Origin of the sequence: Amycolatopsis sp. NBC_01286 (genome assembly GCF_035982555.1) — a bacterium.
Taxonomy (GTDB): domain Bacteria; phylum Actinomycetota; class Actinomycetes; order Mycobacteriales; family Pseudonocardiaceae; genus Amycolatopsis.
The window spans coordinates 1,813,851-2,259,297 of record NZ_CP108428.1; the positions used below are offsets into that span (position 1 = coordinate 1,813,851).

Below are 445,447 nucleotides of genomic sequence, written 5' to 3' on the forward strand. Positions count from 1 at the left end.
CGAGCCGGCAGGCCCCTGCTCGCCCGCTCATCGGGGGTACCGTGGCCCACTGGGTCCGAGCCGCCGCCGGAGGTGCCGCCCGATGACAGTGCCGACCGCCGTGAGCCGCGGGCCCGTTTTCATGGTCGCCGACCGCCTCTTCGGACGATCTTCGGCCGTGCCGCTGAGCCGCCAGGCGCCGGGAGCCTCCGCCTCCGACGAAGAGCGCGCCGAAGCCCTCAAGGCCGAGGCGTGGGACCTGGTGCGCGCCGCGCAGGACGGCGACTCGTCCGCGTTCGGCCGCCTCTACGACCGCTACGTCGACGTCGTCTACCGCTACGTGCTCTTCCGGCTGGGTGACCGCGACCTCGCCGAGGACGTCACCAGCGAGACGTTCCTGCGCGCGCTGCGCCGGATCACGTCGGTGAGCTACCAGGGACGTGACGTCGGCGCCTGGTTCGTCACCATCGCCCGCAACCTCGTGCTCGACCACGTGAAGTCGAGCCGGTACCGCCTCGAAGTCGTCACCGACGAGGTGACCGAACCCGGTTCGGCGCCGTTCAGCGTCGGCGCGACCGCGCAGGCCGGCCCCGAGCAGGAGGCCATCAGCCGCGCGACCCGCACCGAGTTGTTGCGCTGCGTCGCGGAACTGGGCGACGACCAGCGGGAATGCATCATCCTGCGGTTCCTGCAGGGACTCTCCGTGGCCGAGACGGCCCAGATCATGAACCGCAACGAGGGCGCCATCAAGGCGCTGCAGCACCGGGCGGTGCGCAGGCTGGCACAACTCCTGCCCACCGGATTGCGCTGAACCCGCGAACTTTTCGGTTCATCGACCGAATCCGGTAACCATCGCGCCTTCTGGATCGTTACTCCTGCCAGACCGGTGTCAGGACCGGCCACGGCCCGAGATGGAGCTGGCGCAGTGAGGTTTGCGCGTGAGCGAACCGACGCGGATCGGTTCGCGCGTGCTTTGGAGCCGTCCCCGGTACGCCGGGACGGCGAGTTCGCCGACGAGCTGGCCGTCGTCGGCGCCCTGCGCGAACTCGGCGCGGCCGGGGCGCCGGACCTGGAGACGCGGCAGCGGATCCGCGCGGAGATCGCGGGCCGCCTCGAGACGGCGGCGGCCACCCCGGTACGGCGGTGGCGGCCGCGGACCGCCGACCTGGTGGCCGCCGCGCTCTTCCTCGTCCTCGTGCTCTCCGGACTGACGCTGGTGCTCTCCCGCGGCGCGTTGCCGGGTGACGCGCTGTACGCCGTGAAGCGCGCCGGCGAGACGACGTCGTTGAACCTCACCTTCGGTGACCAGCAGAAGGCCCAGAAGCACCTCGAGTTCGCCACCAACCGCGTCACCGAGCTGGGCGAGCTGGCCGCCGAAGGCGCGAGCCCGGCCGACTACCAGACCGCCTACGACGACTTCGCCACCGACCTGCGTGCCGGCGTCACCCAGCTGACCGCGGTCGCGACCAGCGACGGCAGCGGCGCGCAGCAGCTCTCCGACGTCCGGCTGTGGGCCCGGAACCAGGCGGCCCGGCTCGCGGCGCAGCAGGCCGCGCTGCCGGCCGGCGCCGCCTCCGTGTTCGGCGACGTGCGGACCCTGCTCGGCAAGGTCCAGGAGCGCACGAGCGGCCTGGTGGCCCGGCTGAACTGCTACCAGATCACCACCGGCACCGCCGACGACCTGGGCCTGATCCCGGCGACCGGCGAGTGCACGCAGCGTCCGGCGCCGTCCTCGGGCGGTGAGGTGTCCTCGGCGCCGACGTCGTCGTCCTCCTCGACCACTGAGAGCACCGCGCCGGCCCCGACCGGCACCCAGCTCCCGCCGTCGGACGCGACGGCGACGGCGGAGACGCCCGCGCCGACCGGCGGGAGCACGCCGCCGCCGGTGTTCGGCCAGCCGTCGTCGACCTCCCGGCCGCCGGCGACCTCGACGTCGAGGCCGCCGCCGATCGTGTCGATCCCGCCGCTGCTGCCGGGCCTGCCGCCGATCGTCATCGGCTGAGGTCCGGGCCACACCTGCGACGCCGCGGTGGGCGGCTCGCTACGCTGTGCGAAGGACCGGACGTCCGCAGGGACGTGGTCAGACGTGGGCAGACGTGGAGGCGGTGTGCGTGTCAGCTTGGCGTGGCAGGGATAAGAGTCAGGAGCTCGAACGGCTCGCCGCGCTCGCGGGCGAAGCCTCGGCCGAGGCCGCCCACGCCCGCGTGGTTTCCGAAGCCGCCGAGCCCCCCGCCCCGCCCGCACCGCCCGACCTCACCGCGGCCGCCTTCTTCGACGTCGACAACACGATGATGATGGGCGCGTCGATCTTCTACTTCGCCCGCGGGCTCGCGGCGCGCAAGTTCTTCACGTCGTCCGACCTCGCCGGCTTCGTCTGGGGCCAGATCAAGTTCCGCCTCGGCGGTCGCGAGAACAAGGAAGACATCAAGACCCACCGCGAGCGCGCACTGTCCTTTGTGGCCGGCCGCACGGTGGCCGAGCTGACGTCGATCAGCGAAGAGATCTACGACGAGCTGATGGCGGACAAGATCTGGTCCGGCACCCGAGCGCTCGCCCAGATGCACCTCGACGCCGGCCAGCGCGTCTGGCTGGTCACGGCGACCCCGATCGAGCTGGCGGCGATCATCTCGCGCCGCCTGGGCCTGACGGGCGCGCTGGGCACGGTCGCGGAGACACGTGAGGGCGTTTACACCGGCCGGCTGGTCGGCGACCTGCTGCACGGCCGCGCGAAGGCCCACGCGGTCCGCGCGCTGGCGTCGCGTGAGGGCCTGAACCTCAAGCGCTGCACGGCTTATTCGGACTCGGCCAACGACATCCCGATGCTGTCGGCGGTGGGCACGGCGGTCGCGGTCAACCCGGACGGCGGGCTGCGGGACGTCGCCCGCGCGCGCGGCTGGGAGATCCGCGACTTCCGCACCGGCCGTAAAGCGGCGAAGATCGGGGTACCTTCGGTACTGGGGGCCGGGGCGCTGGCGGGGGCGGTGGCCGCGGGGATGGCTTACCGCCGCCGCTGACGCGCCCGGCCCGAGGCGTCACTTTCGCCGGGAAAGATGCGTAGCCTCACCCGGATTTCACGCCCGGTGGACGGCTGCGCTCAGCGGCGGAAGACGGATTTGCGCTGCGAAAGGCGCTGGTAGAGCGTCTGCTGGATCGACTCGCGCACCTGGTCCGTCAGCTGGAAGACCAGCATCGGGTCGTCCACGGCGTCCGGCCCGAAGGAGTCGGTCGGGATCGGCTCGCCGAACTCGATGCTCCACTTCGTCGGGAGCGGGATCGCGCCCAGCGGGCCGAGCAGCGGGAAGAACGGCGTCACCGGGAAGTACGGCAGGCCCAGCATCCGGGCCAGTACCTTGATGTCGCCCAGCTTCGGGTAGATCTCCTCGGCGCCGATCACCGACACCGGGATGATCGGGACGCCCGCGCGCAGCGCCGCCGACACGAAGCCACCGCGGCCGAAGCGCTGCAGCTTGTAGCGCGACGAGAACGGCTTGCCGACGCCCTTGAAGCCCTCCGGCCACACGCCGACCAGCTCACCCTTGCGCAGCAGGCGTTCCGCGTCCGCGTTGCAGGCCAGCGTCTGGCCGGACTTGCGGGCGAACGAGCCCACCAGCGGCACCTGGAACACCAGGTCGGCGCCGAGGCCGCGCAGGTGCCGGCCGCCGGTCTCGTCGTGGACCGCGACCGCCGTCATCAGGGAGTCCAGCGGCAACGTGCCCGAGTGGTTGGACACCAGCAGCGCGCCGCCCTCGGCCGGGAGGTTCTCGACGCCGAAGGTGTCGACGCGGAACCAGTTCCGGTAGAGCGCGCGCAGCGGCGGGAGGAACACGGCGTCGGTCAGCTCGGCGTCGAAGCCGAACTCGTCGACGGTGTAGTCGCCGGTCAGCCGGTCGCGGATGAAGCCGAGCGCGGAGCGCGCCGCGTCCGAGAGCTCCTCGGGCGCCGGGGCCGGGGCCTCGGCACCGGGGAACGCGACGACCGGGGCGTCTTCACGCGCGGCATCGGCCTCCCGCAGGTCCTCCGCGGCCGCGGAGGCGGCGGGCGGGGCCGCCGGCTTCTCGCGGCCCGGTCCGTGCAGGGGGATGACCTGCGCCTCGGCACCGCCCACCGTCTCCGCCTCGCCTTCCACGTCGTTCAAGCCGTGCGGTCTGCTGTCACCACCGGAGCTTCGCTCCGGGCCGGGGGCTCCGCCACCCGGGCCCCCGAAAGGCATACTCGACCTGCTCACCGGTTCGCCTGCCCGGTCGCCGCGGCGACCAGCACCTTGCCGGCCAGGCCCGCGAGCCGGCCGCCGTCGAGCACCGGACGCAGGCCGCGGCCGACGACGTAGTCGTCGAACGCCTCCCGCGTGGTCCACCGCGGGGTGTAGCCGAACTCCTGCTTCAGCTTGGTGATGTCCACCACCCGGCCGAAGTTCAGCAGCCGCACCTGGTCGGCGGAGAAGTCGACGACGCGCGCGCCGCGCAGCACCTTGCCGACCGACGGAACCACGCTCCGCGGCATCGGCAGCTCGACCCGGCCCGCTCGCCGGATCGCCTGTGAGAGCGTGAGTACCCCTTCGGAGCTCACGTTGAACACGCCGGGCTTGTCCTCGATCGTCGCCCGTTCCAAAACGGACAGCGCGTCCGAGGAGTGCAGCAGCTGGATCCGCGCGTCGTAACCGAAAACGGTCGGCACCACCGGCAGCGCGAAGTAGCGGGACAGGACCGTGTCGGTCGACGGCCCGATGATGTTGGCGAAGCGGCACAAGGTCACGGTGATGTCGGGACGGCGCCGCGTCAGGCCGCGCACGTACCCCTCCATCTCGACGGCGTCCTTCGCGTACCCGCTGGTCGACGTCGGGATCAGTTCGGAGTCCTCGGTGAACACCGCCTGCGAGCGCGCGCCCGCGCCGTAGACCGCCGCGGTCGACTTGACGACCAGCTTGCGCACCAACGGGGAACGCTGGCAGGCCGCGAGCAACCGCATGGTGCCGATGACGTTGACTTCCTTGATGGCCGTGCGCCGGCCCGGGCCGGCGGGGTGCGCGGTGCACGACGCGTGCACCACGGTGTCCACTTCGGCCGTGCTGATCACCTTGGCGATCAACGGGTTCCGGATGTCCGCGCGCACGAACTCGGCGTTTCCCATGCGCTGCAGCACGGTCTTGTCCGGCGGCACCGTGTCGACGCCGATGACCCGCTCGAAGTCGGGGTTGTTGCCGAGCCGGGCGAGCAGTTTCCCACCCAGCTCCCCGGCGACCCCGGTGACGAGCACGACGTTCGACGGCATACGACTCCCTGCGGCGTAGGGCGTGTGGGGGGTGGACGATCACCCAAGGTGCGCGAACCTGCACTCACTGGAAGCATCGCGCGGACACCCTTGAGATGTTACCGCTCATCAGTGGTAGCTCCCGGGTGTCTTACATGCTATTAACCGCCAGGGGCCCAAAAGCGACGGACGCCTCACTCGAACAGGGGAGACGGTCCACCACATGGACGTGGCCCGTCCAGAGACTGGACGGGCCACGGTCACGCTCGGCTGAGCCGGATTGCTACTTACCGGCCTTCCGACGCTGCACTCGCGTGCGGCGAAGCAGCTTGCGGTGCTTCTTCTTGGACATGCGCTTACGGCGCTTCTTGATCACAGAGCCCATGGGCGCTCCTTAGTTCGTCGTCGGTCACGCTGCCCGGCGCAGCGTCCAACGGGTGGAGCGCACAGGCACGAGCGGTTTTCCAGGTTACCCGCCACGTTGCGCGGGCCGGTCGGCGGGCACGTCCAAGCCCCGCGCGCCGCTGGCGGCGGCGTGCCTGCCGACTGGTTCAACCCACGTCGTAATACGCACCCTGGAGGTACTCGTGCACTGCTTTCTCCGGCACCCGGAAGGACTTCCCCACCCTGACGGCGGGTAGCTCACCCGAGTGCACGAGACGGTAGACGGTCATCTTGGAGACCCGCATCAGCGTGGCCACTTCGGCGACCGTCAGAAACTGGACCTGCCCGACTGCGGGCAACTCTTCCCTCTTGTTCGGCGACATGTTTACCGCGTCCTTCGACACGTGTCGCGCCACGAGGCTTCCCCACCTGTGGTATCGACACGCACGTGCTCTATCGAGAGTAGCGGGACTGGTGGGACTAATGCGACGCCTGTCACCGAGATGGGCTCCTACCAGCGCTAACGCACACCCACTCGCGCGTGCAAGACCTCGGTAATCGCCCATTACGGCGAATCCGGGCACCATCGAGGCCGAGAGAGGCCTCGTTCGAGCGATGAGAGCCCACGCACCGGCCACCGGCGATGAGGCCGATGGCGGGCCCCATCCCCCCGGAACACCCCGGGTGGGCGGCTCAGCTCTCGTGGGCCTTGCCCAGCGCCTCCGAGCGGTCCCTGGCCGCCTCGATGGCGTCGAGCAGGGCCGCGCGGACGCCGTGCTTCTCCAGCTCGCGGATGGCGTTGATGGTCGTCCCGGCGGGCGACGTCACGGCCTCGCGCAGCAGCACCGGGTGCTCCTCCGACTCGGCGAGCATCTTCGCCGCGCCGACGGCCGACTGGATGATCAGCTGGCCGGCCAGCGCCCGCGGGAGGCCGAGCAGGATGCCGGCGTCGATCATGGCCTCGACCAGGTAGAAGAAGTACGCCGGGCCGGACCCGGACAGTGCCGTGACGGCGTCCTGCTGGCCTTCGGGCACCTCGACGACCTGGCCGACGTGCGAGAGCAGGTCGCGCACCACCGCCAGGTGCTCGGCCGTGGCCCAGCGGCCGGCCGAAATCGCGCTCATGGCCTCGCCGACCAGCATCGGGGTGTTCGGCATCACCCGCACCACCGGCACGCCCTCGGCCAGCCGGCGCTCGTACAGCGACGTCGGCAGCCCCGCGCAGAGCGACACCACGAGCGACGACGGGCCCAGCAGCGGCGCCAGCTCGGTCAGCACCGGGTCGATGTCCTGCGGCTTGACGGCCACGACGAGCACGTCGGCCTGCTTGGCGGCGTCCTCGACCTCGACGCCGCGAACGCCGTAGCGGGCCGTCAACTCCTCGACGCGCGCCGGGTACCGCTCGGTGAAGAGCAGGTCGCCCGGCGCGTGACCGCCGTTCAGCAGCCCCGAGAGCAACGCCTCGCCGATCTTTCCCGCACCCAGCACCGCGATGACCGTCATGCCGCCAAGCGTGCCAGATCCGCGCTCAGCCGCCCGGGGCCGGGGCGAGGCCCAGCTGCCGGGCCTGGCACACCAGCCGGCCCTGCGCGTCGATCACCGTGGCGTCCGAGTCGAACCAGGACTCGTGCACCGACCTCGACTCGACGATGACCCGCAGCCAGCCCGGGGCCGGGCGGGTGCGCAGCAGCGCCGTCAGCTGGACCGTCGGGGCCCAGCCGATGCGGCCCAGGTTCATCACCACCGGCGGGTTGACGTCGGACGCCAGCAACGTGAAGAACGGGTCGACCAGGCTGTGGCGCGGGCGGACCCACAGGCGCATCCGCGGCGGCTCACCCGTGCGGCCGGCCAGGTAACCGGCGGTCGCCGGGTCGAGCCGCACGTCGCAGCCCTTGGCCAGGTTGAACGGGCCCTCGGGGCTCTCCGGCATGGTCAGCGCCCCCGGCGACGGCTCGGCGGGCATCGACGGCACGTCGGTCCACTCCGGGCGCCGCATCGGCAGCCGGCCGGTGGTCACCCGGGCCTCGACGCAGCTGCGGCCGCGTTGCTCCAGCCGGACCTCGACCACCGTCGCGCGGCGGCCGACCTTGCGGACGTCGGTGCGCAGCAGCACCGGGCCGAGCGCGGGCGCGTGCAGGAACTCCGCGCTGACGACCAGCGGCTCGGCGTGCGGCTCCCCGCGTTCGTTCAGCGCGGCGATCGCCGCCTTGGCCAGCAGGGCCAGCAGGAAACCCCCGTGCGGGTGGGACCCGATGGCCCATTCCGCGCGCAGCACCGCGGTGAAGGTGCCGTCGCCCATCGACCGCGTCGCCGTCGCCGTGTCGAAGGACGCGGCGGTGCCGTCCGTTGCGCTCACGAACGTGCGGGCCCGTCCGTACCCACCGTCCCGGGCGGGGAAAAGGGGTCCTGACCGGGGATGGCGGAGATCAACGAGCGCAACGGGTTCACAGTCGGAACTTTACGTGTTCACGTGCTCGATTCGGCGGCGGGAGTAGTCGTGTCCTGTCGGAACGTGCTCACTTACTGCCCCAGGTGGAAGCGTGCGAACAACAGCGCCTCGGCGAGGTCGCGGACGCGCTGGGCCTGGGTGAGGGCGTGCCGGGTGTTGATCTCCAGCACGATCTGCCCGGCGAAACCGTTGCTGACCAGCTTCTCCAGCAGCGACGCGCACGGCTGGCCGCCGCGGCCGGGCACCATGTGCTCGTCCTTCGGGATGCCGGTGCCGTCGGCCAGGTGGACGTGCGTGAGGCCCTCCCCCATCCGCTGCGCCAGCGCCAGCGCGTCCATCCGCGCCGCCGCCGTGTGCGACAGGTCGAGCGTGTAGTGCCGGAACCCGACGTCCGTGGGGTCGATCGACGGCCGGAACGCCGACACGCGCGAGTTCTTCGACCCACCTGGCGGCCGGACCTTGAACATGTTCTCGACGGCGATCTCGACGCCGCTGGACTCCTCCAGCTCGTCGACGAGGTCACCGAACGCGTCGCCGTAGCGGCGCTGCCAGCGGAACGGCGGGTGCACGACGACGGTCCGCGCGCCGAGCTCCACGGCGGCGTCGACGGACATCCGCAGCCGCACCACCGGGTCCGGCGACCAGATCCGCTGGGTGATCAGCAGCGACGGCGAGTGGATCGACAGCACCGGCATCCCGGTGCGGCGCGACCAGCGGCGCAACGCCGTGACGTCCTGGCTGACCGCGTCGGCCCAGACCATCACCTCGACGCCGTCGTAGCCGAGCTCGGCGGCCAACTCGAACGCCGAGCCGGCCTTGAGCGGCCACACCGACGCCGAACTGAGCCCGACGGGCACCGGCTTCTCGTCTGTCACGCCGGACATCCTGCCTCGTCACCGAGGGTGGGCCGCACCGCCGGGCCGGGAAGGGGACCTGGGTCTCATCCCCTACCCGGCGATCAGCGTCCGACCAGCAGCAACGCCGCCGGCGAGACCGTCACCACCAGGCCGACCAACACGGCGAGCACGGTGGTCTGCAGGTCCTCGGCGCGGCGGATCTTCCGCACGATCCAGACCAGCGCGACGACCACCAGCAGCGCCGCGATCAGCGCGGCGGCCGGGATGTTCACCCACAGCCAGTTGAAGCCCAGCCAGACGGCGGCACCGCCGACGACGCCGAGGGCGAGCTGGCCGGCGAGGCCCAGCCACTGCTTGCCCGGCGAGCCCGCGGGCACCGGCTCGGCGGCCGGTTCGGGGACGTCGTCGTCGTACTCGTCGTCTTCGTAGCCGTCGCCCTGCTCGTAGCCGTACTCGTCCTGCTCGAAGTCCGGGCCGGCGGCCGGGTAGCCGGGCTCGGCGAACTCGCGCTCGTAGGGCTCGAGGTCGTCCGGGATCGGCGTCCGCGCGGCGCGGTCACCGGGTGCGAACGGCATCGGCGGCGGGTAGGTGCCCGTCGGCGGGCCCGCGTCGTAGGCGGCCTGGTAGCCGCTGCCTTCGGGGGCGAAACCGTCGTCGGGCTCGAAGTCGTCGTCCGGGTAGCCGTCGTCCGGAGCACCGGTGGGGATCACCGGCATGACACCGATCTCGGTGTCCTCCATCTGCTCCTTCTGGCGGCGCTTGCGCCAGTTCGCGAGCCCCGCGGGCGTGGAGATGTCCGGGGTCTCGGGCTGCTGCGGCTTGCCCTTCGCCTGCCGGGGCGGAGGCGGCGGCGGTTCTTCGTCGGGGACGGCGGAGAACTGCTCGGTGTAGGCCTCCTGCTTCGGCTGCGGACGCCGCGACGGGGGCCGGCGCGGCGGGCCGGGCGGCGTGGCGAACGTGCCGCTGGGCATCGGCCCGGGCGGGCCGACAGCGCTGTCGACATCGGCGTCCGGGGTGCCGTTGAGCCCGTCGAGCCGTGCTGACAGCGGGCTGCCGGGCGGCGGCGGGGTCGGCAGCTGCTGCGAGGGCTGTGGCGGCGGGGGCGGACGGCGCCGGACCGGCGGCACGGCGGCCCGCGTCTCCTCGGCCGCCGGCGGGGGCGGCGTCGGGAGCTGCTGCGACGGCTGGGGCAGCTGCTGGGACGGCTGCTGCGGGGGCGGCGGCTGACGGCGCGGCGCCCGCGGCGGCACGGGCAGCTGGGCCGACTCCTGCGGTCGCGGCGGCTGGGCGGGCTCCGGCGGCGCCGGGCGGCCGAACTGCCCGGACTCCTGCGGCGGGGCCGGCCGGTTGAACTGGCCGGACTCCGGCGGGACCGGGCGCCCGTACTGGCCGGACTCGGCGCCGCCGGGAGCGGGCCGGGCCGGCGGCTGCGGCGGCCGCGCGTCCTGGGGGACGGCGCGGGGCGCGGGCGGCGGCGAGGGTGGCGGCTCGGAACGCCGCCGGCCACCGGCCGGGCGGGCGGGCGGAGCGGGGGGCGGCGGAACCGTGCCCTCGGAGTGGACCCGGTCGATGATCGCCTGCGGGCCGGTGTCGCCGATCCCCGGGCGCCGGTGCGTGCCGGTCGGGCCGGGCGGTTCCGGGGTGGCCGGTTCGTCGTCGTCATCGACGGCGCGACGCCGGCGGCGGCGTCCGCCCTCGGCCTGCGCACCGTGCTGTGCGAGCAGCTCAGCCACGGTCTTCTGCGGCTGGTCGCCTCCGGTCTGGTCCGTCATACCTGGTAATCCCTCGCGCGCTCCGGAGAATCGGCACCTCGGGAAGGCCCCGACGGCACGCCGGCGGCGCAGCGCGCGCTGTACGTCGTCCTCTGCATGTCCGTCACCTCTCCATCGTGCCCGTGCTTCAAGCAAAACACCGTCGTGGGCGAAGTCCAGTCGTCTGCTTTCACCGGTCCTCCTGTGCGCCGAAGCGCGCCACGAGTGCGGCTCCAGTTTCATCCGCGCCGGTGGAATGGTCCAGCCGCCGCAGGATGACACCTTCTCGCAGAGCCCACGGGCAGATCTCGAGTTCCGGCAGTCCGAGCGCCCGCATCGTGGCCTGCGCGACGAGCGCGCCCGCCACCAGCTGGTGCGATCGGCTCGAACTGACCCCCTCGAGCTGAGCCAGATCGGCCGAGGGCATCCGCGAGATGAAGGCCAGGAGCTGGCGCAATGCGGTGTCCGAGAGCGTACGTCGCACGCGCGGGCCCGCGGCCGAGGGGGCGGCGCCGGTCAGCCGGGCGAGTGACCGGAACGTCTTCGACGTCGCGACGACGCGATCCGGTTCACCCCATTTGGTGACCTTGCGCGTGAGCTCGGTGAGCTGGTCGTCGAGCCACGCCGACGTCGCGACGAGCTCCGAGCGCGTCGGCGGGTCGTGCCGGAAGCGGGTGCGCGTGGTGCGGCCGGCGCCCAGCGGCAGGGACTCGGCCAGCACGGGCTCTTCGTCGCGGCCCATCGCGACCTCCAGCGAGCCGCCGCCGATGTCGAGCACCAGCAGCTGCCCGGCCGACCAGCCGTACCAGCGGCGGACGGCGAGGAACGTCAGCCGGGCTTCGTCGGTGCCGGAGAGGACCTGCAGCTCGACGCCGGTTTCGTCGGCCACGCGGGCCAGCACCTTCGCCGAGTTCTTGGCTTCGCGGACCGCGGAGGTGGCGAACGCCATGACCTCTTCGCAGCCGAGCCGGACGGCCGCCGCCTTGGCGGATTCGACCGCGGTCACGAGCTCGTCCGCGCCGGTCTTGCTGAGGTCTCCGCTGCGGGTGATCTGCTCGGCCAGCCGGAGCACGGACTTCTCGGAATGCATCGGGGTCGGGTGGGCGCCACGGTGGGCGTCGACCACGAGCAGGTGGACGGTGTTGGAACCGACGTCGAGTACCCCTAGGCGCACGGGGGTCCAGCGTACCGGCCCGAGCGTCAGGTCTCGAACATGTAACCAACAACACTCGATGCGGTACCGCCCCGGCGCGCCTCCGCGGCCCCGCGACCACCCCGAACGCCCTGAACGCCCTGTAGGGCACCCTCACGGCCGTTTGAGCCGTGAGGGTGCCCTACAGGACAAATTGGACTTACGTCTCGAACTTGTAGCCCAGGCCGCGCACCGTGACCAGGTGCCGCGGCGAGCCCGGGTCCGGCTCGATCTTCGACCGCAGGCGCTTCACGTGGACGTCGAGGGTCTTGGTGTCGCCGACGTAGTCCGCGCCCCACACCCGGTCGATGAGCTGGCCGCGGGTGAGCACCCGGCCGACGTTGCGCAGCAGGTACTCGAGCAGGTCGAACTCCTTGAGCGGGAGTGAGACCTCCTCGCCGTCCACGGTCACCACGTGCCGTTCGACGTCCATCCGCACCGGGCCCGCCGAGAGCACCAGCGGGGCCAGCTCGCCCTCGGCGCCGGGCTCGCCGCCGCGGCGCAGCACCGCGCGGACCCGCGCGATCAGCTCACGCGCCGAGTACGGCTTGGTGACGTAGTCGTCCGCGCCCAGCTCCAGGCCGACGACCTTGTCGATCTCGCTGTCCCGCGCGGTCACCATGATCACCGGCACGGCGGAGCGCTGGCGCAGCTGCTTGCAGACGTCGGTGCCGCTCATGCCCGGCAGCATCAGGTCCAGCAGGACGATGTCGGCGCCGTTGCGGTCGAACTCCTCCAGCGCGGCCTGGCCGGTGCCCGCCACCGCCGCGGTGAAGCCTTCCTTCCGCAGCAGGAAGGCGAGCGGGTCGGCGAACGACTCCTCGTCTTCGACGATGAGAACCCTGGTCACAGGTTTCCTCCATGATCTGGGCTTTCCTGCCCGGTAACCACGAGCCTCTGGGTGCGCTCGGGGGTCTTCTCCTGCCGTGGTGCCGGCGAGGTCTTGGCCGCCCGCGCCGGCTCGGGGGCCGGTTCGGGGCTGACGTGCGCGGGGATGCGGAGGGTGAACGTCGAGCCGGTGCCGGGCCGGCTCCACAGGCCCACCGAGCCGCCGTGGTTGGCCGCGACGTGCTTGACGATGGCCAGGCCGAGCCCGGTGCCGCCGGTGGCGCGCGAGCGGGCCTTGTCGGCACGGTAGAAGCGCTCGAACACGCGGGTCTGCTCGTCCTCGGGGATGCCGATGCCGCGGTCGGTGACGGCGATCTCGACCATGCCGTCGGCCAGCCGCCGCGAGATCGACACCGGGCTGCCGGCCGGCGAGTACGCGACGGCGTTCTCCAGCAGGTTCGACAGCGCGGTGACCAGCAGCGTGCGGTCGCCCTCGATGAGCAGGCCGCTGACCGGGTCGGTGGTGATGGTGATCTCGGCCGACTCCGCCGAGAGCGTCGTGCGGCCGAGTGCTTCGCGCACGACCGCGTCGACCTCGACGACGTTGAGGTCCGGCAGCCGCTCGGCGCCCTGCAGCCGCGACAACGCGATCAGCTCGGTGACGAGCTGGCCGAGCCGGGTCGACTCGCGCAGGATCTTGCTCCCGAAGCGGCGGACCTCCTCGACGTCCTCGGCGGCGTCGAGGACGGCCTCGGTGAGCAGCGCGATCGCGCCGACCGGGGTCTTGAGCTCGTGGCTGACGTTGGCGACGAAGTCGCGGCGCACGGCCTCCAGCCGGATGGCCTCGGAGTGGTCGACCGCCTCGACGACGGTGAAGCCGTCGCCGAGGGGCCGGACCTGGCCGAGCACCGCCTCCGGCTGGCGGCCGCGCGCTTCCAGCGGCGAGAGGTCGATCTCCATCGGCTCGTCGGTTTCGACGACCTGTTCGGCGGCCTTGCGGGCCCGCGGGTCGGCCTGGTTGACCCGGACCAGGCCGAGCTCGTAGGCACGCGGGTTGTGCAGCACCATGTCGCCGAACTTGTTGAGCACGACGACGCCGTTGTGGGAGGACCGGACCAATCGCTCGAGCAGCTCCGCGACGGTCGGGCCCGGTGGGCGGGCCTCTTCGCGCCGGGTTCGCGCCCGCGCGACGAGGTAGCCGACCACCGCACCGGCCACCAGGGCGCCGATGGCCAGTGCGAGTGAAACAGGCGTGGTCACGGGCCGATCGTAAGCGCTGATGTGGCCCTTCGGCCTAGCGTTGTCCGCCTTGTCGTGAGCACCGCGACACCTGACGGCGACTTGTTCGCCGGGGTGTCAGCCCACGTTCACCCGGCCGATTCCCGACCGAGACATTCCGGGTGAATCAGTTGTCTCGTTCGAGTGTCTTCAGGTCGTCGTCGGTGAGCTCCAGCGCGGCCGCGGCGACGTTCTGCTCGAGGTGCGCGAGATCGCCGGTGCCCGGGATGGCGAGCACGTGCGGGCCCTGGTGCAACGTCCACGCGAGCCGGATCTGCGCCGGCGTGGCGTCGTGGCGCTTCGCGACCTCCGCGACCCGCGCGTCCTCCCCCGTACCGCTGGCGACGGCGAAGAACGGCACGAAGGCGACGCCGTGGTCGGCGCACAGCCGGACGATCTCGTCGTCCTCGCGGCGCGCGGTCAGGCCGTACTGGTTCTGCACGCAGACGACCGGCGCGATCGCCAGCGCCTCCGTCAGGTGCTCCGGGCCGACGTTGGAGATGCCCAGCTCGCGGATCAGCCCCTTCTCCCGGAGGTCGGCGAGCGCGCCGAAGCCGTCGGAGAGGGAGCCGGCGCCGCGGTCCAGACCTTCGCCGATCCGGTAGTTGGCGACGTCGAGGTGGTCCAGACCCAGTTCGCGCAGGTTCTGCTCGACCTGGGCGCGCAGCTGCTCGGGCCGGGCGGTGTAGAAGGTGCCTTCGAAGTCGCGGCCGGGGCCGACCTTGGTGGTGAGCACCAGGTTGTCGTACGGCGCGAGGGCGCTGTTGATGAGCTCGTTCGCCGCGCGCGGGCCGGCGAAGTAGAAGGAAGCGGTGTCGATGTGGTTCACGCCGAGCTCGACGGCGCGGCGGAGCACGGCGATGGACGTCTCGCGGTCGCGGACGCCGCCGTCCGAAGTGGACATCAGGCGCATCGCGCCGAAACCGAGCCGGTTGACTTCGAAGGAGCCGAGCTTCCAGGTGCCCGCCGCGGCGGCGGGGTGTGTCGTGGTCATGACTCCAGCTTCGCCACCCGGGGAGATCCGGGCCGGGTTTGGCAGTTTGCTGCCAGGCGCGGACACTCGATGGTGTGGAAAAGGTGACGGACGTCGTCGTGGTGCGCGGTGAGGCCGAGCTGTTCGAGCGGACGAAGCACTTGTTCGCGGCGGCGACGGAGGTTTCGTGCGCGGCCCGCGACCTGCACACGTGGTCGGTGGCGCACCCGACCGCGCCCGAGCGGGAGCAGGCGGTGCGCGCGACGGCCGTGCGCAAGGTCTACCAGCCCGGCGTGCTGCTCGACCCCACCCTCGCCGGGCACCTGCGGTTCATGGCCGACCACGGCGCCCGGATCCGGATCACCGAGCGCGACATCAACGAGACGATCCTGCTGGACCGCCGGATCGCGATCGTGGCGGGCGATCGCGTCGGCGGCGTCCGCAGCTACACCGTCGTCAGCAGCCCCGAGCTGATCCAGGGCATCCAGTCGCTGTACGAGGCGGTCTGGGCGAGCGCGATCGACCTGGAGTCCTACCAGGCCCGGTTCACCGAGCTCGGCGCGCGGGAGATCCTCGAGCAGCTCGCTGCCGGCTGCAAGGACGAGACGGCGGCCCGCGCGCTCGGCGTCAGCCTGCGCACCTACCGGCGCCGGGTGGCCGAGCTGATGGAGATCCTCGGCGCGTCCTCGCGGTTCCAGGCCGGTGCCCGGGCCCGCGAAGCCGGCCTCCTGTGAGCCCTGCCGCTGCCTGAAAGCCGTGAAGGCCTCCTTACCGGCTCTTATGGCCGGTAAGGAGGCCTTCACGGCTTTGGACTGAGGGTCAGCGGCCCTGGTTCGCGACCGCGGCCGCGGCTTCCTTGGCGGCGTCCGGGTCGAGGTACTCGCCGCCCGGCTTCACCGGCTTCAGGTCGTCGGTGAGGTCGTAGCGCAGCGGGATGCCGGTCGGGATGTTCAGGCCCGCGATGTCCGCGTCCGAGATCCCGTCGAGGTGCTTGACGAGCGCGCGCAGCGAGTTGCCGTGCGCGGCGACCAGCACGGTCTTGCCCGCGCGCAGGTCCGGCACGATCGCGGACTCCCAGTACGGCAGCAGCCGCGCGACGACGTCCTTCAGGCACTCGGTCAGCGGCGCGCTGTCGCCGAGGTCCGCGTACCGCGCGTCGCCCGCCTGGCTCCACTGGTCCTTCGGGTCGATCGCCGGCGGCGGGGTGTCGTACGAGCGGCGCCAGAGCATGAACTGCTCCTCGCCGAACTCGGCCAGCGTCTGCTTCTTGTCCTTGCCCTGCAGCGCGCCGTAGTGGCGCTCGTTGAGCCGCCAGTCGCGCTTCACCGGGATCCAGTGGCGGTCCGCGGCGTCGAGGGCGATGTTCGCGGTCGAGATCGCGCGCCGCAGCAGCGAGGTGTGCACCACGTCCGGCAGCAGCGCGGCGTCGGCCAGCAGCTGGCCGCCCTTGCGGGCTTCGCCTTCACCCTGCTCCGAAAGGGGTACGTCCACCCAGCCGGTGAACAGGTTTTCCGCGTTCCACGTGCTCTGCCCGTGACGGAGCAGCACCAACGTCCCAAGTTCGGCCATGGGGCCCAGCCTGCCAGAACGGACCACGGTGCCCGCTGGTGACCTCCCAGGTCTGGGGTTTTCCCCAGCCGACCTACACAGAGTGTGTTACCCGAAAGTAACACCTTCACCCGATGACAAGTCAGCCTGCCAACAAGGCGCAAATTCAGTGCAACATGCTGCACTGCGTTATCGGTCTGCGCAAAGTTCACTCGAACGGACTAGTGTGTAGTCTTGTGATTACAGGTCGAGTTCTGACAGGTTGACTAAGTCCCGAGCGGCCGGATTCCACGCACTCCCCGGCCGGTTTCGGGCTTTGACCGCGGCTCGTCTCCCCCCTGCCGAGCCGCGGCCCGCCGGCCCCGTTGGCACCCCCCTCGTCACCGGGTCCTGATCGGCGGGAACTTCAGCGGGGCGGCTCGAGATCGCGACTCCCCCCTCCCTCGAGCCGTCCCGCCTGCCCGCTTCACACCTCGGGCGTCACGGGTTCCGGCCGCGCCGCCCGGCGACGCCGGTGCAGCCACCAGCCCGCCCAGGCGAGCGGGCCGAGGATCAGCAGGAACGGCGCGATCGCGCCCAGCACCGTCAGCAGGCCGCCGCCGAAGACGAGGAACGCGTCCCAGCCGCCGGCCAGGCCACCGAGGAACCCGCTGTGGTCCTCTTCGGCGGGCGGCGGCGCGGCCACGTTCCGGATGGTCATCGCGACGGTCGACATCGCGACGCTGCCCGCGAGCGAATTCCGTTGCTGTTCGAGGGATTCGAGAGTGGCTTCGCGGCTCGTGAGCTCACTTTCCACCGAAGCGATCTCCGACACCGAAGTCGCCTTCGCGAGCAACGCGCGGATCCGCTCCACCGACGCCCGCTGCGTCGCCAGCCGCGCTTCGACGTCGATGGTCTGCTCCGTGACGTCCTGGGTGTTCAGCTCCCGCTTCACCAGGCCGGTGCCCAGGTGCGAAAGCTGGTCGAGCACGCCGTCCAGCTTCTCGGCGGGCACGGCGAGGCTGAGCGTCGCCAACCGGTCGCCGGTGCTCTCCTGCCCGGTGTACCCCCCGGCGCCCTGCGCGATCCCCCGCGCCTCCGCGACGACGTCGGTGACCTTCGTGGCGGTCAGCTCGAGCCGGGCGCTGCGCGAAAGCTTGCGATCGGCCGCCCCGGCCTGCGGCGCGGGGACCGGCTGTCCCTTGTCCGGCTCGGCCTTCCCGTTGCCCGCGGTCCCCTGCTGCGGCTGTTGCGGCACCGCCGGGGCCGGACCGATCCCGGCACTGTCCGCCGAGGTCGACGTGCCGCTCTCGTTCGCCGAGCAGCCGGCCAGCACGAACGCCACACCCGCGACCGCGAGCAGGGTTCTCCATCGAGTCCGCATCCTGCGTCTCCCTCCAGTTTCGACTGGCGGTGAGACGGATGTCCGGTTCAGCCCCGTTGCACGGGCCGGGTCACGACTCGGTCAAGCCTGGTTCGTGCGGCTTCGCGGGTCCGACGAGGTGCTTGAACGCCTCGAGGTTGGCCAGGGACTCGCCGCGGGAGACGCGCCAGTCCCACTCGCGCTTGATCGACGTCGCGAAGCCGATCTCCAGCAGGGTGTTGAAGTCGCCGTCGGCGGCTTCGAGGACCTGGCCGAGCACCTTGTCGAGCTCTTCGGCGCTCAGCGTCTCCTTGCCGAACCGGCCGACCAGGTAGATGTCACCGAGACTGTCCACTGTGTAGTGAACGCCGTAGAGCTTCGCGTTGCGTTGCAACAGGAAGCGGTAAACGTCCTCATGGGACTCATCCGGCCGACGGCAGACGAACGCCTCCACGGAGAACGCGTGGTCGCCGTCGACGAGCCAAGCGTTCGTCTGCAGCTTCTTGGTTCCGGGCAGTGTGACGAAGTACTTTCCCGGGCCCCGCCGGTCGTACTTCAGTTCCGCGTCGTCCAAAGTGGACTTGATCAGCTCGTCGAGACTCACACCGCCACCTCCGCGCGCAGCTCCAGGGCGCGGGAGAACGCGCTGGTGGCTTGAGCATAGATGTCGAGCAGCGCGTCCGTCGTACGACGCCAGGAGAAGTGCCGCGCGTGCAGGACGGCGTTGGCGCCGAGCTCGGCGCACCGGTCCGGGCGCAGCGCGACCGCGGCCAGCGCGTCCGCCCACTCCTCGGCGCCGTGCCCCGGCACCAGCAGCCCGGAGACGCCGTGCGGCACCGCCATCGGCAGCCCGCCGACGTCGGCGGCGACCACCGGCGTCCCGCAGGCCTGCGCCTCCAGCGCGACCAGCCCGAACGACTCGTTGTAGCTGGGCACCGCGACGACGTCGGCGGCGCGGAACACCCGGGCGAGCGCCGGGCCGGGCTGCGGCGGCAGGAATCGGACCTGCGCCTCGATGCCGAGGGAGACGGCGAGCTCGCGCAGCGCCTGCGGCTGCTCCAGCCCGGTGCCGGACGGCCCGCCGACGATCAGCACGATCAGCTTCGACGCCAGTTCCGGCCGCCGTCGCAGCAGCGCCTCGGCGGCGTAGAGCAGCACGTCCGGCGCCTTCAGCGGCTGGATCCGGCCGGCGAACGCCAGCACGACGGCGTCGCCGGGCAGGCCGAGCTCGGCGCGCGCGACGTTCTTCGGGCCCGGGGTGAAGCGTTCGAGGTCGACACCCGGCGGCACGGCGTGCACCGCGTGCGGCTCGGCGCCGTAGAGGTCGATGAGCTGCCGCGCCTCGACCGGGGTGTTGGCGACCAGCCTGTCCGCCTCCGCGACGACCTGCTCCTCGCCGATCACGCGCAGCCGCGGCTCGGGCTTGTCACCCTCGGCGAGCGCGGCGTTCTTCACCTTCGCCAGGGTGTGCGCGGTGTGCACCAGCGGCACGGACCAGCGGTCGCGGGCGAGCCAGCCGACCTGGCCCGAAAGCCAGTAGTGCGAGTGGATGAGGTCGTAGTACCCGGGCTCGTGGAACGCCTCCGTGCGCAGCACGCCGGAGGTGAACGCGCACAGCTGCGCGGGCAGCTCGTCGCGGCTCAGCGGCTCGAAGGGCCCCGCCTGCACGTGCCGGACGGTCACGCCCGGCGCCAGCTCGGCCACCGGCGGCTGGTCCGACGCCGTCGCGCGGGTGAACACCTCGACCTCGACGCCGCGGCGGGCCATCTCGGTCGCCGTCTGGCTGACGTAGACGTTCATCCCGCCCGCGTCGCCGGTCCCCGGCTGCTCGAGCGGCGAAGTGTGTACGGACAACACCGCTACCCGTCGCGGCGCAGCACGGAACCCCCGGATGGAGCTGGTCACCTGGTCTCGTCTCCCGCGTTCTACGTCAGCATTCCTCGGCGAACTGCCGGAGCACCGCGTCGAACTCGTCCGCGGCCTCGGCGAAGGGCGCATGACCCCCGCCAAGGAACCAACGTCCGGTGGCCCCCGGAATCTTCCCGATCGTGTGCTTCGCCGCCGCGGAGTCGATCACGCGGTCCTGGGAACCGTGCACGACCAGGGCGGGTTTGTCGATCGCGGCCAGGACGTCGTCGCTGCCGACGTCGCGGCGGAACAACGCCGCGCGCACCGCGGGCGGCACGCCGAGAGACGCTCCGAGCAGGGCTTGGGCCTGCGTACCGGGGATCGGGCGGGTCACCATGTCGCGGCTGAACGCCGTGAGCGCCGGGACCGCGATGTCCGGATCGTCCGAAAGCATCGCGCGCATGTGCTCGCGCATCAGCGAGCCGACGCGCCCGCCCGGCCGGTCGCGGCCGATTTCCGTGATCGCGCCGACGAGCACGATCCCGCGCAGCCGTGCGGTGCCGTGCACCCGGATGTGGTCGGTCAGCACCAGGCCGCCGTACGACCAGGCGACGACGATCGCGTCGGGCCCGGCGAAGTCGAGCACCGCGGCGAGGTCGTCGGCCCAGACCACCGGGTCGTCGTACCCGGCGGCCGGGACGTCGGACGCGCCGTGCCCGCGCAGGTCCATCGCGACCAGGCGGAACCGCTCGGTCAGCGCCGGGTCGGCCAGCTGCGCGGCCCAGGCGCCGGACGACTGCGCCCAGCCGTGCACGAACACGATCGGCCTGCTGTTCCCGGCCCCCTCGACCCGCAGGCCGAGCCGCGTCCCGCCGTGTCCGACGACCTCGGTGCGCACGGGTTACTTCGCGCCCAGCGCCTGCCAGGCCGACCAGGAGTAGTTCCAGTCCTTGACGTCCGAGGCCATCGGCGCGCCGAGCTTGGAGCCGGTGATCTCGACCGGGTCGCCGACCAGCGCGGAGTCGAAGTAGTCCTTGGCGTCGGCCTCGAGCAGGTTGACGCAGCCGTGGGAGTTGTTGGTCTTCCCGATGTTGGCCGCGTTGTCCTGGTTCTCGTGGATGTACTCGCCGTGGTTGGAGAACCGGCAGGCCCACTTCTTGTTGACGTTCGTGTAGCCGTAGCGGGCGTTGTCGAAGACCGCCGTCGGCTCCTTGCTCATCACGATGTAGGTGCCGTTCGGGGTGTTGCGGTCGACCTCGGCGTCCAGCCCGTTCGCGCACGGGTAGCTCTTGACCTGCGAGCCGCCGCGGTAGACGTGCATCTGGTGCTCCGGGGTGTTGACCTTGACCACCTGGTTGCGGCCGATCTTGAACTTCGTGGTGACGTCGGCCTTGCCGTACGCGCCGCCGCCCAGCTCGACGCCGTACAGCTTCGCCTCGACGTTCACCGTGATGTTCTGCGGCCAGTATTCCTTCGGCCGGTAGTCGACCTGGCTGTCGGACAGCCAGCCCCAGGCGCCCTCGACGTTCTTGTCCGTCTTCACGGACAGCGCCTTCTCGACGGCCGCGCGGTCCTTGACCGGCGACGCGAACTTGACGCTGATCGGCATGGCCACGCCGACCTGGGCGTTGTCGGCCGGGTTGAGCGTGGCGCGGACCTGCTTGGCCGGGCTGACCGTGGTGAAGGTGCCGGTGAAGTCGACCGGCTTGCCGTCGCTGCCGGTGGCCTTGGCCGCGTAGGTGTACTTCTTGCCGTAACCGAGCGGCTCGGAGCTGGTCCAGGTGAGCCCGTCGGGCGAGGTGTCGCCCTTGACGTCCTTGCCGCCGTCGGCGGTGACCTTGCACTCGGTGAGCTTGCCGTCGGCGACCTTGATCACGACGGGCTTGAGGACCGGGGCGTCCTTGACGTTCGCGGCCGGCTCGGCCGTGATCTTCGCCACGGGCTGCGCGCCGCCGCCCTCGCCGTCGGCGTTCGCGGCCCCGGTGGGCAGCGCGGTGCCGTCGTTCGTGCCCGAACACGCCGCGACGACCACAGCGGCCCCCGCCGCGAGAGCCGCCTTGAAGACCAAGCGCCGTTCGATCACGAATTCCTCCCGAGTTCCCCCGCCGACCAGCGAGTCCACGCCCTTAGCGCTGGTGACCCGCCTGACGTTACCTGCCGAAAGGTAAAGACCAACCGATCAGGTGGACGCCACCGTTGTCGACAAAGACGTCTGATACACGTCCAGGTTGCCCGTTTCGGCTCAAATGACGCAGTTGATCAAGAGCGGTTCAGGCCGCAGGCGGACGCCGAAGCGCTCGTGGACGCCGTCGCGGACCTCGCGGGCCAGCGTGAGCAGGTCTTCCGTCGTCGCGTCGCCGCGGTTGGTCAGCGCGAGCGTGTGCTTGGTCGAGAGCGAGACGCGGTTCCCCGGCCCGGGGTACCCCTTGCCGAAGCCGGCGCGCTCGATCAGCCAGGCCGCGGACAGCTTGACGCCACCGTCGGCCGGGTACTGCGGGGCGCTGCCCTCGACGCTCTCCGCGATGCGGGCCAGCACCGCCTCGGCGTCGGCCGCCGGGACGATCGGGTTGGTGAAGAACGAGCCCGCGCTCCACGTGTCGTGGTCCGCCGGGTCGAGCACCATGCCCTTGCCGCGACGCAGCCCGAGGACGGCTTCGCGCGCGTCGGCGGCCGGGACGCGCGAGCCGATCTCGACGCCGAGTGTGCGCGCGAGCTCGGCGTAGCGGACCGGCGCGGAGAGGCCGTCTTCGCGGACCTCGAAGCGGACCGAGAGGACGACGCCGGTGTCGGTGCCCTTGAGGATGCTGGTGCGGTAGGCGAAGCCGAGCTCGTCGGCCTTGAGCGTGCGCACTTCGCGCGTCACGCGGTCGTACAGCTCCAGCGAGACGATCGACTCGGCGACCTCGCAGCCGTACGCGCCGACGTTCTGGATCGGCGTCGCGCCGACGCTGCCGGGGATGCCGGAGAGGCATTCGAGCCCGCCCAGGCCCGCCGCGACCAGACCGGCGACGAAGGCGTCCCAGTTCTGGCCGGCCTCGACCTCGACGATCGCGCCGTCACGCCGCCAGCCGGTGTTGGCCACCTCGACGACCACGCCGTCGAACCCCGCGTCGCCGACCACCAGGTTGGAGCCGCCGCCGAGCAGCAGCACCGGTTCGCCCGCCGCGTCGGCCTCGCGGACCGCCGCGACGAGATCTTCGCTGGTCGCGGCGCTGACGAACCGGCGGGCCGGGCCGCCGAGGCGCAGCGTGGTGTACGCGGAGAGGGCCGGGAGTGCGGGAGTACGGGCGGAGTTCACGCGCCTGACGGTACTGTCCGGCTCATGGGATCCCGGATCGAGCACCGTGCCGACTTCGCCGCCGACGTCGCGTCCGCGTACGCCGCCGTGGCCGGTGAGGACGCGCTGCGGGCGCGCCTGGAGGAGCTCGGCGGGCACGCCGCGGCGCTGCTGTCCTATGAGGTCTCCGAGAAGGGCCTGCGCTACCAGCTGCGGCAGGGCATCAGCGCGGACAAGCTGCCGCAGGCCGTCCGGACGCTCCACAAAGGCGACCTGATGGTGACGCGCACGCAGATCTGGCAGCCGTCCGGCGCGGAGTACCAGGGCAAGGCGTCGGTCGAGGTCGGCGGCGTCCCGGGCGAGATCAACGCGCGGACCGCGCTGCTGGCCGACGGCGGCAAGACGGTGCTGCGGACGAGCGGCGAGGTGATCGTGCGGATCCCGCTGTTCGGCGCGAAGCTGGAGAGCGTGATCGCCGAACAAGTCACGAAACTGCTGGACCGCGAAGCCGAATTCTCCGCGAAGTGGCTGGCCGACGCCGCCTGAGCCCGGTCGGCGCGCCGACCCGAGGAACGACCAACCCCAACCGCCTGCGCCGGGTCGACCGGTGGATCGCCACCGCGCCGCCGACGACCCGCTTGCTGCGCGCGGCCGGCTCACCCCTGGTCGTCGACCTCGGTTACGGCGCGTCCCCGGTGACCACCGTGGAGCTGGCCCGCTGGCTGCGCCGGGTCCGCCCCGACGTCCGGGTGCTGGGCCTGGAGCTGGACGCCGACCGGGTCGCTTTCGCGCAGTCCGCGGCGTCGCCACCCTGGCTTTCGTTCCAGCGCGGCGGGTTCGAGCTGGCCGGCACGCGCCCGGTGCTCGTCCGGGCGTTCAACGTGCTGCGCCAGTACGCGGAGCACGAGGTCGCGGGCGCGTGGCAGCTGATGCTGGAGTCGATGCCCCCTGAAGGGCTCTTGGTCGAAGGCACGTGCGACGAGATCGGCCGCCTCTCGACGTGGGTCCTGGTGTCCCGCGACGGCCCGGTCTCGCTGACGCTGTCGGTCCGGCTCGCGGGCCTGGACCGGCCCTCGACGGTGGCCGAGCGGCTGCCGAAGGCGCTGATCCACCGGAACGTCCCCGGCGAGCGCGTCCACGAGCTGCTGGCCACACTGGACGCCTGCTGGGCGGCCGCGGCCCCGCACCAGGCGTTCGGCGCCCGCTCCCGCTGGCTGGAGACGGTGCGGCTGCTGGGTTCCCGCGGCTGGCCGGTGCTGGGCCCGCCGGGGCGCATCCGGCTCGGCGAGCTGACCGTGCCGTGGGCCGCCGTCGCCCCGGTCGCCCCGTAGATCCGCTGTTCACCGGCCGCACCCCGCTGCGTCACCCGCGGGTGACCTGCGGTGATCACCATGAAGCCGTGGAACTCCTGGGGCACGTCACCGAGCTGCTGCGCGGCGCGCTGGGCTCGCCGTGGCTGTGGGTGCTCGTCTTCGCGGTGTCCGGATTGGACGCGCTGCTGCCGTTCATGCCGAGCGAGACGACCGTCGTCACCGTCGCCGTCCTGTTCGGGCCGGATCCGGCGCAGCTGGCGCTGCTCGCCGCGGTCGCCGCCGGCGGGGCGTGGACGGGCGACTGCCTCGGGTACGCCGTCGGGCGCACCGCCGGGCCGCGGGCGATCGCGTTGCTGCGGCGCGGGCCGGCCGGGCCGCGCCGGTACGAGTGGGCGCGGGACCAGGTGCGCCACCACGGCGGCCTGCTAATCATCGCGGCCCGCTACCTGCCCGGCGGCCGCGTCGCCAGCGCGCTCGCGAACGGCAGCCTCGGCTACCCGCTCCCCCGGTTCGTGCTGGTGGACGCGGCCGGCGCGGCGATCTGGGCGGTCTACAGCGTCCTGATCGGCCTCGCCGGCGGGGCCGCGTTCGCCGGCGAACCGGTGAAGGGCCTGCTGCTGTCCTTCGGCCTCGGGCTCGCGCTGGTGCTCGCGATCGAAGGCGGGCGGCGGCTACGGTCGGCGCATGCGGGAAGCGATCGACATCCACGCGGACGCGCTGAAACGAGCGGCGCTGGAAGCCGGGCCGACGGCGCCGGTCCGGAACTGTCCGAAGTGGACTGTTCATGACCTGGTGGCGCACATCGGGTTCGTGCACGGCCTCGCTGTCAGCTTGGCGGTGAACCGGCCGGTGAAGCCGGTACCGCCTTCGGGCTGGGACGACCTGCTCGGGTGGTGGGACGGCCACCGCCTGGCGCTGCGCGAAGCCTTCGGCCAGGATCCGGAAGCCCCGGCGTTCTCGCCGTACCCGGGCTTCGACGTGACGGTCGGCGACTGGACGCGGCGGATGGCACACGAGACGGCGATCCACCGCCTCGACGCCGAATCCGCGCTGGCCGACGTCCCGCCGACGCGCTTCCCCCCGGAGTTCGCGAACGACGGCATAGACGAATACCTGACGTTCCTCACGCCGCGCCGCGGCATCACGGCCGACGTGCGCGTCACGACGCCGGAGCGCACGTGGACGTTCGGGGCACCGAACGCCGAGGTCTCCGGCGCCGCCGACGACGTCTACCGCGCGCTGTGGGGGCGTCCGCACCAGGCGTCCGTCACCGGTGACCTCGAACCACTGGCGGCCCCCTGAAGGGCGGCGAGGGACACTGTCCGGCGTGACCGCTCCCGAACGCCGCTACGTCATCACCTTCGGCTGCCCCGACCGCACCGGCATCATCGCCCGGATCTCCGGGTTCCTCGCCGAGCACGGCGGCTGGATCGTCGAAGCGGCTTACCACACCGATCCGGACACCGGCTGGTTCTTCACCCGCCAGGTCGTCCGCGCGGACTCGCTGCCGTTCGACGCGACCGGGCTGCGGGCCCGGTTCGCCGAGGTGGCCGCGGACCTGTCCGCGGAGTCGAGCTGGCAGGTCAGCGACACCGGTGAGCGCCGCCGCGCGGTGGTGCTGGTGTCGAAGGCCGGGCACTGCCTCTACGACCTGCTCGGCCGCGTCGCGTCCGGCGAGCTCGACGTCGACGTCGCCGCGGTGATCGGCAACCACGAGTCGCTCGCCGGCATCACCCGCGCGCACGGCATCCCGTTCCACCACGTGCCGTTCCCGGCCGGCGGCAAGACCGAGGCGTTCGAAGAGGTCCGCAAGCTGGTCGACGAGCACGACCCGCACGCGGTGGTGCTGGCCCGGTTCATGCAGATCCTGCCCGCCGACCTGTGCCGCGCGTGGGCCGGCCGGGCGATCAACATCCACCACAGCTTCCTGCCGTCGTTCGTCGGCGCGAAGCCGTACCACCAGGCGCACACGCGCGGGGTGAAGCTGGTCGGCGCGACCTGCCACTACGTCACCGCGGACCTCGACGCGGGCCCGATCATCGACCAGGACGTGATCCGCGTGGACCACGGCGACTCGGTCGAGGACATGGTCCGCAAGGGCCGCGACATCGAGAAGGTCACCCTCGCCCGCGGCCTGCGCTGGCACCTGGAGAACCGGGTCCTGGTGCACGGCAACCGCACCGTGGTGTTCTGACGCGGTTGCCGTGCCGCGTCCTCACGCCTCGATGGTCGAGGTGTCGATGACGAACCGGTAGCGCACGTCGGAGTTCTCGACGCGCTCGTAGGCCTCGTTGACCTTGCCGGCCGGGATGACCTCGATCTCGGCGCCGATGTGGTGCTCGGCGCAGAAGTCGAGCATCTCCTGGGTCTCGGCGATGCCGCCGATCATCGACCCGGCCAGCACCTTGTTGCCGCCCAGCAGCGAGAAGGCGTTGTAGTTCAGCGGCTCGCCGGGCGCGCCGACGTTGACCATCGCGCCGCCGACCTTCAGCAGGCCGAGGTAGGCGTCGATCGGCAGCTTGGCCGACACGGTGTTGAGGATGACGTCGAACTTGCCCTTGAGGACGTCGAACGTCGCCTCGTCACTGGTCGCGTAGTAGTCGGTCGCGCCGAGCTTGAGGCCGTCCTCCTGCTTCTTGAGGCTCTGGCTCAGCACCGTCACCTCGGCGCCCATCGCGGCGGCGATCTTGACACCCATGTGCCCGAGCCCGCCGAGGCCGATCACGGCGACCTTCTTGCCGGGGCCGGCGCCCCAGTGGCGCAGCGGCGAGTAGGTGGTGATGCCCGCGCACAGCAGCGGCGCGGCGACGTCGAGGTCGATGCCTTCCGGGATGCCGCAGACGAAGGCGTCCTTCACGACGATCTGCTGGCTGTAGCCGCCGTAGGTGTTCTCGCCGTCGAAGCCGACGCCGTTGTACGTCTGGACGTTGCCCTTGACGCAGAACTGCTCGGTGCCGGCCTGGCAGTACTCGCACTCGCCGCAGGAGTCGACCATGCAGCCGACGCCGACGCGGTCGCCGACCTGGTACTTGGTGACGTCCGGGCCGACCGCGGCGACCACGCCGGCGATCTCGTGGCCCGGGACCATCGGGAAGATCGCCTGGCCCCAGTCTTCCTTCGCCTGGTGGAGGTCGCTGTGGCAGATGCCGGCGAAGGCGATGTCGATCAGCACGTCGTTCGGACGCAGGTCACGGCGTTCGATCGTGGTCGGCGCGAGCGGCGCGCCCGGCGCCGGTGCGGCGATCGCGTGCGTGGTCGTGCTCATGAAACCCCTCCAAAAGAAGTACCGTGTGAACGAGAGCCTCCGTAAGAGGCCTCTTACATGGATCTACGTAAGAGGGCTCTTACATATTCCGATCGGAAGATGTGAGCCACGTCATGGGCGGCAAGTACCACCACGGTGACCTGCGGGGCGAGCTCGTGCGCGTCTCCCTGGACCTGATCGCCGAGCAGGGCCTCGCCGGGTTTTCGGTGGCCCAGGTGGCGAAGCGCGCTCAAGTCAGCCCCGGCGCGCCGTACCGCCACTTCGCGACGCGGGAGAGCCTGCTGGCCGAAGTCGCGTGCCACGTCGCCTGCCAGCTCGCCGAGCGCGTCACCGCGGCGGCCGCCGCCCACGACGACCCGGTGGCCGCCCTGGCCGCGGCGGCCGGCGCCTACACGCGCTACCTGATCGAGCGGCGGGCCGGGATGAACGTCATCTACGCCGACGGCCTCCAGGGCCCGGACCACGCGGAGCTGCACGAGCAGACCCGGCGGCTGACCGACCAGTTCCTGATGCTGTGCCTGACGGTCGCCCCCGACCCGGGCACGGCGCTGGAGCTGATGGAGCAGCTGTTCACCCAGGCCCACGGCTACGGCACGTTCCAGCTCGACGGCATCTTCGTGAAGCACGGGTACTCGGTGGACCAGGTCGTGGCGAAGTCCACCGAAGCGGCTCGGATCGCGATCGCGGGCCGGACTCTCGGCTAGCTTGGGGTGATGGGGAGCATCATCGACAGCCACGAGGCCCTGCGGGAGCTGGTCGGCGAGTCGTCGCCGACGACCCGGCAGAAGGTCCTCGACCACATCGACGACCACGCGCGCACCCTGATCGCGCATTCGCCGTTCGTCCTGCTGGCGACGTCGGCACCGGACGGCAGCTGCGACGTCTCACCCCGCGGCGACCCGGCGGGTTCGGTGCTGGTGCTCGACGACCGGACGCTGGTGCTCGCGGACCGGCCCGGCAACAAGCTCGTCGACAGCTTCCGCAACATCGTCGACAACCCGCACGCGGGCCTGTTGTTCCTGGTGCCGGGCATGAACGAGACGCTGCGCGTCAACGGCCGGGCGACGCTGGTGTCGGACGCGCCGTACTTCGACGACCTGGTGGTCAAGGGCAAGCGCCCGCGGCTCGCGGTGGTCGTCGAGGTCGAAGAGCTGTTCATGCACTGCGCGAAGGCGTTCCTGCGGTCTTCGCTGTGGAAGCCGGAGACCTGGCCGGAGCGTTCGACGCTGCCGTCCCTGGGCACGATCCTGCGCGACCAGCTGTCCTTGCCGGTTTCGGTGGAGGAGCTGGACGCGAGACTCAACGAAGGGTCCCGGACCAAGCAATACTGATCCCATGCTGTGCGTCTTCGACGTCAACGAGACCCTGCTCGACCTCGCCGCGCTCGACGAGACCATCGGGAGCCCCGAACTCCGGCGCGAGTGGTTCGGGCTGGCCATCCACACGGTGCTGACCGTGACGGCCTCCGGCGGCTACCGCGACTTCGCGGGCATCGCCGGCCAGGCCGCCGTCGAGGTCGCCGCCCGGCACGGCCGCGAGCTGACGTCTGGTCAGCTCACAGAGATCGGCGAAGGCCTGCGCTCGCTACCGGCCCACCCGGACGTCGCCGAGGGCCTGACGAAGCTGCGCGAAGCGGGCCACGACGTCGTCGCGCTGACGAACTCCCCGCTCGCCACGGCGGAGGCGCAGCTGCAGAACTCCGGGCTGGCGCCGCTGCTCGACCGGATCTTCTCGGCCGAGCAGGCGGGCCGCCTCAAGCCAGCACCGGAGCCGTACCGGCAGGTCCTCGACGCGTACGCGCTTCAGCCGCGCGACGCGGTGATGGTCGCCGCGCACGACTGGGACATCGCGGGCGCGCAGGCAGCGGGCCTGCGGACGGCGTTGCTCACCCGCCCCGGCGTCCGCCCGCTGCCCGGCTCGCCCGCGCCCACCTACACGGCGTCGACCCTGCCGGAACTGGCCGCGCTGCTGGGTTAGCGGCGCCGACCCCGGCCGGCCGGGGTCGGGCCCCGCCGCCGGTTACTCCGCGATCCGGACCAGCATCTTGCCGGTGTTGGCCCCGGACAGCAGGCCCAGGAACGCCTCCGGCGCGTTGCGGATGCCGTCGACGAAGGTCTCCGAGTACTTGATCTGCCCGGACGTCACCAACGGCGCGATCTCGCTGACGAACTGCTGCTGCAGGCCCCAGTGGTCGATCACCAGCAGGCCGCGGATGGTGAGCCGCTTGGCGATGATCTGCGAGAGGTTGCGCGGTGCCGGCGTCGGCTCGGTGGCGTTGTACTGCGAGATCATCCCGCAGACGGCGATCCGGCCGTGCAGCGTGATCGCGTCGATCGCGGCCTCGAGGTGCTCGCCGCCGACGTTGTCGAAGTAGACGTCGATGCCCTCCGGCGCGGCCTGGTGCAGCTGCTCCACGACCGGGCCGTCCTTGTAGTTGAAGGCGGCGTCGAACCCGAGGTCGTCGATCAGGTGGCGGACCTTCTCCGCCGACCCGGCCGAGCCGATGACGCGCTTGGCACCCTTGAGCTTCGCGAGCTGGCCGACCAGCGAGCCGACCGCGCCGGCCGCGCCGGACACGAACACGGTGTCGCCCGGCTTGAACTCGGCGGACTCCAGCAGGCCCGCGTACGCGGTCAGGCCCGGCATGCCGAGCACACCGAGGTAGGTCGACAGCGGCGCGGCGGACGCGTCCACCTTCACGAACCGCTTCGCGTCGAGCACGGCGTGGGTGCGCCAGCCGGCCTGGTGCAGCACGTGCTCACCCGGCTTGACGTCGTCGACGTTCGACTCGACGACCTCGCCGACCGCACCGCCGTACATCACTTCGCCGACCGCGAAGGGCGGCGCGTACGACTTCACGTCACGCATGCGGCCCCGCATCGCCGGATCGACGCTCATGATCAGGTTGCGCACCAGGATCTGGCCCTCGCCCGGGCTCGGGATCTCGGTGTCCACGATGGCGAAGTTCTCGTCCGTGGGGACACCGTGCGGGCGGGAAGCGAGCCGGATCTCGGTCGCCTGGGCGGGTGCGTTCACCGTCGAACTCCTAAGGTCGAGACGTCAAGCGGGGCAGGCGCCCCGGATTCTCCCGGTACAACCGGCCGAGCGGGGCGCACATTCCGATGGTGACCGGTCACACCCTGCTCACCGTCACACGATTTCGGCGAGCTTGCCGAGGACGCCGTCGTAGATCTTCTTGAGCCCGCCCGGCGCGAACGTCTTCTCGAAGAACCCGCCGACGCCGCCCGCGCCGTCCCAGCTCGTCTCGATCCGGACCAGGCTCTTCTCGCCGGCCTCGCTGACGGTCCAGGTGGTGACCATGCTGGAGTTCGCGTCGGTCTCGACCAGGGTGCCGGGCTTCGGCTCGCTGACGGTGGCCTTGACGTCGCGCACGCGCTTGGAGGTCGCCTGCAGCTTCCAGCCGGCCTTGGTCCCGGCGCCGACGCCGCCCTCGGTCACCTCGTAGTCGCGGTAGTGCTCGGTGAGCAGCTTCGGGCGCGTTTCGGCGTAGTCCGCGACGAGCGCGCGCACCTTGTCGGCCGGGGCGTCGATCGTCCGCTCCGCGGTGGCCGTGACCTTTCCCATCTCACTCCTTCTCCGAGGTACCGGCTCCGAGGCACCGGTTTCGCGTCGACCCTAGACCGCGAGCGCGAGCCCCAGGGCGGCGGCGTTCACCGCGAGAAAGCCGTTCGCCAGGCCGAACTGAGCGGAGTAGTCGTGCACCCGGACGTGCGTGTAGAGCGCGCAGACGAAGAACAGCACCAGCCCGGCCGCCGCGGCCGCCCCGACAGGCGGCCACACCACCACCCCCGCCAGCAGACCGAGCGCGCCGGCCGTCTTGAGGGTGCCGATGGGAAAGGTCAGCCACGACTCCGGCACCCCGGCGGCGGCCATGCCCGGCAGGATCGGCTTGAAGTGCACCAGAGCCGCGACACCGGAGAAGCCGTTAAGCACCACGGCGACCAGCGAGACGACCAGGAACGCAGTGGTCATCGAACTCCTTTCAGTAGGCGAATCAGTAGGCGACCGCGACGGAGTGCCGCACGGTTTCGGGCATCCCGAGCGCACGAAGCGTGAAGTGCGCCGCATCCGCCCGCGCGATCCTGAAGCCACCGCGGACGCTCTGTTCGTACGCGATCCGGTAGTGCCCAGTAGGCGGCTTGTCGGTCAGCAGCGGGAGCTGCACCGACGTCCAGTCGAGACCGCTCACCCGCAGCTCGTGCTCCATCAGGGCGACGTCCTCGTAGTGCTTCCGCAACCGCAGGTTCGCCAGCGGCGAGAGCACGGTCCGCGTGAAGAACCCGATTCCCGGGTCCCGCTTCGGCGGGTCCGGCCGGCTCGGCGTCGGGATCGTCGAGATGCCGGCGACGCTCACGACGACCAGGCGCCGCACCCCCGCCGCCCCCATCGCCTCGACGATGGCGCGGGTCCCGCTCGACACGACGCCGTACTCATCGTGGTGTCGCGGTCCCAAAGCCGAGACCACGGCGTCGCGACCGTCCACTGCGGACTTGAGCGCCACCGGATCCGGCGCGGTCAGGTCCGCCTGGACGATGCGGACGGGCGCGGTGACGGCGTCCGGATTCCGCACCACGGCCGTGACCTCGTGCCCGGCGGCGAGCGCCTGGCCGAGTACGTGCGCACCGGTCCGCCCGGACGCGGCGAAGAGCGTCAGCCTCATCTCGGCGCCCCGAAGTCGGTGGCGTGATCGGCCGCCCACTCGGCGAAGGTGCGCGCCGGGCGGCCCAGGATCTTCTCGACCTCCGGCGTCGGCGGGAACTGCGGCCGCGCGGCGTGGGCGGCGTAGCGGGCCATCATCGCCGTGACGAACGGTTCCGGCAACCCGTTGGCCAGCATGCCTTTCGCCGCGGCGGGAGCCGGAATCTCCTGGAACCGCAACGGTCTTCCGAGCACCACCCCGATCTGCCGAACCATTTCCTCGTGGGACAGCGATTCCGGGCCGGTGAGGTCGACGCGCCGGCCGAGCAGCTCGTCACCCAGGAACGCTTGGCCGAGGACGTCGACCAGGTCGCGTTCGTGGAGCGGCGATTCTTCGAAGCCGGCGTAGACGTAGCGGACGTCGTCACCGGCGCGGATCTGGCCGCCCCACGAGGTGAGGGCGTTGAGCGCGAAGGAGCTGGGCCGCAGGCTGACCCACTCCAGGCCGCTCGCGGCGGCCGCGTCGTCGACCTCCTTGTTGCGGTCACCGCGGAACCGCGACGGTTGCGCGTCGGGCCGGTCGTCCACATTGGCCGCGGCGAGCGCGACGACCCGGCGGACACCCAGCTCCCGAGCCAGCGCGACGACGTCGTACGCGGCGTCGCCGACCGCGCGCGAGTGCAGGAAGAGCGCATCGGCGCCGCGCAGCGCGTTCTCGAGGGTCGCCGGCTGTTGCGGGTCACCTTCGACGACCTCGACGCCCGCGGGGAACCCCGCGTTGTGCGGCGTGCGCGTGACGACGCGGACGCCGTGGTCCTCGAGTTCGGTGGCGAGCAGGCGGCCGACCAGCCCGGTCGCCCCGGTGAGCACGATCATGGTGAATCCCTTCCCCCGGGTTACGCTTGTGCCTGAAGTCCAGATGATACGAGGAGCATATCATATGAGTTCCGTATCCGGTGACGGGGTCGACGCCGCCCGCCGTCGGCGGCGGTCGACCACGGCGGTGAAAGAGGCGCTACGCGAGCTTCGAAACCAGCTTTCGCTGCTGAACCACCAGGTCAGCGGCCGCCTGGCGATCAAGGACGTCGACCTGGACTGCCTCGAGCTGATCTCCCGCAACGGCCCGCTGAGCCCGAGCTCGCTCGCCCGCAGCGCGGGCCTGCACCCGGCGACGATGACCGGCATCCTCGACCGCCTCCAGAAGGGCGGCTGGATCGTCCGGGAACGCGACCCGGAGGCGACCGACCGGCGCGCGATCGCCGTGCGCGCGGTCCGCGGGCGCAACGTCGAGCTGTTCCGGCTGTATTCGGGCATGAACGGCGCGCTCGACGAGATCTGCGACGAGTACAGCGAAGCCGAACTGGACCTGATCAGCGATTTCCTCCGCCGCGCGAGGGCGGCGGGCAGCGCCGCGACGGATGATTTGTCCCACAGCTGACCTGGGCTTTTGTGTGTTCTACTCACACGGTGGCGGGAGACATGTGGGTGGCCGGGGACGCGTACGAGGCCTACATCGGGCGCTGGAGCCGGCGGATCGCGGAGACGTTCGTCCGGCGGCTCGACGCCCCGGCGAGCGGCCGCTGGCTCGACGTGGGCTGCGGCACCGGCGCGCTGACGTCGGCCGTGCTGGCCGCGGCCGACCCCGCGGAAGTCGTCGGCGTCGATCCGTCCGAGCCGTTCCTGGAGACCGCCCGCGCCGGCGTCACCGACCCGCGCGCGACGTTCCAGGTCGCCGACGCGCGTTCGCTGCCGTTCGAAGACGACCGCTTCGACGTCGTCGTGTCCGGGCTGGTCCTCAACTTCGTCCCCGAGCCGGAGCGGGCCGCCGCGGAGATCGCGCGGGTGACGGCGCCGGCCGGCGTGGCCGCCGCGTACGTCTGGGACCTCGCCGAGGGCATGCAGCTGATCCGGCACTTCTGGGAGGCCGCCGCCGAGCTCGACCCGGCGGTGCCCGACGAGGGCCGCCGCTTCCCGCTGTGCCGCCCGGAACCGCTCGGCCGCCTGTGGACCGAGGCGGGTTTCGACGCGGTGTCCGTCGAGGAGATCAAGGTCCCGACCGTGTTCACCGGCTTCGACGACTACTGGACGCCGTTCCTGGGCGGCCAGGGCCCGGCGCCGACGTACCTCATGACGTTGCCCGAAGCGCGCCGCTCACAGGTCCGCGAACTGCTGCGCAGCCGCCTGCCGACGAACCCGGACGGCTCGATCCCGCTGTCGGCCCGCGCCTGGGTCGTCAGCGGAGTCCCCGCATGACGAAGGCCGCCCCTTCCGGGACGGCCTTCGTGCGGTGGGTCAGAGACCGGCCTGTGACAGCCAGTCCTTCGCGACGTCTTCGGCCTTCTCGCCGTCGGAGTCGACGCGCTTGTTCAGGTCCCGCATGACATCGGTCGTCAGCTTCGCGCTCACCGCGTTGACGGCGGTGGCGAAGTCGGCACCGCGCTCGTCGAGCACCTTCTTGTTCACCGCGGGCACGACGTTCTCGGTCGGCACGATGTTCAGGTCGTCCTTGAGCACGGTGTAGTTCGAGTCGCCGGTCAGCGGGCTGACCGAGTCGACCGGGATCACCGTGACAGCCCCGGACTTGAGCTGCTCGACCCGCGGCCCGGCTTCCTGGATCGTCTGGAAGGTCGAGTTCGTCAGCTTGTAGACGTCCTTGAAGCCCTGGTAGCAAGGCAGGCGCTTCTCGCACTCGGGCGGGCCCGCCATGACGACCTTGTCCAGCTTCTTCAGGTCGCTGATCGAGGCGATGCCCTTTTCCTTGGCCAGGTCGGACTTGATGATGTAGGTGTTCTTGTCCTCGGCCGGGGCGAAGTTCAGCAGCGAGACGCCGCTGGGCTCGAACAGCTTCGCCAGCTGGTCGTGCTCCTCCTGCGCCGTCTTCCCGGCGTCCTTGCCGAAGCCGGTCGTGATCGCCGCGCCCTGGTACTCCGGGATGAACTGCAGCTCACCGGACTTCAGGGACGGGTAGATCAGCTCACGCGAGCCCAGGTTCAGCTTGCGCGTCACCGGGTAGCCCTTGGCCTCCAGCGCCTGCGCGTAGATCTCGGCCAGGATCTGGCTGTCGGTGAAGTTGAAGGACGCGACGACGATCGGCGCCCCACCCTTGCCCGGCGCGGCGGGCTTGTCACTGCTGTCGCTGCCACCCCCACAGGCGGCCAAACCGAGCGTCGCCGCGACGGCCACCGCCATCACGGACGCGTTCCGGAACCAGCGCACGAATCCCCACTCCCTCGTCACTCGAACAGACGAAAGGACCCTAGCCCTGCCCACCGACAAGGATCCACATGTTGGGAGAAAAGCGCCAGAATTCCCAGTCTGCGGAATTTCACTGCCCGATCGGGGTAGGGTCGGCCGGTGCATGTGACCGCGGTGACCCCGTTGGCCGCCGACAGCGGACCGCCGATCTTCCAGTGGCGCTGGGTCGATCGCAACGCCGACGACATCGCCCAGCGCTTCGTTGAGCACATCTCGCTCACGGGCGCCGCGCTCGGCATCGGCCTGGTCGTCTCGATCGGGCTGGCGGTGCTGTCCTTGCGGTTCCGCTGGTCGTACGGCGTCATCCTGAGCACCGCGGGCGCGTTGTACGTGATCCCGAGCCTGGGCGCGTTCGCCGTGCTGGTGCCGTTCTTCGGGCTGACGTTCGTGACAGCGATGATCCCGCTCGCGACGTACACGCTGCTCATCCTGATCAGGAACATCGTCACCGGCGTCGATCAGGTGCCCAACGAGGTCCGCGAGGCCGCGATCGGCATGGGCTACACACGCGGCCGGCTGTTGTGGCAGATCGAGCTGCCGCTGGCGCTCCCGGTGGTGATCGCCGGCCTGCGCGTCGCCGCTGTGACGACCATCGGCCTGGTCACGGTCACCTCGATGCTCGGGCTGGGCGGTCTGGGCTACTTCATCCGCGCGGGCATCCAGACGGCGACCCCCAACCCGACGGAGATCATCGTCGGCGTCGGGCTGTCGGTGGTCCTCGCGGTGGTCGTGGATCTGCTGCTGTGGTTCAGCGAACGCCTGCTGGCACCCTGGACCCGGAAGGTGCGGGCGCGATGAGCTTCCTCGACCAGGTGAACGCCTGGCTGTCCGACCCGAACCGCTGGAGCTGGACGGACAAGGCGGGCATCCCCTACCGGACGCTCGAGCACCTCAGGTTCTCCCTCCTCGCGCTGGTGATCGCGGCGGTGCTGACGATCCCCGCGGCACTGTGGCTGGCCCACTACCGCCGGGGCGCGTTCCTCGCGAGCAGCGCGGTCAACATCGGCCGCGCGATCCCGAGCTTCGGCTTGATCATCCTGTTCTGGTTCCTGGCCAGCCGCTGGGAGCTGGACACGACGTTCTGGCCGCTGCTGCTGGCCCTGGTCGCCCTGGCGATGCCACCGTTGTTCACCAACACGTACGCGGGCGTGGTGTCCCTGGAGCAGGAAACGGTCGACGCAGCCCGCGGCACGGGCTACCGCGAGTGGCAGATCATGCTCAAGCTGGAACTCCCGCTGGCGTCCCCGGTGATCCTGGCGGGCGCCCGAGTGTCGTTCCTCCAGCTGATCGCCACGGTCGCAATCGGCGCCATCGTCAACGACGGCGGCGGCCTGGGCCGCTACATAGTCGACGGCTTCGCACTGGGAGCGCAGGGCTACGGCGAGATCTTCGCCGGCGGCCTGGCCGCGGTGGTCCTGGCCCTGGTGTGCGACGGCGTGTTCGCATTGCTCACCCGCCTGGCGACACCGCGAGGCTTGGCCCTGCAGAACGCCCGCCGCGACTAGCGCCCGGCCCGCCGGGGCACCCCTGCCGCCAGGTTGGTCCTCCCATGGCCGGTTTGACTCCCGTCTGGGCTGCAGGCCTTCCGTTGTGCGACACCCCCTCCGTCGTACGGCACCCTCTTCCGCCGTGCGGCAACCCTTCCGCCGTAACCGGCTCCCGGCAGCCGGGCGCCGACTCCGCCGTCGGGTGGACCTTCTGCCAGCTGGTCCCCAACCACCGAGTGCCGCTACCTCCCACCCGGGTGGCCCCTTGCCCGACAGCCTCTCCTTCGTCCTACTGGCTTTCTCTTCAGCCAGGTGACGACCCCTTCGCCCGATCGGCTCCCTCGGCCGAGTGACAGTCCTTCCTCCGACCGCTCCCCGTCCGCCGGGTGGCGCTCCCCCAGCCGAGTGGGGCCCTCCCCCTCCCCTCCCACCACCGCCTGTGCCGGAGCAGTCCTCGCCCTGGCGTCGCGTCGGCTAGAACGCGCCGGTCAGGATCAGCACGCCGAGCGCGATCAGCACCGCCGGCAGCACCACGTGCCCCCAGCGGGCGAGGGCTCGGGCGACGCTCGGCCGGGTCGCGAGGAAGCGGCCGATCACGCACCACAGCGCCACTCCCGCCAGGAACACCACGCCGTAGCCGGCCAGGCCCGCGGGGCCGGTCGCCGCGAACGCGGGGACGTACACGCCGATGTTGTCGCCGCCGTTGGCGAAGCACACCGCCGCGACCGCGAGCACGCCACTCGCCGGTGCCGGTTCGTCGTCGTCCCGGCGCCACGCCTGCCAAGCCGCGCGGATCCCGAGCAGCACCGGCAGCACGCCCAGCCACCGGACGGCACCGTCGGGCAGCAGCCCCGCCCCGAGCGCGCCCGCGACCGACGCGGCCAAGATCGCCGCGAAGCCGAGGAACTGCCCGGCCACGACCTTGAGCTCACCGCGACGTCCGGCCGCCTGGCCGAAGAAGACCGCGAGCAGCACCAGGTCGTCGACGTTCGTCACGGCGAACATCGCGGCCGCACGCCCGATCAACCCGACGTCCACTCCGACCCCTCCGGAAATCCGCTTGGCAGGAGCCGCAGCGGCACAGGACGATTCTGCCCATGCCCGCCGTCACGCGCCGCGACTACACCGGTCCGGAGGACCTGCGGGCCATGCAGAGCCTGGCCCAGCGGATCTGGTCGCGGTCGAGTTCGGTGCACGTCGGGGATCTCGCGTGGCAGCGGTTCCAGCACGTGGGCCGCGAAGCCGAGTGGCCGACCGTGCTGTGGGAAGCGGGTCCCGAAGTCGTCGCCTGGGGCTGGGTTTCGCTACCCGGCGGGCTGGCGCTGCTCGTCGATCCGGCCCGCCCCGAACTCGCGTCCGAGGTGCTCGGCTGGTTTGAGGACACCGCCACCGCCGCCGCCGAGCTCACTGTCACGGTGCTCGACGCCGAGAAGCATGTCATCGCCGCGTTGGAGCAGAGCGGTTACGCGCTTCCGGAGAGTTCCGTTCACCAGTCGTATATGTCTCGCCTCCTCGAAGATCTGCCGGTACCGGTGGTGACCGGCGGGTTCACCGTCCGCCCGGTCGGTGCGGACGATCTGGCCCGGCGCGTGGCTGTGCATCGTGCGGTGTGGCACCCGTCGCGGGTGACCGAACCGAGCTACCGCAACGTCATGGGGGCCTGGCCGTACCGCGACCGGCTGGACTGGGTCGTGGAAGCACCCGACGGCCGGTTCGCCGCCCAGTGCCTGATCTGGCTCGACGACCGCAACGCCGTCGGCGAGCTGGAGCCCGTCGGAACTTTGCCGGAGTTCCGACGGCTGGGCCTGGCCCGCGCGGTGTGCCGCGCTGCACGCGGCGCGTGACGCCGGCGCTCGCGAAGCCGTGGTGTATCCCGTGATCGGTGATCCGAAGTCCCCAGCTGCCCTCCCGTTGTATCGCGATCTCGGCTTCCACCCTTATGCGCGCACCCTCACCTTCACCCGGACCCGCCGTCGTATCCCTCCTTCGTCGGGGTCCGCGTCCCCGGAGGGCGCACACCAACGAACGTAACGGCCGCGATGCGCGGCCTGTCCGATTCGGCGCCGGATTCGGGGCGGTTATCCACATCGGGATCGACCTGTGGACAACTCGGTGGATTTCCTTTGCGCGGCCCGAAATCGTCGGCGCTGGCCGATAGAGTTGAGACCGGGGGCGCCCCCACGCGCGGGGAGTGGAAGAGGACAAGCCTTGTATGGCAAGGATGTTCGGCGTGTTGAAACCGGGGCGAGCAGCGGCAATCGACGGGATTGCGTCCGGACGATCAACCGGTAGGACAGGCCCGGCTTCGCGTCCGGACGATCAATCGGTCCACGGGGCTGGCCCCACGGACGGGCGACCAGCCGCTGCGGCAAGGCGACCTCTGGCAGCGCGACCAACACAAGCCCGGCGACCAGCCGGATGATCAGCTAGCCCGGCAGGCGGCGATCAGGCGCTCGACCTCGGGCCCGAGCGGACGATCCTCGTCCAGCGGCGGCACCACCGACCGCACCCATTCGTACGACTCGCGGAGCCCGGCGGCCCCCTTGCCCTCAGCTAGATATCGCGCCTGGGAGCCCGTGATCAACTCGCATGCCGTGATCGCGAACAAGTGCGCCGCAGCCGAACGCAGCTGCTCCCCCGCCGCCCACGCAAACGCTTGCACGTCCTCCTGGCCGGCCGAGGTGTCGATCGAGCCGAGGGTCGCGGGAGTCGCGAGGCGGCGCAGCGCGTGCAGCTCACCGACCGCGCGCTTGTGCAGCGGCACCAGTCCCGCTCGCGGCCCAGGATCGGCCGTGAGCTGCGCCGGGAGACCGCTGAAGCGCTCGTCCAGCAGCCGATGCATCCGCTGCACCGACACCTCGCCGACGTGCACCAGCGCCGCCGTCAGAGCGTCCATCCGTAGTCCGAGGTCCACTGCGTGGTAGCCAGTGCCCGGCACGAACTCGCCGTCGACGAACGACGGTGAATCCCCGGGCATCGATTCCCAGCGCAGCCACGTCTCGCGCAGGTCCGTGGCGACGCGGTCCGCATGCGCCAAGGCGCGCGGCGCGACCCGCACCGAGAGCGGCGCCTGGACGACGTCCGGGCGCACAAAACCGCCGCTGACCAGGTCGTTCAGTTCTTCCAGCAGACGCCGCAGGTGGTCGTCGCCGCCGGCCATGACCGGTGCGAACACCGCGCGGGGCGCGCCGAGGACGTCGATCGCGAAGGCAGCAGTCAGCGTCTGCAGGCGGATCAGTCGCCGCGCCTCCGCCCAGCCGCGCTGCGCGTGCGTCACGGCCAGTGGAGATCCCTGGATCAGCGACGCGCCTTCCTTCGGTCCGAGGACATAAGGCGTGGCGCCACGCGCGGCGAGCGCCTCGGCCGCGGGCGTCTCGACGCCGTCTTCGAGGACCGTTCCGATGCCGAGGAATGTCTGGAAAGCGTGTGACAGCGGGATGATCTCGCCCGAACTGCCGAGTCCGGTACGCGGAATCGCCGGGGTGAAACCATCGTTCAGACGGTCGACCAGGAACTGCACCAGGTCCGGGCTCACGCCCGACCACGGACGCAGGAAGTCGCGCAGCCGCACCACAAGCAGCGCGCGGACGTCTTCCGGCGGCAACCACGGCGGGCCGCCGACGGCGCGGCCGATCAGCAGGTTGCGCTGGTGTTCGGCCTGCTGCCGCGCGTCGAGCGCGACGCCCGCGAGGCGGCCCATCCCGGTGTTGACGCCATACACCGGGATTTCACCCTTTCGGAGGGCCGCCAAGACCTCGTCCCGACGCGCTTTCAGGGCTGCTACCAGCGGTTTGGTCAGAACCAACCGTTCACCGTCGGCGAAATCGCTTCCGGTGACGATCATCGGTACGGCAGCATGGTGCCGACGCCGGAAGCTTCGGCACGGGCCAGGATCATGTTCGCCACCGCGACGTCCGTTGTGGACAGTCCGCGGTGCCAGAACAGGATCCGCTCGGCGTCGTGCTCGCGGCCGGGCTTCTTGCCCGCCACGATGTCGCCGATCTCGGCGTGGACCCCGTCCGCGGTGAGGAGGCCGGCGTTGAGCTGCGGGCGCAGGGCGCCGAATCGCGGGTTGCCGGACTGCGATTCGCGCCAGTCGTCGACGACGACCTTGTCGATGTCGTCGAGCAGCGTGAGCTCCAGCGCGCTGATCGTGCCGTAGGGCACCAGGAAGGTGCCCGGCCGGAGGTACTCGCGGCGCACCAGCGCCTCGGGTTCGACCAGCCGGGAGGCCTCGACCTGGATGTCCGCGCCGTCCAGGGTCTCCTCGGCCGTGGCGCAGACGCGGACGTCCTTGCCGAGCCGCTCGGACAGCCGGCGGCCGAAGTCCTCACGTGACTCCGGGCGCTTACTGGTCACGCGGATCTCGGCGAAGTCGAACAACGAGTCGAGGAGCACGACGTTCCACCAAGCGGTACCGCGGGCGCCGATGTGCCCGAGCACCCGTGAGTCCGGGCGGGCGAGGTACTTCGCGCCGACGGCGGTCATCGCGCCGGTGCGGGCTTCGGTGATCATCGTGCCGTCGACGATCGCCCGCGGCATGCCGGTGTCCGGGTCCAGCAGCAGGATCAACGCCATTTCCGAAGGGAGGCCCCGTTCGAAGTTCCCCACGAAGTCACCGACGACCTTGACGCCACTGACCTGCTTCGCCGACAGGTGGCCACGAAGAATGTTGAAGTGGCCCTTGCCGCCGTTGTCCGGCACGAGGTGCGTACGCGGCTCGAAGACGACCTGGCCGCGGCCGTGGTCGGCGAGCACGTCCTCGACCGCGCCGACGATGTCCGCGTCCGTGACACCGAGCGAATCGATGTCGGCGCCGGTCAGGTACCGGAGCCAGACCGACGTCACTGCGCGAGACCCTCGATGACCTCGGCCCCGGGCAGCGCGGCCAGCGCGGCGCCGGAGATCAGCAGCTTGCTGCCGCGGATCCCGCTGCCGATGACCAGCTCAGGCGCGTCGGCGACGGCCTTGTCGATCAGGATCGGCCACTCGGCGGGCAGGCCGACGGGCGTGATGCCGCCGTACTCCATCCCGGTGAGTGAGACGGCTTCGTCCATCGGCGCGAACGACGCCTTGCGGACGTCGAGGCGGCGCTTGATCACGCCGTTGACGTCGGCGCGGGTCGTCGCGAGCACGAGCGCGGCGGCGAAGCGGACTTCGCCGGAGCGCTTGCCGGCGACGACGACGCAGTTCGCGGACGCCGTCAGCGGCGAGCCGTAGGCCTCGCAGAAGGCGGCCGTGTCGGCCAGCGACGGGTCGATTTCCGTGACGCCGATGGCATCCGGCTCGGCTAGTGCGGCCAGCGCCTTGGCGACGGGCTCGGCGAGGAGGTCAGTACGCGTGGGGGCGGGAACGACAGTCAGGCTCCCGGCGATGGTCCAGGTCACGACCCCATTAAAACAGCGCCCCCGCCGAGTGCGACGGGGGCGGGAAGGAGCTCACCAGTTGGAGCCACCGCGCTGGACCTCGATGAGCTTGGGGCGGACGTCCACGATGTAGACGAGCGCCGCGGCCATCGCGGGCACCCAGAAGATCATCCCCGGGCCCATCACGCTGAACAGCGCCATGGCGAGCGTCGAGCCGCCGGTGATCAGCATCCAGATGGGCTTGGTCTTGCGGTCGGCGGCCGAATAGGCGTCGGCACGCTGCAGCAACGCGTGCACGAAGGCGAAGAGCCCGACCAGCGCGCTGCCCCAGTGGATGACTTCGAGGATCCAGTAGGCAACTAGCACAGCCACAGCTTACGGCAAACCGCCCGAACGACCCCGGCCCCGCCACCGGAGGTCCGATGGCGGGGCCGGGTGTTCACGGCGTTTTTACTTGTCGGCCTTCGGCGCGACCGGCTTCTTCGCGGCGGTGCCGGTGGTCGTCGTGGTGGTCCGGCGGGCCGGGGCGGCGGTCTTCGGGGCCGTCTTGTTCGCGACCTTGCGGGACACCGAGCGGGTCTCGTGGGCGACGTCGTCACCCAGCTCCTCGACGGCTTCGGCGGCTTCGCCGGCGACCTCGGTCACCTTGCGGGCGGTCTTCTCGCCGACCGAGCGGGTGCGCTTGGTGAAGGTCGACAGCACGCCGTCGACGCGCTCGCGGACGTCGGTGGTGACGTCCTCGACCTGGCCCTGCGCGGTGGTGAGGGCCTCTTCGAGCTGCTCGATGGCCTTCTTGACCTGCGGCTGCGCGGAGAACTTGTCCCACGCCTGCTCGCCCGACTCGGCCAGCTTGTTGTACAGCTTCAGCGCGGCCTCGGTGTACTCGTCGATGACCTTGCGCAGCTCGGCCGGGTCCAGCTTCTCGCGGAGGCTCTCGACGTCGGTCGGCAGCTCCTGCAGGTTCTTGCGGGCGCTCTCGCTGCTCTTGGCCACGTTCTCGCGGGCCTTGGCCACGGCGTCGGTGACGGCCTGGCCGGCCAGGTTGCCGGCGCCGAGCGCGGCCAGCAGCGGGGTGCGGACCTGGTCGAGGGCGGTGTTGACGGCCTTCTTGACGTCTTCGGTCTTGGGGGTGGTCATGCTGACTCCTTCTTGGTGTCTGCGGCTGGCGAGGTGTCTGTGGTGTCTGCGGTGGGGGATTCGGCGGCCGGCCGTGCCGCGGCGTTCTCCCGTCGGAAGGACTCGAAGACGTCGAGCAGGACCTGCTTCTGCCGCTCGGTCAGCTCGGCGTCGGCGCGAATCGCGTCGCCCACCGGACCGCCCGTCGGCAGATCGAGGATCCCGGCCTGCACATACAGCGCTTCAGCTGAAATGCGCAGTCCCTTGGCGATCTGTTGCAGGATCTCGGCGCTGGGCTTGCGCACCCCGCGCTCGATCTGACTCAGGTACGGGTTGGACACTCCGGCGAGCTTCGACAGCTGGCGCAACGAGATCTTCGCGGTGTTGCGCTGCTGGCGGATGTACTCGCCGATGTCGGAAGCGAGGTCCGCGACCTTCTCCATGGGGCTGCCGGATCCTGGCTGCGTCCCACCGGTTTCTGTCATCCGGTCACCTCCTTGCGACACCAACGACGCTACGCGCGCGTGCTAGCTATTGCAAGCACTCTGCTTGCACATCGGGTGTGGTGGTGCTCACCGCTAACGTGGTCGCATGACGAGCTCGGGCCGGCTGCGGCGACGGCTCGTCGAGCTGCTGCTCGACGAGGACGTCCTGCACGCCCCGGAATGGATCGCCGCGTTCCGCGCGGTGCCCCGCCACGTCTTCCTGCCGCGGTTCTTCACGCGGGCGGGCGGGCTGTGGGCGGCGGTCGACCGGGGCGACCCGGGGTGGCTGGAGGCCGTCTACTCACGCGACGTCCTGGTCACCCAGCTGGACGACGACCCCGGCCGCTGGGAGCTCGCCCGGACCACCGGCCCGGTGACGGGCACGCCCACGAGCTCGTCGAGCATGCCCGCGATCATGGCGATCATGCTCGAGGAGCTGCGGGTGCGGGACGGGCAGCGCGTGCTCGAGATCGGCACCGGCACCGGCTACAACGCCGCTCTGCTCAGCCACCGCTGCGGCGCCGGCCAGGTGTCCACTGTGGACATCGACCCGGTGCTCGCCGCCGACGCGCGCGAGCGGCTGGCCGAGGCGGGCTACCGACCGTCCTGCGCGGTCGGCGACGGCGCGCTCGGTTTCCCGGCGGGGACCGTCTTCGACCGGGTGCTGTGCACAGCGTCGGTGACGTCGATCCCGCCGGCGTGGCTGGAGCAGACGGTGCCGGGCGGGCTGATCGTGACAACGCTGAACCGGCCGATCGGTGCCGGGCTGGTCCGGCTAGTCGTGGGTGAGGACGGCACCGGGCAGGGCCCGGTCCTCGCGCGCGATGGCCGCTTCATGCCGCTTCGCGCGCACCGGCTGCCGGAGGCGGACCCGCTGCCGATGCCGTCGCGCGACGACTGGGAACAGACGCGGCTGCCGATGTCGATGGTGCTCCAGCCGCGCAAGCAGTTCGAGTTCTTCGCCGGGCTGTCGCTGCCGGGCGTCCGGGCGGTGCGCGAGCACGACGGCCTCGACCCGAACACCGCGGGCGGCCCGGGCGAGGCCGGCCTCGCGCTGGTGCACCCGGACGGCTCCTGGGTCCGCCACCGCAAACGCGCCGGCGCGAACGAAGTCGCCCAGGGCGGCCCGCGAGCGCTGTGGGAGGTCGCCGAAGCGGCGTACGTGGAGTGGTGCGAGCTGGACAAGCCCGACCGCGACCGCTTCGGGGTGACGGTGACCGGCGAGCGCCAGGAGTTCTGGCTCGACGCCCCGGACGGCCCCACCTGGCCGCTGGCCTGACGCGCCACGCCGAAACCGCGGCTCACGCTGACGCAGGCCGCGCTCTCGACGGCCGCAGCTCGCACCACGGCAGCTCGCCCCGACGGCAACAGCCCACCCCGAAGACCGCGGCTCACGCCGACAGCGGTTCGCTCCGACCGGAGCAGCCCGCCGCAAAGGCCGCAGCTCACGCGACAGCAGTTCGGTCCGACGGGAGCAGCCAGCCCCGAAGGCAGCGGCTCACGCCGACGCCGCCCACGCCCGCAACGAACCGCAGCTCACGCCGCAGCAGCTCACGCCGACGGCAGCAGCTCGCCCCGATCGGAGCAGCCCACCGCAAAGCCGCAGCCGGGCCGACCCGGCCGGCCAGGGTTCGCGAGGCCGGGCCGGCGGCGGGAACCGGCCGCGCCGGGCGTGGCGACGAGCCCGCGACCTTCACCGGCCCCAGCCCTGCTCACGCCAAAGCCCGACGGCCACAGCCCGCCATCTGACGTTTCCCGCTCAGGCCGCACCGAGAAAGAGCGACTCGCCGCAGGGCGGCCCCCACCCATCCCAGGGGGGGCGTCCCCGATCCCAGCGTATCGCCACTGACCTGCGAAAACGGGGGGTGCGGGAATCTGTGGACAACTTTCGGCCTGTGGATGGCGGACTTGACAGTCGCGCTCAGTCGCGCTCAATCCGGCTTAACCCGGCAGGTGGGACCGGATCCACTTCTCCGCGTGGTCCGCCGTTGCTTCCGGTGGGACGTCTGTGGTGTCGAAGACCTCCACGCCCAGCTCCGGTGCCGACTTCTGGAGCCAGTCGTTGAACTCCAGCATCTCCTCGATCCTCGGCTCGTCCCACTCGCGCCATGCCGGGCGCGCGCGCAGGCGGCGGCGTAGGGACTCCGCCGAACCGACCAGGGCCAAGTAGTGGATCTCGCTGAAGAACACGCGTTCCGGTAGCGGCTCCAGCTCCGGTGGCGCGACCGTGCCGCACAGGACGACCGGGCGGCCGTTCTGGTGCAGCATCGCCGCCATCCGGAGCCAGGCCGCGCGGAACGCTCGGATGTCGCCGCGTAGGGCGTCCGCCCAGAGGACGTCTTGCTCCAGCACCACCACTTCGCCCGCGAAGCGTGACGTCAGCAGGGGGCCCACCGTCGACTTGCCGGCGCCGCTGGGGCCCGTCAGCGCGAACAGCGGCAGCCTGCGAAACGGCCACCGATGTCCGCACCGGACGCACGAAAGTTCCGCGCCGACGGCGACCGGGCGGTCTGCCCGGTCGCCGCACGACGGGCAGATCCGCAGGTCGAGCGCCACTTCAGTCGAAGAGGTTCTCGAGGAAGCCGCGCTTGCGGTGGCCGTGGCCGTGGGGCCTCGGCGAATCCGAATACCCGCCGCGGTGCGGCCGCGGCGAGTCCGAGTAACCGCCGCCGCGGTACCCCTTCGGCGAGTCCGGGTAGCCGCCGCCCCGGTACGGGCGCGGCGAGTCGGACCGGCCGTACTGCGGGGCCGCCCCGCCGTACGGCGGTGGCTGCTGGCCGCCGTAGAAGGAGGTTTCCGCACCGGCGATGGCTTCGAGCTCACCGCGGTCCAGGAAGATCCCGCGGCAGCCCTCGCACTGGTCGATGTGGACGCCGTTCTTGTCCACGGTTCGCATCTGGTTCTGACACTTCGGACAAATCACTCATCCGAGACTACGCATGTTCGGCTCAGCAGGCGCAGAGGCAGAACGGGTGCCCTACCGGATCGGCGTAGACGCGGAAACCCTTCGGCTTGTCGTCCAGGAGCTTCGCGCCCAGGTCCAGCACGCGCGCGTGCGCCGCTTCCATGTCCGTGACCTCGAGATCGAGGTGCATCTGCTGGGGGTTTTCCGCGGACGGCCACGCCGGCGGCCGGTAGTCGGGCACCCGCTGGAACGCGATGCCCGCGCCGCCGGCCGGGTTGGGCAGCGTCACCCAGTGGCCGTCGTCGGAGACGTCGGGTGCGCCCCAGTCCAGCACTGCCCGGTAGAACTCGGCCAGGGCCACCGGGTCGGGGCAGTCGATGGCCACCACACCCAGCGTCGGTACCGCACCCATCTTCGCTCCCTTCGATCACGGATAACCAGTGAACGAATTATGTAGGTTAGCGCACGAGGGTGCAACCACCTTCCGCCGTACACTGGTTCGGTGCACACCGACGCTTCCCTCGTGGTGGAGTTCCTCAACACGGTCAACGTCGAAGAGGGCGCGGACCTGCTCGAACATCCCGGGCCGTGGCGCGAGTGGGCGGCCGGGCACGCGCTGACGGCCAATCCGGCCGCCGAGGCCCGTGCGGCGCGGGACGCGCTGCGGGCCTCGATCGGCGATCCGCGGCTGCCCGGCGGCAGCGTCGACGTGGGCACCCGGATCTCCCTCACCGACGCCGGCCCGGCGCTGATGGCGGACGACGTCGTCGGCGCGGTGTTCGCCGCCTGCGCCCGCCTGGTCGTGCGCGGCGACTGGATCCGGCTGAAGATCTGCCCCGCCGACACGTGCCTGTGGGCGTTCTACGACGAGTCGCGCAACCGGTCGCGGACCTGGTGCTCGATGCGCGTCTGCGGCAACCGCGAAAAGGCGCGCGGCTGGCGGGCCCGCGCGGCCACCGGCTGAAAGCGGAACGAGCCGCGAACACCACCGGCGGTGCGCGCAGGCAACACCCGAAGACCGGTACGAGCGGCCGACGACGACCGCAGCCGGCCGGGCCCGACCAACTGCCCGAGCCGCGCAACCGGTCGCGGACCTGGTGCTCGATGCGCGTCTGCGGCAACCGCGAAAAGGCGCGCGGGCCGGCCGGCCCGCGCGGCCACCGGCTGAAAGCGGCTGCGCCTCGGCGGACGCCACCGCGTACTCAGGTGGACGACACGGGCCCGCGCGGCCACTGGTTGAGACTCTCATCCGAGCGGTCGACCCCCGACCAGCTGTGGACAACTCGCCACACCAGCACCACATATCCACGGCCCGGGCGGGGTTGCCCCCACACGTTGTGGACAGCCGTTAGGCCATCACCGTGAAAAGTTGTGGATAACCCGGGGGATAACTCAGCTTCCTGTGGACAACTGGTTTGAACCTCTCTCGGGTGTGGTATACGGAACGGCCGTCAGAACAGCAGCTCCGCCACGGCGTAGATGACGAGGCCGGCGAGCGCGCCCACGACCGTGCCGTTGATGCGGATGAACTGCAGGTCACGGCCCACCTGGAGCTCGATCTTGCGGGACGTCTCCTCGGCGTCCCAGCGCTCCACCGTGTCCGTGATGATCGTGGTGATCTCCTGGGAGTAGTTCTTCACCAGGTACACCGCGCCGCCCTCGACCCAGCCGTCCACCTTGCCGCGCATCTGGTCGTCCTCGACCAGGCGCGTGCCCAGGGACATCAGGCCGAGGCGGACGCGCCGGCGCAGTTCGCTCGACGGGTCCTCCGCCGCGTTGAGGAGCATCTCCTTGGCCGTGCTCCAGGCCGAGCCGATCAGCCGCTGCACCTCTTCGTGGTGCACGATCTGGCCCTTGACCTGCTCGGCGCGGGCCATCACGTCCGGGTTGGTCTGCAGGTCCTGCGCGAACTCGCCGAGGAACTTGTCCAGCGCCAAGCGCATCGGGTGGTTGACGTCGGTCTTGACCGCCCACGCGAACGAGAGCACCTCGCCGTAGACCTTGTCCGCGAGCATCTCGTCGACGAACTTCGGCGACCAGCTCGGCGCCCGGTCGGACACCACGCGCAGCATCGTCGTGTGGTTCTCGCGCACCCACTCGTAGGCCTGGTCGCACATCAGGTCCACGAGCTTGTGGTGCGCGCCGTCGGCGAAGACGCCCTGCAGGATCTTGCCCAGCGGCGGGCCCCACGGCTTGTCGATGATCCGCCGCGCGACGGCCTGCTCCATGATCGCCTGGACGTCTTCGTCGCGGAGGACCCGGACCGCGGCCCGGACCATCGTGGCCAGCTCGGACGTCACGCGCTCGGCGTTGTCCTCCTGCGCGACCCAGGCACCCAGACGGCGGGCGATCTCGACGCGCTTGAGCTTGTCGCGGATGACCTCCTCGGAGAGGAAGTTGGACCCGACGAACTCGCCCAGGCTGTTGCCCAGCGCGTCCTTCTTGTTCGGGATGATCGCCGTGTGCGGGATCTTCAGGCCGAGCGGGTGCCGGAAGAGCGCCGTGACGGCGAACCAGTCCGCCAGCGCGCCGACCATGCCGGCCTCGGCCGCGGCCCGCACGTAGCCGACCCAGCCCGCCCAGCCGCTGGACTGCGCCCAGCTCGCCAGCAGGAACACGACGGTGGCGCCGATCAGGAACGACAGCGCGACCAGCTTCATCTTGCGCAGCGCGCGCCGCTTTTCCGCTTCACCGGCTGCGCCGCCTGGCGGATCGGCCGGGGTCACCTTGGCGGGGGTCAGTTGCTCCACACCACCATTGTCCGCGAGGATCGCTGATCGTGCGCGAACCTGCTCTCGTCCCCCGGCTGCGGCCCTTCACGTCGACCATCTTCGCCGAGATGACGGCGCTGGCCGTCAAGCACGACGCGGTCAACCTCGGCCAGGGCTTCCCGGACACCGACGGACCCGCCGGCATGCTCGACGCGGCCAAGAACGCCCTGTTCGGCGGCGCGAACCAGTACCCGCCGGGGCCCGGCCGCCCCGAGCTGCGCGCGGCCATCGCGCGGCACCGGCTGCGCTACGGCACCGAGTACGACCCGGACACGGAGATCCTGGTCACCGCGGGCGCCACCGAGGCCATTGCGGCAGCGTTGATGGCGCTGACCGAGGCCGGCGACGAGGTCGTCGTCATCGAGCCGTACTACGACTCCTACGCCGCCGCGGTCGCGATGGCCGGCGCTCAGCGCCGGGTCGTCGGGCTGGTCGAGCGCGAGGACGGCCGGTTCGGCCTCGACGTCGACGGGCTGCGGGCCGCCGTCACGCCGCGGACCCGGGCGATCCTCGTCAACTCGCCGCACAACCCGACTGGCACGGTGTTCACCCGCGCCGAGCTCGAGGCGCTGGCCGCACTCTGCGTCGAGCACGACCTGATCGCGATCACGGACGAGGTCTACGAGCACCTGGTGTTCGACGACGCCGAACACGTCCCGCTGGCCACGCTGCCCGGCATGCGGGAGCGGACCGTGAGCATCTCCAGTGCCGGCAAGACGTTCAACTGCACCGGCTGGAAGATCGGCTGGGTCTGCTCGACGCCCGAGCTGGTCGCCGCGGTCAAGGCGGCGAAGCAGTTCATCACCTTCGTCTCCGGCGGGCCGCTGCAGCCGGCCGTCGCGCACGCGCTCGACCACGAATTGCCGTGGGTCGACGGCCTGCGCGCGAGCCTGCAGGAGAAGCGCGACCGGCTTTCGGCCGGGCTCGCCGACGCCGGGTTCACCGTGCGGCCGACGGCGGGCACCTACTTCGTCTGCGTCGACGTCCGGCCGCTCGGTTTCACGGATGCTGCCGATCTGGCGTGGGAGCTGCCCGGCCGGGTCGGGGTCGCCGCGGTGCCCGTCAAGGTGTTCACCGATCACCCGGACGAGTGGAAACATCTTTTGCGTTTCGCGTTCTGCAAGCGCAACGACGTCATCGACGAGGCCATCACCCGGTTGCGCAAACTGGTCTGACGTCCGCCGGCGGCGCGTCCGCGGCGCCGCGGACGCGAGTCCCTCACATGCCGCATCGCTTCGTGACGCTCTGCCACCGCCGGAAGCGCGCGAACGCCGCCGTCCGGCCGCCGATGGTCACGGACCGCAGCCTGCCGTCTCACAATTCGGAAACATGCTGATCGGTTCGTCGAAATCGGCGAACGCGCACCCAGCGCGACCGCTCGGGCACGGTCCGCGACCCGGCCCACGAAAACATCAGGTCAACGCCGAATGGGCCCCACTCCGGCACTCGTCCGAATGGCCGCAGAGAGGCGTCCGAACGGCACTGAGAGTGATCAACTCGTCGGCCGTAGATACCTTGCCCGGTAGGGCCGTTCCGCCTTACGGGCTGGATAGAACGCGGGAGAGATGAAAGACTCCCGAGCGGTGCTAGAAAGAGTGCAGCCCCGGGGGATCTGCGACCTGGCCGGAGAAAGACCCCAGCAAGATCAGACTCGAGCGGGCATCGCGAGAGCCTCAGGCGCGGATGGTGGTGGTGGCGGTGAGTGGCACGGTATTCGTGCGCCCCGGCGCCCCGGCGCGGCCCGCTTTCACAGCCGGTGAAACCCCTTCGCGGAGGCGCGCTCCGCGCCCGTGGGCGGCAGCGCTGCCCCGGCCCGCGGCCCGGATCCTGCTCGCCGGCGGGCTGACGCTGGCCGGCTGGCTGCTCGGCGCCGCACTGGCCGGCAACACCGCTTCCGCCGCCGAGACGACGACGTCGTCCTGCCCGCACTCCTCGGTGTCCCGCTCTTCGGAGTCCACTGTGGAGCACGGCAAGCACGGCCACCACCGCACGAGCCACCGGGACAACGGCGCCGCCACCTGCGCGCAGCAGCCGAAGTCCGACGACGGCACGAAGACCGACGACACAACGCAGACGGACGAAACGCCGGCCGCGGAGACGAAGACCGTCGAGAAGCAGTCGGTTCAGCAGCAGTCGGTCGAGAAGCAGAGCCTGGCGAAGGTCAGCGCGAAGCAACAGTCCACGAAGGACGTCCAGACCGACGAAGCGCCTTCGGCCAAGAAGACCACGACGGCCACGTCGTCCGGTGGCCTGCTCGGCGGGCTCGTCGGCGGCGTCCTCAACGTCGTCGGCGGGACGCTCACCACCGTCACGGACACCGTCGGCGCGGTCACGCACACCGTCGCGGCCGTCACCGACACGCTCAGCCACACGGTGCTCGCGCCGCTCACCCAGCCGCCCGCGAACAACCCGGACGCGCCGGTGCTGCTCCCGCTCGACGACATCCTGGCCCCGGTCCTCAACGGCGGGTCGAACTCGGGTGGCGTCACGGCGACGGTGCCCGACGCCGTGAGCGGCGTCGTCACGCAGGTGACGACCCCTGTCACCGGGACCACGTCCGTCGCGACGCCGACGTCGACGCCGGTCGCCGCGACGGAAGAAACCCAGACCCGCACCGCGGTGGTTCACCTGGTCGAGGTGCGGAACACGCTGCCCGCCGTCCACCAGGAGCAGCCGCGCGACTCCGGCGTCCACGCCCGCAATGGCGGCGACTCCTCCCCCGGTCTTCCCGGCCTCCCCGGCGGGACGTCGGCGCCGAGCGCGCCGGCCAGCAGCGCCGCCCCGGGCCACGACGGCTCCGGCGGCGCCCGCCCGCAGTTCGCGGTGCACTCCGACGACGTGACCACCACGCAGCTGAAGCTCATCGGAGCCAGCCGCGACCACGACGTCGACGGCGCGGGGCGCGAAGCCGCCCTGCCCACCACCTCCCCCGACTGACCCGACCGGGTAACCGGGGAGAACTGCGTCCAAAACAAGATCATCTTGCCGGACGTCCACGCTGATAACGCGTAGTGTTTTCCCTGCTCAAGTACGTAATCCGTGACTCTTTCACGTCTCGTGACGCTTAACCGCGTCCGACGTACCCCAGGGGCCTTCCATGCGCACCACCCACAGTCTTTCCGACCGGCCGACCGCGCCCGGCCGGGTCGGATCCCGGTCCCGGCGTCGCACTGCCCCTGCGACGCCGGGACCCACACCGGGCGTGCTCCGGGAGTTCCTGCTCACCGCGCCGAGCAGGGACTCGCTTTACCGAGAGCCCGCCTGAGCCGCCGGCTTCCCGGCACGTCGAGGGGCTGTGCCGGGAAGCCGCGGTACCCGCAGCGGAGTCACGTACCGCTGCGGGTGGTGGAAACAGACCGGTGCGCCGGATGCACACGAACGCCGCCCATCCCTGGGAGCAGGCTCGCATCCGGCGCACCGGTTTGTTCTTTCTAGGAGATCGGGACGTCCAGGGAACGCGGGGTGCCCTGGACCGCGGCCGCTGCGGCGCTCAGCCGCCGGACGGCTTCGTCGATCCGCTCCGGCGGCAGTGAGAACGGCAGCCGGATCCAGCGCTCCAGGCCGCCGTGGACGCCGAAGCGCGAGCCCGGCGCGATCTGGATGCCGTGCCCCGCGGCCGCCACCGCCAGCCGGGAGCTCACCGGCTCCGGCATCCGGCACCACAGCGAAAGTCCGCCCTCGGGCAGGCTGAACGTCCACTCCGGCAGGTGCGTGTGCACCGCCGAAACCAGGGCGTCGCGGTTGCCGCGCAGCTCCGTGCGACGGCGGCCCAGCGCGGCCCAGCCCTCGTCGCCCAGCAGCTCCGTGAACACCACCTGCTCGAACACCGGCGACCCCAGGTCCACCGCGTAGCGCGCCGAAACCAGGCGGCCGAGCAGGTCCTCCGACGCGCGGATCCAGCCGATCCGCAGCCCGCCCCAGTGCGACTTCGACGCCGAGCCGACGCAGATCGCCAGGTCGCCGGCGAACGCGCCCAGCGGCGGCGGGCCGTCCAGCGGATCACCCTCGAGGTCCAGCTCCACCAGCGTCTCGTCCACCACCACCGGCGTCCGCGCGCGGGTGAGGACCGCGCCGAGCCGTTCGCGCCCTTCGGCGTCCAGGCGCAGGCCGGTCGGGTTCTGGAAGTCGACGACGAGGTAGGCGAACCGCGGGGCCGCCTGGCGCAGCGCCGCGTCGACGCCGGCGATGTCCCAGCCGCGCGCGCCGGTCGGGTCGAGCGCCACCGGCACCGGGATCGCGTGCGCGGCGCGGATCGCCTCCAGCGCGTTCGGGTACGTCGGCTGCTCGACCAGCACCCGGTCGCCCGGGCCCGCGAGCATGCGCAGGGCCAGCACGAACGCGTGGTGCGCGCCGTTGGTGACCATGACCTGCGCGGACGTCGTCGGCAGCCCGCGCTCGGTGTAGCGCTGGGCGATCTTCTCGCGCAGGCCGAGCAGGCCGCGCTCCTGGTAGCCGTGGTCCCCCAGGTGGCCGAGGAGCTCGCGGCGGGCCACGTCGACCGCGCCGATCATGCCCGGGATGGCCGGCGAGGACGCGTGGGTGAAGTCGATCAGGTCGTCGCCGGCCGCGGCGAGCGGCTCGCGGCGCCGCCGCCCCGGCGCGGCGATCCACGACCCCGCGCCCCGGCGGCTGGCGACGAACCCGTTGTCCCGCAACCGGTCCAGCGCGCCGCCGATGAGCGTCCGGCTGGCGCCGAGCGCGTCGGCCAGCTCGCGCTCGGCTGGCAGCCGGGTGCCGAGCGGGAGCTGACCGTCGAGCACCTGCAGCTCGATGGCCGCGGCGAGGTCGGCCGCGCCCTGCCGGGAGCCTTGCCGCCACGAGCCCAGCATGACGGCCAGTCGCGGACCGGAGATGCGTCCACCCAGTGGGAGCGTGGGTTCCATCAGACCAATATCCTGGAATTGGCTATGGTTTACAAGGCCACTTGACGTCGATAGTGGTGACGTGGCTCAGATCGATCTCCGGCCCGTCCGGATCTCCCGTGACCCCGCCCGCCGCAGCTTCCAGCTGTTCGCGGGCCTCGCCCTCTACGGCGCCAGCGTCGCCCTGGTCACCCGGGCCCGCCTGGGCCTCGAACCGTGGAGCGTGCTGGCCGAAGGCGTCATGAAACGCACCGGTCTCACGTTCGGCACCGTGACCGGCGTGGTCTCGGTGGCCGTGCTCCTGCTGTGGATCCCGCTGCGCCAGCGGCCCGGGATCGGCACCATCGCGAACGTCGTGGTCATCTCGGTGGTGGTCGACCTGGTCCGGGCGGTGCTCCCGGACCAGCACGACCTCGGCTGGCAGATCGCGCTCCTGGTCGGCGGGGTCCTGCTGAACGCCGTCGCGACCGCCACCTACGTCGGCGCCCGGCTCGGCCCGGGCCCCCGCGACGGCCTGATGACCGGGCTCGCCGGGCGCACCGGCTGGTCGGTCCGGCTGGTCCGGACCGGCATCGAGATCACCGTGGTCGGCGCGGGGTTCCTGCTCGGCGGGACCGTCGGGGTCGGCACCGTGCTCTACGCCCTCGCGATCGGTCCGCTGACCCAGGTCCTGCTGCCCCTGGTCGTGTGGCGCGAACCGCAACGCGAAGAGCAGGAGCCCGTTCACTAGGCGCTCTTGCGCTGCTGCACGGTCCGCCGCAGCGTGATGTAGTCGGCGCCGCGGCGGGCGAGGACGTCGTCGGTGCCGCGCTGCTGGGCCAGCGCCAGCAGGATGTGCTCCTGCCCCAGGTGCTTGTCCCCCAGCCGGACGGCTTCCTTGAGGCTCAGCTCGAGCGTCTTCTTCGACTGGGCGGTGAACGGGATGTGCCCGCGCTTGGCCTTGCCGAGCCGGCCGGCGAGGGCGCCCGCGCCGTGGGTCTGCTCGACGCGTTCCACGATCTGCTCGACGTCGATGCCGAACTCGGTGAGCGCTTCGGCGTCGGTGTCGCTGACCCCGCCGCGGCGCCGGGTGCGCTCCAGTTCCGCGGTGACGTCTTCGGTGGAGACGCCCAGCTCGGCGAGCAACGGGACGTCGGCCTTCAGCAGCCCGGCGAGCAGGTGCGGTGGCGCGATCTCCACCGACCCGGACTCCCGCGCCACGATCTGCGCCTCGATGACCGCCATCCGCGCGTCTTCGGTGAACCTCTCGAACATCAGTGCCTCCCGTACTTCTTGTGCACGGCCTGCCGGCTGACCCCCAGCTCGGCGGCGATCTCCTGCCACGACCACCCGTGCATCCGCGCACTGCGGACCTGCACGGTCTCCAGTTGTTCCACCAGCCGCCGGAGCGCGGCGACCGCTCGCAGTCCCACTCGGGGATCGCGGTCGCCGGCCCGGGCGGCCAGGTCCGTCGCTTCCGTCATGATGTCAACCTACGTTGACGTCACGGCCTTGTCAACCTGAGTTGACGTCGTCAGCGCGAGGAACCCGCCCGGGAGCCGTACAGTCGGGTGATGCCCGAGATCGTGATCGCCGAGCGGGCCGGGGTGGGCGCCGACGGCCACCCCCGCCCGACCGAAGACCACGTCGTCGTGCTGGACAACGCGGTTCTGCTCCTCGACGGCGCCACCTCGTCGGACCCCTCGCTGCCCCCGGGCGGCTGGTACGCGGAACGGCTGGCCCGGCGGCTCGCCGACGACCTGCGCACGACCCCCGAAGCCGACCTCACCGACGTCCTGACCACCGCGATCGCCGTCGTCACGGCGGAGAACGAGCTGCGCCCCCAGCGCTCGCCGTCGAGCACCGTCGCGGCCGTGCGCTGGCTCGACGACCGCGTCGACGCGCTGGTACTGGCCGACAGCCCGGTGATCGGCTTCGGCGACTCCGAGGACTTCGGCACCCAGGGCGTCGACGTCGTCTCGGACGACCGGCTCGCGGGCCTGCGGCGACGCGGGATGCTGCAGACCGGCGCCGACGTCCGGCGCCGGCGCAACGCGCACGACGGCTTCTGGGTCGCCGAGGCCGATCCGGGCGCCGCCGCGCACTCGGTCCGGCGCAGCTGGCCGCGGGCCGACGTCGACGCCGTCCTGCTCGCGAGCGACGGCGTGTCCATCGGCGTCGACCAGTACACGCTGTTCGACTGGCGCGAAGTCCTGGCGACCACCCGCGCCAAGGGGCCGGACGCGGTCCTCGACGCCGTCCGCACAGCGGAGAAGCAGGACCCGGACGGCGACCGCTGGCCGCGCCCGAAGCGCCACGACGACCAGGCGCTCGTCCTCGTCGACTTCGCGGCCTGTTCCAGAGTCTGATTCCGGGGTCTGATTCCGGGGTCTGATCCAGGGGTTATTCAGGGTCTTCCCGGATCACCGCCGTCCGCTTCTTCGGGACCCTGGACGGCATGGGGACGGAACAGGGGAAACGCACCCGCCCGTGGCGGCTCGTCGCGGTGTGCGCGATCGGCTGGGGGCTGTTCACGGCCGTGGTGCTGCACATCATCAGCTCGCACGACCCGGTGTACGACACGCTGTCGAGCTACACCGTCACGGACCGGGGCGAGGGCATGCTCGCGGCGAGCGTGCTGTCGCTGGCCGTCGGCTCGCTGGCGGTGCTCGGCGCGCTGCACGTCGCGGGTGTGCCGCTGTCGCGGACGACGCGGCTGCTGCTCGCGCTCTGGTCGCTCGGGATGGCCGCCGCCGCGGTGTTCCCGGCGAGCTACCCGGAGGCGCCGAACCCGCTGAGCGGCGAGGTCCACCTCTACGCGTGCCTGGTCGCGTTCTGCAGCCTGCCCGGCGCGGCGTTCACGTTGCTGGAGCCGCTGAAGGGGCGGCCGGAGCGCGTCTTCGTCGTCCGCGCGCTCCGGCTGAGCGCGGTCGCGTTCGGCCTCTTCGCCCTGAGCTTCGTGTTCGTGCGGCTGAGCGAAGCCGGCGTCGAACCGTTCCACGCGGTATCGGACGTGGTGCCGATCGGCGTCACGCAGCGGGTGTTGCTGCTCGCGGACGTCGTGCTGCTGTTCACCTTGCTGCGCGTGGCGACCCGGCTGGAGTCAGCGTTCGACGGCCGCCGCGAATTCGGGCGCGTAGCCGTACAGGCCGGGCATGCCGCCGGTGTGCAGGAACACCACGTGGTCGTCCGGGGCGAAGTGCCCCGCCCACTCGATCAGCGCGGCGGCCACCTTGCCGGTGTAGACCGGGTCGAGCACGACGCCTTCTGTGCGCCCGAACAGCCTTAGCGCGTCCCAGACCGCGTCGGTCGGGATGCCGTAGCCGGGGCCGAGCGTGGAATCGCCCAGCCGGACGTGGTCGAGCGACGGCGGATCGACGCCGAGCAGCTTCGCCGCGCCGGAGGTGAGTTCCCGCAGGTTCTCGGTCGCCTCGTCGAGCGGGTGGCTGACGCAGGCGACGCCGACGCCGAGGCCGCCGAGCAGCCCGGCGGCCAGGGCCACGCCGGCCGCGGTGCCGCCGCTGGCGTGCGGGACGACGAGGTGGGCGCGCTCGATACCGCGCTCGGCGAGCTGGGTCGCGAGTTCGTGGGTGGCGCGGACGTAGCCGAGCGCGCCGAGGTCGTTCGAGCCGCCGACCGGGACCATGGCGATCTTCCGGCCTTCCTGCGCGGCTTCGGCGACGAGCCGGTCGTACGTCCGGCCGGTCTCCTCGCCGTCGGCGCAGACGTGGACGGTCGCGCCGAAGAGCCAGTCGAGCGGGATGTTGCCGGAGTGCTCGTACGCGTCGCCGTCGCGCGGGACCTTCGCGGTGAGGACGAGCTCGCAGCGCAGGCCGAGCTTCGCGCAGGCCGCGGCGGTCTGCCGGCCGTGGTTGGTCTGCAGGGCGCCGAAGGTGATGACGGTGTCCGCGCCGGCTTCGAGCGCCGCGCCGAGGTGGTACTCCAGCTTGCGGAGTTTGTTGCCGCCCGCGCCGAGCGGGTGGACGTCGTCGCGCTTGAGCAGGAGGTTCGGCAGGCCGAGGGCTTCGCCGAGCCGGGGCGCTTCGTGCAGCGGCGTCGGCCAACCACCCAGGTCGACGCGGGGCACGGCGTCCAGCGCGGCGGTCGGGAATCGGTCGAAGTCGAACGTCATCGGCCCTCCAGGCTCGGTTGTCCGCCCACAGTAAAGCGGGAGTGGCCGGAGACCGCCGGTATCCGGTAACGTTCGTTCGAACGAACGAGAACCCTCGGGGGCAGCCATGACCGCGACACCGAAGACCGGGCTCGACTTCACCGGGCTCGCCGCGCAGGCCGCCCAGCTCGCGGCGGGCGAGGTCACCGCGGCGGAACTCACCGCGGCCGCGCTCGGCCGGGCGCACGCGAGCCAGCCGACGCTCAACGCCTTCCGCTACCTCCGCGACGACGACGCCCGGGCCGACGCCGCCGCGGCCGACCGGCGGCTCGCGGCCGGTGAACGCGGGCCGCTGCTCGGGGTGCCCGTCGCGATCAAGGACGACGTCGACCTCACCGGCCTGCCCACCGCGTTCGGCTGTCCCGGTGAGTTCCCCGCCGCCACCCGGGACGCGCCCGCCGTCGCGCTCCTGCGCGAGGCCGGCGCCGTGATCATCGGCAAGACGAACACGCCCGAGCTGGGCCAATGGCCGTTCACCGAAGGGCCGGCCTTCGGGACCACACGCAACCCCTGGGACCTCGGGCACACGCCCGGCGGTTCCTCGGGCGGGAGCGCGGCCGCGGTGGCGTCGGGGGTCATCGCGGCCGCGCTCGGCTCGGACGGCGCCGGCTCGGTGCGGATCCCCGCCGCGTGGACCGGGCTCGTCGGCATCAAGCCCCAGCGCGGCCGCGTCCCCACCGACGGCGAGCTGTTCCACGGCCTGACCGTGCTCGGCCCGCTCGCCCGCACCGTCGAAGACGCCGCCCTGCTGCTCGACACCACCGCGGGCACCGGGCGGACGTTCCGGACGGCCGCGGCCCGCGAGCCCGGGCGGCTGCGGATCGGCCTGTCGACGCGGATCCCGTTCACCGCCACCAGGACCCGGCTCGACCCGGTCGTCGAAGCCGCCGTGCGCCGCCTCGCCGAATCGCTCGCCGGGCTGGGTCACGAGATCGTCGAGATCGAGCCGGACTACGGGCTGATCGGCCTGACGTTCCTGCCGCGCTCGCTCACCGGCGTCCGCGACTGGACGCTGCGGGTGCCCGACCGCGCCGGGCTCGACCCGCGCACCCGCAGCAACGCCGGTCAGGGCCGGCTGCTCGCCGGGCCCGCGCTGCGGCTCGCCCGCGCGCTCGAGCCGGGGCTGCACCGCCGGATCGGCTCGGTCTTCGGCCGCGTCGACGTCCTGCTGACGCCGACGACCGCGACCCCGCCGCCGCCGATCGGCACCTTCGACGGCCTCTCCGCCTGGGAGACCGACCAGGCCATGATCGCCGCCTGCCCGTACGCTTGGCCGTGGAACGTGCTGGGCTGGCCGGGGGTCGGCGTCCCGGCCGGGCGCACGGCAGGCGGGCTCCCGCTCGGGGCCCAGCTGCTCGGCCCGTCGCACGCCGAGGAGCGGCTGATTTCGCTTGCCGCGCAACTGGAAGAGGTCGAGCGGTGGCCGGAGCGGCATCCCGAGACAAGCTGGTAAGCACCCGGGAAGCCATCCTGCGCGGCGCGCTGACCGTCGTCGGCGAACACGGCGTCGGCGGCCTCACGAACCGCCGGATCGTCGCCGCCGCCGGCGTTTCGCTCGGCACGCTCACCTACCACTTCCCCAGCCAGACGGCGCTCCTGCGCGAGGCGATGCTGCTGTTCGTCGAGGAGGAGACGACCAAGCTCGGCGCGATCGTCGACGGCCACCGGTCGGCCGGCCTCAGCCTCGAGCAGGCGGCGACGATCGTCGAGCACGTGATCGCGCAGCTGCCGTTCGGCGCCGACGAGCTCGGCGCGCACGAGCTGTACCTCCAGTCCGCGCGCGACCCGGAGCTGCGCGAAGCGTCTTCGCGCTGCTTCGCGGCGTACGACGAACTCGCCGTGACGATCCTCGAAGCGCTGGCCGTGCCGGAGCCACGACGGCTGGCCGGGCCGGTCGTCGCGCTGATCGCCGGACTGCAGCTGCGGCGGCTGGCCACCGGCGACACCGCGACGCCGATCGCCGAGCCGTTGATGATGCTGATCCGCGGCGCTTGATGGCCCGGCCGATCGTGCGCGGGACAGCCGCGTGGAAGTACTTCGGCGACTTCCGCGACGGGCTGCTGGCCGGGCAGGTCCTGGTGCTGCAGGTGGCGCACCCGGTCGTCGCGGCCGGCGTGCGCGACCACTCGAACTACACGGAAGACCCGTGGACGCGGCTGATGCGCACCGTCGCGTCGCTCGCGATCTACGTCTACGGCGGCGACGCGGGCGCGCGCGTCGAAGCCGAGCGGTTGCGTTCCCTGCACCGCGGCTTCACCGGCGTCTCCGAGGGACATCGGTACAGCGCGCTGAACCCGGCCGCCTACGCCTGGGTGCACGCCACGCTCGTCAAGGCTCCCGTTGACGCGCAACGGTTCTTCGGCCGTCCACTGTCCACTTCGGAGCTGGACGAGTACTACGCGCAGATGTGCGACATCGGCCGGCTGCTGGGCGTACGCGAGCAGGACCTGCCGCCGGACTGGGCCGCGTTCGAGCGTTACTACGACGGGATGGTCGCGGGTTTCGAGCCGAACGCGACGCTCGAAACGCTCTTCGAGACGTTCCGGACGGTCCGGAAGCCGGTCTCGTGGCTGCCGGACTCGTGGTGGCGGCGGCACGTCCGCGGCCAGCTGTTCCTGATCAGCGCGACGCTGCCGCCGGCGGTCCGGGCCCGTCTCGGTCTACAGTGGACGGACCGCGACCAGCGGTGGTTCACGCGGTTCGCGGGCCTCGTGCGGCTGGCCTGCACGCCGATCCCGGCCTGGCTGCGGACGGCGCCGATGCGCTGGGTCGGGAAGCTGAACGTCTGGTTCCGCGCCCATCCCCGCGCCTACCGGTTGCTGGTGCGCCACGACGACGGCCCCGGCGCGGTCGTGAGTGGTAATTAGGGTTCTAACCCTCTTTACCACTCACGACCCCTTGGTGACCCGGGCGTAGTGGGCGCGGGCTTTCGCGCGGTTTCCGCAGCGGGACATCGAGCACCACTGGCGGTTGCGGCGCGGCGAGGCGTCGCTGAAGCGCAGGCCGCAGTCGTCGGCCGCGCAGACGCGGACCGCGGCGTCGCCGGTCGCCAGGTCGATCGCGTCCGCCGCCAGTGCCGCGAACGCCGTGGCCACCGGGTCCTTCGGCGGCGGGACCTCGCGCCGCGCGCGACCGTCGACGAAAGCCAGCCGCGGCGGGGGCGCCGGAGCCGCGGCGGCCGCGTTGTTCACCAGGTCGACGTCCATCTCCGCGGGCACCTCGGCGAGCAGCACGCGGTCGATCGCCTCGCGCAACGCCTTCGCGGCCAGGACGTTCCCGGCCGTGACCGCGCCCGCTGTGAAGCCGGCCAGGCCGAGCCACTCGGCCAGCGCGTCCGGACCGGTCAGCAGCTCGACGCCCTCGGTGTGCCGGGAGCGTCGTGTGTTGACCAGGTCGAGGCACGCGCGCCCGCCGTCGAAGACCCATTCCATGCCGCCATCCTAACCCTTGAATGCGGTTAGAACCCCGCGTACCGTCTAACCCCATGAACCGGTTAGAGAGCATGGCGACGGTGAACGACCTGCGGATGCACTACCTGCGCGCCGGCGACGGTCCGCCGCTGTTCCTGCTGCACGGCTGGCCGCAGACGTCGCACTGCTGGCACCAGGTCATGGCACCGCTGGCCGAGACGCACACCGTGATCGCCCCCGACCTGCGTGGTTACGGCCGCACCGACAAGCCGAAGTCGGGCTACGACAAGCGCACCATGGCCGCCGACGTCGCCGCGCTGGCCGAGCACCTCGGCTACGAGCGAGTCGCCGTGGCCGGGCACGACCGCGGCGGGCGCGTCGCGCACCGCTGGGCGCTGGACCGCCCGGACCAGGTCGAACGCCTCGCCGTGCTCGACATCGCGCCGACCCGCGCGATGTGGCAGCGCCTCGACACCGGCGTCGCGAAGGCCTACTGGCACTGGCTCTTCCACCTCCAGCCCGACCTGCCGGAGCTGCTGGCCGGCCAGAACATCGCCGGCTACCTCGGCTACTTCTACGAACGCTGGACCTACCAGCGCCACACGCTCGACCCGGACGCCGTCGCCGAGTACGTGCGCGCGTTCTCCCAGCCCGGCGCGCTGCGGGCCGGCTTCGACGACTACCGCGCGTCCTTCCCGGACGACGCCGGGCTCGACGACGCCGACTTCGCCGCCGGAAAGCGGCTCACCCAGCCGGTTCTCGCGCTGTGGGGCGCGAACGGCCTGCTCGGCACGCTGCCGACGCTGGAGATCTGGCGGGAGTACGCGACCGACGTCATCGGCGTCGCGCTCGCGGAGTGCGGCCACTTCCTGCCCGAGGAGCAGCCCGGCGAAGTCGTCTCCCACCTGCGGAAATTCCTGAACCCCTGAGACCCCCGGGGGTCCGGGTCCCCCGGGGAGGGGACCGAGGTTCCCTCGCCGCCGTGACGCCCGCCACCCCGCGGCGTCGCTAGGTTCAGACCACGATGGGGACCACACCTAAAGCGACTTTGCTGCTCCTGCTGGCCTTGCTGGGGATCACGCTCGGCACGGGGACCGCGCGCGCCGACGGCGCGCCGACCGGCGCCGACGTCCAGGTGGCGCAGACGCTCGGCGCGCGCGAGCTGACCGTGATCATCCGGCGGGTCGACACGACGCCGTCGCCGCTGCGGGTCGACGTCGTGACGCACCGGGGCACCGCGCCCGGCACGCTGCACCTGGCCGTCGCGGCCGACGGCGTCGTGACGTCGCGGGGTGACGTCGTCCTCGGCGCCGAACCGGGCGTGTACGCGGGGACGCTGCAGGTCGGCAAGCCCGGGCCGTGGCTGCTTTCGCTGAGCGACGGCACCGGGCCGGCCGCGACGATCCCGTTCCTCGTGCCCGCGCGCGTCGTGCCGCCGTGGGAGAGGGCGACCTACGGCGGGTTCGTCGCGGCGGGGGTGTTCCTGCTGCTCGCGCTGGTCGTCGGGGTCCGGGCGCGGCGGACGGCGTTCGCGCTGATCCCGGCGGGCGGCATGGTCGCCGCCCTCGCCGTCGCGGTCACCGGCGCGCTGCTGTCGGCGAGCACTCCCCCGCCACCCGCGCCCGGCAGCCAGCTCGACCCGACGTTCGACAACGTCACCGATCCGTACGCGAACGCCCAGTTGTCCACAGTGGACTACTCACGGCCGCCGGTGAACCTCGCGGTGCACGCCGAAGCCGGTGACCTGCGGCTGGCGCTCACCGACGGCGCCACCGGGCTGCCGGTCGACGACCTGCTCGTCCACGACAACGCGCTGGTGCACCTGGTCGTCGTCTCGCCGTCGGGGCGGATGAGCCACCTGCACCCGGTGCGCGTCGGCCCCGGCGACTACCGCGTCCGGCTGGCCGATCCGGAGGCGGGCACGTACGCCGTGGCCGCGGAACTCGTGCGGCGCGGCGGCGGTGTCCAGCTGGCCCGGTCCACAGTGGACGTTCGGGGCACCGCCGCGCCCACGCCCGAACCACCCGGCGCCGGCCCGCGCACGGTCGACGGCACCCCGGTCGACCTCACGATCTCCCCCGGCACGCCGACCACCGTCACCGCGCACTTCCCCACCGGCGACCTCCAGCCGTGGCTGGGCATGCTCGGCCACCTCATCGTCGCCGGGCCGATCACCGGGCCGGACGTCGGCGCGGCCGCCGCGAAAGCCCCGACGTGGGCACACGTCCACGCCATGATCCCGCCGGTCGCGGGCCAGCTCGACCGGCCCGACGAGACGGTCGCGGCGTACGGCCCGGACGTCAGCTTCACCTACACCTTCGCCGCACCCGGCCGGTACCGGATCTGGCTGCAGGCCGAACGCGGCTACCGCGTGCTCACCATCCCCGCGGTGGTCGACGTCCCGACGACAGGAGCCGCCCGATGAAACGCCCGACGTTGCTGATCACCGTGGTCGCGCTGGTCGTCGCGGCCGGGGCCGCCTGGCTGCTGTGGGGTGGCAGCGGCGCGAAACCCACCACGCAGCAAGCGACTTCCGGCCCGTACACCGTGCAGTTCTCCGCGGACCAGCCGCGCATCGGCGGCAACACGTTCGCGGTGGCGGTGACCGGGCCGGCGCCCGAAGCCGTCACCGTCGCGCCGGTCATGGCGCAGATGGGGCACGCGCTCGCACCCGTGGCCGCCGGGCCTGACGGGCCCGGCCGCTTCCGCGCCGCGGACGTCGGGCTGCCGATGTCCGGGCAGTGGGAGATCACCGTTTCGCTGCGCGGCCCCGGCGGGCCCGCGCAGGTCGTCTTTCCGTTGCTGGTCAAATAAGAAAGGTCGGGGGAAATGGATCTCACCGCATCCGGCGTGCACACCACGTCGGTGGCGAAACAGGCGCGAACGGGGTTGCTGCCGGCGAACGTCGTGCTCGGCGGTTCGCTGTTGTCGCTGGTCGGGCTGACCTGGGACATCCAGTGGCACAGCGACGTCGGGCCGGACACGTTCTTCACGCTGCCGCACCTGTTCCTGTACGCGGGCAGCGCGGTCGTCGGCCTGGCGAGCCTCGCCGTCGTGCTGCTGACGACGGCGGCGCGGCGCGCGGGCCGGCCGGTCGACCCGCGGGTCGGCGGGCGCGTGGTCAACGTGTTCGGCAGGACCTTCGCGGCCCCGATCGGTTACCTGGTCTCGGGCGTCGGCGCCGCGACGTTCCTGGTGTACGGCCTCTGGGACCAGTGGTGGCACGGCCTCTACGGCTTCGACGCGGTGATCGACTCGCCGCCGCACATCGGCCTGCTGCTGTCGATCACGGTGTCGCTGATCGGCACGACCGCGGTGTTCGCCGCGGCCCGCGAACACCGCTGGGGCCGGGTCGGCACGCTGGCGTCGCTCACCGTGCTGCTCACCTTCGGGCCGGTGCTGGCGCTGGGGTTGCAGCAGGTGCCGGACGACTACGCCGACGCCGTCTCGATCGGCTGCTCGATGATGGCGGTGCTGCTGGTCGCGGTCGGCGCGGGATTCCTGCGCCGACCGGGTGGGGCGCTCGGCACCGCGGCGATGGTCGCGGTCGTGCAGGCGGTCTTCTGGTGGTTCTCGCCGTGGGCGGCGCAGTCCTACGCCGACCTCGTCGGCCTGCCGATGCGGGACGCGATCTCCGGCGTGCCGGAGATGCCGGCGCTGACGCCGATGGCGTTGCTGCCGGTGGCCGCGCTGATGGAGCTGGGTTACCTGCTCGGCCGGCGTCGCGGCTGGCCCGTGGGCCGCGTTTCGGTGGTCGTCGGCGGGGTCGCCGGGCTGCTGATCGGCCTGAGCCTGCCGCTGCAGCGCGCGATGCTCTACACCGGCGCGCACGTGCCGCCGGTCTGGTACCTGACGACGACCGCCGTGCTCAGCGCGGCACTGGGGCTGCTCGGCGGGTTCGCCGGGTGGCGGTTCGGCGGGATGCTCTGCCTGCTGGCGCCCGCGAAGAAGGGGGAAACCGCTGATGCGTAAGGCACTTCTGGCCTTGGCCGCCGTGGCCGGGCTACTGTTCGCCGCCGAGGCGCCGGCGAACGCGTACGAGCCCGTCAACATCGTGCACACCGAGCACGTGCAGGCCGGCCCGTACGGGATGACCATCGGCTTCAGCACCTGGCCGCTGCGCGCGGAGCAGTCGCTGGACTTCACCTTCATCCCCGACGGCGGGATCGCGGACAAGTCCGGCACGCTCACGATGATCAACCCGGAGGGCGGGAAGAACCGGATCCAGGCGCTGGTCCGGCACCCGCGCAAGCGCGAGGTCTGGGGGCTCGACGTCCGCTCGATGCCGCGGCCGGGCGACTGGACGTTCCGCTTCGTGGTGAACGGGCCGGCCGGGCCCGGCACCGGCGACCTGCGCGCGCTGCCGGTGCTCGAACAGCCGGGGCCGCCGATGGGACTGAGCTGGGCGATCAGCACGCTCCCGCTGATCGGGCTCGTGGTGATCGTCGTGCTGGCGTGGCGCCGGACCCGTGGCCGGTTGCGGGGAGGGGAGCTCCCGGCAATCGGGTGAGATATCGGTCACATACGGCAGTCACCCGTATCCACGCCGTCGCGAAGGCCTCCTTCTCCGTAGAGGGGAAGGGGGCCTTCGTCACTTTCTTACACGGTCGGGTGATCATCATCACCCAGTCAAGGGATACGTCAGGCGGGCAGGTCGAACTGCCCCGCCTTCACGGCGACGAGGAACGCTTCCCACTCGGCGGAGTCGAACACGAAGACCGGACTGGTCGAGAGCTTGGTGTCCCGGACCCCGATCAGGCCTTCCCGACCCAGGTTGACCTCGACACAGCTGCCGCCGTTGGGCTCGCTGGCGAACGACTTCTCCCACGCGGCCTCTTCGAACAGGGACACGGCCGTGCTCGGATCGTAATCCGCGAACGACGGATAATCCGCCATGGGTCGTACCTCCGTGGATCGATGGGGGGCGCGGCCGCAACCTGGTCGAAGGTACCCGCTCCCGGCTACTCAGTGTCTCAATGGAGCAGAGTGCAGGGCCAAGCGGGTGATCAACTAGCTCCGGCCTCGACATGAAGATTATTCCAGGAGTAGGATTAATCGCATCGGCCGGGGGCGGCGCTGTCGGTGAACGACAACCCGCATGCGGCGGGCGGCACGATCGCCGCGCCGGCCGCGCACAGCACACCATCCACCATCGCAGTACCTCATGGGGGAGGACCAGCGTGATCGTCGAGGACAGTGCGCCACCAGGCGTCGTCGTCGTGGGCAGGCTCGCCAAGGGAACCGCCGGTGAAGCCCGCCGGGTGGTCCACGTCTTCGGCGTGGAGGCCACCGCGGCCACGAGTGCGCTGATCCGTACCAAGTGCGGGGAAGCGCTTTCCCGCACCGATGTCGAATGGCTGACCCCCGGGGTCGGCATGCCTTGTGAACCCTGTCTCGGACTGACCACCGGCGAACCCGCCAGGTCACCGCGACGAGAGCTGGGGGTGTAGACGATGGCCGTCCGGTTGAACTCGCTCTTACGACGTGAAGAAGAACACCGCGGCCGCCGCGGGATCGCGGCCGAACTGCGGAACCGCTTCGGTTTCAGCCTGATCCAGGCGCCGCTGCGCAAGACCACCACCTGGGCCACGGACCTCGACGTCCCGGCCCGGCACTCCGACGGCGTGCGCACGACGCGCCCGCTGGAGACCGCGATCGACCTGGCCCCGCTGCTGCGCGGCGGCCGGATCGGCTCGCGCGCCTGACTGCGTTCCACCACCACATCATGAAGGAGCCCCGGTTCACGACGAACCGGGGCTCTCGCCGTTCCCGGGCCTGAAAGCCGTGAAGGCCTCCTTCCCGGCCATAAGAGCCGGTAAGGAGGCCTTCACGGCTTTTCGCCGTTGCGGGCCTACGGTTTCCGCAGCAGAAGGGCGCCGCGGCGGAACCGCTCGCCTTCACCGGGTACGCGGTAGACGCGACCCGTCTCGACGAGGCCCGCGTCCCGGGCCAGCCCGGCCAGCTCGTCGAGCGGCCACCGGTAGGCCGGGGTGACCGCGTGGTCGAACACCGTCAGCGGCTCGCCGTCGGATTCGAAGCAGCCCAACAGAACGTGACCACCCGGCGCCAACGTCCGGGTGAATTCGGCGAAGTACCCCGGCACCTCTTCGGGCGGCGTGTGGATCATCGAGTACCACGTCAGGATCCCGGCGAGCGAGGCGTCCGGGACGTCCAGCGCCGCCATCGACCCGACCTCGAACCGCAGATCGGGCGCGGCCGCCCGGGCCAGCTCGATCATCGCCGGCGACAGGTCGACGCCGAAGACGCCCACGCCGCTGTCCCGGAGGTGCGCCGTGAGGTGGCCGGGCCCGCAGCCGAGGTCGGCGACGAGCCCGGCGCCACGCACGTGGTCGGCGAACGCGGCCAAGGCGGCGTTGTCCAGCGGCGAAGCGTCCCAGACCTCACGGACGAACTCGGCGTACCGGACGGCCATCGCGTCGTAGGCGGCGGCCGTCACGCTCACGGCTTGCGGCCGAGGCCGCAGATGTGACCGCTGAACGCCGGGTCGTTCGCGAGCTTCTTCGTCGCCCGGGACTCGATCTCCTCCGGGTGCCACTCCGGCAGGTAGACGATGCCCGGCTCGACGAGCTCCAAGCCGTCGAAGAACGTCGTGAACTCCGCCTTGCTGCGCAGGTACAGCGGGGTGCTCGACTTGTTGTACTGCTCCACGATCGACGCCCGGCTGTCCGAGTCGGCCAGCGCGTCGAGGCCCTCGGTGGTCAGGTGCGAGGACAGGAAGTACGAGCCGGACGGCAGCAGCGACAGGTACTTCTGGATGGTCTCGGCCACCGGCTCGTCCTTGCCGAGGAAGTACAGGACGCCGACGATGATCAGCCCGATCGGCCGGTTCGGGTCGAGGACGCCGGTGTCGAGCGCGCGCTTCCAGATGTCGGCCGGGTCGCGCAGGTCGCCCTGCAGCACCGCGTGCCGGCTCGCGACGCCTTCCTTCTCCAGCAGGATCTGCGAGTGGGCGACGGCGACCGGCTCGTTGTCGACGTACACGCACCGCGCGTCCGGGTTCACCTCGGCCGCGACCTCGTGCACGTTGCCGACCGTCGGGACGCCGGAGCCGAGGTCGAGGAACTGGTCGATCCCGTTGCGCGCCAGGTAGCGCACGCCGCGGCCGAGGAAGTCCCGGCCGACGCGGGCGACCGTCCGGATCATCGGGAAGGTCTTGACCGCCTGCTCACCGAACTGCCGGTCGATGGCCCAGTTGGCGTCGCCGCCGAGGAACCAGTCGTAGATCCGGGCCGCGTTCGGCCGGTCGAGGTCGACGCCTTCGGGGGCTTCGGGATCCTGCGTCGTCATGCGTTCCGTCCTCCAGGCTTGCGGCCGACACCGCCGACCACGCTCGCGAGGGGGACCGTGGCGGCGCCGGGGTCAGGGCGCCACTCTCCCACAGGCACGATTCCCGGCTCGACCACGTCGAAGGTACCGAAGAACGCGGCGATCTCGTCGAGCGAGCGGGAAACCGCGGGCGAGCTCGACCGCTCCGACAGCTTCACGAGCCGCCGGATCTGTTCCAGCTCCGTACCGTCGACGCCGGATTCGGTCGCGTGCGACAGCACGTACGCCGATCCCGGCGCGAGCAGCCTCCGGTAGTCGCGGATCGCCTCGCGCACGCCGCCGGCGTCGGGCAGGAAGTGCAGCACGGCCACGCTGAGCAGGCAGATCGGCTCGTCCGGGTCGAGCACGCCGGTGGCCAGCGCGGCCGCCCAGACGTCCTGCGCGTCCCGCAGGTCGGCGTGCAGGACGGCGTGGCGGCCGACGTCACCGGCCTCCTCCAGCAGGATCCGCCCGTGCGCGACGGCCACCGGCTCGTTGTCGACGTACACGCACCGGCTGTCGTCGACGTGGTCGTCGGCCACCTCGTGCACGTTGCCCGCGGTCGGGATGCCGGAGCCGAGGTCCAGGAACTGCGTGATGCCCTGGGAAAGGCAGTAGCGGACGGCGCGGCCGAGGAAGTCGCGGTTGCCCCGCGCGAGGGCGCGCGCCAGCGGGAACGCCTGCAGGGCCAGCTCGCCGTACTGCCGGTCGACCGCCCAGTTGGCGGTGCCGCCGAGCGCCCAGTCGTAGATCCTCGCCACGTTCGGCCGTTCCAGGTCGACGGCGTCGGGGAGGAAGTCGGGGTCCACGATGTCCCCTTCGGATGACGCAGCCGGTGGTGGGTTCGGGCGCAACAGCAGCACTCTACCGAAAGTTGTTCACCACTTGGCCGCCTCGCGGGGCCGTTCGCCCTATTGGCTCTGCTGCATCTGCGCGCGGTAACCCTCAGCGAGCTCCTTGAGGAACTGCCGGGTCTCCTGCCGCTCCAGCGCGGCTCCGCGCAGCCTGTCCCACGAGTCGACGAAGATGTTGAAGTCCTTGACGTCGTCGAGGTACAGCCCGCCCGCGGAGTGCTCGATGTAGACGAAGTCCCGGGTGCGGTCCGGGAAGCGCATGATCGTGAAGTCGTTGGGCACCGCGGCCAGCCGCGCGCCGAAGGGCAGCACGTGGACGTAGACCCGCGGGTGCCGCTCGAGCGAGAGCAGGTGCTCGACCTGGTCCAGCATCACCGCGGGCGCGGACCCGCCGGGCGCCCGGCGCAACGCGCCCTCGCTGATGATGAACCGGTAGTACGGCGGCTGCTGCTGTTCGAACACGGCTTTGCGGTCGAGCCGGTTGCGCACCAGCGACGTCACGTCGGTGGCGCCGAACTCGGTGAACTGCTTGAGCATGTAGTGCTCGGACTGCAGCGGGCCGGGGATGCGCTCGCCGTGCCAGGTGAGGATCTCCGCGGCGGCGGGTTCCAGGTCCGTGAAGGTGCGGAACCAGTGCGGCACCACGGAGCGGTAGCCGGACCAGTGGCCGCGCTGCCCGGCGGCCGCGCGCGCCAGGTTCATCAGCGTGTCGGCCTCTTCGCCGTTGATCCCGAACGCGTTCAGCATCGATCGCACATCCCCGAGCTTGACCCCGACGGCACCGGACTCGATCTTGTTGACCTTGCCCTGGGTGCAGCCGAGAACCTCGGCAACCTGCTGCTGTGTCATCCGCGCCGCGGTGCGGGCGTGCCGGAGCTCGTTCCCGAGCTGCTTCCGGCGCGAGGTGACGGTGCTGGCCATCGCCCTGCTCTCCCGGACCACTATCAAGCGATGACGGCCCGTATCCGGAGCCGTCATCACACGCGAACTATCGAACCCACCCAGGTTAGTGCTTGCCCTGCGGATCTCGATGATGACATCGCGCAGCGTTCCAGGAAATGTCGCGGAACGCCAGCCACCTGGGTTGTCACTCGCCTGGACCAGTGAAATTCCGAATTATTCCGCCAACCGGCGGAGCCGGGTCTCGGGCAGACTGGTGCGCGTGACCGATCGTTCTCCCGCCGCTGCCGCCGTCACCCGGCTGGCCGACCAGGTCCACGGGTACGTCCAGCCGGACGGCTCCTGGTACATCAACAACTGCGGGTTCGTCGCAGCCGGTGACCACACCGTGCTGATCGACACCTGCTCGACCGAACGCCGCACGCGCGCGCTGCTCGCCGCCGTCGAAGGCGCCACCGGCCGCCCGGTGACGACGCTGGTGAACACCCACCACCACGGCGACCACACCAACGGCAACTACCTGGTCGAGGGCGCCACGATCATCGGGCACCGCAAGACCCGCGAGCTGATGGTCGCCGAGGGCATCCAGACGTTCGACGGCATCTTCACCGGCAACGACTGGGGCGAGCTGCGGTCGCGCCCGCCGGAGGTCGTGTTCGACGACCGGCTGACCGTGCACGCCGGCGACGTCACGATCGAGCTGATCCACCCCGGCCACGCGGCCCACACGACCAACGACGTGCTCGTCTGGCTGCCCGAGCAGCGCGTGCTCTACGCCGGTGACCTGGTGTTCAACGGCGGCAGCCCGTTCGCACTGATGGGCTCGGTGGCCGGCTGGCGCAAGGCCCTCGACGTCATCCGGGAGCTGGAACCCGAAGTGATCCTGCCCGGCCACGGCCCCGCGTGCGGCCTGGACGTCGTGGACACAGTGGACGGCTACCTGGCCTTCGTCCAGCGGACGGCCGAGCGCGGGAAGGCCGCCGGGCTGGGGCCGCTGGAGCTGGCCAAGGACACCGACCTCGGCGAGTTCGCGTCGCTGACCGAGCAGGAGCGGCTGCCGGGCAACCTGCACCGGGCGTACGCCGAGCTGGACAGCGCCGAGTGGGGCGCGCAGATCGACCTGGTCGCGGCCGTGATGGACATGGTCGCGTTCAACGGCGAGCCGATCCGGTGTTTTTCCTGAACTGAGTGGCCCCCATCGCCGTGACCTCCCTTGAGGCGTCGATCGGACTAGGGTCTGAATCGAGAGAGTCTTCGGAAGGATGCGGATGAGCAAGAAGGCGAGCATCGGGGTCACCGGCCTGGCGGTCATGGGCCGCAACCTGGCCCGGAACCTGGCGCGGCACGGCCACACGGTGGCCCTGCACAACCGGTCCGAGGAGCGGACCCGCACGCTGGTGGACCAGTTCGGCGACGAGGGCGACTTCATCCCGGCGTACTCCGCGCAGGAGTTCGTCGACGCGCTGGAGCGGCCCCGGCAGGTCGTGATCATGGTCAAGGCGGGCGGCCCGACCGACGCCGTCATCGACGAGTTCGCGCCGCTGCTGGAAGACGGCGACGTGATCATCGACGCCGGCAACGCGCACTTCGCCGACACCCGACGTCGTGAGAAGGCCCTGCGCGAGCGCGGGCTGCACTTCGTCGGCAGCGGCGTCTCCGGCGGCGAGGAAGGCGCGCTGCACGGGCCGAGCATCATGCCCGGCGGCTCGAAGGAGTCCTACGAGTCCCTCGGCCCGCTGTTCGAGGACATCTCGGCGAAGGTCGACGGCGAGCCGTGCTGCACGCACATCGGCGCCGACGGCGCCGGGCACTTCGTGAAGATGGTGCACAACGGCATCGAGTACGCCGACATGCAACTGATCGCGGAGTCGTTCGACCTGCTGCGCGGCGCGGGCGGCTACTCCCCCGCGGAGATCGCCGACGTGTTCCGGACCTGGAACACCGGCCGGCTCGACTCGTACCTGATCGAGATCACCGCCCAGGTGCTGGCGCACGTCGACAAATCGTCCGGCAAGCCGTTCGTGGACGTCGTCGCGGACGCCGCCGAGCAGAAGGGCACCGGCCGCTGGACCGTACAGATCGGCCTCGACCTCGGCGTCCCGATCTCGGGCATCGCCGAAGCCGTCTTCGCGCGTTCGCTGTCCGGCTCGACGTCGCTGCGCTCGGCCGCTCGCGGCCTGGGCGGCCCGGCGCGCTCGCCGCTGACCGGCTCGTCGCTGGAGCGCTTCGCCGACGACGTCGAGCAGGCGCTGTACGCGTCGAAGGTCGTCGCGTACGCGCAGGGCTTCAACCAGATCCAGGCCGGCGCGACCGAGTACGGCTGGGACATCGACCTCGGCAAGGTCGCCTCGATCTGGCGCGGCGGCTGCATCATCCGCGCGAAGTTCCTCAACGACATCACCGCGGCCTACGCCGAAGAGCCGGGCCTGCCGACCCTGCTCACCTCGGGTGGCTTCCGCAAGGCCGTCGAGGACGCGCAGGACTCGTGGCGCTCGGTGATCTCGACGGCGGTCAAGCTGGGCATCCCGACGCCGGGCTTCTCGACGGCGCTGGCGTACTACGACGGCCTGCGCGCCGACCGCCTCCCGGCGGCCCTGGTGCAGGGCCAGCGCGACTTCTTCGGGGCGCACACGTACCGCCGCGTCGACCGCGACGGCTCGTTCCACACGGCGTGGGCCGAGGACGGCCGCCCGGAGTCCGACGCCTGAGTTCAAAGCCGTGAAGGCCTCCTTACCGGCTCTTATGGCCGGTAAGGAGGCCTTCACGGCTTTCCGGGGTGCCTGAGCGGGAAGACCCCCTGGTCCATCCCGATCAGAGCAGCGTCACTGGCCTCGCGCGGCGAGGATCTCCGTCAGGACCGCGACGATCTTCGCCTCGGCCTTGTCCTTCTTGATCCCCAAGCCGTCGAGCACCTGGAAGCCGACGCCTTCGCCCTGCTCCAGCAGCGCCAGCAGGATGTGCTCGGTGCCGATGTAGTTGTGCCCCAGCCGCAGCCCTTCGCGCAGGGTCAGTTCCAGGGCCTTCTTCCCCCCGGGGCTGAACGGCATCGGGCTGGGCACCTCGCCGGCCGGCTCGGGCAGCTGGGCTTCGGCCGTCTCCTGGACGGTCTCCAGCGTGACGCCCTGGGCGAGGATCGCGCCCGCGGCGAGCGCCGCGGGCTCGGTGAGCAGGCCCAGCACGAGGTGCACGGTGTCGATCGCCGGGCTGCGGTGGTCGATGGCCGCCTTCTGCGCGGCGACGATCACGTGCCGCGCGCGGTCGGTGTAGCGGCCGTAGACGCGCTCGATCGCGCCGGAGACGTCACCACCCGGGTCCACCTTCGGCACGAACCGCTTCTGCGCGGCCTGCTTGGTGACGCCCATGCTCTTGCCGATCTCGGTCCAGGACGCGCCGGAGCGGCGAGCCTGGTCGACGAAGTGGCCGATGAGGTGGTCGGCGACGTCGCCGAGGTGCTCGCCCATGTAGACGGCGTCGGAGAGCTGGGCGAGGGCGTCCTGGTCGTTGTTGCTCTTGATGGCGGTGATGAGGTCGTCGAGTTTGACGGAGTAGTCAGGCAGGTTCATGCCGTCAACTGTAGGTTGACGCACTGGGTGCGTCAACCACGAGTTGACGATCTCAGGCGACGCGGGTCTTCAGGTGCGCCTTCAGGTCGAACCCGCTCGCTTCGAGGTCCGCGTACGCCGGTTGCGGGTCGGCGGTGAACAGCCGCCGCGCTGCGATGTGGTCGGCCGGGCGGTTCACCGACTCGACCGCGATGAGGACGTCGTCGCGGAAGGACAGCACCGAGAACTTGCCCGCCTCGCGATCACCCGCCACCACCGTCCGGTCGGCGCGGTCGAGGATCCCGGCGATCTGCAGCTTCGCGCCCGACTGGTCGGTCCAGAACCACGGCAGGCTCGCGTACGGCTCTTCGGTGCCGGTCAGCGCCGCGGCCACGCACCGGGCCTGGTCGACGGCGTTCTGCACCGACTCCAGCCGGGTCGCCGCGCCCGCCTGCACGCACGGGAAGTTCGCGCAGTCGCCGATCGCGAAGATCCGCGGGTCGGCCGTGCGCAGGTGCGCGTCGACGACCACGCCGTTCGCGATGTCCAGCCCGGCGGCCTCGGCGAGCGCGGTTTCCGGCACGACGCCGACGGCGATCACGACGAGGTCGGCGGGCAGCCGCGTGCCGTCGGACAGCTCGACCTCCCGCACCCGCGAGTCGCCGTGCAGCGCGGAAACCCCTTGGCCGAGCAGGACCGTGTGCCCGGCCTCGCGGTGCAGTTCGGCGAAGTACCCGGAGATCTCGGGTGACGCGACGCGGTTGAGCAGCCGGTCCTGCGCCTCGACGACCGTCACCGGCCGGCCGGCGTGGGACGCGAACTCGAGCCCGATGAAGCCGCCGCCGACCACGACGACGTCCTGCGCGCCGGACAGCGACGCGCGGAGCCGGTCGGCGTCGTCGCGCGTGCGCAGGGCCAGCACGCCCGGCAGGTCCGCGCCGGGCACCGGCAAGGCCCGGTTGCGCGCGCCGGTGGCCAGGACGAGGTGGTCGTAGGCCAGCTCCTCGTCGTCGTCGAAGTGGACGCGGTTCGCGGCCCGGTCGATCGACTTGACGCGCGCGTCGACGAGTTCGATGCCCTTCTCGGCGAAGAAGTCCTCGCCGCGCAGGTGCAGCTGCTCGAGCCCGGCGGTCCCGGCCAGGTAGGCCTTCGACAGCGGCGGCCGCTGGTACGGCACGCCGGGTTCGTCCCCGACCAGCACGACCCGGCCGTCGAAGCCCCGGTCGCGCAGCGACGCCGCGGCCTGGAACCCGCTCTGCCCGGCGCCGACGACCAGAACCGTGCCCACTCCCTGCTCACCCATGGTTTCATCTGAGCACAACCCGCTCGGCTCGTCGAGGAGTCGATCAGTGGGGTTCGCCGCTGGTCCGCAGCGCGCGGGGGGCGCCGAGGACCCGCGAGATCCCCCGCGCCGCCGCGCGCACGGCCGGGACCAGCGTTCTCGGGTCGGTTCCCTCCGCCGGCACGACCACCGAAATCGCCGCCGCCACCTCGTCGTCGGCGCCGAAGACCGGGGCCGCCACCGAGAGGGCGATCAGCTCGATCTGGCCGTCACTGATGGCGTACCCGTTGCGCCGGACGTCCGCGAGGACGCGACGCAGCTCACCTTCCGAGCTGATCGTCTTGGGCGTGAACACCTTCAGCGGACTCTCGACGACCTCCGCTTGGACGTCGGCCGGCGCGTGCGCGAGCAGCACCTGGCCGACGCCGGTCGCGTGCGCCGGCAGCCGCCCGCCGACCCGGGTCAGGACGTTGACCGCACCGCGGCCGGAGATGCGTTCGACGTAGACGACCTCCGGCCCGTCGAGCACCGCGAGCTGCACGTTCTGGTGCGTGGCCTCGTAAAGGTCCTCCAGGAACGGCATCGCGCTCTCCCGGAGTTCGGCCCCGTGCGGCGCGAGCGAAGCGACCTCCCACAGCCAGAGCCCGACGCGGTACGCACCGGCGTCATCCCGGACGAGCGCACCACGCCGGGTCAGCTCCCCGGCCAGCCGATGCGTGGTGGACAACGGCAGTCCGACGCGGCGGCTCAGCTCGGACAGCGTGAGTTGCGGCCGCTCGGCGGAGAACGCGCCGAGCAGATCGAGAACACGATCAACCACCGACGGCGGCCGCTGCGCGCTGTGTCGCATGGGGATCAGTCTTCGCACCATCGGCTGGACCCGCAACCCGCGACCAAACCGCCCAGGGTCCGGGGCGTGTGGGCGGTGCGGCCTGCGCCAACGACTTCGGCGGCAGTTGGCGACGCCGACCACGACCTTGGCGCAGGGTTCCCGCCACAGCTGGGGTAACTGCGGCTGATCCAGCGGGTCGCCCCGGGACGAACCCGGGGCGACCCACCTCAGAGGTCGTCGTCCGGGAGCAGTGGTCGCATGAACGACCGGCGGTACCGCACCACGCAACCGCTTTCCTCGCGGATCTTGTCGGCCTCGATGAAGTCCGGGTCGACGCCGAACAAGGTCCGGTACTGCTCGTACGCGGCGAAGCTCTCGAAGCTGAACAACGCGCGCGCTTCGTCGCTCGCGCCTTCCGACGGCAGGAAGTAGCCGTGGTGGACGCCGCCTTCTCGCTGTACCAACCGCATCCAGGCGGCGGCGAACCGTTCGAAGTCGGGCAGCTTCGCGGGGTCGATGACGTAGTCGACGACGCAGGTGATCATCAGTGGCTGCCCCAGACTCGGTCGGCCGTCTTCACGATCAGCTCCAGCTTCCGCAGCTGGTCGTCCACGGTGAGGTCGTTGCCTTCCTCCGTCGAAGAGAACCCGCACTGTCCCGACAGGCAGAGCCGGTCGACGTCGACGTACCGCGACGCCTCCTCGATCCGCCGCACCAGGACGTCCGGGTCCTCCAGCTCCGGCCGTTTGGTGGTGACCAGGCCGAGCACGACCTTCTTGTCCTTCGGCACGAACCGCAGCGGCTCGAAACCACCGGAGCGTTCGTCGTCGTACTCCAGGAAGAACCCGTCGACGGCCAGCTCGCCGAACACGGCTTCCGCGACGAACTCGTAGCTCCCGGAAGCGGCCCACGACGAGCGGAAGTTCCCGCGGCACAAGTGAGTTGTCACCGCCAGGTCGTCCGGCCGGCCCTCCAGCGCCGCGTTGATCGTCGCGATGTTGCGCAGGTGCTGGGTGTCCGGGTCGCCGCCCATCCGCTGGACGAGCTCGCGCTGCGCCGGGTCGTTCAGGTACGCGAGGCTCGTGTCGTCGAGCTGCAGGTAGCGGCAGCCGAGGCCGGCCATCGCGGTGACCTGCGCGGAGTACGCCGCGCTGAGGTCGGTGAAGAACTCCTCCAGCTCCGGGTAGACGGTCTCGCTGACCGCCGCCCGGCCGCCGCGGTAGTAGACCATGCTCGGCGACGGGATGGTCAGCTTCGGCGTCACGCCGGCGTCCACATGGGACTGCAGGAACCGGAAGTGGTCGGCGAAGATCGGCTCCTCGAGCCGGACCTTGCCGTCGACCTGCAGGCCCGGCGGGCTGAACTCGAGGTCGCCCGCCAGGTTGTGGAACTTGACGTGCAGCCGTTCGTCGCTCTTGGAGATGCCGCCGAGTGCGTAGATGAAGTCCATGTGCCACGAGGCCCGGCGGAACTCGCCGTCGGTGGCCGAGCTCAGCCCGGCCGCTCGCTGCATCTTGATCACGTCACGGATCGCGTCGTCTTCGACCGCGCGGAGCTGCTCCGCACCGATCTCACCGCTTTCGTGCCGCCGTCGCGCGTCGCGCAGCACCGGGGGCCGCAGGAGGCTCCCGACGTGATCGGCGCGAAACGGCGGGCCCACCTGGGAAATACCGCCCGATGTCATGCACCGATGGTCACACATCGCGGCCCGATCCGCCGCACCCCGGAAACACGATCATCACGGCGGCGTCTTGCTACCGTCATCCGAAGCGCGTTGGCTGGCACGGCAAAAGGGGGCTGTTGATGACGAAACCCGAGGTCCACCCGGTAGACCAGGGCCTGCCCGCCGGCCGCTTGGCGCTGCTCGGCCTGCAGCACATGTCGATCATGTACGCCGGCGCCGTCGCGGTGCCGCTGATCGTCGGCAGCGCGCTCAAGCTCGACGCGGCGACGATCGGGCTGCTGGTGAACGCCGACCTGCTGGTCGCGGGCATCGCCACGCTGATCCAGTCGATCGGCATCGGGAAGCTCCTCGGCATCCGGCTGCCGGTGGTGGCGGGCGCGACGTTCAGCGTCGTCAACCCGATGATCCTCATCGCGTCGCAGTACGGCCTGCCCGCGGTCTACGGCGCCATGATGGCGTCCGGGGTGTTCGGACTGCTCATCGCGAAGCCGTTCGCGAAGCTGATCCGGTTCTTCCCGCCGCTGGTCACCGGGACGCTGCTGCTCGTCATCGGCGTCTCGCTGCTCGGCCCGGGCGCCGGGCTGATCGCGGGCAACGACCCGACCGCGCCGGACTACGCGGCCCTGTCGCACATCCTGCTCGCGTTCGGCGTGCTCGCGCTGCTCGTGCTGTTCACGCGCGTGCTGCGCGGCTTCGCCAACCAGATCGGGCCGCTGCTGGCCCTGGCGATCGGACTGGTCGTCGCGATCCCGCTGGGGCTGGTGCACTGGGACGGGCTGAGCGCGGCCGGCTGGTTCGGGCTCGCGGCGCCGTTCCACTTCGGCGCGCCGACGTTCCCGGTCGCCGCGGTCCTGTCGATGTGCGTGGTCATGCTGGTGACGTTCACCGAGTCGACGGCCGACATGATCGCCGTCGGCGAGATCACCGGGCGCCCGCCGACGGACTCCGACCTCGCCCGCGGCCTGGCCACCGACGGCTTCTCGGCCGTGCTCGGCGGCGTGATGAACTCCTTCCCCGACACGGCTTTCGCGCAGAACGTCGGGCTGGTGCGGATGACCGGCGTGCGCAGCCGCTGGGTGGTCGCGGTGACCGGCGGGATCCTGGTGCTGATGGGCCTGGTCCCGAAGATCGGCGCGTTCATCGCGGCGATCCCGCAGCCGGCGGTCGGCGGGGTCGCGGTGGTGATGTTCGCGATGGTCGCCGCGGTCGGCGCGCAGAACCTCCGCACGGTGGAGTTCTCCGGCAACCACAACACTTTCGTCGTGGCGGTGGCGCTGGGCGTCGGCCTGCTGCCGGCGTTCGCGCCGAAGATCTTCCAGCACTTCCCGGCCTGGCTGCAGACGATCGGCGGCAGCTCGATCACGGTGACGGCGGTGCTGGCCTTCGCCCTGAACCTGCTCTTCAACCACCTCGGCCGACGCGAAGAACCGGACCTGCTCACAGGGTCTTGAGCAACCGTTCGACGAATTCGGCGCCGACGCCCGGTTCGACCGGGAGCCGAAACAGGACGCGCAGGTACAGCGGGGCCAGGACGTGGTCGAGGACGTCCTGCACCGACGGCACCGCCTCGCCGCGTGCGGCGGCCGCGTCGAGGGCCTGCTGCAGGTCGTCGCCGCGGGCCCGGAGGTACTCGATCGGCTCCCGTTCCGGGGCCATGGTCGCGACGAGCGCGCGCAGCAGGATCTGGCCGTGCCGGTCGCGCATCGCGCGTTCGACGCCGGCCGCCCAGCCCGTCAGGTCGCCGCGCAGCGAGCCGGTGTCCGGGATCGGCGACGTCTCGCGCAGGCGCGTCACGGCGGCGTCGAGGAGCAGGTTGTCGAGGTTGCCCCAGCGGCGGTAGATGCTGGTCGGGTTGACGCCCGCCCGCTCGGCGATCTTCGGGACCGTGGCGTCGGTCTCCCCCGCGGCGAGCAGCTCGACGACGGCGTCGTGCACCGCGTCGCGGACGCGGGCGCTGCGGCCGCCGGGTCGGGTCATGAGGTGATCCTAAAGCAAAGGTACTTGCTTTAGCGAGTCGCGTCTGCGTACCTTTAAGGCAAATCGAATTGCCTTAAGGAGCGAGACCATGGCCCGCAAGATGACCCGTGAAGAGCGGGAAGCGTTCCTCGCCGAGCCGCGCGTCGGCGTGCTGAGCGTCGCCGCCGAACCCGGACGCGCACCGCTGACCACGCCGATCTGGTACCGCTACGAGCCGGGCGGGGACGTCATGGTGATGACGTCCCCCGGGCTGCGCAAGACGCGGCTGATCGAGGAAGCCGGCCGGTTCGCGCTGTGCGTGCAGGAGCAGGACGGCGTCTACAAGTACGTCTCGGTCGAGGGGCCGGTCGTCAAGACGTGGCCGATGACCAAGGCGGAACGGCACGAGGTGGCGGCCCGCTACCTGCCGCCCGGCATGAGCGAGGCGTACACGGACGCGACCGACGCCAGCCACGGCAACAACATCGCCATCGTGATGCGCCCGGAACGCTGGAACACGTCCGACTTCAGCGACCTCGGCGAGCAGCTCGGCTGATCACCAGCAGATGATCAGGATGCACGTGACCTGGTGCGGCGGCGAAGTCGACGTCGTGGGCGGTGGCGGCGGCTGCTGACCACCGGCCGGGGTCGTCGTCGTGGCCGGGGCGGTCGTGGAGCCCGGCGCGCCGGCGGTCGGCACGGTGGTCGCCGTCGCGGATTCGGTGCTGCTCTCGGCGTCCGACGGCCGGCCCGGCACCTCGGTGACGGTGCCCTCGTGCGTGCCGGGGACGACGACGTCGCCGCCGGTGCCGCCGCCGACCCCGCCGTCGTTCGGCGAGTCCGTCGCCTGGCCCGCACCGCCGAGGCCGGTGGTGCGCTGCGGCATCGGGACGACCTGGATCTGGTCGACCGGCGCGGCGTCCTGGCGCACCTGACCGCTGCTGAACGCGACCAGCACCGCGGCGGCCCCGCAGCCGATGACGACGGCGAGCATCACCGCGACCACCCGCCACCGAGACTGCACCGGCCGGTCGCCCCAGCCCTCGCGCACGAGCAGCTCGGCGACCGATACCTCGTCGTTCACGGCCGTATTTTTACCGCACAAAGCACCCGAACGGGTGAGGTACCGGCAAAAATTCGTTACGTGCTGTGTGATCTGACGGTCAGTGACTATCCACAGGGGTTTCACAGCTGCGGTTGGGGAGAATCCCAGCATGCCCGGCGAAGCTGAAACCATGCTGCTGAAAGCCGAACCGCGGGTCCTCGACCTCGCGGGTCCGGCACGGCGCAACTGGCGGCAGTTCGTCCGGTTCATCCCGAACCCACGGGCGACGCCGTTCACCTTCGGCTATCTCGTCCTCCTGCTCGGCACGACCCTGCTGCTGCGATTCGCCGACACGGACCTGACCGACCGGCTCCTCCGGCTGTCCAGCACCGACGCCCACAACCTGTGGCGGCGGCCGCTGACCTCGCTGCTGACCAGCGCGCTCTGGCTGGCGGACGAAGGCTGGCTCGTCTACGTCCTCATCTTCGCGATCGCCGTCGCGCCACTGGAACGCCGGTTCGGCATCCGCCGCGTGGCCACCGTGTTCTTCTCCGGCCACGTGCTCGCCACGCTCGTCACCGAGCTGCCGGTGATGGCTTTGATCAGCGCGCACGTCCTGCCGAGCTCGGCCGGGCACTGGCTCGACATCGGCGTCAGCTACGGCTTCTTCACCACGGCCGGCGCCCTGGTTTTCCTGCTCCGCGGCCGCACCCGGCTCCTCGCGATGGCCGCGATGGAGGCGTTCGTCGCGGTGATCTACCTCAGCGACGACCCCACGACCCTCGACTCGGTCGTCACGCTGCTCGGCCACGCCGTCGCCGCGCACTTCGGGCTGCTGTTCTGGGGCCCGCGGTTACGCCGCGCATCCGCAGGCCGGACGCGTATTCCGGCGGGTATGCACGGGCCGGAGTCGGTGGTGTAATCGACGGGCCACAGCCGAGCAGCATGGGGGACGGACGCACATGGAGGCAGACTCCCTCGCCGAGCTGGTCGAGCTGAGTCCGGACGCGATCTGCGTCCACGAGAACGGCGTCGTCACCTACGCCAACCGTGCCGCTCTGGACGCGTTCGCCGCCTGCTCCGCCGACGAGGTCGTCGGCCGTCCGTTCACGGACTTCGTCGCCGAGGACTCCCGGCCCGCGCTGCTGGAGAAACTCGCGCTGCTGGCCGGGCCCGGCGCCGCCACCGAGCCCGTCGAAGCCTTGATGTCCCGGCTGGACGGCAGCAAGTTCGCCGTCGAGGCGCAGACCATGCGCACGGCCGGGCCCGGCTACCAGGTCGTCATGCGTGACATCACCGCGAAGAAGGCGGCCGCCGACGCCCTCCGCTACCAGGCCGCGCTCGTGTCGCACGTCAGCGACGCTTTGATCGCGACCACCGGCGAAGGTGTCGTGACCAGCTGGAACCCGGCCGCCGAGACGGTGTACGGGTGGACCGCGGCCGAAGCCGTCGGACGCCGGGCGAGCGAGCTGGTCGGCGCGCCGCTGGAGCTGCGTCGCGGTGGCGTCGCCGAAGCCGTCCACCGGCGACGGGACGGGGCACCGCTGACGGTCCGCGTTTCGGCAGCTGAGATGAACGACGGCTGGGTGCTCGTCTGCGCCGACGAAACCGCGCGGCGGCGGGCCGAGCAGAACTACCGCACGGTCGTCGCGTCGCTCGACGAAGGCGTGCTGCTCATGGGGCCGACCGGGCTCGTCGAAGCGGCGAACCCGGCGGCGTGCCGGATCCTCGGCACCGCCGAAGCCGACCTCATCGGCGTCCCGTGCCACTCGCTCGTGCTGTTCACCGAGTCCGGGCAGTGGATCCCGCCGGACGAGATGCCGTCGGTGCGGACCCGGCGGACCGGGGTCAGCTACAACGGCCTCGTCGTGCGCCTGCGCCGGCCGGACGGCCGCGACGTCTGGGTGTCGCTGACCTCCCGGCTGCTCGACCCGGACGACCCGACGGCGGCCGCGGTCGTCACGTCGTTCACCGACATCAGCGAGACCCGCGCGATCAGCGCCCGGCTCGCGCACGACGCCACCCACGACCCGCTGACCCGGCTGGCGAACCGGACGCTGGTGCTCGACCGCCTCGACGTCCGGGGCCGCCGCGGCCCGGCGACCGTGCTGTTCCTCGACCTGGACAAGTTCAAGGTCATCAACGACTCCCTCGGGCACTCGGTCGGCGACCAGGTGCTGCGGATCGTCGGCGAGCGGCTGCGGCGCTCGTCGGGCCGCGCCGACCTGGTCGGACGGCTCGGCGGCGACGAGTTCGTCATCGTCACCGACGAGGTCACCGAGCCCGGCGAGGTCCGCGCGCTGGCCGAGCACCTGCGGGCCGCGCTGGCCGAGCCGATCGGCGTGCTCGGCCGGCAGCTGCACCTCGACGCCAGCATCGGCGTCGTGCTCGTCGACGGCGCCGACCAGCGCAGCGCCGAGGACCTGCTGCGCGACGCGGATGTCGCGATGTACCAAGCGAAAACGCTTGGACGCGGGCGGCACCACTTCTTCGACGTCGGCCTGCGCGAACGGATGCAGCGCCGGCTGCGGATGGAACAGGACCTGCGCGACGCGGTCCACGAAGGTCAGCTCTGGCCCGCTTACCAGCCGGTGGTCGACCTGAAGACCGGCGAAATGGTGGCGGTAGAAGCGTTGCTGCGCTGGACACATCCCCGGCTCGGCCCGATCTCCCCGGCGGAGTTCATCCCGCTGGCCGAGGAGAGCGACCTGATCAACGTGATCGGCAAGGAGATGCTGCGCGCCACCACCCGCGAACTCGCCTGGCGTCGCACCAACCAGGGCTTGGACCTGACGCTGAAGGTGAACCTTTCGACGCGGCAGCTCGACGACCCGCACCTGGTGCCCGCTGTCCAGGACGCGCTCGCGAGCACCGGGCTGCCCGCGGGCGCGCTCTGCCTGGAGGTCACCGAAAGCGCGTTGATGCGCGACCAGGAAGCGGCCGGGGAAGTGTTGGCAGCACTGCGATCCCTGGGCGTGCTGCTGGCGATCGACGACTTCGGCACGGGCTATTCGTCGCTCGCGCAGCTGCGCCGGCTGACGCTGGACACGCTCAAGATCGACCGCTCGTTCATCACCGGCATCGCCGAATCACACGACGCCGAGGCGATCGTCACGAGCATCATCGCGATGGCCCACGCGGTAGACCTGACCGTGATCGCCGAAGGCGTCGAAACCGCGGAGCAGCTGGAGCTGCTCCGCCGCCTCGGCTGCGACCAGGCGCAGGGATTCCACCTGGGCCGGCCGATCCCGGCGGACGAACTGTTCGGCAGCCGGTAGCCGCTCGAGGTCAACCCTCGTGGATCACCTCGCGCACCTCGACGGCGGTGTACTGCGCGTCCGGGATCTTCCCGGCCAGCTCGACAGCCCGCTCCTCACTCTCGACGTCGACGACGTAGTAGCCGCAGAGGAAGGAGGCGGACTCGACGAAGGTGCCGTTCTCGACGCGCGGCACACCGTTCTCGACCCGGACGGTCCTGGTACCGGCGGGATCGACGAGCGCCTTGGTCTCGACCATCTCGCCGGAGCCGGTGACGAGCTTGATGAAGTCGCCGTGGCCTGCGTAGACGCCGTTCTTCTGGTCGTCGGTCAGGGTGCCCCAGAGGGCGGGGTTCATGTGCAGCGTGAGCAGGTATCGCATATCGGCTCCCCGTAATGGGTGGCGGCCCGTTCTCGGGCTGCCTTCGCCGGTAGGTCGACGCCGTTCGCCGCGTCCGGACATGGCCGTCCGGGGTTCACTCGTTCGGCCTAACGGGCACACTGCTGGGGTGGCGTACATCAGGTTCCAGAGCGCAGAGCCCAACTCCGAAGGCCGCCATCCCGGGTTCTTCGGCTTGATCAACGACCTGAGCCGGCCCGGCAACTGGTCGATCGGGCCGCCGGCTACCTCGAAATCCTCGACACCCACGGCGTCCGGTGCGAACGACTGGTTTCCCGGCAACCGCCGGGGCGGATCGTCTACGAGGACGCTGATCAGATCGTGGTCGTGCCGCGCTGATCGTCTCCGGCAGAATCGGGCCGTGGACACCGCTCCGTTCCCGTTCCGCGGCCGCGTCGTGTGGCTGACGCCCGAGCAAGGCGGGCGCACCTCCGGCCCGCCGCGCGCCGATGGCCGGTACGCCGCGAACACCTTCGTGCCGCCGGAAACCGCTGACACCGGGCTCGCGTCGTTCGTGGTGCGAGGCGTCCCTGCCGGCGAACTCACCTGGGCGGCCGAGGGGCGCTGGCTGATCGTCGAGAACACCGGCCCGCAGCGGATCCAGGCCGGCACGGTGGTCGTGATCACCGAAGGGCCCAAGCCCGTCGGGTACTTCCACGTCGAGGAAGCCGGATAACGAAAAAACCGCCTCGACTGAGTCGAGACGGCCTTCGTGAGCGGTGGCCAGGGCCGGGGTCGAACCGGCGACCTTCCGCTTTTCAGGCGGACGCTCGTACCAACTGAGCTACCTGGCCGGGAACGCCGGCCTGGAGCCGAACGATCTTGCGACCCTGACGGGACTCGAACCCGCGACCTTCGCCGTGACAGGGCGACGCGCTAACCAACTGCGCCACAGGGCCTTGCGTACTGCTTTCGTTCCTTTACTACTGTACTGCGTACTCCCAACGGGATTCGAACCCGCGTTGCCGCCTTGAAAGGGCGGAGTCCTAGGCCGCTGGACGATGGGAGCCCGATCAGTTTCGGCTAACCGACCGACCGCGCTCTCAGGTTGTCCCCCGGGAGCGATTACAAGCATAGGGCACGCCACCACCCCTTTGCACCGGGGGTTCCTTAACCCCTCGGCAAAGCCGGGACCTGCGCAAACTCCGCCAGCTCCGCCAGGCGACGGCCGAACTCGGCGCGCTCGGGCTCCGTCAGTGCCGACGTCAGCAGCTCGCCGACGCGCTCGTCGGTCAACGCCTCGGCTCGGTGCCAGCGCTCACGCAGGTCCGGCTTGCGCGCCGCGGACGCCACGAGCTCGTCGGCCGCCTCCGCGGGCCACGCCGTGCGCAGCAGGCGCTCGCGGCCGCCCTCGGGGTCGGCCACCACCGCTTCCGGCACCGACAGGCCCACGGCCCGCAGCGCCGCGAAGTGCAGGCCGCCGCGCAGCTCGCGGAAGACCATCAGGGCGAAGCCCAGCCGTTCCGCGTCGCCCTCCGGGCGCGAGGCGTTCTTCCAGCCGGCGAACAGCGCGAGGCCGCTCGCGTCCGCCGTGTCGACCACGCGGAACAACAACTCCGCCAGGCGACCCGGCTCCGGTGCGGCCGAAAGGCTGACGCGGGACCAGCGCGCCGATGACTCCGCGTAGACGCGGACCGCGGCGGGTGCGTCCAGGGCCGCCGTCGCCGGCGGCAGGACGAAGTCGAACAGCCAGTGCGGGAAGATGCCGAACAGCTCCGCGGCCACCTTCGGCGGGACGTCACCGAGCACCGCCGAGCGGCCTCGCACGTACAGCGAACGCGGCGGCAGGCCCACCTCGGCTTCGACCGCCGCCAGCTCCGGCGACGTCATGAACCTGCCGCCCAGCACCTGCACCACCGGGCGGATCCGGTTCGCCAACCCGGCCGCTTCCTCGATCGCCAGCATGTCCGGCCCCTTTCGACGCAGCAAACGTAACACTGTTACGAAACCAGTGTCAAGGAACCCGCGAAGACCTGGGAATCATTGCCCGAAAGGGCGGCAACCTGCACGAACATCACCGGAAAGGCCCGGCGGCGACCACCTGGACCGCCGGACCCGCCGACCACCTCACCGCTGGACCGGCGCCTGCCCGTCTTCATCCAGGTTCAAGCCGAGCATCTCCAGCAGCTGGACGCAGTCGTCGACCCCCAGCGCACCGTTCGCCACGGCCAGCCGCGCCCGCCGGACCTGGTCGTCCGACACCCGCTGCGTATCAGCGGCACCACTGCGCTGCGCCGGCAAACCCCCGGCGAGCGCGGCACCACCCCCATCGGCACCTTCGTACCGAAGGAGGAACTCCCGCACTTCGACAGACCCGCTCATAGCCCCTCCACACGGCTCACAACAACTTGGCCGCGAGGCTAACCAGCGCCGGGCGCCACACACAGCCCCCCGGAGAGTGAACCTGAGGCCACGCTCCGCTCAACGCAGCGCAATCAGCACGCCCGGAGAACAACACCACCCGAACGAACGTCACCCCAGCGCAAAGTGACACCCCACGCGGAAATTTCCCGCTGTCCACTCGCCCAACCACGCAACTCGTGCAACAATCGAGGTGCTGACACACCCCCGGTCAGCGCCTGTGGAGATCCCCTCCGACCCCCGCGTTCCTCCCCCTGGCGCGGGGGTCCTCCATTTCTCGGGGGGCTTCGGGCTTCGCCCTTCGCTCCCCGGTCATTTCGGCGTATCTCCCGGGGGGCCGAGCCCCCCGGACCCCCACGGTGCGGCCGCCGGACTTCCAGCGTTTACCCGGTCACCTTTGCCGTCTTTGTTGCGTTGTTCTTTGGGTGATCGACTCGTACTGTTAGTGACTGATTGCGGTGCGTTTAAGTAAGGTTGGGCTGTTCAGGTGGGGGTTGGGCTGATCGGGTAAATAAAGGGGCGTGTCGTGGCTCACAGTGGTTTGTGTGGTGAGACCCAACCGTTATCGTGTGGCTCGTGCCCCTTCCCTCACTCGGCCGCTTAGGCAGCCGCACGAACCTCAAGGCAGTGTCCTCCGGGCGTCACCGCGGTGCCGCCAAGACCGCCGACGACGGTGTTGTCGAGGACAAGGAACTCACGAGCTACCTGGCCGCCCTGGCGCCTGATGCGGACAATGAGAGCACCGGGACCGGCAAGCGCTTCGGTGAGGCGCAGGTGTTCCAGCTGCGCATGAGCCTCATCGCCAGCAAGCAGCTCACCGACGTCGCCGAGGCCCGCGGCATCTCGCCCCAGGCCCTCGCTCAGGAGTGGATCCTCGAGCGGCTCAACTGGGAGGGGCAGGCCGCCTCCCTCCAGGACCAGCGGCAGGTCGGGGCCGAAGAGGTCACCGACCTCACCGACGAGTTCCACTTCCCCGCCGACGCGTTCGACGCGCCGGCCGTCGGACGGCGCTGACCAGCCCCCGCAACTCATGAGAAAGGGCCCCCGGCGGAAGCCGGGGGCCCTTCACTCAGGCCTTGAGAGACGCAAAGGGCCTGCGAGACTTGTTCAGCCGTCGCCCGCCGCAAGGGCGTGCGCACGAACCAGCGGGTCTGTGTGCGGGGCGCGGTGGGCTGACCGGAACAAGCCTCGGTCTCAGATCGCGCGGACCTTCTGGGCCTGCGGGCCCTTCTGGCCCTGGCCGACCTCGAACTCCACTCGCTGGTTCTCCTCGAGGGTGCGGAAGCCGCGGCCCTCGATCTCCGAGTAGTGCACGAACACGTCGCCTTCTCCGCCGTCCTGCGCGATGAAGCCGAAGCCCTTCTCCGCGTTGAACCACTTCACAGTGCCTTGCGCCACCGCTGTTCTCCTCGTTGCACAGATCCGCTTCGAATGCCACCGAAGCGGCACCCCGGCCGTCCCGGGCGGTTCCAACGAGTCGAGTCAAGAGCGTGTCGGCTCCATGGCTCGCGTCAGAAGTTCCGCGAGTGTGAAGCCACGAACACGCAAAACGACGGCCTCCGAGCAGACTACCGGGATCTGGCCAAAGTTGAACCCCGTGATCGAGGCGAAAAACGCCTGCACGGGCCAAGGTCACCGGAACGTCGTAGGGCTCCGCACCCGCTTCTGTCGGACCCACCGGTTAGTCTTGCGCGGCACATCGGCTCCGTGATCACCGGATACGGCTCGGAGTCGGTCGTGCCCCCTCTGTATAAGCCCCTCCGGGCGACTGTGACGCTCGTCACTCGAACACCGCTCAACGTTCGAGGTCCGCGAGGCGTCTCGTAAGAGGGGAAGCACCAAAGGGGCAAAGGGGATTGGCAGTGACGGTGAAGACTTCCACGCGGCGCCGGGGCGCGGCTGTGGTACTGGGCTTGGTCGCCGTGCTGGCGCTGGGGGCGTGCAGCAGTGAACCCACGGTGTCGGCGAGCGGGACGTCGGGCGGGGGCCCGACACCGGCGCCGGCGCCCGCCGCGCAGCCCGCGAAGCTGGCGGTGACTCCGGCCGCGGGCGCGCAAGACGTTGCGCCCGGCGAACCGGTCGGCGTCAAGGTCGACAGCGGCACGATCCTGTCGGTCACGCTGACCAACCCGGACGGCAAGCAGGTCCAGGGGCAGACGTCGGCGGACAAGAAGACCTGGAACACCACCGAGCAGCTCGGCTACGGCAAGACCTACACCTGGTCCGGCCAGGCCGCGGGCGCCGACGGCAAGAACGTGCCCATCGGCGGCACGTTCACCACCGTCAAGCCGAAGCGGCAGACCCAGGCCAGCCTGAACGTCGGTGACGGCCAGACGTACGGCATCGCGATGCCGATCGCCCTGAGCTTCCCGAGCCGCGTCACCGACAAGGCCTCCGTCGAGAAGGCGCTTTCCGTCGAGACGACGCCGAAGACCGAGGGCTCCTGGGCCTGGCTGGACGGCGACACCTCGGTGCACTGGCGGCCGAAGGAGTACTTCAAGCCCAACACGCAGGTGAAGGTCAACGCCAAGATCTACGGCGTCAAGATCGGCGAAGGCGTGTACGGCAAGCAGGACGTGTCGGCCAGCTTCGCGATCGGGCGCTCGCAGATCGTCAAGGGCAACACCACGCAGCACACCATGCAGGTCATCCGGGACGGCCAGCAGATCGCGGACTACCCGGTGAGCTACGGCCTCGACTCCGACCCGGGCCGCGTCACCCACAGCGGCACGCACGTCGTGATGGGCAAGCAGTCCACCTACGCGATGAGCAACCCGAAGTACCACTACGAGAACGTCGTGGTTCCGTGGGCGGTCCGGATCTCCAACAACGGCGAGTTCATCCACGGCCTGGCCGCGTCGGTCTGGGCCCAGGGCAAGAAGAACATCTCGCACGGCTGCCTGAACCTCTCGCCCGCGCGCGCCAAGGAGTACTACGACGGCGTGCTCACCGGCGACCCGGTGGAGATCACCGGCAGCACCCAGACGCTGACCGCCAAGGACGGCGACTACAGCGACTGGACCTACGACTGGGCGAGCTGGCAGAAGCTGTCGGCGCTCGCCGGCTGAGAAAGACCTTCGAGGAACACCGGGCGGCCGGGAAGTCCAGTGCGGACTTCCCGGCCGTTCGTGCTTTTCGCGAAACCCGGGAATCCGATGCAACCCCGGCGAGCACCCACCGCATGACTACGGGCAGAGGCGCGGCGATCGACAGCCGCGTCCGCGAGAATGAGGAGCTGTCTTGCGTATCCGCATCGCCCTGTCCCTCGGCGCGCTCGTGCTCGCCGGTGGCGCCCTGACCGGTGGCGTCGCCATGGCCCAGTCGCAGCCGACCGCGCCGCCCCAGGCGACGACCCGGCCGGCCGAGCCGCCGACCCAGGCTCCGGTCCCGCCCCAGTCCACCCGCAAGCCCCTGCCGGCGCCGAGCGCCGTCCCGGCGACGACGAAGGCCCCGCGCGCCGAGCAGGCTCCGCGCGTCCCCCGCGCCGTCCCGGCCGGCCCGACCGGTGATCTGCACCTGCCGGCCATCGGGGTGACCCGGTAGTCAGGTGATCACCCGCTCCCGTCCGTCGACCGGGCCGGGCTCGCCGTGGGACGGCGAGTTCGCCCGGTACTTCGGCGAGCGTGCGCACAGCCTCCGGTCCACGGCGTACCTGCTCTGCGGTGACTGGCACCAAGCCGAAGACCTCACGCAGGCGGCCCTGATCAAGCTGTACCTCGCCTGGCCGAGGCTGTCGCGCCACGACACCCTGGACGCCTACGCCCGCAAGGTCGTGCTGCGCACGTTCCTCGCCGAGCACCGGCGCAGCAGGTGGAAACGGGAGCGGCTCACCGACACCCTGCCGGAGCTCCCGGCGGAAGCCGGGAGCGAGCAGGACACGCTGGTCCGGCAGGCTTTGGCCGTGCTGGCCCCCAAGCAACGCGCCGTGCTGGTGCTGCGGTACTTCGAGGACCTGAGCGTCGAGGAGACGGCGAAGGCGCTCGGCTGCAGCACCGGCACGGTGAAGAGCCAGGCCTCCCGGGGCCTGGCCACCCTGCGCAACCGGCTCGGCCCGCATTACACCGCGCTGACGTTCAGCGCACCCACGGAGGGGAGGTGACGAACGTGGACCCCGAAGACGACGTCCGCGTGATCCTGACCGGCGCGACCGGTGACACGCCGCCGATGCGGCTGGAGGCCGCCGACGTGATCGAACGCGGCGGCCGGATCCGGCAGCGGCGCAAGCGGCTGGCGGTCGTGGGCACTTCGACCGCGACGGCGGTGATCCTCGCGGTGGCCGGTTTCCTGGCCGGCCACCGCCTCGGGCCGCCGGACCCGGTGCAGCCCGCCGACCCCGGCCTGTCCACGATCGGCACCACCGCTCCCCCGTCGCCGCGGCCGATACCGTCCCAGGAGGAGGTGCCGGCGACGTCCATCGCGCCGCCGGAGGCCCAGCCGGGCCGCTCGGTGCCGAGCACGCAGCGGCCGTCGAGCCCGCCGGTCGCCGCGACCACCCGGAAGTCGAAGCAGCCCTCGTCGGTCTCGCTGCCGCCGCCGTCCGCGAACCCGACCGAGACGGCCCCGGAAGCACCGCGGACGACGTCTCGCTGACCCACTACGCACGTGTGCCCCGCCCGGTGATCCGGACGGGGCACACGTATTTCGAGGCGCGGGACCGCTCAACGCTGAGCGGACGCGCCGGTCAGGGACTTGCCGCCCCCGCTGTCCTCGGTGTCGATCTGCTCGATCGGCACCTGCGACGTCTCCGGGATCTTGATGATCGGGATGATCGCGATCAGGGCCGCCGCCATCAGGTAGTACGCGGGCCAGTCCGGGTTGCCGGTGCTCTGGATCAACGCCGTCACGATGACACCGCAGGTACCACCGAACAGCGACGTCGAGATGTTGTAGCCGATCGCGAACGAGCCGTACCGGACGCGGGTCGGGAACATCGCCGGGAACGTCGAGCCGATCACCGCGAGCATCAGCACCAGCAGGATCGCCACGATCAGGAACCCGACGAACAGCCACAGGATGCTGCCGGACTGCATCAGCTTGAGCGACGGCCAGCTCAGCACCAGGAACCCGATGGCCGCGGTGAGCAGCAGCGGCTTCCGGCCGATCTTGTCGGACAGCGCGCCGAGCGGCACGATGATCGCCATCTGCAGGACCTCGACCGCGATGATGATCAGCGTCGACGTGTTGTCGTTGATCTTCAGCGTTTCCGTGAAGTACGTCGGCATCGTGGTCAGCAGCAGGTAGTCCGCGACGTTCAGCAGCAGCACGATGCCGATCAGGTTGAGGATCATCCGCCAGTTGCGGGTGAAGATCTCCTTGAGCGGCGCCTTGCGCGGCTTCTCGCCCGAGGCCTCCAGCCGGCGGAACTCGGGGGTGTCCTCGAGCTTGTTCCGCAGGTAGAGCCCGACCAGGCCCAGCGGCAGCGCGACGAAGAACGGGATCCGCCAGCCCCAGGCGTCGACCTGGTCGGCCGACAGCGAGAGCGTCACGGCGAGCACCACGAGGTTGCCGAGCACGTACCCGGCGAGCGTCCCCAGTTCGAGGAAGCTGCCGAAGAAGCCCCGGCGTTTCGTCGGCGAGTACTCGGCGATGAACGTCGCCGCGCCGCCGTACTCACCGCCGGTGGAGAAGCCCTGGATGATGCGCAGGAGCAGGATCGCGATCGGGGCCGCGATGCCCATGCTGTAGCCGCCGGAGTACGTCGGCAGCACGCCCACCAGGAACGTGCAGCCCGACATCAGCAGGATCGTGATGGCCAGGACCTTCTGGCGGCCGATCTTGTCCCCGAGCGGGCCGAAGAACGCCCCGCCGAACGGCCGCACGATGAACCCGACCGCCAGCAGGGCCAGTGACTTGAGCACGGCGTTGCCGTCGCCGGGGAAGAACTCCGAGCCGATGCTGACGGCGATCGCGCCCGAGGTGAAGACGCCGTAGTCGTACCACTCGGTGGCGTTGCCCATCGCGGACGCCCACACGGCGCGCTTGACGGTTCTCTCGTCCACTTCCGGTTTGCCCGTCGTAGCTGCTGGTTCGCTCATGCCGGCGACGACCTCCTCCGTAGCGTGCCCGTTGGGCCGTTCGAGCTCATCCAGCCAGTCTCGACCGGTTGCCGCAGGTCGGCAGTCTGAGCCGGAGAATCTCTACAGTGGGGAACTTTCCGGCTACTGAGAGGTGTAGGTTGCCCGGTCACGTCGCGGGCCGGACGAAGCGGACGACTACCCGCGAGTTAACGTCAGCGCATGAGTCGTGTTTCTCAACCCTGGCCGCCGGTACCGGTGGAGCCGGCGGTCCCGCACCCCAAGGCGCCGGAACCCGGCACCGAGCTGGGCGTGCACTTCGGCGAGTGCTTCGGCTGCGGTGACGAGGCCGACGCCGGGCTGCACCTGCGCTCGACCGTCGGTGAGGGCCAGGTCGTGCACTCGCGGTTCACCGTCACCGCGGCCCACCAGGGCGCGCCCGGGCTCGCTCACGGCGGCCTCCTGGCCTGCGCGTTCGACGAGGCGCTCGGCTCGACGGTGGGCAACCTGATGCGCCGCCCGGCGGTCACCGGGAAGCTGGAGACGGACTTCCGCCGCCCGGTGCCGGTCGGTTCGACGCTGTTCATCACCGCGCACCTCGACGGCATCGCCGGCCGCAAGATCTACGTCAGCGCGGACGGCCGCCTCGACGCCGAGGACGGCCCGATCGCGGTGAGCGCCCGCGCGCTGTTCATCGTGGTGGGCTTCGACCACTTCTCCAACCACGGCGACCCGCAGGCGCTGGAGAAGCTGGCCGCCCAGCACGAGAAGAACCAGCGCGAACGCGGCGACTGGGAGATCAACCCCTGACGCGCGTCACTCTCCCGGAGAAAGTGCCGCTTAGGTGAGGGTGCGGGGTCGGATGGCGTTCGCCTTGTCCACCAGCTCCACGCGCTGCTCGACCGTCGCCGCCAGGCGGGCCAGGGCCCGGTAGCAGCGCTCCAGGCCGAAGCGCAGCTCACGCTCCTCCAGCGGGCAGCCCAGCACCCGCGCTCCCGGCGTCGGCGGGCCCTGGCGAGGGCCGCGAAGCCACTCGTACGCGGCTTCGAGCACTCCCGCCGACAGGCTCGTACGGCGCTCCGCGTCCAGGCGGAGGCGCTCCAGCCGGGCCGACGCGTCGAGCAGGTCGTGCTCGGCGACCAGCGCTTCCTTGCCCGCCGCCCGGGTCGCGGTCGTCTTGATCTTGATCGCGGCGACCTGCGCGTCGACGTAGTGCGTCGACGACGACGGCACCATCTCGAGCACCTCGACCGCGCTGGTCCGCGCACCTTGCGCGAGGTACACCCGGGCCAGGCCGAACGCGGCGCTGACGTAACTGCGGTCCGTGCGCCAGACCAGCTCGTAGAAGCGCGCGGCCGCGAAGTAGTCGCCGACCCCTTCGGCGCTGACGCCCAGCGCCAGCTTCGGCGCGATCTCGCCCGGCAGGTCGTCGTACACCGCTTCGAACGCGACGTGCGCGACGCGCGAGCGGCCGCCCGCCAGCTCGATCAGGCCGCGGTACCAGTCGATCCGCCAGTCGTGCGGGAAGCCGTTCTTGATGGCCAGGTACTGCGCCGCCTGCAGCTGCCGCTGCGCCTCGGACAGCTCGCCCAGCTCGATCCGGGCGCGGACGATCCGCAGCCGCACCTCGATCGACTCCCGCGGCGCGCCGGCCAGCGCTTCGATCGCGCCACGCGGCTCGAGCGACGTCGTCGTGGCGAGCACGCCCGCCGCCGGGTCGTCCGTGTCGACCTGCGGGATCGGCAGGCCGGCGACGACCTCGGCCGCGCCGGGCAGCGGCACGCTCCCGCCGGCCTCCGGCACCACCAGCTGCACGCCGAACGTGCGGCTCTCCGGGCCGAACACCGTGGACGCGCCGGGCCGCGGCTTGCCGGTGCCGAGCGCCATGATCTCGCGCAGCACGCCGGTGAGCTGGTCGGCCATCTCCTCGGCGGAGAGGAACCGCCGGTCCGGGTCGGCGTGCGTCGCGCGCTTCAGGAACCGGTGGTACGAACCGAACAACGCGAACAGCGGGACCGCGTCCGACCCGGGCAGCGTCGTCTTGAACTTGCTGGTGTAGCCGGTGAACTCGAAGCTCAGCACGGCGAGCGTGCGCCCGACGGTGAACAGGTCCGACGCGATCGACGCGCCCTGCGTCGCCAGTTCCGGTGCGCTGTAACCGGTCGTGAAGAACAGCGGGCTCTCGTAGTCGTCGAGCCGCCGGACCGCGCCCAGGTCGATCAGCTTCAGCTGCTCGTTGGTCTGGATCACGTTGTCCGGCTTGAGGTCGCAGTAGAGCAGGCCCTGGCTGTGCAGATAACCCATGGCGGGCAGGATCTCCAGCCCGTACGCCAGCACCTGGCCGATCGGCAGCGGCTCCGGGCGCCGGCTTTCCCGGTGGTGCGCCAGCGCGAGCTGCCGCAGCGACTGGCCGCCGATGTACTCCATCACGATGTAGCCGACGGTCGTGCCGCTCTGGCGGTCCGGGTGCTGCACGAAGTTGTGGATCTTGACGATGTTCGGGTGCTCGACCTCGGCCAGGAAGCGCTGCTCGTTGGCCGCGGCCGCCATCGCCGTCGCGTCACCGGTGTCGATCAGTCCTTTGAGGACGACCCAGCGGTCGGACACGTTGTGGTCCTGCGCCAGGTAGATCCAGCCCAGGCCGCCGTACGCGATCGCGCCGAGGACCTCGTACTGCCCACCGACGAGCTCGTTCGGCTGCAGCTTCGGCACGAACGAGAACGGCGTGCCGCAGTTCTCGCACTTTCCTTCCGCCGCACCGGGTTTTCCGTCCTTGCCGCGGCCGACCTTCGCGCTGCAGCTGCCGCAGAAGCGCTTTTCCTCCGACACCATCGGGTTCGTCAGCACCGCGGACGCCGGGTCGCGCGCGGGGACCGGCGGGACCTCGACCAGGCCGGCGCCGAGCCGGCCGCGGCGCGAACGCGAGGTGCGCGATGACGTCCGCCGCGAAGTGCCGGGGAACGGTCCGGAGCCGGAAACCGCGGCGCTGCCACTGCCGGTTCCGGTACCCGTGCCGGTTCCGGTGCCCGTGTGCCGGCCGTCGCTGCTGCGCTCGGGCAGCACGCTCTCGGTGCCCGGGTCCGGCAGCGCGCCCGGTCCGGGCTCCGGCCGCGGGGCCGGCGGCATGATGCTCTGGGTCTCCGGGGTCGGCACCGCGAGCACGCTCGTCGGCTGCGGCGCGTTCGGATCCACCCGGACGGCCTGGGTCGGCTCCACCGACGGCGCGACGGGCGGCGCGACCTGCGGCGTGCCGGGAGGCGGGGTCACCGGGCTCATCCGGCCCGGCGGCCGGGTCGGGTCGTCCGCACCCGGGATCTGCCCGCGCACGAAGGAGGACGACTGGCCACGCGGCGGCGTCGGCGCTGTCGGCGGACGCCGGACCGGGGCGTGGAAGACGGTGCGCTCGGCGGCGGGCGGTTCGGTGTCGTCGAGGCGGCCGGAGATCGACGGCTCCGGCGTCTCCCACCGCACCGGTGGCGGCGGCTGCCAGCTCGGCGCGGCCACCTGCGGCTCGTCGTCCGGCGCGGCGTGCCGAGGACGGCGCGGCTCCTCAGACACTGCTACCTCCCAGATCCCCGACGACGTACGAGGACCGATCCTAGCCGCGAGCGGCTCACTGGTACTGCGGCGACGGCGGCGACGCCGGCCCCAGCGAGGGCTCCACCCATTTGCGGTAGCTGTCCTGCCAAGCGCCGCTGTTGCGGATGTTGTCGAGCACGGCGTTGACGTACTTGACCATGTCCGTGTTGTCCTTCGGCACGCCGATGCCGTAGTCCTCTTCGGTGAACTGGTCGCCCACGACCTGCAGCGTCGGGTCCTGCGCGGCCATCCCGGCGAGGATGGTGTCGTCGGTCGAGACGGCTTCGACCTGGCCCTGCTGGAGCATCACCAGGCAGTCCGACCAGTTGTCCACCGACACCGGCACCGGCTTCGCGGGGTCCGTCGCGATCTTCGCCAGCGACGTCGACTTCTTCGTCGCGCACACCCGCTTGCCGCTCAGGTCGGCCAGCTTGGTCACCTTCGACTCCTTGGTGACGAGGATCCGCTGACCGGCCTTGTAGTACACGGAGGAGAACTGCACCTTCGCCTTGCGCGCGCAGGTGATGCTGTAGGTCCGGACCACGATGTCGACCTGGCCCTGCGTCAGGACGTCTTCGCGCTGCGACGACGGGATCGCGCGGAACTGCACGCGCCCTTCCGGCGCACCGAAGATCGCCCGGGCGATCTCGTTGACCATGTCGATGTCGAAGCCCTCGATGTTGCCCGTGGTCGGGTTGCGGAACCCGAACAGGTACGTCGTCTGGTCGACGCCGGCGATCAGCTTCCCGCGTTCCTTGATCTTCGCCATGGTCGAGCCGTCGGCGATCGACGTCCCGCTCGGCGCGAGGCTGGCCTGCGGGTTGCAGCTGGTGTCGGTGCCGCCGCCGGCCGTCGAGTCCGGGCCGCCGACGTGCGCGGGCTGCGGCCAGGCCGCGTTGCTCACCGGCGCCGGGTCGACCGGTTTCCCGGGGCTCCCGCAGGCCGCCGTCAGCATCGCGACGACCGCCAGAGCGCCGATCCGGACCGTGTAACCCCGCCTGCTCACCGGTACTCCCTCAGTCGCTCCCGGATTCCCATGGTGGCCCCCGCCGCGGCGACGATCGCCAGCACGGCCAGGCCCGGCGCGAGGAGCGTCAGCGCGCTGTCGCCGCCGTGGGTGCTGTCGAGGAACTCCTGCCGCCCGACGTCGATCGCGTCCTGGAGGGCGTCGTCGAGCCGCCGGAACGCCGGGGCCGAGCCGTCGGTCTTGTCCTCCAGCACGGCGAAGTCGACGGCTTCCTGGTACTGCCCGGAGTCGTCCTGGGACCGGACCGTCTTGTGCGCCTTGAACCAGTCGTTCGCGGCCTTCGTCGCGTCGACGACCTTCGCGGCGCCGTCGCCGTCGGAGATCAGGCTGCGGGCTTCGCCGAGCAGGCCGCCTTGGCCGTCGGTCCCGGCCAGCTGGACGGCGTTGGTGCCGAAGTCCTTTTCGTAGGCCGCGCCGTCGCCGCGGGCGACCAGCGTCAGCGTCTCGTCCGCGCGGGCCTGCAGCGCGGCGATCCGCGCGCGCACGAGGACGTCGACGCGGTGCGAGCCGTCGTCCTGCCCGGCGCCGACCAGGCTGCCCTGCACGACCAGCGCGACCGCGCCCCACAGCAGCGACAGCACGACCGCGACCGTCGCGACGACGAGCCCGACGTTGAGCAACCGGTTCGTCCGCCGCGTCAGGTAGATCTGGGCGACGACGAGCGCGGCGAGCAGCGCGACGACCAAGATCGTGGCGAGCCACGGGAAGCCGGTGGCGCTGTCCTGCTCCTCGATCAGCTTCTCGGTGTCGACGCGGTAGAGGTCCTGGGCGGCGGGCAGGATCTTCGCCCGCATCAGCTCGGACGCCTCACGCAGGTAGGACGCGCCGACCGGGTAGCCGAGCCGGTTGTTCGACCGCGCCGTCTCGACCAGGCCGGTGTAGACGGGCAGCTGCTGGTTGAGGACGTCGACCGGGCCGGCGGCGTCGGCGACGTCACCGGAGTCCGAAGCGGCCTTCGCGAGCGCCGCGCCGGCCTCGGCGATGTCACGCTCGTAGCGCTGGCGGAGTTCGGGCGGCTCGGTGCCGATGGAGAGGAAGGCGCTCGCCGCGGTCGCGTCCGCGTCGGACAGCGAGCGGTAGACCTGCTGGGACGCGGCGGCGAGGGGCTCGCGGTGGTCGATGACGCCGGTGATCGTGTCGTCGCGGTTCTGCACCGAGAGCGTCGCGACGAGCCCGGCGACCAGGGCCAGCAGCACCAGCCCGACAGCGATGACGGTGAGCCGGCCGGGGGTGGTCGCGGCGGATCGGATGATCGCGCGTATCCCCTGGCCAGGCAGGTCCAGCAGGCCCAGGAAGCCGCTGCGGCCCCCGGCCCGGTCACGGCCCTCCGGCGCCGGCGGTGGCTTCGGCGGCGCGGGTCCGGACGCGGGCGCCGGGGGACCCGGCGCCGTCGCAGTGCTGGTCATCCCCGATTCCTCCCCATGAGCCGTACCCGCAGAAAGGTAGCCGAGTCGCCGTGCGCGCAGCCACCGGCACCGCCCGCTGTCATCAGCACGTGATCTCAGAGCCTTATTCTGGTTAGCCCGCAGCGCCCCGCGTACGGGCCGCGAGTCTGTACGGAAGTCATGCGGCGGGCGACGGCTGAATAAGGCTCTCAGAGGTGATGGGCGAGGGCGTACCGGACGGCTTCCGCGCGGTGCCGCGCACCGATCTTCGCGAAGGCGTTGTTGATGTGGGTTTTCACGGTCGTCTCGCCGATGAACAGTTCGCCCGCGATCTCCGCGTTGGTCAGGCCCCGCGCGATCAGCCCGAGGACTTCGGCTTCGCGGGCGGTCAGGCCGTCCGGCAGCTCGGCTTTGGCACGCGACGCGGGCCGGCCGTCGAGCGCGGCGACGAGCCGGTCGGAGACCGCGGCGGTGAAGATCGCCTGCCCGGCGGCCGCGGAGCGCAGCGCGGCGGCGATCTCGGTGCGGCCGGCGTCCTTGGTCAGGTAGCCGCGGGCCCCGGCGCGCAACGCGTCCGCGATCGACGTGTCGTCGGCGTAGGTCGTCAGCACGACGACGGCGGTACCGGGGTGGTCACGCCGGATCAGCCGGGTCGCGGCGACGCCGTCCAGCTCCGGCATCCGCAGGTCCATCAGCACGACGTCGGCGGGGTGCGTGACCAGCGTTTCGACGGCTTCGCGGCCGTTGCCCGCCGAGGCCACGACCGTGATGTCGTCGAGCAGGCCGAGCAGCGCGACCAGGCCTTCGCGGACGGCTTGCTGGTCGTCCGCCACGACCACCCTGATCAACTCCGCACCTCCGCGAGCACACGCCACCGGCCGGCTTCCGGGCCCGACGCCAGGGTGCCACCGGCGAGCGCGAGCCGCTCGCGCATCCCGGCCAGCCCGAAACCTTCACCTGTTCGAGTGAAGTCGCTTGTCGTGTTGACGACGTCCAGCCGGACGACGCCGGGTTCGTACGTCAACCGCATCCGGACGTCCGCACCCGGCGCGTGCTTGCCCGCGTTCGTCAGCGCCTCGCGCGCGGTGCCGACCAGCGCGACGACGGCCGCCGACGGCAACGGCCGGGAAGCGCCTTCGGCGGCGAAAGCCACGGAAACCCCGTGGTCACGGGCGTGCGCGGCCGCCACCGCGGCGAGCGCGTCGGCCAGCGGCAGGACGTCCCGGCGCAGCGCGGCGACGGCGTCGCGGGCCTCGGCCAGGCCGTCGTTGGCGAGCCGCCGGGACCGCCGGACGGTCGCGAGCGCACCGTCCACATCGGACTTCTCGGCCAGCAGCACCTCGGCCAGCTCGAGCTGGACACCCAGCGCCCCCAGCGAATGCGCGAGGACGTCGTGCAGCTCGCGCGCGATCCGGGTGCGCTCGTCGAGCGCGGCGGCGCGGGAGTGCTCGGCCTGCGCGAGCCGCGTCTGCTCCAGCAGCGCTTCCGCCTGTTTCGCCTGCACTTCGTACTGCCGCCGGTTGAGCCCGAGCAGCACGAGCAGCAGCATCACGCCCAGGTCGACGAGCCCGAGGCTCCTCCCTGCGATGGCGTACGACGCCACCGCCAGCGCGACGTCGGCCACACCGATGGCGACGATCGCGGCGACACCCACCGTGACCAGCGTCGCGAGCCGGCCCAGCGCCACGACGGACAGGACGATCGCCGACGAGTCCCCGGCCCACCCGAGCACGGCCGCCGGCACCGCACTGGCCACCGCGAGCAGCACCGCCGCCGTCCGCGGCAGCCGGTACGCCAGGACGACGAACCCGAGCCAGCACGCGGCGGAGACGCCGTAACAGGCCCAGATCCGCGCGTCCGGCTCGCGCGCGGTCAGCAGCGTCGCCGCGATGAAGAGCGTGCCGAGCGCCTGCACCACCAGCCAGGACGGCGCGATGGTGTCCGGCAGCAGCGGCCGCTTCGGCAACGCTCCCCCTCTACTTGTGGGACAGGCTGGTGATCAGCTCGACGAGGATCAGCCGGTAGGCGATGAACGCCACCAGCACGACGACGCCGATCACGGCCAGTGCGAGCACGGTCTTCCCGGTCATCTTTCCCCCACGGTTGTGTTCCGTCGCCTTGGCCAGCGCCAGGCGGATGAGATCCGACTTGTCCATGGCGCTGACGCTACGAACGAACCGGGGTGGACCGGGACCGTCGGCGGGTGGAGCCGGGGGTGGAGTTCAGCCGCGGATGGCCGGGGCGAGCGAGTGCGGCAGCACGGCTTCGGCGTTGTCCGGCCGCCGGACCAGCACCTCGACGTCGTCGGCGAAGCGGTAGGGCTTCGCGCCGAGGATGCCGCCGAAGTGCCGGCGCAACCGGGACATCTCGGCGCGGACGGTGACCGTGCGGCCGGCGTCGCCGAACAGGTCCAGCGACAGCTCGGACGCCGAGCGGCCGGCACGGCGGCTGGCCAGCACGTACAGCATCTCGGCGTGGCGCGGGCTGAGCCGGTGCGTCCAGGTCCCGGCGCCGCCCGAGACGGTCAGCTCGGGCTCGCGCGCCGACCGGACGTCCAGGACGACGCGGGTGGCCGGGGCGGTCTCGGCGTCGGACTCGGTGAGCCGGATCAGCCAGCCGCCCGGCACCGGTTCGACCGCGACGGTGCCGTACGCGGGGAGCCACGCCCGGCCCGGCGCGAGGCCGGCCGGCAGGGCGATCCGGTCGACCGGCGCGAGCCCGGCGGCCGCGGCGACCCAGCCGTGCTCGTCGGCCACGACGGCCGGCTCGCCGACCTTCGCGAGCACCGGGACGGCGAAGCCGCGAAGCCGTTCCAGCTCGGTGAGGTGGGTGGTGCGCAGCTGCGTCTCCGCCAGCCGCGTCACGGCGTCGACCAGCGCCAACGTCGACGCGTGGACGGTCGGGGCCGGGCCGGAGAGGTCGACGACGCCGAGCAGCCTGCCGTCACGCGGGTCGTGCAGCGGCGCGGCGGCGCACGTCCAGAAGTGCTGGGACCGGACATAGTGCTCGGCCGAGTACACCTGCATCGCGCGGCGCGCGACCAGTGCGGTGCCGATCGCGTTGGTGCCGACGGCCTCTTCCCGCCAGTCGGCGCCTTCGACGAACCCGAGCCGGTCGGCGTGGCGGCTGACCGCGGTGCTGCCGTCGCGCCAGAGCACCGCGCCGTCCGCGTCGACGATGACCATGATGTGCGCGGCCTGCTCGGCGAGGCTGATCAGCCCACCCCGCAGCGTCGGCATGGCCTGGACCAGGCCACTCTTGCGGCGGCGGGCTTCGAGCTGCTCGAACGTCAGCACGGGCGCGGCGGCCCGGCCCTCCGGGTCGACGCCGAGCTTGCGCATCCGTTGCCAGGACGCGTGGATCACCGGCCGCAGCCGCGCGGGCAGCGCCCGGCCGGCCACCGCCGCTTCGTGCACCTTGGCGAGGGCGCGTGCGTGCTGCCGGGGGTCGGCCCCGGCCGGCAACGCTGCCTCGAGGTCCCGTTGACCCAAACCGCCGCTCCTCGCGCTCGACCGGCCCCAGTGTGCCGTTTCGATCCCGTGATCGGTAGGTGGGGACGATCTCGCCCTTCAGGTCTTGCCCTCGGCGGCCGCGGTCTCCCGGCTACCCCGCGCCCCCGCCGTTGAGTCCACTGTGGACGGCAGACGAGCTGCGGCGGTACTCCACAACCGCCTTCGCGGCGTTGAGGACCTTCTGCGCGTCCGGGATGTAGAGGTCTTCGAGGGCGTCGGAGAACGGCACCGGTGTGTGCGGCGGCGTCACCATCTCGATCGGCGCCCGCAGCGCGCCGAACGCCTCCTTCGCGACCAGCGCGGAGATGTCCGTCGCGAGGTTGCAGCGCGGCGAGGCCTCGTCGACGACGACCAGCCGGCCGGTCTTCCCGACACTCGCCAGTATCGTTCCGGTGTCGAGCGGGCTGGTGGTGCGCGGGTCGATGACCTCGGCCTCGATGCCGGTCGCGGCCAGCTCGCCCGCGGCCTGCCGGGCCATCGCGACCATCCGGCCGATCGCCACGATCGTCACGTCGCCGCCTTCGCGGACGACGTTCGCCCGGCCGAACGGGATCGTGTAGCTGTCCTCCGGCACCTCGCCGCTGGTCTCGTAGAGCGCCCGGTGCTCGCAGAAGACCACCGGGTCGTCGTCCCTGATCGACCGGATGAGCAGGCCTTTCGCCTCGTACGGGCTCGACGGCACGACGACCTTGAGGCCGGGGATGTGCGTGAAGATCGGGTACAGGCACTGGGAATGCTGGGCCGCGGCCCGCAGCCCGGCGCCGTACGCCGTGCGGATCACCACCGGCGTGCGCGCGTTGCCGCCGAACATGTACCGGAACTTCGCCGCCTGGTTGAAGATCTGGTCGATGCCGGCGCCCATGAAATCGATGGACACGAGCTCCGCGACCGGCCGCTGCCCGCGCGTCGCGGCACCGATGGCCGCGCCGACGAACGCCGACTCGGAGGCCGGCGTGTCCAGAACACGCCCCGGGAAGAGTCCCTGGGCGGCGCCGGGAGCGCCACCGAGCACGATGACCGACTCGTCGCGGGCCATCTCCTGCGCGAGTGCCTCGTCGATCGCCTCGCGGTAGCTGATCGTGCGGGCCACGGCGGTCAGTACGACGCGTAGACGTCGGTTTCGAGGTCCGCCCGGGTCGGTTTGGGCGCGGCCTTCGCCTCGGCGACGGCGTCTTCGACGAGCTTCGCGACTTCGGCGTCGATGTCGTCCAGGACGGTTCCGAGCAGCTCGCCGCTCTCGGTGACGCGGGCGCGGAACCACGCGAGGCAGTCGAGTCCCCGTTGGTAGCGGGTGAACTTGACCTCGATCAGCGTCGGCCCGCCGCCTTCGCGGGCACGCTCGATCGCCTCGCCGGCGGCTTCGTGCACGGCGAAGAAGTCGAAGCCGTCCACGATCACGCCCGGCACGCCGAAGCCGGCGGCCCGGTCGGCGATGTTGTCCGACGCGACGGACCAGCTGCTCGACGTCGCCTCGGCGTACCCGTTGTTCTCCGCGACGAAGATCGCCGGCAGGTTCCAGGCCGCCGCGAGGTTCAGCGCCTCCAGCGTCGTCCCCTGGTTGCTTTCACTGGAGAAGGACACTCCGACACCGCCGGTGTCCTGCTGTTTCGCGGCGAGCGCGGTGCCGCAGATGAGGGGCGGGCCGGCGCCGAGCACGCCCTTCGAGAGGTCGGCGATGTGCGTCGAACCGCCTTTGCCGTGGCAGGAGCCGGTCCGGCGGCCGTAGACCTCGGCCATCATGCCCTTGACGTCGACGCCCTTGGCGATGCTGTGCCCGCGGTGGCTGCCGGCGATCGCGTCGCGGTCCCCGAGGTGGGCGCAGACCCCGGCGACCGAGGCCTCCTCACCGGCGTGGAGCTGCATGGACCCGGGGATCTCGCCGGTCGCGAACTCCGCGCGCACCCGCTCTTCGAAGGCCCGGATGGTGCGCATCGTGCGATACGCCGCCCGCAGGGTGTCCGTCATCGTCGGAGCTCCTTCGCTAGTTCGGTTCGCTGCGCAACAGCCCTTTTCGTGCCGCTTCGGCCATCGTGGCCCGGACGTCGACGCACCACGGCCCGTCCGGCTTGAGCTCGACGAACGCGCTCTCCCCGAGCTTCAGTTCGAGTTCGCGCTCGCCGTCGAGCGCGATCACCCCACCCGCCGCGGCCAGCTCGACCCGCATGCCCGGCTGCAGGACGCCCCAGCCCCGCACCCCGACCGGCCGCACCAGCCCGGGCGCGATCGGCGCGTGCACGACGTACGGCGTCTCCCCGACCGGCCCGAGCTGCAGCGCGACGCCGTCCGGGCTCGAGCGCGGGCTCGGGCAGAGCTGGCCGGCCACGCTGGAGAGGCCGATGCCGTCGGGTTCGGCGAAGGTGCAGTACAGCTCGGTGAGCGACGCCGGATCCCACAGCGCTCGCGCGCCGATGTGCCTGCTCAGGGACACGCAGACGTCGACGAGCGCGATCTCGCGGCGGGCCTTGGTGACGACTTCGAGCACGCTGACCCGGTGCGTGACCAGGTCGGGGTCGATCTGCCCGGTGGCGATCAGCCCGGCGGCGAGCCCGGCGACGGTCGCCTCCCGCGTCTGTGGGAAGGCGTTGTTGGTCCCGGTCGAGAGGGCGAGCAGCGGGACGTCTTCGCAGGCCGCGGCCGCGACGCGCGCGGTCCCGTCACCCCCGAGCACGACGATGACCCCGGCACCGGCTTCGACCATCCGGCGTACGGCGTTGCTGGTGTCCTTGGCGGTGCCGCTGAGCGGATCCTCGTCGAGGAAGTCGACGTGCGGCCAGGTCCCACCCCGCCCGAGCGCGCGCAGCACCGCGGCGGAGATGCCCCCGAGATCGGTCGAGACCATGGCCCGATCGACCCCGGCCACGGCGAACGCGGCCAGCAGCCGCTGGACCATGTTCGCCTTCTCCGCGGTGGGGAACACGGAAGCCTGCGCGACCAGCCGGCGGATGTCCCGCCCCGACGCCGGGTTCGCGACGATCCCCGCCACCGACTCGCCCAACCTGACCTCCCGATTCCCGCGTCGGGTACCAGGAGACTCCTTCGGGTGTGCCGGAGGGAAGGGTTGCAGGGCGTTGCATGTTGCGGGCTGCGTGTAACAAGGCGCGGCGAAGATCACAAAGTGGGCCGCGGTCCCGGGCGTGGCGGGGTGTGCCGTGGCCGTGCTTGATCGGCCGCGTGCCGGTCAGCGGGGCCGTGACTGCGGGCCGCCGCCGTCCTCAGGCTCGACAGATCAGTGGATGCGGCCGATCAGCCCAACGGACGTCTGAAGTGAGCAGTGTGGACAGTCCAACCTGGAGCCACACCGCCGGAGAAGAACCAACCGGCCCTCGGCGTCGTGCTCACGACACCAGGCTGGCCACGCCGACGTAGGTGAAACCCGCTTCTTCGACCGCGGTCCGGACGTCGCCCTCCGCCAGCGCGGCGTCGGCGCGCACCACGACCCGGCCGGTCGGGACGTCGACGTCCACTTCGGTCACTCCAGCCAGAGCGGTGATTTCCTCGGTGACCGACTGCGCGCAGTGCCCGCAGCTCATCCCGGAGACGGTGTACCCGTGCTCGATCATGGGGCGGAGCATACGAAAAGGGCCGCCACCCCGAACGGGTGACGGCCCTTTCCCAAGATCAAAGTCAGATCAGGTTGACCGACGTGGCCTGCGGGCCCTTCTGGCCCTGGCCGATCTCGAACTCGACGCGAGCGTTCTCTTCAAGGGTCTTGAAGCCGTTACCCTGGATCTCGCTGTAGTGAACGAAGACGTCGCCGCCACCGTTGTCGGGGGTGATGAAGCCGAACCCCTTCTCGGAGTTGAACCACTTCACAGTGCCCTGAGTCATAAAAAAGTCTCCATGTGTAACACAAAACAGGAAGCCACTTCGGCGACCCGGGTCAGCACCCGGACGGTTTGCTTCCTCGGCGAGGAGACACTACGCCCGCGGAATTCTGCGAGCGTGAGCTAACACGAACACAAAAATCGACCATCTGAAGTAAAGCACAAGTCGACCTGCGCGGACAACCCGTCTTCACCCGGGAGAGGTGAGCTATTCGCCACTCGCCGGGCGCAGGCCCTCGGCCGAGAACGGCGAACGCCAGGCCGTCTCGTGCTCGGCGACGACGACCGCGTCGTCGTGCGCCTCCGCGCTGGCGCTGAACAGCACCGGTACGACGCCGGACTTCCGCGCTGCTTCGGTCGCGTGCTGCTGATCGGCCACGTCGAAACTCCCCTCGTTCCCTGCCCGCTGCAATGCGGGTCATGACCGTGATGGTGCCATGCGGCACCGACAGAAACCGGTTGTCTCCCGCCGGGACCCGGCCGGGAAGGTTCAGCGGCGAACCACCACCGGAACACCGCCAGATTACCTCAGCCGACGCCCTGCTACCACTGAACATTCCCGGCGTTTCCCGGAATGAAACAGTCCGAAACCGTTACTGGGCGGGAGGTTGCGGGCGCGCTTGACCCAGGAGCGCCGACAACCGCACGTCGGGCGTCACCACATCGGGGTCCGTCCGCACGTCGATGACGCACGGACGCTGCCGCACCAGCGCGCTGGCGATGATCGGCTCGAGCTCCTCACGATCGTCCACCGTGTACCCGGCCGCGCCCAGTCCACGCGCCCACGAAGCGAAGTCCGTCAACGGGATCGACACCCCGGACAACCGGCCGTGGGTACGGGCCTGGTGCATGGCGAGCCCGCCGTGCAGGCCGTTCTGGAACACCACCACCATCACCGGCGCCCGGTAGCGGACGGCCGTCTCGATCTCCTGGCCGGTCATCAGGGTCCCGGCGTCCCCCACCATGGCTACCACGGTCCGCCGCGGTTCGGCCAGTTTCGCCGCCACGGCCGCCGGCACGGCGTAGCCCATCGCGGCGTTGGACGGGCCGAGCTGGCTGCGCGGCGCTGTGAAGCACCAGTACCGGTGCATGAACTGGGCGAAGTTGCCCGCGTCGCTGGTCACGATGGTGTCTTCCGGCGCCAGTTTACGCAGGGCCCGCACGACGTCCACTGGGTGGACGCGGGTGTTGCCGCTGGTGTCGGGCGGGGTCATGAAGGTGTGCACCGCGGCGTTGGCCGCCGAGGCCCGCCGCGTCCGGGGTGACGCCACGGCCCGCAGCTCCCGCAGGAACGGCTCGACCTCGGAGTCCACCCGGAACGTCAGCCCGCGCCGCCGCATGCTGACCTCGATGCCGGTGCCGACCATGACCAGCGTCTGCTGGGCCGTCGGGTAGCGGTAGGCCTGCGTCGTGACCTCGTCGAGCTGGGTGCCGAGCGCGAGCACCAAGTCAGCACGTTCCAAGGCGTCGAGCTGCCGGGCCGGGATGCCGAGCCCGAGGTGCCCGGCGTAGCGCGCGTGGTTCTCGGGGAAGGCGTCCTGGCGCCGGAAGGCGTTGTAGACGGGCAGCGCGAGCTCGTCGGCGACCGCGATCAGCTCGTCGCGCGCCGACCGCGCCCGCCCGCCGACGATGACGACCGGGTACTTCGCCTCGTCCACCAGCTGCGCCACGGCGTCCGCCGAACGGCCCAGCGTGCCGGACGCCGGCGGCCGCACCCGCGCCATCGGCTTCGCCGCGTCGTAGGGCATGCCCCAGATGTCGCAGGGCACGCCGAGCACGACCGGCCCCGGCCGCCCTTCCTGCGACGTCGTCAGCGCGTGCGCCAGCAGGCTGGGCAGGCTGTCCGGGTCGGTCACGCTCAGGGTCGACTTGGCGATCGACTCGAACATCGCCGTCAGGTCCGATGTCGGCAGCTCACCGGAGCTCCACACGGTCGGGTCGGTGGCCGGCGTCTCCAGCAGCACGACCATCGGCGTCTCGTCCTGGTAAGCCGTCTGGACACCGATAGCCAGGCTCGCCGCGCTCGGCCCCCGGCTCGCGAGGAGCACGGCGGGCCGTTCGGTGAGCTTGCCCTCCGCCTCGGCCATGAACGCCGCGCCCGCGTCGTGGCGCGCCGAGACGAGCGTGATCTCCCGCTCGCGTTGCAGCGCGTCGAGCAGTTCCAGGAAGGACTCACCGACCACCGCGTAGACACGGCGGACACGCGCCTCGGTCAGGATCCGTACGGCCGTCTGGGCGACGGTCGCTCCCAGTTGGTATCTAATGAGGAGAGCTTATGCGGGCACCGTTCAGTGCAGTCAAGTGATCTTCGCCGAAACCCGGCAAGGTTGGACCTGAATGTCCGCTTTGACCGACTGGATCCGATCAAGGGAGCGAGGACCCCAGCCTTGGCCGCGACCGAACATGAAACCGTTTTTACTTACGGCGCACCGGCATTGAAGTACGGCACCGGCGCCAGCGACGAGATCGGCTACGACCTGACGCAGTACGGCGCCCGCCGGGTCCTGGTCGTGACCGACCCGCAGGTCGCCGCCACCGGCTGGCCGCGCCGCATCGCCGACGGCATCACCGGTTACGGCATCGAGACCGAGATCTTCGACGGCGTACACGTCGAACCCACCGATGTCAGCATGCAGAAGGCGGTTGACTTCGCCCGCGGAACCGGGCCGTACGACGCCTTCGTGGCCGTCGGCGGCGGCTCCTCGATCGACACCGCGAAGGCCGCGAACCTGCTGACCAGCAACGACGGCGACCTGATGGACTACGTCAACGCGCCGGTCGGCGGCGGCCGCGCGCCCGACCGCCCGCTGAAGCCGCTCGTCGCCGTGCCGACGACCACCGGCACCGGTTCGGAGAGCACCACCGTCTGCGTCCTGGACGTGCTGTCCCTGCGCGTCAAGAGCGGGATCAGCCACCTGCGGCTGCGCCCCACCCTCGCCGTCGTCGACCCGCGGCTCACCGTCAGCCAGCCCGCCGGCGTGACCGCCGCGAGTGGCATGGACATCCTGTGCCACGCCGCGGAGAGCTACACCGCCAAGCCGTACACCGAGTTCGACCGCAAGCGCCCGGAGCAGCGCGTGCCGTACTGCGGCGCGAACCCGCTGGCCGACATGTTCGCCGAGCAGTCGCTGCGGCTGCTGTCGTGGGCCCTGCCCGCCGCGGTGCGCGACGGCTCGGACCTCAAGGCACGCGAAGCCATGGCACTGGCCGCGACGTTCGCGGGCCTCGGGTTCGGCAACGCCGGCGTGCACATCCCGCACGCGAACGCGTACCCGATCGCCGGGCAGGTCAGGGATTTCCACCCGGACGGCTACCCGGGTGACGAACCCATGGTGCCGCACGGGATGGCCGTCTCGCTGACCGCGCCCGCCGCGTTCCGCTTCACCTTCGACGCGGCGCCGGACCGCCACCGGCAGGTCGCCCGCCTGCTGGCGCCCGACTTCGAGTGGTCCGGCGACGCCGCCGGCCACCTGCCCGCGGTGCTGATCGACCTGATGCGGAAGATCGGCATCCCGGACGGCATCGGTGCCGTCGGCTACGCGGAGTCCGATGTGGACTCACTGGTCGAGGGAACCCTGAAGCAGCAGCGCTTGCTGGCCACCGCACCCCGCGAGGCGTCCGAGGAGGACCTCGCCGGCATCCTGCGCGACTCGGTGTCCCTGTGGTGAACGGCTACCCGCACTGGCAGACGATTCCGTTGCGCTGGAAGGACAACGACGTCTACGGGCACGTCAACAACGTGGTGCACTACTCGCTGATGGACACGGTGATCAACACGTGGCTGATCGAGCAGGGTGGTCTCGACATCGAGACCGGGGAGGTGATCGGGCTGTGCGTCGAGTCGCACTGCGGGTATCACTCATCGGTGTCCTTTCCTGGTTCGCTGCGGGTCGGTTTGCGCGTCGCACACCTGGGGAAGTCGAGCGTGCGCTACGAGATCGGGATGTACGCCGCGGATGAATCACTGGTCGCGGAGGGCCACTTCGTGCACGTGTTCGTGGACCGCGAGTCCCGCCGGCCGGTTCCGGTGTCCGGCAAGCTGCGTGGAGCGTTGGAAGCACTGCAACCCGAATGACGTGCCCCGCCGGCTGATCACCTCCCTTCTGGCGACGCGGTAGTCGGAGTCGCGTTTCTTCCGTGCTTCCGATCATGCACGACGCCGCCGACACGGGTCGGCGATCGGCGCGAGTTATCCACATGTGGTGACAAGACGGCGAAGTTATCCACAGATTCGCGGCGACGGGTTCCGCGGCGCTTCGACGGCGGTAGCGTGGACGGCATTGAATATGTCCACAGTGGACGAGCGAGCAGGTGGTCAGCCGGCCCGTGCGGTACGCGGAACCGGCGACGGCCGCCACGGCGTTTCGGAGCCGGCGGTTGCTTCGGAAGGTGCGCTCGCGGCAGCTGGCACGGCACCATCGGCGAGGTCACCCGTGAAAGCACCGGAAGTCGCGGAACTATTGCCCGAACCACGGGCAGAAGCGGCAACCGCGCCGCCACCGGCGGCGGCTGGCGCGGCACCACCGGCGCGGCCACCTGCGACAGCTGACGCGGGTCCACCAGCAGAACCGGTGGCGGTCACGGCAGCACCGGCCGGACCACCCGCAGCTGCAGCCGCGGGATCCGTGCCGGCGACCCGAACCGCCGCGGGCCCAGCGCCTCCGGTGGCTGCTCCCCCGGCCACCGGCGTCGCCCAGGCCTGCATCAGTTCCGCGTAGCGCGGCGACCTGGCCAGCAGGTCGGCGTGCTTGCCCACCGCGGTCTCGCGGCCGTCCATGACCAGGACGCGGTTCGCGCGCAGCGCGGACGACAACCGGTGCGCGATCACCACCAGCACACCACCCCGCGCGGCGAAGGCCCGCTCCGCGCGGGCTTCCGACACCGGGTCGAGATGGGAGGTTGCTTCATCGAGGATCACGAACCGCGCCGAACCGGCGTACACCCTGGCCAGCGCGAGCAACTGCGCTTCGCCCGCGGAGATGCCTTCGCCACCGTGGCCGATCTCGGCGTCGAGACCGCCCAGGCGCTTCAGCAGCGCGCCCGCACCCACCGCGGTCGCGGCGGCGGCGAGTGCGTCGTCGGAGGCTGACGGTGCGAACAGGGCGACGTTGTCGCGGACCGTTCCCGCGAAGACGTACGCCTCCTGTGGGATCAGCGCCACGAGCTCGTGGCGCAGCGCCCTGGGCACGTCCCGGACCGGGACGCCACCGAGCAGGACCCGGCCTTCCTGCGGCGTGAGCATGCCGGTCAGCAAGCCGGCCAGTGTCGACTTGCCGATCCCGCTCGGGCCGACCACGGCGAGGTGCTCCCCCGGCCGCAGCCCCAGGTCGAGCCCGCGGACCACGGGTTCGGCCGTCGCGCTCCAGCCGAACGTCAGGGCGCGGACGCGGACCTCGATGCTGCGTGGGGTCGCCGTGCCGTCCGGACGTTCCGGCAGCTCGGCCGTCTCCGCGAGCCGGCGGAGTGCGACCAGCAGGCGGAGCACGACGGTGCCGGCCGTGGCCGCCAGGCCGCGCAGGGCCGGCTGCATCGTCGTGGCCAGGTAGACGAGCGCGCCCAGGGCCGCGCCCGCGGTCAGCTCGCCGGTGGCCACCAAGCCCGGGGCCAACCACAGGGCGAGCAGCAGCGGCGCGAACCCGCCGAGCGAGATCACCAGCGACCGGAGGGCACTCGACCGCGCCACCCGCACCGCGGCCGTGGCCTGGGCGTCGACCGCGTGGTACATCGCCAGCGCGGCGATCGGCTCGGCGCCGCAGGCGACGACGTCGCGCATCCCGGCCAGGGAGGCGCCGGCCGTCGCGGCCGTGTGCTCGTCGGCCAGGGCCAGCGCGCGCTGACGACGAGCCAGCGAAGGAAGGAGACAACCGAACACGACCAGGGAGGCGATCACCGGCACCGCGACCGGGAGCACCAGCGCACCGGCGACGGTCACCAGGCCGGCGAGCGCCGAGGCCGTCGTCACCAGCATGGCCCGGGCCTGCACCAACAGGCCCGCGGTCGCGTCGCGAACCACCTCGACGTGCTGGGTGATCCGGGCGACGCCGCTCGAGTCGGGCTGGTTGCGCGGCGGGGACTCGTCGTGCAGCACGCCACGCACGACAGCCGTCACGAGCGCGTCGCGCAGGGGTTCGACGACCTTGCCGAGCTGGTGCCAGACCATCCGCGAGCCGAACGCGCCCAGCACCGCGGCCAGCCCGAACAGCGCCAGCCAGCCGAGCCCGGTGCGCGGGTCGCCGACGGCGAAGCCGCGGTCCACGGACAGCTCGACCAACCGACCCGAAAAGAAAGCAGGGAGCCCTTCGAGCACCGAACACACGAGCAGCACGACGCCGCCACGCCACTGCCCGGTGAGCGCGGACCAGTACAACCGGCGCAGGCTCACTCGTCGTCCTCCGTGAAGACGCCGCGGTACCCCGGCTCCTGCCAGAGGGCCGCGTGCGGGGCGACCGCGCGGACCCGGCCCTCCTCCAGCCAGACCACGAGGTCGGCACGGGCGGCGGTGCCGGCCCGGTGGGTCACGACGACGCGCGTCCGGCCGGGCAGCGCGCTCGCGAGCGCGCGCTCGACCGCGGCCTCGGTGACGGTGTCGAGGCTGGCCGTCGCGTCGTCGAAGATCAGCACGCGCGGCTGGTGCACGATGGCCCGGGCCAGCCCGAGGCGCTGGGCTTCGCCGCCCGACAACGGCGTCTCGGCCAGCGGGGTGCGGTAGCCGTCGGGCAGGCGGACGACGACCTCGTCGACCTGCGCCGTCTCGCAGGCGTCGCGGATCGCGGACTCGCCGGCCCACGTGCCGTAGCCGACGGCGTCGGCGACCGTCGCGCCGAGCAACGCGGGGCGTTCGAACGCGTAGCCGATCACCGCGCGCAGCTCCTCGCGGCGGACGCGGGCGAGCGGACGTCCGTCGAGCAGGACCTGGCCCTCGTCGGGCGTGACCAGCCCGCCGAGCACGCCGGCGAGCACGGACTTCCCCGCGCCCGACCGGCCGACGACGGCGAGGCACGTCCCGCCGGCGATGGTCAGGTCGACCTCGGCCAGTGCGCCCGTGACGCCGACGTGGCGCAGGTCGAGGGTGCCGTCGCCGGGCAGCAGCGGGAGCTTGCCGTGCGCGGGTTCGGGCTCGTCGAGGACTTCGGCGAGCCGTTCGGCGCAGCCGCGCGCCCGCGACAGCATCGTGAGCAGCGGGATCTGGGTGACCAGGCCGAGGGCGAGCGCGACGTAGCCGAGCACCGCGACGACGTCACCGACGCTGAGCCGGCCGGCGAGCACGCCGAACCCGGCGGCGGCCAGCACGGCCAGCTCGACCGCCGGCGTGAGCAGCCCGGCGCGCCAGACCATGCGGGCCTGCGTGCGCCAGATGCCCATCCCGGCCAGGGTCAGCTTCGGCAGCGGGCGCAGCACGCGTTCGGCTTCGCGGTCGGCGGTGCCGGACGCGGCGATCGTGCGCAGGCCGGCGACGGCGTCGACCATCCGGGCCGCGAGCTCGCCGGAAACCTGTTGGTAGGCAAGGACATCGTCGGCCGTGTGCTTGAGATGACTGCGGGCGAGCAGCAACGCGAACGGGATGCTGCCGAGGAACACGAGCGCGAGCCGCCAGTCCAGGAACGCGAGCAACACCACCGCGCCGGACGAGATGACCAGCATCGAGCCGCACTGGACGACGATCGTGACGATGCCGCCCGCGCCGACGCAGTCGCCGGTGAGCCTGCTGATCGCGTCGCCCTCGGCGAACTTCGACCGAGTGCCGAGCGCGAAGAGCTTGTCCGACAGCGTGCGGCGCAGCCACGCGGACGCGGTCGCCGTCACGCGGGTGGTCAGGATCCCGCCGACGACGTCCGCGGCGATTTCCGCGCCGCCGACCAGCAGCAACCACGAGACTTCAGGCCAGCTGGGACGGCCCGCGACGACGGCGTCCACCGCGGCCGCGAGCGCACTGGGCAGGAGGAGCCCGGCCGCGGTGGCGACCAGGGCCGTGACGACGATGGCGGCGAGTCTCGGTCGATCGAGGCCGGCCACCCGGGCCAGCAGCCGATCGGCGGAGCCGCGCATCCCACTCCTTCGGACGAGGTTCCGCGAAGGCGGAACCGGGGCCACAATGAACGTGCGGGAGCGGCGCACTTGGCCTGTGCCGCTCCCGCACTGTTCACCTAGGCACTACTTGCGTGCGATCCGCCAGGTCAGTGGCAGGTCAGCAGCGAGAGCGTGCTGTTGGTGCAGGAGGCCAGCAGGCTCAGGTTCGACGGCGCGCCGCCGCCGCCACCGTGACCACCGTTGAGCACCTCGGGGGTCTCCAGGGCCTGCAGCTCCAGAACGAGTTCCATGGTGTTCCTTTCGATTGTTCTTCGATTCCGCCGGTCCTCAGCGACCGGAGGTGTGGGGGGACGGCGTGCTGCCCAGGAAGGGCAGCACCTCCTTGCCGTCCAGGAGGCCGGCGAGCGAGAGGAGGATCCCCGCGCCGCCGGTGGTGACGTCCATCGACAACCGCAGCAGCTGGTTGCCGGGGAAGGCGAGCCCACCGCGGAACGGCACCGCGTACCAGGCCAGCCGGGCCAGGTGCAGGTCGATCGCGTCGCGAACGCGTTGCTCGGGTTCGGTGCCCATGCCGAGCGCGACCGCGAGCCCGGACCGGCCGTAGAGCAGGCCGGGGTGGATGACGAACTCGCCGCGGCACGACTGGCGCAGCTCGGGCAGGCTCTCGCAGGCGTCGGCTTCGGGCCGGTGCCGCGCCAGCTGCTCGGCGACCATCAGGATGCCCGCGCTGCCGATGCCGGCGTACGGGAGCGTGCGCGTGGCGCCGTCACGGACCTGCAGTGACGCGTCGTCGGCGAGCACGCATTCTTCGAGGTCACGGCTGAGCGCCTGGTCCGCGAACGCCAGCCAGGCGGGCTCGCCGGTGCGCTCGAACAGCCGGATGAACAGCAGCGCCGGCCCGGACCAGCCGGACAGCAAGCCCGCACGGGCGAACTTCCCGGGCGGCGCCGCGGTTTCGAGCGCCTCGGCCAGCCGGACGGCGGTGGTGAGCGCCTGCCGGCCGAACTCGTTGTCCTGCCGGGCCGCGGCGAAGTGCAGCAGGGTCAGCCCGATGCCGGCCAGCCCGCCCTCGAGCGCGTGGTCGGTGGTCTGCTCGACGAGCCGCGCCGACGACGCCAGCAGCCGGCTCGCCTCGTCGTGGTGCCCGAGGTTCTCCAGCACGTAGGCGATGCCGTAGCTGCCGTCGTAGAACCCGGGCCGGGTCGGCGGGTCGCGGCGGACCGACTCGATCAGCCAGTGCTCGTGCTCGGGGAACCGTCCGACGCCGGTGACGTCGAGGGCGTGCAGCACGCCCGCGGCGCCGACGCCGAAGCAGGCGCCGCCGACCCGGAACTGCTCGATGTCGCCGGGGAACAGCCGGTCCTGGCGCTGCGGTGTCGCGCTCGCGAGGATCGCCTCGGCGATCTGCTTGCGGACCAGCGGCCAGTCGGGTTTCTCCTGGTCGAGCTCGGTGTGGACCGGTGCCGGCTCCGTGGATTTCGCACGCGGAGCCAGCACCGCGACTGCGGCGTCGGCGTAGCCCTCGGGCAGGCCGAACCGGCGTTCGACGAAGTCGGCGATGCCGCGCAGCTTCGCCGGCGCCAGCTCCAGCAGCGCGGACAGCGGCAGGAAGAGCCACAGCCGCAGCGCCGCGAGAGCGTGCTCGTCGATCTCGAAACCGACCCGGTCGGCCGGCGCGCGGAAGCCCGGCGCGCCGAGCGCGGGCCGTTCGCCGGACTCGACGTCGGCGGCCATCTCGAAGTCGATCAGCGAGACGCGGCTCTCGTCGTCTTCGTCGATCAGGATGTTCAGCGCGTGCAGGTCACCGAAGACAAAGCCGCGGGCGTGGATCGCCTCGACCGTTTCCTCGACCTTCGCCACCACGGCCAGCGCGCGTTCGGCGTAGGCGGTGAGGTCGGCTTCGGTGGTGTCGCGCCTGGTCAGCGGGTAGTTGCGGGCCAGCCAGTTGCCGAGCGACGTGCCGGGCATGTACTCCATGGCGAGGTAGTGGTGCTCCCAGACGGTGAACTGTTCGATGGTGCGGGGCACCCCGGGGATGCCGGTGAGCTTGTCGAGCACGTCGTGCTCGCGCCGCAGCCGTTCGACGGCGTCGATCTGGGCCCGGTCCAGCCCGGCGTGGGGCCGCGCCTCCTTGAGAACGACCTGGTCGCCGCCCGCTTTCGGGTCCGCCAGGTAGACGCCGCCGCCGTTGGAGAAGTGCAGGGAACTCGTCACCTGGTAGGGGAACTGGGACGGGTCGCCGGCCTTGCGCGCCGTGATGCTGCTCTGCAGACAGGCCGGAATCTTCACCCAGTCGGGGACCGAGAACGTGGGTTCCCGTTTGTCCGGGACGAGCCTGCCGTCCGGCTTGCGGATCGCCAGGACGCGGTTGCCGTCGTGTTCGACCCACTGCTCGGCGAATCCACCGTAGCGGACGTACAGCGGGCCCGCACCGTAACGCAAGTCGCTCAGGATATAAGCCCCGTGCTCGCCTTCAAGGCGCACCGAAAGATCGTCAAGCACCCGCTTGAGCTCGTCTTCATTCGCGGGATAAATCGTGATCAGTTTCCCGCTGCCGTCGCGGGGTGCGTATTTCGAGTTCCGGGCGAGCAGGATCAAGGGGGAGCGCAAGTGCTTGTAGGCGACCCGGTACTCCAGACAGTACTCGTGCACCCGCAGGAGCACCCGCCGAGCGTTCCCCAGACCGGCCGAGACGTGGATTTTCCAGCCCTGACCGGGAAGTTCCCGGCCTTCGGGGTGGAGGACCCGCCACACGCCGCGCTGGGCCTCGATCCAACCGGCGTCCGGTGCGGGCAGGGCCGTGGCGTACTCGTCGACCGACGCACCGATTTCCTGTTGTTCGTCGTAGAACAACGGATCGGCGAAGCAAAATGCTTCGTAGCGCAGGTCCATCGAGATTGCCCCTCTGTGCGTTCCCCGGTGCGGCGTGGCCCGGGACGAGGAATATTCCCCCATGCCGAGCGGTCCCGCGCCAATCCGCCAACCCGGGGGTTCAACTGGGCTATCCGAGGTAGGCAAAAGCGACACTTACCAGGCGGTAGCTGAACACTGCGTGATTTCCACCAGGCAACCAACCACTCTGTCGGGGTGTAACACGAAGGTTTTTTCGTCATTCCTGCAGGTCCGAACAAGGGCCCGCCGGAATAAACCACCGAATTGGCAGAATGCCATCAAGGACACCTGGTGATCAACTTTCCCGGTATCGCGAGGTCAGGTTGGTTGTCCGGTCCACTGTGGATCACCCGGACGTGGCCCGCGCCACGCCCGCGGCCCTCGCTCGGCGGGCCGGCCGGTACCCCGGAGTAAGTTGACGCCCGCGGACCGGAAGGAGGAACTGGTGATCTTCGGATTCGCCGTGACGGTCGCCGTGGCGGCCACGCTCGTCGCGCTCTGGAGCTTCGTCCAGTCGGCCCGCAACCGGGAGCCGGACAACGCGCTCCTGATCGCGCTCGCGGTCATCGAGGTGCTGCTGGTCGTCCAGCTGGTGATCGGGATCGTGCTGCCCGCCGGCGGTGAGCGCCCCGGCAGCCTGGCGACGTTCCTCGCCTACCTGATCGGCTGCCTGGTCGTGCTGCCCGCCGGCGCCGCCTGGGCACTGGCCGAGCGGAGCCGGTCGAGCACGGTCGTGCTCGGCATCGCCTGCCTGGCCATCCCGGTGATGGTGCTGCGACTGAACGAGGTGTGGAGTGGAGCAACAGCGTAGGACGGCCACCGGCCCCGGACGGGTGCTCGTCGCCGTGTACGCGATCTTCGCGCTGGCGGCGACGTCGCGAGCGGGCGTCCAGATCAGCACGAAGTTCCACGAAGCGCCGCTCGCGTACATCCTCTCGGCGTTCGCCGCGGTCGTCTACATCGTCGCGACGATCGCCCTGGCCCGCCGCGGTGACGGCTGGTGGCGCGTGGCCCTGACGGCCTGCTCGATCGAACTGCTGGGCGTCCTGACCATCGGCACGCTGAGCATCGTCGACGCGGCCGCGTTCCGGCACCCGACCGTCTGGTCGATCTACGGCGAGGGTTACCTCTTCATCCCGCTGGTCCTGCCGGTCATCGGCCTGTACTGGCTGCGCAAGACGGCGCCGACGCGCGTCACGGCCTGACGACGCGGTCGAGCACGGGAACAATAGGTAGCCCTCCTCCCGGAAATAATTGAGGGTTCGCCGGACGACTTTCGTCGGTTCCGGAAATTACCCGAACAATCGGACAATCCTCACGTTCGGTCCCCACCGGCCTTTTCCGTGCGGGTCTCCCGCACCCATGAGGAGTGAGCGTGAAAGTACGCTTCGGCAAATTGGTCCTGCTCGCCGCCAGTACGGCATTGGCGGTGGTCGGTCTCGCCGGCCCCGCGACGGCCCAGACGTCGATCATCGGCGGCAGCAACGCGTCGAGCGGCCCCTGGGCGGCGCGGCTGTTCGTGAACGGCCAGCAGAACTGCACCGCGACGATCATCGCGCCGCAGTACATCCTGACGGCGAAGCACTGCGTCAGCAGCGCCGGCACGTACACGTTCCGGATCGGCAGCCTGGACCAGTCCAGCGGCGGCGCGACGGCCACCGGGTCGACGATCACCCGCTACAACGGCCCCGCTGACCTGGCGATCGTCCGCCTGACGACGTCGGTGAGCGCGACGTACTCGCCACTCGGCAACGTCGGCGACGTCTCGGTCGGCCAGAACGTCTCGGTCTACGGCTGGGGCGCGACGAGCCAGTGCGGCTCCGAGATCAACTGCCAATCGCGATACCTGAAGGTCGCGACGGTCCGGGTGAACTCCATCGGCTGCAGCGACTACACGGGCGGCGTGGCGGTGTGCGCCAACCGCGTCAACGGCATCACGGCAGGCGGCGATTCGGGCGGCCCGATGTTCGCCTCGGGCCGCCAGGTCGGCGTCGCCTCGACCAGTGACAGGTCGAACAACACGGCGTACACGAACATCACGCGTTACCGCAGCTGGATTTCCCAGGTGGCCGGAGTTTAGTTTCCCGGCAAATCCCGCGGCCGGAAGAATGCGGTCAGCTGGGCCCGGTCGAGCCGGGCCCAGCTTTCCGCGACTTCGAATACCGCGACGGCACCGGTCGGGAACGCGTCGATCGCAGTTCTTCCGGCGAGCTGGAAAGTCACTTCGCTGACACTGGGCTCGTGCCCGACGAGCGCAAGCCTGGTCACATCGTCCGATGTTCGACGCGCGATGTCCAGGTAGTCACCGCCGTAGAGCTCAGCGTCGTACTCGACCGGCGGCTGCTGCTCGAACTCCCCGGAGGCGAGCTGCCAGGTCTCCCGCGCCCGGCGAGCGGTGGAGCAGCGGACGCGCTCGGGCAGGTAGCCGTGTTCTCTCAGCCAGCGCCCGGCCTTGGGAGCGTCCTTGAGCCCCCGCGGCCCGAGAGGACGTTCGTGGTCGTCAACGCCTTCCGGCCAGGCCGACTTGGCGTGCCGGAGGACGAGAAGCAACCGGGTCTGATCCACGTCACGACCTTCCCACAGGCACCGGCCGGACTCGACGACTCGCGTAGAGGTACCAATGACGGGCTGCGGAGACACTGAGCAACCCGGCCCACAGCCATGAAGTCCACACGCTGGAGAGCAGGCCGAGGGCGAGGAACATGACGGTCCCGGCCGTGGTCACGATCGCGGTGGCGAGAATCCACCCGCGCTGCCGCGAAGTCAGCTGAGCAGGCGAGTCGGCCACCAATCGATTCCGGTCCACGCGCGAAGCCTCCCACGCAACCGTGCCCGCCGGCGACGGGATAGCCGCTGACCAGGAAGTTTGAGTGGGCCGCCTGGGGCTCGAACCCAGAACCTACGGATTAAAAGTCCGCAGCTCTACCAATTGAGCTAACGGCCCGTGCTCCCAGCTTAGCCGGGGCCCGCTCAGCCGCCCTCCGCGGGTGGATCAGGCCGCCTGGAAGGTCAAGACTGGTCTTGGCCGGCGGTGGTGCCCATGATGGCGTGCATGCCTGATGACGCCGGTTCGCTACTGATCCTCACCGGGCCGCCCGGGGCCGGGAAGTCCACCGTTGCCCAGTTCGTCGCCGCGGGGGCGGCGCGGGCGACCGTCCACCTGCACACCGACAGCTTCTACGTCTGGATCCGGACCGGGTTCGTGCCGCCGTACTTGCCCGAAGCCGCGCGGCAGAACGAGGTCGTGCTCGGTGTGCTCGCCGACGCCGCCTGTGGTTATGCCCGTGGGGGTTATGACGTCGTCCTCGACGGCATCGTCGGGCCGTGGGCTCTTCAGCCGTTCCGCGACGCCGTCGAGCGGGACGGTCTGGACCTGTTCTACGTCGTTCTACGACCGAGTCTGGAAGTGACCCTCGCGCGCGGGACCGCTCGTGAAGGCCGGGAGCTCACCGAGGTCGAGCCCATCAAGGGGATGCACGGCGCGTTCGCCGCGCTGGGCGAGCTCGAGCGGTTCGTGCTGGACACCTCCGAGCAGAGCGTCGAGGAGACCGCGTCCGCCGTGCGGCACCGGGGCCGCACGGCGGACTTCGCGCTCTGACGCTCCCTTATGGACGGATCAGCACGTCACGTACAGGCCCGTGTACGCCGTGCACTTCTTCGATGCCACGTCGTTGGCCGTGTTCGGGTCGGCCGGGGTGCTCGCCGCGCGCTGGGCCGTGGCCGTGAACGCGCCCCAGGCGAGGATGCCGCCCTCGGACGTGAACTTGGCCGTCGCCGAGGCGCCCGGGGCGAGGGTGCCGATCGTGCAGCTCAGCGTCGCGCCGGTCTTGGTGCAGCCGGTCGTCGAGATGACCGAGCGGTTCGCACCCGGGTTGACCGTCACGCGGACGCCGGTCGCCGAGGCCGGGCCGGTGTTCGAGGCCGTGACCACGTAGTCGACGCGGGCGAACACGCCGATGCGCGGGGTGGCCGTCAGCGCGACCTTGACGTCGGCCTTCGGCGCCGCCGTGATCGTGACGGCCGGGCCGTCCTCGACGCCGAACGCGTAGTTGTCGCCCGCGAACTGGTGCTGCAGCGTGAACTGGCCGCCGGTGGCGTCGTCCTTGACCTTGAAGGTGAACGTCACCGACCCGCTCTCGCCCGGGCCCAGGTCGCCGACACCGCCGCGGTAGCTGCTGAAGTACGGCCCGCACGGCGCGATCGAACCGGTGCACGACACCAGGTCCACCAGGTCCACGATCGGTGATTCCTTGGTGTAGACCGCCGCTTTCGCTCCGGTGACCGTGAAGTCGGTCGGGTTGTAGAGCTGCTCCGTGACCGTGAACGTGTCGCCGGCGTGGAGGCTCGTGTCGCTGACGTCGATCGCGCTGGCGGGCGGGGCCGCGGACGCGACCGCGGGTGCCGCCAGCATGACCGCCGCGGCCAGCGCGGCCAGAACGGCGGCTCTTCGACCGGTTCGCTCCATAGTTTGTTCTCCTGTTTCCGAACCGAAGGGTGCCGCTCCGACCGGTGGGGACTGGTACCGCGCAGCAGGTGACGAAGATCAGATCGCCGCTCCCGAAGATTCGTTACCGAGTCCGCGAAACCGTGTCTGAACTGGGCTTATCGGCCGTTGCCCGGTCACCGGCCGCCGCCGCGAACCGAAATTGTCGTACCCCTCTGGCACGCTCCGCACATGACCGAACACATCGTCTACGGGCCGCGGCTCACCGGTGAGCGCGCCGAGCTGACCCAGGTCGCGGGCGAGCTGCAGGCCCTGACCGAGACCGTCGACTACTACCGGCGCACGTTCGAGCTGAAGTGCGCCGGCCTGGCTCCGGCGCAGCTGTCGGAGCGCTCGGTATCGCCGTCGACGCTGTCGCTGCACGGGCTGCTGAGGCACCTCACCGGCGTCGAACGGTGGTGGTTCCGGATCCAGTTCGCGGGCGAGGACGTCCCGAACCTCTACACCTCCGACGACGACCCGGACTTCGAGTTCACCGTGCTGGATGGCGACGTCGAAGAGGCGTTCGCCCTGTGGCACGCCGAATGCGAGCGGTCACGGGCGATCGTCGCGGCGAGCACAGTGGACTCGACCGGCACCCGGATCAGCACCGGCACGCCGTTCACCTTGCGCTGGCTGATGTTGCGGATGGTCGGCGAGTACGCGCGCCACTGTGGACAAGCCGACTTGATCCGCGAACGGGTCGACGGCGTGACGGGCGAGTGATCAGGCTTTGCGAGACCGAAGGAGGAGACCGGACACGAGCGGAACGACGATCCAGCAGGCGTAGGCCCACTGCGTGAAGAAGGCGACCGGGATCGACACGGCGAAGGCGGCGATCATCACGCCGGACCCGCGGTAAGTCCTGCCGAAGAGCTCCGGCGGGGTGTCCGTGCGGTACAGGTGGTGACGCTGGATCTGCCAGACCATCAGGAGGAACGCGGACATAGCGATGACCTGCACGATGGCGTAGAAGACGAAGCGGAATTCGAACGCGCCGTCTCCGCCGATCACCTTCGTGGCGAAGGGCATGATCACCTGCATCAGCAGCCAGCTGAAGCTGATCCTGATCAGGCCGGCGTTCACCGTGGTGACGTGCTCGAACAGGCGATGGTGGGCACGCCAGTGGCCGCCGATGACGGCGAAACTGATCAGGAAGGAGACGTATTCGGACTTGTGATCGCCGAGTGAGCGCAGCAGCTCGGTGCCGGTGATGCCCTCCGGCAGCGGCAGCTCGAGCGCGAGCAGGGTGATGGCGATGGCCACGACGGCGTCGGAGAAGAAGACGAGCCGCTCGGCGGCGAACAACCGTTCCTCGGATGCGGCGGCGGTGTCTTCGCCGGGTGTGGCGTCACTCATGGACGGAGAGCGTGCCAGACGCGACCGGGTGACAGCGGCGGAGGTCGGCTGACGTTGTCGGTAAGCCGCCGTTGCGCTTCCGGACAGCTTGCCTGGGTGAGGCATGCCCGCTCTTCGGCTGGGCCGCCTCGGTGAGCCCACTCGCCTCCGGCTGACGCGGCTCGGTGGCCCACGCTGACGGCGACTCGCCTTGGTGAGGCGCGCTCGCGGCTTCGGCTGGCTTTGCCCGGCGAGGCACGCTCCCGCCGACGGCTCACCGGCTGGCGAGGCACGCTCTGGCTCTCGGCTCACCGGCCTGGCGAGGCACGGCCGCGCCCTCGGGCTTACCGGCCTGGCGAGGCACGTTCGCGCCTTCGGGCTTACCGGCCTAGCGATCGACGCTCGCGTCTCGGCTGACCGGCTGGCGAGGCGAGGCACGCTCGCGTCTCGGCTGACCTGCCCAGCGAGGCGAGGCATGGGCGCGCCTTCGGGTGACTGCCCTGCCGGGCGGTAGGCCGGATGCGTGCGATGCTGGCGCTATGACCGTCGACCCCGATTCCGGGCTGTTGTCTCCGGTGCGGGCCGGGACTCCGGCCGAGATGTCGACCGGTGACGGAGCCTGGCTGCGCGCCATGCTCGACGCCGAAGCGGCGCTGGCGAGAGCGCAAGCCCGGCTCGGCACCGTGCCCCCGGCGGCCGCGGATGCGATCACCGAGGCGGCGAGCAGCGCGCGGATCGATGTCGTCGAGCTGGCTCGGGGGTCGCGGGCGACCGCGAACCCGGTCGTCGGGCTGGTCAAGGCGCTGACGTCGGCCGTTGGCGCGATCGCGCCCGACGCCGCCGAGTACGTGCACCGTGGCTCGACCAGCCAGGACATCTTCGACACCGCGATGATGCTGGTCGCCGACCGGACGCTGCGTCCGCTCGCCGACGACCTCGACGCCACGGCTGAGGCGCTGGCCGACCTGGCCCGTGCGCACCGGGACACGGTCATGGCCGGCCGCACTCTGACGGCGCACGCCGTGCCGACGACGTTCGGGCTCAAGGCCGCGGGCTGGCGCCGGCTGGTGCTGGATGCGGCGGCCCGAGTCCGGCGCGTGCTGGACGGTGGGCTGCCGGTCTCGCTGGGTGGCGCGGCCGGAACGCTGGCGGCGTACGTCGAGTACGCGCGTCTCGCCGACGCCGAGCGTGCTGACGGAGGGCTTGACAACGGCGGGCATGCCGCTGGCGTGCCCGCCGACGCTGGACCTGCCGGTGCCGGGACTGCCGGTGCGGTGCCGGCCGCTGGCGTGCCTGCCGACGCTGGACTCACTGACGCGAGCGTGGCCGGCGGCGGGGCTGCGGGCACCAAGCCTGCGGGGGTCAGCGCGGCCGACGGTGGGTATGCGGAGCGGCTGACCGCCGCCTTCGCCGAGGAGACCGGGTTGGCCGCGCCCGTGCTGCCGTGGCACTCGCTGCGGACGCCCGTTGTGGACCTTGCCGGTGCGCTGGCCTTCACGGCCGGTGCGTTGGGGAAGCTGGCGGTTGACGTCGAGACGCTTACCCGGACCGAGCTCGGCGAAGTCGCTGAGCCGGCCGCGGCTGGGCGGGGCGGGTCTTCCGCGATGCCGCACAAGCGCAACCCGGTGCTGGCGACGTTGATCCGCTCTGCCGCGCTGCAGGTGCCTGTGCTGGCTGCGGGGGTTACGCAGTCGATGCTGGCTGAGGATGAGCGTTCGGCCGGGGTTTGGCATGCCGAGTGGCAGCTCGTCCGGGAGTGTCTGCGGCTGACCGGGGGTGCTGCTTACACGGCCGTCGAGTTGGCGCGCGGGTTGACCGTGCTGCCGGATCGGATGCGGGACAACTTGGCCTCGACGCATGGGCTGATCGTCTCCGAACGGCTGTCGGCTGCGCTCTCGCCGCTGCTCGGGAAGGCGGCGGCCAAGGAGTTGCTCGGTGAGGCGTCCCTGCGCGCGGTTCGTGAGGACCGGCCGTTGCGTGAGGTGCTGGACGAGCTGCCTGCGATCACCGGTGTGCTCACCCCGGCGGCGCTCGACGGCCTTCTCGACCCGGCCGGCTATACCGGCGCGGCAACCACGCTGGTCGACCGTGCCCTGGGTGACGACAAAGCCGCGGGCAGCGACGCGTAATAGCGGACCTCACCTGGTCGCGTGGGCGGGCTCAGGGGCCCGACCTGCGTCGGAAGGTTCGTGAAAATACTTTGAACCGCCTCCGTGGAGTGTCCGTGTAGTGGGTATCAGGCAGCCGCACCGAGCGGCGGACAATCCCAACGGACACAAGGAGAACTTCCATGCTTCGCACGCGCATCGCCGTCTCCGTCGCCGCTGCGGCAGCCGGGCTGGCAGTGCTCACCGCTTGCTCGGGCGCCGAAACCGCACAGCCCGTCATCGCTCCGGCGGCGGCTGGTGGCACCGGTGGCGGCCAGCTGGGCAACGCGGCCCCGGCGTCGAACGAGTCGAAACTCGTCGTCGCCGATGTCGCCGCTGTGGGACAGGTACTGACCGACCAGAACGGCATGACCCTCTACCGCTTCGACAAGGACACGGCCAAGCCGCCGAAGTCCAATTGCGACGGTGACTGCGCCAAGGCCTGGCCGCCGATGCTGGCCACCGGGGACGTGCAGGTTCAAGGCGTCGACAAGAGCCTCGTCGGGAAGGTGACCCGGACCGACGGTACCGAGCAGATCACCGTCGGCGGGTGGGCGCTCTACCGCTACGCCAAGGACGCCAAGGCCGGCGACGCGACCGGCCAGGGTGTCGGTGGCGCCTGGTACGCCTCGAACGCCAAGGGTGGCAAGGCCGGCCAGCAGGCCGCGACCGGGACCGGCACCGAAGCCGGCGTCGTGAAGCTCAGCGCCACCAAGATCGACGGCCTCGGCGACGCGATCACCGACCAGAACGGCATGACGCTCTACCTGTTCACCAAGGACACCAAGAAGGCCAAGACGTCCGCCTGCAACGGCGACTGCCAGAAGACCTGGCCGCCGGTGCTCTCGAACGGCAAGGTCGAACTGCAGGGCATCGACTCGAAGCTGCTCGGCAGCATCAAGCGCGCGGACGGCACCGAGCAGGTCACCATCGGCGGCTGGCCCGTCTACACCTTCTCGAAGGACCTGAAGCCGGGCGACGCGAACGGCATGGGCGTCAACGGCACCTGGTTCGTCATCGAGCCCGCCGGCTGCAAGCTCGGCACCAACCCCGCGACCGCCGCCACCAGCCAGGCTCCGGCCAGCAGCGGCGGTACGGGGAGCAGCAGCTCCAGCGACTCGGGTGGCTACAGCTACTGACCACCCGAACCCACTGATCTAGTGCGCGAGGCCCGGCGGACGCTCTTCACGAGCGACTTCCGGGCCTTGCTCGTTGCGGTCACGACGCAGGAACGGCCGGCGACGACGGGGCGCCTCGGTGTCCGCGACGGCGACGCGGTCGCGGTCGGCGGCGGAACCCTCGACGACCGGGACGCGTTCGGTCACGCGGTCGTTGTCGGCAACACGGTCGGTGCGCTGCTCGACGACGGTCGGCTCGTCGGCCACCTCGTCTTCCTCGGGCACGAGAATGGTGCGGCGGGCCGGCAGGACGGCGATCAGCAGACCGAGCGCGGCGACACCGAGGTGCAGCCAGGTGTCGGCGGGGCCGAGGTCCATCGGGTTGCCGGCGTTGGCGAAGGGGTTGTTCGAGATGAGGCCGTCGATCATCAGGCCCCACACGAACAGGGCGCCGTAACCGATGAACAGCAGCCAGCCGAACGTCCGGGCGCGGCCCGAACCGAACGCGAGCAGCAGGCCGACCACGCCGGTGACGACGCGGACGAGGCTGGTCAGGGGATTGCCGGAGAACCGCCACAACCCGGCGTCGTGGTGACCGGCGAAGTTCCCGACGCCCGTCCTGGTGAATCCGATGATGCCGACGATGATGAACGCGATCCCGGCCAGTCCGGCCAGTACCTGCGCCGGCTGCAGGCCGCGAACCCGGATGCGTGCGCCTTTCGCGTGAGCCATGACTCCAGTCCTTCCCAGCATGTGGTGACGACTGTCACCGCACCCAGGTACCCCGCGACCACTGTGCGCGAAACGAGGCGAAAACCCCCAGACGTCCGATCACTGGCCCCACACCGATGACAACGATGTCGGAAATCGCCGAACCGTCCTCAGTGGACGGTGAACGGCTACTGGTCGGTGTCGGCCAGCGCGCCGTGCGCGCCCGAACGCGGCAACGGCCAGGGCTGCACGCCGCCGGTGGTCTCGACCTGTCGGCCGACCGGGCCGGGAGCCGTGCTGTGCGCGCCGATCCACGCGAGGACGTCGGGGATCTGGGACTTGAAGGTGTTCATGTTGTGCCCGGCATCCGGGATCTTCCACGACGAAAACCGCAGTGGCGGCCGGGCCGCGTTGCGAATCTGGTCGATCGCAAAGCTTTCGTAGCTCTCTTTGTCCCCCGCGATGGCCAGGATGTCGACCGGCGACGGGTGCAGGCGCACGTTCAGCCGGACGTTGTTGGCGTCGTTGATGTCCCGCCGGCCGTGGAAGAGGTCCTCGGTCTCGGAATCGACCTGCGCCTTGTCGTAGCCGCTGACACTGACCGCCTGTCCGTACCACTGCGGGTGCCGGGTCACGAGGTTCATCGCGCAGTACCCGCCGGACGACCAGCCCGCGATCGTCCAGGCCCGGCGGTCGGGCGCCGCGCCGAGCTTCTGCAGCGCCCAGTCCCGCAGGTCCGCGGTCAGGTAGGTGTCGTTCGCGGTGCCGTTGACCTCGTCGACGCATTCGGTGTCGTGGCCGACCTTCGGGACGCCGGTCGGGTCCGGCACGATCACCACCGTCGGCGGCAGCACACGCTTGCCGATCGCCGCGTCCAGCTGCTCCGGCAGGTGGTAGCCGGCGGTGACGACCTCGGGGCCGGACGGGTAGTTCGGGATCCACTCGACCACCGGGAACTTGAGCTCCTTGAAGCCCGCGTCGAAGTACTGCGGCGGCAGGTAGACGGTGACGTCGCGGGTGATCTTGGTCCGGCGCCCGGTCACCTTCATGTGGACGACCGTGCCCTTGCCCTCGCGGGCGTGCGCCACCGCGGCGTCCCGCAGCTTCTCGAGGTCCTCGCCGTTCTGCGCCGCCTCGGCGTCGGTGCCCGGCGCGGAGTAGACGCCGGTGCCGAGCAGCGAGCCGACCGTCGGGAAGAACCCGCCGATCATGTTGCCCGCCATGCCGGTCGAGACGACCAGGAGGACGACCGCGAGCAGGATCGTCGCGCTGCGCCAGAGCCGTTTGCGCTTCCAGCGGTCCCAGAACCACGGCACCGCGATGATCGCGAGCAGCGTCAGCACGACCACGACGATCATGTTGACCGGCGAGTCCAGCCGGATGCTGCTCAGGTGCATGGGACGGGTCCTTCCAGGCGGGCAAAACGCGCGCCCGGACAACGGGACTCGCGTATATAGCACGTTTGACCCACCACCTGCGTTGCGGCCCTGTGAGTTCCGTCATAGGGCCGCAACGCGTCGCGCACTCAGCGCTCTCTCAGGAATTCACTTCGCGAAAGCCCGCGAAAGCCCGCGACAGCACGGAGATCGCCTGCGTGATCGCACCTTCGGCGGCGTGCGTCTCGCGCATCGAGTTCACCATCACGAAGTCGTGGATGATCCCCTGGTACCGCACGGCCGTGACGGGCACGCCGGCCTGACGCAGCTTCGCCGCGTACGCCTCGCCTTCGTCGCGAAGGACGTCCGCCTCGCCGGTGATCACGAGGGCCGGCGGCAGCCCGGCGAGCTCCTCGAGGGACGCGCGCAGCGGCGACGCCGTGATCTCCGCACGCTGGGCCGGGTCCGTCGTGTACTGGTCCCAGAACCACTTCATGCCCTCGCGGGCGAGGAAGTAGCCCTCGGCGAACTCCGTGTACGACGCGGTGTCGAAGTTCGCGTCGGTGACCGGGTAGAAGAGCACCTGCTGCCGGAAGGTGACGTCGCCGCGCTGCTTGGCGAGGATGGTGAGCGCCGCGGTCATGTTCCCGCCGACCGAGTCGCCGGCGACGGCGATGCGCGTGGTGTCGAGCCCCTTCTCGGCCCCGTGCTCGGCGACCCACTTCGCCACGGCGTAGCTCTGCTCGATGGCGACCGGGTAGCGCGCCTCCGGCGAGCGGTCGTACTCCGGGAAGACGACGGCCGCGCCGGTCCCGGCGGCCAGCTCGCGCACCAGGCGCTGGTGGGTGTGGAAGTCACCGAAGACCCAGCCCGCGCCGTGGACGTAGACGATCACCGGCAGCGGACCCTCGACACCCGCGGGGCGGACGATCCGGGTCTCGACCTCGCCGGTCGGGCCGCCGGGCACGGTCAGCACCTCGATCTCGGCGGCGGCCATGGCGATCTCGCCGTCCTGGACGCCGTCGACGGCCTTGCGACCTTCCTCCGGCGGCAGCTGGAACAGGTACGGCGGCTGGTCGGTGGCCTCGGCGAACGCCTGCGCGGCCGGTTCCAGAGCGATGTGGTGCGGGTTGGCGGTCATCTCTGCCTCCTCGGGGCGGGTGGAGCAAGCTGATGACTTAAAGGTAGCTCTCAACTGAGTTGTGCACAACTTAATGATGCCCAATGAGATCAGGGGCACTTAAGTTGCCACGCACCACCCGATCGGGGACCATGGAGAGTTACGAGAGAGGAGGCCGCCATGACGGAGAACGGCTCACTGCGACTGGACGACCAGCTCTGCTTCGGCCTGTACTCGGCGTCCCGCGCGGTGACGTCGCTGTACCGGGTCGTCCTCGCGGAGCTCGACCTGACCTACCCCCAGTACCTCGTGATGCTGGCGCTCTGGGAGCAGGACGACCGCCTGGTCAAGGAGCTCGGCGCCGAGCTGAACCTCGACTCCGGCACGCTGTCGCCGCTGCTCAAGCGGCTGCACGCGGCCGGTCTCGTGCTGCGCAACCGGCAGGTCGACGACGAGCGCGCGGTCATGGTCAGCCTCAGCGACGCCGGGAAGGCGCTGCGCGACAAGGCCGTCGGCGTCCCGGACGCGATCGGCGACGCGATGGGCCTCGACGCAGCCGGACTCGCCCGGATGCGCGGCGAACTCGACCGTTTGACGGCGTCCGTGAACGCCTATCGGGAGGCGTTGTCCCCGGCGTGATCAAGGCGTCGGCCTGGGTGGTTAGCATGGGCCACGAAGCAGGCAGGGGACGCGAATGATCAACCACGACGACGCGCTCAAGGCCGTCGAGAGCAGTCTCGACCGGCCCTCCGCCGCCCGGATCTACGACTACTTCATCGGCGGGAACACGAACTACGCGATCGATCGCGCGTTCGCCGAGAAGGTCCGCGCCCGGCTGCCGCTGATGGGCGAGTACTGCCTGAGCAGCCGCCAGTTCCTCGGCCGCGCCGTGCGCGAGTGCGTGCGCACCGGCATCCGCCAGTTCGTCGACATCGGTTCCGGGCTGCCGACGGCGGGCAACGTGCACGAGGTCGCCGACGAGACGCGCGACGAGCTCGACACCCGCGTGCTCTACATCGACAACGAGCCCATCGCGCTCGCGCACTCGACGCTGCTGCTCGCCGACACCGCCGACCCGGAGCGCCACCACGCGATCGCGGCGGACTTCCTGCAGCCCGAAGACCTCTGGGAGCGGGTGGCCGCCTCGGCCATCATCGACGTGCGGCAGCCGGTCGCCCTGGTGATCAACGCCGTCATGCACTTCATCAAGGACGACCGGAACCCCGACCGGCTGCTCGCCTTCTACCGCCGGAAGCTCGCCCCCGGGTCGCTGCTGGTGCTGTCGCAGATGACCAACGAGAACCCGGTCAACGACGACGAGCGGCAGGCCCTGATCGACCTGCTCGAGTACTACGAGACCACGACCAACCCGGGGTTCCTGCGGCCGATGGCCGAGTTCGAGCGCTTCTTCGGCGGCTGGCCGATGCTGGAGCCCGGGCTCGTCTACGCGCCGGCGTGGCACCCGGACGACCAGACCGTCTTCGCCGGTTCGCCGTCCGAGTCGCGGGTGATCGGCGGCATCGCCCGCAAGCCCTGATCCACCCGGCTTCCACCCCCGGGTTGACGCTCCGGGGCGCCGGCGCGAGCACCGTGGTGTCCACGCACCGCGGAAGGGACGCTCGTGAACAGCTCGGTCAACATCCTCATCGGAATCGTCGTCGTGGCCTGGATCCTGTGGCGCCAGACGCAGAAGCGCCCGGTCCGGGAGGATCGCAAGCCGACCGTGCTGCTGATCCTGCTGGTGCTCGGGGTGCTCCAGCTGAGCTCGTTCTTCAAGTCCGCGTCGTCGACGGGCCTGGTGATCGGCCTGCTCGTCGGCAGCCTGGTGCTGGCCGCGGGGTTCGGCGTGGTCCGCGGGTACACCGTGCGGCTCTGGCGCCAGGACGGGCAGCTGTTCCGCCAGGGCACCTGGCTCACGATCGTGCTGTGGCTGGCCGGGATCGGCGTCCACATCGGACTCGACGCGCTGATCGACAGCAGCGCGAAGGGCCTGGGCAGCGCGTCGATCCTGCTCTACCTGGCCGTTTCGCTGGGCACGCAGCGGCTGGTCGTCCAGTCGCGCGCGAACCACGCCGTGCGCGTCTAGGACGCTTCGCGCAGGCCTTCCAGGACGTCGAGGACGGCGCTCTTGCCCAGGTCGACGGCCTTGTGCAGGACCTCGGGATCGCGTTCCAGTACCGCCACGTCCGGTGCGCCCATCGGCGGCCGGACGCTGAGGATGCGCGGGTCGGTCGCGAGGATCTCCTCGTCTTCGACGTCGCGGCGGTAGGTGTCGTGCCAGGCGGTGATCGTGCCCGGCGCCTGGCGGCGCAGGAACCGCGGCACGACGACGTCCTGCACCCGCGGCGGCCGCACCGGCAGCTCGTCCATGCGGCGGGTGCGCAGCACCAGCACATCCGTGGCGTCCTGGGCGAGCGCGGAGCGGAACGGGATCGGCTCGGCCACCCCGGCGTCGACGAACCGGCGCCCGGCCATCGGGATCGGCGGCCCGGCCAGCACCGGCATGCAGGACGACGCCGCGAGCGCGACCTTGATCGCGTCGACGTCGTCGAGGAAGGGGTGCAGGTCGGTGGACTCGCCGGTGTCGGCGTCGGTGGCCAGCGGGTGGAACGTCACCGGGTTGGCCAGGATCGCCGGGAAGTCCATCGGCTCCAGCACCGAATAGACCTGGTGGACGAGGTATTCGAGGTCGATCACGGCGCGGCCGCGCAGGGTGTGCAGCGGGTTGATGATCCGGCGCATGACCACCGGGTTCCACCAGGTCCGCACGCCGGTCGACGAGCGGCCGCAAAGCAGCCAGGCGCCGTTCAGCGCGCCGGCCGACGAGCCGTAGACGGCGTCGAACGCGGGCGTGACGCCCAGTTCGTCCAGCGCCAGGACCATCCCGCTCGAGTAGGTGCCGCGGCTGCTGCCGCCCTCGATGGCCAGCGCGAGGCGCCGGCCGTCCGTGCGTTCGCCCGGGACACTGCCGGTCGCCAGCCGTTCGGAGATCAGTTCGAGTACCGGGTGCACTCCTCCCATCCTGGTCTTTTACGGCGATTCGTCGACCCGTTTTGTGAACAACGCTGCGCCTCACCCGGGTGAGTGAAGTGACGGGCACCTCGTTGCACTGCAACTCGTTGCATAGGACTCTCAGAGGATGGCACTGGAGCACGCGATCCTCGTTTCGCTGTCCGAGCGCGCCGGCTCGGGCTACGAGCTGACGCGCCGGTTCGAGAAGTCGATCGGGCTCTTCTGGAGCGCCACCCACCAGCAGATCTACCGCGTGCTGAAGCGGATGGAAGAGGCCGGCTGGGTCGCCGTCGACGTCGTCGCGCAGTCGGGGCGGCCGGACAAGAAGGTCTACACGGTCAGCGAAGGCGGACGCGCCGAACTCGTCCGCTGGCTCGCCGAGCCGGACCCGTCGGCCGGGCCGGTCGAACTCGCGGTGAAGATCCGCGGCGCGACCTTCGGCGATCCCGGCGCCGTCGCGGCCGAGATCGTCCGGCACCGCTCGGCCCACGCCGAACGCCTCGACGTCTACCGGCAGATCGAGAAGCGCGACTTCCCCGCCCCGGCCGCGCTGACCGGCCGGCACCTGCACCAGTACCTGGTCCTGCGCGGCGGCATCCGCGTCGAAGAGGGCCAGGTCGAGTGGTTCGACGAAGTTCTCGCTGCTCTCCACCACGAGAAGGACGCGTGATGACCGACTACCCGAACTTGCTGGCCCCGCTGGACCTCGGCTTCACGACGTTGCGCAACCGCGTGATCATGGGGTCGATGCACACCGGCCTGGAGGACAAGGCCGCGCACTTCCCCGAGCTGGCCGAGTACTACGCCGAGCGCGCCCGCGGTGGGGTCGGGCTGATCGTCACCGGCGGCTTCGCGCCGAACCGCACCGGCTGGCTGCTGCCGCTGGCCTCGAAGCTGACGACGGCCGCCGAGGCGCGCGAGCACCGGCAGCTCACCGCGCCGGTGCACGAGGCCGGCGGCAAGATCGCGCTGCAGATCCTGCACGCGGGCCGCTACGCCTACCACCCGCTGAGCGTGTCCGCGTCGAGCCGCAAGGCGCCGATCAACCCGTTCCGGCCGCGCGCGCTGACCGGCTACGGCGTGCGTCAGCAGATCCGCGCCTTCGCCGACTGCGCCGCTCTCGCGCGCGAAGCGGGCTACGACGGCGTCGAGATCATGGGCTCCGAGGGCTACCTGATCAACCAGTTCCTGGCCGAGCGCACCAACAAGCGCACCGACGCCTGGGGCGGCACGGCCGAGAAGCGCCGCCGGTTCGCCGTCGAGATCGTGCGCCGGACGCGCGAGAAGGTCGGCGACGACTTCGTCATCATCTACCGGCTTTCGGTGCTGGACCTGGTGCCCGGCGGCCAGCCGTGGGAGGACGTCGTCGCGCTCGCGAAGGACGTCGAGGCCGCCGGGGCGACGATCATCAACACCGGCATCGGCTGGCACGAGGCCCGCGTACCGACGATCGTCACGTCGGTGCCGCGCGCCGCGTTCACCTGGGTCACCGGGAAGCTCAAGCCGCACGTCGGGATCCCGGTGGTGACGTCGAACCGGATCAACATGCCGCAGGTCGCCGAGGAGGCCCTGGCCCGTGGCGACGCCGATCTGGTGTCGATGGCCCGGCCGTTCCTCGCCGACCCGGAGTGGATCCGGAAGGCCGCGAGCGGCCGCGAGGACGAGATCAACACGTGCATCGCCTGCAACCAGGCCTGCCTCGACCACGCCTTCAAGCGCAAGCTCGTGTCCTGCATGGTGAACCCGCGCGCCGGTCACGAGACGACGTTGACGCTCACCCCGGCGCGGCGCGTCAAGCACATCGGCGTCGTCGGCGCCGGGCCCGCCGGGCTGTCGTCCGCCACCGCGCTCGCCGAGCGCGGCCACCGCGTCGAGCTGTTCGAGGCGGACGACGAGATCGGCGGCCAGTTCGGCATCGCGCGGAAGATCCCCGGCAAGGAGGAGTTCGCCGAGACGATCCGCTACTACCAGCGGCGCCTCGAGGTGACCGGCGTGAAGCTGCACCTCGGCACACGGGTCACCGCGGCGGACCTGAGCGACTTCGACGAGGTCGTGGTGGCCACCGGTGTCGCGCCGCGGGTGCCGTCGCTGCCCGGCATCGAGCACCCGAAGGTGCTGTCCTACGTCGACGTCGTCCGGCACGGCAAGCCGGTCGGCGACCGGGTCGCGGTGATCGGCGCGGGCGGGATCGGCGTCGACGTCAGCGAGTTCCTCACGCACCTCGGCTCCCCCACACTCGACCTCGACGCGTGGATGACCGAATGGGGCGTCACCGATCCCGAGCACGCGCCCGGCGGGCTGGCCGAGCCGAAGCCCGAGCCGTCGCCGCGGCAGGTCTACCTGCTGCAGCGCAAGAAGTCCGGGATCGGTTCCGGGCTCGGCAAGACGTCCGGCTGGGTGCACCGCGCCGCGCTGAAGGCGAAGGGTGTCGAACGGATCCCCGGCGTCACCTACGACCGCATCGACGACGCCGGTCTGCACATCACCGTCGACGGCCGGGCGCGGCTGCTGGAAGTCGACACGGTCGTCGTCTGCGCCGGTCAGGAGCCCGTGCGCGCGCTGGCCGACGAGCTGCGGGACCACGGACGGCCGGTGCACGTGATCGGCGGCGCCGACGTCGCCGCCGAACTCGACGCGAAACGCGCGATCGACCAGGGCACGCGGCTCGCGGCCGCGCTGTAGCCCGGGAGGCGTCCGGCACTGGCAGGATGAACCCCGTGCGAGACGTATGCGTGATCGGGCTCGGGCTGATCGGCGGTTCGCTGCTGCGCGCGGCGGCCGCGAGCGGCCGCACGGCGTGGGGAGCGGCGGTTTCCGAAGTGGACGCCGACGCGGCCAGCAGAGCGGGGTTCGACGTCACGACCGACGTCGAAGCCGCGCTCCACCGGGCCGCCGCCGACGACGCGCTGGTCGTGCTGGCCGTGCCGCTGCCGGCCGTCGAAGACCTGCTGCGCCTGGTCGCCCAGCACGCGTCGCACTGCCTGCTCACCGACGTCACCAGCGTCAAGGCGCCGGTGCTGGACGCCGTCCGCCGCCGGGTGCCCTACACGCGCTACGTCGGCGGGCACCCGATGGCCGGGACGTCCCACTCGGGCTGGCTCGCCAGCGACGCCGAGCTGTTCCGGGGCGCCGCGTGGGTGGTCGGCGTCGAGGACGACACGGACCTCGAAGCCTGGGCCGAAGTGGCACAGCTGGTGCTCGACCTCGGCGCGCACGTCGTGCCGCTGCCCGCGGAGTCGCACGACGAAGCCGTCGCGCGGATCTCCCACCTGCCGCACCTGCTCGCCGCGATCCTCGCCACGATCGGCGCCGAAGGCGGCCCGCTGGCGATGTCGCTCGCGGCCGGCTCCTACCGCGACGGGACGCGCGTCGCCGGGTCGAACCCGCACCTCGTGCGCGCGATGACCGAGGGCAACCGGGACGCGCTGCTCCCGATCGTCGACGAAGCCCTCGGCCGGCTCGGCGCCGCGCGCGGTTCGCTGGCCTCGACCGGTGGCCTGGCGGCGACGATCAACGCCGGACACGAAGGCGCGCAAGCGCTTGCGGCCGGCCTGGACGCCGAGCGGGCGGGCGTGCGGATCAGCCTGGCCGCCCCGGACGCGCGGGACGGCCTGATCGCACTCGGCGAGCGCGGCGGCCGGATCACCGGCCTCGCGGACGGCGTCGCGACCGGCGAGGTCCAGTAGGAAAGTCCGTGAATGCCACATTCAGGGACGCTGAGTCCGTGAATGCCACATTCACGGACACTAAGGCCCTCAATGTGGCATTCACGGACTTGGGAACCTACTGAGCGGGCGGGGCAGCCGGGGGCGGGTTGTCCGGGGTGTTGTCGAACTTGTTGAGGAAGTCCTTCGCCTTCTCGACGCCGCCGTCGATCTGCGAGTCGTGGCCGGCGAACTTCGACTTCGCGAAGTCGGCCGCCTTGTCGAGGCCCTGCTCGATCTTGTCGTTGTGCTCCCGCAAGGCGTCTTCGGCCTTGCCCTTCAACGCGTCGAAGTCGATTCCCATGAGTGCATTGAACAGCACTTGTGTCACGTACGCCTGTGGTAGGGCAAAAACCGCCTGACCAGCCGCAACGGCGTGTGTTCGACCAGGTCCGGCCCGCGGACGGCGTCGAACGCCGACTCCAGCTGGTCGACCACACCGGCCAGCTGCTCGCTGTCGGGCAGCGGCACCGATTCCGGCGTCCGCTGCTCGCGGATCGACGCCGCCAGCTCCTCGATCGCGGTGGTCAGCAGCTCGACGTCCGACGGCGACGGCGGCGCCACCCCACGCCCGATCGTCACGCCGACCTCGGTGACGGCGTCCGCGACGCGTTCCTGCGCGGCGATCACCGGCCACCACGCCACCGCCTGGCGGCCGTTGGCCGACGGCTCGACGACGACCTGCTGGAACGCCGTCCGCAGGTCGGCCAGCGCCCGGTAGGCGCCGCGCCGGGCCCGGGACCGCGCCAGCCGCGCGTCGCCCGACGAGGCCTCGACCAGCGCGCACTCGACGTACTTCGCGACGGCGTCCAGCCCGTCGGCCAGCCGGCCGCCGACCTGCGGACGACGGCTGCCCGGCCACAGCAGGTAGCCGAAGACGAGGACGATCACGCAGCCCAGCGCCGTGTCGACCAGCCGGGCCACGACGACGTCCCAGCTCGCGGTGTTCGCCAGGTCCATCTGCAGGATGATCAACGGCGTCACGAACGCGCTGAGGATGCCGTAGTTGCGCACCTTCCCGACCGCGACGCCGCCGGCGAAGATCGCGATCAGCGCCACCAGGATCCAGCCGCGCCCGCCCGCGACCAGCACGGCGGCGCCGATCCCGACGCCGACGACCGTGCCGATGCCACGCAGCACCGCGCGGCCGAAGACCGAGCCGAAGTCCGGCTTCAGCACGATGCCGACGGTCAGGGTGAGCCAGTAGGACCGCTCCAGCGGCACGAGCAGCCCGACGACCTCGGCGATCGCGACGCACAGCGTCAGCCGCAGGGCGGCGATCCAGGTCAGCGGGCCGGACGCGAGCGAGCGCCCCCAGTCCCGCAGGCGCCGGTACCAGGGCGCCTGCTCCCGGCGCTTCCGGTCGTCGCCCTTGCCGATCCGGACCAGCCCGGCGTAGAGCGCGGCCCGCAGCGGGTCGGCGTCGTCGGCCGGCTCCGGCGGCGGTTCGGGCAGCGGCTGGCTGGCCAGCACCGCGGCCGACAGCGCGACGAAGTGGTCGATGACGTCGCCGGACACCCGGCGGCCGGCGTTGACCAGCGCCACCGACGCCTCGACCGCGGGGGTCGTCGCCGAGAGCAGGTTGAGCAGCTGCCGGTAGGCGGCGTCGCGGCCGGAGAGCCACGAGCGCGCGGTGAGCAGCTGGTCGTAGGCGGTGTTCATGGCCGTGGTCAGCCGGTGGCGGGCCACCCGCGAGACGGCTTCGTCGGTCGCCGAGAGCATCGCGGCCAGCTCGACGTAGACGTGCGCGACGGCGCTGCGTTCGGCGCTGGTCGCGCGGACCGTCCAGGTGACGAGCGCGACCAGCAGGCTCCACGCGGCGCCGACGCAGAAGTAGCCGAGCAGGATCTCGACGCGGACGCCGGTCGCGTGCTGGCCGGTGCCGAGCACGCAGAACACGAACATCTGCAGCCCGGCGACCGAGGCGTTGCTGCCGGCCGCGCTGATCAGCGCGGACACCGCGGCGACCAGGATCACCGCGGGCACGGACAGCGCCGGCGTGCCGCCGGTCAGCAGGCCGACGACGTACCCGGCGGTGGCGGCGAGCGTCGCGCCGCCCAGGCGTCGCGCGCGGTAGCGGTACGGCCCGGCGGACTCGGACAGCACGGCGGGCAGGGCGCCGGTCGAGATCAGGGCGCCGACGGCGATGTCACCCGCCGCGAAGCCCACGGCCAGCGGGACGGCGAGGGCGAGCACGGCCCGGGCGACCATGTTCCAGGGCACCGGGACCGGCTTGCTCCGCAGCAGCTGGACGAGCCAGTGCGGCGCGGCGATGTCGGGACGCGGCGTGCTCACGCCCCCATCTTGACCTACGCTGCCGGGAACGCTTAATTATCAACCTGTCAACAACGCGGGAGGTTCCGGTGGGCCGCAAGTACTCCTTCGAGGTCAACCGCACGAGCACGGCGCCACCGGCGGCCCTGTTCGCGCGCGAGGCGGACGGCCCGCGCTGGGCGGAGTGGGGAAAACCACTGATCATCCAGGCGAGCTGGGCCCGGCAGGGCACCGACGAGCCGAACGGCGTCGGCGCCGTCCGCGCGGTCGGCCTGTGGCCGGTGCTGATCAAGGAGGAGACCGTCGAGTACGAGCAGGACCGCCGGCACGTCTACACGTTCTTCGGGAACAACCCGATCAAGGACTACCGGGCCGAGGTGTTCTTCACCCCGACCGTCGACGGCGGCACGCACCTGCGCTGGACCGGCTCGTTCACCGAGCCCGTGCGCGGCAGCGGCCCGATCCTGGCCGCCGGCCTGAAGAACGTCATCCGGCTGTTCTCGGCGAAGCTGGTCAAGGCAGCCGAAACCGGGCACTGACCTGGGTGCGTCAGGCCACACAAGATCGTTTGACGCAACTTCGCGCCCCACCCCCGCGTCACCCTTTCGGGTAGTCCTCGACTACCGCGTGAAAGGGGGACGTGGGGATGTTCAGCAAGAAGCGACACGGACGAGTGACAGCAGTGGTGGCCGCGGCGGTATTGACACTCGCAGCGTGTTCGAGCGCCCAGCCGGCGCCGCCCGAGCCCAGCCAGCCGAACCCGGCGCCCGGCGGCGGCCCCGGCTCGACGCCGGCCGGGCCCTACGCGTTCGGCACCGTGCAGCAGAAGGCGCCCGCCGCGGCGAACGGCGAAGTCCAGGTCGTCCGCAGGATCACCACCGACAAGCCGTACGTCTTCCTCACGATGGACGACGGCGCGGTCAAGGACCCGGACGCGCTCAAGCTGATGCAGCAGTCCGGCACGCACCCGGTGCTGTTCCTGAACCAGAAGTACGTGAAGGGCCACGAGGCCTACTTCAAGCAGATCCTCGACGCGACCGGCGCGACGCTCGGCGACCACACGGTCGACCACCCGAACCTCAAGGGCAAGCCGTTCGAGTTCCAGCGCAAGGAGATCTGCGACGACGCCGACGACTTCCAGAAGGGCCTCGGCGTCCGGCCGGTGCTGTTCCGGCCGCCGTTCGGCAACTACGACCACAACACCCTGCGCGCGGCGGCCGCGTGCGGGATGCGCGTCGCGGTGCTGTGGACGGCCGCGGTCAACGACGGGCACGTCCAGTTCCAGGCCGGCGACAAGCTCAAGCCGGGCGACATCGTGCTGATGCACTTCCGGAAGACGTTCAAAGAGGACTACACGGCGTTCGTCGAGCAGGCGAAGAAGGACGGGCTCACACCCGTCCCCCTCGCCGACTTCCTCGGTTAAAGCACCACGGTCGGCGTGACGACGGTCCGGCGGCACGTCACGTCACCCAGGTGCACCAGGATCTGCGTGGTCCCGCGCGGCACGTTGTCGAGCACGAACCGGCCGCCTTCGTCGGCGGTCGTGGACGTCGTCCCGTGCTCGGCCACCCGCACCTCGACGCCGTACTGGCCGGCCGGCACCAGCCAGCCGTCGATGCGGTGCTGCTTGCCGATCTTGGTCAGGTTGATCATCACGGTGAGGTCGCTGACGGTGAAGGTGATCGTGCCGGTGCCGCTGCCGCGCACGCCGGCGAGCGTGTCGAGCCGCTCCCAGCGGGCGACCTCGACGTCGAGGTCCTCCAGCGCGAGCGCGAACTGGACCCGTTGCACGAGGTCGTCCGGCGGCGGGTCCAGCTCGTCGAGGAAGCGGCCGATGTCGGCCAGGAGCACGTCGTCGGAAAAGGCCTCGCCCGGCGTCCCGAGGTCGTTCATCGGCTTCCCCCTTCACTGGCGAGGAGATCGCGCATCTGGTCGAGGCAGCGCCCTCTGGTCGGTCCGACGCTGCCGCGCGGCATACGCAGCGCTTCGGCGACGAGCTGGTACTCCGCGCGGCCCGCGAGGACGGTCAGCCGGAGCAACTCCTGACAGCGGTGGGGCAGCCGGACGAAGGCGCGCCAGACCCGGCGGTCGCGGTCGGCGCGGACGGCTTCGTCTTCGGGAGCCGGTTGGGTGCTGGGCATGGCTTCGGCCACCTCGTCGCTCAGCGGGACGGGCTGGATGCGGCGGCCGTGCGGGTGGGTCGCTTCGCGCCGGGTCGTGGTGATCAACCAGGCGGCGAGCGCCTTGGGATCACGCAGCTTCCCGAGCTGGCTGAAGAGGGCGAGCCACACGGTCTGGACCACGTCCTCGGCGACCGAGCGGTCGAGCCCGTTGGCCCGGGCCACGTGCCAGACGAGCGGGGTGAGCTCGTCGACCAGGCGGGCCATCGCCTGGCGGTCGCCTTCTCTCGCCGCGTGCATGCAGGCGGCATGCAGCTCGGCGCCGGTCAGGCCCTCCCAAGGAGGATCAACCTCTGCGGTTTGCACGTCGGTCACCGTATCTGCCCCTCTTCGGAAACGTCTTCGAGTCGGCTTCGGCAGTATCGCGGGTCCTTCGGGGGGAAGGAGCGTGCAGGTGGATCTCGGATACATCAAGTCTCTTAGTTCGTCGGTCACGCTCGCGGTCAACGGCTGCGGGGGAGGTACCGGCCGACGCAGGCGTGTGGACTCGCGCCGACCGGTACTCCCCTCCCTCACGGGCCCGCTCCCCAACGGGCCCCGCCGGATGACCCCTCCCCCGAAGGGCACCCGGCCGACGGCGTCCGGGGGCCCCCTCGGCTCCCGGCCACCGCGTTTTCCTCCGAACCCGGCACCCCCTGCCCGATCCGATCTCCGTGCTTGGCTGCTCCACAGGACGCAGTGGCGGGACCGCCAGATACACGGATGCCCGAGAATTTCCGAAGATCGACGGAATGCGGCTACTTGATCACCGAGAGTGCACCGGCAAGCGTTTGCGCCCACCGCGCGTAGCCCGCCGGGCCCGGGTGGAAGCGATCCGGCGCGAAGGCCTCGGGGTCGAGCAGGCCGGGCGCCATCGGCACGTGCGTGACGCCGGGAACGCGTGCCACGGCGGCGGCCGCCGCGTCGAGCGCGCTCGACCGGGCGGCGAGGACGTCCCGCAGCGGCCGCGGCAGCGACGGGAAGCGCGCCATCGGCGGGACACCGGCGAGGACGACGTCGACCGGGCCGAGGCGGCGGCGCAGGTCGACGACGAGGGCCAGCAGGTCACGCCGGTAGCCGGCGGCGGTCCGCAGCTCGATCGTGTCGTTGACGCCGAGGGCGATCACCACAAGATCGGCGGGCTCCACGAGCGGCGCCAGCTCGGCGCGGACGGTCCGGGCGTTGGCCCCGGTCCGCCCGACGGCCTGCCAGCGCACGGCCCGGCCGCCCGTCGCGAGCTCACGGGCCAGGCAGCCGGTCAGCGCCTCTTCGTGGGTGGCCGCGCCGACGCCGTCCACTGTGGACTCCCCGAGCACGGCCAGCCGGAAGGGCTCCCCCGCGCCCGCGACGACGCCGTCGGCAGGCCCGGCGGCCCCGGGCAGCCGCGGCGTCGTCCGCTTGACGTAGACCGCTTGGGCGGCGAGGAGGAAGATCACGCCTCGACGTTAGCTGGCGCGGTTCTTCTCTTCGCGCATCTTGTGCCAGCGCTCGTACATCCCGTTGAGCTCTTCGAGCATGAACGACAGGAAGTCCCGCATCTCGGCGAGCCGGTCGCCGGCGGGTGACCCCTCACCCAGCGCGTCGATGCCGTTCTCGGCCGCGTCGCGCCACATGATGATCATGCGGTCGCGCTTGAGGAACGTGGCGTACCAGAGGTCGTCGAAGAGGCGGTAGTGGTCGCGGCGCTCGCCGGGCTCGCGTTCCTTGGCGACCAGGCCGATCTGCTCCAGGAAGCGCACGGCACCGGAGACGGCCGCGGGGCTGACCGACAGCTGCGAGGCCAGGTCGGCCGCGGTCAGGCGGCCCGCGTCGGTGGTCATCAGGGCCGCGAACACCCGCGCGGACATGCGTTGCATCCCGATCTGCGAGAGCACCAGGGCCAGGCTTTCGACGTACCGGCGGACGGCGTCTTCATCTCGCTTCGTGTCAGGCGTCGTCATCCGGCCATCCTCTCGCACCACCCAGTCAAGATCACTCAGTCTAGACATTTTCTTAACTTCACAACTTCGTGAAATCAGTGTAGCTTCCGAAGCATGGAAAATGCCATCGCGATCTCCGGCTTGCACAAGTCGTTCGGCCGGACGAAGGCCCTGGACGGCCTCGATCTGCAGGTACCTACTGGGGAAGTACACGGATTCCTGGGCCCGAACGGCGCCGGGAAGTCGACCACCGTCCGGGTCCTGCTCGGCCTGCTGCACGCGGATTCGGGGGACGTCCGGCTGCTCGGCGGCGACCCCTGGAAGGACGCGGCGAGCCTGCACCGCCGCCTGGCCTACGTGCCCGGTGACGTCAACCTCTGGCCCAACCTCTCCGGCGGCGAGGTGATCGACCTGCTCGGCCGGCTGCGCGGCGGCCTCGACGAGAAGCGGCGCGCCGACCTGCTCGAGCGGTTCGACCTCGACCCGAAGAAGAAGGGGCGGACGTACTCGAAGGGCAACCGGCAGAAGGTCGCCATCGTCGCGGCGCTGGCGTCCCGGGTGGACCTGCTGATCCTCGACGAGCCGACGTCCGGGCTCGACCCGCTGATGGAGGCGACGTTCCAGTACGCCATCCAGGAGGAGCGCGAGCAGGGCCGCACGGTGCTGCTCTCCAGCCACATCCTCGCCGAGGTCGAGGCGCTCTGCGACAAGGTGAGCATCATCCGCAACGGCCGGACGGTCGAGTCGGGCACGCTAGCCGAGCTGCGCCACCTGACGCGGACGTCGATCACCGCCGAGCTCGCCGGACCGCCCAACGGCCTGGCGACGCTGGCGAACGTCCACGACCTCAAGGTCGACGGCAACCGCGTCCGGTTCGACGTCGAGACGCGCTCGCTCGACGAGGCGCTGCGTCAGCTGACCCAGGTCGGCGTGCGGAGCCTGGTCAGCCAGCCGCCGACGCTGGAAGAGCTGTTCCTGCGGCACTACACGACCGAGGCGAGCGCGAAGTGACCGCGACCCTCTCCCGCGAAACCGAGGTTGCGCCGGCGCACGAACTGGCCGGCACCTGGCACCTGACGCGGCTCGCGCTGCGCCGCGACCGCGTGACCCTGCCGATCTGGATCGTGCTGCTCAGCGTCATCCCGGCGAGCACCGTCAAGACGTTCGCGCAGTTCTACCCGACCGACGCCGACCGCCTCGCGCTGCAGGCGGGCGCGACCGCGAACCCGTCGTACGCGCTGCTCTACGGGCCGCCGTTCGACCTGACCAGCGCCGGCGGGTTCATCGCCTGGCGCATGTGCGGGTTCCTGGCGCTGCTGATCGGGCTGATGGCGGTCTTCACCGTCACCCGGCACACGCGTGCCGAGGAGGACACCGGGCGCGCCGAGCTGCTCGCGTCCGCGGTCGTCGGCCGGTACGCGGCGCTGACCGCCGGAGTGCTGGTGGCCGGCGCGGCGAGCGTGCTGATCGGGCTGATCCAGGTCGGCTCGATGATCGGCGCGGGCCTGCCCGCGGCCGGCTCGCTCGCCTTCGGCGCGTCGATCGCGTTGGCCGGGCTGGTGTTCACCGCCGTCGCCGCGGTCGCCGTCCAGCTCGCCGAGTACTCCCGCACGGCCAACGGGATCGGCACGGCCGTCGTCGGCGCCGCGTTCCTGCTGCGCGGCGCGGGTGACTCCACTGTGGACGCTCGCTGGCTGTCGTGGCTGTCGCCGATCGGCTGGGTGCAGCAGATCCGCGCGTTCGCCGGCGAACGCTGGTGGGTGCTGCTGCTGCCGGTGGTGTTGGCCTTGGTGATCGGCGCGGCCGCGTACTGGCTGCTCCCCCGCCGCGACGTCGGCGTCGGTTTCCTGCCGCCGCGGCCGGGCCCGGCGCGGGCGGCCGCGAGCCTGCGGTCCCCGCTCGCGCTGGCCTGGCGGCTGCACCGCGGCCCGCTGCTCGGCTGGACGATCGGGATGGCCGTCGTCGGCGCGGTGTTCGGCTCGATCGCCAGCGGCATCGGCGGTCTCGTCGGCTCGAGCCCGCAGGCGCAGCAGATCATGGAACGGCTCGGCGGCGCGCACGGCCTCACGCAGGCGTTCCTCGCCACGATGGCCGGTATGTTCGCGATGGTCGCGTCGCTCTACGGCATCCAGGCCGTGCTGCGGATGCGCGGCGAGGAGACGGCGATCCGGCTCGAACCGGTGCTGGCGACCAGCGTCGGCAAGCTGCGCTGGGCGGGCGGGCACCTGGTGTTCGCGTTCCTCGGCACGGCGTTGCTGCTGCTGACCGGCGGCCTGTTCCTGGGCCTGGCCAACGGGTTGCGCACCCACGACGTCGGCGGCTCGGTCGGTGACGTGCTGAGCGGGATGCTGGTCCAGCTGCCCGCGACGTGGGTGGTGATCGCGCTGGCGGTGACGCTCTTCGGCCTGCGGCCGGCCTACTCGGCCGCGGCCTGGGGCGTCGGGGCGCTGGCGCTGCTGATCAGCCTGCTCGGCCCGATCGTCAACGCACCGCAGGGCGTGCTGGACGTCTCGCCGTTCCAGCACCCGCCGAAGCTCCCGAGCCAGCCGTTCGTGGCGACGCCGCTGGTCTGGCTCCTGGTGGTCACGGCGGTGGCGCTGGGCGCGGGGCTGATCGGCTGGCGCCGCCGCGACGTCGGTTAGCGCTCAGTCCTGGCTGGTGGTGGCGACCAGCGAGGTCGACGTCGGGGTCGGGGTGGTCGTCGACGGCGTCGGCGAGACCGTGACCTGCACGAGGGTGGTCGACGTCGTCGGCGGCACGGTTTCGACGGCCGTGACCGTGGCCGCGGGCGGGGCGGGGGCCGTGACCGTGACGGGCTGGATCGGCGCGGACGACGTCGGCGCCGGCTGGGTGGACTCGACGGGAGGCGGGGTCGGACGGCCCGCGACGAGCAGTGCGGCCACCAGCAATCCGGTGGCGAAGCCCGCCAGCCCGATCACCACGGCGGAGCCCCAGCTGGGTCGGGTGGACATCCGGGCACCCCCTCGCCACGCGCAGCGCAGATACGAGGAAACTCGCGTCGATCTTAACTCTCGTTACACACCTCCGGCGGCTGCCGAACCGGTGACCCGGCCCGGCAACTGCCGGTCACGGCGTCTTGAGCCCGTCGACGACCACGCGGACCAGGTGCCCGCTGCCCGGCGCGTACCGCTCGACGGCCAGGCAGCCGACCATCAGCGCCCGCAGGTCGTCGCCGTCGATGTCGGTGCGGACGGCGCCGACGGCCTGCGCGCGTTCGAGCAGCACGCTGAAGGCGCCGCGGAAGTCGTCACCCGCGTCGGCCTTGAAGCCGATGCCGCCGGCCTCGGTGAGGGCGTCGCAGATGGCGCGGTTGAGCGAAGCCTGCTTGATGACGCGGACGAAGTAGCCGAAGAAGACTTCGCCGGGGTCGGCCGCGTCGGCGAGACCGCGGGCCTCTTCGGTGAACTGGGTGATGCGCTCGAGGACGACGGCCTGGAACAGCGCTTCCTTGCTGGGGAAGTGCCGGTAGACGGTGCCGGCCCCGACGCCGGCCAGCCGCGCGATGTCGTCGAGCGGCACGGCCAGCCCGTCGGCGGCGAACGCCTCTTCGGCGGCAGCCAGGACCTTCGCCCGGTTGCGCCGCGCGTCCGCCCGCAGGCCGGTCTTCTCCATCGAGTTTCCTCCTCGTTGACAACCGGAACGATGGCTCCGTATTGTCGTAAGCGGGTGCACCGTTCCGATTCAACGCACATCTTCTCAGGAGAATTCCGATGCCACGCACCGTGTCCGAGATAGCCGACCTCGTCCGCACCGGGATGACCGCGCTGGACGCCTCCGGGTTCGCTTCGCTGTTCGCCGAAGACGCGGTCTACGAGAAGCCGTTCCTGGGGCAGCGCACCGAAGGCCGCTCCGCCATCACCGCCGAACTCGCCGCCGCCGGCACACGAGGCCGCGCGCTCGGCGTGGTGAAGACCGAGGTCGAGGTGACCTTGACGGAGACGGGCTTCGTGCTCGAACTGGTCGCCGTCGGCGAGACGTTCGCGTTCCCGTCGTCGGTGGGGATCGTGACGGTCACCGACGGGTCGATCACCTCGTACCGCGACTACCCGAACGTCTCGGGCGCGTCCGCCGCCGCGCGCGAGGTGTTCGACCGGTTCCTGACGGCGTCGGTGGAGAACCGCTGGGACGACCTCGCCGACCTGTACGCCGAGGACGTGGTGATCGAGATGCCCTTCACCCCGGCCGGCGTGCCCCGGCTGACTAAGGGCCGCGAGGAACTCCGTCGCCGCTTTCGCGCCGCGGGCGGCGTCCGGCGGCTGGTCAAGGCGGAGAACGTCGTCGTGCACGAGACGGCGGACCCGGCGGTGCTGGTGGCGGAGTTCGACCTGCACGGGGAGATGGCGGGCGAGGCGTTCGCCTCGACGTACGTGATGGTCATGACGATCGCCGACGGCCGGATCACGCACTCCCGCGACTACAGCGACACGGCCGCGGCGGCGGAGCGGATCCGCCGGTTCACGGCGTCGTCGCCTGCTGGCTCGACGGCGGGATGAACAGGCGCTGGAACGTGCTCACCGAGTAGTCCCAGACCCCCGGCACCAGCAGGACCGCCAGCACCGCGAACACCGGGAAGATGAGCCGCTTCTCCACCTTCTTGCCGGTGCGGAAGCGCAACGCCCGCGGCGGCCGGATCTCGTACCAGGTCTCGCCCGCGATGGGCACCGGGAACAGGAACGGGCAGCCGGCTTCGGTCAGCGCGTCACCGAGACAGTGCGTCAAGCAGCCCGCCGCGACCGCGACGCCGAGCCAGCCCGTGATCGAGGCCAGCTCGCCCGCGCGGTCCGGTGGGGCGGTGAAGAACCACCACGCGACCGCCGCGCCGCTCACCGGCAGCAGCCAGTCGCCCAGCGCGCCTTCCGCCAGCATCAAGCCGAAGACCACCACGCCGACCACGGCCCACGGGCCGCCCGTTTCGGTGCCCCAGAACGTCAACGCGCCCAGGCCGGCCGCGAACAGGACCGTGTGGGAGAGGTGGCGGTGCTTGCCCGTGACGTTCTCGTCGCGGGGGCCCTTCGTCAGGGCGTAGATGCCCGCCGAGACGCGGCGCAGCAGCCAGGACAGGGCGCCGGTCAGCCAGCCGAGGAGACGAGACGCGCTCGCGCCGGGGTGGTCCAGGTCAGGCAGCAGGGCGAAGCCCGCTGTCGTCGCGGCGAAGACCACCGCTTGGTGCACCGAGCCCGCGCCGACCGCGGGTGCGATGGCCAGGCCCGCGCACCACCCGGTCAGGGCATGTGTGCGCCCCATCATCGTGCCGCCCCCAGGATCCACGAACCAGAATCAGACCGCAGGACCGTAGCGGGGGATCAGGCTTGCGGGTCCTCCGACACGCTCAGGTGTTCGGCCACGCCGGTGAGCTCGATCACCCGGCTGACGGCCGGGCTCGGGACGACCGCGAGCTGGACGTCCTGCTCGCCGGCCTGGCGTTGGGCGCGCAGCACCACGTTCAGCGCGGAAGAGTCGAAGAAGGTCACCCCGGTCAGATCGGCGACGACCCGCTGCGCGCGCTTGTCCGCGATCAGGCCGGCCAAGGCCTCCTGCAGCTGCGGGCTGGTGAGCAGATCGAGCTCACCCGTGACCACCACCCGGGGCTCCGTCGCTTCGGTGTCCAGCGTGATGCCGAACCCGGGCGGGGTGGCGTTCTGGTCGGCTGCGGGCATGCAGTTTCTCCTCGTCAGGCGCTGCTCCTGCGCCGGGTACGCGCCTGTTGTCTCAAGCGGCAACCGTGTCACCGTGCCTTTCACAGCCCGGGCAGGACCCCGCGCCGGACACGGTCAAGGCAACTCCGGGACCAACCCTAACCCAGCAGGCGACCGAGCCCGCCACGGCCGCCGCCCTTTCGCGTGGAGTGGTCACGTGCGATCGGATCCTGCCTGCTCACGGTGCTGTTCAGTGCGCACTGACGGCCTTGCGCTCGGCCCGGCGCTGCCGGAGGAACAGCTGCCGCCGTTCGATCTCGCCGAGGCCGCCCCAGATGCCGTAGGGCTCCTGCACGGTCAGCGCGTGCGCGCGGCACTGGGCGAGCACCGGGCAGGCCTGGCAGATGGCCTTCGCCCGCGTCTCGCGCCGCTCGCGCGCCGAACCCCGCTCGTTGTCGGTGTGGAAGAAGAGACTGCTGTCCGCACCCCGGCACGAGCCGCGCAGTTGCCATTCCCACTCTTCAGCAACCACAGTGGGCAGCCGGCTCACGTCAGCCATCTCGTTCCTGCCTTTCCCCGGATCAGCACGTCGACCGCTATGTGCCCGCCGGTGCAGCGGATCAAACGCGGGTTTGGTTTGCTCACACCACGGGCATCTCGCTGACCGGGCGTCGAGGGACACCACAAGTCACCCAGCGCGAGTGCGGAGAAAGGAACAAACGTGGAGGACAACGCCCCGCTCGTGCCGGGAGGCGCGCAGGTCATCGAGGTGCGGACGGCCGCGATCCCGCACGTGGTGCCGACGTTGCGCACCATCGTGGCCGACATCGCGATGCGTCAGGACTTCGACCTCGACGCCGTCGAGGACCTCCGGATGGCGGTGGACGAGGCGTGCTCGCTGCTGCTGCCCGCCGCCTCGGACGGCAAGCTCACCTGTGTCTTCTCGTGGAGCGGGCCGCGCATCGAGGTTTCGGTGTCCGTTCTGTCGGACTCGCCCGACCACGGGGACGACACCGGCCTCTCCTGGCAGCTGCTGACCGCGCTCGCGACGTCGGCCGAGCGGACCGTGACCCCCGAGGACGGGCGCTACCTGTCCCGGGTCGACCTCGTCCGGGAGAGCCAGGCGGCCGGCTCGTGACCGATGCCGCCGGGAGCAGCGGGACGGGCCTCGACGTCAGCGCGCTGTTCACCCACCTCGCCGCTCTGCCGGCGGACTCCCCGGAACGGGAGCGCATCCGCGACACCCTGGTCCGCAACCACCTCGAACTGGCGCGCAACCTGGCGCGGAAGTTCCGCAACCGCGACGAGGCGATGGAGGACCTGGTCCAGATCGCCACGGTCGGGCTGATCCACGCCGTCGACCGGTTCGACCCGACGCAGGGCACGGACTTCCTGGCGTTCGCGGTGCCCACCATCTCCGGCGAGCTGCGCCACCACTTCCGCGACAACAGCTGGTCGGTGCGGGTGCCGCGGCGGCTGAAAGAGCTGAACGCGAACATCTCCGGCGCCCGCGAAGAGCTCACTGTGCAGCTCTCGCGCGCACCGCGCCCGAGTGAGATCGCCGCGCGGCTCGGCGTGCCCATCGAAGACGTCTACGAGGGCCTTCGCGCCGGTCAGGGCCGCTACGGCGCGTCGCTCGACCACCTGCTGGAGAACGCCGCGCACACGCGATTCGGGGCGCCGGACGCCGAGCTCGGCCAGGCCGAGCTGCGGGAGGCGCTGCGCCCGATGCTGGACAGCCTGCCGGACCGGGAGCGCAAGATCGTGGCGCTGCGGTTCGGCTCCGGGATGAGCCAGTCGGACATCGCGCGCCGCGTCGGGGTCTCCCAGATGCAGGTGTCGCGGTTGCTGGCTGCGACACTGAAGAAGCTGCGTTCGGGCCTGGACGAATCCGAGCTGGCCGACGGCACCTGATTAGCTGCGCAAAGCCGTGGGTACTTCGCGGACAGTACCGAAAAGCACAGGGAGGGGGACCCCGATGACGACGTCGAAGATGCCGCAGCGCATCGCCGCGGCCGCACCGCTGACGGTGCTTCTCCCGTCGGACGTCACCGCCCCGGCGCTGGCCCGCCGCGAGGTCCGCGCGGCCATGGCCGCCTTCGGCCTGGACGAGGCGCAGCTGGAGGACGTCCTGCTGGCGACCTCGGAGCTGGTCACGAACGCCTTCGAGCACGGCGAACGCCCGCAGCGCTTCCAGATGGAGTACGCCGACGGCCACCTGACGCTGCGGGTGTACGACACCGGCCGGATGCTGCCCGAGCTGCGGGCGCCGTCCCCGGCCGAGGCACGCAGCCGCGGGCTCGTGCTGGTCCAGGCGCTGTCCGAGGACTGGGGTTTCGAGCGCTGCCCCGGCGGCAAGTACGTCTGGGCGATCTTCCGCGTCTCGGACCCGGCCTAGTCACAGCAGTTCGCGGGCGGCTGCCGTCTCCCCGATCCGCTCGCGGAACGGCTTGCGGTCCAGCGCCTCGACGATCGCGTCCAGCAGAGCGCGCAGCGAGTGCGGCAGCTCGGCCTCGAGCGCGTCCCACGCCTCGTTCGTCGCCGTCCACTCGGCCTCCACCAGGGGCAGCACGTCACGCGCCCGGTCCGTGAGCGAGATGATCCGTTGCCGCGCGTCGGCGCCGGGTTCGAGCGTCACCAGGCCGGCCCGGCTCATCTGGGCGACCGTCTGACTGGCGGCCGAGTGCGTCACGCGCAGCTCCGCGGCCAGGTCCCGGATGGCCAGCGGTCCCTTCGCCAGCAGCGCGCGCACGACCGGTGAGTACCGCGGCCGGTAGCCGTCGAGGCCGATGTCGCCGAGGAACTTCGCGACGTCGCCGTCGAGCAGTTCGAGGACGTGCCGCAACCGGGTCCCCAGCCCGTCCGGACCCGAAGTCATGGCCATGACGGCCGATCATAGGTGTGCTTGGATCGCGGCATGGAGAACCGGAAGATCACCCGCCTCGGCCGTGAGGTCTCGGTCGTCGGGCTCGGCTGCTGGCAGCTCGGCGCGGACTGGGGCGAGGTCGACGAGAACGACGCCCTCGCCGTGCTGCACGCGGCGGCCGACGCGGGCGTCACCTTCTTCGACACCGCGGACGTCTACGGCGACGGCCGCAGCGAACGGCTGGTCGGCCGGTTCCGCGCCGACCACCCCGATGTCTTCGTGGCGACCAAGATGGGCCGCCGGGTCGACCAGGTGCCCGAGAACTACGTCGCCGCGCACTTCCGCGAGTGGAACGACCGGTCGCGTCGTAACCTCGGCATGGACACGCTCGACCTGGTCCAGCTGCACTGCCCGCCGACGCCGGTGTACTCCACGGACGCCGTCTACGACGCCCTGGACGCGATGGTCGAGGAAGGCCGGATCAAGGCGTACGGCGTGAGCGTCGAGACCTGCGACGAGGCGTTGGCGGCGCTGGCGCGGCCGAACGTCGCGTCGGTGCAGATCATCCTCAACTGCCTGCGGCTCAAGCCGCTGGAGCGGGTGCTGCCGGCGGCGGCGGACGCGGGCGCCGGGATCATCGCGCGGGTGCCGCTGGCGTCGGGCCTGCTGTCCGGGCGCTACACGGCGAGCACCACCTTCGCCGCCGACGACCACCGGAACTTCAACCGGGGCGGCGACGCGTTCGACGTCGGCGAGACGTTCTCCGGCGTGCCGTACGAGGTCGGCCTGGAGGCCGTCGAGCGACTGCGCGGGCTGGTTCCCGAGGGGCAGGCCCTCGCGCAGTTCGCGCTGCGCTGGATCCTCGACCAGCCGGGCCTGAGCACGGTGATCCCGGGCGCCCGCAACGCTTCGCAGGTGGCGGCGAACACCGCGGCGGCCGCGCTCCCGCCGCTGCCGGAGGAGGCGGCGGCCGGCGTCCGCGCGACGTACGAGGAGCTGATCCGCCCGCTGGTGCACGATCGCTGGTAGGCCCGGCATGATGGGCCGATGATGACGCCCGAAGAGCTCCTGACGACCACCAGGACGGTCCGCAAGCGGCTGGACTTCGACCGGCCGGTGCCGATCGACCTGGTGAAGCACTGCATCCAGGTGGCGCTGCAGGCGCCGAGCGGTTCGAACACCCAGCGCTGGCAGTGGCTGGTCGTCACCGACGACGCCCAGCGCGCGGCGCTGGGCGCGATCTACGGCCGGGCGTGCCACGAGTACCTGGAGTCGGGCAACGCGGCGGGCAAGCTGTTCGCGGACGACCCGACGCGGGCCCCGGTGCAGCAGCGGATCGGGTCGAGCGTGGAGTTCCTGGCCGACCGGATGGGTGACGTCCCGGTCCTGGTGATCCCGTGCCTGGAGACGCCGTCGGACGAGCTCCCGGCGGGCAACCAGGCGGGCCTGTGGGCGTCGCTGCTGCCGGCGGTGTGGAGCTTCATGCTGGCGGCGCGCTCGGTGACCCTGGGCACGGCGTGGACGACGCTGCACCTGAAGTACGAGCAGGAAGCGGCGGAGGTCCTGGGACTGCCGAAGAACGTCCACCAGGCGGCGATGATCCCGACGGCGTTCTACACGGGCGAGACGTTCAGGCCGGCATCACGCCAGCCCCTGGACGACGTGCTGCACATCGACCGCTGGTGACATGGGCCGGAGTCCGGGACCGGCCGGCCGAACTGTCGGCCGGCCGACCCGGACTTCAGCCTTCCTGTGGACCGTGGGCGGACACGGCGCCGGGCCGTACTACGGCTTGTACCGGCTGAGCGCGCCGGAATGCCCCGGCGAAGACGGCTGGCGGCCCGGGTTCCTCTCGACGCCGTTCCCGTTCACGGAGGCGTGGAACCGCGCCGAGCACCACCCGACCGACAACGAGATCCCCGACGACCTGTACTTCGACCAGCGGTGGATCACCGGCTCACTGAAAGTGGCCCACTTCGGGTGCGGCGCCTACTTCCGGCTGGTGGTCACCGGCCCGGAACGCGGGCGGCTGTGGTTCGACGACCGCGCGTCGGACGGAGGCGTTTCCCCGTGCGGCACGGGCTTTCGGGAGTGGTACCTGAAGTGGCTCGACGGCCGCGAGCCATGAAGGCCTCCTTGCCGGAGCGAAGGGGGGACGTCGGCAAGGAGGCTTCACGGCCTTTCGGCGGCCAGGTGGCTCTAGCGCACCGTCAGCGTCAGCCTCTGGATGCCCCACGCGTCGGCCTGGGAGCCCGGTAGCCAGACGTCGACGATGTCGTCCTTGATCCAGCTGCCGATGTCCGCGGCGTAGCACTCGCCGTAGCCCGGGACCGAGAACCTGGTGCCCCACGGGATGTTCCGGGCGTCGACCGCGCAGAAGCCCGGGCCCGCGCTGTAGCCCAGCGCCGTCTGGGCGACGTCGTTGTACGACGTGACGCGGTAGCTCAGCGTCGTGCCGGCCGGGATGCGGTAGGCCGCGAGGTGGTTGCCCGTGTCGAGGCGGTACGCCGTGGAGATCTGGCCGAGCGAGCCGGGTGAGTTGTCCTCCGCCGTCATCGCGTAGAGCTGGTAGTTCGCGTTCTGGCACGGGCTCGCGTCGGTCACCGTCAGGGTCGGCTGGCCCCAGTCGGAAATCCACTGCAGCGCCTGGCCGTTGCGGAACGCGCGGTACGCCTTCGCGCCGCTGACGCGGGCGAACGTGAACGTCACCTTGCCGTCCGCGCCGAGGCCGCCGCTGACGGAACCCGGTGCGGGCAAGCGGTTCGACACGTTCACCGCGCCGACGAGCGTGCCCGGGCCGTGGCCGCCGGTGACCGGGCGGTCCGGGATCGTACCGGTGTAGAAGTGCTGGCACGCGGGCAAAGCCGCGGCGGACGCCGGGGCCGCGGGAGCCACGAGGAGGCTGCCGGCGGCGAAGGCCGTCAAGGCGATGATCCTGGCGAAGCGCATGACGGGGGAACCTCCATGGCGGGGACCGGAGCGGAGGTGAAACAGGTGGGAGGTGCGGGTTCGCCGCGCACCAGACGTTAAGTGGCCTGGACCACACAGTCAATAGGTCTAGACCTTTAAGTAACCAAAGCGACTAGAGGTAGCTGACCAGCTTCTCGGCGATGGCGGCCGGGTGGCTCAGCGGCGCGCAGTGCGGGCCGTCGGCTTCGTCCGGTTCGACGCCCAGCCGCGAGCGGGCCACGCGTCGCTGGAAGTCCGGCGTGAAGAACCGGTCGTCGCGGAAGAGCAGCGCGCGGGTCGGGACGTCCGGGTGGGCCGGCAGCGGCCACGGCTCGTCCCACTCCTTGCTCACCTGATCGCGCCCGTGCGCCTGGCACTCGTCGGCCAGCGACGGATCGACGCCGTTGAAGAACTGCTCGGCCTCGCTCAGCCCGGTCGGCGCCGCGAACCCCGTGTTCCCCCACCACTGCCCGGGCTGCTCCCCCGGCGCCGGGATCATCCCGGCCAGGTACACCAGCACCCGCGCGCGGACCTTCGCCGCGACCAGCGGCGCGGTGAACCCGCCGTAGGAATGCCCGACGACGGCGACGTCCGTGCGGTCGCCCAGCGCGGCCAGCACCGTCTCGGTGAACTCCGCGAGCCCGGCCGCCGGGTCGGTGATCGGCAGGTCCGGGGTGACCGCGTCGTGGCCGCGGGCCGCAAGCTCGGGCACCAGCCGGTGGAAGTCCCAGCCGCTGCCACCGCCGCCGTGGATCAACGCGAACGTCGTCATGGCGGTCAGCTCAGCAGCGGCGCAGCATGTCCGTCAAGGCGGTCTTCTCGCCATCGGTCACGGTCAGCCCGTAGTAGTGCTTCACGACGATCCAGTCGGTCGCGTAGGTGCACCAGAACGCCACGAGCGGCGGCTTCCACTGGTCGGGCGCCTTGTCGCTCTTCTGCTGGTTGAGGTTGTCGGTGACGGCGAACAGCTGCGGCCGCGTCAGGTCGTTGGCGAACTGGCCGCGCTTCTCGGTCGTCCACGCCTTCGCGCCGCTCGCCCAGGCCTGGCCGAGCGGGACCATGTGGTCGATGTCGAGGTCGGTCGGCTTGGTCCACGTCTCGCTGTCGTAGACGCTCGTCCAGGTCCCGGACGTCGCCCGGCACTCCTTGTCCGTCTTGACGTCCTTGCCGTCGCGCTTCAGCACGACTTCCCGCGTGTCACAGCTCGACCCCTGGCTCGCCCAGTGCGGGAACTTCTCACGGGAGTAGCCGTCCATGGACGTCCGCGCCGCGACGGTCAGCTCGCCGAGCTGCTTCTGCGCGTCCGCGGCGTTGACCGGGACGGGCCCGGAGGGGGCAGCGGAAGATGTCGACGGACCCGCCGGGGTCGCCCCCGCGCCTCTCGTCGCCCAGTAGCCGAAGAGGGCGATCGCGAGGATCGCGACTACCAGCAGGGTTCGCTGCGTCACGCTGAGCCGAAAGCCGCGGGCCGCCAAGATTTTCTCCTCTCACCCAGGGGTGCGCGCGGCGTAGTCTTCCTGCTGTCGACGTGGGAAAACCGCGTCGACACGACCGCCTGGCGCGAATGTGATCTCGCCCACCCCTAGCTGAGATGTCACATCGGGCCCATGAACTGCGACTACCGGAGCAAGGACCAGCCGGAGGGAGCAGGCCGATGCCCGGTCGGCTAAAGAAGTGGAACTCGAGCTTCGACGACTACGTGCAGCGCAAGGCCGCCGAAGGCGGCAACGTCGTCGCCATGGCCCGGATGGGTGCGGCGATGCGCGAGCGCGGGGAGCTCATCGAGGCCGAGTCGTGGTACCGCAGGGCCGCCATGGGCGGTGACCGCACGTCGATGACGGCGCTGGCGCACCTGCTCAACGAGCGCGGCCTCCTGGAGGAGGCCGAGCGCTGGTGGCACGAGGCGGCGCTGGCCGGCGACCCGCACGGGATGCTGAACCTCGCCCGCTCCTACGAACGGCGGGGCAAGCGCGACGACGCCCAGCACTGGTTCGGCGCGGCCGCGCGCACCGGCGACCTGTCCTCGATGGCCGCGCTGGGGCACCTCCTGCGTGAACAGGGCAAGACCGAAGAGGCCGAGTCGTGGCTGCGGCAGGCCTCCGACGCGGGCTACACCGGCGCGATGATCGACCTGGGCATCCTGCTGCGCGACCGCGGCCAGGCGGCGGAGGCCGCCCGGTGGTGGCGCGCGGCCGTGCTGGCCGGCGACCTCGGGGGCGCGTGCCAGCTGGGCCGGCAGGCCGAGCGGCTGGGCCGGCCCAGCGACGCCGAGACGTGGTACCGGCAGGGCGCGACCGGCGGCAACGTCGAGGCGATCGTCCGGCTCGGGCTGCTGCTGCACCGCCGCGGCGACCTCGAAGAGGCCGAGAACTGGTACCTCGACGCCGCCGAGCGCGGCGACCCGGCGGCGATGACGAACCTCGGCGTCCTGGCCCGCAACCGCGGCGACGAGGGTGAGGCCGCCGCTTGGTACCGCAAGGCCGCCGAGCACGGCAGCGTCCCGGCCCTGACCAACCTCGGGCACCTCGCCGAGCACCGCGAAGACCTCTCGGAAGCCGAGCAGTGGTTCCGCCGCGCGGCCGAAACGGGAGACGTCCAGGGCATGCTCAGCCTGGCCCGGATGCTCCGGTCACGAGGGGCCGCCCATGAGGCCGAACTGTGGCTGGCCCGGGCGGAGCACGCCCAGGGCGACCACGAGCACCAACACTGATGCCGGCCTACTCCTCAGCCCACGCGACGCCCGCGGGACGCGCACCACCCGAGGCAAGGAAAGCGAACGCCGCGCTCCGGACGTCCTCGTCCGGCAGCTCGGCGTCATCGGGGAACTCGAACTCGCCGGTGGCGAGGTAGTAAATGACCTCGCCCCACTCCGGCAACGAAAATTCCCCACCCGAGCTGCAAAACGCCTGATCGGCATCCGCGTAGCGGAGGATCCCGCGGTCACCGTGGAGTCCCACCATCAGGTTGGGCTTCGTCTTGTCGCCGTCCACCCACAGCTGGACGATCTGCGGCCCCTCCAGCGCCGCGACCGCATCCAGCGCCGCGGCCAGTTCGGCAGCGGTCGCCACCACGGCCGGGCGGTCCGTGTGCCCGGCGTAGTACGCCTCGAGTATCACTTGGATCTCCCCGTATAACGCTTGAAGAATCTCTTACCGTCCCCCGATTCGCCGTAGACGCTCAGGCTGAACCCATTCGGCAAGATGTTCTCCAGCTCTTCGTCACAGCCACCCTTACCGGGGCACGGAACGTGATTCAGGGTAACCGTGACATCACGAAGCCCGGTCTTCGCCATCCGGACCGCAAGCTTGGCCTCGACGTGTGATGCGATCGCGTACGGCGGCAAGCCGATCTTGCGGAAATACGCCTGCACCTCGGCGAAACTCGGCTCGTCGGGATCTTCTTCGTCGGTCTTTCGCTTGCCGCTGATCAGTAACCTGGACTGTTCCCCGGAACCGGCGGCGGACCAGAGTCCGTGGGTCTTGTCCCCTTTGCCGACCCGCACAGGCGGCGGCAACTCGGCGCGGGACGCCGTGACCGTCGCCGGCTCGACGGGCGGTTTCGCCGGAATGGGTGCGACGACCGGCGGTCCGGCCAGATCCACACGATATGCGGCCAGATTTCGCGAAACCGTGTCGAGCCGAGCGGACAGGGCGGAAATGCCTCGACGGGCTTCGACAACGAATGCCTGGGCTTGTTCCACCGACAGCGCCTTTGTTCCCTGCGTCACCTTCGCGAGATCCGTCGCAGCCTCGTCAAGGCCGGCACCGGCCTTCGCCATCGCCGCGATCGCGCGTTCGACCCTTTCCACGACCACGTCGAGTTCGGCTGCGAATTTCTCGACGTCGGACACCCGGCCTCCCCGCCTCGGTCCTTCGAGGTTGGCACGCATACCTGCTGGCAGGGGAGGGCATGCACCCGGGCGGAGCAGGCTCGAAACGACCACGAGCACCAGCACGGACCACGAATCACCCGAGTAGATCTATTGTGTGATCCAACTCACACCTCTAGCCTGGGGAAGCTCCCACCACCGAGCAGCTCCCGAGGAAGTGCCGCGATGCCGTGGTCACCGAATCACCCCGACTCCGTCGACGCGCTGTTCGCGCGCCGCGAGGCGCCGGTCCTCGCGCTGGCCGACGACGCGCGCAAGGTCGCGCTGGCGTGTCACGGCATGGCCCGGCGCTTCCACCGCGGCGGCAAGCTCGTCGTCTTCGGGAACGGCGGCCCGAGCACCGACGCCCAGCACGTGGCCGTGGAGTTCGTGCACCCGGTGATCGTCGGGAAGCGCGCGCTGCCCGCCCTCTCGCTGACCGCCGACGTCGCGACGGTCACCGGCGTCGCCAGCCGCGCGGGGCTCGACGACGTCTTCGCCCACCAGCTGCGGATCCTCGGCGAGCCGGCCGACATCGCGCTGGGCATCTCCACCGACGGCGAGTGCGGCAACGTCCGGCGCGCCCTCGAGACGGCCCGTGACCTCGGCATGCTCACCGTCGCCCTGACCGGTGGTAACGGCGGCGCGATTGCCGCGACTACTGGGCTGGACCACGTCTTCACCGCTCACTCGGACGACCCTCGCGTCGTCAAGGAGGTACACGTGACGACCTACCACGTTCTGTGGGAGCTCGTGCACGTCTTCTTCGAACAACCGGGCGTGCTCACCGCGGAGGTGGCGTCATGAGCGCCAGTGACGCCGACAGAGCGGCTACCCCCGTCTGCCACGACGGGGTGTGCATCACCTGCTCGGACACCGCGGTCGAGGTGACCGTAGTCGAACTCCTGGACCTCGGGTTCGCAGTTGTGGAAACCGGCTCCGGCCGGGAAGAGGTGAGCGTGGCGCTGGTCTCGGCCGGTGTCGGCGACCGAATCCTGGTGCACGCCGGAGAAGCCATCGCTCGCCTGGAGAATTCCTAGCCGAGGAGTTGACGCGCCATGTCGCGGGAACACACCCCCGTGGGCGCGGACGGTCTCGAAGCGCTGTACCCGTTCCTCTACGCGGGTGCCGGTGATGTCGACGCCGTCCTCGATCAGGTCGAAAAGTCCACTGTGGACAAGGTGCACGAGATCGTCGCGCTGCGCGCCCGGGTGCTGGCGGCCGATCGCGAGCGGCTGTTCGCCTGCGTGCAGGACGTCGCCCGCGCGTTCGCGGGCGGCGGCCGGCTGCTCGCGTTCGGCAACGGTGGCAGCTCGACCGACGCGCAGGACCTCGCCAGCCTGTTCCTGAGCCCGGCGGGTGCGGCGAAACCGTTGCCCGCCTTCGGGTTGACGAACGACATCGCGGTGGTGACCGCCCTCTCCAACGACATCGGGTTCGACGTCGTGTTCGCCCGCCAGCTGGCCGCGTTCGGCCGGGCCGGCGACATCGCGGTGGGCCTGTCCACCAGCGGGAACTCCGCGAACCTGTTGCGCGCCTTCGACGAGGCCGCCCGGCGCGGCATGGTGACGGTCGGCATCGCCGGCTACGACGGCGGGAAGATGGCCGAGCTGGACAGCATCGACCACCTCTTCGTCGTCCCGTCGCCATCCGTGCACCGCATCCAGGAAGCCCAGACGACCCTTTACCACGCGCTGTGGGAACTGACCCTCGGCGCGCTCGACGACTTCGGGGTTGATCAGCCGTGACGCATGCCCAGCAAGAAGAGAAGCCCATCCACATCCTCTGGATCAACGCCGGCCTGTCGTGCGACGGCGACTCCGTCGCGCTGACCGCCGCGACGCAACCGAGCATCGAGGAAATCGTCCTCGGCGCGTTGCCCGGCCTGCCGAAGATCGCGGTCCACTGGCCGTTGATCGACTTCGAATGCGGCCCCGAGACGGGGGCCGACACGTTCATCGAGTGGTTCCACAAGGCCGACCGCGGTGAGCTGGACCCGTTCGTTCTGGTCGTCGAGGGGTCGATCCCGAACGAAGCGATCAAGGAAGAGGGCTACTGGTGCGGCTTCGGGAACAACCCCGAGACCGGCCAGCCGATGACGACCAGCGAGTGGCTGGACCGGCTGACGCCCAAGGCGCTGGCGGTGCTGGCCGTCGGCACCTGCGCCACCTACGGCGGCATCCACGCGATGGAGGGCAATCCGACCGGCGCCATGGGCGTGCCCGACTACCTGGGCTGGGACTGGAAGTCCGGCGCCGGCATCCCGATCGTCTGCGTGCCCGGCTGCCCGACCCACCCGGACAACCTGTCCGAGACCATCGTCTACCTGCTGTACCAGGCCGCCGGCCAGGCGCCGATGATCCCGCTCGACGACCACCTGCGGCCGCAGTGGCTCTTCGGCGCGACCGTGCACGAGGGCTGTGACCGCGGCGGCTACTACGAGCAGGGCGAGTTCGCCGACGAGTACGGCTCCCCGAAGTGCCTGGTCAAGCTGGGTTGCTGGGGCCCGGTCGTGAAGTGCAACGTGCCCAAGCGCGGCTGGATCAACGGCGTCGGCGGCTGCCCGAACGTCGGCGGCATCTGCATCGGCTGCACCATGCCCGGCTTCCCGGACAAGTTCATGCCGTTCATGGACGAGCCCCCGGGCGCGCACGTGTCGTCGCTGGCCAGCGGCGCGTACGGCTCGGTGATCCGGCGGCTGCGGAAGATCACCGAACGCAAGATCGACAACGAGCCCAAGTGGCGGCACAAGGGAAAGAAGCTCGACACCGGCTACAAGTCGTCTTGGCGCTGAAAGGGATCGGCAGATGACGGACAAGGGCATCAGCACCAAGGGCCGGACCGACCTCGTCGAGATGGCGTGGGACCCGATCACCCGGATCGTCGGCAGCCTCGGGATCTACACGAAGATCGACTGGGCGGCCAAGCGCGTCGTCGAGTGCCACAGCACGTCGTCGGTCTTCCGCGGCTACAGCATCTTCATGAAGGGCAAGGACCCGCGCGACGCGCACTTCATCACCAGCCGGATCTGCGGGATCTGCGGCGACAACCACGCGACGTGCTCGGTCTACGCGCAGAACATGGCCTACGGCGTCCGCCCGCCGCACCTGGGCGAGTGGATCCTCAACCTCGGCGAGGCCGCCGAGTACATGTTCGACCACAACATCTTCCAGGAGAACCTGGTCGGGGTCGACTACTGCGAGAAGATGGTCGCCGAGACCAACCCCGGCGTCCTGGAGCAGGCCAACCGCACCGAAGCGCCGCACGCGCGTGACCACGGCTTCAAGACCATCGGCGACATCATGCGCTCGCTGAACCCGCTGGAGGGCGAGTTCTACCGCGAGGCGTTGCAGGTCTCCCGGAGCACGCGCGAGATGTTCTGCCTGATGGAGGGCAGGCACGTCCACCCGTCGACGCTGTACCCGGGCGGCGTCGGCACGGTCGCCACCGTGCAGCTGTTCACCGACTACCTGACCCGGCTGATGCGCTACGTCGAGTTCATGAAGCGCTGCCTGCCGATGCACGACGACCTGTTCGACTTCTTCTACGAAGCCATCCCCGGCTACGAAGAGGTCGGCCGGCGCCGCGTCCTGCTCGGCTGCTGGGGCAGCCTGAACAACCCGGAGTACTGCGACTTCAGCTACGAGAACATGGAGTCCTGGGGCCGGAAGATGTACGTGACGCCCGGGATCGTCGTCGACGGCAAGCTCGTCACCACCAGCCTGCTCGACATCAACCTCGGCATCCGGATCCTGCTCGGCAGCTCGTTCTACGAGGACTGGGCCGACCAGCCGATGTTCGTCACGCAGGACCCGCTCGGCAACCCCGTCGACCAGCGCCACCCGTGGAACCAGCACACCATCCCGCGCCCGGCCAAGCGCGACTTCGACAGCAAGTACTCGTGGACGATGTCGCCGCGCTGGTTCGACGGCAAGGACCACCTCGCCCTCGACACCGGCGGCGGCCCGATCGCACGCCTGTGGGTGACGGCGCTCGCCGGGCTCGTCGACACGCCGTACGTCAAGTCGACCGGGCACAGCGTGACGATCGACCTGCCGCGCACGGCGACCAAGCCCGCGGTCAGCTTCGAGTGGAAGATCCCGCAGTGGAGCAACGCGCTCGAGCGCAACCGCGCGCGGACGTACTTCCAGGCGTACTCGGCCGCGATGGCCCTGCACTTCGCCGAGCAGGCCCTCGGTGAGGTCCGCAAGGGCAACACGAAGACGTGGGAGCCGTTCAAGGTCCCGGACGAGGGTGTGAGCTGCGGCTTCACCGAGGCGGTGCGCGGCGTGCTGTCGCACCACATGGTGATCAAGGGCGGCAAGATCGCGAACTACCACCCGTACCCGCCGACGCCGTGGAACGGCAGCGTCCGCGACAGCTTCGGCACGCCGGGGCCGTACGAGGACGCCGTGCAGAACACGCCGATCTTCGAGGAGAACACGCAGGAGAACTTCAAGGGCATCGACATCATGCGCGCGGTCCGCAGCTTCGACCCGTGCCTGCCCTGCGGCGTCCACATGTACACCGGCAAGGGCAAGGTCGTCGAGCGGCTGCACACCCCGCACGCGTTCGGCGGGGAGATCGCCTGATGACCGACGTCGGCCAGGTCGGGGAGCGGATCGAGCGGCTGCTGGGCGAGTTCTCCGGCCCGGACGCCGAGGTCGCCGAGGACCTCGTCCACACGCTGCTCGAATTCTACGGCGCGGGGCTGGAACGGATCGTGGAGATCGTCGACCGTCCGCTGCTGGACCGGCTGGCCGAGGACGAGCACGTCCGGGGCCTGCTCGTCCTGCACGACCTGCACCCGAAGTCCACGCACGAGCGCGTCGCCGAGGCGCTCGACAAGGTCCGGCCCTACCTGGGCTCGCACGCCGGCGACGTCGAGCTGGTCGGGATCGACGCCGACGGCGTGCTCAGCCTGCAGCTGCAGGGCACGTGCGACGGCTGCCCGTCGTCGACCGTCACCGCGAAGTACGCCATCGAGAAGGTGGTGCGGGAGGCGGCGCCGGAGATCTCCGACGTCCACGTCGCCGGCGTCGTGCCCGAGCAGACCGGCCCTGGCGGACGTCCGCTGCTGCCGCTGGAAGCGCTCGAGTGCCCGGTCCCCGCGGAGCCGGTGTGACGGGCGGACTGCGCAGGTTCCGCAACCCCGTCCAGCGGACGGCGCCCGGCGAGCGGTGCGAGCTGTGCGCCGAGCCGATCGGCGCGGAGCACGGGCACGTCATCGACCTGGAGTCCCGGGCGATCATGTGCTCTTGCCGGGGCTGCTACCTGCTCTTCACCCACCGCGGCGCGGGCGGGAAGCGGCACCGCGCGGTGCCGCAGCGGTTCCGGCACGCGCCGCGGTTCTCCCCCGGCGCCGCGTTGTGGGAGACGGCGGGGATCCCGGTGAAGACGGCGTTCCTGTTCCGCAACTCGGTGCAGGACCGGACGGTCGCGTTCTACCCGAGCCCGGCGGGGGCGACCGAGTCGCTCCTGCCGCTCGGCACCTGGGACGAGCTGCTGGCCGATACCCCGGCGTTCGCCGACGTCGCCGAGGACGTCGAAGCGTTGCTGCTGAACCAGCTCGACCTGGGTTTCGAGTGTTTCCTGGTGCCGATCGACGTCTGTTACGAGCTGGTCGGCATCGTGCGGACGACGTGGCGCGGCTTCGACGGCGGCACCGAGGCGCACGAGGCCATCGACGGTTTCTTCGCGAGTCTGCGGGAACGCAGTGAGGTCGTGGCGGATGGCTGAGCTGACTTTCGACTGCGTCGACGTCCAGCCGCTGAAGTACGCGGCGTCGCCGACACTGGCGTTCAAGCTGCGGATCAGCGAGCTGTCCGGGCAGCCGATCCACGCGATGGTGCTGCGCGTCCAGATCCGCATCGAGCCGCAGCGGCGCCGTTACGCCGACGACGAGTCCGAGCTGCTCACCCACCTCTTCGGCGACCGCTCCCGGTGGGGCGAGACGCTGAAGCCGTTCCAGTTCACGACGGTGTCGGTGGCGGTGCCCGGCTTCACCGGCGCCACCGAGATCGACGCCGAGGTCCCGTGCACCTACGACCTGGAAGTGGCGGCCGGCAAGTACTTCCACGCGCTGACCGAGGGCGTCGTGCCGATGGTGCTGCTGTTCAGCGGCACGGTGTTCGGCAAGGGCGGGCCCGGGTTCTGGGTGGAGCAGGTGCCGTGGCACGCCCAGGCCGAGTACCGGATGCCGGTGAAGGTGTGGGACGAGCTGGTCGAGCGCTACTTCCCGAACGTCGCGTGGATCAAGCTGCCCAAGGAGACGGTGGACGCGCTGCTCAAGTACAAGGCGCGGCACGCCATCCCGACCTGGGAAGCGGCGATGGAACGACTGCTGGCCGGTGAGCCGTGAACGTCCTCGAACAGGCCCGCGCGGTCGGTGACGCCGTCCTCTACGAGGGCTACCTGCTCTACCCGTACCGCGCGTCGGCCGGGAAGAACAAGGTGCGCTGGCAGTGGGGTGTGCTGATGCCGCCGTCGTACGCCTCGGCCGACATCGGCGAGCACGCGTCGGCGCGCGTCGAGTGCCTGCTGGAGCCGCTGGCGCACACGATCCTGCACGTCAAGCTGCGGTTCCTGCAGGCGCGGACGCGGGTCGACCCCGACAGCACGTGGGACGAGGCCGTCGAGCAGGAGATCGACTTCGAGCTGCCGCTTTCGGAGCTCCCGGTCGAGACGGCGTTCCAGGTGCCCGGCGACGTGCCGGGCTCGAACGAGCTGTCCGGCACCCTCACCGCCCGGGCCGACCCGCTCGACGGGCCGTTCGGCGGCACCCGGCTGCACGTCGAGCTGCGCAACACGACGTCGTGGCCCTCCGACGGCGTCCGCGAGCACGCTCTCCGGCACGCGCTGCTCGCCGCCCACCTCGTGCTCGGCGTCGACACCGGGCACTTCCTGTCGATGCTGGACCCGCCGGAGTGGGCGAAACCCGCCGTCGAAGCCTGCCGGCAAGAACGGCTCTGGCCGGTGCTGATCGGCGACACCTCGCGCAGCACGGTGGTGCTCGCGTCGCCGATCATCCTCTACGACGACCCGGCGATCGCGCCGGAAAGCCCGGGTGACCTCTTCGACGGCACCGAGATCGACGAGATCCTCACGCTGCGCACGATGACCCTGACCGACGAGGAGAAACGCCAGGCCCGGGCCACCGACCCGCGCGCGGCGGCGATCGTCGACCGGGTCGACGCGATGCCGCCGGAGCTGCTCGAACGGCTGCACGGCGCGGTCCGGTCCGTGCGGCCGGCCACCAGGGAGCCCGAGCCCGAGACGGTGACCGTCGCGGGCGTCGACGTCACCGCCGGGTCGAAGGTGCGGCTGCGGCCGAACCTGCGCGGGACCGACGCCCAGGACATGTTCCTCGCCGGGCTGACCGCCACGGTCCGGAACGTGCTGTCCGATGTGGACGGTGTGCGGTACGTCGCCGTCACCCTCGACGACGACCCGGCCGCCGACCTGCAGACCACGCACGGCCGGTTCCGGTACTTCTCCCCCGACGAGATCGAGCCATTGGAGGTCGCGGAATGAGGCCACGAGTGCTGGTGGCGGGCATCGGCAACATCTTCCTGAGCGACGACGGCTTCGGCGTCGAGGTGATCAAAGAGCTGGAAGGCACCGAACTGCCGGAGTGGGTGCAGATCGCCGACTACGGCATCGCGGGTTTGCACCTGGCCTACGACCTGCTGGGCGGCTACGACACGACCATCCTGCTCGACGCCACCCCGCACGGGAAGCCGCCCGGCACGCTCTCGCTCATCGAAGCCGACGTCGACGACCTGGCGGCGTCGGCCTCGATAGACGCGCACGGCATGCAGCCCGAGGCGGTGTTCCGGCTGCTGCGGCTGCTCGGCGGGGACGCCGGGCGGGTGCTGATCGTCGGCTGCGAACCCGCGTGCCTCGAAGAGGGCATCGGGCTGTCGCCCGAAGTAACAGGGGCTATTCCGGCCGCGGTCCGCGCCGTCACCGAACTCGCCTGGGGCACCAGCCCGGCTCTGCCTGCCAAAACGCCGCCCGCCAAGGAGACCACGGAGGTCTGACGCATGAAACGTCTGTTGTTGCTGCTCGTGCTGATCGGCGGGGCGGCCTTCGTCGTCAAGCTGGTCGAGCCCGACGTCCGGCGGTACCTCGAGATGAGCCGGATGTAAGGCCGTGTGCCTCGGGATTCCGGGCGAAATCATCGAGATCAGCGAGGATCGACCGGACCTCGCGAAAGTCTCGGTCAGCGGCGTCAAGCGGCTCATCAACATCGGCCTGCTCGACGACGACCCGCCGAAGCCGGGCGACTGGATCCTCATCCACGTCGGCTTCGCACTGTCCAAAATAGACGAAGCGGAGGCCGCGGCCGCGCTGGACTTCCTCGAAAGCATCGGCAAGGCGTACGAGGACGAAATGGCCGCGTTGCTGGAATCGCAGATCGAATAGGAGACGTCATGCGTTTCGTCGACGAGTTCCGCGACGCGGAGAAGGCGCGGGCGCTGTCCGCGAAGATCACGTCGCTGTGCGAGCCGGGCCGCCAGTACAAGTTCATGGAGGTCTGCGGCGGGCACACGCACACCATCTACAAGCACGGCCTGGAGGACTACCTGCCCGAGAGCGTCACGCTGGTGCACGGGCCCGGCTGTCCGGTGTGCGTGATCCCGATGGGGCGCGTCGACGACGCCATCCACATCGCGCGGCAGCCCGGCGTGCTCATGACGTCGTTCGGCGACATGATGCGCGTGCCCGGGTCCGGCGGGAACTTCTTCGACTCGAACGCCGAGGGCACCAACATCCGGATGGTGTACTCGCCGCTGGACTCGCTGAAGATCGCCCGGCAGAACCCGGACCTGCGCGTCGTGTTCATGGCCATCGGCTTCGAGACGACCACGCCGTCCACCGCGATGACGCTGCTGCGCGCGGCGGCCGAGGGCATCGAGAACTTCTCGGTCTTCGCCAACCACGTCACGATCATCCCGGCGATCAAGGCCATCCTCGACTCCCCCGACCTGCGGCTCGACGGCTTCATCGGCCCCGGCCACGTCTCGACGGTGATCGGCTGCCGGCCGTACGAGTTCATCGCGCGCGACTACGGCAAGCCCGTGGTCGTCGCCGGCTTCGAGCCGCTCGACATCCTGCAGTCGATCTACATGCTGATGGTGCAGCTGTCCGAGAAGCGCTCGGAAGTCGAGAACCAGTACTCGCGCGTCGTGCCGTGGAACGGGAACATGGTCGCGCTGAAGGCGATCAACGAGGTCATGGAGCTGCGGCCGTACTTCGAGTGGCGCGGCCTCGGGTTCATCTCGCACTCGGCGATGGCCGTCCGCGAGAAGTACGCGTCCTTCGACGCCGAGCGGATCTTCGAGATCCCCGGCCTGCGCGTCGCCGACCCGAAGGCGTGCCAGTGCGGCGAGGTGCTCAAGGGCGTGCTGAAACCGTGGGAGTGCAAGGTGTTCGGCACCGCGTGCACGCCGGAGACGCCGATCGGGACGTGCATGGTCTCGCCCGAAGGCGCCTGCGCGGCGTACTACAACTTCGGGCGGTTCAGCCGCACGCGCGTCCGGGAGGCGAGCCGGCATGAGCACGTCTGAGCGGCGCTCGACGATCCCGGTGCCGATGACGACGTCCGACCGCGAGCAGCAGGTGCTCGACCGGATCGACCGCGCCCGCCGCCGGCGCGCGAAGGTCCGTGAGGAGCGCATCACGCTGTCGCACGGCGCGGGCGGCAAGGCGACGCAGACGCTGATCGAGGCCGTCTTCCTCGACGCGTTCCGCAACCCGCTGCTGGAGCCACTGGAAGACGCGGCGACGTTGACGATCGGCGACGCCCGCCTCGCCCTGACGACGGACTCGTACGTCGTCTCGCCGCTGTTCTTCCCCGGCGGCAACATCGGTGACCTGGCGATCAACGGCACGGTAAACGACCTGGCCGTCTCCGGCGCGCGGCCGCTGTACCTGACCGCGGGGTTCATCCTCGAAGAGGGTTTCCCGGTCGAGGACCTGCTGAAGATCGTCGAGTCGATGAAGGCGGCGGCCGCCGCGGCCGACGTCCAGATCGTCACCGGTGACACCAAAGTCGTCCAACGCGGGAAGGCCGACGGCGTTTACATCAACACAGCGGGGGTCGGCGTGCTCACGCGCACCGGCCTCGGGGTGGCCACCGTGAGGCCCGGAGACGCCGTCCTCGTCTCCGGGCCGATCGGCGACCACGGCGTCACGATCATGCTGGCCCGCGGCGAGCTCGACATCGACGCCGACCTGGAGTCCGACACCGCGCCGGTGCACGACCTGGTCGCCGGCCTGCTGGCCGCGGTGCCGGGCGTGCGCGCGATGCGGGACGCGACCCGCGGCGGCGTCGCGACGATCCTCAACGAGATCGCCAAGGCGGCCGACGTGGCGGTGGTCGTCGACGAGAAGGCCGTCCCGGTCCGGACCGAGGTGCGCGGCGCGTCCGAGCTGCTCGGCATCGACCCGCTGTACGTCGCGTGCGAAGGCCGGATCGTGGTCGTCGTCGACGGCGCGCAGGCGTCGGACGCGCTGGCCGCGTTGCGCGCCCACCCGCTGGGCGCGGACGCGGCGATCATCGGGCGCGTCGCCGACGACCCGCCGGGCCTGGTGCTGCTGAACACCGCGTTCGGCGGCACCCGGATCGTGGACCTGCTGGTCGGGGACCCGCTGCCGAGGATCTGCTGAATGCACGAGATGTCGATCACGCAGTCGGTCGTCGACGCGATCGTCGCCAAGCTGGGCGACGCGACGGTGACCGGCGTGCGGCTGGAGATCGGGCGGCTGTCCGGCGTGGTGCCGGACAGCGTCCGCTTCTGCTTCGACGTCCTGTGCAGCGGGACGTCGCTCGACGGCGCCCGGCTGGAGATCGACGAGCCGTCCGGGCGGGCGCGCTGCCGCGACTGCGGCGCCGAGTTCACCCTGGACGACTTCATCCTGCTCTGCCCGTGCACCAGCGCGAACGTCGAAGTGCTGGCCGGGCGCGAACTGCGCATCACATCGGTAGAGGTGGTCTGAAATGTGCGACACCTGCGGCTGTTCCGACACCACTGACGTCCGGCTCACCGACCAGAGCCACACCGTGGTGCTGGAGCAGGACATCCTGGCGAAGAACGACGACCTCGCGGCCCACAACCGCACGCACCTGCGGGCGTCGGACGTCTTCGCGATCAACCTGATGAGTTCGCCGGGCGCCGGGAAGACGACGCTGCTGGAGCGCACCATCTCTTTCCTGGACACGCCGTGCGCGGTGATCGAAGGCGATCAGGAGACGCTGCTCGACGCCGAGCGCATCAAGGCCACGGGCGCGCCGGTCGTCCAGATCAACACCGGCGCCGGCTGCCACCTGGACGCGTCGATGCTGCACCGGGCGCTGCACTCGCTGTCGCCCGCGCGCGGGTCGATGCTGTTCATCGAGAACGTCGGCAACCTGGTCTGCCCGGCGTTGTTCGACCTCGGCGAGGCGGCGCGCGTGGTGATCCTCTCGGTGACCGAGGGGCCGGGCAAGCCGCTGAAGTACCCGCACATGTTCGCCGCGACGGACCTGGTGCTGCTGAACAAGGTCGACCTGCTGCCGTACGTCGACTTCGACGTCGACGAGTTCACGCGCGATACGCGGCGGGTGAACCCGACGGCGTCGATTCTCCAGGTCAGCGCCACCCGCGGCGACGGCCTCACCGAGTGGTACGACTGGCTACGGCGACCTGGCCGAGGCTGATCCCGCCGTCGTTCGTCGGCACCCGCCGGTGGGTCAGCACGCGGAAGCCCTTCTGTTCCAGCTGTTCCACGGTCCGATCGAGCAGCAGGACGTTCTGGAACACCCCACCGGACAACGCGACGGTGGTGCTGTGCTCGCGAAACCGGTCGCAGGTCCGGGCGATGACGTCGGCGACGCCGTTGTGGAACCGCGCGGCCCTCGCAGCCCGTGAGCCGCGGTCGTCCAGCAGAGCGGCGATGAGGTCCTCGCCGTGGACGACGTCGTCGATGCGCGCCCGGTACGCGGTCGTTTCGGCCGGATCGGCCAGCTGTTCCAGCTCGATGGCGGCCTGGCCTTCGTAGTTGACCTGGTCCCGGACGCCGAGCAACGCGGCGGCGGCGTCGAAGAGCCGTCCGGCACTGGACGTCAGCGGTGAGTTGAGGCCGCTGCGGATGAGCTTGACGACGTCTTCTCGCGCCGGCCGCCCGAGCGCGTCCACATAGGACGCGGCCATCCGCCAGGGCTGCCGGATGGCTTGTGCTCCACCGGGCATCGCCACCGTTCGGAGATGCGTCAGGCGCTGGTAGCTGCTCAGATCGGCGAGGAGGAACTCGCCGCCCCAGATGGTGCCGTCGGGCCCGAATCCGGTCCCGTCGAAGGCGACGCCGAGCACCGGGCCGTCTTCGCCGTTGTCGGCCAGGCAGGAAGCGATGTGGGCGTGGTGGTGCTGGACGCCCAGCAGCTCGACGTCCTGTTCGAGGGCGTATTTCGTGGACAGGTACTCGGGGTGCAGATCGTGCGCGACGAGCACGGGATCGACGGCGAAGAGCCGTTCGAAGTGCGTGATGCCTTCGGTGAACGACTTGAGCGTCTCGTAGTTCTCGAGGTCGCCGATGTGGTGCGAGAGAAAGGCGTGCCGCCCCTTGGCGAGGCAGAAGGTGTTCTTGAGTTCGGCGCCACAGCCGAGGAGGTGCTGCTTCGCGGGCTGTTTGAGGGTGACCGGCTCCGGCGCGTAACCACGCGAACGCCGTTGCAGCTGTTCCCGGTTCCGCACTATCCGCACCACGGAATCGTCGGTCCGGATGTGAATGGGCCGATCATGGATGAGAAAGGCGTCGGCGATTTTATCGAGCCGCCCGAGTTCTTCATCCCGGTAGACGATGGGCTCATCGGAGACATTGGCGCTGGTCAGCACGATCGGCCCGGTCTCTTGGAGCAGGAGATGGTGCAGCGGGGTATAGGGCAGCATGACCCCGATCCGCCGATTCCCCGGCGCGACAGCCTGTGCCAGCTCCCCCCACTTGGGCAGCAGGACAATAGGCCTTTGCCGACCAGTCAACGCCGTTTCCGCGGCCTCGCTCACCTCGGCGAGTTCCCTGGCCTGCCCCAAATCGGCGACCATCACGGCAAAGGGCTTGTCCTCCCGATGTTTCCTCGCACGCAGCTTCCGAGCCGCCTCTTCATGCCGAGCGCCGACAGCGAGGTGATAACCCCCAAGCCCCTTCACAGCCAGAACGGCACCTTGCGCCAGTGCCGCGGCAGCTTTCTGGATCGCGTCACCGCCCCCGGGCTCGAACCGCAAAATGGGCCCACAAACCGGACAACAGACGGGCTGGGCGTGAAACCGCCGGTCGCCGGGGTCTTCGTACTCCCGCTTGCACTCGGCGCACATCTCGAACCCGGCCATGGTCGTGAACGGCCGGTCGTAGGGAACCCCGGTGACAATGGTGAACCGGGGTCCGCAGTTGGTGCAGTTGATGAACGGGTACCGGTAGCGCCGATCAGCCGGATCCCCCACCTCACGCAGGCAGTCTTCGCAGGTGGCAGAGTCGGCGGAGATCAGCGTGTCGGCAACACCCCCACCCGGGCTCTCGACGATGACGAACCCGACGTCACCCTTCGTCGCGATTTCCCGGACCTGCACCTCGTCGACAACAGCAAGTGGCGGCGCTTCGGCCTTGAGCGCCGCCAGAAAAGCCTCGACGGCCTCCCCTTCGACCTCGGCGAAAACCCCGCGAACGTCGTTTCCCACAAAGCCGGAAAGCTCGAGCCGCGAGGCGAGCTGGTGCACGAAGGGCCGAAATCCCACCCCCTGCACAACCCCGAACACCCGGACGGCCACCCGCACGCGCTCAGTCTGCGCCTGCACCGGACCATTCGGCCAGTGCCGGGAGGTCCGGCTGCTGTCGCAACGCTTCCAGCACCACGTTCACCGCCGCTCGCAGCGGCGACCCGCGGCGCACCGCCGCCACGATCGTGCGGTTCACCGGGGTCGTCAGCTCTCGCGTTGCCACCCGGTAGCGGCGGTCCACCGCCAGGCCCGGGAGCAGCGCGATCGACAGGCCGGCCTCGACGTGCTGCAGCGTCATCAGGTAGTTGGCGAAGCGGCACACCACCCGCGGCTCGAAACCGGACTCGCGGCACAGCCTCAGCGTCAGGTTCGCCATGTACGACTGCGGGACGTCCAGCGCCCACGGCTCGTCCGCGAACGCCGCCAGGGAGACGGGCGGGCCTCCCGAGGCCGTCACCAGCACGATCGGGTCGGTGGCCAGCGGGACGATGTCCAGGTCCGGGCCCAGGGGCAGCTCGACGAAGTCCGTCGTCGTGATGATCACGTCCGCGTCGCCGCCGCGCAGGGCGGGGATGCTCTCGTGCGGTTCCAGCTCCAGGAGCTCGACGTCCAGGTGCGGGTACGTCGCCGCGAGCCGAGTCACCGCCGGGACCGCCATCGTGTGGATCGCGCTCTGGAACGCGCCCAGCCGCACCAGGCCGACCGGCTCGTCGCCGAGGCCGCGCAGCTCCGCCTCGACCGTGTCCATGTGGTCGAGGATCGCCCGCGCGCGCCGCGCCAGCATCAGGCCCGCGGGCGTCAGCCGGACCCGGCGGCCGGTGCGTTCCAGCAGCTGGGTGCGGGTTTCCGCTTCGAGCACGGCCAGCTGCTGCGACACGCTCGACGCGCTCAGGTTCGCGTCCTGCGCGACCGCGCGGACCGTGCCCAGGGTGTCGAGCCGGCTCAGCAGCCGCAGGCGCCACGGGTTCAACATCGACTCATTGTTGTGCAGTCAAACCGAACAAGAAAGTCGGAATTGTGAGATGGACGTGACGCTCGGACCGGACCTACCGTCGAGGGCATGGCTGCTCCGACTTACGAGACCACCTCCGCAGACGCCTTCTGGGCCGACGCCGACAAGCACCTGGTCCGCTACGGCGGCGCCTTCACCCACGAGATCATCGACCACGCCGAAGGCAGCTTCGTCTTCACCGAAGACGGCCGCCGGATCCTCGACTTCACCTCCGGCCAGATGAGCGCGATCCTCGGGCACTCGCACCCGGAGATCGTCGACACCGTCCGGCGGCAGGTCGGGAAGCTCGATCACCTGTTCAGCGGCATGCTGAGCCGCCCGGTCGTCGACCTCGCGCGCCGCCTCGCCGAGACGCTCCCGGCGCCGCTGGAGAAGGCCCTCCTGCTGACCACCGGGGCCGAGTCCAACGAGGCCGCGATCCGGCTGGCCAAGCTCGTCACCGGCAAGCACGAGATCGTCTCGTTCGCCCGGTCGTGGCACGGCATGACGCAGGCCGCGGCGAGCGCCACCTACAGCGCCGGCCGCAAGGGGTACGGCCCGGCCGCGCCCGGCAACTTCGCCATCCCGGCGCCCAACCGCTACCGGCCGGACTTCACCGGCGCCGACGGCGAACTGGACTGGCGGCGGCAGCTCGACTTCGGCTTCGAGATGATCGACGCGCAGTCGGTCGGCAGCCTGGCCGCGTGCCTCGTCGAGCCGATCCTCAGCTCCGGCGGCATCATCGAGCCGCCGCCGGGCTACTTCGCCGCGCTGCGGGAAAAGTGCCGCGAGCGCGGCATGCTGCTGATCGTCGACGAGGCCCAGACCGGCCTCTGCCGCACCGGCAACTGGTACGCCTTCGAGCGCGACGGCGTCGTCCCCGACATCCTCACGCTCTCCAAGACGCTCGGTGCCGGCCTGCCGCTGGCCGCGGTGCTGACCAGCGCCGAGATCGAGCAGGAGGCGCACGACCGCGGGTTCCTGTTCTTCACCACGCACGTCGCCGACCCGCTGCCGGCCGCGGTCGGCAACACCGTGCTCGGCGTCCTGACCCGCGACCGCCTCGACGAGCGCGCGCTGCAGCTGGGCGGCCTGCTCCGGCACGGCCTCGAGCGCATCGCGCACCGGCACGAGGTCGTCGGCGACATCCGCGGCCGCGGGCTGCTGGCCGGGCTGGAACTGGTCGTGGACCGCGAAACCAAGCGCAGCTCGGACGAACTGGGCGCGCGCGTCACCAGCCGCTGCCTCGAACTGGGGCTGCACATGAACATCGTGCAGCTGCCCGGCATGGGCGGGGTGTTCCGGATCGCCCCGCCGCTGACGGCGTCCGAAGAGGAGATCTCCCTCGGCCTGGCCATCCTCGACGAGGCGATCGGAGACGCCGTCAAGACGCTTTGACCGGCCTGAAGAGGTTGACCAGCGTGCCGTCCGGGTCGCGGAGGAGCAGCGACCGGTTGCCCCAGGGCATCGTCGTGGGCTCGGTGACGAACTCGATCTCGCCCTGCTTGAGCCGGGCGTACTCGGCGTCGACGTCGTCGACGAGGAACTCGATGATCGCGCTGTGGTTGTCGGCCGGCCGCGCCGAGCCCGGGCTGAAGATCCCGACCGTCCGCGTGCTGCCGATGGCGAGGGTGAACGCCGGCGTCGCGACCTCGGCGAAGTCCGGCGTGGCCCAGGTCGCCGGCAGGCCGGTGACGTGCTCGTAGAAGCCGACGAGCCGGGCGACGTCGTCGGTGATGATGCGCAGCGAGGCGATCTGTGTGGTCATGCCGACGACGTTAGAACCGATACCGGACAGGATCCGCCCGGTATAAGACGCGGTATGAGAAAGGCCTCCTTGCCGGCCCGGGGAGCCGGCAAGGAGGCCTCTTTCAGGACAGCGTCAGAAGCCCGCCGTCACCCTGGTGAAGTCCCAGTCGTTCTGCGCGATGCCACTGCACGCCGCCTGCACACCGCCACCGGGGCAACCGCGGTCGCGGTTGACCGACCAGAACGCCAGGCGGCCGATCTTGTTCGTCTTGGCCCAGTTCGTGATCTGGGTCCACGTCGAAAGATCGGTCAGCTCCTGCTGGTCGGACAGGCCGTTCATGCCCGAGATGCCGAGGTGGTTGTACGCCGTGGCGTCGTTCCACCCGAACGTCGACTTCAGCTTGTCCCGCAAGCCGTTCGCCGCGCCGGTCGTGCTGGCGTACATGTTGGCGCCGCCGCCGAAGTCGAACGGCATGATCGTGTAGATGTCGACCCCGGCGCCCAGCGCCTTCGACTGGTCGATGAGCCGGTTGCCGTAGTAGTTCGGGCCGGTCGTCGAGGTGCCGAAGGTCAGGATCGTCTGGATCCCGGGGTTGTTCTGCTTCACGATCTTCAGCGCGTTCAGGATGCGGTCCTGCACGGCCTCGTTCTCGAACTCGTCGGAGTTCTCGATGTCGATGTCGATCGCCTTGAGCCCGTACGCGTTGATGACCTGCTGGTAGGCGCCGGCCAGCGCGGCCGGCGTCGAGCAGTTCGGGCCGAGCTTGTTGCCGCTCCAGCCGCCGAACGACGGCACGACCTGGCCACCCGCCGCCTTGATCTGCGCGATCGCGGTGGCGTCCGCGCTGCCGCTCAGCGGACGGCTGCTGTCCCACGCCGGGTTGCAGCCACCGGAGGCGTTGACGAACGCCATGGTGAACCACTTGACGCCGGTCGCGTTCATCACCGTCTGCGGGTTCGGCGGGTTGCCCCAGCCCATGTAGAGGTACGGCGCGCCGCGGCCACCCGGCTGGTTCGGGGGCGTGGTGGTCGGCGGCGGTGTTGTCGTGGGCGGGGTGGTGGGCGTGGTCGTCGGGGTGGTGCCCCCGGCCGTGCACGCGCCGCCGTTGAGCTTGCAGTTCGCCGGAGCGGAGTACGAGCCCGAGTACGTCACGTTGAACCCGAAGCTCGCGCTACCGCCGTTGCCGACGTTGCCGTTCCACGTGTTCTTCACCGTGACGTGCTGGCCGGCCGCCGTGTAGCTGCCGTCCCAGAGCGACGCGATCTTCGCGCCGCCCGGCAGGTCGAACTCCACCGTCCAGGTCGGCAGCGTCGAGCCCGAGCCGTTGGCGATCGTGTACTTGCCCTCGTAGCCGGTGCCCCAGTCGGAGCCCTTCGCGAAGGTCGCGCTCACGCCGCCCGCCGCGTTCGCCGGAGCGATCACGAACACGGCACCGACCGTGGCGGCCGCGGCCGCCAGCCCGAGTGCGGACAACCAGCGGCTTCTCACGAGAGGCCGTTCTTCATGGCGGTGATCAGCTCGCCGTTGCCGGTGTCACCGGTCAGCTCCCAGAAGAAGGCGCCGCCGAGGCCCTGCTGCTTGGCGTAGGACATCTTGCCGCCGATGGTCGCCGGGGTGTCGTAGCTCCACCAGTTGCTGCCGCACTTGGCGTACGCGGTGCCGGCGAACGTGCCGGTCGACGGGCAGCTGTTCTTCAGGACCTTGTAGTCCTCGATGCCCGCCTCGTACGTGCCGGGCGCGGCGCCGGTCGCGGTGCCACCCGGGGTGCTCTGCGTGACGCCGGTCCAGCCGCGGCCGTAGAACCCGATGCCCAGCAACAGCTTGCTCGACGGGACGCCCTTGCTCTTCAGCTTCTGGATCGCGGCGTCGGAGTAGAAGCCCTGCGTCGGGATGCCCGTGAAGTTGGTGAGCGGCGAGTGCGGCGCCGTCGGACCCTGCGGCGCCCAGGCGCCGAAGTAGTCGTAGGTCATGACGTTGAACCAGTCGACGGACGCCGCGGCACCGGCGTAGTCGGCGACGTCGAGCTTGCCGCCGTTGCTGCCGTCCGCCGAGATGGCCGAGGTGACCAGGAACGACGAGCCGAACTTCGACCGCAGCGCGGACAGCAGGTTCTTGTAGGCCGCGGCACCACTGGTGTCACAGCTCAGGCCACACGCGTTGGGGTACTCCCAGTCGATGTCGATGCCGTCCCAGATGTCGGCCCAGCGCGGGTCCTTCAGCAGGTTGTAGCAGGACTGCGCGAACGCGGCCGGGTTCTGCGCGGCCTGGCCGAAGCCACCGGAGTACGTCCAGCCGCCGAACGACCAGATCACCTTGAGCCCGGGGTGCAGCTTCTTCAGCTTGCGCAGCTGGTTGAAGTTGCCGGCCACCGGCTGGTCCCAGGTGTCGGCGACGCCGTCGACACTGCCCGCGGCGTCGTAGGTCTTCTGGTAGTCGGCGTACGGGTCGTCGTTGGCCGTGCACTGGCCGTTCTTGACGTTGCCGAACGAGTAGTTGATGTGGGTCAGCTTGCTCGCCGAACCCGAGGTCTCGATGTTCTTGACGTGGTAGTTGCGCCCGTAGACGCCCCACTGCACGAAGTAGCCGACGTTCTTCAGGCCACCGGGCGGAGGCGGCGTGGTCGTCGTCGGCGGCGTGGTCGTCGGCGGGGTCGTCGTCGGTGGCGTGGTCGGAGTGGTCGGCTGCGTCGGGGTCGTCGGCGTGGTGGTCGGGGTGCCACCGCCGGCGTCACAGGAGCCGCCGTTCAGCTTGCAGTTCGCCGGCGCCGAGTAGGTGCCGGAGTAGCTGACGTTGAAGCCGAAGCTGACGCTCGCGCCGTTGCCGACGTTGCCGTTCCAGGTGTTCTTGACGGTGACGTGCTGGCCGGCCGCGGTGTAGCTGCCGTCCCAGAGCGACGCGATCTTCGCGCCGGACGGGAGGTCGAACTCGACCGTCCACGCGGCCAGCGTCGAGCCGGAGCCGTTGGCGATCGTGTACTTGCCTTCGTAGCCGGTGCTCCAGTCGGAGCCCTTGGTGAAACTGGCGCCGACACCGCCGGCCGCGCTGGCCGGCACGGTGACCAGGCCGACCGCGATCGCGCCGACCGCGGTGAACAGACCGAGGAGGTGCCATCTCTTTCTGGACATTCGTCTCCCTTGACGCAGGTGCTTTGTGCGACGTTCCGGGCACGGCGTTCACGAACACCACCGACGGGGACCAGTTGGTGTTTTTGTGCCGTTTGCGAAGACGGTACGTGGTCCAGACCAATTAGGGAAGCACGAGTACGGAGTGCCGAAGGGCGGCTGAACGGCTTAAACCTGTGATCGGCGTTGCCGGTTCGGTGGTCCAGTCCAGTTACGCAAAGCAGCTTTCGCGCCATCGACATCCGCACGCACGGGCCATGCCGCTCAGGATCGATTCCGAACCCGGGCACGCCCTCGCGACACGACTTCCCCACCGCGGGACAAGAAGAAACCCGGTGCGCTGCGAGCGGGTGAACCATCGAGGTGCACGGACACACAAAAGAGCCCCCTCTTGCGAGGGGGCTCTAGTGCTGTCTCAACCAGACGTGCGCCCGAAGGGATTCGAACCCCTGACCTTCTGATCCGTAGTCAGATGCTCTATCCAGCTGAGCTACGGGCGCGTGTTCAGTTGTAACCTAGCACCCGGCGAACCGAGTACCAGCGGAGGCTCCGGGATTTGAACCCGGGAGGGGGGGTTACCCCCAACCGCATTAGCAGTGCGGCGCCATAGACCAGACTAGGCGAAGCCTCCTGGGCCCAACGACCACTGCTCAGATAGGTTACACACCCCCCGAACCCCCTCGGTAACCACCCCCCTCACGCCCGGCGCAGCAGCCTGAGCAGGCGTGGAGATCGTCCGCCGAGGCCTTCCGCCTCGAACGTCGCGATGCCTACGCGCGGGAGTTCGCGCACGCCCGGGTACACCAGATAGCGCGGGACCCAGCGCGGCTGGAACTTGGCGTTGAACTTGTAGAGCGTCTCGATCTGGATCCAGCGCGAGAAGAAGTGCAGCACCTTCGCCGCCGTCTTGGCGACCGGGCCGGCGCCGATGCGCTGGCCCTGCTCCATCAACGCCCGGAACGCCGCGAAGTTCAGCGACACCTGGCCGACGCCGTGGCGGGCCGCCGACAGCAGCAGTTCCGAGATCATCAGCTCGTTGACGCCGTTGTCGGCCGTGCGGTCGCGGCGCATGACGTCCAGCGACAGGCCCGTCGGTCCCCACGGGACGAACTGGAGGACGCCGCGCACCCGGCCGCCCTGCTCGGCCGTCACCAGGACCGATCCCTTGTCACCCATGCGACCCAGCGCCATCGAGAAGCCGCGCTCGGTGTCCGTGCCGCGCCAGTTGGCGGCCAGCACCTCCAGCTCGGCCAGCTCGCCGGGGCGCAGGTCTTCCGTGCGCCGCACCAGGACCTTGTAGCCCGCGCGCTTCGTGCGGGCCGCCGCCTGGCGGACGCCGCGCATGACGCGGCCGTCCAGCGTGAAGCCGTCGACGTCGACGACCGCCTCGTCGCCGATCTCCAGGACCTCCAGGCCGAAGCGGGCCCAGACCGTCGCGCCCAGCTCCGAGACGCCCATCGCCGCCGGGACCCAGCCGCCCCGGCGGCAGACTTCCAGGTACTCCTCGATCGCGCCCGGCCACGCCTCGTGGTCGCCCAGCGGGTCGGCCGAGCAGAGCGCGACGCCGGCGATCACGCGGTAGGTGACCGCCGCCTTGCCCGTGCGGGAGAACACCGCGAACTTGTCGCGGCGCAGCGCGAAGTAGCCCAGTGAGTCACGCTCGCCGTGCTCGTCGAGCAGCTTGCGCAGGCGGTCGACCTCGTCGTCGCTCAGCCGCGGCGCGGGCTCGGCCGAGCGCAGCAGGAAGTACGCCGAGACCAGGACGGCCGCGATGCCGAACAGCAGGCCGACGGCCGCCGTCAGGTCCTCCAGCCACATGCCGCGGAACACCGCCGGCCCGCTGACGCCGACCAGCGCCAGCGCCGACTCCGCCAGCCGGTCCGGGAAGCTCATCGGCTCCAGGACCGCGTGCGAAGCGACCGACAGCAGGATGAGGTTGAGCACGAACCCGGCCAGCGCGAGCTCGACGAAGCTCCGCACCGCGCGCCAGCGCCCGACCACCGGGTCCGGCTTCGCCACGAAGTACTTCCTGGTCGCGATCAGGCCGACCAGCAGCACCACCGCCACCAGGCCGGCGCCGAAGACGTGCTTGAGCCCGATGTGCGACACCGTGAGCAGCACCGTCGCGCCGACCGCCAGCTGCCACGCGCGCCGCTTGCGACGTCGCAGCCCGGCGGCGAGCAGCACCAGCAGGACCCCCGTGACCAGCGCGACGGTCGCCGCGGCGACCGTCGCCTCCTGCGGCAGCTCCAGCCACTCCGACAGGTGCCCGCGCAGGTTCCGGCGCCCGGCCGGGACCAGGACCGCGACGAGCGTCATCAGTCCGGCCAACCGGGTCACCCAGGTGATCACCCCCACGGAAGTGGCCCCCGCCACCCGCCAGGTGGTCTGCGCGCGAGTCCCCGTCACCACCTGTACAACCCGTTGTGGACGATCATGCTTCCCCCATCTACCCCCCGGCGAGCTCCACGAACGGCGCCAGCGCCGCCGGGTTGGCCAGCGCGTCGCGGCTGACCGCCCGGTCAGGGGCCACACCGGCGAGGATCTTCTTGACCGGTACCTCACACTTCTTACCGTTCAAGGTACGAGGTATCTCGGAAACCACTACGAACCGATCGGGTACATGGCGCGGTGACAAGGCGCTACGGAGCTCTTTCCGCAGCGTGGGCTCGATGTCGTCGATCTTGACGCCGCTGGAGAGCACGACGAAGCAGAGCAGCTGCCCGTCCTCGTTCCCGGCCGCCGAGGTGTCCACGACCAGCGAGTCCGCGATCTCGTCGTAGCCCTCGACGACCCGGTAGAACTCCGCCGTGCCCATCCGGACGCCGCCGCGGTTGAGCGTCGAGTCGCTGCGGCCGTAGATGACCGCCGAGCCCCGGTTGGTGATCCGGATCCAGTCGCCGTGGCGCCACAGCCCCGGGTACATCTCGAAGTACGCCTCACGCAGCCGCGAGCCGTCCGGGTCGTTCCAGAAGAACACCGGCATCGACGGCATCGGCTTGGTGATGACCAGCTCGCCGACCTCTTCGACGACGGCGTTGCCGGCCTCGTCGAAGGCGTTGACCGCGGCCCCGAGCGCCGGGCAGGACAGCTCCCCCAGCCACACCGGGACGTCGGGCGCCGACGCGACGAACGCCGCGCACAGGTCGGTGCCGCCGGAGACCGAGCAGATCTGCACCCGCCCGCCGACCTCGTTCACGATCCAGCGGAAGCCCTCGACGCTCAGCGGCGCGCCGGTGGAGCCGAGCGCGCGCAACGCCGTGAGGTCGTAGCGCTCGGCGGGCTTGATACCGGCCTTCAGGCAGCTCTGGATGAACGGCGCCGACGTGCCGAAATACGTGACGCGGTGCTGCTCGGCCAGGTGCCAGAGCGCGTTGAGGTCCGGGTAGCCGGGGTTGCCGTCGTAGAGCACGATCGTCGTGCCGACGAGCAGGCCGGAGACGAGGAAGTTCCACATCATCCAGCCGGTGGTGCTGAACCAGAAGAACCGGTCGCCGGGGCCGAGGTCGGTCTGCAGGGCGAGGGCCTTGAGGTGCTCCAGCGTGATGCCGCCGTGGCCGTGGACGATGCCCTTCGGCAGCCCGGTGGTGCCCGACGAGTAGAGCACCCACAGCGGGTGCGCGAACTCGACCGGCTCGAACACCAGCGGCGCGCCCTCGTGCTTCGCGAGCAGTTCGGCCCAGTCGTGCGTGCCTTCCAGCCGGCCGTCGCCGACGTACTCGACGAGCACGGTCGCGGCCAGCGAAGGCAGCTTCTCCTGCAGATCGGCCACGGTGGTGCGGATGTCGAACTGGCGGCCGCCGTACGCGTAGGCGTTGACGGCGAAGAACAGCTTCGGCTCGATCTGCACGAACCGGTCCGCGACGGCGCGGACGCCGAAGTCGGGCGAGCACGACGACCAGATCGCGCCGATGCTCGCCGCGGCGAGGAACGCGACCAGCGTCTGCGGGCAGTTCGGTGCCAGCGCGACGACGCGGTCGCCCTTGCCGACACCCAGTTCGACGAACGCCGCCCGCGCCGCGGCGACCTGCGCGCGAAGGTCGCCGTACGTCAGCTGATCCGCGAAGCCGTCCTCGCGGTGGAAGATCACCGCGGTCTCTTCGTCGCCCTTCGCGGCGCCGGCGACGCCGGGGGTGAGCGCGTGCTCGGCGTAGTTCAGCGTGCCGCCCGCGAACCAGACGGCGTCCGGCATCCCGCCGGAGAGCACCTCACCCGGCTGGTCGTGCCAGCGGACGCCGAGGAAGTCCGCGACCGCGGCCCAGAAGTCCGGTCCGCGCTCGACGGAGAACTCCCAGAGCGACTGGTAGTCGTCCACCTCGACGCCGCGTTCGGCGCCCAGCCACCGGCGGAACGCCTCGATCTTGGTGTCGGCAACGTGGCCCGGCTCGGGGCGCCACAGGACTTCGGGAGCGTCGGCGGTGTGCGTCACGCCCCGAGCCTAATCCCTCTGATCAGGAAGTCACCGTGGTCGGAACCGACACGGGCCGGGCACCGGGGGTGGTGCCGGCCCACACCTACCGCAGGTGGGCGTCGAACCAGTTGAGCGTGCGCTGCCAGGCCTCCGCGGCGGCGCCGGGATCGGCGTCGAAGCGGTGGTTGGCGCCCGGGTAGTGGACGACGTTGGTGGCGACCTTCGCCGACGCGGCCGCGTCACGCAGGCGCTCGACCTCCGCGCCGCCCGCCTCGTCGCCGGAGTCGCCGTACATGCCGAGCCACGGGCTGGTGAGCTTGCCGGCGATCTCGACCAGCGCGGGCAGCTCCACGGCCTGCTGGCCGCCGACGCTGACCGCGGCGCCCAGCTTCCGGTGCGAGGCGACGACGAGCGCCGCCGTGCCGCCGAGGTCGAAGCCCATCACGCCGAGGAGGTCGCCCTGGACACCGCGTTCGACGAGCCAGGCGAGTGTGATGTCCGTCGCGTCGAGCAGGTCCTGCTGGGTGAGGGGCTGCCCGTCGAGGTGCGGCGTGACGGTCAGCCAGCCCTCCGTGGCCAGGCTGGCCAGCAGCAGCTTCACGCCGTCGGTGACGCCGTCCGCTTCGTGCAGCACGACCAGGCCGCCGCGTAGCGCGCCTTCGGGTTCCGCGAAGGTGAGGCGGCGGCTGGGGCCGTCGGTGCGCTGGTAGTCCACGGTGCTGGTCGACGTCATTGCGTAACTCAATCACCTCGGGGTGAACAGAAGGAACCCCGAGGTCCCGCCAGAAGGGAGTCGCGGGACGGCGGCCGGGAAAGATACGGTGGACGGGCCGTCCCGCCGATTACCAGGAGCGCCGAAGATGTCGTCCGTGTCCCCGCGTGCCGATCTCGAATCGTTGCCGAAATACGTCCCTGGCCGGACGATCCAAGGCGCGATCAAGCTGGCGAGCAACGAGGTGCCCGGCGGCGCGCTGCCGAGCGTCGCGGCGGCGATCGCCGAGGCCGCGGCCGGTATCAACCGTTACCCGGACACCGGCTCGCAGCTGCTGCGCGAGCGGCTGGCGCGCGACCTGGGCGTGCCGATCGAGCGCGTCGCCATCGGCTGCGGCTCGGTTTCGCTGTGCCAGCAGACGATCCAGGCCCTCTGCGCACCCGGCGACGAGGTCATCTTCCCCTGGCGCTCGTTCGAGGCGTACCCGATCGTCACGCAGGTCGCGAACGCCGTCTCGGTGAAGGTGCCGATCACCGAGGGCCAGGAGGTCGACCTCGACGCGATGCGCGCGGCGATCACCGACCGGACGCGCGTGGTCTTCGTCTGCAACCCGAACAACCCCACCGGGACGGCCATCCGCCGCGCCGAGCTGGAGCGGTTCATGGACGCCGTCCCCGAGCGCGTGCTGATCGTGCTCGACGAGGCGTACAAGGAGTTCGTCACCGACCCCGAGGTCCCGGACGGCGTCGAGTACACGCACGACCGGCCGAACGTCATGGTGCTCCGCACGTTCTCGAAGGCATACGGCCTCGCCGGCCTCCGCGTCGGTTACGCCGTCGCGCCGGAGGCGATCGCGGACGCGCTGCGGCAGGTGTACGTGGCGTTCTCGGTGAACATGCTGGCCCAGGTGGCCGCGCTGGCGTCCCTCGACGCGGCGGACGAGCTGCTGGACCGGTGCAAGGACATCGTCGCCGAGCGCGGCCGGGTCCGGGACGCGCTGATCGCGGCCGGCTACCAGGTGCCCGAGACGCAGGCGAACTTCGTCTGGCTGCCGCTGGGTGCGCAGGCGGTGCCGTTCGCCGAGCACGCGCTGGACCGCAAGCTGATCGTGCGGCCGTTCGCGGGTGACGGCGTGCGCGTGACGATCGGGACGCCCGAGGAGAACGACCTGTTCCTGGCGGCGGCGCGCGAGTTCAGCCGCTGAGCTGCTTGACGACCAGCTGGATCACGGCCGCCGTGCCGACCACGACGATCACGCCGCGCAGCACCGCCGGCGGCAGCTTCCGGCCGATCTTCGCGCCGAGGAAGCCGCCGGCGGTGGAGCCGATCGCCAGCCAGAGCACGACGGGCCAGCTGATCGGCGCGACGAACGCGTAGATCAGCCCGGCGATGACGTTGACCACGGCAGCCAGGACGTTCTTCACGCCGTTGAGCTTCTGCAGCGGTTCCGACAGCAGCATCCCCATGACGGCCATCAGCATCACGCCCTGCGCGGCGGTGAAGTAACCGCCGTAGATGCCGATCAGGAAGATGAAGAACATCAGCAGCGGGCCGGGTTTGTGCTCGGCGCCGTTCTCCTCGCGGCGCTTCGCGACCCACTTCGAGACGCGCGGCTGCACGATCACGAGGACCACGGCCAGCCCGACGAGGATCGGGACGACGGCCTCGAAGGCGTCCTTCGGCAGCGACAGCAGCAGGATCGTGCCGCCGATCGCGCCGAGGAACGACGCGACGGCGAACTTCGCGGTCTGCCGCCAGTAGCCCTTGAGCTCGTGCCGGTAACCCCAGGCACCGCTGAGGGTGCCGGGGGCGAGCCCGATCGCGTTGGAGGTCGTCGCCGTCACCGGCGGGTACCCCAGCGCGACCAGCACCGGGAACGTCACGAGCGTCCCCGACCCGACCACGGCGTTGATGGTCCCGGCCCAGATCCCGGCGACCAGGACGATCGCCGCGTGCCACCACGTCATGAAGCACTCACGTGCGGAGCCTAAGCAAGGTGGCCGGGTCGCGCGACGCAGATGTGTCTGGTCAGACACCCACCGCGCTTCAGGACGGCGCGAAGACGCAGAACTCGTTGCCCTCCGGGTCGGCCAGGATGTCCCACCGGATGTCGTCGTCCTCCTCTCGCACCACGGTCGCGCCCAGGGCCAGCAGCTCCGCGCGGTCGCCCACGACGTCCAGGTGCATGCGGTTCTTGACCGTCTTCGGCTCGGTCACCGGGTTGAGCCAGATCAACGGCCCCTGGCCGGCGGGGTCGGCGATCGGGATCGGGTCGGTCGGCGGCCGCTCCGCCGCGGAGGCGTGGCGGACGTAGCCGATCGCCGAGCACCACCAGTCCGCCAGGGCCTGGTGGTCGTTCGCGTCGAGCGCGAGGTCCTTGAACCGTGCGGTCATGCCGCTTCCTCTTCCGGTACGTGAGCGGGACGACCGAGGAGACCACGCGCCGGCCCAGCGCGCCGTACAGGCCGCGCCCGGCCTCGCTGGCCGGCAGCACGCTCGACCGCGCGCCCGCCGACGTCACGACGACCTCCCAGGCCCGGGCAGGCCGACGTCGACGCGGTGGCCATCCGGTTCCTCGACCGGTGGCGGTGCCGCCCGCGACACCGCCCAGCCCCGCGCCCACGCTTCCCACGTCTCGATGACGGACATGTCCGTGATCATGGCAGCCACCCCCGACAATTCCCGGCGTGCGGCAGGATGGGCCCGTGGGCGAGGACACCGAGCAGGTCTGGAGCGCGACCGTCGACCACCTGCGGGCGATGATCGACTCCGGCGAGCTGGCGCCGGGGTCGCGGCTGCCCGCCGAGCGCGTGCTGTGCGAGGAGCTGGGCATCAGCCGCGGGTCGTTGCGGCAGGCGCTGCGCGTGCTCGACTCCATCGGGTACGTCCAGATCCGCGCCGGCTCCGGCACCTACGTCGCCGAGGCGCGGGACCAGCCGCTGAGCACCTGGTTCACCGAGCACGACCAGCTCGTCGAGAAGCTGTTCGACCTGCGCGCGACCGTCGAGCCGACGCTGGCCGACCGGCTCGCGCGCCACGTCACGGCGAAGGTCGTGAGCCGCCTCGAGGACAACGTCGCCGAGATGGCGAAGGCCGCCGAAGACGGCGACATGCTGCGCGTGATCGCGACCGACGCCGAGTTCCACCGGGTCATCGCGCAGAACGCGGGCAACGACGACGTCGCCGGGCTGCTGCGGTCGGTCCTGGCGCTGGTCGGCGAGGAGCGGCGGGCGGCGCTGCGGCTGCCGGGGCAGATCCGCAAGGCCGTCGACGACCACCGCGCGATCCTCGACGCGATCCGCCGCGCGGACCCGGCCGAGGCCCGCGAACGCACCCTCAAGCACCTGGTCGACGCGAAAACCTACGCGCACGACTACGCCGCGCACCCCGAAGAGCGCTAGCCTTTTCACAATGTTGTGAAACTTCTGGGGGTCATGATGGAGAAGGTCCACTTCACCGAAGAAAAGGCCACCATGCTGGCCACCCTCTACGGCCGCGCGCTCGACAGCCGCGAGGCCGACCCGGTGCTCGGCGATCACGCCGCCGACGAAGCCGTCCGCCAGATCGACTACGACTTCACCAAGCTCGGCATGACCCGCGACGCCGCCGTGTCCGTCGTGCTGCGGGCGAAGCCGATCGACGACTGGGCCGCGGAGTACCTGGCCGCGCATCCGGACGCGATCGTGCTGCACCTCGGCTGCGGCATGGACACACGGTTCCAGCGCCTGGCCCCGCCGGAGACCGTGCACTGGTACGACGTCGACTACCCCGAGGTCGTCGCCCTGCGCGAGAAGCTCTACGCGGCGGCACCCAACCACACGAACATCGGCACGTCGGTCGTCGACTTCGGCTGGCTCGACCAGGTGCCGTCGGACCGGCCGGCGCTGATCGTCGCCGAGGGCCTGACCATGTACCTGACGGCCGACGAGGGCACGGAGCTGGTCCGGCGGCTGGTCGCAAAGTTCCCGTCCGGCCAGCTGATCTGCGACCTGTTCAGCAAGCTGGGGATCAAGGCGCAGAAGCTCAACACACCGGTCCGCAAGTCGGGCGCGACGCTGATCTGGGGCGTCGACAACCCACGCGAGCTGGAGCGCTACGGCCTGACGTACGTGTCCTCTTTGGACGCCGGACACTGGACGACGCCGGCGGTCATGGCCCGGGTGCGACCGGTCACGCGGCTGCAGCTGCGGATGCTGAAGTTCGTCCCGCCGCTGGCGAAGATGGCGCACATCGCGCGCTACCGCTTCTGACTCCCACCCGTGTTGGCCGCTCCGGGCGCCATGTCGGCCGACGAGCTTGCGCGGCGACGACCGGAACAGCCAACTCGGTGCCCGGAGTGACCAGCTCGACGACCGGAACGGCCGACACGCGCGACCCAACCGGCGGCTCGGCGTCGTGGCCACGCCTTTCTCGCTGCCCGCGGCCACGCCTTTTCCCGGCGCACGCCATACGATCAACGCCGTGCGCGAGAACGCCGGGAGGTTTCGGGTCGTCCTGCGCACCAGCCTGGGCTTCGCCGGGCTGGGGCTCGGCTCCAGCGTCGCCGGCTCCGGTGTGGTCGCGCTGCTCCTGCTGCTGCAGGGCCTGCCCAACGACGTCGGCGACCGCGGCTGGATCCTCGGGATCGTCGCGGCCGGGATCGTCGCCGTTTCGCTGCTCGTCGGGACACTGTGGACGGCCTGGCTGCAGCGGCGTACGGCGATCTGGTTCGTGCTCGGCCGGCCGCCCGCCGAAAGCGAGGCCCGGCGGGCGCTGCGGCTGCCCGTCGACATGGCCGTGGTCAGCGGCACGCTCTGGCTGATCGGCACCACCGTCCTCGGGGTGCTCGCCGGGGTGCTCGGCTCGGCGGCGGACGCGGCCGCGATGGCCACGACCATCGGGCTCGGTGGTCTCACCACCGTCGGGCTCACCTACCTGGCCGCCGAGTGGGTGGCGCGGCCGGTGATGACGATCGCGCTGCACGTCGTCCCGCCGCGCGGGTCGCTACCGGTGACCGTGCTGACGCGGCTGATCGTCACGTGGGCGCTGACCTGCGGGGTGCCGCTCGTCGGCGTACTGCTCGTCGCGACGCCGCCGGACTTCGGCTCGGGCGACCACACCGCCAGCCTGATCATGCTGTCGGTGATCGGCCTGGTCGTCGGCGCGCTCGGCACCGCGCTGCTGGCCCGGGCCGTCGCCGCGCCGTTGCACCGGCTGCGCGTGGCGCTCGACAAGATCGCGCGCGGGGACAACGAGGTCGTCGTCGACGTCGACGACTCCAGCGAGATCGGCCTGCTCCAGACGTCGGTGAACCAGCTCGCCTCCGGGCTGCGGGAGCAGGCGCGGATGCGGGACCTGTTCGGCAGGCACGTCGGCGCCGAGGTCGCCCGGCACGCGCTGGAGTACGGCGCCTCGCTCTCCGGGGACGTCCGCGAGGTGACGGCGTTGTTCGTCGACGTCGTCGACTCGACCGCGCTGGCCTACCGGACTCCGCCGGAGGAGCTGGTCGGGAAGCTGAACCGGCTGTTCGCCGCCGTCGTCACCGCGGTGAACGCCCGCGGCGGGCTGGTCAACAAGTTCCAGGGGGACGCCGCGCTGTGCGTCTTCGGCGCGCCGACGCGGCTCTCGGACGCGCCGACCGCCGCCCTGTCCGCGGCCCGGGCGATCCGGGACGCGGTGCGCGAGACGGGCGAGCTCGACCTCGGCATCGGCGTCTCCAGCGGCCCGGTGTTCGCCGGGCAGCTCGGCAGCAGCAGCCGGTTCGAGTACACCGTGATCGGCGACGCCGTGAACGAGGCCGCGCGGCTCACCGAGCTGGCCAAGGCGGTGCCGTCACGGATCCTCGCGAGCGACGCCGCCGTGTCCGGCGCGCTGCGGGGCGAGCGCGCGTTCTGGACCGAGCACGGCGCGCTCGAGCTGCGCGGCCGCCAGGAGCCGACGCCGACCTGGACAGCCGGCCCGGAACCTCAGGACGGCTGACCCAGATCCGGCCAGCGCAAGACCGTCGAACCCCAGGTCAGGCCCGCGCCGAACGCACTGAGCAGGACGCGGTTGCCGGGCGCGAGGGTTCCGTCGCGCCGGGCGTCGTCCAGCGCGAGCGGGATGGACGCGGCGCTGGTGTTGCCGACGCGGTCGATGTTGGCCACCACGGCGTCGGCCGGCATGCCGAGCTGCTTCGCCGTCGCCTGGAGGATCCGGATGTTGGCCTGGTGCCCGACGAAGCGGTCGACGTCGCCGACCATCCAGCCCGCGCGCTCCAGGACCGTCCGCGACGACTCGGCCATCCGCGCGCAGGCGTGCCGGAACACCGCGGTGCCCTGCATCGCGAGGAAGCGGTCGCCCGGGTCGTCCGACAGCCGGCGTCGCGAGCCGCCTGCCTCGACCCACAGCAGGTCGGCGTGCTCACCCTCGCTGTGCAGGTCGAACGGCCCGAACGCGCCGGGCTCGTCGGCGTCACCGGCGCGCAGGACGACCGCGCCGGCGCCGTCGCCGAAGATCGGGACGGTGGTGCGGTCTTCCGGGTCGATGAGTGTGGTGAAGGTGTCGGCGCCGATCACGAGCACGCGCTCGGCGATGCCGCCGGCGATGAACCCGGCCGCGGTGGCCAGCGCGTAGACGAAACCGCTGCACACGGCGTTGACGTCGAAGGCCGCGGCGGTGCCGAGCCCGAGCCGGGCGGCCACCTGCGGCGCGCTGGCCGGGCAGGGCTGGTCGGGCGTGGCGGTGGCGAGCACGACCACGTCGGCGCCACCGTCGGTGGAGGCCAGCGCCTTGCGGCCCGCGCCGACGGCGAGGTCCACAGTGGACTCACCGGGCCCGGCGACGCGGCGCTCGCGGATTCCCGTGCGAGTGCGGATCCACTCGTCCGAGGTGTCGAGCCGGGCGGCGATCTCGTGGTTGGCCAGGACTTTCGTCGGCAGCCACGAGCCGAGTCCGGTCAACACGGCGGCAGGTGCGGGCACGGGAGAGCCTCCCCACGCCGGCGGGTTGGCGGAGAATCCGGCTGGTCTTCCACTTGTATGGGCTACCCCCTGGTAGACCGGTCAGTTGTGTTCGATGTCACTGAAAAAGTTGTTTCATCTTACCTGTGTACGGAGTAGTGAGCACGGTCACGAGCGAGTGAGGCGCCCGATAACTCCCGGCGGATCGTCGGTGCTCCCGGTTAGCCTGCTGGAGTGCAGACACCCGACCTCGACCAGCTGGACATCGCCATCCTCGCCTGCCTGCAGGCGGACGCCCGCACCATCGCCGAGACGATCGGCGCGAAGGTCGGCCTCTCGGCCGCGGCGGTGCAACGGCGGATCAAGCGGCTGCGCGAGGCGGGCGTCATCGAGCGCGAGGTGGCGGTGCTCTCGCCGCGGGCGCTCGGGCTCAGCATGACGTTCGTGGTCATGGTCGAGATGGAACGGGAGAACCTCGCGGTCCTGGATGCCTTCCGCCGCCAGGTCCTCGGCGACGACTGCGTCCAGCAGTGCTACTACGTCACCGGCAACGCCGACTTCGTGCTGATCGTGACGTGCCCGGACATGGCGGGCTTCGAGGCCTTCACCCGGCGGATGTTCTTCGACAACCCGAACGTCCGGCACTTCACCACGAGCGTGGCGATGGACCGCGTGAAAGTGGGCCTCAACCTGCCGCTCGGCCCGTAGGCGGGCGCCGCGGGCCGATATCCTGGAGCGCTGTCCACCTGGGGGATGCATGCTTCGGAACCGTCGGATCTTCCTGGTCGCGACCCTGATCGACGCGCTCGGCAGCGGGCTCTGGGGTCCGTTCGCCCTGCTCTTCCTGGTGCACGCCCAGGGCCTCACCCTGCTCGACGCGGGCACGTCGCTCAGCACCGGCGCCCTGCTCGCGCTCGTCACCGGGCCGGCCGCCGGCGCCGCGATGGACCGGTTCGGCCCGCGCGCCCTGCTCATCACCGGCAACGTGGTGCGCATCGGCGCCTTCTGCGCCTACCCCCTCGTGCACAGCGGCTGGCAGGTGATCGTCGTGACGGTCGTCGCCGGGGTCGGCGACCGGCTCTTCTGGACGTGCAACGCGCCGATGACCGCCCGGCTCACCGAGGGCCGGGACACCGACCGCGTGCTCGCCACCCAGACCGCCGGGCGGTTCGCCGGCGCGGGGATCGGCGCCGGCGCGATCGCCGTGCTGCCCGCGATCACCAGCCCGTGGACCTTCCACCTGCTCGCCTACGTCAACGCGGCCAGCTTCGCCGTCGCCGCCGTCCTCATCCGGCTGCTGCCGTCACTTTCACGTGAAAGCGACCACCTGGGCGCGGCACTTTCACGTGAAAGTGCCGCTTCGGGCAGCTGGCGCGCAGTGCTCGGCGACCGGCCGTTCACCGGCTTCTGCGTCACCCACATGGCTTTCACGCTCGCCAGCGCGAGCAAGTTCGCGGTGCTGCCGCTCGTCGTCCACGACCTGCTGCACGGTCCACAGTGGATCGCCGGGACGGCCATCGCGCTCGGCACCGTGGTCGTGGTGGCCGGGCAGCGCCCGATCGTCGCGCTGCTGGCCGGCCACAGCCGGACGGCCGGGCTGATCGGCGCCGCGACGATCTTCGCGGCCTGCTTCGGGTTGCTGATTCCCCTGGAAGCGGTTTCCCTGCCGGTGGCCACCGGCTTGATCCTCTTCACGAGCCTCGGCTTCTCGATCGCGGAGGCGATGTTCGGCCCGACCGGCACCGCGGCGGCGGCCGCGGCCGCTCCCCCGGGCGCCGAGGGACGCGCGAGTTCGATCTTCCAGCTGTCCTGGGGCCTGCCAGTGGCGCTCGCGCCCGGCCTGCTGTCCGCTCTGCTCAGCATCGGCAACGCGCTGACGTGGTCGGTACTGGCCCTGACCTGCGCGGCAGCCGTCCCGGCCCTGCTCGTGCTGCGGAAGAAGCTGCCGATCGCACTGCGCGAACCGTCACCATCCGTTGCCGCCTGAGCGCAAGGGGTATGTGCCCGGCGTTACACCACAATGGACGGATGCAACCGATCAAGTGAACGTGAAGGTTTCTTCGTCATGACCGTCGGCCCTGGTCATCTCCTTGGCGAACAGTTCGCGCCGCGCGAACCGAAGCGAGACTCCAGGAGGGCCCGTGCACACCGAAGCCGTACACCAGAGCCAGTTCGTGGTGCTGAACGAGAGCACCACGCCCGTCCTGTCGCGCCTCTCCTACCACGCCGAGGAGCCGTTCGCGGTCACCGTGGCGTTCCGGACCGAGCGCGGCCGGTGGATCGAGTGGACGTTCGCCCGTGAGCTGCTCGTCGAAGGCCTGGACGAGCCGGCCGGCCTGGGCGACGTCCGCGTCCGCCCGGACCTGTCCGTGGACGAAGACTTCCTGACCCTCGAAATCGAGTCACCGGACGGCTATGCGTCGTTCGAGCTGGAGATCGAGGACGTCCGCACGTTCCTCGACGCGTCCTACGAGCTGGTGCCGCTCGGCGAAGAGGCCGCGTACTTCGACGTCGACGGGCTGATCGAGGAGATCAGCAACGTCTGACCCGCAAACCTCCCATTCCCGCGGCGAGGAACGGAAGGGCGGGTTTCGGGCGCGCTGGAGGCGCCCGAAACCCGCCCTTCCGCCGTTACCGGGGGAGGATCAGCCGAGGCGGAGCGTGGTGCCGGTCGCCGAGAGCGCGGCACCGATGGGGAAGAAGTACGTCACGGTCGTGTTGCCGCCGGACAGGATGCCCTGCGCCGAGTTGCCGGCGATGAAGCCGCCGCCCGAGTCACCCGCGGCCGAGCGGACGTTGGTCGCGGTCATGCCGTTGACCGTGCCTTCGGCGTAGCGGACGCTCTGGTTCTTGGCGCCGACCGTGCCGCAGGTCCAGCCGGTGGTCGAGCCGGCCTTGCAGACCGAGGTGCCGGTCGCCGCGTTCGACGAGCCGCGCACCGCGGTGCCGTTGTTCATCTGGCCGACCGGGGTCCAGCTGCTGTTCGTCCGGACCGAGGCGTAGTCGCTGCCCGGGAACCGGTAGGTGCCCCACGAGCCGAGCGCGGCGCCGTTGGACCCGGTCAGGGCGCCGCCGCCGGTGAGCGCGGCGCAGTGCCCGGCGGTGAGGAAGCCGGTGGTCGTCGAGAACCCGACCGAGCAGCGCGACGAGCCGCCGATGTAGTAGGCGTCACCACCCCGGATGTTGGCGTACAGCGACGGCTTCGCGGCCGTCTGGAGGACCGTCACCGCCGCTTTGTCCACACCGGACCGCGTGAGGAACGCGTCGGCCGCGCTCGTGTGGCCCTGCAGCACGGTCAGCGTGACGCGGTTGGTGGTGGAGTCCACGCCCCAGCCGGTGATCGACGCGGGCGCCGCCTTGTCGGCCGCGTTCAGGGTGTCCACAGTGGAGTCGAGCTGCCGGGAGCTGAACTTCACGAGCTCGGCCTCGGCGCCGGCTTCGCGGATCTTGCCGAGCAGCGCGGCGTTCGTCGTCTCGACGTGCGCCTTGCCCGTGGTGGCGTTGTAGGTGACGCCGCCGAGCGCGTCGCCGAGGGTCGCGGAAACGGCCGCGGAGACCTTGTTCGCGACGTCCTCGCTCTTCAGCCGGGCCACCGCCTGGTCGTGGGTCAGGCCGAGGTCGCGCTGCATCGCGGGCACGATGTCGGGGTTCAGCAGGTCCTGGCCGGACGCGGGAACGGCGATCGCGGCGAGCGCGCCCGTCGTCATCACGGCAACGGCAGCGGCACCGAAGAGTCTGGCGATCTTCATGCTTCTCCCTAGAGGTGGTTACGCGCGGCTCCCCACCGGCCACGCAGCGGAACTCCCCGGCAGAGCGTCCCCGTTATGGGCGTTACGGTGCAATCCGGGCACCCGGCGAATGGGTATACGCATTCCCCTCGGCCGTATCCGCTGCTCCAAGCGGCCTCAAGTGCGGAGCGTCACCCGGTCGGACAGGTCCGTAAGTAGGGTTTCCGTGCACTACTTTCCGTAGCCGACGCGATTCACCGAACGTGGTAAGCGCTGCCGGAACGGCTGAGACGCCGACGTTTCGCTCGCGCGGCGCCCGAGGAGCGGCGTTTCCCTCGGAAACCCGGTGACAGCCGGTAGGCGGACGTGCGTGTCCGGTGTCGGCCACCTATTCGGTGAAAGGTTTACGGACGGGTTGAGCGCTGCTTAGGCTCCCGCGCACAGCCCCCGGTGTGCGTCGAGGAGGTCAAATGTGGCTGACCGCGCCCCGCCCCACCTCCGTCTCCGTCCGGTCCGGACGAGCGCGGCTGACCGGCCGTGACACCGAGCTCGACGCCATCGTCGACGTCCTGCGGCTGCGCCCGGCCGCCGTGCTGATCGAAGGCGAGCCCGGGATGGGCCGCACCCGGCTGCTCGCCGAGATCGCGCGGCGCCCCGAGTTCGACGGCGGCCGCGTGCTCACCGGTACCTGCCAGCCGCTGCGCGAACCCTTTCCCTACGGCCCGATCCTGGAGGCGCTGCGCTCCGCGGGCGACGCGCCGCTCGGCCCGCTCAGCCCGGTCGCCGGCGTGCTGCGGCCGTTGCTGCCCGAACTCGCGGAAGCGCTTCCTCCGCAGCCTGAGCCACTGGCCGACCCGGTCGCCGAACGCCACCGCGTGTTCCGCGCGGTGCGGGAGCTGCTGACCGCGTGCGGGCCCGCGCTCGTGCTGCTCGACGACCTGCAGTGGGTCGACGAGGACACCCTCGACCTGCTGCGGTTCCTCGCCGCGTCGATGCCGCCGGAGCTGGCCGTGGTCGCCGCGTCCCGCACCGGACCCGGCGCCCGCCCCGGCGCGCCGCTCCGGACCGGGGCGGCGGTGCACTCCGCGCGCGTCGCGCTGGGCGCGCTCGACGTCCCCGCGGTGCGCGCGCTCGCCGTCGAAATCCTCGACCTCCCGCGCGTCACCGACGACTTCGCCGCGAAGCTGCACGAGTGCACGGCCGGGATCCCGTTCGTCGTCGAGGAAACCCTGCGGGCCCTGCGCGACGCGGCCGAACGGCTGCCGGTCGGCGAGGTCCTCTCCGATCGGTTGCTGGAGAACCTCGAAGTGCCGGTGCTGCTGCGGGAAGCCGTCACCGAACGGCTTTCCGGGCTGCCCGGGCCGGCGGTGCGGCTGGCCGGCGCGGCCGCGGTGCTCGGCGTCGGCGCCGAAGCCGGGGTGCTCGGCGAGCTGGCCGGGCTGGCCGGCGACGACCTGCGCGCGGCGTTGCTCGCCACGCTGTCCGCCGGGGTGCTCGGCGAAGTCGGCGACAGCAAGTACGGCTTCCGGCACCCCTTGGCGCGCAAGGCCGTCTACGACACGGTGAGCGGACCCGAGCGCGCGCTGCTGCACGCGCAGGCGATCCGCGTGCTCGCCGCGCAGCCGGCACCCCCGCTCACGTTGCTGGCGCGGCACTCCCGCGCGGCGGGGCGCGTCGACCAGTGGCGCCACTACGCCGAAGCCGCGGCCGACGAGGCGATCGCCCGCGGCGAGACGTCCCGCGCGATCGACCTCCTGCAGTCGGTGCTCGCCGAGCCCGGCCCGGCGCAGTCCGACGTCGGGCGGGTGGCGGGCAAGCTGAGCCAGGTGGCGCTGCGCGGGTTCCGCCCGGACGTCATCGGCACGCTGGAGCACGTCCTCGAAGAGGTGACGCTGCCGCCGTCGGTGCGCGGGTCGATCCGGCTGAGCCTCGGCATGCTGCTGGTCCGCACGATCGGACAGCTCGGCCGCGGCCGGCTGGAGGTCGAGCGCGCGGTCGGCGAGCTCGTCGACCGGCCCGACCTCGCCGCGCGCGGGATCACCCTGCTCGCCCAGCCGATCGACGGCCTGACGCCGTTGTCCTGGCACGAGGCCTGGCGCGCTCGCGCGGGCGAGGTCTACGACCGGCTCGACGACCCCGAGCTGCGGCTGGCGCTGACCGCCGACCGGATCGCGGCCGCGTCCCACGTCGGCGATCCTGCGTCGTGGGCGGAGTTCGAGGCGCTGTCGGACACCGTCGGCACGGTCGCCGAGCGCGTCCAGCTGGCCCGGCTGTGGTGCAACCTCGCCGACGGGCAGGCCTGGGCCGGCTACCTCGACCGCGCGCAGCGGCTGGTGACCGAAGGCGTCCGGCGCGCGACCGACGCGGGCGCGTTGTACGCGATCGGGCTGATCCAGGGCACCCGCGTCCGGCTGGACTGGGTGCGCGGGCAGTGGACCGGGCTCGCCGAGACCGCCGAGCAGCTGCGCGACAGCTACCCGGAGCTGGGCCCGATCGTCATGGAGTCGTCGCTGGTGCTGGGCGGGCTCGCCGCCGTGCGCGGGGAGTTCGCGACCGCGGCGCGGCACCTGACCGCGGCGAGCGTGCACGCGCCGGACCAGGGCCCGATCCCGGTGGTGCTGTCCGCCGCCGGCGTGCTGATCTCCGTCCGGCTGGCGACCGACGACGTCGACGGCGCGTGCGCGGTGGCCGACACCGCGATCGCCGCGGCCGGGCGCAAGGGCGTCTGGATCTGGGCGGCCGCGCTGGTCCCGGCGGCGGCACAGGCGTACGCGCGGGCCGGGCGCTGGCCCGAGGCCGACAGCGTGGTGGAAGCGTTTGCGCGCGGCATCGAGGGCCGGGACGCGCCGGTGGCGACGGCCGCGCTGGTGGCCGGCCGGGCCGTGCTGCTCGAAGCACGCGGCAAGCACCTGGCCGCGGCGACGCTGTTCGACGAAGCCACCTCGGGCTACGGGGCGTTGCCGATGCCCTACCCGGCGACGGCCATGCGCGAGCGGGCCGCGCTGTGCCGGCTCGCCGCGGGCAACCGCGACGCCGTCGACGAGCTGTCCGCGGCGGCCGAGGCGTACGAGCACCTCGGCGCCACCCGCGACGCCGGCCGCTGCCGCCACCAGCTGCGTGAGCACGGCGCGTGGGCGCCTTCACAGCGTGGACGTCGTGGTTACGGCAGCGAGCTGTCGCCACGGGAACGCGAAGTCGCGCGGATGCTCGCCGAAGGCCGGACGAACCGGGAGATCGCGGACGGGCTGTTCCTGTCGCCGCGGACGGTCGAGCAGCACGTCGCGAAGGTGCTGCGGAAGCTCGGCGCGCGGTCCCGGACCGACGTCGCGAACAAGATGCCGGCCGACGTCACGACCGCACCTGCGGGGTGATCGCCGCGGACGTACCGTGACCCGGTGACAGAAGAGGCACTTCCCGCGTGGCGCCGCCGGACCGCCGGTGAGACGCGCTGGCCCGCGATGGGCGTCGTCGTGGCCACGCTCGTGCTGCAGGTCGCCCTGCCCGACGACATGGCGCTGCACCCGCAGTGGCTCCTGCCCGCCGTCTCCGCGCTGCTCGTCGTCGCGCTGCTGCTGGTCAACCCGGGCCGGATGACGGAGTTCAGCGCGGTCGAACGGGTCGTCTCGCTGCTGCTCGTCGGCGCCGTGACGGCGGTGAACGCCGGGTCCGCGATCACGCTCGTCTACAGCATCGCGACCGGCACCATCGGCGACCGCGCCGGTGCCGTGCTCGTCACCGGCGGGATCGTCTACTGGACGAACATCGTCGCCTTCTCCCTCTGGTACTGGGAGTTCGACCGCGGCGGCCCCGGCAAGCGGGCTGCAGGCCGGGCGCCGTACCCCGACCTGCAGTTCCCGCAGATGGCCGACCCGAACCTGGCGCACCAGGACTGGGAACCGTCCTACCTGGACTACCTCTACTTCTCGTTCACCAACGCGGCCGCCTTCAGCCCCACCGACGTCATGCCCCTGCGGATCTGGGCGAAGATGACGATGATGCTGCAGGCCGCCATCTCGCTCGTCCTCGCGGTGATGGTCGTCGCGTGGGCGATCAACAACCTGAAGTGACCGCTCGGTACCGGCTCAGTGGCGCGAGATGGTGAAGCTCTGGCCGTCCGAGCCGATGGCACCCGGGGTCCAGGTGTTCGTGCCGCGGTCGTCGGCGCTCAGGCCGGACGGGCTGGTCGAGGCCAGGTTCGTCCCGTTGAACTTGACGCCGGTGAACTTGATGCCGCCGGAGATCGTCGGGTAGGAGTCGGTCGGGGACTCGATGATCGCCTCCGCCGACGCGTGCTTCGAGGTCAGCGACTTCGTGGTGGTCTTGGTCCAGCCCTTGGTGGAGTCGGTGAGGTCCAGCTTGTAGGTGTTGGTCGCGGTCCGCGTCACCGTCGCGGTGATCTTGTCGCCCGCGCCGACCGACACCGAGTAGTACACCGGCGCGGCCGGGTACATCTCGTACCAGGCCGAGTACACCGGGCGGCCGCTGGAGCAGTCCGTCTCGACGCCGGTCTGTTCCACTGTGGACGATCCGTCGCCGTCGATGCCGACCCACGGGGCGAACAGGTCGTTGCCGGAGCGGCAGGTCACGGTCGGTTCGGTCCAGCTCGCCGTGGCCGTGGTGAAGCTGCCGAAGCTGACGTAGCCGCCCCAGTTGCCCCCGGCGAACTGGTGCCCGTGGAAGTGAGACCCGTACTCGACCGCCGCGTGTGCCGGGCCGGCCATCGCCAGGCCGGCGGCCGCGGCGGCGGCGACCGTGAGCACGCGGACAGCACGAGAAGAAGCGATTCTGGTCATGACGGAGACTCCGTTCACAGGGTGGGGACCCGGGAAAACCGTGTGACCAGTGTTGAATCCGCGACAACCGGAAGGTAGCTACTTTCGAAGGGTCTTCACATTCCGGGAACGAATCACGATATTTGCCGTATTTGCTCCCGAATGGACGAAAAGACCCGTGAAGGCCTCCGCGGGGGAAGAGGCCTTCACGGGTCCCATGCTGCTCACCAACCGCCCGGTCAGGTGAGCGGGGTCACTGGATCGCCTGCGCCTTCGCCGCGTCGACGAACTTCGTCGTGTACGTCTTCGACAGGTCGATCTTGTCCTTCTTCGGCTTGACGTTGCTGGACGAATCACCCAGCACCTTCAGCACGTTCTGCGCGCCCGCCGGGTCCATCCGGCCGTCCGCGGTGAACATCGGCAGGCTGTCCTCGAGCGACTTCACGTAGAGCGCCTTGTCCCCGCCGGCGAACGACGGCGGCATGATCGCCGCCACCTCTTCCGGCGAGTGCTTCGAAAGCCAATTCAGCGACGCGACGTACGCGTTGGCCAGTTTCTGCACGACGTCGGGATAACGCTCGACAATGGTGCAGCTCATGTACAACGAGCTCGCCGGGTACAAACCGCCCAAAGCGGCTTTGGTGCCCTCTATCGTGCGCATGTCGTAAAGCACCTTGGCCTGGCCCGTGTTCGTGAGCTGCGCGATCGTCGGGTCGGTCGTCATCCCGGCGTCGATCGTGCCCTGGTTCAGCGCGGTGATGAACGTCTGCCCGGCGCCCGCCTTGTACGGCGTGTAGTCCTTCGAGCTGACGCCGCCGCGCTGCGCGAGGGCCTTGGTCAGGAAGTCCGTCGACGAACCGAGCGACGTCACGCCGAGGGTGCGTCCCTTGAAGTCCTTGCCGGACTTGATCTCGCCCGCCTTGGCCGCGGCGACCATCTCCGCCTCACCCGGCACGTTGGCGAACTGCACCACGCTCTGCATGCACTGCTCCTTGGCCTGCAGGTCGATCGTGTGGTCGTAGAACCCGACCACCCCCTGCACCTCACCGGCCAGCAGCGACGTCTCCGCGTTGGCACCTGACGGCTGGTCGAACAGCTCGACGTCGATGCCCTGCTTCTTGTACTCGCCCAGCTGCTGCGCGAGCTGGGCCGGCAGGTAGATCACCTTGGACAGGCCACCGACCATGATCTTGATGTGCGGCTGCCCGCCGTCGCCGAAGTCGATCGAGCGCGAGTCGCGGCACGCCGTGACCCCGCCGACGGTGACGGCGAGCGCGGCCGTGATCGCGAGTGTCCTCTTGAGACGCATGTCAGATCCCCTGCGCCGCGGAGCTGACGTTCGGCCGCCAGCGCAGCAAGCGGCCTTCCAGGGTGCCGATGCCCCATTCGGCCAGCAGCGCGACGACGGTGATGATCAGCATCCCGGCGTAGACCCCGGCGGTGTCGAACGTGCCCTGCGCGTTGCTGATCAGGAAGCCCATGCCGGCCTTGGCGCCGGTGTACTCGCCGACGACCGCGCCGATCAGCGCGAACCCGAAGGCGACGTGCAGCGACGAGAGGATCCAGGACGTCGCGCTCGGCAGCACGATCGACTTCAGCACCTGGCCGCGCGTCGCACCGAGGATGCGGGCGTTGTCGATCAGGTTGCGGTCCACTTCGCGGGCGCCGGTGAAGGCGTTGAAGAACACCGCGAAGAACACCAGCACGACGACGGTCGCGACCTTCGACGACAGCCCGAGGCCGAACCAGATCACGAACAGCGCCGCGAGCACGATGCGGGGCAGGGCGTTGGCCGCCTTGATGAACGGCGCGAGCACCTGCGCGAGGTACTCACTGCGACCCAGGACGACACCGAGCACGACCCCGGCGATCGCACCGATCACGAAGCCCAGCAAGGCTTCCTCGACGGTGGTGAAGATGTTGTACCAGATGGACCCGAAGTCGGTGCCGGTGCTGAACCACTCGACCAGCCGCTGCCAGATGTTCGACGGCTTCGAGTAGAAGAACGGGTCGATCCAGTACGTCGCCGTCAGCTCCCAGCTGCCCAGCCAGACGACGACGATCGCCAAGCGCAGCAGCCAGATGTTGCGCTTGCGGCGCGCGGAAGCCTGCTTCGCGCGGGCCATGATGTCCTGCTCGGTCTCCAAGACCGGCAGCGGAGCGGCGGACGGGGCCGCCGGCGTCTCAAGCGACACTGGTCGCTCCCTTCTCGCGGGCCTTGTCGACCTCGCTGCGCAGCGATTCCCAGATGTCGGCGTAGAGCTTGCGGAAGTCCTCGGTGAGGCGCAGGTCCTCGACCTTCCGCGGCCGCTCCAGGGGGATCTCGAAGACGTCCTTGACGGTGGCCGGCGAGGACGTCAGCACGACGACCTTGTCCGACAGCGCGATCGCCTCGTCGAGGTCGTGCGTCACGAAGATCACCGCGGCACCGGAACCGGACCACAGCCGCAGCAGCTCGTCCTGCATGAGCGCGCGGGTCTGCACGTCCAGCGCCGAGAACGGCTCGTCCATCAGCAGGATCTTCGGCTTGGTGACGAGCGTCTGGGCCAGCGCGACGCGCTTGCGCATACCGCCGGAGAGCTGGTGCGGGTAGTACTTCTCGAACCCGGCGAGCCCGACGCGGCCGATCCAGTCGACGGCCTGCGCGCGGGCCTCGGCCTTCGGCACGCCCCGGAAGCGCGGCCCGGACGCGACGTTGTCCAGCACCGAGCGCCACGGCATCACGGCGTCGGTCTGGAACATGTAGCCGACACCGTCCGGAATGGACTTCACGTCGGTGCCGTTCACCTGCACCCGCCCGGCGGACGGCGGCTGGAGCCCGGACACCAGCGAGAGCGTCGTCGACTTGCCGCAGCCGGTGGGGCCGACGACGGCGACGAACTCGCCGGGCTGGACGGTCATGGTCAGGTCGCGGACGGCCGTGTGCACGGAACCGGACCCGCTCGGGAACCGCTTGGTGGCTCCGGTGAGTTCGATCAGTGGGGGAACCATGGGGAGTGACTCCTTCGTCACGTGGTGCCTGTCACGTTGGAAGGCACGTTAAGTACGCGTGGCGCCGAGGTGAAGCTTGTCGACGTTCTGCGTGCGAGCTGCGCGTTATGCATGTTTTGCTCATTTAGCGCACCCCCGTGAGCTGGGGGTATGTTCCCAGCCATGCCAAAGTGGGCGCTCTTCCCGCGGATGCGGTTCAGCAGGCAGGTGCTGCTGCTGCAGATCGGCGTGGTCGTCCTCGTCGTCGGGCTGGGTGTCGCGCTGGTCAGCGTCCTGCTGAGCCGCACCCTCACCGACCAGTACGGCCGCCGCGCGCTGGCCATCGCGAAGTCCGTGGCCGCCGACCCGGTGGTGGTCGCGAACGCGGCCGCGAAGCTCCCCGGCGGCCCGCTCGAGGACCGCGTCCTGGCGGTGACCGAGGTCAACGACGCGTTGTTCGTGGTGATCACCGACGACCAGGGCATCCGGCTCGCCCACCCGACGACGAGCCTGATCGGCCAGCGGGTGAGCACGTCCCCGGAGCTGGCGCTGGCCGGGCAGGACGAGATCAGCGCGGTGCAGAGCGGCACGCTCGGGCTGTCGGTCCGCAGCAAGACGCCGATCTGGCAGGGGCGCCGCGTGGTCGGCGAGGTGAGCGTCGGCTTCGAGGTCGGCGACCCGACCGGCGACTTCAACCGGCTGCTCGTCATCACGCTGCTGTTCGCCGGCGGCGCGCTGCTGCTCGGCGCGGGCGCGTCCGCGCTGCTCAACCGGCGCCTGCGGCGCGTCACCCACGGCCTCGAGCCGCACGAACTCACCGAATTGCTCTACGAACGCGAAGCCGTGCTGCACGGGATCGGCGAAGGCGTGCTGGCCGTCGACGACGCGAACCGCGTCTCGGTCCGCAACGACGAGGCCGAGCGCCTGCTCGGCACGCAGCTCCCGATCGGCGCGGCGCTGGCCGAGCTGGAGCTGTCGCCGCGGCTGCACAAGGCCGTCGGTGAGGGCCGGCCGGTGGACAACCTGCTGGCCGTGGCCGGGAACCGCGTACTGGTGATCAACTCGCGCGCGGTGCGGCTGGACGACCGGCCGATCGGCACCGTGCTGACCTTCCGCGACCGCACCGACCTCGACGCGCTCACCCGCGAGCTGGACGGCATCCGCGCCCTGTCCGACGGCCTGCGCGCGCAGCGGCACGAGTTCGCGAACCGGCTGCACACGCTCTACGGGCTGCTCCAGCTCGGCCACCACACCGAAGCCGTCGAGTACCTGCAGACGCTCACGGACTCGCCGTCGGCGCACCCGACCGAGCTGGGCGACGCCGTCGCCGACCCGTACCTGCAGGCGCTGCTGGTCGCGAAAACCGAGCAGGCGCAGGAAAAGGGCCTCACGCTCAAGCTCGCCGACGACACCTGGGTGCCGACGACGGTGACCGACCCGATCGCCGCGAACACCGTGATCGGCAACCTCGTGGACAACGCGCTGCACGCCGCGCGGATGGGACCGCGCCGCCCGGCGACCGTCGAGATCGGCCTGCTCACCGACGGCGCGACGCTGCACGTGTCCGTTGTGGACAGTGGCCCCGGCGTGCCGGCCGACCTGCGCCGGACGTTGTTCGACGAAGGCGTCTCGACGAAGATCGCGCCCGGGCACGGACTCGGGCTCGCCTTGGCCCGCCAGGCCGCGCGGGCCCGCGGCGGCGACGTCTGGCTGGCCGACCCCGGCGAAGGCGAGACCGGCGCGCTGTTCGTCGCCAAACTGCCCGGAATGCTGACGGAGGACGGATGATCCGCACGCTCATCGTGGACGACGACTTCCGGGTCGCCGGCGTGCACGCCGGGTTCGTCGAGGAGGTCGCGGGCTTCGCGGTGGTCGGCACCGCGCACACCGCGGCCGAGGCGCGGGCCCGGGTGCGCGAGCTGACGCCGGACCTGGTGCTGCTCGACGTCTACCTGCCCGACGAGTCCGGCCTCGCCGTGCTGCCGGAGCTGCAGACCGACACGATCGTCCTGTCCGCGGCGACCGACAGCGCGTCGGTGGCCGCGGCGATCCGGGCCGGCGCGCTGAACTACCTGATCAAGCCGTTCACCACGCGGCAGCTGGCCGAGCGGCTGACGTCGTACGCGCGCTTCCGCGGCCTGCTCACCGACGGCCGCACCCTGGCCCAGGACGACGTCGACCGCGCGTACCGCGTGCTGCACGACCAGGACCGGACATCCGCGCCGAAGGGCCAGTCGACGGCGACGTCCCGGCTGGTCTCGGAGCAGCTGCGGCGTGCGGGACGTCCGCTGTCGGCGGCGGAAGTCGCCGGTGAGCTGGGCATGGCGCGCGCGACGGCGCAGCGGTACCTGACGGCGCTGGCGGAGTCGGGCACGGTCCAGATGCGGCTGCGCTACGGCGCCACCGGCCGCCCGGAGCACGAATACCGCTGGTCCGGCGCCTGACTCAGCGCCCGGAGCGGTACTGGTACTGCTGCATCACGCTTTCCGCCGCGTCGACCCACTCCTGGACCGCGTTGGTGGACGGCGGCGGGGTCGTCGCCGACGGCAGGTCGACGCGCGGCACGTCGGTGTCGTCCGCCGACGGCTTCTTCGGCTGGGCCTTCGCCTGCACCTGAACCTGCTTCGACGCCGGCTTCGACGCGGGCACCGGCACGTAGACGGTCGTCGGCGCCGGGACGACGACCGGCGGCTGCGGCTGGGGCAACGGCTGGGGCTGGGGCAGCGGGGCCGGAGCGGCCGCGACGGCGGGCCGCGGGTCGACCTGGGCGACGTCGTCCGCCGGTGCCGGCGCGAAGAGCCCGCCGCTCAGCAGGCCGCCGGCGACCCAGCCGGCCGCGACGAGCAGCACCGCGGCGCCGCCGCCGAGCCACGTGCGGGCGCGGCGGCGGATCACCACGGACTTCGGGCGCAGGTCCTGGTCGCACACCGGCGGCCGGGTGTAGATCGGCTCGGTGAGCTCGGGCAGCTCGTCGTCGGTGCGGCGGCGCCGGGGCAGGCTGGCCGCGACGATGCCGGTGCGATCCGGCAGTTCCACCGCGGCGCGGTCACTGGACGGACGGGTCGCAACGCTCGGTGCGGTGCGCGGCATCGGGGACCTCCGGTACGGGGCTCACGGACCCCACGCATTCTGGACCATTTCGGACGGCCTTGTCAGAAACGCAACTCCATTGAGTGAAGCGTTCCGGAGCGGAGCAGGCCGGGAAGAGTGATCCACAGTGGCGCAGGTCCGCCGCCCCGGACCAGAGCGTTCGCCCGAAAGGCGCAGTAGCGAAAAGAGTTTCAGCTTTTCAGCTGTTTCAGGCCGAGCCGCGCGAGGACCGCGAGCGGCCGCTGGTAAGCGGAGCCGAGGACACGCGGGATGGCGTCGATCACGTAGGCGTCCGGTCCAATGAGGATCCGCGCCGACTTCCGCTCGATCCCCCGCAGGATCGTCAGCGCGGCCTTCTCCGGTGTGGTCTGCGCGATCCGGTCGAAGCCCACCGCGGCCTTCTCCTGGTCGCCGTCGCCGCCTCGCGAGTTGCGCACGATGTTGGTTTTGATCCCACCCGGGTGCACGCAGCTGACCGCGACCGGGTGCCGCGCGATCAGCATTTCTTCGCGCAGTGCTTCGGTGAATCCGCGGACCGCGAACTTCGCCGCGTTGTACGCGCTCTGCGTCGGCACGCCGACGAAGCCGAACACGCTGGAAATGTTCACGACGTGCCCCTCACCGGAGGCGATCAGGTGCGGCAGGAACGCCTTCGTGCCATTCACGACGCCGCCGAGGTTGACGCCCATCAGCCAGTCGTAGTCCTCGAACGCCATCTCCTCGACGGTCGCGCCGAGCGCGACACCGGCGTTGTTCACGACGACGTTCACGCGCCCGAAGTCGCGCACGACCTCGTCGGCGTGCGAGAGCACAGCGGCCCGGTCGGCGACGTCGAGCGAGTAGGCCCGCGCGTTCTCCCCGGCCAGCTTCGCCGTCTCCTCCGCGTTCGCGGCGTCGACGTCGGAGAGGGCCACCCGCGCGCCCCGCCGCGCGAACTCCAGCGCCGTCGCCCGGCCGATCCCCGACCCCGCCCCGGTGATCACCACGACCTTGTCCGCGAACTGCTTCATCGGCCCTCCCGCCCGTTAGGTGTTACTCCCGAGTTACGGATATTAGCGGCTGTGAGCTTGCTGTGGGTGTGCTGAAAGTGTCGGTGTGACGTCCTAAGGTGATCTGGTCGTGCCGGGGGCGACGGACGAGGAGGCGATGCACGTGCGGCGGCCCGCCGTTCTGCTGTCCCTCGCCGCCGTCCTGCTGCTCGGCGCGGTTTTTGTCGTGGCCGGCGTCGCCCGGCGGCCGCAGTCCGCGGACGCGACGACCCCGGCTCTCGACGCCACGCCGGCGTCGACGGCCGACCTGCCCGCCGTGTCCAGCCCGGCCGTCGGCGCGTTGTTCGTCGACGGCGCGCACTACTGCACCGCGAGCGTCATCCACAGCCGGCAGGGTGACGTGCTGCTGACCGCGGCCCACTGCATCCACGACGGCGAAGGCGGCGACTACGTCACCGGCGTCACCTTCGCGCCCGCCTACCACGACGGCCTAGCGCCCTTCGGCTACTGGACGGTGTCCGACGAGCTCGTCGCCCCGGGCTGGACCGAGTCGTCGGACCCGGACCTCGACGTCGGCTTCGCCACCGCGCACCAGGCGGGCACCACGAAGACCTTGGAGAGCCTGGTCGGCGCGAACACCCTGGCCACCGGCAGCGCGTTCGAGCAGCCCATCACCCTGACCGGCTACCCGGACGACTCCGAGACCCCGGCCGTCTGCCGGAACACCACCAGCCGCCAGGACACCTTCCAGCTCAAGGTGGACTGCGCGGGCTTCCCGACCGGCACCAGCGGCGGGCCGTGGGTGGTCGGCGAGGACCCGAAAACCCGGCTGGGCACGGTCATCGGCGTCATCGGCGGTTTCGAGTACGGCGGCGACGACCCGGACACGTCGTACTCGAGCTACTTCGACACGGACGTCCAAGGGCTCTACCGGCAGACGGACTCCCGCGCCTGACCCGGCATGATGCGCGTATGAGCGACCCCGTCGACGTACCCATCACCGGCGAGCCGATCCGGCTCGGCCAGTTCCTCAAACTCGCCGGCCTCGCCGAGGACGGCTCCCACGCGAAGGACCTGATCGACGCCGAGGAGGTCACGGTCAACGGCGAAGTGGAGACCCGCCGCGGCCGCCAGCTGACGAACGGCGACGTCGTGGCCGTCGGCCCCGACCGCGGCAAGGTCATCCTGGTCCACTAACCGACGTTGGTCAGCGGCGGCAATCCGAGCGACGCGGCGAGGCCGTCCAGTTCGCGCCGCACCGGGCCGGCCAGCGGGACGCCCAGCGCCCGACACTGCTCGAGGTGCTGGGCCTCGCGCCAGCCGGGGTAGCGGATCGGGGCGCCGCCCTCCCAGCCGAGCATGCTGCCGAACAGCGCGCTCGCCGCGCGGTAGAAGCCGTCGGCGCTGCGCAGCGTCGTCGGCGCGATGGCCATCACCAGCAGGCCGGTGTCGTGTTCGTGGTCGGCGACGCCGGAGAGCACCCCGGCGAGGACCTCCACGAGCAGCGTGAACCCGGCGGCGGCCTCCTGCCCGGGGTGGTCCATGTCGAAGACGAACTCGGGGTACGCGCCACCCGGCGCGGCCATCCCCAGCGGGTTCATCGGCTGGCCGGGCTCGCCACCGGCCGCCAGCACCAGCCCGATCATCGCGTGCGGCAACGCCCGCGCGGCGTGGTGCCCGGCCCGGCCGAACGGCCCGACCCCGCGCAGCGAGACGAGCCCGACGCCGAAGCGCCCGGCCCGCGTCACCGCGCGGTCCATCGCGTCACCGACGGCCCAGAGGCCGGACGCGCGCCGGTAGTCGAGCAGCGCGGCGGCCCCGCGGTCGGCGATCATCAACGGCTCGGCGCGCGGCACGACGTGGCCGTTCTTCAGCAACGGCAGGTGGGTCCGGGTCAGCTCGGCGACGCCGGTGGCCGGCGATCCGGTCAGATCGCCGTGGCAGAGCGCTTCGGCCGCGATGCGGGCCCGCGCTTCGGGGAAACCGTGGGCGGCGAAGACGTGTGCCACGAGGGTGACCAGCTCGTCGGCCCGCACGCGGGGCCAAGCCTGTTCCGGGATCGGGGTTTCGGGTCGTTCTTCGAGAATGCCGGATTCGGGGCGGGTGGAGCGGAAGGGACGCGGTCTGAGGGGCACTACCCCGACATTGCCCAAGCGCAGGCAGCAGCGTCAACGAGGTCGGCGACAGCCAACCCGACCGTGTGATCCGGACCTCCGCAGCGTCGTACCCTGGACGGCATGTGCCGAAACATCACCACCCTGCGGGGACTCCAGCCGTCCGCGACGGACGAGGAGATCGAGGCCGCGGCCCGCCAGTACGTCCGCAAGGTGACGGGCGTGCAGTCCTTGTCGGACGCCACGCGCGAGCCGTTCGAGGCGGCCGTCGCGGAGATCACCGAGATCACCACGAGGCTGCTGGAGCAGCTGCCCGAACGCCGTCAGCCGCCGGCGACCGTGCCGCCGCTGCGCCGCCCCGAGGTGCGGGCCCGGATCGCCGCGAAGCAGCTGCGCCAGCCCTGAGCCGTACCGGAACTGTCGGTGGGGGCGGTTAGGGTGCCCGCATGAGCGGACAGGCGTTGGTGCTGGGTGGCGGCGGGGTAGCCGGGATCGCGTGGACAACGGGGTTGCTGGCCGGGCTCGCGGGCCACGGGCAGGACCTCACCGGCGCGGACCTGATCGTCGGCACGTCGGCGGGCGCGACGGTCGCCGCGCAGGTCACCAGCGGCGTCGCGCTGGCGGACCTCCTCGCGCGCCAGGCCGACCCGGCGCGGCAGACCCCGGAGATCCCGGCCGAGATCGACATGGAGAAGTTCGTCGCGGACTTCGGCGCCGCGTTCGAGGACGCCGACTCACCCGCCGAGGTGCGGCAGCGCGTCGGTGAGCTGGCGCTGAGCGCCGAAACGGTGTCCGAAGCGGACCGCCGCGCGGTGATCGCCGCCCGCCTGCCGTCCCACGACTGGCCGGAGCAGCGCATCGTCCTGGTCGCGGTCGACGCGGAAACGGGCGAGCCACGGCAGTTCGACCGCGATTCGGGCGTCAGCCTGGTGGACGCGGTGGCGGCAAGCTGCGCGGTCCCGGGCATCTGGCCCCCGACCACGATCGACGGCCGCCGCTACATCGACGGCGGCGTCCGTTCCGGCGAGAACGCGGACTACGCGGCGGGCGCCACCCGCGTCACGGTGGTCGCGCCGCTGGGCCTGGAATCGCCGCTGCCCGGCGAGAAGGCCCTGCTCACCGTGCTGGAGGACCTGCGAAAGGCGGGCGCGGAGATCGCGGTGATCAGCCCGGACGAAGCTTCGGTGGCAGCGATCGGCCAGAACCCGCTGGACCCGTCGACCCGCACCCCGGCCGCGGAGGCGGGCCACGCCCAGGGCGCGGCTTTGACGCTCACCTGGAGCTAGGCCGCGGACGACGCCCATGACCCTGAGCACGTCCGGGACACGGCTGAGGTTGCCGCGAAAGGCCGTCGGCTACCCTCGTGACCAGAGGTAGCGTGTCCGAGCGGCCGAAGGATCATGTCTTGAAAACATGCGAGGGGGCAACCTCTCCGTGGGTTCGAATCCCACCGCTACCGCAAGCAGACCGGGTGCGCGGCTGACGCGAAACCGCGTCAGCCCTCCACCTGGGTCAGGTGGTCCAGCACCCGGCCGAACGCCGAGGCGATCGTCGCCTGCTCTTCCGGGCTCAGCAGGTCGATCAAGTGCTCGCGCACGCCCTCGACGTGTGTCGGGGCCGCGGACTCCAGCAGCCGCACGCCGTCCTCGGTCAGCTCTGTGATGACGCCGCGCTTGTCCTCCGGGTCGCGGACCCGGCGGACCATCCCCGCGTCCTCGAGGCGGCCGACCTGGTGGGACAGCCGGCTCTTCGTCGAGCCCATCAAGACGGCCAGCTCGGACATCCGCATCCGGCGTTCCGGCTGGATCTCCAGGCAGACGAGCACCTCGTAGTCCGTCAGCGAGACGTCGTGCCGGTCGGCCAGCTCGCGGTGCAGCCGCTGCCGCAACCGCAACGTCGCGACGATGTAGGAGCGCCACGCATCAGACTCGGCTTCGTCCAACCACCGCACAGGCCGCTCCTCGGTCATAAGGCAGCGTAGAACGTTGATCAAGGGACCGCGCGGTCCGAGTCCGAGTTGTCTGCGGGTAAAAATACCGTTGCAACATCGCCCGAAGGTGGGGTTACGAAAAGGTTGAGACTCGGCCGAAAAAGGCGCATTCTGCTTGTCGGCGGATGGTTGGCCGAGGTATAGGCGCGACGACGGCGACGTGCCGGCCCGGCTCCCCGCCAGAGAGGTCAGGTGGTTGCGTGACGGGTGATTCTCGCGGTTGACCGCCAGCTGCGTCCCCGCGACCGGAACGGACACCTACCGGGTCGGTCGTGACCGAGGCGAACCAGCCTCACTGCGAACAGCACCGTGCGGGCTTCCCTGCGTTCACGCATTCGGCGTCGATCGGGCCTGTGTCAGGCCGCGATCTCAGCAATCGTGGCGACAGCGCCTGAACGCCGGTCCGTTCGCGGCCAACCGCTCTGTAGAGACAAACCTCGGTACAAGTCCTGGGCGTGGCCGCGAAGGCCGCGCCCAGGACCATGTCCGGCTACGATCTGCCGCGTGAGATTCGACGACGACGCGGGCTTGGACGCTTCCGAGGTCCAGGACATGCGCGGCAGCGGTGGTGGCGGCGGCGGGATCGGTGGCCGCGTGGCGCTCGGCGGTGGTGGGCTCGGTGTGGTCGGGCTGATCATCTACTTCGTGATCTCGCAGCTCGGCGGGATCAGCCCGGGGGCGGTGAACCTGGGCAGCGGCGGCGGGCTCGGCAGCGTCGGCTCCGGGCAGCAGGTCGACAACTCCCAGCTCGCGAGCACCTGCAAGACCGGCGCGGACGCGAACAAGAACCACGACTGCGCCATCGTCGCGATCGTCAACTCCGTCCAGGACTACTGGGCGCAGCAGTTCGCGCGCTCCGGCTCGACCTACCGGAAGGCGCCGACGAACTTCTTCAACGGCGGCGTCCGCACCGGGTGCGGCAGCGCCACCTCGGACACCGGGCCGTTCTACTGCCCGGCCGACTCCAAGGTTTACATCGACCTGAGCTTCTTCAACGAGCTGAAGACGCGCTTCGGCGCGCAGGGCGGCCAGTTCACCGAGGCGTACGTGCTCGCCCACGAGTACGGCCACCACGTGCAGAACCTGCTCGGCACGTCGAAGAAGGGCACCGGCACCGGCCCGACGTCGGGCTCGGTCCGGCTCGAGCTGCAGGCCGACTGCTACGCCGGCGTCTGGGGCAACCACGCGACGACGACGCCGACCGACACCGGCAAGCCGCTGATCCTCGACATCACGCAGGACGACATCGCGTCGGCGCTGGACACGGCGTCCCGGATCGGCGACGACTACATCCAGACCAAGCTCGGCGGCGGCCAGGTGGACAGCTCGCAGTTCACCCACGGCACGTCCGCGCAGCGCAAGAAGTGGTTCACCACCGGCTTCCAGACCGGTGACCCGGCCCGCTGCGACACCTTCGGCGCCAGCAACCTGGGCTAAGACACGACGAAGGGGCCGTCCCGACTTCGGGACGGCCCCTTCTGTCTGTCCTCAGGCGGTCAGCGCGTGCGGGTCACCGGCGACGGCGTGCGCGGAGAAGTTCCGCTGCCCGCTGCGTTCGGCGGCCTTCTGCTTGACGTTCTTCGCCTTGCCCGGCTTGACGCCGTTGATGCTCTCGGTGCTCGTCGCGTAGACGCCGAGGGCCCAGGCGACGCCGTCCGCGTTGCGGTCCAGCGCGACGCGGTCGATGTTGCCCAGGTTGTCGCAGGCCTGGTGGTAGCACGGGTCGAACGCGATGCCCGCCGTGCCGCCCCACTTCGCCGCCTGCGCCGGGGTCTTCAGGACCTCGGCGCCGGTGTCCAGGCCACCGGCCGGGATGCCGACGGCGATGAACTCGCCGTAGTCCGAGCGGCCGGTGAAGTCGGTGCCCTCGAGGGACACGCCCCGCGCGGCCTGCAGGTAGTCGACGAGGGTCTTCTCGATCTGCGCCGAGCCGTACGGGCCGGGGCCCGCGCCGACGCCGTCGGAGTCGTCACCGTCGTAGGCGAAGTACCCGGCGTTCGGCGAGCCGATCATGTCGAAGTTCAGGTACAGCGCGATGTCGAGCTGCTGCTCGAAGCTCAGCGAGTCGACGTAGTAGGTCGAGCCGATCAGGCCGAACTCCTCCGCGCTCCAGAAGCCGAAGCGGACGGCGTTGTTGACCTTCGGGCTGCTCCCCAGCTGCAGCGCCGTCTCGAGCAGGGTCGCCGAGCCGGAGCCGTTGTCGTTGATGCCGGGGCCGGCCGGGACGCTGTCGAGGTGCGACCCGAGCATCACGACGTTGTCCTTGCGCCCGGACTTGGTCTCGGCGATGACGTTGTAGCTGGTCCGCGCCTCCTGGAAGGCGCGCAGCTCCAGCGTCACGGGCTGGCCGGCCAGGGTGGCCAGCTGCGCGCCCGCGGCCGCGGTCACGCCGCCGGTCGGGATCTTCGCGCCGGCCGGGTCCCCGAGCGTCCCGTTGAGGTCGCCGTCGGTGTTGTTGTAGACGATGGCGCCGATCGCGCCCGCCGCCGCGGCGGTGGCCTGCTTCTGCGCGAACGAGCAGCCGCCGCGCTTGATCAGCGCGATCTTGCCGGCGACGTCGGCGGTGTAGTCGGTCGCCTCGCAGCCGCTGGTGTCGTCGACCGCGACGACCGAGAGGGGCGCGGTGATGCCGCCGACCGGGGTCGACGGGGTGTACTCCATCGCGATGACCGGCACGTTCGCGCCGCCGGCGGTGAGCTTCTCGGCCAGCGTTTGCGAGAACGTGAAGGGGAACTCCTGGCGGGTCACCTGGAAGCCGGCCGCCTCGAGCTTGGTGGCGATGTACTCGGCGGACTTCTTGTGGCCGTCGGTGCTCGCCGCCCGGTTCCCGCCGTTGGTGTCGGCGATGCGCTGCAGCGCGATCAGGTGGCGGTTGACGCCGTCGACGCCGACCTTCTTGACGAGCTGTTTCGCCAGGGCAGGGCCGTCGGGGACCGTGTTCGCGGCGGCGGCCGGGGTGAGGCCGAGCGCGAGTGTCGCGCAGGCGGCCAGGGCCACCGGCGGGACGAATCTCTTTCGGAAGAGTGACATGGTTGCTCACTTTTGTGCGATATGGGAGGTACGTCAATGCGTCATTCGGCGGGACTCTCACCCACCGGTATACGGTCGACGCATGTACGCGATCGCCATCCGTGAACCAGGTGACCCGGACGTCCTCGAGTGGACGGAGATCGCGGATCCGCGGCCCGGACCCGGCGAAGTCCTCCTCGACGTCGCCGCGAGCGCGGTCAACCGGGCCGATCTGCTGCAGCGGCAGGGGCACTATCCCCCGCCGCCCGGCGCCAGCGAGACGATCGGCCTGGAGTGCTCGGGCACGATCGCCGAACTCGGTCCGGACGTCGAGGGGTGGAACGTCGGCGACGAGGTCTGCGCGTTGCTCGCCGGCGGCGGTTACGCGCAGAAGGTCGTCGTCCCGGCCGGGCAGCTGCTGCCGGTGCCGGGCGAGGTCGACCTGATCGCCGCGGCCGGCCTGCCCGAGGTGGCCTGCACGGTGTGGGCGAACGTCGTGATGCACGCGAAGCTCACCGAGGGCGAGGTGCTGCTGGTCCACGGCGGCGCCGGCGGCATCGGCACGCACGCGATCCAGGTCGGCAAGGCGCTCGGCGCGACCGTCGTGGTCACCGCGGGCTCGGCGGAGCGGCTCGAAAGCTGCCGCCAGCTCGGCGCCGACCTCACGATCAACTACAAGGAGGAGGACTTCGTCGAGGTGCTCCGCAAGGAGACCGGCGGCGCGGACGTCATCCTCGACAACATGGGCGCGTCCTACCTGGGCCGCAACGTCGACGCCCTGAAGTCCGACGGGCGGCTCGTGATCATCGGCATGCAGGGCGGGGTGAAGGGTGAGCTGAACGTCGGTGCCATGCTCGGGAAGCGCGCCGAAGTGTTCGCCGCGGGGCTGCGGTTCCGGCCGCTGGACCAGAAAGCGGCGATCGTCGCCGACGTCCGGGAACGCCTGTGGCCGCTGGTTTCCGAAGGCGCCGTCAAGCCGATCGTCGGCCAGGTCATCCCGATGTCCGAAGCCGCGTCCGCGCACCGCGCCATGGAAGAGGGCAGCGTGTTCGGGAAGATCCTGCTGACCGCGACGTCTTAACGCAGCTCTTCGAGCACCCTGACGAGCTGGTTGATCTCGAAGACGTTGGAGTAGTGGGCGAGCCCGATCCGCACGGCGCCGCCCACTTCTCCGACGCCGAGTGACGCGAAGACGCCGGCCGCGCCGTCGTCGGCGAACGCGCACAACCCTTGTGAGGCCAGGTATTCGGCGACTTCCGGCGACTTCTTGCCGGCGACGGCGAAGGCGAGCGCCGGGATCCGGCGCATGGCGTTGCCGATGACCATGATGTGCCGCAGCGTCAGCAGTTCGGTGGACAGCTGCGCGAGCAGCCCGGCGTGGTACGACTTCGCCGAGCCGAGCGAGGTGACGAGGCGCTCGCGCCGCGACCCGGAGGCCGCGTCGTCGAGGCCCGCGAGGTAGTCGATGGACGCGATCAGCCCGGCCAGCAGCGGGTAGGCGTGCGGGCCCAGTTCGAGCCGGGCCGCCCCGCGCGCGCCCGGGTCGAGCGAGACGGACGAGATGCGTTCGATCAGTTCGGGGTCGCGGAACACCAGTGCGCCCACCGAAGGGCCGCCCCAGGCCTGGGCGGACACGACCATGACGTCGGCGCCGAGGGCGTTGATGTCCAGCGGCAGGAACGGCGCGGCGTACGTGGCGTCGACGACGACGAGCGCGCCGACGCGCTTGGCGAACTCGATGATCGTCGGGACGTCCGGGCGGGTGCCGACCGAGCCGGACGCGAGCGTGACCGCGACGGCCTTGGTGCGCGCCGAAACGAGCTGCTCGTACTGCCACGCGGGCAGCTCGCACGTCTCGATGTCGATCTCGCCCCAGCGCACGACGGCGCCGACGCGCTTCGCGGCGCGCTGCCACGGCGCGAGGTTGGCCTGTTCGTCGAGCCGGGAGACGACGACCTCGTCGCCGATCGTCCAGCGTTCGGCGAGCGCGTCGCAGAGGCGGCGCAGCATCACCGGCGAACTGGGTCCGAGCACGACGGCGGCCGGGTCGGCACCGACCAGGTCGGCCACGGCCCTGCGGGCCGCGGTCACGATGCTTTCCGCGCGCTGTGAGGCCGGAAACGCTCCACCCGGCCCCGACACCGGGGCGCGCATCGCCGTCGAAACGGCCGAAGCGACCTGTTCCGGGACCAGCATTCCGGCGGCGCCGTCGAAGTGGATCCAGCCGTCACCCAGCGCGGGAAAGAGCCCACGGATACGAGCGACGTCGAACGCCATGGGGACACCGTACGGACGTGCGGTTTCGCCGTGCGTCCGGGGTTGGGTGGAGAGCCACCGGAACGCCGGAATGCCGCTACGCTCGGAGACGGACACCCCTCGGGTGTCGCAGAGCGTGTTGATGGCAAGCCAGGATGGAGCACATGACCGAGCCGAACTTCCGGGAATCGGGCACAGCGGGTGACGCCGGCCACGAATCTTCACCCCACGTGGTGGTAGTCGGACCGGACGGCTCTCCCCTCGAGGGCGCGGAGCACGCCGAGGCGGTGGGCGAGCTCATCGAAGAGCCGGCGAAGGTGATGCGGATCGGCACGATGATCAAGCAGCTCCTGGAGGAGGTCCGCGCCGCCCCGCTCGACGACGCGTCCCGCACGCGGGTGCGCGAGATCCACCAGACGTCGGTGAAGGAGCTGTCGAACTCGCTGGCGCCGGAGCTGCGCGACGAGCTGGAGCGCCTGGTCCACCCGTTCGCCGACGACTCGACGCCGTCGGACGCGGAGCTGCGGATCGCCCAGGCCCAGCTGGTCGGCTGGCTCGAGGGCTTGTTCAGCGGGATACAGACCGCGCTGTTCGCCCAGCAGATGGCGGCGCGGGTCCAGCTGGAGCAGATGCGCCGGGGCCTGCCGGCGGGTCCGTCGGCCACTGGCGGCAGCCTCGGTGTGCCGGGTGTCGAAGGACACGGGCCCGGGATTTCGGGGACCGGGCAGTACCTCTAGGACTTGCGCCGGGGTTGTCCACAGTCCCACGGTCCTGTGGACAACCCCTGTGGACAACTCAGCGCAAGCTGCGGAAGAACGCCCGGATGTCGCCGATCAGCGCGTCCGGCTCCTCCAGCCCGGGGAAGTGCCCGCCCCGCGGGAACTCCGTCCAGCGGACGATCTTGTCCGTTCGCTCCGCCAGCGTCCGGATCGGCAGGCCGATGTCGTCCGGGAAGACACCGAAGCCCGTCGGGACCGTGTTCGGCGGCGGCGGGGAGCCCCACGGTGCGGCCAAAGCCGCGTACAACCGCGCCGACGAGTTGGCCGTGCCCGTGAACCAGTAGATCGAGACGTCCGCCAGCAGGTCGTCGCGGTCGATGAGGTCTTCCGAAGTGTTCGAGAACGCGCGGAACTTCTCCGCGATCCACGCCAGCTGGCCCGCCGGCGAGTCGGTCAGGCCGTACGCCAGCGTTTGCGGCTTGGTCGACTGGATCATCGCGTAGCCCGTGCCCAGGTACGAGAACTTCAGCCCCTTCTCCAGCGAACGACGGGCCGCCGCGAGCTCGTCGCCGGTCAGGCCCTCGAGGGCGGCCTCGCTCCGGACCACCGCCGACGGCAACGTCGTCACGTGGATCCCCACGACCCGCTCGGGGAACTGCACCGCCAGTTCGCGTGAGATGGACGCGCCCCAATCACCGCCGTGGGCGCCGAACTTCTCGTAACCGAGGCGGGTCATCAGTTCCGCGAACGCCCGGGCGATCCGGTCCGGCCCCCAGTCCGCCTCCGGCGTCGGGCCGGAGAAGCCGTAACCCGGGATCGACGGGACCACCACGTGCAACGCGTCCGCGGGGTCACCGCCGTACGCCCGCGGATCGGTGAGCGGCCCGATCACGTCGAGGAATTCGACGACCGAGCCCGGCCAGCCGTGCGTGAGCAACACCGGCGTCGCACCCGGTTCCGGCGACTCCACGTGCAGGAAGTGCACGGTCGTCCCGTCGATGGCCGTGGTGAACTGCGGGAAGCCGTTGAGCCGCTCCTCCTGCGCGCGCCAGTCGAACTCCAGCCGCCAGTACTCGGCCAGCTCACGCACGTAGTCGACGGGCGCCCCGAGCCGCCACCCGGTATCGGCGGGCTGGTCGGGCCAGCGGGTGTTCGCGAGCCGCGCCCGAAGGTCGTCGATCTCGGCTTGCGGGATGTCGATGCGGAACGGGGTGATCGTCATGCCCCCAACCTAGAAACGATCGAGGACACAGACGGTCCTCGATCAGAGGGAATCCAGGACCCGATCCACGCCGCGACCGTCCACTGTGGCCGACGCCGTCGCGGACAGCGCGTGGCGGAGCGCGGCGTCGGACAGCAGCTCGCGCAACACCGCCGTCACCTCCGGCAGTCTGTCCTCAAGGGACTCCGCGTGCCCGAGCCCGGCCGCGAGGCCCAGCTCCAGCGCGGCTCGGTAGCCGGTCTTCTGGTTGGCGACCAGCTGCACCGCGGCCGTCGGGACGCCGAGGCAGCACAGCTCCACGAACGTCACCCCGGACGCGCTCACCGCGACGTCCGTCGTCGCCAGTGTGTCGAGCAGAGCGGGACTCGGCGCCGAGACGCGGATCGACTGGCCGGGCCCCAGCGAGGGCAGGGAAGGCTCGCCGCGCACCAAAGCGTCCGCCACGAACGGCAGTTCCGTGTCGCGAAGCGCGCGAAGCAGCAACGCGACCGTCGACGCCCACTCCGCGCCGCCCCCGAGGACGACCGTGACGTGCGGGGTACCGGAAGGCGCGCGGCGGTCCCGGGTGCGCAGCACGACGTCCCGCAGCGGCGCGTACGCGACTCCACGCAGCAGGACGCCGGAGCCGTCGTCCGGCCGCGGTGCGGGCGCGAAACCCGCGTCCACGACGACGTCGGCCGGGCGGCGGCCGAACACGTCGTCCTCGATCGACACCAGCGCCGCGCCCGCCGCGTTGATCTCCTTGCGCACGTCGCCGACGCCGTAGTGGTCGACGAGGACGGCGTCGAACCCGGCCGCCAGCTCACCGAGGGGCGCGTCGGCCAGCCGCGGGACCGCCAGCTCGTCGAACCTCGACGCGAGCCATTCGGCGTTCGCCGTGCTGCCGGAGAACGCGACCGGCCAGCCCCGCGCCACCGCGCGCTCGGCGTAGGCGACGACCCGCGAGATGTGCCCGGCGCCGATCGACGCCGACGAGTCCGCCCGCAGGAGCAGCCTCACTGCCCGACCTTCTTCTGCTCGACCTCGGCGTTCAGCGCCACCAGGTCCGGCCGCGACCGCAGCAGCCCGACCACGGACCGCCAGTCGCCGACGCGGTCGCCCAGCTCCGCCACGAGCGCTTCCAGCAGGGCCCAGTCCTCAGCCGTGTCCAACGTCACCCGCAGGTCGTCGGCGGCCGGGCTCACCACGATCCCGGTGCACGAATAGCGCGCGGGCTGCGAGTAGATGCCCGAGGTGACGTGCTCCCGGTCGGCGCCGGTGGCCGTCTCGACCTGCTCGGCCAGTACCGAAGCGCGCACCAGCTCGGCGTCGAACCCGCGCGGCAGCGTCCGGACCAGCGTCGTGCTGACGTAGTCGAGCGACGGCTGGGCGCGCCAGAGCGTCGCCAGCTGGCCGATCAGTGCCGGGTCCAGCAGCGGGCAGTCCGCGGTGAGCCTGATCACGGCTTCGGCCGGGTGTTCCCGCAAGGCCAGCCCGAACCGCGCGAGGACGTCGTCCAACGGGCCGCGGACCACGGAAGCGCCGCACCGCACGGCCTCGGCGGCGACGGCGTCGTCGGAAGCGTCCGACGAGGTCGCGACCACCACCCGGTCCACCCCGGGAGCGGCCGCCGCGGCCCGGACGACCCAGCCCAGCACACTGCGGCCGGCCAGCGGGCGCAGCACCTTGCCGGGCAGCCTCGTCGACGTCGACCGGGCCTGGATGACGGCGTTGACACCGGGCACTGCACGCATGGGTGACATGATGGCCGACGGCACCCAACCCCAAACGCGGAGGTCAACGATGTCCGAGCTGGATGGCTCCAGCATCCTGCTCACCGGCGGGACCGGTTCGTTCGGCAAGGCGTTCATCGCGCACGCCCTCGCCGAACTGAACCCGAGCCGGCTGGTCGTGCTCTCCCGCGACGAGCTCAAGCAGTACGAAGCCCGGCAGTTGTTCAACGACGACCCGCGCCTGCGCTGGTTCATCGGCGACGTCCGCGACCGGCGCCGGCTCGAGCGCGCCATGCACGGCGTCGACTACGTCGTGCACGCCGCCGCGCTCAAGCAGGTCGACACCGGTGAGTACAACCCGTTCGAGTTCGTCCAGACCAACGTCATGGGCTCGCAGAACGTGATCGAGGCCGCGATCGACACGGGCGTCAAGAAGGTCGTCGCGCTGTCGACCGACAAGGCGTCCAGCCCGATCAACCTCTACGGCGCCACGAAGCTGTGCGCCGACCGGATGTTCATCAGCGGCAACCACTACGCGGCCGCGCACGTGACCCGGTTCTCCGTGGTCCGCTACGGCAACGTGATGGGCTCGCGCGGCAGCGTCATCCCGTTCTTCCGCAAGCTCGCCGAGCAGGGCGAGTCGCTGCCGATCACGCACAAGGAGATGACCCGCTTCTGGATCACGCTCCCCCAGGCCGTGCGGTTCGTCGTCGACTCGTTCGACCAGATGCGCGGCGGTGAGCTGTACGTGCCGCGGATCCCGAGCATGCGGCTCGTCGACCTGGCGCAGGCGATCGCGCCGGGCAGCGAGATGCACGAGGTCGGCATCCGGCCCGGCGAGAAGCTGCACGAGGAGATGATCGCGCCGGACGACGCGCGCCGGACGGTCCAGCTGTCCGACCGCTACGTCGTCCAGCCGCACCTCGCGGGCTGGGGCTACGAGTCGCCGGCGGACGGCAAGCCGATGCCCGACGGCTTCGCCTACCGCTCCGACACGAACGACCTGTGGCTGGACGCGCAGGAGCTGCGCGAACTGGTCGAGCAGTATGGCTGAGTCCGATGCAGCCTCCGCGGGAACGAGTGCGTCGGCTGACTTCCTGCCATACGGCCGCCAGTCGATCAGTGACGCCGACATCGAAGCCGTCGTCGCGGTGCTCCGCGGCGACTGGCTGACCACCGGGCCCGCGGTCCAGCAGTTCGAGACGGACCTCGCGGCGCACACCGGCGGCATCCCGGCGGTGGCCGTGACCTCGGGGACGGCGGCGCTGCACGTCGCCTACGCGGCCGCGGGCATCGGTGCGGGTGACGAGGTCGTCGTCTCCCCGATGACGTTCGTCGCGACGGCCGCCACCGCGGCACTGTTCGGCGCCAAGGTCGTGTTCGCCGACGTCGAAGCGGACACCGGGAACCTTTCGGTCGAAGCGGCCACGGCCGCGATGACCGAGCGCACGAAGGTCGTCGCCGCGGTCGACTACGCGGGCCACCCCGCGGAGCTGGACGCCCTCGGCAAGCTCGCGCACGACGCCGGGGCGCTGCTGCTGGAGGACGCGGCTCACTCCGTCGGCGGCGCGTGGCAGGGCCGTCCGGTCGGCTCGATCGCCGACCTGACGACGTTTTCGTTCTTCCCGACCAAGAACCTCACGACCGCCGAGGGCGGCGCGGTCGTCACTCCGGACGCGCACCTGCTGGACCGGGCGCGGAAGTTCCGCAACCACGGCCTGGTCCGCGACCGCGCCGAGCAGCGCTACCCGGACGAAGGCGCCTGGCACCAGGAAGTGCACGAGTTCGGGCTGAACTACCGCCTGCCCGACGTCCTCTGCGCGCTCGGCAGCAGCCAGCTCACCCGGCTCGGCGAGTTCAAGAAGCGCCGCGCCGAGATCCACGCCCGCTACAGCGCGGCCCTCGCGGACGTCGACGGCGTCGCGACCCCGCCGAGCCGCCCGGGCGCCGACCCCGTGTGGCACCTCTACCCGCTGCGGGTGCTGGCAGGCCGGCGCAAGGCGCTGTTCGAGCACCTGCGCGGCGTCGGCATCGGCGTCCAGGTCAACTACATCCCGGCGTACTGGCACCCGGTGTTCGAGGACCTCGGCTACCGGCGCGGGCTCTGCCCGAACGCCGAGGCGTACTACGAGCAGGAACTCTCGCTGCCGCTGTTCCCGTCGCTGACGGACGCCGACGTCGACCGCGTCGTCGACGCCGTGCGCGACTTCTTCTAGATCAGGTCCCAGGTGAGGGGCGTGCCCTTCGCGGCGTCGACGCGGAAGGTGCGCCCTGCCACGGTCGTCATCTCGGCCGGGGCCAGGCCGCCGGCGGGCCGGATCGACCGGACGTTCGCCGCGGTCACCTCGTCGCCGGCCCGGACGTCCTCGACGACGTAGAGGGACCGGCGCAGCCGCAGGCCCTCCTTCTCGCTCTCACGCGGGCCCAGCACCGGCTCGCCCAGCGCTTCCCACGCCCGGTGCGTCTCGGCGACCAGCGCGGCCAGCTCCGACGGCTCCAGCGAGAACTCCGAGTCGACGCCGCCGTCCGCGCGCGCCAGCGTGACGTGCTTCTCGATGGCCACCGCGCCCAGCGCGACGGCCGCGACCGGCGCGCCGATGCCCGGCGTGTGGTCCGACAGCCCGACCAGCGTCTGCGTCAGGCCCGCCAGCAGCGGCAGGCCGCGCAGGTTGCTCTCGCGCGGCGACGCCGGGTAGCTCGCCGTGCAGCCGAGCACGATCAGCTGGTCGTTGCCGGCTTCGCGGGCGGTGCGGACGGCGGCGTCGATCTCGGCGACGTTCGCCATGCCGGTCGAGATGACCAGCGGCTTGCCCGTGCGGGCGCAGAGGTCGATCAGCGGTAGGTCGACGATCTCCGACGACGCGATCTTGTACGCCGGCGCGTCCAGCGACTCCAGCAGCTCGACGGCGGTCGGGTCAAAGGGGCTGGAGAAGATCTCCAGGCCCTTGGCGCGGGCGCGCTCGAAGATCGGCGCGTGCCACTCCCAGGGCGTGTGGGCCTTTTCGTACAGTTTGTACAGGTTTTCGCCACCCCACAGGGAATGCGAGTCGCCGATCCGGAACGCCGGGGTGTCGACGTCGATGGTGATCGTGTCCGGGCGGTAGGTCTGCAGCTTGACCGCGTGCGCGCCGGTTTCCGCGATGGCGTCGACGATGGCCAGCGCCCGGTCGAGGTCGCCGTTGTGGTTGCCGGACATCTCGGCGATCACGAACGGCGGGTGGCCCGGACCGATCTGGTGCGCGCCGAACCGGATGTCGTGCATGGGTGCCGCCTCCCAGGTGAACGGGTCAGGTCACCGCAGAGTCTTGCGCAGCTGCCGGAAGCCGTTGACGGCAGGCGCGGCTTCGGCGTACCCGGCGTGCTCGAACAGCTTCGCCGAAGCGGCGTTGTCCTGGTGGACGGCGGCCAGCACGATCCGGACGTCGAGCCGCTCGCGCAGCGCCCGCTCCCCCTCGGCGAGCACCGCCCCCGACAGCCCACGGCCCCGGCTCGCCGGGGCGAGCGTGATGCTGACCTCCCAGCCGTCGGCACGCCGGTCGAACCGGACGGTGCCGACCGGGGCGTCGTCGTGCTCGACGACGAGCAGCAGCCGCTCGTCGTCCGCGAGCACCCCGCGCAGCCAGCCGGTGTGCTCGGCCAGGGAGACCACCGCCGTCGACCGGGACGACTGCCGCGTGCGCGGGTCGTTGCGCCAGCTCAGCAGCAGCTCGGCGTCGGCTTCGGTGGCCTCCCGGGCGCGCAAGCTACTGCGCGACCGGCTGCTGCTGCTCGACCTGGTCCTCGACGCGGTCCTCGAGGCGGCGCAGCCGGTCTTCGTAGCGGGAGATGCCGGCCAGCCGGGCGCGGATCTGCGCGTGCTGGCGCTGGATCTCCTCGATCAGCGTGCGGGCCTCGGCAAGCTGCGGGGTGTCGGTGTTCGGAACCAGAGAGATCGACTCGCGCAGCGTCTCCAGCCGGCCTTCCTGGGCGGCGACGTGCGGGATCAGCCGGTCCAGCTCGGCGCGGGCCCAGCCCAGGTCGCCGCGGGCCTGGTCGAGGTTGTGCTCGGCGTTGTCGAGCCGGCGCCGGTGGTCGGCGGTCGCGTGCTCGAGGTTGTTGACCCGGTCGGCGAGCCCGCGGGTGCGCTCGTCCACGCGGAAGTCGACGACGCGGACGATCCGGTCGATCAGGCCTCTGCCGAGTTTCTGCACTGCCATGGGTGTTCCTTTGCGTGGGGTGGGGACGCGCGGTTCAGCGCAGGAGAGTGGTGTCACCGGTCTTGGTCCAGGAGTCCAGCAGCCGCCCTTCGGCGGCGATCTGGTGCTCCGGGCCCACGATGCAGGAGTCGCCCGCGGCGTGCTCCCACGACGTCTGCTCCGGGTTGTCGATGAACGAGAACCCGGTGAGCACGAGCTGCGCGCCCGGGAACGACGTCCGCGCGATCCAGGCGGCCAGGGTGCCGGTGGTCGACCACGTCGGCTCGTCGCGCGTGGGCAGCCCCAGCGCGTCCGAGAGGGGCAGCACGACCTCGCGGTTCGGCACCTGGACCGCGCCGAGGTCCTCGGGCCACCAGCCCGGCAGGTCCTCCGGCTCCCAGTGCAACCGGCCGGGCTCGACCAGCAGGTAGAGCCGCTTGCGGTAGTCCTGGAAGACGTACGGCGTCGCGCGGATCGCGCGGTTGAACACCACCACGTGCGTCCGGGAGCCCACGACCTCCTCGCCGGGCTTGTCGACGACGAAGCCGTTGACCCGGATGACCAGGTCGCAGGCGTCGATCGCCTTGGCCCGCTGGGGGTCGGGCGGGAGCGGCTGGTTGCCGACGACGGCGACCGAACGCGGGTCGGGCCGGTCGGCGTACGCCGCGAGCAGGTTGACCATCAAGCTCGCCGCGTCGAGAGCAGCAGTCATAAGCCGAGAAAGTACCAGCACGCAGCACCCGGGCAGGCGCATAGCGGCCAGAACGTCTACCACAGCGACGGGGTGGCCAGGACGCCGCTCATCCCATCGGTACCCTCGTCCACGTGCATGCCACCAGCACGGTTCAGGCCGCGGACTCACCCGTAGCGACGTCGGCACCGCCGAGGTCGGACAGCAAGACGTTCGCGCGAGCCATAGCCGACATCAAGGCCGGTTTCTCCGCCCGCGAGCTGTGGGGTCACCTCGGCTGGCAGGACATCAAGCAGCGCTACCGCCGGTCGGTGATCGGGCCCTTCTGGATCACGATCAGCCAGGCGGTCATCGCGCTCGGGCTCGGGCTGCTGTACTCGCAGCTGTTCCACTCGCCCATCGAGGTGTTCCTGCCCTACCTGTCCACCGGTTTCATCCTCTGGGGCTTCATCAGCGGGTGCCTGGCCGAGGGCATGGAGACGTTCATCGCCAACGAGGGGATGATCAAGCAGCTCCCGGCGCCGCTGAGCGTCTACATGCTGCGCACCGTGTGGCGCCAGACGCTGCTGCTCGCGCACAACATGATCGTCTACGTGGTCATCCTCGTGATCTTCTTCAGCGCGCTGGACGGCCCGTATTCACTGGGTTCCCCGGACGGCCTCTGCCACAACGGCCTCTACTGCCACCCGGGCCTGAGCTGGAACATCCTGCTGGCCATCCCCGGCTTCCTCCTGCTGGCGCTGAACGCGGCCTGGGTGACGCTGCTGCTGGGCATCATCTCGACCCGCTTCCGCGACATCCCGCAGGTCATCAACTCGCTGATCCAGCTGCTGTTCTACGGCACGCCGATCGTGTGGCCGGTCGACCAGCTGCTCGCCGGCGGCTCGCGGGCGGGTGTGGCCCAATGGGTGCTGCCGATCATCCAGCTGAACCCGCTGTACCACTTCATGCAGGTGGTCCGGGCGCCGTTGCTCGGCCAGTCGTTCACGGCGGGCAACTGGATCGTGGTCGGCTCCATCACCATCGTCGGCTGGGCGCTCGCGCTCGTCGCGATGCGCAATTACCGTGCCCGCGTCTCCTACTGGGTGTGACACATGGTCTCCATTGATGTTCAGAACGCTTTCGTCGACTTCCCGATCTTCGACGCGAAGACCCGGTCGATGAAGAAGCGCGTCCTCGGCAAGGTCGGCGGCAAGATCGGCACCGACACCAAGGTGCCGATCATCGAGGCCCTCCACGACGTGACCCTCAACCTCCGCGAGGGCGACCGGGTCGGCCTGGTCGGCCACAACGGCGCGGGCAAGTCCACGCTGCTGCGGCTGCTCGCCGGGATCTACGAGCCCACCCGTGGCTCGTCGCGGATCACCGGCAAGATCGCGCCGGTCTTCGACCTCGGCATCGGCATGGACCCGGAGATCTCCGGCGAGGAGAACATCATCATCCGCGGCCTCTTCCTCGGCATGACGGCCAAGGAGATGGAGAAGCGGGTCGACGACATCGCCGAGTTCACCGAGCTCGGCGACTACCTGCAGATGCCGCTGCGGACGTACTCCACGGGTATGCGCGTGCGGCTGGCGCTCGGCGTCGTCACCTCGATCGACCCGGAGATCCTGATCCTCGACGAGGGCATCGGCGCGGTCGACGCGGCGTTCCTCAACAAGGCGCGCGACCGCCTCAAGGACCTGGTGAAGCGCTCGGGCATCCTGGTGTTCGCCAGCCACTCGGACGAGTTCCTGTTCGAGCTGTGCGACTCGGCCCTCTGGATGGACGAGGGGCACCTCAAGCAACAGGGTTCGCTGCGGGACGTCCTCACCGGGTACAAGGGCCGCGACCCGTTCATGGACATGAGCCAGGAAACGCTGCAGCGCCTGGGCATCGAGCCGGTGGCGACGACGAACGGCGGGGAATGATGGCCAGCGAGACCCAGCAGCTGCCCGACGGCGCGGTCGTCGGCGTGGTCGTCACGCGGCACCGGCGCGAGCTGCTCGCGGACTCGCTGAAGGTCATCGCGGCCCAGACCCGCCCGGTCGACCACCTGGTCGTCGTCGACAACGGGCCGGACAACTCGGCCCGCGAGGTCGTCGAGAACTACCCGCTGCCCCACACGTACCTGCCGTCGCACCGGAACCTCGGTGGCGCCGGCGGGTTCGCGCTGGGCATGCTGCACGCGCTCTCGCTGGGCGCGGAGTGGGTCTGGCTGGCCGACGACGACGGCCGTCCGGCCGACGAGAACGTGCTGGCGATCCTGCTGGAGGAAGCGGAGAAGCGGGGCCTGGCCGAGATTTCCCCGGTGGTGTCGAACATCGACGCGCCGGAGAAGCTCGCGTTCCCGCTGCGCCGCGGCCTGACGTGGAAGCGGTCGCAGTCCGAGCTGGGCGTCGACTTCCTGCCGGGCATCGCGTCCCTGATGAACGGCGCCCTGTTCCGGGCGTCCACTTTGGACGTCGTCGGCGTGCCGGACCTGCGCCTGTTCTTCCGCGGCGACGAGGTCGAGCTGCACCGGCGGCTCGCCCGCTCGGGCCTGCCGTTCGGCACGTCGCTCAAGACGAAGTACCTGCACCCGGACGGCTCGGACGAGTTCAAGCCGATGCTGGGCGGCAAGTTCCACGCCCAGGACCCGGAGAACGAGGTCAAGCGGTACTACACGTACCGCAACCGCGGCTACCTGTTGTCCCAGCCGGGAATGCGCAAGATCGGCGCGCTGGAGGTGCTCCGCTTCGGCCTGTACTTCGTGGGCGTGAAGCGCGACCCGAAGGCGTTCCTGGCGTGGCTGAAGCTGGTCCGCCAGGGCCGGGCGGAGAAGTTCTACCGCTACTAGCTTTTCAGCCGCGGTACGCGCCTTCGACCGGCACGGGCTCGGCTTCGGTCCGGACGTCGGTGAGCTCGGCGGCCGGCACGGTCTGCCGCCAGACGCGGTAGTCCACCTCGATGAGCCCGAGGTCGCGGGCGAGCAGGTAGTCCTCGTCGACCAGGTGCAGGTCGGCGCTGTCCCGCCCGCGGCCGAGGACCTCGAAGGTGCCACCGCGCCACCGGCACAGCGTCCGCACGAACGTCAGGTCGTCCAGTTCGACCTGCTCGACGACCTTCATCCGGAAGCCGTAGGTCTCGGTGAAGTCGGCCGGCGGCGCTGCACCCGGCAACGGGTGCAGCACGACCCGGCCGGCGCCGGCGAACTCGGCGTCGAAGTCGCTCCCGCGGTACCGGGCGGTGTAGCCGCGGCGCACCAACGGCGGTAGCGGCACGGGCGGCGGGAAGAACGCGGCTTCGCCGAAACCGTCCTTCTGGTCGGGGATCCAGCCGACCTTCCGGCTGTGGTACTGCGCCAGCCGCACGTCGCCTTCGTCGCGGCGGACGACCAGTTCCGCACCGGCCGGGATCTCGATGAGCCGCAGGACGTACTCGGGCAACGGGTGGTCGACCCCGGGGAAGTACCCGGTGCCGAGGAACGGCGGCGGGTACACCCGCGCCACCCCCAGCTCGGCCGCGATCTCCCGGTCCGACGAGCCGTAGGAGGTGCGGAACGGAAAGGTGTGGCCGGCCGCGAACTTGAGCAGGTAGAGGGCGTCGAGCGAGCCCCAGCCCGGGATCTTGGCCAGCCCGTAGTTCCGGAGAGCGGCGGCGGCATCGAGCTCGGCGACGTCCTCGGCGCGCCCGGCGAACCCCTGGATCCGGTGCGGTTCGAAGCGCCCGGGGACGATGACGTTCCCCAGGTAGAGCCCGACGAGCCCGGGCTTGACCGGCAGCTGGACGACGGTGCCGCCCGCGAGACCGGCGGGAGCGTCAGGACTCATCGGTTTCCTTCTGTCGTCGGATGGTCGGTGCGAACCTCATGGATGTCGGTCACCATGTGCTTCGGCACCAAGGCCTCGTAAGTGAACCGGTCCATCTGCTGGAAATGCACGTCGGGGTGTTCTTCCGGCTTGGCCCAGGTATCGGCGAGCCAGTGACCGTCGCCTTTTCCCACCACGCCGATGAAGAACTCGCCGTCCTCTTCGCTGTAGACCTCGAACCGGTGATCGAGAAAGGTGCCGTACGTGCGCACCGTGTACCACTCGTCCAGGTCCGCGATCGCCACTTCCTGGTCAGGAACCCCTTCGCGTCGCAGCATCACCCGGTCCGGAGGCCGCTCCGACACCGAAAAGACCGAACCCCGGTACACCCCGGACACCCGGGGGGAGATCCTCCTCGTCTCAGGCACCCGCCCCTCCTCGTCCACGTACGTCGAACCACCCTCGTCCGTCCAAGTACACCCCGGCCAAGGATTCCGTCCCGTCCGCGTGCACGAAGTACATCTCGGCACGGCCGCCGTAGTCCGCCCGGGTGTGCAGCCATTCCGGTACGCCTCCGCCGGTGTAGCCCGTGCCGAGGAACGGTGGATCCCACGGGCGCGGCGCCGACTGTCCGGACAGGACCTGCATGTCGTGTGCGGACCCGGGATCCGTGCCGCCGTAGCTGATCTCCATCGCACCCGCGTCACGAGAAGCGGGGAACCTGAGCTGGTAGGCGTGGGGCGCATTGGCTTCGATCGGTGTCCACCCCGCCCCTTGGTCATCGAGCGCCAGCTTGGTCCGGAACTCCGCGGGCGTTCCGTACTGTGCGGTGTCGCTGCCCCGAGCGACGGAACCACCGACCTGCGCGGGGTCGAACACCTTGGTGTCGCCGGTGCTCAGCTCCACGTACCTGGTCTTGTTTTCCAACGTGGCTTCGCCCATTTCGGGCTTCACGACCTTCGTCATGATCTCGCCCGGGTCGGCCTTCAGTTCGTTGCGCACCGCGACGATCTCCGCGCGCTGGGCCGGGGTCAGGTTCGCCGTCGGCTGCAGGGTCATCGCCAGGTGGCGGTCCGGGTCGTAGCCCAACCTGCTTGCCGCGCCGCGGATCTGGTCGTCCGTGGACGTCGGGCGCGTCTGCATCGAGTCGCGGGTGTACTGGCCGCGCAGCTCGTCGTCGGTGGCGTGGTGGCCCTGGTTGTTGTGCATGCCGCCGGGGTCGTCCGGCGGGTGGGGCGGGTTCGCACCGGGCGGTGGGGTTCCGCCGCCGCCCGAACCGCTCGCCGCGGTCTTCTCCGTGGGCGCGTCGACGCGCTTGCCGGCGGCGGTCATCGTGTCCGCCGCGTTCGCCTCGGTGGTCTGGTAGTGCTCGCGGACCGCCTTGGTGCGGGTGCCGGCGTCCTCGACCGCCTTGCCCGCGCGGGTGACGTGCTCCTTGGCCGCCGAGACGGTGGTGTTGAGCGTGCCGGTCATCGTGGACCCGACCAGGCCCATCGACTGGGCGCCGAAGTTCGCGCCGGCGACGGTCCGGCCGACCGCGTGCACCTTGTCCTTCGTCCGGCCGAGGTGGCCTTCCATGGTGCCCAGGGACTCCGTGTGCAGGGCGTACCCGCCGCCGTGCCCGCCACCCGCCGCCGGACGTGGCTCGGTGGGGTGCGGGCTCGACGGCTCGTGGTGCGCCAGCGAGACGTCCGGGGTGTGGTGCGGGGTGCTGGTGTGGTGGGTCGCCATCACGCCTCCGCCGGCTGCTGGGTCTCGTACGGCTTGGCGGCCTGGTACGCGCCTGTCGCGAGCCCGCCGACCGTGGAGAACCGGTCGAGGCCCGTGGTGAGCTTCTCCATGGCTTCGAGGAGCTTGCCCAGCCGGCCGCCTTGGCGCCCGAAGCCTTCGAGGAGCTTGCTGATCTTGCCGGCGATCTTCGACGCCGTCGCCGCGGCGCGGGCCGACGCGACCCCGCAGAACGCGGCGATCGAGCCGCCGAAGGTGCAGACCGCCGAGGCCGCCGCGATCAGCGCGTCCCGGATCAGCTCGGCGATCACCGACGAGATCAGCCCGAAGACGATGCCGCGCAACGTCGTGACGAGCATGCCGGAGATACCGGCCACCGCGGCCGTCCCGTCGAGCGTCTTGCCGAGCGACTCCAGCTCCTCGGCCATCTTCGTGAGGCTGTCGCGGTAGGCGTCGGCGGCCTGGCCGGTCCATTCGGCGACGCTGCGCAGGTCGTCCCGGTGTTCCTGGGCGAGCGTGTGCATCTCGGCCGCGGCGGACTTGAGCTGGTCGACGTTCGCGTTGATCTCGTCGGGGTTGCCGAGCAGGGCGTCCAGCGGCTCGCGCAGGAAGCTGATGTGCTCCAGCAGCCAGCCGACGCCGGCGTTGAGGACGGCGCCGAGCGGGTCGATGGCGGCACCGACGGTGTCGACGACCGCGCCGGCCGCGCTGATGGAGACGTCGAGGACGCGCTGGCCCTCGGACTCCGAGTCGGCGGTAACGGAGTCGACGAGCCCGGCGTAGGTGTCGAAGACACCGGCCCCGGAAGTGGCGGTGGTCATGTCCGAAGTCCCCTCAGTCGCGGCGCATGATCGCGGAGCCGCCGAAGTCGTCATCGTCGTCGCGCGGCGGGCGCGTCGGACGGCGTGGCGGTGGCGGTGGCGTTTCCGGCTCTTCGTGCTGCCAGAGCCGTCGTTCGCGGATCGGATCGGGCGCCGGTGGCTCTTCGGGTTCCTCCGGCGGGACGTAGCCGGTGACCATGTGCATGGCCTCGGAGTCCCCGCCCAGCGGCGCGAACGCGGCCGCGACGTTGACGGCGGCGTCGCGCTGCGCCTTGCGGGCGAGCTTGAGGATCTCCTCGGCGAGCTTGGCCCCGGACTTGCCGGCGATGGCGGAGTCGGTGAGCCGCAGGTCGGTCAGCGAGCCGTTGGGCGCGACCCCGACGTGGATCGTCCCGTCGGGCGAAGCCGCGGTCGTGCCGGCGGCCTCGAGCCCGACGCGGAACTCTTCGGCCTTCTCGCGGACGTCGGCGATCTTCGTCTCGAAGTTCGCCAGCCATTCCTCAGGTGTCATCCCGGCCTCCCCGCAGTCCGACGCGCGGGGAAGGTTACTGGTTCCGTGACCAGCGTGGACGCAAAACGCCCCGCACCTGGTGCGGGGCGTTTCGCCGAGCTGTTATTCGCCGATGACGGGCGGGGCCGTGCGCATGTCGGTGCCGAAGACCTCGTCGGGGTCGCCCTCGACCAGGTACGTCGGGCGCGAGTGCTCCGTGTCCTCGTCGCCCTCGCCCTTCTGGCCGCGGCCCATGCCGCCCGCGCCCATCCCGCCGCGGCCCGCCGCGCCGCTGCCCGAGCCGAGGCCGCCCATGCCGCGCCCCGCGGCCGCTTCGGCCGCGCCGATGCCACCCGGCCGGGCCGCACCCGAGGCGGCGCCCGCGCCGGTCGCGCTGCCGGAGCCCGAGCCACCGGGGCCGAAGCCGGAACCACCCCGGCCACCGCCGCCCGCGCCTCCGCCGAGCTTGGAGTTGTAGGCCTCGTCGCCGCCGAAGCCGCCACCCATGCCGCCGCCCATCGGCATCGGGCTCATCGGCATGCCGCCCATGGAGGTGTTCGGGTTCCCCGCCGACCCGGTCGGCACGGCCCCCGGCTGGAAGCCCGACGGCGTGGTGGTCCCGGCCGGCAGGATCCCGGCGCCCGTGGTCGAGCCGGGCCCGGAGATGTGCGGCGTGACGTTGGGGCCGGGGACGTTGCCGCCGGTGAAGTTGCTGCCGGTGGAGTTGTTGCCGTTGCTGCCGCCCGGCGTGTTCACCGAGCCGGAGCCGGGCATGTTGACACCGGAGGGGTTGTTGATCCCTTCCTTGTCGCCACCGCCGGTCGGGTCACCGGTGCCGCCCCCGGTGCTGAAGCTGGGCGGCGGCGCGAAGGCGGGCTGCTTCGACGCGGCCTCGTAGAGGTTCTTGTCGTAGGTTGACATCACGCTGGCGGCCTGGTCGTGCGCCGCCTGGCTGTCCTTCTGCTTCTGCAACGACTTGTCGACGTTGTCCGGCAGGCTGAACGGGTTGGACGTCGCCCAGTTCTTCATCTCGTCGGTCCAGCTGAACGGGATGGGGGCAGGCATCGAGTTCTTGGCCGTGGAGGCGGCCTGACCCTGGTCGTAGATGGTCTCCGAGGCCAGCTTCGCGTTCTGCGAGTTGGCGTCGGACCACTTGCCGAGACTGGTGAAGTAGGACTGCGCGTTCTCCGCGGCAGGCCCTTCCCACGTCCCCTTCGACGAGTTGACTGCGGTGTTCATCGACGTGGCGAACTTGTCGAAAACCTGGTGGACCTGGTGGTACGCGGTCGAGACGTCGGAGACCTGCTCGACGTTCAGGTTGCTCTGCAGGTACGCCTGGAGCTGTGTGTGGTCGCTGCCCTTGTAGTCCGCGTTCGGCGCGTTCAGGCCGGAGACGTAGTCGACGTCGCGGCCCTTCGTGGCCTCCGCGACGTTCTTGTCGCCCATCTCCTGGGACTGGTTCTTGGCCTGCTGCTGGGCGATCCACTGCTGGAGCGGCCCGAAGAGCCAGTTGCCGGGGTCGACGCCTTCGTCGGCCTTCTGCTGGAGGTACGCATCCCGGTCGGCGGGCGCCATGTCCTGGACCTGCTGCGGCGTCTTGTCCGGCGTCTTGGGCGCCGGAGGCTGCTGTCGCGTGCTCATCTGGGTCCCCTATCCCTTCGGCAACCGCGGCTCGACGATCTTCGTGGCCACGTCCTCGGCGAGCTGGCAGGCCCTCTCGACGGTGTTGACCGACGTGACGTTCACGTCCACTCGCGCCTTGTCCCCGACGCCGAGAGCGACCGTGCAGCCGAGCGGCGCGGTGCTGGACGCCTCTTTGGCCTTGCGGCCGTTCACCTGGAGGTCCTTGATGCCACCACCGGTGTCGACGACCGCGTCGAGCGGGACGTCGTCGCGGATGGCGGCAGTGATGGTCATGCCTTCTTCGCTCGCCGTGGTGGTCTTGTTCTCATAACCGCAGATCCGCGCTCCGCCGAGCTTTTTCTCCTCGGCGTCGCCGAACGTGCTGTACGGGCTGACGTCGGCAGCCGTCAGCAAGGTGCACGGTTCAAGAGCGGTAGTCGTGGCGCTGCCGGGGTCCGCGGTGCTCGAACTGTCGGAGGTCGGCGCGGCCGACTCCGAATTCGCCGGCGTGGCCGTGCCGTTCTGGGCGCTGGTGCAGCCGGCCAGCAGGAAGACGCCCGCGACGACGGGCAACGCAGCGCGTGCGAGGAGTTTCATCATTCCCTACGGCTTGGACTTCAGGCTGTCGAGAGCGGTGTTCTCGGCCTCGGTGTACTGACCCGCGGCCCGGGCCAGCGCCTCGTCGGCCTGCTTGGCCACCTCGCGGAGCTGGGACAGCGCAACGCCGGCAGAGCCTTCCGCGTCCGCCGCACCCTTCTGGTCGTGACTCGCGACGGTGTGACCGTACGGGTGGTTCCCCAGCTGCGGCGTCTGGTTCAGGACCACGACGTCCTTGTCCAAGTGGCGCAGGTCGGTGACCAGGTCGTTCAGCGCGTCACGGATCGGCTTCACGCCTTCGGGGGTGATCTTGAAACCGCCGCCCTTGGCGGCGTCCACCAGCTTTTGGGTCTCCGCGGTGACACCCTTGATCGCCTCGCTCATGCTGCCCGAGGAGAGCGGGTTGACTATGTCCGCGAACGAGCCGCCACCGCCGCCGTCGGCTATCAACATCGCTGTTCCACCCCGTATCGCTTCGCCCGTGCGTGTGCACCCGGGAGTCTACTAGCCGGGTACCCTGCGCAACTGCCGTTCACCGATCTTCACCTGTGACGCGCGGCCGCCGCCGGAGGTTCCGCAGGGGTCAGAACTGGCCTTCGAGCTGGGCGTACAGCTGCTGGGCCAGGCGGGCGTTGTCGGCGGGCGCGTAGGTGATCCAGCGCTGGCCGTCGTCGGATCGGCGGGAGGACATCAGCCAGCGGCCCTGCTCCGTGTCGAACCAGGCCAGCGGGGGGAACGTGCCGCCGCGGGTCTGGGCGGTGAACTGGCCGATGCGCTTCTTCGGCTCCTGGAAGACGCGCTCGATCATCCGGACCTGCGGGCCGCCGGCGCCGCTGTGCGAGCGCGGGCCGCTGACGCCGGCGAAGGGGTCGTACGCGTCGTCGCGACGCTGCTGGCGGGGCTGCTCGGCCGGGCGGGAGATGGTGACCGACTGGCCGGGCGCGGCCGGGGTCAGCGGCAGCAGGTCGACGATCGCCGGGACGATGCCCGTCGGGCGGACCTCCTCGAAGACGATGAGGTTCTCGTCCTGCTTCGCGAGCACGGCGAACTGGCCGTCGGAGGCGACGCGGGCGAAGAGCTGCTTGCCGCCCAGCTCGGCGACCGCGCTGATGGTCAGGCTGCCGCGGACGAACGTGGCCAGCGCCAGCTCGGCGTCCGCGTCGAGGCGGCCGCGCTGCCACAGCCCGCGCCCGGTGAGGTCGCGGACGACGGCGTCGCGGATCATCCCCCGCTGCTCGACGGTCGTGCCGACGTGCGGGACCTCGAACGGCGTCGGCGCGCGGCCGAGACCGAGGCGTTCGACCAGGATGTCCACCGCCGCCAGCGACAGCGAGAACGTGTGTGGCATCGCTTGCATCTCCCCCGCGGGTTTCAGATCTCCGGGAAACGGTAGTCCACCGCACACGAGGACCGCAGCCGGACGCCGAAGCCGCTGCGCCCTCAGCGAACTCGCTTGCCGCGCGAAGATCGCCGCTGGTCCGATGGGTGCATGGCTGACCAGAAACCCGCACTCGTGCTGCACCTCGCCACCGGTGGCGAGCCACTGCTGTTCGCACTGACCGCCGAAGAATCCGGGAAGCTGGCGGGCAAGCTCCCCCAGCTGGTGAAGTCCGCCGCGGTGGACACGGTGACCACCAAGAACGACGCCGAGGTGACGATCAACTTCGCCCACGTCGCCGCCGCCTACATCGACGACCTCAACCGGAAGACCAACATCTTCGGCATGCACACCTGACGCACGAAGGCCGCCTCACGACGCATCGTGAGACGGCCTTCGGGACACCTGGGTCAGAGCTTGTACAGGCGCTTCCAGTTCTCACGCGAGGTGAGTTCCGGCATGGCGCGCTTGTACTGCTCCTGCACTCCCGCGCCTTCCTTGCGCAGCCGCTGGACGACCTTCGCGCCGCGCTTGGCCAGGTCGAACATCTTGACCTTGTCGTAGGAGCGGACGCGGACGCCTTCCTGGTTCGCGTCGGTGACGACCGCCGTGTCGAACAGGGCGATGTGCCACCAGTTCGCCTCGTCGATCGGCACCGCGCCGAGCCCGAAGCGGCTGCGGCCGAGCACCCGGTCGAGCACGCGCTTGATCAGCACCAGGCGCTGCATGCTGGGCCGCGGCGCGCTGTTGATGATGCCGATGTCGTTGGACGCGATCCCGGGGACGTCGGTGGCCTTGTGGCGCTTGGTCTCCGGGTACTGGTCGCGGATCCGGCGGATCTCCTTCATCGCCTCCACCCCACCGTCGCGCAGGACCTCAGGGCCTTCGAGGAAGTCCTCCACGGCCTTGATCAGCGTCGCCGACAGCCCGTACTGCATGCCCAGCAGGTACCGCACGAGCTGGGCGAGCAGGACGCGGGAGAGGAGGTTGAGGTTGAACGGGGAGTGCAGGGCGGCGGTGATGATGGAGTTGCGCAGGTTGAAGTAGCGGTGCCACTCGTCCCAGTCCTTCATGTGGAAGTCCGCGTGCCACACCCCCGCCCCCGGCAGCGTCACCGTCGGGAAACCGTGGGCGCGGGCGCGGTAGGAGTACTCGGCGTCGTCCCACTGGAAGAAGAACGGCATCGGATACCCGGTGGCCTGCACGACCTCGTAGGGGATCAGGCAGGACCACCAGCCGTTGTAGCCGGCGTCGAGACGGCGTTCCTGCCGGTTCGGCTTCAACGTCTCCTCGTCGACCCCGAGCAGGTCCGCGGTGGTCAGCGAATGCTCGACCGGCTGACCGGGCTCGAGGGTGTTCAACCGGGCGTATTCGGCGCCGACGTGGAGCTGGTTGGGGTGGAACAGGTTCAGCATCTGCCCGCCGACGATGATCGGGTTGGCGGCGCGGTTGGAGAACGCCGTCATCCGGATCACCAGGTCCGGCTCCAACAGGACGTCGTCGTCCATGAACAGGACGTTGGCGTGGGCGGTGGCGGTGTGCCCGGCGACCTCGTAGAGGCCGCGGGTGAACCCGCCGGCGCCACCGAGGTTGGGCTGCTTGATGTAGTGCAGCTTCTCCCCGAGGTCCTTGACGACCTGGTCGAACCCGTCACGGGATTCGACCAGGTCGGTGCCCTGGTCGGCGACGTAGATCGCGTCGAGGGTGTCGAGGGAGGAGACGTCGGCGGCGAGGGCCTGCAGGTTCTTCAGGCAGTCATCGGCGCGGTTCATGGTGCAGATGGTGACCGCGGTCGGGCGGATCGTCTCGGGCGCTTCGACGGTCCAGCGGACCTGCTCCACGCGCAGGGTCTGGCCGCCTTCGGTTTCCAGGTCGAGCCAGAGCGCGCCACCGTCGTAGAACTTGTCCAGCTTCCCGGTGAGGGCGATTTTGTGCTGGGTGACGTCGGTGACCTGCTCGGCCTCGATGACCCGCGGTTCCCCTTCGACGTCGGAGGCACCCATGGACAGCAGCCCGGTGCCGGTGACGACCGCCTCGACCGACACTTCGGTCACGGTGGTCCAGCGCTGCCAGTAGGACGCCGGGAACCGCCCGAAGTACGTGTTGCCCGAGACCTTGGAGGCCGGCTCGAGGCTGATCGCCGCACGCTCCCGCACGGCCGAGCCCCACTCGAGCTCGGCGTAGAGGTCCTTGCTGACGATCGGCGCCGGGCCGGCGTAGAGCCCGCGCTGCGCCGTCAGGCGACCCTGCGGAGTGTGCTCGGTGAACCGCGTCTCGGCGGCCGCGCCGGCAGTGGTGGTCGGCGCCGGGGTAGCTGTTTTACCGGGCATGAAGTTCCTCAGTTCTCCTCAGTCGACGGCTCGCGGAAGACGACCCACTTGAGCATCACGAAATTGATCACGGTGGCGGTGGCCTGCGACACGGCCCAGCACAGGGTGTGCTGCCACGCGGACTCCGGCAGCACCTGAAGCATCAGCTGGTTCACCCCGACCGCGACGAAGAACGTCACGGTGTAGAGCAGGACGAACGAGCCGACCTGCGTCTTCCCGTCGCGCCGCCCGCCGGAGAAGGTGAACTTGCGGTTCAGGAAGAACGCCGTGGTCGTGCCCACGATGAAACTGATAGCGCGCGCGATGTCGACCCACGGTGAAGCGGCCATCCCGGCCACCTGGGTCAGCAGCGTGTACGTACCCAGGTCGATCAGGGCGCAGAAGCCACCGATCAGGGCGAAGCGGATCAGCTGCCCCAGCAGTCCGATGGAGGACGGCTGACCACCCGTGGTTGGGGGGTCCAGGGGGGCTTGCCCCCCGGCCGGGGCCTGGGGCTCGGCCCCAGACATCGCAGCTGCGATGTCGGCTTGCGGATCGGTCGCCACCACTGCATTACCTCGTTGCCTGAGTCATGGTCACCCGCGCGGGCGCTTGTGCCTTGATGCGCAAAGTGTAGAAGCGAGCACTTCAGGGTCACGTTCCGGGCATCGTTCGGCGTGGCTACCCTGGTCGGGTGACCCCAGGACTCGACACACAGCGTCGCACGCTCACGGGCTGGGCGCGGACGGCACCGACCACCGCCGACGTGCTGAGCACCGCAGACGTCGAAGTCATCGCGCGGGCCGTGACCCAGGCCGGTGAGCGCGGTGTCATCGCCCGCGGCCTCGGCCGCTCCTACGGCGACCCGGCGCAGAACGCGGGCGGCCTCGTCATCGACATGACGGCCCTGAACCGGATCCACTCGATCGACCCGGACAGCGCGCTCGTCGACCTCGACGCCGGCGTGAGCCTGGACCAGCTGATGCGCGAGGCGCTGCCGTACGGCCTGTGGGTCCCGGTGCTGCCGGGCACGCGCCAGGTGACGATCGGCGGCGCGATCGCCAACGACATCCACGGCAAGAACCACCACAGCGCGGGCAGCTTCGGCAACCACGTCGTGTCGATGGACCTGGTGACCGCGGACGGCAAGGTCCGCACGCTGACGCCGGAGGGCCCGGACGCCGAGCTGTTCTGGGCGACCGTGGCGGGCATCGGCCTGACCGGGATCATCGTCCGGGCCAAGATCCGGATGACCAAGACGGAGACGGCGTACTTCCTCGCCGACAACGAGCGCACGAACAACCTCGACGAGACGCTGGAGCTGGTCAGCAACGGCTCCGACGACAAGTACACGTACTCCTCGGCGTGGTTCGACACGATCTCCACCGGCTCGAAGCTGGGCCGCGCCGCCTTCGGCCGCGGCTCGCTCGCCAAGCTCGACGAGCTGCCGCCGAAGCTGCGCGCGAACCCGCTGAAGTTCGACGCTCCGCAGCTCGCGACGCTGCCGGACGTCTTCCCGAACGGCCTGGCGAACAAGCTGACCTTCGGCACGATCGGCGAGCTGTACTACCGGAAGACGCCGAAGGAAGCCCACGGCGTCATCCAGAACCTGACCGCCTTCTACCACCCGCTGGACATGTTCGGCGAGTGGAACCGGGCCTACGGCTCCAAGGGTTTCCTGCAGTACCAGTTCTCGACGCCGCTGGGCGCGGCCGAGCCGCTCGAGAAGATCGTCAAGAAGATCGCCGAGTCGGGGCACGTCTCCTTCCTCAACGTGTTCAAGCGGATGGGTGAGGGCAACGCGGCGCCGCTGTCGTTCCCGCACCCCGGCTGGATGGTCTGCGTCGACTTCCCGATCAAGGACGGGCTCAGCCGGTTCTGCCAGGAGCTCGACGACGACGTCCTCGAACTCGGCGGGCGGTTGTACACCGCGAAGGACTCGCGCACCTCGCCCGAGACGTTCGCGAAGATGTACCCGCGGCTCGAAGAATGGCGCAAGGTACGCGCCGCCGTGGACCCCGAAGGCGTTTTCGCCTCTGACATGAGCCGGAGGCTCGCACTGTGATCGACGCCGTTGGCAACCCCCAGTCCCTGCTGCTGCTCGGCGGCACCTCCGACATCGCACTGGCGATCGCGGAGAAGTACCTGGCCGAGAAGCCGCTGCGGGTCGTGCTCGCGGCCCGGCCCTCGCCGCGGCTCGACGCGGCCGCGCAGCGCCTGAAGGACAAGGGCGCCGAGGTCGCGACCGTCGACTTCGACGCGAAGGACCTGGCGTCGCACCCGGGCGTGCTGGACAAGGCGTTCGAAGGCGGCGACATCGACGTCGCGGTCGTGGCGTTCGGCCTGCTCGGCGACGCCGAGGAGCTCTGGCAGGACCACGCCAAGGCCGTCGAGCTGGCGACCGTGAACTACTCGGCCGCGGTGTCGGTCGGCGTCGCGCTGTCGGAGAAGCTCAAGGTCCAGGGCCACGGCACGGTGATCGCGCTGTCGTCGGTGGCCGGCGAGCGCGTCCGGCGGTCCAACTTCGTCTACGGCTCGACCAAGGCCGGTTTCGACGGCTTCTACCTGGGTCTCGGCGAGGCGCTTGCGCCGCACGGCGCGAAGGTGACCGTCGTCCGCCCCGGGCACGTCAAGACGAAGATGACCGAGGGCATGAAGGACGCCCCGCTGGCGCAGACCGCCGAGCAGGTCGCCGAGATCGCCGTCTCGGCCGCGCGCTCGGGCAAGGACCTGGTCTGGGCGCCCGCGCCGTTCCGCCTGGTGATGTCGGCGCTGCGGCACGTCCCGCGGCCGATCTTCCGCAAGCTCCCCATCTGAGATCTCTCCTGGGGCCTCCACCCGCGGGTGGAGCCGGATTTCCATCCGGGCCCGACCCGCGAGCCGATGTGTCGTGACGGCTGTCGAAACAGACTGTCGTCATGACGAACACCTCGAGTGACCGCGCCCGGCTGACGATGCTTCTGCGCGACGTCGCGCTCCCGATGGCCCTGTTCTACGTCCTGCGCTCCTTCGACGTCGACGCGCTGTGGGCGCTGCTGGTCAGCGCGCTGCCGCCGGCGATCCGCTCCGGGTACGTCCTGGTGCGGCACCGCCGGATCGACCCGATCGGCGCGTTCGTGCTGGCCGTGCTCGTGGTCAACGGCGCGGTGGCGCTGATCTCCGGCGACCCGCGGCTGCTGCTGGTCCGCAGCGCCTGGGTCGGGCTGCTGCTGGGCGGGCTGATGCTGGGGAGCCTGGTCGTCGGACGGCGGCCGTTCCTGTTCCGGGCGATCTGCACGCTCCAGCCGGCCCGCGCCGCCGGACTCGAGGCCGGCTGGGCCGCCGGCGAGGGCTTCCGGCAGCTGTGGCGCACGGTGACCCTCTGGTGGGGCGTGGGCGGCGTGCTGCTCGGCTGTGCCGTCGTGCTGATGGCGTTCACCCTGCCGGTCGACGTCGTGCCGCTCCTGGACACCGCGCTGACCGTCGGCTGCCTGCTGCTCGGCATGAAGCTCACCCGGAAGCGGTTGATCGCCGGCATCAACCGGACGGTGGATGCGTAGGAGCCAGGTCGACGATGGCCCCGGCCCGGCCCGGCCGCGAGGCTCGGGGCATGGGGAAATCGCTCGTCGCGCTGCTCTGCGACATCGCCGCGCCGGTCGGCGGCTACTACCTGCTGCGGGCGTTCGACGTCGCGCCGATCTGGGCGCTGGCGTTCAGCGGCCTCCCGCCGGCGCTGCGGATGCTGTACCTGGCGCTGCGGCACCGGCGGGTCGACGGCATGGGCTTGTTCGTGCTGTTCGTCGTCGCGATCGGGCTGGTGACGTCGCTGCTGACCGGCGACGCGCGGCTGCAGCTGGTCCGGAGCGCGTGGTTCAGCATCCTGTTCAGCGTCTGGATGCTGGCGAGCCTGTGGGTGGGCCGCCGCCCGACGACGTACCAGGCCACGCTGGCGCTGATTCCCCACCGCGCCGACACGCTGGAGGCGCGGTGGGCGGACACACCGTCGTTCCGCCGGGTCTGGCGCGTGCTGACGGTGGTCTGGGGCGTCGGCGGGCTGGTGCACAGCGGGCTGAGCGTGGCGCTGGCGTACACGTTCCCGGTGGACAGCGTGCCCGGGCTCGATACGGTGCTGTCGATCGCGAGTTTCGTGGTGCTCCAGGTGGTCACCCAGGTGCTGCTCGCGCGGGAGGGCACGATGAACCGGATGTGGGCGCGCCGATGATCGAGATCCCGCCACCCGGCGAGTACCGGCTCGACCCGGCGCGGTGCCGGGTCGGCGTGTCCGGCACGCACCTGTTCGGCATGTCGACGGTGACCGGCGAGTTCCCGCTGGCCGGCGGCACGGTGCTCGTCGGCGACCCGGTCACGGCGTCGCTGGTGACGGCGGAGATCGACGCGACGGGCCTCGCGACCGGCGACCGGCTGCGCGACACCGAACTGCAGTCCCGCCGCTTCCTGCACGGCCGCGAGCATCCGGTGATCACGTTCACCGAGGGCCACCCCCGCCAGGACGGCGCGCGCTGGCTGCTGGACGGCATCGTGACGGTCCGCGGGACGGCGGGCCGAGTCCAGTGCGAGATCGACGCGGTCACATTGACACCGGACGGCTTCACGGCCCGCGCGGCAACGATCATCGACCGCTTCGCGTTCGGCCTCACGTACGGCAAGCGCATGGGCGGCCGCGAGTTCACGCTCACCCTCGACGTCACCGCGCTGCGGAGCTGAACTCCCGGAGCGGGCCCCACCCCCGCCCTCCTCCAGGGGGGCGTGCCCAGTTCCAGTCTATCGGCGCCGGCCGGTGAAACCGGCTTCGAAGCCGGCGGTGGGCCGAGTTGTCCACATCTGACGTCGCCTGTGGACAAACGCCGGCGGGTCAGCTTCCGGGGGCCGGCGCGGGCATCAGGTAGAGGTTCTGCCGGCCCATCCACGGCGAGTCGATGTGCCAGCTCGCCAGCGCCGTCGACGGCGGGGCGTGGCGCGTGGTCGTCAGGACCAGCTGCGGGCTGATCGGGGCGACGCTGTGGTCGAAGTTGTGGAAGTTGGCCTCGAGCAGCGCGCGGCCGAGCTCGCCGCTGCGGCGTTTCGTCTCGGCGATCGCCGGGTCGACCGCGCCGCGGTCGGAGAACTCGTCCACCAGCTCGCAGTCGCACGCGTACGCCAGCGCGCCGACCTCGCCCGCCGTCTCGACCGTGCGGCCGTGGGCGATCGCCGCCAGTTCCTGGCCGATCTCGCGGTACTCCGTCGTCGACGCGTGGTTGCTGGTGATCGGCGCGAACTGGCGCGGGACGCCCGGCAGCACGTACACCGCGACGCTCGCGGCGAGCACCGCGCCGGCGCCGGTCCAGGCGGCCTGCTTCGCCCGGTGCGGCGCCGCCGTGACGCAGGCGCCCAGGAAGATCGTCGCGCCGATGATGCTCGGCGCGTAGTACCAGTGGTACGGCGGGACGCCCAGCTGGCTGTAGGCGAGGTAGTGCAACGCGCCCGCGACGGCGAGCATCGCGAACGGCCTCAGGCGGCGGGCCGTCGCCGAGCCACGGCGGAGCTGGACCAGCCAGAGCAGCCCGGCCAGGCCGCCGAGCAGCAGCGGCAGGAACGACAGCGTGGCCGCGGCCGGGAAGTTGCGCCAGTAGAGGAGCGGGCCGTTGGTGAAGCTGAACGGGCCCCACGACTGCTGGCTGATCTTGATGACCAGCGTGTCCGGCACGGCCGAGCCGAGCACCAGCCAGCTGAAGCCGAACCACGGGAGCGTCACGGCGAGGGCGCCGAAGACCGTCCGCCAGATGCCGTCCCAGAACTCGCGGCGGGCCAGGAACACCACGAGCGCGATGAGCAGCAGGTCGATCCGGACGAGCGCGAGCAGCCCGATCACGAGCCCCAGTCGGCCCGGCCGGCGCTCCCCCGCGTAGACGAGCGTCCAGACGACGCCGGTGGCGCCGAGCGCCACCTCCAGGCCGACCGACGACAGCAGCAGCGGGTTGACCAGCAGCAAGGCGAACGTCAGGGGCGCGAACGCCGGGGGCAGGCCGGCGCGCCCGGCCAGCCGGCGCAGCCCGAGCACGAGCCCCACCTGCGCGGCGACGAACACGATCCCGGCGGCCACCACGGCGTCGCGCACGACGAACGTCACCGCGGCGAGGGCCAGCACGTTGAGCGGGGACGTCGCGGTGTTCGCCGTGCCCTGCTCGATCAGGCCCCAGTGCGCGTGGAAGGCGAGGTTCTTGGCGTAGGACAGCGTGATGTACGTGTCATCGATCAGATGGCGGCTGACCAGGGCGAACACCACGGCGGACGCCACCGCGGCACCCGCCGGGAGGATCCACGGACGGGTGACGGGCCGGGCCACCGGCAGCGCACCGGTGGCCTCGTCGAGTTCTGCGGAGGCGCTTCGCATCACGAACACCGTACTCTGCTCGTGACGCGAACGTGATCTGACCGGTATCAAGTGACACCAGAGCCGTCACTTTCACGGCGAAAGTGACGGCTCTGGGATGGGTCAGATACCGGCTCCGGAGCCGGTCGTGCCGTCTGCGCTGCCATCGGTGCTGCCGGAGTTGCCGCCGTTGGGGTTGCCGGGGTCGGTGTTGCCCGGGTTGGTGTTCCCGGAGTTGCCGCCGCCGCGGTTGCCGAAGCCGCCGCGGCCGTCCATGCCCGGGCCGGCGCCGGGGCCGGAGTACTGGCGGTGGATGCCCGGACGGCCGTCGCGGGGGCCGCCGCCGTGGCTCGTGGCCGCCGCGATCCCGCCGACGATGCCGCCGCCGATCAGGAGCCCGAGGATCCCGACGGCGACGAGCTGGGTGGCCCGGTGCCCGACGAACCGGCGGAACCCGCCGGACTGCCGTGGTGCGGCCGCCGCGGGGGCGCCCCAGGCGCCGTAGCCCGGGCCGGGAGCGCCGTAGGCCTGCCCGGGGCCGGGCTGGTTGAGCTGAGGGGTGGGCGGGCCCTGCTGGCCGTGGGCGGCGGTCTGGTCGGCCGCCGGAGCAGCGCCGGGCTGGGCCGCGGCACCAGGCTGACCCGGCGCGGCCGCGGACGGTGGCCCAGCGGACGGCAGCGTCATGGTCGGCTGCCCGGATGACGGCTGCCCAGCCGCCGGTTGCGCGGCGGACGGCTGCACGGCTCCCGGCTGCCCGGCCGCAGACGCGACGGAGGGCTGCACGGCGGTGGGCTGCACGGCGGTGGGCTGCTCGGCTGCCGGTTGCCCGGTCGCAGACGCGGCGGAAGGCTGTACAGCAGTCGGTTGCTCGGCCCCGGGCTGCGCAGCAGAGGGCTGCGCGGCCGTGGCGGACGGCTGTGCAGCGGCGGGTTGCCCGGGCTGAGCCGTGGCCGGTTGCTCAGCCGCGCCGGCCTGGGCCGTGGGCTGTTCGGCGGCCGGTTGCTCCGCGCCCGCGTTCGGCGGGACCTGGTTCGGGTCGCGCGGCTGGTCGGTCATGGTCGCTCCTGTGGTCTACGGGGACGAGCGCGCTGCCCGCCCCCACCACCTCAGGGTGACCCCGTCAGCTGTGCTGAACCTGAAGCCAACCTGTCGATCGGCCATGAGACTTCACAGGTAGAACGACAGGAACAGCGTGGCCACCCAGGTCAGGCCGAGCACCTGGAGCACGCGGTCCTTGAGCGCGATCTCCTCGGGCTCGCCCGCGATGCCGCCGTCGACGTCCACCGCGTAGCGCAGCACCGCCACCACGAACGGCACCATCGAGATCAGCGCCCACACCGAGTTGTGCTCGGTCTGGCGGATCTCGAACGCCCACAGGCAGTACGACATGATCAGGATCGCCGCCGACGTCGCCCAGACGAACCGCAGGTAGCTGGCCGAGTACTTCTTCAGCGACGACCGGATCTTCGCCCCGGTGCGCTCGAACAGCATGATCTCCGCGTAGCGCTTGCCGGCCACCATGAACAGCGAGCCGAACGCCGTGACCAGCAGGAACCACTGCGAGAGCGCCAGGCCGCCCGCGACGCCACCGGCGATCGAGCGCATCAGGAAGCCCGAGCCGACGATGGCCAGGTCGACCACCGGCTGGTGCTTGAGGCCGAAGCAGTAACCGAGCTGGACGGCTTCGTAGACCGCCAGCACGACCGCCAGCTGCCAGCTGGCGAGGAACGAGACGCCGAGGCCGGCGAGGAAGAACACGACCGCGGACCCGTACGCGACGGGTACCGGCACGATCCCGGCCGCGATCGGCCGGTTCCGCTTGGTCGGGTGCGCCTTGTCGGCCTCGACGTCGACCGCGTCGTTGATGAGGTAGACCGAGCTCGCCACCAGCGAGAAGGCCACGAAGGCGACGATCGCGTCGAGCAGCAGGCCCGTGCGGTCGGTCGATTTCGAGAAGGCGAAGAACGGGGCCGCGAAGACCAGCACGTTCTTCACCCACTGGCGCGGACGTGCGGTCTTGATCACGCCGCCGACCAGGCCGAACGGGCCGCGTGTCGCGGTCCCCGCTGTCGTCTCCGCCGTCACCGGTGTCTCCGGTGCCTCAGGAGTCACGGCCGCTTCGTCGCTGTTGCGCTGCTCGGTCGTCTCGCTCATGGGTTCTTCTTCAGCTTCCGTCGTATCAGACCACCGACGAGCCCCCCGAGGGCCGCACCGGCCAGAACGTCTGTCGGATAGTGAACGCCGAGCACGAGCCGCGAGGCGAGCATCGGCGGTACCAGGGCGGGCACCAGGTTACGCCCGGTCAATCCGGAGTAGAGCACCGCCGCCGCCGTCGTGGACGTCGCGTGCGACGACGGGAAGCTCAGCTTGCTCGGCGTGCCGACCAGAACCTCCACGCTCGGGTGGTCCGGACGCGGCCGCCTGACCACGCGTTTCACCGCGATCGACGCCGCGTGGGCGCCGACGACGCCCGCCGACGCGATCAGCCAGTCCTTGCGCCGCTTCTTGTCGACCGCGGCGCCGATCAGGCCGATGCTGAACCAGCCGATGGCGTGCTCGCCGAAGTGCGACATGCCGCGCGCGGCTTTCACCGAAACGTCACTCTTCAGAAAGCCCTGCGCCTTCGAGAGGACAGCGACCTCGCCCTTCGGGGCGCCCTTCTCAAGCATCGAGGGACCCGTCGAGCGGTGCGCCGTCGGTCAGGTGCGGGGCGATCTTGTTGTCGAACGCCGAGAGCGCCGACCCGATGGCCATGTGCATGTCGAGGTACTTGTACGTGCCCAGCCGGCCGCCGAACAGGACGTTCTTCTCGCGCGCCTCGGTCTTCGCCAGCTCGCGGTAGGCCTCGAGCTTCTCGCGGTTGTCCGGGGTGTTGATCGGGTAGTACGGCTCGTCCTCTTCCTTCGCGAAGCGGGAGAACTCGCGGAAGATGACCGTCTTGTCCTTGGGGTAGTCCCGCTCCGGGTGGAAGTGCCGGAACTCGATGATCCGGGTGTAGGGCACTTCCTGGTCGTTGTAGTTGACGACCGGGGCGCCCTGGAAGTCGCCGGTCTCGGCGACCTCGGACTCGAAGTCGACGGTGCGCCAGGTGAACCGGCCCGCCGAGTAGCCGAAGTAGCGGTCCAGCGGCCCGGTGTAGACGGTCGGGGTGCCCGCCGGGATGTGCTCGCGGACGTCGAAGTAGTCGACGTTCAGCCGGATGTCGATGTTCTCGTGCTCGGCCATCTTCTCGAGCCACGCGGTGTACCCGTTGACGGGCAGGCCCTCGTAGGTGTCGTTGAAGTACCGGTTGTCGTAGGTGTAGCGGACCGGCAGGCGCGTGATGATGTTCGCGCCGAGGTTCTTGGGGTCGTTCTCCCACTGCTTCGCGGTGTACCCGCGGATGAACGCCTCGTAGAGGGGCCGGCCGACCAGCGAGATGGCCTTCTCCTCGAGGTTCTCCGCCGTGTCGGTCTCGAACTCGGACGACTGCTTGGCGATGAGCTCGCGGGCCTCGTCCGGGGTGTGCGCCTTGCCGAAGAACTGGTTGATCAGCGCCAGGTTCATCGGGAACGAGTAGACCTGGTCCTTGACCCGGGCGAAGACGCGGTGCTGGTAGCCGGTGAACTCGGTGAACCGGTTCACGTACTCCCACACGCGCTTGTTCGACGTGTGGAACAGGTGCGCACCGTACTTGTGCACCTCGATGCCGGTCTCGGGCTCGGCCTCCGAGTAGGCGTTGCCGCCGATGTGGCTGCGCCGCTCGAGGATGAGGACCTTCTTGCCCAGCTCGGCCGCGGCCCGTTCGGCGACGGTCAGGCCGAAGAATCCGGACCCGACGACGACGAGGTCGTAACCTGCGAAATCGGCTTCAGTAATCTTGGCGGGGTTCGTGTGCGCGCTCACGGGCGTCGAGGGTACGCAGGTCGGTATCCCGGCCCGCACCCGACTATCACATTTCGGCCTACGACACACCTGGAAAGCAGTGCCTGCACCCGAGGACTTCTGGAGCTACTTCGCCGCCGTGGCCACCTACGTGGCCGTGCTGGCGGTCCCCGGCGGCGTCGTCGGGTGGGCCGCCGGCCTGCGCGGCTGGGCCCTCGCGGGCCTCGCGCCGCTGCTCAGCTACGCCATCACCGGCCTGGCCGGACCCTGGCTGGCGATCGCCCACGTGCCGTACGGCCCGCTCAGCGTCGCCGCCTGCACGCTGCTGCTCGCGGCCGTGCTGTACGGCCTGCGCCGGCTGGCCGTGGCCCGGGGGTGGATGACGCCGGGCGCCGAGGAACCGCACCAGGCGTGGACCCGCCGGGCGCACTTCGCCGTCGCCGGCTGCGTCGGGATCGCGACGGCGGTGTCGATCGCCGTGGTGGTGTCCGGGCGCGGCGGCACGACCGCCGTCTTCCAGCGCTGGGACACCGTCTTCCACGCCAACGGCATCCGCTACATCGCCGACACCGGCGACGGCTCGCTGACCGGCATGGGCACCCTCAACTGGTACCCCGACGGCTCGTTCTACCCGAACGCCTACCACCTGGTCGGCGCGCTGGTCTACCAGCTGTCCGGGACGTCGATCCCGGTCACGCTGAACGCCGTCACGATGCCGATCGCCGGGCTGTTCGCGCTGGCCATGGTCGCGCTGGTGCGCCAGCTCGGCGGCCGCGCGGTGTTCGCGGGCTGCGCCGCGCTGGTCGCCGGTGGCGCCACGACCGGCGCGTACGAGTCGGTGTCGAGCGGCCTGCTGCCGTTCGCGCTGGGCATCGTCCTGACGCCGCTGGCCGCGGTCGCGCTGCAGCGGTTCGCGGTCCGGCCGGGCGTCGACACCGGCGCGGTGCTGGCCCTGAGCGCGGCGGGGCTGCTCGCCGCGCACTCGAGCGCGTTGTTCGGCGCGATCCTGTTCGCGTTGCCGCTGGTCGTGCAGCGCTGGTACCGGGCGCTGCGCGGCCGCCGCGTCGACGGCGTCCCGGACGGCAAGGCCGCCTGGCGCGTCGCGGGCGGCGACGTGCTGAAGATGATCCCGGTGATGGTGGGGGCGGGCCTCCTGGCCGCGCCGCACATCCTGGGCGCGATCACCTTCACGTCCGGGTCGTACCCGTACCACCCGTGGGGCTCGCACATGCCGGTGTGGAAGGCCCTGGCCATGCTGGCGACGTTCAAGCAGGTGCTGCCGGTGCCGCAGATCTGGCTCACGGTGTTCCTGGCGTTCGGCGCGCTCACGCTGGTGGCGCTGCGGCGGCTGCGCTGGGTGATGCTCTCGGCGCTGGGCCTGTCGGCGCTGTTCGTCGTCGTCGCGTGCTTCGGCGGCGAAGACTGGGTGATCTCGCTCTCGCGGCCGTGGTGGAACGACCGGTTCCGGCTGATGGCGCTGGCGGCGATCCCGATGTGCCTGATCGCGGCGCACGGCATGAGCGAGGCCCAGCGGTGGCTGGCGAAGCTCGCCGGCGGACGCACCTGGGTGCGCGCGCGGCCGTGGCTGACCGGCCGGGTCGGGCTGGCGACGGCGGTGCTGATCGTGGTCGCGATGGGCGTGCTGACCGGCGGGTTCTACCGCGCGGCCAACGCCAAGACGGTGTCGCTGCTCTACTACAACGGCCTGCCCGGCGAGGTGGTCCCGCCGGTCAGCCAGGACGAGATCGACGCGATGGACCGGCTGGGCACGCTGGGCATCCCCGGCGACCAGAAGGTGCTCAACGACCGCCTCGACGGCACGGCCTGGATGTACGCGCTGACCGGCGTGCACCCGGTGGCCGCGCACTACGACGCCGGCGCGGTGAACCCCGACGCCGTCTACCTGGCGGCGCACTTCCGCGACTACGACACCGACCCCCGGGTCCGCGCGGTGGCGCGGCAGCTCAACGTGCACTACGTGCTGGTCGGCAGCGGCACGATCCGCCGGGACACGCCCATCTCGCCGGGCCTGCAGAAGCTGGACGGGCTGGACTTCGTGAGCGTCGTGTACCGGAACCCGGGCGCGGTCATCTACCGGATCACCAAGTAGACAAAGCCCTCGTGGCCGCGGCGCCCCGTGCCGCGGCCACGAGGGCCTCCCGTCCCCCAACCACCCCCGGGGTGATCCTTGACGTCTGCTCTGAAGGACGCCTGAGGGACGGCAATCGGTTTCCCGGCTACCCGGATGTCACCCGTTCGGCCCAGCGTGCAGCTCCGGCAGGACGTCGCTCGCCACCTGCTCCAGCACGGCTTCGTGGCCCTCGTATGGGGACGACGACCGCGGCCAGTGCGAGATGACGTCGGTGAAGCCCAGCTCGCCCGCGCGGCCGGCCGCGTCGCGGAACGCGTCCACGCTGCTCAGCGAGAACACCGGGCACGAGTCCAGGCTGAGGTGACGCTGGATGCCCGCCCGCTCGCGGCCGACGGCGTCGAGGCGCTCGTCGAAGACCTCGGTCAGTTCCTTGATCCCGCGCCACCAGGCGTCGACGGTCTCACCGCCCTTGCCGGTCGTCACCCAGCCCGCGCCGAACCGGGCCGCGAGCGTCATCGTGCGCGGGCCGTTGGCCGCGACCACGAACGGCAGCCGCGGCCGCTGGACGGTACCCGGCAGGTTCCGGGCGCCGCGGGCCTTGTAGTACTCGCCGTCGAAGTCGAACTTGTCGGTCATCAGCAGCCCGTCGAGCGACTCGACGAACTCCGTGAAGCGGTCGACGCGCTGCTTGGTCGTCAGCTCCGGCGCGGCGAGCACCTCGCCGTCGTAGTGCCGGTGGTCGACACCCGCGCCGACGCCGAGGACGAACCGGCCGTCGGAGACGTCGTCGAGGGTGGTCAGCTCGCGCGTGAACGGCACGGGGTGCCGCGCGACCGGCGACGCCACGAAGGTGCCGAGCCGGATGCGGGACGTCACCATCGCCGCCGCGGTCAGGGTCGGGATCGCGGAGAACCACGGGCCGTCGACCAGGTTGCGCCAGCCCAGGTGGTCGTACGTCCACGCGTGGTCGAAGCCGTACTCCTCGGCCGCCCGCCACTTCGGCTCGGCGGCCCACCAACGATCTTCCGGGAGAATCACGATGCCTACTCGCACAGTGCGGGACGCTATCGGCAACCACCGACATTCTCACGGACGGGCGGAACCTCACCCGGACGTGTCAGGGACAATGACGGGGTGGAGAGACCCCTTCTGATCGCGTCCGACGTCGACGGCACCCTGCTCGGCCCGTCCGAAGCCCTCAGCGAGCGCACGATCGCGACCGTGCGCCGGGTGATCGAGGCCGGTGTGCCGTTCGTACTGGCCAGCGGCCGGCCGCCGCGCTGGATCGCGCCGATCGCGCGGCCGCTCGAGCTGACCGGGTACGCGGTGTGCGCGAACGGCGCCGTGCTCTACGACTGCGGCGCCGAGGAGATCGTCGAGGTCCACGGCCTGCTCGAACCGTCGCTGCTGCACGACATCGCGAGCGCGCTGGACAAGGCGCTGCCCGGCTGCCGGCTGGCCTCGGAGCGCGTCGCCATCGGCGCGGTGGACCACGACATGCGCAACTTCGTGATCGAGCCGGACTACCACAACCCGTGGGGCGACAACGAAGGCCGCACCGGGCCGCGCGCCGAGGTGCTCGGGCACCCGGCGATCAAGCTGCTGGTCAGCCACCGCGGCATGACGTCCGAGGAGATGGCCGAAGCCGTGAACTCGCTGTTCGACCGCGAGGTCGACGCCACCTACTCGTCGTCCGGCGGGCTGGTCGAGATCGCCGCGCACGGCATCACCAAGGCGACCGGCCTCGCCGACGTCGCCGCGCGCTTCGAGGTCCCGGCCGACCGGGTGATCGCCTTCGGCGACATGCCCAACGACCTCGAGATGCTCAGCTGGGCCGGCCACGGCGTCGCCATGGAGAACGGCCACCCGGCGGTGCTCGGCGTGGCCGACGAGGTCACCGGGCCGGCCGGGGACGACGGCGTCGCGCAGGTCCTCGAGCGCTGGTTCTGAGGCGTCAGGAGCGGTTGTCGAGCTCGGCCGCTTCTTCCGGCGTGGGCGCGGTCCCGCCCAGGTGGGCGGGCAGCCACCAGCGTTCCTCGTCGGACGCGGGGCGGTCCGGGTAGCCGGCCTGGGCGCGGTCGACGAGCGCGCTCATCCGGTCGCGCAGCTCCTTCGTCACGACGTCCCAGTCGTCGCCCTTCGCCGGGTGCATCGGCTCGCCGATGAGGATCGAGACCGGCACGTGCCGCCGCGTCAGGTCCTTCGGCCGGCCCTTCGTCCACAGCCGCTGGGTGCCCCACAGCGCCATCGGCACGACCGGGACGTTCGCCGCCGCGGCCATCCGGACGGCGCCCGACTTGATCTCCTTGACGGTGAACGACCGGCTGATGGTCGCCTCCGGGAAGACGCCGACGACCTCGCCGTCCTTCAGCTTCTGGAGGGCCTCGCGGTAGGAGGCGATGCCCGCGGCGCGGTCGACGGGGATGTGGTGCATCCCGCGCATCAGCGGCCCGGCGATCTTGTTGTCGAAGATCTCCTGCTTCGCCATGAACCGCGTCAGCCGCTTGGCCGGGCGCGCGCCGAGGCCGCAGAAGATGAAGTCCAGGTAGCTCACGTGGTTGCACGCGATGACCGCGCCGCCGGTGCGCGGGATGTGCTCCGCGCCCTCGATCCGGATGCGGTTGTCCAGTACCCGGAACATCGTCCGGGCCGCCGCGATCACGGGCGGGTACACGAAGTCAGCCATCCTGTCAGGTTACGGGACCGTAGGTTGGGGCCGTGGGTTCAGCGGGGAAGAACACAAACCGGGCGAACCTCACGCCGCCCGCACGCCGGCCCGCCGGCCGGGCACGGCGAGCACCAGGGCCAGCAGCAGCGTGAACAGCGCGACGGACTGGTGCTTGATGCCTTCGATGCCGTCGCCGAGCGCCGCCATGCCGAACTGCGTCACCGAGACGACCAGCAGGAACGCCAGCACGACACCCAGCGCGGCCCGGCGCTGACGCCACGCCCGGGCCGCCACCAGCAGCCACAGCGGCACCAGCGCGAACAGCCCGAGCGGCGCGATCAGCCCGGTCAGCCACGACACGACGGGCACCCGGTACTCCTGCGCGTGCGGCGCGAAGCCCGCCGACTCGTCGAAGCTGCCGAGGTAGCCCGGCCGCGCGGTGAGCTGGTCGGTCGCGGCGCGGTTCAGCACCCCGAGCGTCCGGCCGGGGTGGCTCGCGAAGTAGGCGATGACGTTCGCGCGGTCCATCCGGTCGCGGTAGGCCGGGTAGAGCGGGTCGATCCGCGCCGGGTGCGGGTGCCACCAGCCGTTGCCCGCGTACTGCGCGAACGACGGCGGCAGCCCGAGGTCCGCCAGGTCGGCCTGGGTGTCGTGCCGGCCGTCGACGATGTTCAGGAAGATCGTGTTGAACATGTTGATCTCGCGCGAGTCGTCGCCGGGCAGCTCGGCGAGCGTGCCCTCGGGGGTGACGGCGGGCTCGACGCTCAGCTGCGCGGCGAGCGTCCCGGCCCCGAGCGCGCCGATGACCAGCACCGCCGCGGCCCAGCGCCGGGCCCCGCGCAGCGTGCCCGGGCGGACCAGCAGGATCGCGACCGCCAGGATCGGCAGGATGGTCAGCGTCTGGACCTTGGCGTTGACCGCCAGGACGCCACCGGCGAGCGTCACGGCCATGCCCGCGTAGCTCCACCGGCCGTCCCGCGCGGTGAGCAGCAGGCCGCCGGGGATCAGCAGCAGGCCGAGGAAGGCCGCGCCTTCACCGAGCACCGCCGCGAAGTACCCGAAGAACGCCGAATCGGCGACGACCAGCAGCAGCCCGGCCGCCACGGCGAGCCGCGCCCGCCGGCCGTAGGGCAGGCCGAGCACGATCGCGGCGACGGCCGCGGCGGCGATCAGGCTGCTGAGCAGGCCGAGGACGACCAGGCTCAGCGTCGCGTGGAAGCCGAAGAGGCCGCCGAGCCGGACGGCCAGGTCGGCCAGCCAGCTCTGCGTCAGCAGGTAGGTGGGCCGGCACGGCGCCGCGCCGGGCGGGGCGCTGTAGGCGAGGTGGATGAACGGCTCGGGCCCGCCGTGCCAGGTGATGCCGGCGCCGCAGAGCACGCGCAGGCCGTCGCCATTGTTGGACATCGCGATCGGGCGCGGCACCAGGAACCGCACCACGAACAGGGTGAACGACGCCGCGAAGACCCCGATCCCGAGCGCGGCCTCGGAGGTCAGCCGCTGCTTCGGGACGTCGAGTTTCACGAAGGACAGGGTACGTAGCGGAAGTCCGGATCCTTGTCGAGGTCGTCGACCACGGACTTCGCCTGCTCGACCCGCGGGTAGACGGAGACCCAGTACGGCGTGCCGACCCGGCGGAACGTCGCGACCTCGTACTGGCCCGCGTAGACGGGGTCGATGGTGCAGTGCTGGCTGTCGGCGTAACCGCCGTCGGCGGGCACGGCGACGGTCGGCCGGCGGCCGTTGACGACGTAGTCGTAGTCCGTGGCGTACCCGCCGTCGTGCGTCCCGTCCCGCGCGATGTGGTCGTCGGTGCGGCCGAGGACGTCGACGATGAGCAGCTGCCCGCCGCGGGCCGAGAGCGCGCCGGGCGCGGCGGCGCTGACCACGGACCCCGGCGGCAGGTACGTGCCCAGCCAGCCGCCGATCTCGGTGAGCTCGGTGCCGTAGGTGTGCCAGTCACGCACCCGGCCGAGCATCTCGGGGCTGAACACCGAGACGAGCACGGCGATCCCGGCCAGGCCGCAGGCGGTCACCGGGACCAGCCGGGTGCCGGCGGGCCAGGCGCGCGGCCGCGGTGACGGCTTGCCGTCGACGTCCGCCGTCAGCACGCCGTACGCCGCGACGGACCCGACCGAGAGCAGGGGCGGCACCGCGGCCAGCAGCCGCCACGACGGCCCCGCGTCGCCGCCCGACAGGACGGCCGCGGCGGCGAGGCCGGCCGTCATGGCGAACATCAGCCAGATCAGCGCGCGGGACTCCAGCGCGGCACCGGCCGCGCGACGCAGCAGCAGCGCGACCGCGGCGACCAGCGCGAGCAGCAGGAAACCCTGGTGCACCAAGGCGAACCCGGACAGGTACGGCCAGCCGCCCGCCACCTGCGCGCCGAACGGGCCGCCGAGTTTCGCGGCCAGCGGCGCGGGGACGTAGTGCTGGTAGAACGTCAGCCGCCAGGCCAGCCGGGGGATGAGGAACACCAGCGCGCCCAGCGTGTAGCCCGCGGGCGCCCACCAGCTGTGCTGCTTCTTCACAGCGGCACCGGCCAGCCAGAGCCCGCCGAGGACGCCGACCACCAGGCCGGTCGGGCTGGTCATCACCGCGAACGCGACGAGCACCCCGGCCACGACCGGGCGGCGCGCCGCGAGCGAGTAGCAGACGGCGAGGACGAGGAGCACGAACAGCGGCACCTCGGAGCCGGACGGCCCGTAGACGGCCAGCCCGCCGGCGGCCGCCGTCAGCACCGCGGCGGCGACCCCGATCGCCGGCCGCGGCTCGGTGCCCTCCGGCGTCGCGGCCGCGACCACCCGGTTGACGAGGAAGTAGGAAAGCAACACACAACCGAGGGCCGAGAGCACTCCGAACACGACGGCGGTGGTTTGCACGTCGGCGCCGAATGCGGCGCGCGGAAGGGCGATCAGCACCAGCCAGAAGAAGTTCGTATAACCCTCGACGCGTTCACCTGGGTTGAAGACCGGGCCGTTGCCGTCGGCGATGTTCGTCGCGTACCGGAACGAAACGAGCGCGTCTTCCGTGACGGTCGCGAACAACAGCTGGTGCAGCACCGAGAGACCCAGCGTGAGGGTGAGGACGACCCCGCGCAGCCCGCGGTCGGTGCCCAGCCGGCCCCAGGTCAGCACCACGATCGCGGCGAGCACCAGCCACGCCACCACGACCGCGTAGACCACCCGGCCCCCTCACCTCGTCGCCCTGCCGGCCCCGCCAGGTTATCGGGCATCGGGAGGCGAACCCCGGGCCAATATAACCCGATCGGGTGGCAATTCCGACGATTCCCGCGACGCCTTCGAAATCACGCGCAAAAGCCCTGATCAGGGCCGTCCCCCGGGCTGTCCGGCCGGCCGTTGTCGGCTTAGTCTCCAGCGTGCTCTCCGTCTGCGTTGCCATTGCCGTCATCGCCGTCCCGGGCCTCCTGACCGGGTACGCGGCGGGCGTGCGCGGCTGGGCCCTGGCCGGGCTGACGCCGTTGCTGAGCTACGCCGTCGGCGGGCTGACCGGACCGTGGACCGCGGCGGCAGGCCTGTCGTTCACCCCGCTGACCTACGCCGTGTCGACCGTCGTGTTCGTCGCGATCGCTTCCGGGGTCCGGAAACTGACCGTGCGCCGCCGGCCGCCGGAGCCCGGACCGGGGCTGTGGGCGCGGCGCGGGCACCTCGCGGTGGGGGCGTGCCTGCTGTTCGCGGCGGTGATCGGCGGTTACGCGACGCTGCTCGGCCTCGGGCACCTCGGCGCGCTGCCGCAGGGGTTCGACGCGGTGTACCACGGCAACGCCGTCCGCTACATCGCCGACACCGGCGACGGCGGCCTGTTCGGCACCGGCCACGTGAACTGGTACGGCGACGCGGCGCCGGTGTTCTACCCCAACGCCTACCACCTGCTGGCGGCCGTGACGTACCGGCTGAGCGGCGCGTCGATCCCGGAGGTGCTGGACGCGAACACCGTGCTGCTGCCGGGTTTGCTGGCGCTGTCACTGGTGACGCTGGTGCGTGAGTTCCGCGGCCGCGCGGTGCTGGCCGGCGCCGTCGCGCTGACGGCGGTGGCGCCGGTGATGGGCGTCTACGAGTCGATGGACCGCGGCCCGCTGCTGCCGTTCGCGCTGGGGCTGACGCTGACGCCGTTGAGCGCGGTCGCGCTGCGCCGGTACCTGGAGCGGGTCGCGCCGGACACCGGGCTGGTGCTGCTGCTGGCCGCGGTCGGGCTGCTGTGCGTCCACTCGTCGACGTTGTTCGGCGGGATCCTGTTCGCCGGCCCGCTGCTGGTCCAGCGCTGGCTCGGCGGGTGGCGCCGGATCGGCCGCGACCTGCTGGCCCTGCTGCCGATCGCGGTGGTGGCGCTGCTGGTGGCGTGGCTGCAGCTGTTCGGGGCGCTGGGCCTGGCCAACAGCGCGGTGCCGTACTACGGCTGGCCGAGCGAGTGGCGCGCGTCGACGGCGCTGGGCGCGCTGCTCGGGTTCCAGCACCAGGAGCCGCACCCGCAGATCTGGCTGTCGGTGGCGTTGTTCCTGGGCATCGTGTTCTTCGCCCGCGCGGGGGCGCTGCGCTGGATCGGCCTGACGGCGGCGGTGACGGGCCTGGCGTACATGGCGGTGGCGTCGTCGAACGCCCCGCTGGTGATGGCGCTGTCGAGGCCGTGGTGGGACGACCCGTACCGGTTCTTCGCGATGGCGGCGGTCCCCCTGTGCGTCCTGGCGGCGCACGGCTTGGCGGAGACGCAGGCGTGGCTGTCTTCGCGGTTCTCGCGGATACCGGCGGTCGCCGTGGCGGTGGTGGTGCTGCTGGGGTTCGTCCTGCTGTCGAACGGCCTGTACTTCCGGTCCAACGGCGCCCGGGTGGCCGCGGGCTACCAGGCCGCGGACCCGTCGAAGCTGCGGGTGACACCGGGCGAGGCGGCGGCGATGGAGGAGCTCGGCAAGCTGGCCAAGCCGGGTGAGTGGGCGATGAACGACCGCTTCGACGGGACGGCGTGGACGTACGCGCTCTCGGGCGTCCGCACGGTGGCGGCGCACTACGACGAGACGCTCCCGCCGTCGGACGCCCTGCTGCTGGCCGACCGGTTCCGCGACTACGAGACGGACCCGGCGGTGCGGGCGGCGGTGCGGCGGTTGAACGTGCGCTGGGTGATCTTGGGGAAGCCGTCCACGGAGCCGGGCAAGCCGTACCAGCCGGGGCTGATCGGGCTGGCCGGGGAGCCGTTCCTGCAGGAGGTCTGGCGCGACTCGGACGCGGTGATTTATCGACTCCGGCCCTGAAGTTGTCCACAGGTGCACAAGTGCCTGTGGACAACTTGGGTACAGGCCTGTGAGTAGCTGCCCGATCGTGCGGAAATCGGGGTGGAATGCTGTGACAGCCCCGGAAAGCCCGCTTGCGTCACGGTGACGAAAGGCCCCGGTTCCGGCTCCGAAGAGGGCTCCCGCGGGCTAGTTGTCCACAGGCCAAGAGCGAATCGGCAGGTCAGGCGGCTGCGGGGGTCTTGCCGCGCAGCGAGCGGGCCGCGAGGGCCGCGCCGCCCGCCGTCAGCAGGTCCGCGACCGTGAACATCACCCGGGAAGCCACCGCGAACGCCGTGGCCTGGCCGACCGTCAGGCCGCTCGCCGTGAGGACCGCGACCTGGGCCACTTCGCGCACGCCGACGCCGCTGGGCAGGATGAACGCGAACGTGCCCACCGTCATCGCCACGGCCATCGCGCCGACGCAGAGGATGAAGCCGCTGATGCCGGGGGTGCCCACCGAGTTCGCCAGGAGCCACAGGTGGACGCCCTGCAGGCACCACGCCGCCGTCGAGGCGCCGAAGACCTTGCCGACGACCTTCCAGGTCAGCGGCTGCTGCAGCGGCGGGCGGCGCAGCACACGCAGCACCAGCGACGTGCCCCACGTCAGGATCTTCGGGTGCAGCATCGCCAGGCCGACCGGGATCAGCACGAACAGCCACAGCGCGCGCGGGCTGTTGCTGAACACCGCCGGCGCCGCCAGCAGCGACACGACCAGCGCCGACACGATGCCGACGCCGAGCTGGATCAGTGAACCGGTGAAGATGCGGGCACGGGCCAGGCCGGCCTTGCGGCCCAGCTCCATCTGCAGCAGGTACGCCCAGACCGAGCCGGGCACGTACTTGCCGAGCGAGCCGACCAGGCAGATCTGCGCGCCGCGGGCGTAGCCGATCGGCTTGCCCAGGTCGTCGACCATCACCTGCCAGCCCCAGGTGGACACCATGATCGCCGCGACCAGGGCCACCAGGCTCAGCAGCGACGACTGCCAGGCCACGTCGTGCAGGGTGCGCCAGAACTCACCCCAGTTCGCCGCGAGCTGCTTGGCCGCGAAGCCGATGACCAGCAGGATCGCGACCCACCTGACGACGTCGAGGATCTTCGCCTTGGTGGACTTCGGCTGCTTCTTGGCAGCCGGCGTCTCCCACTCCGGCGACTCCAGTGTCGTCATTGACGCATCTCCTCAGGTCTGAGGCTTATTCTGGTCAGGCCGCCGCGGCCCGCCCGCATGGTGCTGATCACCGCAGAAGTCATGCGGCGGCCGACGGCTGAATAAGCCTCATTGCACGGTGACCAGGCGGCTGAACTCGGCCAGCAGATCGTAACCGTCCCAGACCGCCGAGAACGTCAGGGCGGAGCCGAACGGCACGATCCGGTCGACTCCGCGACCGGCCAGTTCGTACGCGAACGTCGTCAGCTCTTCCGTGGTAAAGCCGAACTGGCCGACCGTCTGGTCCTTGCGGAGGACGGTCGGGACCAAATCGGACAGAGACGCGACCCGCGCGTTGGCGAACGTGCCGGCGCCGAGCCACTCGCGCGGCATGGTCGCCGGGTCGGCCAGCTCCAGCGTGGCCAGCCCGTTGCCCGCGAAGGAGATGTCCTTGACCAGGCCGTCGACCGCCGCGCCGTACGCCGAGACGCGCTTCTGGACCGCCATCGCCGGCTCGGTGACGTGCTGCTTCGTCACGAGCACCTGCGCCAGCAGCGTGCGGAACTCCTGCCCCGCGACGCGCGCGCCGTCTTCGTCGCCGACCCAGAACACCGCGCGCGGTGACGAGCAGGCGGCCTGGTCGAACCAGTACGAGTCGTTGTAGAAGCCCTCGGCGGCCGCGCGGCGTTCCGCTTCGGACGCTCGCTGCCAGCCCGCCACCGACGCGACGGCGAACGACGAGCGGTCCGGGAACGTCAGGTCACGCGCGTGCGGCGCCAGCGGATACTTGCGCAGTGCGGCGACCGAACCGTCGCCGCCCCAGATGACGCGCAGGTCGGCGGCCAGCGACAGGGCGCCGCTCACCTCGTCGCTGCGGTCGTAGGTGACCATCCGCTGGGTGGCGGTGATCGCCGCCGCCGTAGCGGGGTCCACTTCGGACAGTGCGGCGTTCAGCGCCTCCAGCACCGCCTCGGCGGCCCCGGCCGAGCGCGACGACACCCGCACGACGTTGTGGTTGCCCGCCAGCGCGGACAGCGCCCACGAGTAGACGAAGATCGTGTCGACGTTGGCCGGCGGTACGTGGAACACGAGCCCCCGGGGGAACCGCAGCGCGCCACCCTTGGCGTCCAAAGTGGACAACGCCTTGGCGATCTCGCCCTTGCGCAGGAAGAACCCGAGCGACGCCAGCTCCGGGAACCGGCGCGCGGTGGCCGGCGCCAGCAGCTTGCGGGCGAACTTCGTGACGAACTCGACGACCCGCGGGTCACCGACGCGCAGCCGGCCGCCGGGCGGCTCGGCGCGCAGCTCGCCCACCAGGTCGCTCACGGAAACCGCGTCAGCCAAGGGAAAACGCTGGGTAAGGGTGCTCACGCCGCCGCTCCCGAGAACGTGTCGGAGCAGCCGCGGGCCTCGGCCTTCGGCAGCCGCCCGAGGACGGAAAAGTGCTTGCCCGGCCAGTCGCCGTCGTCGATCCCGTTGTAGACGCCGAGGTCTTCGGTGAGCAGCACGTGCCCGGGGTAGGACCGCGGCAGCGTCGAGACGACCTCGATCACGCCCGGCTCCCCCACCGGCTGCTCTTCCCAGGTCTCCGGGTCGCGGATCACGACGTCGGCGAAGTCCGGGCAGTACAGCGAGTTGCCGGACGGGCCTTCGAGGAACACAGTGCCGATCTGCTCGATCATCCCGTAGTAGTTGTGGATCCGGGTGAGCCCGGTGTCCTCCTTGAAGCGGCGCCGGAACTCGGTGTTGTCCACCGCGCGGTCGATCAGCTTCTTCCAGCCACCGGAGTGGACGAGGATGCCATTGGACAGGTCGAGCCGGTGCTCCCGGGCGACCTCGTAGAGGTACTGCCAGACCATGAACGTGAAGCCGAAGATCAGGAACGGCTTGCCGCCGTACTCGGCCAGGAACTTCTTGACGGCCTCGACGTCCGGCTGGTCGTTCTCGTCGAGCACGTAGGTGTGCTTGCGGCCGAAGTTCGCCATGCCCAGCACCCCCGCGCCGCGCGCGGAGAAGGAGCGGCGGTTCTTGATGATGCCGATGGTGTCGACCATCAGCATCGGCAGCCGCTCGCCGCCGAGGACCTCCTGCAGGGTCGCGCCCAGCTGCTTGGTCTGCGCGCCCGCCGCTTCCTTGTCGAGGTAGATCCGCGACGCGCCGGCGCCGGTGGTGCCGGACGACGTGAGGGTCTTGAACACCTCACTGTCCGGAACGGACTTCAGGTCGTGCGTCTTGAACATCCGCACCGGCAGCCACGGCAGGTCGGCGATCGACGCAAACTGAGCGCTCGGCGCGATTCCCAGCGACGAGAGGATCCGTTCGTAGCCCTCGGAATTCGCCCGGTGGTGTGCGGTCAGGGCGGCGAGCTCGGGCAGCAGCAACGCCTCCCGGTCAGCCTGCGACCGAGTGAAAACGCTCATACCTTCGCCTCCAGCGACCGGTAGTCGATCTTGCCGCTGGCCAGCAGCGGCACGGTGTCGATCGGGCGCACGTCGAACCCGCTCGTGTGCAGGTGCAGCCGCTCGGACAGCGCCTTCGACGCGTCCTTGCAGATGTCCTTGCCGACGCCCTCGGCGAACAGCACGACCTTGTCGCCGGCGGGCACCGCCGCCACGACGTCGATCCCGACCGCCGCGGTGCGGACGGCCTGCTCGAGATCGTCGAGGCTGACGCGGTTGCCGAAGACCTTGCCGATGCGCTTGAGCCGGCCGGTGATGAACAGGAACCCGTCTTGGTCGAGGTACCCGAGGTCACCGGTGGCGAGCACGCCGCCGCATTCGTCACCCTTGGCCAGGCCGGACTCGTCGTCCGCGTAACCCAGCATCACATTGGGCCCACGGTAGACGACCTCACCGACAATTTTCGGGTGCGTGGTCTCCGACCCGTCGTCGCGGCGGACGGCGAACCGGCCGCCCGGCAGCGCCGGCCCGGCGGAACCGAGCTTTTCGGCCAGCCGCTCGGCGGGCACCGTCGTCATCCGCGGGGCCGCCTCGGTCTGGCCGTACATCACGTACATCCGGCCGCCGACGGCGATCATCTTGTCGTTGAACTCGGTGATCAGCTCGTCGCGCAGCTTCCCGCCGGCCTGCGTCAGGGTGCGCAGCGTCGGGTACTTCGCGGGGTCGAACTTGAGCCGCCGCAGCATTTCGTAGTGGTACGGAACGCCCGAGAGGGACGTCACGCCGTGGGTGTTGACCGCGTCCCAGAAGCCGCGGCCGAGCACGCCGGACGGCTCGATCACGACGGTCGCGTCGCGCACCAGGTGCGAGTTCAGCACCGACAGGCCGTAGCTGTAGTGCAGCGGCAGGCAGGTGGGCGCGACCTCGTCGGCATCGATGTGGAGCACCTGCGCGATGGCGTCGGCGTTCGCCAGGATCGCCTGGCGCGAGAGCCGGACGAGCTTCGGGTTGCCGGTGGACCCGCTGGTCGGGAGCAGCACGGCGAGGTCGGAGTGCGGCGCGACGCCGTCGGCCGACGAGCGGATCCAGTCGTCGCCGCGGGTCGTGTAGCCCGCGGGCGCGTCACCCGAAGCGGACAGCACCGCGGCCGGGCGGAAGCGTTCGACGAGCCCGGCGAGCACGTCCACGTCCAGCGCCGGGTCGATCAGCGCGATCGCGCGACCGGACTCGAACGCGCCCAGGTACGTCAGCACGCTCGGCAGGTCGACGGACATCCGCGCGAACACCACGCCGACGGGCAGGTCCGCCAGGGCTTCCATCCGGCGGCCGACCTCGGCCGACAGTTCCGCGCCCGCCAGCGTGCGGCCCCCGGCCACGTCCACCAGCCGAGCTCCCGCACCCAACAGCGTCACAACACCAAGCCTCCGTCGACGCCCAGCACCTGGCCGGTGATGAAGGACGCATCATCGCTCACCAGGAACCGGATCGCGTTCGCCACGTCTTCCGCCCGCCCGAGCCGCCCGAGCGGCGTCTTGCCGGCGTTCTCGGCCTTCGCGTCCTCGCTCAGGCCGGCGGTCAGATCGGTTTCGATCACGCCGGGCGCGACCGCGTTGACCCGGATCCCGGACCGGCCGAGCTCCTTCGCCGCCGACCGCGCGATGTTCGCCACCGCCGCTTTCGACGCCGCGTACACCGTCTGGCCGGCGCTTCCGTACACACCGACTATCGAGGCCAGAACCACGATCGAGCCGGTTTTCTTGCGCATCATCGCCCGCGCGGCCGCCTGCACGGTGTGCAGCGTGCCGGCGACGTTCGTGCTCAGCGTCGTGTCGACGAGCTCTTCGCGGATCATCCCGAGGAGCGCGTCCTCCATGATCCCGGCGTTCGCCACGACGATGTCGAGCCGGCCGTGCTCCTTCGCGACGCCCCTGACCAGCGAGGACACCGCCTTCGCGTCGGTGACGTCCAGCGCGAGCCCGGCCGCGGCGCCCGCGGCCGAAGCCGCTTCCTTGGCGCGGGCCTCGTCGCGGCCGGTGAGCACCACCGTCGCGCCCGCCGCGGCGAGCGCGCGGACGGTGGCCAGGCCGATCCCCCGCGTCCCGCCCGTGACGAGCGCGACGCGACCGGACAGGGACTCGTCAGTCATTCTTCGACTGGAGCTCGGTGACCATGTCCACGGCGACCTTGAAGCTCGACATGTCGATGACCTGGTCGGTGTCGAACTCGACGTCGAACTCGTCCTCGATGGCCGCGACCAGCGCCATGTGGCCGACCGAGTCCCACGCCTCGAGGTCGCGGTACTTCAGGTTCTCGACGTCCACGTCGCCGTCCAGGTCCAGCGCCTCGACGAAGACCTCGCGCAGCTTGGGGGCCACTTCAGACATGCTCACGACTCCTAGTGCTCTTCGCGCGGGCGGGCGTCCCACGCCTTTACCAAGGTAGAGAGGTCTCCGGGCAGGGTGGCGTCCGGGAGACCTTCCTTACCCTTCAGCCAGGGCCCGAGCGCCTCGATGGTCGCCTCGTCGAGGCCGCGGCGGGACAGGCCCACCACGTTGACGCCGGTGACCCGGGCCGGGTTGCCGACGGCGATGGTGAACGCGCCGATCTCGCGGCGGACCGCGGAGCCCATCCCGACCATCGCGCCGGGGCCGATCACGACCTTCTGGTGCAGCACCGCGCCCATGCCCAGGTTCGCGCCGTCCCAGATGTGGCAGTGGCCGCCGGTCACGACGTTGGACGCGATGGTCACGGCGTCGCCGACCAGGCAGTCGTGCGCGATGTGGGAGCCGCGCAGGTAGTAGCCGTCGCTGCCGAGCGTCGTCGTGCGCCAGGTGCCCTGGTGGACGCTCGCGTACTCACGGATCTTGTTGCGGCTGCCGATGACGACGCCGTGGCCGTCGTGATCCGGGTCACCGGTCGGCGCGGTGTCCCAGGCGGCCGGGTGGGGGCGGCCGCGGTCCTCGCCGGGCGTGCCGATCGTCACGTGCGGGCCGATCCAGTTGCCGTCCCCGATCCGCGCCGGCCCGGCGATCACCGTGAACGGGCCGATCACGTTGTCGTCCCCGAGTTCGACGCCTTCACCGAGGACGACGGTCGGGTGGATGCGGTTGGCCACGGGTCGGGTGTCCGTTCGTCGGCGGCTGGGTACTGGGCGTGCTACCGCGCCCGGTAACGTGTGGCCCGCGTTCATGCAGGGCGGCCGGGCGCAGAACCGGCGGCTCACTGTACCGGACGCGTCGAAATCGCCTGCCGAGAGAGACTGCCCATGATCCCCATCACCGTGGTCGACGTCCGCGACGCGGAGGACCTCGTCGTCGAGGTCCTGCGTTCCGGCGCCATCGCACAGGGACCGATGGTCAAGCGCTTCGAAGACGCCTTCGCGGCGGTCTCCGGGACGAAGCACGCGATCGCGGTCAACAACGGGACGACGGCACTGGTCGCCGCGCTCCAGGTCCTCGGCCTGAAGCCGGGCGACGAGGTCGTCACGTCGCCGTTCACCTTCGTCGCGACGCTCAACGCGATCCTCGAGGCCGGCGCGACCGTCCGCTTCGCCGACATCCGGCGCGACGACTTCGCGATCGACCCCGACGCCGTCGTCAAGGCCGTCACCGACCGCACCAAGGTGCTCATGCCCGTGCACCTCTACGGCCAGACCGCGGACATGGGCAAGCTCGCCCCGCTCGCGGCCGAGCGCGGGCTGACGGTGATCGAGGACTCCGCGCAAGCCGTCGGCGCGTCCTTCGAGGGCAAGCAGGCCGGATCGTTCGGCATCGGCTGCTTCTCGCTGTACGCGACGAAGAACATCACCACCGCCGAGGGCGGCGTCATCACGACGGACGACGACGCGCTGGCCGACAAGCTGCGCGTGCTGCGCAACCAGGGCATGCGTGCCCGGTACCAGTACGAGGTCGCCGGCCACAACTACCGGATGACCGACCTGCACGCCGCCGTCGGCATCCCGCAGCTGGCGAAGCTCGACCAGCTGACCGCCGCCCGCCAGGCGAACGCGAAGCGGCTCTCGGAGGGCCTCGCGGGCACGCCGGGCCTCGACGTCCCGCAGGTGCTGCCGGGCCGTGAGCACGTGTGGCACCAGTACACCGTGCTGGTCGGGCCGCACGCGTTCCTCTCGCGCGACGAGCTGGCCGCGGCGCTCACCGAGCGCGGCATCGGCAACGGCATCTACTACCCCAAGATCGTCTTCGACTACGACTGCTACCGCGGCCACGACCTGATCCCGGGCGCGCGCGTCGAAGACTTCCCGGTCGCGAAGTCGGTCGCCGACCAGGCGCTTTCGCTGCCGGTGCACCCGCACCTGACCGAGTCCCAGCTGGACACCATCATCGAAACCGTTCGCGAGGTACTGGGCGCATGACGCATCGGATCGCTGTTGTCGGGACGGGGAACATGGGTTCCCTGCACTCGCGCGTGCTCGCCGCCAACGAACGCGTGGAGCTGGTCCGCGTGATCGATCCGCGCGAAGAGGCCGGCAAGGCCGTCGCCGAGCGGTACGAGACGAAGTGGACGCCGGAGATCGGCTCACTGTCCGATGTGGACGCCGTCGTGCTCGCCTCGGCCACCGAGGTGCACTACGACCTGGCGCAGGAGATCCTCGGCCAGGGCAAGCCGATGCTGGTCGAAAAGCCGGTGTGCAACAGCTACGAGAAGTCGCAGGAAATCGTGGCGCTGTCGAAGAAGCAGGGCGTCGCGCTGATGTGCGGCCTGCTCGAGCGCTACAACCCGGCGGTGATGACCGCGCGGGCGCTGGTGCAGGAGCCGATCCACCTGATGGCCCGCCGCCACGGCCCGTACGCGCCGCGCATCAAGACCGGCGTCGCGTGGGACCTGCTGGTGCACGACGTCGACCTGGCGATCCAGTTCTTCGGCGGCGCGACGCCGGCGCGCGTCACGTCCGGCGCGGGCTACTTCCACCCGCAGTCGGTCGAGGGCGCCGAGGACACCATCGAGACGGTGCTGTCGTTCCCGACCGGCCTGGCCACGGTGTCGGCGTCCCGCTTGGGGCAGAAGAAGGTCCGGTCGCTGGTGGTGTCCGAACTGGACCGCCTGATCGAGATCGACCTGCTGCGCCGCGACGTCACCATCTACCGCCACATCTCGCACGACTCGGTCACCCCGGACGGCCTCGGCTACCGCCAGCAGACGGTCATCGAGATCCCGGAGCTGATCACCGCGCGGGAACCGCTGGCCACCCAGCTGGACCGCTTCTGCGACCTGCTGGAGGGCAAGATCGACGCCGACACCGAGCGCGACCTGATCCTGCCGTCGCACCACGTCGTCGAGCAGGTCCTCACCCAGGCCGCCGCCTGACGCTCCCCGGGGCCGGCTCACTCACTTGGTGAGCCGGCTTCCCTTGCTGTCGTAGGCGATCAGCGGCGTCAGCGACGCCGAGTCCGGGACCGCGACCGGGTCGAACCAGAAGATGACCACGTTCGGGTCCTTGCTCCACTTCGCCACGTTCGCCTGGATCGTCTTGCCGTGCACCGTCGTGGTGATGCTCGCGGCCGCGCCGGCGAAGTAGCCGAAGACCGGGATGGTCTGGTCCTGCAGGACCTCGCCGCCGTCGGTGGCGTGGAAGCCGAACGAGCGGTCGGAGCCGCGGAACTCGTTGGTGGCCAGGACCGGCTCCAGGTTCCCGCCGTCGCGGAAACCGGCGACGAGGCCGAAGTGGATGTCCGGCAGGATCTGCGGCTCGTCGACCGCCTTGGCGAAGATCACGATCTCCCCGGCCGCGGTGCGGATACCGGTGCCGACGACCTCGCCGAGCGGCTCGGCCGGGGGCGGTCCGGCGGTCGTCGGCGGCGGGACCGAAGACGTCGGTGCGGGCGGGGCCGGCGGCTGCGCGACCGGCGCGGGCGCGGGCTGCCGCAGCTGGACGGCGAACACGACCACCAGCACGACGACGGCCGCGGCGGCGAGCCCGCCGGTGGTCGTCAGCACGCGGCGGCGACGCCGCAGGCGCGTGCCGTCGGCCATGATCCTGCTCAGGTCCGGCTCGGCGAAGGGCTCGGACGGCGGCCGCCGGAGGGCGGCGCGGAAGTCGTCGAGGTCGTTCATCGCCCGCTCCCTCCGATCAGCGTGTCTTCGGTGCCCGCTTCGATCCGCAGCTTGGCCAGCGCCCGCGAATTCGTGCTCTTCACGGTACCCAGCGAAACGCCCAGTTCGCGCGCCACGTCGGCTTCGGGCAGGTCGAAGAAGTGCCGCAGCACGACGACGGCGCGCTCGCGGGCGGTCAGCGTCTTGAGCACCGCCGTGAGCCATTCCCGCTGGGTGACGGCCTGGTCGACGTCGACGCGGTCCGGCCGCTCGGGCATCTCCTCGGTGGCGTACTCACGGATCGGGCGCCGCCAGCCGTCGATGACGTGGTTCATCAGGACGGTCCGGGCGTAGCCGTAGGCGTCCTTGTGGCGGACTCGCGACCACGCCGCGTACGTGCGGGTGAAGGCCGTCTGGGCGGCGTCTTCGGCTTGGTGCCGATCGCCTGTGAGCAGGAACGCGGCGTGCGTGAGGCGAGCCGAGGACGCGCGCACGAAGTCCGCGAACTCGTCGTCACCGCGCGCCATGCGTCACCCCTTTCGCCCCCAGCGACGGCCGGGCCCCGGAAAGGTTGCGCGGGCGCGTCTCAACCTTTTCGACCCTACGCCCGTAGTCACCGGCGGACGATCTTGCCGATCCGGGGAGGAAACCCGTGAAGAACCGCCTCGTCATCGCCGGTACCGTGGTCGCCGCTTGCGGCGTGCTGGCGGTTCCCGGCCTCCTGACCAGCGCGAACGCCGAGACGCCGCCGGCCGCTCCGGTGGCCGCCGCACCGGCCGCGCCGGCCGCGCCGGTTTCGCCGCCGCCGACCCGGGACGCCGCACCCGAGCACGAGGTGCTGGGCGACGTCATCGGCACGGGCCGCCGGGACAGCTCCGGCGAGCTGGTCTTCTACGGCGTCAAGCTGCAGGAGCCGCAGCTGCCGACCACGACGTTCGGCATCATGGGCGGCATCCGCGACGCCGCGGGCGGCCTGAAGGACGTGATCGTCGCCAACGAGTTCGCGGGCAGCGACAAGGCCCCGGGCTTCCACGCGGTGACCGGCGGCGCGAACCTGGACGGCCACGACGTGCCGAGCTTCGGCTACTACGCCGGCCCGGCCGCGAAGATCACCGCCGCCGGCAACGTGGTCGCGCACCAGGCGAAGTGGAGCGCCGACCCGAACGTGGTGGTGTTCTGGTTCGACTCGGCCGCCGACCCGGGCCGCCTGCGCGCCTACGACGCCGCGGGCGACAACCTGCCGGCGGGCCACACCGGCGTCGGCCACGGCTGAAACGTTGCGTAACCGATATCCTGCGCTCGGTGACCGAGCGCTAGATTGACCTCGGTGCGCACCTTGGGGGAAATCTTCGCCGCGGCATGCCTGCTGACCTGCGTCACAGCGTGTTCCGGCGGCTCCACGGCGGCGGTGCCGGCGACCACGCCGGCGCCGCCGTCATCCACTTCGATGAGTGTGTGACTACGGCAGTGGCCCGGTTCGTCGCGGGGGTGAAGTCGGGGTGCAGGAACCCGGTGACGCTGCCGGACACCGGTGAGGTCGCGCTGCACTGCTCCTAGGGGCGCTGGGCTCGCCGGGTGGTGAGTGCGTTCAGGTCGATGGTCAACGCGTGGCCGCCGAAGTCGAGCTCGGCGATGCCGGACTGTTCACCGAAGTTCTCGTAGTCCTCGTCGACCAGCCGGTAGGTGATCATGCTGATCGGCGGGTCGAGGTCGACGATCCAGTAGTGCTCGATCCCGGCTTCCGCGTACTCGGAGAACTTCGTGACCTGGTCGGTCCGCCTGGTGCCCTCGGACAGCACCTCGATCACCAGCTGCACATCAGCGACATCGAGCCGAGCCGGGTTCGTCGCCACCAGGGCGGCCGGGGCCACCAGCACATCGGGCACCCGGACGGTCAGCGGTGCCTCGGCGATGACTGCTTCGACTTCGCTCAGCGCACAGTACTCATCCGGGAGCTGCTCGTTGATCAAGTAGCCCAGCCGGGTAAGGGCGAGCTGGTGGAATGGCATCGGACGCGGCGCCACGACAAGAACCCCTTCGACCGCTTCGACCTGGTACTCCGGGGTTTCCGGCAGATCGATCCAGTCTTCAAGGGACAAGAGGTGGTGAGGCCACTCCATGACACTCATCGCCTTCTCCTCGCCGCAGTTACTGGACGTCATCTTCGCACGTCAGCCTGCCGGAAAGCTACTGCTCCGAGTAGTCGCCCGATGGGGCTCCCCAGCCCGAAGTGTTCTGCCCGTGTGACTCCGCGATCTCGCGGCGGCGGGCGTTGTCCGCCCGGACACGGTCCACTTCGGACTGGATGTATTCCTCGTCGTAGCGCTGGAAGACCCGGGCCGGGTTGCCCGCGACCAGTGTGCGCGGCGGGACGTCCTTGGCCACCACCGAGTTCGGCTGGACCGTGGCGAAGTCGCCGATCGTCACGCCCGCCATGATGACCACCAGGCCGCCGATGAAACAGCCCTTGCCGATCTTCACCGGCTTGCGCTCGATCAGGTCGCTGCCCGAATGGTTCTGCAGCGTCATGTTCGCGAGCCAGCTGGAGTGCGTGAAGATCAGCGTGTTCAGCCCGATGCTGGTGTGTTCGCCGATCTCCAGGCCGCCGCTCGCGTCGAGCGCCGCGCCTTCGCCGACCCAGCAGTGGTCGCCCATCTTGAGGTTCTCGGGGCTGATGATCTTGACGCGCTCGCGGACGCGGCACGTCGAGGGCAGCCCGTAGAACTGCGCCCGCTCGGCGTCGTTCATGTACTGCGAGACGAGCTCGGTCAGGATCTGCGGGCGCAGCCGGTGGCTGCGCTCGTCATCGAAGAACATGGGCGTCCGACACCAGTTTCTCGAAGGTCCGCAGGTGCTCCTCGGCGACGACGTCGAGGCCGAAGTTCGACCGCACCATCTCGCTCGCCCGCTGCGCGATCTGCGCGCGCCGCTCGGGGTCGTCGAGCAGCTCGATCACCGTCGAGGCCACGGCTTCCGAGTCGTCCGGGCGCACCAGCAGGACGTTCTCGCCGTTGCGCAGCTCGATGCCCGGGTAGTTGTCCTCGGTGACCGACGCGATCGTCGCGGTGCCGGACAGCATCGCCTCCAGCGACGCCGTGCCGCAGCCGCCGTTGAGGTCGTGCGTCACGATGTCCGCCGCCGCGAAGTACGCCGGGACGTCCTCCTTCGGCACCGCGCCGGTGACGACCAGCGCCTCGGAGACGCCCAGTTCGGCGGCCCGCTTCAGGAACGCGTCGTGGTAGACGCGTCCGACGACGACCACCCGCACGCCGGGGTGCTTGTCCAAAATGGACGGCAGGGCCTCGATGAGCGGCAGCCGGTTGCGCAGCGGGATGACGTGCCCGAGCGAGACGATCAGCGGCGCGTCGCCGATTTCGTGCTCCGCGCGGACGTCCTTCGTCACCGGCTTCGCGAAGTGGCCGGTGTCGACCGCGATCGGGAAGTACTCGGAGTTCGCGTCGCTGGTGCCGTAGCGCTCGACGCAGTAGTCGACGCCGAGCTTGTCGAGGATGACGTACCGCGGCCGGATGTAGCGCAGGATCGGCCGCACGAGCACCGCGTCGAGCACCCGGAACACGCCGCCGTACAGCTTGTTGTCGCTGATCAGCAGGGTGTGGATGGTCAGCAGCGCCGGGATGTGCCGCCGCCGCGCGTAGATCCCGGCCAGCCACGACAGGTCGAAGAACTGGCCGTGGAGGTGGATCGCGTCCGGCTTGAACTCGTCGAGCAGCTTCCACAGCCGCCGCCAGTTGCCCGGCCGCACCGACGCGAAGCTCATGTCGAAGTCGATCGACAGGCCGACCTGCGGCATCTTCGTCGACGGGAGGCGCACCACGCGGTAGCCGTCGCGCTCCTCCTCGGCCGGCGCGTCGGCGTAGGCGGCCGTGATCGCCAGGACCTGGTGGCCCTCCTCGACGAACTGCGCCGCGAGCGAGGCCGACATGTGCGCGCTCCCGCCCACCCGGGGCGGGAAGAAGTTGTTGACCACCGCGATGCGCATCGCACGTCCTCGGGCAGGGCCCGCGGCGGCACTCACTCGGAGTCCTTGACCAGCTGTCGCATGCCTTCTTCGACAGTGATCCGCGGCTCCCAGCCGAGCACGTCGCGGGCGCGGGTGATGTCGGCGGCGCGCCGCGAAACCAGCACGTCACGCTCGTTGAACAGCGGCTCGACGTCGACGCCGACGGCCTCGATCAGGATCTTGGCCAGCGCCGCGATCGAGGTGTCGATGCCGGTGCCGATGTTGATCGGCAGGTTCGCCTGCTCGGACTCCAGCGCGGCGACGACGGCCCGCGCCAGGTCGGTGACGTGCACGAAGTCCATCGACTGGTCGCCGCGGCCGTCGATGATCGGCGGCTGGCCGGCGCGCAGGCGCTGGATGAAGTGGTTGATCACCGAGGTGTAGTACGCCTCGATCTTCTGGCCGGGGCCGTACACGTTGAAGAAGCGCAACGCGTTCCAGGACAGGCCCTTCTGGCGCTCGTAGAAGCCGAGCATGTCCTCGCCGGCGCGCTTCGAGATGCAGTACGGCGTGAGCGGCTTGAGCTCGTCGTCCTCGTGCATCGGCAGCCGCTTCGGCTCGCCGTAGACCGACGCCGTCGACGCGAACACCAGGCGCTCGACGCCTTCGTCGGCGGCCGCGGCGAACACGTTGTGGTTGCCGGTCATGTTGATGTCGAACGACTCGTGCGGGTCGGCGATCGACTTGTTGATCGAGACCGTGGCGAAGTGGATGACGTGGGTGCAGCCGCGCATGGCCTCGCGCACCGCGCCGCCGTAACGGACGTCCTTCTCGACCAGCTCGACCTTGCCGGTGGCGACGAACTCGTTGACGCGGGCGCGGTCGCCGCGGGTCATGTTGTCGAAGATGCGGACGGTGTAGCCGCCCTCGATGAGCAAGGGGATTACGTGTGCGGCGATGAAACCACCGGCCCCCGTGAACAGGACCTTCTTGTCGGACACCAAATTCTCCTCGGTCGGTGGCTTCAGGACAGGGACTGCACGGCGGCGCGCACGACCTCGCCGACGCGCGCCACTTCGGCGTCCGTCAGGTTGGCGTGCATGGGGATGGCGAGCTGACGCGCGAACGCGTCGGCCGACACGGGCAGCGGGGTCTGGGGGCCGTAGATCGGCTGGAGGTGGGAAGCGTAGGTGCCGAAGTTGCACTGGACGCCCTGCTCGCGGATGCGCAGGGCCAGCCGGTCGCGGCTGACCTCCGGCGCGACCGTGAGCAGGTAGGCCTGCCACGGGTGCTCGCGGTCGGGCAGCTCGACGGGGACGGTCAGCGCGTCGACGTCGTCGAAGGCCTCGTGGTAGCGCTTCGCCACCGAGCGGCGGGCGGCGAGGAGGTCGGGCAGGCGGTCGAGCTGGACGTTCATGATCGCGGCCTGGACGTCCGACATGCGGAAGTTGTAGCCGAGCTCGTGGAACTCCGGGATCGGCAGCGTGGTGGAGCCTTCGCGGCTGATCGCCGGTTCGATGCCGTACGTGTGGAGCTTGCGGGCGTGCGCGATGAGGTCTTCGCGGTCCGAGACCAGCGCGCCGCCTTCGCCCGCGGTGATGCCCTTGCGGCCGTGGAAGGAGAACGCGGCCAGGTCGGCGAGGCTGCCGGCCGGGCGCGTCTTGTACGTCGCGCCGGCGGCGCACGCGGCGTCCTCGAACAGCCAGAGGCCGTGCTTGTCGGCGATCGCGCGGTACTCGTCGAAGTCGCCCGGCTGGCCCGCGACGTCGACGGCGAGGATGCCGACCGTGCGCGGGGTGATCAGGGTTTCGATGTGCGCCGGGTCGGCGCTGAAGACGTCCGGGCGGATGTCGGCGAAGACCGGCTTCGCGCCGGCCTGGACGACGGCGTGGCCGGTCGCCGGGAAGGTGTAGTCGCCGACGATCACCTCGTCGCCCGGCTGGACGCCGAGCACCTTGAGACCGAGGAACAGCGCCGACCCGCAGTTCGCGGTGGTCAGCGCGTGCGCGGTGCCGGTGACCTGCGCGAACCGTTCCTCGAACCGGCGGCACGCGGGACCGGCCCCGGCCAGCCAGCCGGAGCGGAAGACTTCGGCGACGGCGGCGAGCTCTTCCTCGCCGACGGTCGGCTGACCTAGGGCAATGCTGTCGGGCGACATACCTCTCCCATTGCGTGGGGACCCGGCGAAGTGTATATACGTACGCTCAGCTGATTCACAGGCCCACGCCGAACCCCTCTTTCGAGTGACCCCCACCATGCGCCTGACCACGCCCTACGCTGGGCGCATGCGATTCGGGGTCCTGGGGGCCGTCACCGCGTGGCACCCGGACGGCGCACCAGCGGCGGTGGGCGGTCCGCGCTCGCGCACGCTGCTGGCCCTGCTCGCCCTCGAAGCCGGGCGCTTCGTCCCGGCCGAGCGGCTGATCGACGGGATGTACGGCGAGGAGCCGCCGGACGGCGCGGCGAACGCCCTCCAGTCCCAGGTGTCACGGCTGCGGACGGCGTTGAAGGACCTGGCGCCGGTCGAGTTCACCGCCGCGGGCTACCGCTTGGTCGTCGAACCGGACGAAGTGGACGTCCACCGCTTCGAGCGTCTCGCACGCGAAGGCCGCGCGCTGCTGAAGGCCGGCTCGCCCGCCGCGGACGTCCTGGGCGAGGCCCTGGCGCTGTGGCGCGGACCCGCGTTCAGCGACCTGGCGGACGCGCCGTTCGCCGCCGCCCAGGCCGCCCGGCTCGACGAGCTGCGGGCCGAGGCGGCCGACGACCACGTCGAGGCCCGGCTGGCCATGGGCCAGGCCGAAGACGTCCTGGCCGGCCTGCGCGAGACCGTCGCCGAGCGGCCGCTGCGGGAACGGCCGCGCGTGCAGCTCGTCCGGGCGCTGCACGCCGCGGGCCGGTCCGCCGACGCGCTGGCCGCGTTCGAGGACGCCCGCCGCACCCTGGCCGACGAGCTGGGCGCCGACCCCGGCGCGGAGCTCGCCGAAGCGCACCTCGCGGTGCTTCGCGGCGAAACCGAGAAGCCGGCGATCTCGGCGCTGCCCGCGCAGCTGACCAGCTTCGTCGGCCGTGACGACGAGCTGCGGCAGGTCTCGGAGCTGCTGGCGCGCGCCCGGCTCGTGACGCTCACCGGGCCCGGCGGCACCGGCAAGACGCGCCTGGCCGTCGAGGTCGCGGCGACCGAGACGGGCCCGGTCGCCTTCGCCGAGCTGGCGCCGCACGGGCCCGCGGACGTCGTCGGCGCGGTGCTGACCGCGCTGGGCCTGCGGGACACCCCGCTGCGGCAACGCGAGGCGCAGGACCCCGCCGACCGGCTGATCGCGGCGCTGCGCGACCGCACGACGCTGCTGGTGCTCGACAACTGCGAGCACGTCGTCGACGTCGCGGCCCGGCTGGCCGGGCGGCTGCTCGGCGCGTGCCCCGGGCTGCGGGTGCTGGCCACCAGCCGCGAGCCGCTCGGCATCACCGGCGAGCAGCTGGCGCCGGTGCCGCGCCTGGCCGTGCCGCCGCCCGGGACGTCCGCCGCGCGAGCCGGCGAGTTCGCGGCGATCCGGCTGTTCGCCGACCGCGCGGCCGCGAGCGATCCCGCGTTTACCGTCGACGAGTCGACGATCGGCGACGTCCAGCACATCTGCGCCGCCCTCGACGGCCTGCCGCTGGCCCTGGAGCTTGCCGCCGCCCGCGTCCGGCTCCTGCCGGCCGGCGAGATCGCGGCCCGGCTCGACGACCGGTTCCGGCTGCTCGCGCGCGGCAGCCGCACGGCCGAACAGCGGCACCGGTCGCTGCGCGGCGTCGTCGAATGGAGCTGGGACCTGCTCGACGACGAGGAGCGGGAACTCGCGCGGCGGCTGACGGTGTTCCCCGGCGGCGCGACCGTAGCCGCGGCCGCCGAGGTGTGCGGCGCGGACGTCGACCTGCTGCCGGAGCTGGCCGACAAGTCGCTGGTCGAGGCCGTCGGCGGGCGGTTCCGGATGCTGGAGACGATCCGCGCGTTCTGCGCGGAGAAGCTCGACGAAGCGGGCGAGACGGACGCCCTGCACCGCGCGCACGCCGAGTACTTCCTGCGGTTCGCCGAGGAAGCCGACCCGATGCTGCGGACGGCGGCGCAGCTGGAGTGGCTGGCCCGCATCGACGCCGACTACGACAACATCCTCGCGGCCCTGCGCTGGGCGGCCGAGGCGGACGTCGTGATCGCGTTGCGCATGGTCACGCCGCTGGCGATGTACTGGTGGATGCGCGGCCGGCGGTTCGAGGGCGCGGTGGTGTCGCTGGAGGTCGTCAAGCGCTGCGGGCCGGAGGTGCGGGCGGAGTACCTCGAGGAGTTCCTGCTCTGCCTGCTCACCGCGCTGGCCGGCATGCCGAACGAGGAGGCGCTCGCGCCGCACGTGCCGATGGCGCAGCGGTACGCCCGGGACTCGATGTGGATGCCGCGGCATCCGATGCTGATCATGGTGCTGGCGGTGGTGGTCGGACCGCCGGCCGACGACGCGGAGCTGTACGGGCGCGGCGAGGCGATGCTGGCCCACGGCGACGCGTGGAGCTGGGCGCTGGTGCCGACCGGCCTCGGCCTGCGGTCGATGATGACCGGCGACCTCCGCCAGGCCGAGGAAGGCCTGCGCGAAGGCGCCGTGCAGTTCCGGGCGCTGGGCGAGCGGTGGGGCCTGTCGATGGCGCTGGACCACCTTTCCCAGCTGCTGAGCTGGCGGGGCGAGCACGCCGAGGCGCTGGTGAAGATGGACGAGTCGCTGGCCCTGATGCACGAACTGGGCGCGACGGACGACGTCGCGGACCTGATCACGCGCCGCGCCTGGACCCGGGTGCTGCAGGGCGACCACGACGGCGCGCGGGCGGACTACGAGCTGGCCGCGTCGACCGCCCGCCGCTCGGGCATGCCGGAGTCCCGGGCGGCGGCCTACGTCGGCCTGGCCGACCTGTCCCGGCTGGCCGGCGACCTGGCCACGGCACGCGCCTTCTGCGAACGCGCGCTGGCGGAGTGCGAAGGCGGGTCGTTCGCGGCGGAGACGGCCCACGCGCGCGCGTTGATCTCGCTGGGCTGGCTGGCGCTGACGGAAGGCCGGGTCTCCGACGCGGCCGAGTCGCACCGGAAGGCGCTGCTGCTGGGCCGGCACTGGCACGCGGGCGACGTCGTGGCGTTCGCGCTGGAGGGCCTGGCCGGCGCGGCGACCCACCCGGACCAGGCGGCGGTGCTGCTGGGCGCCGCGGCGGCGGTCCGCGGCACGGCGATCAGCGGCGACCCGGACGCCTCGGCCGTCCGGGCCCGGGTGCGGGAGTCGTTGGGAGCGGCCGGTTTCGAGCGGGCCTACGGCGTCGGACTGGGGATGAGCGCGCAGAAGGCGCTCACGACGGCCGGGCTGGCGGACTGACCAGCGGGACCGCGTACCGGTCCCCCGACTTCACCATCGCCAGCAACGGCTTCGTCAGCACGCTCAGCACCCGCGCGGCCCACCGGCGGCCGTTGCGCCGGGCGATGTCCGGGCCGAACCGGTCCATCAACGCCACCAGCCCCGGCAACGTCCGCACGAACAACGTCACCTCTTCGATCAAGCCGGCGGAGTTCAGCCGCAGCAGCGCGGCTTCCTCGATCGGCTCGCCGCCGATGCGTGCGGTGTAGACGACCACGCGGGTCCGGTCGTCGCCCACGTCCGTGTGGAAGCGGATCTCCGTCAGGTGGGTGTACGCCACCTCGATCAGCGCTCGCAGCTCCGTGTGCCCGGTGAAACGCACCCGCGAAGTCAGCGGTGAGTGCAGCACCGCGTCCGGGGCGAACGCCGTCATCGCCAAGCCGGCGTCGCCGGTTTCGGCCGCGAGCCGGTAGGTCTCGGTGCTCATCGCTCCCCCTTGGTCAGCGTGGCCAGGCCGCGCCACAACAGGTCTACCGTCAGCGCCACGACCTCGTCGCGCGGGACTTCCCGGTGGCGCCACCACCACGTCGCCACCGCGTTCAGCGCGCTCTTGCTCGCGTCCGCCAGGACCTCGTCGGCCAGCTCGCGCGGGATGCGGGCGGTCAGGTCGAGGCTCGGGATGCCGCGGAACAACGCCGTCAGGTTGGCCGTCGCCCGGTCCTGGCCGGCCCGGTGCGTCGCCGCGACCGCCGGGTCCGACGGCGGCTCCGCGAAGATCATCCGCCAGCCGCGCTCGTGGGTTTCGATCCACGCGAAGATCGCCGACACGCGGCTGCGCAGCAACACTTCCGGGTCATCCGAGAGCGGCAGCTCGGCCCAGCCGGCCAGCAGCTCGTCCACTTCGGACTCCAGCAGGGCCGCGTACAACTGGGCCTTCGCCGGGAAGTGGTCGTAGAGCACCGGCGTGCTGATTCCGGCCGCTGCCGCGACTTCGCGCATGCCGGCCGCGGCGTAGCCCGCCGAGGCGAACACCTCGGCGGCCGCGGCGACGATCAGCTCGCGCCGCGCTTCCCGGGTCAACCGCTTACCTGACATCGGTTAGGTACCTTACCTGACGGACGTTAGGTAACGCCAGGGGCGGCGCGCGCCAGGGACTCGCGTAGCCTGGTCGATCGTGCGCAACGTGGTGGTCGTCGGGGGCGGGATCGTCGGTCTGGCTGTGGCCTGGGAGCTGACCAGGCGCGGGCTGGACGTCACCGTGCTGGAGAAGGAACCGCGGTGGGCGGCTCACCAGACCGGGCACAACTCGAACGTCGTGCACGCCGGGCTCTACTACAAGCCCGGCTCCTTCAAGGCGCGGATGTCCGTCGCCGGCAACCGGTCCATCGTGGACTTCGCGCGCCAGTACGGCGTGCCGGTCGAGGTGTGCGGGAAGCTCGTCGTCGCCACCGACGAGAAGGAGATCCCCGCGCTCGACACGCTCGCCGAGCGGGCCGAGGCCAACGGCGTCCCGGCCAAGAAGATCTCACCCGCCGAAGCGCGGGAGTACGAGCCCGAGGTGTCCTGCGTCGCCGCGCTGCGCGTCGAGTCGACCGGGATCATCGACTTCCCCGCCGTCTGCGCGGCCCTTGTGCGGCTGCTCGACGAAGCCGGCGTCGACCTCCGGCTGAACAGCCCCGCGATGGCCATCCGGGCCGGCGCGAACGGCGGCGTCGAGGTCGCGACCGGGTCCGACGTCATCGTCGCGGACGGGCTCGTCAACTGCGCCGGCCTGCACTCCGACCGCGTCGCGCGGCTGGCCGGGCTGACACCGTCGGCGAAGATCGTGCCGTTCCGCGGTGAGTACTACGAGCTCAAGCCCGAACGCCGCGGCCTGGTCAAGGGCCTGATCTACCCGGTGCCGGACCCGACGCTGCCGTTCCTCGGCGTGCACCTGACCCGGATGCTCGACGGCAGCGTGCACGCCGGCCCCAACGCCGTGCTCGCGCTGCGGCGCGAGGGCTACCGCTGGGCCGACTTCTCCGCGAAGGACATCGCCGAGGTCGCGGCCTTCCCCGGCGTCTGGCGGCTCGCGAAGAAGTACGCGTTGCCGACCGGGCTCGACGAGGTGCGGCGCTCGTTCTCGAAGAAGCGCTTCGCCGCCAGCCTCGCCCGGCTCGTCCCGGCCGTCACCGAGGACGACATCGTCCGCCACGGCTCGGGCGTCCGCGCGCAGGCGATGCGCCGCGACGGCTCGCTCGTCGACGACTTCCTCATCGAGACCGCCCGCGACCAGGTGCACGTCCTGAACGCGCCGTCGCCGGCCGCGACGAGCGCGCTGGAGATCGCGCGCCACATCGCGGACCAGGTCTCGGCCTGAGGTTCAGCCCGGCAGGTTCGCCGTCACCAGCGGCAGGCCCTGCTTGACGACGTCGCACGTCTTGGTGTCGTCGCCGATGAACCCGCTGACCACCTGCACCGACGATGTGTCCGTGACCGGCAGGGTCGCGCCGCAGGTCGCGCGCAGGCCGCCCATGTTCGGGAAGACGCCCCACTTCTTGCCGCCGACGTCGACGGTCTCGGTCGGCTGGACGTCCTGCGTGCCCGGCCACTCGGCCACCGGGGTGCTGGGGCCGACCCAGACTTCGAACGCCTTCTGGCCGTCGTCGCCGTCGGTGTCGTCCCACAGGCAGTAGGACGAGTTCGGCACCACGGTCGAGACGGTCTTCTCGCCGCTCGGCGAGATGTTCTTCAGCTGCGCCAGCTGGTCCGGCTTCATCAGCGTGCACGGGTCGACCGACAGCAGCGGGCCGCCCGGCTCGGGCTTCGCCGACGTCGACGGCGTGATCGAGGGCGCGTCCTGGCCGCCCGGCAGGTGCGAAGCGACCTGGGGGATCGCCGGTTTCGCCAGCGCGCAGGACTTGGCCAGGTCCGTGCCGGAGACGCTGACGTAGGCGAACGACTTCTCGCCCAGCACGGTGTAGAGCGAGCAGTCGCCGGCCAGGATCGACGCGTACTGCGTCCAGCTGAAGCCGCCGATCCGCTCCGGCGAGGACTTCGGGACGGCGCCGGCGAGGTACTCGTCGATGCTGATGTCCACCGCCATGCCGACGTTCAGCACCGACGACATCTCGGCGTCGTCCTTCGAGTTCCAGAGGCACATGGCCGCTTGGTTCCGCGACTTGTCGCTCGGCACCGACCGGCCCGCCCCCTGGTAGCCGAGGGCGTCGACCTGCTCCGGGGTCAGCAGCGAACAAGCGTCGACGACCTTGGTCACCGGCCCCTGGCCCGGCACCGGCGACGCCGACCCGCCGACCGTCACCGTGCAGCCGGTCACCACGACCGCGGCCGCGATGGCCGCCACGGCCTGCCACTTCATGCGCATGCGTCCTCCCGTTCGGCCCGGACCTTACTGGGCCGAACGGGTGCGCACCTGGCATAACCCCAAATCAGCGGGGCGTGAGGACTTCCTTGCCGCCGACGAACGGGCGCAGCGCCTCGGGCACGCGCACGGAGCCGTCTTCCTGCTGGTGGTTCTCGACGATCGCGACGATCCAGCGGGTGGTGGCCAGCGTGCCGTTGAGCGTCGCGGCGATCAGCGGCTTGCCGTTCTCGCCGCGGTAGCGGACCGAGAGGCGGCGGGCCTGGAACGTCGTGCAGTTGGACGTCGAGGTCAGCTCGCGGTAGGCCTCCTGGCTCGGGACCCACGCCTCGCAGTCGAACTTGCGGTGCGCGGACGTGCCGAGGTCGCCGGTGGCGGTGTCGATGACCCGGTAGGGCACCTCGATCTTCGCCAGCATCTGCTCTTCCCAGTCCAGCAGCCGCGCGTGCTCGGCCTCGGCGTCCGCCGGCTTGGTGTAGACGAACATCTCGACCTTGTCGAACTGGTGCACGCGGATGATGCCGCGGGTGTCCTTGCCGTACGAGCCGGCCTCGCGGCGGTAGCAGGACGACCAGCCCGCGTAGCGCTTCGCGTCGTCGTTCAGGTCGAGGATCTCGTCGGCGTGGAAGCCGGCGAGCGGCACCTCCGACGTGCCGACGAGGTACAGGTCGTCGTCCTGGAGGTGGTAGATCTCGCTCGAGTGCTGCCCGAGGAAGCCGGTGCCGGCCATGATCTCCGGACGCACCAGCGACGGCGTGATCATCGGCGTGAAGCCGTTTTCGAGCGCCTGGGCGATGGCCATGTTGAGCAGGCCGAGCTGCAGCTGCGCGCCGACGCCGGTGAGGAAGTAGAACCGCGAGCCCGACACCTTCGCGCCGCGCTCCATGTCGACGCCGCCGAGCGCTTCGAGCAGCTCGAGGTGGTCGCGCGGGGTGAAGCCGAGCTTCGTGGGCTCACCGACGTGCTTGACGACGGTGAAGTCGTCCTCGCCGCCGATCGGCGCGTCCGGGTGCACCAGGTTCGGCACGGTGCGGAAGAGCTGGTCGAACTCCTCCGACGACGTGTTCTGCTCGGCCTCGGCGGCCTTCACCTGAGCGGCGAGCTCCTTGGCCGTGGCCAGCAGCTGCTGCTTCTCCTCCGGCGGCGCCTTCGGGATCTGCTTGCCCAGGATCTTCTGCTCGTTGCGCAGCTTGTCCGCGGCCGCGATCGAAGAGCGGCGCCGGGAGTCGAGGGAGAGCAGCTTGTCGACCACTCCTTCGTCCTCGCCACGGGCGCGCTGCGACGCGCGCACGGCTTCCGGGTCATCGCGCAGAGTCCTGGGGTCAATCACGAAGACAGAGGGTAGTCCGTACAGACTGTGCGCCCGTCAGCGGTTGTCCCGACAGTCTGATCGTTGAAGCTCGGTTCGCGGGCTCCCCATACTCCAAGGAGACCCCGAGGAGGCGCCCCGATGACCGACGAGCTGCTCGCCCGCCACCGCGCTGTGATGCCGTCCTGGATGTCGCTGCTCTACGAGGAGCCGATCGAGATCGTGCACGCGCACGACCGGCGGATGACCGACTCGCAGGGCCGCACCTACCTCGACTTCTTCGCCGGCGTGCTGACGAACTCGATGGGCTACGACGTCGCCGAGATCGGCGACGCGGTCCGCAAGCAGCTCGACACCGGCATCCTGCACACCTCGACGCTGTACCTGATCCGCTCGCAGGTCGAGCTGGCCGAGCGGATCGCTTCGCTGTCCGGCATCCCGGACGCGAAGGTCTTCTTCACGAACTCCGGCAGTGAAGCCAACGACACCGCGCTGATGCTCGCGACGCAGTTCCGGCGCAGCAACCAGGTGCTGGCGATGCGGAACTCCTACCACGGCCGGTCCTTCGGGACGGTCGCGATCACCGGCAACCGCGGCTGGTCGGCGTCGGCGCTGAGCCCGGTCAAGGTCAACTACGTCCACGGCGGCTACCGCTACCGCAGCCCCTTCCGCGACCTGTCCGACGCGGCGTACATCGACGCCTGCGTCGCCGACCTGGTCGACGTCCTCGACACGGCGACCGCGGGCGACGTCGCCTGCCTGATCGCCGAGCCGATCCAGGGCGTCGGCGGGTTCAGCCTCCCGCCGGACGGCCTGTTCCGCGCCATGAAGGAAGTCCTCGACTCCTACGGCGTGCTGTTCATCTCGGACGAGGTCCAGACGGGCTGGGGCCGCACGGGCGAGCACTTCTGGGGCATCGACGCGCACGGCGTGACGCCGGACATGATGACGTTCGCGAAGGGCCTGGGAAACGGCCTCGCGGTCGGCGGCGTGGTCGCCCGCGGCGACGTGCTGGACTGTTTCCAGGCCCAGTCGTTCTCGACGTTCGGCGGCAACCCGGTCTCGATGGCGGGCGCGACGGCGGTGCTGGACTACATCAAGGACCACGACCTGCAGGCGAACTGCGCGGCCCGAGGCCGTCAGCTGCTCTCGGGGTTGCGGGCGGCTTCGTCGCCGCTGGTGGCGGAGGTCCGCGGCAAGGGCTTGATGATCGGCATCGAGCTGATCAAGCCGGGCACGACGGAGCCTTTCGTCGCCGCGGCGGCCCGGATGCTGGAGGAGACGAAGAAGCGCGGCCTGCTGATCGGCAAGGGCGGCCTGCACGGAAACGTCCTGAGGCTCGGCCCGCCGATGACGTTGACGGCGGAGGAAGCCCAGGAGGGCCTGGACATCCTGGTGGACGCCTTGGCAGCCACCCAGGCGGCACTCGCCTGACCTGAGCAGCCCCCGATTCCAGCCTAGCGAGCACCCCCGACAACCCGGGGTCGGGAAAAGCCGTGAAGGCCTCCTTACCGGCCATAAGAGCCGGTAAGGAGGCCTTCACGGCTTTCGGGCGAGCGGAACTGTCGGCCCGTCCCGGTAGCGTGGAAATCGGGGGCTGCTCAGCTCCGGATGAAGCGCACCACGTGCTCGGCCAGCTCCTCGCCCGCGTCTTCCTGCAGGAAATGGCCCGCCCCGGCGATCACCGGGTGCGTCAGCCCCTGCGCGCCCTTCAACGACGCCTGCAGCACCGGGGCCAAGCCGCCCGTGATCGGGTCGCCGTCGGAGAAGGCCACCAGGAACGGCAGTTCCAGCTCGGTCAGGACCTCCCACGCGGCGCGGTTCGCCGCGGATGCCGGGTTGTCCGGGCGGAACGGGACCAGGCCCGGCATCGCCCGGGGCGCGGCCTTGTACATCTCGTTCGGGAACGGCGCGTCGTACGCCGCGCGCACCTCGGCCGGCAGGGGCGACTTGCAGCCGGACTGGACGAAGCGCGAGACGTCCAGCACCTGGGCCTTCTCGACGGCTTCGCGGAACGCGTGCCACACCGGCGGCATGTCGTGGTCGCCGGTCGGGAGGCCCGTGTTGGACGCCACGACGCGCGCGAACCGTGACGGGTGCTCGGCGACCAGGCGGAGGCCGATCAGGCCGCCCCAGTCCTGGCCGACGAGGGTGACGTCGTGCAGGTCGAGGGCGTCGAAGGCGAACCCGCGCATCCACTCGACGTGCCGGGCGTAGGTGTGGTCGACCATGTCGCCGGGCTTGTCGGACCGGCCGAAACCGACCAGGTCCGGCGCGATGGCGCGCAGCCCCGCGGCCGCCAGCACCGGCAGCATCTTGCGGTAGAGGTACGACCAGCTGGGCTCGCCGTGCAGCAGCAGCACCGGCGGGCCGTCCGCGGGGCCGGCCTCGACGTAACCCACTCTGATGACGCCGCCGTGCGGGTCGTCGAGCTCGACGTACCGCGGCTCGAAGGGGAAGTCGGGCAGGTCCGTGAACCGGTCGTCCGGTGTCCTCAGCAGGCGCACGAACTCCACGCTAGTGGGAACAAGAGAGCCGGGCCACGGACGTGGCCCGGCTCACCTGGATGCGCGAAAGGTCAGGAGATGCCGACCGCCACCACGAGGCCAAGCCCGATGTGCGCGGCCGCGACGACGATGCTGACCGGGGCGAACTTCTCGCTCTCGATGGTCGACGCCACGTCGATGCGGGTCGCCCACTCCAGCAGCCGGACGGCGATCACCTGGACGGCGATCCCGAGCAGGCCGTAGACCAGCGAGGTGATGAGGCCCTCGGTGAGGTCGCTCGCCGAGTTGAAGATCGCCACGACGACGATGAACGCCATCGAGAGCAGCCCGGACGCGGTCACGATCACCGCGTTCGGCAGGCCCTGCGTGACCAGCTTCGACAGCTTGCCGGGCGTGGTCCAGTCGATGGCGTAGAAGCCGGCGAACATCAGCAGCAGGCCGATGACGCCGTAGAGCAGGATCGCGCCGATCCCCCGCACGAGGTCGGAGCCGAACGTGTCGGACAGCGCAAGGGTCGTGTTCACGAGTTGTCTCCCAGAGAAAAGAGCTGATCAGCAGCGGTGTTGTATCACGACTCGGGGATGCGATGTGGGACGAATGCGGCACCGTCGTCGGTGACCAGGCCGCCGGTCTCCCGGATGCCCAGCCCCGCGGAGCTGTCGCCGACGATCCACGCGCCGAGCGCCGGCCGGTAGCCGTCGAACTCGGGCAGCGGGTCGAACGCCTGGTAGACGAAGCCTTCGGCGCCGTAGACGCCGTCGGTCTGGGTCTCGTAGCCGGGGGCGACGATCTGGACGTTCGCGCCCTCACGGCCCAGTTTCGGCTTGCGCACGTACTCGGTGAGCAGGCCGGGGTCGTCGGCGAACGCGGGCAGCAGGTTCGGGTGGCCCGGGTAGTTCTCCCACAGGATCGCCAGCAGCGTCTTGTTGGAGAGGATCATCTTCCAGAGCGGCTCGACCCACAGCGTCCGCGGCAGCGACTCGACGGCGTTGCGGCCGAACTCCTCGTCGACCAGCCACTCCCACGGGTACAGCTTCAGCACGGTCGCCATCTGCTGCTCTTCGAGGTCGACGAACCGCTTGAGCACCGGGTCCCAGCCGACCTCTTCGATCGCCAGGCCCACGGTGTCCAGGCCGGCCTCGGCCGCCGTCTCCTGCAGGTACGCCGTGGTGACGTTGTCCTCGCCGCTCGGGTCGGCCGCCGACCAGGTGAAGTGCAGCTCGTTCGACGGCAGCTTCTCCTGCAGCGACGACCACCGCTCGACGAGCTTCTCGTGGATCGAGTTCCACTGGTCGTCGTCCGGGAAGACGTCGGTCTTCCAGTGCCACTGCAGCAGCGACGCCTCCAGCAGCGTGGTCGGCGTGTCCGCGTTGTACTCGAGCAGCTTCGCGGGCGAGCGGCCGTCGTAGCGCAGGTCGAACCGGCCGTAGACGTGCGGGTCCTGCCGCTTCCACGACTCGGCGATGTGCGGCCAGACCCACTCCGGGATGCCGAACCGCTGGTAGCCCTCGGTCGTCACGACGTTGTCGACGGCTTCCAGGCACATCGAGTGCAGCAGTTCGACGTCGGCTTCGAGCGAGAGCACCTCGTCCATCTCGAAGACGTAGTGCACGGACTCGTCCCAGTACGGCCGCACGCGGCCGCTGCTGTCACGGGCCGGCGTGCCGTAGACGAGCCCTTGCTCCTCGACGATCCGCTGCCAGTCGCGCCGCGGCTCACGCCGGTCCCGGTACACCTAGGATCCCCCGCTCTTGCCGCTGCCGCCGGTCCCGCCGGTGCTGCCGCTCTTGCCGCTGATGCCGAAGCCGCCGCGCTGGACGGACTTGCCCGACTTGGTGTTGACGTTGGTGCGCGACGACGGCGCGTCGAAGGAACCGCCGGACACGCGCTGCCCGATGGTGCCGGAGCCGCCGTAGTTGTAGCGGTAGCTGTTGTAACCGCCCCCGCCGATCGGCAGGAACAGGAAGCCACCGCTGGAGTACCCGCCGTGACTGGTCACGTAGTTCTCGTCGCAGTTGTCGTCGCCCTGGACGATGCCGTTCGAGTCGGTGCAGACGGCGGTGACGTCACCGGCCGGCTTCGCGACCGAGTAGAACGTCGCGACCAGGCCGACGAGCCCGACCGTGACGCCGCTGCCGATGAGGATCTTGCGCCGGGTGGCCGCCTTGGCGTCCGCCTGACGGGCCAGTTCCTCGTCGCGTTCTTCCTGGGCGACCGCCTGCTGGCGGGCCCGCTGTTCGGCGAGCGAAGGCTCGCGCCGTTGCGTGCTGGAGTCCTGGAACCTCATGGAACCGCGCTTCGGCGGCTCCGGGGGCGGCTGGTCCCCAGTGTTGTTGTCCTGCGTCATATACGCTCCGTAATCACCGGCCACCACGAAACCGTGACCACCCTAACCACCCGGATCGCGCACGTCGCGCGCGACGCGGGCATCATGGACTGCGATGTCTTCCAGCGCCGATCGGTTCCCTACCGCCACGCAGACGCTGCGCACCCGCGTCGTGATGGGCGGGATCTTCGCGGGCGCGCTCATCGCGCTCGCCCTCAGTGTCGTCTTCTCTTGGAGCGACGGCATCGCAGGCGGGGCCGGCGGTGGGGCCGGCAAGCTGTCGGCGGCCGCCGAAGAGGCCTTCCACTCGCCTCCTGGCAGCTGCCTGACCTGGGACAACCCGGATGCGAGCGACGCGCGCAAGGTCGTCTGCACCCAGCCACATCTGTTCGAAGTGACCACGCTCGTCGACATCGGCGCCCAGTTCCCGGAGGGCGCGCCGACCCCGACGCTGGACCAGTGGCAGCAGATCGCGCAGCAGAAGTGCACCGCCGACGTGAAGCCGTACCTCGGGCACAACCTCGATCCGTACGGAAAGCTCACGACGAACCTGCTGCGCCCGACGGCGTCGCAGTGGGACGACGGCGACCGCCAGCTGCGCTGCGGCCTGCAGTGGGCCGGCCCCGGCGGCAAGCTGCTGCCGACCACCAGCCCGGCGAAGGAGCAGGACCAGTCGCTGGTCTTCGAGCCCGGCGCCTGCCTCGGGCTGCTCGGCAAGGGCGTCGGCGACCCGGTCGAGTGCACGAAGCCGCACTCCTACGAGATCATCGCGACCCTCGACCTCAAGTCGAAGTTCAAGGACGGCTACCCGAAGCAGGACGACCAGAAGACCTGGCTCGACACCGAATGCACCAAGTCGGCCGCGGACTACACCGGCGGGGCCGACCTCGACGCCAAGCACCTCATCCTGACCTGGGACCTGCGTGAGCAGGAGAGCTGGGACGCCGGGTCGAGCAAGGTCAACTGCAAGGTGGCGGCGAAGCTCCCCGACGGCAGCGGCCTGCAGGCCGTGACCGGCAGCATCAAGGCCGCGCCGGCGGGCACCGACGGCGGCCAGCCGGGTGACGGCCCGCCCGCCGACGGCCCGCCGTCCGACGGCGGTGGCGGCCCGGAGACGTCGAGCTCCGCGCCACCGAGCTCGAGCGCGCCGCCGACCTCGAAGCAGAACGGCTGATGCCCGTCGAGATGAGCCGGGAGCGGTTCGAGGAGCTGGTCTCGGAGGCCCTGGACGAGGTGCCGGCGGAGTTCGCGAAGGCGATGGACAACGTCGTCGTGCTGGTGGAGGAGTTCAACGACGAGGCGCCGGACATCCTCGGGCTCTACCACGGGATCGCGCTGACCGAGCGCACGTCGTCGTACGGCGGGGTACTGCCCGACCGGATCTCGATCTACCGGCAGCCGATCCTGTCGATGTGCGAGGACGAGGACGAGGTCGTCGAGGAAGTCCTCATCACGGTCGTGCACGAGCTGGGCCACCACTTCGGCATCGACGACGCCCGGCTCCACGAGCTCGGCTGGGGCTGACCGCACCGCTCGCCGGATGACGAATCGGCCTCAGCCGGGGCGCTTCCGCACCAGGATCCGCGAATGTGAGCTGGAATGTCTCATCACCCAGGTGGTGGGAGGCTGATATGCGCACCGTGGACCCCGGGACCGGCACCGACGCCGGTCCCGACTACGAAGAGATTTCGGCCGAACCCGGCGAGGTCGCGGCCCCCGCGCCGCCGTCGCGCCGGTTGCTGGTGCTCTGCGCGGTGGCCGGGTTCGTGCTGGGTGGCGGCGTGCTGGGCCTGCTCTGGGGGTTGTCCGGGGTGCACGCCGGGGCGCTGGACGACGCCCTCGCGGCGTGCCAGGCGCTCGACCGCGTCGGCGACCTGCCCGACACGAGCCGTGACACGCAGCCGGCGCTGACGCCCGGGCTCACGCCCGAACGGCTCCACCGGGTCACCGCCGCCCGCGAGCTCTCGGCGGCGGCCGCCCAGGTCAACGAGAACTACCAGCCGCTGGCCGACCACATCGACGGGGTCAGCCGGATGGTGCTGAGCCTGCACTTCAACGACATCTCCGGCCAGCGGCACCTGGTACAGGCGCGAGAGATCTGCGCCCGCATCTAGCGGCTCAGGACGGGTGGACCGTCTTCACCGCGAGCTGGTTGCCCGGGATCTTCGTGCTGGCGCAGCCGGTGCCCGGGGCCGGCACGAAGTTCGACGCCGTCTCCTGCGGCAGGTAGATCCGCAGGCCCTTGACCTCGGTCGGCTGGCAGGTGGCGGAGTCGAAGTTCCGGACGTTGACGAACTGGATGTCGGCCGCCGCGCTCTGGCCCGGGTTCAGCTTGACCGCGTTGCCCTTGGTGCCCTCGCGGAAGGCGTCCTTGCCGACCTGGTGCCCGTCGGTCCCGCCCACGTAGGAGACCCCGGGGAAGCCCTGGATCTCGCACGGCTTGCCGCTGGCGTTCGTGATGACCAGCGACCGGTACAGCGAGCCGGCGCCGGCGTCACCCTGGCCGAGCGCGAGCTTGACGTCCCCGGACTTGCAGAGGCCGTTGTCCACCGGCGCGGCGGTCGGTGACGTGGCCGGCGCCGGGTTGCTGGTGCTCGGCGTCGCCGTGGGGGCCGTCGAGGAGGTGGCGGACTCGGACGTCGAGGGGGTCGAGCTGCTCGCCGCCGGCGTCGTCCCGCCGCCACCGCAGGCGGAAAGCGCGAGGACGCCCGCCGACGCCGCGACGACCGGGAACAACCGTGAAAGCCTCGTGCGAACCATGTCACTCGCCTCCCTGGTACTGGGTGCTACTGGTGGGTGGACGCACGGGCACCCCACCAGGTTGTTTCCGCCCGTGAATCACTCACGAACCCTATGCGGATCTTGTCCGAAGTACCCGGCGATGACCTGCGCCAACCCGCCGAACTCACCCAGGCGTGTCAGGGCGGGATGTCAGAGCGGCGTGTCGACCCACGTGAGGCAGAACCACTGCGCGTCCGGCCGGGCCTGCAGCTCGACGATGCCCGTGTTCGGGATCAGGGCCGCGTTGGCGACGTCGGCGTGGACGTTGGGCGCCAGCCACTCGGCGCCGAGGCGGATCGCGCCACCGTGGCTGACCAGTGCGACGACGCCGTCCGGGTCGGCCTGCTCGTGCTTGGCGCGCAGGCGGCCGACGGCGTCGAGCATCCGGGTGCGGACGCTCGTGCCGTTCTCGCCGCCCGGCAGCGCCGGTTCGAGCTCGCCGAGCGTCCACTTCTTCACGGTGTCCATGTAGGTCCGGATCGACGCGTGGTCGGTGGCGCCCTCCAGATCGCCGGCGCCGACCTCGTGCACGCCGTCGACGACCTGCACGTCCAGCCCGAACTGCGCGGCCAGCGGCGCGGCGGTCTGCTGGGCGCGGGTCGCCCGCGACGCGTACACCGCGACCAGCGGTTCCTCGGCCAGCCGGCCCGCGAGCGCCGCGGCCTGCGACTGCCCCAGCTCGGTCAGCGGCGGCCCGGGCAGGGCGGTGTCCAGCGCGCCGCGGACGTTCCCGTCGGTCTGGCCGTGGCGGATGAGCAGCAGCCTCACGCCAGGTCCCCCTTGCGGACGGCGTCGGCCCACCCGGCCGCGTCGACGAAGTCGTCGTTGCCGAAACCGGGCTCGAGCGTGGTCCGGGTGCCGTCGGCCCGCGGGTGCGAGCCGAGGAACCGCAGGTTGCGGCAGTGCCGGCGCAACGCCGTGAGCGCGTCGAGGATCCGCGGCTCGGCCACGTGGCCCTCGAAGTCGATGAAGAAGCGGTACTCGCCGAAGTTGCTGCGCGTCGGCCGGGCGTCGAGCCGGGTCAGGTTGATCCCGCGGTCGGCCAGCGCGGTGAGCAGCTCGGCCAGCGTGCCGGTGCGGTTCACGGCCGCGGCCACCACCGACGTCCGGTCGGCGCCGGTCGGCTCGGGCAGGTCGCCCGGCGGGCGGACCAGCAGGAACCGGGTCGCCGCGTCGGTGACGTCGGCGACCTCGGTGGCCAGCACCTCGAGGTCGTAGTGCTCGACCGCGACAGGCGCGCAGACCGCGGCGTCGAAGTCACCCTGGAGCACGCCGACCGCGGCCGCCGCCGTCGAGGACGCCGCCACCGGCTTCGCGTCCGGCAGGTTCGCCTCCAGCCAGTCACGGACCTGGGCGAGCGCGTGCGGGTGGCTGGCGACGGTCCGTATCTCGCGGTCACCCGGCCGGGTGAGCACGCTGAAGTGGACCGGCAGGATCGTTTCGGCGATCGCGACCAGCGGCGTCGACTCGCTGAGCGCGTCGAGGGTCGTGGGCACCACACCTTCGACGGAGTTCTCGATGGGGACGCACGCGGCGTCCGCCTGGCCCGTGCGGACGGCCGTCATGGCCAGCCGGACGGTCTCGACGGGAATCAGTTCCTCGCCGCCGGCGAGGACCCGCGCGGCCTGCTCGGTGAAGGTCCCCTGGGGGCCGAAGTATGCGATCCGTGACACAACACCCAGGTTACGGGGCCCGGGCGTGGCCACATTCACTCGGACAGCCGGTACGTGACCCGGTTACGCCGGGTGGCATTTTTTGCGATGCTGGACGGGTGACCGCCGACTCGGGCACGCACGCCGGCCACGAGGGCGCCCACCCGCCGGTTTCCCCTCGGTCCCCGGAGCTGGTGCTGTGCGCCGTCGATGAACCGCTCGCCACCGCCTGGACCACCGCCACCCGCTCGCTGGGCGGCCGGATCCGGGTGCACCGCGGGTCGGTGCTCGACGTCCTCGCCCAGGCCGTGGTCAGCCCGGCCAACTCCTACGGCCGGATGCGCGGCGGCATCGACGCCGTCTACGCGCGGGCGTTCCCCGGCGTGGAGCAGTCCGTCCGCAGCGCCGTGCTGGCGTTTCACGGCGGTGAGCTGCCGATCGGCGAGGCCGTGATCGTGCCGACGGGCGAGGCCGGGCCGGCCTGGCTGATCAGCGCGCCGACCATGCGGGAGCCCGGCGAGGTGCTGCCCGCCGACACCGTGCACCCCTACCTGGCGGCCCGCGCGGTCTTCCTCAAGTGGCGCGACGGCGTGCTCGACGACGGCCCGGTGCGCGAAGCCGTCGAGACGATCGCGATGCCCGGGCTCGGCACCGGAATCGGCGGCGTGGACCCCGCGACGTGCGCGCGTCAGGTCGCCGCCGCGTGGGACGACGTCTTCCGTCACTCCAGGTGAGCACCACCCGGTGGGGTGGACATCACAGCGCGATCGGCGGCCGCAAGCCCTACCGTTGACGGACGCAGGTGAACGTCCGCCAGTGCAGGCGACGGCCGGAGGAGTGTGCGATGACCCGGGTCCGCGAACTCAGCCCCTATGTCGAGCTGCACCGGGAACAGTGGAAAGAACTGCGAAGTTCGACGCCGTTGCCGTTGACGGCGGAAGAGCTGCTGCGCCTGCGCGGCCTCGGTGAGCAGGTCGACCTGGCCGAGGTGGCCGACGTCTACCTCCCGCTCTCCCGCCTGATCAACCTGCAGGTCGCCGCGCGTCAGCGGCTCTACGAAGCGACCACGACGTTCCTCGGTGACGACTCCCGCGGCACGAAGGTCCCGTACGTCATCGGCATCGCCGGGAGCGTGGCGGTCGGCAAGTCGACCACCGCCCGCGTCCTGCGCACGCTGCTCGCCCGCTGGCCGGACCACCCGCGCGTCGACCTCGTCACCACCGACGGGTTCCTCTACCCGGGCGCCGAGCTGCAGCGCCGCGGGATCATGCACCGCAAGGGCTTCCCGGAGAGCTACGACCGCCGCGCGCTGCTGCGGTTCGTCACCGAGGTCAAGTCGGGCGCCGAGCGCGTCGCCGCGCCGGTGTACTCGCACCTCGCCTACGACATCCTGGCCGGCGAGGAGCAGGTCGTGCAGCGGCCGGACATCCTCATCCTCGAGGGCCTGAACGTGCTGCAGCCCGGCCCGCGGCTGACGGTGTCGGACCTGTTCGACTTCTCGATCTACGTCGACGCGCACACCGACGACATCCAGCGCTGGTACGTCGAGCGGTTCCTGAAGCTGCGGCACACGGCGTTCGCGGACCCGGCGTCGCACTTCCACCACTTCGCCGGCCTGCCCGACGACGAGGCCCGCGCCGAGGCGCGGCACCTGTGGCACTCCATCAACGAGCCCAACCTGATGGAGAACATCAAGCCGACCCGCCCCCGGGCGACGCTGGTGCTGCGCAAGGACGCCGACCACACCATCAACCGGGTGCGGCTCCGCAAACTCTGACGCTGTCACCGCGACCGTTCACCCACATGTCGTCTTTTCCACTGTGGGCGAACGGCCGAGCACGCGTGGTGGCTCTCAGCTCACGTTTGCCGGCCGATCGGCCGAGGCGACCCCCGCAGCCGTAACCGGTTGGCCGATACCGGCAACCGGTTCCGAAAGCGACCCTGAAGGAGTCAGGAAAACGGCTCTGAGCTGGGGAGGAGGCCCGCGATGTTCACGATGATCCTCACGTGGGTCGGTGCGGTGCTCGGTCTGGCCCTGCTGATCGCGATGGCCGCCGGGGCGTTCGTCGTCGACTTCGACGACAAGCTCCAGGAGCGGCACCACCGCACCAAGCCCGTCGAACCGGCGGGCCCCCTCCCCTGACTCAGGCCAGCTCGGCCAGGGCCTCCAGGTAACCGTCGGCGTCGTACTCGAGCTCTTCCGATTCGAGCAGGGTGCCCGCCAGCGCGTCGATCAGCCGGTCGAAGATCTCGACGCGGTCGAGCTCGCCCTCCTGCAGGCGCTGCACGGCCTGCCAGGCTTCGACGGGCTCGTCCTCCCACAGCTGGTCGACGACGGTCGCGCGCAGCACCAAGCGCTCTTCTTCCTCGTCCTCGTCCGCCTCGGCGATGACGAGCGCGCGCCGCTGCTCGGGGTCGCCGGGGTCGAGGTCGACCTCCTCGTCGCCGATCTCCGCCGTCAGCGACGGCACGGCGAACATCCGGCGTTCCAGCGCGTCGGCCAGCTCGGACGGCGACAGGTCACCGACGTCGCCGAAGTAGCGCTCGAGCGGGGAGTCGTCCTCGTCGTTGTACTCGCCCAGGTACTCGGCGACGGCCTCTTCGAGCGCCGCCGTCGCGGTCTCGGTCAGGCCGTCGCGCCCGGCCGCCCACTGCGCCCAGGCCAGCACCACCGGCTCGACGGCTTCCTCGTGCTCGGCGTCGAGCTCGTACTCCTCGCCCAGCAGGCCCTCGAGGAACCGCGCCAGCTTCTCCGGGCCGACGCGCAGCGGGTTCGCCGGGTCGGTGCGCAGGCCGTGCTCCAGCAGCAAGCCGCCGATCGCGCGCGCCGATCCGGCCTCTTCGCCGCTCGCCACGACGAACTGCTCGACGACGGCGGCCCGCTCGGTGCCGGACCACTCGGCCACCTCGGGCACGAGCGACGGCTCCGGCAGCGCGCGGCACCAGGTGAGCGCGACGGCGTGGAAGCGCGCGTAGTCCTCGCTGACGTCGGCCTCGTCGAGGTGGTCGGTCGTGTCGAGGCCGTCGGCGATCATGCGGTGCGCGTCGGCGGGGTCGACCGCTTCCAGCACGACCAGCTCCGGGTCGGCCTCGGCCTGTTCCCGCATCTCCTTGAGGACCTCGCCGGGCTGGTCGATCACGACGAGGTCGCGCACCCGGCCGCCCTCGGTGAAGTCCAGCAGCGCGAGCAGGCCGTGCACCTGGTCGCCGTGGCCGAACACGATCAGCAGGGACGACTCGTCGCCGTAGACGTCACCGGTGCGCCAGCACTCGCCCGCGGTGACGCGGCCCAGCCCGCCGGCCCACGGCGGCGCGGGGATGCCGCGGCCGAGAACGGTCTCCAGGCCGGCGTCGGCGGCCTTGCGCTCGACGTCGGTCTCCGCCACGACGGCCAGCGCGGCCAGCAGCGCGGCCGCGCCCGGCGTGATCTTGCGCTGCGCGAAGGCGATCAGCTCCAGGCCGAGCGGCTCTTCGCCGTCTTCGAGCGGGACGTCGTGGAACTGGCCGAGCACCTCGGAGGCGAGCAGTTCGACGTCCACCGGCGCCGGGTCGGCGCCCATCGCCGAAAAGTCGTTCAGGACGTCCTTGAACAGACCGGTCACGCTGTGCGTGACGGGTTGGGGGGCCTTCTTGCGGGCGCGACTCACCGGGCTCATGAGGTCATGTTTTCATGCACGCTCGGCGAGCAGGTCGCGGTGGCCCTGGCGCGGGTCCCACCGGCCGCTCGACGGGGAGGCGCCGAGCCGGACAGCGGAACAGGGCCACCGCGACATCACTGGCCAGAAGCGGTGTGACCGCCTTGGCGGGCTCGATGCCGGCGATGCACGTGCAAACCGGTTCAGCCGGTCAACGAGCCGCGCGCGGCGAGGTTACGGCTTTCGGCAGGGCGATGCGCGCGGCGCGGATTTCCGTGATCAGCCGCGTTTTCCGCTTGTGGGTTTCCACCAGCGTGCCGACGTAAGCGGTGAATTCGTCCGGGGTCCCGGCGCGTTTGTGCAAGGTGCGCAACAGCTTCAGCCGGCGCGCGGCCTCCTGGTAGGACTGCGGGTCCTTGCGCTCGATGAGCTCGTCGACCGCCGCGCGGAACACCGGGATCGTCTCGGCCGGGTGCTCGGCCGACCGCAGCTCGGCCAGGTCGAGCCTGACCTGCGGCGATGCCTCGAACCGGACGCAGGCGCGCCAGGCCTCGTCGGGCCGGCCGTCCTCGATCAGGACGCGCGCCAGCTCGTCGGCGCGCTCGACGCCGTCGGCGGCCAGCTCGCGCAGGCGGGCCAGCGCGGCCCGGCGCTGGACCGGCCACTTCCCCGCGTCCGTCGCGGCTTCGCGCAGCGCGGTGTAGGTCTCGCGGCCGGGCCGCTCGTCGAACTCCTTGCGGCGCCGCGAAACGTCGTCGTCCGCTTCGGGCTCTTGGGGTGGCGGCGGCTGGTGTGGTGGCTGGAGGTGCTTGTGCGGGGTGAGCGCGCGGGCGGCGTGCGCGATGGCCTCGCTGTGCCGGCCCGCGGCCCGCAGCACGCGCACGATCTTGAGGCTGACGTCGACGCGCGGCGGCTTGGCGGACAGGATCGCGACCAGCCCGTCGACGTCGCCGAGCACCTCGGCCAGCTGTTCCTGCAACCGCTCGGCCACGTCGCGCCGGTGGCCGGGCCCGCTCGCGGCGAGTACGTCGTCCACAGTGGACTTGATCCGGCGGAGGCCGGGTTCGCCCAGCGCCGTCGCGAACTCGGCGAGGTCGATCACCGGGCGGCCGGGGCCGTCGAACTCGACCTCGAGGATCCAGTCGGCCAGCTTCTCCGGGTCCGGCGGCCGGGCGGTGCACGCGCGGGCGTAGATCTCGACGGCGCGGTCCAGCCGATCGCCGAGGTCGCCAGGGTGGTCACCGGCCTGCTCGTACATCGCGCTGATGTCGTCGACCGTGCGGCGGGCCAGCGGCGCGAGGTCGGCGCGGCTGCCGGCGTCGAGCATCCGCCGCAGGGTGTCGAGGACCGCGCCGACTTTCGCGGTGTATTCGACGTTCCCGTCGGACACCGCGGTGTCCAGGAGCCGGTGCGCCTCACTGACGTCACCGGATTGGGTCGCGGCCCGCAGTTCGAGTGAATGGCGTAGCTCAGGGTCACGCTCGGCCTGGGCGTGCAACAGGTCCGCCAGCGTCTCCGCGTCCAAAGTGCGCAGGTAGGGGCGAAGATCCGAGGGGGGACTCACGCGCACCAGTCTGCCCCACGGTGACAAGGTGGCGTGTGGGCCAACCGCGTGCTCTTTTCGGAGTAGCCGATGACGTTCGGTGAGCGCCTCATCGGCGTCGCAGGCCTTCGAACACGGCTTTCATCGGCCACGGCTCGGGTTCCCGCGGCACCGGTGACCGTGTGTGGCGGGGCCGCGGGATCGCCGTGTGAGCCGCCGGGTGGATCGTCGGCACCATGATCGGCACGACCGGCACCGGCACCCGCGCCACCAGCCGCCGGACGACGAGCAGCAGGAGCACGGCGCCGAGCAGGATCCCGGTGCTCGCCGCGAGCGCGCCGGCGAGGGTCCGGCGGCCGTCGTCGAGGGTCAGCTGCACGGCGTACTGGCTCTGCCGGGTGTAGAGCTGGCCGAGCTGCAGCGAGACGGTGTAGGCGGCACCGCGCCACGTGGATTCGGGGATGGGCAACGGTTCGGCGGCCGCGAGCGCGTCTTCGGCGGCGGCCAGCCTGCTCCAGTCGGCGCTGCGGGTGACGGCCTCGTAGGCCTCCCGGCCGGTTTCGGTGAGCTGCCCGGAGACCTGCGCGAGCTCGGCCCGGTAGGCGGCGACGGCCAGGACGAACGACCGCCGCGTCACGTCGTCGAGCCCCGCCAGCGCGAGGGAATCGGCGCGGTACATGCCTTCGGCCACGGAGAGCAGCTGGATCGCGGTGGTCTGCTGGTACCCGGATTCCGCGTCCGGCGCGCGGCGCGCGTAGTCGCGAAGACCCGCGATCGCGGTGTCGATCCGCTGGGTGAAAATCGCGTACGCCGAGGACCGGTGGTCGGGCGTCGCCATGGCGGCCGCCCGCTGGCCCTGCAGGGAGACCACGGCCCGAGCCGTCCGATCGGCCGCGGCGGCCGTGTCCATCGCCTGCTCACGCGTCCGGACCGCTTGGTGGACCAGGAAACCCGCGATCACCAAAGCGACGACGACGAGAGCTGACCCGGGGATGAACGCGATGCCCAGCATGCGTCCACGCACGGATCGCAGGTACTTCAAGTACGTTCCCTTCCCAGCACCTGGCCCCGCAACCATCCCGACGGTGGTCAACCTATTGAGTGAGAGATTCACCGGTCAACGCCAGTCCGCCATACGGCCGTTAGCGGTCCGTGACCGCCCGAGGACAATCACCCCGGTGACCTTCGACGACGTGACCCAGCGCCTCCGCGACTTCGCGGCCGCCCGCTCCTGGGAGCCGTTCCACACCCCGAAGAACCTGGCGATGGCCTTGTCGGGCGAGGTGGGCGAGCTGACCTCGCTGTTCCAGTGGCTGACACCGGAGGAATCCGACGCGTGGCGCACGGATCCCGCGCTGGAGAAGAACGTCCTGGACGAGATCGCCGACGTCACGCTGTACCTGCTCCAGCTGGCGGACCGCCTGGGCATCGACCTCACGGAGGCGGCGCACGCGAAGATCGACCGCAACGAGCTGCGCTTCCCCCCGCCCTCGCCGAGCTAACCCCAGAAGATCCCGTTGGGATTGCGATCGATCTCGGCCAGCAACGGCGGCGGCGTACTGGCGACCGGCGCGTCCGGGTAGGTCAGCCACTTGCCGTTGCGATCGGCCCAGCGCACCGACCAGATCCCGTGCTCGTCGAGACGCAACTGCGCGATCTTCTGTTCGGTCCACTCAGGCCCGGCTTCCGGCGACCAGGGCTCGCGGCACTCCAGGATCGTGACCGTCCGGCCCCGGGTCCGGCACTCGACCCGGACCTGGTCCAGGACCCGCTCGGGTACCCGCTGAGCGCACCACCGTTCGATCTGCCGCAGGGCCAGTTCCGGAATCGCCGCCATGGACCCAGTGAACCCGACCCCGACTCAGAGCACGGCGACGACCTCGTCGTAGGTCTGGCCGGGAGCACACCCATCGGTCCGCACGACGACACAGCCGGGCCGCAACGGGAGGTAGGCGGCGAGCTGGTCGTGGATCCGCGCCACGACCGCGGCCCCACCCCGCCCCTGGACGACGTCGTCGACGCCACTGTTCGTCCCGCTCGCCACCCGCGCGGCGAACCGCTCCAGCGCAATGGGCTTTTCGGCGGTCAGCACGATTTCCCGGTACTCACCCCCGGCCCGCGCGGCGGCGGCCTCGAAGGCCTCGACGTCGCTGACGCGCGTGGCGAGCTGCGGCATGACGACGTCGTGCCCGGTCCGCAGGTGCGCCTCCGCCATGGCGACGGTGAGCACCTGCGCGGCCTTGAACGTCTCGAAGAAGGTGTCCCGCCACCCACCGATCAGGCAGACAACGCGATCGGTGTCGAGGTTCAGCACCCCCGGCCGCAGCTCGGCGTACCGCTGCGCGATCGTCGACTTCCCGATCCCGGACGGCCCGTTCAAGTGGATCAGTCTCGGCACCGGACCGAGGCTACCGAGTTTCCGGCTCCGTGAGCCACCAGCCGCCGAGCAGGGCGCCGACCCCGAAGATCGCGAAGAAGATCCCGGCGACCAGCGGAGTACCGCCGAACATCGCGATGACGACGATGAACATCAGCAGCAGTCCGACGCCCATCAGGACCCGCCCGCCGACTACTTTTCCGGTCCGGGCAGGCGCCGCCGCGACGGCGGGTTCCGGCGGCGTAGTCGCAACCGGACGCGGCATGAATTGCGTCGGGCGCGGCACCGGCGGACGCGGCGGGGCCGGCATCGCCGGCCTGGGTGCGGGCGCAACAGCCATGGCCTGCGGCGCCGGCGGCGGTTCGACCGGTGCGGCCTCGAACCCGAGGGTGACCGGAGCTTCGCCGACGTCGAGGACCACCGCTCCCAGTTCGGCAGCACGCGCCAGCCTCGGTTCGTGGTCCGGAACCGTGTCGTCGCGGACCAGGTGGGTGACCGTCGCGGTCAGCTTCTTGGCGAGTTGCGCGCCTTCGTCCAGGACGCGGGCACGCAGGTGATCCGCCGCGGCCGTGCTACCGAGCACAAGCACCCTCGTGGGCTTACCGCCGCCCGTCGGACGCAGATCACCGACGATTTCGGCCACGTCGAGCGCGGTCGCCACCTGCTGTAGCTCACGAGCTTCCGCGGTGGTCACCACCCCGTCGCCCTCGGCGACAGCCCGAAGTGCCAGCACGAACTGCTCGTGAGTGGCACGGGCCTGCGCTTCGGGAAGCCCGGCCTCGGTGGCCAGCGCGGCCAGGGCCCAGACTTCGTCATGCGTCAGGTGCGCGTCGGCGACGGCTCCGGCAAGCAGGTCGAGGTAGGCGTACCCGAGCGCCGGATCGCCGCCGACCGGTCCCATCACGACGCGCTCGACGACGTCGGCCATCCATCCTTGCTCGTCCTGCGGCCGGGCGGTGCGAGGACGCAGCTTCCCGGCTGTGCCGTACCGCGGAACCGGCGGGAAGGCCGGAGCGACCGCGAAGGTGAACCCGTGACGGCCGAAAAGCGTCGTCACCAGGCGCGCGACCACCCGGGCATCGGTCAGCGACTGCTGTCCGAGCCGGCCTGGCACACCGAAGGCGTGCGCCACGGTCGCGAGCCGGTAGTTGGGCAGCTGGGTGATGCTCTGCACCGCGGCGAGCGTGCCGACCGCGGGGAGCGCGGGCAGCCGGATGCCGAGGCGGGCCACTTCGCTGTTCAGGAAGCCGCCGACGAAAGGCAGGTTGTGGGCGACGATGACGCTGCCTGCGCACAGGTCCAGCAACTGGCCCAGCACCGCGCCGAACGGCGGAGACTCGTCAAGTTCGTCCCGCGTGACGCCGTGGACGAGCTCCGAGCCCGGCGAGATTCCGCGTCCGGGGTTGACCAAGGTCGTGAATTCACCGATGACGGCGCCGTCCGATCGAACCCGCACCGCCGCGAGCTCGACGACGTGCCCCGGCTTCAACCCTGTAGCGCGGATTTCCACAGCGGTGAAGTCGACACCGTGCGCTGAATGGCCTCCGGCGGCCGACAACGGGAGAGATTCGATCACGCTGACAGATCGCGTCGCGCCACGGAACCGTGACAGTTTTTCGACCAAGAACTGTTGTTCGTGACTCAATCGTGACAGCAAGATTCCACCTGATAACAGATGATGGTCCGTTACGTGCTGAGGCGTAACGTCGGCCGGAGTTTTCGCGAACCCAAGGTCGGCACGTCGCGTCGAGGAACGAGGACAACTTCGCATGCACCCATCCGATCCGGGTCAACCGCGTCCGAAAAAGCGATTCCCGAAATGGCTCACGATCATCTTGGCCGTTTTCGGTGTCTTGTTCGTCCTCGGCGCGATCTTCGGGAAAGCACCCCAGCAGGACACGACGGCGGCGCCCGCGGCGACGACGTCGGCCGCGCCCACCACCAGCGCCATCCCGACACCGGTCGCGGTGACCTACACCGTGGCGACCGTGTCGGACGCCGCCACGTTCGAGACGCTCGGCAGCGACGGCACGCGCAAGACCGTGCACGTGCTGGGTGTCGTCACGACCGGAGCAGGTACGGACTGCTTCGGCGCGGAGTCCCTGGCGTGGGCTGGAACGAAGCTCACCGGCACGGTGATCCACCTCGGCGCGGAGACGGCGGAGGGAGCCGCGGTGGCCCTGGCCGACGGCCAGGACTACGCGACCGTGGCGGTCCAAAACGGCTACCTGAAGGCCGCGACATCGACCCTTGGTGTCACCGAAACCGCTGCTCGGCAGGCAGCCAGCGGATTCTGGGGACCGCCGTGCAACGGGTCCGTGAGTCTCCCCGCGCCCCCGGCACCGCAGCAGCCGACGACGGTGCCCCCGGCGCCGAGCACCAAGGCAGCACCGAAGCCGCCGGCCCGGACGACCGCGAAGGAGCCGCCGCCGGCACCCGACCCGGACACCAGCAGCGGTGTGTACTACAAGAACTGCGCGGCCGCGAGGGCCGCGCACGCGGCGCCGCTGCACATCGGGCAGCCGGGCTACCGTCCCGAACTGGACCGCGACCACGACGGCGTGGCCTGCGACACGTAGCCCGATCAATCGAAGGCCTGGTCGCGAACCGCGACCAGGCCTTCGTCGTGTTCACGACCCGATCGGCTGCAGGTTCTGCTCCAGATCGTTCAGGATGGCGTGCACCGGCGCCCAGCACAGCATCACACTGTCCGCGTCGAACCGAGGCTGCTCCGACATTTCCTTCCGGGGATGGATGAAGTTCCGGAAGTCGCGGACGTTGTGCGCGAACTTCTTCGCGTCGAGCTGGATCCAATCCTTCGCGTGCGTGATGTCGATGAGCATCTCCAGCGTCGCCCGATCGGGGTTGATCCGCTGACTCTGCTGTCTCGGATTGACGAATCCGTTGGTCCTGATGTCGTTGTCACGCTCGGTCAGAACGGTGAGCAGCAGGCCTTCGACGAAACTGCCGATGCCGATGATCGCCATCGTGTAGGCGCCACCGGCCTCGCAGGCCTGGGTTTCCTCCACACGCCGGGTCAGCATGTCCACCGCGCCGGTGTCGGTGATCAGTGAACCGAGACGTTTCCGGATCTCGGCCGGAACCGAGTACCTCGGCTGCTCGCTGTCCGCGGTGAGTTCGCCGATCACCGGGCGGCCGCCGACCAACGTGACCGCCAGGCCTTCCGGGGCCAGCTTCTCGTTGACCACCGCCCGGAACTCATCCGCGGTCACCGCGCCGTCGTCGTATTCGATCGGATCACACACCCGGCAGAGCAGGCGCTCGACCTCCGCCTGACTACCGGCGCGCTCCGTGAGCTGATCCCGTAGCCACGGCACTCGCGGGGAGCCGTCGTACTCGGGCGGATCCACCCAGCCGGCGTGCCGGAGCAGCTCCTCCAGCTGGTAACCCTTCCGCTCGTAGGCGCCATCCATGTCGACGATGACCTCGGCCAGCCGGCCGACCGTCCGGGAGTCCAACGGGAACATTCAGTTCTCCTCTTTGTCCGCGAGATGTTGCGCGATCTCGATCGCGCGGCTCAGCCGCTCGACGATGCGCGGGCCACGACGCCGGAAACCCAGCTCGGCCATGGCTTGCCCCAGCCGCTCCTCGGCGCCGAGCAACAAGCCGTCACTCATGAGCCAGCGGCAGAGCTCGATGAGCTGCCGCTCGCCGTATTCCTGGATCGGCAGCCCCGACGGGACGCGCGGACGCGGCCCGCGGACCGCCGACGGTGGCGGTTCGGCGTGCGGCGGCGAAGCGGGTTCCACGGCCGGTTGCGGCGCGGCGTCGACCTTCGCCATCGCCTGGTGCCAGGCCATGACGATGTTGCCGGCTTCTTTCTCCGGGTCGGCGAACCAGGCCGAAGACCAGACGCGGTGGAACCGCCAGCCCAGGTTCTCCAGGTGGGCCTGGCGGAGCCGGTCCCGGTCCCGGGCGCTGTGAGACTGGTGGTAGCGGTGCCCGTCGGCCTCGACGGCCAGCACCATCCGCCCGGGCTGATCGCGATGCTCCAACGCGAAGTCGATCCGGTACTCGGAGAAGCCCCATTGCGGGTGGACGGGAACACCGCGGTCCACCAGGGCGTCGAGGATCGAACGCTCGAACCCGTTCAACGGCGCGTCCACTGGACGCCCGACCTGGTCGACACGCAAGTGCGTGGCGAATTCGAGGTAGCGCCGGAGCAACTCGGTGCCGGTGACCTCGGTCGACGGCTCGATGTCGTGGTGCGTGAACGAGGCGACCACGGTCATCCGGCGCTTCGCACGTGTCACCGCGACGTTGACCCGGCGCTCGCTGCCCTTCCGGTTGAGGAACCCGAATCCCGTTCTGTTGATCTTGCCTGATGCGGTGCGCGCGACACCGACGCTGAGGATGATCGCGTCCCGCTCGTCACCCTGGACGCTTTCCAGGTTCTTGACGAAGAACCGGCGGCCCAGCTCCTTTTTGTCGTCGGAAAAGAACTCCTCGAGGTCCGGGTTGTCGCGGCGAGCGCGCATCAGCCCTTGCTCGATGCGCGCCTGGTGCTTGATGCCGGGGGTGATGACGCCGAGGCTCTCGCCCGGCCGGGTCCGGGCGTGCTCCATGATCAGCTCGACCACGCGCTCGACCTCGGCCGGAGCCGAACCGCTCTGCCCGGGCGACGCCTCCCCGTGCACGGTGACGAGCGTGACGGGTGTTTCCCGCTCGGCGCCGGGAAAGGTGACCAGGCCGTTGCGGTAGATCTCTTTGTTGGAGAACGCGATCAGGCGCTCGTCAGCACTGCGGTAGTGCCATCGAAGCATCTCCTGCGACGGCATGATCGGCCGAAGCGCCGTCAGAACCGATTCGTAGTCCGAGAGGTCGCCTTCGTCGTTGTCATCGTCCTCGTCGTCGACGGTGATGGCCCGGTCGAAGAAGCTGGACGGCGGCAGCTGCTTCTCGTCCCCGGCGACCACGAGGTGCTCGCCGCGCATGATCGACGTGATCGCGTCGTGCGGGCGGATCTGGCTCGCCTCGTCGAAGATGACCAGGTCGAACAGCCGCTCGGCTGGCAGCATCCGGCTCACCACGAGCGGGGACATCGCCCAGCACGGCCGGAGCGAGAGCAGCACGTCCGAGGTCTTCTCGACGAGCTTGCGGGTCGGCATGTGCCGTGTCTTCAGGCTCGCCTGCTTCTTGAGGATCTGGGCCTGGTCTCGATAGGTGTCCTGGGCTTCGCGGGCGTGCTTGGCCACCTGCCGGCGCACCCGCCGGGCCGCCGTCGCGAAGTGCTCTCGATCAGCGGCCCGGAAGTCGGCCGCGGCCCGGCTTTGCCGGTCCGCGACGAACTGCCCGAGTTCCGGCACCCGCAACTTGAAGTCGTCCTCGATCGACGAAAGCCAGATGCGTTCGAAGGCCCGCCAGGCTTCGCCGGAATCGAGGTTGCGAGCCGCGATGTCGTTGAGCAGCTGGTCGAGGCCCAGCCGCCGGAACCGGTCGAGCAACGTGTTCAGGCCCGGCATCTTGAACAGCATGTTCCGGTCGCTTTCCAACGCCGCCAGCTTCTGTTCGACCTCGGGCGCGGGCCCGGCGGCCAGATCCGGCCACCGCGCGGACGCGGCCACGGCCGCGAGCTGGTTGCGCAACTGCGCGAAGTCCTGAGTGACCTGGTCCAGGCCGATGATCTCGGCGGGCACCACATCCGGACCACCGAGTTCCCGCCAGCGCTGCCGCTGCCCCAGCACCGTCGTCAACGCCGCGTGGAGCGCAGGCTTCTTGGTCGAGCCGGTCCGCGTGATCGATCGCAGCTGCTTCAGCAGTGCTCGCCGCTGAAGCCACGACAACCGGTGCTGGTAGCGCGCTCGCGTCGCGCGGTCGGCAGCCGCCTGCGCGAAGTCGTCCAGCTGGGTCCCGAAGATCGTCGAGCCGAAGGTGCCGACGCTCTGGGTGATGCCGTCGAGCAGGCCGAGCACCTGATCCCAGCCGGAGAAGTCGTGGGGTTGCCGCAACCCGACCTGCGCGACGAGCCGCTGCATCCCGGTCTGGCTCCGCTTCAGCGTCTGGTTCGCGACCTGGTCGAGCTGGACCAGAACCGCTTCGGCTTCGTCTTCGGTGCGGACCTGTGTGTTGCACCACGGCGTCTCGCGGCGCAGGATCCGCGAACCGCCCTGGTCGACGAAGTCTTTGACGTCCTGTTCGAGCCGGACGACGACAGCGGCGTCCAACGCTCGCAACTGGTTGCCGCGGAAGGCGCCCCGGACGTCCGGGCCCGGCGGCAGGTCGAGCAGCCGCTGCCGGACCTCGTACGCGCTCAGGTCCCACGGCTGCCGCCGCGTGTGGAGTTCACGCGAGTGGTCGAGCAACCGCTGCCGGGCGCCGGACAGCCGGTTGTGCAACGCGGTGACGTCGACGGGCGGCTCCCTCGACAGCTGGTCGAGGCTGAGCGCGAGCTGCTGGGCGACTTCCCGCTTGCTGATCTTCTGCTGGTGCAGGTCGAACATCAGGCTCTCGAGCCCGACGGCCGCCAGCCGGTTGAGCACCGCCTCGATCGCCGCCCGCTTCTCAGCGACGAACAGCACCTTCTTCCCGGTCGCCGCGGCCCCGGCGATGATGTTCGCGATCGTCTGGCTCTTGCCTGTGCCAGGCGGGCCTTCGATGAAGACGTGCCGGCCCGACAAGGCCGTCATGATCGCCCGGTGCTGCGACGAATCCGCGTCCTGGACCAGGAACTCGTCGGCCGGCGACAAGGAGTCGACGGCCGGCGGCCGGAACCCGCCTTCCGCGACCAGTGACTCGCCTGCCGGCACGAACCCGGCCATGGCCGCGACCAGGTCGTGCGACGCCAGCAGCTCGGTCGCGCTCGCCAGGTCTTCGACCATCGGGAGCTTCTCGTAGTTGAACGTACCGAGCACGACGGCCTTCTCCAGCTGCAGCTGGATCCCCTGAGCCGCGGCGACCTCGGCGAGCCGGGCGTGCGCGGCCTCCATCTGGGTCGTGTGGTCCGCGGTGGTGTCGATCACCTCGCCAACCCGGTCCGCGAGCCCTTCGACGTCGACGCCGTACTGCTCGTTGAGGGCGTGGAGCAGCACCGGGTTGAGCTCCGGCTCGTCCGTCAGTTCGAGCGTGTAGTCGCTCTCGGAGGTCGTCCTGGCCTTGATGGTGACCGGCCGCAGCAAGAGCGGCGCCCGCAAGGCGGGCACCGGAACCGAGCCTTGCCGCTGCCCGGGCGTGATGCGGACCAGGCCGAACGCGATCCGGCCCACGTCGAGGCCCTGCTCCTCTTCGAAGAGCTGGATGCGCTTGCCGAGGCTCCGGGCCCGGCTGCAGGCGTCCTTGAGCTTCTCGGGCGCGGGCACCAGTTTGCTCAGCCGCACCTTGGCGCGGGTCGTCAACTCCGTCAGCGCGGCCGGGTCGGCGTCGGTCAGCTCAAGGCTGCCCAGCTTGGTGCTCTTGAAGTAGAGCAGGGTGTTGCGGAAGCTGAGGTCGATGAGGTTGCGCCGCCACTCGACGGCTTTCTCGGCGACGACGTCGAGCCGCCCGGTATCCAGTTGCGCGGTCATGCCGCTGATCCCCCTCGGCAGAACGGAACGGTCGACCTCACGTGCCCGGCACGTGAGGGCCCGCCGTTCTGCGACGGACCTTCCAGCATTCCAGAAGATCGCTTTCGGCGGAACTCGCCCGATCGGCGTACGTCGTCGTGTGCAGCCATTGCCCCTCCTCCCGCGTACCGGTGAGAGATCGTCTAGCGGGACCCGCTTGTCACACCCAAACGATCAATCCACCCGTTCAGCCCTGACGGACCACACCATCAGGTGGCGGTTAACCTGGGCCGATGACCACCGCCGACGGATTGCTCGGGCGGCTCGCGGGGCTCGACCGGGGGCGCCTGGCGACGGTGCTGGCCCACCGGCCGGACGTGCTCGGGGAGCCGTGGCCACGGCGGCTGGACGTCGTCGCCGCCCGGCTCGGCACCGCCGCCTCCCTGAACGAGGCCCTGATCGGGTTGCCGACGCCGCACGCGCAGGTCGTGCGCGCCCTGCAGCTCTGCCACGCGCTGGGAACCGGACCCGCGTCGATCGACGACGTCGCGCGGCTGCTCGGCACCGATCCCGCTGTCGCCGAGTCCTTTGTGGACGAACTGGCGGACCGGGCACTGGTCTGGCGCGAGCCCGGCGGCGTCACGCTGCCGGAGCTGCTGCACCGGACGAACTTCCGGGCGGACGGCCTCGGCGAACCGGCCGCGCACCTGCTCGGCGAGCTCGGCACGACGCGGCTCGCGCAGCTGTCGCGGGCCGTCGGCCTGCCGGACGACGTGCGGCGAACCGAGCTGCTGAGCGGTCTCGTGGAGTTCTTCCAGGACGCCGACGGCCTGCGCGAGCTGGCCGGCACCGCACCGGAGCCCGTTCAGAAACTGTTGCGGGACATGGCCGACGGCGTTCCCGAGATCAACGCCGTGACGCCGCTGCCGGGCACGCCGGAGGCCTGGGCGTTCGAGCGCGGCTTCCTGTTCGGGACGTACTACGGCAGCGCCGCCATGCCCGTCGAGGTGTCGCTGGCCCTGCGCGGCCCGGACCACCCCCTGCCCTTCACGCCGGTGGAGCCCGAAACCCCCGTCGTCCACATCGGAGCCGAGTCGGCCGAAGCCGCGTCGTCGGCCGCCGCGTTGCGGCTGCTCGACCGCGTCTCGGCGGTGCTCGAGCTCGCCGCCGCCGAGCCGTTTCCGCTGCTCAAGGACGGTACAATCGGGTCGCGGCTGATCAAGAAGGTGGCCAAGGAGGTCCGTGCCACGCCCGAGGAGATCGAGCTGGCCATCGACCTCGCCGTGCAGACCGGGCTGCTGCTGGCCGAGGAGCCCAACCCGCCGCGCCGGGGCCAGAAGGCGCCGCCGCCCACGCTCGAACCGGACCCCGACGTCGTCCGCCCCGGCCCGGCGCTGCTCCACCGCCTGCTGCTGACGACCTGGTGGGAACCCGCGCCGCCGGTGGAAGGTCCGGGCCACGGCGCGCAGGTGCGACGGCTGGTCGTGCGGTTGCTGGCCCGGCTGGCACCCGGCACCGGGATCACCGACGTCGACGCGCTGACGCGGCTCGCCGAGTGGCACGCGCCGATGTTGGCGGCGGAGGACTTCGCCGGGCACGTGCAGGCCGCGCTCGCCGAGGGCGAGCTGCTCGGCGCCGTCGCGCACGGCGCCGTCACCAAGGCCGGGCGCGCGCTGCTCGACCCGGGCAAGCTCGTGGCCGTCACCGAAGAACTGGTGGCCCACGCCCGCACGACGGCGTTGTTCGGCACCGACCTGACCGCGATCGTGCCCGGCTCCCCCGACGCCCGCCTCGCCGCGCAGCTGGACCGCGCCGCCGATCGCGAGACCCAGGGCATGGCGACGAGCTGGCGGTTCTCGCCGTCGACCGTCCGGCGGGCCTTCGACCAGGGCGCGACGGCGGCCGAGCTGCTCGGCGAACTGGGGGCGATCGCCGGCGGCGAACTGCCGCAACCGTTGGTGTACCTGGTCAACGACGTCGCGCGGCGGCACGGCGAGGCGCAGGTGTTCGACGTCGCGAGCGTCGTCACCGGCGAACCCGCGGTGCTCGCCGAGATCGCCGCGCACCGCAAGCTCGTGAAACTCGGCCTGCGTTCAGTGGCTCCGACGGTGTTGACGTCCACAATGGACGCATTGCGCACGCTCGAAGCGTTGCGCGAAGCCGGTTACGCGCCGACGCACCACGCCGCCGACGGGAGCATCGTGCTGCCGGCGCGGGAGCAGGGCGAGCCGAAGGTCGCCATCCGCGATCCCGAGGCCGCCGACCGGAAACCCGACCCGCTGGACCACGCGGACCGGCTGCTGGCGGCCCCGCCGAGCGGCCCGAGCCTGCTGCGCGGGCAGCTCGCGCGGGCGATGAGCGACCGCTACGCGGGGCGGCTCACGCCGAAGCAGCAGCAACTCTGCTGGCAGCTCGAAGCCGGCATCCCGGTGGACGTCGTCTACCGCGCGGACGGCGCCGAGCCCGCGCGGCTCGTCATCGCGTACCCGGAGCTGGACGACGACGTCCTCGACGTCTGGTCGCTCCACGACCGCGCCTACCGCCGGCTCGAGCTGGCGCGGATCGACCTGGCTTAAGCCTCGACGGCGGTGAGCTTCGCGAACGCCACGACGTTGTCGAGGTAGTTCCCGCTCGACCGGTCGAACGCGCCGCCGCAGGTGATGAGCCGCAGCTCGGGCTCGGTCGTGTCGCCGTAGACCTCGTCGGTCGGGAAGTCGGCCTTGGCGTAGCGGTCGACGCGGTAGACGGTGAAGACCGCCGTCCGGCCGTCGGTGCGGCCCACCCGCACCAGCTCGCCGGAGCGCAGGTCCTTCAGCTTGCTGAACGCGCCGGGCACGTGCTTGTAGTCGACGTGCGCGGCCAGCACCGCCGGCCCGACCTCGCCGGGCGACGGCGCGCCGGTGAACCAGCCGACGGTCGTCGCGTCGGGCGGGACCTGCAGCTCACCGCCGGGCGTGAGCCCGAGATCGGCGATCGACCCGGCGCGCACCCCGATCGCCGGGATGCTCAGCGACGCCGGTTTCGCCGCCGGGAGCCCGCCGTGCGGCGGGGCGGTCGTGGTGCCGGCGCTCCCCGCGGCGCTCGTGTAGGGCGGCGACGGCGGCGGCGCGACCTCGTCCGTCGCCGGTGAGGAGAAGGCCAGGACGAGTGCCACGACCACGACCACGCCGAGCGCGGCGGCCACCGCCGCGATCGCCGGCCACAGCGGTGGGTGCGGCCGCCTCAACTCGCGCGCCGGCGCAGGTAGAGCACCATCCCGCCGGACATCGCCGCGGCCAGCAGCGCGCCGCTGAGCAGGAGGAACCCGGGGGTGCCCTCGTCGGGCTCGCCGCCACCGGTGGCCACACCGCCGACCGGCTTGACCTTGACCTGGCCGCCCGTCGTGGCCTTCTTGGTGGTCGTCGGCTTCGGGGTGGTGTGGGTCTTCGTCGAGGTCGACGAGGACGGCTTCGGCTGCTCGGTCGTCGGCGTCGTGGTGTTCTGCACCGGGCGGTGCGGCAGGTCTTCACAGGCCTTGCCGTCGTTGTCTTTTCCGTCCAGGCCGTTGGGGTCGGACGGGTCCTGGTCGTAGACGGCCTGCGCCTCCTCCTGGTATCGGAAGTCCGAGCAGTTCAGGTGGTCGACCGCGAGAGGCGTCGCGAGCTGCGCGGAGGCGAGGGAGACGGGGCCGAGGAGAGCGAGCCCGGCGACGGCTGCGGCCGTCGTCAGGGCACGACGAAATAAGGACAACGGAAGTCCTTCCGGGGAAGAATCGGAGTCGAACACGGCTCTGGCGCCGCGATGCGTGGTTAATATCGCGGCCACGTCGAGGCCGTTACGGACATTTCCGAAATTCGTACGGTTGCCGGTAAACGCCAGCACCCAACCAAAATCCGGGCGCCTCGTGATTCTTCGCCGGATTGATGATCGAATCGCGTTGACCAGCGTTTTCGCGCGTCCGGAAATTCGTTGTAATACGTACCGGTCGGAATGTCGGACGATCTCCGTCACCTCTTCGAGCGAATTGGCCGCCCACCCCGTAACCTGGGGGCATGCCGATCCAGGTACTGCTCGTCGACGACCACGAACTGGTCCGCCGCGGGCTCCGCGACCTCCTCGGCGACGAGCCCGACATCGAGGTCGTCGCCGAAGCGGGCAGCGTCGAAGAGGCGCTGGCGGTCGCGATGCACGTCGAGCCGGAGGTCGCGGTGGTCGACGTCCGCCTCGGCGACGGCGACGGCATCACGCTCTGCCGCGAGCTGCGGTCGAAACCGAACCCGCCGGCGTGCCTGATGCTCACGGCGTTCGACGACGAAGAGGCGATGGTCGGCGCGATCATGGCCGGCGCGGCGGGCTACCTGCTGAAACAGGTGCGCGGGCAGGACGTGGTGAACGCGGTCCGAGAGGTCGCGGCCGGCCGGTCGCTGCTGGACCCGGTGAGCACCGCGCGGGTGCTGGACAAGATGCGCCACCCGCCGACGGACGAGCTGGCCGCGCTGACCGAGCGCGAGCGGGACGTGCTCGAGCTGATCGGCCAGGGCCTGTCGAACCGGGAGATCGCGGAGCGGCTGTTCCTCGCCGAGAAGACGGTCAAGAACTACGTCACGTCGGTGCTGGCGAAGCTCGGCATGCAGCGCCGCACGCAGGCCGCCGCCTGGGTCGCGCGCCGGGAGAAGTAACCCGCCGCAGCCGAGCTGTCCGCAAGCCGCCGTTCGCTGCGTACTTTTCACGGTCGTGTCACCGTGCGCCACGTCAAGCGGGGTTTGCGCACTCCGGATTCACTCGAACGTGAGTCGAATATATGTTCGAGAATTCGATAAGATCCTTCCTGAGGACGTGGGAAGGAGGCTTGGATGACCCGAGAAGGGTGAGGCCGAGTCTTGTCGGTCGTGTGTGCCGGTTTCAGTCGAGTGGCAGGTCGAACGCGACGAGCGTGCCGAGGCTGGGCGAGGAGTTCAGGAAGAACTTCCCGCCCGCGGCGTCCGCGCGTTCGGCGAGGTGGCGCAGGCCACGGGTGGCGACACCTTGGGGGACCCCGGAACCGTTGTCCCGGACGCGGAGCTTCACGCCGTGCGAGTCACGGGCCAAGGTGACGCGGGTTTCGCTCGCGCCCGAGTGTCTGACCACATTGGACAGTGCTTCACGCAGGGCGGCCCGGATGTGGTCGGCCCGTTCGGCGGGGACGTCGGCGAACTCACCGGACAGCTCCAGGGTCGGCGGGTAGCCGAGCAGCTCCCCCGCGATACGGACCTCGCCGCGCGCCGACTCGGCAAGATCGGCAGGCGTGCCGGTGTCGTGGCGAGGTTCTGCGGACCGCAGCGCGCGCACGGTCCCGCGGATCTCCTCGATGGTCTGGTCGAGCTGGTCGATCGCATCGGACAGGCGAACACCGTCGGCCTGGGCGAACCGCTTGCGCATGTTGCGCCGCACCCGGTCGAGCTGCATCCCGGCACCGTAGAGCCGTTGGACGATGACGTCGTGGAGCTCGCGAGCAATCCGCTCCCGCTCCTCGTAGAGCGCGACGCGGTGGCGAGCATTGGCGCCCTCGGCAAGCGCAAGCACCACCCCGGCCTGCGCAGCGAAGGCGACGAGCATTTCGACGGTCCCCGCGGAGAAGGGCTCACGCCCCTGCTTCCGGTAGACGGTGAGCGCGCCGAGAACCCGCCCCCCGGACCCGAACGGAGCGGCCGCGAAAGGCCCATAGCCGTGAAGCTCGGCAGGGACGTAGGGCGCGGTCCGCGGATCGACGGTGAAGTCATCGCTGGCGATGGGCTCACCACCCCGAGCCACCCGCCCGGCCGCGGAGTCGGCGGAGAGCGAAAGCCCACGAAGCGACTCACCGACGACGGGGCCAGCGCCACTGTCGCCGACTGATGCCGACTCGCCGCCGCGCGCGCTTGGTGCCGCGCCCGTCTCCGTCGCGTCTGACTCGCGCGCGCTTGGCGCTGATGTCGTTGGCGCGGCGTCGCCTGGCTGCGGCGTCCCCGGTTCCGACATACCCGGCTCCCGCGCGCTTAGCTTCGACGCGTCTGGCGCCATCGCGCTTGGCGCCGGCACGACTGCTGCCGTCGCGCCTAGCTCGGGCGTGCGTGGCGACATGCCGGGCGCCGTCGTGGTGTCGCTGCCCGACGCGCCCGGCTCGCTCGCACGTCCGGCCTCACCCAGCGCCCCGGCCTCTGAAGCGTCGGGGGCCGCATCGACATCGCTGGCTCCCGCACTCGTCGGCGCGGCGAGCTCGCTCGGGTGCGGCATGGCGTAGTGCGCGGCCTCGACGACGACGCGGCCGTCGTCAGCGCTGACCATGGCGAGGCCCAGGTCGGCGTCGGCGAGTTCGGCGGCGCGGGCGACGACTGTGTCCAGCACCGCGCCCGGGTCGTCGCCGGACAGGGCGGTGCTGGTGATCTCGGTGGCGGCGGACAGTGCCCGCGCGGCAAGCGTCGGATCCATGAGTTCCGTCATTATCGCGCGGCGTGGCGGCAGCGCGGCAAGGACACAGCGGGAATCGATCACGTCACCCCCGCCACCGGCACTCGCGTGACGACCCGGCCGTCCCGGACCTCGAGCACCACGTCCGCGTGTTCGGCCTCGTCGGCCCGGTGGGTCACGTGCACCACGGTCCGCCCCGCCAGCACCACACGCAGCTGTTCCCGCAAGGCGCGCGCGGTCGGCTCGTCGAGGTGCGCGGTGGGCTCGTCGAGCAGCACGAGCCCCGCCGAAGACGCCCCGAGCAAGGCCCGCGCCACTGCCACGCGCTGCGCCTGCCCACCGGAAAGCCCACTGCCACCACTGCCGAGCACGGTCTCCGGCCCGACATCGTCGAGCGCGGCTTGGTGCAAGGCTTCCCGCAGTTCGTCCTCGGTGGCGGTCGGCCGCGCCAGCCGAAGGTTTTCGCCCACGGTGGTGGCGGCCAGCATCGGCTGCTGCGGCGCCCAGGCGACACCATCGGGCACGTTGACGACGCCTCGCGAAGGCGAGAGAAAGCCGAGAAGCGCGGCAACCAGCGTCGACTTGCCGGCTCCACTGACCCCAACGACGGCGGCATAGGTCCCGGGAGCAAGAGCCAGATCAACCCCACGAAGCACGACGGGCCCATCCGGCCACCCGAGGTCAGCCCGACAAAGTTCGACGGACGGCCGCTCGCCACCCCCGAACTCGCCCAGGAGCGACCCGGCGACCGCCACTTCGGTCCGGGGCCGAGCAGCATCGATGTCGGCCGGGCGCTGTTCGGTCTGGCGCGGCCCCACGGCCACCAGCCCGACCCGCGGCTTGGTTGGCGCCGAGTTGGTGTGACCGCCCGTGGTTGGGGTGTCGGTCAGGCGGTGGCGGGCCTGCTTCAGCGTGTCCCAGTGCTGGGCCACCGGTGGTAGCAGCGCCAGCACCTCCGCCAGCGCCAACGGCACCAGTGCCAGCAGCGGCGCCAGCACCGGGTCGAGACGGCCGGCCGCGACCGCCTGCGACGCGAACGCCGTGCTCACGATCGCCGCCGTGCCGCAGGCCAATGTCACCAAGGCTTCCGCCGCGCCGGCTCCGAATGCCTGGCGGCGGGCCTGGGTCACCAGCCGGGTGTCCGCCTCGGCCAGGGCGCGGCGGTGCTCCACCGCCCGGCCGAAGGCGAGTAGCTCGGCTGCCGCGTCGAAGAGCACCAAGACCCGGGTGGCGACGTCGCGTCGGCCCGTTGCCAAGGCTGACGTTGCTCGACGTTCGGCTCGCAGGGCGACCAGTGGGGCGCACAACCCCAGGGCGACCGCCGCCGCAAGGGTCCAGCCTGCGGCGGGGAGGACCCATGCCTGGACCGCGATCGCTCCGGCCGCGACCAGTGCGACCACCAGTGGCGGCGAGACCACCCGGGGCAGCAGGTCGCGCACCGTGTCGACGTCGGCGACCAGGCGCTGCTGGCCTTCGCCCGCGCGCAGACTCCGGGCCGGGCCGAGGCGGACCAGGGACTTCCATAGCCTCACCCGGAGGCGGCCCGCGATGCGGAACGCGGCGTCGTGCGTGACCAGGCGTTCCACGTACCTAAGACCGGCGCGGCCCAGGCCGAACGCGCGGACGCCGACCACCGCGACCGTCAGCGTCAAGATCGGCGGCTGCTGGGACGCCTTGGCGATGAGCCAGCCGGACGTCGCAGTCAGCGCGACCCCGGCCAGCAGGGCTATCGCTCCGAGGAAAGCGCCGCCGAAGAGACGTCCGTCCAGGAGGGCACGCCAGGGCAGGCGCGAACCAGAAGAGTCCACTGTGGACGCGTCAGAAACAACGGGCGAGACTGTCGACATATCGACCGCTGCCGTGCGTTCGTGGGCCGCGATGATCGCCGCGGCTCCGTGGTCGACGGCGTGCTGCACCGCGTCCAGCACCAGGCGCGCGTTGGCCTCGTCGAGGTGGGCCGTCGGCTCGTCCAGCAGGAGGAGCCACGCGCCGTCGCGGACCCGCAGCAATGCCCGCGCCACCGCGACGCGCTGTCTTTGGCCCAGGGAAAGCTTCGCCACCGGACGTTCCGCCAGCCCGGCCAGGCCGAGTTCGGCGAGGACGACGTCCGAGCCGACCTCTTCGCGGACCGTGCCGCCGGTGAACACCGGCGACTGCGGCACCCACGCGACCTGCTCCCGCCAGCGCGCGAGGTCGGCGTCGGCGAGGTTCGTCGTGCCGATAGTGATGCTGCCGTCGTGCGCGGGGACGAAGCCGAGGAGCGCCGAGAGCGTCGTCGACTTGCCGCCGCCGCTGGGGGCGCGCAACCAGACCGTCTCGCCGGGGCGGATCGCGAACGTCTCGCCGTCCGGGGCGAAACCGCCGCGCCGCGCCACCCGTAGAGCGGAAACTCGCAGGTCACGGCCGTCGATGAGCGCGCTGCCGCGGGAAGGCGCGGGCACCGCCAGCAGGTCGACGACCCGGCGGACCGCTTCGACGCCGTCCTCGCTGGAGTGGAACGCCGCGCCGACCGCGCGCAGCGGCTGGTAGCACTCCGGCGCGAGGATCAGCACGCCCAGCCCGATGGCCAGCGGCAGGTGGCCGCCCGCGAGGCGGACGCCGATCACCACCGCGACGAGCGCGACCGACAGCGTCGCGATCAGTTCGAGCACGAACGCCGAGGAGAAGGCGACCTTCAACGTCTTGAGCGTCGCGCGGCGGTGGCGTTCGGAGAGCTTCCGGACCGTCTCGGCCTGGGCGTCCGCGCGGCGGAACGCGGTCAGCACCGGCAGCACGCGCACCAGTTCGAGGAGCCGCTCGGACATCCGGTGCGTCGCGTCCGTGGCGCCGGCGACGCGGCCGGCGGTGTACTTGCCGACCAGGATCGCGAACATCGGCAGCAGCGGCACGGTCAGCGCGACGATCACGCCCGACGGCCAGTCGGCGAACAGGATCGCCGCGCCGGCGCCGAGCGGGACGACGGCCGCCGTCACCAGCGCGGGCAGGTACTCGCGGAAGTACGCGTCGAGCGCGTCGAGGCCGCGGGTCGTCAACGCCGTCAGCTCGCCGTGGCCGCGGCGGGCGATCCACTCCGGACCGAGGCGCAACGCGTGGTCGACGGCTTTCGCGCGCAGTTCGCGTTGCGCCGTCGCGGCCGCGCGGGCGGCGACCGTGCGCACCGCCCAGCCGGTCAGCGCGCGCGTCGCGACGAGCGCGAGCAGCGCGGCCAGCTGGGCGGTGCGTCCCCCGGACCCCGCTCCGACGATCGCCGCGAGGACGTCGGCGAGCAGGAATGCCTGGGCCACCAGCGCGGCGGCGTTGAGGAACGCGAGGAACCCCACCAGGGCCAGCGCTCGGCGCACGGCCGGCACGAGGGCCGGCAGTGCGCCGAGCGGGCCCTTTCCCGGCCGCGCCGAGTCCACTGTGGACTCCGAGGCGGAATGGGGAGCGCGCCCGGGAAGCTGCGTCATGGTGCGTGGACCGCCGGGATGTGCTGGGTGCCGATGCGCTTGCGGAACACCCAGTACGTCCAGCCCTGGTAGATCAGCACGGCGGGGGCGCCGAAGACGGCGACCCAGGTCATCACCGTCAGCGTGTACGGACTCGACGCCGTGTCGGCGATGGTCAGCGTGTTGGCGGCGTCGAGGGTCGAGGGCAGGACGTTCGGGAAGAGCGAGCCGAACATCGTGACGGCGGCCCCGGCGATGACGACGCCGAGCGCGGCGAACGCCTGGCCATCGCGGTCGGCGCGCAGCTTCAGCCAGGCGACGACGGCGGCGAGAGCACTGATCCCAAACGCGAGCAGTGTCCACAGCGTGCCTTCGCGCCACTGGACGACGGCCAGGAAGGCGACGACCGGCACCATCGCGAGCGGCAACATGCGCAGCGCCAAGGTCCGGGCGCGTTCCCGCAGGTCACCGGTGGTTTTGAGGGCGAGGAACGCGGCGCCGTGGGTGATCGAGAAGGCGGCGACGGCGACCGCGCCGAGCAGGGTGTCCCAGCGGAACGCGGCGAACGCGGAGCCGACGCGGTTGCCTTCGGCGTCGAGGGGCAGGCCGAGGACGGTCGTCGCGAGGATCAGCCCGACGCCGAGCGGTGGGATCCACGAGCCGGCCACGATCACGCGGTCCCAGGTGCGGCGCCAGCGGTCGGAGTCGACCTTGCCGCGGTATTCGAAGGCGACGCCGCGGCCGATGAGGGCGAGCAGCAGGAGGAGAAGCGGCAGGTAGGCGGCGGAAAACAGGCTGGCGTACCACCCGGGGAAGGCGGCGAACATCGCCCCGCCGGCGACGATCACCCAGACCTCGTTGCCGTCCCAGACGGGCCCGATGGTGTTGACCATGACGCGGCGCTCGGTGTTGTCGCGCGCGAGCACGGGCAGCAGCATGCCGACGCCGAAGTCGAAGCCTTCGAGGAACAGGTAGCCGGCCCAGAAGAAGGCGATGACGCAGAACCAGATCGTCGGGAGGGTCATCGGACGCCGCCTAGCACGCCGGCCCGACGTTCGGCCGTGACCGAGCCTCGATCGCCGTGAGTTATCCACAAGTGGTCGAGTTGTCCACAGATTTGCTGTGGGTAACCCGTGAGAGTGACCAAGCCGATACGCTGGGTTCGGGGACGCCCCCCGGGACGGGTGGGGGCTGCTTTGCGGGAGCTTGGGCCCGCAGCAGGGGGTTTTGCCTGGTCAGCGGGTTTGGTTTGGGTCAGGGTGCTCATCGTCGCCGCCTCAGTAGGCGAACGCGAGCGTGTCGCCCGGTTCGTTGTCGTCGTCTTGCTTCTTCGGGGGCATCACCGCGTCGACGCCGCCGCGGATGTACTTGCGCATCAGGTACAGCTCCACCACGCCCAGCACGGCGTACACCGTGGTCAGGGCGATGAGGGACGTCCAGACCTCGCCCGTCGACAACCGCGAGACCGCCTGGGCGGTGAACATCCAGACGCCGTCGACGCCGGACGGGTTGGGGGCCACCACGAACGGCTGACGGCCCATCTCCGTGAAGATCCAGCCCGCGCTGTTGCCCAGGAACGGGGTAGCTACGCCGGCCAGGACCAGCCATGGGAACCAGCGTGAGCTGGGGATGCGGTCGCGGCGGGTCAGCCACAGGGCCAGCAGGCCGATGCCCGCCGACACCGCGCCGAAGCCGATCATCATGCGGAAGCCCCAGTAGGTCACCGGGAGGTTCGGGACGTAGTCGATCGGCTTGCCGGCCAGAGAGCCCAGGTCCGGGTCGTCCGGGTAGTTCGTGCCGTACTTCGCCTGGTACTCCCCGATCAGGTCCTCGACGCCCTTGACCTCGGTCTTGAAGTCGTTGTGCGCCAGGAACGAGAGCAGCGCGGGCACGTTGAACGTCTTGACGTCCTCGCAGTTCGACCCCGCGACGTCGCCGATCGCGATGATCGAGAAGCTCGCCGGTTGTTCCGTGTGGCACAACGCTTCCGCCGACGCCATCTTCATCGGCTGCTGCTCGAACATCAGCTTGCCCTGCGTGTCACCGGTGATCGCGAGGACGGCGAACGCGGCGATGCCGACCCAGCCGCCGAGGCGCAGCGACGACCGCCACACCTCAGCGTGGTCGCCGCGGCGCCAGAGGTGCCAGCCGGCGATGCCGACCAGGAACGCCGCCGCCACCGAGAACGCGCCGGCCAGCGTGTGCGGGATCGCGGCCAGCGCCGTGTTGTTCGTCAGCACCGCCCAGATCGAGTTCATCGTCGGCTTGCCGTTCTCGAACGTGACGCCGACCGGGTGCTGCATCCACGAGTTCGCGGCCAGGATGAAGTACGCCGAAGCCATCGTGGCCAGCGAAAACGCCCACGCGCACGCCAGGTGCACCTTCTTCGGCAGCCGGTCCCAGCCGAAGATCCACAGGCCGAGGAACGTCGACTCGACGAAGAACGCGAGGAGCCCTTCCATGGCCAGTGGCGCGCCGAAGACGTCGCCGACGAAGCGGGAGTACGCGCTCCACGTCATCCCGAACTGGAACTCCTGCACGATGCCGGTCACCACGCCCATGGCGAAGTTGACCAGCAGCAGCTTGCCCCAGAACTTCGTCATCTTCAGGTGCCGCAGCTCGCCGGTGCGGACCCAGCGGGTCTGCATCGCCGCGACCAGGATCGACAGCCCGATGGTCAACGGGACCATCAGGAAGTGGTAGACGGTGGTGATGCCGAACTGCCACCGCGCTAGCTCAAGGACCTCCACGTAGCCCAGCGTGCTCCGGGCCCGGCGGCGCGACCAGTTCAACTGGTCCCGATGTGCCCAGGACCAACGTCCTGGGTGACTACATCCGGTCGAGTGCCGCCCGTGCTTCCTCGGCGACGGCCCGCCGCGGGCCGGTGTCGCCGAGGTCGAGCACGTGCTTCAGCGCCAGCGCGTACGCCGTGTCGAACGCCTCGTCCGCGTCGACCGGGATGTCCGGGCGGACGCCGGTGCCTTCCCAGTTGTCGCCGGTCACCGGGTGGAAGCCGCGCGCGATCGAGACGGTCACGTCGAGGTGGGTGTCCACTTTGAACTGGTTGCGCGGGTGCGCGCCGCCCCGGGTCGCCGTGCCGACCGTCTTCGCGCGGCCCAGCCGCTGCAGTGAGAAGCTGACGTCCTCGCCGCCGGAGAACGTGTCCGGCCCGGTCAGCACCCACACCGGCTTGCCCGCGCCGAACAACGTGCCCGGCACGTACGGCCAGGTCCACATCTCGCTGGTCTTGTTGCCTTCGCGCTCGTAGATGCTCAGGTAGTGCGTCGGCTCGTCGACGAGGTAGCTGATCAGCATCGCGACCGTGCGCGGGTCGCCGCCGCGGTTGCGGCGGACGTCGAGCAGCAGCGCGTCGGTGCCGGAGAGCAGCGTCATCGCCCCCGCGACCGCGTCCCGCACGATCTCCGCCGGGTAGAACATCGTCGTGTCGAGGTAGCCGACGTTGCCCGCGAGCCGCCTCGCGGCCGCGAGGCCGTAGCCCGAGAGCTGGGCTTCGAGCCGGTACGCCTCCACGTCGAAGGCTTCGCCGTCGCCCTCGGCGTCCGGGACCGGGTCGACGTGGTGGCGCAGCCGCACGTGCTTGTCGCCGTTCACCGACTGCAGATCCACTGTGACGACCGTCGCGAACTCGACGTCGTCGAGGTCCGCGTACGCGCCTTCGTCGAGACGCCGGCGAAGCACCTCCGCCAGCTTCGCCGCGACGTCCGGGAAGACGTAGTGCGCGTCCAGCCGGCGGATGACCTCGTTGACCTGCGCAGTACGCGCTTCCGTCCCCATGACCGCAACCTACCGCAGGCCACAACCGGAAATTCGGCGTGCCGAAGAAAATTGTGCGACCGACCGCGATGACAAATTCATGGGTACCGATTCGGCAATTTCGCAGAAGCCATCAGCTTGCGACCCACTGAACCGCCCCTTTATCGTTGCAGCGAAAGGGGCGAGAAATACTCATGACTACCGCGATGGTGGCGTTGATCAGCGCGTTCGGCCTGGTCCTCGCCGTGGAACTGCCGGACAAGACGCTGGTCGCGACCTTGGTGCTGACCACCCGTTTCCGGGGCTGGCCGGTATTCGCCGGGGTGTGCGCCGCGTTCGCCGTGCAATGCGTCATCGCGGTCGCGTTCGGCAGTGTGTTGACGCTGTTGCCGGACGTCGTGCTTTCCCTGGTCGTCGCCACGATGTTCGGTCTCGGCTCTTTCATGCTCCTTCGCGAGGGATTCAGTGACGCGGACGAAGCGGGCGAAGACGCTTCGCGCACGGGCCCCTCGCCGGCGACCTTCTGGCGCTCCGCGCTGACGTCGTTCGGCGTGCTCTTCGCCGCCGAGTGGGGTGACGCCTCGCAGCTCGCGACGGCGAGCCTCGCCGCCCGGATCGGCAACCCGATCGCGGTCGGCGTCGGCTCGTTCGCCGCGCTCGTCGTGGTGGCCGGGCTCGCGGTGTTCATCGGCGGCAAGATCCGCGGCAAGATCCGGCCGAAGCTGATCCAGCGCGTCGCCGGGTTCGCGTTCGCCGGGTTCGCGGCGTTCGCCCTGCTCCAGCTGGCCTTCTGAGCTGGACGTACGAGTTCTTCACAGGATCACGCGGTAACCTTTCGGGAACGAAAGGGTGAGGGCAAGGTGAACACCACCTTGCCCTTCTCCATGCCCTTCTCCATGCCTCGACCAGCAGGAGACCGCAGGTGACCGCTCCGAAGCCGCAGACCGCCGTCTCGCCGGTGCACGGCAGGCTCGCGCTGGGCGGCATCGGCCTGGCCGTGGCCATCTCGATCGACCTGCACCTGCGCCTGTCCGGCCAGGTCAGCCCGATCTGGCAGACGCTGTCGGAGTACGTCTACGGCAAGCTCGGCGGGTCGTCGGCCGCGCCGCTGTTCAGCGCGATGTGCCTGGCGCTGGCCCTCGGCTCGGTCGCGCTGCTCACCGGCATCGCCAAGGCGCGCCGCCCGGGCACCACCGCCGTCTGCGCGCTGCTCGGCGTCTGGTCGGCCGGGCTGCTGGTGTGCGGGCTCGTGCCCGTCGACCCGGACGGTGAAGCGCGTTCGCTGTCCGGACAGGTGCACAACATCGCCGCGCTGACGGCGTTCGTCGCGCTGCCCGCGGCCGCGTTCGTGCTGACCCGCAGGGGCCGCGACCGCTGCCCGTGGGAGCCGCGCCGCACCACGATCCGGCGCCTGGCCACGGCGAGCTTCGCCAGTGTCGGCGTCGTGCTCGGCGGCTTCGTCGTGACGCTGATCGTCGGCCCGGCGCACCAGGAGGTCACGCTCGGGCTGTTCGAGCGGCTCCTGTTCACCGTCGACGTCGCGCTGCTGCTGAGCATGGTCCGGCCGCTCGTGGCCGCGTCGCGGCGCTAGTTCGACTCCCCCGGCCCGACCAGGATCGGCTCGATGCCGTGCCCGGTCAGCCACCACGACTCGTAGGCCGGATCCGGCCAGACGGACAGCTCGGCGCCGTTGTCGAACGTCAGCGCGAGGCTGCCGGACCGCAGCCGGACGGCTGTCACCGTGTGGCCGAACAGGTCGAGCACGGGCGCCAGCGCGGCCCCGGTCGCCGGTCTGAGGTCGTGGCAGCGGCCGTCGGCGTCACGCAGCCGGAACGACGTCTCGACGACGAGTTCGGCGTCGACGCGCGGCTCGTCGTCCTCCGGCTCGTCGACGAGTTCGAGACGCACCTGGAAGTCGAACGCGGTCCGGCGGACCGCGCAGCCGACGAGCTCTTCGGGAATCTTCACCGCACCCCCGGCCGGGTCACGGCGGCTCCCCGCTGAGCCGCCTCTGACACCACGAGATCACATCCCGGCGCCGATGCGCCAACTACGCGTCCGTTCGGAGCACCTCGGTCAGCCGGGCGGCGGCCGCAACGACCTGTGGCCCGACCTCGGCGGCCTTGAGGGGTTCGAGGGAGACGACGCCGACGCTCGCCCGCAGCCCGAGCACCCCGCGTACCGGCGCGGCGACGCCGGACGCGCCCGCTTCCAGCTCACCGGCCGAGGTCACCCAGCCGTCGCCGCCGGGGCGCAGGGTCATCGCCTTGCCGGCCGCGCCCGAGTTCAACGCGTGCCGGCTGCCGACGCGGTAGGCGACGTGGAAACTCGTCCAGGACGGCTCCACGACGGCCACCGCAAGCGCTTGCGCCCCCTGTTCGACCGACAGGTGCGCGGTCGCGCCGACCTTCTCGGCCAGCTCGCGCAGCACCGGGCCGGCCGCGTCCCGCAGCTGCGGCAGGACCTGCCCGGCCAGCCGGAGCAGGCCGACGCCGAGCCGGACCTTGGTGCCGTCGCGCCAGACCAGCCCGCGCTCGGACAGCGGCACGAGCAGCCGGTAGACGGCCGCGCGGCTGGCCCCGATGGACACGGCCAGCTCGGAGATGGTCGCCGCGTCGCCGCCGGCGTCGGCCACCGCTTGCAGCAGCGCCAAGCCCCGGTCGAGCGTCAGCGACCCCTCCCGGCCGGTCACAGCAAGCCGAGTTCGCCCATGTCGGCGACCGGCTCGTCGAACGAGGCCGCCGCGTACGACGCGAAGAGCTCTCGCACGGCCTTCGCGGCCGGCTCGGGCAGCGCGCGGGCCTCGTCGGCCAGCGCCTGGCCGTCGGTCTCCTCCAGGGCCGCCCGGACGTCCCCGCCGGACAGGCTGCGCGCGGACGCCACGAGCAGGTTGAGGAAGCCGTGGTGCACGAAGCCGGTGCCGGGGTCGGCGTGCCGGACCGCGCGGTGCAGGCTGTTCGTCGCCTTGAACGAGGCGCCGGCGGACCCGCTGACGACGGCCAGGAAGTCCGCCACCTCGTCGACGCTCGGGAAGTTCTCACCCGCCTTGCCGCCGCAGCGGATCTTGGGCCAGCTGCCGTGCTCGATCACCTTGCGGACGCCCTCGAGCCAGCCGACGCCGCGCCGCGGCTCGACGACCCGGATGACGTCCTCGGGGACGAACTCCGAGACGCGTTCCAGCCACACCTCGTCGACGTCCGACGGCGCGGGCATCTCGACCATCCGCAGCGCGAGCAGCTCACTGCGCGACTCGACGATGGAGATCGCCTTCGGCACGCCGCCGAGCCCTGTGTCGATGATCAAGGAAAGCGGCAGCGGCTGCTTCGGCTTGATCTTGATCAACTCGGTGATCAGCTCGGGCAGACGGGACGCCTGGCAGAGAAAAACCCCCAGTACACCCGCGTGTTCGGACTCCCGGCTCGCGAAGTGCGCGCGCAGGGCTTCGGGCATGGCCGCATCGCCCGGCGGGAACAGCGCCGAGTCGTCGACGAGCCTCGCGAACAGGGGAGGGATCCCACGGGGGCCGGGGGGCGTGAGTTCCACAGCGCTTGACACGAATGACACGCTAGTAGCGTACGACATGAGGACAAAATCGTTCGCACAACGGACACGTCAGGAGGGGACATCGATGCCTTACTACCGGCGAGTAGGCGAGATCCCGCACAAGCGGCACACGGCCTTCCGCAAGCCGGACGGCGGGCTCTACGCCGAGGAGCTGATGGGCGTCGAAGGCTTCTCCGCCGACTCCGCGCTGCTCTACCACCGCGGGCTGCCGACGGCGATCGTCGACGCCGTGGCCGTCGAGGAGGACCGCGGGACGCTCACCCCGAACCACCCGCTCAAGCCGCGGGCCTACAAGACCGGCGAGCTCAAGTTCGGTGGTGACGCCGACGCGGTGACCGGCAGGCGGCGGCTGTTCGGCAACGCCGACGTCTCCATCGGGTTCGTCACGGCGACCGCCCCCAGCCCGCTGTACCGCAACGCGGCCGGCGACGAGCTGTTCTACGTCCAGGGCGGCTCCGCGACCGTCGAGACGATCTACGGCAGCCTCGAGATCGGCGACGGCGACTACCTGGTCATCCCGACGTCGTGCACCTACCGCGTCCTCCCCCACGGCGAGGTCGGCCTCTTCACGCTGGAGGCGCGCGGGCACATCGGGCCGCCGAAGCGCTACCTGTCGGCGAAGGGCCAGTTCCTGGAGCACTCGCCGTACTGCGAGCGCGACGTCCGCGGGCCCAGCGAGCCGCTGCTGGCCGACGGCGAGGACGTCGAGGTGCTCGTGCGCCACCGCGCCGGGCTGACCCGCTACACGTACGCGACGCACCCCTTCGACGTCGTCGGCTGGGACGGCTGCCTGTACCCGTGGGTGTTCAACATCGACGACTTCGAGCCCATCACCGGCCGCGTGCACCAGCCGCCGCCCGTGCACCAGACGTTCGAGGGCCCGAACTTCGTCGTCTGCTCCTTCTGCCCGCGGAAGGTCGACTACCACCAGGACTCGATCCCGGTGCCGTACAACCACGCGAACGTCGACTCCGACGAGCTGATGTTCTACGTGCGCGGCAACTACGAGGCCCGCAAGGGCTCGGGGATCGGCGTCGGCTCGCTGTCGCTGCACCCGTCCGGTTTCACGCACGGCCCGCAGCCGGGCGCGGCGGAGGCGTCGATCGGCGCGGAGTTCTTCGACGAGACCGCCGTCATGGTCGACACTTTCGCCCCGCTGGAACTGGGCGAAGCCGCCGACGCGTCCGAAGACCCCGGTTACGCGTGGACGTGGTCGCGCCGCGGCCCCAAGGGTTAGTCAAGTTTCGGCAACGCGCCCCCGGTGCTCCCCCGCCGACCGGATAATGGACTTTCCGGTCGGCGGAGGGGGCAATTTCGATGATCAATTCCCAGCCAGCGCGAAGAAAGCGGAAAATTCTTCCCTTCATCGCCGCAATTGTGGTTGCCGCGGGGTTGATCATCGGGATCCGGGCCTGGACCAGTAGCTCGGACGACACGGCCGACGCGCCGAAGTGCACCGGCTCGGACGCGATCGCGTTGCACGTCGCGTCGTCGCCGGAAAAGGTCGGCATCGTCCAGGAAGCCGCGAAGGCCTACTCCGGGCGGTCGGTAGCCGGCCATTGTGTCGACGTCGTCGTGCAGTCGAAGTCGTCGGGCGTCGCGATGCAGGCGCTGGCCAACGGCTGGAACGAAGCCACCGACGGCCCGCGCCCCGACGTCTGGACGCCGGCCGCCAGCGGCTGGGTCAACCTCCTGCGCGTCAACGCCAAGGGCGACAGCGCGTCGATCGTGCCGGACGGCGACACGCAGTCGGTCGCGAACTCGCCGCTGACCATCGCGATGCCGAAGCCGATGGCCGAGGCGCTCGGCTGGCCGGGCAAGCCGATCGGCTGGAAGGACCTGGCCGCGCTGGCCACGGACCCGGCGGGCTGGGCGAAGTTCGGGCACCCGGAGTGGGGCAAGTTCCGGCTGGGCAAGACGAACCCGAACATCTCCACGGCCGGCCTGAACGCCACGATCGGCGCGTACTACGCCGCGACCGGGACGTCGTCGGACCTCACCGCCGCCGCGCTCGAGAAGCCGCAGGCAAAGCAGTTCGTCACGAACATCGAGCAGGCGATCGTGCACTACGGCGACAACACGCTGACGTTCCTGACGAACCTGCAGAAGGCCGACGACAAGGGCGCGGCCCTGTCGTACATCTCGGCGGTGACCGTCGAGGAGAGCTCGCTGATCGGCTACAACCAGGGCAACCCGACGAACGACCCGGCGAAGGTCGGCCAGCACGCGCCGCCGAAGGTGCCGATCGTCGCGATCTACCCCTCGGACGGCACGCTCAACTCCGACCACCCGTTCGTCACGCTGAACTGGACCGACCCGGCGCGCAAGCAGATCGCCACGGACTTCCTCGGCTACCTGCGCGGGCCGGAGACGCAGCAGAAGTTCGCCGCGCTGGGGTTCCGCTCCTTCGACGGCAAGCCGGGCCCGCAGGTGACCACGGCCAACGGCGCGCAGCCGGACGCGAAGATCAGCTTCCTGCAGCCGCCGTCGCCGTCGGTGCTCTCGAAGCTGCTGACGACGTGGACCGAGCTGCGCAAGAAGGCGAACGTGCTGCTGGTCGTGGACGTTTCGGGCTCGATGGGTGACGAGGTCAAGGGCACCGGCAAGAGCAAGATCGACCTGGCCAAGCAGGCCGCGATCGACGCGCTCGGCCAGTTCGTGCCGCGCGACCAGGTCGGGCTCTGGCAGTTCTCGACGCAGCTCGACGGCGACCGGGACTACCAGGAGCTGCTCCCGGTGCAGGCGCTCGGCAACAGCGGCAAGGAAACGCTGGCGCAGCGGCTGAGCGGGCTGACGCCGCAGGCGGGCACGGGGCTGTACGACTCGTCGCTGGCCGCCTACGAGTACATGAAGGCGCACCTCGACCCGGCCGCGATCAACGCCGTGGTCGTGCTCACCGACGGCCGCAACGAGGACTCCGGCGGCGTCGACCTCGACCACCTGCTGCCGCAGCTGCGGCCCGAGGGCAACGCGGAGACGGTCCGGCTGTTCACCATCGCCTACGGCGGCGACGCCGACCAGGACGTGCTCAAGCAGATCGCCGAGTCGACCGAGGGGTCGGAATACGATTCGTCCAAACCGGACTCGATCAACCAGGTCTTCACGTCCGTGATCTCGAACTTCTGATGAGATTCGTCCGCGAGCTGGCCGAACCGTGGGGGCTGCTGCTCGGCGCCACGTCGGCCGGCGTGGCGTGGGCCGTGCAGCTGCCGGTGGTCGCCGCGCTCGGCGTCGGCGTCGCGGTACTGGCCGCCAGGGCCGGCGTCGCGCTCGCAACCCGCGAGAAGGAGCCTCAGCCGCGCGAAGCGCGGGTCCTGGACGTCACGCCGGGGTCGGCGGAGGCCAACTGGCTGCAACGCGCCGAGCACGCCGCCGACGGGTTCGTTTCGCTGAGCGACTCCCTCGGCGCGGGCCCGCTGGCAGACCGCGTCGCGGACATGGAACCGGTGGTCCGCGAGACGCTGTCGACGCTGGAGCGGTTGGCGGGCCGCGCCTCGGCGACGGGAAAGGCGCTGTCCCGCGTCGACCTCGAGGGCGTCGCGCGGGAAAAGCGCCGGCTGCAAGGAGAGTTGAAGTCGGCCCACGAGGACGTCCGCGGTGACTTGGAGTCGGCGTTGAGCGCGGTCCAGGCCCAGGCGGACGTCCACGCGCGGTTGTCGGGAGCGCGGGACAAGCTGCTGGCGCAGCTGCAGTCGGGCGCACTGGGCTTGGACAGCCTGGTGGCACGGGTAGCGGAACTGACGGCGGCGACGACGGATTTCGCGGTGGACACGGGCGCGGTCCGCGAGCTGAGCGACCAGCTGGAGGGAATCCGCCAGGGAGTCCTGGAGACGGAACAGGCAACGCGCCGATCACTGGGCTGACCCGGATTTTTGCCGGCGGCCCGGCCCAAGAGGGTCCAGACATCCCCCACCACTCCCAGGGGGGCGACCCCGGGACCAGTCTATCGGCGCCGGCTGACCGGAAGGCCGGAAATCCTTCTGGCCAACGGAGTTGTCCACAACCTGTGCCGGGTGTGGACAACTGCGGCAGCCGTGTGAAACCGCGGTTGCGGTGCCCGGGACGGTGACGGTCTGCTCGGCCGGCGCGGTCACGATCGAGTCGATGAGCTTGTCGCCCACGCGAGGCGCGTGAACCTTCGCGATCGCGGTGAGTTGCGCCGCCCGGCCTTGGCGATCCCGGTGGGGCCGCCGCAACGGGAGAGGATCTCCGGCACGTCCGGTGGCTGACCCGCGAGCCGATGGCGTGGTCGAGGGCGTAGTGAATGCCGGTGAGCGGGCCGCGGATCCGGTTGGCGATGCGGCGCATCGCCAACCCAGCAGCGGCACCCACGCCACGACGGGACCTGCCTGGTGGTGGCGGCCGTGTTCCCAGTCTATCGGCGCCGACCGACCGGAAGGCCGGAAATCGTTCTGGCCCACGGAGTTGTCCACAACCGACGCCGGGTGTGGACAACTGTGGCAGCCGGGTGAGACCGTCGCCGAGCAGGCCCCGCGTGCTTGACCGGATCACCCGCTGGTGTGAACTTCCGTCCCATGAAGGCAGAGTCGCGAAGTCAGTGGGTCCTGGACGCGAAGGGCGTCGACGACGAGCCCGTGCCGCCGTCGGTGCTGGCCGAGTGGCGGCGTTACCAGCGGAACTCGTGGGCCGCGCGGCGCCGGCACTCCGTGGTCGAGATGTCGAGCCTGGTCGTCACCGCCACGATTCCCGTGCTGGCGGCCTTCGCCATCGACGCGCGGCTCATCGCCGCCGTCGGGTCGCTCGCGGTGCTGATCAACGGCGTCCGGGCGCTGGGCGGCTACAAGGAGAACTGGACCAGCCGGACGCGGGCGCGGTACGCGATCGAGAAGGAGATCGCGCTCTTCGCCGCCCACCACGGCAACTACGCCGCCTCCGGTGCGGCCGCCGTCCTGGTGGAGACCGTCGAGGAGATCTGCGCCGGGGAACGCGACGGCTGGGTCGCGCTCCGGCTGTCGTACGGCAGCTCCCGGGCGGCGAAGACGACCTAGCCGGCCCAGCTCGGCCGCCACGTCGTGGCGGCCCGGGCGCCCGGGCGCAGGTGCGCGCGCAGCCGGGCCAGCGCGGGGTGCGCGTTGTCGGCCCGCCAGATCAGCGAGTGCGGGTAGACCGGGGTCGGGTTTTCGAGCGGGACGCGGCGCAGGTCGAGGCCGGGCGGCCACGACAGCCGGATCTCCGCGCCGACCAGGGTGGCGACGTCGGGGGCGTCGGCGATGGTTTCGAGGAGGACCTCGGTGCCGAAGTTCGGGCCGAGCGCGTCGATCGAGAGGCCGAACGCGGTGGCCAGCTCGGCGTAGTAGGCGGTCCACTCGGCGCCGGGCACCAGGCCGGGCATCCAGATCCGGTGCCCGGCCAGCTGGTCGAGCCGCAGGACGGTGGCGTCCGCCAGCGGGTGCGCGGGGCCGGTGAGCAGCTGGAGCGGCTCGTCGAGGACCAGGGTCGCCTCGACACCGTCGGGCAGCTCCCTGGCGGCCACCGCGCGGAACGACGCGTCGATCGAGCCGTCCCGGACCGCCGCGACCGCCGCGTCGGCGTCGGACAACGTCGCGACTTCGAGGGCGACGTCCGGGTGCGCGCGGTGGAAGCCGCGCAGCAGCGTCGCCGTCCCCAGCCGCCGGCCGATGACGTCGACGCGCAGCGCGCGGCGGCCGGACCGCACGGAAGCCACCGCCCGCGCCTCGGCCAGCAGCAGCTCGCGGGCGTGCGGCAGGAACGCCTCGCCGTCGCCGGTCAGCCGGGCGCCGCGCGCGGTGCGCGTGAACAGCCGCACACCAAGGGTTTTCTCCAGCGCGGCGATGCGTTTGGAGACGGCCTGTTGGGTGACCGCGAGGTCGGTCGCGGCGTCCTGGAAGCGGCCCGCGTCCGCGGCGGCGACGAACGTGCGCACGGCATCGAGGTCCACGACAGCCGACTCTAGAACCACAACGCGCCGTTGTGGCTCGCCGCCACGGCGGTTGTTTGCCCCGCGGGCGTCTTCTTCGCTTTGCTCTCCGGGTGATGCGCAGGCGGTCGCTGGGACCGCGGTTCAGATGGCTGTGGACGGCTTACGCCGTCAGCACGCTCGGCACGTGGCTCGGGTTCGGCGCCTTTCCCCTGCTGGCGATCCTCGTGCTCCACAGCGGGCCGACGGCGGTTTCGGTGCTGGCCGCCGTCGGGCCCGCGGTGGGGGCGCTCGTGGCGGTGCCGCTGGGGCCGTGGATCGAGTTCCGGCCGAAGCGGCCGGTCATGGTGCTGATGGACGTGGTCCGGTTCGCGGCCCTGATGACCGTGCCGGTGGCCTACGCCCTCGGCTGGCTCGGTTTCACGCAGCTGCTTCTCGTGTCGGTCATCGTCGCCTCCGCCGACATCGCCTTCACAGCGGCGAGCGGCGCTTTCCTGAAGGCGCTGGTGCCGCCGGAAGACCTGCTCGTCGCGAACGGGCGGTTCGAGTCGACGACCTGGACGGCCACCGCGCTCGGCCCGCCACTCGGCGGCGCCGCGTTCGGGCTGCTCGGGCCGGTGACGACGGTGGTCGCCAACGCCGTCAGCTTCCTGCTTTCGGCGCTGGGGATCCGGGCGATCGGCGGGACGGAACCACCACCCGCGCGCACGGCGTCGCGGCTGCGGGCGAGCGATCTGGCCGCGGGGTGGCGCTTCCTGCTGACGCACCCGGGCCTGCGGCCGCTGCTGCTCAACACGTTGCTGTTCAACGGCCTGATCATGGGGACCGAGCCGCTGCTGGCCGTGCTCATGCTCGGGCAGCTCGGGTTCACGCCGTGGCAGTACGGGCTCGCGTTCGCGGTGCCGTGCCTCGGCGGGCTCGTCGGCTCGCGGCTGACCCCGCGGCTCGTCGCGCGGTTCGGCCGGCACAAGGTGCTGTGGACGTCCGGGGTACTGCGCGCGTTCTGGCTGCTCGGGCTGGCTTTCCTGCCCGCGGGCCCCGGCGGGCTCGCGTTCGTGATGGCCATCGAGTTCGGCCTGATCTTCTTCTGCAGCGTCTACAACCCGGTCCTGGCCACCTACCGGCTCGACCAGATCCCCGCCGACCGCGTCGCGCGGGCGCTGTCGGCGTGGTCGGTCAGCACCCGGGCCAGCATCGCGGCGATGACCGCGCTCTGGGGTGTGCTCGCCGGCTTCACGGGCCCGCGCGTCGCGATCGGCGTCGCCGGCGTGCTGATCCTGGCGACGCCGTTCCTGCTGCCCCGCCGCGACCGCACGCCCGCTCAGCCGAGCCGGACCGTCCCCAGCACCGGGTAGCCGGGGACGCCGGTGGCGGCGCGGCCCGGGCGCGGGACGCCGGCGATCCACAGCCGGCCGGTCGTCGCGACGTTCGCGGCCATCGACGCGTCGACGTCACGCAGCCGGAACGGGACGACCCGGCCGTCGGCGAGCATCGTCAAGCCGCTCACCCGGGCGGAGCCGTGCGCGCTCATCCGTACCGGGCCGTCCAGCACCGCGCGCAGCTCGGTCCAGTGCTCCGCCGGCTGCGGCCGGAGGTAGCCGACCGAGCGCGTCAGCACGGCGATCGCGCCCGCCAGCGCGACCACCGCGAACCCGGTGGCCGTCGAGACGGCGAACCCGGTCAGCCGGTCGTCCGCCGGGAAGTCGAGCCGCACCCAGGTCGCGAACCCGGCCAGGGCCAGCAGGAACGCGGCGGCCTCCCACAGCTCGCGGGCGAGCCGGCGCCGGTGCGCGGCGAGCACCGGGTCGAGCCGCGGCGAGCCGGACCACGCCGTGGGCGCGACGGCGACCGCGCCCGCGGGCGGCGCGTCGTGGATCCGGGCGCGGCGAACGCGCACGACGCCGGGGAAGCCGACGAACACCTTCGGGCCCGAGCCCAGCAGCCACACCCGCCGGTGCCCGGCCAGCAGCAGCCGGTACGCCTCGGTGAGCCGGATCCGCAGCCAGCGGCCGTCCGGCAGCCGGACGCCGACCGTCCGGCCCACGGCGACCAGGCCGTCCGCGGTGATGTCGACCGGCCGGAACGGCACGCGCTTCAGCCGCGTCTCGGGCACCCAGGCGCGGCCGCGGTAGATCCAGAACAGCTCGAAGACGCCGAAGAGCGCGACGATGGACACCGGCAGCGCGATGCCCGTCCCGGTGAAGAACTGGGTGACGCCGAGGAACACGAACGGCAGGCCGACCAGCCGCTGGTTCGCCGTGCTCCGGCCGATCCGGTCGAGGTACTCGCCGAAGATCGGCACCGCGCCGGACGGCATGGCGGGGTCGAACTCGAACGCGCGCACGCGTTCGGGAACCGGGACGATCTGCACGCTGGGCCCCCACCGTGTCGGCACTGGTCACCGACCCTTTCGGTAAAGCGGTCATCGGCGTTACCGGATGCTCCGTTCAGCGGAGCGGCCCGTGACCACCGCCGCGAACGAGCGACTACCCAGACCGGCGGATTCAGGTTAGGCTCACCTAAATAGGAGGTGAGCCGTGCCCGAAGCACCGACATCCATCCGCCGCCCGCCGGCCCCGAACCCCGCCGAGCGCGCGAAGACGATCGCGACCCGCAACGGCCCGGCGTCGCTGATGCCCACCTGCGAACGCGCCGGGCTGGAGTCCGAGCGCGTCGTCCCGGTCCTGCACCACGTGCACCACAGCGGCAGCGTGAGCGTGCTGCTGCCCGACGAGCACCCGATGGTCCGCGCGAGCAAGGAAACCCAGCGCGGCGAGCTGGCCGTGATGGTGGAGCTCGCCGACCAGGCGCCGGTCGACCTGCGCGAGCCGATCCGCGGCCTGCTCTGGATCACCGGCTGGCTGCGGCCGCTGTCGCCGGTCTCGGCCCGCGCGCGGGCGGTGGCGATCGCCGAAAGCCGGCCGGACGAGCGGCTCCTCGACGTCGGCCACGGCCTGACGCTGCTGCGGCTCACTCCCGCGTCACTCGTGCTCGCCGACGCCGAAGGCACGCACTCGCTGCGCCCGCACATGTTCAGCGCCGCGCCGCCGGACCCGTTCCACGACTACGAGGCCCAGTGGCTGCGGCACCTGGAAAGCGACCACTCCGACGTCGTCGAGCAGCTGGCGAAGCACCTGCCCGCGGACCTGCGCGGCGGCCGGATCCGCCCGCTCGGGCTGGACCGGTTCGGCCTGCGGCTGCGCGTCGAGTCCGACGCCGGCGACCACGACGTGCGGCTGGCGTTCTCGAAGTCCGTGGACAGCCCGCCGCAGCTCGCGGTGGAGCTGCGACGGCTCGTCGGCTGCCCGTTCCTGCGGGGCGCGTCAGGCTAGTTCGGCGGGGAAGCCGCCCTTCGCGAGCGGGCCCCAGCTCTCGATCGTCACGCGGATGATGCTTTTGCCCTGCTTGACCATGGCTTCGCGGTATTCGTCCCAGTCCGGGTGTTCGCCCGAAATGCTGCGGAAGTAGTCGACGAGCGGCTCGACCGAGTCCGGGATGTCCAGCACCTCGGCGGTGCCGTTGAGCTGGACCCACCGGTCGTTCCACTCGTCGGACAGGATGCAGGCCGACACCTGCGGGTTCCGCTTGATGTTCACGATCTTCGCGCGCTTCGGGTAGGTCGAGATGACCAGCCGGCCCTCGGCGTCGACGCCGCAGGTGACGGGCGAGAGCTGCGCGCCGCCGTCGGCCTTCGTCGTCAGCAGGATCGCGCGGTGGCGGGTGGACAGGAACTCGACCAGCTCGGCGCGGTCGACGGTCTCGTTGGTGGCGATAGTCCTGGGCATACGTCGAAGGTAGCGTGCGCGCATGACCTTCACCGCGCGATCGTGGCTGGCCCCGGCCCGCCCGGACTTCCCGGACGCGATCGAGGACCCGCGCGAGCGCAAGGCGATCAAGATCGAGCTGCTGATCGTCTTCGGGATCACGCTGGGCCTGTCCGGGGTGCGCAGCCTGCTGTCCCTTGTGGACTCCCTGCTGCAGCCCGCACCGCTGGCGCAGCAGCAGGTGCAGCTCAACGTGCCCCAGGCCGCGGCGAGCCTGATCGACCTGCTCAAGCAGCTGCTCTCGGCCGCGCAGCTGGTCGGCTGGGGCGCGCTCGGGCTGTACCTGCTGTGGCGCGCGGGCATGAAGATCACCCAGGTGGGGCTGGACCGCCGCTCCCCCGGCCGCGACGCGCTGCTGACCGTCGCGCTCGCCGCCGTCATCGGGATTCCCGGGCTGGCGCTGTACTTCATCTCCTACCACCTCGGCTTCAGCCTGGCGGTGCAACCGTCCACTTTGAACGACACGTGGTGGCGGCCGATCTCGCTGACGCTCTCGGCGTTCGGCAACGCCTTCGCCGAGGAAGTGCTGGTGATCGGGTACCTGCTGACCCGGCTGCGCCAGCTCGGCGTCCGCGAGAACAACGCGCTGTTCGGCGCGGCCGTGCTGCGCGGGTCGTACCACCTCTACCAAGGCTTCGGCGGGTTCGTCGGCAACCTGATCATGGGGCTGGTGTTCGGGCGGCTGTGGCAGAAGACCAACCGCCTGTGGCCGCTCGTCGCCGCGCACACGTTGTTCGACTTCGTGTCCTTCGTCGGGTACGCCCTGCTGAAGGGTCACGTTTCCTGGTTGCCCTGACAAGCACTGTGGCGCGAAGCGTCTCGCTTGAGGGTGGTGGCGGGGGCATGGATGGATAGAGTCGGGGGGTGATCGACGAAACGACACCTCCCCGGGTGGACAGCGAAGTCGGACCTCTGCGCGCGGTGCTGCTGCACCGGCCCGGCAACGAGCTCAAAAGGCTGACGCCCCGCAACAACGACCAGCTCCTGTTCGACTCGATCCCCTGGGTCGACCGGGCCCAGGCGGAGCACGACGCGTTCGCCGACGTGCTGCGCGGCCGCGACGTCGAAGTCCTGCTGCTGGCCGACGCGCTCCGCACGGCCCTCGAGGACACCCGCGCGCACGCGTCGGGCGTCCACGCGGCGGTCGACGACCGGCGTCTCGGCGGCGACCTGGCCGACTCGCTGCGGTCGCACCTTTCGGGCGTCGACGCGGCCGGCCTCGCCGAGGTGCTGATGGCCGGGATGACGTTCGAGGAGCTGCCGTCGGCCGAAGGCGCGTCGCTGGTGCGGATGATGAACCACCCGCACGACTTCGCCGTCGACCCGCTGCCGAACCTGCTGTTCACGCGCGACTCGTCGGCGTGGATCGGCGACCGGGTGGCCATCTCGTCGCTGACCATGCCCGCGCGGCGTCGCGAAACGGCCGTGCTGGACCTGATCTACGCCTACCACCCGTACTTCCGGCACGCCGCCCGCGCGTACGGCGCGCATTCGGCGCCGATCGAGGGCGGCGACGTCATGCTGCTGGCGCCGGGCGTGCTCGCCATCGGCGTCGGCGAGCGCACGACCGCGGCCGGCGCCGAGTCGCTGGCCCGCTCGGTGTTCGCCGACGGCATCGCGCACACCGTGCTGGCGGTGCCGATCGAGCAGTCCCGCGCGACCATGCACCTGGACACGGTGTGCACGATGGTCGACGCCGACGCCGTCGTGATGTACCCGCTGGCCCGCGACTCGCTGATGGCGTTCACCATCCGCCCGACCGGCGACGGCGGCGTCAAGGTGGCCGGGCCGACGCCGTTCCTGGCCGCCGCGGCCGAGGCGATGGAGATCGACCGGCTGCGCGTCATCGACACCGGCCTGGACCCGGTCACGGCCGAGCGCGAGCAGTGGGACGACGGCAACAACACGCTGGCCCTGGCGCCGGGCGTGGTCGTCGGCTACGAGCGGAACGTCGAGACGAACGAGCGTCTCGAAGCGGCCGGCATCGAGGTGCTGCCGATCGCCGGGTCCGAGCTGGGCTCCGGCCGGGGCGGCCCGCGCTGCATGTCCTGCCCGGTGCGCCGCGACCCTCTGTGAATTAAAGTAAGCCTTCCCTAAATGGCGTCGACAATTTAGGGAAGGCTTACCGAAATTAGGTTCGTCTTTCTTTAGGAATGGTAGCCTAATAGGGGGTAGATCACCACTCTGAAGTGGCATTGAATCGCATTCTGACGTACCGTAAGAGGCATGGCCCTCATCAACAAGAAAGAACCGCGCTCCAAGTTCTACGAACTGCTGCAGGCGCAGATCCACAACGAGTTCAACGCGTCCCAGCAGTACATCGCGCTCGCGGTGTGGTTCGACGCCGAGGACCTGCCGCAGCTGGCGAAGCACTTCTACAAGCAGTCGGTCGAAGAGCGCAACCACGCGATGGCGCTCGTGCAGTTCATGCTCGACCGCGACCACCACGTCGACATCCCCGGCACCGGGGAGGTGCGCAACGACTTCTCCGGCGTCACCGAGCTCATCGAGCTCGCGCTCGAGCAGGAGAAGGAGGTCGCCACCGACATCTCCACGATGGCCAAGGCGGCGCGCGCCGAAGAGGACTACATCAGCGAGCAGTTCACGCAGTGGTTCCTCAAGGAGCAGGTCGAAGAGATCTCGCAGATGAACACGCTGCTGACGATCGTCAAGCGCGCGAACGGCAACCTGTTCGAGGTCGAGGCGCACCTGCACCGCGAATCCGTCGGTGACGCCGGCGCGGACGCGCAGATGCCCCCGGTGGCCGGCGGGGCGCTCTAGAAGACTTCCCACCACGAAGACCGGAAAACCCGGGCTCTCCCCCTGTGGACAGCCCGGGTTTCCGTGTGCGGCGCCGGTCAGCCGGCGCAGTCCTGGTTGAGGCTCATCAGACTGGTCTGCACGACCCCGGTGTCGTCGAGCCGGAAGTGGTACTCCGAAGTGCTGCGGGCCGGGGCGACGATGCCGCCCGGCTCGGTTTTGGCCTCGGGGTAGGTGGCGAGCACCTGCTCCTTCGTGGACCCGGCGCCGACGCCCTCGGCGGTGTGCGCCGCCTGTTCCGGCGTGACGACGGTGAGCCCGACGGCCTTCGAGATGACGACGGTCGCCGCAGCCGGCACGCCGCTGCCTTGCGCCGTGTACGTGGAGCAGCTCGCGCCGGCCTGCTCGTCGCTGAACGTGACCCCCTGGGCCGTCAGCTCGGCCTCGGACATCCCCAGCTTGAGGGCGCCGAAGCCGTCCGAGGCGAGTAGTGGCCCGCTCAGGACGGCCGGGAGCTTCGACGGCGGCTGGGCCGACGACGGCGGCACCGTCCGCGAGGGCGAGGACCCCGCCGGCGGGGAGACGTCGATGTCCTGCGTGCTGGTCGGCTCGGGTGCCGGCGGCTGGGGCTGCCGGCCGGGCGTGAGGTTCTCCGGTGGTTTGACGCTGATCGAGGCGCCGTCGGCGGACATCACCGCGGTGCCTTCGTCCGTATGGAGCCGCACCACGGTGAGCCCCCCGGCGACGAACACCACGGCGGCCGCGACGCCGACCGCGGTCAGCGCGCCTTGACGACGGTGGCGACGGCGTCGCGCACCGGCGACGATGACCGTGCCGGCGTCGGGTGGCGGGGGCAAGTCGAGCCGCTCATCGGCGAACAGGGCGCGCAGGCGCTGCTCCAGTTCGTCCTCGGAGATGTTCAACCCGCGTCACTCCCTTCGCCTTCGCCGTCGGCCGCCTTCAGTTTCATCCGCAGCGACGCGATCGCCTTGCTGGCCTGGCTCTTGACGGTGCCCTGCGTGACACCGAGCGCACCGGCGATCTCCGCTTCCGAGAGACCTTCGTAGTAACGCAGCACCATCACGGCGCGTTGCCGCGGCGGCAGCGTTCGTAACGCGCGCCACAGCGGCTCGTGCTCGAACGGGTCGTCCGGAACGTGCGGATCGGTGTCCGGCAGGTCGGCCACCAGGTTCTCGCGGCGCGTGCGGCGCCACCGGCTGACGTGCGCGTTCGCCATCGAGCGGCGGACGTAGGCCAGCGGGTCGCCGGTCTTCTCGTGCACGTAGGTCCAGCGTGAACCCATCTTCTCGAGCACGGTCTGGACCAGGTCCGCCGCGTCGTGCGGGTTGCCGGTCAGCGCGTGGCCGTAGCGCAGCAACCCCGGCAGCACGGCCTGCACGAAGTCCCCGAAGTCGGCGAGCTCACCCGGCAACGTCGCGGCCCTCCCTCGGCCTGCGCTGGTCACCCAGGTATCTCCCCCGGTGAAGACGGGTGCCGCAGCGGTCACCGTATCGCCTCCCATCGGGGTCGGGTAGCCAGAAGCCGAGTCACCTTCCTCCCCAACACGCATCACAACCCCCTCAGGTTGCCCGCGTCCCCGCACGAATGTCGGAGACGCTCTGACGTGCTCCGCGTCAGCGGAGCGCGAGCGACTCCGGCAGCCGGAAGCCGCCGTCCGCCACTTCGGTGAACTCGTGGACGTCCACGACGGCGGCACGCGGGATCGGGCCGTACACGTGCGGGAACCAGACCCCGGCCGGATGCGGCGGCTCGCCGTCCTCCCAGCGGACCGGGACGCCCAGCTTCGCCGGGTCGATCTCGAGCAGCACCAGGTCGGTCCGGCCCTGGTAGAGCGCGTTGGCCGGCAGGTGCGCCGTACCGAAGTCGGAGCAGTGGATGAACCCGACGTCATCCAGCGACGGCGCCCGGTATTCACCGCCCTCGACGGCCTCGGCCCAGTCGGCCGCCCCGCAGATGTGGAGTATCACGCCGAGAATGGTCCCACCAGCGCGATCCGGCGGCGGTGTCTCGTGCGCCACATAATGCCTGGTTGAACGCTCATCGAGCGTGTGGAAGAGCACCCGGTGAAACCGGCAGTCCGGTGCCGGATGACGAAAGGGCCGCCCCGTGTGGGACGGCCCTTTCGTGGCTTTCGTGGCTCTCGGTCAGCGCAGGGTGAGCTGACGGCCGATCAGGCCGTCACGCGCCCGCCGCTCGGCGGCGTTCAGCGGCTCGGCGTCGAGGGACTTGAGCGCCGTGTCGAGACGGGCACCCAGGGCGTCCTTCGCGTCCGCCCACTCGCGGGCGTGGGCCTCGGAGTCGAGGTCCCAGACCGGGACGAGCAGGCCGTGCGCCCGGAACGAACCCGCGTAGCGCGAGCCCTCACCGAGGCCCAGTTCACCGGCCGCGGACAGCCGCGCCAGGGCCTGGAGCAGCAGGTTCTCCGGCTCCGGACGGACCCAGCGCAGGTGCGCCTTCTCGCCGGCGAGCACCCAGTAGGCGCCGAAGCCGAGCCGCTCGGTCGGCATGATCGCGGCGTTGGCGCGCTCGAGGGACACCGCGACGTCACCGGTGGCGTCCGCGTCCTCGGGCAGCCACCACGCGAAGTCGCTGTGCAGCGTGACGTCGAGCTCGGCGCCCGGCGTCAGCAGGTCCTGCAGCCGGGTGTGCTCGTCGGCCTCCGGCGGGGTGGTGGTGTCCGGCACGCCGAGGACGTCGCCCTCCTTGGCGTCCAGCAGCCACTTCAGCGAGCGGCCGAGGTCGCGGCTGATGTCGGAGGACCGGGTCTGCACCTGCAGGCCGAGGTAGCGCTCACCGTCGGAACGGACGAACGCGGCCGCGGCCATCGGCAGCACGGTGGCGATGGTGACGTCCCCGCCGTCGGCGAGGGTGAGCTTGGCCGTCGCGGACGGCACGAACTCACGCAGCGCGATCAGCTCGGGCTCCGCCGCCAGCCCTTCGAACGGCTGCCCGACGAAGACGTCGCGCACCTTCGGCTTGCGGTCCGACGCCTGCTTGGGACCCTTCTTGCGCGCGCCCTTGCCCACGGCTGCCTCCTCTGGCTCGGCCTGGAACGCTATCGAAGGGTTAGTCTCGCGACGTGTTCGACCCCCGCGATCCTGACTTCCTCGAAGACCCGTACCCCGCCTTCGCGGCCCTCCGCGCACAAGGCGACGTCCATTTCCACGAGGAGCTCGGCCTGGCGTTGGCGGTGTCGCACGCCGCGTCGTCGGCCGTGTTGCGCCACCGCGGGCTGGGCCGGATCTGGCAGGACGCCCAGCCGCTCGAGCGGTTCGCCTCGTTCAACCTGCTGCACCGCAACTCGCTGCTGGAGAACGAGCCGCCGGCCCACACCCGGCTGCGCCGCCTGATCGCGGGCGCGTTCGGCCGCGGCCACGTGCAGCGCCTGCGCCCGATGGTTGCGACGCTCGCCGCCAAGATGGTCGACGACCTGGCCGCGGCCATCGCCACCGACGGCAGCGCGGATCTGCTGGAGCACCTCGCCCAGCCGCTGCCGGTCGCGGTGATCGCCGAGCTGCTCGGCGTCCCGGGCACCGACGGGCCGCGGATGGTGCAGCTGTCCAACGCGATCGTGAAGATGTACGAGTACGACCTGCCCGAAGAGGGCCGGGACGCCGCCGAGCAGGCCGCCGGCGAGTTCGTCTCGTACATCCGCTCGGTCGCGGCTTCCCGGGCCGCCGCGCCCGGTGACGACATCATCAGTGACCTCCTGCGAAGTGAGCTGACGCCCGACGAGCTGGTCGCGACGGCGGTGCTGCTGCTGATGGCCGGCCACGAGGCGACGGTCAACGTGCTCGGCAACGGCATCACGGCCCTCCTCACGCATCGGGACCAGTGGGATCGGCTGCTGGCGACGCCGACGTTGCTAGATCCGTGCGTCGAGGAGCTGATCCGGTTCGACGCACCCCTGCAGCTGTTCGAGCGGACGGCGACCGAGGACGTCACGGTCTCCGGCTTCGAGGTGAAGCGCGGCCAGAAGATCGGCGCGCTGCTGGGCGCCGCGGCTCGCGACCCGAAGGTGTTCGAGGAGCCGGACCGCCTCGACATCGGCCGGACCCCGAACGCGCACCTCGGCTTCGGCATGGGGATTCACTACTGCGTGGGCGCTCCTCTCGCTCGGGTGGAGATCGCGGCGGCGCTGACCGCGCTGACGGAAAAGCTGCCGGGGCTGCGGCTGGTGGAGACGCCGCCGAGACGGCCGGAGTTCGTGATCCGCGGGTTGCGGGAGTTGCGGGTCACGGCCTGAGTTGCGGACGCGAGGCTGGCGCTGGGTGAGCCGCAGCTTGTACGGGCCCGCGGCTGCGGTGGTGCTCGTGTTACCCGCGGCGCCGGTCCAGCCGGTGGCTGATCTGCTGCGGTGGTCGCCATGGTCTGGGACGTGAGCCGCGGTCTGCGAGGGCGGTCGCCGTAGCGGTGGGAAACCCGCGCAGCGAACGCAGTGGCCCGACTGCAGGGAACCTCCGGACTGCGCGGACAGTCGGCGTAGCGAGGGGCGGAGACCCGCGGGGCGAACGCGGTGCCTCGACTGCAGGAACCTCCGGACTGCGTGGGGCGGTCGCCGTAGCGGGCTGGGAGGCCTGCGTGGCGAACGTGGCGGCTCGGCTGGAGGAACCTTTGGCCTGCGTGGACAGTCGCTGTGGTGGGGTGGGTGAGCCGCGGTAGGTGGGTGGCGGGTCATGGGGTGAGTCCTGCGAACAAGTCTGTCTCCAGGTCGGGGCCTGGCGCTGGGTGGGCTCGGTGGTAGTCCTCGAAGGGCCAGGTCTCTCGCTCGATTTCGCGCGAGTGGCTGAAGAACGGGTGCGCCGGGTCGACCTGGGTGGTGTGGGCCAGGAGTGCACGGTCTCGGGTTGCGAAGTGCTTCTCGCAGCGGATTTGGGTGATGATCGGCAGCTTGTCTTCGGGCGGTAGTTCGTCCAGGACCGGGCCCATGGCCGATGTGAGGCCTGCGGCAAGGGTGGCCTTGTGGATGGCCTCGAACCACGCTCGGCTCAGGGTTGCCTGGTAGTAGAGCTTTTGCGGGCGCCATGGGTTGCCGGGGTAGCGGGTGGGGTCGGCGGCCGCTGCGAGTGCCTCGATCGTCGCCTCGTGGGTGCGGATGTGGTCCGGGTGGGGGTAGCCGCCCGTTTCGTCGTACGTGATCACCACGTGCGGGCGGAACTCCCGGATCAGTGCGACCAGTGGGGCGGCCGCCTCTTCCAGTGGCAGGGCAGCGAACGAGCCTTCGGGTGGTGGCTCACCTTCGGCTGGAAGGCCGGAGTCTGTGTGGCCCAGGAACTGCTGGCGGACGCCCAGGATCTCGGCCGCCGCGGCCATTTCCCGGCGGCGGATGGCTGGGAGGTCGGCGCGGGTTTCGGGGGTGTCGAGGGCTGGGTTGAGGACGTCGCCGCGTTCGCCGCCGGTGCACGTTGCTACCAGGACGTCGACGCCTTCGGCGGCGTAGCGGGCGAGGGTTGCCGCGCCTTTGCTGGACTCGTCGTCGGGGTGGGCGTGGACGCTCAGGAGGCGGAAGGTCATGCCAGGCTCCCCTTCGGACTCGAGGACTTCGGGAAGAACGCTGCGGGGACGAGGGTCAAGGCCGACACCGCCAAGGCCCACGTGAAGGTGGTGCCGAACGCCGTGGGGGCGGCGGTTCCGGCCAGTTCGTGGTGGAGGATCGCCGCCAGGAGCGCGGTGCCCAGGGAGCCGCCGATGCGGTTGACCACGTTGAACGCGCTCGCCGCTCGGGGGATGCGGGATCGCTCCAGGGAGCCGTAAAGCGTGGTTATGCCTGGGGTTGTCGCCGCGCCCAGGCCCGCGCCGCGGATCAGCAGCGACACGGTCAGCAGGACGCCGCCGGGAGACGAACCCAGCTGCGTGAACGCGATCGTGCCCAGCAGGGACAACGTGATCCCGGCCAGCATCATCGTGCGGGGGCCGAACCGGGCCAGCAGGCGGCCACCCATGAGCAGCACCGCTGCCGAACCCACCGCTTGGGGAGCCAGGAGCAGGCCCGCCTGCAACGCGCTCGCGTGGTCCACCTGCTGGTAGTACAGCGGGAGCAGCAACATCGAGCTGTACAGCGACGCGCCCAGCAGGAACGTGCTTGCGCTGGCGACCGCGAAACCCTTGTCCCGGAACAACTTCAGGTCCAGCACCGCCGATCGGGCCCGGGCCGCGTGGACGCCGTACGCGAGCAGCAACGCCGCTCCGGCGACCGCGGCCACGACGACGCCTTCGGCCAGGCCGTACACGAACGCGCCCAGCCCTGGGGACAGCAGCGCGATCCCCCGGACGTCGAGTGGTTCGCGTATGCCACCCGGTTCCGGGGCCGGGAGCAGGCGACGGGCGAATACGAACGTCGCCACGCCCAGCGGGACGATGCCGAAGAACATCCAGCGCCAGCCGAAGCCGGCGACGAGAGCGCCGCCGAGCATCGGGCCAAGGGCCGGGGCGACCGTGGCCGGCAGGGTGATCACGCCGATCATGCGCCCCAGCGCCGGGCCCGCTTCCTGCGCGAACACCGCCTGGCCGACCGGCTGCATCAAGCCGCCGACCAGGCCGTGGAGCACCCGGAATGCAATCAGCGCGGGTGCCGACCACGCGAAGCCGCACAGCAGCGTGCCCGCCGTGAAGAGCGCGACCGCGGTCAGCCAGACCGCGCGGCCGCCGAACCGGTCGGTCAGCCAGCCCGACAGCGGGATCGCCGCCGAAGCCGCCAGCAGGTACGCGCTGGCGACCCACTGCACGGTCGTCAGCGGGCTGCGCAGGTCACGGGCGATCGAGTCGATCCCGACGGTCACGATCGTGGCGTCGAGGATCGACAGCACCGCGCCCATGATCAGCACACCGCCGAGGCGCCAGAGCGCTTTGTCCGGCCGGACTGCCGTGGTCATGCCCACCCCCGTTCACTAGGTCCGACCTCAGATTAGGTCGAACCCACTCGATGGGTCAAGCACAAGTTTGGGTCCGACCCAGTAGGGTGACGGCATGAGCGAGGGACTCCGGGCCCAGAAGAAGCACGAGACCAGGAGGAACATCTCCGACGTCGCGACCGGCCTGTTCATCCGGAACGGCTTCGAGGACGTGACGATCGCGGAGATCGCCGCCGAGGCGCGGGTGGCCAAGATGACGGTGACGAACCACTTCCCGCGCAAGGAGGACCTGGTCTTCGACATCCGCGCGGACTTCGCGGCCTGGCCCGCGTCACTGATCCACGACAGCGCCTTCCACGACACGCGCGAGATCTACTTCGAGGCCCTGGGCGCCGAACACGCGCTCGTCGGCTTTTCGGGCCGAGGGTTCGCGCGGATGATCAAGGAGAGCCAGGTCCTGACGAACGCGCTGCACGAGATGCACCGCGAGCGCGAGGAGGCGCTCACGCACCTCCTGATCGGCCGGCACCCTGAGCGGGAGCTCGGACCGGTGCTGGCCGCCGCGCACCTCGCGACCGTGCTGCGGGTGCTCTTCCAGGAGGTCTTCGACCGGACGCTCGAAGACGAGCCCGCGAAGCAGATCGCCGCCGCCGTGTGGCCCCTCGCCGAACAGGCCTTCGACCAGCTGGAGCCGGTCTTCGGGACCTACTAGCGCGCCGCGCCGGCCGGGCGCTTGGTCCGCAGCTCGGGCTCGGGCGCGCCGTCGACCTTCAGCACACGCAGCTCGCGCACGCCCATCGCGTCCGACGGCGCCAGCAACGCCGTGAACCGCCGCACGACCAGCGCCGTCACGACCGCGAGCGCGGCCGCCGCGAGGTCGGTCAGCGCGACCAGGACGACGCTGTCCGCCATCGACTGCACGTCGGTGCGGAAGCGCCAGACGATCGTCACGCCCAGCATGATCCAGTTCAGCAGCCAGGCGCCCCACCAGACGAGCACCTGGCGGGACGGCTTCGGCCGGACGTCACGCGCGCGGCCCAGCACCGCGTGCTCCAGCTCGCCGACGATCGACAGCGCCATCGGCAGGTTCGCGATCGGCACCAGGATGCCGACCAGCACCTGCCACACCGGGCGCGGCGGGTCGTCGCCCGAGGCGTCCGCGGCCGCGTGCCGGGCGACCAGCAACCACCAGACCGACAGCCCCGCCGGCAGCAGCGCGAGGATCGAGGCGAGCAGGCCCGCGGTGAGCACGAAGCCGTCGGAGAACGCGACGACCGAGCGGGTCAGCGCGGAGTCGCGGCCCTGGACGAGCAGCACGTACCGCCAGACCTCGGCGCCGGCGGCGACCACCGTGAGCACCGAGAACGCGAAGAGGATGCCGACCAGGCTGCGGCTGAGCACCCGCACGCGGTCGATCGGGCGGACGGCGTCGGAGGCCGTGCCCGGGACCGACGTCGGCCGGCGCCAGACCAGGTTCGGGAAGCCCCAGCGCGGCGGCACCGGGTAGGACGGCGGGCCGTAGTAGCGCTCGGGGGCCACCGCCCGACGGCGCGGCCACGCGCCGGGCGGTGGGGTGGCCACCCAGCGCAGCTTCGGCCGGTGGACCGGACGGCGGTGGTACGGGTACGGCTCCGGGTGCGCGGCCAGCGCGCGGCCCTGCAGCTGCTGCGGGTTCGGCGGCGGCACGGCCGGGCGCGGCCAGTACCCGGGTGGGTACGGCTGTCCCGCCGGAGGCTGACCCGGGTGCAAGGCTAGATCACTTCGGGATCGATGCCGGGGTGCTCGCCGACCATCGGCCGCCCTTCGCGGTGCCACGCGCCCATGCCGCCGGCGACGTTCACCGCGTCCCAGCCGCTCTGGTTCAGCCACGCCGCCGCGCGGGCGGACCGGCCGCCGCTGCGGCAGATCACGTGGATCGGCTGGTCGTCGGGCAGGTCGGTCAGCTCGCCGACGCGGGCCGGGAGCTCCCCCATCGGGATGTGCACGGCGCCGGGCGCGTGCCCGGCGGCCCACTCGTCGTCCTCGCGGACGTCAAGCAGCACGAGACCGTCTTGGGGCAGGTCGCGGACCTCGGCGGTCGGCAGTTCAGCGGGGCTCACCACGTTGACCATGCTGCCATGTCAGGGCGTTGCCCGCGTGTGAGGTGTGCGTACGAACGGTCCGTTCGCGACGGAAGAGGCGCGAACGGGCCGTTCGTGCTGGAAAGCGCGGCCGGATCCGGGTGCCGGAACCCGGATCTCGCGTGATTGACGGCGGATCTCGCGTGATCGGAGCCGGATCTCGCGTGATTGGGGGCGGATCTCGCGTGATTGGGGGCGGATCTCGCGTGATTGGCGGGGCGACACGGCGAAGGGGGCCTTCCGCACGCCAGTGCGGAAGGCCCCCTTCCTGACTTGGAGCTAGTGCGAGACGGCTTTTTCGGCGCCCGCGCCCGTCAGGGCCCGTACCTCCATCTCGGCGTACTTCTTCTTGTTGTGCTCCTTCGACAGGACCGTGCCGAGCCAGCCGAGGAAGAACGCGATCGGGATCGAGAACAGCCCCGGGTTGTCGAGCGGGAACCAGTGGAAGTCGACGCCCTGGATCATCGACGCGCTCTTGCCCGTCTTGGCGTCCACCGGCTTCCCGGAGACCGCCGGTGAGAACACGATCAGCACGATCGTCACCAGCAGGCCGCCGTAGATCGACCACAGCGCGCCCTGGGTGTTGAACCGCTTCCAGAACAGCGAGTAGAGGATCGTCGGCAGGTTCGCCGACGCCGCCACCGCGAACGCCAGGGCCACGAGGAACGCCACGTTCTGCGTCTTCGCCAGGATGCCGCCGACGATCGCGACCGCGCCGATCACCAGCGCGGTGATCCGCGCGACGCGCACCTCCGAGCCCGGCGACGGCTTGCCCCGCTTCACCACGCTGGCGTAGACGTCGTGCGCGAAGGACGCCGACGCCGTGATCGTCAGGCCCGCCACCACCGCGAGGATCGTGGCGAACGCGACGGCGGAGATGAACCCGAGCAGCACCGGGCCGCCCAGCTCCAGCGCCAGCAGCGGCGCCGCGGAGTTCGTCGTGCCCGGGGCCTTCGCGATCTTCTCCGGCCCGACGATCGCGCCGGCGCCGTAGCCCAGCACCAGCGTGAACAGGTAGAAGATGCCGATCAGCACGATGGCCCAGACCACCGAGCGCCGGGCGTCCTTGGCCGTAGGGACCGTGTAGAAGCGCATCAGGACGTGTGGCAGGCCCGCGGTGCCCAGCACCAGCGCGACGCCGAGCGACAGGAAGTCCAGCTTGGTCGTGCCGGTCTTGCCGTACTGCTTGCCCGGGTCGAGCAGCGCCGCGCCGCCCTTGCCGCCCTTGTCGACGGCGGCCTGGAACAGGTCGGACAGGTTGAAGCCGTACTTCCCCAGCACCCACAGCGTCATCGCGAACGCGCCGACGATCAGCAGCGCGGCCTTGATGATCTGCACCCAGGTGGTGCCCTTCATGCCGCCGATCAAGACGTACAGGATCATGATCACGCCGACCACGGCGATCACCAGGTCCTGCCCGAGCTCGCTGTCGATGCCGAGCAGCAGGTTGACCAGACCACCCGCGCCCGCCATCTGCGCGAGCAGGTAGAAGAACGAAACGGCCAGCGTCGAGACGGCCGCCGCGGCGCGCACCGGACGTTGTTTCATCCGGAACGCGAGCACGTCGCCCATCGTGAACTTGCCGGTGTTGCGCAGCAGTTCCGCGACCAGCAGCAGCGCGACGAGCCAAGCGACCAGGAAGCCGATCGAATAGAGGAAGCCGTCGTAGCCGTTGACCGCGATCGCGCCCGCGATGCCGAGGAACGACGCCGCCGAAAGATAGTCACCGGAAATCGCGATGCCGTTCTGCGGGCCGGTGAACGCTCGCCCGGCGGCGTAGTAGTCGGACGCCGTCTTGGTGTTGCGGCTGGCCCGGAACACGATCACCAGCGTGATCGCGACGAAGACCAGGAAGATGATGATGTTGAGGGTGGAGTTGGAACCCTCCACGCCCGCGGCGAGGTTCATCGGCCGGGGTCTCCTTCGATGCTCGCGCGGATCTCGTCGGCCACCGGGTCGAGCTTCCGGTTGGCGTAGCGCACGTACAGCCCCGTGATGACGAACGTCGACACGAACTGCAGCAGGCCGAAGACCAGCCCGACGGTGATGTTGCCGGACAACCTGGTGCTCATGAACCCGTGCGCGTAGTCGGCGAGCAGGACGTAGAGCAGGTACCAGAGCAGGAACAACGCCGTCATCGGGAACACGAAGACGCGCAACCGCCGGCGCAGGCCGGTGAACTCGGGGCTTTCCTGGATCCTCTCCCACTCGGTCTGCGACTCCGCGCCACCGACGTCTTCCTCGGTGCTGCTCACAGAAGATCTCCACCTTTCCCGTTTTTTCGTACTGTCCGTACTGTTTGAAGCCAACGGACCGTAAAGAGTTAACGGCGTGGTTGGTAAGCCCCCAATCGGGCGCTTGACCTTCTGTAGAAAATCCGCTTGAGATTCGTGTGGGATGTCCGTTTAGCGGACGGGTGATCACTCGATCGGGTAATGCGTTCTCACGGCGAGTCAGCGAATTACTTGCGGTGCCGTCCCCGACCGGCGACCCGGGTCTTCTCCTCGGCTTGACCGAATCGGGCGACAGCGCGGTCGTGCATGAAGCCGAGCGGGTCCGGAGCGTGTAGGCGCAGCATGATGTCGTGCACGTGGTCCGGGCGACCGTAGCCCGTGACGCGGCTGACGAGGTACGTCGTGACGAACGCGACCGGCACGGTGATCAGCGCCGGCTGGGCGGCGAACCACGGCGCCCAGCCCCCGGTGTAGCCGCTCACGATGTTGACGACCAGCGCGGCCAGCACCAGGCCACCGCCGACGAACATCCCGGCCAGCGCACCGGGCCAGGACAGCTTGCGCCACCAGATGCCCAGCACGAGCAGCGGGCTGAACGTCGACGCCGCGAGCGCGAACGTCATCCCCACCGACAGCGAGAGGTCCTCCGGCCGCAACAGCACGGCCAGGGCGACCGGGAACAGCGCGACCAGCACGGTCGCCACGCGGAAGTCGCGCACCCGGCCGGGCAGCAGGTCCGTCGACACCACGCCGGCCACGCTCACCAGCAGCCCGGACGTGCTGGACAGGAACGCCGCGAACGCGCCGGCCGCGGTGACCGCGCCGAGGATCTGGCCGCTGACGCCCGGCAGCATCGCCGAGGGCAGCCGCAGGATCGCCGCGTCCGTCTTGCCGGTGACCAGCAGCTCCGGCACGTACATCCGGGACAGCGCGCCCAGCAGCGTCGGGAACAGGTAGAACAGGCCGAGCAGCAGCAGGACGTGCACGGTGGTCCGGCGCGCGGCCTTGCCGTCGGGGTTGGTGTAGAAGCGGACCAGCACGTGCGGCAGGCCCATGGTGCCGAGGAACGTCGCGAACATCAGCGAGTACGTCTGGAGCAGGTCGGTCAGGCTGCCCGACCCCGGGTGCAGCCAGTTCCCGTTGTCGGCGACGGCGTCGGCGACCACCGGCACCGGCGTGCCGGCCAGGAACTTCAGCTTGGTGCCTTCGGCGACCGTGTGCGGGGCCAGCGGGGTCCAGTGCGTCGGCCCGGCGGCCGGGCCGTTGTCCGCGAAGCCGTACGCGTAGAGGAACGTGTCGGAGGTGACGTGCAGGGTGACGTCGGTCTGGACGTCCACCGTGGTGTCGGTGGTGAACACCGGCGGGGCGGCCGTGCCGAGCGGGCGGAAGCCGTCCGGGCCGCCGCCGGAGAAGAACACCATGCACAGCACGAACGCGGGCACCGAGATCGCGAACAGCTTGAGCCAGTACTGGAACGCCTGGACGACGGTGATCGCGCGCATCCCGCCGGCGATCACGTTGAACGCCACCAGGACCATCACGACGACCGCGCCCGCCCAGGCCGGCACCGGCAGGATCGTCGCGAGCGTCAGCCCGGCGCCCTGCAGCTGCGGGACCATGTAGAGGATCCCGATGAACACGACGAACGCAGTGGAGAACCGGCGCAGGCCGATCGAGCCGAGCCGCATCTCGAGGAAGTCCGGCAGCGTGTACGCGCCGGAGCGCCGCAGCGGCGCGGCGACGAAGAGCATCAGCGCGAGGTAACCGGCGGTGAAGCCGATCGGGAACCACAGCGCGTCGGCGCCCTCCTTGAGCACGATGCCGGCGATGCCGAGGAACGACGCCGCGGACAGGTACTCACCGGAGATGGCGGCCGCGTTGCGCCGCGACCGCACGGTGCGCCGCGCGACCAGGAAGTCGTGCGTGCTCGTGGCGGACCGCGAAGAGCGGTGACCGAGGTAGAACGTCACCACGGCGACCAGCACGATGCCGGTCAACGCCCACGGGTTCAGCTGCACGGAGGAATCCTCGCACGGGGAGGCGCGAAACTAGTTTTCGATCATGTCCACGAAGGCGCGCTCGTTGCGCTCGGCCAGCCGGTTGTACCAGAGGCCGACGCCGAACAGGAACGGGAACGGCAGCACGCCGAGGATCAGCCACGCCACCGGGATGCCGGCCAGGCTCAGCCGGGAGAACCCGGGGAGCAGGTAGAACAGCACCGGCAGCGAGCCGAACACCACGACGACCAGCAGGGACAGCAGCAACGCCGTCCGCAGCTGCACCTTCACCAGGTGGTCCCGGACGAGCAGCTTCCCCCAGCTGGTCTGTTCCTCCAGCTCGACGCGGGCCCGCAGGGTGCCGGCGCCGCGCTTCGGGTCGCTGAGGATCACGCGTTCGCGCTTGGGTTTCGCGTGCTGCTCGTGCTTCGCCGGCTCGTCCGGCGCCGGTGGCAACGGCTCGACGACGGCCTGCTCGGTCGGCTGCGGCAGCGGCCGCTGCGGGCGCCGGCCGAGCGTCGGATCGGGCTCGCGCACGCCGTTCGCGCGGCGGTCGTAGAAGTCTTCGGTCATGCCCGGTCCCGGCTCAGCCGTTCCGGCCCGAACCGACCAGCCGGTCCTTCAGGGCCCGGGTGTGCCGCCGGCTGACCGGCAGCACCTTCTCCTCGTTGCCGATCACGACCTGGTAGCCGCCCTGGCCCATCCGCAGCTCGGTGATGAGCGGCAGCGCGACCAGGAACGACCGGTGGATCCGGACGAACCCGGCCTTCTCCCAGCGCTCCTCGAGCTGCGCCAGCGGGATGCGGACCAGGTGGCTGCCTTCGGTGGTGAACAACCGCGCGTAGTCGCCCTGGGCCTCGACCCAGCGGACCGAGGAACGCGGGATGAGCTTGGTGGTGCCGGCCAGCTCGACCGGGATGACCTCGTCGTCGTTCTTGACGCCGGGCTCGCCGCCGACGGCACCGGCGGCCGGCGCCGCGGCCGAGGCCAGCTTTTCGATGACGCGCGTGATCGCGCGGTCGAGGCGGTCCTGCTGGTACGGCTTGAGCACGTAGTCGAGCGCGCCGAGGTCGAAGGCGTTGACGGCCTCTTCGGCGTGCCCGGTGACGAACACCAGCGCGGGCGAGGGCCGGAGCGCGGCGAACACCCGCGACATCTCCATCCCGGACAACCCGGGCATGTCGATGTCCGCGAAGACGGCGTCGACGATCGGCAGGCCGCGCTCCTTGCGCTCGCGTAGCCTCGGGTCGTCGGTCGACAGCAGCCTCAGTGCCTCCGACGCGTCGATCGCCGGGAACACCTTCGCCACGTGCGGGCTGTTGCGCAGGCAGTGGACGAGTTCGTCCAGACCTCGAGGCTCGTCGTCCACAGCCAGGACCACGAGCTTCCGGGTGTCATCGTGAGCACTCACAGTGAAACGCATCCTGCCCATTGCCGAGTGCAATGTCCAGCCCCCGTCCGCCTGAAGTGAGAGGCACCCGCGGGCGGTGGCGCCGCCCGCGGGTGCTCGTAATCAATGCACGAAGGTGAACCAGTTGAGGTTCACGAAGTCGGCGGGCTGGCCGCTCGTGAACGTCAGGTACACGTTGTGCACGCCCGTCACGGCGCTGGTGTTCGCCGGCACCGTCCGCCAGGTCTGCCAACCGCCCGTGCTGCCGACAGCGAAGCTCCCGACCGGTGCGTTGGACAAGCTGTCCAGCCGGACTTCCACCAATCCGCTGACCCCGTTCGCGGCACCGGACGCCACGCGCGCCTGGAAGTTCGTCGCCGCGCTGCTCCCAAAATCAACGCCGCTGTAGAGCGCCCAGTCGCCGTTGCCCGCCGGGCCGATGTTCTGGCCGCCGCCGGTGTCGGTGGTCGTCTGCTTGGCCAGGCCGTTCTGCTGGCTGTACGACTCGGCCTGGATGGTGCTGTACGCGCTGCTCCCACCGGACGGCGGCGTCGTGGTCGTGGTCGGCGGGGTCGTCGGGGTGGTCGTGCCGCCACCGCCGGAGCCGCGGGTGCTCACGGTGACGTAGTCGACGACCATCGGGTGCCCCGGCACGATCCCCGCGCCCGGCGTCGTGGTGCCGGAGTTGTTGTTGGGGAACGCGCCGCCGATGGCGACGTTCAGCAGCACGAAGTAGCCGGCGTGGCTCGTCATGTTGGCCCAGGTCGTGGCGTCGACCTGGTTCTGGCTGACCGAGTGGAACTGCTGCCCGTCGACGAACCAGCGAAACACCTGAGGGCTGACGCTCGCGTCCCATTCGAAGCGGTAGGTGTGGAAGCCGGCCTGGCACGTCGCGCCCGGGCAGGCCCGGTTGTTGACGATGCCGGTGGTCTCGTTGCAGGGGCCGCCGGGGTTGACGCCGCAGTGCATGACTCCCCAGACGGAGTTGATCCCGTTGACGTTCTCCATGATGTCGAACTCGCCGATGGCGGGCCAGTTCCACCAGTTGCCGCGGTACGGGCCGCCGAGGGCCCAGAAGGCCGGCCAGTAGCCGAGCGCGGCGGCGCCGGTGACGTTCGGCATCTGGATGCGGCTCTCGATCCGCATCACCCCGCCCGCCGGCGGCTTGAAGTCGGTGCGCTGGGTTTCGATCCGCCCGGACGTCCAGTTGCCCGCGCCGTCGCGCAACGGCGTGATGCGGAGGTTGCCGGAGCCGTCGAGGGCGAGGTTGGACGTGCTCGACGTGTAGTTCTGGATCTCGCCGGTGCCCCAGTTGCCGGGGCCGCCGGGGTAGGCGTGGCCGGTGTCGATGATCCAGTTCGAACCGGATGGCAAGGCGCCGGAGCCGCCGGTGAAGTCGTCGGCGAACACCGTCGTCCAGCCGGACTCCGGTGGCGGGATGGACGCCGACGCGGGCAAGGTGAGCGGGATGGCGATGAGCGCGGCGCCGGCCAGGGCGCCGAGGGCCAACCGTGTCGAGGTGCGGGAGAGGTGAGGCATCGGGGACGACCTCCTCGTCGAACCGGATTTGTTGCGGGTCACAACAAAGCCCGTGACGAGGAGACCTCCCCGGGCGGAGTGATCGCCAGGGGCGTTACGAAGCAAGAGTGATACAGGTCACAAAGTCTGCCCTGAAGTACTCGAAACGGACAGTTCCAACAGGGCCGATCCGACGACGCCGAGAGCGTCTTCAACGCCCGGCAGCGTGCGCAGGTGCGGTGTGCGGGCGACGTCGTTGACCACCGTGAGCGCGGCTTGGACCCGCACGCGCGCCGGGTCCGCGCCGAGGTCCGGGTGGCCGTCGAGCAGCAGCCGGACCCACGCCTCGACGTACTCGCGCTGAGTGCGGCGCAGCTCGTGCCGCTCGGGTTCCGGCAGCAGCCCGACCTCGGTGATCAGCAGGTCGACGACGTCGTGGTGGGCCAGTGAGTACCCGGCGTACGACCGCAGCAGGGCGGGCAACGACGCCGTCCGCAAGCCGTCGCCGAGTGCGTCGGCCCCGGTGCGCAGGGCCGTCATCAGCAGCTCGGCCTTGCTCTCGAAGTGGTGGTAGACGCTCGGCCCGGTGATCCCGGCCGCCGCGCCGACCTCCTCGATGGCCACGCTGTGGAAGCCGCGCTCGGCGAAGAGCCGGGTCGCGGTCGTCAGCAGCAGCGCCCGCCGGTTCGCCGGCTCGACGACCGGGGCGGCCGTGCGTTCCCCCAGGTCCGGGAGATCGGCGGCGGCGACCGCGCCGGCCAGCGATGTCATCAGCTCGTCGTAGGCCGGGCGCGGCAGGTCGACGCGCTGGAAGGAGACGCTGACCAGCACCGCGAGCACCGACCAGGCCAGCAGCCCGGCCTGGTCGGCGGTCAGCTCCCGGCGCCGGTCGCGCAGCTGCCCGGTGAGCTGCCCGGCCAGCCGCCGCAACGGCTCGCCGACGCGGTGACGCTCGGCCGGTTCGAGGTGGCGGGACTCGCGTTGCCACAGGACCCCGACGTCGCGCCGGTCGAGCGCACCGGCCGCCAGGTCGGCGAAGTCGGTGACGGCGAGCGCGGTCAAAGCGTCTTCGACCACCGCGGCGAGCAGTTCCTGCTTGCCGCGGAAGTGCCGGTACAGCGCCGACGGGCCGATCGCGACGGCGTCGGCGATGTCGCCTATCGCGACGTGCGGGTAGCCGCGGCGGACGAACAGCTCGGCGGCCGCGGCCACGATCAGCGCGCGGCGGTTGCGCGGCCGGGTGCCGCGGGCGGGTGCGGACAACTCAGTGGACCCCGCGGTCGCCGTCGGTCCAGTGGCGCTTGCGCAGCTCGCGCTTGAGGATCTTGCCCGCGCCGGACATCGGGAGGGCGTCGGTGAACTCGAACGTGCGCGGCACCTTGTAGCCCGCGATCGCCTCGCGGCAGAAGTCGCGCAGCTCGTCGCCGGTCGCCTCCCGGCCGTCGAGCAGCACGACGACGGCGTGCACCCGCTCGCCCCACCGCTCGTCCGGCACGCCGATCACCGCGCACGCGGCGACGGACGGGTGCTTCGCGAGCGCGTTCTCCACCTCGGCCGAGTACACGTTCTCGCCGCCGGACACGATCATGTCCTTGATCCGGTCGACGACGAAGACGTAGCCGCGCTCGTCCATGTAACCGCCGTCGCCGGTGTGCATCCAGCCGCCGCGCAACGCGGTCGCCGTCTCCTCCGGCCGGTTCCAGTAGCCGAGCATCACGTGGTCGCCGCGGCAGACGATCTCGCCGACGCCGCCGCGCGGCACCTCTGCGTCGTCGACGTCGACGATCCGCACCTCGGCGTGCGGCGCGGCCCGCCCGGCGGCCCGGCGCAGCGCCGGGTCGTCGTGGTCCTCGGCGGACAGCAGCGTCGCGACCGGCGAAAGTTCCGTCATGCCGTACGCCTGCACGAAACCCGCACCGGGGAAGACTTTCCGGGCGCGGTCGAGCACGGCTTCGGAGATCGGCGAAGCGCCGTAGACGACGTGCTTCATCGACGTCAGGTCGTGCCTCGCGACGTCCGGGTGGTCGACGAGCAGCTGGATCATCGTCGGCACCAGCAGCGTGTCCGTGACGCCCCGGCCGCTGATCGCCTCGAGCACCCCGGCCGGGGTGAACATCGGGACGATCACGTGCGTGGCGCCGACGAGCTGGCCGGCCGCCCAGGCCGCGCCGTCGGCCAGGTGGAACATCGGCGCGGCGTGCAGCAGCTTGCCGCGGGCGGTGAGGAACCGGCCGGTGGCGAGGCTGCCCAGCGCCGACGTCAGCAGGTTGCGGTGGCTGAGCATGACGCCCTTGGGTGTGCCCGTGGTGCCGCCGGTGTAGTAGACGCCGAGCAGGTCGTCGCCTCCGCGACGCGCGTCGTCGACCGGATCGGCGCCGGCGACGAGGTCCTCGTAGCTCAGCATCCCGTCCGGCGTCGGCGTCTCGCCGATGTGGACGACCGTGGTCACGCCGGCTTCGCGCAGCTTCGGCACCATCGGGACGAAGGCGTCGTCGACGAGCAGCACGCGCGTGTCGGATTCGGTGAGCGAGTAGGCGATCTCCGCCGGGCTCCAGCGGATGTTGATCGGGTTGAGCACGGCGTTCGCCCACGGCGTCGCCAGGAGGTACTCGTGGTAGCGATCGGAGTTGAGGGCGAGGATCCCGACGCGGTCACCGGCGCCGACACCGAGCTCCTTGAGCGCCCCGGCGAACCGGGCCACGCGCCCGGCGACCTCGCCGACGGTCCGGACCCGCTCGCCGAACTCGGTCATCGGCCGGTCCGGCCCTTGCTGCACGGCCTGGTGAAGGGTCTGCGTGAGGTGCATCCGCCGCTCCTTTGCGGTCCGGTCCCCTAGCGCTGATTCACATAGCCTAGCGCCGATTCACTTAGGGGACCAGACCTCGACGGCCACAAGAGCCGTCGAGGGAGGGGGTCAGAGACCGAAGCGGGACCAGGCGGCCTTCTCACGCGTGGCGGAGGCGCCCTTCGACTTGCGCCGGTGCGCCGGAATGTCCGGAGCGGTGGGCGTTCGGCGAGGCCGATCCATACCTGCCGCGTGGTGGACTTCGCGGACTGACAGAGGGTTTCCCAGCCTTCGCCGCCTAGGCATCGCTCAGACGTCCGTGAGGCCCGGGACGGGACCGAAGTCCTCCTCGATCGGGCCGCTGAGCTTGCCGGCGAGTACCGGATCGGCGTGAATGGCGGCGGTGCTGCGCCACTCCGTGATCGCCTGCGCGAGGACCGACCACTGCCCGAGCTCCGCGGAAGCCTGAAAGGCGCGCGCGAAGTCGTGGACGAACTGCGCCTGCTCCGCCTCGGGCAGGACGTCCACCCACGGAAACTCTTCGAGAAGGGCCATCGCCGCCACGTCGTGCGGCAGGTGCGCCAGCACGCGCCGCGGCCACCGAGCCTTCCGACGCCCGAGACCGATGAGCTGAAGCTCGTTCAGAGACCGAAGCGGGACCAGGCCGCCTTCTGGGTCACGGCGTCGAGCACCGCGGATGCGGCGGCCGGGGCGCCGATGCCGAGCCTGGCCAGCAGGGGGCGCTTCGGTTCGGCTACCGAGATGTCGGCTTCCGGGTAGCGCTCGGTGATGATCTGGCGGAGGCTGCCGAGGCCGTCGATCAGGCCCAGCTCGACGGCCTTCGCGCCGAGCCAGACGTCACCGGTGAAGAGGTCCTCCGTGTCGGTCAGGCGGTCGCCGCGGCGGTCCTTCACCCAGCTGACGAACAGGTCGTGGAGCTGGGTGTGCATCTTCTTCAGCCACTCGACGTCTTCGGGCTTCTCCGGCGAGAACGGGTCGAGGCGCGACTTGTTCGCGCCCGCCGTGTGCAGCCGGCGCTCGATGCCGAAGCGTTCCAGCAGCCCGGTGAAGCCGAAGCCGCCGCTGATCACGCCGATCGAGCCCACCATCGACGTCCGGTGCGCGTAGATCTCGTCGGCCGCGCAGGCCAGCCAGTAGCCGCCGGAAGCGGCGACGTCCTCGCAGAACGCCAGGACCGGCACGCCCTTCTCGTCGGCCAGCTGCCGGATCCGCTCGGCGACCAAGCCGGACTGCGTCGGCGCGCCGCCCGGCGAGTTGATCAGCAGCGCGACGGCCTTGAGCCGCTCGTGGCCGAACGCCCTGGTCAGCGCGGACTCGACCGCGTTGAGGTTGATCGCGCCCCTGGCCAGCGGCGACGGCGACGGCGTGATCACCCCGTGCAGCTTCACCACGGCCACGACGTCCTTGCGCTCGACCCGGTCGGCCAGACCCGGGATCCGCGAAGCCAGCTTGTCCGTAACGCTCATAAGGCCAGGCTAGCCGGATTCAGCCCATGGGGAGGATGCCGGACCGGGTGCCGTTGACGCCGTTCGCCTCGGCGCCGTTGAGCTGGGCCGGAACGCCCTGCGACGGGACGTCGGCGCTGTCGTTGTCGGAGCTGTAGTCCGGCATGTTCGGGCGGACGCCGGGGACGAACTTCGGCACCCGCAGCGTCACCTTCATGCCGGCGCCGGGCGCCGTCTCGACCATCACCGCGTAGTCGCTGCCGAACACCTGCTGCATCCGCTGGCTGATGTTGCCGAGCCCGACGTGGGCGCCGGCGCTGTGCGCGTTCTTGACATCCTTCAGCCGCCGCGGGTCCATGCCGATGCCGTCGTCCTCGACGCTGATCAGCGCCTCGGTGCCGTAGTCCTGCGCGATCACCGTGACGCAGCCGCCGCTGGGCTTGCTGGCCAGGCCGTGCTTGACCGCGTTCTCGACCAGCGGCTGGATGATCAGGAACGGCACGACCACGCTGAGCACCTCGGGCGCGATCTTCATCCGCACCTCGAGCCGGCCGCCGAAGCGGGCGTTCTCGATGGTCAGGTAGCGGTCGATGTTGCGCAGCTCCTCGGCGAGCGAGGTGAACATGCCCGACGAACGGAATGAGTAGCGCGTGAAGTCGGCGAAGTCCTGAAGCAGCTCTCGCGCCTCTTCGGGATCCGTGCGGATCAGCGCGGAGATGGTGTTCAGCGCGTTGTAGACAAAGTGCGGTGAGATCTGCGCGCGCAGCGCCTTGATCTCGGCCTGCTGCAGCTGCTGCTTCGACTCGTCGAGCCGGGACAGCTCGAACTGCGTGCAGACGAACTGCGCGACGGCGTCGGCCATCTGCACCAGCCGCCCGCGGGTCCGGCCGACGACGATCAGCGCCGCCTCGGTCTCGCCCTCCACCAGCAGCGGCACGATCACGGCGGTCTTCATCCGGCAGGTGCCGCGGTGGTTGCAGGGCATCCGGTCGTGCGCGACGACCTCCCGGCGGTGCTTGCGGATGGCCGCGCTGATCGCGTCGACGAGGTCGACGTAGTGCTCGTTCGCCTCGCCGTCCCACGACAGCAGCGTGCCCTCGCTGTCGGTGATGCCGACGGCGACGCAGTCGAGCATCTGCAGCAGCTGGGTGGTGATCTTGTCGGCGGCGTCCTCGTCCAGGCCCGAGCGGAGGTTCGGCGCGGCTTTCGACATCCGGTGGACCGCCTGCAGCATGGCGTCCTCGACGACGCTGGCCGGCTTCCGCTGCTTGAACAGCAGCACGATCACCGCGATGCCGAGCAGCACCGCGAGGCCCCACGGAACGATCTGCGCAAGCGGAAACCCGGACACGGCGTCCATGCTCTGCGCTCGACCAACCGGGTGCAAGGCCTGATCCCACTTTCTGTTCAAACGTGACGACCGAGGGTGGGAACGACCCTACTAAGAGTCGGGCAACGGCCACCCCGGTCACCGTGCGCAACACGCGGACGCGGCGTCTTGTTCCACCACATCCGGGGATATGACCAGGAAGAACGCCCTTTCGGCGGGCACCGGCCGACGGGCCGCCGAGGTCGCACGCGCGGTGGCGCAGCACGTGCGGCCGAACGGGGGAATCCGGACCGTGACGCCGTGACCACACGTGTCACGTGCCGCCGGCGCTACTTCAGCAGGCGGGACATCCGGCGGTCGGCCAGCGGCTTGCCGCCGGTCTGGCAGGTCGGGCAGTACTGGAACGACTTGTCGGCGAAGGAGATCTCGCGGATCGTGTCGCCGCAGACCGGGCACGGCAGCCCGGTGCGGGCGTGCACGCGCAGGCCCGACCGCTTCTCGCCCTTGAGCCGCGCCGCCTTCTGGCCGACCGAGCGCTCGACGGCGTCGGACTCGATCTCGTGGATCGCCTCGGCGAGGACCTCCAGCGCGCCTTCGTCGAGCTTGCCGATCGTGGCGTACGGCGAAAGCTTCGCGCGGTGCATGATCTCGTCGGAGTAGGCGTTGCCGATGCCGGCGAGCAGCGACTGGTCGGTCAGCGCCCACTTCAGCCGGGTGTTCCTCCCGGCGAACAGCTCCCGCAGCTGGGTGGCGTCCAGCGCCAGCGCGTCCGGGCCGAGGCGGGCGACGCTCGCGATCTCCTGCGGGTCCTTGACGATCCACACCGCGAGGCCCTTCTTCGTGCCGGCCTCGGTCAGGTCGAACCCCGGCCCGGTGGCGGCATCGAGGTGCACGCGCAGCGAGATCGGGCCCTTGCCCGGCTTGAGCGGGGTCGCGGCCAGCCCGTCCGACCAGCGCAGCCAGCCCGCGCGGGCCAGGTGGACGACCAGGTGCAGGTCGCCGGCGACGACGTCGAGGTGCTTGCCGTGCCGGGTCGCGCCCGTGATCTCGCGGCCGTGCAGGTCGGTCCACGGCGGCGTGGCCGTCTTCAGCACGCTCAACGATGCGACATCGATCCGGAAGATCGTCCGGCCGACCGCGTTCTCCCGCAGGAAGTGGGCCAGCGCTTCGACCTCGGGTAGCTCGGGCATGCCCCCAGTCTCACCCTTTCGGCCGCAAACCGGTACCGGCTACTCGACCGGGTGCAGCGGCCCGTCGAAGTCCGGCAGCGAGTGCCGCTGGATGGTCTTGGAGATCTTCTTGACCTCGCCCTGCACGGTGAACATGCCGCGGATGGTGCCGACCCAGCGCTCGGACGGCCGATCGCCGGTCATGTCGCCCTCGGTCTCCGCGACGACCGTCCACGGCCGGCGCAGGATCCACCGCAGGGGGAAGAACAGCATGATCAGCAGCAGTGCGAGCAGCACCCACGCCGGCACGCTGACCTGGTCAGGCGTCCAGACCACGAGGATCACGGCCAGCAGCGCGGTCACGACGATCATCGCGATGCCGGGGCCGTAGCTGCCCGCGACGTCGTGCTCGAAGTCGTCGGCCGTGGCCGGGGCCCGCCATTCCATCTGGGCACGGACCACCCAGTCGCGGCCGTCTTCGCCGCGCACCAGCCGGTTCATTCAGTAGCCTCCCGGGCCGCCCGCAAGATGAGCAGCACAACGGTACCTTGCGCGGCCGCACCCGCGCGAGAGCGGAATCGGACATCCCGCCACGCGGAGTTGATCACCGCTGTTCAGGAGCCCGACGATGCGAACGCCGTCGAATCCGACGATTCGCCCGAATCGGTGACTTCGGTGCTGCTGCTCGGGCACGGCTTCCCCGACGTCGGCGTCACCGAGGTCGAGGGTTCCGCGGTCGCGGAGTCGTCACCGGAGGGCTCCGGCTTGGTCGTCACGGTCGGCGAACCCGTCGGGCGGCCGGTCGGCGACAGCTCGGGTACGTCGGCGCTCTCCGGCTCGTCGGGGTCACTCGACTCGGTGATGGTCATGTCCGGGCTCGGCGTCTCCGTGTCGAGCCGCGGCGACGTCGAGGAGTGGTCGGGCGCGCTGAACGTCGAGGGGGCTTCCTCGTCGTCGCGCGGGGCGACGAGCCCGCCGGTCCCGTTGCCGGTGTCCCCGGAGGTGGTGTCGCCCGGCGCGTCGCCGCCCGGGACGCTCGGCACCTCGTTCGCGCCGAGCTGCCGGTGCCCGGTGCTGCGGGCCGCCCGGCCCGGGACGGTGATCCCGGTGCCGCGGCCGTTGAGCACGCCGATGCCGATCCGCGGGTCCTGCTGCGGCTGGGGTGGTGGCTGCTGGTGCGTCTCGCTCGGCGGCGCGACCACGAGCTCCGGCGCGCCGCCGGTCAGCCCGACGTCCTGCACCGGCGTCGAGCCGAACAGCACCGGCCCGGCGGCGACGCCGACGGCGCCCACGGCCGCGGTCGACGCCAGCGCGAGCCCGATCTTGACCTTCGAGCCGACCAGGACGCCCTTGACGGTGGCGCCGAGCCCGGCCAGCACACCGCTGCCGCTGACCGCCGCACCAGCGGCCGGCACGAGCAGCACCAGCACACCGGCGTGCGCGCGCAGCGACGAGCAGACGTCGCGCAGTTCGTCCTGGGTGGCGCGACACGACGGGCAGCCGTGCAGGTGCGCCTTGATCCGCTCGGCCTCGGCCCCGGTGACGCTGCCCGCGGTGAAGCCGCCGAGCTTCTCGACGACCGCGCGGCACGAGTCCGGCCCGCGGTTCACCGAAAGGTGGGCCTGCAGGTAGGCCGCGCGCAGCCCCTGGCGGGCCCGGCGGGCCAGCGCCGCGGTGGCGTTGGCGCTCAGCCCGAAGTGGGTGGCGACCATGGCGGGCTGCTCGCCCTCGACCTCGGTCTGCCACAGCACGGTCCGCCAGCGCTCGGGCAGGCTGGTGAACGCCGTCGTGATCAGCGTGTGCTCGGCGGTGCGGGCGTGGGTGTCCGCCCCGGCGCCGGCGCGGAAGTTCAGCTCGTCGTCGGAGACCGGGACGTCGCGGCGGGCGCCGTGCCACTCCCACGACACCCGGCGGGCGACGGTGAGCAGGTAGGCGCGGACGTAGTCCCGGGGACCGGAGCCGCGGCGCAGAGCCTGCAGCACGCGGAAGAACGTCTCCGCGGTGATGTCCTCGGCCTCGGACCGGTCGGACGCCAGGCTCTGCGCGAGTCTCCGGACGGCGGCGGCGTGCAGCTCGAACAGCTCCCCGAACGCGGCGTCCTCGCCGTTTCGAAGTCGATGCAGCAGCGCTTGCTCGTCGGATTCCGAGGCCGCTGGTGGCGGCACAGTGCCCAGCTCGGTCATCCGGCCCGGCACCTCCTCCCCGAAGGTCTCCCCATTCGGTCGAATGGGGACACCATACGGAGGGAATCAGCCGTCGTCACCCCTTGTACGCCAGCTGTGACACCGAAGCACCGGGTCAGGGCACCGGGGGACCCGCTCATCGGAGCAATTCGAGCAGGGTATAGAGTTCACCTCACAGCAGCCGCAAGGACGCTGTACGCGGATGTAGCGCAGCTGGTAGCGCATCACCTTGCCAAGGTGAGGGTCGCGGGTTCGAATCCCGTCATCCGCTCAGGTTCCGAAGGGCCTGTGTCGACAGAAAGCGTCGACACAGGCCCTTCGCCGTTTCACCCGGGAGGCCGAGCCCCCGGACCCCCACGGCGCCTTCGCCGGACTCCCAGCCTGGCTGGTGTTCCGCTGGGTGCTACTCCTTGCGTCTTTCGGTCCATTGTCTGGACCAATGGCACCAGTACCCGGCCCGCGAAGTTCGGCCGGACAGTGGTCTGAACCATTGCCGTGAATTCTTCACACTTCTGGGGTACCTGTTGTGAGAGGAGTCACATGGTCAAGAAGCTCGTCCTCGCCGTCGCAGCCGCTCTCGCCCTTCCGCTCCTGTTCACCGGTGTCGCCTGGGGCCACGGCTACACCACCACCCCGCCCAGCCGGGCGTACAAGTGCAGCACCGGCGCCGTCACGAACTGCGGCGCCATCCAGTACGAACCGCAGAGCACCGAAGGCCCGAAGAACTTCCCCAGCGGCGGCCCCGCCGACGGGAAGCTCTGCTCCGCCGGTGTCTCGCGCTTCGCCGAACTCGACGACCAGCGCGGCGGCACCTGGCCGACCACGAAGCTCACCAGCGGGGCGACCTACACGTTCAAGTGGACGCTGACCGCGTCCCACGCGACGACGTCGTTCCGGTACTTCGTCACCAAGAACGGCTGGAACCCCTCGGCGCCGCTCACCCGGGCGCAGCTGGACACCACGCCGTTCCTGACCGTGCCCTTCAACGGCCAGCGGCCCGGCAGCTCGGTGTCGCACAGCGGCAAGCTGCCGTCCGGCAAGAGCGGGCGGCACATGATCCTCGCCGTCTGGGACATCGCCGACACGGCCAACGCGTTCTACCAGTGCTCGGACGTTGCTTTCTGACCTGGTTCGTGCCGGTTCGGCAGCTGTTTTCACTTCGTGTTCCGCTCGCGTTCCCGGTTGCCACCTTTTCGGGTGACAACCGGGAAACGAAGGTGTCAGCCATGACCGAACTGACTCGTCGCCGTCTTCTCGGATCTGCTGCCGGGGTCGCCGCCACCGCGGCCGCGGCCACCCTGATGCCCCCGAACGTCCAGCGCGCGCTCGCCCAGGGCGCCCCGAAGCACGGCTCGCTGCGCGACATCGAGCACGTCGTGCTGCTGATGCAGGAGAACCGCTCGTTCGACCACTACTTCGGCACGCTGTCGGGCGTCCGCGGGTTCGGCGACCCGCACGCCGCGCGGCTGCCGAACGGCAAGCCGGTGTTCTACCAGCCGGACGCCGAGAACCCGGCGGGCTACGCGCTGCCGTTCCACCTCGACACGCACGCGACCAACGCGCAGAAGATCCCGTCGACGTCGCACGCCTGGCAGGTCCAGCACGACGCCTGGAACGGCGGCAAGATGGACAGCTGGCTGCCGGCGCACCGCAAGGCCGACGGCAAGAACGGCCCGTACGTGATGGGCTACCACACCCGCGCGGACCTGCCGTTCCAGTTCGCGCTGGCCGAGGCGTTCACCATCTGCGACAGCTACCACTGCTCGGTGTTCGGCCCGACCTGGCCGAACCGGATGATGTGGATGACCGGCACGATCGACCCGGACGGCGAGCACGGCGGCCCCATCCTCGACAACAAGGCCCCGGCCGGCGGCTACACCTGGACGACGTACGCGGAGCGGCTGCAGGCGGCCGGCGTCAGCTGGAAGGTGTACGAGCAAACCGACACCTACGGCTGCAACATGCTGGAGAACTTCGCGAACTTCAAGAACGCGCCCGCCGACTCGCCGCTGGCGGTCAACGGCCTCACGCACCGCCCCGAAGGGCAGTTCGAGTACGACGCGCGCAACGACAAGCTGCCGACGGTCTCCTGGATCATCTGCACCTCGACGGCGTCGGAGCACCCGCAGTACACGCCGGCCGAGGGCGCGGCGTTCGTCGCGTCGAAGATCGACGCGATCGCGGCGAACCCGGAAGTCTGGGCCAAGACGGTCTTCATCCTCAACTACGACGAGAACGACGGCCTGTTCGACCACGTCGTCCCGCCGACGCCGCCCGCGGGCACGCCGGGCGAGTTCGTCACCAAGACCTCCCCCGGCGGCACCCCGGGCAACGGCCTCCCGGTCGGCGCGGGCTACCGCGTCCCGGCGATCGTCATCTCGCCCTGGACCGCGGGCGGCTGGGTGTGCAGCGAGAACTTCGACCACACGTCGACGCTGCAGTTCCTGGAGAAGGTGACGGGCGTGGCGGAGCCGAACATCTCGCAGTGGCGCCGTCGCACCTTCGGGGACATGACGTCCGCGTTCCGCTTCAACGACCACAAGGCCCAGCCGCCGGTGCTGCCGGACACGTCGGGCCCGCTGACGCTGTCGCGCTACGAGGCGGCGAACCTGCCGGCGCCGACGTTCCCGGGCACCGGCCAGAAGCCGCCGAAGCAGGAGCCGGGCGGCCGGCCGCGGGTGCCGCGCCACTGAGGTCTCGGACGGCCACCCTCTTTTCGCGAGGGTGGCCGTTCCCCGTCACACGGTGGTCTTGTAGGGATCGTGCTCGGCGAGCAGCTTGTCGAGCCGCGCCTGGTCGACGCGGGAGACGACGGAGGTCTCGTCCTGTCTGTCCCGCACGCACTTGGCGAGGGTGAAGGCCGAGGTGACCAGGTAGAGCATGCCGAGGGCGAGGAACCCGCGAACCCAGCCGTTGACGGGCAGGTACACGATCCCGCCGGTGACGGCGGCCAGGGCGAGCCCGAAGGAGAGGGCGGCCTGCGCGTAGAACGCGGTGGTGGTGGGTGACGCGGCGGACGAACCGGACTTGGTCATGTCACCACGGTCTCGCCACAGGGCCGCGGGTGTCTTGAGCAGTACTACTCAGCCCGCATTGCGAGGCGGCTACACAACCCCCGCGCGCGTAAGCAGCCCCCACCCGCCCTGGGGGGCGGCCCCGCTTCCAGCGTATCGGGGGCCGCCGACAAAGCCGGGGGACGAGACGGGATCCGGCGGACTTGTCCACATTCGAGCGGGCCTGTGGACAACGGCGCCGTACAAGCGGATCCGGCGGCGGCGCTGGTGCCGGGGACGGCGCTGGTGCCGGGGACGGCGCTGGTGCCGGGGACGGCGCTGGTGCCGGGGATCGCGCTGGTGCCGGGGGTGGCGCTGGCCGGGGACGGCGGCTACAGCTCGTAGACGTCCAGGACTGTTGGGGCCACCGGGGTCAGGTGTGGGTCTTCGCGCTCCGTCACTTGCCCTCGGGCCATGCGGTAGACGCGGAAGTCGTTGTCGTGCTCGGTGTCCTGGTCGTCCCAGACGTGGAGCAGGCCGTACGAGCCCGCGGCCAGTTCGCCGACCCTGGTGAACATCTCCAGGAGGTCCGGGGCCAGCTCGCCGCCGTGTTTGTCGAAGCCGCCGAAGTGGAGCATCGGCATGCCCGCGCTCCAGCGGAGGTCGACCAGGTCGAAGTCGCCCGCGTCGCGGATGGCGCGGTGCACGCGGTCGACCAGGCGCTCCAGGAGCGCCGCGTCGTCATCGCCGCTCGCGGTCGCCTGGATGGTCACCCAGCCGTGGTATTCGAACACCTGCACAACGGTAGCAAGAGATCAACCAGCGCAGATGCCGGGCTCAGCGGGCCAGCGCGGACGGCTTCCCGTCGCGGCGCAGGACGTTGCCCAGCGCGCCTTCGCCGAGCCGCTCGAACGCCGAGACCAGGGGCTCGCCGAAGACGCAGAGCGTGCGCTCCCACGGGTGGCCGAGGGTGCCGTAGGAGAAGTCCGGGGCCAGGAACAGGTGGTAGTCCGCGCGCGGGAACACCGGCACCGGCCAGCGCGCGCCCGGGGTCATCCGGTGCGGGCGGACGCGGTAGGACTGGTGCTGCCAGTGCAGCGCCCACAGCCAGTCGTCCGGGCCGCAGACCTCGCGGAACGCGGCCAGCGCGATGCTCGCGACCTGGTGCTCGTCGACCGCGTACGGGCCGAGGCGGAACTCCGCCGACCCGCGGTCCAGGTCGCCGGGCGACAGGTCCCACGTGCGCGACGGCGCCGGCTCGCGGAACCCGGGCCAGGCGTGGGCGTAGGTGCTCGGCAAGAACGCCAGCTTGTCGTACACCCAGTACCAGGCGGGCTCGTCGGCGACGCGGGAGACGGCTTCCCAGGCTGCATTCACTTTTCGACCTCTGACTTGGCCAGGCACGAAAGAACACGCGAAAGCTTCGTGTTCGGCCTCCGGTTTGTCCAGTCCTCGTCCGCTCATCGCGAACTGTGTCACTCGACCGGGTGGGTTCTGTCAGGTTGTCACCACGCGGGCCGGCTTTGTGCAGGGGGCCTTCGTCCGCGACCGCCGACGTCCTCGCAGAGCGCGGTTTGCGCAGCTCAGCGTGCGGGAGGAGGCAGCGTGAGCACAGGCGCGCCGGCTCAGACGACGACGTAGCCCAGCAGGAATTCCTTCTTCTTGCCCTCGCAGCCGGCGTCCAGCGAGTCGAAGTGGCTCGCGCCCGCGTTGCAGCGGTAGAGCGCCCGCGAACCGGACCACGTCGGCGGGTTCGCGTAGACGTAGCCGAGCAGGCCGAGCGCCTGCTGGCCCTCGCACTTGCCGCTCTGGTCGGGCGAGGTGAACCAGTCCTTCTTGTCCTTCACCTTGCAGGCGAACAGCTTCCGCGTGCCGGGCTCGGCCGACGCGACCAGCTCCCCGAAGAGGCCTTCCTTGGTGAAGCCGGCCGGCGCGCCGACCTTCTTCGTCCCGCTGAAGTGGCCGCCTTCCGGGTGGTGGAAGCGGACCAGCGGCACCTTGACCGGCTCCGGCTTCCCCGCGGTCGACGACGGCGCGGTGGAACTCGCGGACGGCGTGGGTTTCTTGCTGCTGCTGTGCTTTGTGGTCGTCGGCGGCGCGGACGACGTCGGCGTGGGGCCCGGCGCGCCCGCGGCCACCGGCGTCGAGCTGTCCGGCTTGAGCAGGAAGATCGCGCCGAGCGCGGCGATCACCGCGACCGCCACCCCGGTCAGCACCAGCGGCAGCCGCCGCTTCCGGTCCGCAGTGGCGGGTACCGCCTGGAAGGCGGTCGTCGGCAGGTCGGCCGGCTCCACGACCCGGGTCTGCGCAACGACCCGGGTCTGCGTGCCGGTGCGCGCGGATTCCAGCAGGCGCCGCGTTCCGGCCGCGGTCAACCGGTCCGAAGTGGACTGGGTCAGCAGCCCGAGCACGGCGTCGGCGAGCGGGCCGCGGCAGCGTTCGAGCACCGGCCGGTCGTACATGATCGCGTGCAGCGTCGCGGCCGTTGTCGTGCGCTGGAACGGCGCCCGGCCTTCGGCGGCGTGGAACAGCGTCGCGCCGAGCGACCAGAGGTCGGACGCCGGTGACGGCCCGGCGCCGGCGAACAGCTCCGGCGGCATGTAGCCGGGCGAGCCCATGACGCCGCCGGTCTGGGTCAGGCCCGGGTCGTCCATCGCCCGCGCGATGCCGAAGTCGGCCAGCTTCACGCGGTCGCCGGGCCGCACCATGATGTTGCTGGGCTTGACGTCCCGGTGCACGATCCCGGCCGCGTGCGCACTTTCCAGCGCGCTCAGCACCTGCAGGCCGAGCGCGGCGACGCGGTCGTTCGCCAGCGGCCCCTCGCGGCCGACGACGTCGGCCAGCGTCGGCGCGATCACCAGCTCCATCACGATGAACGTGGCGCCGTGTTCGCTGACGACGTCGTACACCGTGACGACGCCGGGGTGGTTCAGCCGCCCCGCCGTGCGGGCCTCGCGCAGGACGCGCTCGAGGTGCGTCGGCGACGCGCCCGGCGGCGTGGCCAGCTCCTTCAGCGCCACCGGCCGCCCGAGGAACTGGTCCTCGCCGCGCCAGACGACGCCCATTCCGCCCCGGCCCAGTTCGGCCGAAATCGCGTACCTGCCCGCGACAAGTCTCATTCGTCGCCCCCCTGAGCTCGGGGGCGATGCTGTCATATCCGGGGCTTCGCCCCGGCCGGGGGCTCCGCCACCCGGAACCCCCGAAAGACGCGTGTGAGGGAGGCGCCGAGCAAGCCCAGCGCCTCCCCCGGTCTCAGGCGACGTCCCAGAGCGTCAGGAACGCCGAGGCCTCACTGCGGGCCCAGGGCCGCAGCCGTTCGCGGTCGCGTGGGGTCAGCTGGAACTCCTTCGCCCGGCGGACGTCGATGACCAGCGCCTCACCGCCCGGCAGGATGTCCGGCATCGCCTGCTCCAGCACCCACAGCGCGAGCTGGGCCGACGACTTGGTCAGCGGTTCCTCCTTGAAGTACAGCCAGGTCGCGTACCGCCGGCCGTTGCTCTTGCGGAGCCCGATCTGCGGGCTGACGCCGATCTCGAGGTCGCCCAGCCGGCACCGGCCGCGGCCGACCTCGATGAGCCGGGGCGACTTGCGGCCGAGGTAGCGCAGCCAGCCCTCGGCGATGGCGCTGTAGTGCGGCTTCGTCCGTTCGTCCGCCGCGTTGACGAGCGCCCGGAGCGCCACTTCGTCCTGGTTCGCCGCGCGTCCCGACCGCACGGCGTTGGCCGCCCGCCGGTAGTAGTTGAACGCGGCTCGCGCCGGGTCCTCGTACAACCGCCGCTGGCGCCGCACGAACGACGACCGCGACGGACCGGAACTGGCGCTGTAGCCCACGAATGTGGGCAGGGTGATGTAGGCCATGGCCCTGCCTTCCTCCATCACACCACCCGCGGTTGCGAGCGGCATCTCCCCTGTACAACGCCAATTTTAGAACATACGTACGACAGTTTCGGGGGCCTGACGGGTGACGCGGCCGGGTTGGCCGGCGGGACTCCCGAAATCCGGCGACTTGCGCTACGTTGCCGATCAACCTCAAACCGCAACCTCGCTGGTCGGCAGCCCGTGCCAGACTGATGCCCCGAATGGTGGATGGGGGTCCAAGGATGAGCTGGCAGGAAGAGCTTCGCCGCCTCGACGCGGAGCTTGCCGAAGGTCGGATCGAGCCCGCTGACCACCGCAAACAGCGGGACGAGCTGCTCGCACAGGCCTCCGGATCGACGGTTCCGTCACCGGTTCCGTCCCCGCTACGCCGTCCGGGTGAAGCCTGGCGGAGCACCAACCCCGCCGGCCACCCAACACCGGTCCAGCAGGGCCCGCCGCCGCAGCGCATGGAGTCGCCGCGGCCGATGGTGCCGCACGCGCACGCGCAGCGGCCGCACCCGCCGTGGCAGCGCACCGGGCTGCCGAAGGCGATGTCGACCAGCAGCGTGCCGGCCCTGCCGGACCACATGACCACCGCGCCGAGCCCGGCCGACATCACCCCGACCCGCTACCTGCGGGTCGACGGCCAGGTCGAGCAGCCCCCCGGCAGCCGGTTCCCGCCGATCACGCCGCCGGGCGGCGAGACCCAGCTGCACGAAACCGAGCCGGACGACGACGGCCCCGGGAAGCACCGGTGGGGCGTCGACGACGAGGAGTCGTCCGGGCGGACCTGGACGACGTGGCCGTTCATCGCCCTCGGTGTGCTGGTCGTGCTCGGCATGATCATCGGCGCGACGATGTGGCTCGGGCGGGACGACCCGGCGCCGAACGCGCTGACGACGTTCACGCCGAGCGTGACGCAGCCGCCGGCCGCCGCGGCCCAGCCGCAGCTGGAGGACCAGGTCCCGCCGCTGCCCGGCGTGCAGCACCCGGAGAGCTCGACGATGTCGCTGGCCAAGGGCCTCGACCTGAACCTCTACCCCAAGGAGACCGCGCAGGTCTTCTCGCAGCACGGCGTCACGCAGCTCGTCTACCGCGCGTCGAACTCCGGCGACACCGGCTTCCTCGCCTACGCGATCCCGACGGAGAACGAGGACGGCGCGAAGGCCGTCGTCGACTACCTCCGCGCCGCCGCCGACGCCGGCGGGTTCAAGCCGCTCGCCGCCGACGGGAAGATCGTCAGCGGCCGCAGCGGCGAGCAGCGGATGGACGGCACCTGGTACACCTCGGGCAAGATCGCCGTCGTGCTCTGGGCGTCGCTGCCGTTCGACCAGGACAAGGCCGGCCTGAAGACCAGCCTGGACAACGCGCTCGCCGTGTTCCAGAAGGCGTTGCCGCCCAGCTGATCACGACCCGTCGAGCACGCCTTCCAGGGTGCGGCGGGCGACGTCCGCGCCGAACAGGCGGTCCACCACGGTCTTGCCCTCTTCGGACAATCGCTGCCACAGCTTGTCGTCGTCGAGCAGGGTGACGATCTCCTCGGCGAGCTCCTCGGCCGTGCTGCCGACGAGGACGTCCTGGCCGTGCGTCAGGTGCATGCCCTCGGCGGCGAGCGGAGTGGCGACCACGGGAACGCCGTACCCGAGGCTCTCCCCCAGTTTTCCCTTGACGCCGGCGCCGAAGCGCAGCGGCGCGACGACGGCCCGGGCCTCGCGGTAGGCGCCGTCCAGGTGCTGCACCCAGCCGCGGACGACGACGCCGTCGCGCTCGAGGTCGAACATCTCCTGCGGCGGGTTGCTGCCGACGATCTGCGCGACCGCGTCCGGCCGGCGGCGGCGCACGAGCGGCATGATCTCGGTCGCCAGCCAGCGCGCGGCGTCCCGGTTGGGCAGGTGGTCGAAGCTGCCGACGAACAGCACCCCCGACCGTCCTTCCGGGACGGCCACCGAGCCGTCGGCGTGGTGCACGTTGGACAGCACCTCGACGCGCGCCGACGGCACGAGCTCGCCCAGCAGCGCACGCTCCACATCGGACACGACGAAGGTGACGTCGGTGGCGCGGGTCAGGCCCAGCTCGGACTCCCGCAGCACCTCGGCGCGGCGCCGCAGCGTCAGCTCCTCGCGGGTGTCGCCGAGCCGCGCGGCCAGGTCGGCCTGCCGGTTGAGCCGGACGAAGTGCAGGTCGACGGTGTCGTAGGCGATGAGGCAGTCCGGCGCGTGCTCGCGGACCTGCTCCAGCAGCTGCCAGGCGACGTGCGGCCGCGACAGGATCGTCAGCTTCAGGTCGGCGCCGGCCTCGCGCAGGAACTCCTGCTGCTCGCCGAGCCCGGTGACGACCGTGACGCCCGCGCGGTACAGCGCGCCGGCGTACGGCTCGGGGAGCGCGTTGTTGAGCGGCATGAACACGACGCGGTGGCCGAGCCCGACGAGCAGCTCGAGGATCCGGAACATCCGCACCGAGCCGGAGTCCTTGTCCGGCATGGGCACCTGGTGGTCGGCGACGAGCACGGTGCCGCCGCGGTGGCCGTCCTTCGTGCGCTGCCGCCCGGCCCAGACCGCGCGCGGGCTCGCCTCGGGGAAGTGGTCGCGCAGCTGGACGCTCCACTTGTCGACGAAGACGCCGCGGTTGAGCTCCTGGTGGCGCTTCACACCGGAGGAGACGTCCGTGCCGTTGGTGATGCCTTCGTGGTGCACGACGACCGACGCGGGCTGGACCATCGTCCGGTACCCGGCCGCCCGCACGGCGAACGCGAGGTCGGTGTCCTCGTAGTAGGCGGGCGAGAAGCGCGTGTCGAAGCCGCCGACGCGCTCGAACAGGTCGCGGCGGACCAGCAGGGCCGCGCCGGAGCAGTAGTCGACGTCGCGCAGGGACTGGTACCAGGGCGCGTCCGGCGACTGCAGCCTGCCGTAGTTCCAGCCGGTGCCGTCGGCCCAGATGATGCCGCCGCACTCCTGCAGGCGGCCGTCCGGGTAGACGAGCTTCGAGCCGACGAGCCCGACGTCCGGGCGCGTCTCGACGACGCCGACGAGCTCGTCGAGCCAGCCCGCCGTGACCTCGGTGTCGTTGTTCAGGAAGAAGATGAAGTCGCCGCGGGCGTTTTCGGCGCCGAGGTTGCAGGCGCCGACGAACCCGAGGTTCTTCGGCGCGCGGACCAGCCGGATCCCGGCGCAGCCGGCGACGCGGTCGGCGGAGTCGTCACGCGAGGCGTCGTCGACGACGATGACCTCGAACGGCGTCGAGGGCAGGTGCCGCTGGATCGAGTCGAGGCAGCCGCGGGTGAACGGCCAGTTGCCGTAGACCGGGATGACGACGCTGACGATCGGCTGGTCGCTGGTGGTCACCGCGACCGGGCCGGGCACCGCGGCGGGCTGGCCGGGCAGCACGCCGGCCGGCCGGCCGAGCGTCGTCTCGTAGAGGTCGCGACGGCGGGTGCCGCGGGGCGCGAACTTCTCGATCGAGCCGCGGTACTTGCCGATCGCGCGCTGCACGAGCGCGGACGTCTCGGAGCGCAGCTTCTCGTTCTCCGCGGCGAGCCGGCCGATGGTCTCGGAGAGGCCGGAGTTGTTGCTCGCCAGCCACTCCAGCCGTTCGCTGTCGTAACCGGACTTGCGCTGCAGGCGGCTCAGCTCGCCGGCCGCGCGCTGCCGGTCTTCGCGGGCGCGCTCGGCCTGGCGCAGCGCCTCGTCGCGGTCGGTCGCGGTCTGCCGCTCGGCGGCGGTGACCTCCGCCAGCCGGCCGGTCAGCTCGGCGACGGACGCGCTCGCCTGCGCGCGCTCGGCCTCGGTGCGGCCCAGCGCGTCACGCAGCCGGCCGGCTTCGGCGGCCGCGCGCGCGACGAGTGTCAGCTTCGGGTCGACCATGGCGGACGTCGAGGGCACGTCGATCGGCTTCGCGGAGGCGACCGAGACGAAGTAGGTGTGCGGCGCGCCGGTTTCGACGACCCAGCCGTCGGCGTCGTCCTGCTGGACGGTGAGGACCTCGGCGCCGGAGCCGGCGCCGCCGTCGTGGATCAGCGAGCCGACGGCGACGTTCTGGCGCAGCACCACGACGTGCTCGAAGCTGCCGGCGAGCAGCGAGCGGAACGCGGACTCGGTCAGCTCGTGCACGTGGTACGGGTTCTCGTTGCCGTGGTCGTGCGTGTAGACCTCGATGTCCGGCGTGCTGCAGAGGAAGACCCCGCCCGGCGCGAGCCGGCCCGTCACCAGCTCCATCAGCTTGTCCTGCGCGTCGACGTGCTCGATCGCCTCGAAGCAGGTGATGACGTCGAACGTCTCGCCGTCGAGGGCCTTCGGGTCGGTGATCGAGCCGACCTCGAAGCGCGAGCCCGGGTAGCGGGTCCGGGCGTGCTCGACGGTCCGCGGGTCGATCTCGAGGCCGACGACCTCGGCGGCCGTGCGCGCCAGCAGCGCACCGCCGTAACCCTCGCCGCTGGCCAGGTCGAGGACGCGCTTGCCGGCGACGAACCGGGCCGCGAACGCGTAGCGGTGGTAGTGCTCGTAGATCACCTGGAGGTCGTCGGTCCACGGCACGCACCGCTCGCCGGTCCAGTCGATCAGCCGCTCGGCGCCAGTCCCCTTGCCCATGCCGGGCAGATTAGCGGCCCGACCAGCACCGCCGGGCCGGACCTCAGTTTTCGATCCGTTCGAGCAGCGACAGCCCGACGAGGATGTAGGAGAGCGTCCGCCGGTCGCCGCCGAGCCCGGCGGTCAGCGACCAGTCGGCGTCGACGGACAGCCGCACCTGGCGGTGGGCGTCGAGCCGGACCGGCAGGACCTGCTCGACCAGCCCCGGTCCGACGTCGGCCTTCGCGACCGGGACGCCGTCCACGGAGACGGTGACGCCGCCGTACTCAGTCGCGTCGTCCGGCAGGTAGGTGCGCAGTTCCAGGGCACCGACGGCGGTGGTCGGCAGCAGCGGGAGCTCGATCGACGGCGCCGCCCAGTCGTCGTGGTAGAGCCCGTTGATCCGGCCGGTGACGATCCCGGCGCCGCGCACGAGCCGCTCGCCGCCGGTGCCGCCGGGGCGGAACGACGCGCGACCCGCCGGATCGACGACGCGGGTGTCGCGAACGGACCGTTCGGGCGTCCGGGTGCCGTGCACGCGCAGCGGCTGCGGTGTCGGGTGGAACAGCGCGGTCAGCCGCGTCCCGGTGACGACCCCGAGGTCGAGCAGGGCGTCGTCGAGGACGCCGACCTGGTCGAGCAGCTCGACGTGGACCGGGTTGTCCAGGTCGACGTTGTGGCCGTAGATCCGGTCGACGAACGGGTCGATCACGTTGCCGTAGGGCAGGAACAGGCTCGGGTGCAGGTGGTCGAGCAGCACCGGCAGGACGTCCTGGGCGCGGATGCCCTCGAAGCCGTCGGCCGCGCAGTCGATGTCGACGAACTGCTCGTCGACCTGCCCGGTCAGCGCGTTGCGGCGCAGCTCCGGCGGCAGCGTCGCCCAGATCCGGTCGACGACCTCCAGGGCCTCCGGCCACCGGCGGTGCCCGTTGCGGCCGATCATGTCGTGCACGACCAGGACGCCGTCCGGCGTGAGGCTGCTCGTGATCTGCGCGTAGAGGTGTTCGAGGTCGAGCACGTGGTGCAGGGCCTGGAAGCCGACGACGACGTCGTGCTCGGCGTCGGCCCGCCAGGTGTTGAAGTCCGCGGTGATCAGCTCGACGCGGTCGGCCACACCCTGCTCGCGGGCGGCCGCCTCGGCCCGGGCCTGCATGTCCGGGTTCAGCTCCAGCAGCCGCAGCCGGACGTTGTCCAGCCCGGCCTCGGCCAGCCCGCGCAGCCAGCCGAGCTCCTGGTCGCCGTTGCCGCTGCCCAGCGACAGCACGACGGTGTCGCGGGAGAGCCGCTGAGCGCGTTCGGCGATCTGGCCGACGATCAGCTCGTCGATGCCCGGCACGCCGAGCGCGTCGAGCTTCGGCCGCACGTGCTTGTTGGACCAGCGGTGCGCCGACGGCGGCAGGTTGCCGTGGATGTCCTCCTGGTCGGCGAAGGTGTCCCGTTCCCGGGCCAGCCGCTGGTCGTAGCCCGGCCCTCGGCCACCGTTCATCGCACGTCCCCTCGCGTTCACCTGTTCGGGGCCGCCACGCTCCGGCCCGGCGCTAGGATACGGCCGTGTCCTCCCGTCCTCCGTCGCAGTTGCCCGCCGACCCGGGCCTGCCGAGGACCCCGGAGTCCTGGCTGCCGAAGGAGCACAACCTCTACCGGCCCCGGCACAGCAAACGCCAGCGCACGGCCCTCGCCTGCGCGGCCTTCTTCTTCGTGACGCCGCTGCTGCTCTCCGCGGTCGGCGTGCACCCCACCGCCTTCGAGAACCGGCCGCTGCGCGACTTCCCCGGCCTGGGCGACGGCTGGGGCTTCTTCACCGGCATGGCCGGCTGGGCCACCGACCACCTGCCGCTGCGCCAGGCCGGCGTCCAGGCCGCCGACGGCATCAGCACCGGCGTCTTCGGCGACCCGCCCGGGTCCGGCCAGGGCACCAGCCACGAGGGCGGCACCGTCGGCGTCGACCAGGGCCAGCCCAGCACCGGCGACGTCCCGGGGTACGTCTACCCGACCGTGCTCCCGGGCAAGGACGGCTGGATGTACCTCGGCGAGGACGTCAACGCCCGCTGCCGGCCGGTGATGGACACCGACCACGTCGTCGCGGCGCTGCGGAAGCTGCGCGCCGCCGTCGAGAACTCCGGGCGGAAGTTCGAGCTGGTCATCGCGCCCGACAAGTACAGCGAAGAGCCGTCGCACCTGCCGGACAACTACGTCGGCAAGCCGTGCGCCCAGGCCCGCACCGCCGAGTTCTGGAACCGCGTGCCCCGCGAGACGGGCGCGATCGACCTGCGGCCCGCCCTCGCCGACGCCGAGAAGCGCACCGGCCACTCGCTGTACGACCCCAACGACACGCACTGGTCGTTCGACGGCGGCCTGGTCATGACGTACGCGCTGGGGCAGTCCATCCAGCCCGGCAGCACGGTCCGCTGGCAGGCGGCACCGAACGGCACCCGGCCGTGGCCGGCGGACCTGGCCCGGGTGCTCGGCCGCGACGAACAGCGGAAGCTGACGACCTACAGCCTCTCGACCGACGGTGGCGCCGACCGCACCCGCTACATCGCCAGCGACTTCAAGACGCCGCTGCACCTGACCCAGCCCGACGGCGCGAAACCGGCCGGTTCGATCGGGCAGAACACCGCCGTCGTGGCCGACTCGTTCACCCAGTTCGCCAGCCCGTTCCTGGCCGCGACCTGCCAGGACGTCACCATCGTGCACGCCGAGACGACGGCGCAGAGCAACGCGCAGGAACTCACCGGGTTGTTCGCCGACCGGGACGTGATCACGTTCGAATTGGTCGAACGGAGCGTGATCGGCGGATCGTCCCCGCTGCTGCGGAACCAGACCATCGACCAGCTCGCCGCCGTGCTCGCGCAACACCCCAGGTGACCTGGGAAGCGGGATGCGCCACCCGAAGGTAACGACGGGGTGGTGGGCGACGAACAGGTGAGCACACCCGTGCACAATGACTCCGTGCGGTCACGCGGCTGCACCCATACACTCGCACGATTTCGCAGGCGATCTACCCGAAGGGGGTACCGGGGTGACCTGGCAGGAAGAGCTGCGCAGGCTTGACGAGGAGCTGGCGGCGGGAAACCTGACGGCCGACGAATACCGGACGCGGCGTGACCGGGTGCTGTCCATGGCCGTCACGACCGGCGACAGCCAGGCCGCCCCCGCCCAGCCCGCGCAGCAGCCGATGGGCGACAGCGCCTCCGAGACCCAGATCATCGCACCGGTGAGCCCGCCCGCGCCGCAGCCGCAGGCCGACGCGGCCGAGGCGACGCAGGTCGTCTCCGCCACCGACGCCGGGGGCGGCGAGCGGACCCAGGTCGTCCCGCAGTGGCAGCAGCAACAGCAGCCGCAGTACAGCCAGCAGTCCCCGGCCGGTGGGTTCCCCCAGCAGCAGTACGGGCAGCAGTCCCCCGCCGGCGGCTTCCAGCGGCCGCCGCAGCAGAGCCAGCAGAACCCGTGGGGCGCGCAGCAGCAGGACGTCAGCCCGCCGTGGGGCGGCTCGGACTTCCCGCCGATGTCCCAGTCGGGCAACGCGGACTGGATCAGCCAGGGCCCGGAGAGCTTCCAGACGCAGCCGTCGTCCGGCAAGGGCAAGAAGATCGCCTTCGCCGTGATCGCCGTCCTGGTCGTGGCCGGTCTCGGCTACGGCGTCTGGGCGCTATTCATCAAGGACAACGGCACCACCCCGCCGGTCGCCCAGCAGAGCACCACCCAGCAGCCGCCGCCGGCCCCGACGGTGAAGCCGCTGCCGGAGCCGCCCGCGGCCAAGCCCGAGCCGAGCGACAATTCCGCCGCGCTGGTCACCCCGGCCGGCACGACCCGCGCCGGTGGTGGCGAGTTCGACCTGGACAAGCTGCAGTCGGCCAAGTACCTGCCGACCACGGTCATCGAGAAGCTCAAGTCCGGCGGCATGACCGACGGCCTGCTCAAGACGACCAAGGACGGCGACGTCACGCTCGGCCTGTTCGCGCTCGAGCTGCCGAACGCGCAGGCCGCGTCCGCGGTGGCGGCGGAGTACGCGAACGCCGAGCAGGAGGGCGGCCTGACCGCCAACCGCAACCTGTCCCTGCACGGGGTCCAGGTGTTCTCGGCGGCGGACAGCAGCCAGCAGGTCTACCGCGCGGTCTACGTCCTCTACAACCGCGTCGTCATCGTGGACTCGTTCGGCCCGTCCAAGGACGCGACGCTCGCCTCGTTCAAGACGCTGCTGACCGCCCAGGTCCAGAAGGCGCCGCCGACGGAGCGCACGAACAACTGAGCACGGCTTAGCCCGAAGGTGTGACCTGGGCCGTGTCGGTGAACCTCCTCCCCCTCCCGGACGCCCTCTGAACAGAGCATCGTCCGGGAGAGGAGGCGCCGTGATCTGGATCTGCTTGGTCGCCGTCCTCGCCGTCGTGTTCCTGGTGCGGGCGGTTCGCCTGGTCCGGCGGGTCAAGCGCGGCTGAGCTGTGGTTGGGTCGTCGGCGTGCCCAAGCTCGTGACGCGCCGGATCACCCCCGCCGGCTTCCTGCTCGCTTTGCTGCTCTTCCTGTTCCTGCCGTGCCTGGCCGCGTCCTGCGACGCGCCGGACGGCACCCGGGCCGCGGTGACCTACTCCGGCGCCGATCTGGCCTCCGGCCAGCAGAAGTTCACCGGGATCGACGGCCTCGGCCTGACCCCGGCGCAGCAGACGGCCGTGGCGGACAAGTTCGACATGCCGGGCCTGGTCCAGGTGCTGGCGATCGTCGTCGCGGTGCTGCTGGTCCTCGGCCTCGCGACGGCGTTGCCGCGGACGCCGAAGGTGCGTGCGCTGACGGCGGTCGTCGTCGCCGGCGCGGCCGCCGCGCTGCTCGTGGTGACCGAGGTGCTCGCGCTGCGGAACCTCACCGACTACACCCGGACGATCGCGGCCACCGTCTCGACGCTGTCGACGAGCCAGGCCAACCTCGACGACGAAGCCACCGCCGCCGTCGACCTGCGGCTCGGGTTCTGGCTCTCCGCCGGCCTGGTGCTCGTCGTCTTCGTGCTGAACGTCTTCGTCGCGCTGCGCCGCTCCGGCGTCACGGCCGACGCGGAGTGACCAGGCCGGACTCGTAGGCGAGCACCACGAGCTGGGCGCGGTCGCGGGCACCGATCTTCGTCATGATGCGGCTGACGTGGGTGCGCGCGGTGGCCGTCGAGATCACCAGGTGGGCGGCGATCTCGTCGTTCGACATGCCGCCCGCGACCAGGCCGAGGACCTCGCGTTCGCGGTCGGTGATCTCCCGGACGGCGCTGGTGTCGATCCGCCGGTTCTCCGGGCGGCCGACGAACTCCTGGATCAGCCGGCGCGTGACGGTCGGCGCCAGCAGCGCCTCCCCGCTCGTGACGACGCGCAGCGCGCGCAGCAGCTCGACCGGCTCGGTGTCCTTCAGCAGGAACCCGCCGGCGCCGGCGCGCAACGCCTCGTAGACGTACTCGTCGATGTCGAAGGTGGTCAGGACCAGCACCTTCGTCCCGGCGAGCTCGGGGTTCGCGGAGATCCGGCGGGTGGCTTCGAGGCCGTCGACGCCCGGCATCCGGATGTCCATCACGACGATGTCCGGCTTGTGCTCGATGGCGAGCGCGACGGCCTGTTCGCCGTCACCCGCCTCGCCGCAGACGTCGAAGCCTTCCTCGGTCTCCAGCAGCACCCGGAACCCGGCGCGGACCAGCACCTGGTCATCGGCCAGCAGGACGCGGATCATGCGTCTCCCTCGATCGGTAGCTCGACGAACACTTCGAAACCGTCGCCGAGCGGCTGGGCCGTGAAGCGCCCGCCGAGCGCCGCGGCGCGTTCGGCCATGCCCCGCAGGCCGTGGCCCGGGACCGGCTGGGTGGTGCCGCGGCCGTCGTCGCGCACCCGGAGCGTGAAGGCGCCCGCCGGCCGGCCGAACCGGACGTCGACGTGGCGTGCCTGGTCGGCGTGCCGGACGACGTTGGTCAGCGACTCCTGCAGGATCCGGTACCCGGCGGCGTCGACCGGCGCCGGGAGCTCGCCGGCCTCGCCGTGGACGTCGACCGTGAGCCCGGCGTCGCGCGCGTGGGCCAGCAGCTCGGCGGCCTGGGCGAGGCTCGGCGCGGGCGCCTTGTCCTCCCCCGACCGCAGGACGGCGAGGGTGGCGCGCAGGTCCTTGAGGGCGGACGCGCTGGCCTCCTTGATGTTGAGCAGCGCCTCCTTCGCCTGCTCGGGCCGCCGGTCGGCGACGTGCGCGGCGACGCCGGCCTGGACGTTGATCATGGCGAGGCTGTGCGCGACGACGTCGTGCACCTCGCGCGCGATCCGCAGCCGCTCCTGCTCGGCGAGCCGGTGCCGGTGCTCGTCGGCCTGCTCGCGCCGGGCCGCGACGGCGGCGAACTGGTACCGGACGGCGGTGCCGATCCCGATCACGGCGACCAGCCAGACGACGAGGAACCCGGCGCCGACGGCCAGCACGAACGACCCCGACGTGACGATGTGGCCCAGGTAGAGCACGGCCAGCGCGCCGGCGCCGGTGATCCCGGCGACGAGCGGGCCGCGCTGCCGGGTGAGCACGAACAACGCGATGGTCGGCACGACGATGACGGGCCCGCCGGGAAAGCCCGAGGCGTAGTAGCCGAACGCGGACGCCGTCGTGATCAGGAAGAGCGTCAGCGGGAAGCGGTGGACGAGCAGCAGCGTCAGCGTGGTGGCGACGAGCCAGGCGCCGGCGACCGGCGTCATCGGCGGCGAACCGGGCTGCCAGCGCGACGCGCCGCTGGTCGCGCCGAGCACGAAGACCGTGACGACGACCGTGCGCACCACCCGCCCCACCCACGGGGACAGGCTCGACTGCGGCGGCCGTCTCATACCGCGAAAGCTACCGGTCGGCGACGGCGGCCGCGTCCGTCCTGAAGCGACTCTCCGCGTACGTCGGGTGCCGTAGTCAGCCGGCCATGAGCGGCAGCTTCGCCGCCGTCTCCGCGTCCGCCGGGGTGTAGGTCGACACGGTGATCTCCGAGCGGCGGCCGAAGTAGAGGTAGGTGAAGTTGAAGCACAGCAGGCCGACGTCCGGGTGCAGGTAGCGCTTGGTGCGGATCGGCTCGGAGTTGACGTCGTGGTGCGGCCAGAGCTCGGCGAACAGCGGCGACTCGGCCTTCAGCCGCTTGACCAGCTGCTTCCACGCCGGCTCGGCGACGTGCTCGGCCATCGCCGCGCGGAACGACGCGATGACGCGCGGGATGTTCGTGTCCCAGTCGAGCATCCGCTCGCGCCACTGCGGGTTGAGCAGGCACTGGACGAGGGTGTTGCGGTCCTCGAACGGGATGGCGTCGACGTCGCCCATCAGCCAGCTGTAGCCGCGGTTGTAGCCCAGCAGGTCGCAGCGGGCGTTGCGCACCGCGACCGGGTACGGCTCGAGCTTCTTCAGCATCATTTCCAGCTGCGGCGAGAGGACCTGGCAGTCCTTGCCGCTCTCCGGCTCGGGCGCGCCGGCCAGCCGGAACAGGTGGGTGTGCTCGTGCGGGTCGAGGCGCAGCGTGCGCGCGATCGCCAGCAGGACCTGCTCGGACGCGTTGATGTCGCGGCCCTGTTCGAGCCACGTATACCAGGTGACCCCGACGCCGGCGAGCTGCGCGACCTCTTCGCGGCGCAGCCCCGGCGTCCGGCGGCGGCCCATCAGCGGCAGGCCGACCTGCTCGGGCGTGATCCGCTCCCGCCGGCTGCGCAGGAACCGCGCCAGCTCCTGGCGGCGGAGTTCGGATTCGACGGCGGTGGTCATGGTGCCAGGATCGCATGCCACCGAAACTGGTACCAGGTAGTGGCGGTACCCGGATGAACAGCAACTGGTACCAGGTTAGCTAGAGGTCGATCGTAGTACTCATGACCACGACTGAACTCGCGCCGAGCACCCCCGGCGCCCCGGCCAGGCCGGGACTGACCCCCGCCGGCCTGGTCACCGTGCTGCTGGGGGCGGCACTCCCGATCATCGACTTCTTCATTGTCAACGTCGCTCTGCCCACGATCGACGCCGACCTCCACGCGTCCACGGCCACGCTGGAGCTGGTGGTCGCCGCCTACGGCATCGCGTACGCGGTGCTGCTGGTGGTCGGCGGCCGCCTCGGCGACTCGTTCGGCCGCCGTCGGCTGTTCTTCGCCGGCCTCTGGCTGTTCACACTGACGTCCCTGGCCTGCGGAATCGCTCCGACGGCGACCACGCTGGTGATCGCCCGCGCCGCGCAGGGGGCGGCGTCGGCGTTGCTGCTGCCGCAGGTGCTCTCGATCATCCAGGCGACGACGTCCGGCGAAGAGCGGTCCCGCGCCCTCGGGCTGTTCGGGGCGACGGGCGGCCTCTCGACGGTCGTCGGCCAGCTCGCCGGCGGCGCCCTGGTGGCGGCGAACCTGTTCGGCACCGGCTGGCGCCCGATCTTCCTGGTGAACGTCCCGATCGGGCTGGTCGTGCTGCTGCTGGCGCGCCGCCTGCCGGAAAGCCGCGCGCACAACCCGCTGGGCGTCGACCGGCTCGGGACGACGTTGCTGGCCGTGACGCTCCTGTCGTTCCTGGTCCCGCTGATGGAAGGCCGCGCGCTGGGCTGGCCGGTGTGGACGATCGCGCTACTGGCGCTGTCCCCGTTCGCCGCGGCCGCGTTCGTGCACGTCGAGCGACGTCTCGAGCGGCTCGGCGGGACGCCGTTGCTGCCGCCGTCGGTGATGCGGCTGCCGAGCGTGCGCCGCGGGCTGCTGGTGGGGGTCCCGTTCTTCTGCGCGTTCGGCTCGTTCATGTTCGTCTACGCGATGACGCTGCAGGAGGGCCTGCACTTCGGGCCGCTGGGCGCGGGCGCGGCGCTGACGCCGATGGCCGTCGCGTACTTCACGGTGTCGATGCTGAGCAGCCGCCTGGTGACGCGGTACGGCCAGAAGGTCGTCGCGGTCGGCGGCGCGATCAACGCGGTGGGCATGGTGGCGCTGCTCTGCACGTCGCTGGCGCAGTGGCCGAACCTGACGATCCTCGACCTGGCGCCGTCGATGGTGGCGATCGGCGTGGGCAACGCGCTCGCGATGACGACGTTGTTCCGGATCGTCCTGTCCCACGTCCCGACGGACCTGGCCGGCGTCGGCTCGGGCGTCATGACGACGACCCAGCAGACGTCGCTGGCGCTCGGCATCGCGACGCTCGGAAGCCTGTACGCGGCCCTGTCGGCGCCGGGCGTGCTGGGCGTCCGGGACGCGTTCGCGCTGGTCATCGGCTTGATCGCGGTGCTGGCGGTGGTCGTCGCCATCACCGCGAGGCGGCTGCCGGACCCGCGGACGTGATCAGCTGCCCGGCTGCTCCCAGAGCCAGAACTCGATGCCCTGGTTGTCGGTGCAGTCCGCCGTGAAGCCGTACGGGTGGTTCTCGACCTCGCCCGCCTGGCCGCCCTGGTCACGCACCCGGGTGAGCGCGGCTTCCAGGTTTTCCACCGCGAACATCAGCTTCCAGCCGACCTGGCGGCCGGGCCCGCCCCACAGGCCGCCCGGGCGGCCGTGGCCCTCGATGTTCCAGGCGCCTTCGACCGAGCCGGGCGCGAACTGCCAGCCGAGCACCGCGCCGTAGAACGTCTTCGCGGGTTCGGCGTCCGGGACCTGGAAGGTGAAGTACATCGACTCGCCCGGCTTGGGCTGCGGCTCGGGCTTCGGCGTGCTCTGGGGGGCGGCCTGGGAGACCAGCCAGCGCTGGCCGAACGGGTCGCGGAACGAGCCGCCGCGGCCGTACGGCGAGTCGCTCACCGCGCGGATCAGCGTCGCGCCGAGTTCGAGGGCGCGGGTGACGCTGACGTCCGGGTCCGGCACCTCGACCCGCACCGACGCACCACCCTCGGCGGCGACGTGCCCGATCTCCGGGTACTCCTCGGCGAGCATCAGCACGGCGTCGCCGATGGCCAGCTCGGCGTGCCCGACGCGGCCGTCGTCCATCAGGATCGGCTCGCCGCGCCGGGTCGCGCCGAAGACGTCGACGTAGAAGTCGAGCGCCGCGCGGGCGTCGGACACGGCGAGGTAGGGCGTCAGCGACCGCAGCTCGGCGGTGGTGGCAGGGGCTTCCGTGGTGGTCATGTCGGCTCCGTTCAAGATCACGCGACGCAGGTTGTCGCGCAGTTCGGCGGCGAAGTCCGGGTCGGGGCCGACCCGGTCGGAGGGCCGGCGGAGCGCGTCGAACGGCTCAGGCATCGCGACCCCCCTTCTCGTAGGAACGCCGGAACGCGGCGCGGGCCCGCACGAGCAGCGCCTCGGTGGCGTGCACGCTGCGGCCCAGGTGGCCGGCGACCTCGGGGACGCCGAGGCCGTCGACGTAGCGCAGGGTCAGCGCCGCTTGGTGGTGCGGCCCGAGGGATGCGAGCACCTGTCTCGCGCGCAGGGCGTCGAGCTGCTCGTCCCACGGGTCCTCGACGCCGGGCGCGCTGTCGTGGACCAGCCGTAGACCGCGTTCCTCACGTTCTTTGCGCCGCCAGTGGTCGGCGAGCTTGTGCCGGGCGACGCCGATCAGCCACCCGGTGCTCACTGGAGGTGCGTACTCCCTGCGACAAGCGGCGACCGCCCCGAGGAACGTCTCGGAAGTGAGCTCCTCGGCGAGCGTCCGGTCACCGCACCGGGACAGCAGGTACCCGTAGACCTCCGGCAGCGCGGTCTCGTAGAGCCCGAGCAGCGCGAAGGCCGGGTCCGGTTGCACCCGAGGTTCCGTCACACCCTCATCGTCGCTCGGGGGCGAGGTTTTCCGACGGGTGAATCCCGGATTTCTTCGATCGGCGCTACCGGCCCGCCGCGTACCCCTGCATACCGCGGGCGTTGGCCCCCGCGCGGAGCACACCTTCGGAGCGGGAGACCGCCGCGAGGCGGCCCAGCGCCCAGTCGCCGGCGTCGATCAGCTCGTGGCCGCGGTTTCGCAGGCCGGCCAGGGTGGTCGCGCCCAGGCGCGACTCGACCACCAGCTCGCGCGGGTTCCACGAGCGCGGGTAGAACGAGCTGGGGAACGCCGTCGTGTGCCAGGCCGGCGCGTCGATCGCCTCCTGGAGGTTCAGGCCGCCGTAGACGTGGGCGAGCCAGAAGCACAGCTGCCACTGGTCCTGCTGGTCACCACCCGGGGTACCGAACGCCAGCGTCGGGACGCCGCCGCGCAGCGCCAGCGACGGCGACAGCGTGATGCGCGGGCGCTTGCCCGGGGCCAGTGAGTTCGGCAGGCCCTGCTCCAGCCAGAACATCTGGCCGCGCGAGTCGAGGCAGAAGCCCAGCTCGGGGATCGTCGGGCTGGACTGCAGCCAGCCGCCGGACGGCGTCAGCGACACCAGGTTGCCCGCCGCGTCGACGACGTCGAGGTGGACGGTGTCGCCGCGGGTCTGGCCTTGCGGGCCGACCGTCGGCTCGCCCGTCGCGCCGCCTTCCGCGCGCACGCCCTGCAGCGAGTCCAGGATCGCCGGGAGCCGGGCGGGCCCGCGGGCGTCGCCGGGCCGCAGGTCCGCGGACGCCGTGTCGGTGATCAACGCGCGCCGGGCGTCGGTGTACGACGCCGAGAGCAGCACGTCCAGCGGGACGTCGGTGTCGCCGTACCAGGCCTCGCGGTCCGCGAAGGCGAGCTTCGCCGCTTCGACCGACAGGTGCACCGTGCGCTCCGACGCCACTCCGTCCACAAAGGACAGTTCGTCGCGGAAACCGTGCATCAGCAACGCCTGCTGCAACAGCGCCGGCCCCTGCGTCCAGCCGCCCAGCTTGACCAGGCGCCAGTCGTCGACGTCCACCGAGACCGGGTCTTCGTAGCCCGCCGACCACGACGCGAGGTCGTCGCCGGTGAGCAGGCCCGCGTGGTCGCGGCCCGAGTCGTCGCGGAACGCCGTGCGGCTGAACGCGTCGATCGCTTCGGCGACAAAACCTTGCGACCAGGCACGACGGCCGGCGTCGATTTGCGCTTCGCGGCCGGAGACGGCTTCGGCCTCGCGCAGGAGACGCTCCCACGTGTCCGCCAGCGCGGGGTTCTTGTGCAGCCCGGCCGCGGGCTTGCCGTCCGGTAGCCAGAGCGCCGCCGACGTCGGCCAGTGCTCGACGAACAGCCCTTCGACGGCGCGGATCGTGTCGCCGACCCGCGAGACCAGCGGCGTGCCGTTGCGCGCGTAGCCGATCGCGTAGCGCAGCACCTCGCGAAGGGACTTCGTGCCGTAGTCGCGAAGCAGGAGGAGCCAGCCGTCCCACGCGCCCGGGACGGTCGCCGGGAGCAGGCCGCTGCCCGGGATCAGGTCGAGGCCCAGGTCGGCGAAGTGCTCGGGCGTCGCGGCCGCGGGCGACGGGCCCTGGCTCGCGAGCGCGCGGGGTGTCGGGTCGCCCGCCGTCACGAAGATGCCGGGGACCTGGCCCGCCGGCCCGCACAGGTGCGGCTCGGCGACCTGCAGGACGAACCCGGCGGCGACCGCCGCGTCGAACGCGTTGCCGCCGTCCTCCAGCACCGCCATCCCGGTGGCCGAAGCCAGCCAGTGCGTCGACGCGACCATCCCGAAGGTGCCGGCCAGCTCGGGCCTCGTCGTGAACATGCCCCGATAGTACGCATTGCTAAGGACCCCGCGCGCCCCTTGGGACGCACGGGGTCCGATCAGCTACCAGGTAGCCGGGCGACGCCGCTCCGGCTCGTACGGCTGCGTGATGATTTCCATCCCGTTCCCACCGGGATCGAGGAAATAAACGCCACGGCCGCCGTGGTTGTGGTTGATTTCGCCGACCTGCTTGCCCATCGGATCGGCGTGGTAGGTCACGCCGGTTTCGACGAGCCGCGCGAAGACGGCGTCGAAGTCGTCCTCCGGGATCAGGAAACAGTAGTGCTGCAGGCGAAGGTCCTGCTCGGGGACGGTCGCGAAGTCCAGGCGGACGCCGTTGCGGACCTCGACCGGGATGAACGGGCCCCATTCCTCCCCGACTTCGAGGCCGAGCAGGTGCGCCAGGAATTCGGCGGATTCCCGGTTGTTCCGGGACGGGACGATCAAGTGGTTCAATTCAACGGAAACTGATGCTGACACGGGTGAAATGCCTCCGGGGCACTCCCGCCACCTCCATGCCTCACCCAGCCGGTGACCGACACGCGATGCCGTGCCGACGATCTTAGCCAGCCGGGCGCCGTCAGGAAACCTTGATTCGCGCCGCCGCCCGCGGCCGGCCGACACCCTGCCAGGACAGCCCCGCGTCGACGATCACCCGCGGGTCCAGCAGGTTGCGCGTGTCGACGACGTCGACGCCGTCCATCAGCTCGGCCATCGCGGCCCAGTCGAGGCGCTTGAACTCGGCCCACTCGGTCAGCACGACGACGACGTCCGCGTCCTTCGCGACCTGGTAGGCGTCGTCGACGACGGTCATCCCGGGCAGCTCGCTGTCGACGGCCGGGTCGTAGGCGATCAGCTCGGCGCCGAGCGCGCCCAGCACCGAGCACACGGCGAGCGCGGGCGAGTCGCGCAGATCGTTCGTGCCCGCCTTGAAGGCCAGGCCCAGCACGCCGATCCGGGCGCCGGCCAGCGTGCCGCCGACCGCGCCGGCGATCTTCGCGACGATCCGGTCGCGCTGGGCGATGTTCTCGTCGATGGCCGAGGTGAGCATCTTGAAGTCGTAGTTCACCGACTCGGCCACCTTGACCAGCGCGCTGGTGTCCTTCGGCAGGCACGAGCCGCCCCAGCCCGGGCCGGGCTTGAGGAACGTCCGCCCGATCCGCCGGTCGTGGCCCATGCCCTCGGTGACGAGGTCGATGTCCGCGCCGAGGCGCTCGCACAGCTCGGCGATCGAGTTCACGTAGGACAGCTTGAGCGCGAGGTAGCAGTTCGCGGCGTACTTCACCAGCTCCGCGCTCGCCGCGTCGGAGACGACGACCGGCGCCGCGAGGTCGGCGTACAGCTCGCCGACCCAGCGCGCGGCGGCGAGGTCGTCCGAGCCGACGACGATCCGGTCCGGGCCCAGGAAGTCCGCGACCGCGGTGCCCTCGCGCAGGAACTCGGGGTTCGACACCACCGGGACGTCGGTGCGGCCCAGCATCGCCTCGATCCGCTGCGCCGTGCCGACCGGCACGGTCGACTTGGTGACCAGCGCGCACCCGCCGGGCAGGACGTCGCCGATCTCGGCGACCACCGCCTCCACCGCGCGCAGGTCCGCGGAACCGCCGGCACCCATCGGCGTCGGGACGCAGAGGAACACGGCTTCGGCGTCGCGGACGGCGTCCCGCGCGCCGACGACGAACTGGAGGCGCCCGGCCGCGACACCGCGGCCGACCAGCTCGGCCAGACCCGGTTCGAGGATGTCCACGCGCCCCGCGCGCAGTCTCGACACCTTCGCGCGGTCGACGTCCACGCACGTGACGTAATGCCCGAGACTGGCCAGGCAAGCGCCCGTGGTCAGTCCGACGTAACCCGTTCCCACCACCACGATCCGAGCAGGCGTCATGGTGCTGAAGGTGACAGCCGGACGTGACCACCGCGCTAACGGAACCGGTCGCCTCCGGGAGCGGTGAGCGAAGACACGAGTCGCGACGATGCGAACGAGCGTTAACCTGGGGCCGGATCCAACGCAGCAGTTCGAAGGGAACGGCACAGATGCAGATCACCGACACCGCGGCGCTCGTCACCGGGGGTGCGTCCGGCCTCGGCGGGGCGACGGCGAAGGCCCTCGCGGCCAAGGGCGCGCGGGTGTTCGCGCTCGACCTCGCGTCCTCGATCGAGAAGGCCGAGCAGGTCGACGGCATCACCTACGTCGAGGCCGACGTCACCGACGTCGACCAGGTCGAGGCCGCCGTCGCGACCGCGTCCGGCTCGGGGGTGCCGCTGCGGACCGTCGTGAACTGCGCCGGCATCGGGCCGTCCGCGCGGATCCTGTCCAAGAAGGGCCGCCACGACCTCGCGCTGTACGCGAAGGTCGTCCAGATCAACCTGATCGGCTCGTTCAACGTGCTGACCATCGCGGCCGAGGCGATCGCGAAGACCGAGCCCCTCGAAGACGACGCCCGCGGCGTCATCATCAACACCGCGTCCATCGCCGCCTTCGACGGCCAGATCGGGCAGGTCGCCTACGCGTCGTCCAAGGGCGGCATCGTCGGCATGACCCTGCCCGCGGCCCGCGACCTGGCCTCGCAGGGCATCCGCGTGCTGACCATCGCGCCCGGCATCGTCGACACCCCGATGCTCGCCACCGTCAGCGACGACTTCCGCGCGTCGCTCGCCGCCGGCGTCCCGTTCCCGAAGCGCCTCGCACGCCCGGACGAGTACGCGCAGCTCGCGCTGTCCCTGATCGACCACGACTACCTCAACGGCGAAGTCGTCCGCATGGACGGCTCGCTGCGCATGGCCCCGCGCTGACCCCAAGGGCGGCACTTTCACGTGAAAGTGCCGCCCCCAGGTGGTCACTTTCACGTGAAAGTGCCGCCCTTTCTCAGCGGGTGAGACGAACCTCCAGGCCGATGCCGGCCTGGGTGACTGAGCAGCCGCCGAACTCGCTTTCGGCGGCCAGCTCCTCGAACTGCGCCGGGGTGAACGCGCGGCGCCGCAGCCAGCCGAGCGTCTGCCGCACGGTGAAGCCGCTGAGCACGCCCACGTCCATCGAGTCGACCTCACGCTGGATGTCCGCGCCGGTGGCCTGGTGGTTGAGGTCGTGGATCACCGCGAACCCGCCCGGCCGCAGCACCCGGTGCATCTCGTTCAACGCCGTCACCGGCTGCCGGAAGTTCTTGAACGCGGCCTGGCAGACCAGCAGGTCGAACGACTCGTCGGCGAACGGCGCCGTCGTGACGTCGCCCTGCCGGAAGTCGACGGCCATCCCGGCACGCGCGGCCTCTTCGAGCGCGATCTCGACCATCGTGTGGCTGATGTCGAGCCCGGTGACGCGGAAGCCGAGCTTCGCCAGTTCGATGGCGAAGAACCCGGGACCGGGCGCCACCTCCAGGATCTCGGCGCCGGCCGCCAGCCCGGCTACGACTTCCGCCGCCTGCCGCCGGTACTGCTTCAGCTGCGCCTCGGTCCCCCGGTTCTTGGCGTACCAGCGAGCCTGGCGGCCCTCCATCTCGGGCACTTTGTGCTTGCGGGTCGTTTCCATGGATCTCTCCTCTTCGGGTGAGCCGAACCGAAGAGCCGCCCGGTTATCCTTACCGGTGCCACCTCGTGACCGGGCGTGCTCGGTTCGGGGTCGAGGACCCCGGGCGGTGTGCCAGCACTGCCCGGGGTCCGTGCTACTTCTCTTTTTCCACGAGCTCCCCCAGGTCAGCAGGGAGTTCGCCGGTCTCGTAGTAACGCCGCCAGGCCTCGATGCCGGGCACGGCGCCACTGGTCAGCTCGCCCAGGAAGGCCCGGGTCCACTCCACTTCGGCGAGCGTCATCGCCAGGTCGTACTCGACCTCCACCAGGAACAGCCGCGGCATCATCGGACGCAGCTGCTCGAGCGACGCCCGTTGCGCCTCGACGTGGTCTTCGAGCTGCTCGATGCGCTGCCGCAGCAGGCTGATCGTCTGGTCCGGGCCGAGAACGCCCATCATCGACAGCCCGGACTGGAACCGCGGCGGCTCCCGTTCGACCGTGCCGACGAGCTCGCGGACCCAGTCCTCGAACTCCTCGTGCCCGGCCTTCGTGATCCGGTAGACGGTCCGCTCGGGCCGGCCGCCGTCCTTGACGCTGCCGACGGCCTCGAGGAAGCCGTGCTTCTGAAGATTCGCGACGACTGTGTAGAGCGAGCCCCACTTGATCGGCAGGTCGGCTTCCTTGCCGCGGTACTTGAGCACGGCCGCCATCTCGTAGGGGTGCATCGGGCGTTCCAGCACGACGGACAGCACGGCCAGCCCGAGCAGGTTGCCGACCTTCCGCCGCTTCATCCCGCGCTCCTCGTAGCCGAATACTCGTGGACGAGTATACGCAAGACACGTCAGCAGGCAAGTGTCTTAGCCGGCGAAACAATCAGAGGTCGAACATGTACGGGACCTCGACCTGGGCCCGCTCGCTGATCCAGCCACGCAGGGCGTGCGTCGCGAGGACGTCGTCCTCGTTGTAGCGCAGCAGCCGCTCGCGCTGGGTGTCGTCCGGCGTCTCGCCGTCCATCCCGACGGCGTCGCGGTACCAGCGCATCGACGCCTCGCCTCCCGCCTCCGGGTCGCGCCAGGAGAAGCCGGCGGCCGGGGCGATCACCTTCAGGCCCTTGCCCTGGGAGCAGAGGAACTGGTCGGTGACGCTGCGGAAGAGGTCGACCCACTCCTCGGAGTCCACAAAGGACTGGACGTCCTTCTTCGTGGGGATGCCCGGGTGGTCGCCGAAGCGCTCGACCGAGCCGAAGAGCCAGCGGTTCTCGGCGAGCGCGTTGTAGCAGTAGGCGCGGAAGGTCAGCCCCGCCGCTTCGGTGCGCTCGCGGACGTCGGTCAGCCAGGCCCAGAACTCGGCGAACGAGCGGGCTTCGTCGCCGGTCGGCAGCGGGTCCCACGTCGCGAACGCGCGGTAGCCCGGCTCGAGGCCGATGTCGGCGCCGCTGAGCAGGCAGCCCCAGAGGTACGCGCCGGCGTCGCCGAAGCTCTCCATGTCGACGTCGACCTCGACGTCGCCGCGCGGCACGTCGACCCGGTCGACGCGGCGGACGAGCGTGAGGCCGGCCAGCCAGGCGCGGGCGAGCACGACGGCGTCCGGGAACGTCACGCCGGTCCAGTTGATCACCGGCGCCTCGCCCGCCGGGTCGAGCGCGGCCAGGTTGTCCACAGTGGACACGCCGGCGCGGCGCAGCTCCATCGCGTCCTCGCCGCGCACCACGAGGCTGACGTCCCGGGTCTCGGTGAGCAGCGCTTCGCACGTCGACCACCAGGGACAGCCGCGGCACTCCAGCACCCGCGACGGCTCGGCCAGCGGCTCCTCGCCGTTCGCGGCGGCGTTGGCGATGGCGAGCCGGTCGGCGAACCGGGCCTGGTACTCGGTGATCGCGCTGCGCCCGTTCGGCCAGGTGCCCGCGGTGAGGTCGTGCCAGACGACGACGTCGGCATCGAGACCGATCACGCCGCCGAGGACGAGACCTTCGTCGGCCTGCCCGAGCGTCTGCAGCATCCGGCGGATGTGCACCAGCCGGAGCTGGTCACGCGGCTGCGAACGGACCTTGCGGCCGCTGTCGGAGGCGCGGTTCGCCGGGTCGAGGTCGGTCATCTCGGTGACGATCGCGCCGGCGCCGCGGTCGGTGATGCGGTGGCGCACCACGAGCACCGGCACGTACCCGCGGCCGGTGCGGACGAGCAGGTCGATGCCGCCGCGCCGGTGCCCGGCCGGGTCGACCGGCAGCAACGCGCCCCAGATGTAGCGCGCTTCGGCGGCGAAAGCCTGCTCGGTGCGTTCGACGCGCTCGCCGGCCGGGAGGTCGCGGTCGATCTTCACCCACTGCTCCGGCCCGCCGGACGCGGCCATCAGCCGGGTGACGATGTCGTCCCGATGCGCTGCGGCGTCGGCGATCCGCTGCTGCGCCGTCGGATCCGGCGGCGACAGCGGGACCCCGCGCATCAGCGGATCGTGCTCGAGGTGCACCCGGCGGCGGCAGCGGCTGACCGCTCCCGCGTCGAGTACCACCTCGCCCTTCATGGAGATCACTCTAGAGGCCACCGCCGAGCCGCCATGCCCGCCACGGGCAAGACCAGTAAGTTCGACTTCGACACGTCGCAGGAGGTGCCATGGCGCGCAAGGCCAAGGTCGAGGGTGAAGGCCGATTCACCCCCAAGAAGGCGAAGAACGCGATCGCGGTGGCCAAGGTGCTCGGCCCCGTCGTGATTCCCGTGATCGCGCCGTACGCGGTGCGCGCGGCGGGCACCGCCCGGGAGGTGTACGACCGCTACCAGGCGCGGAAGCTCGGGGTCGAGGTCGACCAGCTCGGCAGCTACACCGGCCGCGGCGCGGCACTGCACGCCCGGATCGCGGGCATCGCCGAAGGTTGCCGGGACCTGCAGAAGTCCGAGAAGGCGACGCCCGCCGACGTCGAGTTCGTGAAGGACTCGCTCGGGACGCTGGAGCAGCTGTCGGCGACGGTCCGCGCCGCCGAGCGGATGCCGGCGGCGCGCCGGAAGTCGGCGCACCGCGCGGTCGCCGGCGAGCTGGAGCGGTTGGAGGGTCAGCTGCTGCACCGCCTGGGCATCTAGCCTCAGCGCATCCCCACCTGCTGGCTGGTGGGCTCGATGAGCACGGCGAAACGCTCCTGCTCACGCGGGTACGGGCCGCCGGTGTACTTCTTCGCGATGGCGTCGACGATGTCCCAGCCGGCGTCGCCGTCGACCCGTTCGACGACCGTGCCGCGGATGATCACCGGCTGGTACGGGTTGTCGGCCGGCGTCAGGGAGATCGCGACGCGGGGGTCGCGGTCCCAGTTGCGGGCCTTGCGCGAGCCCGGGCCGGTGAAGACGGCGATGTGGTCGCCGTGGGTGCCGATCCAGACCGGGACGGCGTGCGGGCCGCCGTCGGGCAGCACGGTGGCGATGTGGGCGATCGGGGTGCCGGCGAGGATCTCGCGCAGGTCGTCGTTGATCATGGTGAGCTGCTCCTTCAGTTTTCGACTGCGTATCGAAGATGGGTGACACCGGGCGCCGGGACAACTTCGAGAAGGCGGAGGCGCACGTGCGCGGGCAGCGCCTGGAAGAACGGACGCCCGCCGCCGAGCAGGACCGGCACCTGGTGCAGGACGACTTCGTCGACGAGCCCCGCCTTGAGCCCCTCGGTCAGCACACCGCCACCCATCAGGGTGACGTCCTTGTCGCCGGCGATCCCGCGCGCCGCCGCGACGGCGTCCTCGATCCCGGTGGTGACGAGCGTCTGCCGGTCGGTGATCCCGGGCGCCGGGCGGTGGCTGAGCAGGACGAGCGGCGCCGTCGGGTGCGGGCTGCCGCCGCCGAAGCGGTCGGAGTCCTCGTAGGTGTTGCGGCCCGCGACGACCGCGCCGACGCGGCCGGCGACGTCGTCGAAGACCCGTGCGCTCGGCTCGCTCAGCTTGAAGCCGTCGAACACCGCACTGGACGTGTCGCCGGCGAAGTACCAGTCGAAGAGCAAACCGCCGTCGCCGAGCCCGTGACCAGGGCCGGGTCCGGCGCCGGTGATGTACCCGTCGACCGACACCGCGTGTGCGCCGAAGACCTTGCCCATCCCGTCATCCTCCCAGAGTTCCTTCAAGAGACTCCAGAACCGTAGCAGTCAGAGTTCCCTGAGGGAACCCCGAGGCGTAGACTGGGTGCATGCAGCGGACGAACTTCGGCGAAATGGCGTGCTCGATCGCGCGCACTCTCGACGTCATCGGCGAGCCGTGGTCACCGCTGATCCTGCGGGACGTCTGGGTCGGCTTCACCCGGTTCGAGCAGCTCCAGGCCGACCTCGGCATCTCGCGCAAGGTCCTGACCGAGCGGCTGAACCACCTCGTCGAGCACGGCGTGCTCGACCGGCGGCCCTACGACCAGCGGCCGCGCTACGAGTACGTCCTGACGGAGAAGGGCATCGACCTCGTCGACCTGCTCATGGTGATGGCCGGCTGGGGTGACAAGTGGCTCGCCGGCGCGGCCGGGCCGCCGGTGCTCTACCGCCACCACGGGTGCGGCGAGATCAGCGCGGCCGGCGTGCGGTGCACCCACTGCGGCGAGCCGATGCACGCCCGCGACGTCGACCCGCTGCCCGGTCCCGGCGCGGCCGCCTGAGAAAGCGAAACGGCCGGGCAGCGTGTGCTGCCCGGCCGTTTCCCCGTCGTGGCGGGCTACTTCACGAAGCCCTTCTTGACCATCCAGTCGTGGGCCACCTTGCCCGCGTCCTGGCCGTCGACGTCGACCTGCTTGCAGAGCTGGACCATCTGCTCGTTGTCGATCGCCGCGCTGATCTTCTCCAGCGGACCGCGGATGTCCGGGTGCGCCTTGACGAAGTCCGTGCGCAGCGTCGCGACCGCGTTGTACTGCGGGAACGCCTTCTTGTCGTCCTCGAGCACCCGCAGGTTGAGCCCGGAGATCCGGCCGTCGGTGGTGAACACCTCGCCGACCGGGCACGTGCCGCCCGCGACCGCCGAGTAGATCGTGCCGATGCCGAAGTTCTCGATCTTCGGGTTCTGGAAGCCGTAGGCCTTCACCGCGGCCGGGAACCCGTCCTGGCGGCTGGTGAACTCCGTCTCCAGGCAGAACACCGCCTGGTCCGGCTTCTGCTTGATGAACGCCGCGAGGTCCGACGTCGTCTTCAGGTTGTTCTGCGCGCCGTACGCCTCGGTGACGGCGAAGGCGTACTGGTCGTTGAGCGGCGAGTAGTTCAGCCAGGTGACGCCGAACTTCTCCTCGTCGGCCTTGGCCGTCGCCTCGTACTGGGCCTTCTCGCCGCCGGGCACCGGAAGCTCGTTGCCCTGGTAGTTGATCCAGCCCGTGCCGGTGTACTCCCAGGTGACATCGGTCTGCCCGGAGAGCAGCGCCTGCCGCGACGAGTTGGACCCCTTGATGTCCGACAGGTCGACGACGTCGGCGCCCGACGCGGTCAGGGCCATCTCGGCCATGTACGCCAGGATGATGTTCTCGGTGAAGTCCTTCGACCCCACCGTGACCTTCAGGCCCTGCAGCGACGGGATCGGCTGGATCGTGCCCGGCTGGATGTCGTAGGGCACGGCCTGGTTGACCGTCAGCCCGCACGCCGAGAGCGTCGCGCCCAGCACCGCCGCGCCGAAGACTGCCGTTATGCGCCGGAATTTCATCGCAGCCCCTTCGGTCCGAAGAACTGTTCGGCGACCGCGCCGAGCCAGTCGACCAGCAGCGCGAGCGCCACGGCCAGCACCGAACCGGTGACCAGCACCGAGGTCAGGTTCAGCTTGTACCCGGTGTCGATGAGCAGCCCGAACCCGCCGGCGTTGACGAACATGCCGAACGTCGCGGTGCCGACCGCCAGCACCAGCGAGGTGCGCAGGCCGGCCAGGATCAGCGGGACGGCCAGCGGCATCTCGACGCGGAACAGCACCGCGGTCGCCGACATCCCGATGCCGCGGCCCGCGTCGATCAGCGACTCGTCGACCTGCTGGATGCCGACCATCGTGTTCCGCAGCACCGGCAGCAGCGAGTAGAAGGCCAGCGGCAGCGCCGCCACCCACAGCCCGCCGGTCGCGCCGGTGACGATGAACCACAGCACCAGCACGCCGAGCGCGGGCGCGGCCTGGCCGATGTTCGCGATCGCCAGGAAGATCGGCGCGAGGAACCGCGCCCACGGCCGCGTCACGATCACCCCGAGCGGCACCGCGACCAGTACGACGATCGCGGTCACCACCAGCGTCATCAGGACGTGGTCACCCAGCGCCGTGAACAGCGAAGAGGCGTTGAGCGTCTCCTTCTCGGTCGCGGTCAGGCCGCTCGAGAACACCCAGATCAGGGTCACGGCGACGATCACCAGCACCACGGCGGGCTGCGCGAACAGCCGGACGCGTTCCGCGCGCTTGGAGCCGGACTCGGTGGAAAAACCGGTATCGACGGCAGCGGTCATGCGGACACCTCCTCGCCGTTCGTGTGCTCTTCACGCAGGTGCTGGATGGTCGCGATCACGGTGTCCAGCTGGATGGTGCCCGCGTACTCCCCGCGCGCACCGGTCACCGGCACCGAACCGCCCTCGGCGAGCATCGCCTCGAGCGCGTCCTGCAGCGTCGACTGCAGGCTGACGATGTCGCGCAGCGGCCGTCCGGCGGTCGCCAGTGACGACGCCGACGTCAGCTCGCGCACGTGCGCCCAGCGGATCGGCCGCTTGCGCTGGTCGAGGACCAGTGCGAAGTGCTTGCGCTGGTCTTCGAGCTTCTTGCGGACCTCGGCCGGGTCGTCGTCGACCGTCGCGGTCAGCGCGTCCTGCTGGAGCTCGACGTCGCGGACCCGCAGCAGCGTCAGCTGCTTCAGCGACGCGCCGGCGCCGACGAAGCCGGCGACCGTGTCGTTGGCCGGGTTCGCCAGGATCGCCTCGGGCGTGTCGTACTGCAGGATCGACGACTGGTTGCCCAGCACCGCGATCTTGTCGCCGAGCTTCACGGCCTCGTCGAAGTCGTGCGTGACGAAGACGATGGTCTTCTTCAGCTCCGTCTGCAGCCGCAGGAGCTCGTCCTGGAGGTTGCCGCGGGTGATCGGGTCGACCGCGCCGAACGGCTCGTCCATCAGCAGCACCGGCGGGTCGGCCGCCAGCGCGCGGGCGACGCCGACACGCTGCTGCTGACCGCCGGAGAGCTGCCGCGGGAAGCGGTCGCGGAAGTCGGACGCGTCGAGCCCGACCAGGTCCATCATCTCCTCGACCCGGTCGTTGACCTTCTGCTTGTCCCAGCCGAGCAGGCCCGGCACGACCCCGATGTTCTGCGCGACGGTGAAGTGCGGGAAGAGCCCGGCCTGCTGGATCGCGTAGCCGATCCGGCGGCGCAGGGTGTCGACGTCCAGCTTGAGCGCGTCGTCGCCGCCGATGGTGATCCGGCCGGACGTCGGCTCGATCAGCCGGTTGATCATCCGCATCGTGGTGGTCTTGCCGCAGCCGGACGGGCCGACGAAGACGACGATCTTGCCGGCGGGCACGACCATGGAGAAGTCGTCGACGGCGGCTTCGCGGGTCCCGGCGTACTTCTTGGTGACGTGCTCCAGTTCGATCTCGACGCCGGAGACGCCGTTTTCTTCGGTCACAGCGTTCTCAGCCACGGACACCCCTCGAGATGGTGAAGCGCTTGATCAGGACGTAGACGCCGTCGAGGATCAGGGCGAGGATGACGACCCCGACCGTGCCGGTGACGGCTTGGTTCAGGGAGTTCGTGCTCCCCGCGTTCGTGAGCCCGGAGAAGACCTCGGCGCCGAGGCCGGGGCCCTTCGCGTAGGCCGAGATCACCGCGATGCCCATCAGCATCTGCGTGGAGACCCGCATCCCGGTGAGGATCGCCGGCCAGGCCAGCCGCAGCTCGACCCGGGTCAGCACGCCGAACCGGCTCATCCCGATGCCGCGCGCGGCATCGGTGATCGCGGGGTCGACGCCGTCGAGTCCCACGATGGTGTTACGGACGATCGGCAGGAGGCCGTAGAGCACCAGCGCGATGACAGCGGTCGTCGGACCGAGCCCGGAGATCGGGATCAGCAGCCCCAGGAGGGCGAAGGACGGCACCGTCAGGATCGTGCTGGCCAGTGCGGTGGCGAGCGCCGAACCGATCGGGCTGCGGTAGACCGCCACCCCGATCAGCACGCCGAGCACCGCCGCGAGGATCGTGCACTGCACCACCAGGCTGGTGTGCAGGTAGGCCTCCAACCACAACTTGCTCGCCCGGTCCGAGATGTACTCGAAGAGATTCATCCGTGTCCGCACTCCCGCCCGCGTCCGTGAGGCTTCACCCGAACGGGCTAGCTCCTGACCGACGGCTCAGTACCCACCGTGCGCCGAAGCCAAACCCCCGTTCCAGGCCTCATTGATTCCGACACCGTTCCGTATCCGGACGTGATCGGCAACAAAAAGCCGATTTTTCAGGGTTTCGGGTGGCGGAGCCCCCGGCCCGGGGCGGAGACCCGGCGACGACAGCGTTGAACCGATGCCGATCGGGAGCCGTGAACTCCACGTGTGCTCAGTTGACGGGATCACCAAATCACCCGTCGGGGAGTCGCTTAGAGTGTTCGCCATGAGCACTTCAGGACGGCGTCCCGCCGTGCTGGGTGCTACTCGTGGCGTGTTGCTCGCGGTGACCGCGGGTGCGCTCACCGTCACCGCGCACCGGCTCGCCGACGGCGGGCTGCCGGATCCGGCGATGACCGTGCTGCTCAGCGGCCTGTTCGGCTGGACGGCGACCGCGCTGGCCCGCAAGGCCCGCGGCCCGCTCGCCACCATCGGCCTGCTGGGCGCGGCCCAGCTCGTGATGCACCTGCTGCTCACGACGCTCGCCGGGCACCACGACATGTACGCCATGCCGGGCACCGAGAGCCTCGGCATGGTCACCGCGCACGCCGTCGCGACCGTGGTCACGGCGCTGCTGCTCGCTCGCGCGGACGAGACGCTGGTCGCCCTGCTGGCCGCGTTGCGGGCGATCCTGCCGCGGCTGCTCGGCCCGGTGCCGGTGCCGGTCGCGGCCGCCTCCATCGTCCCGGCCCGCACCGCGGCGCCGAGCCACCTCGTCGGCGTCGACCTGCGCCGGATTCGCGGGCGGCGCGGCCCGCCCACCCACTCCTGAACCGAGCTTCTTCCCCCGCACCAGCGAACCCCCGAGTTCGCTGTCCCCTTTTGAGTTCATCAGGAGTGAACGCATGTCCCAGCACGTCTTCAAGCGCGCCGGTTTCCTCGCCGCCACCATCGGTGTCGCCGGCCTCCTCGGCACCGGCGTCGCCTCCGCGCACGTCACCGCCAACGTCTACGGCGCCCAGCCGACGAAGGGCGGTTACGCGGCGATCGTGTTCCGCGTGCCGAGCGAAGAGCCGACGACCATGACCACCAAGGTCGCCGTCGACTTCAAGGCGGACTACGGCATCGGCTCGGTGCGCACCAAGCCGGTGCCCGGCTGGACCGCGAACGTGACCAAGTCGAAGCTGCCGACCCCGATCACCAAGGACAACGGCACGCAGATCACCGAGGCCGTCACCGCGGTGACGTGGACCGCGGCGCCGGGCAGCGAGCTCAAGTCCACCGACTACCAGGAGTTCGAGGTCAGCTTCGGCCCGCTGCCGTCCAACGTGGACGAGGTCGAGTTCCCGGCCCACCAGACCTACAGCGACGGCAAGGTCGTCGACTGGAACCAGCCGACCCCGGCCGGTGGCGAAGAGCCGGAGCACCCGGCGCCGGCCGTCAAGCTGGCCGCGAAGGCCGCCGACGGCGACGAGCACGCCGGCATGGGCGCGAACACCGCGGCGACCACCGGCGAGCACACTGAAGCCGCGGCGTCGTCGACGTCGGACAGCACCGCGCGCTGGCTCGGCGGGGCCGGCCTGCTCGTGGGCGCGATCGGTCTCGGTGTCGGGGCCGGCGCGACGATCCGGGCCCGCAAGGCCACCGCGAAGCCGGGAGGCGCCAGCTAAATGCGGAAAGCCCTCGTGGCGCTGGCGTTGACGGTGGTGGCCGTGCTCGGCACGGCCACCCCGGCGCTGGCGCACAACGTGCTGATCTCCGCGGACCCGGCGAACGGCTCGTCTGTCGCCGCCGGGCCGCAGAAGGTCAGCCTGACATTCGACCAGTACGTGCAGGGCGCGGACGTCAACCAGATCGCGGTGACCGGACCCGGCGGCGGCCAGTGGGCCGAGGGACCGATCAGCGTGGTGAACAACGTCATCAGCGCGCCACTGCGGCCGCTCGGACCGGCCGGGAAGTACACGATCGGCTACCGGGTGCTGTCCGCGGACGGCCACCCGGTGACCGGCGAGCTGACGTTCACCCTCACCGCCGCGGGCACCGGCACGCCGGCGACCGTGGACGCGGCGAAGTCGCCCGGCGGCTCCTCCTCGCAGGCGACGTCGCAGTCGTCGTCCACCGGAGTGCCGATCTGGGTGTGGATCGCCGGCGCGGTCGTCCTGCTGGCGATCGGGCTGGTCGTCGCACTGCGCTCGGGCGGCAAAGCCAGTCAAGAAAGCCAGTAGAGAAGAACTGAGAAGATGACTCAGGCCGAGACCACCACCAAGCCCCGCTACGTCACGTTGCTCTGCATGGTGACGGCGGGGCTGCTCGGCGCCCTCATCGGCGTCGCGCTCACCGCCAGCACCCCGGTCCCCGGCGTGGTGGAGCCCAGCGCGGTGGTCTCGGCCGGCATCCCGATCGTCCGCGTGCTGCTCGACCTGTCCGCGGTCACGACGATCGGGCTCGCGCTGCTGTCGGTGCTCGTCGGGTACGACCGGCCGAAGCTCACCGAGCCGATCATGCGGCTGGCCCGCCCGGCCGGCGTCGCGGCCGCGCTCATCTGGGCCACGACCGCCGTCGTCACGCTGATCCTGCAGACCGCGGAGTACAAGCCGGGCTCCTCGACGCTCACGGCGTCCGACATCGGCGAGTACATCGCGAACGTCGGTGCCGGGAAGGCGCTCGTCATCGTCGCCGTGCTGGCCCTGGCGCACGCCGGGATCGGCGCGCTCGCCCTGCGCTACGGCGAGAAGATTCCCGCCGAGGTCCGCGTCGGGCTCGGCCTGTTCGCGCTGCTGCCGCTGCCGGTCACCGGGCACGCGTCGAACTGGAGCTACCACGACTACACGATGATCTCGATGGAGCTGCACGTCATGAGCGCCGTCGCCTGGACCGGCGGCCTCGGCGCGATGGCCGTGCTGCTCGTCGCGAACCGGACGCTGCTGGCGCACGCGATGCCCCGGTTCTCGAAGCTGGCGACGCTCTGCCTGATCATCTCGGCGGCGACCGGCCTGTTCAACGGCCTCATCGAGATCTCGCTCAACCCGACCATCGGGTTCTGGGCGGCGATCTTCACGACGCCGTACGGGCAGCTGCTCATCCTCAAGCTCGCCTGCACCGGGGTGATCGCGCTGCTCGGCGCGAACGTCCGCTGGCGGCTGATGCCCCAGATCGTCCGGCACAACCGGACGGCGCTCGCCTCGTGGGCGACGCTCGAGCTGACCGTCATGGGATTGGCGTTCGGCTTCGCCGTCGTGCTCACGCGCGCACCGGTCGTCGCGTCTTGAACGCGCGCCAACGCAGGTAGAACCGATGTGGCGTCACGGCGTGTAGCTGCAACTTGCGCATTGGAATGACTGGGCATCCATTGGAGGTGACCGGTCGGGCAGAACTTTCTACCGTGAGCAGACGACATTCCGTAAGCGACGAACGGTCCTCCGCGGTCGTCGAATGCACGTGCAGGATGTGGCGCCGGTCACATGATGTGACAGCGTCCGCTCAGCGGTAACGCGTCCACCGGACGTCCGTCCGGCCGTGCCGGAGATCGTCCAACCGGCGGAAGAGCTCCGGCCGCACCTGGGGCCGGCTGCGCAGGATGGGCAGCACGCTGGTCGTCAGCTTCAGTTCGCGGATCCCCCGCAACACGACGAAACCGGGCCAGGACGTCACGTCGAAGCCGTAGGCCGCGGCGAACGTCCGGTACTGCACCGGCGGGTCCCCGAACCGCTCACGGCCGACGGCGAGCGGCGTCAGGTCCCATTCCGGCGGGCCGACGCACGAGGAGTCGAAGTCGCAGAGCACCGGCCCGTCCGGGCCCGGGATGACGTTGCCGGGGTACGCGTCGCCGTGGACCAGGCCCCGGGGCAGCGGGAACTCCAGGCCGGCCAGCGCGGCCTCGAGCTCGGCGCAGCGGTCCAGCAGGAACGCGCGATCGGCGGCGCTGATCTCTTCGGCGTCGGACACCCGGGCCCGCACGGCGGCGAACGGCGCCCACTCGGCGAGGCCGTCGGGCGCGGGGAGGGCGTGCACCTGGCTCAGCAGGCGGGCCAGGTCGGCCGGAGACGCCGACCGGCCGATGCTCGGCACCTGGTGCCACACGGTCACGAGGTGCTCGCCGACCGCCATCGGCTGCTCGACGCCGCCGAGCAGCCGGATCGCCGGGACGCCGTGCTCTTCGAAGTGGCGGGCGACGCTGACCACGGTCCCGACGCGGTGCCGGAGCCGGGTCGAACCGACGATCCGGACCACGACCGGGGCCGTGACCAGCGCGTACACCGCGTTGTTGGTGAACCGCAGCAGCCGCGCGCCGGTGGGGTCGAGGCCGAGCAGCGTGCAGGTCTCGGCCAGCACGCCGCGCAGCTTCTCCGGGGTGAACCGTCCGTCCAAGACGGTTCCGGCGTTACGCGGCGTAGAAAGCGTGGAGGCGATCGGCGAGGTCACGGGCGTCGGCGTTGTTGCGGCGGCGCTCGGCCTCTTCCTGCAGGGGCCGCATCCGGTCCTTCACGCGCTCGGACTTGATGCCCTCGGCGCAGTCGATGGCCTTGCCGCCGACCTTGGAACCGTGGTCGAGATCGCCGTCCAGCAGGTGGTTCGTGGCCAGCGCGCTCAGCATGAACGTCTTGGAGCGGGCCATCTCGTCGTCGTAGGAGTCGACGGCCCTGGTCAGCGCGGGGATCGCGAACTTGGTGTGCTCGGCGTTCTTCTGCGCGAGCACCGTGTGGACGGTGCCGACCATGGCGTAGACGTCGGTCTCGGTGAAGAACTTCACCCACGACTCGGCTTCGGCCAGGTTGGCGCGCTCGAACTCGTCCTTGCTCCGGCCGAGCAGCTTCACCGCCTGCTCCTCGTTGCCCATCATCGCGTAGGCCCAGGCCTCGTTCGCGCAGAGCACGGACACCGCCAGCTCGGAGCCCGATTCCTGGGCGGCGATCTGGCCGAGCTGGAACAGCTTCAGCGCGTCGTTCGGGGCGTCCTGGTGCAGGTAGACGCGGCCCATGCGGTAGAGCACGTTGGCCACCAGCGGGTGGTTCTCGCCCTGCTTGGCCAGGTCCAGCGCGTTCGCGAAGTGGCCGCGGGCGGAGTCCATCAGCCCGGTGTCGAACGACGTCCAGCCGGCCAGCGAGTGCAGGTCGGCGAGCGCCACGTAGAGCCGGTTCTTGACCAGGTCGGTGCCGTTGGACTCCAGCATCTGCTGGCCCCAGGACAGCTGCGCCACGACGGCGTCGCGGCAGAACCCGCCGCCGTACTGGTAGTCCAGGGCGCGTAGCGCGCGCGTCGCGGCTTCCACCTGGCGCACGTCGGTCATCCCGATGCGCCCGGGAGCGGGCGTTCGCGCCGGTCCCGCCGACCACGTGCCCGATTCCGGACCGAACACCGCCGCACCCATCGTGACCTGGGCGGCGTGCGCGAGGAACCTCCGTCGCTTCACGGACTCGTCCTCCTCAGCCTGCTGGCCGTCGGCGGAGCCGACGACGCGTATCGCCGTGGCCTCGTCGTAGGCGAGGCCCATGTATCCACGCGGGACACCCAGGCCGTCGGCGATCCTGGTGAGGACGTCGTAGGCCATGACCTGGCGACCCTTGAGGATCTCCGACACCTCGGACTGGGACTGGCCGGTCATCGCGGCGATCTGGCGCTGCGAGACACCGTGCTTGCGAAGGAGCCGGTAGACGGCGCTGATCTCACGGGCGGCGAGCGCAGCTCTCATCTCGGGCTGCTCCCACGCGTCAGCGGGAACGGCGTGGCTCTGCCGGGCATCGGCACTGCCACCGTTACTGGCGTCCATCGCGCCCCCTCCACTGTCCGGTCGGGCGTCTGTGAATCAGCGTAAGCAAAGCTGCCGAACCTTGTGAACCAGGCGAACTGCGGCCTGATCGGTCCGGGCGAAGTCCGTTGACCGCTTACCGTGGAACCGAGTCCGGTCACCGCTATGACGCCATTTCGACCTTCTATCGCACCCGGTTTCACCTCACTGTAGTTGTCAGATCTCCGTCACCGCCCGGACACCGGTTGCGATCACGGAGAGCTACGAAAACCGCAGCGCTGTGACAACGCGAAGACGAAGCGATGTCGCAGAAGGCAGTTTCGAAGAGGACGACAGAGCGGAGAAGGGCGTGGAGTTCGTGGACTCGTTCGCAGGGGGACATGTCGGTACGGCCACTCGTGCCGTGCGGCCGGCGGTCTCTCCCATCTCCCCTGTCCGTCCGGTCACCCCCGCCGCCGCGGTGGACCCCCGCACCGCGGCCGTCCGCCACTACGAAGGCGGCCAGCTCGTGTGGCGGGTGCAGTGCGGAGACCTCATCGAGCGCGAACGCGCGGTGACGGTCTTCGTCGAGGACAACCAGGTGGTACTGGTCTCGCCCCCCGGCGAGACCGCGCGGTTGACGTCCGGCCAGCTCGGACAGCTGCGCGCCGCGCTCAACGAAGCCGCCAAGATGGCGGAAAGGTAACGGTGAGCTGATCATGGATCAGGTACTCGGGCAGGTCCTCCGCAATGCGGTCTGGGAGCGCCTCGACATGCTGACCGACCTGGCGAACCGCGCCGACGCCCAGTCGCTCGTCTCGGTCGCGCGCTCCGAACTCCCCCGTCTCACGGAGGCGTGGCGCGCGATGCTGAAGATGCACGAGCCCGACGAGCGCGGCGACTGCCCCACCTGCTCGACCCGGTGGCACCGCTGCAAGGCGCCGTGCTCGGTCTGGCAGGTCGCGCACGAGCACCTGGTGGCCGGCGGCCTCGCCCCGCAGCAGGCCTCGACGGCCCGTGGGCTGCAGGGCCGGCGCACGAGCCCGGTGCCGACGCAGGGCCGTCCGGTGCCCGCCCCGTCCGCGGCCGAGACCACCGGGCGACACGCCCTGGTGAACCCGCGCCGCGCGCTCACCGCCTGATCCACCCCGGTCCGGGAGCGCGGCCGGCCGATCGCCCCATCGGACCCGCGCCCGCTCTCGCCTTGGCCGGGGACTGTTTCGCCCGCACCCCCGAGCAGCGCGAACCAGTCCCCGGCCAACCTCCCGGTCCCCATCGCGATTAATCGAAAAAATTACGCGTTAGCCCTAGCCCGGGCGGTAATCGCCCGCTAGATTGATCATCAAGCGCAGCGTGATCATGGAGTTGGTCCGCAGCGCGCCCGCCCCACACGTGCGGCCCCGAATTCCGCGGGCCGGTGCCGTTGCACTCCCCTCCCCCGACCGGCACCGGCCCGCGGTTCCACGTCTGCGTCCGGTCGCTAACGGACCGCCTTCACCCGCAGGACCAGCACCGCGGCCAGCAGCGTCGCGACGGCCGAAGCGGCGAAGAGCCCGGAATAGCCACCGAGGTACGCGAGCACCAGCGGCGTCAGCAGCGGGGCGACCACCTGCGGCAGCGAGTTCGCGATGTTGATGACGCCCAGGTCCTTCGCGCGGTCCTGCGCCGTCGGCAGCACCTGCGTCAGCATCGCGAGCGCGACGGCCATGTACGCACCGAAACCGACGCCCAGCAGCGGCGACGCGGCGAGCGCGACCGGCCAGCTCTGCCAGATCACCAGCAGCAAAGCGGCCAGCGCCATCACACCGGAGGCCGCAAGGACGTACGGCTTACGCCGTCCGGACTTGTCGGAGAAGTGCCCGGCGAGCACGGCACCGATCACGAGCGCCACGCCGTAGAGCCCCATCATGATCAACAGGCCCGTGTCGGGGTCCGGGTAGTGCACCGCGTCCTTGAGGAAGAACAGCAAGTAGAGCGTCCCGAACGCGTTGCCGAGGTTGATCATGAAGTGGCACGACCAGGCCCACGCGAAGTCCGGGTGCCGCCGCGGCGAGACCCAGAGGTTGCGCAGCACCTCACCGGCCGCCGACGACGGGCGGTGCTCGACCGGCAGCCGCGCGTCCGGCGTCCGGAGCACGAAGAACGCGGCCCCGACCAGGACGATCCCCGCGCAGACCGCGTAGGCCAGCGGGATCCCGGCGATGCCGAGCATCACGACGACCACCACCGCGCCCAGCACCGTGCCGAGCATCTGCGCGATGCCGACCAGCCCGCCGACCTGCGCGCGCTGCCCGACCGGCACCCGGTCGGCGATGGCGGACATCAGGGTGGCGAGCATGCCGTTGAGCCCGGCCTGCACCAGGCACCAGCCGGCGATCAGCAGCGCGACGTTCGGCGCGAACCCCAGCACCAGCAGGCCCACCGCGGCGACGACCGCGCCGACGACCGTCCACGGGTGGCGACGGCCGAAGCGCGAGCACGTCCGGTCCGACAGCAGCCCGACCGCCGGGTTGACGATCAGGGCCACGACCGCGCCGGCACCCATCACGATGCCGAGCACGAACTCCTTGTTCACCTGGTCGAGCAGCTCCGCCTGCTGCGGCAGCAGCACCTGGATGGGCGCGTAGATCCCCAGCCAGAGCGCGATGTTCGCGAAGAACAGCAGGCTCATCCAGCCGGGCCGCACCCGCACGACGGGCTCGGCGAGGGCTTCGGGCAGGCCCGTGGCCTCGGTCGTCTCACTGCTCATCCCGCACCAGCTTCCGGTACCAGTGGAACGAGTCCTTCGGCGTGCGCCGAAGGGTCTCGTAGTCGACGTGCACCAGGCCGAAGCGCGGCGCGTAGCCCTTGGACCACTCGAAATTGTCCATCAGGGACCAGCAGAAGTACCCCCGGACGTCGACTCCGGCGTCCATCGCCTCGCGCACCGCGACGAGGTGACTGTGCAGGAAGTCGATCCGCTCGGGGTCGTGCACGCCGCCGTCCTCGGCGACGACGTCGGCGAAGCTGCAGCCGTTCTCGGTGATCTGGATCGGCGGCAGCTTGTCGCGGTAGCGCCGGTGGAAGTCCAGCAGCAGCTCACGCAGGGCGTGCGGGACGATCGGCGAGTCGTTGGTCGTCATCGGGTAGCCCTCGATCGGCCGGAGGTCGAACGGCAGCGGGTTGCCCGGGCTGGGTTTCGCGACGCCTTGGGGCTCGTAGTAGTTGACGCCGTAGAAGTCGAGCGGCTGCGCGATCGTCGGCAGGTCGTCGGCGAACCCCGCGGGCAGGTGCTCGTGGAGCTGCTCGGGGTAGGTGCCGACCAGAACGGGATCCGCGAAGAGCCGGTTGAGCAGCGCGTCGAGCCACACCGCGGCCGCGTCGTCCTCCAGACTGTCGTCGACCGGCCAGATCGGCGAGTGGTTGTTGGCCGTGCCGATGTTCGTGGCGCCGGCCGCGCGCAGCGCCTGGACGGCGAGGCCGTGCGCGAGGTTCTGGTGGTGCGCGGTCGGGATGGCGTCGAGCAGGAGGGTCTTTCCGGGTGCGTACTCGCCGATCGCGTAACCGAAGATGGACATCACCATCGGCTCGTTCAACGGGATCCACAGCTTCACCCGATCGGCGAAACGTTCGCCGAGGATGTGGGCGTACTCGGCGAAGCGCCCAGCGGTCCCCCGGGCGAGCCAGCCGCCTTCGTCTTCGACGGCCTGCGGGGTGTCCCAGTGGTAGAGCGTGACGGCGGGCGCGATGCCGGCCTCGCACACGGCGTCGATGAGCTTGTCGTAGAACCCGAGCCCCTCGGCGTTGGGCGCGCCTTTCCCGTCGGGCTGGATCCGGGGCCAGGCGATGGACATCCGGTAGGCACCGACGCCGAGTTCCGCCATCAGCGCGATGTCTTCGGGGTAGCGGTGGTAGTGGTCGGCGGCTACGTTTGCCTCTTCACCGCGAGCGATCTTGCCTTCCGTCGCGGTGAACGTGTCCCAGATGGACGGACCGCGCCCGCCTTCGGTGGTGGCGCCTTCGATCTGGAACGCCGAAGTCGAAACACCCCAAAGGAAGTCTGGCGGGAAGTTCGGGTTCTGCACCGGCTGCTGACCCCTTCGTCAGGCCACCCGTACGGGTGAACATGAAAAGTTCTCATATACTAGGTCTTCACTCGTCCGTGGGGAAGCCCGTCGGCGCGATAAAGTCCCAGATCAGACGAGGAGGAGTGCCGTGTCCGACATCCAGGCCGCGAAGGTGCCGGCAGAAGCGACCCCCCTACGCCGGCAGCCGGTCCAGCAACGCAGCGCGAAACGGGTCGAGCAGATGCTCGACGCGAGCGCGGCGCTGATCGACGAGCTCGGCTACGACGCCCTGACGACCACCCTGATAGCCAAACGAGCAGGGGTCGCCGTCGGTTCGCTGTACCAGTTCTTCCCCGACAAGCGCGCGGTCGTGCAAGCGCTCACCGCCCGGAACCTCGAACGGTTCGTCGGCGCGGTCAACGAGCGCCTCAACCAGCTCGGCCCGGAACACTGGTGGGACGTCGTCGACTCGATCCTCGACATCTACCTGGAGATGCACCGCTCGGTGCCCGGCTTTTCGAAGGTCCACTTCGGCGACATCATCGACCGCCAGCTGCTGGACGAGACCCGCGACAACAACGCGGTGATCGTCGACTCCCTGACGGACCTCCTGGCCTCCCAGGTCGACCGCCCGGTGGAGGACCTCCGCTTCGCGATCACGATCGCCAACGAGGTCGCGGACGCACTCCTGAAGCTGGCCTTCCGCAAGGAACCGAGCGGCGACGAGAAGTTCGTTGCCGAGGCGAAGTACGTGGTGAAGGGGTACTTGGCGGCCCGGTTCGGGGAGAAGTCCTAGCTGTCCACAGAAGTTGTCCACAGGCTTCCCCAGTTGTGGACAACCCTGGGGTTTCGCCCGCTTTCGGCCGGGTCTGTCCGGGGGCGCCGATAGACTGGACGTGGGGACGCCCCCCTTGGGAGTGGTGGGGGCTGCTTTCCGGGCGGGGGTGCTGGCCGGGGGCTTGGTTCGCCCGTCCGGGGTTGGGGACAACGCCCGGAGGCGGGGGCGTTTCGGTGGGGAAATCGGTGTTCGTGTGCACGGACGTGGTGGGGGCTTGCTGCTGGTCGCGGGGGCGGTCGCCGGTAGTCCGCAGGGTTGGTTGCGGTTGTCGGTTGCGGCGACGGTTTGGCGGTCGGGCGCGGCAGTCTGATGCAGCGGCGGCTTGGCGGTCACCCTCGCGCAGCGGCCGGTCGCAGCGGCGGTTGGCGGTCACCCGCGGCAGTCCGATGCGGCGACGGTTCGGCGGTCACCCACGGCAGACCGCTGCCGTGGCGGCTCGGCGGTCACTCGCAGCGGTCGGGTCGCGGCGGTCGGGTCGCGGCGACGATTCGGCGGTCACCCCGCAGCGGTCGGTTGCGGGGATGGCGGCGTCCAGGGCCCGACCCCCCGATGGCTGTTCGTCGCGCGAAGCAGCCCGGGCTCCCGGAACCCGAGTGGCTCAGCCGAAGTTCTGGTGCTCTCCCCGGTATGTCGGGACCGTGCGCTCCACCCGGTCACCCAGTACCAGGTGGTAGTGCGTGAAGCGCTCCGCCAGTTCGCCCGCCTTCGCGTGGCGCAGCCACACCCGGTCGCCCAGTTGCAGGGTTCGGGCGGCTCGGCCTGTCACCGGGGTCTGGACCTCTCCGGCGCCTTCGAAGCCGAGGAACTTCAAGCCCGTCGGGAGGTACGGCTTCGGCTGGCGTGATGGGCCCGTCGGGCCCGAGGCGATGTAGCCGCCGGAGTACAGGGTGGCGATCTTGCGTGTGGGGCGGCGGACCACCGGGAGCGCGAACAGCGCCGCCGGGCGGGGGTGGAAGCGGGTGTACGCGTCGAAGAGCGTTGGGCCGATCAGGCCTGAGCCCGCGGCGATCTCCGTGACCACGGCGTCCGCGCCCGTCGACTCGATGCTGCCGGTGCCGCCGCCGTTGACGAACTCCAGGTTCGCCACCTCGCGGACCGCGCGGACCACCGCGCCGCGGCGGCGGGCCAGTTCGGCCGCTGACCGGCGTTGCATCCAGCCGATCACCAGCTGGTTCGCGCGACGACCAGCCGCGTCGCCCAGGCCGGCGATCTGGCCTTCGTAGGCCATGACGCCGACCAGCCGGAAGCCGGCGCGCGCCACGATCTGGCGGGCGAACGTCGAGGCCTGCTTCGGCGTGAAGATCGGGGACCGCCGGGTGCCGACGTGGAGTCCCGGGACCGGGCGCCACGACGCGTCCAGTTCGAGGCAGACGCGGATTTCCGGGTGGCCGTGGCCGAGGGCGGCGTCCACCAGGTCCAGGTGCTCGGGCGAGTCGACCATGATCGTGATCGCCGCGCGGGCACGCTCTGACGCGGCCAGGCGGCGGAGGGCGTCGTGGTCGGCTGTCGGGTAGGCGACGACGACGTCGTCGGTCGTGCCCTGCTCGACGTGCCAGATGGCCTCGGCCAGCGAGTAGCACATCAGGCCTTCGAAGCCCGGCATCGCGAGCACGCGCTCCAACAACGCCCGGCAGCGGACCGACTTGCTCACGACGCGGATGGGCTTGCCGCCCGCGCGTCGGTGGAGGTCGTCGGCGTTCGCGTCGAAGGCAGCCAAGTCGACGACGGCCAAGGGTGGATCGAGGTCCTTGGTCGCCAAGTCGTACACCGTCGCACTGGTCACGAGGTCTAAAGTACGACAACAAAGCTTGAAACGCGAATACTATTCACTTACTGTCTCGGACATTCGACCGATGGAGGGGGCGCACATGACCCGGTGGACCAACTGGGCGGGCACGGCGTCCGCCTCGCCGCAGCACGTTCACCAGCCACGGAGCGCGGCGGAGATCGCGGCGACCGTCGCGAGCATTGCCGCGGCCGGCCGGACCGTGCGCGCCTGGGGCAGCGGCCACTCGTTCACCGCGATCGCCGTCGCCGACTCCGACGCGCTCGACCTGCGCGGCTGGACCGGCATCGAGCGCGCCGACCTCGAAACCGGCCACGTCACCGTCCGCGCGGGCACCACGATCAAGCAGCTCAACGCCGCGCTCGACACGCTCGGGCTGGCCATGACCAACCTCGGTGACATCGACGCGCAGACCATCGCCGGCGCGATCTCCACCGGCACGCACGGCACCGGCGCCCGGCTCGGCGGCATCGCCACCCAGATCGTCGCCCTCGAACTGGTCCTGGCGGACGGCTCGGTCGTCACCTGCTCGGCCGGCGAGCGCCCCGACCTCTTCGCCGCGGCCCGCGTCGGCCTCGGCGCGCTCGGCGTGATCACGACCGTCACCCTGCAGTGCGAGCCGTCGTTCGTGCTACGCGCGCAGGAACGGCCGGAGCCGCTGGAGCAGGTCCTCGAAGGCTTCGACGACTCCGCCGCGAACAACGAGCACTTCGAGTTCTACTGGTTCCCCTACGGCAAGAGCGCGCTGGTCAAGCGCAACAACCGGTGCGAGACGGCCGAGCCGCTGAGCAAGGTCCGCGAGTTCGTCGACTACCAGGTCATGGAGAACGTCGCGTTCGGCGGCCTCTGCCGGACGGGCCGGCTGATGCCGCGGCTCGTGCCGTCGCTCAACAGCTTCGCGTCGAACATGCTCTCGGCGCGTGAGTACAGCGACCTCTCGCACCGCGTCTTCGTCACCGCCCGGAACGTCCGGTTCACCGAGACCGAGTACGCGGTTCCACGTGAATCACTGCACGACGTCCTCACCGAGCTGCGCGCCCTGGTGCCCAAGCTGAAGGACCCGGTGATGTTCCCGGTCGAGGTCCGCGTCGCGGCCGCCGACGACATCTGGCTCTCGACCGCGCAGGGCCGCGACTCGGCCTACATCGCGATCCACCAGTTCACCGGCATGCCGTACCGCGAGTACTTCAGCGCGTTCGAGAAGATCGCCGGCGCGGTCGGCGGCCGCCCGCACTGGGGCAAGATGCACGACCTCGACGCCGGCGTCCTCCGCTCGCGTTACCCACACTTCGACGACTTCCTGCGCGTGCGCAAGGAAACCGACCCGAGCGGCGTGTTCACCAACACGTACCTGGACCGGGTGCTCGGGCCCGTCGGCTAGAAGAGCGCCGACACCGATTCGCCGTTGTGGATCCGGCGGATCGCCTCGGCCAGGGCCGGCGCGATCGAGAGGATCTTCAGCTTCTCGGTGCGTTCCTCTTCGGGCACCGGGACGGTGTTGGTGCAGACGATCTCCAGCACCTCCGGCCGGTCACCGATGCGCTCGATGGCCTTCGCCGCGAACAGGCCGTGGGTGCAGGCGACGCGGATCGACCGCGGCTTCAGCTCGGCCAGCCTGTCGAGCAGTTCGAGGACCGTGCTGCCCTTGGCGATCTCGTCGTCGAGCACGATCACGTCGCGGCCGGTGACCTCGCCGATCACCGAGGTGATCTGGACGCGGTCGTCGGGGAACCGCTCCTTCGCACCGGCCGCGACCTGGACGCCGAGGAGCCGCGCGAAGTGCGACGCCTCCTTCGCGTTGCCCAGGTCGGGCGAGACGACGGTGGTGCGCGAGAGGTCGTACTGCCGGAAGTGCTTGGCCAGCTCCTGCAGCGCGTGCAGGTGGTCGACCGGGACGCTGAAGAAGCCGTGCACCTGCGGCGAGTGCAGCGTCATCGCGAGCACGCGGCTCGCGCCGGCCGTCACCAGCAGGTCGGCGACCAGGCGGCCGCCGATCGAGATGCGCGGAGCGTCCTTCTTGTCCGAGCGCGCGTACGAGTAGTGCGGCATCACCGCGGTGATCCGCGACGCCGACGCGCCGCGGGCGGCGTCGAGCATCAGCAGCAGCTCGACGAGGTGTTCCTGCACCGGCTTCACCAGCGGCTGGATGATGAAGACGTCCCGCTCGCGGCAGTTCGCCTGCAGCTGGACCTCGAGGCAGTCGTTCGCGAAGCGCTGGATCTCGACGGGCCGCAGCGGCACGCCGAGATTGCTGCAGATCTCTTCGGCCAGCTCCGGGTGCGCGCTTCCGCTGAAGACGGCGATTTCCCTCGATGCCTCGTTCACAGCGCCGAGATCGCCGCGTCGATCGCCGTCTCGCCGGCGATCAGTTCCAGTGTCCGGCGCGTGGACGCGGGGGTGTCGAGCAGCGCGAGGAGCACCGCGGCGACGTCGTCACGCGGGATCGGGCCGCGACCGGTCTTGTCGGCCAGCAGGACCTGGCCGGTGCCGGGGTCGTCGGTCAGCGCGCCGGGCCGCAGGATCGTCCAATCGAGGTCGCGGGCCTTGAGGTCGTCTTCGGCCGCGCGCTTGGCGCGCAGGTAGACGCGGAAGTCCTCGGTGGCGTCGGGGTTCTCCGGGTTGTCGGCACCCATGGAGCCGACCTGGATGTGGCGCCGCACGCCGGCCTGCACGGCCGCGTCGGCGAACAGGGCCGCGGCACCACGGTCCACAGTGTCCTTACGGGCGGATCCGCTGCCCGGCCCGGCGCCCGCTGCGAATACCGCGGCGTCGGCGCCCTTCAGCACCTCGGCGACGGTGTCCACATCGGAGCTCTCCAGGTCGAGCACGACGGCTTGGGCGCCGGCGGCTTCGAGGTCCGCCGTGTGGGCGGGATTCCGGATGATCCCGACCCCTTCGTCACCGCGCGCGGCGAGCAGCCGCTCGAACCGCAACGCGATCTGACCGTGTCCACCAGCAATGACGACTCGCATGCCACCGACCCTAGTAGGGATCGATCAAGGCCGTCAGTCGAGCTCGGCGGGGACTTCGGCGGTGCGCAGCAGGTGGTCGTAGACGACCTCGTTCACCAGCCGGGAAACCGGGTCCTCCGCCAGCACGACGCGCTCGGTGCGACCCTCGAGGTCGAGGTCGACGACCGCGTTCGGGTCGGCCGAGACGATCGCGAGGCCGTACGCGCGGGCCCGCGGCAGGCAGTTGCCGACGTAGTCCTCGGTCAGCACGGCCGGCGACGGCAGCACCATCGCGGCCTCGCCGTAGCGGGCGAACGGAACCGCGGAGGCCATCGCGGTGCGCCAGTGGCGCGCGACGGCCAGGACGCCGATGATCTCGGCGGCCGGGGCGGGGGCGGTTCCGGCCAGCTCCGGCCAGGTCCAGGTGTCGACAGTGGCCCGATCGGCCACCGGGCCGGCACCCATCGCGATGCGCTCGGCGTGCACGTCGGTGCGAAGCTTGGCGACGACGCAGACCTTGCGGCCCAGGATCGTGATCTCGGGGAGGACGACGCCGTTCCAGCCCAGCTGGGCGGCGGCGGTGCGGGCGAGTTCGTCGACGCTCGCGGGGAGCTCGATCGGCGGCACCACTCGGCTCGGCATCGACCGGCTGCGCTTCGCGCCACCGGCGACCGTCGAGCGCTCGGTGTTCTGAGGTGTAGCCGCCACGAGTCCGCCTCCTTCAAACCTGCACTGCTTCGTGACCGGGGAAAACCGGCACCTCACTTGTCTAACAGCGCGGCGGCGCGGCGTCGCCGGGTAGCGCGAGTGGCTGCGATCGGCGGCGGCCAGCGGTCGATGACCGGTCGGTAGGCGGTCATGGGACTTCGGTCGAACGGTGCGGCCAACCGAGTGATCGCGGGGTGAGTGGCACTACGGTCCGCCCGCGAACGATTACCCAGGGCGCGAATCCGGACTTGTGGATCACTCCGGCCCGACTAGCCCGTTCGGCGCAACCCGGGAAGAATCCACAGTGGACGCAGGCCGCTGAGCTGCGGTTGTCCGCCGTCACCCACATGGCGGTGAGCTGCACCGCAGCGCTCACGCGCGCCCGCGACTAAAGTTACCGACCAGTCACTTAGTCGTCGCCGTGGAGGACCGATGCGCTCCCCGAAGGACTTCTTCGCCCCGCTCGCCCTGGGCGCGCCCGCCCCCGTGCGGGAGATCCCGGTGACGCCGTCCCGGATGATCCACTTCTTCGACCCGAGCAACGAGAAGATGGCGGCCAAGGCGCCGGACATCGCCAAGAAAGTCGACGTCCTCCTGGGAAACCTCGAGGACGCCGTGCGCGCCGACCGCAAGGAGGCCGCGCGCGCCGGGCTCGTCGCCATCGCCAAGGCCAACGACTTCGGGAAGACGCAGCTGTGGACCCGGGTCAACAGCCTGGACTCGCCGTGGGTGCTCGACGACCTGGTGACGCTCGTCACCGAGATCGGCGACAAGCTCGACGTGATCATGGTGCCGAAGGTCGAGGGTGCGCAGGACATCCACTACGTCGACCGGCTGCTGGCCCAGCTCGAAGCCCGCGCCGGCCTGACGAAGCCGTTGCTGGTGCACGCGATCCTCGAGACGGCGAGCGGCGTGGCCAATGTGGAGGAGATCGCCGGCGCGAGCCCGCGGATGCAGGGCATCTCGCTCGGCCCGGCCGACCTGGCCGCGAGCCGCCGGATGAAGACCACCCGCGTCGGCGGCGGCCACCCCGGCTACCTGGTGCGCACCGACCCGACCGGCGACGACCTGACCGCAGGCCGGACGACCTACCAGCAGGACCTCTGGCACTACACGGTGGCGCGGATGGTCGACGCCTGCGCGATGCACGGGATCCTGCCGTACTACGGGCCGTTCGGGGACATCCGCGACGTCGTCGCGTGCGAGGACCAGTTCCGGAACGCGTTCCTGCTGGGTTGTGTGGGCGCGTGGAGCCTGCACCCCGTGCAGATCGACATCGCGAAGAAGGTGTTCTCGCCCGCGCCGTCCGATGTGGCCTGGGCGCGCAAGGTGATCGCCGAGATGGGCGACGGCACCGGCGCGGTGATGATCGACGGGAAGATGCAGGACGACGCGTCGGTGAAGCAGTGCCGCGTGGTCGCCGAACTGGCCGACGCCCTCGCGGCGGACGACCCCGAGCTCGCGGCCGCCTACGACGCCGCCACCAAGGAGGTCCTCGGATGACCGAGCTGAAGCCGAGACGTTCTGTTCTCTACATGCCCGGCGCCAACGAGCGCGCGCTGGAGAAGGCCAAGACCATCCCGGCCGACGCGCTGATCCTCGACCTCGAGGACGCCGTCGCGCCGGACGCCAAGGAGGCCGCCCGCGAACGCGTCTGCGCGGCCGCGTCGTCGGGCGACTACGGCGACCGCGAGGTGACGATCCGCGTCAACGGCCTCGACACCGAGTGGCACGACGCCGACCTGCGCGCGGCCGCGTCGGCCGGCCCGGCCGCGGTGGTCGTGCCGAAGGTGAACTCGGCGGCCGAGGTGCACAACATCGAGCGCGCGCTGGAGCTGGGCGGTGCCCCGGACCACACGAAGATCTGGGCGATGGTCGAGACGCCGGTCGCGATGCTGCACGCCGAGGAGATCGCGGCGGCGTCCGAGCGGCTGACCGTGCTGGTGATGGGCACGAACGACCTCGCCAAGGAACTGCACGCGGAGTTCGTCCCGGGCCGCGGCCCGCTGCTGGGCGGGCTTTCGCTGTGCCTGCTGGCCGCGCGCGCGACCGGCAAGGTGATCCTCGACGGCGTCTACAACGACGTGAAGGACCTTTCCGGGTTCGAAGAGGAGTGCGTCCAGGGCCGCCAGTACGGCTTCGACGGCAAGACGCTCATCCACCCCGGCCAGGTCGAGCCGTGCAACCGGATCTTCGCGCCGTCCGAAGAGGAGATCGACCGGTCGCGCCGGATCATCGAGGCGTTCGAGAAGGCCGGCAGCGGCGTGGTCACTGTGGACGGCCGGATGATCGAGAACCTGCACGTCGACAACGCGCGCCGGGTGCTCGCGCTGGCCGAGGCGGTCAAGGCCTGACGCCGGTGGCCGGGCTACCCCACTGCCCGGCCACCGGACGGTTCACTGCGGCAGGCTGTTCGTCCACTCGGCACCGACCGTGATGGTTTCCGTGTCCTTGGTGCCGCTCATCACCGCGCCGTCCGGAGTCACGTACATCGATGTCCGGTTCACCCGGCCGGTCGCCGGGTCGACGACGAGCCGCTCGTTCCCCGGCAGCAGCAGGCCTTGGCCGCCCGGGACCGCGCCGAGCGCGCGCACCCCCGGGTACGCGGCGATCGCCCGGAACGCCGCAGCGCGGACCGCCGGGGGCGCCGGCAGGGTGGACACCAGCGAAACCAGGGCCTGGGGCAGCAGCTCCTGCCGCTCGCTCGAGCTCATGGGGCCCGCACTCGTCCGGACTTCGCTGCGCTCCAGCGCGTTCGAGATCCAGTCCCGCAACGCCGCCGGTTCGGTGGGCAACGCCAGGAGCTGGTCGAGGGTCACCTCGACGACGCTCAGATGGAAGGGCGAGTCCACAACCAGCCGGATGACCCGGCCCCCGGTCTTCGCGCCGCGGAACCACTGGTGGCCCTCGGCCGTGGTCCAGTACTCGTAGGTCTCCGACTCGGCGATCTTGAGGTGCCAGTACTTGCCCGTGCCCGCCGGTGCCTTCGCGGCCACCGTGGCCGCTGCGAGCAGGACCTCCTGGCCGGTGACGGCGACCGGCGCCGCGGCCTGCGGGGCCGGCGTCGGGGTCTGGGCCGGGGTTCCGGGCACGGTCGTCACCACGACGGCGGCCGCGGCCGCGACGGCGACCAGGCCGGTGCCGATCGCGAGCGGGCGGACGTGCCGGCGACGGCGGCCGGTGAGCATGTGGTTCTGCAGCCGGTGCCGGCTGCGGTCGACGACGTCCTGAGTGGGCTCGTCGGGGGTCAGTGCCGCGCGCAGCGTCTGCAGGTCATTCATCACGGGCCTCCTGGGCGAGAACGGGGGTGAGCTTCTTGCGGGCACGCGTCAGCCGGGAGCCGACCGTGCCCGGGGAGATACCGAGGGCCTGGGCGACTTCCGCGTAGCCGAGGTCGGCGAGAGCAACCAAGAGCAGGACGTCACGCTCACCCGAGGACAACCGCGACAACGCTTTTCCCAGTCGACCGGCGTCGAGGACGCGGTTTTCGTGGCCCTCGGCAGGCTGGGGCGACTCGAGCCGCGTGAGGGCCCGGTAGTGCCGGGCCTCCTTGCGGCGGTGCCGGGACACGAGGTTCGTCGCGATGCCGAACAGCCAGGCCCGCAGGTCGCCGCGGGTGGCGTCGAACGTCGTCCGGCGGTCGAAGGCGACGAGGAACGTCTCGGCGGCGACGTCCTCCGCCGCCTGGGCGCCGAGCCGGCCGGCGACGTACCGGTAGATGGCCGCGAAGTGCCGGTCGTGCACCTCGGTGAACAGCTCGGTGCCGAGCACCGGGGCCGCCGTCATGGGGCTGCCTCTGTCATGCGGATCCTTCCCGTCGGCGACAGCTTCACCACCACTTCGCCGCGGGCCCGGATCTTCTTCCCTCGTTCTTTAACCCACCGGCCAAGGCCGCTGCGGCGGGCGGACGCGCTCGTACGCCGCAGCGGCGCGCAGGACGCCGACGTCGTCGAAGCGGCGGCCGCTGATCTGGAGGCCGATCGGCCGGCCGTCGTCGGTGTACCCGCAGTTCAGGGACACCGCGGGCTGGCCGGACATGTTGTACGGCACCGTGAAGCCGATGTGCTCGAACGGCCGGGCCGGGTCGTTCGTCGGGGACGCCCATTCCGCGGGCGGCGCCGCGACTGGGCAGGTCGGCGACAGGACGACGTCGAACCCCGAAGTCGCGCGGAGGGTCGCGACGCTGATCGCGTCGATCTGGGCGAAGCCGCGGTAGACGTCCACTCCGGACAGATCCGCGCCGCCCGCCGCCCACTCCGCGATGTAGGGCAGCACCTTCGCGCGCCGGTCGAGCGGCAGCCCGGACATGTCCGACCAGGCGCGGGTGCGCCAGAAGACGTCCAGGCCGTCGAGCATGCTCCGGTCCAGGAACGGCGCGACCGGCTCGACGATCGCGCCCGCGGCTTCGAAGGCCCGGGCCGCCGCGGCGACGGCGTCACGCGTGGCCGGGTCCACCGGGAGGCCGGGGCCGGACTCGAGCTGCAGCCCGACGCGCAGGCCGTCGAGCGTGCCGTCGAGCGACGACCACTCCAGGTCGGCCGGTGGCAGGCTCAGGTGGTCACGCGGGTCGGGCGCGGACAGCACGCTCATCAGCAACGCCGTGTCGGCGACCGTGCGGGTCAGCGGGCCGGCGACGCGGCCGAGGAACGGCGGGTCGACCGGTACCCGGCCGAAGCTCGGCTTCAGCCCGACCAGGCCGCACCAGCCCGCGGGCAGCCGGATCGAGCCGCCGATGTCGGTGCCGACGTGCAGCGGGCCGTACCCGGCGGCGCCCGCGGCGCCGGCGCCCGCACTCGACCCGCCCGGCGACGCCGACGGCTGCCACGGGTTGCGCGCGGTGGTGTGGAAGCTCGACAGGCCGGACGTCAGCATCCCGTAGTCCGGCATGGTCGTCTTGGCCAGCAGGACGCCGCCGGACTCGCGGACGCGCGCCGCCGCCGGGGCGTCTTCGGCCGCCGGGACGAGCGCGGTCGCCGCGGTGCCCAGCGGGACCGGGGTGCCGCGGGTCGCGATGTTTTCCTTGAGCGTCAACGGGACGCCGTCGATCGGGCCCAGCGGTTCGCCCGCGTGCCACCGCGCTTCGGCCGCCTTCGCGTCGGCACGCGCGCTCGACGGGTCGTACGCGTACAACGCGTGCAGCTCGGGCTCCCGCGCGTCGATGCGTTCGAGGACGGCTTCGGTCACCTCGACCGGCGAGAGCGTCTTCGCGCGGTACTGCGCGACGAGTTCGACGGCGGTCAGGTCGGGCAGCTCGGTCATGAGCCCTCCTTCACGAAGCGGGCGGTTCGAAGCGGCCGTCGACGGCGGTCCAGCCACCGTCCACCGCCAGCACCGAACCGGTGACGAACGTCGACGCGTCCGAAGCGAGGTAGACGACGGCGCCGGCGAGCTCGTCGGGACGCGCCCAGCGGCCCAGCGCGCCCTTCCGCGCGTAGGCGTCGTACCACTCCGGATTCGCCTTGATCTGCGCGGTCAGCGGGGTCTCGACGACGCCGGGGGCGATCGCGTTGACCCGGACGCCGGCCGGGCCGAACTCCGCGGCGGCCGTCCGGAACAGCTGGACGAGCCCGGCTTTTGTTGCCGCGTAAGGGCCCTGACCAGGCTCGACGGTCGTGCCGCGGATCGACGAGAAGCCGATGATGCTCCCCCGCCCGCGCGCGACCATGTCGGCGCCGAACGCGCGGACGACCTCGAACGTCACGCCGAGGTTGAGCGCGAGGACGCGATCGAACTCGTCGCGGGTGTAATCGAGCAGGCGTTTGCGGACGTTGGTCGCGGCGGTCAGCACAACGACGTCGAGCGGCCCGAGGTCGGACGCCGCGCGGTCGACGGCACCCGGTTTTAGGAGGTCGATCTCGTAAGCCTCGCCGACGCCGGTTTCGCGGGCCGCTGCGATGTCGCGGTCCGCGACCACGACGTCGGCGCCGTGCGCGGACAGGGCTCGCGCGGCTTCGCGGCCGATCCCGCTGCCGCCGCCGAGCACGACGGCACGCCGTCCGTCCAGCCGGAACAGGTTGTCGTAGTTCACGGTCGCAGCACCGCCATCCTCGTCACGGTCAGCTCTTCGACGGCGAAGCGCGGGCCCTCGCGGCCGATGCCGGAGTCCTTCACACCGCCGTACGGCATGGTGTCCGAGCGGAACCCGGGCACTTCGTTGACGACCACGCCGCCGACGTCCAGCTCGTCCAGCGCCCGGAAAGCCGTGCGCAGGGACGCGCTGTAGACGCTGGCGTGGAGGCCGTAGCGCGACGCGTTGACCGCGGCGAAGGCTTCGTCCACATCGGACACCGTGCGCACGCAGACGACCGGGCCGAAGATCTCCTCGTCCCAGGCTTCGACGCCGTCCGGGACGTCGAGCAGGACGGTCGGGCGCAGCACCGTGCCCTCGATGCCACCGCCGACCTGGCGGGCACCGGACTTCTCGATCCACGCGGCGACGCGGTCGGTGGACGCGGGGTCGATCAAGGCCGAGACGCGGGTCTTCTCGTCGCGCGGATCGCCGACGACGACCTCGTCGAGCCGGGCCAGCAGCCGTTCGGTGAACTCCTCGGCGACCGACGCGACGACCAGCACGCGCTGCACCGAGATGCAGGCCTGGCCAGAGGCGTAGAAGCCACCGCGCAGGACGGCGTCCGCGGCCGCGTCGAGGTCCGCGTCTTCCGCGACGACCAGCGCCGCGTTCGAACCCAGCTCCAGCAACGTCTTGGTGGGCGCCGCGTCGCGGGCGATGCGGTGGCCGACGGCGGCCGATCCGGTGAACGACACCGCGCCGATCCGACGATCGGTCGTCAACGCGGCGCCGACGGACGCGTCCCCGGTGACCAGCTGGACCATGGCGGCGAGAGGGGCCGTCGAACGCACGAGGTGGACCAGCCACAGCGTCGCGAGAGGCGTCTGCGGCGCGGGCTTGATGATCACCGGGCAGCCCGCGGCGATCGCGGGGGCGATCTTGTGCGACGCGAGCAGCAGCGGGTAGTTGAAGCCCGCGATGCCGACGACCACGCCGATCGGCTTGCGTTTCCAGAACCCGACCAGCCCGTCGCCCGAAGGCAGGAGATCCAGCGGGACGGTCTCGCCGTGCAGCCGTGACACCTCTTCGGCGGCGGCTTCCCACGTGACGATCGTGCGGGCGACCTCGACGCGGCAGTCGACCAGGGGCTTGCCGGTCTCCAGCACGAGCAGGTTCTCGAACTCCTCGCGGCGTTCGGCCAAGGCCGCGGCGACGTCGTTCAACAAAGAACGGCGAGTCCGCGAAGGCAGCGAGGCCACTTCGCGCGCGACGGCGACAGCCTCGTCGACCGCCCGAGTGGCCAGCTCAGGCGTCCCCACGGGGGCGGTCCCGATGACGCTCCCGTCGTACGGGAACACGACGTCCGATGTGTCCACAGTGGACGTCCAGCCCGCGCCGATCGGCAGGCCGTCCGGGTAGTCAGGCATCGTCGCCTCCGCTCAACCGGGCCAGTTCCGCGCGCAGGTTCGGCGCGGCGGCCAGGAGTTCCCGGGTGTACTCGTGCTGCGGCGCGTCGTAGACCTGCTCGACGTCGCCGAGTTCGACGATCTCGCCGCGGCGCATCACCGCGACGCGGTCGCAGACGTGCCGGACGACGCCGAGGTCGTGCGACACGAAGATCAGCGTCAACGCGAACTGCTCGACGAGCGAGGCGAGCAGGTCGAGGATCTGGCCGCGCACGGAGACGTCGAGGGCGCTGACGGGCTCGTCCGCGATGAGCACGCTGGGGTTCGGCGCGAGCGCACGCGCGATCGAGATCCGCTGGCGCTGGCCGCCGGAGAACTGGTGCGGGTACCGCCCGGCGGCGTCCTCGGGCAACCCGACGGCGGCGAGCAACTCCGCGACCCGGTCCGGTTCGCGGTGGCCGAGCGGCTCGGAAATGATGTCGCGCACACGCATCCGCGGGTCGAGCGAACCCATCGGGTCCTGGAAGACGATCTGCAGTTCGGACCGCAGGAAGCCGAGTTTGCGTTCCGGTAGGTCGTCGATGCGCCGGCCCCGGAACGAGACCGTGCCCGCGGTCGGCTTGTCGAGCGCGGCCAGCAGCCGGACCAGCGTGGACTTGCCCGAGCCGGATTCGCCGACGATGCCGAACCGCTGGCCGGCCTCGACGTCGAAGCTGACGCCGCGCAGCGCGTGGACGTCCCGGCGGGCGTACCGGCGTTCCAGGTCGCAGACTTCGATGATCATCGGCGCGCCTCCAGGTCCGACGCGTCCAGGAGCTTGCGGGTGTACTCGTGCTTCGGCGACGTCAGCACTTCGCGCGTCGAGCCCGCTTCGACGATCTCACCGTCGAGCATCACCAGCACGCGCTCGCACACCGACGCCACCACCGCGAGGTCGTGGGTGATGAACAGAAGGGCACTTTCACGTGAAAGTGACGCCTTGATGAGCGCGAGGATCTGGGCCTGGACGGTGACGTCGAGGGCGGTCGTCGGCTCGTCGCAGATCAGCAGTGACGGCTCGTTGGCCAGCGCCATCGCGAGCACGACGCGTTGCCGCTGGCCGCCGGACAGCTGGTGCGGGTACGCGCGAGCCGTGTCCGGCAGGCCGACGGCGGCGAGCAACTCCTCGGCGCGGTGACGACGGCCGTGGATCCGGCCGGGCTCGGTGACCTGACGGCCGACGCGCATGGCCGGGTTCAACGCCGTCATCGGCTCCTGGAACACCATCGCCAGCTCGTCGCCGCGCAGCCGCGAAAGGTCCTTTTCGGACATTCCCAGCAGCTCGCGGTCGCCGAGGCGCACCGAGCCGGACGCGTGCAGCTCGTCGGGCAGCAGGCCCATGATCGCCAGCGCCGTCAACGACTTCCCGGAGCCGGACTCGCCGATCAGCCCGACGCGCTCACCGGCGCCGATGTCGAACGAGACGTCCCGGACCAGCGCGTTCACGCTGAGCCCCGTGACCGAGAGAGTCATACGCGGGCCGCCAATCGGGGGTCGAGGCGGTCGCGCAGGCCGTCGCCGAGGAGGTTGAACCCGAGGACGGCGACGGCGATCGCGATGCCCGGCACCAGCGCCAGCCGCGGCTGGACCGTCAGCAACTCTTGGGACTCCTGCAGCATCCGGCCCCACGACGGCGTAGGCGGCCGGGTGCCGAACCCGAGGAACGACAGCGCCGCCTCCGCCAGCACGGCGATCGCGAACGACACCGACGCCTGCACGATCAGCAGGCCGGAGATGTTCGGCAGCACGTGCCGCACCGCGATGGTGAGGCGCGACCGGCCGCCGGCGCGGGCGGCGAGCACGAACTCGGTGCTCATCACCTGCAGCGTGCCGGACCGGGCGATCCGCGCGAACGACGGGATCGTGGCGATGCCGATGGCGACCATCGCCGTCAGCGTGTCGGCGCCGAACACCGCGCCGAACATGATCGCCAGCAGCAACGCGGGAAACGCGAGCACGAGGTCGTTGACCCGCATGACGAATTCGCCGAGCCACCGCGGTGACATCCCGGCGAGGATCCCGAGCGGCGTGCCGATCACCGCGGCGATGCCGACCGCGACCACGCCGACGTACAGCGTCGTCCGCGCGCCGACCATGAGCTGGCTGAGCAGGTCACGCCCGAACTTGTCCGTGCCGAAGAGGTTCTCTCCCCCGAAGCCGAGCAGCCGGTGGGCCGCGTCGACCTTCACCGGGTCGAACGGCGTCCAGAAGAACGACAGCACGGCGGCCAGGACAACCAGGCCGACCAGTACCCCGCCGATCACAAGATTGCGCATCACGAACCTCGCAATCGCGGGTCGAGCACGGTGTAGAGGACGTCGACGACGAAGTTGACCAGCAGCACGCCGACCACCAGCACGAGCACGATCCCCTGCACGGTCAGCAGGTCCCGCGACGCGACCGCGTCCAGCAGCATCGAGCCCAGCCCCGGCAGCACGAACACGCGCTCGACGACGACCGCACCGATCAGCAGTGTCGCGAGCTGCAGGCCCAGCACGGTGACGACCGGGACGGACGCGTTGCGCAGGCCGTGCCGCACCAGCGCCTGTCCGGGACGCAGGCCCTTGGACCGCGCGGTACGCAGGTAATCCTGGCCGAGCGTGTCCAGCACGGCCGTGCGCACATAACGCGTGAGCACCGCGCCCTGCACCAACCCGAGGGACAGAGCGGGCAGGACGAGCCCGCGGAGGAACTCGCCCGCGTCCTGGTCCGGCGGCGTCCACCCACCGGACGGCAGCCAGCGCAGCTGCACCGCGAAGATCTGCACCAGGATGATCCCGGCGAGGAACGCGGGGATCGCGACGCCGATCTGCGACAGCCCGGAAACGCCCGCGCCGGCCGCCTTCCGGTGCTTCACCGCGGCGAACGTGCCCGCGGGGATGGCGATCACCAGCGCCACCAGCATCCCGGCGCCGACCAGCCAGAGCGTGACGCCGAGGCGGTCGAGCAGCTGCGGGCCGATGGTGTCGCGCGTGACGTACGAGCGGCCGAAGTCGCCGTGCAGCACGCCGCCGATCCAGTCGAAGTACTGCGTGACCAGTGGCCGGTCGATGCCGAACTCGGCGCGGGTCTTGGCGAGCAGCTCCGGCGTCGCGTTGACGCCGAGCGCGACCTGCGCCGGATCGCCCGGCAGGACGGCCATGAAGAGGAACACGACGATCGACGCGACCAGCACGCTGACCACGAAGATCGCCACCCGGCGCAGCACCTTGGCGGTCATCGCGGCGCCAGCCCGGTCAGGTCGAACGACTCGCTGACCTGGTTCGCCGCGAACCCGCCGACCTTGGCCTTCGCCACGATCACGTTGGGGAACAGGAAGAGCCAGTCCGCGGCGGCGTCCGTGTTGAGCTGCTTGGCCACGAGTTTCATGTCCGCGACCTGCTGCTCCGGCGTCCCGCTGTCGGCTTCGGCGAGCAGCTGCTGGACGCGCTTGTTGTCGTAGCCCCAGTAGTACGTCGGCTTGCCGAACGTCGTGATGTCACGCGCCTCGACGTGCTGGATGATCGACAGGTCGTAGTCGTGGTCGGTGAAGACCTGCTTCAGCCAGACGGCCGGGAAGTCGAGCGGCTCGATGGTCGTCCGGACGCCGACGTCGGCCAGCTGCGACTGGACGACCTGCGCGGCCGACACGGCGTACGGCAGGTTCGGGATCCGCATGCGCAGGTTCAGGTTCGTCGCGCCGGCCTCGCTCAGCAGCGCCTTCGCCTTCCCGGGATCGAACGGGTGGACGTTCGCCAGGTCCTCGTACCAGGGGTCGGTCGGCGGGACCATGCTGCCGATCAACGTGCCGCGCCCGGCCCACGCCGTGTCCAGCAACGCCTTCCGGTCGATCGCGTACGTCAGCGCCTGGCGGACGCGCGGGTCGGTCAGCGGCGCGCGCTTGTTGTTGAACGCCAGCGTGACCTCGCTGTTCGACGTGCCCTGCACCACCTGGAACCGGTCGTCGGCCTGGAACTGCGGGATCGAGTCGGGCGCGGTGATCGCGGAGATGACGTCGATGCCGTTGCTGTACAGCGCGTTGTTCAGCGCGGTCGGGTCCTTGATGTACTTCAGTACAACTGTCCGATACGCCGGTTCCCGGCCCCAGTACGCGGGATTCGCCTTGAGCACGACGGAGTCGCCGCGCTTGCGGGCCGCCACGACGTACGGCCCGGTGCCGATCGGCTTGTTCGCCAGGTCGGCGACACCGGTCGGGCTGAACATCGCGCCGAGCCGGCTCGTGAGGCTGAACAGCCAGCCGTTCGACGGCTTCGACAGCACCACCCGCGCGTGGTCCGGCGCCACGACGTCGACGTGGTCGACGACGTCCATTGTGGACTTGATCGAGATCGTCCAGTCGGTCTTCACGCGCAGCAGCGAGAACTTGACGTCCTCGGCGGTGAACGGCGCGCCGTTGCTGAACTCGACCCCTTGCCGCAGCTGGAAGTCGTAGGTCTTCCGGTCCGGGCTGATGGTCCACGACTTCGCGAGCAACGGCACCACGCGACCCTGCGAGTCGAGCTTAACCAGGCCTTCGTAGACGTTGTAGAGCAACGCCTGCGGGATCGCGGCACCGTCGGTCTTGGTGAAGTCGAAGTTGGCCGGCTCCGCCGTGAACCCGACGGAAAGCGTTTCCGGACCAGCGGAAACGCTCGCCGACGAGCCGGCCGAGCAGCCGGACACCACGAGCAGCAGCGCCGCCGCCAGCACGTGAATCCGGGCTTTCATCTGGCCTCCAGGTAGGTACACTGGTCTGACCAGTAGCCTGCACGCGACGGACGTCGAGGTCAAGGATGCGGTTCGAACCGGTGGCCCCGGTCCGCGCGTACGAGCGGGTCGTCGAGCAGATCGAGCAGGCCGTGGTCAGCGGGGCGCTCAAACCGGGAGAACGCCTGCCCAGCGAGCGCGAGCTGATGATCCAGTTCGGCGTCGGGCGCTCGACGATCCGGGAAGCCCTGCGGGTTTTGCAGGCCGCCGAAATGATCCGTTCGCGGCCCGGCGATCCGCGCGGGCCCGAGGTGCTGGCCGCGTCCCCGGTGGCGTTGCACCGCTCGATGCACCGGCTCGCGCGCGCCGACCACGTCGGGCTCGCCGAGCTGTTGCAGTTCCGGATGATCCTCGACGGCTCGGCGCACCTGCTCGCCGCGGAGCTGCGCACCGACGACGACCTGACCGGCCTGGCCGAAGCCCTCGACGCGATGCGCGAAGGCGTCTCACGCGGGTACGCCGAGTTCAGCCGCGCGGACGTCGCGTTCCACGAAGTCATCGCGCGGAGCTCGCGGAACCCGTTGCTGGTGGTCAGCGAGGAAGTCGTCCGCGGGGTCGTGCTGGAGCTGATCGAGGACAAGCTGGAGCACGCCAGCAACCGGACGTCGCTGATGCGCACCTGGCTCGCGCACCACGCCGAGGTCCTCGACGCGGTCCGCGCGGCCGACGGCGCCGGCGCGTCACAGCTGGCCAAACAGGCGTTGTACGACAACTACGCCGAATACGTCCCGGCCGGGCAACGCCCGCTGCTGACCCCCTTGCTGCGGTAATACACTCGGCCGGGTGGATTCCACGGAACGCAGCGGCGTCGGCTTGGCCCTGTCCGGCGGCGGCTACCGCGCGATGCTCTTCCACACCGGCGCGCTCTGGCGCCTCAACGAACTCGGCTGGCTGCCGAAGCTGACCACCGTCTCCAGCGTGTCCGGCGGCTCGATCGCGGCCGGCGTCCTGGCCCACGCGTGGCACCAGCTGTCCTTCGGCGACGACGGCATCGCGGACAACTTCGGCAAGTTCGTCGTGGAGCCGATCCGGAAGCTGGCTCGGACGAACCTCGACGTCCCGGTGACGCTCAAGGCGATGTTCATCCCGTGGCGCAGTGCGGGCGAAGAACTCGCGCGCGTCTACGCGAAGCACCTCTTCGACGACTTCCGCCTCGACCAGCTCGACCCGTCGGGCCCGCACTTCGTGTTCACCGCGACCAGCCTGCAAGACGGCTCGCTGTGGTGGTTCTTCCGGCAGGACGGGCCGCACGGGCAGATCCCGCTGGCCACCGCCGTCGCCGCGTCGTCGGCGTTCCCGCCACTGCTCTCGCCGGTCGTGATCCCCGACCCGAACCAGGCGGACCGCAAGATCGTGCTCAGCGACGCGGGTGTGTACGACAACCTCGGCCTGGACCCGATCGAGAACCAGCGCGCGGTCGTCCTGGTCAGCGACGCCGGCAAGAAGATGCTGCACGAGGACAACCCGAAGCGGAACTGGCCGATGCAGCTGCTGCGCGTGCTGACCGTGATGGACAACCAGGTCCGCGAGCTGCGCACCGGCACGCTGCTGAAGTCGTACCAGGACAAGACGTACGCCGGGACGTACTGGGCGACCTACAGCGACATCGAGCACTTCGAGCTGCCGGACGCGCTGCCCGCGCCGGTCGAGCAGACCCACGCGCTGGCCGTGACGAGCACCCGGCTGACGCGCACGTCGGAGCGACTGCAGGACCAGCTGATCAACTGGGGCTACGCCGCCTGCGACGCGGGCATGCGCAAGTGGGTCGACCCGTCGGCGGTCGCGCCGAAGTCGTTCCCGTACAAGGGATCAGGCGTTGGCTAGGTTCGCGTAGACGACGATGTTGTCCTCGTAGCTGTGCGCGGCGTGGTCGAACACCCCGCCGCACGTGATCAGCCGCAGTTCCGGCTTGTCGCTGTTGCCGTACACCGCGTCCTTCGGGAACGTGTCCTTCGGGACCTGCGTGACGTGGTCCACGACGAACTTCAGCTTCTTGCCGTCGCTGCGGTCGACGTCCACCTCGTCGCCGGGCGCGAGGTCCTTGAGCTTGTAGAAGATGCCGGGCTTCTTGTCGCCGTCGACGTGGCCGAGCACGATCGCCGGGCCGACGTCGCCGGGCACCGGCGAGAGCTTGTACCAAGCCGCCTGCATCGGCGTGTGCACCGACGGGACCGAGATCGAGCCGTCGGTCTTGACGGCGACCGCGAGCAGGCTGGACTCCGCGCCGATCTTGGGGATCTTCACCGACGTCGGGCGCAGGCCCTTGAACGGCGCGGTCACCGGGACCGACGACGGCACCGGCGCGGGTGCCGCTTTCGGCGGCTCGCCGGAGCCGCAAGCGGCCAGCGTCAGCGCGAGGGCGAACGCGGCGACCGCCGCGCCCGCCCGGCGGACGGTCACCAGGCCGTGCCGCCGAAGCCCGTCTCGACCCCGCCGTGGGGCGTGACCTTGACCTGGGCCTTCGGTGCGGCGTTGCCGGGGGTGCTGGTGGTGGTCGACGTGCTCGGCCCGCTCGACGTCGTGATCGGCGCGGTGCTCGACGGCGCGCTGGTCGTGGTGCCGCTGGTCGTCGTCGGCGCGCTGGTCGTGGTGCTGGTCTCCGGCGGCGGCGCCTGCTCGAAGTCGACGACGCCTTCGCCGTCGACGCCGGCGCAGGTCCAGCTGAACTTGCCGGTGGTCGTGCCCGGGGGCAGGCCGTTGACGCGCACGGAGTAGTTCCAGGTCCGGCCGTCGGACTCGTCCTGGTCCGGGCCGCCGGTGACGTCCAGGTACTGGGTCGCCACGTTCCCGGGCGCGCCCGCCGCGCAGTTGATGACCAGGACGCCTTCGCCGCCGACGCCGACGAAGCCGTGGCCGGTGTTGTCCTGGTAGCCGTCCGAGGGCGGCCCGGCCGTCGTGGTCGTGGTCTCCGGCGTCGTCGTCTTGGTGACGTCGGTCGTCGACGGCTCCGAGGTGGTCCCGGTGGTCGTGACCGGGCTCGACGACGTCGTCTCGGAGGTCGACGGGACCGTCGTCGTCGTGGTCGTCTCCGAGGTGGAGGTGGTCGTCTCCGTGGTCGACGGCGCGGTCGTCGTCTCGTCCGTCTGCGCGAATGCGGCCGGTGCGGCGGCGAAGGTGATCAGCGCGCCCGCGGAAACGATCCCCGCGACTCGGTTCAGCGTTCTACCCACGGTCAGACTCCCAACGGCATTGAACTGCGATGCCGCGACTATCGACGATTCCGCCGTTGGTGTTACTCCGCGAGGGCGATGGACAAATCGCGCCAGAGGTCTTCCGGATCTTCGAGGCCGACGCTGAACCGGACCAAACCGGCGGGCACCCGTTCCTCACCCGGCAGCCACGCCCGCCGCTCCACCAGGCTTTCGACGCCGCCGAGGCTGGTCGCGGGCCGGATCAGCCGGACCGTCGAGCAGAGCTTGTCCGCGGCCTCGGCGCCGGCCAGCTCGAACGCGACCATCATCCCGAAACCCGGGTAGCGCACCCGCGTCACCGCGGGGTGCTCGCGGAGGCGCTCGACGAGCAGCGCGGCGGTCCGGGACTGCTCGGCGAGCCGCACCGGCATGGTCCGCAGCCCCCGCAGCGCGAGCCAGGCTTCGAGGGCGCCCGGCGTCGACCCGACGCGGGTCCGCGCGCCGCGCAGCTCGTCGGCCACCGCCGGGTCCTTGGCCACGGTGATCCCCAGCAGCAGGTCACTGTGCCCGCCGATGAGCTTGGTCGCGCTGTGCACGACGACGTCGGCGCCGAGTTCGAGCGGCCGCTGCTGCAACGGCGTGGCGAAGGTGTTGTCGACGACGACCCGGCCCCGCGCGGCGGCGGCGATGGTCTCGATCTCCATGACGTCGAGCGTCGGGTTGGTCGGCGACTCGAGCCAGACCAGGTCGGACGTCGCCGCCTCGGCCACCCAGGCGGCCGTGTCGGTCGGCTCGAGCTCGGTGACGGCGAGCTTGCCGAGCTTCTGCGCGTGGGCGAGCACCCCGCGCGTCACGGCGTAGCTGAACGTCGGGACGACCACCCGCGACCCGACCGGCAGCAGGTCCAGGACCGCCGACAGGGTGGCGACGCCGGACGCGAACGCCGTCGCGTAGCCGCCTTCGAGCGCCCCGATGGTCTCCTCGAGCGCGTGCCAGGTCGGCGTGCCGTCGCCGCGCGCGTAGACGAAATCGCCACCGGCCTGGTACGTGCTGGTGGCGACGAGCGGGGTGTTCAGCGGCTCACCGGGACCGTGCGGCCGGCCGGCGGCGATGGCCTTGGTGCGGGGCGTCCAGTCGTCCATGTGATCACCGTAACCGCAGGTCATCTCCCCGGTCACTGTGACGAAGACGGCCGGCCCGCCCGCGCGTCCGCGGGCGAGCCGACCTGGTCTCAGTGGGCGTAGACCTCGAACTCGTAGAGCGAGTAGCCGTACTTCGTGCCGCGCTGGACGCCCTGCAGCTTCACGAACCGGGCCTGCGTCGGCGCGAAGGACACGTTGTCCTGCCCGCCGTTGCCGTCCGTGACGACCGCCGAGTCCGTCCAGTGCACGGCGTCCGGCGAGGTCTGGATCTTGTAACCCTTGCCGTACGCCGATTCCCAGCTGAGCTGCACCCGCGAGACCGGCTGCACCGACCCGAGGTCGACGGTGATCGCCTGGTCGTCGCTCCAGTCGCTGGCCCAGCGGGTCGAGGCGTTCCCGTCGATCGCGTTCGACGCCGGCGAGGGGTAGAAGCCGGTTTCGGCGCTGGTGGCGCTGACCGTCTTCCCCGGCGCGAGGTTGGCGATGTTGTCGCCGCGGTGCGCGGTGTACTCGACGACCTGCTGGAACGTCGGGCGGTTCTGCCAGCTGATCTTGTCCTGCGTGATGCCGCCCAGCGCGTTGTGCACGATGGTGTCGGCACACCACTGGTCGCCCGCGGCGCAGCTCGCGTCACCGGGGTAGACGGTGTTCGCGGCCTGGCCCGCGGCGGTGGTCAGCGAGTCGACGAGCGCCTGGCGGCACGTGGTGACGTTGCCGCCGCCGCAGAACGTGCTGCCGAGCGGGCCGGCCACCGGCTGGCCGAGCACCTGCCGGATGTCCTTGCTGACGTACCCCCACCAGCCGAACTGGAACGACGAGCCCTTGTGCGGCTGGCCGGTGTGCTGGCCGTTGCCGTTCTGGAAACCGGACGGGCTCTCGTTGATGCCCAGCACGCCCGTCATCGCGTTGTAGGCGTTGTCGCCCATGCCCGGCTTGAACTCGGCCTGGACCAGCAGCGGCCACCACGCGTCGAAGATCCGGATCGCGTCGGCGTCGGCGTACGCCTTGCTGCCAGGCGTGGTTTCCGTCCGCTGGTGGCCGTTGGCCATCCACGCCTTCAGCTTCGCCTCGGCATCGGCGGCCGCACCGGTGGTCGGCGTCTTGTCGAGCACCTGCAGCAGCAGTGGCAGGACGCGCTCGGCACGCAGGTCGGCCAGCGCGGCGTCCTCCATCGCCTGGGTCAGGTTGAGCCGGGTGACCTTGGTGCCGGTGAGGATCATCGTCTTGACGCGCGTGTCGAGCAGGTCGACGCGGTGCACGGCGGACTTGTCGGCGCCGGCGGCCGCGTAGCCGTTGGCCTGCGCGTTGTTCCAGCTGACGTAGTAGTCCTGGTTGACCGACTGCGGGTGCTGCGACGCCGGGGTGTAGGTCGCGACGTTGCCCGCCGGGTTCCAGCCGGTCCAGTCGTGCCCCTGGTCACCCCACACCGGCATGTTCGGGTCCACATTGGACTGCCGGGCCGGGTTGGCGCCGGAGTTGAAGTACGCGACGTCCTTCGAGTCGGCGTAGAACCAGTTGAACGTGAAGTTGATGTCGGCCGCGGCCTTCTGGAAGTCCGCCGCGGACTTGACGTAGCCCGGGTCGTTCAGCTCCTGGAAGCCGATCAGCGAGTCGGCCTCGTGGAAGAGCGAGGACCGCAGCTGCGCGTACGCCACGGGCTTGCCGCCGACCGTCGCCCGGCTGAGCACCGGGCCGTACTTCGTGCGGTAGCTGCGCAACGTGTACGAGCCGGCCGCGGTGCCGTCGGCCACCGTCGGGTTCCAGGAGTTCTTGACCTCCACGGTGTCCATCGGGAGGCACTGGCCCTTGTAGGTGTAGTAGTTCGAGTCCTTCGTCGGCGCCTTGCCGCTCGGGTCGCACAGGTTCAGCGCGTAGGTGTCGATGATGTCCTGCGCCGACGTCGTCGCGCTCCACGAGTAGTCCTGGCCGCGGCCCAGCAGCACGTACATGCTCAGCCCGGCGAAGGCCGCGCCGCGGGCGCTGATGCCCGGGCCCTGCAGTTCCTGCAGCATGAGCAGCTGTGGCGCGAAGTACCCGGTCTGCGGGCCGAAGACGGCGACCGGGTGGCCGCTGGCGGTCTTCGAGCCGGACACGACCAGCGCGTTCGACATGCCGTGCTTGTCGGTCAGCATGTCGCCCGGCAGCACGCCGTTGTCGAACATCCCGCGGGCGGGCTCCTGCGCGGCCGGCGCCGGGACGTCCACAGTGGACGGAGTCGCGGTCGACGCCGAGCCGGTCTGGTCGAACACCAGCTGCTGCGGGGTCACCGAACCCTTGTCCGGCAGGGCCTGGCCGACGGCGTTGGCCGGGGTCTTGCCGTACGGGAACGTCTGCCCGTCGTGCAGCGTCTTGACGGCCTCGGGGTCGTCCTCGGACCGCAGGCTCTGCCACACCTTCTCGCCCTGCACGGCGCCGTACTGCTCCTGCAGCGCCAGCTTCGCGACGGCGTTCTGCACCTCGCCGCCACCGCCGGCGCCGAACTCGGCGCCGACCAGCGAGGCGAGCGCGACCAGGTCGGTCAGCTTGAACGGGTCGATGGTGCCGGCGTTGGTGATCGCGTCGACGTGCCCGGTGAGCACGTACTCGCCCGGGAAGTAGCGGCCGCTGTGGGAGTCGGAGATGTACTTGTTGATGCCGTCGACGTACGCCTGCGCGTCGGCGAGACCCTGCGCGCCGCGCGGGCCCTTCGCGGCGACGTTGTCGATCTGCTGCTGCAGCTCGGCTTCGGTGTAGGGCGCGTTCGCGAAGAAGCTCTGCTCCAGCTCCCGGTTGGCCGCGGCGCCGCCGGCGAACGACGTCACCTGGCCGCGGGCGGCGTGGCGCAGGACGTCCATCAGCCACAGCCGGTCCTGCCCGGCCGCGTACCCGGCGCCGAACTCGGTGCCGGCGCGGGTGGTGCCGGTGATGTGCGGGACGCCGAGTGCCTTGTCCCGCACGATCGTCACGTCGGAGCGCGGCTGGGTCGTGCTGGCGACCTGGTCGGCGGCGACGCCGAACGACGAGTCGTTGAAGTACTGGTTGATCGTCCCGGTGGTCAGCGTCTGGTAGCCGCCGGCCAGCGAGGAGTACTTGCCGAGCTGGTCGGCCGCGTGCGCCGGGCGGGTGCCGAGCACCTTGTGCGCCAGGATGTCCGCGAGGGTGGCGTTGCCGTTCTCACCGGGCGGCAGGATGTCGCTGCACTGCCCGCCGCAGTAGTCGTTGGGTGCCGCGGCCGCCTCGGCGGCCGGAGCGGTGACAGCGACCTGGGTGAGCCCGGCGACCAAGCCCGCCAAAGCCGTCAAGGTCAGGGTACGGATGCCGCGTCGCATCAGGGCTCCCTCGCAGGTCAAGGAGAGTGACGAAGCGCACGCTACCGAGCAGTAGCACACATGTGAAGAGTTTTCGCGTTTTTCAGCCCTTGGGCGTAGTCCGAACGGCGCAGCCTCGCGCGCGTGGGTACGGTGGCTGCCATGACCTTGGAAAAGCCCCAGATCGACCGCCCGGACGGCACCCCGCCGGCCGACCTCGAGATCACCGACATCACCGTCGGCGACGGCGTCGAGGCCACGCCCGGCAAGTCCGTCACCGTGCACTACGTCGGTGTCGCGCACTCGACCGGCGAAGAGTTCGACGCCTCTTGGAACCGCAACGAGCCCCTGCGCTTCGGCCTCGGCGCCGGCCAGGTCATCTCCGGCTGGGACCAGGGTGTCGCGGGGATGAAGATCGGCGGCCGGCGCAAGCTCGTCATCCCGCCGCACCTCGGCTACGGCGACCGCGGCGCGGGCGGCGTCATCAAGCCCGGCGAGACCCTCATCTTCGTCGTCGACCTGGTCGGCGTGAACTGATTCCCCCGGCGGTGGCGGGACTTCCCGCCACCGCCGCACCGGGTTTCGCTACCCTCGCCCCCATCGCCGGCCGGAAGCCGGCCCAACCAGGGGGTTGAGAATGCGCATCCGCGCTTTGCTTTCCGCAGGTCTGTTCGCGCTAGCCGCGGCCGTCGTCACCGCGGCGCCGGCATCGGCCGTGGCCAACGGCGCCGACGTCCCGCAGGGAACGTTCAAGTTCGCCGCGAAGCTGACCATGACGGACATCCCGCGCACCGACGGCACGAAGTACAACAGCGCGTGCTCGGGTTCGCTGATCGCCAAGAAGTGGATCGTCACCGCCGGCCACTGCTTCCACGACGCGGCCCGCAACCCGGTCTCCGGCCCGGTCCCGTACCCGACGTCGGTGCTGCTGGGCACCACCACCGTCGACAAGCCGGGGATCACGCGCAACGTCGTGACGGTGTACCAGTCACCGAGCAACGACATCGCGATCGCCGAGCTCGACAAGCCCGTCTTCGGCATCGAGCCGCTTTCGGTCAGCCACAAGGCGCCGGTCGTGGGCCAGAAGGTCGTGCTCGCCGGCTGGGGCAGCCTGACGTCGGTCGACCCGACGCCGGGCACGAAGCTGCAGCAGGGCCTGATGAAGGTCGCGACGGTCGACCCGCTCTACACCGGCGTGACGGGCTTCGCCCCGACGTCGACGACGAGCGCGTGCACCTACGACTCGGGCGCCCCGTACTTCGTGCCGACGGGCAAGAGCGGCGGCCGCCTGGTCTCCATCGAGAGCGACGGCCCGGACTGCCCCCACGACCAGGCCGAGACCACCGCGCGCGTCGACGTCGTCGCGGACTGGATCGCCTCGCACATCGGCTGATTCCCGGCAAACGGCCCCGACGCGAGGCGTCGGGGCCGTTTTCTTACTCCGTGCAGCGCATTCCGACCCCGCGCGCCGTCGCTACGCTCGAAGGTGATCACCGGCGCGAGCCGCCGGTGCGTGACAAGGGGGATCCACCGATGCGCGTCCGCGCTGTGCTTTCCGCTGCCCTGCTCACCCTCGCCGCCGGTCTCGCGACCGCGGGCCCGGCTTCGGCCGTGGCCAACGGATCCGACGTCCCGGCGGGCCAGTTCAAGTTCGCCGCGAAACTCACGATGACGAACATCCCGAAGCCCGACGGCACGAAGTACAACAGCGCCTGCTCGGGCGCGTTGATCGCGGCGAAGTGGATCATCACCGCCGGCCACTGCTTCCACGACGCGAACCGCGTCCGCGTCTCCGGCCCGGTGCCGTACCCGACGTCGGTGCTGCTCGGCACGGTCAACCAGAGCACGCCGGGCGTGACGCGCAACGTGGTGACCGTCTACCAGGCCGCCGCGAACGACATCGCCATCGCGACGCTCGACGCCGACGTCACCGGCATCACGCCGCTGACGGTCAACCGGCTCACGCCGTCGCTCGGGCAGCAGCTGACGCTCGCCGGCTGGGGCAGCCTCACCGCCACCAACCCGACGCCGTCGACGAAGCTGCAGCAGGGCACCGTGAAGGTCGGCCAGGTCGCCACCTCGACGCTGGGCGTCCAGGGCGTGGCTCCGACGTCGACGACGAGCGCCTGCGTGTACGACTCGGGCGCGCCGTACTTCGTCGCGGCCGGCACCGGCGGCCAGCTGGTGTCCGTGGAGTCGTCCGGCCCGGACTGCCCCCACAACCAGCTCGAGACGACGTCGCGAGTGGACGTCGTCGCGGATTGGATCTCTTCGCACACGGGCTGACTCCTTCCGGGCGTCACCCGGTGGGCCAACGGGTGACGCCCGGCCAGGGAATTCCCCCCAGCCCGGCGGCGGCAATAACCTCGAACGTCGATCATCGATTCGACGAAGGGGAAGAATGCGCCTGCGCGCCCTGCTAGCCGCTGTTGTCCTGACCATCACCACCGCCCCTGCCGCCTTGGCCGCGCCAGGGATCGCCAACGGTTCAGACGTCCCCCAGGGTCAGTTCGGGTTCGTCGCGAAGCTCGCGATGACGAAGATCCCCCGCCCGGACGGTTCGACGTACAGCAGCTACTGCACGGGCGCGCTGGTCGCGCCCGGATGGCTCCTCACGACAGGCCACTGCTTCCACGACGCGGCCCGCAACCGCGTCTCGGGCAAGGTCCCCTACCCGACGACGGCGACGCTGGGCCTCACGGACGAGGGCATCGAGTCCGGAGTGGCCCGCAAGGTGACCGAGGTGGTCCAGGCGAAGGAGAACGACGTCGCGCTGGCCCGCCTGGACACCCCGGTGAGCACGGTGAAGCCCCTGCCGCTGAATCGCGCGCTCCCCAAGGTGGGCGACCAGCTGACCTTGGCGGGCTGGGGCAGCCTGACCAGCACGAACCCCAAGCCGGCCACCCGCATGCAGCAGGGCACGGTAGCGGTGGCCACGGTGGCCCCGACCACGCTGGGAGTCCGCGGCGCGGCCCCGGCCATCACCACGAGCGCCTGCACGTACGACTCGGGAGCCCCGTACTTCACCCCGGCAGGCCTGGTGGCCCTGGAGGCAACGGGCCCAGGCTGCCCCCACGCGGGCATCGAAACAACATCCCGAACAGACGTCCTGGCGGACTGGATCACCAAGACAACGGCTTAGACGAACACCTTAAGTACCCGAACTCATACCCAGAGTGAGATCGGTGATCGTTCTCGATATAGCATCAAAGCTATGGATTGGGGTACCCATCGAGCTGGAGCCAGAGGTTCACGCTCGGCGAGTCCTACACGCGGTAGCTGGACGGAAAGCTTCGCGAGCTGCGCTTTTGGCTCTGCGAGCAGCCGACGCGGATCAGTTATCGGATCGCGTCAGGCAGGCGGATCATCCTAATGACGGTGTGGCCGAAGACGAGGATGCGCGAAACCGGTGAGGTCGAGCGAGCCAGACGGGCGCTACGCCGTTGTCAGGATGAACAGCACACCGTGGACGAGGAGGAGCCGTGAGCGACCGCAGCACGTGGGGCGAACTACGCAAAGAACTCGGCGTCGACCCAGCCCACCCGGCTTACGACGGAGCACGACTGGCTTTCGAGCTAGGAGCCGAGGTGCGGATATTGCGCGAGCAGCGCGGCTGGACGCAGACCCAGCTGGCCGAACGCGCCGGGATGACACAGTCGGCCGTCGCCAGGTTCGAAGCCGGCGGCACAACCCCGACACTGCCGGTGCTGGAGCGCATAGCCGCAGCGCTGCAGATGCGCCTGTCGATAGCCCTGACCCCAGCCTGACAAGGGCCTAAATACACCCACACCTAAGCCCCAAGCGAACACCACGCAGAGCCAAACGGGTGATATTCACCACCAAACCAAACCCCAAAACCCCCGCAACGACCCCACTCAGCCACGCTGGAAGGTGAGAGAAGGCACCGTGGGGGGTCCGGGGGGCTCGGCCCCCCGGGAGACACAAGGACAACGGGAAGAGCCCCGGTCGCGCTAGCGACCGGGGCTCTGAACAGCGTGGGCGAGGAGGGAGTTGAACCCTCACGTCCTTTCGGACACACGGACCTGAACCGTGCGCGTCTGCCATTCCGCCACTCGCCCGAGTGCTTCCTTGCGGCAGCGAGGAGAACACTAGCAGGTCGTTCGCACCGGTTTCACCGGGGGCCGTGTCGAGGCTCGCTCACCCGGATAGGATCGGGGCGCAAGCACAAGTGTGAGGAGGTTTTCCCCGGTGGGCCGCGCTGAGAGATTCGACAGGCGACTCGAGAACCTGGTGGGGAACACTTTCGCGCGCATGTTCGGTGGCAACGTCGTCACGCAGGAAGTGGCGATCGCACTCGAGCGGGAGAGTGAGGAGAACGTTCGTGAGCTGGCAGGCGGTCGGCAGCTCGCCCCGAATCACTACATCGTGTCCTTGGGGACGGCTGACCACGAGCGCATGGCCGGTGACGAGCAACGCGTCACCCAGGTGCTGGCCAAGGCGGTGGCCGAACACCTCGCCGCCGAAGGCCTGGACACCTATGGTGACGTCGTCGTATCACTCGAGCGCAACGAGGCGCTGCATACTGGACAGTTCAAGACCCGTTCGTCCGTCGATCCCGACGCCCGCCCCGCAGGCGCCGGTTCACCGCGGTCGGCACGACCCAGCAACGCAGGAGACCCAGCAATGAGCCAGCCCCCCGGCTACGGCCAATACGACCAGGGTGACCCGTACGGCCAGCAGGGCCAGTACGGCTACGGACAGCAGGGTGGCCAGCAGCCCGGGTACGACCAGGGTTACGGCCAGCAGCAGGGCGGCTACGAGCAGGGCGGCTACGGTCAGCAGCCCCCGGCCGGTGGCTATGAGCAGGGCGGCTACGGTCAGCAGCCCCCAGCCGGTGGCTATGAGCAGGGCGGTTACCAGCAGGGTGGCTACGAGCAGGGCGGGTACGCCCAGCAGCCCCCGCAGGGCGGCTACGACCAGGGTTACGCCCAGCCCCCCCAGAGTGGCGGCTACGACCAGGGCGGTTACGCGCAGCCCCAGCAGGGCGGCGGGTACGACCAGGGCGGCTACCAGCAGGGTGGCTACGACCAGTACGGCGGCCAGCAGCAGCAGGGCGGCTACGACCAGTACGGCCAGCAGCAGGCGTACGGCCAGCCGGCCGGCGACCCGTACGCGCAGCAGCAGGGTGGCTACGGCGCCCCCGCGGCGGCGCGTCAGCTCGCAGCGAGCCTGCAGCTGGACGACGGCTCGAACCGGACGTACTCCCTGAAGCAGGGTGGCAACGTCGTGGGCCGCGGCCAGGACGCGGACTTCCGGCTCCCCGACACCGGTGTCTCGCGCCGTCACCTGGAGATCACCTGGGACGGCCAGAGCGCGACGCTCGCCGACATCGGGTCGACGAACGGCACGACCGTGAACGGCACCCCGGTGCAGACCTGGCAGCTCGCGGACGGTGACGTCATCCGAGTGGGGCATTCGTCCTTGGTGTTCCGTACACAGGGCTGACTCCGGGCGCGAAATACTGTTCCCGCAGAATTGACGTGCGGGGGGACCGCGGCGTACCCGCGTCGCGGCTGCACGGAAGAGTCGGGAGCGGACACACCAAGTGCCAGAGCTGGTCGTACAACTCACCAGGGTGGGCTTCCTCGTGCTGCTCTGGCTCTTCGTGTTCGCTGCGCTCAGAGTCGTCCGCTCGGACCTCTACGCGGCGTCGGGCATGCGTGTCCAGGTGCCGACGTTCGGGCGCAAGAAGGAGAAGAAGCCGCGCGGCGGGAAGTCGCCGCAGCAGCTGCTGGTGACCCACGGGGCGCTCGCCGGGACCCGCATCGCGCTGGACGGCAGGCCGATCCTGATCGGCCGCGCCGACGACTCCACGTTGGTGCTCGACGACGACTACGCGTCGACCCGGCACGCCCGGATCGCCCAGCGCGGTGAGGACTGGTACGTGGAAGATCTGGGCTCGACCAACGGCACTTATCTGGACCGGGCTAAGGTCACTGCACCCCTCCGGGTCCCGCTCGGAGTCCCCATCCGGATCGGCAAGACGGTGATCGAGCTTCGCCCATGACTCTCGTCCTCCGCTATGCAGCCCGCAGCGACCGGGGCCTGGTGCGTTCGAGCAACCAGGACTCCGTGTACGCCGGCCCTCGCCTGCTCGCGCTCGCCGACGGCATGGGTGGGCATGCGGCGGGCGAAGTGGCCAGCAAGGTCGTCATCGCCTCCCTCGCCCCGCTCGACGACGACGAGCCGGGTGACGACCTCCTCGCCCAGCTGCGCGAGGCGGTGGCGAACGGCAACGCCGCGATCGCCGAGCTCGTCTCGCAGGACCCGGACCTCGACGGGATGGGCACCACGCTCACCGCCGTGCTGTTCGCCGGGACCCGGCTGGGCCTCGTGCACGTCGGCGACTCGCGCGCCTACCTGTTCCGGGGCAGCCAGTTCGCGCAGATCACGCGCGACGACAGCTTCGTCAACGAACTGCTCGAACAAGGCCGGATCACGCCCGAAGAAGCGGCGGTGCACCCCCAGCGGTCGCTGCTGCTGAAGGCGTTGACCGGGCACGAGGTCGAGCCGAGCCTCACCGTGCGTGAAGCGCGCCCAGGCGATCGGTACCTGATCTGCTCGGACGGCTTGTCCGGCATGGTCAGCGACGAGACGCTCGCGGAGGCCGTGCAGATCCCGGACCCGCAGCAGTGCGCGGACCGGATGATCGAGCTGGCGCTCAAGGGCGGCGGCACCGACAACGTCACGGTGATCATCGCCGACGTCGTCGACGTCGACTTCGGCGAGGACGCGCCCATCGTGGGCGGCGCCGCCGGGGACGGCAGCGACGAGCGGCACCAGGGCGACTCGCCCGCGGCGCGCGCCCGGGCGCTGACCCAGCCCCCGCCGCAGCCGCGCCAGGAGCTGCCGCAGCCCACCGTGGACCCCAAGGCCAAGCGCCGGAAGCGGTTCCGCTGGCTGGCCGGCGCGCTGGTGGTGCTCGTGGTGCTCGCCGCGGCCGCCATCGCCACCCGCTACTTCGTGCTGAGTCAGTACTATGTCGGCGAAGGTGCGGACCAGGAGGTCGTGATCTACCGCGGCGTCCCCGGCAGCATCCTCGGCATCGACCTGCACACCTACGAGCAGGGCTCGTGCCCGCCGAACCAGGTGTGCACGGACAAGCTGCGCGTCAACCAGCTCCAGGAGGACGCTCGGCTGGCGGTGCAGAACGGCGTCAAGAAGGACAGCCTCGACGACGCCCGGAAGTACATCGACGACTTCCTGCAGCTGCACAAGCGCTTGAACAACTGCGCGCCAGCGGGGACCCAGCCGTCCCAGACGCCGACGCCTTCGGTCACGCCGACGACGACTCCGTCGGCACCGGCCGGTTCCACAGCTCCGTCGTCGGCGAACCAGCCTGCGGGGAGGGACTGCTCGACGCCGAGTTCGACGGCACCGACGACGGGAGGCGGTAACTGATGAGCCAGCCTGCCGCGAACACCGCCGAGCCGCTGGCGGCGCAGTTCCAGACGAACCCGCCGCGCGACGTGCCGACCCGGCGCAACACCGAACTGGTGCTGCTGGGGTTCGCGGCCTTCATCGTGACCATCGCGTTGGTCCTGGTGGAGGCGAACCAGGAGCAGGAACTCACCGCGTCGATCCTCTGGCTCGGGCTCGCCTACCTCGGCGTGCTGACCGGGGCGCACCTCGCGGTGCGCAAGTGGGCGCCGTACGCGGACCCGGTGCTGCTCCCCTGCGTCGCGCTGCTCAACGGCATCGGCCTGGTGATGATCCACCGGATCGACCTGGCCCAGGCCGAGAAGGCGCTGCAGAACGGCAAGGACTTCTCGCCGGACGTCACCAAGCAGGTGCTGTTCACGGTCGTCTCGCTGGCGTTGTTCATCGTGGTGCTGGTGGTCGTCAACGACCACCGCACGCTGACCCGCTACGGCTACACCGCCGGCCTGATCGGCATCGTCGCGCTCGCGCTGCCCGCGCTGCTGCCGTCGAGCCTGTCCGAGGTCAACGGCGCCAAGGTGTGGCTGAAGCTGCCGGGCTTCTCGATCCAGCCGGGCGAGTTCGCGAAGATCCTGCTGATGATCTTCTTCGCCTCGTTCCTGGTGTCGAAGCGCGACCTGTTCATGGTGGCGGGCAAGAAGTTCCTCGGCGTCGAGCTGCCGCGAGCCCGTGACCTGGGCCCGATCCTGATCTCCGCCGTCGTCTGCATCGGCGTCCTGGTGTTCGAGAAGGACCTCGGCACGTCGCTGCTGTTCTTCAGCGTCATCCTGGTGATGCTCTACGTGGCGACCGAGCGGGCCATCTGGGTCGTGCTCGGGCTGAGCTTCTTCGTCGTCGGCTGCGTGATCGCCTACAACCTCTTCGGGCACGTGCAGCAGCGCGTGGCCAACTGGCTGGACCCGCTGGCCACCTACGACGACGCCGGCGGCGGTTACCAGCTGGCGCAGGGCCTGTTCGGGCTCGGCACCGGCGGCGTCGGCGGCACCGGCCTCGGCGCGGGCCGGCCGGACATGGTGCCCGAGGCCGCCACCGACTTCATCACCGCGTCGATCGGCGAAGAGCTCGGCTTCATCGGGCTCGCCGCGGTCCTGATGCTGTACCTGCTGGTGGCGATGCGCGGCATGCGGAGCGCGCTCGCCGTGCGCGACACGTTCGGCAAGCTGCTCGGCGGCGGGCTGGCGTTCACCATGGTCATGCAGATCTTCGTCGTCGTCGGCGGCGTCACGAAACTCATCCCGGAGACCGGTATCACCGCCCCCTTCCTCTCCAAGGGTGGTTCGTCGCTGCTCGCGAACTACATCCTGGTCGCGCTGCTGCTGCGGATCTCCGACGCCGCCCGCAGGCCCGGCGCCCGGCCGAAGCCGCAGCAACCGCAGGCGCCGATCGCCGAAGCGCACACGGTGCTCGTGCAGCGCCCGCCGGCGAACGGGGGCGCCCAGGCATGAACACCCCGCTCCGCAAGGTCGGCATGGCGATGCTCGTGATGGTCGTCCTGCTGCTGGCCAACGCCACCTACATCCAGGTGGTGAAGGCCGACGACTACCGCACCGACTCCCGCAACGCCCGCGTGCTCTACGACGAGTTCGCGCGCCGGCGCGGCCAGATCGTGTCGCAGGCGAACGGCGAGGTGCTGGCGAAGGTCGACCCGTCGAACGACAAGTACAAGTACATCCGGTCCTACGTCGACGGCCCGATGTACGCGCCGGTCACCGGCTACTACTCGATCAACTACGGCTCCGGCGGCCTCGAGCGCGCCGAGGACGACGTGCTGAACGGCTCGGACCCGCGGCTGTTCGTCCGGCGGCTGTCGGACATGGTCACCGGCCGCGACCCGAGTGGCGGCAACGTCCGGCTGACCATCGACCCGGCCGTGCAGAAGGCCGCGTACGACCTGATGACGCAGCGGAACTACACCGGCGCCGTCGTCGCGCTGGAGCCCAGCACCGGCCGGATCCTGGCGATGGTCTCGACGCCGTCGTACGACCCGAACCAGCTCGCGTCCCACACGTCGAAGACGCAGATCGACGCCTGGAACGCGAACATCAAGAACGACAAGAACCCCATGCTGAACCGGGCGATCTCGGAGACCTACCCGCCGGGCTCGACGTTCAAGCTGGTCACCGCCGCGGCCGCGCTCGAAGACGGCAAGGGCCCGGACACCCCGGTCAACCCGGCGCCGAACACGAAGCTGCCCGGCACGACCATCACGCTGGAGAACTACGCCGGCGAGGCCTGCCCCGGCGCCACGTTCAAGGACGCGCTCGCGCACTCCTGCAACGTGCCGTTCGCGGAGTTCGCCGGTCAGCTCGGCGCGGACAAGATGAAGGAGACCGCGGCGAACTACGGCATCGGCCAGACGGACCTGACCGTGCCGATGAAGGTGGCGCCGTCCACGGTCGGGCCACTGGACTCCCAGGGCGCGCTGTACCAGAGTGGCATCGGCCAGCGCGACGTGCGGCTCACCCCGCTGCAGGACTGCCTGCTCGCCGCGACCGTGGCCAACAACGGGATGGCGATGAAACCGCAGCTGGTGCAGTCGGTGCTGGCACCGGACCTGTCCACCATCGAGGACTACAGCCCCACCGAGCTCACCGGCACACCGGCGCTGTCGTCGTCGAATGCCGCGATCCTCAAGGACATGATGATCGCTTCCGAGGGCTTCACCAAGGGCGGCGGCAAGCGCCCGGACATCCAGATCGCGTCGAAGACCGGCACCGCCGAGCACGGCACGGACTCCAAGAACACCTTCCCGCACGCCTGGTACACCGCGTTCGCCCCGGCGAACGACCCGAAGATCGCGGTCGCCGTGATCGTCGAGGACGGCGGTAACCGCGGGCTCGCGGCCACCGGCGGCTCGGTCGCCGCGGAAATCGGCCGCGCGGCGATCAACGCCAAACTCGGGGGTGGATAGCGCATGCTGTCCTCCGGTCAGCTACTGGCCGAGCGCTACAAGCTGACGAGCCGGATCGCCGTCGGCGGGATGGGCGAGGTCTGGCAGGCCAGCGACACCCGGCTGGACCGGACCGTGGCCGTCAAGATCCTCAAGGCCGAACTCTCCGGCGACGCCGAGTTCCTCCACCGCTTCCGCACCGAGGCGCGGATGACGGCGTCCTTGAACCACCCCGGCATCGCCGCGGTGCACGACTACGGCGAGACCCTCTTCGACGGCGACCTGTCGATCGCGTACCTGGTGATGGAGCTCGTCGACGGCGACCCGCTGGCCGGGTTGCTCGCCAAGCACGGCCGGCTGTCGGCGGAGTTCACGCTCGACATGCTGGAGCAGGCGGGCAACGCGCTGCAGGCCGCGCACGAGCGGGGCCTGGTCCACCGCGACGTCAAGCCGGGCAACATCCTGGTGACGCCGGCGGGCCAGGTGAAGATCACCGACTTCGGCGTGGCGAAGGCGGCCGACGCGGCGCCGGTCACCCGGTCCGGCATGGTCATGGGCACGGCGCACTACATCGCGCCGGAGCAGGCGCTCGGGCACCCGGCGGAACCGGCGTCCGACGTCTACTCGCTGGCGGTGTGCGGCTACGAATGCCTCGCCGGGCACCGGCCGTTCCTGTCCGAGAACGCCGTGACGGTCGCGATGATGCACATCCGCGACATCGCGCCGCCGCTGCCGCCGGACGTCCCGCCCGCCGCGCGCGCGGTGATCGAGGCGACGCTGGTGAAGGACCCGCGGCAGCGCTACAGCAGCGGCGGCGAGTTCGCGGCCGCCGTCGCCGCGGTGCGCGCCGGGATGCCGCTGCCGGCGCCGTCCGGGCTGGTCAACGCGTCCTACTCGACCGGTCAGCAACCGGTCCAGCAGCAGCCGGTTCAGCAGCAACAGCCGATTTCGCAGCAGATTCCGCAGCAGCAGCCGCACATGCCGATCGGGCCGCCGTCGCCCGCGATGAACCCGATGCCGGTCATCGGCCCGCCGTCCCGGCCCGCGATGCGTCCGCTGATGGTGCCGGCCGCCCGCAAGAAGTCCCAGTGGGGCTGGTGGGCGCTGCTGGCCGCGATCCTGCTCGTCGTCCTGGTGGCGGGCATCGTGCTGATCGCGAAGATGATCGGCGGTTCCGGCTCGCCGCCGCACGGTGGCCAGACGACGAGCCAGGTGGTCCCGGGCAGACAGCCGCCCGCGGAGGATCCGCCCGCGTCTTCGAGCGCCTACCCGGCGGACACTCCCGGCACGACCGACGATGGCCAGCAAGGCATCATGAACACACCTTGGACGGAATGGAACGGCACCCAGAGATGAGCACACCCAGACTGCTCTCCAACCGGTACGAGCTGGGCGAAACGCTCGGCTACGGAGGCATGTCCGAGGTCCATCACGGCCAGGACGTGCGTCTCGGCCGGGAAGTCGCGATCAAGATCCTCCGTGCCGACCTCGCCAGGGACCCGCAGTTCCAGGAGCGCTTCCGCCGGGAAGCGCAGAACTCCGCCGCGCTGAACCACCCGGCGATCGTCGCGGTCTACGACACCGGCGAAGCGAACACCGAGTTCGGTCAGCTGCCGTACATCGTCATGGAGTTCGTCGAGGGCCGGACGCTGCGCGACATCGTCAAGACCGAGGGCCCGATGTCCCAGAAGCGGGCGATGGAGGTCATGGCCGACGTCTGCGCGGCGCTCGACTTCTCGCACCGCCACGGCATCGTCCACCGCGACGTCAAGCCGGCCAACGTGATGATCACGAAGAACGGCGCCGTCAAGGTCATGGACTTCGGCATCGCGCGCGCGATGCACGACGGCCAGTCCGCGATGACCCAGACCGCCGCGGTGATCGGCACGGCGCAGTACCTGTCGCCGGAGCAGGCCCGCGGTGAGTCGGTCGACGCCCGGTCCGACGTCTACGCCGCCGGTTGCGTGCTGTACGAACTGATCACCGGCGAGCCGCCATTCACCGGCGACTCCCCGGTCGCGGTGGCCTACCAGCACGTCCGGGAGGACCCGAACCCGCCGTCGTCGGTCAACCCGGCGGTCGCGCCCGAGCTGGACGCCGTCGTGCTGAAGGCGCTGGCGAAGGGCCCGGCGAACCGCTACCAGTCGGCCGCGGAGATGCGCTCGGACCTGGTCCGCACCCTGTCGGGTCAGCGCCCGGCCGCGCCGATGGTGATGTCCGAAGACGAGCGCACGCAGGTGATGAACAACGACCGGCGGCAGCCGCAGCGCTACGAGGAGTACGCCGAGCCGGACGACGAGGACCCGAAGGCCAAGCGCCGGCGCCGCACGATCCTGGCGGTGCTGGCGGCGGTGTTCGTGCTGGGCGCGGTGCTGCTGATCATGTGGCTGTCGGGCTCGTTCAAGAGCACGCCGGGCACGGTCGCGATCCCCGACGTGGTGCACCAGACGGTCCCGCAGGCGCGGGAAACCCTGACGGGCGCCGGGTTCAACTCGATCGGGACCAAGAACGTCACCTGCGGGGTGCAGCCGACCGACGGCAGCCCGCAGTGCGAGCAGGGCGACGTCAACCGGGTCATCAAGATCGACCCCGCGTCCGGGACGCCGGTGAGCACCGACGCGAAGATCACGCTGTACGTGGGGGTCGCGCCGGGCAAGGCCCGCGTACCGGACCTCAAGAACAAGACGCGTGACGCGGCACAGCAGGCGCTGACCGACGCGAAGCTGACGCTGGACACGAACGTCGCGGAGGTCGAGGTCGACGACCCGAACCAGGCCGGCCTGGTGCAGTCGCAGACCCCGACCGCGGATTCCGAGGTCGACGAGGGCACGAGCGTCAAGATCACGGTCGCGAAGTCCAAGGAACTAAAGCAGGTCCAGGACTTCACGGGCAAGCCGTACTCGCAGGCCGACCCGGCGCTGCGAGGCCAGGGCTTCAAGACGAAGCGCGTCGACCAGGCTTCGGACAGCGTCCCGAAGGACAGCGTCATCACCCAGAACCCGAACGGCGGTTCGGTGATCCCGGGCACCACGATCACCCTCACGGTGTCGACGGGTCCGGAGCAGACCGACAAGATCGAAATGCCGAACCTGTCCGGCATGACGACCGACGAGGCGCAGTCGAAGCTGCAGAGCATGGGCTGGACCGGAAACCTGCGGCAGCAGTCCGACAAGACGAGCAAGGAACCGGAAGGCACGATCACCAAGCAGAACGTGACGCCGGGCACCCAGATCGACAAGGACCAGGCGATCACCGTGGGCGTGTCGGAGGGCAACGGCGGCTTCCCGTTCCCGACGACCACACCGGGAACGCCCGGCGGCTGACGGATCCACGAGAAAGGCCCGCACGGTTCACGCCGTGCGGGCCTTCTTCGTTTCAGGCTTTGTCGAGAAACCCTTGGACGGCGCCGAGAACCTGCTCGGCGTCGCTGCCGGCGCCGCAGTCGATGTCCAGCTCTTCGGCGGCCCCCGAGCGCTTGACCTTCAGGGAGACGCCGGACTGGCAACGGCGCAGCCACCCGAACAGCGAGCGGCAGAAGACGCCGGCGGAGTTGCTCGTCACGCCGACGAGGACGGCGTCGAAGAGCTGGACCCGGCCGCGGAGCTCGTCCTCGCCGCGCAACCATGCCGCGAGGTCCCGGAGCTCACCATCGGAGTTCGGGACGGTGATCGCTACGATCCCAGCCGTCACCCGGTCTCCCTTCACCCAGAACCGGAGAGGACCCGAACCTTAGTCGTGTTCGAGGACCGCCGGGAAGTCTCGCCGGGCAATTGAAGATTGCAAATTGCACTCAGGAACGGCGCTGCACGAGCCGGGAGACGACCACGAAGCTGACGGCCAGCGCCACCGCCGACGTCACCACCGCCAGCACCAGCGGACCGCCGACCGGATCTTCGTTCGTCAAAGCCTGCAGCAGCGGGTGGACCAGCGGGATCTTCGCCAGCAGCACGACGACCAGGGTGATCACCGCGGCGAGCACCGTCCAGCCGATCCGGTTCACCAGCAGCCGCGAGCACGGCAGCGCGATCGCGATCCCCAGCAACGCGCACGCGATGTGGGCCAGCAGGCCGATGCCCAGCGCGGCCGGCTGGACCTTGAACGACTTGAGCGCCGACCACGTCTCGGTGATCACCGTCAGGACCAGCGAGCAGCCCAGCACGGTCAGCACCGCGCCGGTGATCAACCGCCGCCACTGCCGCGCGTGGCTCAGGGTCACCAGGCGCTGCACCGGATCCTCGATGTCGAGCAGCGCGATCGTCAGCCAGCACGACACGACCAGCAGCCCGCCGGCACTCACCCCGAACAACGGCAGCGGCGGCGAGTGCGGGTCGGCGTAGAGGATCACGCAGAGCGCGAGGTAGGCCAGCAGCGCGGGCAGGTACCGCTGCGAATGGCCCAGCAGCGCCAGGTAGTACCGCGTCAACGCGAGCACGGCGCGACCTCCCGGACCGACCAGCCGTCCTTCAACGCGCGCAGCAGCACGGCATCAACGGAATCGACGTCGACGGTGAGCACGACT

The 445,447-nt window shown here is 70.9% G+C and carries 453 protein-coding genes, 9 tRNA genes and 4 pseudogenes (1 of these 466 running past the window's edge); 190 read left to right on the plus strand and 276 right to left on the minus strand.

The features are described 5' to 3' along the window. Window positions 1–82 precede the first annotated feature (82 nt). From OG570_RS08675 to OG570_RS08685, 3 genes are all read left to right on the plus strand, one after another. Complete coding sequence (locus OG570_RS08675; RefSeq protein ID WP_326945881.1) at window positions 83–790, plus strand: sigma-70 family RNA polymerase sigma factor; 708 nt, start codon at window positions 83–85, stop codon at window positions 788–790. Between the two features lie 114 nt (window positions 791–904). Beyond that, window positions 905–1,981: a DUF5667 domain-containing protein gene (locus OG570_RS08680; RefSeq protein ID WP_326945880.1), complete on the plus strand. Its 1,077-nt coding sequence runs from the start codon at window positions 905–907 to the stop codon at window positions 1,979–1,981. 94 nt (window positions 1,982–2,075) lie between these two features. Then, the gene (locus OG570_RS08685; protein ID WP_326945879.1) at window positions 2,076–2,993 is read left to right on the plus strand and encodes an HAD family hydrolase; all 918 of its coding nucleotides are present in this window, start codon (window positions 2,076–2,078) and stop codon (window positions 2,991–2,993) included. An 80-nt stretch (window positions 2,994–3,073) separates the two neighbouring features. On the opposite strand, the gene OG570_RS08690 is transcribed toward OG570_RS08685, so the two are convergent. From OG570_RS08690 to OG570_RS08745, 12 genes are all read right to left on the minus strand, one after another. Continuing rightward, the gene (locus tag OG570_RS08690) at window positions 3,074–4,114 is read right to left on the minus strand and encodes a lysophospholipid acyltransferase family protein (protein WP_326956176.1); all 1,041 of its coding nucleotides are present in this window, start codon (window positions 4,112–4,114) and stop codon (window positions 3,074–3,076) included. A gap of 86 nt (window positions 4,115–4,200) precedes the next feature. Beyond that, window positions 4,201–5,247, minus strand: coding sequence for an NAD-dependent epimerase/dehydratase family protein (locus OG570_RS08695; RefSeq protein ID WP_326945877.1), 1,047 nt, complete (start codon window positions 5,245–5,247; stop codon window positions 4,201–4,203). Between the two features lie 262 nt (window positions 5,248–5,509). After that, window positions 5,510–5,611: a 30S ribosomal protein bS22 gene (locus OG570_RS08700; protein ID WP_007030867.1), complete on the minus strand. Its 102-nt coding sequence runs from the start codon at window positions 5,609–5,611 to the stop codon at window positions 5,510–5,512. Between the two features lie 166 nt (window positions 5,612–5,777). Beyond that, window positions 5,778–5,993, minus strand: a complete 216-nt coding sequence (locus OG570_RS08705) for a helix-turn-helix domain-containing protein (RefSeq protein ID WP_247063893.1) — start codon at window positions 5,991–5,993, stop codon at window positions 5,778–5,780. A gap of 310 nt (window positions 5,994–6,303) precedes the next feature. Beyond that, complete coding sequence (gene proC, locus OG570_RS08710; RefSeq protein ID WP_326945876.1) at window positions 6,304–7,113, minus strand: pyrroline-5-carboxylate reductase; 810 nt, start codon at window positions 7,111–7,113, stop codon at window positions 6,304–6,306. 25 nt (window positions 7,114–7,138) lie between these two features. Then, window positions 7,139–7,909, minus strand: a complete 771-nt coding sequence (locus OG570_RS08715) for a thioesterase family protein (protein WP_247063891.1) — start codon at window positions 7,907–7,909, stop codon at window positions 7,139–7,141. Between the two features lie 221 nt (window positions 7,910–8,130). Next, window positions 8,131–8,943: a sugar phosphate isomerase/epimerase family protein gene (locus tag OG570_RS08720; protein ID WP_247060266.1), complete on the minus strand. Its 813-nt coding sequence runs from the start codon at window positions 8,941–8,943 to the stop codon at window positions 8,131–8,133. A gap of 74 nt (window positions 8,944–9,017) precedes the next feature. Then, window positions 9,018–10,688, minus strand: coding sequence for a hypothetical protein (locus OG570_RS08725; protein WP_326956177.1), 1,671 nt, complete (start codon window positions 10,686–10,688; stop codon window positions 9,018–9,020). Between the two features lie 169 nt (window positions 10,689–10,857). Beyond that, a complete protein-coding gene (locus tag OG570_RS08730) occupies window positions 10,858–11,841 on the minus strand; it encodes a Ppx/GppA phosphatase family protein (protein WP_326945874.1) in 984 nt (327 codons plus the stop codon). 178 nt (window positions 11,842–12,019) lie between these two features. Next, on the minus strand, window positions 12,020–12,709 hold the full coding sequence (locus OG570_RS08735; protein ID WP_247060263.1) for a response regulator transcription factor: 690 nt from the start codon (window positions 12,707–12,709) through the stop codon (window positions 12,020–12,022). After that, a complete protein-coding gene (locus tag OG570_RS08740; RefSeq protein ID WP_326945873.1) occupies window positions 12,706–13,947 on the minus strand; it encodes a sensor histidine kinase in 1,242 nt (413 codons plus the stop codon). Before OG570_RS08740 ends, OG570_RS08735 begins: the two co-directional genes overlap by 4 nt. 145 nt (window positions 13,948–14,092) lie before the next feature. Continuing rightward, window positions 14,093–14,959, minus strand: a complete 867-nt coding sequence (locus OG570_RS08745) for an aldo/keto reductase (protein ID WP_326956178.1) — start codon at window positions 14,957–14,959, stop codon at window positions 14,093–14,095. Between the two features lie 74 nt (window positions 14,960–15,033). Between OG570_RS08745 and OG570_RS08750 the strand changes: the two genes are divergently transcribed. Continuing rightward, a complete protein-coding gene (locus OG570_RS08750; RefSeq protein ID WP_326956179.1) occupies window positions 15,034–15,672 on the plus strand; it encodes a DNA-binding response regulator in 639 nt (212 codons plus the stop codon). 85 nt (window positions 15,673–15,757) lie between these two features. Here the strand turns inward: OG570_RS08750 and OG570_RS08755 are convergent, their stop codons facing one another. From OG570_RS08755 to OG570_RS08785, 7 genes are all read right to left on the minus strand, one after another. After that, window positions 15,758–16,507 carry a phosphoglyceromutase gene (locus tag OG570_RS08755; RefSeq protein WP_326956180.1) on the minus strand — a complete coding sequence of 250 codons (750 nt, stop codon included), beginning with the start codon at window positions 16,505–16,507 and terminating at the stop codon, window positions 15,758–15,760. Window positions 16,508–16,952: 445 nt separating this feature from the next. Then, on the minus strand, window positions 16,953–17,849 hold the full coding sequence (locus tag OG570_RS08760; protein ID WP_326956181.1) for a DUF4349 domain-containing protein: 897 nt from the start codon (window positions 17,847–17,849) through the stop codon (window positions 16,953–16,955). Between the two features lie 70 nt (window positions 17,850–17,919). Beyond that, a complete protein-coding gene (locus tag OG570_RS08765) occupies window positions 17,920–18,432 on the minus strand; it encodes a YbjN domain-containing protein (RefSeq protein ID WP_326945868.1) in 513 nt (170 codons plus the stop codon). Continuing rightward, window positions 18,429–19,733 (minus strand): D-inositol-3-phosphate glycosyltransferase, encoded by a 1,305-nt coding sequence (mshA, locus tag OG570_RS08770; protein WP_326945867.1) that lies wholly within the window; start codon window positions 19,731–19,733, stop codon window positions 18,429–18,431. The genes OG570_RS08765 and mshA overlap by 4 nt, the downstream gene beginning before the upstream one ends. Before the next feature lie 25 nt (window positions 19,734–19,758). Further along, entirely contained in the window at window positions 19,759–20,574 is an 816-nt protein-coding gene (locus tag OG570_RS08775; RefSeq protein ID WP_326945866.1) for an alpha/beta fold hydrolase, read from the minus strand. 3 nt (window positions 20,575–20,577) lie between these two features. Continuing rightward, on the minus strand, window positions 20,578–21,759 hold the full coding sequence (locus OG570_RS08780) for a L,D-transpeptidase (protein WP_326956182.1): 1,182 nt from the start codon (window positions 21,757–21,759) through the stop codon (window positions 20,578–20,580). 159 nt (window positions 21,760–21,918) lie between these two features. Further along, on the minus strand, window positions 21,919–22,974 hold the full coding sequence (locus tag OG570_RS08785) for a UDP-N-acetylmuramate dehydrogenase (protein ID WP_326956183.1): 1,056 nt from the start codon (window positions 22,972–22,974) through the stop codon (window positions 21,919–21,921). 24 nt (window positions 22,975–22,998) lie between these two features. On the opposite strand from OG570_RS08785, the gene OG570_RS08790 reads away from it, so the two are divergent. The 5 genes from OG570_RS08790 (at window position 22,999) to purU (ending at window position 26,460) form a co-directional block, all read left to right on the plus strand. Continuing rightward, window positions 22,999–23,499, plus strand: a complete 501-nt coding sequence (locus tag OG570_RS08790; RefSeq protein WP_326945863.1) for a DUF2505 domain-containing protein — start codon at window positions 22,999–23,001, stop codon at window positions 23,497–23,499. Continuing rightward, the gene (locus tag OG570_RS08795; RefSeq protein ID WP_326945862.1) at window positions 23,478–24,284 is read left to right on the plus strand and encodes a class I SAM-dependent methyltransferase; all 807 of its coding nucleotides are present in this window, start codon (window positions 23,478–23,480) and stop codon (window positions 24,282–24,284) included. Before OG570_RS08790 ends, OG570_RS08795 begins: the two co-directional genes overlap by 22 nt. A 68-nt stretch (window positions 24,285–24,352) precedes the next feature. Further along, entirely contained in the window at window positions 24,353–25,054 is a 702-nt protein-coding gene (locus tag OG570_RS08800) for a DedA family protein (RefSeq protein WP_326956184.1), read from the plus strand. Beyond that, window positions 24,951–25,568 (plus strand): maleylpyruvate isomerase family mycothiol-dependent enzyme, encoded by a 618-nt coding sequence (locus OG570_RS08805; RefSeq protein ID WP_326956185.1) that lies wholly within the window; start codon window positions 24,951–24,953, stop codon window positions 25,566–25,568. The genes OG570_RS08800 and OG570_RS08805 overlap by 104 nt, the downstream gene beginning before the upstream one ends. Window positions 25,569–25,593: 25 nt before the next feature. After that, window positions 25,594–26,460 carry a formyltetrahydrofolate deformylase gene (purU, locus tag OG570_RS08810; RefSeq protein WP_326956186.1) on the plus strand — a complete coding sequence of 289 codons (867 nt, stop codon included), beginning with the start codon at window positions 25,594–25,596 and terminating at the stop codon, window positions 26,458–26,460. Between the two features lie 21 nt (window positions 26,461–26,481). Here purU and OG570_RS08815 read toward each other — a convergent pair whose 3' ends face one another. After that, a complete protein-coding gene (locus tag OG570_RS08815) occupies window positions 26,482–27,531 on the minus strand; it encodes an NAD(P)-dependent alcohol dehydrogenase (RefSeq protein WP_247060246.1) in 1,050 nt (349 codons plus the stop codon). A 101-nt stretch (window positions 27,532–27,632) separates the two neighbouring features. Here OG570_RS08815 and OG570_RS08820 point away from each other — a divergent pair, with 101 nt between their 5' ends. From OG570_RS08820 to OG570_RS08830, 3 genes are read left to right on the plus strand one after another with little or no spacing between them, the layout of a single operon-like run. After that, window positions 27,633–28,235 (plus strand): TetR/AcrR family transcriptional regulator, encoded by a 603-nt coding sequence (locus OG570_RS08820; protein ID WP_326956187.1) that lies wholly within the window; start codon window positions 27,633–27,635, stop codon window positions 28,233–28,235. A 9-nt stretch (window positions 28,236–28,244) separates the two neighbouring features. Then, window positions 28,245–28,862, plus strand: coding sequence for a pyridoxamine 5'-phosphate oxidase family protein (locus OG570_RS08825; RefSeq protein ID WP_326945856.1), 618 nt, complete (start codon window positions 28,245–28,247; stop codon window positions 28,860–28,862). Between the two features lie 4 nt (window positions 28,863–28,866). After that, window positions 28,867–29,508: a haloacid dehalogenase type II gene (locus tag OG570_RS08830; RefSeq protein WP_326956188.1), complete on the plus strand. Its 642-nt coding sequence runs from the start codon at window positions 28,867–28,869 to the stop codon at window positions 29,506–29,508. Window positions 29,509–29,550: 42 nt separating this feature from the next. Here the strand turns inward: OG570_RS08830 and OG570_RS08835 are convergent, their stop codons facing one another. The 5 genes from OG570_RS08835 to OG570_RS08855 all read right to left on the minus strand — a co-directional run bounded on the left by OG570_RS08835 (window position 29,551) and on the right by OG570_RS08855 (window position 33,066). Then, the gene (locus OG570_RS08835; protein ID WP_326945854.1) at window positions 29,551–30,567 is read right to left on the minus strand and encodes an NADP-dependent oxidoreductase; all 1,017 of its coding nucleotides are present in this window, start codon (window positions 30,565–30,567) and stop codon (window positions 29,551–29,553) included. A gap of 114 nt (window positions 30,568–30,681) precedes the next feature. Beyond that, a complete protein-coding gene (locus tag OG570_RS08840; protein WP_247060238.1) occupies window positions 30,682–31,116 on the minus strand; it encodes an SRPBCC family protein in 435 nt (144 codons plus the stop codon). Between the two features lie 51 nt (window positions 31,117–31,167). After that, window positions 31,168–31,524: a DoxX family protein gene (locus OG570_RS08845; protein ID WP_326956189.1), complete on the minus strand. Its 357-nt coding sequence runs from the start codon at window positions 31,522–31,524 to the stop codon at window positions 31,168–31,170. A 22-nt stretch (window positions 31,525–31,546) separates the two neighbouring features. Then, window positions 31,547–32,212 (minus strand): NAD(P)-dependent oxidoreductase, encoded by a 666-nt coding sequence (locus OG570_RS08850; protein WP_326945852.1) that lies wholly within the window; start codon window positions 32,210–32,212, stop codon window positions 31,547–31,549. Next, window positions 32,209–33,066 carry an NAD(P)H-binding protein gene (locus tag OG570_RS08855; protein ID WP_326956190.1) on the minus strand — a complete coding sequence of 286 codons (858 nt, stop codon included), beginning with the start codon at window positions 33,064–33,066 and terminating at the stop codon, window positions 32,209–32,211. Before OG570_RS08855 ends, OG570_RS08850 begins: the two co-directional genes overlap by 4 nt. A 64-nt stretch (window positions 33,067–33,130) precedes the next feature. Here OG570_RS08855 and OG570_RS08860 point away from each other — a divergent pair, with 64 nt between their 5' ends. Both OG570_RS08860 and OG570_RS08865 read left to right on the plus strand, forming a co-directional pair. Then, window positions 33,131–33,628, plus strand: a complete 498-nt coding sequence (locus OG570_RS08860; RefSeq protein ID WP_326956191.1) for a MarR family transcriptional regulator — start codon at window positions 33,131–33,133, stop codon at window positions 33,626–33,628. A 29-nt stretch (window positions 33,629–33,657) separates the two neighbouring features. Beyond that, entirely contained in the window at window positions 33,658–34,443 is a 786-nt protein-coding gene (locus OG570_RS08865) for a class I SAM-dependent methyltransferase (protein ID WP_326956192.1), read from the plus strand. A 39-nt stretch (window positions 34,444–34,482) separates the two neighbouring features. On the opposite strand, the gene OG570_RS08870 is transcribed toward OG570_RS08865, so the two are convergent. Then, window positions 34,483–35,406: an ABC transporter substrate-binding protein gene (locus OG570_RS08870; RefSeq protein WP_326956193.1), complete on the minus strand. Its 924-nt coding sequence runs from the start codon at window positions 35,404–35,406 to the stop codon at window positions 34,483–34,485. A 138-nt stretch (window positions 35,407–35,544) separates the two neighbouring features. Between OG570_RS08870 and OG570_RS08875 the strand changes: the two genes are divergently transcribed. After that, complete coding sequence (locus OG570_RS08875) at window positions 35,545–36,243, plus strand: ABC transporter permease (RefSeq protein WP_326956194.1); 699 nt, start codon at window positions 35,545–35,547, stop codon at window positions 36,241–36,243. Further along, window positions 36,240–36,950, plus strand: coding sequence for an ABC transporter permease (locus tag OG570_RS08880; RefSeq protein ID WP_247060229.1), 711 nt, complete (start codon window positions 36,240–36,242; stop codon window positions 36,948–36,950). Before OG570_RS08875 ends, OG570_RS08880 begins: the two co-directional genes overlap by 4 nt. A gap of 456 nt (window positions 36,951–37,406) precedes the next feature. Here the strand turns inward: OG570_RS08880 and OG570_RS08885 are convergent, their stop codons facing one another. Beyond that, a complete protein-coding gene (locus OG570_RS08885) occupies window positions 37,407–37,970 on the minus strand; it encodes a cadmium resistance transporter (RefSeq protein ID WP_326956195.1) in 564 nt (187 codons plus the stop codon). Between the two features lie 59 nt (window positions 37,971–38,029). Between OG570_RS08885 and OG570_RS08890 the strand changes: the two genes are divergently transcribed. Further along, complete coding sequence (locus OG570_RS08890; RefSeq protein ID WP_326956196.1) at window positions 38,030–38,776, plus strand: GNAT family N-acetyltransferase; 747 nt, start codon at window positions 38,030–38,032, stop codon at window positions 38,774–38,776. A 578-nt stretch (window positions 38,777–39,354) separates the two neighbouring features. On the opposite strand, the gene OG570_RS08895 is transcribed toward OG570_RS08890, so the two are convergent. From OG570_RS08895 to OG570_RS08920, 6 genes are all read right to left on the minus strand, one after another. Further along, complete coding sequence (locus OG570_RS08895) at window positions 39,355–40,776, minus strand: aromatic amino acid lyase (protein WP_326956197.1); 1,422 nt, start codon at window positions 40,774–40,776, stop codon at window positions 39,355–39,357. Continuing rightward, on the minus strand, window positions 40,773–41,780 hold the full coding sequence (locus tag OG570_RS08900) for an ornithine cyclodeaminase family protein (RefSeq protein WP_326956198.1): 1,008 nt from the start codon (window positions 41,778–41,780) through the stop codon (window positions 40,773–40,775). The genes OG570_RS08895 and OG570_RS08900 overlap by 4 nt, the downstream gene beginning before the upstream one ends. Beyond that, complete coding sequence (locus tag OG570_RS08905; RefSeq protein ID WP_326945841.1) at window positions 41,777–42,319, minus strand: YbaK/EbsC family protein; 543 nt, start codon at window positions 42,317–42,319, stop codon at window positions 41,777–41,779. The genes OG570_RS08900 and OG570_RS08905 overlap by 4 nt, the downstream gene beginning before the upstream one ends. Before the next feature lie 51 nt (window positions 42,320–42,370). After that, complete coding sequence (locus OG570_RS08910; protein WP_247060222.1) at window positions 42,371–42,664, minus strand: DUF2516 family protein; 294 nt, start codon at window positions 42,662–42,664, stop codon at window positions 42,371–42,373. A gap of 84 nt (window positions 42,665–42,748) precedes the next feature. Beyond that, the gene (locus tag OG570_RS08915; RefSeq protein ID WP_326956199.1) at window positions 42,749–43,435 is read right to left on the minus strand and encodes a hypothetical protein; all 687 of its coding nucleotides are present in this window, start codon (window positions 43,433–43,435) and stop codon (window positions 42,749–42,751) included. Continuing rightward, window positions 43,432–43,857, minus strand: coding sequence for a helix-turn-helix domain-containing protein (locus OG570_RS08920; protein ID WP_247060220.1), 426 nt, complete (start codon window positions 43,855–43,857; stop codon window positions 43,432–43,434). The genes OG570_RS08915 and OG570_RS08920 overlap by 4 nt, the downstream gene beginning before the upstream one ends. A 148-nt stretch (window positions 43,858–44,005) precedes the next feature. Here OG570_RS08920 and OG570_RS08925 point away from each other — a divergent pair, with 148 nt between their 5' ends. Further along, on the plus strand, window positions 44,006–45,178 hold the full coding sequence (locus OG570_RS08925; RefSeq protein WP_326956200.1) for a methyltransferase domain-containing protein: 1,173 nt from the start codon (window positions 44,006–44,008) through the stop codon (window positions 45,176–45,178). A gap of 662 nt (window positions 45,179–45,840) precedes the next feature. Here the strand turns inward: OG570_RS08925 and OG570_RS08930 are convergent. From OG570_RS08930 to OG570_RS08940, 3 genes are read right to left on the minus strand one after another with little or no spacing between them, the layout of a single operon-like run. Beyond that, a complete protein-coding gene (locus tag OG570_RS08930) occupies window positions 45,841–46,455 on the minus strand; it encodes a nucleoside kinase (RefSeq protein ID WP_326956201.1) in 615 nt (204 codons plus the stop codon). Between the two features lies 1 nt (window position 46,456). Further along, a complete protein-coding gene (locus OG570_RS08935) occupies window positions 46,457–46,822 on the minus strand; it encodes a TFIIB-type zinc ribbon-containing protein (RefSeq protein WP_326945838.1) in 366 nt (121 codons plus the stop codon). Window positions 46,823–46,847: 25 nt separating this feature from the next. Beyond that, window positions 46,848–47,216, minus strand: a complete 369-nt coding sequence (locus tag OG570_RS08940) for a VOC family protein (RefSeq protein ID WP_326945837.1) — start codon at window positions 47,214–47,216, stop codon at window positions 46,848–46,850. Between the two features lie 90 nt (window positions 47,217–47,306). Between OG570_RS08940 and OG570_RS08945 the strand changes: the two genes are divergently transcribed. Both OG570_RS08945 and OG570_RS08950 read left to right on the plus strand, forming a co-directional pair. Beyond that, window positions 47,307–47,768: a CGNR zinc finger domain-containing protein gene (locus OG570_RS08945; protein WP_326956202.1), complete on the plus strand. Its 462-nt coding sequence runs from the start codon at window positions 47,307–47,309 to the stop codon at window positions 47,766–47,768. Window positions 47,769–47,875: 107 nt separating this feature from the next. After that, window positions 47,876–47,941: pseudogene (locus OG570_RS08950) on the plus strand (CGNR zinc finger domain-containing protein); the annotation flags it as partial. Between the two features lie 314 nt (window positions 47,942–48,255). Here OG570_RS08950 and OG570_RS08955 read toward each other — a convergent pair. Then, window positions 48,256–49,554, minus strand: coding sequence for a DUF445 domain-containing protein (locus OG570_RS08955; RefSeq protein ID WP_247060214.1), 1,299 nt, complete (start codon window positions 49,552–49,554; stop codon window positions 48,256–48,258). A 29-nt stretch (window positions 49,555–49,583) separates the two neighbouring features. On the opposite strand from OG570_RS08955, the gene OG570_RS08960 reads away from it, so the two are divergent. Then, window positions 49,584–50,750, plus strand: a complete 1,167-nt coding sequence (locus OG570_RS08960) for a pyridoxal phosphate-dependent aminotransferase (RefSeq protein WP_326956203.1) — start codon at window positions 49,584–49,586, stop codon at window positions 50,748–50,750. Between the two features lie 523 nt (window positions 50,751–51,273). Then, complete coding sequence (locus tag OG570_RS08965; protein ID WP_326956204.1) at window positions 51,274–52,512, plus strand: hypothetical protein; 1,239 nt, start codon at window positions 51,274–51,276, stop codon at window positions 52,510–52,512. 494 nt (window positions 52,513–53,006) lie between these two features. Here the strand turns inward: OG570_RS08965 and yczR are convergent, their stop codons facing one another. Then, window positions 53,007–54,458 (minus strand): MocR-like transcription factor YczR, encoded by a 1,452-nt coding sequence (yczR, locus tag OG570_RS08970; RefSeq protein WP_326956205.1) that lies wholly within the window; start codon window positions 54,456–54,458, stop codon window positions 53,007–53,009. A 61-nt stretch (window positions 54,459–54,519) separates the two neighbouring features. On the opposite strand from yczR, the gene yczE reads away from it, so the two are divergent. Then, the gene (gene yczE / locus OG570_RS08975) at window positions 54,520–55,167 is read left to right on the plus strand and encodes a membrane protein YczE (RefSeq protein ID WP_326945831.1); all 648 of its coding nucleotides are present in this window, start codon (window positions 54,520–54,522) and stop codon (window positions 55,165–55,167) included. On the opposite strand, the gene OG570_RS08980 is transcribed toward yczE, so the two are convergent. Both OG570_RS08980 and OG570_RS08985 read right to left on the minus strand, forming a co-directional pair. Next, on the minus strand, window positions 55,164–55,691 hold the full coding sequence (locus tag OG570_RS08980) for a Clp protease N-terminal domain-containing protein (protein WP_326956206.1): 528 nt from the start codon (window positions 55,689–55,691) through the stop codon (window positions 55,164–55,166). The two genes, yczE and OG570_RS08980, sit on opposite strands and share 4 nt — an antisense overlap. After that, window positions 55,691–55,900: an ECF-type sigma factor gene (locus OG570_RS08985; protein ID WP_326945829.1), complete on the minus strand. Its 210-nt coding sequence runs from the start codon at window positions 55,898–55,900 to the stop codon at window positions 55,691–55,693. Before OG570_RS08985 ends, OG570_RS08980 begins: the two co-directional genes overlap by 1 nt. Window positions 55,901–55,990: 90 nt before the next feature. Here OG570_RS08985 and OG570_RS08990 point away from each other — a divergent pair, with 90 nt between their 5' ends. Together OG570_RS08990 and OG570_RS08995 are read left to right on the plus strand one after the other, a co-directional pair. Further along, window positions 55,991–56,785, plus strand: a complete 795-nt coding sequence (locus OG570_RS08990; protein ID WP_326956207.1) for a hypothetical protein — start codon at window positions 55,991–55,993, stop codon at window positions 56,783–56,785. Window positions 56,786–56,874: 89 nt separating this feature from the next. After that, window positions 56,875–57,438 (plus strand): annotated as a pseudogene (locus OG570_RS08995) (DUF998 domain-containing protein); the annotation flags it as partial. Between the two features lie 81 nt (window positions 57,439–57,519). Here OG570_RS08995 and OG570_RS09000 read toward each other — a convergent pair. Further along, entirely contained in the window at window positions 57,520–58,548 is a 1,029-nt protein-coding gene (locus OG570_RS09000) for a D-cysteine desulfhydrase family protein (RefSeq protein WP_326956208.1), read from the minus strand. Between the two features lie 106 nt (window positions 58,549–58,654). On the opposite strand from OG570_RS09000, the gene OG570_RS09005 reads away from it, so the two are divergent. The 3 genes from OG570_RS09005 to OG570_RS09015 are packed head-to-tail and all read left to right on the plus strand — an operon-like array spanning window position 58,655 to window position 61,454. Then, complete coding sequence (locus tag OG570_RS09005; protein ID WP_326956209.1) at window positions 58,655–60,040, plus strand: amidase; 1,386 nt, start codon at window positions 58,655–58,657, stop codon at window positions 60,038–60,040. Continuing rightward, window positions 60,007–60,582, plus strand: a complete 576-nt coding sequence (locus OG570_RS09010) for a TetR/AcrR family transcriptional regulator (RefSeq protein ID WP_326956210.1) — start codon at window positions 60,007–60,009, stop codon at window positions 60,580–60,582. Before OG570_RS09005 ends, OG570_RS09010 begins: the two co-directional genes overlap by 34 nt. Next, on the plus strand, window positions 60,582–61,454 hold the full coding sequence (locus OG570_RS09015; RefSeq protein ID WP_326956211.1) for an oxygenase MpaB family protein: 873 nt from the start codon (window positions 60,582–60,584) through the stop codon (window positions 61,452–61,454). Before OG570_RS09010 ends, OG570_RS09015 begins: the two co-directional genes overlap by 1 nt. 21 nt (window positions 61,455–61,475) lie before the next feature. Here OG570_RS09015 and OG570_RS09020 read toward each other — a convergent pair whose 3' ends face one another. Beyond that, complete coding sequence (locus OG570_RS09020; RefSeq protein ID WP_326956212.1) at window positions 61,476–62,018, minus strand: CGNR zinc finger domain-containing protein; 543 nt, start codon at window positions 62,016–62,018, stop codon at window positions 61,476–61,478. A 53-nt stretch (window positions 62,019–62,071) separates the two neighbouring features. On the opposite strand from OG570_RS09020, the gene OG570_RS09025 reads away from it, so the two are divergent. The 5 genes from OG570_RS09025 (at window position 62,072) to OG570_RS09045 (ending at window position 66,507) form a co-directional block, all read left to right on the plus strand. Beyond that, on the plus strand, window positions 62,072–62,926 hold the full coding sequence (locus OG570_RS09025; protein ID WP_326956213.1) for an alpha/beta fold hydrolase: 855 nt from the start codon (window positions 62,072–62,074) through the stop codon (window positions 62,924–62,926). 95 nt (window positions 62,927–63,021) lie between these two features. Further along, window positions 63,022–64,422: a hypothetical protein gene (locus tag OG570_RS09030; protein ID WP_326956214.1), complete on the plus strand. Its 1,401-nt coding sequence runs from the start codon at window positions 63,022–63,024 to the stop codon at window positions 64,420–64,422. After that, window positions 64,419–64,811: a FixH family protein gene (locus OG570_RS09035; protein WP_326945820.1), complete on the plus strand. Its 393-nt coding sequence runs from the start codon at window positions 64,419–64,421 to the stop codon at window positions 64,809–64,811. The genes OG570_RS09030 and OG570_RS09035 overlap by 4 nt, the downstream gene beginning before the upstream one ends. Window positions 64,812–64,826: 15 nt before the next feature. Further along, complete coding sequence (locus OG570_RS09040; RefSeq protein ID WP_326956215.1) at window positions 64,827–65,969, plus strand: hypothetical protein; 1,143 nt, start codon at window positions 64,827–64,829, stop codon at window positions 65,967–65,969. Beyond that, window positions 65,962–66,507 carry a hypothetical protein gene (locus OG570_RS09045; RefSeq protein ID WP_326956216.1) on the plus strand — a complete coding sequence of 182 codons (546 nt, stop codon included), beginning with the start codon at window positions 65,962–65,964 and terminating at the stop codon, window positions 66,505–66,507. Before OG570_RS09040 ends, OG570_RS09045 begins: the two co-directional genes overlap by 8 nt. 131 nt (window positions 66,508–66,638) lie before the next feature. On the opposite strand, the gene OG570_RS09050 is transcribed toward OG570_RS09045, so the two are convergent. Next, entirely contained in the window at window positions 66,639–66,893 is a 255-nt protein-coding gene (locus OG570_RS09050) for a DUF397 domain-containing protein (protein ID WP_247060194.1), read from the minus strand. A gap of 284 nt (window positions 66,894–67,177) precedes the next feature. Here OG570_RS09050 and OG570_RS09055 point away from each other — a divergent pair, with 284 nt between their 5' ends. Both OG570_RS09055 and OG570_RS09060 read left to right on the plus strand, forming a co-directional pair. Beyond that, the gene (locus OG570_RS09055; protein WP_326956217.1) at window positions 67,178–67,447 is read left to right on the plus strand and encodes a hypothetical protein; all 270 of its coding nucleotides are present in this window, start codon (window positions 67,178–67,180) and stop codon (window positions 67,445–67,447) included. Window positions 67,448–67,450: 3 nt separating this feature from the next. Beyond that, window positions 67,451–67,702: a hypothetical protein gene (locus OG570_RS09060; protein ID WP_326956218.1), complete on the plus strand. Its 252-nt coding sequence runs from the start codon at window positions 67,451–67,453 to the stop codon at window positions 67,700–67,702. A gap of 146 nt (window positions 67,703–67,848) precedes the next feature. Here the strand turns inward: OG570_RS09060 and OG570_RS09065 are convergent, their stop codons facing one another. The 4 genes from OG570_RS09065 to OG570_RS09080 all read right to left on the minus strand — a co-directional run bounded on the left by OG570_RS09065 (window position 67,849) and on the right by OG570_RS09080 (window position 71,098). Next, window positions 67,849–68,454 carry a class I SAM-dependent DNA methyltransferase gene (locus OG570_RS09065; RefSeq protein WP_326959934.1) on the minus strand — a complete coding sequence of 202 codons (606 nt, stop codon included), beginning with the start codon at window positions 68,452–68,454 and terminating at the stop codon, window positions 67,849–67,851. A gap of 2 nt (window positions 68,455–68,456) precedes the next feature. Further along, window positions 68,457–69,305: an SAM-dependent methyltransferase gene (locus OG570_RS09070; RefSeq protein ID WP_371827616.1), complete on the minus strand. Its 849-nt coding sequence runs from the start codon at window positions 69,303–69,305 to the stop codon at window positions 68,457–68,459. After that, complete coding sequence (locus OG570_RS09075) at window positions 69,302–70,132, minus strand: SAM-dependent methyltransferase (RefSeq protein ID WP_442788257.1); 831 nt, start codon at window positions 70,130–70,132, stop codon at window positions 69,302–69,304. The genes OG570_RS09070 and OG570_RS09075 overlap by 4 nt, the downstream gene beginning before the upstream one ends. Window positions 70,133–70,234: 102 nt before the next feature. Continuing rightward, window positions 70,235–71,098: a helix-turn-helix domain-containing protein gene (locus OG570_RS09080; RefSeq protein WP_247060191.1), complete on the minus strand. Its 864-nt coding sequence runs from the start codon at window positions 71,096–71,098 to the stop codon at window positions 70,235–70,237. A 241-nt stretch (window positions 71,099–71,339) separates the two neighbouring features. Between OG570_RS09080 and OG570_RS09085 the strand changes: the two genes are divergently transcribed. Next, window positions 71,340–72,260, plus strand: a complete 921-nt coding sequence (locus OG570_RS09085) for an MBL fold metallo-hydrolase (protein ID WP_326956219.1) — start codon at window positions 71,340–71,342, stop codon at window positions 72,258–72,260. Between the two features lie 85 nt (window positions 72,261–72,345). Then, the gene (gene gndA, locus OG570_RS09090) at window positions 72,346–73,785 is read left to right on the plus strand and encodes an NADP-dependent phosphogluconate dehydrogenase (protein ID WP_247060189.1); all 1,440 of its coding nucleotides are present in this window, start codon (window positions 72,346–72,348) and stop codon (window positions 73,783–73,785) included. 114 nt (window positions 73,786–73,899) lie between these two features. On the opposite strand, the gene OG570_RS09095 is transcribed toward gndA, so the two are convergent. The 5 genes from OG570_RS09095 to OG570_RS09115 form a co-directional block, all read right to left on the minus strand. Beyond that, entirely contained in the window at window positions 73,900–74,640 is a 741-nt protein-coding gene (locus tag OG570_RS09095) for a Clp protease N-terminal domain-containing protein (RefSeq protein WP_326945811.1), read from the minus strand. A 52-nt stretch (window positions 74,641–74,692) separates the two neighbouring features. Continuing rightward, the gene (locus tag OG570_RS09100) at window positions 74,693–75,907 is read right to left on the minus strand and encodes an NAD(P)/FAD-dependent oxidoreductase (protein ID WP_326959936.1); all 1,215 of its coding nucleotides are present in this window, start codon (window positions 75,905–75,907) and stop codon (window positions 74,693–74,695) included. Window positions 75,908–75,965: 58 nt separating this feature from the next. Beyond that, window positions 75,966–76,751 (minus strand): IclR family transcriptional regulator, encoded by a 786-nt coding sequence (locus OG570_RS09105; RefSeq protein WP_326945810.1) that lies wholly within the window; start codon window positions 76,749–76,751, stop codon window positions 75,966–75,968. Between the two features lie 209 nt (window positions 76,752–76,960). Next, complete coding sequence (locus OG570_RS09110; protein WP_247060184.1) at window positions 76,961–77,278, minus strand: NIPSNAP family protein; 318 nt, start codon at window positions 77,276–77,278, stop codon at window positions 76,961–76,963. Then, on the minus strand, window positions 77,278–78,417 hold the full coding sequence (locus OG570_RS09115) for a 5-methyltetrahydropteroyltriglutamate--homocysteine S-methyltransferase (RefSeq protein WP_326956220.1): 1,140 nt from the start codon (window positions 78,415–78,417) through the stop codon (window positions 77,278–77,280). Before OG570_RS09115 ends, OG570_RS09110 begins: the two co-directional genes overlap by 1 nt. A 119-nt stretch (window positions 78,418–78,536) precedes the next feature. On the opposite strand from OG570_RS09115, the gene OG570_RS09120 reads away from it, so the two are divergent. Further along, window positions 78,537–79,868, plus strand: coding sequence for a nucleobase:cation symporter-2 family protein (locus OG570_RS09120; RefSeq protein WP_326956221.1), 1,332 nt, complete (start codon window positions 78,537–78,539; stop codon window positions 79,866–79,868). Here OG570_RS09120 and OG570_RS09125 read toward each other — a convergent pair. Further along, the gene (locus OG570_RS09125; protein ID WP_326956222.1) at window positions 79,855–80,394 is read right to left on the minus strand and encodes a TetR/AcrR family transcriptional regulator; all 540 of its coding nucleotides are present in this window, start codon (window positions 80,392–80,394) and stop codon (window positions 79,855–79,857) included. The genes OG570_RS09120 and OG570_RS09125 overlap by 14 nt on opposite strands. A gap of 88 nt (window positions 80,395–80,482) precedes the next feature. On the opposite strand from OG570_RS09125, the gene OG570_RS09130 reads away from it, so the two are divergent. Further along, the gene (locus tag OG570_RS09130) at window positions 80,483–80,929 is read left to right on the plus strand and encodes a pyridoxamine 5'-phosphate oxidase family protein (RefSeq protein ID WP_326956223.1); all 447 of its coding nucleotides are present in this window, start codon (window positions 80,483–80,485) and stop codon (window positions 80,927–80,929) included. Here OG570_RS09130 and OG570_RS09135 read toward each other — a convergent pair whose 3' ends face one another. Next, window positions 80,930–81,457 (minus strand): hypothetical protein, encoded by a 528-nt coding sequence (locus tag OG570_RS09135; protein ID WP_326956224.1) that lies wholly within the window; start codon window positions 81,455–81,457, stop codon window positions 80,930–80,932. Between the two features lie 130 nt (window positions 81,458–81,587). On the opposite strand from OG570_RS09135, the gene OG570_RS09140 reads away from it, so the two are divergent. Together OG570_RS09140 and OG570_RS09145 are read left to right on the plus strand one after the other, a co-directional pair. Continuing rightward, complete coding sequence (locus OG570_RS09140) at window positions 81,588–82,340, plus strand: rhomboid-like protein (RefSeq protein WP_326956225.1); 753 nt, start codon at window positions 81,588–81,590, stop codon at window positions 82,338–82,340. Between the two features lie 40 nt (window positions 82,341–82,380). Beyond that, a complete protein-coding gene (locus OG570_RS09145; RefSeq protein WP_326956226.1) occupies window positions 82,381–84,696 on the plus strand; it encodes a sensor domain-containing protein in 2,316 nt (771 codons plus the stop codon). Window positions 84,697–84,706: 10 nt separating this feature from the next. On the opposite strand, the gene OG570_RS09150 is transcribed toward OG570_RS09145, so the two are convergent. Beyond that, on the minus strand, window positions 84,707–85,057 hold the full coding sequence (locus OG570_RS09150; protein ID WP_326956227.1) for a YciI family protein: 351 nt from the start codon (window positions 85,055–85,057) through the stop codon (window positions 84,707–84,709). Window positions 85,058–85,436: 379 nt separating this feature from the next. On the opposite strand from OG570_RS09150, the gene OG570_RS09155 reads away from it, so the two are divergent. Then, complete coding sequence (locus OG570_RS09155) at window positions 85,437–85,751, plus strand: hypothetical protein (protein ID WP_326956228.1); 315 nt, start codon at window positions 85,437–85,439, stop codon at window positions 85,749–85,751. A gap of 44 nt (window positions 85,752–85,795) precedes the next feature. On the opposite strand, the gene OG570_RS09160 is transcribed toward OG570_RS09155, so the two are convergent. From OG570_RS09160 to OG570_RS09180, 5 genes are all read right to left on the minus strand, one after another. Further along, window positions 85,796–85,869 (minus strand) — tRNA-Phe (locus OG570_RS09160). Between the two features lie 31 nt (window positions 85,870–85,900). Next, window positions 85,901–85,974, minus strand: a tRNA-Asp gene (locus OG570_RS09165). 37 nt (window positions 85,975–86,011) lie between these two features. After that, a tRNA-Glu gene (locus OG570_RS09170) sits at window positions 86,012–86,084 on the minus strand. Between the two features lie 101 nt (window positions 86,085–86,185). Further along, window positions 86,186–86,980 carry an SCO6745 family protein gene (locus tag OG570_RS09175; protein WP_326956229.1) on the minus strand — a complete coding sequence of 265 codons (795 nt, stop codon included), beginning with the start codon at window positions 86,978–86,980 and terminating at the stop codon, window positions 86,186–86,188. 162 nt (window positions 86,981–87,142) lie between these two features. Beyond that, complete coding sequence (locus tag OG570_RS09180; RefSeq protein ID WP_247060133.1) at window positions 87,143–87,397, minus strand: hypothetical protein; 255 nt, start codon at window positions 87,395–87,397, stop codon at window positions 87,143–87,145. A gap of 615 nt (window positions 87,398–88,012) precedes the next feature. Here OG570_RS09180 and OG570_RS09185 point away from each other — a divergent pair. Then, window positions 88,013–88,450 carry a hypothetical protein gene (locus OG570_RS09185; protein WP_326945766.1) on the plus strand — a complete coding sequence of 146 codons (438 nt, stop codon included), beginning with the start codon at window positions 88,013–88,015 and terminating at the stop codon, window positions 88,448–88,450. Window positions 88,451–88,630: 180 nt separating this feature from the next. On the opposite strand, the gene OG570_RS09190 is transcribed toward OG570_RS09185, so the two are convergent. Next, window positions 88,631–88,834 carry a cold-shock protein gene (locus tag OG570_RS09190; RefSeq protein ID WP_003097368.1) on the minus strand — a complete coding sequence of 68 codons (204 nt, stop codon included), beginning with the start codon at window positions 88,832–88,834 and terminating at the stop codon, window positions 88,631–88,633. Window positions 88,835–89,304: 470 nt separating this feature from the next. Here OG570_RS09190 and OG570_RS09195 point away from each other — a divergent pair, with 470 nt between their 5' ends. The 4 genes from OG570_RS09195 (at window position 89,305) to OG570_RS09210 (ending at window position 92,026) form a co-directional block, all read left to right on the plus strand. Further along, entirely contained in the window at window positions 89,305–90,504 is a 1,200-nt protein-coding gene (locus tag OG570_RS09195) for a L,D-transpeptidase (RefSeq protein ID WP_326959939.1), read from the plus strand. Window positions 90,505–90,676: 172 nt separating this feature from the next. Beyond that, the gene (locus OG570_RS09200) at window positions 90,677–90,979 is read left to right on the plus strand and encodes a hypothetical protein (RefSeq protein WP_326945765.1); all 303 of its coding nucleotides are present in this window, start codon (window positions 90,677–90,679) and stop codon (window positions 90,977–90,979) included. Window positions 90,980–90,983: 4 nt separating this feature from the next. Then, window positions 90,984–91,535, plus strand: coding sequence for a SigE family RNA polymerase sigma factor (locus OG570_RS09205; RefSeq protein WP_247060129.1), 552 nt, complete (start codon window positions 90,984–90,986; stop codon window positions 91,533–91,535). After that, window positions 91,532–92,026 (plus strand): hypothetical protein, encoded by a 495-nt coding sequence (locus OG570_RS09210; RefSeq protein WP_326945764.1) that lies wholly within the window; start codon window positions 91,532–91,534, stop codon window positions 92,024–92,026. The genes OG570_RS09205 and OG570_RS09210 overlap by 4 nt, the downstream gene beginning before the upstream one ends. A gap of 68 nt (window positions 92,027–92,094) precedes the next feature. Here OG570_RS09210 and OG570_RS09215 read toward each other — a convergent pair whose 3' ends face one another. Beyond that, on the minus strand, window positions 92,095–93,471 hold the full coding sequence (locus OG570_RS09215) for an MFS transporter (RefSeq protein ID WP_371827614.1): 1,377 nt from the start codon (window positions 93,469–93,471) through the stop codon (window positions 92,095–92,097). Window positions 93,472–93,672: 201 nt separating this feature from the next. Between OG570_RS09215 and OG570_RS09220 the strand changes: the two genes are divergently transcribed. After that, window positions 93,673–94,260 (plus strand): PaaI family thioesterase, encoded by a 588-nt coding sequence (locus OG570_RS09220; RefSeq protein ID WP_326945763.1) that lies wholly within the window; start codon window positions 93,673–93,675, stop codon window positions 94,258–94,260. Window positions 94,261–94,290: 30 nt separating this feature from the next. Here the strand turns inward: OG570_RS09220 and OG570_RS09225 are convergent, their stop codons facing one another. The 14 genes from OG570_RS09225 to OG570_RS09290 all read right to left on the minus strand — a co-directional run bounded on the left by OG570_RS09225 (window position 94,291) and on the right by OG570_RS09290 (window position 109,029). Next, on the minus strand, window positions 94,291–97,008 hold the full coding sequence (locus OG570_RS09225; protein ID WP_326956230.1) for a serine/threonine-protein kinase: 2,718 nt from the start codon (window positions 97,006–97,008) through the stop codon (window positions 94,291–94,293). 55 nt (window positions 97,009–97,063) lie between these two features. Further along, on the minus strand, window positions 97,064–97,984 hold the full coding sequence (locus tag OG570_RS09230) for a glutamate ABC transporter substrate-binding protein (protein WP_326951739.1): 921 nt from the start codon (window positions 97,982–97,984) through the stop codon (window positions 97,064–97,066). Window positions 97,985–98,031: 47 nt separating this feature from the next. Next, a complete protein-coding gene (locus tag OG570_RS09235) occupies window positions 98,032–99,462 on the minus strand; it encodes a hypothetical protein (protein WP_326945761.1) in 1,431 nt (476 codons plus the stop codon). Between the two features lie 188 nt (window positions 99,463–99,650). After that, complete coding sequence (locus OG570_RS09240; RefSeq protein WP_326956231.1) at window positions 99,651–100,289, minus strand: response regulator transcription factor; 639 nt, start codon at window positions 100,287–100,289, stop codon at window positions 99,651–99,653. Next, window positions 100,286–101,407, minus strand: a complete 1,122-nt coding sequence (locus OG570_RS09245; RefSeq protein ID WP_326956232.1) for a sensor histidine kinase — start codon at window positions 101,405–101,407, stop codon at window positions 100,286–100,288. The genes OG570_RS09240 and OG570_RS09245 overlap by 4 nt, the downstream gene beginning before the upstream one ends. A 10-nt stretch (window positions 101,408–101,417) precedes the next feature. Continuing rightward, entirely contained in the window at window positions 101,418–101,597 is a 180-nt protein-coding gene (locus tag OG570_RS09250) for a hypothetical protein (RefSeq protein ID WP_326945758.1), read from the minus strand. A 66-nt stretch (window positions 101,598–101,663) separates the two neighbouring features. Further along, window positions 101,664–102,932 carry a GAF domain-containing protein gene (locus tag OG570_RS09255; protein ID WP_326956233.1) on the minus strand — a complete coding sequence of 423 codons (1,269 nt, stop codon included), beginning with the start codon at window positions 102,930–102,932 and terminating at the stop codon, window positions 101,664–101,666. Window positions 102,933–103,044: 112 nt separating this feature from the next. Further along, window positions 103,045–104,043 (minus strand): alpha-ketoacid dehydrogenase subunit beta, encoded by a 999-nt coding sequence (locus OG570_RS09260; RefSeq protein WP_326956234.1) that lies wholly within the window; start codon window positions 104,041–104,043, stop codon window positions 103,045–103,047. Window positions 104,044–104,048: 5 nt separating this feature from the next. Further along, window positions 104,049–104,918 carry a thiamine pyrophosphate-dependent dehydrogenase E1 component subunit alpha gene (locus OG570_RS09265; RefSeq protein ID WP_326956235.1) on the minus strand — a complete coding sequence of 290 codons (870 nt, stop codon included), beginning with the start codon at window positions 104,916–104,918 and terminating at the stop codon, window positions 104,049–104,051. Between the two features lie 16 nt (window positions 104,919–104,934). Further along, window positions 104,935–105,948 (minus strand): ATP-NAD kinase family protein, encoded by a 1,014-nt coding sequence (locus OG570_RS09270; protein ID WP_326945754.1) that lies wholly within the window; start codon window positions 105,946–105,948, stop codon window positions 104,935–104,937. A gap of 340 nt (window positions 105,949–106,288) precedes the next feature. Next, window positions 106,289–106,513 carry a heavy-metal-associated domain-containing protein gene (locus OG570_RS09275; protein ID WP_326956236.1) on the minus strand — a complete coding sequence of 75 codons (225 nt, stop codon included), beginning with the start codon at window positions 106,511–106,513 and terminating at the stop codon, window positions 106,289–106,291. 64 nt (window positions 106,514–106,577) lie between these two features. Next, window positions 106,578–106,781, minus strand: a complete 204-nt coding sequence (locus OG570_RS09280) for a cold-shock protein (protein WP_247060113.1) — start codon at window positions 106,779–106,781, stop codon at window positions 106,578–106,580. Between the two features lie 204 nt (window positions 106,782–106,985). Next, window positions 106,986–107,156, minus strand: a complete 171-nt coding sequence (locus OG570_RS09285) for a hypothetical protein (protein WP_247060111.1) — start codon at window positions 107,154–107,156, stop codon at window positions 106,986–106,988. A gap of 214 nt (window positions 107,157–107,370) precedes the next feature. Further along, window positions 107,371–109,029, minus strand: coding sequence for a thiamine pyrophosphate-dependent enzyme (locus tag OG570_RS09290; protein WP_247063879.1), 1,659 nt, complete (start codon window positions 109,027–109,029; stop codon window positions 107,371–107,373). Between the two features lie 183 nt (window positions 109,030–109,212). On the opposite strand from OG570_RS09290, the gene OG570_RS09295 reads away from it, so the two are divergent. Continuing rightward, a complete protein-coding gene (locus OG570_RS09295) occupies window positions 109,213–110,445 on the plus strand; it encodes a hydroxyacid-oxoacid transhydrogenase (protein WP_442788258.1) in 1,233 nt (410 codons plus the stop codon). Continuing rightward, window positions 110,439–110,852 carry an acyl-CoA thioesterase gene (locus tag OG570_RS09300; protein WP_247060107.1) on the plus strand — a complete coding sequence of 138 codons (414 nt, stop codon included), beginning with the start codon at window positions 110,439–110,441 and terminating at the stop codon, window positions 110,850–110,852. Before OG570_RS09295 ends, OG570_RS09300 begins: the two co-directional genes overlap by 7 nt. A gap of 240 nt (window positions 110,853–111,092) precedes the next feature. On the opposite strand, the gene OG570_RS09305 is transcribed toward OG570_RS09300, so the two are convergent. The 4 genes from OG570_RS09305 to lanKC all read right to left on the minus strand — a co-directional run bounded on the left by OG570_RS09305 (window position 111,093) and on the right by lanKC (window position 117,697). Next, window positions 111,093–113,159: an ABC transporter ATP-binding protein gene (locus OG570_RS09305; protein ID WP_326956238.1), complete on the minus strand. Its 2,067-nt coding sequence runs from the start codon at window positions 113,157–113,159 to the stop codon at window positions 111,093–111,095. Continuing rightward, window positions 113,156–114,823: an ABC transporter ATP-binding protein gene (locus OG570_RS09310; protein WP_326956239.1), complete on the minus strand. Its 1,668-nt coding sequence runs from the start codon at window positions 114,821–114,823 to the stop codon at window positions 113,156–113,158. The genes OG570_RS09305 and OG570_RS09310 overlap by 4 nt, the downstream gene beginning before the upstream one ends. Window positions 114,824–114,951: 128 nt before the next feature. Continuing rightward, the gene (locus OG570_RS09315) at window positions 114,952–115,095 is read right to left on the minus strand and encodes a SapB/AmfS family lanthipeptide (protein ID WP_155548626.1); all 144 of its coding nucleotides are present in this window, start codon (window positions 115,093–115,095) and stop codon (window positions 114,952–114,954) included. Between the two features lie 37 nt (window positions 115,096–115,132). Next, window positions 115,133–117,697 carry a class III lanthionine synthetase LanKC gene (lanKC, locus tag OG570_RS09320; protein ID WP_326956240.1) on the minus strand — a complete coding sequence of 855 codons (2,565 nt, stop codon included), beginning with the start codon at window positions 117,695–117,697 and terminating at the stop codon, window positions 115,133–115,135. A 445-nt stretch (window positions 117,698–118,142) separates the two neighbouring features. On the opposite strand from lanKC, the gene OG570_RS09325 reads away from it, so the two are divergent. The 3 genes from OG570_RS09325 to OG570_RS09335 all read left to right on the plus strand — a co-directional run bounded on the left by OG570_RS09325 (window position 118,143) and on the right by OG570_RS09335 (window position 119,777). Beyond that, on the plus strand, window positions 118,143–118,508 hold the full coding sequence (locus tag OG570_RS09325; RefSeq protein WP_326956241.1) for a hypothetical protein: 366 nt from the start codon (window positions 118,143–118,145) through the stop codon (window positions 118,506–118,508). A 22-nt stretch (window positions 118,509–118,530) separates the two neighbouring features. Further along, window positions 118,531–118,902 (plus strand): hypothetical protein, encoded by a 372-nt coding sequence (locus OG570_RS09330; protein WP_326959941.1) that lies wholly within the window; start codon window positions 118,531–118,533, stop codon window positions 118,900–118,902. A 170-nt stretch (window positions 118,903–119,072) separates the two neighbouring features. Beyond that, window positions 119,073–119,777 carry a S1 family peptidase gene (locus OG570_RS09335; protein WP_442788259.1) on the plus strand — a complete coding sequence of 235 codons (705 nt, stop codon included), beginning with the start codon at window positions 119,073–119,075 and terminating at the stop codon, window positions 119,775–119,777. Here the strand turns inward: OG570_RS09335 and OG570_RS09340 are convergent. Continuing rightward, window positions 119,774–120,262: a SixA phosphatase family protein gene (locus tag OG570_RS09340; RefSeq protein WP_326956242.1), complete on the minus strand. Its 489-nt coding sequence runs from the start codon at window positions 120,260–120,262 to the stop codon at window positions 119,774–119,776. The genes OG570_RS09335 and OG570_RS09340 overlap by 4 nt on opposite strands. Before the next feature lie 306 nt (window positions 120,263–120,568). Then, window positions 120,569–120,641: transfer RNA gene (locus OG570_RS09345), tRNA-Lys, on the minus strand. Between the two features lie 108 nt (window positions 120,642–120,749). Here OG570_RS09345 and OG570_RS09350 point away from each other — a divergent pair. After that, the gene (locus tag OG570_RS09350) at window positions 120,750–121,295 is read left to right on the plus strand and encodes an AAA family ATPase (RefSeq protein WP_326956243.1); all 546 of its coding nucleotides are present in this window, start codon (window positions 120,750–120,752) and stop codon (window positions 121,293–121,295) included. Between the two features lie 18 nt (window positions 121,296–121,313). On the opposite strand, the gene OG570_RS09355 is transcribed toward OG570_RS09350, so the two are convergent. Beyond that, window positions 121,314–122,162, minus strand: coding sequence for a hypothetical protein (locus OG570_RS09355; RefSeq protein WP_326956244.1), 849 nt, complete (start codon window positions 122,160–122,162; stop codon window positions 121,314–121,316). A 210-nt stretch (window positions 122,163–122,372) separates the two neighbouring features. Here OG570_RS09355 and OG570_RS09360 point away from each other — a divergent pair, with 210 nt between their 5' ends. Then, the gene (locus OG570_RS09360) at window positions 122,373–122,906 is read left to right on the plus strand and encodes a DinB family protein (RefSeq protein WP_326956245.1); all 534 of its coding nucleotides are present in this window, start codon (window positions 122,373–122,375) and stop codon (window positions 122,904–122,906) included. Here the strand turns inward: OG570_RS09360 and OG570_RS09365 are convergent, their stop codons facing one another. Next, window positions 122,907–123,644 (minus strand): TMEM175 family protein, encoded by a 738-nt coding sequence (locus tag OG570_RS09365; protein WP_326956246.1) that lies wholly within the window; start codon window positions 123,642–123,644, stop codon window positions 122,907–122,909. Between the two features lie 413 nt (window positions 123,645–124,057). Here OG570_RS09365 and OG570_RS09370 point away from each other — a divergent pair, with 413 nt between their 5' ends. Together OG570_RS09370 and OG570_RS09375 are read left to right on the plus strand one after the other, a co-directional pair. Further along, a complete protein-coding gene (locus tag OG570_RS09370; RefSeq protein ID WP_326956247.1) occupies window positions 124,058–125,647 on the plus strand; it encodes a lyase family protein in 1,590 nt (529 codons plus the stop codon). A gap of 161 nt (window positions 125,648–125,808) precedes the next feature. Beyond that, the gene (locus OG570_RS09375; protein ID WP_247060090.1) at window positions 125,809–126,804 is read left to right on the plus strand and encodes an SCO0930 family lipoprotein; all 996 of its coding nucleotides are present in this window, start codon (window positions 125,809–125,811) and stop codon (window positions 126,802–126,804) included. A gap of 18 nt (window positions 126,805–126,822) precedes the next feature. Here the strand turns inward: OG570_RS09375 and OG570_RS09380 are convergent, their stop codons facing one another. The 3 genes from OG570_RS09380 to OG570_RS09390 form a co-directional block, all read right to left on the minus strand. Then, complete coding sequence (locus OG570_RS09380; protein WP_326956248.1) at window positions 126,823–127,515, minus strand: DUF4383 domain-containing protein; 693 nt, start codon at window positions 127,513–127,515, stop codon at window positions 126,823–126,825. A 167-nt stretch (window positions 127,516–127,682) separates the two neighbouring features. Further along, window positions 127,683–128,891 (minus strand): alpha/beta hydrolase, encoded by a 1,209-nt coding sequence (locus OG570_RS09385; RefSeq protein WP_326956249.1) that lies wholly within the window; start codon window positions 128,889–128,891, stop codon window positions 127,683–127,685. A gap of 139 nt (window positions 128,892–129,030) precedes the next feature. Continuing rightward, on the minus strand, window positions 129,031–130,011 hold the full coding sequence (locus tag OG570_RS09390) for an alpha/beta hydrolase (protein ID WP_326956250.1): 981 nt from the start codon (window positions 130,009–130,011) through the stop codon (window positions 129,031–129,033). A 159-nt stretch (window positions 130,012–130,170) separates the two neighbouring features. Between OG570_RS09390 and OG570_RS09395 the strand changes: the two genes are divergently transcribed. From OG570_RS09395 to OG570_RS09405, 3 genes are all read left to right on the plus strand, one after another. Next, complete coding sequence (locus OG570_RS09395; protein ID WP_326956251.1) at window positions 130,171–130,629, plus strand: MarR family winged helix-turn-helix transcriptional regulator; 459 nt, start codon at window positions 130,171–130,173, stop codon at window positions 130,627–130,629. A 55-nt stretch (window positions 130,630–130,684) separates the two neighbouring features. Continuing rightward, window positions 130,685–131,527: an SAM-dependent methyltransferase gene (locus OG570_RS09400; RefSeq protein WP_326956252.1), complete on the plus strand. Its 843-nt coding sequence runs from the start codon at window positions 130,685–130,687 to the stop codon at window positions 131,525–131,527. An 84-nt stretch (window positions 131,528–131,611) separates the two neighbouring features. Continuing rightward, window positions 131,612–132,076 (plus strand): hypothetical protein, encoded by a 465-nt coding sequence (locus OG570_RS09405; protein ID WP_326956253.1) that lies wholly within the window; start codon window positions 131,612–131,614, stop codon window positions 132,074–132,076. On the opposite strand, the gene OG570_RS09410 is transcribed toward OG570_RS09405, so the two are convergent. Beyond that, window positions 132,073–133,002 (minus strand): patatin-like phospholipase family protein, encoded by a 930-nt coding sequence (locus tag OG570_RS09410; RefSeq protein ID WP_326956254.1) that lies wholly within the window; start codon window positions 133,000–133,002, stop codon window positions 132,073–132,075. The genes OG570_RS09405 and OG570_RS09410 overlap by 4 nt on opposite strands. 127 nt (window positions 133,003–133,129) lie before the next feature. Here OG570_RS09410 and OG570_RS09415 point away from each other — a divergent pair, with 127 nt between their 5' ends. The 3 genes from OG570_RS09415 to OG570_RS09425 are packed head-to-tail and all read left to right on the plus strand — an operon-like array spanning window position 133,130 to window position 136,688. Beyond that, window positions 133,130–133,672, plus strand: a complete 543-nt coding sequence (locus OG570_RS09415) for a PadR family transcriptional regulator (protein ID WP_326956255.1) — start codon at window positions 133,130–133,132, stop codon at window positions 133,670–133,672. Then, window positions 133,672–135,684 (plus strand): NADPH-dependent 2,4-dienoyl-CoA reductase, encoded by a 2,013-nt coding sequence (locus OG570_RS09420; protein WP_326956256.1) that lies wholly within the window; start codon window positions 133,672–133,674, stop codon window positions 135,682–135,684. Before OG570_RS09415 ends, OG570_RS09420 begins: the two co-directional genes overlap by 1 nt. Window positions 135,685–135,710: 26 nt before the next feature. Next, entirely contained in the window at window positions 135,711–136,688 is a 978-nt protein-coding gene (locus OG570_RS09425; protein ID WP_326956257.1) for a prephenate dehydrogenase, read from the plus strand. A gap of 97 nt (window positions 136,689–136,785) precedes the next feature. Here the strand turns inward: OG570_RS09425 and OG570_RS09430 are convergent, their stop codons facing one another. Both OG570_RS09430 and OG570_RS09435 read right to left on the minus strand, forming a co-directional pair. Beyond that, the gene (locus OG570_RS09430; RefSeq protein ID WP_326956258.1) at window positions 136,786–137,010 is read right to left on the minus strand and encodes an antitoxin; all 225 of its coding nucleotides are present in this window, start codon (window positions 137,008–137,010) and stop codon (window positions 136,786–136,788) included. 23 nt (window positions 137,011–137,033) lie between these two features. Next, a complete protein-coding gene (locus tag OG570_RS09435; RefSeq protein ID WP_326956259.1) occupies window positions 137,034–139,001 on the minus strand; it encodes an FUSC family protein in 1,968 nt (655 codons plus the stop codon). 68 nt (window positions 139,002–139,069) lie between these two features. Between OG570_RS09435 and OG570_RS09440 the strand changes: the two genes are divergently transcribed. Together OG570_RS09440 and OG570_RS09445 are read left to right on the plus strand one after the other, a co-directional pair. Continuing rightward, window positions 139,070–139,519 carry an SRPBCC family protein gene (locus tag OG570_RS09440; RefSeq protein ID WP_247060074.1) on the plus strand — a complete coding sequence of 150 codons (450 nt, stop codon included), beginning with the start codon at window positions 139,070–139,072 and terminating at the stop codon, window positions 139,517–139,519. Window positions 139,520–139,662: 143 nt separating this feature from the next. Beyond that, entirely contained in the window at window positions 139,663–140,403 is a 741-nt protein-coding gene (locus OG570_RS09445) for a polysaccharide deacetylase family protein (RefSeq protein ID WP_326959945.1), read from the plus strand. Here the strand turns inward: OG570_RS09445 and OG570_RS09450 are convergent. From OG570_RS09450 to OG570_RS09465, 4 genes are all read right to left on the minus strand, one after another. Beyond that, a complete protein-coding gene (locus OG570_RS09450; RefSeq protein ID WP_326945706.1) occupies window positions 140,400–140,873 on the minus strand; it encodes a carboxypeptidase regulatory-like domain-containing protein in 474 nt (157 codons plus the stop codon). The genes OG570_RS09445 and OG570_RS09450 overlap by 4 nt on opposite strands. Next, complete coding sequence (locus OG570_RS09455) at window positions 140,870–141,475, minus strand: RNA polymerase sigma factor (RefSeq protein WP_247060070.1); 606 nt, start codon at window positions 141,473–141,475, stop codon at window positions 140,870–140,872. The genes OG570_RS09450 and OG570_RS09455 overlap by 4 nt, the downstream gene beginning before the upstream one ends. A gap of 422 nt (window positions 141,476–141,897) precedes the next feature. Next, window positions 141,898–142,575 carry an SGNH/GDSL hydrolase family protein gene (locus OG570_RS09460; protein ID WP_326956260.1) on the minus strand — a complete coding sequence of 226 codons (678 nt, stop codon included), beginning with the start codon at window positions 142,573–142,575 and terminating at the stop codon, window positions 141,898–141,900. 9 nt (window positions 142,576–142,584) lie between these two features. Further along, complete coding sequence (locus tag OG570_RS09465; RefSeq protein ID WP_326945704.1) at window positions 142,585–143,079, minus strand: GbsR/MarR family transcriptional regulator; 495 nt, start codon at window positions 143,077–143,079, stop codon at window positions 142,585–142,587. Between the two features lie 93 nt (window positions 143,080–143,172). On the opposite strand from OG570_RS09465, the gene OG570_RS09470 reads away from it, so the two are divergent. Both OG570_RS09470 and OG570_RS09475 read left to right on the plus strand, forming a co-directional pair. Then, window positions 143,173–144,069, plus strand: a complete 897-nt coding sequence (locus OG570_RS09470) for an ABC transporter ATP-binding protein (RefSeq protein ID WP_326956261.1) — start codon at window positions 143,173–143,175, stop codon at window positions 144,067–144,069. Next, complete coding sequence (locus OG570_RS09475; protein WP_326956262.1) at window positions 144,066–145,700, plus strand: ABC transporter permease; 1,635 nt, start codon at window positions 144,066–144,068, stop codon at window positions 145,698–145,700. The genes OG570_RS09470 and OG570_RS09475 overlap by 4 nt, the downstream gene beginning before the upstream one ends. A gap of 3 nt (window positions 145,701–145,703) precedes the next feature. Here OG570_RS09475 and OG570_RS09480 read toward each other — a convergent pair whose 3' ends face one another. Next, window positions 145,704–146,030 carry a hypothetical protein gene (locus tag OG570_RS09480; RefSeq protein ID WP_326956263.1) on the minus strand — a complete coding sequence of 109 codons (327 nt, stop codon included), beginning with the start codon at window positions 146,028–146,030 and terminating at the stop codon, window positions 145,704–145,706. Between the two features lie 115 nt (window positions 146,031–146,145). Next, window positions 146,146–146,691 (minus strand): TetR/AcrR family transcriptional regulator, encoded by a 546-nt coding sequence (locus OG570_RS09485; RefSeq protein ID WP_326945700.1) that lies wholly within the window; start codon window positions 146,689–146,691, stop codon window positions 146,146–146,148. 98 nt (window positions 146,692–146,789) lie between these two features. Between OG570_RS09485 and OG570_RS09490 the strand changes: the two genes are divergently transcribed. Beyond that, window positions 146,790–147,572, plus strand: a complete 783-nt coding sequence (locus OG570_RS09490) for a nuclear transport factor 2 family protein (protein WP_326956264.1) — start codon at window positions 146,790–146,792, stop codon at window positions 147,570–147,572. On the opposite strand, the gene OG570_RS09495 is transcribed toward OG570_RS09490, so the two are convergent. The 3 genes from OG570_RS09495 to OG570_RS09505 all read right to left on the minus strand — a co-directional run bounded on the left by OG570_RS09495 (window position 147,535) and on the right by OG570_RS09505 (window position 149,274). After that, on the minus strand, window positions 147,535–148,323 hold the full coding sequence (locus OG570_RS09495) for a metal-dependent hydrolase (protein WP_326959947.1): 789 nt from the start codon (window positions 148,321–148,323) through the stop codon (window positions 147,535–147,537). The genes OG570_RS09490 and OG570_RS09495 overlap by 38 nt on opposite strands. 59 nt (window positions 148,324–148,382) lie before the next feature. After that, a complete protein-coding gene (locus OG570_RS09500) occupies window positions 148,383–148,736 on the minus strand; it encodes an STAS domain-containing protein (protein ID WP_247060053.1) in 354 nt (117 codons plus the stop codon). A gap of 229 nt (window positions 148,737–148,965) precedes the next feature. Next, window positions 148,966–149,274, minus strand: a complete 309-nt coding sequence (locus OG570_RS09505; RefSeq protein ID WP_247060052.1) for a WhiB family transcriptional regulator — start codon at window positions 149,272–149,274, stop codon at window positions 148,966–148,968. 162 nt (window positions 149,275–149,436) lie between these two features. On the opposite strand from OG570_RS09505, the gene OG570_RS09510 reads away from it, so the two are divergent. The 3 genes from OG570_RS09510 to OG570_RS09520 all read left to right on the plus strand — a co-directional run bounded on the left by OG570_RS09510 (window position 149,437) and on the right by OG570_RS09520 (window position 151,113). Further along, a complete protein-coding gene (locus OG570_RS09510) occupies window positions 149,437–149,853 on the plus strand; it encodes an anti-sigma factor (protein WP_247060051.1) in 417 nt (138 codons plus the stop codon). Then, the gene (locus OG570_RS09515) at window positions 149,850–150,629 is read left to right on the plus strand and encodes a SigB/SigF/SigG family RNA polymerase sigma factor (RefSeq protein ID WP_326945697.1); all 780 of its coding nucleotides are present in this window, start codon (window positions 149,850–149,852) and stop codon (window positions 150,627–150,629) included. The genes OG570_RS09510 and OG570_RS09515 overlap by 4 nt, the downstream gene beginning before the upstream one ends. Before the next feature lie 64 nt (window positions 150,630–150,693). Further along, a complete protein-coding gene (locus OG570_RS09520; protein WP_326945696.1) occupies window positions 150,694–151,113 on the plus strand; it encodes an ATP-binding protein in 420 nt (139 codons plus the stop codon). Here the strand turns inward: OG570_RS09520 and OG570_RS09525 are convergent, their stop codons facing one another. Continuing rightward, window positions 151,114–151,599, minus strand: coding sequence for a MarR family winged helix-turn-helix transcriptional regulator (locus OG570_RS09525; RefSeq protein WP_326956265.1), 486 nt, complete (start codon window positions 151,597–151,599; stop codon window positions 151,114–151,116). A 33-nt stretch (window positions 151,600–151,632) separates the two neighbouring features. Here OG570_RS09525 and OG570_RS09530 point away from each other — a divergent pair, with 33 nt between their 5' ends. The 3 genes from OG570_RS09530 (at window position 151,633) to OG570_RS09540 (ending at window position 153,709) form a co-directional block, all read left to right on the plus strand. Beyond that, the gene (locus OG570_RS09530) at window positions 151,633–152,610 is read left to right on the plus strand and encodes an aldo/keto reductase (protein WP_326956266.1); all 978 of its coding nucleotides are present in this window, start codon (window positions 151,633–151,635) and stop codon (window positions 152,608–152,610) included. 18 nt (window positions 152,611–152,628) lie between these two features. Then, window positions 152,629–153,267: a nitroreductase family protein gene (locus OG570_RS09535; RefSeq protein WP_326956267.1), complete on the plus strand. Its 639-nt coding sequence runs from the start codon at window positions 152,629–152,631 to the stop codon at window positions 153,265–153,267. 73 nt (window positions 153,268–153,340) lie between these two features. Further along, window positions 153,341–153,709, plus strand: coding sequence for a hypothetical protein (locus tag OG570_RS09540; RefSeq protein WP_326956268.1), 369 nt, complete (start codon window positions 153,341–153,343; stop codon window positions 153,707–153,709). Between the two features lie 71 nt (window positions 153,710–153,780). Here OG570_RS09540 and OG570_RS09545 read toward each other — a convergent pair whose 3' ends face one another. From OG570_RS09545 to OG570_RS09555, 3 genes are all read right to left on the minus strand, one after another. Continuing rightward, on the minus strand, window positions 153,781–154,530 hold the full coding sequence (locus tag OG570_RS09545) for a 3D domain-containing protein (RefSeq protein ID WP_326956269.1): 750 nt from the start codon (window positions 154,528–154,530) through the stop codon (window positions 153,781–153,783). Window positions 154,531–154,663: 133 nt separating this feature from the next. Continuing rightward, complete coding sequence (locus OG570_RS09550; protein ID WP_326956270.1) at window positions 154,664–155,302, minus strand: alpha/beta fold hydrolase; 639 nt, start codon at window positions 155,300–155,302, stop codon at window positions 154,664–154,666. A gap of 10 nt (window positions 155,303–155,312) precedes the next feature. Beyond that, window positions 155,313–156,005: an HNH endonuclease family protein gene (locus OG570_RS09555; protein WP_326956271.1), complete on the minus strand. Its 693-nt coding sequence runs from the start codon at window positions 156,003–156,005 to the stop codon at window positions 155,313–155,315. A gap of 179 nt (window positions 156,006–156,184) precedes the next feature. Between OG570_RS09555 and OG570_RS09560 the strand changes: the two genes are divergently transcribed. Then, window positions 156,185–157,240, plus strand: a complete 1,056-nt coding sequence (locus tag OG570_RS09560; protein WP_247060041.1) for an SEL1-like repeat protein — start codon at window positions 156,185–156,187, stop codon at window positions 157,238–157,240. Between the two features lie 7 nt (window positions 157,241–157,247). Here the strand turns inward: OG570_RS09560 and OG570_RS09565 are convergent, their stop codons facing one another. Together OG570_RS09565 and OG570_RS09570 are read right to left on the minus strand one after the other, a co-directional pair. Then, window positions 157,248–157,646: an Imm1 family immunity protein gene (locus OG570_RS09565; protein WP_326956272.1), complete on the minus strand. Its 399-nt coding sequence runs from the start codon at window positions 157,644–157,646 to the stop codon at window positions 157,248–157,250. Continuing rightward, entirely contained in the window at window positions 157,643–158,380 is a 738-nt protein-coding gene (locus OG570_RS09570) for a DddA-like double-stranded DNA deaminase toxin (RefSeq protein WP_326956273.1), read from the minus strand. Before OG570_RS09570 ends, OG570_RS09565 begins: the two co-directional genes overlap by 4 nt. A 204-nt stretch (window positions 158,381–158,584) precedes the next feature. Between OG570_RS09570 and OG570_RS09575 the strand changes: the two genes are divergently transcribed. The 16 genes from OG570_RS09575 to hypB are packed head-to-tail and all read left to right on the plus strand — an operon-like array spanning window position 158,585 to window position 170,102. After that, complete coding sequence (locus OG570_RS09575) at window positions 158,585–159,205, plus strand: D-sedoheptulose-7-phosphate isomerase (protein WP_326956274.1); 621 nt, start codon at window positions 158,585–158,587, stop codon at window positions 159,203–159,205. Continuing rightward, the gene (locus OG570_RS09580) at window positions 159,202–159,438 is read left to right on the plus strand and encodes a HypC/HybG/HupF family hydrogenase formation chaperone (RefSeq protein ID WP_326945687.1); all 237 of its coding nucleotides are present in this window, start codon (window positions 159,202–159,204) and stop codon (window positions 159,436–159,438) included. Before OG570_RS09575 ends, OG570_RS09580 begins: the two co-directional genes overlap by 4 nt. Before the next feature lie 18 nt (window positions 159,439–159,456). Next, window positions 159,457–160,146 (plus strand): D-sedoheptulose-7-phosphate isomerase, encoded by a 690-nt coding sequence (locus tag OG570_RS09585; protein WP_326956275.1) that lies wholly within the window; start codon window positions 159,457–159,459, stop codon window positions 160,144–160,146. Further along, a complete protein-coding gene (locus OG570_RS09590; protein ID WP_326945685.1) occupies window positions 160,143–161,192 on the plus strand; it encodes a hydrogenase expression protein HypE in 1,050 nt (349 codons plus the stop codon). Before OG570_RS09585 ends, OG570_RS09590 begins: the two co-directional genes overlap by 4 nt. A 13-nt stretch (window positions 161,193–161,205) precedes the next feature. Further along, a complete protein-coding gene (locus OG570_RS09595; RefSeq protein ID WP_326945684.1) occupies window positions 161,206–162,990 on the plus strand; it encodes a nickel-dependent hydrogenase large subunit in 1,785 nt (594 codons plus the stop codon). Further along, window positions 162,990–163,523 (plus strand): NifU family protein, encoded by a 534-nt coding sequence (locus OG570_RS09600; RefSeq protein ID WP_326956276.1) that lies wholly within the window; start codon window positions 162,990–162,992, stop codon window positions 163,521–163,523. The genes OG570_RS09595 and OG570_RS09600 overlap by 1 nt, the downstream gene beginning before the upstream one ends. Beyond that, window positions 163,520–164,137 (plus strand): DUF5947 family protein, encoded by a 618-nt coding sequence (locus OG570_RS09605; protein ID WP_326945682.1) that lies wholly within the window; start codon window positions 163,520–163,522, stop codon window positions 164,135–164,137. Before OG570_RS09600 ends, OG570_RS09605 begins: the two co-directional genes overlap by 4 nt. Beyond that, window positions 164,130–164,759 (plus strand): DUF6084 family protein, encoded by a 630-nt coding sequence (locus OG570_RS09610; RefSeq protein WP_326956277.1) that lies wholly within the window; start codon window positions 164,130–164,132, stop codon window positions 164,757–164,759. The genes OG570_RS09605 and OG570_RS09610 overlap by 8 nt, the downstream gene beginning before the upstream one ends. Continuing rightward, window positions 164,756–165,931, plus strand: coding sequence for a hypothetical protein (locus tag OG570_RS09615; protein ID WP_326956278.1), 1,176 nt, complete (start codon window positions 164,756–164,758; stop codon window positions 165,929–165,931). The genes OG570_RS09610 and OG570_RS09615 overlap by 4 nt, the downstream gene beginning before the upstream one ends. Further along, complete coding sequence (locus OG570_RS09620) at window positions 165,928–166,440, plus strand: hydrogenase maturation protease (protein ID WP_326956279.1); 513 nt, start codon at window positions 165,928–165,930, stop codon at window positions 166,438–166,440. The genes OG570_RS09615 and OG570_RS09620 overlap by 4 nt, the downstream gene beginning before the upstream one ends. 3 nt (window positions 166,441–166,443) lie before the next feature. Then, a complete protein-coding gene (locus tag OG570_RS48255) occupies window positions 166,444–166,548 on the plus strand; it encodes a DUF6893 family small protein (RefSeq protein ID WP_410619149.1) in 105 nt (34 codons plus the stop codon). Window positions 166,549–166,552: 4 nt separating this feature from the next. Then, window positions 166,553–166,825, plus strand: a complete 273-nt coding sequence (locus tag OG570_RS09625; RefSeq protein WP_323329030.1) for a HypC/HybG/HupF family hydrogenase formation chaperone — start codon at window positions 166,553–166,555, stop codon at window positions 166,823–166,825. A gap of 8 nt (window positions 166,826–166,833) precedes the next feature. After that, window positions 166,834–167,970 carry a hydrogenase formation protein HypD gene (gene hypD / locus OG570_RS09630; RefSeq protein WP_326956280.1) on the plus strand — a complete coding sequence of 379 codons (1,137 nt, stop codon included), beginning with the start codon at window positions 166,834–166,836 and terminating at the stop codon, window positions 167,968–167,970. Window positions 167,971–167,995: 25 nt separating this feature from the next. Beyond that, complete coding sequence (hypE, locus tag OG570_RS09635; protein WP_326959949.1) at window positions 167,996–169,072, plus strand: hydrogenase expression/formation protein HypE; 1,077 nt, start codon at window positions 167,996–167,998, stop codon at window positions 169,070–169,072. Beyond that, window positions 169,073–169,402, plus strand: coding sequence for a hydrogenase maturation nickel metallochaperone HypA/HybF (locus OG570_RS09640; RefSeq protein ID WP_326956281.1), 330 nt, complete (start codon window positions 169,073–169,075; stop codon window positions 169,400–169,402). 1 nt (window position 169,403) lies between these two features. Next, complete coding sequence (hypB, locus tag OG570_RS09645; protein ID WP_326956282.1) at window positions 169,404–170,102, plus strand: hydrogenase nickel incorporation protein HypB; 699 nt, start codon at window positions 169,404–169,406, stop codon at window positions 170,100–170,102. On the opposite strand, the gene hypF is transcribed toward hypB, so the two are convergent. Further along, a complete protein-coding gene (gene hypF / locus OG570_RS09650; RefSeq protein WP_326956283.1) occupies window positions 170,059–172,209 on the minus strand; it encodes a carbamoyltransferase HypF in 2,151 nt (716 codons plus the stop codon). The genes hypB and hypF overlap by 44 nt on opposite strands. A gap of 4 nt (window positions 172,210–172,213) precedes the next feature. Beyond that, window positions 172,214–173,125, minus strand: a complete 912-nt coding sequence (locus OG570_RS09655; RefSeq protein ID WP_326956284.1) for a LysR family transcriptional regulator — start codon at window positions 173,123–173,125, stop codon at window positions 172,214–172,216. 87 nt (window positions 173,126–173,212) lie between these two features. Between OG570_RS09655 and OG570_RS09660 the strand changes: the two genes are divergently transcribed. Beyond that, complete coding sequence (locus tag OG570_RS09660) at window positions 173,213–174,541, plus strand: aspartate aminotransferase family protein (protein ID WP_326956285.1); 1,329 nt, start codon at window positions 173,213–173,215, stop codon at window positions 174,539–174,541. Here OG570_RS09660 and OG570_RS09665 read toward each other — a convergent pair. The 8 genes from OG570_RS09665 to OG570_RS09700 all read right to left on the minus strand — a co-directional run bounded on the left by OG570_RS09665 (window position 174,528) and on the right by OG570_RS09700 (window position 183,159). Next, window positions 174,528–174,911 carry a VOC family protein gene (locus OG570_RS09665; RefSeq protein WP_247060037.1) on the minus strand — a complete coding sequence of 128 codons (384 nt, stop codon included), beginning with the start codon at window positions 174,909–174,911 and terminating at the stop codon, window positions 174,528–174,530. The genes OG570_RS09660 and OG570_RS09665 overlap by 14 nt on opposite strands. Window positions 174,912–175,025: 114 nt before the next feature. Next, window positions 175,026–176,381: a cellulose binding domain-containing protein gene (locus OG570_RS09670; protein WP_326956286.1), complete on the minus strand. Its 1,356-nt coding sequence runs from the start codon at window positions 176,379–176,381 to the stop codon at window positions 175,026–175,028. Next, window positions 176,378–178,018 (minus strand): glycosyl hydrolase family 18 protein, encoded by a 1,641-nt coding sequence (locus OG570_RS09675; protein ID WP_326956287.1) that lies wholly within the window; start codon window positions 178,016–178,018, stop codon window positions 176,378–176,380. The genes OG570_RS09670 and OG570_RS09675 overlap by 4 nt, the downstream gene beginning before the upstream one ends. 423 nt (window positions 178,019–178,441) lie before the next feature. After that, window positions 178,442–178,515 (minus strand) — tRNA-Arg (locus OG570_RS09680). Window positions 178,516–178,556: 41 nt separating this feature from the next. Further along, a tRNA-Ser gene (locus tag OG570_RS09685) sits at window positions 178,557–178,646 on the minus strand. Between the two features lie 65 nt (window positions 178,647–178,711). After that, the gene (locus tag OG570_RS09690; RefSeq protein ID WP_326956288.1) at window positions 178,712–180,427 is read right to left on the minus strand and encodes a phosphatidylglycerol lysyltransferase domain-containing protein; all 1,716 of its coding nucleotides are present in this window, start codon (window positions 180,425–180,427) and stop codon (window positions 178,712–178,714) included. Between the two features lie 37 nt (window positions 180,428–180,464). Next, entirely contained in the window at window positions 180,465–182,444 is a 1,980-nt protein-coding gene (locus OG570_RS09695) for an acetoacetate--CoA ligase (RefSeq protein ID WP_326956289.1), read from the minus strand. 85 nt (window positions 182,445–182,529) lie between these two features. Then, window positions 182,530–183,159, minus strand: coding sequence for a dienelactone hydrolase family protein (locus OG570_RS09700; protein WP_326945669.1), 630 nt, complete (start codon window positions 183,157–183,159; stop codon window positions 182,530–182,532). A gap of 127 nt (window positions 183,160–183,286) precedes the next feature. On the opposite strand from OG570_RS09700, the gene hisC reads away from it, so the two are divergent. After that, complete coding sequence (hisC, locus tag OG570_RS09705) at window positions 183,287–184,342, plus strand: histidinol-phosphate transaminase (RefSeq protein ID WP_326945668.1); 1,056 nt, start codon at window positions 183,287–183,289, stop codon at window positions 184,340–184,342. Here the strand turns inward: hisC and OG570_RS09710 are convergent. From OG570_RS09710 to OG570_RS09720, 3 genes are all read right to left on the minus strand, one after another. After that, on the minus strand, window positions 184,332–185,105 hold the full coding sequence (locus OG570_RS09710; RefSeq protein WP_326945667.1) for a sulfite exporter TauE/SafE family protein: 774 nt from the start codon (window positions 185,103–185,105) through the stop codon (window positions 184,332–184,334). The two genes, hisC and OG570_RS09710, sit on opposite strands and share 11 nt — an antisense overlap. 79 nt (window positions 185,106–185,184) lie before the next feature. After that, window positions 185,185–185,532: a VOC family protein gene (locus OG570_RS09715; RefSeq protein ID WP_326956290.1), complete on the minus strand. Its 348-nt coding sequence runs from the start codon at window positions 185,530–185,532 to the stop codon at window positions 185,185–185,187. Window positions 185,533–185,655: 123 nt separating this feature from the next. Beyond that, a complete protein-coding gene (locus OG570_RS09720; RefSeq protein WP_326956291.1) occupies window positions 185,656–185,787 on the minus strand; it encodes a hypothetical protein in 132 nt (43 codons plus the stop codon). A gap of 56 nt (window positions 185,788–185,843) precedes the next feature. Between OG570_RS09720 and OG570_RS09725 the strand changes: the two genes are divergently transcribed. The 3 genes from OG570_RS09725 (at window position 185,844) to OG570_RS09735 (ending at window position 189,096) form a co-directional block, all read left to right on the plus strand. After that, window positions 185,844–186,539 carry a FadR/GntR family transcriptional regulator gene (locus tag OG570_RS09725; protein WP_326956292.1) on the plus strand — a complete coding sequence of 232 codons (696 nt, stop codon included), beginning with the start codon at window positions 185,844–185,846 and terminating at the stop codon, window positions 186,537–186,539. 15 nt (window positions 186,540–186,554) lie between these two features. Further along, on the plus strand, window positions 186,555–187,388 hold the full coding sequence (locus OG570_RS09730) for a class I SAM-dependent methyltransferase (protein ID WP_326956293.1): 834 nt from the start codon (window positions 186,555–186,557) through the stop codon (window positions 187,386–187,388). A gap of 211 nt (window positions 187,389–187,599) precedes the next feature. After that, a complete protein-coding gene (locus OG570_RS09735) occupies window positions 187,600–189,096 on the plus strand; it encodes an adenylate/guanylate cyclase domain-containing protein (RefSeq protein ID WP_326956294.1) in 1,497 nt (498 codons plus the stop codon). Here the strand turns inward: OG570_RS09735 and OG570_RS09740 are convergent. Beyond that, window positions 189,084–190,079 (minus strand): beta-ketoacyl-ACP synthase III, encoded by a 996-nt coding sequence (locus tag OG570_RS09740; protein ID WP_326956295.1) that lies wholly within the window; start codon window positions 190,077–190,079, stop codon window positions 189,084–189,086. The two genes, OG570_RS09735 and OG570_RS09740, sit on opposite strands and share 13 nt — an antisense overlap. A gap of 213 nt (window positions 190,080–190,292) precedes the next feature. On the opposite strand from OG570_RS09740, the gene OG570_RS09745 reads away from it, so the two are divergent. From OG570_RS09745 to OG570_RS09755, 3 genes are all read left to right on the plus strand, one after another. Next, on the plus strand, window positions 190,293–190,766 hold the full coding sequence (locus tag OG570_RS09745; RefSeq protein WP_326945659.1) for an Lrp/AsnC family transcriptional regulator: 474 nt from the start codon (window positions 190,293–190,295) through the stop codon (window positions 190,764–190,766). A 49-nt stretch (window positions 190,767–190,815) separates the two neighbouring features. Further along, on the plus strand, window positions 190,816–192,045 hold the full coding sequence (locus OG570_RS09750; RefSeq protein WP_326956296.1) for an MFS transporter: 1,230 nt from the start codon (window positions 190,816–190,818) through the stop codon (window positions 192,043–192,045). A 154-nt stretch (window positions 192,046–192,199) separates the two neighbouring features. After that, window positions 192,200–192,604, plus strand: a complete 405-nt coding sequence (locus tag OG570_RS09755; RefSeq protein ID WP_326945657.1) for an SsgA family sporulation/cell division regulator — start codon at window positions 192,200–192,202, stop codon at window positions 192,602–192,604. Between the two features lie 99 nt (window positions 192,605–192,703). Here the strand turns inward: OG570_RS09755 and OG570_RS09760 are convergent, their stop codons facing one another. After that, window positions 192,704–193,807: a S1 family peptidase gene (locus tag OG570_RS09760; protein WP_326945656.1), complete on the minus strand. Its 1,104-nt coding sequence runs from the start codon at window positions 193,805–193,807 to the stop codon at window positions 192,704–192,706. 449 nt (window positions 193,808–194,256) lie between these two features. Between OG570_RS09760 and OG570_RS09765 the strand changes: the two genes are divergently transcribed. Both OG570_RS09765 and OG570_RS09770 read left to right on the plus strand, forming a co-directional pair. Further along, window positions 194,257–197,157, plus strand: a complete 2,901-nt coding sequence (locus OG570_RS09765) for an ATP-binding protein (protein WP_326956297.1) — start codon at window positions 194,257–194,259, stop codon at window positions 197,155–197,157. Between the two features lie 87 nt (window positions 197,158–197,244). After that, complete coding sequence (locus OG570_RS09770) at window positions 197,245–197,853, plus strand: hypothetical protein (RefSeq protein ID WP_326959951.1); 609 nt, start codon at window positions 197,245–197,247, stop codon at window positions 197,851–197,853. A gap of 15 nt (window positions 197,854–197,868) precedes the next feature. Here the strand turns inward: OG570_RS09770 and OG570_RS09775 are convergent, their stop codons facing one another. The 4 genes from OG570_RS09775 to OG570_RS09790 form a co-directional block, all read right to left on the minus strand. Then, window positions 197,869–198,579 carry a G1 family glutamic endopeptidase gene (locus OG570_RS09775; protein ID WP_247060007.1) on the minus strand — a complete coding sequence of 237 codons (711 nt, stop codon included), beginning with the start codon at window positions 198,577–198,579 and terminating at the stop codon, window positions 197,869–197,871. A gap of 232 nt (window positions 198,580–198,811) precedes the next feature. Next, a complete protein-coding gene (locus OG570_RS09780) occupies window positions 198,812–199,867 on the minus strand; it encodes an ABC transporter substrate-binding protein (RefSeq protein WP_326956298.1) in 1,056 nt (351 codons plus the stop codon). 1 nt (window position 199,868) lies between these two features. Next, the gene (locus OG570_RS09785; RefSeq protein ID WP_326945653.1) at window positions 199,869–200,753 is read right to left on the minus strand and encodes an ABC transporter permease; all 885 of its coding nucleotides are present in this window, start codon (window positions 200,751–200,753) and stop codon (window positions 199,869–199,871) included. Beyond that, window positions 200,743–201,549 (minus strand): ABC transporter ATP-binding protein, encoded by an 807-nt coding sequence (locus OG570_RS09790; RefSeq protein ID WP_326945652.1) that lies wholly within the window; start codon window positions 201,547–201,549, stop codon window positions 200,743–200,745. Before OG570_RS09790 ends, OG570_RS09785 begins: the two co-directional genes overlap by 11 nt. 189 nt (window positions 201,550–201,738) lie before the next feature. On the opposite strand from OG570_RS09790, the gene OG570_RS09795 reads away from it, so the two are divergent. Both OG570_RS09795 and OG570_RS09800 read left to right on the plus strand, forming a co-directional pair. Continuing rightward, on the plus strand, window positions 201,739–203,316 hold the full coding sequence (locus OG570_RS09795; protein ID WP_326959953.1) for a sensor histidine kinase: 1,578 nt from the start codon (window positions 201,739–201,741) through the stop codon (window positions 203,314–203,316). After that, window positions 203,313–203,972 (plus strand): response regulator, encoded by a 660-nt coding sequence (locus OG570_RS09800; protein WP_247059999.1) that lies wholly within the window; start codon window positions 203,313–203,315, stop codon window positions 203,970–203,972. The genes OG570_RS09795 and OG570_RS09800 overlap by 4 nt, the downstream gene beginning before the upstream one ends. A gap of 1 nt (window position 203,973) precedes the next feature. On the opposite strand, the gene OG570_RS09805 is transcribed toward OG570_RS09800, so the two are convergent. Together OG570_RS09805 and OG570_RS09810 are read right to left on the minus strand one after the other, a co-directional pair. After that, complete coding sequence (locus OG570_RS09805) at window positions 203,974–204,564, minus strand: hypothetical protein (RefSeq protein ID WP_326956299.1); 591 nt, start codon at window positions 204,562–204,564, stop codon at window positions 203,974–203,976. A 245-nt stretch (window positions 204,565–204,809) separates the two neighbouring features. Next, the gene (locus OG570_RS09810) at window positions 204,810–205,628 is read right to left on the minus strand and encodes an SDR family oxidoreductase (RefSeq protein ID WP_326956300.1); all 819 of its coding nucleotides are present in this window, start codon (window positions 205,626–205,628) and stop codon (window positions 204,810–204,812) included. 136 nt (window positions 205,629–205,764) lie between these two features. Here OG570_RS09810 and OG570_RS09815 point away from each other — a divergent pair, with 136 nt between their 5' ends. Continuing rightward, a complete protein-coding gene (locus OG570_RS09815) occupies window positions 205,765–206,562 on the plus strand; it encodes a trypsin-like serine peptidase (RefSeq protein ID WP_326959955.1) in 798 nt (265 codons plus the stop codon). Between the two features lie 17 nt (window positions 206,563–206,579). After that, on the plus strand, window positions 206,580–206,804 hold the full coding sequence (locus tag OG570_RS09820; RefSeq protein ID WP_247059994.1) for an RNA-binding S4 domain-containing protein: 225 nt from the start codon (window positions 206,580–206,582) through the stop codon (window positions 206,802–206,804). On the opposite strand, the gene OG570_RS09825 is transcribed toward OG570_RS09820, so the two are convergent. Next, window positions 206,801–207,742, minus strand: a complete 942-nt coding sequence (locus tag OG570_RS09825; RefSeq protein ID WP_247059992.1) for an Ldh family oxidoreductase — start codon at window positions 207,740–207,742, stop codon at window positions 206,801–206,803. The genes OG570_RS09820 and OG570_RS09825 overlap by 4 nt on opposite strands. A 102-nt stretch (window positions 207,743–207,844) precedes the next feature. Here OG570_RS09825 and OG570_RS09830 point away from each other — a divergent pair, with 102 nt between their 5' ends. The 3 genes from OG570_RS09830 to OG570_RS09840 all read left to right on the plus strand — a co-directional run bounded on the left by OG570_RS09830 (window position 207,845) and on the right by OG570_RS09840 (window position 209,180). Continuing rightward, entirely contained in the window at window positions 207,845–208,126 is a 282-nt protein-coding gene (locus OG570_RS09830; RefSeq protein ID WP_326945647.1) for a DUF2277 domain-containing protein, read from the plus strand. Window positions 208,127–208,167: 41 nt separating this feature from the next. Next, window positions 208,168–209,007 carry a patatin-like phospholipase family protein gene (locus tag OG570_RS09835; protein ID WP_326956301.1) on the plus strand — a complete coding sequence of 280 codons (840 nt, stop codon included), beginning with the start codon at window positions 208,168–208,170 and terminating at the stop codon, window positions 209,005–209,007. Window positions 209,008–209,093: 86 nt separating this feature from the next. After that, window positions 209,094–209,180: transfer RNA gene (locus OG570_RS09840), tRNA-Ser, on the plus strand. Between the two features lie 36 nt (window positions 209,181–209,216). On the opposite strand, the gene OG570_RS09845 is transcribed toward OG570_RS09840, so the two are convergent. Beyond that, complete coding sequence (locus tag OG570_RS09845; RefSeq protein ID WP_326956302.1) at window positions 209,217–209,690, minus strand: MarR family winged helix-turn-helix transcriptional regulator; 474 nt, start codon at window positions 209,688–209,690, stop codon at window positions 209,217–209,219. 525 nt (window positions 209,691–210,215) lie between these two features. Here OG570_RS09845 and ypfJ point away from each other — a divergent pair. Then, window positions 210,216–211,148, plus strand: a complete 933-nt coding sequence (gene ypfJ, locus OG570_RS09850) for a KPN_02809 family neutral zinc metallopeptidase (RefSeq protein ID WP_326945644.1) — start codon at window positions 210,216–210,218, stop codon at window positions 211,146–211,148. Window positions 211,149–211,199: 51 nt separating this feature from the next. Here the strand turns inward: ypfJ and OG570_RS09855 are convergent, their stop codons facing one another. After that, entirely contained in the window at window positions 211,200–212,741 is a 1,542-nt protein-coding gene (locus OG570_RS09855; protein WP_326945643.1) for a M28 family metallopeptidase, read from the minus strand. Between the two features lie 82 nt (window positions 212,742–212,823). On the opposite strand from OG570_RS09855, the gene OG570_RS09860 reads away from it, so the two are divergent. Further along, complete coding sequence (locus OG570_RS09860) at window positions 212,824–213,801, plus strand: NAD(P)H-quinone oxidoreductase (RefSeq protein WP_326956303.1); 978 nt, start codon at window positions 212,824–212,826, stop codon at window positions 213,799–213,801. Here the strand turns inward: OG570_RS09860 and OG570_RS09865 are convergent. Next, window positions 213,798–214,997, minus strand: a complete 1,200-nt coding sequence (locus OG570_RS09865; protein WP_326945641.1) for a cysteine desulfurase-like protein — start codon at window positions 214,995–214,997, stop codon at window positions 213,798–213,800. The two genes, OG570_RS09860 and OG570_RS09865, sit on opposite strands and share 4 nt — an antisense overlap. A gap of 134 nt (window positions 214,998–215,131) precedes the next feature. Between OG570_RS09865 and OG570_RS09870 the strand changes: the two genes are divergently transcribed. Further along, entirely contained in the window at window positions 215,132–215,713 is a 582-nt protein-coding gene (locus OG570_RS09870; protein WP_326945640.1) for a bacterial proteasome activator family protein, read from the plus strand. A 58-nt stretch (window positions 215,714–215,771) separates the two neighbouring features. Here the strand turns inward: OG570_RS09870 and OG570_RS09875 are convergent, their stop codons facing one another. The 3 genes from OG570_RS09875 to OG570_RS09885 are packed head-to-tail and all read right to left on the minus strand — an operon-like array spanning window position 215,772 to window position 218,650. After that, window positions 215,772–216,917, minus strand: a complete 1,146-nt coding sequence (locus tag OG570_RS09875) for an epoxide hydrolase family protein (RefSeq protein ID WP_326956304.1) — start codon at window positions 216,915–216,917, stop codon at window positions 215,772–215,774. A gap of 42 nt (window positions 216,918–216,959) precedes the next feature. Beyond that, window positions 216,960–217,916, minus strand: a complete 957-nt coding sequence (locus tag OG570_RS09880) for a spore coat protein (RefSeq protein WP_326956305.1) — start codon at window positions 217,914–217,916, stop codon at window positions 216,960–216,962. Continuing rightward, on the minus strand, window positions 217,913–218,650 hold the full coding sequence (locus tag OG570_RS09885; RefSeq protein WP_326956306.1) for a glycosyltransferase family protein: 738 nt from the start codon (window positions 218,648–218,650) through the stop codon (window positions 217,913–217,915). Before OG570_RS09885 ends, OG570_RS09880 begins: the two co-directional genes overlap by 4 nt. A 49-nt stretch (window positions 218,651–218,699) precedes the next feature. Here OG570_RS09885 and pseB point away from each other — a divergent pair, with 49 nt between their 5' ends. Together pseB and OG570_RS09895 are read left to right on the plus strand one after the other, a co-directional pair. Further along, complete coding sequence (gene pseB, locus OG570_RS09890) at window positions 218,700–219,683, plus strand: UDP-N-acetylglucosamine 4,6-dehydratase (inverting) (RefSeq protein WP_247059974.1); 984 nt, start codon at window positions 218,700–218,702, stop codon at window positions 219,681–219,683. Then, window positions 219,676–220,845, plus strand: a complete 1,170-nt coding sequence (locus OG570_RS09895) for a DegT/DnrJ/EryC1/StrS family aminotransferase (RefSeq protein WP_326956307.1) — start codon at window positions 219,676–219,678, stop codon at window positions 220,843–220,845. The genes pseB and OG570_RS09895 overlap by 8 nt, the downstream gene beginning before the upstream one ends. On the opposite strand, the gene pseI is transcribed toward OG570_RS09895, so the two are convergent. Genes pseI through OG570_RS09915 form a run of 4 tightly spaced genes read right to left on the minus strand, consistent with a single transcriptional unit; the run spans window position 220,842 to window position 223,486 of the window. Further along, window positions 220,842–221,891, minus strand: a complete 1,050-nt coding sequence (pseI, locus tag OG570_RS09900) for a pseudaminic acid synthase (RefSeq protein ID WP_326956308.1) — start codon at window positions 221,889–221,891, stop codon at window positions 220,842–220,844. The genes OG570_RS09895 and pseI overlap by 4 nt on opposite strands. A gap of 30 nt (window positions 221,892–221,921) precedes the next feature. Next, window positions 221,922–222,371: a GNAT family N-acetyltransferase gene (locus OG570_RS09905; protein WP_326956309.1), complete on the minus strand. Its 450-nt coding sequence runs from the start codon at window positions 222,369–222,371 to the stop codon at window positions 221,922–221,924. Between the two features lies 1 nt (window position 222,372). Then, on the minus strand, window positions 222,373–222,825 hold the full coding sequence (locus OG570_RS09910) for a hypothetical protein (protein ID WP_247059966.1): 453 nt from the start codon (window positions 222,823–222,825) through the stop codon (window positions 222,373–222,375). Window positions 222,826–222,859: 34 nt separating this feature from the next. Then, entirely contained in the window at window positions 222,860–223,486 is a 627-nt protein-coding gene (locus OG570_RS09915; RefSeq protein ID WP_247063861.1) for a glycosyltransferase family 29 protein, read from the minus strand. Window positions 223,487–223,629: 143 nt separating this feature from the next. Here OG570_RS09915 and wzm point away from each other — a divergent pair, with 143 nt between their 5' ends. The 3 genes from wzm to glfT1 are packed head-to-tail and all read left to right on the plus strand — an operon-like array spanning window position 223,630 to window position 226,313. After that, the gene (wzm, locus tag OG570_RS09920) at window positions 223,630–224,586 is read left to right on the plus strand and encodes a galactan export ABC transporter permease subunit Wzm/RfbD (RefSeq protein ID WP_326945629.1); all 957 of its coding nucleotides are present in this window, start codon (window positions 223,630–223,632) and stop codon (window positions 224,584–224,586) included. Window positions 224,587–224,589: 3 nt separating this feature from the next. After that, the gene (wzt, locus tag OG570_RS09925; protein ID WP_247059962.1) at window positions 224,590–225,405 is read left to right on the plus strand and encodes a galactan export ABC transporter ATP-binding subunit Wzt/RfbE; all 816 of its coding nucleotides are present in this window, start codon (window positions 224,590–224,592) and stop codon (window positions 225,403–225,405) included. Continuing rightward, window positions 225,405–226,313: a galactofuranosyltransferase GlfT1 gene (glfT1, locus tag OG570_RS09930; RefSeq protein ID WP_326945628.1), complete on the plus strand. Its 909-nt coding sequence runs from the start codon at window positions 225,405–225,407 to the stop codon at window positions 226,311–226,313. Before wzt ends, glfT1 begins: the two co-directional genes overlap by 1 nt. A 4-nt stretch (window positions 226,314–226,317) precedes the next feature. Here glfT1 and OG570_RS09935 read toward each other — a convergent pair whose 3' ends face one another. The 9 genes from OG570_RS09935 to OG570_RS09975 form a co-directional block, all read right to left on the minus strand. Next, a complete protein-coding gene (locus OG570_RS09935; protein ID WP_326956310.1) occupies window positions 226,318–227,286 on the minus strand; it encodes a hypothetical protein in 969 nt (322 codons plus the stop codon). Beyond that, a complete protein-coding gene (locus tag OG570_RS09940) occupies window positions 227,283–227,693 on the minus strand; it encodes a hypothetical protein (RefSeq protein ID WP_326956311.1) in 411 nt (136 codons plus the stop codon). Before OG570_RS09940 ends, OG570_RS09935 begins: the two co-directional genes overlap by 4 nt. Next, a complete protein-coding gene (locus OG570_RS09945; RefSeq protein WP_326956312.1) occupies window positions 227,686–228,996 on the minus strand; it encodes a hypothetical protein in 1,311 nt (436 codons plus the stop codon). Before OG570_RS09945 ends, OG570_RS09940 begins: the two co-directional genes overlap by 8 nt. Next, window positions 228,996–229,814 carry a WXG100 family type VII secretion target gene (locus OG570_RS09950; protein WP_326956313.1) on the minus strand — a complete coding sequence of 273 codons (819 nt, stop codon included), beginning with the start codon at window positions 229,812–229,814 and terminating at the stop codon, window positions 228,996–228,998. Before OG570_RS09950 ends, OG570_RS09945 begins: the two co-directional genes overlap by 1 nt. Window positions 229,815–229,827: 13 nt before the next feature. Further along, the gene (locus OG570_RS09955) at window positions 229,828–230,325 is read right to left on the minus strand and encodes a YbaB/EbfC family nucleoid-associated protein (protein WP_326956314.1); all 498 of its coding nucleotides are present in this window, start codon (window positions 230,323–230,325) and stop codon (window positions 229,828–229,830) included. Between the two features lie 102 nt (window positions 230,326–230,427). Further along, window positions 230,428–231,945 (minus strand): hypothetical protein, encoded by a 1,518-nt coding sequence (locus OG570_RS09960; RefSeq protein ID WP_326956315.1) that lies wholly within the window; start codon window positions 231,943–231,945, stop codon window positions 230,428–230,430. A gap of 9 nt (window positions 231,946–231,954) precedes the next feature. Then, window positions 231,955–232,524: a DUF3558 domain-containing protein gene (locus OG570_RS09965; protein WP_326956316.1), complete on the minus strand. Its 570-nt coding sequence runs from the start codon at window positions 232,522–232,524 to the stop codon at window positions 231,955–231,957. Between the two features lie 6 nt (window positions 232,525–232,530). Next, the gene (locus tag OG570_RS09970; RefSeq protein ID WP_326945619.1) at window positions 232,531–232,977 is read right to left on the minus strand and encodes a hypothetical protein; all 447 of its coding nucleotides are present in this window, start codon (window positions 232,975–232,977) and stop codon (window positions 232,531–232,533) included. A gap of 130 nt (window positions 232,978–233,107) precedes the next feature. Further along, complete coding sequence (locus OG570_RS09975; protein ID WP_247059943.1) at window positions 233,108–233,872, minus strand: ESX secretion-associated protein EspG; 765 nt, start codon at window positions 233,870–233,872, stop codon at window positions 233,108–233,110. Between the two features lie 141 nt (window positions 233,873–234,013). On the opposite strand from OG570_RS09975, the gene OG570_RS09980 reads away from it, so the two are divergent. After that, a complete protein-coding gene (locus OG570_RS09980; protein WP_326945618.1) occupies window positions 234,014–234,259 on the plus strand; it encodes a hypothetical protein in 246 nt (81 codons plus the stop codon). A 53-nt stretch (window positions 234,260–234,312) separates the two neighbouring features. Here the strand turns inward: OG570_RS09980 and OG570_RS09985 are convergent, their stop codons facing one another. Together OG570_RS09985 and OG570_RS09990 are read right to left on the minus strand one after the other, a co-directional pair. Continuing rightward, window positions 234,313–236,232 (minus strand): glycosyltransferase, encoded by a 1,920-nt coding sequence (locus OG570_RS09985; protein ID WP_326956317.1) that lies wholly within the window; start codon window positions 236,230–236,232, stop codon window positions 234,313–234,315. A gap of 8 nt (window positions 236,233–236,240) precedes the next feature. Continuing rightward, complete coding sequence (locus tag OG570_RS09990; RefSeq protein ID WP_442788260.1) at window positions 236,241–236,780, minus strand: GtrA family protein; 540 nt, start codon at window positions 236,778–236,780, stop codon at window positions 236,241–236,243. 125 nt (window positions 236,781–236,905) lie between these two features. Here OG570_RS09990 and OG570_RS09995 point away from each other — a divergent pair, with 125 nt between their 5' ends. The 5 genes from OG570_RS09995 (at window position 236,906) to OG570_RS10015 (ending at window position 240,915) form a co-directional block, all read left to right on the plus strand. Beyond that, on the plus strand, window positions 236,906–238,276 hold the full coding sequence (locus OG570_RS09995) for an FAD-binding oxidoreductase (RefSeq protein ID WP_326945615.1): 1,371 nt from the start codon (window positions 236,906–236,908) through the stop codon (window positions 238,274–238,276). Then, window positions 238,273–239,028: a decaprenylphospho-beta-D-erythro-pentofuranosid-2-ulose 2-reductase gene (locus tag OG570_RS10000; RefSeq protein WP_326956319.1), complete on the plus strand. Its 756-nt coding sequence runs from the start codon at window positions 238,273–238,275 to the stop codon at window positions 239,026–239,028. The genes OG570_RS09995 and OG570_RS10000 overlap by 4 nt, the downstream gene beginning before the upstream one ends. Before the next feature lie 101 nt (window positions 239,029–239,129). Continuing rightward, entirely contained in the window at window positions 239,130–239,750 is a 621-nt protein-coding gene (locus OG570_RS10005; protein WP_326956320.1) for a VC0807 family protein, read from the plus strand. A gap of 50 nt (window positions 239,751–239,800) precedes the next feature. Then, the gene (locus tag OG570_RS10010; RefSeq protein WP_326956321.1) at window positions 239,801–240,412 is read left to right on the plus strand and encodes a VC0807 family protein; all 612 of its coding nucleotides are present in this window, start codon (window positions 239,801–239,803) and stop codon (window positions 240,410–240,412) included. Further along, window positions 240,409–240,915 (plus strand): YceI family protein, encoded by a 507-nt coding sequence (locus OG570_RS10015; protein WP_326956322.1) that lies wholly within the window; start codon window positions 240,409–240,411, stop codon window positions 240,913–240,915. The genes OG570_RS10010 and OG570_RS10015 overlap by 4 nt, the downstream gene beginning before the upstream one ends. A 148-nt stretch (window positions 240,916–241,063) precedes the next feature. On the opposite strand, the gene OG570_RS10020 is transcribed toward OG570_RS10015, so the two are convergent. From OG570_RS10020 to glf, 5 genes are all read right to left on the minus strand, one after another. Beyond that, a complete protein-coding gene (locus OG570_RS10020) occupies window positions 241,064–242,581 on the minus strand; it encodes a hypothetical protein (RefSeq protein ID WP_326956323.1) in 1,518 nt (505 codons plus the stop codon). A 102-nt stretch (window positions 242,582–242,683) separates the two neighbouring features. Further along, a complete protein-coding gene (locus OG570_RS10025; RefSeq protein WP_326956324.1) occupies window positions 242,684–243,244 on the minus strand; it encodes a hypothetical protein in 561 nt (186 codons plus the stop codon). Window positions 243,245–243,727: 483 nt separating this feature from the next. Then, a complete protein-coding gene (locus OG570_RS10030) occupies window positions 243,728–244,714 on the minus strand; it encodes a decaprenyl-phosphate phosphoribosyltransferase (RefSeq protein WP_326945609.1) in 987 nt (328 codons plus the stop codon). Continuing rightward, window positions 244,711–245,229 carry a phosphatase PAP2 family protein gene (locus OG570_RS10035; RefSeq protein WP_247059930.1) on the minus strand — a complete coding sequence of 173 codons (519 nt, stop codon included), beginning with the start codon at window positions 245,227–245,229 and terminating at the stop codon, window positions 244,711–244,713. Before OG570_RS10035 ends, OG570_RS10030 begins: the two co-directional genes overlap by 4 nt. Beyond that, on the minus strand, window positions 245,222–246,445 hold the full coding sequence (glf, locus tag OG570_RS10040; protein WP_247059928.1) for a UDP-galactopyranose mutase: 1,224 nt from the start codon (window positions 246,443–246,445) through the stop codon (window positions 245,222–245,224). Before glf ends, OG570_RS10035 begins: the two co-directional genes overlap by 8 nt. Window positions 246,446–246,524: 79 nt before the next feature. Between glf and OG570_RS10045 the strand changes: the two genes are divergently transcribed. After that, window positions 246,525–248,534 carry a DUF6541 family protein gene (locus OG570_RS10045; RefSeq protein ID WP_326956325.1) on the plus strand — a complete coding sequence of 670 codons (2,010 nt, stop codon included), beginning with the start codon at window positions 246,525–246,527 and terminating at the stop codon, window positions 248,532–248,534. Window positions 248,535–248,672: 138 nt separating this feature from the next. Here the strand turns inward: OG570_RS10045 and OG570_RS10050 are convergent, their stop codons facing one another. Next, on the minus strand, window positions 248,673–249,569 hold the full coding sequence (locus OG570_RS10050; RefSeq protein WP_326956326.1) for an LLM class flavin-dependent oxidoreductase: 897 nt from the start codon (window positions 249,567–249,569) through the stop codon (window positions 248,673–248,675). Window positions 249,570–249,665: 96 nt separating this feature from the next. Between OG570_RS10050 and OG570_RS10055 the strand changes: the two genes are divergently transcribed. Further along, on the plus strand, window positions 249,666–250,466 hold the full coding sequence (locus OG570_RS10055) for an HAD family hydrolase (RefSeq protein WP_326959958.1): 801 nt from the start codon (window positions 249,666–249,668) through the stop codon (window positions 250,464–250,466). A gap of 4 nt (window positions 250,467–250,470) precedes the next feature. Here the strand turns inward: OG570_RS10055 and OG570_RS10060 are convergent, their stop codons facing one another. The 3 genes from OG570_RS10060 to OG570_RS10070 all read right to left on the minus strand — a co-directional run bounded on the left by OG570_RS10060 (window position 250,471) and on the right by OG570_RS10070 (window position 254,366). Then, window positions 250,471–251,202: a lysophospholipid acyltransferase family protein gene (locus tag OG570_RS10060; protein ID WP_326956327.1), complete on the minus strand. Its 732-nt coding sequence runs from the start codon at window positions 251,200–251,202 to the stop codon at window positions 250,471–250,473. A gap of 69 nt (window positions 251,203–251,271) precedes the next feature. After that, on the minus strand, window positions 251,272–252,705 hold the full coding sequence (wsfD, locus tag OG570_RS10065; RefSeq protein ID WP_326956328.1) for a glycan biosynthesis hexose transferase WsfD: 1,434 nt from the start codon (window positions 252,703–252,705) through the stop codon (window positions 251,272–251,274). Further along, window positions 252,702–254,366, minus strand: a complete 1,665-nt coding sequence (locus OG570_RS10070; protein WP_326956329.1) for a hypothetical protein — start codon at window positions 254,364–254,366, stop codon at window positions 252,702–252,704. Before OG570_RS10070 ends, wsfD begins: the two co-directional genes overlap by 4 nt. 194 nt (window positions 254,367–254,560) lie before the next feature. Between OG570_RS10070 and OG570_RS10075 the strand changes: the two genes are divergently transcribed. Beyond that, on the plus strand, window positions 254,561–256,444 hold the full coding sequence (locus OG570_RS10075) for a DUF6541 family protein (RefSeq protein WP_326956330.1): 1,884 nt from the start codon (window positions 254,561–254,563) through the stop codon (window positions 256,442–256,444). Between the two features lie 202 nt (window positions 256,445–256,646). Here the strand turns inward: OG570_RS10075 and OG570_RS10080 are convergent, their stop codons facing one another. The 7 genes from OG570_RS10080 to OG570_RS10110 all read right to left on the minus strand — a co-directional run bounded on the left by OG570_RS10080 (window position 256,647) and on the right by OG570_RS10110 (window position 263,123). Next, window positions 256,647–257,630, minus strand: coding sequence for a lysylphosphatidylglycerol synthase transmembrane domain-containing protein (locus OG570_RS10080; protein ID WP_247059918.1), 984 nt, complete (start codon window positions 257,628–257,630; stop codon window positions 256,647–256,649). A 108-nt stretch (window positions 257,631–257,738) separates the two neighbouring features. Continuing rightward, on the minus strand, window positions 257,739–258,980 hold the full coding sequence (locus OG570_RS10085) for an acyl-CoA reductase (RefSeq protein ID WP_326956331.1): 1,242 nt from the start codon (window positions 258,978–258,980) through the stop codon (window positions 257,739–257,741). Then, the gene (locus tag OG570_RS10090) at window positions 258,977–260,029 is read right to left on the minus strand and encodes a LuxE/PaaK family acyltransferase (protein ID WP_326956332.1); all 1,053 of its coding nucleotides are present in this window, start codon (window positions 260,027–260,029) and stop codon (window positions 258,977–258,979) included. The genes OG570_RS10085 and OG570_RS10090 overlap by 4 nt, the downstream gene beginning before the upstream one ends. After that, window positions 260,026–261,420: an AMP-binding protein gene (locus OG570_RS10095; protein ID WP_326956333.1), complete on the minus strand. Its 1,395-nt coding sequence runs from the start codon at window positions 261,418–261,420 to the stop codon at window positions 260,026–260,028. Before OG570_RS10095 ends, OG570_RS10090 begins: the two co-directional genes overlap by 4 nt. Further along, window positions 261,417–262,154 carry a glucose 1-dehydrogenase gene (locus OG570_RS10100; protein ID WP_326945598.1) on the minus strand — a complete coding sequence of 246 codons (738 nt, stop codon included), beginning with the start codon at window positions 262,152–262,154 and terminating at the stop codon, window positions 261,417–261,419. Before OG570_RS10100 ends, OG570_RS10095 begins: the two co-directional genes overlap by 4 nt. Further along, window positions 262,147–262,392 (minus strand): acyl carrier protein, encoded by a 246-nt coding sequence (locus tag OG570_RS10105; protein ID WP_326945597.1) that lies wholly within the window; start codon window positions 262,390–262,392, stop codon window positions 262,147–262,149. The genes OG570_RS10100 and OG570_RS10105 overlap by 8 nt, the downstream gene beginning before the upstream one ends. Before the next feature lie 11 nt (window positions 262,393–262,403). Beyond that, window positions 262,404–263,123, minus strand: a complete 720-nt coding sequence (locus tag OG570_RS10110) for a UDP-N-acetylglucosamine acyltransferase (RefSeq protein ID WP_247059909.1) — start codon at window positions 263,121–263,123, stop codon at window positions 262,404–262,406. Between the two features lie 150 nt (window positions 263,124–263,273). On the opposite strand from OG570_RS10110, the gene OG570_RS10115 reads away from it, so the two are divergent. Together OG570_RS10115 and OG570_RS10120 are read left to right on the plus strand one after the other, a co-directional pair. Beyond that, window positions 263,274–264,380, plus strand: coding sequence for a DegT/DnrJ/EryC1/StrS family aminotransferase (locus OG570_RS10115; RefSeq protein WP_326956334.1), 1,107 nt, complete (start codon window positions 263,274–263,276; stop codon window positions 264,378–264,380). Further along, a complete protein-coding gene (locus OG570_RS10120) occupies window positions 264,377–265,333 on the plus strand; it encodes a Gfo/Idh/MocA family protein (RefSeq protein WP_326945595.1) in 957 nt (318 codons plus the stop codon). The genes OG570_RS10115 and OG570_RS10120 overlap by 4 nt, the downstream gene beginning before the upstream one ends. A 21-nt stretch (window positions 265,334–265,354) precedes the next feature. On the opposite strand, the gene OG570_RS10125 is transcribed toward OG570_RS10120, so the two are convergent. Both OG570_RS10125 and OG570_RS10130 read right to left on the minus strand, forming a co-directional pair. Next, window positions 265,355–266,080, minus strand: a complete 726-nt coding sequence (locus OG570_RS10125; RefSeq protein ID WP_326956335.1) for a hypothetical protein — start codon at window positions 266,078–266,080, stop codon at window positions 265,355–265,357. Next, window positions 266,077–266,586, minus strand: a complete 510-nt coding sequence (locus OG570_RS10130) for a SigE family RNA polymerase sigma factor (RefSeq protein ID WP_326945593.1) — start codon at window positions 266,584–266,586, stop codon at window positions 266,077–266,079. Before OG570_RS10130 ends, OG570_RS10125 begins: the two co-directional genes overlap by 4 nt. Before the next feature lie 125 nt (window positions 266,587–266,711). On the opposite strand from OG570_RS10130, the gene OG570_RS10135 reads away from it, so the two are divergent. Then, the gene (locus OG570_RS10135) at window positions 266,712–267,332 is read left to right on the plus strand and encodes a hypothetical protein (RefSeq protein WP_326956336.1); all 621 of its coding nucleotides are present in this window, start codon (window positions 266,712–266,714) and stop codon (window positions 267,330–267,332) included. Between the two features lie 280 nt (window positions 267,333–267,612). On the opposite strand, the gene OG570_RS10140 is transcribed toward OG570_RS10135, so the two are convergent. Genes OG570_RS10140 through OG570_RS10160 form a run of 5 tightly spaced genes read right to left on the minus strand, consistent with a single transcriptional unit; the run spans window position 267,613 to window position 272,178 of the window. After that, window positions 267,613–268,221 (minus strand): Uma2 family endonuclease, encoded by a 609-nt coding sequence (locus OG570_RS10140; protein WP_326956337.1) that lies wholly within the window; start codon window positions 268,219–268,221, stop codon window positions 267,613–267,615. Between the two features lie 25 nt (window positions 268,222–268,246). Next, window positions 268,247–268,876 (minus strand): acyltransferase, encoded by a 630-nt coding sequence (locus OG570_RS10145; protein ID WP_247059897.1) that lies wholly within the window; start codon window positions 268,874–268,876, stop codon window positions 268,247–268,249. Continuing rightward, window positions 268,863–270,059, minus strand: coding sequence for a glycosyltransferase family 4 protein (locus OG570_RS10150; protein ID WP_326956338.1), 1,197 nt, complete (start codon window positions 270,057–270,059; stop codon window positions 268,863–268,865). The genes OG570_RS10145 and OG570_RS10150 overlap by 14 nt, the downstream gene beginning before the upstream one ends. A gap of 32 nt (window positions 270,060–270,091) precedes the next feature. Then, a complete protein-coding gene (locus tag OG570_RS10155; protein ID WP_326945588.1) occupies window positions 270,092–271,021 on the minus strand; it encodes an NAD-dependent epimerase/dehydratase family protein in 930 nt (309 codons plus the stop codon). 23 nt (window positions 271,022–271,044) lie between these two features. Continuing rightward, window positions 271,045–272,178, minus strand: a complete 1,134-nt coding sequence (locus OG570_RS10160) for a DegT/DnrJ/EryC1/StrS family aminotransferase (protein WP_326956339.1) — start codon at window positions 272,176–272,178, stop codon at window positions 271,045–271,047. A gap of 127 nt (window positions 272,179–272,305) precedes the next feature. On the opposite strand from OG570_RS10160, the gene OG570_RS10165 reads away from it, so the two are divergent. Then, window positions 272,306–275,401 (plus strand): BTAD domain-containing putative transcriptional regulator, encoded by a 3,096-nt coding sequence (locus tag OG570_RS10165; RefSeq protein WP_326956340.1) that lies wholly within the window; start codon window positions 272,306–272,308, stop codon window positions 275,399–275,401. Here OG570_RS10165 and OG570_RS10170 read toward each other — a convergent pair. Together OG570_RS10170 and OG570_RS10175 are read right to left on the minus strand one after the other, a co-directional pair. Then, entirely contained in the window at window positions 275,376–275,867 is a 492-nt protein-coding gene (locus tag OG570_RS10170; protein ID WP_326956341.1) for a nuclear transport factor 2 family protein, read from the minus strand. The two genes, OG570_RS10165 and OG570_RS10170, sit on opposite strands and share 26 nt — an antisense overlap. Beyond that, window positions 275,864–276,460, minus strand: coding sequence for a TetR/AcrR family transcriptional regulator (locus OG570_RS10175; protein WP_326956342.1), 597 nt, complete (start codon window positions 276,458–276,460; stop codon window positions 275,864–275,866). The genes OG570_RS10170 and OG570_RS10175 overlap by 4 nt, the downstream gene beginning before the upstream one ends. 94 nt (window positions 276,461–276,554) lie before the next feature. Between OG570_RS10175 and lhgO the strand changes: the two genes are divergently transcribed. Next, window positions 276,555–277,739 (plus strand): L-2-hydroxyglutarate oxidase, encoded by a 1,185-nt coding sequence (gene lhgO, locus OG570_RS10180; protein WP_326956343.1) that lies wholly within the window; start codon window positions 276,555–276,557, stop codon window positions 277,737–277,739. A 3-nt stretch (window positions 277,740–277,742) separates the two neighbouring features. Here the strand turns inward: lhgO and OG570_RS10185 are convergent, their stop codons facing one another. Together OG570_RS10185 and serS are read right to left on the minus strand one after the other, a co-directional pair. Beyond that, complete coding sequence (locus OG570_RS10185) at window positions 277,743–278,744, minus strand: DUF3558 family protein (protein ID WP_326956344.1); 1,002 nt, start codon at window positions 278,742–278,744, stop codon at window positions 277,743–277,745. A 64-nt stretch (window positions 278,745–278,808) separates the two neighbouring features. Further along, window positions 278,809–280,071 carry a serine--tRNA ligase gene (gene serS / locus OG570_RS10190; RefSeq protein ID WP_326956345.1) on the minus strand — a complete coding sequence of 421 codons (1,263 nt, stop codon included), beginning with the start codon at window positions 280,069–280,071 and terminating at the stop codon, window positions 278,809–278,811. Window positions 280,072–280,191: 120 nt separating this feature from the next. Here serS and OG570_RS10195 point away from each other — a divergent pair, with 120 nt between their 5' ends. Continuing rightward, window positions 280,192–281,484: an aspartate aminotransferase family protein gene (locus tag OG570_RS10195; protein ID WP_326956346.1), complete on the plus strand. Its 1,293-nt coding sequence runs from the start codon at window positions 280,192–280,194 to the stop codon at window positions 281,482–281,484. A gap of 167 nt (window positions 281,485–281,651) precedes the next feature. Here OG570_RS10195 and OG570_RS10200 read toward each other — a convergent pair whose 3' ends face one another. From OG570_RS10200 to OG570_RS10215, 4 genes are all read right to left on the minus strand, one after another. Next, on the minus strand, window positions 281,652–282,557 hold the full coding sequence (locus tag OG570_RS10200) for a haloalkane dehalogenase (protein ID WP_326956347.1): 906 nt from the start codon (window positions 282,555–282,557) through the stop codon (window positions 281,652–281,654). A 71-nt stretch (window positions 282,558–282,628) separates the two neighbouring features. Beyond that, window positions 282,629–283,081 carry a DUF350 domain-containing protein gene (locus OG570_RS10205; RefSeq protein WP_247059881.1) on the minus strand — a complete coding sequence of 151 codons (453 nt, stop codon included), beginning with the start codon at window positions 283,079–283,081 and terminating at the stop codon, window positions 282,629–282,631. A gap of 44 nt (window positions 283,082–283,125) precedes the next feature. Next, the gene (locus tag OG570_RS10210) at window positions 283,126–284,292 is read right to left on the minus strand and encodes a glutathionylspermidine synthase family protein (RefSeq protein WP_326945578.1); all 1,167 of its coding nucleotides are present in this window, start codon (window positions 284,290–284,292) and stop codon (window positions 283,126–283,128) included. Continuing rightward, entirely contained in the window at window positions 284,293–284,844 is a 552-nt protein-coding gene (locus tag OG570_RS10215; protein WP_326945576.1) for a hypothetical protein, read from the minus strand. It abuts the gene before it with no gap. Between the two features lie 154 nt (window positions 284,845–284,998). Between OG570_RS10215 and OG570_RS10220 the strand changes: the two genes are divergently transcribed. The 3 genes from OG570_RS10220 (at window position 284,999) to OG570_RS10230 (ending at window position 286,997) form a co-directional block, all read left to right on the plus strand. Next, on the plus strand, window positions 284,999–286,057 hold the full coding sequence (locus OG570_RS10220) for a septum formation family protein (protein ID WP_247059878.1): 1,059 nt from the start codon (window positions 284,999–285,001) through the stop codon (window positions 286,055–286,057). Further along, window positions 286,057–286,407: a metallopeptidase family protein gene (locus tag OG570_RS10225; protein ID WP_155548455.1), complete on the plus strand. Its 351-nt coding sequence runs from the start codon at window positions 286,057–286,059 to the stop codon at window positions 286,405–286,407. Before OG570_RS10220 ends, OG570_RS10225 begins: the two co-directional genes overlap by 1 nt. A 107-nt stretch (window positions 286,408–286,514) precedes the next feature. Then, window positions 286,515–286,997: a hypothetical protein gene (locus tag OG570_RS10230; RefSeq protein ID WP_326945575.1), complete on the plus strand. Its 483-nt coding sequence runs from the start codon at window positions 286,515–286,517 to the stop codon at window positions 286,995–286,997. Between the two features lie 4 nt (window positions 286,998–287,001). On the opposite strand, the gene OG570_RS10235 is transcribed toward OG570_RS10230, so the two are convergent. From OG570_RS10235 to pheA, 3 genes are all read right to left on the minus strand, one after another. Further along, window positions 287,002–287,643: a DUF4232 domain-containing protein gene (locus tag OG570_RS10235; protein WP_326945574.1), complete on the minus strand. Its 642-nt coding sequence runs from the start codon at window positions 287,641–287,643 to the stop codon at window positions 287,002–287,004. Window positions 287,644–287,814: 171 nt separating this feature from the next. Next, the gene (locus OG570_RS10240) at window positions 287,815–288,432 is read right to left on the minus strand and encodes a histidine phosphatase family protein (RefSeq protein ID WP_326956348.1); all 618 of its coding nucleotides are present in this window, start codon (window positions 288,430–288,432) and stop codon (window positions 287,815–287,817) included. Then, window positions 288,429–289,337, minus strand: a complete 909-nt coding sequence (gene pheA, locus OG570_RS10245) for a prephenate dehydratase (protein WP_326956349.1) — start codon at window positions 289,335–289,337, stop codon at window positions 288,429–288,431. The genes OG570_RS10240 and pheA overlap by 4 nt, the downstream gene beginning before the upstream one ends. A gap of 98 nt (window positions 289,338–289,435) precedes the next feature. Between pheA and OG570_RS10250 the strand changes: the two genes are divergently transcribed. From OG570_RS10250 to OG570_RS10260, 3 genes are all read left to right on the plus strand, one after another. Further along, window positions 289,436–290,050 (plus strand): macro domain-containing protein, encoded by a 615-nt coding sequence (locus tag OG570_RS10250; protein WP_326956350.1) that lies wholly within the window; start codon window positions 289,436–289,438, stop codon window positions 290,048–290,050. A 110-nt stretch (window positions 290,051–290,160) separates the two neighbouring features. After that, complete coding sequence (gene coaA / locus OG570_RS10255; protein WP_247059870.1) at window positions 290,161–291,093, plus strand: type I pantothenate kinase; 933 nt, start codon at window positions 290,161–290,163, stop codon at window positions 291,091–291,093. A gap of 210 nt (window positions 291,094–291,303) precedes the next feature. Further along, complete coding sequence (locus OG570_RS10260) at window positions 291,304–291,459, plus strand: hypothetical protein (protein ID WP_247059869.1); 156 nt, start codon at window positions 291,304–291,306, stop codon at window positions 291,457–291,459. A gap of 1 nt (window position 291,460) precedes the next feature. Here the strand turns inward: OG570_RS10260 and OG570_RS10265 are convergent, their stop codons facing one another. The 3 genes from OG570_RS10265 to OG570_RS10275 form a co-directional block, all read right to left on the minus strand. After that, the gene (locus tag OG570_RS10265) at window positions 291,461–292,972 is read right to left on the minus strand and encodes a hypothetical protein (RefSeq protein WP_326956351.1); all 1,512 of its coding nucleotides are present in this window, start codon (window positions 292,970–292,972) and stop codon (window positions 291,461–291,463) included. A gap of 190 nt (window positions 292,973–293,162) precedes the next feature. Continuing rightward, window positions 293,163–294,515: a DUF6880 family protein gene (locus tag OG570_RS10270; protein WP_442788261.1), complete on the minus strand. Its 1,353-nt coding sequence runs from the start codon at window positions 294,513–294,515 to the stop codon at window positions 293,163–293,165. 88 nt (window positions 294,516–294,603) lie between these two features. Next, entirely contained in the window at window positions 294,604–295,536 is a 933-nt protein-coding gene (locus OG570_RS10275) for a nitrate- and nitrite sensing domain-containing protein (RefSeq protein WP_326945570.1), read from the minus strand. Between the two features lie 136 nt (window positions 295,537–295,672). On the opposite strand from OG570_RS10275, the gene OG570_RS10280 reads away from it, so the two are divergent. Continuing rightward, window positions 295,673–295,996: a nucleotide pyrophosphohydrolase gene (locus OG570_RS10280; protein WP_326945569.1), complete on the plus strand. Its 324-nt coding sequence runs from the start codon at window positions 295,673–295,675 to the stop codon at window positions 295,994–295,996. Here the strand turns inward: OG570_RS10280 and OG570_RS10285 are convergent. Genes OG570_RS10285 through OG570_RS10295 form a run of 3 tightly spaced genes read right to left on the minus strand, consistent with a single transcriptional unit; the run spans window position 295,993 to window position 298,528 of the window. Next, on the minus strand, window positions 295,993–296,331 hold the full coding sequence (locus OG570_RS10285) for a DUF3024 domain-containing protein (RefSeq protein WP_326956352.1): 339 nt from the start codon (window positions 296,329–296,331) through the stop codon (window positions 295,993–295,995). The two genes, OG570_RS10280 and OG570_RS10285, sit on opposite strands and share 4 nt — an antisense overlap. 24 nt (window positions 296,332–296,355) lie before the next feature. After that, window positions 296,356–296,892: an AAA family ATPase gene (locus tag OG570_RS10290; RefSeq protein ID WP_326956353.1), complete on the minus strand. Its 537-nt coding sequence runs from the start codon at window positions 296,890–296,892 to the stop codon at window positions 296,356–296,358. Between the two features lie 10 nt (window positions 296,893–296,902). Next, complete coding sequence (locus OG570_RS10295; protein ID WP_326956354.1) at window positions 296,903–298,528, minus strand: 3'-5' exonuclease; 1,626 nt, start codon at window positions 298,526–298,528, stop codon at window positions 296,903–296,905. 178 nt (window positions 298,529–298,706) lie between these two features. Between OG570_RS10295 and OG570_RS10300 the strand changes: the two genes are divergently transcribed. Then, window positions 298,707–299,450, plus strand: coding sequence for an excalibur calcium-binding domain-containing protein (locus OG570_RS10300; protein ID WP_326956355.1), 744 nt, complete (start codon window positions 298,707–298,709; stop codon window positions 299,448–299,450). Between the two features lie 51 nt (window positions 299,451–299,501). Here OG570_RS10300 and OG570_RS10305 read toward each other — a convergent pair whose 3' ends face one another. Both OG570_RS10305 and OG570_RS10310 read right to left on the minus strand, forming a co-directional pair. Next, window positions 299,502–300,359, minus strand: coding sequence for a hypothetical protein (locus OG570_RS10305; protein WP_326956356.1), 858 nt, complete (start codon window positions 300,357–300,359; stop codon window positions 299,502–299,504). Continuing rightward, entirely contained in the window at window positions 300,360–304,391 is a 4,032-nt protein-coding gene (locus tag OG570_RS10310) for an AAA domain-containing protein (RefSeq protein ID WP_326956357.1), read from the minus strand. Window positions 304,392–304,663: 272 nt separating this feature from the next. On the opposite strand from OG570_RS10310, the gene OG570_RS10315 reads away from it, so the two are divergent. Continuing rightward, window positions 304,664–306,946: a helicase-associated domain-containing protein gene (locus OG570_RS10315; RefSeq protein WP_326956358.1), complete on the plus strand. Its 2,283-nt coding sequence runs from the start codon at window positions 304,664–304,666 to the stop codon at window positions 306,944–306,946. Here OG570_RS10315 and OG570_RS10320 read toward each other — a convergent pair. Next, the gene (locus OG570_RS10320) at window positions 306,943–307,596 is read right to left on the minus strand and encodes a class F sortase (protein ID WP_326956359.1); all 654 of its coding nucleotides are present in this window, start codon (window positions 307,594–307,596) and stop codon (window positions 306,943–306,945) included. The genes OG570_RS10315 and OG570_RS10320 overlap by 4 nt on opposite strands. Then, window positions 307,593–308,099 carry an excalibur calcium-binding domain-containing protein gene (locus OG570_RS10325; protein WP_326959962.1) on the minus strand — a complete coding sequence of 169 codons (507 nt, stop codon included), beginning with the start codon at window positions 308,097–308,099 and terminating at the stop codon, window positions 307,593–307,595. The genes OG570_RS10320 and OG570_RS10325 overlap by 4 nt, the downstream gene beginning before the upstream one ends. A 302-nt stretch (window positions 308,100–308,401) precedes the next feature. Between OG570_RS10325 and OG570_RS10330 the strand changes: the two genes are divergently transcribed. Next, the gene (locus OG570_RS10330; protein ID WP_247059859.1) at window positions 308,402–309,028 is read left to right on the plus strand and encodes a response regulator; all 627 of its coding nucleotides are present in this window, start codon (window positions 308,402–308,404) and stop codon (window positions 309,026–309,028) included. Window positions 309,029–309,251: 223 nt separating this feature from the next. Here OG570_RS10330 and OG570_RS10335 read toward each other — a convergent pair. The 5 genes and pseudogenes from OG570_RS10335 to OG570_RS10360 all read right to left on the minus strand — a co-directional run. After that, window positions 309,252–310,202: pseudogene (locus OG570_RS10335) on the minus strand (histidine kinase); the annotation flags it as partial. 653 nt (window positions 310,203–310,855) lie between these two features. Then, a complete protein-coding gene (gene cydD / locus OG570_RS10345) occupies window positions 310,856–314,224 on the minus strand; it encodes a thiol reductant ABC exporter subunit CydD (RefSeq protein WP_326956360.1) in 3,369 nt (1,122 codons plus the stop codon). Next, entirely contained in the window at window positions 314,221–315,228 is a 1,008-nt protein-coding gene (gene cydB, locus OG570_RS10350; RefSeq protein ID WP_326956361.1) for a cytochrome d ubiquinol oxidase subunit II, read from the minus strand. Before cydB ends, cydD begins: the two co-directional genes overlap by 4 nt. Before the next feature lie 252 nt (window positions 315,229–315,480). Continuing rightward, window positions 315,481–316,953: a cytochrome ubiquinol oxidase subunit I gene (locus tag OG570_RS10355; RefSeq protein WP_326956362.1), complete on the minus strand. Its 1,473-nt coding sequence runs from the start codon at window positions 316,951–316,953 to the stop codon at window positions 315,481–315,483. A 79-nt stretch (window positions 316,954–317,032) separates the two neighbouring features. Beyond that, window positions 317,033–317,998, minus strand: a complete 966-nt coding sequence (locus OG570_RS10360; RefSeq protein ID WP_326956363.1) for a S41 family peptidase — start codon at window positions 317,996–317,998, stop codon at window positions 317,033–317,035. A 185-nt stretch (window positions 317,999–318,183) separates the two neighbouring features. Here OG570_RS10360 and OG570_RS10365 point away from each other — a divergent pair, with 185 nt between their 5' ends. Next, window positions 318,184–318,771 carry a TMEM165/GDT1 family protein gene (locus OG570_RS10365; RefSeq protein WP_247063852.1) on the plus strand — a complete coding sequence of 196 codons (588 nt, stop codon included), beginning with the start codon at window positions 318,184–318,186 and terminating at the stop codon, window positions 318,769–318,771. A gap of 128 nt (window positions 318,772–318,899) precedes the next feature. Continuing rightward, window positions 318,900–319,568 carry a DUF998 domain-containing protein gene (locus OG570_RS10370; protein ID WP_326956364.1) on the plus strand — a complete coding sequence of 223 codons (669 nt, stop codon included), beginning with the start codon at window positions 318,900–318,902 and terminating at the stop codon, window positions 319,566–319,568. Here OG570_RS10370 and OG570_RS10375 read toward each other — a convergent pair. From OG570_RS10375 to OG570_RS10385, 3 genes are all read right to left on the minus strand, one after another. Continuing rightward, complete coding sequence (locus OG570_RS10375) at window positions 319,565–319,945, minus strand: DUF6188 family protein (RefSeq protein ID WP_247059846.1); 381 nt, start codon at window positions 319,943–319,945, stop codon at window positions 319,565–319,567. The two genes, OG570_RS10370 and OG570_RS10375, sit on opposite strands and share 4 nt — an antisense overlap. Before the next feature lie 82 nt (window positions 319,946–320,027). Further along, window positions 320,028–320,669 (minus strand): IclR family transcriptional regulator, encoded by a 642-nt coding sequence (locus OG570_RS10380; protein ID WP_326956365.1) that lies wholly within the window; start codon window positions 320,667–320,669, stop codon window positions 320,028–320,030. After that, a complete protein-coding gene (locus OG570_RS10385; protein WP_305879381.1) occupies window positions 320,666–321,520 on the minus strand; it encodes a hypothetical protein in 855 nt (284 codons plus the stop codon). The genes OG570_RS10380 and OG570_RS10385 overlap by 4 nt, the downstream gene beginning before the upstream one ends. 85 nt (window positions 321,521–321,605) lie before the next feature. Between OG570_RS10385 and OG570_RS10390 the strand changes: the two genes are divergently transcribed. From OG570_RS10390 to OG570_RS10400, 3 genes are all read left to right on the plus strand, one after another. After that, window positions 321,606–322,778 carry a homogentisate 1,2-dioxygenase gene (locus OG570_RS10390; protein ID WP_326945556.1) on the plus strand — a complete coding sequence of 391 codons (1,173 nt, stop codon included), beginning with the start codon at window positions 321,606–321,608 and terminating at the stop codon, window positions 322,776–322,778. A gap of 80 nt (window positions 322,779–322,858) precedes the next feature. After that, window positions 322,859–324,667, plus strand: a complete 1,809-nt coding sequence (locus OG570_RS10395) for a substrate-binding and VWA domain-containing protein (RefSeq protein ID WP_326956366.1) — start codon at window positions 322,859–322,861, stop codon at window positions 324,665–324,667. Further along, window positions 324,667–325,404, plus strand: a complete 738-nt coding sequence (locus tag OG570_RS10400; RefSeq protein WP_326956367.1) for a hypothetical protein — start codon at window positions 324,667–324,669, stop codon at window positions 325,402–325,404. The genes OG570_RS10395 and OG570_RS10400 overlap by 1 nt, the downstream gene beginning before the upstream one ends. A gap of 180 nt (window positions 325,405–325,584) precedes the next feature. On the opposite strand, the pseudogene OG570_RS10405 reads toward OG570_RS10400, so the two are convergent. Then, window positions 325,585–325,843, minus strand: a pseudogene (locus tag OG570_RS10405) (IS110 family transposase); the annotation flags it as partial. A 233-nt stretch (window positions 325,844–326,076) separates the two neighbouring features. Here OG570_RS10405 and OG570_RS10410 point away from each other — a divergent pair. Next, window positions 326,077–326,550: a DUF4231 domain-containing protein gene (locus OG570_RS10410; protein WP_326956368.1), complete on the plus strand. Its 474-nt coding sequence runs from the start codon at window positions 326,077–326,079 to the stop codon at window positions 326,548–326,550. Here the strand turns inward: OG570_RS10410 and OG570_RS10415 are convergent. Next, window positions 326,547–327,461 (minus strand): LysR family transcriptional regulator, encoded by a 915-nt coding sequence (locus tag OG570_RS10415; protein ID WP_326956369.1) that lies wholly within the window; start codon window positions 327,459–327,461, stop codon window positions 326,547–326,549. The genes OG570_RS10410 and OG570_RS10415 overlap by 4 nt on opposite strands. A 92-nt stretch (window positions 327,462–327,553) precedes the next feature. Between OG570_RS10415 and OG570_RS10420 the strand changes: the two genes are divergently transcribed. After that, window positions 327,554–328,795, plus strand: coding sequence for an MFS transporter (locus tag OG570_RS10420; protein ID WP_326956370.1), 1,242 nt, complete (start codon window positions 327,554–327,556; stop codon window positions 328,793–328,795). On the opposite strand, the gene OG570_RS10425 is transcribed toward OG570_RS10420, so the two are convergent. Continuing rightward, window positions 328,762–329,811, minus strand: a complete 1,050-nt coding sequence (locus tag OG570_RS10425; protein WP_326945551.1) for a hypothetical protein — start codon at window positions 329,809–329,811, stop codon at window positions 328,762–328,764. The genes OG570_RS10420 and OG570_RS10425 overlap by 34 nt on opposite strands. A 166-nt stretch (window positions 329,812–329,977) precedes the next feature. Here OG570_RS10425 and OG570_RS10430 point away from each other — a divergent pair, with 166 nt between their 5' ends. Beyond that, window positions 329,978–330,772 (plus strand): DUF2470 domain-containing protein, encoded by a 795-nt coding sequence (locus OG570_RS10430; protein WP_326956371.1) that lies wholly within the window; start codon window positions 329,978–329,980, stop codon window positions 330,770–330,772. Here the strand turns inward: OG570_RS10430 and OG570_RS10435 are convergent. Next, complete coding sequence (locus OG570_RS10435) at window positions 330,764–331,225, minus strand: PPOX class F420-dependent oxidoreductase (protein ID WP_326945549.1); 462 nt, start codon at window positions 331,223–331,225, stop codon at window positions 330,764–330,766. The two genes, OG570_RS10430 and OG570_RS10435, sit on opposite strands and share 9 nt — an antisense overlap. 22 nt (window positions 331,226–331,247) lie before the next feature. On the opposite strand from OG570_RS10435, the gene OG570_RS10440 reads away from it, so the two are divergent. The 3 genes from OG570_RS10440 to OG570_RS10450 all read left to right on the plus strand — a co-directional run bounded on the left by OG570_RS10440 (window position 331,248) and on the right by OG570_RS10450 (window position 334,045). Beyond that, window positions 331,248–332,060, plus strand: coding sequence for a CPBP family intramembrane glutamic endopeptidase (locus OG570_RS10440; RefSeq protein ID WP_326956372.1), 813 nt, complete (start codon window positions 331,248–331,250; stop codon window positions 332,058–332,060). A 95-nt stretch (window positions 332,061–332,155) separates the two neighbouring features. Continuing rightward, a complete protein-coding gene (locus OG570_RS10445) occupies window positions 332,156–333,340 on the plus strand; it encodes an arginine deiminase (RefSeq protein WP_326959966.1) in 1,185 nt (394 codons plus the stop codon). A 150-nt stretch (window positions 333,341–333,490) separates the two neighbouring features. After that, window positions 333,491–334,045, plus strand: coding sequence for a ferritin (locus tag OG570_RS10450; protein ID WP_247059829.1), 555 nt, complete (start codon window positions 333,491–333,493; stop codon window positions 334,043–334,045). 77 nt (window positions 334,046–334,122) lie between these two features. Here OG570_RS10450 and OG570_RS10455 read toward each other — a convergent pair whose 3' ends face one another. The 4 genes from OG570_RS10455 to OG570_RS10470 all read right to left on the minus strand — a co-directional run bounded on the left by OG570_RS10455 (window position 334,123) and on the right by OG570_RS10470 (window position 337,071). Beyond that, on the minus strand, window positions 334,123–334,947 hold the full coding sequence (locus OG570_RS10455) for a hypothetical protein (protein ID WP_326956373.1): 825 nt from the start codon (window positions 334,945–334,947) through the stop codon (window positions 334,123–334,125). After that, window positions 334,944–335,456, minus strand: coding sequence for a SigE family RNA polymerase sigma factor (locus OG570_RS10460; protein ID WP_247063846.1), 513 nt, complete (start codon window positions 335,454–335,456; stop codon window positions 334,944–334,946). The genes OG570_RS10455 and OG570_RS10460 overlap by 4 nt, the downstream gene beginning before the upstream one ends. Window positions 335,457–335,658: 202 nt before the next feature. Then, on the minus strand, window positions 335,659–336,012 hold the full coding sequence (locus OG570_RS10465; protein WP_247059826.1) for a DUF952 domain-containing protein: 354 nt from the start codon (window positions 336,010–336,012) through the stop codon (window positions 335,659–335,661). Between the two features lie 177 nt (window positions 336,013–336,189). Next, window positions 336,190–337,071, minus strand: a complete 882-nt coding sequence (locus OG570_RS10470; RefSeq protein ID WP_326956374.1) for a DUF5926 family protein — start codon at window positions 337,069–337,071, stop codon at window positions 336,190–336,192. A 53-nt stretch (window positions 337,072–337,124) separates the two neighbouring features. Between OG570_RS10470 and OG570_RS10475 the strand changes: the two genes are divergently transcribed. Next, the gene (locus OG570_RS10475) at window positions 337,125–338,291 is read left to right on the plus strand and encodes a cytochrome P450 (protein WP_326956375.1); all 1,167 of its coding nucleotides are present in this window, start codon (window positions 337,125–337,127) and stop codon (window positions 338,289–338,291) included. A 428-nt stretch (window positions 338,292–338,719) separates the two neighbouring features. Here the strand turns inward: OG570_RS10475 and mca are convergent, their stop codons facing one another. Both mca and OG570_RS10485 read right to left on the minus strand, forming a co-directional pair. Further along, complete coding sequence (gene mca, locus OG570_RS10480) at window positions 338,720–339,559, minus strand: mycothiol conjugate amidase Mca (protein ID WP_326956376.1); 840 nt, start codon at window positions 339,557–339,559, stop codon at window positions 338,720–338,722. Continuing rightward, window positions 339,556–340,917: a DHA2 family efflux MFS transporter permease subunit gene (locus tag OG570_RS10485; protein WP_326956377.1), complete on the minus strand. Its 1,362-nt coding sequence runs from the start codon at window positions 340,915–340,917 to the stop codon at window positions 339,556–339,558. The genes mca and OG570_RS10485 overlap by 4 nt, the downstream gene beginning before the upstream one ends. 94 nt (window positions 340,918–341,011) lie before the next feature. Between OG570_RS10485 and OG570_RS10490 the strand changes: the two genes are divergently transcribed. Further along, window positions 341,012–341,608: a TetR/AcrR family transcriptional regulator gene (locus OG570_RS10490; protein ID WP_326956378.1), complete on the plus strand. Its 597-nt coding sequence runs from the start codon at window positions 341,012–341,014 to the stop codon at window positions 341,606–341,608. Here the strand turns inward: OG570_RS10490 and OG570_RS10495 are convergent. The 16 genes from OG570_RS10495 to OG570_RS10570 form a co-directional block, all read right to left on the minus strand. Beyond that, on the minus strand, window positions 341,605–342,645 hold the full coding sequence (locus OG570_RS10495; protein ID WP_326956379.1) for a DUF4328 domain-containing protein: 1,041 nt from the start codon (window positions 342,643–342,645) through the stop codon (window positions 341,605–341,607). The genes OG570_RS10490 and OG570_RS10495 overlap by 4 nt on opposite strands. 2 nt (window positions 342,646–342,647) lie before the next feature. Further along, complete coding sequence (locus OG570_RS10500) at window positions 342,648–343,007, minus strand: rhodanese-like domain-containing protein (protein ID WP_247059818.1); 360 nt, start codon at window positions 343,005–343,007, stop codon at window positions 342,648–342,650. 288 nt (window positions 343,008–343,295) lie between these two features. Beyond that, window positions 343,296–344,924 carry a solute symporter family protein gene (locus OG570_RS10505; protein ID WP_326945539.1) on the minus strand — a complete coding sequence of 543 codons (1,629 nt, stop codon included), beginning with the start codon at window positions 344,922–344,924 and terminating at the stop codon, window positions 343,296–343,298. After that, window positions 344,921–345,271, minus strand: a complete 351-nt coding sequence (locus tag OG570_RS10510; protein WP_247059816.1) for a DUF485 domain-containing protein — start codon at window positions 345,269–345,271, stop codon at window positions 344,921–344,923. The genes OG570_RS10505 and OG570_RS10510 overlap by 4 nt, the downstream gene beginning before the upstream one ends. Window positions 345,272–345,477: 206 nt before the next feature. After that, window positions 345,478–347,268 (minus strand): sodium/solute symporter, encoded by a 1,791-nt coding sequence (locus OG570_RS10515; RefSeq protein ID WP_326956380.1) that lies wholly within the window; start codon window positions 347,266–347,268, stop codon window positions 345,478–345,480. Between the two features lie 30 nt (window positions 347,269–347,298). Further along, window positions 347,299–347,820: a hypothetical protein gene (locus tag OG570_RS10520; RefSeq protein WP_326945537.1), complete on the minus strand. Its 522-nt coding sequence runs from the start codon at window positions 347,818–347,820 to the stop codon at window positions 347,299–347,301. Between the two features lie 13 nt (window positions 347,821–347,833). Further along, on the minus strand, window positions 347,834–348,670 hold the full coding sequence (locus OG570_RS10525) for a LytR/AlgR family response regulator transcription factor (RefSeq protein ID WP_326945536.1): 837 nt from the start codon (window positions 348,668–348,670) through the stop codon (window positions 347,834–347,836). 90 nt (window positions 348,671–348,760) lie between these two features. Next, on the minus strand, window positions 348,761–350,176 hold the full coding sequence (locus OG570_RS10530) for a glycoside hydrolase family 16 protein (protein ID WP_326956381.1): 1,416 nt from the start codon (window positions 350,174–350,176) through the stop codon (window positions 348,761–348,763). A gap of 117 nt (window positions 350,177–350,293) precedes the next feature. Continuing rightward, window positions 350,294–351,418: a TetR/AcrR family transcriptional regulator gene (locus OG570_RS10535; RefSeq protein WP_326956382.1), complete on the minus strand. Its 1,125-nt coding sequence runs from the start codon at window positions 351,416–351,418 to the stop codon at window positions 350,294–350,296. A 1-nt stretch (window position 351,419) separates the two neighbouring features. Then, a complete protein-coding gene (locus tag OG570_RS10540) occupies window positions 351,420–353,018 on the minus strand; it encodes a long-chain-fatty-acid--CoA ligase (RefSeq protein WP_326959969.1) in 1,599 nt (532 codons plus the stop codon). Window positions 353,019–353,249: 231 nt separating this feature from the next. Continuing rightward, window positions 353,250–353,528 carry a hypothetical protein gene (locus OG570_RS10545; protein WP_326956383.1) on the minus strand — a complete coding sequence of 93 codons (279 nt, stop codon included), beginning with the start codon at window positions 353,526–353,528 and terminating at the stop codon, window positions 353,250–353,252. A 53-nt stretch (window positions 353,529–353,581) separates the two neighbouring features. After that, entirely contained in the window at window positions 353,582–354,427 is an 846-nt protein-coding gene (locus OG570_RS10550; protein WP_247059805.1) for a S49 family peptidase, read from the minus strand. A 19-nt stretch (window positions 354,428–354,446) separates the two neighbouring features. After that, window positions 354,447–355,766, minus strand: a complete 1,320-nt coding sequence (locus OG570_RS10555) for a histidine kinase (RefSeq protein ID WP_247059804.1) — start codon at window positions 355,764–355,766, stop codon at window positions 354,447–354,449. Window positions 355,767–356,065: 299 nt separating this feature from the next. Continuing rightward, on the minus strand, window positions 356,066–356,926 hold the full coding sequence (locus tag OG570_RS10560; RefSeq protein WP_326956384.1) for an Fpg/Nei family DNA glycosylase: 861 nt from the start codon (window positions 356,924–356,926) through the stop codon (window positions 356,066–356,068). 39 nt (window positions 356,927–356,965) lie between these two features. Next, window positions 356,966–357,406 carry a DUF983 domain-containing protein gene (locus tag OG570_RS10565; protein ID WP_326945530.1) on the minus strand — a complete coding sequence of 147 codons (441 nt, stop codon included), beginning with the start codon at window positions 357,404–357,406 and terminating at the stop codon, window positions 356,966–356,968. Between the two features lie 113 nt (window positions 357,407–357,519). Beyond that, window positions 357,520–359,088: a sigma-70 family RNA polymerase sigma factor gene (locus OG570_RS10570; protein ID WP_326956385.1), complete on the minus strand. Its 1,569-nt coding sequence runs from the start codon at window positions 359,086–359,088 to the stop codon at window positions 357,520–357,522. Between the two features lie 198 nt (window positions 359,089–359,286). Here OG570_RS10570 and OG570_RS10575 point away from each other — a divergent pair. The 3 genes from OG570_RS10575 (at window position 359,287) to OG570_RS10585 (ending at window position 361,781) form a co-directional block, all read left to right on the plus strand. Further along, window positions 359,287–359,359 (plus strand) — tRNA-Gly (locus OG570_RS10575). A 269-nt stretch (window positions 359,360–359,628) separates the two neighbouring features. After that, window positions 359,629–360,213 (plus strand): lytic polysaccharide monooxygenase auxiliary activity family 9 protein, encoded by a 585-nt coding sequence (locus tag OG570_RS10580; protein WP_326945528.1) that lies wholly within the window; start codon window positions 359,629–359,631, stop codon window positions 360,211–360,213. 101 nt (window positions 360,214–360,314) lie between these two features. Then, on the plus strand, window positions 360,315–361,781 hold the full coding sequence (locus OG570_RS10585; RefSeq protein WP_326956386.1) for a phosphocholine-specific phospholipase C: 1,467 nt from the start codon (window positions 360,315–360,317) through the stop codon (window positions 361,779–361,781). Between the two features lie 45 nt (window positions 361,782–361,826). Here the strand turns inward: OG570_RS10585 and OG570_RS10590 are convergent, their stop codons facing one another. Then, on the minus strand, window positions 361,827–362,123 hold the full coding sequence (locus OG570_RS10590) for a YiaA/YiaB family inner membrane protein (protein WP_247059797.1): 297 nt from the start codon (window positions 362,121–362,123) through the stop codon (window positions 361,827–361,829). A gap of 204 nt (window positions 362,124–362,327) precedes the next feature. Here OG570_RS10590 and OG570_RS10595 point away from each other — a divergent pair, with 204 nt between their 5' ends. Continuing rightward, entirely contained in the window at window positions 362,328–362,486 is a 159-nt protein-coding gene (locus OG570_RS10595) for a hypothetical protein (RefSeq protein ID WP_326956387.1), read from the plus strand. Here OG570_RS10595 and OG570_RS10600 read toward each other — a convergent pair. From OG570_RS10600 to OG570_RS10615, 4 genes are all read right to left on the minus strand, one after another. Next, a complete protein-coding gene (locus tag OG570_RS10600) occupies window positions 362,474–362,875 on the minus strand; it encodes an immunity 7 family protein (RefSeq protein WP_247059795.1) in 402 nt (133 codons plus the stop codon). The two genes, OG570_RS10595 and OG570_RS10600, sit on opposite strands and share 13 nt — an antisense overlap. 43 nt (window positions 362,876–362,918) lie before the next feature. Further along, on the minus strand, window positions 362,919–363,458 hold the full coding sequence (locus OG570_RS10605) for a DUF2716 domain-containing protein (RefSeq protein ID WP_326956388.1): 540 nt from the start codon (window positions 363,456–363,458) through the stop codon (window positions 362,919–362,921). Window positions 363,459–363,706: 248 nt separating this feature from the next. Continuing rightward, the gene (locus OG570_RS10610) at window positions 363,707–365,200 is read right to left on the minus strand and encodes a serine/threonine-protein kinase (RefSeq protein WP_326956389.1); all 1,494 of its coding nucleotides are present in this window, start codon (window positions 365,198–365,200) and stop codon (window positions 363,707–363,709) included. 133 nt (window positions 365,201–365,333) lie between these two features. Continuing rightward, window positions 365,334–365,957 (minus strand): hypothetical protein, encoded by a 624-nt coding sequence (locus OG570_RS10615; RefSeq protein WP_442788262.1) that lies wholly within the window; start codon window positions 365,955–365,957, stop codon window positions 365,334–365,336. Between the two features lie 224 nt (window positions 365,958–366,181). Between OG570_RS10615 and OG570_RS10620 the strand changes: the two genes are divergently transcribed. Beyond that, a complete protein-coding gene (locus OG570_RS10620) occupies window positions 366,182–367,345 on the plus strand; it encodes a hypothetical protein (RefSeq protein ID WP_326956390.1) in 1,164 nt (387 codons plus the stop codon). Here OG570_RS10620 and OG570_RS10625 read toward each other — a convergent pair whose 3' ends face one another. Continuing rightward, window positions 367,346–370,522 (minus strand): glycosyltransferase, encoded by a 3,177-nt coding sequence (locus OG570_RS10625; RefSeq protein ID WP_326956391.1) that lies wholly within the window; start codon window positions 370,520–370,522, stop codon window positions 367,346–367,348. A 43-nt stretch (window positions 370,523–370,565) separates the two neighbouring features. Next, the gene (locus OG570_RS10630) at window positions 370,566–371,987 is read right to left on the minus strand and encodes a class I SAM-dependent methyltransferase (protein WP_326956392.1); all 1,422 of its coding nucleotides are present in this window, start codon (window positions 371,985–371,987) and stop codon (window positions 370,566–370,568) included. A gap of 65 nt (window positions 371,988–372,052) precedes the next feature. On the opposite strand from OG570_RS10630, the gene OG570_RS10635 reads away from it, so the two are divergent. From OG570_RS10635 to OG570_RS10645, 3 genes are all read left to right on the plus strand, one after another. Then, entirely contained in the window at window positions 372,053–373,369 is a 1,317-nt protein-coding gene (locus OG570_RS10635; RefSeq protein WP_442788263.1) for an alginate O-acetyltransferase AlgX-related protein, read from the plus strand. Between the two features lie 154 nt (window positions 373,370–373,523). Beyond that, complete coding sequence (locus OG570_RS10640) at window positions 373,524–374,753, plus strand: DUF1707 domain-containing protein (RefSeq protein ID WP_326956393.1); 1,230 nt, start codon at window positions 373,524–373,526, stop codon at window positions 374,751–374,753. 207 nt (window positions 374,754–374,960) lie between these two features. After that, on the plus strand, window positions 374,961–375,554 hold the full coding sequence (locus tag OG570_RS10645) for a hypothetical protein (RefSeq protein ID WP_326956394.1): 594 nt from the start codon (window positions 374,961–374,963) through the stop codon (window positions 375,552–375,554). Here OG570_RS10645 and OG570_RS10650 read toward each other — a convergent pair. From OG570_RS10650 to OG570_RS10660, 3 genes are all read right to left on the minus strand, one after another. After that, complete coding sequence (locus OG570_RS10650; protein ID WP_326956395.1) at window positions 375,535–376,200, minus strand: response regulator transcription factor; 666 nt, start codon at window positions 376,198–376,200, stop codon at window positions 375,535–375,537. The genes OG570_RS10645 and OG570_RS10650 overlap by 20 nt on opposite strands. Further along, window positions 376,197–377,321, minus strand: coding sequence for a sensor histidine kinase (locus tag OG570_RS10655; protein WP_326956396.1), 1,125 nt, complete (start codon window positions 377,319–377,321; stop codon window positions 376,197–376,199). Before OG570_RS10655 ends, OG570_RS10650 begins: the two co-directional genes overlap by 4 nt. Before the next feature lie 76 nt (window positions 377,322–377,397). Beyond that, window positions 377,398–378,231, minus strand: a complete 834-nt coding sequence (locus tag OG570_RS10660) for a helix-turn-helix transcriptional regulator (protein WP_326945517.1) — start codon at window positions 378,229–378,231, stop codon at window positions 377,398–377,400. Window positions 378,232–378,332: 101 nt separating this feature from the next. On the opposite strand from OG570_RS10660, the gene OG570_RS10665 reads away from it, so the two are divergent. Continuing rightward, a complete protein-coding gene (locus OG570_RS10665) occupies window positions 378,333–379,763 on the plus strand; it encodes an MFS transporter (protein WP_326956397.1) in 1,431 nt (476 codons plus the stop codon). Here the strand turns inward: OG570_RS10665 and OG570_RS10670 are convergent, their stop codons facing one another. The 5 genes from OG570_RS10670 to OG570_RS10690 all read right to left on the minus strand — a co-directional run bounded on the left by OG570_RS10670 (window position 379,764) and on the right by OG570_RS10690 (window position 384,884). After that, window positions 379,764–380,654 (minus strand): VOC family protein, encoded by an 891-nt coding sequence (locus tag OG570_RS10670; protein ID WP_326945515.1) that lies wholly within the window; start codon window positions 380,652–380,654, stop codon window positions 379,764–379,766. Further along, a complete protein-coding gene (locus OG570_RS10675) occupies window positions 380,647–381,168 on the minus strand; it encodes an RNA polymerase sigma factor (RefSeq protein WP_326956398.1) in 522 nt (173 codons plus the stop codon). The genes OG570_RS10670 and OG570_RS10675 overlap by 8 nt, the downstream gene beginning before the upstream one ends. A 64-nt stretch (window positions 381,169–381,232) precedes the next feature. Continuing rightward, complete coding sequence (locus OG570_RS10680; protein ID WP_326956399.1) at window positions 381,233–382,999, minus strand: gamma-glutamyltransferase family protein; 1,767 nt, start codon at window positions 382,997–382,999, stop codon at window positions 381,233–381,235. 63 nt (window positions 383,000–383,062) lie between these two features. Further along, window positions 383,063–383,446 carry a VOC family protein gene (locus OG570_RS10685; protein ID WP_326956400.1) on the minus strand — a complete coding sequence of 128 codons (384 nt, stop codon included), beginning with the start codon at window positions 383,444–383,446 and terminating at the stop codon, window positions 383,063–383,065. A 133-nt stretch (window positions 383,447–383,579) separates the two neighbouring features. Further along, window positions 383,580–384,884, minus strand: coding sequence for a UDP-glucose dehydrogenase family protein (locus OG570_RS10690; RefSeq protein WP_326956401.1), 1,305 nt, complete (start codon window positions 384,882–384,884; stop codon window positions 383,580–383,582). 149 nt (window positions 384,885–385,033) lie between these two features. Here OG570_RS10690 and OG570_RS10695 point away from each other — a divergent pair, with 149 nt between their 5' ends. Beyond that, window positions 385,034–385,792 (plus strand): SDR family NAD(P)-dependent oxidoreductase, encoded by a 759-nt coding sequence (locus tag OG570_RS10695; RefSeq protein ID WP_326945510.1) that lies wholly within the window; start codon window positions 385,034–385,036, stop codon window positions 385,790–385,792. Between the two features lie 73 nt (window positions 385,793–385,865). On the opposite strand, the gene OG570_RS10700 is transcribed toward OG570_RS10695, so the two are convergent. From OG570_RS10700 to OG570_RS10710, 3 genes are all read right to left on the minus strand, one after another. Further along, window positions 385,866–386,525, minus strand: a complete 660-nt coding sequence (locus tag OG570_RS10700; protein ID WP_326956402.1) for a class I SAM-dependent methyltransferase — start codon at window positions 386,523–386,525, stop codon at window positions 385,866–385,868. Between the two features lie 133 nt (window positions 386,526–386,658). Next, a complete protein-coding gene (locus OG570_RS10705) occupies window positions 386,659–387,294 on the minus strand; it encodes a PadR family transcriptional regulator (protein ID WP_326956403.1) in 636 nt (211 codons plus the stop codon). An 82-nt stretch (window positions 387,295–387,376) separates the two neighbouring features. Next, entirely contained in the window at window positions 387,377–389,023 is a 1,647-nt protein-coding gene (locus tag OG570_RS10710; protein ID WP_326956404.1) for a TM0106 family RecB-like putative nuclease, read from the minus strand. 89 nt (window positions 389,024–389,112) lie between these two features. Between OG570_RS10710 and OG570_RS10715 the strand changes: the two genes are divergently transcribed. Next, window positions 389,113–389,574 (plus strand): DUF6474 family protein, encoded by a 462-nt coding sequence (locus OG570_RS10715; protein WP_326956405.1) that lies wholly within the window; start codon window positions 389,113–389,115, stop codon window positions 389,572–389,574. Between the two features lie 2 nt (window positions 389,575–389,576). On the opposite strand, the gene OG570_RS10720 is transcribed toward OG570_RS10715, so the two are convergent. Both OG570_RS10720 and OG570_RS10725 read right to left on the minus strand, forming a co-directional pair. Further along, the gene (locus OG570_RS10720) at window positions 389,577–389,960 is read right to left on the minus strand and encodes a PPOX class F420-dependent oxidoreductase (protein ID WP_326956406.1); all 384 of its coding nucleotides are present in this window, start codon (window positions 389,958–389,960) and stop codon (window positions 389,577–389,579) included. Window positions 389,961–389,974: 14 nt separating this feature from the next. Then, a complete protein-coding gene (locus OG570_RS10725) occupies window positions 389,975–390,568 on the minus strand; it encodes a dihydrofolate reductase family protein (protein WP_326956407.1) in 594 nt (197 codons plus the stop codon). A gap of 89 nt (window positions 390,569–390,657) precedes the next feature. On the opposite strand from OG570_RS10725, the gene OG570_RS10730 reads away from it, so the two are divergent. Next, window positions 390,658–391,110 carry a winged helix-turn-helix transcriptional regulator gene (locus OG570_RS10730; RefSeq protein WP_326956408.1) on the plus strand — a complete coding sequence of 151 codons (453 nt, stop codon included), beginning with the start codon at window positions 390,658–390,660 and terminating at the stop codon, window positions 391,108–391,110. 56 nt (window positions 391,111–391,166) lie between these two features. Here the strand turns inward: OG570_RS10730 and OG570_RS10735 are convergent, their stop codons facing one another. Genes OG570_RS10735 through OG570_RS10750 form a run of 4 tightly spaced genes read right to left on the minus strand, consistent with a single transcriptional unit; the run spans window position 391,167 to window position 394,729 of the window. Further along, window positions 391,167–392,135, minus strand: coding sequence for a glycine betaine ABC transporter substrate-binding protein (locus OG570_RS10735; protein ID WP_326945504.1), 969 nt, complete (start codon window positions 392,133–392,135; stop codon window positions 391,167–391,169). Then, window positions 392,132–392,911, minus strand: a complete 780-nt coding sequence (locus tag OG570_RS10740) for an ABC transporter permease (protein WP_326945503.1) — start codon at window positions 392,909–392,911, stop codon at window positions 392,132–392,134. Before OG570_RS10740 ends, OG570_RS10735 begins: the two co-directional genes overlap by 4 nt. After that, window positions 392,908–394,095: an ABC transporter ATP-binding protein gene (locus OG570_RS10745; RefSeq protein WP_326945502.1), complete on the minus strand. Its 1,188-nt coding sequence runs from the start codon at window positions 394,093–394,095 to the stop codon at window positions 392,908–392,910. Before OG570_RS10745 ends, OG570_RS10740 begins: the two co-directional genes overlap by 4 nt. After that, on the minus strand, window positions 394,082–394,729 hold the full coding sequence (locus OG570_RS10750) for an ABC transporter permease (RefSeq protein WP_247059756.1): 648 nt from the start codon (window positions 394,727–394,729) through the stop codon (window positions 394,082–394,084). The genes OG570_RS10745 and OG570_RS10750 overlap by 14 nt, the downstream gene beginning before the upstream one ends. A gap of 370 nt (window positions 394,730–395,099) precedes the next feature. Between OG570_RS10750 and OG570_RS10755 the strand changes: the two genes are divergently transcribed. The 4 genes from OG570_RS10755 (at window position 395,100) to OG570_RS10770 (ending at window position 398,031) form a co-directional block, all read left to right on the plus strand. Further along, window positions 395,100–395,594, plus strand: coding sequence for a hypothetical protein (locus tag OG570_RS10755; RefSeq protein ID WP_326959973.1), 495 nt, complete (start codon window positions 395,100–395,102; stop codon window positions 395,592–395,594). A 73-nt stretch (window positions 395,595–395,667) separates the two neighbouring features. After that, the gene (locus OG570_RS10760) at window positions 395,668–396,432 is read left to right on the plus strand and encodes a YcnI family copper-binding membrane protein (RefSeq protein WP_326956409.1); all 765 of its coding nucleotides are present in this window, start codon (window positions 395,668–395,670) and stop codon (window positions 396,430–396,432) included. Next, window positions 396,433–396,987, plus strand: a complete 555-nt coding sequence (locus tag OG570_RS10765; RefSeq protein ID WP_326956410.1) for a copper resistance CopC family protein — start codon at window positions 396,433–396,435, stop codon at window positions 396,985–396,987. It begins immediately after the preceding gene. Window positions 396,988–397,002: 15 nt separating this feature from the next. Next, window positions 397,003–398,031, plus strand: a complete 1,029-nt coding sequence (locus OG570_RS10770; protein ID WP_326956411.1) for a copper resistance D family protein — start codon at window positions 397,003–397,005, stop codon at window positions 398,029–398,031. Window positions 398,032–398,242: 211 nt separating this feature from the next. On the opposite strand, the gene OG570_RS10775 is transcribed toward OG570_RS10770, so the two are convergent. Together OG570_RS10775 and OG570_RS10780 are read right to left on the minus strand one after the other, a co-directional pair. Beyond that, complete coding sequence (locus OG570_RS10775; protein ID WP_326956412.1) at window positions 398,243–399,130, minus strand: phosphotransferase family protein; 888 nt, start codon at window positions 399,128–399,130, stop codon at window positions 398,243–398,245. Window positions 399,131–399,143: 13 nt separating this feature from the next. Further along, window positions 399,144–400,529, minus strand: coding sequence for a helix-turn-helix transcriptional regulator (locus tag OG570_RS10780; protein ID WP_247059750.1), 1,386 nt, complete (start codon window positions 400,527–400,529; stop codon window positions 399,144–399,146). A 328-nt stretch (window positions 400,530–400,857) separates the two neighbouring features. On the opposite strand from OG570_RS10780, the gene OG570_RS10785 reads away from it, so the two are divergent. Both OG570_RS10785 and OG570_RS10790 read left to right on the plus strand, forming a co-directional pair. Continuing rightward, window positions 400,858–401,193 (plus strand): hypothetical protein, encoded by a 336-nt coding sequence (locus OG570_RS10785; protein WP_247059747.1) that lies wholly within the window; start codon window positions 400,858–400,860, stop codon window positions 401,191–401,193. A 13-nt stretch (window positions 401,194–401,206) separates the two neighbouring features. Then, a complete protein-coding gene (locus OG570_RS10790; protein ID WP_326956413.1) occupies window positions 401,207–401,629 on the plus strand; it encodes a hypothetical protein in 423 nt (140 codons plus the stop codon). A 338-nt stretch (window positions 401,630–401,967) separates the two neighbouring features. On the opposite strand, the gene OG570_RS10795 is transcribed toward OG570_RS10790, so the two are convergent. Beyond that, window positions 401,968–403,236: an MFS transporter gene (locus OG570_RS10795; protein WP_326945496.1), complete on the minus strand. Its 1,269-nt coding sequence runs from the start codon at window positions 403,234–403,236 to the stop codon at window positions 401,968–401,970. Next, the gene (locus tag OG570_RS10800) at window positions 403,226–404,551 is read right to left on the minus strand and encodes a GH1 family beta-glucosidase (RefSeq protein ID WP_326956414.1); all 1,326 of its coding nucleotides are present in this window, start codon (window positions 404,549–404,551) and stop codon (window positions 403,226–403,228) included. Before OG570_RS10800 ends, OG570_RS10795 begins: the two co-directional genes overlap by 11 nt. 130 nt (window positions 404,552–404,681) lie before the next feature. On the opposite strand from OG570_RS10800, the gene OG570_RS10805 reads away from it, so the two are divergent. After that, a complete protein-coding gene (locus OG570_RS10805; protein ID WP_247059740.1) occupies window positions 404,682–405,329 on the plus strand; it encodes a TetR/AcrR family transcriptional regulator in 648 nt (215 codons plus the stop codon). A gap of 640 nt (window positions 405,330–405,969) precedes the next feature. Here the strand turns inward: OG570_RS10805 and OG570_RS10810 are convergent. Continuing rightward, window positions 405,970–407,154, minus strand: a complete 1,185-nt coding sequence (locus OG570_RS10810; protein ID WP_326945494.1) for an amino acid deaminase/aldolase — start codon at window positions 407,152–407,154, stop codon at window positions 405,970–405,972. Between the two features lie 85 nt (window positions 407,155–407,239). On the opposite strand from OG570_RS10810, the gene OG570_RS10815 reads away from it, so the two are divergent. After that, window positions 407,240–408,538, plus strand: a complete 1,299-nt coding sequence (locus tag OG570_RS10815) for a D-arabinono-1,4-lactone oxidase (protein ID WP_326956415.1) — start codon at window positions 407,240–407,242, stop codon at window positions 408,536–408,538. Here OG570_RS10815 and OG570_RS10820 read toward each other — a convergent pair. Genes OG570_RS10820 through OG570_RS10830 form a run of 3 tightly spaced genes read right to left on the minus strand, consistent with a single transcriptional unit; the run spans window position 408,535 to window position 410,816 of the window. Further along, entirely contained in the window at window positions 408,535–409,482 is a 948-nt protein-coding gene (locus OG570_RS10820) for a ribose-phosphate diphosphokinase (protein WP_247059737.1), read from the minus strand. The two genes, OG570_RS10815 and OG570_RS10820, sit on opposite strands and share 4 nt — an antisense overlap. Continuing rightward, the gene (locus OG570_RS10825; protein WP_326956416.1) at window positions 409,479–410,129 is read right to left on the minus strand and encodes an NAD(P)H-binding protein; all 651 of its coding nucleotides are present in this window, start codon (window positions 410,127–410,129) and stop codon (window positions 409,479–409,481) included. The genes OG570_RS10820 and OG570_RS10825 overlap by 4 nt, the downstream gene beginning before the upstream one ends. Window positions 410,130–410,162: 33 nt before the next feature. Further along, complete coding sequence (locus OG570_RS10830; RefSeq protein ID WP_247059735.1) at window positions 410,163–410,816, minus strand: hypothetical protein; 654 nt, start codon at window positions 410,814–410,816, stop codon at window positions 410,163–410,165. Window positions 410,817–411,248: 432 nt separating this feature from the next. Between OG570_RS10830 and OG570_RS10835 the strand changes: the two genes are divergently transcribed. Then, window positions 411,249–412,319 carry an HpcH/HpaI aldolase/citrate lyase family protein gene (locus OG570_RS10835; RefSeq protein ID WP_326956417.1) on the plus strand — a complete coding sequence of 357 codons (1,071 nt, stop codon included), beginning with the start codon at window positions 411,249–411,251 and terminating at the stop codon, window positions 412,317–412,319. Continuing rightward, complete coding sequence (locus OG570_RS10840) at window positions 412,316–413,170, plus strand: HpcH/HpaI aldolase/citrate lyase family protein (protein WP_326956418.1); 855 nt, start codon at window positions 412,316–412,318, stop codon at window positions 413,168–413,170. Before OG570_RS10835 ends, OG570_RS10840 begins: the two co-directional genes overlap by 4 nt. 42 nt (window positions 413,171–413,212) lie before the next feature. Here the strand turns inward: OG570_RS10840 and OG570_RS10845 are convergent, their stop codons facing one another. From OG570_RS10845 to OG570_RS10890, 10 genes are all read right to left on the minus strand, one after another. Further along, window positions 413,213–414,097 carry a CU044_5270 family protein gene (locus OG570_RS10845; RefSeq protein WP_326956419.1) on the minus strand — a complete coding sequence of 295 codons (885 nt, stop codon included), beginning with the start codon at window positions 414,095–414,097 and terminating at the stop codon, window positions 413,213–413,215. Next, a complete protein-coding gene (locus OG570_RS10850; RefSeq protein WP_326956420.1) occupies window positions 414,090–414,602 on the minus strand; it encodes an RNA polymerase sigma factor in 513 nt (170 codons plus the stop codon). The genes OG570_RS10845 and OG570_RS10850 overlap by 8 nt, the downstream gene beginning before the upstream one ends. Before the next feature lie 87 nt (window positions 414,603–414,689). Further along, window positions 414,690–416,075: an amidase gene (locus OG570_RS10855; RefSeq protein WP_326945487.1), complete on the minus strand. Its 1,386-nt coding sequence runs from the start codon at window positions 416,073–416,075 to the stop codon at window positions 414,690–414,692. 10 nt (window positions 416,076–416,085) lie between these two features. Continuing rightward, a complete protein-coding gene (locus OG570_RS10860; RefSeq protein WP_326956421.1) occupies window positions 416,086–416,844 on the minus strand; it encodes an SDR family NAD(P)-dependent oxidoreductase in 759 nt (252 codons plus the stop codon). Continuing rightward, window positions 416,841–418,253: an aldehyde dehydrogenase family protein gene (locus OG570_RS10865; RefSeq protein WP_326956422.1), complete on the minus strand. Its 1,413-nt coding sequence runs from the start codon at window positions 418,251–418,253 to the stop codon at window positions 416,841–416,843. The genes OG570_RS10860 and OG570_RS10865 overlap by 4 nt, the downstream gene beginning before the upstream one ends. Further along, window positions 418,246–419,016, minus strand: a complete 771-nt coding sequence (locus tag OG570_RS10870) for an ABC transporter ATP-binding protein (RefSeq protein ID WP_326956423.1) — start codon at window positions 419,014–419,016, stop codon at window positions 418,246–418,248. The genes OG570_RS10865 and OG570_RS10870 overlap by 8 nt, the downstream gene beginning before the upstream one ends. Beyond that, entirely contained in the window at window positions 419,013–419,744 is a 732-nt protein-coding gene (locus OG570_RS10875) for an ABC transporter ATP-binding protein (RefSeq protein ID WP_326956424.1), read from the minus strand. The genes OG570_RS10870 and OG570_RS10875 overlap by 4 nt, the downstream gene beginning before the upstream one ends. Further along, window positions 419,741–420,547 (minus strand): ABC transporter permease, encoded by an 807-nt coding sequence (locus tag OG570_RS10880; RefSeq protein ID WP_326945481.1) that lies wholly within the window; start codon window positions 420,545–420,547, stop codon window positions 419,741–419,743. Before OG570_RS10880 ends, OG570_RS10875 begins: the two co-directional genes overlap by 4 nt. After that, a complete protein-coding gene (locus tag OG570_RS10885) occupies window positions 420,547–421,491 on the minus strand; it encodes an ABC transporter permease (protein WP_326945480.1) in 945 nt (314 codons plus the stop codon). Before OG570_RS10885 ends, OG570_RS10880 begins: the two co-directional genes overlap by 1 nt. Beyond that, window positions 421,488–422,978, minus strand: coding sequence for an ABC transporter substrate-binding protein (locus OG570_RS10890; protein WP_326956425.1), 1,491 nt, complete (start codon window positions 422,976–422,978; stop codon window positions 421,488–421,490). The genes OG570_RS10885 and OG570_RS10890 overlap by 4 nt, the downstream gene beginning before the upstream one ends. Before the next feature lie 65 nt (window positions 422,979–423,043). Here OG570_RS10890 and OG570_RS10895 point away from each other — a divergent pair, with 65 nt between their 5' ends. Further along, complete coding sequence (locus OG570_RS10895) at window positions 423,044–423,787, plus strand: FadR/GntR family transcriptional regulator (RefSeq protein WP_326945478.1); 744 nt, start codon at window positions 423,044–423,046, stop codon at window positions 423,785–423,787. A gap of 13 nt (window positions 423,788–423,800) precedes the next feature. Further along, complete coding sequence (locus tag OG570_RS10900) at window positions 423,801–424,841, plus strand: patatin-like phospholipase family protein (RefSeq protein WP_326945477.1); 1,041 nt, start codon at window positions 423,801–423,803, stop codon at window positions 424,839–424,841. On the opposite strand, the gene OG570_RS10905 is transcribed toward OG570_RS10900, so the two are convergent. The 4 genes from OG570_RS10905 to OG570_RS10920 form a co-directional block, all read right to left on the minus strand. Then, the gene (locus OG570_RS10905) at window positions 424,827–425,417 is read right to left on the minus strand and encodes a class F sortase (protein WP_326956426.1); all 591 of its coding nucleotides are present in this window, start codon (window positions 425,415–425,417) and stop codon (window positions 424,827–424,829) included. The two genes, OG570_RS10900 and OG570_RS10905, sit on opposite strands and share 15 nt — an antisense overlap. Then, entirely contained in the window at window positions 425,414–426,187 is a 774-nt protein-coding gene (locus OG570_RS10910; protein ID WP_326956427.1) for a hypothetical protein, read from the minus strand. The genes OG570_RS10905 and OG570_RS10910 overlap by 4 nt, the downstream gene beginning before the upstream one ends. Window positions 426,188–426,249: 62 nt before the next feature. Further along, complete coding sequence (locus OG570_RS10915; RefSeq protein ID WP_326956428.1) at window positions 426,250–427,290, minus strand: trans-sulfuration enzyme family protein; 1,041 nt, start codon at window positions 427,288–427,290, stop codon at window positions 426,250–426,252. Between the two features lie 89 nt (window positions 427,291–427,379). After that, window positions 427,380–430,598, minus strand: coding sequence for a penicillin acylase family protein (locus tag OG570_RS10920; RefSeq protein ID WP_326945473.1), 3,219 nt, complete (start codon window positions 430,596–430,598; stop codon window positions 427,380–427,382). Between the two features lie 141 nt (window positions 430,599–430,739). Between OG570_RS10920 and OG570_RS10925 the strand changes: the two genes are divergently transcribed. The 5 genes from OG570_RS10925 to OG570_RS10945 all read left to right on the plus strand — a co-directional run bounded on the left by OG570_RS10925 (window position 430,740) and on the right by OG570_RS10945 (window position 434,344). Continuing rightward, a complete protein-coding gene (locus OG570_RS10925) occupies window positions 430,740–431,114 on the plus strand; it encodes an FKBP-type peptidyl-prolyl cis-trans isomerase (protein WP_247059714.1) in 375 nt (124 codons plus the stop codon). A 100-nt stretch (window positions 431,115–431,214) separates the two neighbouring features. Beyond that, window positions 431,215–431,970, plus strand: a complete 756-nt coding sequence (locus tag OG570_RS10930) for a S1 family peptidase (protein WP_326956429.1) — start codon at window positions 431,215–431,217, stop codon at window positions 431,968–431,970. A gap of 140 nt (window positions 431,971–432,110) precedes the next feature. Further along, window positions 432,111–432,863, plus strand: coding sequence for a S1 family peptidase (locus OG570_RS10935; RefSeq protein ID WP_326956430.1), 753 nt, complete (start codon window positions 432,111–432,113; stop codon window positions 432,861–432,863). Window positions 432,864–432,978: 115 nt separating this feature from the next. Further along, window positions 432,979–433,719: a S1 family peptidase gene (locus OG570_RS10940; RefSeq protein WP_326956431.1), complete on the plus strand. Its 741-nt coding sequence runs from the start codon at window positions 432,979–432,981 to the stop codon at window positions 433,717–433,719. Window positions 433,720–434,059: 340 nt separating this feature from the next. Next, window positions 434,060–434,344: a helix-turn-helix domain-containing protein gene (locus OG570_RS10945; RefSeq protein ID WP_326956432.1), complete on the plus strand. Its 285-nt coding sequence runs from the start codon at window positions 434,060–434,062 to the stop codon at window positions 434,342–434,344. A gap of 229 nt (window positions 434,345–434,573) precedes the next feature. Here the strand turns inward: OG570_RS10945 and OG570_RS10950 are convergent. Next, a tRNA-Leu gene (locus OG570_RS10950) sits at window positions 434,574–434,656 on the minus strand. A gap of 130 nt (window positions 434,657–434,786) precedes the next feature. Here OG570_RS10950 and OG570_RS10955 point away from each other — a divergent pair. The 7 genes from OG570_RS10955 to pknB all read left to right on the plus strand — a co-directional run bounded on the left by OG570_RS10955 (window position 434,787) and on the right by pknB (window position 444,251). After that, window positions 434,787–436,043, plus strand: a complete 1,257-nt coding sequence (locus tag OG570_RS10955) for a DUF3662 and FHA domain-containing protein (protein ID WP_326956433.1) — start codon at window positions 434,787–434,789, stop codon at window positions 436,041–436,043. A gap of 100 nt (window positions 436,044–436,143) precedes the next feature. Next, window positions 436,144–436,605: an FHA domain-containing protein FhaB/FipA gene (locus tag OG570_RS10960; RefSeq protein ID WP_247059705.1), complete on the plus strand. Its 462-nt coding sequence runs from the start codon at window positions 436,144–436,146 to the stop codon at window positions 436,603–436,605. Continuing rightward, on the plus strand, window positions 436,602–437,999 hold the full coding sequence (locus OG570_RS10965) for a PP2C family protein-serine/threonine phosphatase (RefSeq protein WP_326956434.1): 1,398 nt from the start codon (window positions 436,602–436,604) through the stop codon (window positions 437,997–437,999). The genes OG570_RS10960 and OG570_RS10965 overlap by 4 nt, the downstream gene beginning before the upstream one ends. Then, window positions 437,999–439,483, plus strand: a complete 1,485-nt coding sequence (locus OG570_RS10970; protein WP_247059701.1) for an FtsW/RodA/SpoVE family cell cycle protein — start codon at window positions 437,999–438,001, stop codon at window positions 439,481–439,483. The genes OG570_RS10965 and OG570_RS10970 overlap by 1 nt, the downstream gene beginning before the upstream one ends. Beyond that, complete coding sequence (locus OG570_RS10975) at window positions 439,480–440,949, plus strand: peptidoglycan D,D-transpeptidase FtsI family protein (RefSeq protein WP_326945467.1); 1,470 nt, start codon at window positions 439,480–439,482, stop codon at window positions 440,947–440,949. The genes OG570_RS10970 and OG570_RS10975 overlap by 4 nt, the downstream gene beginning before the upstream one ends. A 3-nt stretch (window positions 440,950–440,952) precedes the next feature. Further along, window positions 440,953–442,284: a serine/threonine-protein kinase gene (locus OG570_RS10980; RefSeq protein ID WP_326956435.1), complete on the plus strand. Its 1,332-nt coding sequence runs from the start codon at window positions 440,953–440,955 to the stop codon at window positions 442,282–442,284. Continuing rightward, window positions 442,281–444,251, plus strand: a complete 1,971-nt coding sequence (gene pknB / locus OG570_RS10985; RefSeq protein WP_326945465.1) for a Stk1 family PASTA domain-containing Ser/Thr kinase — start codon at window positions 442,281–442,283, stop codon at window positions 444,249–444,251. Before OG570_RS10980 ends, pknB begins: the two co-directional genes overlap by 4 nt. A 52-nt stretch (window positions 444,252–444,303) precedes the next feature. On the opposite strand, the gene OG570_RS10990 is transcribed toward pknB, so the two are convergent. The 3 genes from OG570_RS10990 to OG570_RS11000 all read right to left on the minus strand — a co-directional run. After that, the gene (locus OG570_RS10990) at window positions 444,304–444,618 is read right to left on the minus strand and encodes an effector-associated constant component EACC1 (protein WP_326945464.1); all 315 of its coding nucleotides are present in this window, start codon (window positions 444,616–444,618) and stop codon (window positions 444,304–444,306) included. Between the two features lie 100 nt (window positions 444,619–444,718). Then, window positions 444,719–445,360 carry a hypothetical protein gene (locus OG570_RS10995; protein ID WP_326956436.1) on the minus strand — a complete coding sequence of 214 codons (642 nt, stop codon included), beginning with the start codon at window positions 445,358–445,360 and terminating at the stop codon, window positions 444,719–444,721. Continuing rightward, window positions 445,348–445,447, minus strand: partial view of an ABC transporter ATP-binding protein gene (locus OG570_RS11000; protein ID WP_326956437.1) — the end only. The gene runs 701 nt beyond the window's last position; only the last 100 of its 801 coding nucleotides appear in the window; the start codon falls outside the window, past its right edge; the stop codon is at window positions 445,348–445,350. Before OG570_RS11000 ends, OG570_RS10995 begins: the two co-directional genes overlap by 13 nt.

Bases quoted from the DNA above. Each gene is read 5' to 3' on its own strand.
- OG570_RS10915 (WP_326956428.1), bottom strand. From the start codon at position 427,290: ATGGACGACTGGACGCCCCGCACCAAGGCCATCGCCGCCGGCCGGCCG.
- OG570_RS10890 (WP_326956425.1), bottom strand. From the start codon at position 422,978: ATGAAAGCCCGGATTCACGTGCTGGCGGCGGCGCTGCTGCTCGTGGTG.
- OG570_RS10365 (WP_247063852.1), top strand. From the start codon at position 318,184: ATGGTGGCGTTGATCAGCGCGTTCGGCCTGGTCCTCGCCGTGGAACTG.
- OG570_RS10560 (WP_326956384.1), bottom strand. From the start codon at position 356,926: ATGCCCGAGCTACCCGAGGTCGAAGCGCTGGCCCACTTCCTGCGGGAG.
- OG570_RS10115 (WP_326956334.1), top strand. From the start codon at position 263,274: ATGATCCCCATCACCGTGGTCGACGTCCGCGACGCGGAGGACCTCGTC.
- OG570_RS10935 (WP_326956430.1), top strand. From the start codon at position 432,111: ATGCGCGTCCGCGCTGTGCTTTCCGCTGCCCTGCTCACCCTCGCCGCC.
- OG570_RS09675 (WP_326956287.1), bottom strand. From the start codon at position 178,018: ATGTCCAGAAAGAGATGGCACCTCCTCGGTCTGTTCACCGCGGTCGGC.
- OG570_RS10125 (WP_326956335.1), bottom strand. From the start codon at position 266,080: ATGAACGACCTCGACGACTTCCGCGCCGCCCTCCGGCGGCCGCCGTCC.
- OG570_RS09715 (WP_326956290.1), bottom strand. From the start codon at position 185,532: ATGACCGCACGGTTCAAGGACCTCGCGCTCGACGCGAACGACCACCAG.
- OG570_RS09080 (WP_247060191.1), bottom strand. From the start codon at position 71,098: ATGGCCAGCACCGTCACCTCGCGCCGGAAGCAGCTCGGGAACGAGCTC.
- OG570_RS10735 (WP_326945504.1), bottom strand. From the start codon at position 392,135: ATGAAATTCCGGCGCATAACGGCAGTCTTCGGCGCGGCGGTGCTGGGC.
- OG570_RS09960 (WP_326956315.1), bottom strand. From the start codon at position 231,945: ATGAGCACGCGACAGCAGCCTCCGGCGCCCAAGACGCCGGACAAGACG.
- OG570_RS10450 (WP_247059829.1), top strand. From the start codon at position 333,491: ATGGCCCTCATCAACAAGAAAGAACCGCGCTCCAAGTTCTACGAACTG.
- OG570_RS10500 (WP_247059818.1), bottom strand. From the start codon at position 343,007: ATGGTCAACGTGGTGAGCCCCGCTGAACTGCCGACCGCCGAGGTCCGC.
- OG570_RS09070 (WP_371827616.1), bottom strand. From the start codon at position 69,305: ATGACGACGCAGGATCCCGAAGCCCCCGAAGGCGTCGACCTCGACCGG.
- coaA (WP_247059870.1), top strand. From the start codon at position 290,161: ATGACCCGGGTCCGCGAACTCAGCCCCTATGTCGAGCTGCACCGGGAA.
- OG570_RS09125 (WP_326956222.1), bottom strand. From the start codon at position 80,394: ATGACCCGACCCGGCGGCCGCAGCGCCCGCGTCCGCGACGCGGTGCAC.
- OG570_RS09395 (WP_326956251.1), top strand. From the start codon at position 130,171: ATGACGGAGAACGGCTCACTGCGACTGGACGACCAGCTCTGCTTCGGC.
- OG570_RS10590 (WP_247059797.1), bottom strand. From the start codon at position 362,123: ATGACCAAGTCCGGTTCGTCCGCCGCGTCACCCACCACCACCGCGTTC.
- OG570_RS09875 (WP_326956304.1), bottom strand. From the start codon at position 216,917: ATGACGATCACCCCGTTCCGCATCGACATCCCGCAAGCCGAGATCGAC.
- OG570_RS09985 (WP_326956317.1), bottom strand. From the start codon at position 236,232: ATGCCCGGTAAAACAGCTACCCCGGCGCCGACCACCACTGCCGGCGCG.
- OG570_RS10760 (WP_326956409.1), top strand. From the start codon at position 395,668: ATGTCCCAGCACGTCTTCAAGCGCGCCGGTTTCCTCGCCGCCACCATC.
- OG570_RS09370 (WP_326956247.1), top strand. From the start codon at position 124,058: ATGACCGTCGACCCCGATTCCGGGCTGTTGTCTCCGGTGCGGGCCGGG.
- OG570_RS10770 (WP_326956411.1), top strand. From the start codon at position 397,003: ATGACTCAGGCCGAGACCACCACCAAGCCCCGCTACGTCACGTTGCTC.
- OG570_RS10940 (WP_326956431.1), top strand. From the start codon at position 432,979: ATGCGCCTGCGCGCCCTGCTAGCCGCTGTTGTCCTGACCATCACCACC.
- OG570_RS10750 (WP_247059756.1), bottom strand. From the start codon at position 394,729: ATGAATCTCTTCGAGTACATCTCGGACCGGGCGAGCAAGTTGTGGTTG.
- OG570_RS09505 (WP_247060052.1), bottom strand. From the start codon at position 149,274: ATGGCTGACGTGAGCCGGCTGCCCACTGTGGTTGCTGAAGAGTGGGAA.
- OG570_RS10305 (WP_326956356.1), bottom strand. From the start codon at position 300,359: ATGTTCCCGTTGGACTCCCGGACGGTCGGCCGGCTGGCCGAGGTCATC.
- OG570_RS08790 (WP_326945863.1), top strand. From the start codon at position 22,999: ATGGGATCCCGGATCGAGCACCGTGCCGACTTCGCCGCCGACGTCGCG.
- OG570_RS10795 (WP_326945496.1), bottom strand. From the start codon at position 403,236: ATGAGCAGTGAGACGACCGAGGCCACGGGCCTGCCCGAAGCCCTCGCC.
- OG570_RS10855 (WP_326945487.1), bottom strand. From the start codon at position 416,075: ATGACCGAGCTGCCCGACCTGACCGCCGTCGAACTCGTCGCGCAGTAC.
- OG570_RS10630 (WP_326956392.1), bottom strand. From the start codon at position 371,987: ATGAACGGTGGCCGAGGGCCGGGCTACGACCAGCGGCTGGCCCGGGAA.
- OG570_RS09780 (WP_326956298.1), bottom strand. From the start codon at position 199,867: ATGCGTCTCAAGAGGACACTCGCGATCACGGCCGCGCTCGCCGTCACC.
- OG570_RS09595 (WP_326945684.1), top strand. From the start codon at position 161,206: ATGACGGACAAGGGCATCAGCACCAAGGGCCGGACCGACCTCGTCGAG.
- OG570_RS10140 (WP_326956337.1), bottom strand. From the start codon at position 268,221: ATGACGTCCAGTAACTGCGGCGAGGAGAAGGCGATGAGTGTCATGGAG.
- OG570_RS10015 (WP_326956322.1), top strand. From the start codon at position 240,409: ATGATCGAGATCCCGCCACCCGGCGAGTACCGGCTCGACCCGGCGCGG.
- OG570_RS09040 (WP_326956215.1), top strand. From the start codon at position 64,827: ATGGATCTCACCGCATCCGGCGTGCACACCACGTCGGTGGCGAAACAG.
- OG570_RS09520 (WP_326945696.1), top strand. From the start codon at position 150,694: ATGACGACGTCGAAGATGCCGCAGCGCATCGCCGCGGCCGCACCGCTG.
- OG570_RS09910 (WP_247059966.1), bottom strand. From the start codon at position 222,825: ATGGCAGTGCAGAAACTCGGCAGAGGCCTGATCGACCGGATCGTCCGC.
- OG570_RS09660 (WP_326956285.1), top strand. From the start codon at position 173,213: ATGGCTGCTCCGACTTACGAGACCACCTCCGCAGACGCCTTCTGGGCC.
- OG570_RS09035 (WP_326945820.1), top strand. From the start codon at position 64,419: ATGAAACGCCCGACGTTGCTGATCACCGTGGTCGCGCTGGTCGTCGCG.
- OG570_RS08755 (WP_326956180.1), bottom strand. From the start codon at position 16,507: ATGGCCGAACTTGGGACGTTGGTGCTGCTCCGTCACGGGCAGAGCACG.
- OG570_RS10440 (WP_326956372.1), top strand. From the start codon at position 331,248: ATGACCTTCACCGCGCGATCGTGGCTGGCCCCGGCCCGCCCGGACTTC.
- OG570_RS10360 (WP_326956363.1), bottom strand. From the start codon at position 317,998: ATGGGGACGGAAGCGCGTACTGCGCAGGTCAACGAGGTCATCCGCCGG.
- OG570_RS09050 (WP_247060194.1), bottom strand. From the start codon at position 66,893: ATGGCGGATTATCCGTCGTTCGCGGATTACGATCCGAGCACGGCCGTG.
- OG570_RS09420 (WP_326956256.1), top strand. From the start codon at position 133,672: ATGACCGACTACCCGAACTTGCTGGCCCCGCTGGACCTCGGCTTCACG.
- OG570_RS09775 (WP_247060007.1), bottom strand. From the start codon at position 198,579: ATGACCAGAATCGCTTCTTCTCGTGCTGTCCGCGTGCTCACGGTCGCC.
- OG570_RS08890 (WP_326956196.1), top strand. From the start codon at position 38,030: ATGCCCGCCGTCACGCGCCGCGACTACACCGGTCCGGAGGACCTGCGG.
- OG570_RS10730 (WP_326956408.1), top strand. From the start codon at position 390,658: ATGCAGCGGACGAACTTCGGCGAAATGGCGTGCTCGATCGCGCGCACT.
- OG570_RS10695 (WP_326945510.1), top strand. From the start codon at position 385,034: ATGCAGATCACCGACACCGCGGCGCTCGTCACCGGGGGTGCGTCCGGC.
- OG570_RS10170 (WP_326956341.1), bottom strand. From the start codon at position 275,867: ATGAGCACCGAGACCTACCGGCTCGCGGCCGAAACCGGCGACGCCGGC.
- OG570_RS10980 (WP_326956435.1), top strand. From the start codon at position 440,953: ATGCTGTCCTCCGGTCAGCTACTGGCCGAGCGCTACAAGCTGACGAGC.
- OG570_RS09500 (WP_247060053.1), bottom strand. From the start codon at position 148,736: ATGCCCGCAGCCGACCAGAACGCCACCCCGCCCGGGTTCGGCATCACG.
- wzt (WP_247059962.1), top strand. From the start codon at position 224,590: ATGGTCTCCATTGATGTTCAGAACGCTTTCGTCGACTTCCCGATCTTC.
- OG570_RS10390 (WP_326945556.1), top strand. From the start codon at position 321,606: ATGCCTTACTACCGGCGAGTAGGCGAGATCCCGCACAAGCGGCACACG.
- OG570_RS10565 (WP_326945530.1), bottom strand. From the start codon at position 357,406: ATGAACCGGCTGGTGCGCGGCGAAGACGGCCGCGACTGGGTGGTCCGT.
- pseI (WP_326956308.1), bottom strand. From the start codon at position 221,891: ATGCACGACATCCGGTTCGGCGCGCACCAGATCGGTCCGGGCCACCCG.
- OG570_RS09560 (WP_247060041.1), top strand. From the start codon at position 156,185: ATGCCCGGTCGGCTAAAGAAGTGGAACTCGAGCTTCGACGACTACGTG.
- OG570_RS09380 (WP_326956248.1), bottom strand. From the start codon at position 127,515: ATGGCTCACGCGAAAGGCGCACGCATCCGGGTTCGCGGCCTGCAGCCG.
- OG570_RS10780 (WP_247059750.1), bottom strand. From the start codon at position 400,529: ATGGACGCCAGTAACGGTGGCAGTGCCGATGCCCGGCAGAGCCACGCC.
- OG570_RS09025 (WP_326956213.1), top strand. From the start codon at position 62,072: ATGAACCGGTTAGAGAGCATGGCGACGGTGAACGACCTGCGGATGCAC.
- OG570_RS08725 (WP_326956177.1), bottom strand. From the start codon at position 10,688: ATGACGGACCAGACCGGAGGCGACCAGCCGCAGAAGACCGTGGCTGAG.
- OG570_RS10150 (WP_326956338.1), bottom strand. From the start codon at position 270,059: ATGCGCATCGCGGTGGTCAACAACTTCTTCCCGCCCCGGGTGGGCGGG.
- OG570_RS10490 (WP_326956378.1), top strand. From the start codon at position 341,012: ATGAGCGAGGGACTCCGGGCCCAGAAGAAGCACGAGACCAGGAGGAAC.
- OG570_RS10865 (WP_326956422.1), bottom strand. From the start codon at position 418,253: ATGCCTGACTACCCGGACGGCCTGCCGATCGGCGCGGGCTGGACGTCC.
- OG570_RS09480 (WP_326956263.1), bottom strand. From the start codon at position 146,030: ATGTCCACCCGACCCAGCTGGGGCTCCGCCGTGGTGATCGGGCTGGCG.
- OG570_RS08895 (WP_326956197.1), bottom strand. From the start codon at position 40,776: ATGATCGTCACCGGAAGCGATTTCGCCGACGGTGAACGGTTGGTTCTG.
- OG570_RS09975 (WP_247059943.1), bottom strand. From the start codon at position 233,872: ATGCCACACACGTTCTCGCTGTCGCTGGCGGCGGTGGACATCCTGGTC.
- OG570_RS10680 (WP_326956399.1), bottom strand. From the start codon at position 382,999: ATGTTCACGACGAGGCCCGAGCTGGCCGGCACCTTCGGGATGGTCGCG.
- OG570_RS09470 (WP_326956261.1), top strand. From the start codon at position 143,173: ATGGAAAATGCCATCGCGATCTCCGGCTTGCACAAGTCGTTCGGCCGG.
- OG570_RS10060 (WP_326956327.1), bottom strand. From the start codon at position 251,202: ATGGCTGACTTCGTGTACCCGCCCGTGATCGCGGCGGCCCGGACGATG.
- OG570_RS09355 (WP_326956244.1), bottom strand. From the start codon at position 122,162: ATGGAGCGAACCGGTCGAAGAGCCGCCGTTCTGGCCGCGCTGGCCGCG.
- OG570_RS09550 (WP_326956270.1), bottom strand. From the start codon at position 155,302: ATGACGACGTTCGCGTTGATCCACGGCGGCGGTGGCAGCGGCTGGGAC.
- OG570_RS09145 (WP_326956226.1), top strand. From the start codon at position 82,381: ATGGAGGCAGACTCCCTCGCCGAGCTGGTCGAGCTGAGTCCGGACGCG.
- OG570_RS09375 (WP_247060090.1), top strand. From the start codon at position 125,809: ATGCTTCGCACGCGCATCGCCGTCTCCGTCGCCGCTGCGGCAGCCGGG.
- OG570_RS10230 (WP_326945575.1), top strand. From the start codon at position 286,515: ATGCGCACCGTGGACCCCGGGACCGGCACCGACGCCGGTCCCGACTAC.
- OG570_RS09815 (WP_326959955.1), top strand. From the start codon at position 205,765: ATGCACGTGCGGCGGCCCGCCGTTCTGCTGTCCCTCGCCGCCGTCCTG.
- OG570_RS09525 (WP_326956265.1), bottom strand. From the start codon at position 151,599: ATGGCCATGACTTCGGGTCCGGACGGGCTGGGGACCCGGTTGCGGCAC.
- OG570_RS10035 (WP_247059930.1), bottom strand. From the start codon at position 245,229: ATGCTTGAGAAGGGCGCCCCGAAGGGCGAGGTCGCTGTCCTCTCGAAG.
- OG570_RS09865 (WP_326945641.1), bottom strand. From the start codon at position 214,997: ATGGCGTTCGACGTCGCTCGTATCCGTGGGCTCTTTCCCGCGCTGGGT.
- OG570_RS09790 (WP_326945652.1), bottom strand. From the start codon at position 201,549: ATGGTTCCCCCACTGATCGAACTCACCGGAGCCACCAAGCGGTTCCCG.
- OG570_RS10315 (WP_326956358.1), top strand. From the start codon at position 304,664: ATGACCACCGCCGACGGATTGCTCGGGCGGCTCGCGGGGCTCGACCGG.
- OG570_RS10835 (WP_326956417.1), top strand. From the start codon at position 411,249: ATGCGCTCCCCGAAGGACTTCTTCGCCCCGCTCGCCCTGGGCGCGCCC.
- OG570_RS08860 (WP_326956191.1), top strand. From the start codon at position 33,131: ATGAGTTCCGTATCCGGTGACGGGGTCGACGCCGCCCGCCGTCGGCGG.
- OG570_RS10260 (WP_247059869.1), top strand. From the start codon at position 291,304: ATGTTCACGATGATCCTCACGTGGGTCGGTGCGGTGCTCGGTCTGGCC.
- hisC (WP_326945668.1), top strand. From the start codon at position 183,287: ATGTCGTCCGTGTCCCCGCGTGCCGATCTCGAATCGTTGCCGAAATAC.
- OG570_RS10840 (WP_326956418.1), top strand. From the start codon at position 412,316: ATGACCGAGCTGAAGCCGAGACGTTCTGTTCTCTACATGCCCGGCGCC.
- OG570_RS09810 (WP_326956300.1), bottom strand. From the start codon at position 205,628: ATGAAGCAGTTCGCGGACAAGGTCGTGGTGATCACCGGGGCGGGGTCG.
- OG570_RS09980 (WP_326945618.1), top strand. From the start codon at position 234,014: ATGGCTGACCAGAAACCCGCACTCGTGCTGCACCTCGCCACCGGTGGC.
- OG570_RS10885 (WP_326945480.1), bottom strand. From the start codon at position 421,491: ATGACCGCCAAGGTGCTGCGCCGGGTGGCGATCTTCGTGGTCAGCGTG.
- yczR (WP_326956205.1), bottom strand. From the start codon at position 54,458: ATGGAACCCACGCTCCCACTGGGTGGACGCATCTCCGGTCCGCGACTG.
- OG570_RS10925 (WP_247059714.1), top strand. From the start codon at position 430,740: ATGACCTTGGAAAAGCCCCAGATCGACCGCCCGGACGGCACCCCGCCG.
- hypE (WP_326959949.1), top strand. From the start codon at position 167,996: ATGACGACGTCCGACCGCGAGCAGCAGGTGCTCGACCGGATCGACCGC.
- OG570_RS10215 (WP_326945576.1), bottom strand. From the start codon at position 284,844: ATGAGGTTCCAGGACTCCAGCACGCAACGGCGCGAGCCTTCGCTCGCC.
- OG570_RS09665 (WP_247060037.1), bottom strand. From the start codon at position 174,911: ATGACCACACAGATCGCCTCGCTGCGCATCATCACCGACGACGTCGCC.
- OG570_RS08715 (WP_247063891.1), bottom strand. From the start codon at position 7,909: ATGGGCGACGGCACCTTCACCGCGGTGCTGCGCGCGGAATGGGCCATC.
- OG570_RS08915 (WP_326956199.1), bottom strand. From the start codon at position 43,435: ATGACCACCCCCAAGACCGAAGACGTCAAGAAGGCCGTCAACACCGCC.
- OG570_RS10105 (WP_326945597.1), bottom strand. From the start codon at position 262,392: ATGTCTGAAGTGGCCCCCAAGCTGCGCGAGGTCTTCGTCGAGGCGCTG.
- OG570_RS10555 (WP_247059804.1), bottom strand. From the start codon at position 355,766: ATGGACGCCGTGTCCGGGTTTCCGCTTGCGCAGATCGTTCCGTGGGGC.
- OG570_RS09220 (WP_326945763.1), top strand. From the start codon at position 93,673: ATGAGTCGTGTTTCTCAACCCTGGCCGCCGGTACCGGTGGAGCCGGCG.
- OG570_RS08850 (WP_326945852.1), bottom strand. From the start codon at position 32,212: ATGAGGCTGACGCTCTTCGCCGCGTCCGGGCGGACCGGTGCGCACGTA.
- OG570_RS09365 (WP_326956246.1), bottom strand. From the start codon at position 123,644: ATGCCTCACCCAGGCAAGCTGTCCGGAAGCGCAACGGCGGCTTACCGA.
- OG570_RS09120 (WP_326956221.1), top strand. From the start codon at position 78,537: ATGACGAAACCCGAGGTCCACCCGGTAGACCAGGGCCTGCCCGCCGGC.
- OG570_RS10655 (WP_326956396.1), bottom strand. From the start codon at position 377,321: ATGAGACGGCCGCCGCAGTCGAGCCTGTCCCCGTGGGTGGGGCGGGTG.
- OG570_RS09870 (WP_326945640.1), top strand. From the start codon at position 215,132: ATGGAGCACATGACCGAGCCGAACTTCCGGGAATCGGGCACAGCGGGT.
- OG570_RS10930 (WP_326956429.1), top strand. From the start codon at position 431,215: ATGCGCATCCGCGCTTTGCTTTCCGCAGGTCTGTTCGCGCTAGCCGCG.
- OG570_RS09640 (WP_326956281.1), top strand. From the start codon at position 169,073: ATGCACGAGATGTCGATCACGCAGTCGGTCGTCGACGCGATCGTCGCC.
- proC (WP_326945876.1), bottom strand. From the start codon at position 7,113: ATGACGGTCATCGCGGTGCTGGGTGCGGGAAAGATCGGCGAGGCGTTG.
- OG570_RS09575 (WP_326956274.1), top strand. From the start codon at position 158,585: ATGCCGTGGTCACCGAATCACCCCGACTCCGTCGACGCGCTGTTCGCG.
- pknB (WP_326945465.1), top strand. From the start codon at position 442,281: ATGAGCACACCCAGACTGCTCTCCAACCGGTACGAGCTGGGCGAAACG.
- hypD (WP_326956280.1), top strand. From the start codon at position 166,834: ATGCGTTTCGTCGACGAGTTCCGCGACGCGGAGAAGGCGCGGGCGCTG.
- OG570_RS09265 (WP_326956235.1), bottom strand. From the start codon at position 104,918: ATGACGGACACCCTGCGGGCGGCGTATCGCACGATGCGCACCATCCGG.
- OG570_RS09935 (WP_326956310.1), bottom strand. From the start codon at position 227,286: ATGAGTCCTGACGCTCCCGCCGGTCTCGCGGGCGGCACCGTCGTCCAG.
- OG570_RS09720 (WP_326956291.1), bottom strand. From the start codon at position 185,787: ATGTCCGTCATCGAGACGTGGGAAGCGTGGGCGCGGGGCTGGGCGGTG.
- OG570_RS10265 (WP_326956351.1), bottom strand. From the start codon at position 292,972: ATGAGCCCGGTGAGTCGCGCCCGCAAGAAGGCCCCCCAACCCGTCACG.
- OG570_RS08675 (WP_326945881.1), top strand. From the start codon at position 83: ATGACAGTGCCGACCGCCGTGAGCCGCGGGCCCGTTTTCATGGTCGCC.
- OG570_RS09845 (WP_326956302.1), bottom strand. From the start codon at position 209,690: ATGACCGAGGAGCGGCCTGTGCGGTGGTTGGACGAAGCCGAGTCTGAT.
- OG570_RS08840 (WP_247060238.1), bottom strand. From the start codon at position 31,116: ATGGGAAAGGTCACGGCCACCGCGGAGCGGACGATCGACGCCCCGGCC.
- OG570_RS10400 (WP_326956367.1), top strand. From the start codon at position 324,667: ATGAGATTCGTCCGCGAGCTGGCCGAACCGTGGGGGCTGCTGCTCGGC.
- OG570_RS09450 (WP_326945706.1), bottom strand. From the start codon at position 140,873: ATGAACGACCTCGGGACGCCGGGCGAGGCCTTTTCCGACGACGTGCTC.
- OG570_RS09485 (WP_326945700.1), bottom strand. From the start codon at position 146,691: ATGGAGAAGACCGGCCTGCGGGCGGACGCGCGGCGCAACCGGGCGAAG.
- pseB (WP_247059974.1), top strand. From the start codon at position 218,700: ATGTCCGAGCTGGATGGCTCCAGCATCCTGCTCACCGGCGGGACCGGT.
- OG570_RS09885 (WP_326956306.1), bottom strand. From the start codon at position 218,650: ATGCGTGCAGTGCCCGGTGTCAACGCCGTCATCCAGGCCCGGTCGACG.
- OG570_RS10815 (WP_326956415.1), top strand. From the start codon at position 407,240: ATGACCCGGTGGACCAACTGGGCGGGCACGGCGTCCGCCTCGCCGCAG.
- OG570_RS10120 (WP_326945595.1), top strand. From the start codon at position 264,377: ATGACGCATCGGATCGCTGTTGTCGGGACGGGGAACATGGGTTCCCTG.
- OG570_RS08855 (WP_326956190.1), bottom strand. From the start codon at position 33,066: ATGATCGTGCTCACCGGGGCGACCGGGCTGGTCGGCCGCCTGCTCGCC.
- OG570_RS09700 (WP_326945669.1), bottom strand. From the start codon at position 183,159: ATGACGTCGACCAGCACCGTGGACTACCAGCGCACCGACGGCCCCAGC.
- OG570_RS09005 (WP_326956209.1), top strand. From the start codon at position 58,655: ATGACCGCGACACCGAAGACCGGGCTCGACTTCACCGGGCTCGCCGCG.
- OG570_RS08845 (WP_326956189.1), bottom strand. From the start codon at position 31,524: ATGACCACTGCGTTCCTGGTCGTCTCGCTGGTCGCCGTGGTGCTTAAC.
- OG570_RS09465 (WP_326945704.1), bottom strand. From the start codon at position 143,079: ATGACGACGCCTGACACGAAGCGAGATGAAGACGCCGTCCGCCGGTAC.
- OG570_RS10790 (WP_326956413.1), top strand. From the start codon at position 401,207: ATGGATCAGGTACTCGGGCAGGTCCTCCGCAATGCGGTCTGGGAGCGC.
- OG570_RS09115 (WP_326956220.1), bottom strand. From the start codon at position 78,417: ATGACATCGGGCGGTATTTCCCAGGTGGGCCCGCCGTTTCGCGCCGAT.
- OG570_RS10165 (WP_326956340.1), top strand. From the start codon at position 272,306: ATGCGATTCGGGGTCCTGGGGGCCGTCACCGCGTGGCACCCGGACGGC.
- OG570_RS09400 (WP_326956252.1), top strand. From the start codon at position 130,685: ATGATCAACCACGACGACGCGCTCAAGGCCGTCGAGAGCAGTCTCGAC.
- OG570_RS09860 (WP_326956303.1), top strand. From the start codon at position 212,824: ATGTACGCGATCGCCATCCGTGAACCAGGTGACCCGGACGTCCTCGAG.
- OG570_RS10615 (WP_442788262.1), bottom strand. From the start codon at position 365,957: ATGGAGGAAGGCAGGGCCATGGCCTACATCACCCTGCCCACATTCGTG.
- OG570_RS10185 (WP_326956344.1), bottom strand. From the start codon at position 278,744: ATGCGCATGAAGTGGCAGGCCGTGGCGGCCATCGCGGCCGCGGTCGTG.
- OG570_RS08985 (WP_326945829.1), bottom strand. From the start codon at position 55,900: ATGACGGAAGCGACGGACCTGGCCGCCCGGGCCGGCGACCGCGATCCC.
- OG570_RS09535 (WP_326956267.1), top strand. From the start codon at position 152,629: ATGATGACGCCCGAAGAGCTCCTGACGACCACCAGGACGGTCCGCAAG.
- OG570_RS09620 (WP_326956279.1), top strand. From the start codon at position 165,928: ATGAGGCCACGAGTGCTGGTGGCGGGCATCGGCAACATCTTCCTGAGC.
- OG570_RS09425 (WP_326956257.1), top strand. From the start codon at position 135,711: ATGAACCCCGTGCGAGACGTATGCGTGATCGGGCTCGGGCTGATCGGC.
- OG570_RS10845 (WP_326956419.1), bottom strand. From the start codon at position 414,097: ATGAATGACCTGCAGACGCTGCGCGCGGCACTGACCCCCGACGAGCCC.
- OG570_RS10620 (WP_326956390.1), top strand. From the start codon at position 366,182: ATGAGCTGGCAGGAAGAGCTTCGCCGCCTCGACGCGGAGCTTGCCGAA.
- OG570_RS48255 (WP_410619149.1), top strand. From the start codon at position 166,444: ATGAAACGTCTGTTGTTGCTGCTCGTGCTGATCGGCGGGGCGGCCTTC.
- OG570_RS09750 (WP_326956296.1), top strand. From the start codon at position 190,816: ATGCTTCGGAACCGTCGGATCTTCCTGGTCGCGACCCTGATCGACGCG.
- OG570_RS08695 (WP_326945877.1), bottom strand. From the start codon at position 5,247: ATGCCGTCGAACGTCGTGCTCGTCACCGGGGTCGCCGGGGAGCTGGGT.
- OG570_RS10895 (WP_326945478.1), top strand. From the start codon at position 423,044: ATGCGGTTCGAACCGGTGGCCCCGGTCCGCGCGTACGAGCGGGTCGTC.
- OG570_RS09950 (WP_326956313.1), bottom strand. From the start codon at position 229,814: ATGACCACCGCCACTTCCGGGGCCGGTGTCTTCGACACCTACGCCGGG.
- OG570_RS10870 (WP_326956423.1), bottom strand. From the start codon at position 419,016: ATGATCATCGAAGTCTGCGACCTGGAACGCCGGTACGCCCGCCGGGAC.
- OG570_RS09000 (WP_326956208.1), bottom strand. From the start codon at position 58,548: ATGACGTTCGACTTCGACCGATTCCCGACCGCCGCGCTGGACGCCGTG.
- OG570_RS10330 (WP_247059859.1), top strand. From the start codon at position 308,402: ATGCCGATCCAGGTACTGCTCGTCGACGACCACGAACTGGTCCGCCGC.
- OG570_RS10570 (WP_326956385.1), bottom strand. From the start codon at position 359,088: ATGACCGAGCTGGGCACTGTGCCGCCACCAGCGGCCTCGGAATCCGAC.
- OG570_RS10005 (WP_326956320.1), top strand. From the start codon at position 239,130: ATGACGAACACCTCGAGTGACCGCGCCCGGCTGACGATGCTTCTGCGC.
- OG570_RS09800 (WP_247059999.1), top strand. From the start codon at position 203,313: ATGATCCGCACGCTCATCGTGGACGACGACTTCCGGGTCGCCGGCGTG.
- OG570_RS10965 (WP_326956434.1), top strand. From the start codon at position 436,602: ATGACTCTCGTCCTCCGCTATGCAGCCCGCAGCGACCGGGGCCTGGTG.
- OG570_RS10670 (WP_326945515.1), bottom strand. From the start codon at position 380,654: ATGCCTGAGCCGTTCGACGCGCTCCGCCGGCCCTCCGACCGGGTCGGC.
- OG570_RS09710 (WP_326945667.1), bottom strand. From the start codon at position 185,105: ATGACGTGGTGGCACGCGGCGATCGTCCTGGTCGCCGGGATCTGGGCC.
- OG570_RS10710 (WP_326956404.1), bottom strand. From the start codon at position 389,023: ATGAAGGGCGAGGTGGTACTCGACGCGGGAGCGGTCAGCCGCTGCCGC.
- OG570_RS09030 (WP_326956214.1), top strand. From the start codon at position 63,022: ATGGGGACCACACCTAAAGCGACTTTGCTGCTCCTGCTGGCCTTGCTG.
- OG570_RS08880 (WP_247060229.1), top strand. From the start codon at position 36,240: ATGAGCTTCCTCGACCAGGTGAACGCCTGGCTGTCCGACCCGAACCGC.
- OG570_RS10025 (WP_326956324.1), bottom strand. From the start codon at position 243,244: ATGACGCTGCCGTCCGCTGGGCCACCGTCCGCGGCCGCGCCGGGTCAG.
- OG570_RS10850 (WP_326956420.1), bottom strand. From the start codon at position 414,602: ATGACGGCGGCCCCGGTGCTCGGCACCGAGCTGTTCACCGAGGTGCAC.
- OG570_RS10975 (WP_326945467.1), top strand. From the start codon at position 439,480: ATGAACACCCCGCTCCGCAAGGTCGGCATGGCGATGCTCGTGATGGTC.
- OG570_RS10725 (WP_326956407.1), bottom strand. From the start codon at position 390,568: ATGGGCAAGGTCTTCGGCGCACACGCGGTGTCGGTCGACGGGTACATC.
- OG570_RS10580 (WP_326945528.1), top strand. From the start codon at position 359,629: ATGGTCAAGAAGCTCGTCCTCGCCGTCGCAGCCGCTCTCGCCCTTCCG.
- OG570_RS10520 (WP_326945537.1), bottom strand. From the start codon at position 347,820: ATGACCGAAGACTTCTACGACCGCCGCGCGAACGGCGTGCGCGAGCCC.
- OG570_RS10920 (WP_326945473.1), bottom strand. From the start codon at position 430,598: ATGCGACGCGGCATCCGTACCCTGACCTTGACGGCTTTGGCGGGCTTG.
- OG570_RS10665 (WP_326956397.1), top strand. From the start codon at position 378,333: ATGACCACGACTGAACTCGCGCCGAGCACCCCCGGCGCCCCGGCCAGG.
- OG570_RS09655 (WP_326956284.1), bottom strand. From the start codon at position 173,125: ATGTTGAACCCGTGGCGCCTGCGGCTGCTGAGCCGGCTCGACACCCTG.
- OG570_RS08705 (WP_247063893.1), bottom strand. From the start codon at position 5,993: ATGTCGCCGAACAAGAGGGAAGAGTTGCCCGCAGTCGGGCAGGTCCAG.
- OG570_RS10625 (WP_326956391.1), bottom strand. From the start codon at position 370,522: ATGGGCAAGGGGACTGGCGCCGAGCGGCTGATCGACTGGACCGGCGAG.
- OG570_RS10100 (WP_326945598.1), bottom strand. From the start codon at position 262,154: ATGACTGACGAGTCCCTGTCCGGTCGCGTCGCGCTCGTCACGGGCGGG.
- OG570_RS10130 (WP_326945593.1), bottom strand. From the start codon at position 266,586: ATGGCGCGCGGTGACGACGAGTTCGCGGACTTCGTGCGCGCGTCCTCG.
- OG570_RS10090 (WP_326956332.1), bottom strand. From the start codon at position 260,029: ATGAGCGTTTTCACTCGGTCGCAGGCTGACCGGGAGGCGTTGCTGCTG.
- gndA (WP_247060189.1), top strand. From the start codon at position 72,346: ATGAGCAAGAAGGCGAGCATCGGGGTCACCGGCCTGGCGGTCATGGGC.
- OG570_RS09895 (WP_326956307.1), top strand. From the start codon at position 219,676: ATGGCTGAGTCCGATGCAGCCTCCGCGGGAACGAGTGCGTCGGCTGAC.
- OG570_RS09580 (WP_326945687.1), top strand. From the start codon at position 159,202: ATGAGCGCCAGTGACGCCGACAGAGCGGCTACCCCCGTCTGCCACGAC.
- OG570_RS10030 (WP_326945609.1), bottom strand. From the start codon at position 244,714: ATGAGCGAGACGACCGAGCAGCGCAACAGCGACGAAGCGGCCGTGACT.
- OG570_RS10525 (WP_326945536.1), bottom strand. From the start codon at position 348,670: ATGCGTTTCACTGTGAGTGCTCACGATGACACCCGGAAGCTCGTGGTC.
- OG570_RS09545 (WP_326956269.1), bottom strand. From the start codon at position 154,530: ATGCGCTTCGCCAGGATCATCGCCTTGACGGCCTTCGCCGCCGGCAGC.
- OG570_RS10715 (WP_326956405.1), top strand. From the start codon at position 389,113: ATGGCGCGCAAGGCCAAGGTCGAGGGTGAAGGCCGATTCACCCCCAAG.
- OG570_RS08805 (WP_326956185.1), top strand. From the start codon at position 24,951: ATGCGGGAAGCGATCGACATCCACGCGGACGCGCTGAAACGAGCGGCG.
- OG570_RS10530 (WP_326956381.1), bottom strand. From the start codon at position 350,176: ATGCCTCACCTCTCCCGCACCTCGACACGGTTGGCCCTCGGCGCCCTG.
- OG570_RS10720 (WP_326956406.1), bottom strand. From the start codon at position 389,960: ATGATCAACGACGACCTGCGCGAGATCCTCGCCGGCACCCCGATCGCC.
- OG570_RS10220 (WP_247059878.1), top strand. From the start codon at position 284,999: ATGTCTTCCAGCGCCGATCGGTTCCCTACCGCCACGCAGACGCTGCGC.
- OG570_RS09140 (WP_326956225.1), top strand. From the start codon at position 81,588: ATGCCCGGCGAAGCTGAAACCATGCTGCTGAAAGCCGAACCGCGGGTC.
- OG570_RS10740 (WP_326945503.1), bottom strand. From the start codon at position 392,911: ATGACCGCTGCCGTCGATACCGGTTTTTCCACCGAGTCCGGCTCCAAG.
- OG570_RS09235 (WP_326945761.1), bottom strand. From the start codon at position 99,462: ATGACCAGCACTGCGACGGCGCCGGGTCCCCCGGCGCCCGCGTCCGGA.
- OG570_RS10650 (WP_326956395.1), bottom strand. From the start codon at position 376,200: ATGATCCGCGTCCTGCTGGCCGATGACCAGGTGCTGGTCCGCGCCGGG.
- OG570_RS09820 (WP_247059994.1), top strand. From the start codon at position 206,580: ATGAGCGACCCCGTCGACGTACCCATCACCGGCGAGCCGATCCGGCTC.
- OG570_RS09830 (WP_326945647.1), top strand. From the start codon at position 207,845: ATGTGCCGAAACATCACCACCCTGCGGGGACTCCAGCCGTCCGCGACG.
- OG570_RS09360 (WP_326956245.1), top strand. From the start codon at position 122,373: ATGACCGAACACATCGTCTACGGGCCGCGGCTCACCGGTGAGCGCGCC.
- OG570_RS09230 (WP_326951739.1), bottom strand. From the start codon at position 97,984: ATGCTGACGGCGGCCTGCGGGAGCCCCGGGAAACCGGTCGACCCGGCG.
- OG570_RS10700 (WP_326956402.1), bottom strand. From the start codon at position 386,525: ATGGAAACGACCCGCAAGCACAAAGTGCCCGAGATGGAGGGCCGCCAG.
- mca (WP_326956376.1), bottom strand. From the start codon at position 339,559: ATGACCTTCCGCCTCCTGAGCGTCCACGCCCACCCCGACGACGAGTCC.
- lanKC (WP_326956240.1), bottom strand. From the start codon at position 117,697: ATGGACCTGCGCTACGAAGCATTTTGCTTCGCCGATCCGTTGTTCTAC.
- OG570_RS10285 (WP_326956352.1), bottom strand. From the start codon at position 296,331: ATGGCGGCGATTCCGGAACTGGCCCTGCGGCAGATCGAACGGTGGTGC.
- OG570_RS10160 (WP_326956339.1), bottom strand. From the start codon at position 272,178: ATGTCGCCCGACAGCATTGCCCTAGGTCAGCCGACCGTCGGCGAGGAA.
- OG570_RS08920 (WP_247060220.1), bottom strand. From the start codon at position 43,857: ATGGAGAAGGTCGCGGACCTCGCTTCCGACATCGGCGAGTACATCCGC.
- OG570_RS10660 (WP_326945517.1), bottom strand. From the start codon at position 378,231: ATGACCACCGCCGTCGAATCCGAACTCCGCCGCCAGGAGCTGGCGCGG.
- OG570_RS10145 (WP_247059897.1), bottom strand. From the start codon at position 268,876: ATGTTCTTCGATGACGAGCGCAGCCACCGGCTGCGCCCGCAGATCCTG.
- OG570_RS09530 (WP_326956266.1), top strand. From the start codon at position 151,633: ATGGAGAACCGGAAGATCACCCGCCTCGGCCGTGAGGTCTCGGTCGTC.
- OG570_RS10825 (WP_326956416.1), bottom strand. From the start codon at position 410,129: ATGCGAGTCGTCATTGCTGGTGGACACGGTCAGATCGCGTTGCGGTTC.
- OG570_RS09610 (WP_326956277.1), top strand. From the start codon at position 164,130: ATGGCTGAGCTGACTTTCGACTGCGTCGACGTCCAGCCGCTGAAGTAC.
- OG570_RS09835 (WP_326956301.1), top strand. From the start codon at position 208,168: ATGAGCGGACAGGCGTTGGTGCTGGGTGGCGGCGGGGTAGCCGGGATC.
- OG570_RS09495 (WP_326959947.1), bottom strand. From the start codon at position 148,323: ATGGGGCGCACACATGCCCTGACCGGGTGGTGCGCGGGCCTGGCCATC.
- OG570_RS09180 (WP_247060133.1), bottom strand. From the start codon at position 87,397: ATGAGCGGGTCTGTCGAAGTGCGGGAGTTCCTCCTTCGGTACGAAGGT.
- OG570_RS09385 (WP_326956249.1), bottom strand. From the start codon at position 128,891: ATGCACCTGAGCAGCATCCGGCTGGACTCGCCGGTCAACATGATCGTC.
- glfT1 (WP_326945628.1), top strand. From the start codon at position 225,405: ATGGCCAGCGAGACCCAGCAGCTGCCCGACGGCGCGGTCGTCGGCGTG.
- OG570_RS08825 (WP_326945856.1), top strand. From the start codon at position 28,245: ATGGGGAGCATCATCGACAGCCACGAGGCCCTGCGGGAGCTGGTCGGC.
- OG570_RS10585 (WP_326956386.1), top strand. From the start codon at position 360,315: ATGACCGAACTGACTCGTCGCCGTCTTCTCGGATCTGCTGCCGGGGTC.
- OG570_RS10875 (WP_326956424.1), bottom strand. From the start codon at position 419,744: ATGACTCTCTCGGTCACGGGGCTCAGCGTGAACGCGCTGGTCCGGGAC.
- OG570_RS09175 (WP_326956229.1), bottom strand. From the start codon at position 86,980: ATGCTGGCGATCGAGGAAGCGGCCGGGTTGGCGAACCGGATCCGCCCG.
- OG570_RS09215 (WP_371827614.1), bottom strand. From the start codon at position 93,471: ATGAGCGAACCAGCAGCTACGACGGGCAAACCGGAAGTGGACGAGAGA.
- OG570_RS09350 (WP_326956243.1), top strand. From the start codon at position 120,750: ATGCCTGATGACGCCGGTTCGCTACTGATCCTCACCGGGCCGCCCGGG.
- OG570_RS10395 (WP_326956366.1), top strand. From the start codon at position 322,859: ATGATCAATTCCCAGCCAGCGCGAAGAAAGCGGAAAATTCTTCCCTTC.
- OG570_RS09600 (WP_326956276.1), top strand. From the start codon at position 162,990: ATGACCGACGTCGGCCAGGTCGGGGAGCGGATCGAGCGGCTGCTGGGC.
- OG570_RS08745 (WP_326956178.1), bottom strand. From the start codon at position 14,959: ATGACCACGACACACCCCGCCGCCGCGGCGGGCACCTGGAAGCTCGGC.
- hypB (WP_326956282.1), top strand. From the start codon at position 169,404: ATGTGCGACACCTGCGGCTGTTCCGACACCACTGACGTCCGGCTCACC.
- OG570_RS09760 (WP_326945656.1), bottom strand. From the start codon at position 193,807: ATGAAGATCGCCAGACTCTTCGGTGCCGCTGCCGTTGCCGTGATGACG.
- OG570_RS09415 (WP_326956255.1), top strand. From the start codon at position 133,130: ATGGCACTGGAGCACGCGATCCTCGTTTCGCTGTCCGAGCGCGCCGGC.
- OG570_RS09280 (WP_247060113.1), bottom strand. From the start codon at position 106,781: ATGACTCAGGGCACTGTGAAGTGGTTCAACTCCGAGAAGGGGTTCGGC.
- OG570_RS09315 (WP_155548626.1), bottom strand. From the start codon at position 115,095: ATGGAACTCGTTCTGGAGCTGCAGGCCCTGGAGACCCCCGAGGTGCTC.
- OG570_RS10020 (WP_326956323.1), bottom strand. From the start codon at position 242,581: ATGCGAAGCGCCTCCGCAGAACTCGACGAGGCCACCGGTGCGCTGCCG.
- OG570_RS09020 (WP_326956212.1), bottom strand. From the start codon at position 62,018: ATGGAATGGGTCTTCGACGGCGGGCGCGCGTGCCTCGACCTGGTCAAC.
- OG570_RS10435 (WP_326945549.1), bottom strand. From the start codon at position 331,225: ATGCCCAGGACTATCGCCACCAACGAGACCGTCGACCGCGCCGAGCTG.
- OG570_RS09770 (WP_326959951.1), top strand. From the start codon at position 197,245: ATGGGCGTCGTCGTGGCCACGCTCGTGCTGCAGGTCGCCCTGCCCGAC.
- OG570_RS09310 (WP_326956239.1), bottom strand. From the start codon at position 114,823: ATGCGCGGCTCCGCCGATCGGCTGCTGGCCCGGGTGGCCGGCCTCGAT.
- OG570_RS10765 (WP_326956410.1), top strand. From the start codon at position 396,433: ATGCGGAAAGCCCTCGTGGCGCTGGCGTTGACGGTGGTGGCCGTGCTC.
- OG570_RS09965 (WP_326956316.1), bottom strand. From the start codon at position 232,524: ATGAAACTCCTCGCACGCGCTGCGTTGCCCGTCGTCGCGGGCGTCTTC.
- OG570_RS08700 (WP_007030867.1), bottom strand. From the start codon at position 5,611: ATGGGCTCTGTGATCAAGAAGCGCCGTAAGCGCATGTCCAAGAAGAAG.
- OG570_RS09105 (WP_326945810.1), bottom strand. From the start codon at position 76,751: ATGCGACACAGCGCGCAGCGGCCGCCGTCGGTGGTTGATCGTGTTCTC.
- OG570_RS10235 (WP_326945574.1), bottom strand. From the start codon at position 287,643: ATGGTTCGCACGAGGCTTTCACGGTTGTTCCCGGTCGTCGCGGCGTCG.
- OG570_RS09490 (WP_326956264.1), top strand. From the start codon at position 146,790: ATGCCACGCACCGTGTCCGAGATAGCCGACCTCGTCCGCACCGGGATG.
- OG570_RS09130 (WP_326956223.1), top strand. From the start codon at position 80,483: ATGGCCCGCAAGATGACCCGTGAAGAGCGGGAAGCGTTCCTCGCCGAG.
- OG570_RS09970 (WP_326945619.1), bottom strand. From the start codon at position 232,977: ATGTTGATAGCCGACGGCGGCGGTGGCGGCTCGTTCGCGGACATAGTC.
- OG570_RS09250 (WP_326945758.1), bottom strand. From the start codon at position 101,597: ATGGACAAGTCGGATCTCATCCGCCTGGCGCTGGCCAAGGCGACGGAA.
- OG570_RS09945 (WP_326956312.1), bottom strand. From the start codon at position 228,996: ATGGCGACCCACCACACCAGCACCCCGCACCACACCCCGGACGTCTCG.
- OG570_RS09015 (WP_326956211.1), top strand. From the start codon at position 60,582: ATGGCCCGGCCGATCGTGCGCGGGACAGCCGCGTGGAAGTACTTCGGC.
- OG570_RS09110 (WP_247060184.1), bottom strand. From the start codon at position 77,278: ATGATCACCTGCGTCGTCGACTACGTCATCGACCCCGCGAAGCTGCCC.
- OG570_RS09390 (WP_326956250.1), bottom strand. From the start codon at position 130,011: ATGACCGCCAACCCGCACCACATCGCTCTGGAACCGGCCGCGCAGGCG.
- OG570_RS08940 (WP_326945837.1), bottom strand. From the start codon at position 47,216: ATGGGTGCGGTACCGACGCTGGGTGTGGTGGCCATCGACTGCCCCGAC.
- OG570_RS10705 (WP_326956403.1), bottom strand. From the start codon at position 387,294: ATGAAGCGGCGGAAGGTCGGCAACCTGCTCGGGCTGGCCGTGCTGTCC.
- cydB (WP_326956361.1), bottom strand. From the start codon at position 315,228: ATGACCCTCCCGACGATCTGGTTCTGCGTCATCGCCTTCTTCTGGGCC.
- OG570_RS10485 (WP_326956377.1), bottom strand. From the start codon at position 340,917: ATGACCACGGCAGTCCGGCCGGACAAAGCGCTCTGGCGCCTCGGCGGT.
- OG570_RS10410 (WP_326956368.1), top strand. From the start codon at position 326,077: ATGAAGGCAGAGTCGCGAAGTCAGTGGGTCCTGGACGCGAAGGGCGTC.
- OG570_RS10690 (WP_326956401.1), bottom strand. From the start codon at position 384,884: ATGACGCCTGCTCGGATCGTGGTGGTGGGAACGGGTTACGTCGGACTG.
- OG570_RS09765 (WP_326956297.1), top strand. From the start codon at position 194,257: ATGTGGCTGACCGCGCCCCGCCCCACCTCCGTCTCCGTCCGGTCCGGA.
- OG570_RS10225 (WP_155548455.1), top strand. From the start codon at position 286,057: ATGCCCGTCGAGATGAGCCGGGAGCGGTTCGAGGAGCTGGTCTCGGAG.
- OG570_RS08925 (WP_326956200.1), top strand. From the start codon at position 44,006: ATGACGAGCTCGGGCCGGCTGCGGCGACGGCTCGTCGAGCTGCTGCTC.
- OG570_RS10010 (WP_326956321.1), top strand. From the start codon at position 239,801: ATGGGGAAATCGCTCGTCGCGCTGCTCTGCGACATCGCCGCGCCGGTC.
- OG570_RS10970 (WP_247059701.1), top strand. From the start codon at position 437,999: ATGAGCCAGCCTGCCGCGAACACCGCCGAGCCGCTGGCGGCGCAGTTC.
- OG570_RS08980 (WP_326956206.1), bottom strand. From the start codon at position 55,691: ATGTTCGAGAGGTTCACCGAAGACGCGCGGATGGCGGTCATCGAGGCG.
- OG570_RS10505 (WP_326945539.1), bottom strand. From the start codon at position 344,924: ATGAACCTCGCCGCGGGCGTGGAGGGTTCCAACTCCACCCTCAACATC.
- OG570_RS10080 (WP_247059918.1), bottom strand. From the start codon at position 257,630: ATGACGACACTGGAGTCGCCGGAGTGGGAGACGCCGGCTGCCAAGAAG.
- OG570_RS09150 (WP_326956227.1), bottom strand. From the start codon at position 85,057: ATGCGATACCTGCTCACGCTGCACATGAACCCCGCCCTCTGGGGCACC.
- cydD (WP_326956360.1), bottom strand. From the start codon at position 314,224: ATGACGCAGCTTCCCGGGCGCGCTCCCCATTCCGCCTCGGAGTCCACA.
- OG570_RS09915 (WP_247063861.1), bottom strand. From the start codon at position 223,486: ATGGTCAACCTGCTCGCGGCGTACGCCGACCGGCCCGACCCGCGTTCG.
- OG570_RS09095 (WP_326945811.1), bottom strand. From the start codon at position 74,640: ATGAACCTGCCTGACTACTCCGTCAAACTCGACGACCTCATCACCGCC.
- OG570_RS10880 (WP_326945481.1), bottom strand. From the start codon at position 420,547: ATGCGCAATCTTGTGATCGGCGGGGTACTGGTCGGCCTGGTTGTCCTG.
- OG570_RS09275 (WP_326956236.1), bottom strand. From the start codon at position 106,513: ATGATCGAGCACGGGTACACCGTCTCCGGGATGAGCTGCGGGCACTGC.
- OG570_RS09585 (WP_326956275.1), top strand. From the start codon at position 159,457: ATGTCGCGGGAACACACCCCCGTGGGCGCGGACGGTCTCGAAGCGCTG.
- OG570_RS09855 (WP_326945643.1), bottom strand. From the start codon at position 212,741: ATGTCACTCTTCCGAAAGAGATTCGTCCCGCCGGTGGCCCTGGCCGCC.
- OG570_RS08830 (WP_326956188.1), top strand. From the start codon at position 28,867: ATGCTGTGCGTCTTCGACGTCAACGAGACCCTGCTCGACCTCGCCGCG.
- OG570_RS09955 (WP_326956314.1), bottom strand. From the start codon at position 230,325: ATGACACCTGAGGAATGGCTGGCGAACTTCGAGACGAAGATCGCCGAC.
- OG570_RS10550 (WP_247059805.1), bottom strand. From the start codon at position 354,427: ATGAGCGTTACGGACAAGCTGGCTTCGCGGATCCCGGGTCTGGCCGAC.
- OG570_RS09060 (WP_326956218.1), top strand. From the start codon at position 67,451: ATGGCCGTCCGGTTGAACTCGCTCTTACGACGTGAAGAAGAACACCGC.
- OG570_RS09045 (WP_326956216.1), top strand. From the start codon at position 65,962: ATGCGTAAGGCACTTCTGGCCTTGGCCGCCGTGGCCGGGCTACTGTTC.
- OG570_RS08990 (WP_326956207.1), top strand. From the start codon at position 55,991: ATGCCCGAGATCGTGATCGCCGAGCGGGCCGGGGTGGGCGCCGACGGC.
- OG570_RS08720 (WP_247060266.1), bottom strand. From the start codon at position 8,943: ATGTCCGGCGTGACAGACGAGAAGCCGGTGCCCGTCGGGCTCAGTTCG.
- OG570_RS08815 (WP_247060246.1), bottom strand. From the start codon at position 27,531: ATGAGCACGACCACGCACGCGATCGCCGCACCGGCGCCGGGCGCGCCG.
- OG570_RS09430 (WP_326956258.1), bottom strand. From the start codon at position 137,010: ATGGGAATCGACTTCGACGCGTTGAAGGGCAAGGCCGAAGACGCCTTG.
- OG570_RS09795 (WP_326959953.1), top strand. From the start codon at position 201,739: ATGCGGTTCAGCAGGCAGGTGCTGCTGCTGCAGATCGGCGTGGTCGTC.
- OG570_RS10310 (WP_326956357.1), bottom strand. From the start codon at position 304,391: ATGACCGCGCAACTGGATACCGGGCGGCTCGACGTCGTCGCCGAGAAA.
- OG570_RS10610 (WP_326956389.1), bottom strand. From the start codon at position 365,200: ATGAGACTTGTCGCGGGCAGGTACGCGATTTCGGCCGAACTGGGCCGG.
- OG570_RS08760 (WP_326956181.1), bottom strand. From the start codon at position 17,849: ATGCGGACTCGATGGAGAACCCTGCTCGCGGTCGCGGGTGTGGCGTTC.
- OG570_RS10195 (WP_326956346.1), top strand. From the start codon at position 280,192: ATGACCGACGAGCTGCTCGCCCGCCACCGCGCTGTGATGCCGTCCTGG.